The 390,626-nt window shown below is 69.7% G+C and carries 347 protein-coding genes, 1 tRNA gene, 3 pseudogenes and 3 riboswitches; of the genes and pseudogenes, 180 read left to right on the top strand and 171 right to left on the bottom strand.

The window, feature by feature from the left end:
* Positions 1–839 (top strand): LLM class flavin-dependent oxidoreductase (locus tag FNH24_RS31290; RefSeq protein ID WP_152366164.1); only part of this gene is annotated, 839 nt, incomplete at its 5' end.
* Between the two features lie 139 nt (positions 840–978).
* Here FNH24_RS31290 and FNH24_RS31285 read toward each other — a convergent pair.
* Both FNH24_RS31285 and FNH24_RS31280 read right to left on the bottom strand, forming a co-directional pair.
* Positions 979–1,638 (bottom strand): response regulator, encoded by a 660-nt coding sequence (locus FNH24_RS31285; RefSeq protein WP_152366163.1) that lies wholly within the window; start codon positions 1,636–1,638, stop codon positions 979–981.
* Positions 1,635–2,588 carry a sensor histidine kinase gene (locus FNH24_RS31280; protein WP_217428650.1) on the bottom strand — a complete coding sequence of 318 codons (954 nt, stop codon included), beginning with the start codon at positions 2,586–2,588 and terminating at the stop codon, positions 1,635–1,637. The genes FNH24_RS31285 and FNH24_RS31280 overlap by 4 nt, the downstream gene beginning before the upstream one ends.
* 101 nt (positions 2,589–2,689) lie before the next feature.
* On the opposite strand from FNH24_RS31280, the gene FNH24_RS31275 reads away from it, so the two are divergent.
* Positions 2,690–4,129 (top strand): alpha/beta fold hydrolase, encoded by a 1,440-nt coding sequence (locus FNH24_RS31275; protein WP_152366162.1) that lies wholly within the window; start codon positions 2,690–2,692, stop codon positions 4,127–4,129.
* Between the two features lie 238 nt (positions 4,130–4,367).
* Positions 4,368–8,045, top strand: a complete 3,678-nt coding sequence (locus FNH24_RS31270) for a GH116 family glycosyl hydrolase (RefSeq protein ID WP_152366161.1) — start codon at positions 4,368–4,370, stop codon at positions 8,043–8,045.
* Positions 8,046–8,394: 349 nt separating this feature from the next.
* Here the strand turns inward: FNH24_RS31270 and FNH24_RS31265 are convergent, their stop codons facing one another.
* Entirely contained in the window at positions 8,395–9,657 is a 1,263-nt protein-coding gene (locus FNH24_RS31265; RefSeq protein WP_152366160.1) for an amidohydrolase family protein, read from the bottom strand.
* A gap of 130 nt (positions 9,658–9,787) precedes the next feature.
* Between FNH24_RS31265 and FNH24_RS31260 the strand changes: the two genes are divergently transcribed.
* The 5 genes from FNH24_RS31260 to FNH24_RS31240 all read left to right on the top strand — a co-directional run bounded on the left by FNH24_RS31260 (position 9,788) and on the right by FNH24_RS31240 (position 13,208).
* Complete coding sequence (locus FNH24_RS31260; RefSeq protein ID WP_152366159.1) at positions 9,788–10,378, top strand: TetR/AcrR family transcriptional regulator; 591 nt, start codon at positions 9,788–9,790, stop codon at positions 10,376–10,378.
* Positions 10,379–10,481: 103 nt separating this feature from the next.
* Positions 10,482–10,583: a 30S ribosomal protein bS22 gene (locus tag FNH24_RS31255; protein ID WP_002550589.1), complete on the top strand. Its 102-nt coding sequence runs from the start codon at positions 10,482–10,484 to the stop codon at positions 10,581–10,583.
* 61 nt (positions 10,584–10,644) lie between these two features.
* Positions 10,645–11,673: an NAD-dependent epimerase/dehydratase family protein gene (locus FNH24_RS31250; RefSeq protein WP_246187165.1), complete on the top strand. Its 1,029-nt coding sequence runs from the start codon at positions 10,645–10,647 to the stop codon at positions 11,671–11,673.
* On the top strand, positions 11,663–12,787 hold the full coding sequence (locus FNH24_RS31245; RefSeq protein ID WP_152366158.1) for a lysophospholipid acyltransferase family protein: 1,125 nt from the start codon (positions 11,663–11,665) through the stop codon (positions 12,785–12,787). The genes FNH24_RS31250 and FNH24_RS31245 overlap by 11 nt, the downstream gene beginning before the upstream one ends.
* A 10-nt stretch (positions 12,788–12,797) precedes the next feature.
* A complete protein-coding gene (locus FNH24_RS31240; RefSeq protein ID WP_152366157.1) occupies positions 12,798–13,208 on the top strand; it encodes a hypothetical protein in 411 nt (136 codons plus the stop codon).
* Here FNH24_RS31240 and FNH24_RS31235 read toward each other — a convergent pair.
* Together FNH24_RS31235 and FNH24_RS31230 are read right to left on the bottom strand one after the other, a co-directional pair.
* On the bottom strand, positions 13,119–13,907 hold the full coding sequence (locus FNH24_RS31235; protein ID WP_246187164.1) for an HAD family hydrolase: 789 nt from the start codon (positions 13,905–13,907) through the stop codon (positions 13,119–13,121). The two genes, FNH24_RS31240 and FNH24_RS31235, sit on opposite strands and share 90 nt — an antisense overlap.
* Positions 13,908–14,096: 189 nt before the next feature.
* A complete protein-coding gene (locus FNH24_RS31230; protein WP_246187163.1) occupies positions 14,097–14,726 on the bottom strand; it encodes a TetR/AcrR family transcriptional regulator in 630 nt (209 codons plus the stop codon).
* Between the two features lie 230 nt (positions 14,727–14,956).
* On the opposite strand from FNH24_RS31230, the gene FNH24_RS31225 reads away from it, so the two are divergent.
* Genes FNH24_RS31225 through FNH24_RS31205 form a run of 5 tightly spaced genes read left to right on the top strand, consistent with a single transcriptional unit; the run spans position 14,957 to position 20,210 of the window.
* Complete coding sequence (locus tag FNH24_RS31225; protein ID WP_152366155.1) at positions 14,957–15,760, top strand: SDR family NAD(P)-dependent oxidoreductase; 804 nt, start codon at positions 14,957–14,959, stop codon at positions 15,758–15,760.
* A 13-nt stretch (positions 15,761–15,773) separates the two neighbouring features.
* The gene (locus FNH24_RS31220; protein WP_152366154.1) at positions 15,774–16,895 is read left to right on the top strand and encodes a DUF5938 domain-containing protein; all 1,122 of its coding nucleotides are present in this window, start codon (positions 15,774–15,776) and stop codon (positions 16,893–16,895) included.
* 24 nt (positions 16,896–16,919) lie between these two features.
* Complete coding sequence (locus FNH24_RS31215; RefSeq protein ID WP_152366153.1) at positions 16,920–18,476, top strand: acyl-CoA synthetase; 1,557 nt, start codon at positions 16,920–16,922, stop codon at positions 18,474–18,476.
* A gap of 43 nt (positions 18,477–18,519) precedes the next feature.
* Complete coding sequence (locus FNH24_RS31210) at positions 18,520–19,968, top strand: class I adenylate-forming enzyme family protein (protein ID WP_161606410.1); 1,449 nt, start codon at positions 18,520–18,522, stop codon at positions 19,966–19,968.
* Positions 19,965–20,210: a glutaredoxin family protein gene (locus FNH24_RS31205; RefSeq protein WP_152366151.1), complete on the top strand. Its 246-nt coding sequence runs from the start codon at positions 19,965–19,967 to the stop codon at positions 20,208–20,210. The genes FNH24_RS31210 and FNH24_RS31205 overlap by 4 nt, the downstream gene beginning before the upstream one ends.
* On the opposite strand, the gene FNH24_RS31200 is transcribed toward FNH24_RS31205, so the two are convergent.
* Positions 20,207–20,647 carry a type II toxin-antitoxin system VapC family toxin gene (locus FNH24_RS31200; protein WP_152366150.1) on the bottom strand — a complete coding sequence of 147 codons (441 nt, stop codon included), beginning with the start codon at positions 20,645–20,647 and terminating at the stop codon, positions 20,207–20,209. The genes FNH24_RS31205 and FNH24_RS31200 overlap by 4 nt on opposite strands.
* Positions 20,644–20,898, bottom strand: coding sequence for a type II toxin-antitoxin system Phd/YefM family antitoxin (locus FNH24_RS31195; protein WP_152366149.1), 255 nt, complete (start codon positions 20,896–20,898; stop codon positions 20,644–20,646). The genes FNH24_RS31200 and FNH24_RS31195 overlap by 4 nt, the downstream gene beginning before the upstream one ends.
* A 75-nt stretch (positions 20,899–20,973) precedes the next feature.
* Here FNH24_RS31195 and FNH24_RS31190 point away from each other — a divergent pair, with 75 nt between their 5' ends.
* Positions 20,974–21,543, top strand: coding sequence for an ASCH domain-containing protein (locus FNH24_RS31190; RefSeq protein ID WP_152366148.1), 570 nt, complete (start codon positions 20,974–20,976; stop codon positions 21,541–21,543).
* 478 nt (positions 21,544–22,021) lie between these two features.
* Here the strand turns inward: FNH24_RS31190 and FNH24_RS31185 are convergent, their stop codons facing one another.
* The 4 genes from FNH24_RS31185 to FNH24_RS31170 are packed head-to-tail and all read right to left on the bottom strand — an operon-like array spanning position 22,022 to position 25,619.
* Positions 22,022–22,954 carry an ABC transporter substrate-binding protein gene (locus FNH24_RS31185; RefSeq protein ID WP_152366147.1) on the bottom strand — a complete coding sequence of 311 codons (933 nt, stop codon included), beginning with the start codon at positions 22,952–22,954 and terminating at the stop codon, positions 22,022–22,024.
* A gap of 60 nt (positions 22,955–23,014) precedes the next feature.
* Positions 23,015–23,806 (bottom strand): ABC transporter permease, encoded by a 792-nt coding sequence (locus FNH24_RS31180; protein ID WP_152366146.1) that lies wholly within the window; start codon positions 23,804–23,806, stop codon positions 23,015–23,017.
* Entirely contained in the window at positions 23,803–25,047 is a 1,245-nt protein-coding gene (locus FNH24_RS31175; RefSeq protein ID WP_152366145.1) for an ABC transporter ATP-binding protein, read from the bottom strand. Before FNH24_RS31175 ends, FNH24_RS31180 begins: the two co-directional genes overlap by 4 nt.
* Positions 25,044–25,619 (bottom strand): ABC transporter permease, encoded by a 576-nt coding sequence (locus FNH24_RS31170; protein WP_246187162.1) that lies wholly within the window; start codon positions 25,617–25,619, stop codon positions 25,044–25,046. The genes FNH24_RS31175 and FNH24_RS31170 overlap by 4 nt, the downstream gene beginning before the upstream one ends.
* Before the next feature lie 256 nt (positions 25,620–25,875).
* Between FNH24_RS31170 and FNH24_RS31165 the strand changes: the two genes are divergently transcribed.
* The 10 genes from FNH24_RS31165 to resB all read left to right on the top strand — a co-directional run bounded on the left by FNH24_RS31165 (position 25,876) and on the right by resB (position 36,648).
* Positions 25,876–26,559: a redox-sensing transcriptional repressor Rex gene (locus FNH24_RS31165; protein WP_152366203.1), complete on the top strand. Its 684-nt coding sequence runs from the start codon at positions 25,876–25,878 to the stop codon at positions 26,557–26,559.
* Positions 26,556–27,827 carry a glutamyl-tRNA reductase gene (locus tag FNH24_RS31160; RefSeq protein WP_152366143.1) on the top strand — a complete coding sequence of 424 codons (1,272 nt, stop codon included), beginning with the start codon at positions 26,556–26,558 and terminating at the stop codon, positions 27,825–27,827. Before FNH24_RS31165 ends, FNH24_RS31160 begins: the two co-directional genes overlap by 4 nt.
* Positions 27,824–28,885, top strand: a complete 1,062-nt coding sequence (gene hemC, locus FNH24_RS31155; protein WP_152366142.1) for a hydroxymethylbilane synthase — start codon at positions 27,824–27,826, stop codon at positions 28,883–28,885. The genes FNH24_RS31160 and hemC overlap by 4 nt, the downstream gene beginning before the upstream one ends.
* Positions 28,886–28,908: 23 nt before the next feature.
* A complete protein-coding gene (locus tag FNH24_RS31150; RefSeq protein ID WP_152366141.1) occupies positions 28,909–30,567 on the top strand; it encodes a bifunctional uroporphyrinogen-III C-methyltransferase/uroporphyrinogen-III synthase in 1,659 nt (552 codons plus the stop codon).
* A 62-nt stretch (positions 30,568–30,629) separates the two neighbouring features.
* A complete protein-coding gene (gene hemB / locus FNH24_RS31145) occupies positions 30,630–31,670 on the top strand; it encodes a porphobilinogen synthase (RefSeq protein ID WP_425486920.1) in 1,041 nt (346 codons plus the stop codon).
* 26 nt (positions 31,671–31,696) lie between these two features.
* On the top strand, positions 31,697–33,049 hold the full coding sequence (gene hemL, locus FNH24_RS31140) for a glutamate-1-semialdehyde 2,1-aminomutase (protein ID WP_281351122.1): 1,353 nt from the start codon (positions 31,697–31,699) through the stop codon (positions 33,047–33,049).
* Between the two features lie 6 nt (positions 33,050–33,055).
* A complete protein-coding gene (locus FNH24_RS31855) occupies positions 33,056–33,727 on the top strand; it encodes a histidine phosphatase family protein (protein WP_175047936.1) in 672 nt (223 codons plus the stop codon).
* The gene (locus tag FNH24_RS31135) at positions 33,720–34,301 is read left to right on the top strand and encodes a TlpA family protein disulfide reductase (protein ID WP_152366139.1); all 582 of its coding nucleotides are present in this window, start codon (positions 33,720–33,722) and stop codon (positions 34,299–34,301) included. The genes FNH24_RS31855 and FNH24_RS31135 overlap by 8 nt, the downstream gene beginning before the upstream one ends.
* 9 nt (positions 34,302–34,310) lie before the next feature.
* Positions 34,311–35,069, top strand: a complete 759-nt coding sequence (locus FNH24_RS31130) for a cytochrome c biogenesis CcdA family protein (RefSeq protein ID WP_152366138.1) — start codon at positions 34,311–34,313, stop codon at positions 35,067–35,069.
* A gap of 1 nt (position 35,070) precedes the next feature.
* A complete protein-coding gene (gene resB, locus FNH24_RS31125) occupies positions 35,071–36,648 on the top strand; it encodes a cytochrome c biogenesis protein ResB (RefSeq protein ID WP_152366137.1) in 1,578 nt (525 codons plus the stop codon).
* A gap of 281 nt (positions 36,649–36,929) precedes the next feature.
* On the opposite strand, the gene FNH24_RS31120 is transcribed toward resB, so the two are convergent.
* The gene (locus FNH24_RS31120; protein WP_161606409.1) at positions 36,930–38,474 is read right to left on the bottom strand and encodes a M1 family metallopeptidase; all 1,545 of its coding nucleotides are present in this window, start codon (positions 38,472–38,474) and stop codon (positions 36,930–36,932) included.
* A 141-nt stretch (positions 38,475–38,615) separates the two neighbouring features.
* Between FNH24_RS31120 and ccsB the strand changes: the two genes are divergently transcribed.
* Both ccsB and FNH24_RS31110 read left to right on the top strand, forming a co-directional pair.
* A complete protein-coding gene (ccsB, locus tag FNH24_RS31115; protein ID WP_152366135.1) occupies positions 38,616–39,581 on the top strand; it encodes a c-type cytochrome biogenesis protein CcsB in 966 nt (321 codons plus the stop codon).
* Positions 39,582–39,588: 7 nt separating this feature from the next.
* On the top strand, positions 39,589–40,518 hold the full coding sequence (locus tag FNH24_RS31110) for a phosphotransferase enzyme family protein (protein WP_161606408.1): 930 nt from the start codon (positions 39,589–39,591) through the stop codon (positions 40,516–40,518).
* Between the two features lie 153 nt (positions 40,519–40,671).
* Here the strand turns inward: FNH24_RS31110 and FNH24_RS31105 are convergent, their stop codons facing one another.
* Positions 40,672–41,253 carry a TetR/AcrR family transcriptional regulator gene (locus tag FNH24_RS31105; RefSeq protein ID WP_152366133.1) on the bottom strand — a complete coding sequence of 194 codons (582 nt, stop codon included), beginning with the start codon at positions 41,251–41,253 and terminating at the stop codon, positions 40,672–40,674.
* Positions 41,250–42,083 carry an oxygenase MpaB family protein gene (locus tag FNH24_RS32080; RefSeq protein ID WP_152366132.1) on the bottom strand — a complete coding sequence of 278 codons (834 nt, stop codon included), beginning with the start codon at positions 42,081–42,083 and terminating at the stop codon, positions 41,250–41,252. The genes FNH24_RS31105 and FNH24_RS32080 overlap by 4 nt, the downstream gene beginning before the upstream one ends.
* A 118-nt stretch (positions 42,084–42,201) precedes the next feature.
* Here FNH24_RS32080 and FNH24_RS31095 point away from each other — a divergent pair, with 118 nt between their 5' ends.
* Both FNH24_RS31095 and FNH24_RS31090 read left to right on the top strand, forming a co-directional pair.
* A complete protein-coding gene (locus FNH24_RS31095) occupies positions 42,202–42,693 on the top strand; it encodes a VOC family protein (protein WP_152366131.1) in 492 nt (163 codons plus the stop codon).
* Between the two features lie 114 nt (positions 42,694–42,807).
* Positions 42,808–43,149, top strand: a complete 342-nt coding sequence (locus tag FNH24_RS31090; RefSeq protein WP_152366130.1) for a VOC family protein — start codon at positions 42,808–42,810, stop codon at positions 43,147–43,149.
* Positions 43,150–44,218: 1,069 nt separating this feature from the next.
* Here FNH24_RS31090 and FNH24_RS31085 read toward each other — a convergent pair.
* The 3 genes from FNH24_RS31085 to FNH24_RS31075 form a co-directional block, all read right to left on the bottom strand.
* Positions 44,219–46,102, bottom strand: coding sequence for a heparinase II/III domain-containing protein (locus FNH24_RS31085; protein ID WP_161606407.1), 1,884 nt, complete (start codon positions 46,100–46,102; stop codon positions 44,219–44,221).
* A gap of 157 nt (positions 46,103–46,259) precedes the next feature.
* Positions 46,260–46,670, bottom strand: a complete 411-nt coding sequence (locus FNH24_RS31080) for a rhodanese-like domain-containing protein (RefSeq protein ID WP_175047935.1) — start codon at positions 46,668–46,670, stop codon at positions 46,260–46,262.
* Entirely contained in the window at positions 46,667–47,149 is a 483-nt protein-coding gene (locus tag FNH24_RS31075) for a cysteine dioxygenase (protein WP_152366127.1), read from the bottom strand. The genes FNH24_RS31080 and FNH24_RS31075 overlap by 4 nt, the downstream gene beginning before the upstream one ends.
* A gap of 118 nt (positions 47,150–47,267) precedes the next feature.
* Here FNH24_RS31075 and FNH24_RS31070 point away from each other — a divergent pair, with 118 nt between their 5' ends.
* Genes FNH24_RS31070 through FNH24_RS31060 form a run of 3 tightly spaced genes read left to right on the top strand, consistent with a single transcriptional unit; the run spans position 47,268 to position 51,530 of the window.
* Positions 47,268–47,987 carry a DNA alkylation repair protein gene (locus FNH24_RS31070; protein ID WP_152366126.1) on the top strand — a complete coding sequence of 240 codons (720 nt, stop codon included), beginning with the start codon at positions 47,268–47,270 and terminating at the stop codon, positions 47,985–47,987.
* A gap of 47 nt (positions 47,988–48,034) precedes the next feature.
* Positions 48,035–49,423 carry a mycothione reductase gene (locus FNH24_RS31065; RefSeq protein ID WP_152366125.1) on the top strand — a complete coding sequence of 463 codons (1,389 nt, stop codon included), beginning with the start codon at positions 48,035–48,037 and terminating at the stop codon, positions 49,421–49,423.
* A gap of 7 nt (positions 49,424–49,430) precedes the next feature.
* The gene (locus tag FNH24_RS31060; protein ID WP_152366124.1) at positions 49,431–51,530 is read left to right on the top strand and encodes a chorismate-binding protein; all 2,100 of its coding nucleotides are present in this window, start codon (positions 49,431–49,433) and stop codon (positions 51,528–51,530) included.
* Here the strand turns inward: FNH24_RS31060 and FNH24_RS31055 are convergent.
* The 3 genes from FNH24_RS31055 to FNH24_RS31045 are packed head-to-tail and all read right to left on the bottom strand — an operon-like array spanning position 51,437 to position 55,179.
* Positions 51,437–53,026, bottom strand: a complete 1,590-nt coding sequence (locus tag FNH24_RS31055; RefSeq protein ID WP_161606406.1) for an FAD-dependent monooxygenase — start codon at positions 53,024–53,026, stop codon at positions 51,437–51,439. The two genes, FNH24_RS31060 and FNH24_RS31055, sit on opposite strands and share 94 nt — an antisense overlap.
* A 10-nt stretch (positions 53,027–53,036) precedes the next feature.
* The gene (locus FNH24_RS31050) at positions 53,037–53,819 is read right to left on the bottom strand and encodes a TetR/AcrR family transcriptional regulator (protein ID WP_152366122.1); all 783 of its coding nucleotides are present in this window, start codon (positions 53,817–53,819) and stop codon (positions 53,037–53,039) included.
* 58 nt (positions 53,820–53,877) lie between these two features.
* Entirely contained in the window at positions 53,878–55,179 is a 1,302-nt protein-coding gene (locus tag FNH24_RS31045) for a C39 family peptidase (protein WP_246187160.1), read from the bottom strand.
* Between the two features lie 232 nt (positions 55,180–55,411).
* On the opposite strand from FNH24_RS31045, the gene FNH24_RS31040 reads away from it, so the two are divergent.
* Positions 55,412–56,746 carry an MFS transporter gene (locus tag FNH24_RS31040; RefSeq protein WP_217428647.1) on the top strand — a complete coding sequence of 445 codons (1,335 nt, stop codon included), beginning with the start codon at positions 55,412–55,414 and terminating at the stop codon, positions 56,744–56,746.
* A gap of 77 nt (positions 56,747–56,823) precedes the next feature.
* Here the strand turns inward: FNH24_RS31040 and FNH24_RS31035 are convergent, their stop codons facing one another.
* From FNH24_RS31035 to FNH24_RS31020, 4 genes are all read right to left on the bottom strand, one after another.
* Entirely contained in the window at positions 56,824–58,392 is a 1,569-nt protein-coding gene (locus tag FNH24_RS31035; RefSeq protein WP_152366120.1) for a glycosyltransferase family protein, read from the bottom strand.
* A 265-nt stretch (positions 58,393–58,657) separates the two neighbouring features.
* Positions 58,658–59,245 (bottom strand): biotin transporter BioY, encoded by a 588-nt coding sequence (locus FNH24_RS31030; protein WP_152366119.1) that lies wholly within the window; start codon positions 59,243–59,245, stop codon positions 58,658–58,660.
* 123 nt (positions 59,246–59,368) lie between these two features.
* Positions 59,369–60,163, bottom strand: coding sequence for an ABC-2 transporter permease (locus tag FNH24_RS31025; RefSeq protein ID WP_152366118.1), 795 nt, complete (start codon positions 60,161–60,163; stop codon positions 59,369–59,371).
* Positions 60,160–61,149: an ABC transporter ATP-binding protein gene (locus tag FNH24_RS31020; protein WP_152366117.1), complete on the bottom strand. Its 990-nt coding sequence runs from the start codon at positions 61,147–61,149 to the stop codon at positions 60,160–60,162. The genes FNH24_RS31025 and FNH24_RS31020 overlap by 4 nt, the downstream gene beginning before the upstream one ends.
* A 54-nt stretch (positions 61,150–61,203) precedes the next feature.
* Here FNH24_RS31020 and FNH24_RS31015 point away from each other — a divergent pair, with 54 nt between their 5' ends.
* The gene (locus tag FNH24_RS31015; protein WP_152366116.1) at positions 61,204–61,752 is read left to right on the top strand and encodes a helix-turn-helix domain-containing protein; all 549 of its coding nucleotides are present in this window, start codon (positions 61,204–61,206) and stop codon (positions 61,750–61,752) included.
* Between the two features lie 50 nt (positions 61,753–61,802).
* Complete coding sequence (locus tag FNH24_RS31010; protein ID WP_152366115.1) at positions 61,803–63,029, top strand: glycoside hydrolase family 3 N-terminal domain-containing protein; 1,227 nt, start codon at positions 61,803–61,805, stop codon at positions 63,027–63,029.
* 1,265 nt (positions 63,030–64,294) lie between these two features.
* On the opposite strand, the gene FNH24_RS31005 is transcribed toward FNH24_RS31010, so the two are convergent.
* The 9 genes from FNH24_RS31005 to mshD form a co-directional block, all read right to left on the bottom strand.
* The gene (locus FNH24_RS31005; protein WP_152366114.1) at positions 64,295–66,607 is read right to left on the bottom strand and encodes a sialidase family protein; all 2,313 of its coding nucleotides are present in this window, start codon (positions 66,605–66,607) and stop codon (positions 64,295–64,297) included.
* Between the two features lie 158 nt (positions 66,608–66,765).
* Positions 66,766–67,725: a DUF2510 domain-containing protein gene (locus FNH24_RS31000; RefSeq protein ID WP_152366113.1), complete on the bottom strand. Its 960-nt coding sequence runs from the start codon at positions 67,723–67,725 to the stop codon at positions 66,766–66,768.
* 75 nt (positions 67,726–67,800) lie between these two features.
* Entirely contained in the window at positions 67,801–68,580 is a 780-nt protein-coding gene (gene pstB / locus FNH24_RS30995) for a phosphate ABC transporter ATP-binding protein PstB (protein WP_152366112.1), read from the bottom strand.
* A gap of 34 nt (positions 68,581–68,614) precedes the next feature.
* A complete protein-coding gene (pstA, locus tag FNH24_RS30990) occupies positions 68,615–69,673 on the bottom strand; it encodes a phosphate ABC transporter permease PstA (protein ID WP_152366111.1) in 1,059 nt (352 codons plus the stop codon).
* Positions 69,673–70,647, bottom strand: coding sequence for a phosphate ABC transporter permease subunit PstC (gene pstC, locus FNH24_RS30985; protein WP_246187159.1), 975 nt, complete (start codon positions 70,645–70,647; stop codon positions 69,673–69,675). Before pstC ends, pstA begins: the two co-directional genes overlap by 1 nt.
* 85 nt (positions 70,648–70,732) lie before the next feature.
* The gene (locus FNH24_RS30980) at positions 70,733–71,848 is read right to left on the bottom strand and encodes a phosphate ABC transporter substrate-binding protein PstS (protein WP_152366109.1); all 1,116 of its coding nucleotides are present in this window, start codon (positions 71,846–71,848) and stop codon (positions 70,733–70,735) included.
* A 115-nt stretch (positions 71,849–71,963) separates the two neighbouring features.
* Positions 71,964–72,887 (bottom strand): NUDIX hydrolase, encoded by a 924-nt coding sequence (locus tag FNH24_RS30975; RefSeq protein WP_152366108.1) that lies wholly within the window; start codon positions 72,885–72,887, stop codon positions 71,964–71,966.
* A 41-nt stretch (positions 72,888–72,928) separates the two neighbouring features.
* Positions 72,929–75,124 (bottom strand): RNA degradosome polyphosphate kinase, encoded by a 2,196-nt coding sequence (locus FNH24_RS30970; RefSeq protein ID WP_152366107.1) that lies wholly within the window; start codon positions 75,122–75,124, stop codon positions 72,929–72,931.
* Between the two features lie 110 nt (positions 75,125–75,234).
* Positions 75,235–76,143 carry a mycothiol synthase gene (mshD, locus tag FNH24_RS30965; RefSeq protein WP_217428646.1) on the bottom strand — a complete coding sequence of 303 codons (909 nt, stop codon included), beginning with the start codon at positions 76,141–76,143 and terminating at the stop codon, positions 75,235–75,237.
* A 33-nt stretch (positions 76,144–76,176) separates the two neighbouring features.
* Here mshD and FNH24_RS30960 point away from each other — a divergent pair, with 33 nt between their 5' ends.
* Positions 76,177–76,764, top strand: coding sequence for a hypothetical protein (locus tag FNH24_RS30960; RefSeq protein ID WP_170304547.1), 588 nt, complete (start codon positions 76,177–76,179; stop codon positions 76,762–76,764).
* 96 nt (positions 76,765–76,860) lie between these two features.
* Here the strand turns inward: FNH24_RS30960 and FNH24_RS30955 are convergent, their stop codons facing one another.
* On the bottom strand, positions 76,861–77,607 hold the full coding sequence (locus FNH24_RS30955; RefSeq protein WP_152366104.1) for a winged helix-turn-helix transcriptional regulator: 747 nt from the start codon (positions 77,605–77,607) through the stop codon (positions 76,861–76,863).
* A gap of 117 nt (positions 77,608–77,724) precedes the next feature.
* On the opposite strand from FNH24_RS30955, the gene FNH24_RS31670 reads away from it, so the two are divergent.
* From FNH24_RS31670 to FNH24_RS30940, 3 genes are all read left to right on the top strand, one after another.
* Entirely contained in the window at positions 77,725–77,979 is a 255-nt protein-coding gene (locus FNH24_RS31670; protein WP_161606405.1) for a MoaD/ThiS family protein, read from the top strand.
* A 336-nt stretch (positions 77,980–78,315) separates the two neighbouring features.
* Positions 78,316–79,176 carry a sulfurtransferase gene (locus tag FNH24_RS30945; RefSeq protein ID WP_152366103.1) on the top strand — a complete coding sequence of 287 codons (861 nt, stop codon included), beginning with the start codon at positions 78,316–78,318 and terminating at the stop codon, positions 79,174–79,176.
* Positions 79,177–79,201: 25 nt separating this feature from the next.
* The gene (locus tag FNH24_RS30940) at positions 79,202–79,504 is read left to right on the top strand and encodes a DUF1416 domain-containing protein (RefSeq protein WP_152366102.1); all 303 of its coding nucleotides are present in this window, start codon (positions 79,202–79,204) and stop codon (positions 79,502–79,504) included.
* Positions 79,505–79,622: 118 nt separating this feature from the next.
* Here the strand turns inward: FNH24_RS30940 and FNH24_RS30935 are convergent, their stop codons facing one another.
* The 5 genes from FNH24_RS30935 to dtd form a co-directional block, all read right to left on the bottom strand.
* Positions 79,623–80,159 (bottom strand): hypothetical protein, encoded by a 537-nt coding sequence (locus tag FNH24_RS30935; protein ID WP_152366101.1) that lies wholly within the window; start codon positions 80,157–80,159, stop codon positions 79,623–79,625.
* Between the two features lie 99 nt (positions 80,160–80,258).
* On the bottom strand, positions 80,259–80,723 hold the full coding sequence (gene ribH / locus FNH24_RS30930; RefSeq protein WP_152366100.1) for a 6,7-dimethyl-8-ribityllumazine synthase: 465 nt from the start codon (positions 80,721–80,723) through the stop codon (positions 80,259–80,261).
* On the bottom strand, positions 80,720–81,982 hold the full coding sequence (ribA, locus tag FNH24_RS30925) for a GTP cyclohydrolase II (protein ID WP_175047934.1): 1,263 nt from the start codon (positions 81,980–81,982) through the stop codon (positions 80,720–80,722). Before ribA ends, ribH begins: the two co-directional genes overlap by 4 nt.
* On the bottom strand, positions 81,979–82,596 hold the full coding sequence (locus FNH24_RS30920) for a riboflavin synthase (RefSeq protein ID WP_152366200.1): 618 nt from the start codon (positions 82,594–82,596) through the stop codon (positions 81,979–81,981). Before FNH24_RS30920 ends, ribA begins: the two co-directional genes overlap by 4 nt.
* 144 nt (positions 82,597–82,740) lie before the next feature.
* A riboswitch (FMN riboswitch) is annotated at positions 82,741–82,870 on the bottom strand.
* 119 nt (positions 82,871–82,989) lie between these two features.
* Positions 82,990–83,421, bottom strand: coding sequence for a D-aminoacyl-tRNA deacylase (dtd, locus tag FNH24_RS30915; protein WP_152366099.1), 432 nt, complete (start codon positions 83,419–83,421; stop codon positions 82,990–82,992).
* A gap of 67 nt (positions 83,422–83,488) precedes the next feature.
* On the opposite strand from dtd, the gene FNH24_RS30910 reads away from it, so the two are divergent.
* Positions 83,489–83,851 (top strand): DsrE family protein, encoded by a 363-nt coding sequence (locus FNH24_RS30910; RefSeq protein ID WP_152366098.1) that lies wholly within the window; start codon positions 83,489–83,491, stop codon positions 83,849–83,851.
* Here FNH24_RS30910 and FNH24_RS30905 read toward each other — a convergent pair.
* A complete protein-coding gene (locus FNH24_RS30905; protein WP_152366097.1) occupies positions 83,845–84,876 on the bottom strand; it encodes a ketopantoate reductase family protein in 1,032 nt (343 codons plus the stop codon). The two genes, FNH24_RS30910 and FNH24_RS30905, sit on opposite strands and share 7 nt — an antisense overlap.
* Before the next feature lie 73 nt (positions 84,877–84,949).
* On the opposite strand from FNH24_RS30905, the gene FNH24_RS30900 reads away from it, so the two are divergent.
* The 6 genes from FNH24_RS30900 (at position 84,950) to FNH24_RS30875 (ending at position 91,083) form a co-directional block, all read left to right on the top strand.
* Entirely contained in the window at positions 84,950–85,156 is a 207-nt protein-coding gene (locus FNH24_RS30900) for a hypothetical protein (RefSeq protein WP_152366096.1), read from the top strand.
* 3 nt (positions 85,157–85,159) lie between these two features.
* On the top strand, positions 85,160–85,654 hold the full coding sequence (locus FNH24_RS30895; RefSeq protein ID WP_152366095.1) for a heme-binding beta-barrel domain-containing protein: 495 nt from the start codon (positions 85,160–85,162) through the stop codon (positions 85,652–85,654).
* 117 nt (positions 85,655–85,771) lie between these two features.
* Positions 85,772–86,743 carry a CAF17-like 4Fe-4S cluster assembly/insertion protein YgfZ gene (ygfZ, locus tag FNH24_RS30890; RefSeq protein ID WP_343031917.1) on the top strand — a complete coding sequence of 324 codons (972 nt, stop codon included), beginning with the start codon at positions 85,772–85,774 and terminating at the stop codon, positions 86,741–86,743.
* Between the two features lie 50 nt (positions 86,744–86,793).
* Positions 86,794–87,816 (top strand): asparaginase, encoded by a 1,023-nt coding sequence (locus FNH24_RS30885; RefSeq protein WP_246187158.1) that lies wholly within the window; start codon positions 86,794–86,796, stop codon positions 87,814–87,816.
* Positions 87,817–87,820: 4 nt separating this feature from the next.
* The gene (locus FNH24_RS30880) at positions 87,821–88,576 is read left to right on the top strand and encodes an HAD family hydrolase (RefSeq protein ID WP_152366093.1); all 756 of its coding nucleotides are present in this window, start codon (positions 87,821–87,823) and stop codon (positions 88,574–88,576) included.
* Complete coding sequence (locus FNH24_RS30875) at positions 88,573–91,083, top strand: glycoside hydrolase family 65 protein (protein WP_152366092.1); 2,511 nt, start codon at positions 88,573–88,575, stop codon at positions 91,081–91,083. The genes FNH24_RS30880 and FNH24_RS30875 overlap by 4 nt, the downstream gene beginning before the upstream one ends.
* A 395-nt stretch (positions 91,084–91,478) precedes the next feature.
* On the opposite strand, the gene FNH24_RS30870 is transcribed toward FNH24_RS30875, so the two are convergent.
* Positions 91,479–92,936 (bottom strand): APC family permease, encoded by a 1,458-nt coding sequence (locus FNH24_RS30870; RefSeq protein ID WP_152366091.1) that lies wholly within the window; start codon positions 92,934–92,936, stop codon positions 91,479–91,481.
* Positions 92,937–93,088: 152 nt separating this feature from the next.
* Between FNH24_RS30870 and FNH24_RS30865 the strand changes: the two genes are divergently transcribed.
* The 3 genes from FNH24_RS30865 (at position 93,089) to FNH24_RS30855 (ending at position 95,355) form a co-directional block, all read left to right on the top strand.
* Positions 93,089–94,294, top strand: a complete 1,206-nt coding sequence (locus tag FNH24_RS30865) for an FAD-dependent monooxygenase (protein ID WP_217428645.1) — start codon at positions 93,089–93,091, stop codon at positions 94,292–94,294.
* Positions 94,295–94,357: 63 nt separating this feature from the next.
* Positions 94,358–94,825 (top strand): helix-turn-helix domain-containing protein, encoded by a 468-nt coding sequence (locus FNH24_RS30860; protein ID WP_281351118.1) that lies wholly within the window; start codon positions 94,358–94,360, stop codon positions 94,823–94,825.
* Positions 94,826–94,827: 2 nt separating this feature from the next.
* Positions 94,828–95,355, top strand: a complete 528-nt coding sequence (locus FNH24_RS30855) for a hypothetical protein (protein ID WP_152366089.1) — start codon at positions 94,828–94,830, stop codon at positions 95,353–95,355.
* Positions 95,356–95,436: 81 nt separating this feature from the next.
* Here the strand turns inward: FNH24_RS30855 and FNH24_RS30850 are convergent, their stop codons facing one another.
* The 3 genes from FNH24_RS30850 to FNH24_RS30840 form a co-directional block, all read right to left on the bottom strand.
* Complete coding sequence (locus tag FNH24_RS30850) at positions 95,437–96,204, bottom strand: L,D-transpeptidase family protein (protein WP_152366088.1); 768 nt, start codon at positions 96,202–96,204, stop codon at positions 95,437–95,439.
* Between the two features lie 150 nt (positions 96,205–96,354).
* Complete coding sequence (gene typA / locus FNH24_RS30845) at positions 96,355–98,226, bottom strand: translational GTPase TypA (protein ID WP_152366087.1); 1,872 nt, start codon at positions 98,224–98,226, stop codon at positions 96,355–96,357.
* 843 nt (positions 98,227–99,069) lie between these two features.
* Positions 99,070–100,368, bottom strand: a complete 1,299-nt coding sequence (locus FNH24_RS30840) for an ABC transporter substrate-binding protein (protein ID WP_152366086.1) — start codon at positions 100,366–100,368, stop codon at positions 99,070–99,072.
* A gap of 284 nt (positions 100,369–100,652) precedes the next feature.
* On the opposite strand from FNH24_RS30840, the gene FNH24_RS30835 reads away from it, so the two are divergent.
* Positions 100,653–101,777 (top strand): GTPase family protein, encoded by a 1,125-nt coding sequence (locus FNH24_RS30835; RefSeq protein ID WP_170304551.1) that lies wholly within the window; start codon positions 100,653–100,655, stop codon positions 101,775–101,777.
* Positions 101,778–101,807: 30 nt separating this feature from the next.
* Here the strand turns inward: FNH24_RS30835 and FNH24_RS30830 are convergent, their stop codons facing one another.
* Entirely contained in the window at positions 101,808–102,680 is an 873-nt protein-coding gene (locus FNH24_RS30830; RefSeq protein WP_152366084.1) for an NAD(P)-dependent oxidoreductase, read from the bottom strand.
* Between the two features lie 115 nt (positions 102,681–102,795).
* Between FNH24_RS30830 and FNH24_RS30825 the strand changes: the two genes are divergently transcribed.
* From FNH24_RS30825 to FNH24_RS30815, 3 genes are all read left to right on the top strand, one after another.
* On the top strand, positions 102,796–103,173 hold the full coding sequence (locus FNH24_RS30825; protein ID WP_152366083.1) for a winged helix-turn-helix transcriptional regulator: 378 nt from the start codon (positions 102,796–102,798) through the stop codon (positions 103,171–103,173).
* A 64-nt stretch (positions 103,174–103,237) separates the two neighbouring features.
* Complete coding sequence (locus FNH24_RS30820) at positions 103,238–103,819, top strand: P-loop nucleotide/nucleoside kinase family protein (RefSeq protein ID WP_152366082.1); 582 nt, start codon at positions 103,238–103,240, stop codon at positions 103,817–103,819.
* Positions 103,820–103,861: 42 nt separating this feature from the next.
* Positions 103,862–105,202, top strand: a complete 1,341-nt coding sequence (locus tag FNH24_RS30815) for a serine hydrolase domain-containing protein (RefSeq protein ID WP_152366081.1) — start codon at positions 103,862–103,864, stop codon at positions 105,200–105,202.
* Positions 105,203–105,627: 425 nt separating this feature from the next.
* On the opposite strand, the gene FNH24_RS30810 is transcribed toward FNH24_RS30815, so the two are convergent.
* Positions 105,628–106,431 (bottom strand): NAD(P)H-binding protein, encoded by an 804-nt coding sequence (locus FNH24_RS30810; RefSeq protein ID WP_152366080.1) that lies wholly within the window; start codon positions 106,429–106,431, stop codon positions 105,628–105,630.
* 89 nt (positions 106,432–106,520) lie between these two features.
* Between FNH24_RS30810 and FNH24_RS30805 the strand changes: the two genes are divergently transcribed.
* The 3 genes from FNH24_RS30805 (at position 106,521) to FNH24_RS30795 (ending at position 108,358) form a co-directional block, all read left to right on the top strand.
* Positions 106,521–107,033, top strand: coding sequence for a YbjN domain-containing protein (locus tag FNH24_RS30805; protein WP_152366079.1), 513 nt, complete (start codon positions 106,521–106,523; stop codon positions 107,031–107,033).
* A 90-nt stretch (positions 107,034–107,123) separates the two neighbouring features.
* Entirely contained in the window at positions 107,124–107,933 is an 810-nt protein-coding gene (locus FNH24_RS30800) for a sugar phosphate isomerase/epimerase family protein (protein ID WP_175047933.1), read from the top strand.
* Between the two features lie 74 nt (positions 107,934–108,007).
* Positions 108,008–108,358, top strand: coding sequence for a nuclear transport factor 2 family protein (locus tag FNH24_RS30795; protein ID WP_161606404.1), 351 nt, complete (start codon positions 108,008–108,010; stop codon positions 108,356–108,358).
* 66 nt (positions 108,359–108,424) lie between these two features.
* On the opposite strand, the gene FNH24_RS30790 is transcribed toward FNH24_RS30795, so the two are convergent.
* Positions 108,425–108,907: a PPOX class F420-dependent oxidoreductase gene (locus FNH24_RS30790; protein ID WP_152366076.1), complete on the bottom strand. Its 483-nt coding sequence runs from the start codon at positions 108,905–108,907 to the stop codon at positions 108,425–108,427.
* A 30-nt stretch (positions 108,908–108,937) separates the two neighbouring features.
* Positions 108,938–109,690, bottom strand: coding sequence for an SDR family NAD(P)-dependent oxidoreductase (locus FNH24_RS30785; RefSeq protein WP_152366075.1), 753 nt, complete (start codon positions 109,688–109,690; stop codon positions 108,938–108,940).
* Between the two features lie 219 nt (positions 109,691–109,909).
* On the opposite strand from FNH24_RS30785, the gene FNH24_RS30780 reads away from it, so the two are divergent.
* The gene (locus FNH24_RS30780) at positions 109,910–110,293 is read left to right on the top strand and encodes a YciI family protein (protein ID WP_152366074.1); all 384 of its coding nucleotides are present in this window, start codon (positions 109,910–109,912) and stop codon (positions 110,291–110,293) included.
* Between the two features lie 44 nt (positions 110,294–110,337).
* Positions 110,338–111,090 (top strand): phosphoglyceromutase, encoded by a 753-nt coding sequence (locus tag FNH24_RS30775; protein ID WP_152366073.1) that lies wholly within the window; start codon positions 110,338–110,340, stop codon positions 111,088–111,090.
* Between the two features lie 7 nt (positions 111,091–111,097).
* On the opposite strand, the gene FNH24_RS30770 is transcribed toward FNH24_RS30775, so the two are convergent.
* Positions 111,098–112,588: a TIGR03560 family F420-dependent LLM class oxidoreductase gene (locus tag FNH24_RS30770; protein ID WP_152366072.1), complete on the bottom strand. Its 1,491-nt coding sequence runs from the start codon at positions 112,586–112,588 to the stop codon at positions 111,098–111,100.
* A 94-nt stretch (positions 112,589–112,682) separates the two neighbouring features.
* On the opposite strand from FNH24_RS30770, the gene FNH24_RS30765 reads away from it, so the two are divergent.
* Complete coding sequence (locus FNH24_RS30765; protein WP_152366071.1) at positions 112,683–114,584, top strand: glycoside hydrolase family 76 protein; 1,902 nt, start codon at positions 112,683–112,685, stop codon at positions 114,582–114,584.
* A gap of 104 nt (positions 114,585–114,688) precedes the next feature.
* Here the strand turns inward: FNH24_RS30765 and FNH24_RS30760 are convergent, their stop codons facing one another.
* The 3 genes from FNH24_RS30760 to phoU form a co-directional block, all read right to left on the bottom strand.
* On the bottom strand, positions 114,689–116,068 hold the full coding sequence (locus FNH24_RS30760; protein ID WP_217428644.1) for a copper amine oxidase: 1,380 nt from the start codon (positions 116,066–116,068) through the stop codon (positions 114,689–114,691).
* Between the two features lie 93 nt (positions 116,069–116,161).
* A complete protein-coding gene (locus FNH24_RS30755) occupies positions 116,162–117,700 on the bottom strand; it encodes a choice-of-anchor G family protein (RefSeq protein WP_161606403.1) in 1,539 nt (512 codons plus the stop codon).
* Positions 117,701–118,161: 461 nt separating this feature from the next.
* Positions 118,162–118,827, bottom strand: coding sequence for a phosphate signaling complex protein PhoU (gene phoU / locus FNH24_RS30750; protein WP_152366069.1), 666 nt, complete (start codon positions 118,825–118,827; stop codon positions 118,162–118,164).
* 197 nt (positions 118,828–119,024) lie between these two features.
* Between phoU and FNH24_RS30745 the strand changes: the two genes are divergently transcribed.
* The 3 genes from FNH24_RS30745 (at position 119,025) to FNH24_RS30735 (ending at position 122,471) form a co-directional block, all read left to right on the top strand.
* Positions 119,025–120,359: a sensor histidine kinase gene (locus FNH24_RS30745; RefSeq protein ID WP_152366068.1), complete on the top strand. Its 1,335-nt coding sequence runs from the start codon at positions 119,025–119,027 to the stop codon at positions 120,357–120,359.
* A complete protein-coding gene (locus tag FNH24_RS30740) occupies positions 120,356–121,033 on the top strand; it encodes a response regulator transcription factor (protein ID WP_152366067.1) in 678 nt (225 codons plus the stop codon). Before FNH24_RS30745 ends, FNH24_RS30740 begins: the two co-directional genes overlap by 4 nt.
* 94 nt (positions 121,034–121,127) lie before the next feature.
* Positions 121,128–122,471, top strand: a complete 1,344-nt coding sequence (locus tag FNH24_RS30735) for a threonine/serine exporter family protein (protein WP_152366066.1) — start codon at positions 121,128–121,130, stop codon at positions 122,469–122,471.
* Positions 122,472–122,484: 13 nt separating this feature from the next.
* On the opposite strand, the gene FNH24_RS30730 is transcribed toward FNH24_RS30735, so the two are convergent.
* From FNH24_RS30730 to FNH24_RS30715, 4 genes are all read right to left on the bottom strand, one after another.
* Positions 122,485–123,267: a DUF1206 domain-containing protein gene (locus FNH24_RS30730; RefSeq protein ID WP_152366065.1), complete on the bottom strand. Its 783-nt coding sequence runs from the start codon at positions 123,265–123,267 to the stop codon at positions 122,485–122,487.
* A gap of 118 nt (positions 123,268–123,385) precedes the next feature.
* On the bottom strand, positions 123,386–124,279 hold the full coding sequence (locus FNH24_RS30725; protein WP_152366064.1) for an NmrA family NAD(P)-binding protein: 894 nt from the start codon (positions 124,277–124,279) through the stop codon (positions 123,386–123,388).
* Positions 124,280–124,292: 13 nt separating this feature from the next.
* Complete coding sequence (locus FNH24_RS30720) at positions 124,293–125,702, bottom strand: FAD-binding oxidoreductase (protein WP_152366063.1); 1,410 nt, start codon at positions 125,700–125,702, stop codon at positions 124,293–124,295.
* Positions 125,699–126,205, bottom strand: a complete 507-nt coding sequence (locus FNH24_RS30715; protein ID WP_152366062.1) for a cupin domain-containing protein — start codon at positions 126,203–126,205, stop codon at positions 125,699–125,701. The genes FNH24_RS30720 and FNH24_RS30715 overlap by 4 nt, the downstream gene beginning before the upstream one ends.
* A gap of 29 nt (positions 126,206–126,234) precedes the next feature.
* Here FNH24_RS30715 and FNH24_RS30710 point away from each other — a divergent pair, with 29 nt between their 5' ends.
* Positions 126,235–126,684: a MarR family winged helix-turn-helix transcriptional regulator gene (locus tag FNH24_RS30710; RefSeq protein ID WP_152366061.1), complete on the top strand. Its 450-nt coding sequence runs from the start codon at positions 126,235–126,237 to the stop codon at positions 126,682–126,684.
* A 10-nt stretch (positions 126,685–126,694) separates the two neighbouring features.
* Here FNH24_RS30710 and FNH24_RS30705 read toward each other — a convergent pair whose 3' ends face one another.
* On the bottom strand, positions 126,695–127,531 hold the full coding sequence (locus tag FNH24_RS30705; RefSeq protein WP_152366060.1) for a fumarylacetoacetate hydrolase family protein: 837 nt from the start codon (positions 127,529–127,531) through the stop codon (positions 126,695–126,697).
* 132 nt (positions 127,532–127,663) lie between these two features.
* Here FNH24_RS30705 and FNH24_RS30700 point away from each other — a divergent pair, with 132 nt between their 5' ends.
* The 3 genes from FNH24_RS30700 to FNH24_RS30690 are packed head-to-tail and all read left to right on the top strand — an operon-like array spanning position 127,664 to position 129,410.
* Positions 127,664–128,515 (top strand): SMP-30/gluconolactonase/LRE family protein, encoded by an 852-nt coding sequence (locus FNH24_RS30700; protein ID WP_152366059.1) that lies wholly within the window; start codon positions 127,664–127,666, stop codon positions 128,513–128,515.
* A 3-nt stretch (positions 128,516–128,518) separates the two neighbouring features.
* A complete protein-coding gene (locus FNH24_RS30695) occupies positions 128,519–128,962 on the top strand; it encodes a hypothetical protein (RefSeq protein WP_152366058.1) in 444 nt (147 codons plus the stop codon).
* Positions 128,963–128,984: 22 nt separating this feature from the next.
* Positions 128,985–129,410, top strand: a complete 426-nt coding sequence (locus FNH24_RS30690) for a hypothetical protein (protein ID WP_152366057.1) — start codon at positions 128,985–128,987, stop codon at positions 129,408–129,410.
* Here the strand turns inward: FNH24_RS30690 and FNH24_RS30685 are convergent.
* Genes FNH24_RS30685 through FNH24_RS30675 form a run of 3 tightly spaced genes read right to left on the bottom strand, consistent with a single transcriptional unit; the run spans position 129,382 to position 132,811 of the window.
* Positions 129,382–130,251: a transglutaminase family protein gene (locus FNH24_RS30685; protein ID WP_152366056.1), complete on the bottom strand. Its 870-nt coding sequence runs from the start codon at positions 130,249–130,251 to the stop codon at positions 129,382–129,384. The genes FNH24_RS30690 and FNH24_RS30685 overlap by 29 nt on opposite strands.
* Positions 130,248–131,234, bottom strand: a complete 987-nt coding sequence (locus FNH24_RS30680; RefSeq protein WP_246187157.1) for an alpha-E domain-containing protein — start codon at positions 131,232–131,234, stop codon at positions 130,248–130,250. The genes FNH24_RS30685 and FNH24_RS30680 overlap by 4 nt, the downstream gene beginning before the upstream one ends.
* A gap of 2 nt (positions 131,235–131,236) precedes the next feature.
* Positions 131,237–132,811 (bottom strand): circularly permuted type 2 ATP-grasp protein, encoded by a 1,575-nt coding sequence (locus FNH24_RS30675; protein WP_152366055.1) that lies wholly within the window; start codon positions 132,809–132,811, stop codon positions 131,237–131,239.
* 92 nt (positions 132,812–132,903) lie between these two features.
* On the opposite strand from FNH24_RS30675, the gene FNH24_RS30670 reads away from it, so the two are divergent.
* The 3 genes from FNH24_RS30670 (at position 132,904) to FNH24_RS30660 (ending at position 135,928) form a co-directional block, all read left to right on the top strand.
* A complete protein-coding gene (locus FNH24_RS30670; RefSeq protein WP_152366054.1) occupies positions 132,904–133,869 on the top strand; it encodes a ribose-phosphate diphosphokinase in 966 nt (321 codons plus the stop codon).
* A gap of 79 nt (positions 133,870–133,948) precedes the next feature.
* On the top strand, positions 133,949–134,356 hold the full coding sequence (locus tag FNH24_RS30665) for a beta-class carbonic anhydrase (protein ID WP_343031916.1): 408 nt from the start codon (positions 133,949–133,951) through the stop codon (positions 134,354–134,356).
* A 579-nt stretch (positions 134,357–134,935) separates the two neighbouring features.
* Entirely contained in the window at positions 134,936–135,928 is a 993-nt protein-coding gene (locus FNH24_RS30660) for a glycoside hydrolase family 113 protein (protein ID WP_152366052.1), read from the top strand.
* A gap of 478 nt (positions 135,929–136,406) precedes the next feature.
* Here the strand turns inward: FNH24_RS30660 and FNH24_RS30655 are convergent, their stop codons facing one another.
* A complete protein-coding gene (locus FNH24_RS30655) occupies positions 136,407–137,231 on the bottom strand; it encodes a phosphotransferase (protein WP_152366051.1) in 825 nt (274 codons plus the stop codon).
* A gap of 82 nt (positions 137,232–137,313) precedes the next feature.
* Between FNH24_RS30655 and FNH24_RS30650 the strand changes: the two genes are divergently transcribed.
* Positions 137,314–138,168 (top strand): class I SAM-dependent methyltransferase, encoded by an 855-nt coding sequence (locus FNH24_RS30650; protein ID WP_152366050.1) that lies wholly within the window; start codon positions 137,314–137,316, stop codon positions 138,166–138,168.
* 17 nt (positions 138,169–138,185) lie between these two features.
* Here the strand turns inward: FNH24_RS30650 and FNH24_RS30645 are convergent, their stop codons facing one another.
* Positions 138,186–138,749 carry a hypothetical protein gene (locus FNH24_RS30645; protein WP_152366049.1) on the bottom strand — a complete coding sequence of 188 codons (564 nt, stop codon included), beginning with the start codon at positions 138,747–138,749 and terminating at the stop codon, positions 138,186–138,188.
* Positions 138,750–139,107: 358 nt separating this feature from the next.
* Between FNH24_RS30645 and FNH24_RS30640 the strand changes: the two genes are divergently transcribed.
* Positions 139,108–139,593 carry a CarD family transcriptional regulator gene (locus tag FNH24_RS30640; protein ID WP_152366048.1) on the top strand — a complete coding sequence of 162 codons (486 nt, stop codon included), beginning with the start codon at positions 139,108–139,110 and terminating at the stop codon, positions 139,591–139,593.
* A gap of 46 nt (positions 139,594–139,639) precedes the next feature.
* The gene (gene ispF, locus FNH24_RS30635) at positions 139,640–140,119 is read left to right on the top strand and encodes a 2-C-methyl-D-erythritol 2,4-cyclodiphosphate synthase (protein ID WP_152366047.1); all 480 of its coding nucleotides are present in this window, start codon (positions 139,640–139,642) and stop codon (positions 140,117–140,119) included.
* 16 nt (positions 140,120–140,135) lie between these two features.
* Here ispF and FNH24_RS30630 read toward each other — a convergent pair whose 3' ends face one another.
* On the bottom strand, positions 140,136–141,227 hold the full coding sequence (locus FNH24_RS30630) for a neutral zinc metallopeptidase (RefSeq protein WP_152366046.1): 1,092 nt from the start codon (positions 141,225–141,227) through the stop codon (positions 140,136–140,138).
* A 121-nt stretch (positions 141,228–141,348) separates the two neighbouring features.
* On the opposite strand from FNH24_RS30630, the gene FNH24_RS30625 reads away from it, so the two are divergent.
* Positions 141,349–143,097 carry a DUF2207 domain-containing protein gene (locus FNH24_RS30625; protein WP_152366045.1) on the top strand — a complete coding sequence of 583 codons (1,749 nt, stop codon included), beginning with the start codon at positions 141,349–141,351 and terminating at the stop codon, positions 143,095–143,097.
* Between the two features lie 70 nt (positions 143,098–143,167).
* On the opposite strand, the gene FNH24_RS30620 is transcribed toward FNH24_RS30625, so the two are convergent.
* Both FNH24_RS30620 and FNH24_RS30615 read right to left on the bottom strand, forming a co-directional pair.
* The gene (locus tag FNH24_RS30620; RefSeq protein ID WP_343031918.1) at positions 143,168–144,358 is read right to left on the bottom strand and encodes a 5-aminoimidazole-4-carboxamide ribonucleotide transformylase; all 1,191 of its coding nucleotides are present in this window, start codon (positions 144,356–144,358) and stop codon (positions 143,168–143,170) included.
* A riboswitch (ZMP/ZTP riboswitch) is annotated at positions 144,315–144,393 on the bottom strand. Its footprint overlaps the gene before it by 44 nt.
* A gap of 16 nt (positions 144,394–144,409) precedes the next feature.
* Entirely contained in the window at positions 144,410–145,549 is a 1,140-nt protein-coding gene (locus FNH24_RS30615; RefSeq protein WP_152366043.1) for an FAD-dependent monooxygenase, read from the bottom strand.
* Positions 145,550–145,676: 127 nt separating this feature from the next.
* Between FNH24_RS30615 and FNH24_RS30610 the strand changes: the two genes are divergently transcribed.
* Positions 145,677–146,621, top strand: a complete 945-nt coding sequence (locus FNH24_RS30610) for a TetR/AcrR family transcriptional regulator C-terminal domain-containing protein (protein ID WP_152366042.1) — start codon at positions 145,677–145,679, stop codon at positions 146,619–146,621.
* A gap of 50 nt (positions 146,622–146,671) precedes the next feature.
* On the opposite strand, the gene FNH24_RS30605 is transcribed toward FNH24_RS30610, so the two are convergent.
* From FNH24_RS30605 to FNH24_RS30590, 4 genes are all read right to left on the bottom strand, one after another.
* Positions 146,672–147,781, bottom strand: a complete 1,110-nt coding sequence (locus FNH24_RS30605; RefSeq protein ID WP_152366041.1) for a winged helix DNA-binding domain-containing protein — start codon at positions 147,779–147,781, stop codon at positions 146,672–146,674.
* Between the two features lie 141 nt (positions 147,782–147,922).
* The gene (locus tag FNH24_RS30600) at positions 147,923–149,470 is read right to left on the bottom strand and encodes a sugar ABC transporter permease (RefSeq protein ID WP_152366040.1); all 1,548 of its coding nucleotides are present in this window, start codon (positions 149,468–149,470) and stop codon (positions 147,923–147,925) included.
* Between the two features lie 73 nt (positions 149,471–149,543).
* Positions 149,544–151,013, bottom strand: coding sequence for a glycine hydroxymethyltransferase (locus tag FNH24_RS30595; RefSeq protein ID WP_152366039.1), 1,470 nt, complete (start codon positions 151,011–151,013; stop codon positions 149,544–149,546).
* Positions 151,014–151,112: 99 nt separating this feature from the next.
* Positions 151,113–151,721 carry a hypothetical protein gene (locus FNH24_RS30590; RefSeq protein ID WP_152366038.1) on the bottom strand — a complete coding sequence of 203 codons (609 nt, stop codon included), beginning with the start codon at positions 151,719–151,721 and terminating at the stop codon, positions 151,113–151,115.
* Between the two features lie 199 nt (positions 151,722–151,920).
* Between FNH24_RS30590 and FNH24_RS30585 the strand changes: the two genes are divergently transcribed.
* Entirely contained in the window at positions 151,921–153,087 is a 1,167-nt protein-coding gene (locus FNH24_RS30585) for an MFS transporter (protein ID WP_161606402.1), read from the top strand.
* Here FNH24_RS30585 and FNH24_RS30580 read toward each other — a convergent pair.
* Entirely contained in the window at positions 153,079–154,356 is a 1,278-nt protein-coding gene (locus FNH24_RS30580) for an MFS transporter (protein ID WP_217428643.1), read from the bottom strand. The two genes, FNH24_RS30585 and FNH24_RS30580, sit on opposite strands and share 9 nt — an antisense overlap.
* Before the next feature lie 58 nt (positions 154,357–154,414).
* On the opposite strand from FNH24_RS30580, the gene FNH24_RS30575 reads away from it, so the two are divergent.
* The gene (locus FNH24_RS30575; protein WP_152366036.1) at positions 154,415–154,939 is read left to right on the top strand and encodes an ArsR/SmtB family transcription factor; all 525 of its coding nucleotides are present in this window, start codon (positions 154,415–154,417) and stop codon (positions 154,937–154,939) included.
* On the opposite strand, the gene rlmB is transcribed toward FNH24_RS30575, so the two are convergent.
* Genes rlmB through FNH24_RS30555 form a run of 4 tightly spaced genes read right to left on the bottom strand, consistent with a single transcriptional unit; the run spans position 154,936 to position 158,499 of the window.
* Entirely contained in the window at positions 154,936–155,934 is a 999-nt protein-coding gene (gene rlmB, locus FNH24_RS30570; RefSeq protein ID WP_152366035.1) for a 23S rRNA (guanosine(2251)-2'-O)-methyltransferase RlmB, read from the bottom strand. The genes FNH24_RS30575 and rlmB overlap by 4 nt on opposite strands.
* Positions 155,934–157,391: a cysteine--tRNA ligase gene (cysS, locus tag FNH24_RS30565; RefSeq protein WP_152366034.1), complete on the bottom strand. Its 1,458-nt coding sequence runs from the start codon at positions 157,389–157,391 to the stop codon at positions 155,934–155,936. Before cysS ends, rlmB begins: the two co-directional genes overlap by 1 nt.
* 39 nt (positions 157,392–157,430) lie before the next feature.
* Positions 157,431–157,871 carry a MarR family winged helix-turn-helix transcriptional regulator gene (locus FNH24_RS30560; protein ID WP_152366033.1) on the bottom strand — a complete coding sequence of 147 codons (441 nt, stop codon included), beginning with the start codon at positions 157,869–157,871 and terminating at the stop codon, positions 157,431–157,433.
* A 31-nt stretch (positions 157,872–157,902) separates the two neighbouring features.
* A complete protein-coding gene (locus tag FNH24_RS30555; RefSeq protein WP_152366032.1) occupies positions 157,903–158,499 on the bottom strand; it encodes a TetR/AcrR family transcriptional regulator in 597 nt (198 codons plus the stop codon).
* Between the two features lie 145 nt (positions 158,500–158,644).
* On the opposite strand from FNH24_RS30555, the gene FNH24_RS30550 reads away from it, so the two are divergent.
* On the top strand, positions 158,645–159,805 hold the full coding sequence (locus FNH24_RS30550; RefSeq protein ID WP_425486919.1) for an acyl-CoA dehydrogenase family protein: 1,161 nt from the start codon (positions 158,645–158,647) through the stop codon (positions 159,803–159,805).
* 6 nt (positions 159,806–159,811) lie between these two features.
* On the opposite strand, the gene FNH24_RS30545 is transcribed toward FNH24_RS30550, so the two are convergent.
* From FNH24_RS30545 to FNH24_RS30530, 4 genes are read right to left on the bottom strand one after another with little or no spacing between them, the layout of a single operon-like run.
* Positions 159,812–160,219, bottom strand: a complete 408-nt coding sequence (locus FNH24_RS30545) for a PIN domain-containing protein (protein WP_170304550.1) — start codon at positions 160,217–160,219, stop codon at positions 159,812–159,814.
* A gap of 8 nt (positions 160,220–160,227) precedes the next feature.
* Positions 160,228–160,455 (bottom strand): hypothetical protein, encoded by a 228-nt coding sequence (locus FNH24_RS30540; RefSeq protein ID WP_152366031.1) that lies wholly within the window; start codon positions 160,453–160,455, stop codon positions 160,228–160,230.
* A gap of 35 nt (positions 160,456–160,490) precedes the next feature.
* Positions 160,491–161,984 (bottom strand): sulfatase family protein, encoded by a 1,494-nt coding sequence (locus FNH24_RS30535; protein ID WP_152366030.1) that lies wholly within the window; start codon positions 161,982–161,984, stop codon positions 160,491–160,493.
* A 29-nt stretch (positions 161,985–162,013) separates the two neighbouring features.
* Complete coding sequence (locus FNH24_RS30530) at positions 162,014–163,144, bottom strand: LacI family DNA-binding transcriptional regulator (protein ID WP_161606401.1); 1,131 nt, start codon at positions 163,142–163,144, stop codon at positions 162,014–162,016.
* 192 nt (positions 163,145–163,336) lie between these two features.
* Between FNH24_RS30530 and FNH24_RS30525 the strand changes: the two genes are divergently transcribed.
* Genes FNH24_RS30525 through FNH24_RS30510 form a run of 4 tightly spaced genes read left to right on the top strand, consistent with a single transcriptional unit; the run spans position 163,337 to position 168,325 of the window.
* Complete coding sequence (locus tag FNH24_RS30525; RefSeq protein ID WP_152366028.1) at positions 163,337–164,869, top strand: ABC transporter substrate-binding protein; 1,533 nt, start codon at positions 163,337–163,339, stop codon at positions 164,867–164,869.
* Between the two features lie 4 nt (positions 164,870–164,873).
* Positions 164,874–165,863, top strand: a complete 990-nt coding sequence (locus FNH24_RS30520; protein WP_152366027.1) for a carbohydrate ABC transporter permease — start codon at positions 164,874–164,876, stop codon at positions 165,861–165,863.
* Positions 165,860–166,762 carry a carbohydrate ABC transporter permease gene (locus FNH24_RS30515; RefSeq protein WP_152366026.1) on the top strand — a complete coding sequence of 301 codons (903 nt, stop codon included), beginning with the start codon at positions 165,860–165,862 and terminating at the stop codon, positions 166,760–166,762. The genes FNH24_RS30520 and FNH24_RS30515 overlap by 4 nt, the downstream gene beginning before the upstream one ends.
* 24 nt (positions 166,763–166,786) lie before the next feature.
* Entirely contained in the window at positions 166,787–168,325 is a 1,539-nt protein-coding gene (locus FNH24_RS30510; protein ID WP_246187156.1) for an arylsulfatase, read from the top strand.
* Positions 168,326–168,334: 9 nt separating this feature from the next.
* On the opposite strand, the gene FNH24_RS30505 is transcribed toward FNH24_RS30510, so the two are convergent.
* A complete protein-coding gene (locus FNH24_RS30505) occupies positions 168,335–168,739 on the bottom strand; it encodes a pyridoxamine 5'-phosphate oxidase family protein (protein WP_152366025.1) in 405 nt (134 codons plus the stop codon).
* Between the two features lie 9 nt (positions 168,740–168,748).
* Entirely contained in the window at positions 168,749–169,180 is a 432-nt protein-coding gene (locus FNH24_RS30500; RefSeq protein WP_152366024.1) for a MarR family winged helix-turn-helix transcriptional regulator, read from the bottom strand.
* A 116-nt stretch (positions 169,181–169,296) separates the two neighbouring features.
* Here FNH24_RS30500 and FNH24_RS30495 point away from each other — a divergent pair, with 116 nt between their 5' ends.
* Together FNH24_RS30495 and FNH24_RS30490 are read left to right on the top strand one after the other, a co-directional pair.
* Positions 169,297–169,761, top strand: a complete 465-nt coding sequence (locus FNH24_RS30495) for a nitroreductase/quinone reductase family protein (protein ID WP_152366023.1) — start codon at positions 169,297–169,299, stop codon at positions 169,759–169,761.
* A gap of 88 nt (positions 169,762–169,849) precedes the next feature.
* Positions 169,850–170,950 carry a hypothetical protein gene (locus FNH24_RS30490; RefSeq protein ID WP_152366022.1) on the top strand — a complete coding sequence of 367 codons (1,101 nt, stop codon included), beginning with the start codon at positions 169,850–169,852 and terminating at the stop codon, positions 170,948–170,950.
* 16 nt (positions 170,951–170,966) lie between these two features.
* Here the strand turns inward: FNH24_RS30490 and FNH24_RS30485 are convergent, their stop codons facing one another.
* The 7 genes from FNH24_RS30485 to FNH24_RS30455 all read right to left on the bottom strand — a co-directional run bounded on the left by FNH24_RS30485 (position 170,967) and on the right by FNH24_RS30455 (position 177,433).
* On the bottom strand, positions 170,967–172,367 hold the full coding sequence (locus FNH24_RS30485) for a DUF4032 domain-containing protein (RefSeq protein WP_152366021.1): 1,401 nt from the start codon (positions 172,365–172,367) through the stop codon (positions 170,967–170,969).
* Between the two features lie 298 nt (positions 172,368–172,665).
* The gene (locus tag FNH24_RS30480) at positions 172,666–173,682 is read right to left on the bottom strand and encodes an NAD-dependent epimerase/dehydratase family protein (RefSeq protein WP_152366020.1); all 1,017 of its coding nucleotides are present in this window, start codon (positions 173,680–173,682) and stop codon (positions 172,666–172,668) included.
* Positions 173,682–174,143 (bottom strand): hypothetical protein, encoded by a 462-nt coding sequence (locus tag FNH24_RS30475; RefSeq protein ID WP_152366019.1) that lies wholly within the window; start codon positions 174,141–174,143, stop codon positions 173,682–173,684. The genes FNH24_RS30480 and FNH24_RS30475 overlap by 1 nt, the downstream gene beginning before the upstream one ends.
* Positions 174,140–175,309, bottom strand: a complete 1,170-nt coding sequence (locus FNH24_RS30470; RefSeq protein WP_175047931.1) for a molybdopterin-dependent oxidoreductase — start codon at positions 175,307–175,309, stop codon at positions 174,140–174,142. Before FNH24_RS30470 ends, FNH24_RS30475 begins: the two co-directional genes overlap by 4 nt.
* A complete protein-coding gene (locus FNH24_RS30465) occupies positions 175,306–175,959 on the bottom strand; it encodes a methyltransferase domain-containing protein (RefSeq protein ID WP_152366018.1) in 654 nt (217 codons plus the stop codon). Before FNH24_RS30465 ends, FNH24_RS30470 begins: the two co-directional genes overlap by 4 nt.
* Positions 175,956–176,741 (bottom strand): TIGR04282 family arsenosugar biosynthesis glycosyltransferase, encoded by a 786-nt coding sequence (locus FNH24_RS30460; protein WP_152366017.1) that lies wholly within the window; start codon positions 176,739–176,741, stop codon positions 175,956–175,958. The genes FNH24_RS30465 and FNH24_RS30460 overlap by 4 nt, the downstream gene beginning before the upstream one ends.
* Entirely contained in the window at positions 176,741–177,433 is a 693-nt protein-coding gene (locus FNH24_RS30455; RefSeq protein WP_152366016.1) for a glycosyltransferase family 2 protein, read from the bottom strand. Before FNH24_RS30455 ends, FNH24_RS30460 begins: the two co-directional genes overlap by 1 nt.
* A 115-nt stretch (positions 177,434–177,548) precedes the next feature.
* On the opposite strand from FNH24_RS30455, the gene FNH24_RS30450 reads away from it, so the two are divergent.
* The 3 genes from FNH24_RS30450 to FNH24_RS30440 are packed head-to-tail and all read left to right on the top strand — an operon-like array spanning position 177,549 to position 180,708.
* The gene (locus tag FNH24_RS30450) at positions 177,549–178,982 is read left to right on the top strand and encodes a hypothetical protein (protein ID WP_217428642.1); all 1,434 of its coding nucleotides are present in this window, start codon (positions 177,549–177,551) and stop codon (positions 178,980–178,982) included.
* An 11-nt stretch (positions 178,983–178,993) separates the two neighbouring features.
* A complete protein-coding gene (locus tag FNH24_RS30445; protein WP_152366015.1) occupies positions 178,994–179,683 on the top strand; it encodes a response regulator transcription factor in 690 nt (229 codons plus the stop codon).
* Positions 179,683–180,708 (top strand): sensor histidine kinase, encoded by a 1,026-nt coding sequence (locus tag FNH24_RS30440; protein ID WP_152366014.1) that lies wholly within the window; start codon positions 179,683–179,685, stop codon positions 180,706–180,708. The genes FNH24_RS30445 and FNH24_RS30440 overlap by 1 nt, the downstream gene beginning before the upstream one ends.
* Before the next feature lie 138 nt (positions 180,709–180,846).
* Here FNH24_RS30440 and FNH24_RS30435 read toward each other — a convergent pair whose 3' ends face one another.
* From FNH24_RS30435 to FNH24_RS30420, 4 genes are all read right to left on the bottom strand, one after another.
* A complete protein-coding gene (locus FNH24_RS30435; RefSeq protein ID WP_152366013.1) occupies positions 180,847–181,941 on the bottom strand; it encodes an ABC transporter ATP-binding protein in 1,095 nt (364 codons plus the stop codon).
* Between the two features lie 154 nt (positions 181,942–182,095).
* Entirely contained in the window at positions 182,096–183,493 is a 1,398-nt protein-coding gene (locus tag FNH24_RS30430) for an L-serine ammonia-lyase (RefSeq protein ID WP_152366012.1), read from the bottom strand.
* A 383-nt stretch (positions 183,494–183,876) separates the two neighbouring features.
* Positions 183,877–184,632: a MerR family transcriptional regulator gene (locus tag FNH24_RS30425; protein WP_152366011.1), complete on the bottom strand. Its 756-nt coding sequence runs from the start codon at positions 184,630–184,632 to the stop codon at positions 183,877–183,879.
* Positions 184,629–185,942 carry an MFS transporter gene (locus FNH24_RS30420; RefSeq protein ID WP_161606400.1) on the bottom strand — a complete coding sequence of 438 codons (1,314 nt, stop codon included), beginning with the start codon at positions 185,940–185,942 and terminating at the stop codon, positions 184,629–184,631. Before FNH24_RS30420 ends, FNH24_RS30425 begins: the two co-directional genes overlap by 4 nt.
* 85 nt (positions 185,943–186,027) lie before the next feature.
* Here FNH24_RS30420 and tdh point away from each other — a divergent pair, with 85 nt between their 5' ends.
* Together tdh and FNH24_RS30410 are read left to right on the top strand one after the other, a co-directional pair.
* The gene (gene tdh, locus FNH24_RS30415; RefSeq protein WP_152366009.1) at positions 186,028–187,053 is read left to right on the top strand and encodes an L-threonine 3-dehydrogenase; all 1,026 of its coding nucleotides are present in this window, start codon (positions 186,028–186,030) and stop codon (positions 187,051–187,053) included.
* A gap of 42 nt (positions 187,054–187,095) precedes the next feature.
* On the top strand, positions 187,096–188,250 hold the full coding sequence (locus FNH24_RS30410) for a glycine C-acetyltransferase (RefSeq protein WP_217428658.1): 1,155 nt from the start codon (positions 187,096–187,098) through the stop codon (positions 188,248–188,250).
* A 451-nt stretch (positions 188,251–188,701) separates the two neighbouring features.
* Here the strand turns inward: FNH24_RS30410 and FNH24_RS30405 are convergent, their stop codons facing one another.
* The 4 genes from FNH24_RS30405 to FNH24_RS30390 form a co-directional block, all read right to left on the bottom strand.
* Positions 188,702–190,468, bottom strand: a complete 1,767-nt coding sequence (locus tag FNH24_RS30405; RefSeq protein ID WP_152366007.1) for a family 43 glycosylhydrolase — start codon at positions 190,466–190,468, stop codon at positions 188,702–188,704.
* Positions 190,469–190,522: 54 nt separating this feature from the next.
* On the bottom strand, positions 190,523–192,754 hold the full coding sequence (locus FNH24_RS30400; RefSeq protein ID WP_152366006.1) for an FG-GAP repeat domain-containing protein: 2,232 nt from the start codon (positions 192,752–192,754) through the stop codon (positions 190,523–190,525).
* Between the two features lie 28 nt (positions 192,755–192,782).
* A complete protein-coding gene (locus tag FNH24_RS30395; protein WP_152366005.1) occupies positions 192,783–195,278 on the bottom strand; it encodes a hypothetical protein in 2,496 nt (831 codons plus the stop codon).
* Between the two features lie 202 nt (positions 195,279–195,480).
* Complete coding sequence (locus FNH24_RS30390; protein WP_152366004.1) at positions 195,481–195,822, bottom strand: winged helix-turn-helix transcriptional regulator; 342 nt, start codon at positions 195,820–195,822, stop codon at positions 195,481–195,483.
* A 97-nt stretch (positions 195,823–195,919) separates the two neighbouring features.
* Here FNH24_RS30390 and FNH24_RS30385 point away from each other — a divergent pair, with 97 nt between their 5' ends.
* A complete protein-coding gene (locus tag FNH24_RS30385; protein ID WP_152366003.1) occupies positions 195,920–196,324 on the top strand; it encodes a RidA family protein in 405 nt (134 codons plus the stop codon).
* A 71-nt stretch (positions 196,325–196,395) separates the two neighbouring features.
* Complete coding sequence (locus FNH24_RS30380) at positions 196,396–197,076, top strand: GntR family transcriptional regulator (protein ID WP_161606399.1); 681 nt, start codon at positions 196,396–196,398, stop codon at positions 197,074–197,076.
* Here FNH24_RS30380 and FNH24_RS30375 read toward each other — a convergent pair whose 3' ends face one another.
* The 6 genes from FNH24_RS30375 to FNH24_RS30350 form a co-directional block, all read right to left on the bottom strand.
* On the bottom strand, positions 197,077–197,940 hold the full coding sequence (locus FNH24_RS30375; protein ID WP_161606398.1) for a carbohydrate ABC transporter permease: 864 nt from the start codon (positions 197,938–197,940) through the stop codon (positions 197,077–197,079). It lies immediately after the preceding gene.
* Positions 197,937–198,890: a carbohydrate ABC transporter permease gene (locus FNH24_RS30370; RefSeq protein WP_152366000.1), complete on the bottom strand. Its 954-nt coding sequence runs from the start codon at positions 198,888–198,890 to the stop codon at positions 197,937–197,939. The genes FNH24_RS30375 and FNH24_RS30370 overlap by 4 nt, the downstream gene beginning before the upstream one ends.
* Positions 198,891–198,906: 16 nt before the next feature.
* Positions 198,907–200,199: an ABC transporter substrate-binding protein gene (locus FNH24_RS30365; RefSeq protein ID WP_152365999.1), complete on the bottom strand. Its 1,293-nt coding sequence runs from the start codon at positions 200,197–200,199 to the stop codon at positions 198,907–198,909.
* Between the two features lie 110 nt (positions 200,200–200,309).
* Positions 200,310–201,782: a polysaccharide deacetylase family protein gene (locus tag FNH24_RS30360; protein WP_152365998.1), complete on the bottom strand. Its 1,473-nt coding sequence runs from the start codon at positions 201,780–201,782 to the stop codon at positions 200,310–200,312.
* 33 nt (positions 201,783–201,815) lie between these two features.
* The gene (locus FNH24_RS30355) at positions 201,816–202,946 is read right to left on the bottom strand and encodes an enolase C-terminal domain-like protein (RefSeq protein WP_161606397.1); all 1,131 of its coding nucleotides are present in this window, start codon (positions 202,944–202,946) and stop codon (positions 201,816–201,818) included.
* The gene (locus FNH24_RS30350; RefSeq protein ID WP_152365997.1) at positions 202,943–204,274 is read right to left on the bottom strand and encodes an alpha-amylase family protein; all 1,332 of its coding nucleotides are present in this window, start codon (positions 204,272–204,274) and stop codon (positions 202,943–202,945) included. The genes FNH24_RS30355 and FNH24_RS30350 overlap by 4 nt, the downstream gene beginning before the upstream one ends.
* A 189-nt stretch (positions 204,275–204,463) precedes the next feature.
* On the opposite strand from FNH24_RS30350, the gene FNH24_RS30345 reads away from it, so the two are divergent.
* Together FNH24_RS30345 and FNH24_RS30340 are read left to right on the top strand one after the other, a co-directional pair.
* Positions 204,464–206,437, top strand: coding sequence for an alpha-amylase family protein (locus FNH24_RS30345; RefSeq protein WP_152365996.1), 1,974 nt, complete (start codon positions 204,464–204,466; stop codon positions 206,435–206,437).
* 425 nt (positions 206,438–206,862) lie between these two features.
* A complete protein-coding gene (locus FNH24_RS30340) occupies positions 206,863–207,600 on the top strand; it encodes a M15 family metallopeptidase (protein ID WP_152365995.1) in 738 nt (245 codons plus the stop codon).
* On the opposite strand, the gene FNH24_RS30335 is transcribed toward FNH24_RS30340, so the two are convergent.
* Together FNH24_RS30335 and FNH24_RS30330 are read right to left on the bottom strand one after the other, a co-directional pair.
* A complete protein-coding gene (locus tag FNH24_RS30335; protein WP_152365994.1) occupies positions 207,601–208,050 on the bottom strand; it encodes a hypothetical protein in 450 nt (149 codons plus the stop codon).
* A 40-nt stretch (positions 208,051–208,090) separates the two neighbouring features.
* Positions 208,091–209,782, bottom strand: coding sequence for a hypothetical protein (locus FNH24_RS30330; protein WP_152365993.1), 1,692 nt, complete (start codon positions 209,780–209,782; stop codon positions 208,091–208,093).
* A 110-nt stretch (positions 209,783–209,892) separates the two neighbouring features.
* On the opposite strand from FNH24_RS30330, the gene FNH24_RS30325 reads away from it, so the two are divergent.
* The 3 genes from FNH24_RS30325 to FNH24_RS30315 all read left to right on the top strand — a co-directional run bounded on the left by FNH24_RS30325 (position 209,893) and on the right by FNH24_RS30315 (position 212,803).
* Positions 209,893–210,759, top strand: coding sequence for an exodeoxyribonuclease III (locus FNH24_RS30325; protein WP_152365992.1), 867 nt, complete (start codon positions 209,893–209,895; stop codon positions 210,757–210,759).
* A gap of 10 nt (positions 210,760–210,769) precedes the next feature.
* Complete coding sequence (locus tag FNH24_RS30320; RefSeq protein WP_217428641.1) at positions 210,770–211,726, top strand: DNA polymerase domain-containing protein; 957 nt, start codon at positions 210,770–210,772, stop codon at positions 211,724–211,726.
* 93 nt (positions 211,727–211,819) lie between these two features.
* Positions 211,820–212,803 carry a hypothetical protein gene (locus tag FNH24_RS30315; protein WP_152365991.1) on the top strand — a complete coding sequence of 328 codons (984 nt, stop codon included), beginning with the start codon at positions 211,820–211,822 and terminating at the stop codon, positions 212,801–212,803.
* A 664-nt stretch (positions 212,804–213,467) separates the two neighbouring features.
* Here the strand turns inward: FNH24_RS30315 and FNH24_RS32750 are convergent.
* The 3 genes and pseudogenes from FNH24_RS32750 to FNH24_RS30300 all read right to left on the bottom strand — a co-directional run.
* A pseudogene (locus FNH24_RS32750) lies at positions 213,468–213,677 on the bottom strand (NUDIX hydrolase); the annotation flags it as partial.
* Positions 213,678–213,719: 42 nt separating this feature from the next.
* The gene (locus tag FNH24_RS30305) at positions 213,720–214,100 is read right to left on the bottom strand and encodes a YccF domain-containing protein (protein ID WP_152365990.1); all 381 of its coding nucleotides are present in this window, start codon (positions 214,098–214,100) and stop codon (positions 213,720–213,722) included.
* Positions 214,101–214,102: 2 nt separating this feature from the next.
* The gene (locus FNH24_RS30300; protein ID WP_152365989.1) at positions 214,103–214,615 is read right to left on the bottom strand and encodes an O-acetyl-ADP-ribose deacetylase; all 513 of its coding nucleotides are present in this window, start codon (positions 214,613–214,615) and stop codon (positions 214,103–214,105) included.
* A gap of 199 nt (positions 214,616–214,814) precedes the next feature.
* Between FNH24_RS30300 and FNH24_RS30295 the strand changes: the two genes are divergently transcribed.
* The gene (locus tag FNH24_RS30295; RefSeq protein WP_152365988.1) at positions 214,815–217,013 is read left to right on the top strand and encodes a MinD/ParA family ATP-binding protein; all 2,199 of its coding nucleotides are present in this window, start codon (positions 214,815–214,817) and stop codon (positions 217,011–217,013) included.
* Positions 217,014–217,113: 100 nt separating this feature from the next.
* Entirely contained in the window at positions 217,114–220,446 is a 3,333-nt protein-coding gene (locus FNH24_RS30290) for a phosphodiester glycosidase family protein (RefSeq protein ID WP_152365987.1), read from the top strand.
* Positions 220,447–220,604: 158 nt separating this feature from the next.
* On the opposite strand, the gene FNH24_RS30285 is transcribed toward FNH24_RS30290, so the two are convergent.
* Both FNH24_RS30285 and FNH24_RS30280 read right to left on the bottom strand, forming a co-directional pair.
* Positions 220,605–221,945 (bottom strand): MFS transporter, encoded by a 1,341-nt coding sequence (locus tag FNH24_RS30285; protein ID WP_246187155.1) that lies wholly within the window; start codon positions 221,943–221,945, stop codon positions 220,605–220,607.
* Between the two features lie 76 nt (positions 221,946–222,021).
* Complete coding sequence (locus FNH24_RS30280; protein WP_152365986.1) at positions 222,022–222,978, bottom strand: sugar-binding transcriptional regulator; 957 nt, start codon at positions 222,976–222,978, stop codon at positions 222,022–222,024.
* A 122-nt stretch (positions 222,979–223,100) separates the two neighbouring features.
* On the opposite strand from FNH24_RS30280, the gene FNH24_RS30275 reads away from it, so the two are divergent.
* From FNH24_RS30275 to FNH24_RS30260, 4 genes are read left to right on the top strand one after another with little or no spacing between them, the layout of a single operon-like run.
* Positions 223,101–224,657 carry a sugar ABC transporter ATP-binding protein gene (locus tag FNH24_RS30275; RefSeq protein WP_152365985.1) on the top strand — a complete coding sequence of 519 codons (1,557 nt, stop codon included), beginning with the start codon at positions 223,101–223,103 and terminating at the stop codon, positions 224,655–224,657.
* The gene (locus tag FNH24_RS30270; protein WP_152365984.1) at positions 224,654–225,691 is read left to right on the top strand and encodes an ABC transporter permease; all 1,038 of its coding nucleotides are present in this window, start codon (positions 224,654–224,656) and stop codon (positions 225,689–225,691) included. Before FNH24_RS30275 ends, FNH24_RS30270 begins: the two co-directional genes overlap by 4 nt.
* A 43-nt stretch (positions 225,692–225,734) precedes the next feature.
* A complete protein-coding gene (locus FNH24_RS30265; RefSeq protein WP_152365983.1) occupies positions 225,735–226,802 on the top strand; it encodes a substrate-binding domain-containing protein in 1,068 nt (355 codons plus the stop codon).
* Complete coding sequence (locus FNH24_RS30260; RefSeq protein ID WP_281351115.1) at positions 226,799–227,605, top strand: GolD/DthD family dehydrogenase; 807 nt, start codon at positions 226,799–226,801, stop codon at positions 227,603–227,605. Before FNH24_RS30265 ends, FNH24_RS30260 begins: the two co-directional genes overlap by 4 nt.
* Positions 227,606–227,684: 79 nt before the next feature.
* Here FNH24_RS30260 and FNH24_RS30255 read toward each other — a convergent pair whose 3' ends face one another.
* A complete protein-coding gene (locus tag FNH24_RS30255) occupies positions 227,685–229,037 on the bottom strand; it encodes an MFS transporter (RefSeq protein ID WP_152365982.1) in 1,353 nt (450 codons plus the stop codon).
* A gap of 87 nt (positions 229,038–229,124) precedes the next feature.
* On the opposite strand from FNH24_RS30255, the gene FNH24_RS31850 reads away from it, so the two are divergent.
* Genes FNH24_RS31850 through FNH24_RS30240 form a run of 3 tightly spaced genes read left to right on the top strand, consistent with a single transcriptional unit; the run spans position 229,125 to position 230,870 of the window.
* Positions 229,125–229,823 (top strand): CGNR zinc finger domain-containing protein, encoded by a 699-nt coding sequence (locus FNH24_RS31850; protein ID WP_217428640.1) that lies wholly within the window; start codon positions 229,125–229,127, stop codon positions 229,821–229,823.
* Between the two features lie 26 nt (positions 229,824–229,849).
* A complete protein-coding gene (locus tag FNH24_RS30245; RefSeq protein WP_217428639.1) occupies positions 229,850–230,425 on the top strand; it encodes a CGNR zinc finger domain-containing protein in 576 nt (191 codons plus the stop codon).
* A gap of 49 nt (positions 230,426–230,474) precedes the next feature.
* Positions 230,475–230,870: a RidA family protein gene (locus tag FNH24_RS30240; protein ID WP_152365981.1), complete on the top strand. Its 396-nt coding sequence runs from the start codon at positions 230,475–230,477 to the stop codon at positions 230,868–230,870.
* Here the strand turns inward: FNH24_RS30240 and FNH24_RS30235 are convergent.
* Positions 230,857–231,429: a TetR/AcrR family transcriptional regulator gene (locus FNH24_RS30235; RefSeq protein WP_152365980.1), complete on the bottom strand. Its 573-nt coding sequence runs from the start codon at positions 231,427–231,429 to the stop codon at positions 230,857–230,859. The genes FNH24_RS30240 and FNH24_RS30235 overlap by 14 nt on opposite strands.
* Before the next feature lie 92 nt (positions 231,430–231,521).
* Between FNH24_RS30235 and FNH24_RS30230 the strand changes: the two genes are divergently transcribed.
* Positions 231,522–232,112 carry a DUF2867 domain-containing protein gene (locus tag FNH24_RS30230; protein ID WP_152365979.1) on the top strand — a complete coding sequence of 197 codons (591 nt, stop codon included), beginning with the start codon at positions 231,522–231,524 and terminating at the stop codon, positions 232,110–232,112.
* 35 nt (positions 232,113–232,147) lie between these two features.
* On the opposite strand, the gene FNH24_RS30225 is transcribed toward FNH24_RS30230, so the two are convergent.
* The 4 genes from FNH24_RS30225 to FNH24_RS30215 all read right to left on the bottom strand — a co-directional run bounded on the left by FNH24_RS30225 (position 232,148) and on the right by FNH24_RS30215 (position 235,303).
* Positions 232,148–232,220: transfer RNA gene (locus tag FNH24_RS30225), tRNA-Thr, on the bottom strand.
* A 100-nt stretch (positions 232,221–232,320) separates the two neighbouring features.
* On the bottom strand, positions 232,321–232,755 hold the full coding sequence (locus FNH24_RS32075) for a helix-turn-helix domain-containing protein (protein WP_217428638.1): 435 nt from the start codon (positions 232,753–232,755) through the stop codon (positions 232,321–232,323).
* Positions 232,752–233,447 carry a nucleotidyl transferase AbiEii/AbiGii toxin family protein gene (locus FNH24_RS32070; protein WP_217428637.1) on the bottom strand — a complete coding sequence of 232 codons (696 nt, stop codon included), beginning with the start codon at positions 233,445–233,447 and terminating at the stop codon, positions 232,752–232,754. Before FNH24_RS32070 ends, FNH24_RS32075 begins: the two co-directional genes overlap by 4 nt.
* A 26-nt stretch (positions 233,448–233,473) precedes the next feature.
* Entirely contained in the window at positions 233,474–235,303 is a 1,830-nt protein-coding gene (locus tag FNH24_RS30215; RefSeq protein ID WP_246187154.1) for a glycerophosphodiester phosphodiesterase family protein, read from the bottom strand.
* 161 nt (positions 235,304–235,464) lie between these two features.
* Between FNH24_RS30215 and recQ the strand changes: the two genes are divergently transcribed.
* Positions 235,465–237,327, top strand: a complete 1,863-nt coding sequence (recQ, locus tag FNH24_RS30210) for a DNA helicase RecQ (RefSeq protein ID WP_246187153.1) — start codon at positions 235,465–235,467, stop codon at positions 237,325–237,327.
* Positions 237,328–238,398: 1,071 nt separating this feature from the next.
* Here recQ and FNH24_RS30205 read toward each other — a convergent pair.
* Positions 238,399–240,387, bottom strand: coding sequence for an NHL repeat-containing protein (locus FNH24_RS30205; protein ID WP_152365977.1), 1,989 nt, complete (start codon positions 240,385–240,387; stop codon positions 238,399–238,401).
* 266 nt (positions 240,388–240,653) lie between these two features.
* Here FNH24_RS30205 and FNH24_RS30200 point away from each other — a divergent pair, with 266 nt between their 5' ends.
* Positions 240,654–241,286: a DUF1345 domain-containing protein gene (locus FNH24_RS30200; RefSeq protein ID WP_152365976.1), complete on the top strand. Its 633-nt coding sequence runs from the start codon at positions 240,654–240,656 to the stop codon at positions 241,284–241,286.
* 27 nt (positions 241,287–241,313) lie between these two features.
* On the opposite strand, the gene FNH24_RS30195 is transcribed toward FNH24_RS30200, so the two are convergent.
* Both FNH24_RS30195 and FNH24_RS30190 read right to left on the bottom strand, forming a co-directional pair.
* Positions 241,314–242,162, bottom strand: a complete 849-nt coding sequence (locus FNH24_RS30195; protein WP_152365975.1) for a type II CAAX endopeptidase family protein — start codon at positions 242,160–242,162, stop codon at positions 241,314–241,316.
* 132 nt (positions 242,163–242,294) lie between these two features.
* A complete protein-coding gene (locus tag FNH24_RS30190) occupies positions 242,295–243,581 on the bottom strand; it encodes an FAD-dependent oxidoreductase (RefSeq protein WP_217428636.1) in 1,287 nt (428 codons plus the stop codon).
* A gap of 54 nt (positions 243,582–243,635) precedes the next feature.
* Here FNH24_RS30190 and FNH24_RS30185 point away from each other — a divergent pair, with 54 nt between their 5' ends.
* From FNH24_RS30185 to sigJ, 6 genes are all read left to right on the top strand, one after another.
* A complete protein-coding gene (locus tag FNH24_RS30185; RefSeq protein WP_217428635.1) occupies positions 243,636–244,625 on the top strand; it encodes a helix-turn-helix transcriptional regulator in 990 nt (329 codons plus the stop codon).
* 203 nt (positions 244,626–244,828) lie between these two features.
* Complete coding sequence (locus tag FNH24_RS30180) at positions 244,829–245,209, top strand: hypothetical protein (protein ID WP_152365974.1); 381 nt, start codon at positions 244,829–244,831, stop codon at positions 245,207–245,209.
* A gap of 66 nt (positions 245,210–245,275) precedes the next feature.
* Entirely contained in the window at positions 245,276–245,398 is a 123-nt protein-coding gene (locus FNH24_RS32550; RefSeq protein ID WP_281351114.1) for a hypothetical protein, read from the top strand.
* A gap of 74 nt (positions 245,399–245,472) precedes the next feature.
* The gene (locus tag FNH24_RS30175; protein ID WP_152365973.1) at positions 245,473–245,964 is read left to right on the top strand and encodes an SRPBCC family protein; all 492 of its coding nucleotides are present in this window, start codon (positions 245,473–245,475) and stop codon (positions 245,962–245,964) included.
* 115 nt (positions 245,965–246,079) lie between these two features.
* Complete coding sequence (locus FNH24_RS30170) at positions 246,080–247,204, top strand: NAD(P)/FAD-dependent oxidoreductase (RefSeq protein WP_152365972.1); 1,125 nt, start codon at positions 246,080–246,082, stop codon at positions 247,202–247,204.
* The gene (sigJ, locus tag FNH24_RS30165; RefSeq protein ID WP_152365971.1) at positions 247,204–248,094 is read left to right on the top strand and encodes an RNA polymerase sigma factor SigJ; all 891 of its coding nucleotides are present in this window, start codon (positions 247,204–247,206) and stop codon (positions 248,092–248,094) included. Before FNH24_RS30170 ends, sigJ begins: the two co-directional genes overlap by 1 nt.
* 10 nt (positions 248,095–248,104) lie before the next feature.
* Here the strand turns inward: sigJ and FNH24_RS30160 are convergent, their stop codons facing one another.
* The 4 genes from FNH24_RS30160 to FNH24_RS30145 all read right to left on the bottom strand — a co-directional run bounded on the left by FNH24_RS30160 (position 248,105) and on the right by FNH24_RS30145 (position 252,191).
* Positions 248,105–248,686: a hypothetical protein gene (locus FNH24_RS30160; RefSeq protein ID WP_152365970.1), complete on the bottom strand. Its 582-nt coding sequence runs from the start codon at positions 248,684–248,686 to the stop codon at positions 248,105–248,107.
* Positions 248,683–249,828, bottom strand: a complete 1,146-nt coding sequence (locus FNH24_RS30155; RefSeq protein WP_152365969.1) for an L-histidine N(alpha)-methyltransferase — start codon at positions 249,826–249,828, stop codon at positions 248,683–248,685. Before FNH24_RS30155 ends, FNH24_RS30160 begins: the two co-directional genes overlap by 4 nt.
* Positions 249,829–249,894: 66 nt before the next feature.
* Positions 249,895–251,082, bottom strand: a complete 1,188-nt coding sequence (gene manA, locus FNH24_RS30150) for a mannose-6-phosphate isomerase, class I (RefSeq protein WP_217428634.1) — start codon at positions 251,080–251,082, stop codon at positions 249,895–249,897.
* Complete coding sequence (locus tag FNH24_RS30145) at positions 251,079–252,191, bottom strand: Gfo/Idh/MocA family protein (protein WP_217428633.1); 1,113 nt, start codon at positions 252,189–252,191, stop codon at positions 251,079–251,081. Before FNH24_RS30145 ends, manA begins: the two co-directional genes overlap by 4 nt.
* A 175-nt stretch (positions 252,192–252,366) precedes the next feature.
* On the opposite strand from FNH24_RS30145, the gene FNH24_RS30140 reads away from it, so the two are divergent.
* Positions 252,367–252,675 carry a DUF3263 domain-containing protein gene (locus tag FNH24_RS30140; RefSeq protein ID WP_152365968.1) on the top strand — a complete coding sequence of 103 codons (309 nt, stop codon included), beginning with the start codon at positions 252,367–252,369 and terminating at the stop codon, positions 252,673–252,675.
* Between the two features lie 44 nt (positions 252,676–252,719).
* On the top strand, positions 252,720–253,532 hold the full coding sequence (locus tag FNH24_RS30135; RefSeq protein WP_152365967.1) for an aminoglycoside phosphotransferase family protein: 813 nt from the start codon (positions 252,720–252,722) through the stop codon (positions 253,530–253,532).
* A gap of 1 nt (position 253,533) precedes the next feature.
* On the opposite strand, the gene FNH24_RS30130 is transcribed toward FNH24_RS30135, so the two are convergent.
* Positions 253,534–253,959 (bottom strand): hypothetical protein, encoded by a 426-nt coding sequence (locus FNH24_RS30130; protein WP_170304548.1) that lies wholly within the window; start codon positions 253,957–253,959, stop codon positions 253,534–253,536.
* Positions 253,960–254,072: 113 nt separating this feature from the next.
* Positions 254,073–254,183: riboswitch (SAM riboswitch) on the top strand.
* Positions 254,184–254,192: 9 nt separating this feature from the next.
* Here FNH24_RS30130 and thrC point away from each other — a divergent pair.
* The 4 genes from thrC to FNH24_RS30110 all read left to right on the top strand — a co-directional run bounded on the left by thrC (position 254,193) and on the right by FNH24_RS30110 (position 258,679).
* Positions 254,193–255,479, top strand: coding sequence for a threonine synthase (gene thrC, locus FNH24_RS30125; protein ID WP_152365966.1), 1,287 nt, complete (start codon positions 254,193–254,195; stop codon positions 255,477–255,479).
* Positions 255,476–255,754, top strand: a complete 279-nt coding sequence (locus FNH24_RS30120) for a ubiquitin-like small modifier protein 1 (protein ID WP_152365965.1) — start codon at positions 255,476–255,478, stop codon at positions 255,752–255,754. Before thrC ends, FNH24_RS30120 begins: the two co-directional genes overlap by 4 nt.
* Positions 255,755–255,988: 234 nt before the next feature.
* The gene (locus tag FNH24_RS30115) at positions 255,989–256,459 is read left to right on the top strand and encodes a hypothetical protein (protein ID WP_152365964.1); all 471 of its coding nucleotides are present in this window, start codon (positions 255,989–255,991) and stop codon (positions 256,457–256,459) included.
* A 153-nt stretch (positions 256,460–256,612) separates the two neighbouring features.
* Positions 256,613–258,679, top strand: a complete 2,067-nt coding sequence (locus tag FNH24_RS30110) for a RecQ family ATP-dependent DNA helicase (RefSeq protein ID WP_246187152.1) — start codon at positions 256,613–256,615, stop codon at positions 258,677–258,679.
* Between the two features lie 417 nt (positions 258,680–259,096).
* Here the strand turns inward: FNH24_RS30110 and FNH24_RS30105 are convergent.
* A pseudogene (locus tag FNH24_RS30105) lies at positions 259,097–259,513 on the bottom strand (Rrf2 family transcriptional regulator); the annotation flags it as partial.
* A 330-nt stretch (positions 259,514–259,843) separates the two neighbouring features.
* Here FNH24_RS30105 and FNH24_RS30100 point away from each other — a divergent pair.
* Entirely contained in the window at positions 259,844–261,007 is a 1,164-nt protein-coding gene (locus tag FNH24_RS30100) for a S8 family peptidase (protein WP_161606396.1), read from the top strand.
* 23 nt (positions 261,008–261,030) lie between these two features.
* Here FNH24_RS30100 and FNH24_RS30095 read toward each other — a convergent pair whose 3' ends face one another.
* Positions 261,031–261,744 carry a MerR family transcriptional regulator gene (locus FNH24_RS30095; protein ID WP_152365961.1) on the bottom strand — a complete coding sequence of 238 codons (714 nt, stop codon included), beginning with the start codon at positions 261,742–261,744 and terminating at the stop codon, positions 261,031–261,033.
* Between the two features lie 62 nt (positions 261,745–261,806).
* Between FNH24_RS30095 and FNH24_RS30090 the strand changes: the two genes are divergently transcribed.
* Together FNH24_RS30090 and FNH24_RS30085 are read left to right on the top strand one after the other, a co-directional pair.
* Positions 261,807–262,274, top strand: coding sequence for a DUF6194 family protein (locus FNH24_RS30090; RefSeq protein WP_152365960.1), 468 nt, complete (start codon positions 261,807–261,809; stop codon positions 262,272–262,274).
* Between the two features lie 34 nt (positions 262,275–262,308).
* Complete coding sequence (locus FNH24_RS30085; protein ID WP_152365959.1) at positions 262,309–263,754, top strand: MFS transporter; 1,446 nt, start codon at positions 262,309–262,311, stop codon at positions 263,752–263,754.
* Here the strand turns inward: FNH24_RS30085 and FNH24_RS30080 are convergent.
* A complete protein-coding gene (locus FNH24_RS30080; RefSeq protein ID WP_152365958.1) occupies positions 263,751–264,395 on the bottom strand; it encodes a TetR/AcrR family transcriptional regulator C-terminal domain-containing protein in 645 nt (214 codons plus the stop codon). The genes FNH24_RS30085 and FNH24_RS30080 overlap by 4 nt on opposite strands.
* Positions 264,396–264,487: 92 nt before the next feature.
* Between FNH24_RS30080 and FNH24_RS30075 the strand changes: the two genes are divergently transcribed.
* Positions 264,488–265,453, top strand: a complete 966-nt coding sequence (locus FNH24_RS30075; RefSeq protein ID WP_152365957.1) for a quinone oxidoreductase family protein — start codon at positions 264,488–264,490, stop codon at positions 265,451–265,453.
* A 40-nt stretch (positions 265,454–265,493) separates the two neighbouring features.
* Here the strand turns inward: FNH24_RS30075 and add are convergent, their stop codons facing one another.
* Positions 265,494–266,504 carry an adenosine deaminase gene (gene add, locus FNH24_RS30070; protein WP_217428632.1) on the bottom strand — a complete coding sequence of 337 codons (1,011 nt, stop codon included), beginning with the start codon at positions 266,502–266,504 and terminating at the stop codon, positions 265,494–265,496.
* Between the two features lie 2 nt (positions 266,505–266,506).
* Complete coding sequence (locus tag FNH24_RS30065) at positions 266,507–267,289, bottom strand: IclR family transcriptional regulator (RefSeq protein ID WP_161606395.1); 783 nt, start codon at positions 267,287–267,289, stop codon at positions 266,507–266,509.
* Positions 267,290–267,405: 116 nt separating this feature from the next.
* Between FNH24_RS30065 and FNH24_RS30060 the strand changes: the two genes are divergently transcribed.
* The 5 genes from FNH24_RS30060 to FNH24_RS30040 are packed head-to-tail and all read left to right on the top strand — an operon-like array spanning position 267,406 to position 272,257.
* Positions 267,406–267,921 (top strand): GNAT family N-acetyltransferase, encoded by a 516-nt coding sequence (locus FNH24_RS30060; RefSeq protein WP_152365955.1) that lies wholly within the window; start codon positions 267,406–267,408, stop codon positions 267,919–267,921.
* Entirely contained in the window at positions 267,918–269,171 is a 1,254-nt protein-coding gene (locus tag FNH24_RS30055; protein WP_152365954.1) for an NAD(P)/FAD-dependent oxidoreductase, read from the top strand. The genes FNH24_RS30060 and FNH24_RS30055 overlap by 4 nt, the downstream gene beginning before the upstream one ends.
* 16 nt (positions 269,172–269,187) lie before the next feature.
* Positions 269,188–270,507: an ABC transporter substrate-binding protein gene (locus FNH24_RS30050; protein WP_152365953.1), complete on the top strand. Its 1,320-nt coding sequence runs from the start codon at positions 269,188–269,190 to the stop codon at positions 270,505–270,507.
* Complete coding sequence (locus tag FNH24_RS30045) at positions 270,504–271,427, top strand: carbohydrate ABC transporter permease (protein WP_246187151.1); 924 nt, start codon at positions 270,504–270,506, stop codon at positions 271,425–271,427. The genes FNH24_RS30050 and FNH24_RS30045 overlap by 4 nt, the downstream gene beginning before the upstream one ends.
* Positions 271,427–272,257, top strand: coding sequence for a carbohydrate ABC transporter permease (locus tag FNH24_RS30040; protein WP_152365952.1), 831 nt, complete (start codon positions 271,427–271,429; stop codon positions 272,255–272,257). Before FNH24_RS30045 ends, FNH24_RS30040 begins: the two co-directional genes overlap by 1 nt.
* Before the next feature lie 83 nt (positions 272,258–272,340).
* On the opposite strand, the gene FNH24_RS30035 is transcribed toward FNH24_RS30040, so the two are convergent.
* Positions 272,341–272,910: a TetR/AcrR family transcriptional regulator gene (locus tag FNH24_RS30035; protein WP_152365951.1), complete on the bottom strand. Its 570-nt coding sequence runs from the start codon at positions 272,908–272,910 to the stop codon at positions 272,341–272,343.
* Positions 272,907–273,785 carry a CPBP family glutamic-type intramembrane protease gene (locus FNH24_RS30030; protein WP_152365950.1) on the bottom strand — a complete coding sequence of 293 codons (879 nt, stop codon included), beginning with the start codon at positions 273,783–273,785 and terminating at the stop codon, positions 272,907–272,909. Before FNH24_RS30030 ends, FNH24_RS30035 begins: the two co-directional genes overlap by 4 nt.
* 167 nt (positions 273,786–273,952) lie before the next feature.
* Here FNH24_RS30030 and FNH24_RS30025 point away from each other — a divergent pair, with 167 nt between their 5' ends.
* From FNH24_RS30025 to FNH24_RS30010, 4 genes are read left to right on the top strand one after another with little or no spacing between them, the layout of a single operon-like run.
* Positions 273,953–275,239 carry a sensor histidine kinase gene (locus FNH24_RS30025; protein ID WP_152365949.1) on the top strand — a complete coding sequence of 429 codons (1,287 nt, stop codon included), beginning with the start codon at positions 273,953–273,955 and terminating at the stop codon, positions 275,237–275,239.
* Positions 275,221–275,892 (top strand): response regulator, encoded by a 672-nt coding sequence (locus FNH24_RS30020; protein ID WP_152365948.1) that lies wholly within the window; start codon positions 275,221–275,223, stop codon positions 275,890–275,892. The genes FNH24_RS30025 and FNH24_RS30020 overlap by 19 nt, the downstream gene beginning before the upstream one ends.
* A complete protein-coding gene (locus tag FNH24_RS30015; RefSeq protein ID WP_152365947.1) occupies positions 275,889–276,836 on the top strand; it encodes a Gfo/Idh/MocA family protein in 948 nt (315 codons plus the stop codon). Before FNH24_RS30020 ends, FNH24_RS30015 begins: the two co-directional genes overlap by 4 nt.
* 5 nt (positions 276,837–276,841) lie before the next feature.
* Complete coding sequence (locus FNH24_RS30010; RefSeq protein WP_152365946.1) at positions 276,842–277,627, top strand: SDR family oxidoreductase; 786 nt, start codon at positions 276,842–276,844, stop codon at positions 277,625–277,627.
* Positions 277,628–277,640: 13 nt separating this feature from the next.
* On the opposite strand, the gene FNH24_RS30005 is transcribed toward FNH24_RS30010, so the two are convergent.
* Complete coding sequence (locus FNH24_RS30005; RefSeq protein ID WP_246187150.1) at positions 277,641–279,128, bottom strand: MDR family MFS transporter; 1,488 nt, start codon at positions 279,126–279,128, stop codon at positions 277,641–277,643.
* A gap of 236 nt (positions 279,129–279,364) precedes the next feature.
* On the opposite strand from FNH24_RS30005, the gene FNH24_RS30000 reads away from it, so the two are divergent.
* Entirely contained in the window at positions 279,365–280,618 is a 1,254-nt protein-coding gene (locus FNH24_RS30000) for an MFS transporter (RefSeq protein WP_217428631.1), read from the top strand.
* Here FNH24_RS30000 and FNH24_RS29995 read toward each other — a convergent pair.
* From FNH24_RS29995 to FNH24_RS29975, 5 genes are all read right to left on the bottom strand, one after another.
* A complete protein-coding gene (locus tag FNH24_RS29995) occupies positions 280,587–280,985 on the bottom strand; it encodes a MerR family transcriptional regulator (RefSeq protein WP_152365944.1) in 399 nt (132 codons plus the stop codon). The two genes, FNH24_RS30000 and FNH24_RS29995, sit on opposite strands and share 32 nt — an antisense overlap.
* Before the next feature lie 12 nt (positions 280,986–280,997).
* Positions 280,998–282,077 (bottom strand): Gfo/Idh/MocA family protein, encoded by a 1,080-nt coding sequence (locus FNH24_RS29990; RefSeq protein ID WP_152365943.1) that lies wholly within the window; start codon positions 282,075–282,077, stop codon positions 280,998–281,000.
* Entirely contained in the window at positions 282,074–282,529 is a 456-nt protein-coding gene (locus tag FNH24_RS29985; RefSeq protein ID WP_175047939.1) for a MaoC family dehydratase, read from the bottom strand. Before FNH24_RS29985 ends, FNH24_RS29990 begins: the two co-directional genes overlap by 4 nt.
* A gap of 105 nt (positions 282,530–282,634) precedes the next feature.
* On the bottom strand, positions 282,635–283,756 hold the full coding sequence (locus FNH24_RS29980; RefSeq protein WP_152365942.1) for an extracellular solute-binding protein: 1,122 nt from the start codon (positions 283,754–283,756) through the stop codon (positions 282,635–282,637).
* Positions 283,753–284,919 carry a CaiB/BaiF CoA transferase family protein gene (locus FNH24_RS29975; RefSeq protein WP_246187149.1) on the bottom strand — a complete coding sequence of 389 codons (1,167 nt, stop codon included), beginning with the start codon at positions 284,917–284,919 and terminating at the stop codon, positions 283,753–283,755. The genes FNH24_RS29980 and FNH24_RS29975 overlap by 4 nt, the downstream gene beginning before the upstream one ends.
* Positions 284,920–284,994: 75 nt before the next feature.
* On the opposite strand from FNH24_RS29975, the gene FNH24_RS29970 reads away from it, so the two are divergent.
* The 5 genes from FNH24_RS29970 (at position 284,995) to FNH24_RS29950 (ending at position 290,004) form a co-directional block, all read left to right on the top strand.
* A complete protein-coding gene (locus FNH24_RS29970) occupies positions 284,995–285,330 on the top strand; it encodes an L-rhamnose mutarotase (protein WP_152365940.1) in 336 nt (111 codons plus the stop codon).
* A gap of 9 nt (positions 285,331–285,339) precedes the next feature.
* Positions 285,340–286,344 carry a LacI family DNA-binding transcriptional regulator gene (locus FNH24_RS29965; protein ID WP_152365939.1) on the top strand — a complete coding sequence of 335 codons (1,005 nt, stop codon included), beginning with the start codon at positions 285,340–285,342 and terminating at the stop codon, positions 286,342–286,344.
* A gap of 141 nt (positions 286,345–286,485) precedes the next feature.
* Positions 286,486–287,469: an ABC transporter permease gene (locus tag FNH24_RS29960; protein ID WP_152365938.1), complete on the top strand. Its 984-nt coding sequence runs from the start codon at positions 286,486–286,488 to the stop codon at positions 287,467–287,469.
* Positions 287,463–288,356 (top strand): carbohydrate ABC transporter permease, encoded by an 894-nt coding sequence (locus FNH24_RS29955; protein ID WP_246187148.1) that lies wholly within the window; start codon positions 287,463–287,465, stop codon positions 288,354–288,356. Before FNH24_RS29960 ends, FNH24_RS29955 begins: the two co-directional genes overlap by 7 nt.
* Before the next feature lie 25 nt (positions 288,357–288,381).
* Positions 288,382–290,004: a type 2 periplasmic-binding domain-containing protein gene (locus tag FNH24_RS29950; RefSeq protein WP_152365937.1), complete on the top strand. Its 1,623-nt coding sequence runs from the start codon at positions 288,382–288,384 to the stop codon at positions 290,002–290,004.
* Positions 290,005–290,051: 47 nt separating this feature from the next.
* Here the strand turns inward: FNH24_RS29950 and FNH24_RS29945 are convergent, their stop codons facing one another.
* Positions 290,052–290,960, bottom strand: coding sequence for a TIR domain-containing protein (locus FNH24_RS29945; protein ID WP_152365936.1), 909 nt, complete (start codon positions 290,958–290,960; stop codon positions 290,052–290,054).
* Positions 290,961–291,132: 172 nt separating this feature from the next.
* Between FNH24_RS29945 and FNH24_RS29940 the strand changes: the two genes are divergently transcribed.
* The gene (locus FNH24_RS29940; protein ID WP_152365935.1) at positions 291,133–293,985 is read left to right on the top strand and encodes a DUF2961 domain-containing protein; all 2,853 of its coding nucleotides are present in this window, start codon (positions 291,133–291,135) and stop codon (positions 293,983–293,985) included.
* Between the two features lie 680 nt (positions 293,986–294,665).
* On the opposite strand, the gene FNH24_RS29935 is transcribed toward FNH24_RS29940, so the two are convergent.
* From FNH24_RS29935 to FNH24_RS29920, 4 genes are read right to left on the bottom strand one after another with little or no spacing between them, the layout of a single operon-like run.
* Positions 294,666–295,586, bottom strand: a complete 921-nt coding sequence (locus tag FNH24_RS29935) for an ABC transporter substrate-binding protein (protein WP_152365934.1) — start codon at positions 295,584–295,586, stop codon at positions 294,666–294,668.
* On the bottom strand, positions 295,583–296,305 hold the full coding sequence (locus FNH24_RS29930) for an ABC transporter permease (protein WP_152365933.1): 723 nt from the start codon (positions 296,303–296,305) through the stop codon (positions 295,583–295,585). Before FNH24_RS29930 ends, FNH24_RS29935 begins: the two co-directional genes overlap by 4 nt.
* Positions 296,302–296,976, bottom strand: coding sequence for an ABC transporter permease (locus FNH24_RS29925; RefSeq protein WP_152365932.1), 675 nt, complete (start codon positions 296,974–296,976; stop codon positions 296,302–296,304). The genes FNH24_RS29930 and FNH24_RS29925 overlap by 4 nt, the downstream gene beginning before the upstream one ends.
* A complete protein-coding gene (locus FNH24_RS29920) occupies positions 296,973–298,070 on the bottom strand; it encodes an ABC transporter ATP-binding protein (protein WP_152365931.1) in 1,098 nt (365 codons plus the stop codon). The genes FNH24_RS29925 and FNH24_RS29920 overlap by 4 nt, the downstream gene beginning before the upstream one ends.
* A gap of 442 nt (positions 298,071–298,512) precedes the next feature.
* Between FNH24_RS29920 and groL the strand changes: the two genes are divergently transcribed.
* Entirely contained in the window at positions 298,513–300,144 is a 1,632-nt protein-coding gene (gene groL / locus FNH24_RS29915) for a chaperonin GroEL (protein WP_152365930.1), read from the top strand.
* Between the two features lie 102 nt (positions 300,145–300,246).
* Here groL and FNH24_RS29910 read toward each other — a convergent pair whose 3' ends face one another.
* Positions 300,247–300,654, bottom strand: a complete 408-nt coding sequence (locus FNH24_RS29910; RefSeq protein WP_152365929.1) for a hypothetical protein — start codon at positions 300,652–300,654, stop codon at positions 300,247–300,249.
* 67 nt (positions 300,655–300,721) lie between these two features.
* Positions 300,722–302,548, bottom strand: coding sequence for a hypothetical protein (locus tag FNH24_RS29905; protein ID WP_161606394.1), 1,827 nt, complete (start codon positions 302,546–302,548; stop codon positions 300,722–300,724).
* Between the two features lie 130 nt (positions 302,549–302,678).
* On the opposite strand from FNH24_RS29905, the gene FNH24_RS29900 reads away from it, so the two are divergent.
* The 9 genes from FNH24_RS29900 (at position 302,679) to FNH24_RS29860 (ending at position 310,260) form a co-directional block, all read left to right on the top strand.
* Positions 302,679–303,500, top strand: coding sequence for an HAD-IIA family hydrolase (locus tag FNH24_RS29900; protein ID WP_152365927.1), 822 nt, complete (start codon positions 302,679–302,681; stop codon positions 303,498–303,500).
* 113 nt (positions 303,501–303,613) lie between these two features.
* Positions 303,614–304,525 carry an NAD(P)-dependent oxidoreductase gene (locus FNH24_RS29895; protein WP_152365926.1) on the top strand — a complete coding sequence of 304 codons (912 nt, stop codon included), beginning with the start codon at positions 303,614–303,616 and terminating at the stop codon, positions 304,523–304,525.
* A gap of 2 nt (positions 304,526–304,527) precedes the next feature.
* Positions 304,528–305,736 carry a cytochrome P450 gene (locus tag FNH24_RS29890; RefSeq protein WP_152365925.1) on the top strand — a complete coding sequence of 403 codons (1,209 nt, stop codon included), beginning with the start codon at positions 304,528–304,530 and terminating at the stop codon, positions 305,734–305,736.
* The gene (locus FNH24_RS29885; protein WP_152365924.1) at positions 305,733–305,927 is read left to right on the top strand and encodes a ferredoxin; all 195 of its coding nucleotides are present in this window, start codon (positions 305,733–305,735) and stop codon (positions 305,925–305,927) included. Before FNH24_RS29890 ends, FNH24_RS29885 begins: the two co-directional genes overlap by 4 nt.
* A gap of 2 nt (positions 305,928–305,929) precedes the next feature.
* Positions 305,930–307,114 (top strand): NAD(P)/FAD-dependent oxidoreductase, encoded by a 1,185-nt coding sequence (locus FNH24_RS29880; RefSeq protein ID WP_152365923.1) that lies wholly within the window; start codon positions 305,930–305,932, stop codon positions 307,112–307,114.
* Positions 307,115–307,186: 72 nt separating this feature from the next.
* Positions 307,187–308,350, top strand: coding sequence for a dipeptidase (locus FNH24_RS29875; protein WP_246187147.1), 1,164 nt, complete (start codon positions 307,187–307,189; stop codon positions 308,348–308,350).
* Positions 308,347–309,054: a copper homeostasis protein CutC gene (locus FNH24_RS29870; RefSeq protein WP_152365922.1), complete on the top strand. Its 708-nt coding sequence runs from the start codon at positions 308,347–308,349 to the stop codon at positions 309,052–309,054. Before FNH24_RS29875 ends, FNH24_RS29870 begins: the two co-directional genes overlap by 4 nt.
* A 19-nt stretch (positions 309,055–309,073) precedes the next feature.
* Positions 309,074–309,334, top strand: coding sequence for a DUF4031 domain-containing protein (locus FNH24_RS29865; RefSeq protein WP_152365921.1), 261 nt, complete (start codon positions 309,074–309,076; stop codon positions 309,332–309,334).
* Positions 309,331–310,260 (top strand): S66 peptidase family protein, encoded by a 930-nt coding sequence (locus FNH24_RS29860; RefSeq protein ID WP_152365920.1) that lies wholly within the window; start codon positions 309,331–309,333, stop codon positions 310,258–310,260. The genes FNH24_RS29865 and FNH24_RS29860 overlap by 4 nt, the downstream gene beginning before the upstream one ends.
* A gap of 185 nt (positions 310,261–310,445) precedes the next feature.
* Here the strand turns inward: FNH24_RS29860 and FNH24_RS29855 are convergent, their stop codons facing one another.
* Together FNH24_RS29855 and FNH24_RS29850 are read right to left on the bottom strand one after the other, a co-directional pair.
* A complete protein-coding gene (locus FNH24_RS29855; protein ID WP_152365919.1) occupies positions 310,446–312,275 on the bottom strand; it encodes an ABC transporter ATP-binding protein in 1,830 nt (609 codons plus the stop codon).
* Entirely contained in the window at positions 312,268–314,079 is a 1,812-nt protein-coding gene (locus tag FNH24_RS29850) for an ATP-binding cassette domain-containing protein (RefSeq protein WP_152365918.1), read from the bottom strand. Before FNH24_RS29850 ends, FNH24_RS29855 begins: the two co-directional genes overlap by 8 nt.
* Positions 314,080–314,255: 176 nt before the next feature.
* On the opposite strand from FNH24_RS29850, the gene FNH24_RS29845 reads away from it, so the two are divergent.
* From FNH24_RS29845 to FNH24_RS29815, 7 genes are all read left to right on the top strand, one after another.
* Positions 314,256–315,173 carry an AraC family transcriptional regulator gene (locus FNH24_RS29845; protein ID WP_152365917.1) on the top strand — a complete coding sequence of 306 codons (918 nt, stop codon included), beginning with the start codon at positions 314,256–314,258 and terminating at the stop codon, positions 315,171–315,173.
* Positions 315,174–315,249: 76 nt separating this feature from the next.
* Positions 315,250–320,763 (top strand): glycosyl hydrolase, encoded by a 5,514-nt coding sequence (locus tag FNH24_RS29840; protein ID WP_152365916.1) that lies wholly within the window; start codon positions 315,250–315,252, stop codon positions 320,761–320,763.
* A complete protein-coding gene (locus FNH24_RS29835) occupies positions 320,760–322,340 on the top strand; it encodes an ABC transporter substrate-binding protein (protein WP_152365915.1) in 1,581 nt (526 codons plus the stop codon). The genes FNH24_RS29840 and FNH24_RS29835 overlap by 4 nt, the downstream gene beginning before the upstream one ends.
* The gene (locus FNH24_RS29830; RefSeq protein ID WP_152365914.1) at positions 322,318–323,271 is read left to right on the top strand and encodes a carbohydrate ABC transporter permease; all 954 of its coding nucleotides are present in this window, start codon (positions 322,318–322,320) and stop codon (positions 323,269–323,271) included. The genes FNH24_RS29835 and FNH24_RS29830 overlap by 23 nt, the downstream gene beginning before the upstream one ends.
* Positions 323,272–323,279: 8 nt before the next feature.
* Positions 323,280–324,185 (top strand): carbohydrate ABC transporter permease, encoded by a 906-nt coding sequence (locus FNH24_RS29825; RefSeq protein ID WP_246187146.1) that lies wholly within the window; start codon positions 323,280–323,282, stop codon positions 324,183–324,185.
* 105 nt (positions 324,186–324,290) lie between these two features.
* A complete protein-coding gene (locus tag FNH24_RS29820) occupies positions 324,291–325,115 on the top strand; it encodes an aminoglycoside 6-adenylyltransferase (RefSeq protein ID WP_161606393.1) in 825 nt (274 codons plus the stop codon).
* A gap of 23 nt (positions 325,116–325,138) precedes the next feature.
* Positions 325,139–325,357: a hypothetical protein gene (locus FNH24_RS29815; protein WP_161606392.1), complete on the top strand. Its 219-nt coding sequence runs from the start codon at positions 325,139–325,141 to the stop codon at positions 325,355–325,357.
* Positions 325,358–325,385: 28 nt separating this feature from the next.
* Here FNH24_RS29815 and FNH24_RS29810 read toward each other — a convergent pair whose 3' ends face one another.
* From FNH24_RS29810 to FNH24_RS29800, 3 genes are read right to left on the bottom strand one after another with little or no spacing between them, the layout of a single operon-like run.
* Positions 325,386–326,204, bottom strand: coding sequence for an SWIM zinc finger family protein (locus tag FNH24_RS29810; protein WP_152365911.1), 819 nt, complete (start codon positions 326,202–326,204; stop codon positions 325,386–325,388).
* Positions 326,201–329,272, bottom strand: coding sequence for a DEAD/DEAH box helicase (locus tag FNH24_RS29805; protein WP_152365910.1), 3,072 nt, complete (start codon positions 329,270–329,272; stop codon positions 326,201–326,203). Before FNH24_RS29805 ends, FNH24_RS29810 begins: the two co-directional genes overlap by 4 nt.
* 40 nt (positions 329,273–329,312) lie before the next feature.
* Positions 329,313–331,277: a HelD family protein gene (locus tag FNH24_RS29800; RefSeq protein WP_246187145.1), complete on the bottom strand. Its 1,965-nt coding sequence runs from the start codon at positions 331,275–331,277 to the stop codon at positions 329,313–329,315.
* Positions 331,278–331,467: 190 nt separating this feature from the next.
* Between FNH24_RS29800 and FNH24_RS29795 the strand changes: the two genes are divergently transcribed.
* Together FNH24_RS29795 and FNH24_RS29790 are read left to right on the top strand one after the other, a co-directional pair.
* Positions 331,468–332,121, top strand: coding sequence for a GNAT family N-acetyltransferase (locus FNH24_RS29795; protein WP_152365908.1), 654 nt, complete (start codon positions 331,468–331,470; stop codon positions 332,119–332,121).
* Positions 332,111–332,671, top strand: coding sequence for an NUDIX hydrolase (locus FNH24_RS29790; protein WP_152365907.1), 561 nt, complete (start codon positions 332,111–332,113; stop codon positions 332,669–332,671). The genes FNH24_RS29795 and FNH24_RS29790 overlap by 11 nt, the downstream gene beginning before the upstream one ends.
* Before the next feature lie 491 nt (positions 332,672–333,162).
* On the opposite strand, the gene FNH24_RS29785 is transcribed toward FNH24_RS29790, so the two are convergent.
* The 14 genes from FNH24_RS29785 to FNH24_RS29725 form a co-directional block, all read right to left on the bottom strand.
* Positions 333,163–334,650: an MFS transporter gene (locus FNH24_RS29785; RefSeq protein WP_246187144.1), complete on the bottom strand. Its 1,488-nt coding sequence runs from the start codon at positions 334,648–334,650 to the stop codon at positions 333,163–333,165.
* A 50-nt stretch (positions 334,651–334,700) separates the two neighbouring features.
* Positions 334,701–336,362: a DNA repair helicase XPB gene (locus FNH24_RS29780; RefSeq protein ID WP_152365905.1), complete on the bottom strand. Its 1,662-nt coding sequence runs from the start codon at positions 336,360–336,362 to the stop codon at positions 334,701–334,703.
* A gap of 12 nt (positions 336,363–336,374) precedes the next feature.
* On the bottom strand, positions 336,375–337,784 hold the full coding sequence (locus tag FNH24_RS29775) for a hypothetical protein (protein WP_152365904.1): 1,410 nt from the start codon (positions 337,782–337,784) through the stop codon (positions 336,375–336,377).
* Positions 337,785–337,869: 85 nt separating this feature from the next.
* The gene (locus FNH24_RS29770) at positions 337,870–340,122 is read right to left on the bottom strand and encodes a helicase-associated domain-containing protein (RefSeq protein WP_161606391.1); all 2,253 of its coding nucleotides are present in this window, start codon (positions 340,120–340,122) and stop codon (positions 337,870–337,872) included.
* Positions 340,113–341,000, bottom strand: a complete 888-nt coding sequence (locus FNH24_RS31665; RefSeq protein WP_161606390.1) for a hypothetical protein — start codon at positions 340,998–341,000, stop codon at positions 340,113–340,115. Before FNH24_RS31665 ends, FNH24_RS29770 begins: the two co-directional genes overlap by 10 nt.
* 75 nt (positions 341,001–341,075) lie before the next feature.
* The gene (locus tag FNH24_RS29765) at positions 341,076–341,639 is read right to left on the bottom strand and encodes a GNAT family N-acetyltransferase (protein WP_246187143.1); all 564 of its coding nucleotides are present in this window, start codon (positions 341,637–341,639) and stop codon (positions 341,076–341,078) included.
* A 19-nt stretch (positions 341,640–341,658) separates the two neighbouring features.
* Positions 341,659–342,672 (bottom strand): ABC transporter ATP-binding protein, encoded by a 1,014-nt coding sequence (locus FNH24_RS29760; protein WP_152365901.1) that lies wholly within the window; start codon positions 342,670–342,672, stop codon positions 341,659–341,661.
* Positions 342,669–343,670 (bottom strand): ABC transporter ATP-binding protein, encoded by a 1,002-nt coding sequence (locus FNH24_RS29755; RefSeq protein ID WP_217428630.1) that lies wholly within the window; start codon positions 343,668–343,670, stop codon positions 342,669–342,671. The genes FNH24_RS29760 and FNH24_RS29755 overlap by 4 nt, the downstream gene beginning before the upstream one ends.
* A complete protein-coding gene (locus FNH24_RS29750; protein WP_152365900.1) occupies positions 343,667–344,587 on the bottom strand; it encodes an ABC transporter permease in 921 nt (306 codons plus the stop codon). The genes FNH24_RS29755 and FNH24_RS29750 overlap by 4 nt, the downstream gene beginning before the upstream one ends.
* Before the next feature lie 13 nt (positions 344,588–344,600).
* Positions 344,601–345,584, bottom strand: a complete 984-nt coding sequence (locus FNH24_RS29745) for an ABC transporter permease (RefSeq protein WP_152365899.1) — start codon at positions 345,582–345,584, stop codon at positions 344,601–344,603.
* 34 nt (positions 345,585–345,618) lie between these two features.
* Positions 345,619–347,262: an ABC transporter substrate-binding protein gene (locus FNH24_RS29740; protein ID WP_152365898.1), complete on the bottom strand. Its 1,644-nt coding sequence runs from the start codon at positions 347,260–347,262 to the stop codon at positions 345,619–345,621.
* A 37-nt stretch (positions 347,263–347,299) separates the two neighbouring features.
* The gene (locus FNH24_RS29735; protein ID WP_161606389.1) at positions 347,300–348,451 is read right to left on the bottom strand and encodes an ROK family transcriptional regulator; all 1,152 of its coding nucleotides are present in this window, start codon (positions 348,449–348,451) and stop codon (positions 347,300–347,302) included.
* Positions 348,452–348,673: 222 nt separating this feature from the next.
* Entirely contained in the window at positions 348,674–349,120 is a 447-nt protein-coding gene (locus FNH24_RS29730; protein WP_152365896.1) for a hypothetical protein, read from the bottom strand.
* 54 nt (positions 349,121–349,174) lie between these two features.
* Complete coding sequence (locus FNH24_RS29725; protein WP_246187142.1) at positions 349,175–350,509, bottom strand: MFS transporter; 1,335 nt, start codon at positions 350,507–350,509, stop codon at positions 349,175–349,177.
* Between the two features lie 178 nt (positions 350,510–350,687).
* On the opposite strand from FNH24_RS29725, the gene FNH24_RS29720 reads away from it, so the two are divergent.
* From FNH24_RS29720 to FNH24_RS29710, 3 genes are all read left to right on the top strand, one after another.
* Positions 350,688–351,560: a LysR substrate-binding domain-containing protein gene (locus tag FNH24_RS29720; RefSeq protein WP_152365895.1), complete on the top strand. Its 873-nt coding sequence runs from the start codon at positions 350,688–350,690 to the stop codon at positions 351,558–351,560.
* 123 nt (positions 351,561–351,683) lie between these two features.
* Positions 351,684–352,703 (top strand): hypothetical protein, encoded by a 1,020-nt coding sequence (locus FNH24_RS29715; protein ID WP_152365894.1) that lies wholly within the window; start codon positions 351,684–351,686, stop codon positions 352,701–352,703.
* Positions 352,696–353,538 carry a nucleotidyl transferase AbiEii/AbiGii toxin family protein gene (locus FNH24_RS29710; RefSeq protein WP_152365893.1) on the top strand — a complete coding sequence of 281 codons (843 nt, stop codon included), beginning with the start codon at positions 352,696–352,698 and terminating at the stop codon, positions 353,536–353,538. The genes FNH24_RS29715 and FNH24_RS29710 overlap by 8 nt, the downstream gene beginning before the upstream one ends.
* A gap of 70 nt (positions 353,539–353,608) precedes the next feature.
* Here FNH24_RS29710 and FNH24_RS29705 read toward each other — a convergent pair whose 3' ends face one another.
* Positions 353,609–355,546, bottom strand: a complete 1,938-nt coding sequence (locus FNH24_RS29705; protein WP_152365892.1) for an acyl-CoA dehydrogenase family protein — start codon at positions 355,544–355,546, stop codon at positions 353,609–353,611.
* A 29-nt stretch (positions 355,547–355,575) separates the two neighbouring features.
* On the opposite strand from FNH24_RS29705, the gene FNH24_RS29700 reads away from it, so the two are divergent.
* The 6 genes from FNH24_RS29700 to FNH24_RS29675 all read left to right on the top strand — a co-directional run bounded on the left by FNH24_RS29700 (position 355,576) and on the right by FNH24_RS29675 (position 360,105).
* Positions 355,576–355,932: a hypothetical protein gene (locus FNH24_RS29700; protein WP_152365891.1), complete on the top strand. Its 357-nt coding sequence runs from the start codon at positions 355,576–355,578 to the stop codon at positions 355,930–355,932.
* Positions 355,933–356,049: 117 nt separating this feature from the next.
* On the top strand, positions 356,050–356,433 hold the full coding sequence (locus tag FNH24_RS29695; protein ID WP_152365890.1) for a cold-shock protein: 384 nt from the start codon (positions 356,050–356,052) through the stop codon (positions 356,431–356,433).
* A gap of 3 nt (positions 356,434–356,436) precedes the next feature.
* Positions 356,437–357,213: a DUF3027 domain-containing protein gene (locus tag FNH24_RS29690; protein WP_152365889.1), complete on the top strand. Its 777-nt coding sequence runs from the start codon at positions 356,437–356,439 to the stop codon at positions 357,211–357,213.
* A gap of 14 nt (positions 357,214–357,227) precedes the next feature.
* A complete protein-coding gene (locus FNH24_RS29685) occupies positions 357,228–358,454 on the top strand; it encodes a CynX/NimT family MFS transporter (protein ID WP_152365888.1) in 1,227 nt (408 codons plus the stop codon).
* A gap of 369 nt (positions 358,455–358,823) precedes the next feature.
* Positions 358,824–359,381, top strand: a complete 558-nt coding sequence (locus tag FNH24_RS29680) for a hypothetical protein (RefSeq protein ID WP_152365887.1) — start codon at positions 358,824–358,826, stop codon at positions 359,379–359,381.
* Between the two features lie 148 nt (positions 359,382–359,529).
* The gene (locus tag FNH24_RS29675) at positions 359,530–360,105 is read left to right on the top strand and encodes a dihydrofolate reductase family protein (protein ID WP_152365886.1); all 576 of its coding nucleotides are present in this window, start codon (positions 359,530–359,532) and stop codon (positions 360,103–360,105) included.
* On the opposite strand, the gene FNH24_RS29670 is transcribed toward FNH24_RS29675, so the two are convergent.
* Positions 360,083–361,075, bottom strand: a complete 993-nt coding sequence (locus FNH24_RS29670) for a GlxA family transcriptional regulator (protein WP_152365885.1) — start codon at positions 361,073–361,075, stop codon at positions 360,083–360,085. The two genes, FNH24_RS29675 and FNH24_RS29670, sit on opposite strands and share 23 nt — an antisense overlap.
* Before the next feature lie 152 nt (positions 361,076–361,227).
* Here FNH24_RS29670 and FNH24_RS29665 point away from each other — a divergent pair, with 152 nt between their 5' ends.
* A complete protein-coding gene (locus tag FNH24_RS29665; RefSeq protein WP_152365884.1) occupies positions 361,228–361,740 on the top strand; it encodes a hypothetical protein in 513 nt (170 codons plus the stop codon).
* Between the two features lie 476 nt (positions 361,741–362,216).
* Here FNH24_RS29665 and FNH24_RS29660 read toward each other — a convergent pair whose 3' ends face one another.
* Entirely contained in the window at positions 362,217–364,223 is a 2,007-nt protein-coding gene (locus FNH24_RS29660) for a PhoX family protein (protein WP_246187141.1), read from the bottom strand.
* A 189-nt stretch (positions 364,224–364,412) separates the two neighbouring features.
* Between FNH24_RS29660 and FNH24_RS29655 the strand changes: the two genes are divergently transcribed.
* The 5 genes from FNH24_RS29655 to FNH24_RS29635 all read left to right on the top strand — a co-directional run bounded on the left by FNH24_RS29655 (position 364,413) and on the right by FNH24_RS29635 (position 369,334).
* The gene (locus FNH24_RS29655) at positions 364,413–364,919 is read left to right on the top strand and encodes a MarR family winged helix-turn-helix transcriptional regulator (RefSeq protein WP_152365882.1); all 507 of its coding nucleotides are present in this window, start codon (positions 364,413–364,415) and stop codon (positions 364,917–364,919) included.
* Between the two features lie 25 nt (positions 364,920–364,944).
* The gene (locus FNH24_RS29650) at positions 364,945–366,483 is read left to right on the top strand and encodes an NCS2 family permease (RefSeq protein ID WP_152365881.1); all 1,539 of its coding nucleotides are present in this window, start codon (positions 364,945–364,947) and stop codon (positions 366,481–366,483) included.
* A 130-nt stretch (positions 366,484–366,613) separates the two neighbouring features.
* Complete coding sequence (locus tag FNH24_RS29645) at positions 366,614–367,969, top strand: MFS transporter (protein ID WP_246187140.1); 1,356 nt, start codon at positions 366,614–366,616, stop codon at positions 367,967–367,969.
* Positions 367,970–368,055: 86 nt separating this feature from the next.
* Positions 368,056–368,781 carry a C39 family peptidase gene (locus FNH24_RS29640; RefSeq protein ID WP_152365880.1) on the top strand — a complete coding sequence of 242 codons (726 nt, stop codon included), beginning with the start codon at positions 368,056–368,058 and terminating at the stop codon, positions 368,779–368,781.
* A gap of 97 nt (positions 368,782–368,878) precedes the next feature.
* The gene (locus FNH24_RS29635) at positions 368,879–369,334 is read left to right on the top strand and encodes a hypothetical protein (RefSeq protein WP_152365879.1); all 456 of its coding nucleotides are present in this window, start codon (positions 368,879–368,881) and stop codon (positions 369,332–369,334) included.
* A 104-nt stretch (positions 369,335–369,438) separates the two neighbouring features.
* Here FNH24_RS29635 and FNH24_RS29630 read toward each other — a convergent pair whose 3' ends face one another.
* Positions 369,439–369,927, bottom strand: coding sequence for a nitroreductase/quinone reductase family protein (locus FNH24_RS29630; RefSeq protein WP_161606388.1), 489 nt, complete (start codon positions 369,925–369,927; stop codon positions 369,439–369,441).
* A gap of 192 nt (positions 369,928–370,119) precedes the next feature.
* Between FNH24_RS29630 and FNH24_RS29625 the strand changes: the two genes are divergently transcribed.
* Genes FNH24_RS29625 through FNH24_RS29615 form a run of 3 tightly spaced genes read left to right on the top strand, consistent with a single transcriptional unit; the run spans position 370,120 to position 374,746 of the window.
* Positions 370,120–370,689 (top strand): TetR/AcrR family transcriptional regulator, encoded by a 570-nt coding sequence (locus tag FNH24_RS29625; protein WP_161606387.1) that lies wholly within the window; start codon positions 370,120–370,122, stop codon positions 370,687–370,689.
* A complete protein-coding gene (locus FNH24_RS29620) occupies positions 370,686–371,414 on the top strand; it encodes a CDP-alcohol phosphatidyltransferase family protein (RefSeq protein ID WP_152365876.1) in 729 nt (242 codons plus the stop codon). The genes FNH24_RS29625 and FNH24_RS29620 overlap by 4 nt, the downstream gene beginning before the upstream one ends.
* Before the next feature lie 23 nt (positions 371,415–371,437).
* Entirely contained in the window at positions 371,438–374,746 is a 3,309-nt protein-coding gene (locus FNH24_RS29615) for a GH92 family glycosyl hydrolase (RefSeq protein WP_152365875.1), read from the top strand.
* Positions 374,747–374,844: 98 nt separating this feature from the next.
* Here FNH24_RS29615 and FNH24_RS29610 read toward each other — a convergent pair whose 3' ends face one another.
* The gene (locus FNH24_RS29610; RefSeq protein WP_152365874.1) at positions 374,845–375,570 is read right to left on the bottom strand and encodes a TetR/AcrR family transcriptional regulator; all 726 of its coding nucleotides are present in this window, start codon (positions 375,568–375,570) and stop codon (positions 374,845–374,847) included.
* 71 nt (positions 375,571–375,641) lie between these two features.
* Between FNH24_RS29610 and FNH24_RS29605 the strand changes: the two genes are divergently transcribed.
* On the top strand, positions 375,642–376,724 hold the full coding sequence (locus FNH24_RS29605) for a hypothetical protein (RefSeq protein ID WP_217428628.1): 1,083 nt from the start codon (positions 375,642–375,644) through the stop codon (positions 376,722–376,724).
* A gap of 26 nt (positions 376,725–376,750) precedes the next feature.
* On the opposite strand, the gene FNH24_RS29600 is transcribed toward FNH24_RS29605, so the two are convergent.
* From FNH24_RS29600 to FNH24_RS29585, 4 genes are all read right to left on the bottom strand, one after another.
* The gene (locus FNH24_RS29600; protein WP_152365873.1) at positions 376,751–378,481 is read right to left on the bottom strand and encodes an L-aspartate oxidase; all 1,731 of its coding nucleotides are present in this window, start codon (positions 378,479–378,481) and stop codon (positions 376,751–376,753) included.
* A complete protein-coding gene (locus tag FNH24_RS29595) occupies positions 378,478–379,899 on the bottom strand; it encodes a cytochrome b (protein ID WP_152365872.1) in 1,422 nt (473 codons plus the stop codon). Before FNH24_RS29595 ends, FNH24_RS29600 begins: the two co-directional genes overlap by 4 nt.
* Positions 379,889–381,259: an NAD(P)/FAD-dependent oxidoreductase gene (locus FNH24_RS29590; RefSeq protein ID WP_152365871.1), complete on the bottom strand. Its 1,371-nt coding sequence runs from the start codon at positions 381,257–381,259 to the stop codon at positions 379,889–379,891. The genes FNH24_RS29595 and FNH24_RS29590 overlap by 11 nt, the downstream gene beginning before the upstream one ends.
* Positions 381,260–381,345: 86 nt before the next feature.
* Positions 381,346–381,978, bottom strand: coding sequence for a helix-turn-helix domain-containing protein (locus FNH24_RS29585; RefSeq protein ID WP_217428627.1), 633 nt, complete (start codon positions 381,976–381,978; stop codon positions 381,346–381,348).
* Between the two features lie 69 nt (positions 381,979–382,047).
* Between FNH24_RS29585 and FNH24_RS29580 the strand changes: the two genes are divergently transcribed.
* The 4 genes from FNH24_RS29580 (at position 382,048) to FNH24_RS29565 (ending at position 389,372) form a co-directional block, all read left to right on the top strand.
* Positions 382,048–383,802, top strand: coding sequence for an ABC transporter ATP-binding protein (locus FNH24_RS29580; RefSeq protein WP_217428626.1), 1,755 nt, complete (start codon positions 382,048–382,050; stop codon positions 383,800–383,802).
* Positions 383,803–383,840: 38 nt separating this feature from the next.
* Complete coding sequence (locus FNH24_RS29575) at positions 383,841–385,547, top strand: ABC transporter ATP-binding protein (protein ID WP_217428625.1); 1,707 nt, start codon at positions 383,841–383,843, stop codon at positions 385,545–385,547.
* Positions 385,544–386,488: an ABC transporter substrate-binding protein gene (locus tag FNH24_RS29570; protein WP_152365868.1), complete on the top strand. Its 945-nt coding sequence runs from the start codon at positions 385,544–385,546 to the stop codon at positions 386,486–386,488. The genes FNH24_RS29575 and FNH24_RS29570 overlap by 4 nt, the downstream gene beginning before the upstream one ends.
* 64 nt (positions 386,489–386,552) lie before the next feature.
* On the top strand, positions 386,553–389,372 hold the full coding sequence (locus FNH24_RS29565; RefSeq protein ID WP_217428624.1) for an alpha-glucuronidase family glycosyl hydrolase: 2,820 nt from the start codon (positions 386,553–386,555) through the stop codon (positions 389,370–389,372).
* A 24-nt stretch (positions 389,373–389,396) separates the two neighbouring features.
* On the opposite strand, the pseudogene FNH24_RS31660 reads toward FNH24_RS29565, so the two are convergent.
* Positions 389,397–390,626, bottom strand: a pseudogene (locus FNH24_RS31660) (hypothetical protein); the annotation flags it as partial.

The following is a 390,626-nucleotide window of genomic DNA, read 5'->3' as shown; positions in this document are numbered from 1 at the left end:
GCTTCGACTCCGTGTGGATGTCGGAGCATCACCTGACCGATGACGGGTTGCTGCCGTCGCCGTTGATCATGGCCGCGGCGATCGCGGCCCGGACCCACCGGATCCGGATCGGCACCAACATCATTCCGCTGCCGCTGCACCATCCGCTACGGATCGCCGAGGATGCGGCGGTCGCCGATCTGATCTCCGCGGGGCGGATGGTTCTCGGTCTCGGGCAGGGGTACGCGAAGCCGGAGTTCGCCGCGTTCGGTGCAGATCGGCGGCGGCGCGGATCCCTGCTGGAGGAGGGAATCGGGATCCTGCGCCGCGCCTGGACCACGGACGGCCGGTTCAGCTTCGCGGGCGAACACTGGTCTTTCGACGAGGTGCAGGTGACCCCGCGACCGCGGCGGCCGCTGCCGATCTATGTCGGCGCCGTGACCGAGCCCGCGTTGCGGCGCGCGGCGCGGATCGCCGACGGGATCCTGGTCTACTGCGGCAAGGTCTCGGACCTGCGCGCCCGGCTCGGCATGATCAAGAACCTCGGCCTCGAGCTGCCGGTGGTCGCCACCGGCATCCTGCACGTCGCCCCATCGGCCGAGCAGGCCTGGGCCGAGGCGGCGCCCGGCATTGCTTACCTGGAAGGACAGATCGCCAAGTACGGTCAGCGGACTCACCCCGAGGAACTGAATCGTGATGACTATCTGGTCGGCGCTCCCGGTGAGGTGATCGAGAAGCTGGCGGCGCTGCGGGCCGAGTTCGACGTCGATCACTTCGCCCACTGGGCCCGGCTGCCCGGCCTCTCGCACAGCCGTTGCACCGAGACCCTGGAACTGATTGCCGCCGAGCTCCTCGCTTGATCCAAGGGGGATTGGGCGATGCCTGGCCTGGCGGGAGGCCGTTTCTCGACCCAGGTAGAGAATTGATCGGAATCCGGCCCGTTCCCGGTCCATTTCTCGCCACAGGTAGAGAAACGCGCCGAGCCGGGTCGGGGTCCGGTCAGGTAGGAGTGATCAGGCGGCTCTCGTAGGCGGCGATCACCAGTCGGGCCCGGTCCCGGGCGTCCAGCTTTCGCAGCAGTTGGCCGATGTGGGTCTTCACGGTGGCGGGGCTCAGATAGAGATGGTCGGCGATCTCGGTGTTGGACAGGCCGCGGGCGATCAGGGTCAGCACCTCGCGTTCCCGGTCGGTGACGCCGTCCAGTCCGGCGACCGAGGCGGCGGGTGGCTGGCTGGCGAAGGTGGCGATCAGCCGGCGGGTCACGCTCGGCGCCAGCAGGGCGTCACCGCGGGCGATCACCGCGATCGCGGCGAGCAGGTCGGCCGGCGGGGAATCCTTGAGCAGGAAGCCGCTGGCGCCGGCCCGGAGCGAGGCGTAGACGTAGTCGTCAAGATCAAAGGTCGTCAAGATCAACACGCGCACGTCGGCGGTCTCGGCGCAGATCTGCCGGGTCGCCTCGATGCCGTCCAGCTCCGGCATCCGGACGTCCATCAGGACGACATCGGGGGTCAGCTCACGGGCCAACGCGACTGCCGCCGCGCCGGTGCCGGCCTCGCCGACGACGATCAATCCGGGCTCGGTCTCCAGCAGCACCCGGAAGCTGCCGCGGAGCAGGGCTTGATCATCGACGATCAGCACCCGGGTCGCGTCGGCCGTCATCCGGTGGCCCGGGTCGGCTGTCGTTCGGCGTACGGCAGCACGGCGGTGATCATGAATCCGCCGCCGGCACCGGGCCCGGCCTCGAAGTCGCCGCCGTACAGGGCGACCCGCTCGCGCATTCCGATCAACCCGTGACCGAGCCGGCCCCGACCGGTTCTCCGCTGGGTCGTCGGCGCGGCGCCGGCACCGTTGTCGCGCACCTCGACCCGGACGGTGCCGGGCCGACCCTGCACCCGGACCCGGCAGCGCGCCGGCGCCGCGTGCCGCACCACGTTGGTCACCGCCTCCTGGACGATCCGATAGACCGCGCGTCCGACGTCGTCCGGAAGTTGATCAACGTCTGTGGCCTCGAGATCGACGTCGACGCCGGCCGTGGCGGCGGCGGCCACGAGGTCGGGCAGTCGGTCGATGGTCGGGGCCGGGGCAAGATCGTCGGCCGCGGAGCCGGTGCGCAGCAGGTCGAGCAGGTGCCGGGTCTCGTCCAGCGCGGCCCGGCTGGTCTGTTCGATCACCCGGAGCGCGGCGGGCACCTCCTCCGGCCGCGCCGCCGCGACGTGGGCCGCGACCCCCGCCTTCACGGTGATCAAGCTCAAGTTGTGGGCGACGATGTCGTGCAGTTCCCGGGCGATCCGCAGCCGCTCCTCGGCCACGGCCCGGGCCGCGTGCTCGGCCGCGGTCCGGGTCAGATAGTCCCGCCGGTCCCGGACCGCCCGCCCGATCGCCCAGCCTGCGCCGATGATCGACAGCGCGAGCACCACCGGGCCGATGATCCGCAGCGCGCCGGCCGGCAGCGGGATCGACGGTCCCGCGGCGGCGGAGGCCAACAGCCCGAGGGCGCTGGCCACGCCGATCACCCGGGTCGGCACCCAGCGGAGCTTCGGCAACCGGACCGCCACCAGGAAGGCGAGCAGGGCCAGGACGAGGACCGGCCCCATGGTTTCGATGCCCACGCCGGAACCGTAGCCGGGTTCGGCAAGGACGGCCTCCACCCACGGGCGGTCAACCCGTGCTCCGATGTCTCGGGCCCTGCGTCCCGGCACGGTTGATCGACATGAAACCAATCATGATCATCCTCGCGGCGCTGACCCTGCTGCCGGCGCTGACGCTGACCGCGGCGACGGCGGTCGCCGAGCCAGCCGAGCCGCGGTCGAGCCTGGACTGGAAGCCGTGCCCGGCCGGTGACGACGACAAGTCCGGCCTGGAATGTGCCTCACTCGACGTGCCCGTCGACTGGTCGAAGCCCGAGGGCCGCAAGATCACCTTGCAGCTCGGCCGGTTGCCCAGCACCGATCCCGAGCCGGAGGGTTCCCTGCTGGTGGCGTACGGCGGACCGGGCGGACCCGGCCTGGCGATCACCCGGCAGACCCCGGAGAGCTGGGACGAGCTGCGGCAGCGGATGGACCTGATCACCTGGGACACCCGCGGCTACGGCCAGCAGTTCGGTGGCACCAGCACCGGCCTGGACTGCAACTGGAGCCGGAACCCGATCCCGAACCTGCCCCGGGACGCCGCCGAGTTCGGGCGCCTGGCCCGGGTCAATCTGGGCATCGCCTTCGCCTGCCGCAGCAGGGATGCCGAGTTCTTCGATCATCTGAGCTCGGCCGATCAGGCCCGGGACATGGAGGCGATCCGGATCGCGCTGGGCGAGACCAAGCTCAACTTCTACGGTGCCTCCTACGCCGGTCTCTATGGCCAGGCCTACGCCCGGCTGTTCCCGGACCGGGTCCGCACCCTGGTGCTGGACGGGACCTTCCCGCACGCGGTCAAGGACTGGGACGCCGAGCTGATCGCCCACGCCAAGCGGAACGAGACGACGATCGGCCGATTCTTCGACTGGTGCGGGCAAGATCAAACCTGTGCGCTGCACGGTGGCAACGTCGAGCGGACCTGGCAACGGCTGGTCCGCAAGGCCGACCGGACGCCGCTGGTCGGCACCCGGGGTGAGGAGACCTATCACTACAACGGCACCGACCTGCGCGGCCTCGCCCTCGGCCTGGCCCGGCAGAAGGACTGGACGGAACTGGCCGACGCCATCCGGGATGCGGGTCGCGGCGACGCCTCGGGCTTCATCCCGGCCAAGCCGCAGAGCCCCTACCCTGACATCCCCACCGGGATCACCGAGTGCACGGACATCCCGCGCGCCACGACCTACGGCGAACTGACCGCCGCCGCGAAGAGGGTCGGCCGGGTCGCGCCGAACACCGGGTCCGTCGGCACCATGGTGGCGAACACGTTGCAGTGCGTCGGCTGGCCGACCCCGCTGACCAATCCGCCGGCGCCGCTGCCGGACGGCCTGCCGCCGCTGCTCGGCGCGGGCGCCTGGGACGAGTTCGACGCCATCGAGCCGGTGCTTGACCAGGTGCCGGGGAGCGGCTCGATCTTCCACGATGACTCCGGACACACCTTGTACCAGTTCAATGAGTGCGCGCGGACCTTGATCAATCGCTACGTCACGGACCTCGAGGTGCCGGACCGCGACACGATCTGCTGAATCCGCGCGTTTGTTCCGTTCCTTGAGCTTGTCGAGGGCGCTGGTGATGTGGCCTGCCCCTTCGGCAGGCTCAGGGAACGAACACCCAAGCCTCCACTCCCTGAGCCTCGGCCGTACGACCGATCGTCGTTCACGGAATGGGCTGGTCTGCTCCGAACCGTTGACCACCCGCCTCGTCCCGGTCTAGGTTGAAATCGATTTCGAGTCAACGGTGACGATGCGGTAGGGGAGCTTCGACATGGATCATGATCAACAACCCGCGGGATGTTCCGGCCGGACCTGCTCGGGCGACTGCCCTCGGGCGGCCTTCACCCGGCGCACGTTCCTGGCGCTGAGTGCGACCGGGATCGGCGCGGCGACGACGCTGAACGCCTGGCCGGCCGGCGCCGAGCCGAGGCCGGCGACGCCGCCGAAGGGGAAGGCGTTGGCCGCGCTGGTCGCGCGGGGCAAGCCGACCGAATACTCCGGGGCGGCGCTGGCCAAGATCGGGATGCCGGTCGGCGGCGGCTGTGCCGGCCAGGTGTTCCTCGCCGGCGACGGCCGGCTGTGGGCCTGGGACATCTTCAACCCGACCTCGTTCCCGCTCGGCGGGGCCGACTTCTCCGGCGCCAACTACGCCGACCCGTTGTCCGCCGACCAGCCCGGCGCGGCCCAGTTCCGGCAGGGCTTCGCGCTGCGGACTGAGGCCGGCGGGAGCACCCGGACTGCGGCTCTGGACGCCTCCGGCTTCGCCGATGTCCGGTTCACCGGTCAGTATCCGACGGGCCGGGTTTCCTATGCCGACCCCGATTCGCCGGTCGAGGTCGAACTGACCGCGTACGCACCCTTCGTGCCGCTGGCCGTCGACGACTCGACGCTGCCGGCGACGATCATGGCCTTCACCCTGCGCAACTCCGGCTCGGCGACGGTCCGGGCCACGCTGCTCGGCTACGCGGAGAACCCGGTCTGTCTGGACAGCCGGCGCAACCAGCCGACCCGGCTCCGGGCCAAGGGCTTCGCCGGCGGCACCGAGTTCACCGCGGTCGATGATCATTCCGCCGAGGGCGACGACATCCTCTTCGAGGACTGGGAGTCTGACGGTTTCGGAGACTGGACCGCCACCGGCGACGCGTTCGGCGACGGGCCGGTCCGGCCGGCCGCGGTGCCCAACATCCTGAAGCGGTTCGGCGACCTCAACCTGTCCGGCACCCGCTACGTGACCTCGTACAACTTCCGGCTGGACGGCGACCCCGACGATCGCACCGGATCCCTGACCAGCAAGGAGTTCACCGTCGAGCGGCGCTACGTCGCGGTCGCGCTGAGCGGAGGTGATCATGCCGGGAAGACCTGCGTCAACGTGATCATCGACGGCGAGGTGGTGGCCACGGCGACCGGTGACAACACCGAGCCGATGATCACCCGCTTCCTCGACCTCGAAGCTCATCAGGGCAAGACCGCGACGATCAAGATCGTCGATGAGGCCGAGGGTGCCTGGGGTCACCTCAGCTGCGACGCGATCTGGTTCACCGACCGGGCCGACGTCCTGTTCGAGGACTGGGAGGACGGTTACCAGGACTGGCAGGTCACCGGCACCGCGTTCGGCGACGGCCCGGTCACCGCCGCTGAGACGCCGGAGGGTTTCCGTCGCCCGTTCGGCGTCCGCACCGAGCTCAACGTCAAGGGCAAGTTCGTCACGTCGTACCACTTTCGGGCCGACGACGGGAATCCCGACGGGCACCAGGGAACCCTGACCAGCAGGGAATTCACCATCGATCGCCGCTTCGTCACGGCCTGGGTCGGCGGCGGCAGCCATCGCGGCGAGACCTGCTTCAACGTGATCATCGGCGACGAGGTGGTGGCGACCGCCAACGGCACCGACATCGAGCCGCTGACCGCCGTGTCGATGGACGTCGGGCGCTATCAGGGCAAGAAGGCCCGGATCCAGCTGGTCGACCGGCACACCGGCGGCTGGGGCCACCTGAACGTCGACCGGATCCTGTTCAGCGACCGCCCGGTCCGCCGACTGCCGGTGGCCGAGCGGCCTGACGGCGGCAGCTTCGCGCTCGGCGCCCTGGGCACGGCGGCGAAGGCCAGGCCGTCGATCGCGCTGCCGGCCGGCGAGGTCGATCCGGATGCCCTGTTCGACGCCGAGGACGGGCCGGCCGAGGTGGACGGCACCGGCGACGGCCAGGTCGCCACGACCGCCGTCGAGCTGACCCTCGCGCCGGGCGAGGAGCGGGTGGTCCGGTTCGCGTTCGGCTGGCACTTCCCGATCCCGCAACGCGAACTGTTCGCCGAACTGGTCGGCGCCGCGACCCTGCGCCGGGAGTACGGCAACCGGTTCGACTCCGCCCGCGCGGTGGTCGATCACCTGGCCGCCGACGGCGATCGGCTGGGCGAGCAGACCACGGCCTGGGTGCAGACCTGGTACGAGGACTCGACGCTGCCGCACTGGTTCCTGGAGCGGACCCTGGCCACGGCCTCGACGTTGGCGACCAGCACCTGCTATCGGTTCACGAGTCCTGAGTACGAGGGCGGCCGGTTCTACGCCTGGGAGGGCACCTACTGCTGCGCCGGCACCTGCCAGCACGTGTGGAGCTACGGCCAGGCGATCGGCCGGCTGTTCCCGCAGCTGGAGCGCGACACCCGGCAGCGGGTCGATCTCGGCATCGCGTTCAAGGAGACCGGCGAGATCGGCAACCGGGGCGAGTGCGGCGACGCGTCGACCTCGTTCGCCGACGGCCAGTGCGGCACCATCCTGCGGTTCTACCGCGAGCACCAGATGAGCCCCGACCCGGAGTTCCTGGAGCAGAACTGGACCAAGATCAAGAAGTCGGTCGAGTTCGTGATCACCAGCCGTGACGGCGCCGACGGGGACGAGATCGACGGCATCCTCCGCGGCAGCCAATGGAACACCCTGGACACCGAGTGGTTCGGCGAGGTGCCGTGGCTGAGCGGGCTCTACGTCGCCGCCCTCCGGGCGGCCGCAGAGCTGGCCACCGAGGCCGGCGACGACGCGGCGGCGAAGCGCTACGCCACGATCGCCGCCAGCGGCTCGAAACACCTGGCGGAGAAGCTGTGGAACGAGGAGTACGGCTACTTCGTGCAGAAGACCGATCCCGATCATCCGTCGGTGAACTCCAACCGGGGCTGTCACATCGATCAGCTGTACGGGCAGGCCTATGCCAGCCAGCTCGGCCTGCCGCGGGTCTTCGACCATGATCAGTCCAGCACTGCACTGGGCAGCATCTACGCCAACAACTTCCTGCCCGACCCGATCTCGTACCGTCCGCCGGGGGTGAACGGCGGCCGGATCTATGCCACCAAGGACGAGCCCGGCGTGATCATGACCACCTGGCCGCACGGCGGTTCCACCGAGAGCGGTGGGCTGATGTACTTCAACGAGGTGTGGACCGGGCAGGAGCACCAGTTCGCGGCGCACCTGTTCGCCGAGGGGATGATCGCCGAGGGGCTGGCGGTGACGAAGGCGATCTACGACCGCTACCACGGCAGCAAACGCAACCCGTACAACGAGATCGAGGCCAGTGATCACTACGCCCGGGCCATGATGAGCTTCGGCGTCTATCTGGCGGCGATCGGGTACGAATACCACGGGCCGAAGGGGCATCTCGGCTTCGCGCCGCGGATCGGGCCGGAGGACTTCCGTGGCGCCTTCACCGCGGCGGAGGGCTGGGGCTCCTATCGGCAGACCCGGCGCGGTCGCCGGCTCGCCGCCGACGTCGAGCTCCGCTACGGCGAGCTCCGGCTGGCCACCCTCTCGTTCGAGACTAACGAGCCGGCCCGCCATGTCACCGTCCGTTTCGGCGGCCGGCGGATCCCGGCCGAGGTCGAGGCCGACGGCATCCGGGCCGTGGTGACGCTGGGCAAGTCGGTCACGATCAAGGCCGGACAGACCATCGGCGTGGAACTGACCTAGAACCATGACCCTGTGCCGCCGGAGGGTCGCTCGTTCGTTCCCTGAGCTTGTCGAAGGGCGGGCCAGCTTGGTGCCCCTCGGGTTTCGGCCTGGCGGCCGGAAAGACGCACCAAGGACGGGCGGGTCATGGCGGTTCGTCGCGTTGTGCGCCCGGCCGGACGTTCCCAGGAACCGCCCTAACCCGCCAGTCCTTGGCGCGTCTTTTTCCCTGGGCGTGCACCGACCGAAGCCTGTCGGCGCGGGTCCACTCGACGGCACCGAACCTGCGGCCCGTAACCCCGAGAAGGGGCCCGCCTGGCTTGCCCTTCGACAGGCTCAGGGAACGGAACCCCGCCAACGTCCAGCAGGCTCAAGGGGTTGGGTTGAGGTCGATCGGGTGGCCGTTCTTCCAGACGGCTTCGATGGCGCGGAGGTCGGTGATCTTGGTCGTCGGGTCGCCGGCGACGAGGACCAGGTCGGCGCGGTGGCCGGCTTGCAGGCGGCCGCGGTCGGTCAGGCCGAAGGCGTCGGCCGGGGCGGCGGTGGCGGTGGTCAGGGCGGTGACCGGGTCCAGGCCGGGGCCCACCAGAGACTCGAGGCAGGCGAGCAGGCTGACGCCGTTGATCAAGCCGGGGATCGGGGCGTCGGTGCCGGCCAGGATCGGCACGCCGGCCGCCCGCAGGATGCGGGTGTTGGCCCGGCCCCGATCGAGCCAGGAGTCGTTCATCCACGGCGATTCCGGGAACGGGGTGTCCAGGATCGCCCGCTGGAAGCCGGACAGCCGCGGCGCGATCCGCGGGTCGGCATAGATGCTCCGATCACCCTCCCGGCGGCGTGCGGTGCCGAGGTCGTACGCGCTCGTGCTGATCATGAACACGCCACGGTCCAGCGCCCGGTCGATCAAGGTCCGGTCGACCGGACGGTCGGCGCAGACATGGGCCAGCCCACTGATCCCGGCGTCGATCGCGAGCAGCGCGTCGTCGGTCCGGGTGACGTGGGCCAGCGTGCGCAGGCCGCGCTCCGCGGCCGCCGTGATCAGGGCGCGGAGCTGCCGGTCGGACAAGGTCGGCATCGGCGACCCGTCATGATCACGATGCTCGATCACCAGCTTGAGGTGATCGGCGCCCTCGGCGATCCGCTGGTCGACGAACGCGGCCGGATCGTCGTTCGGTCCGAGCGTGGCCAGCCCCGGGAAGGCCTGGGTGCCGTGCCCGCCGGGCACCGTGACCAGCGTCCCGGCACTCCACAGGTCGGCCCGGGCGGTCGGCGCGGTCGAGGCCCGCTGGGTCCGCACGTCGCCCCGCTGCTCGGCGACGGTGCCCAACTCCAGCTCGGTGGTGACGCCGAACCGGGGCGGATCGGTGCTCGGCATCAGGTGGGAATGCGCGTCGATCAGCCCCGGCAGCAGCGTCCGGCCGGTGCCGTCGATGCGCTCGTACCCGGTCGGGATCTCGATCCGCTCTCCGACGCCGACGAGCTCCGCCCCGCTGACCAGCACCGTGCCGGAGCCGATCACCCGCTCGCCGTCGAAGACCCGCACACCCTCGAACGCGAAGCCGCCGGCCGGCCGGGCACCGACCCGTTCCGGGCCGCAGGCCGAAAGCACCGGCACGGCGAGGGCCGCGGCCAACATGGCTCGCCGGCCGATCCGGATATGGCACCTGCAGGGCATTCTGATCACTCCGATTCTGTTCAGTATGAACGTACTAATACGAAGATACTGTAACCTGACCATGAACCGAAACCCCAGCTGAGGAGTGCGGATGCCCCGACAGGTCGACCATCAGGAGCGCCGGGCCAAGGTCGCCCGGGCCCTGTGGTGGGTGATCGCCGAGCGAGGCCTGGAGGCGGCCAGCCTGCGCGAGGTCGCCGCCGCGGCCGGGGTGTCGATCGGCCAACTGCAGCACTACTTCGGCTCGAAGGAGAGCATGCTGCGGTTCACCCTGGAGCAGCTCGCCGAGCAGCTCGGGCACCGGATCCACGAGGTGCTGGAGGCCGGTGGGGCGTCGGTGCTGGACGTGCTCCGGGCGGTGGTCCGCCAACTGGTCGCGGTCACCCCGGAGCAGCGGATCGAGCACCGGGTCTGGCTGTCGTTCCTCGCCTACGCCGACGTGGATCCGCAGATCGCGACGATCCTGCGCGACCAGCAACTGGCCAGCCGGGCCGTGCTGGTGGAGTCGCTGCGGCACGCGGCAGCCGCGGGTGAGCTCCGGGCCGGCCTCGACGTGGAGCTGGCGGCGTCGATCCTGCTCGCCCTGGTCGACGGGCTGTCCATCCAGGTCGACCTGACCGACCTCGCCCCCGCCGCGGTCGATGCGGCGCTCGAGGCCCACTTCCGGTCACTGCTCCGGTGATTCGCGCCCGCCGCGCCCGGACCGGTAGCATGCACGGCAGTCGGCGGCAGCCGCCGGCTCAAGCAGCACGTTCACATTCATACTGGGGTTAGAGGGTTTCCACGTGGGTTCGGTCATCAAGAAGCGTCGCAAGCGGATGGCGAAGAAGAAGCACCGCAAGCTGCTCAAGAAAACACGCATTCAGCGACGCCGCGCCGGCAAGTAGCCCCTTCGACAGTTGACGGGGCCCGGAGCCGAACCCGGCTGAGGTGAGGGGGTACGCCGCGATGACCACGGTCATGATCACCGGCGTGTCCCGAGACCTCGCTGCCCGTTTCGCCCGGTCGCTGGCCGCCGACACCGAGGTCACGGTGATCGGTGTCGATGTCGTACCTCCGCGTCATGATCTCGGCCGGGCGGCCTTCATCCGCGCGGACATCCGGGCGCCGATCATCGGCAAGGTGATCGACAGTCATGACGTCGAGGTCGTCGTGCACATGGCGGTGCTGGCCGCCCCCGGTCGCACCGGCGGGCGCTCCTCGATGAAGGAGATCAACGTCATCGGCACGATGCAGCTGCTCGCTGCGTGCCAGAAGGCGGCGAGCGTCCGCAAGTTCGTGGTCCAGGGATCCGTGTCGGTGTACGGGTCTTCGCCGCGCGATCCGGCCCGGTTCACCGAGGAGATGGGGCCACGGGCCTCGCTGCGCTCCGGCTTCGGCAAGGACTCGGCCGAGATCGAGTCCTACGTCCGCGGCTACGCCCGCCGGCTCGACGACGGCTGCGTGACCACGCTGCGGATGGCCCCGCTGATGGGCGCCGGCGTGGACAGCACGATCACCGCCTATCTCGGGCTGCCGGTGGTGCCGAAGGTGGCCGGTTTCGACGCCCGGCTGCAGTTCCTGCATCCCGCCGACGCGGTCGACGCGCTGCTCACCGTCACCCGGGACGACCTGCCCGGCACCTTCAACGTGGCCGCCGACGATGTCGTCCTGCTCAGCCAGGCGCTGCGGACGCTCGGCCGGCCCTGGGTCGAGGTGCCGCGGCCGGCGGGGCCGCTGCTGGCCGGGCTGGCCCGCCGTGCCGGCTTCGCCGAGATCTCCGACGAGCAGCTCGACGTGCTGACCTACGGTCGAGCCATGGACAGTTCGCGCTTCACCGCGGCGACCGACTGGCGGCCGCGCTACGGCTCGGCCGAGGCGCTCGCGGAATGGGCGGCGCCGACCGGGCCGGGCCTGCTCGGACCCGACCGGGCCGACGCCCTGGTGGACGCGGCCGCGCGGCTGCTGACCGGAGGGCGGGCCGGCGATGGCGTCTGAGTTCGAGGGTCGGCTGGAGCCGGACGGACCCGAGGCCGAGGTGCTGGGCTTCGCGCCCCGCCGGCGCCGTCCTGATCACGACCCCGAACCCGACGAGACCCAGCAGCCCGAAGCCGAGGCCCGGGAACCCGACGAAGCTCAGGAATCCGAAGCAGGCCAGGGATCCGACCCTGATCCGGAATCTCAACCGGAGTCGCCGACGGCCGGGCTGCGCGGTGTTGTGTCCGGGCTGCGGGGGGCAGTGTCCGGCCTGGCCGGCTGGCTCGGGGCGGACCGGATCGGGCCGGAGTGGGTGGCGGCGGTCGAGCGGGCGGCCGAGTTTGCCCGGTCCCGGCTGCACGGCGACTACCCGACGGACGAGTTCGGCTTCGACCCGGAGTTCACCACCAAGATCTTTCTGCCGCTGTTGCGGCCGCTGGTCCGGAACTGGTTCCGGGTCGAGCTGCGCGGCGCGGAGCGGCTGCCGACCGACGGCGCCGCCCTGCTGGTGTCCAACCACGCCGGCGGGTTGCCGCTGGACGGGATGGTGCTGCAGTCGATCATCCACGACGAGATCGGTCGGCACGTCCGCTCCCTCGGCGCCGACCTGATCTTCGCCACCCCGTACTCGCATGACCTGGCCCGCAAGACCGGCACCACGCTGGCCTGCGCCGAGGACGCCGAACGGCTGCTGACGGCGGGGGAGATCGTCGCCGTCTTCCCGGAGGGGTTCAAGGGGCTGGGCAAGCTCTACACCGATCGCTACCGGCTGCAGCGGTTCGGCCGCGGCGGTTTCGTCTCGGCCGCGGTGCGGGCCCAGGTGCCGATCATCCCGGTCTCGATCGTCGGCTCGGAGGAGATCTACCCGATCCTGGCCAAGGTGCCGGTGCTGTCCCGGGCGTTCGGGCTGCCGTACTTCCCGCTCACTCCGCTCTTTCCCTGGTTCGGCCCGCTCGGCGCAATTCCGTTGCCCAGCAAGTGGATCATCGAGATCGGCGAGGCGATCCCGACCGACCAGATCGCTCCCGCCGCGGCCGACGACCCGACGGTGATCTTCAACGTCACCGATCAGGTCCGGGAGACGATCCAGCAGACCCTGCACGCCCTGCTGGTCCGCCGGCCGGGGATCTTCTGATCAACTGATCATGGTCTACGGCCCGATCGCCCTGATCCTCGTCGCCGCCGGCGTGTTCCTCGGCCTGGTCGTCCGGCGCAACACCGCGACCGTTCGTGATCGCGACGTGTCCGGTGATCAACTTCTCGGCTTCGCCATGGTCGGCGTGGCGGCCATGATCGGGCTCGGCGTGCTGGTGATGATCATCGGGCTGGTGACTCCGCCGGAGGGGCTGGCCGAATCGGTCGGCCTGCTCGCCCTGTCCGGCTTCCTGCTCTATCTGGTCGTCGCCGCGGCGGTGATCGTGATCACCCGCCAGCGCTGGGTCCAGCGCTGGGACCCGCCGCCGGAGTCAGCGCCGGCGCAGCAGCCGGGCGACGGCGACCCCGGCGGAGACGGCCCCGGTCACCCCGCCGATCACCGCGGCGGCGATCAGCCCTAGCCGGATCGCCCGGCGGCCGGTCCGGAAGTCGCGGATCTGCCAGTCCAGCTCCTCGGCGTGCTCGAGCAGCCGGCCGTCGGGGTTCACGGCACAGGGATGGCCGACCGAGGACAGCATCGGCAGGTCGTTGAACGAGTCGGAGTAGGCGAAGCACCGGGCCAGATCGAGATTCAGCGCAGTCGCCAGCTCGCGTACCGCCTCGGCCTTGGCCGCGCCGTGCAGCAGATCGCCGCGCAGCCGGCCGGTGTAGACGCCGTCGGTGTGCTCGGCGACCGTGCCCAGCGCACCGGTCAGCCCCAGCCGCTGGGCGATGATCGTGGCCACCTCGACCGGGGCCGCGGTGACCAGCCAGACCTGCTGCCCGACGTCGAGGTGCACCTGGGCCAGCGACCGGGTGCCGGGCCAGATCCGGCGCGCGATCGACTCGTCGTAGATCTCCTCGCCGGCCGCCTGCAGATCGATCACCCGGTGACCGGCGATGAACGCCAGCGTCGCGCTGCGGGCGTCGGCGATGTGCTCCGGATTCTCCCGGCCGACCAGCCGGAAGTAGCTCTGCAGCCAGATGCCCTTGATGATCAGCCGGGTGGGGAAGAAACCGCGCCGATACAGGCCCTTGGCCAGGTGGAACAGTGACGCGCCCTGGATCACGGTGTTGTCGAGGTCGAAGAACGCCGCCGCCTGGGGATCCTGACCGATCACCGGCGGCGGTGGGGCAGCGACCGTGCGGCCCTTTTCCGGGCGAGCGACGGATCGGCCCTTTTCCGGGCGAGCGACGGAACGGCCCTTTTCCGGGCGAGCGACGGAACGGCCCTTTTCCGGGCGAGCGACGGCTCGACGCTGCTCTGAGCGAGACACGGCGACCACCCTAGTGCCGCGTCGGTGGATGTCCTAGATCATCGTGTCCAGCACCCGCTCGACCTCGTCGCGCAACCGGTCCAGGGCGTCGGCGTCGCCGAACAGATGGCGCAGCAGGGCCTGCTGGAACAGCCCGTCGAGGATTCCGTACGCTGCCGCCGGGGTGACGGCCGGCTCGGCCTCGCGCAGCTCGAGATAGCGGTCGACGACCCGCCAGATCATCGCCTCCCGGCGCTGGTCGATCTCCTGCACGTCGGTGCGGAACGACTCGTCGAACAGGCTCTGGTTGCGGACGTCGTACCAGAGCCGGTGCATCGGCGCGTCCACCCGCAGCGTCATCGCCATCGCCGCCGCGAAGTCCCGGCGCAGGCCGTCGGCGGTCTCGGCCGCGGCCACGATCGCGTCGTAGCGGGTGACGCAGACGTCCTCGTACTGCCGGACGCAGTAGGTGAGCAGGTCCACCTTGTCGTCGAAGTAGTAGTGCAGCACACCGTGCGAGAACTCGGAGTTCTGGGCGATCTCGCGCAGGCTGGTCCGGGCGTAGCCGAGCTCGGCCAGGGTCTGCAGCGCCGACGTGGCCAACTGCATCCGGCGTTCGGCGATCTTGTCGGTCTGCCGCCGCGCCGGACTGCGCTTCTGCGGCGTCGTCGTTGCCTCGCTCACCTGACTCCCGGTGTTCGCAGGATGTCCGGCCCGCAATCCGGGCCGCAGTCAGTGTAACGGCCGGAAACCGCTATCGCGGAGCTGAATCTTGACGAATGTCCAGGAATACCTTGACGAGTGTCCAGGATTACTCCAGGCTGTCGGTCAGGGTCGCGCCGCTGCACCGGAGAGCGGCGGCGCGGCTCTCTCGAATCAGCGGAATCCCCACCATCTCAAGGAGGCGATGAACGATGGGTGCGTACGCTCTGAGCGGCCGGGTCGCCCTGGTCAGCGGCAGCGCGCAGGGGCTCGGCGCGGGCATGGCCACGGCGCTCGCCGAGGCCGGTGCCGCGGTGGCCGTGGCCGACATCCAGCAGGATCAGGGCCGGGCCACGGTCGACGAGTTGAGTGCGGCCGGCGCCAAGGCCGCGTTCGTCCCCCTCGACGTCACCGACGATGCCAGCTGGGAGCAGGCCGTGGCCGCCACGATCGCCGAGCTGGGCGGGCTGGACATCGTGGTCAACAACGCCGGAGTCGAGATCACCAGCCTGGTCGTCGACCTCGAGCCGGATCAGATCCGGCGGATGCTCGAGGTCAACCTGCTCGGCACCGCGCTCGGCCTCAAGCACGCCTTCCGCGCGATGCGCCCCGATGGTCCTGCCGGGAAGGGCGGTGCTGTGGTCAATGTCGCGTCCGTCGCCGCCACCATCGCCTTTCCCGGTATCTCGGTGTATTCGGCCACCAAGTCCGGCGTCGACCGGCTGACCCGGGTCGCCGCGATGGAGTCGGGCAAGCTCGGCTACGGCGTGCGGGTGAACTGCATCTATCCCGGTCTGGTGCCGACCGCGATGGGCGCCCAGCTGGCCCAGGACGTGGCCCGGCTCGGCCTGTTCCCGAGCCCGGAGGAGGCGGTCGGCGCGGTGATCGGGCTGACCCCGCAGGGCCGGTTGGGCGAGGTGGCCGACATGGCCGACGCGGTGGTCTTCCTGGCCTCCGACGCGGCGCGTTTCATCACCGGCGCCGGCCTTCCGGTCGACGGCGGCATGGGAATGTGAGGGAGGACGAGTCATGACCAAGCCTGTCGTCGTCTACGGCGCCTCCGGCTACACCGGCCGGCTGATCTGTGAATACCTGCGCGAATACAACGTGCCGTTCGTCGCCGCGGGGCGGGACAAGGACCGGGTGCAGCAGGCCCTGGACCTGATCCCCGGCATCGGCACCGCCGACTACGAGATCGTCGAGGTCACCCACGACGTGGCCGCGCTGACCGACCTGCTGGCCGAGGCGAGTGTCGTCTGCAACACCGTCGGCCCGTTCTCCGAGTACGGCAGCGAGGTGGTCGAGGCCTGCCTGGCCACCGGCTGCCACTACCTGGACACGACCGGCGAGCAGGACTGGTTGATCACCTGTGACGAGACGTACGGGGCCCGGATGGCCGAGGCCGGGCTGCTGCTGTCGCCCGGGCTGGCACAGATGTACACCACCGGTGAGATCGCGGCGCAGCTGTGCCTGGAGGAGCCGGGGCTGGACACGCTCGACATCCTGGTGATCTGGAAGGGGCTGCCGACGGTCGCCTCGACCCGGACCATCCTGGTCAACGCGGCGCTGGCCAAGGCCAACTACCTGGAGCAGAACGAGTATCAGGAGTGGCCCGCCGACGCCGGCGTCTACAGCGTCGCCGTGCCCGGGCAGCACGAGCTCGGGCTGGCGTTGCCGTGGGGCGGCACCTCGCACCCGGTCTGGTTCCGCCGGGACCCGCGGGTGGCGAACGTCAAGGTGCTCGGCGGGGTGGCCGATCGCGCCCTGATGCAGGGCGTGCCGCAGATCGTGGCCGCGGCGATGGAGCAGATCAAGGACCTGTCCGAGGAGGACCAGCACAGGGCCCTGGCCGAGACGGCCGCGGCGGTGATGAACGAGATGCCGCCACGGGAGAACCCGCGGATCAACACCTCACTCGACTCGGTGCACGCCTCCGGTCCGCTGGGCCGGGCGCACTGCGTGATCTACGGCAACTGCAACTACAAGCAGACCGGGCTGATGCAGGCGTACGCGGCGTACTCCCTGTTGCAGCAGCCGCCGCGGCGGGCCGGCTTCGCCTCCGGCTGCCAGGCCTTCGGGCACCGGGAGCTGCTCGGCGTGCTGCGCAGCTTCGGGCTGGTGATGGAGCCGGTCCTGACCCGCCGGCACTGACCGCCGCGACCGGGGACGGCAGACATGCGGTTGATCGACTACCTGGACAAGGGCGCCTCGCTCGGGCCGGACGCGCCCTGCCTGACCCTGGGCGCGCAGACCCGGAGTTACGGCGAGGTGCAACGGCTGTCCTGGCGGATCGCCCGGGCGCTGGCCGGCAGCGGGGTCCGGCCGGGGGACAAGGTGGCGATCCTGTCGGCCAACGACCCGGTCGCCTTCGCCTACGTCTTCGGCATCTCCCGGGCCGGCGCCGTCTGGTGCCCGATCAACCCGCGCAGCGTCGCGGCCGAGAACCGGGAGCTGCTGGAGCTCTTCGACTGCGTCGCCCTGATCTTCCAGGCCGGCTTCGCCGACCTGGTGGCGACCATCGCGCCGGACCTGCCGCAACTGACCACTCTGGTCTGCCTGGACCCGGAGCCGATCCCGCTCGCCGCGGTGCCCGGGGCGGTGGACTTCGGTGGCTGGCTGGCCGCGGCCGAGGACGGGCCGTGGCAGGCCGACCCGGTCGACGACCTCGCCATGATCGTCGGCACCGGCGGCACCACCGGCCGGCCCAAGGGGGTCCAGCTGACCGGGCACAACCTCGAGGCGATGACCGCGATCACCTTGATCGGCTACCCGTTCGACGGCCGGCCGCGCTATCTGGCGCTGGCACCGCTGACCCATGCCGCCGGTGTGCTCTGCTTCCCGGTGCTCAGCCTCGGCGGCGAGATCGTGATCTTGCCCCGGCCCGACCTCGGCCGGTTCCTGACCACGATCACGGAGAAGTCGATCACCCACACCATGCTGCCGCCGACGCTGATCTATCAGCTCCTTGATCATCCGGCCTTGGGGTCGACCGACCTGAGCTCACTGCAGTGTCTCTGGTACGGGGCCGCGCCGATGTCGCCGACCCGGCTGGCCCGGGCGATCGAGGTGATCGGCCCGGTGCTGGGCCAGTTCTTCGGCCAGACCGAGGCGCCGATGGTGGTCTCCACCCTGGCACCGAGTGATCATCTTCGACCGGACGGGACCCCGGCGGTCGAGCGGTTCGCGTCGGCCGGACGGCCGGCACCGCTGGTGCAGGTTGCGATCATGGACGCCGACGGCACCGTGCTCGGGCCGGGGGAGCGGGGCGAGATCGTGGTCCGCGGGCCGCTGGTGATGGCCGGCTACTACAAGAACCCGGAGGCGACCGCGGCGGCGAGTGCGTACGGCTGGCATCACACCGGGGACATCGGCTATCTGGACGCCGACAACTTCCTGTTCATCGTCGACCGGGCCAAGGACATGATCATCACCGGCGGCTTCAACGTCTATTCGGCCGAGGTGGAGTCGGCCCTGCTGGCCCACCCGGCCGTCCGCGACTGCGCCGTCGTCGGCCTGCCCGACGACCACTGGGGCGAGCGGGTCACCGCCGTCGTCGAACTCCACCCCGGTCACCGGGCCACCGCCGACGAGCTCCGGGCGTTCGCCCGCGACCGCCTCGGCGGCCTGAAGGCGCCCAAACAGGTCGAACTCTGGCCCGACCTTCCCCGCTCCACTGTCGGCAAGGTGCTGAAACGCGACATCCGCGACCGCCTCCTCGCCCCGGCCCGCTGAAAGGGCGCGCCGAGCCTGGAGTCGTATGCCAGACTCGGGCAGCGTGGGAGAGTCCGACCCGGGAGTGCGTAATCTGACCGACCTGCTCGCGGCCCGGGCCGAGCAGCGGCCGGACGTCGTGGCGGTGCGCGAGCCGGGAGCGGAGCCGGCCGAGTTGACCTGGGGCGAGGTGGATCGCCGGGTCACGGCGACCGCCGCCGGGCTGTCGGCGTCCGGGCTGGTGGCCGGGCAGCGGGTGCTGACCGCCTTGCCGAACTCGATCCGGTACGTGATCGACTACCTGGCCTGCCTCCGCGCCGGGCTGGTCGTGGTGCCGATCGATCCGCAGTCCACGCCGGAGGAGCGGTCCCGGCTGGCCGAACGGACCGGCGCCCGGCTGGTGCTGGCCCCGGACACTGATCATGATCAAGACGGCGCGGGGACGGTGCTGCCGCCGCTCGATCCGGCCGCGTTGGCCGTGTTGCTGCGGACCGCGGGCACGTCGGCCGAGGCGAAGATCGCGATGATCAGCCACCGCTCGCTGGTGACGCCGGCGGCGCAGCTGGCCCGGCTCGGGCTGATCACCGCCGACGACACGGTGCTCGCGGCACTGCCGCTGTGGCACGTCTACGGGCTCGGGGTGATCGTCGGCGGCTGGCTGGCCAGCGGCTGCCGGTTGATCATCGCCGATCCGGCGGCGGACCCGGCCGAGCTCATCGAGACCGAGCAGGTCAGCGTGCTGCCGACCGTGCCGGCCATGCTGGAGCGGCTGCTGCGCCGACCGGACCTGGCGCGGCGGCTGAGCGGCCTCCGGATGGTCCTGTCGGCCGCGGCACCGCTGTCCGACGAACTGGCCGGCCGGTTCGCGGCCGCCGCCGGTCACCGGGTCGAGTCCGGCTACGGGCTGACCGAGGCCGCCGGCGGAGTCACCACAACGCTCGATCCGACCGGGACGGAGCGCCCGCACCACGGCTTCGGTCACGTCGGCCGGCCGATGCCGGGAATCGAGGTCAGGATCGGCGACGGCAGCGACCCGGCCGAGCCGGACCGGATCTGGATCCGCGCCGAGCAACTGTTCACCGGCTACTGGCCGGACGGTGCCGGCGGTCCCGATCACGACGGCTGGTACGACACCGGCGACCTCGGCTACCAGACCGACGGCGAGCTCTATCTGGTCGAGCGCAGCCGCGAGTTGATCATGGTCGACAACTTCCCGGTCTATCCGGCCGAGGTCGAACACCTGGTGCTGGAGCTCGACGGGGTGACCGAGGCCGCGGTGATCGGCGACGACAGCGGGATGATCGCCTTCGTCGTCGCCGAGCCCGGGATCGACGCCGACCGGATCGCCCGGCACTGCGCCGACCTGCTGCCCCGGTTCAAGCGCCCGGCGACGATCCGCCTGGTCGACGCCCTGCCCCGCGGCGTCACCGGCAAGATCCAGAAGTCGGAGCTGCGGCGCCTGCTCGACCAAGATCGACAACTCGACCATGATCGAAAGGAACCCCGCCCATGACCGAGCAGCCCCGGGTGACGATCCTGGTCCGGCAAAACTGTCACCTCTGCGACGAGGCCCTCGAGGTGGTGCGGGCGGTCTGTGCCGAGACCGGCGATCAGTGGGCCACCACCGACGTCGACTCCGACCCCGACCTGGTCCGCCGCTACACCGACCAGGTCCCGGTCACCTTCGTCGACGGCGCCCAACACGACTTCTGGCGCGTCGACGCCCACCGGCTGCGAATGGCTCTCGCGGGCTAGTCCTGGTCCGGTTGAGCGTTGGGGTCGAACGTCATCAGCCCTAGCTCTCGCCACGCGGAAATCAGTTTGCCGTCTCCGGCGGCGGCCACCACATCGTTGTCGTCGATCTGCTCGGCTGACGCACAATGGACGGCGTCGTAACCGCGAAGCTGGAATCGACGGGCCAGGATTGCTGCACGCTCCACGAGGACTTGGTCGACCTCGACGACTTCGATCTCGCGCCAGAGTTCGGCCACCAATCGGAGACTGGCGTCTAGTCCTGGCTCGGTCAGTCGACCCATTCGCTGGGCCTGCGCGAGCGCAGCGGCAGTCTCCGGGTAGGTGAGCCGGCACGACACGACGCTGTCCGCGTCGTCCCAGAATCGACCACACAGGCCACTAGTCGGCTCAGCGACCACCAGAGGCACAAAGGCCGAGGTGTCGAGATAGCCGATCATCGACGTTGGTCGCCGACCAGGTCACTCACGGTGCCGGTCGCCGGCACGGGGTCAGGCGCTGGCCTCTTGGGTCGGCGTGCCGGCTCGACTCGGCCTTCGGCACGCAACTGCTCCAGCCTGGTTGGTCGATCCACGGGAACAATTCGAGCGAAAGGGCGGCCGTGATCCGTGACGGTGATCGTGTGTCCCGCCCTGACCTGGGCCAAATGGCGGCTCAGCGCATCTCTGAACTCGCGAATTCCGACCTCCATCGCCGTCTCCTCCTGTAGCCACCTTGTGTACCTTGATTGTAGCCACCAAGGCGAGGGAAGGGAGCACCGAACACCATGCTGTTCACACTGATCACGCTGCGGGGTCTCAGCGACGGCACGGTCGATCGGACGTTTCGGCGCTGGCAGGTGGTGCGGCCGAAGCCCGGGTCGCGGTTCACGACCAAGATCGGGCTGGTCGAGGTGACCAAGATCGAGAAGGTGGCGGAGGAGAAGCTGACGCCGACCGACGCGAAACGGTCTGGCTTCGCAGACCTCGCAGCGCTGATCAAGTGGACCCGGGCCAAGGGGGAGGGCGACCTCTACCGGATCCGGATCCGGCTGGCCGGCCCCGACCCGAGGATCGCACTGCGGCAGCAAGATCAACTGGAACCCGATGACCGGGCGACCCTGGACACCAAACTGGGCCGGATGGATCGGGCCGCCGACCAACCCTGGACCCGGCCGACCCTGGAGCTGATCCAGCGCCGACCCGCCGTCGTCTCCACCGACCTGGCCGCCGAACTCGGCCTCCCTCGCCCCGATTTCAAGATCAGGGTCCGCCGCCTCAAGGCCCTCGGCCTGACCGAGAGCCTCGAGGTCGGCTACCGCCTGTCCCCCCGCGGCGAGGCCTACCTCCGCGACTGACCCGGTCGACGAGGACCGTACCGACCACGTTCGAGGCCCTCTCCGCACCCGTTTCTCCTGCTTCGCACCGGCTGTTGCTGTCGCGAAGGGCGGGGAGGTGGGGCGAAGGTGGGTTGGGTTCGGCTACGGCTCTGGCGCCGCGAAGGGGCCAGGGAAGGCCGACCATGATCACCGCTCGGCCTCTTCGCCCCCGTTTCTCGTGCTTCGCGCCGGCTGTAGCTGTCGCGAAGCACGGGGAGGTGGCGCGAAGAAGTGGCTGCGGTCGGTTGGGCGATTCTCGGCGGCGGCCACGGGCGGCGACGGAGGTCGGGCTTGATCACGGCCGGGTGCACGTGGCTCGGTTCGCGCGGCCTGTGGCTGTCGCGAAGGCCCTCCGGCCCCGCCCAATCCCACCTGAGCGAGCGCCGTTATCCACAACCCCCACCCGAGTTGTCAGAACTCAGAAGCCCCATGACACAACTCATTTCTGACAACTCGGTCAGATGAGGCCCTGATTCTGCAGCCACTCCTCGGCCACGTCGCGCTCGGTCTCGCCGTCCAGATCCACCTTGCCGTTGAGCTCCATCATCACCTCGGCGGTCAGCTTGTCGCTGATCGCGCCCATGATCTCGCCGATCGCCGGATATTGATCAAGAGTCTCCTGGCGCAGCGTGACGCAGCCCAGATACTCGATGAAGAAGTTCTGGTCGTCCTCCAGCACCTTGAGGTCGTTGGCCTTGATCCGGGCCTCGGTGGTGGTCACCTCGCCGAAGGCGCAGTCCTTGCCGATCTGCGGATAGACCAGGTTGAGGTCGAGCTCGACGACGTCGCTGAACTTGAAGCCGTAGGCCTTCTGCACCCCGGGCAGACCGTCGTCCCGGGCGATGAACTCGCTGGCCGCGCAGACCGCGGCCTGATCCGGGTTCTGCTTGATGTAGGTGGCGGCGTCGCTCAGGGTGTTGAGGTTGTTGTCGGTGGCGAACTGGTTCTTCACCGCGATGCCGTACGCGTTCTCGAACGGAGCCGGCTTGAGCCAGGCGACCCCGTTCTTGGCGTCGGCCGCCTTGACCTGCTCGTACAGATCCTCGGGCACCTCGGTCGGGGAGTTGCCGAGGATGTTGACCCAGCCGGTGCCGGTGTAGTCCCAGTAGAGGTCGATCTGCTTGGACGTCAGCGCCTCCCGCACCGTGGCGCTACCGGAGATCCCGGTCTTGTCGTTGATCGTGGCGCCGGCGTTCTCCAGGGCCACCGCCGCGAGCTGGCCGAGCACCTTCGATTCGGTGAACTCCTTGGAGCCGATGGTGATCGTCGCCCCGGAGAGCGCGTCGCTCGGCCCACCGGACTCGCCCTGCGGACCGGCGCCGCAGCCGGCCAACAGGCCGGCCCCGGTGACGATTCCGGCCATGATCGTTGCCAGTGCCCTGCGTTTCATCGGTTCTCCTCGGTCAGCTTCGGGCTTCACGTATGTCAAGAGGTCAAGTGTGGAAGGGATTCAGAGGCCGGCGGGACGAAGCAGATCCTCCGCCACCCCGGCGAGGTAGTCGATCAGCAGGGCCAACACCGCGGTCAGCACGGCGCTGATGATCTGCACCAGCAACCGGTTGGTGGACATGCCGGCCACCAGGATCCGGCCGAGCCCGCCGGCGTTGATGTAGGACGCCAGGGTCGCGGTGCCGACGTTGATCACCAACGCGGTCCGCACCCCGGCGAGGATGATCGGCACCGACAGCGGCAGTTCGATGCCGAACAGCACCTGGCGGGCCGACAGTCCCATGCCGCGCCCGGACTCGAGCACGGCGGGATCGACCTGCTGCAGCCCGACGATCGTGTTCAGCATCACCGGGATGATCGCGTAGATCACCAGGCCGATGATCGCGGCGCCGAACCCGAGGAAGGCGAAGCCGACCGCGAGCAACACCAGCACGCCGATGGTCGGCACGGCCTGGCCCAGATTGAGCAGCCCGATCAGCGGTGGCCTGATCACCCGGAGCCGGCGCCGGGAGAACAGGATGCCGAGCGGGATCGCGATCAGCACCACCAGCACGGTCGACGCGAACGTCAGCTGGATGTGCTCCCAGACCGCCGACAGCAGGTTGGGCAGGGCAAGCGCGCGGGCCTCCAGACTGTCCATCGGCGTGACCGCCAGCACCACGGCGATCGCGGCGCAGGTCACGACCACCAGGATCGGCCGGACCAGATAGCCGGCGAGGCTGCGCCGGCCGGCGGAGACGCCGACCGTCGGCGGGGTCAGCTCCCGGCTGTCGGTCGGGGCGGCGACGCTCATCGGGGCTCGTCCTCCCGGCCGGGCCCGTCGGTGTCCGCGGTGTTCATCCGCTGCCGGTCCCGCTCACCGGCCTCGCGTCGCATGGCCCGGATCGTCTCGTTGATCTGGTCGATGTCGATCACCCCGAGGTAGCCGCCGCGATCATCGACGACCACCGTCGTCGCGTAGTTGGCGGCGACCATCTGGTTCAGCACCTCGTGCAGGGAGGTGCGGCGATCGACGACCGCCTCGGGCACCTGGCCGATCTGGTCCAGCGGCCGGCCGTCGCCGCGCCGCAGGTCGGTGGCGTTGATCCAGCGCAGCGGCCGGCGATCCGGGCCGAGGACGAGCAGGCAGGCACAATCCGTCCGCCGCACCAGATCCATGGCGGCGACCGGGTTGGTCTCCGGCTCGACCGTCGGCCAGGTGCCGAGCTCGATGTCCTCGACCCGGCGCAGATGCAGGCCCTTGAGCGCGGCGCCACCACCGATGAAGTCGGCGACGAACTCGTTGGCCGGCGCGGTCAGGATCTGTTCCGGGGTGTCGAACTGGGCGATCTCCGAGCCCTCCTGCAGGATCGCGATCCGATCGCCCATCTTGATCGCCTCGTCGATGTCATGGGTGACGAACACGATCGTCTTGTGCATCTCCGCCTGGAGCCGCAGGAACTCGTTCTGCAGCCGGTCCCGGGTGATCGGGTCGAGCGCGCCGAACGGCTCGTCCATCAGCATCACCTGCGGGTCTCCGCCGAGGGCCCGGGCGACCCCGATCCGCTGCGCCTGGCCGCCGGACAGTTGCTTGGGATAGCGGTCCCGATAGGTGTCCGGATCCATGTTGACCAGCCGGAGCAACTCGTCCACCCGGTTCCTGATCCGGGCGGCGTCCCAGCCCAGCAGCTTCGGCACGGTGGCGATGTTCTGGGCCAGCGTCCGGTGCGGAAACAGGCCGGTCTGCTGGATCACGTACCCGATCCGGCGGCGCAACTGGTCCGGGTCGGTCCGGGTGACGTCGGTGTCGTCGATGATGATCTTGCCCGAGGTCGGCTCGATGATCCGGTTGATCATCTTCATCGTGGTGGTCTTGCCGCAGCCGGACGGGCCGACCAAGATCACGATCTCGCCCTCGTTGACGTCGAGGGTCAGGCCGTCCACCGCCGGCCTCTTCCCGCCGGGGTAGGTCTTGGTCAGCTGCTCCAACCTGATCATCACGCGCCGGGACTGCTCCGGCGCGGCCTGGTCACCACCGGGTGCGGTCAAGGTCATCGGATCCCCTTCGACGTGGTCAGCACTCGGAGCAGGTTCAAGGCGAGGTCGTACAGGACGGCGACGATCATCACACCGACGATCCCGGCCAGCACCAGGTTGAGCGCCACCGGGGTGCCCACCCGGCCCAGGCCGCCGAAGATCAACTCGCCGTAACCGGGGCCGAGCACGATGTGGCCGATGGCGGCGATCCCGATCAGGATCAGGGCGGTGACCCGGATGCCGGTGATGATCACCGGCCAGGCCAGCGGCAACTCGATCGTGAGCAACTGCCGCGATCGGCTCATCCCCATCCCGCGGGCCGACTCGACGATGCTGGGGTCGACCGACCGCAGCCCGGTGATCGTGTTGCGCAGGATCGGCAGCAGCCCGTACAGCGTGAGGGCCAGCACCACCGGCGCCGGGCCGAGGCCGAGCGGCCCGATCAGCAGGACGAACAGGGCGAACGAGGGAATGGTCAGCATGATCCCGGCCGCGGCCAGGACCAGTTCGCGCGGCCGGTTGGTGCGATAGACCGCGATCCCGACCCCGACCCCGATGACCGAGGACAACGCGAGCGCAACTGCGACCACGGCGACGTGTTGGAGACCCAACTCCAGCATGTCATCGCTACGTCTGATCAGGAACTCGAAAAAATTCAGGAGCCCGGCCCGCCATCGATGGTCATTGTGACCTTCCTACACGATCGTCCGTGGCCGCGCACCTTGGAAGAGCGGCCACAGAGTTTGTGCAGAGATTCACAAGCTCGTAGAGTTGCCGGGAGTTCGAAGGAGTGATGTGCCGACAACACCGCACCCGAAATCGGCCGACCGGCCGGCCTCGGAGGGCATGTCGGCCGGGATCCCGGACGCGACGATCGCGCGCCTTCCGGTCTATCTCCGAGTGCTCAACGCGCTGGCCGAGAGCGGTGTCGAAACCGTGAGCAGCGGCGCGCTGGCCCAGGCCGCCGGCGTCAACTCGGCCCAGCTGCGCAAGGACCTCTCCTACCTCGGCTCCTACGGCACCCGCGGCGTCGGCTACGGCGTGGACTATCTGCGGGTGCAGATCGGTCGCGAGGTCGGCTCGGCCCACGAGTGGCCGGTGCTGATCGTCGGCATCGGCAACCTGGGCACCGCGCTGGCCAACTACTCCGGCTTCTACTCCCGCGGCTTCCGGGTGGTCGGCCTGGTCGATCCGTCGCCGGACCTGATCGGCCGGGAGATCCACGGCCTGGCGATCTCCGACCTGGCCGACCTGGAGAAGGTGGTCCGCGGCACCGGCGCCGTGATCGCGGTCATCGCCACTCCGGCCGAGGCCGCCCAGGGCATCGCCGACCGGCTGGTGGCCGCCGGCGTGACCAGCATCCTCAACTTCGCGGCCACCGTGCTCGGTGTGCCGGAGGGCGTCACCGTGCGTAAGGTCGACCTGGGCCAGGAACTCCACATCCTCGCCTACCACGAGCAGCGCAAAGCAGATTCGGCGACCGCCGAGTCCACACCCCAGCTCCGCGCGTCGAGGAAGGGTAAGTCGTGAGCATCCTGGTGGTCGGCGTCTCGCACAAGACGACTTCGATCGAGCGGTTGTCCCGGATCGCCCTGGACGGACCGGCCGCGGCCAAGCTGACCGATGCACTGGTCGCCGGCGTCCATGTCGACGAGGCGGTGGTGCTGTCCACCTGCAACCGGACCGAGGTGTACGCCTCGGTGTCCCGGTTCCACGGCGGCCTGGACGAGGTGACCGCCGAGCTCTCCGCGGTCGCCGGGATCGGGGTCGAGGAGCTGCGGGACGAGTGCGCCGTCTACTTCGACGAGGGTGCGGTCGCCCACGCCTTCGCCGTCGCCGCCGGGCTGGAGTCGATGGTCGTCGGCGAAAGCCAGATCCTCGGCCAGTTGCGGCTCGCGCTGTCTGCGGCGCAGCGGCAGGGCGCCGCAGGCAGCACCCTGAACGCCCTGTTCCAGCAGGCGCTGCGGGTCGGCAAGCGGGTCCAGACCGAGACCGCGATCGGCGCCGCCGGTCGCTCCCTGGTGACCGCCGCGTACGAGGCGCTGGCCGATGACCACGGCTCCCTCGACGGGGCCCGGATGGTCGTCGTCGGCGCCGGATCGATGGCCAGCCTGGCTGCCCGGACCGCCGCCGCCCTCGGGGCCGAGTTGACCATCGTCAACCGGACCAAGGCCAAGGCCGACCGGCTGGCGGAGGCCGTCGCCGGCACCTCCGTGCCGCTGGCCCAGCTCGACCGGGCGCTGGCCGGCGCCGACATCCTGCTCACCTGCACCGGCGGCCGGGACCTGAAGATCGGCGCCGACCAGCTGACCGGCACCCCGATCCGGACCGTGATCGACCTGGCCGTGCCGTCCGACGTCGATCCCACCGTCGCCGCGACCGGTATCGCGGTGATCGACATCGCCCGGCTCGGCGACCGGCTGAAGGACGAGCGGCAGGACGGGGCCGACGCCGCCGCCGAGCTGGTCCGCAACGAGGTGGCCGACTTCCTCGGCTCCCGCCGCGCCGCGCAGGTCGCGCCGACCGTGGTCGCGCTGCGCACCATGGCGACCGAGGTGATGGCGGCCGAGCTGGACCGGCTGGACGCGCGGCTGCCGGAGCTCGGGGACAAGGAGCGCCAGGAGATCCACCGCTCGGTCCGCCGGGTGGTGGACAAGTTGCTGCACGCGCCGACCGTTCGGGTCCAGGCGCTCGCCTCCGGCGGTGAATCGGTGGACTACGCGGCCGTACTGCGGGAGCTGTTCGCGCTCGACCCGCAGACCGTGGCCGCCGTGATGAAGCCCGAGGTCCGCCGATGAGCAACCCTGTCGTACGGATCGGATCGGTGATCCGGATCGGCGCCCGCACCTCGCCGCTGTCCCGGGTCCAGGCCGACTGGGTCGCCGCCCGGCTGGCGACGCTCGGCGTCGACACCGAGTTCGTGGGCGTCACCACCACCGGCGACGTCGACCGGCGGGAGCTGACCCAGATCGGCGGCACCGGGATCTTCGCCGCCAAGGTCCGCGAGGCGCTGCTGGACGGCACCATCGACCTCGCCGTGCATTCGCTCAAGGATCTGCCGACCGCGCCGGTCCCCGGCCTCCGGGTCGCCGCCGTGCCGACCCGGGAGGACACCCGGGACGTGCTGATCGGCTGCCGGCTGGCCGACCTGACCGAGCCTCGGGACCGGCCGCTGCGGATCGGCACCGGCGCCCCGCGCCGGGCGATCCAGCTGCTCGACCACGCCCGCGCCGCCGGGCAGGAGCTCGAGACCGTGCCGATCCGCGGCAACGTCGACACCCGGGTCGGGCTGGTCAAGGACGGCAAGGTCGACGCGGTCGTGCTGGCCGCCGCCGGCCTGCGCCGGCTCGGGCTGCTGTCCGAGGCCGCCCCGGCCGAGACCGAGGGCCTGGAGGTGTCCGGGCTGCCGGCCGCGATCCTGGCCGAGGACCTGATGCTGCCGGCGCCGGGCCAGGGCGCCCTGGCGCTGGAGATCGCCGAAACGCTCGGCCCCGAGGCAACGGCGGCGATCGAGGCCGTCAACGATCCGGTGGCCGCCGCCGAGACCCGTACCGAACGGTCGTTTCTGGCCCGACTGGAGGCCGGTTGTACGGCTCCGGTGGGTGCCCGTGCAAAAGTCAAATCGGTCCATGGTAAAAGACTCGATTTGACTCTGACCGCGGTAATTGGGAGAACCTTAGTGAGCAACCCGCCAGAGTCGATCGGAGACGGTTCCGTCCTGCGGGTGGAAACCGATGGATCCGTCGTCGATTCCTTCGACGAGCTATCGCGTTTCGCAAGCGCTGTCGCCGATCGCGCCCTGGATGAGTTGAGAAGTACCGCCCAGCACTCGGCGCGCCGGACGCGGCGAGGCTGAAACAACAGAACGCGAGATATGCCGTGAGCACTACGTCGGTCCGAAAGTCGTCACGTCAGTCTGCCCAAGCCCCTACCGCCCCGTCACCCCGGGGTCGGGTCATCTTCGTCGGAACCGGGCCCGGCGATCCTGATCTGCTCACGCTCGGAGCGATCGCGGCCCTGGCCGACGCCGGCGCGGTGATCCTGGATTCCGAGTTGCAGCAGGAGTTGCTGCAGCACCCGGCGATCACGCTGAACCCGGAGGCCGAGGTGGCCACGCTCGGCCCGACCGAGGCCGGCAAGCCGCTGACCCCGTCCGCGCGGGCCAAGCTGGTGCTGAAGCACGCGGCCACCGGCGCCCGGGTGGTGCGCCTGGTGACCGGCGACCCGTTCCTGGACAACGGGGTGGCCGACGAGGCCGCCGCCTGTGTCCGCGGTGGGATCGACTTCGAGGTGGTGCCGGGCGTCTCCCGGCTGACCGCGGTGCCGGAGTACGCCGGCGTCGACCTCAACCACGGCGGCGGCGTGCACTTCGTCTCGGCCCCGGACGGCCGCTTCACCAAGACTGCGACCGCGCAGTGGGCGGCGGCCGCGACGCTGGTGGTCAGCACCAAGGCAGGGGTGGTCGGTGACCTGGCCGCCGCGGCGCTCGCGGCCGGCCGGCCGGAGAGCGATCCCGCGCTGATCACGCTGCACGGCGGCAGCACCGAGCAGACCAGCCTGCCGACGACGCTGGCTGAGCTGCCGGCGACGCTGAAGACCACCCGGGCCCGCGGCACCGATCCGGTGCACGTCGTGCTCGGCGTCGCGGTGGAGCAGCGCGACCAGCTCAGCTGGTACGAGAGCAAGCCGCTGTTCGGCTGGCGGGTGCTGGTGCCGCGGACCAAGGACCAGGCGGCGCCGATGGTGGCCCGGCTGCGGACCTACGGCGCGCACAGCGAGGAGGTGCCGACCATCTCGGTCGAGCCGCCGCGCAGCCCGCTGCAGATGGACAAGGCGATCCGCGGCCTGGTCGAGGGTCGCTACGAGTGGGTGGCGTTCACCTCGGTGAACGCGGTCCGCGCGGTCAAGGAGAAGTTCTCCGAGTACGGCCTCGACGCCCGCGCGTTCTCCGGACTGAAGGTCGCCGCGGTCGGCGAGGTCACCTCGAAGGCGTTGCAGGCGTGGGGGATCGAGCCGGATCTGGTGCCGAGCGGTGAGCAGTCCGCCGCCGGCCTGGCCGCCGAGTTCCCGCCGTACGACGACGTCCTCGATCCGATCAACCGGGTCTTCCTGCCCCGGGCCGACATCGCCACCGAGACGCTGGCCGCCGCGCTGGTCGAGCTCGGCTGGGAGGTGGAGGACGTGACCGCGTACCGGACCGTGCGCGCCGCGCCGCCGCCCGCCGCGATCCGCGAGGCGATCAAGACCGGCCGGTTCGACGCGGTCGTGTTCACCTCGTCCTCGACGGTGCGCAACCTGGTCGGCATCGCCGGCAAGCCGCACGCCAGCACAGTCGTCGCCGCGATCGGCCCGGCCACCGCCAAGACCTGCGCCGAGCACGGCCTGCGGGTCGACGTGATGGCCGGCAAGCCGTCCGCGGTCGACCTCGCCGACGCCCTGGCCGCCTTCGCCGCCGAGCGCCGCGACGCCCTGATCGCCGCCGGCGACCCCGTCCTGCGCCCGTCCCAGCGCAAGCCCAACAGCAGGCGCCGCACATGACCCCCGAAAACCCCGCCGAGGCGCCAGTAGTGCACGCGGATTTGCGGCGTGTCGGTGCACAAGTGACGTCTCGGCCCGATGACGCGTCCCGCGGGGTTCGGCTGAGCCGGTCCGGGGTGCGTCGGCCGATCACGCGGCGGCCACGGCGGCTCCGGACCAATCCGGCCATGCGTGGGCTGGTCCGGGAGACCACGGTCGAGCCGCGGCAACTGGTGCTGCCGTTGTTCGTCGGCGAGGGTCTCTCCGAGCCTCGCCCGATCGGCTCCATGCCGGGCGTCGTCCAGCACACCCTGGACACCCTCCGCGCGACGGCCGTCGAGGCGGCCGAGTCGGGGCTGGGCGGCGTGATGCTGTTCGGCATCCCCGAGCACAAGGACGCCACCGGCTCCGGCGCGCTGGCCGACGACGGCATCCTCAACGTCGCCATCCGTGCGGTGGCGGCCGAGATCGGCGACGACTGCCTGATCATGACCGACGTCTGCCTGGACGAGTTCACCGATCACGGCCACTGCGGGGTGCTCACCGCCGACGGGAACGTCGACAACGACGCGACCGTCGAGCTCTACGCCGAGATGGCCGTGCTGCACGCCACGGCCGGCGCGCACGTCGTGGCACCGAGCGGGATGATGGACGGTCAGGTCGGCGCGATCCGCTCGGCGCTGGACGCGTCCGGGCACATCGGCACCGCGATCCTGGCCTACGCGGTGAAATACGCCTCGGCCTTCTACGGCCCATTCCGGGAAGCTGTTTCCTCTTCCCTGCAAGGGGATCGCAAGACCTATCAGCAGGATCCGGCCAACGTTCGCGACGCGCTGCGGGAGCTGGCGCTGGACGAGGCCGAGGGTGCCGACATCGTGATGGTGAAGCCGGCCCTGGCCTACCTGGACGTGATCCGCGCGGTGCGCGAGGCGACCCGGCTGCCGGTCGCCGCGTACAACGTCTCCGGCGAGTACGCCATGGTTGAGGCCGCCGCCGCACAGGGCTGGATCGACCGCGACGCGGCCGTGACCGAGACCTTGACGTCGATCCGCCGGGCCGGAGCCGACCTGATCCTGACCTACTGGGCGATGGAGCAGGCGCAGAGCGCACCGGGATCGCGATGAGCGGCACCTCATTCGGTCCCGTCGCCGTGGATCGAGACGTCACTTCTGCACCGACACGCCGCCAGAACGCGTGCACTACTGACGGGTCGGCGGAGTTGTTTGGGCGGGCCAAGGGGGTTACGCCGGGTGGGGTGAATTCGCCGGTGCGGGCGTTTTCCGCCGTGGGGGGTACGCCGCGGTTCATTGCTTCCGCTTCCGGGGCCTACCTGACCGATGTGGACGGCAACTCCTATGTCGACCTGATCTGCTCCTGGGGGCCGATGCTGCTCGGGCACGCGCATCCCGAGGTGTTGGCCGCGGTGCAGGCGGCGGCTCAGGGTGGCACTTCGTACGGGGCGCCGACCGAGGCCGAGGTCGACCTGGCCGCGGCGATCATCGACCGGACCCCGGTGGAGCAGGTGCGGCTGGTCAACTCCGGCACCGAGGCCACCATGACGGTGCTCCGGTTGGCCCGCGGGATCACCGGCCGGGACAAGATCATCAAGTTTGCCGGCTGCTACCACGGTCATGTCGACGCGCTGCTGGCCGCGGCCGGCTCCGGCGTCGCCACGCTGGCACTGCCGGGCACGCCCGGGGTCACGGCGGCGACCACGGCCGACACGATCGTCCTTCCCTACAACGATCGCGCGGCCGTGCGCGAGGCCTTCGCGACCTACGGTGACCAGATCGCCGCGGTGATCAGCGAGTCCGCTCCGGGCAACATGGGCGTGATCGATCCGGGGGTCGAGGACGGGGCCGGGTTCAACGCCTTCCTGCGCGACCAGGCCCATGATCACGGCGCGTTGTTGATCTTGGACGAGGTGATGACCGGGTTCCGGGTCAGCCGGTCCGGACAGTACGGCCGGGACGGCGTGGCCGGTGACCTGGTCACCTTCGGCAAGGTGATGGGCGGCGGCTTCCCGGCGGCGGCGTTCGGCGGTTCGGCCGAGCTGATGAGCCACCTGGCCCCGGTCGGCGGTGTCTACCAGGCCGGCACCCTGTCCGGCAATCCGGTCGCGACGGCGGCCGGGCTGACCACGCTGCGGCTGGCAACCGACGACGTCTACACCAGGATCGACGAGACAGCGGCCCGGCTGCAGCAGGAGATCACCACCGCGCTGACCGCGGCCGGGGTGCCGCACGTGATCAACGCGGCCGGCAACCTGTTCAGCGTCTTCTTCGCCCCCGAGGGCCCGGCGGTGATCGACTACGCCGGCGCGCAGACCCAGTCGACCAAGGCCTACGCCGCGTTCTTCCATGCCATGCTGGATCGCGGCGTCTATCTCCCGCCGAGCGCGTACGAGGCTTGGTTCCTGTCCGCCGCCCACGATGACGATGCCCTCGACCGGATCGTCGCGGCCCTGCCGGCCGCGGCGCACGCTGCTGCGGAGGAGCTGTAGCCGACCATGCCTGTGACCACGATCGTCCACCTGCTGCGACACGGTGAGGTGCACAACCCCGAGGGTGTGCTGTACGGCCGACTGCCCGGCTACCACCTGTCCGAGCGGGGCCGGCAGATGGCGACCCGGGTCGCGGAAACCCTGCGGGACAACGACATCGTGCACCTGCGCTGCTCGCCGCTGGAGCGGGCCCAGGAGACGATGCAGCCGCAGCTGGAGTTCCACGACGCCCCGGTGATCACCGACGGCCGGGTGATCGAGGCCGAGAACCGGCTCGAGGGCAGCGTCGTGTCGTTCGGGCTGTCCGTCTTCCGGAACAAGCGCAACGCGCTGCGCAACCCGCGCAACTGGCTGCTGTTCCGGAACCCGCTGATCCCGACCTGGGGCGAGCGCTACCCGGAGATCGTGGCCCGGATGCGGCTGGCGATCCGGGACGCGGCCGAGGCGGCCGCCGGGCACGAGGCCTTGATCGTCTCGCACCAGCTGCCGATCTGGATGGCCCGCAGCGACGTCGTCGGGCGCCGGCTGCCGCACGACCCGCGGCATCGTCAGTGCACGCTGGCCAGCCTGACCTCGATCACCTTCATCGACGGGAGGGTGGCCGGCGTCCGCTACACCGAGCCGGCCAAGGATCTGCTGCCCCGCCGGCGCAGTGAGAAGTTCGTCGCCGGTGCGTAAGAGCTTGATCCTGGCGCTGGCGGCCGTGGTCCTGGTGATCACCGGCTGCAGCCCGAACACGGCCGACGAGCCGACCCGGTCCAGCGGCGAGAACGGCTACGTCGGGGTGCCGAAGCTGCTGACCCAGATCAAACCGGCCGACCGGAAGCCGGCGCCGACGGTGTCCGGGCCGGAGCTCGGCACCGACAAGACGATCTCCACCGCCGACTTCGCCGGCAAGGTGATCGTGATCAACGTCTGGGGATCCTGGTGTCCGCCGTGTCGCAAGGAAGCGCCGGACCTGCAGGCGGCCAGCGTGCGGACCAAGGACAAGGCCCAATTCCTCGGCATCACCACCAAGGATGTGACCCCGGCGGCGCCGCAGGCGTTCGTCCGGGCCAACAAGATCACCTACCCGAGCATCTTCGATCCCGACGGCGCCACGCTGCTCGCCTTCGCCCGGGACGTGCCGCCGTCGGCCATCCCCTCGACCTTGATCATCGACACCGAGGGTCGGGTCGCGGTCCGGATCCTGGGTGAGATCACCGAGACCACCCTGGTCGCGATGATCGACGATGTGGCCGCCGGCAAGTAGCGGTCGGCGATGATCGGCCTCGATCTCGGCAGTTGGGTCTCGTCCGCGATGGGCGGGTCGATGCTGATCGCGATCCCGGTGGCGCTCGCCGCCGGGCTGGTCTCGTTCTTCTCGCCCTGCATCGTGCCGCTGGTGCCCGGCTACCTGGCGTACGCCTCGGGCCTCGGTGGCGCCGACGTGGTGGCGGGCCGGGGCCGGCGCCGACTGGTCGCCGGAGCCGCTCTGTTCGTGCTCGGCATCGCCGTCGTGTACGTGATCATCGGCGCGATCGTGGGCTCGGTCGGCGTCGCCCTGCTGCAGCACCAGTCGGTGATCAACCGGGTCCTCGGTGTCGGCGTGATCGCGCTGGGTCTGATCTTCCTCGGGCTGCCGTTCGGCCGCCGCGAGGTGCGCAGCGACTGGCGGCCCCGGGTCGGCGTGGCCGCCGCGCCGCTGCTCGGCGGCGTGTTCGCGCTCGGCTGGACACCGTGCATCGGTCCGGCCCTCGGCGCGGTGCTGACCCTCGCCTACAACGAGGCGACGGCGGTCCGTGGTGCGGTGCTGACCTTCGTCTTCACCCTCGGCCTCGGGCTGCCCTTCATCGCCGCCGCGCTGGCATACCAACGGCTGTCCCGGGTGATCGCTGTGGCCCGGCGGCACCAGTTGCTGATCATGCGGATCGGCGGCGGATTGATGATCTTGGTCGGAGTGGCGATGGTGACCGGAGTCTGGGGATTGATCAACAACTGGATGCGGCAGTGGGCCGCCGGCTTCCTGCCGGTGATCTGAGATGGCGCGAAACAAGCAGCAGGACGCCTCGGCGCTCAACCCGCTGGAGCTGTTGCGCTGGGCCTGGACCCAGCTGACCTCGATGCGCACCGCGCTGGTGCTGCTGTTCACCCTCGCCCTGGCCGCGATCCCGGGCTCGCTGGTGCCGCAGCGCTCGGTGTCGCCGGTCGGGGTCAGCGACTTCATCGCCGCCAACCCGACGCTGGGCCCGATCTATGACCGGGTCGGCCTGTTCAGCGTCTACACCTCGGTCTGGTTCTCGGCGATCTATCTGCTGCTGTTCGTGTCCCTGATCGGCTGCATCCTGCCGCGCACCGCCACCTTCGTCCGGGCGCTGCGGGCCGCGCCGCCGAAGACGCCGCGGCACCTGTCCCGGCTGCCGGTCTTCGAGTCCCGGCCCGCCGGCGACGCCACCTCGGTCGATGTCCTGGATCGGGCTGAGGAGAAGCTGCGGAAGGCCCGCTACCGGGTGGTCCGCGACCCTTCCGAATCCGATGCGGGTGGCGCCGTCCGGGCCGAGCGCGGCTATCTGCGCGAGGCCGGCAACGTGATCTTCCACATCAGCCTGGTCTTTCTGCTGGTCGGAGTCGCGATCGGCGGGCTGTTCGGCTTCCGCGGCAGCAGTCTGGTGCTGACCGGTCAGGGCTTCTCCAACAACCTCTCCCAGTACGACGACCTCAGCGCCGGCGCCGCGTTCAGCGACGGGATGCTGCGGCCGTTCACCGTCCGGGTCAAGGACTTCGACGCCCAGTTCGAGACCGGGCAGGTGCAGACCGGCGCCGCTCGGGTGTTCAAGGCCCTGGTCGAGGTGACCGAGCCGGGCCGCGAGTCGCGGACCCAGCTGCTCGAGGTGAACCACCCGCTGACCATCGGCGGCACCTCGGTGCACCTGATCGCCCACGGCTACGCGCCGATCGTCACCGTGCTCGACGGCGACGGCAACGTCGCCTTCTCCGGCCCGGTGGCCTTCCTGCCGCAGGACGGCAACTTCTCCTCGGCCGGCTCGATCAAGGCCCCCGACGGCCGCCCGGAGCGCCTGGCCTTCCAGGGCTTCTTCCTGCCCACCGCCGTCGTCGACGAGCAGGGCCCGCGCTCGGTCTTCCCCGACGCGGTCGACCCGGCCCTGTTCCTCAACGCCTGGTCCGGCCCGCCCAAGGTGGAGACCGGCGAGCCGGAGAACGTCTACACCCTGGACACCCGCGGGCTGACCCAGATCCGCGACGCCAAGGGCGAACCGGTCCGGCTGCAACTGCGCCCCGGCCAGGCCATCGACCTGCCCGATGGCAAGGGCACGATCCGGATGGACGGCTGGACCCGCTGGGTCAAACTCCAGATCAGCGAGACCCCCGGCCTGCAGCTGACCCTCGCCGCGGTCGTGCTCGCCGTCACCGGCCTCTGCCTGTCCCTCTTCATCCGCCCGCGCCGGATCTGGGTCCGGACCCGTACCGCCGACGACGGCACCACCACCGTCGAACTCGGCGGCCTCGACCGGGCCGGCACCCGGACCGGCCTCGACGAAGACCTCGCGTCCCTGGCCGATGAGTTGGCCGGTGAGCCGGAGAAGGTTTCGGTTCCCTGAGCGGCTTTTGAAAGACAAAGAAGCGGCAAAGGCGGGCGGAGTTGAGCGCTCTCCGGTCATCGCTGCCGGCTACCGGCTGGGTGTCACCGGTGGGCGCGCCGAGTGGACGCTTTGGCCGCGATTTCAGGCGGTTCGCCTGGCCAAAGCGTCCACTCGCTGGTTCCCCGGGGCGTAACTCACCGGGACCCGGCCACACAACCCCGCGCCGCACCCGCCCTTGGCGCGTCTTTCATCCACCCGCCCAAACCGGCGCCCGCGGGAGTGACTCAAACCGAACGGAACTAGTGCCCCTTGCGGTCGGACTGTAGGTCGGGCGTATCAAGAGTGCTGACCCCGGGCGGCTCGACGGTCCAGTCCGGATGGTTCGGCATCGGCGGGGTCTTGGTGCCGTAGAGCCAGTCCTCCAGGAACGGTCGTACGCTCTCGTCGTCGGAGACGCGGGCGGCCAGGTCGATGTACTGCTCGGTGCTCAGGGTCCGGTCGCTGTGACGCCGCAGAGCGGCGCGCTCGATCTCGGCGAACTTCTCCTGGCCGACCTTTTCCCACAACGCGAAGAGCACCAGCACGCCGCCGGTGTAGCGCTGGTTGTCGAACAGGTTGTCGGCGTTCGGCTTGGCCACCGGGCCGGAGGAGGCGCGCCACTGGTCGCCCTTGCCGTAGGTGTACTTCATCCGCTGCTCCATCGAAGTGAAGCCGCTGGAATCCGGCCAGCCGCGCTCGTAGCGGTAGAGCAGGCCGTAGTAGTCGGCGTGTCCCTCGTTCAGCCACAGGTCGCTCCAGGAGGCCGGGGTGACGCTGTTGCCGAACCAGTTGTGCACCAGCTCGTGCATCATGTGCGAGCCGATCTTGTCCTCGGGCTGCTTCAGATAGTTCGGCTTGTAGAGGGTCAGCGTCTGGGTTTCCAGGCCGGTGAAGTCGAAGGCGTCCGGCTTGTCGGTGTTGGCCGGCATGATGCCGTACGCCTCGAGCGGGAACTCGCCCAGCCGCTCCCGGGCCCAGTCCAACTGGCCGGGGGTGAGCTTCAGCGCGGCCTCGGAGTCGGCCAGCCGGCCGGTCGGCACGACGTCGCGCAGCTCGGCGTCGTCGACGCGGCCGCGCTTGACCACGGTGAAGTCGCCGACGGCGGCCTGGAGCAGCTCGGTCGCCATCGGGTGGCGGGTCAGATAGGTCGAGGTGGTGCTGCCGTCGTCGTTGGTCCGGTCGGTCAGGTGCTTGCCGGAGGCGACGCCGATCGTGCCCTTGGGCGCGGTGATCCGGATCAGGTAGTGCGCCTTGTCCGACGGATGGTCGTTGCTCGGGAAGATCGTGTGCGCGCCGGACGGCTGCGGCGCGGTGGCGAACCCGTCGTCGGTGATCACCCAGCCACCGGCCGGCGGCGGGATCTTGGCCGGGTCGGCGGCGTAGGCGACGGTGATCACGAAGGTACGGCCCTTGCGGATGGCTCGGGCCGGCGTGATCACCAACTCCTCACCGTCCTGCTTGGCCGAGGCCTTCCGTCCGTCGACCTCGACCGAGCCGATCTCCAGCCCGGCCGAGTCGAGGTTGAACCGGGACAGGCTCTGCGACGCCACGGCGTGGATCCGGACCCGGCCGGCGACGGTCTTGTCGGCCGCCGTCGCATCGAGGTCGAGGTCGTAACGGGTGACCTGATAGCCGCCGTTGCCGAGATTCGGATAGACCGCGTCGCCCACGCCGGGCGCACCGGGCGTCGGATCGTCGCCGTCGTTGGCGAACGCGCCGGACGCCGGCCCGGCCACCAGGGCTCCGATCACCGCTGCTGCCGCCGCCGACCTGCCGATCGCCCGCACCATTCCTCGTCGCCGCATCGAGTAGCTCCTCATCAGTGTTGAACCCGCCTCGCCCACTTCGGCCCACCACCCTAGTGCGCTGAGGGCCGCCGTAGGATGAGCCGGTCGGAGCCGGTCCGCCCGGTCCGGGGATCCCGACGAGCGAGGGAACGACTCACCATGGATTTCGAGTACTACTCCAGCCTCGCGATCGTCTCCGCGGTCGTGGTCTACCTGCTGGCGCTGCTGGCGCACGCGGCCGAATGGGCCACCGCCCGCCGGCTCGCGCCGGCGCAACCGGTCCGCGAACTGGTCGGTGCCACGGTCGGCTCGACCGCGGGACCCGAATCCCTCGGCCGGAGCGGGACGGACGGCGGCGGCGACGAGGTCCGGTCGGAGCGGGTGGAGACATTCGGCCGGGTCGGGCTCGGCCTGACCGTGATCGGGTTGGGGCTCAGCCTGGCCGGCACGGTGCTCCGCGGCGTCGCGGCCGGGCGGGCGCCCTGGGCCAACATGTACGAGTTCACGATCAGCGCGATGGTGCTCGCCGTCGCCGCGTATCTGATCATGGTCAAGGTGGTCGGCGCTCGCTGGCTCGGGCTGCCGGTCACCCTGCTGGCCACGATCGGCAACGGCCTCGCCGCCACCGTCTTCTACGTCGGGGTCGCACCGATGGTGCCGGCCCTGCATTCGGTCTGGTTCCTGATCCATATCGTCGCCGCCGCGGTCTGCGGGGCCGCGTTCAACATCGGCGCGCTGTTGTCGATCTTCTATTTGATCAAGCACCGGGTCGAGGCCAAGGGTACGGTCACCGGCTATCTGGCCAAGCTGCCGTCGGCGCAGCGGCTTGATCTTTACGCCTACCGCTTCCACGCCTTCGCCTTCCCGCTCTGGACCTTCGCGGTCGCGGCCGGCGCAGTCTGGGCCGAGTATGCCTGGGGTCGCTACTGGGGCTGGGATCCCAAGGAGACCTGGGCTCTGGTCACCTGGGTGATCTACGCCTGCTATCTGCACGCCCGGTCCACCGCCGGCTGGCGCGGCGTCAAGGCCGCGGTGATCGCGATCATCGGGCTGGTCTCGTTCTGGTTCAACTTCATCGGCGTCAACCTGCTGTTCTCCGGCCTGCATTCGTACGCCGGCGTCTGATCGCGCGGTGTCCACGGCGGACCTCGAGGTCGTCGTCGGGGAGTTCGGGCTGGGGCCGGTGATCAACTCGGGCCGGCTGCCGGGTGGCGGTCATGACGTGATCAAGCTCCGGACCGAGCGCGGCGCGTACGTGATCAAGCGACCGTGGGACCGGCTCGACGTCGAGTTGTACGCCGAGGTCGAGCAGCACCTGAATCGGCAGGGGATCCGGCAGGCCCGCCAGCACCGCCGGCCGGGCGGCGAGTTGCTGGCGAGCTCCGGCCACGCCGTCCAGGAGTTCCTGCCCGGCATGATCGTCGACCCCCTCGACCGGACTCGGACGCTCAACCTGATGCGCTGGCTGGCCGATCATGATCGGGCCCTCGCCGCGATCACGCCGCCATCGGAGCTGGCTGCCCGGGACACGGTCTGGGCCCGAGTGGTGCGGACCGACTACCTGCTCACCGAACTGCCGGGACTCTTCGCCCGACACGCCCCGGACGGGCTCGATCCGGCGCCGGTACGGCGACTGCTCGACCTCCTGGCCGACGGCGCGGCCACTCTCGCGGCCCAACCTCGGCAGCTCGTCCACGGCGATCTGGGCCCGGACAACGTCCTGTTCGACGGAGAGGCGGTGCTCGCCGTGATCGACTTCACCCCGTTCCACGACACCGTGCTGCTCGGCCTCGCTTCGGCCGTCTACTTCGGCCAACTGCTGGGCACGAGCCCGGCGGCGGACCGCGACCGTCAGCGGACCGAGATCGAGGAAAGCTTCGCGGCGTACGGCACGGAGGCACTCAGCGCGGACCGGTCGCTGCCGTGGACCGCTCTGGTGCTCGAGGCGCTGCGCCGGCTGGCCACCCCGCTGGCCGTGGTCGAGGCGGGCGGGACACCGCCCGCGCCGGAGCGTACCCGCCGCCGCTACGCCGCCGCCGCCCGGCTCGCCGCGTTGCTCTGATCCACGAGGGTGCCGCGCGCCGGGAACAACCGGCTTGCCCCTTCGACAAGCTCAGGGAACGAAACAGGCCCTCGTGATTGGCCCGCAAGCGCTTGTTCGGTTCCCTGAGCTTGTCGAAGGGCAGGCCAGTCGGGCGTTGGTCCCAACGGCAGGTCAGGAGCCGTGCTCGAGCAGCCGGAAGGCTTCGGCGACCTGAGCCCGCAGGGCGGCCGGGTCGGCGCTGCCGGATCGTGCCCACTCGTCCAGCGCGACATAGAGGGTGATGCTGGCCCAGCCGAGGGCGAGCCGCAGCCGCAGCCGGTCGGCGCCGGCCCGGCGATCGAGCCACTCCTGCTGCAGCCGATCCTGGCGCTCCAGATAGCGACCGGTCAGCGCCGGGCTGGACGCGATCACCGGGAGGCTGCGCAGGAACTGGTCCCAGCGCGGCTCGTCCGCGATCAGTTCGGCCAGGACCTCGTCGGCGGCGCCGGCGAGCCCGTCGACCAGTGGCTCGGCGGGTCGGGCGGACAGCCGCTCCAGATAGTCCTCGTCGACCCGGAGTTGCGCGGTCAGCGCGACATCCTCCTTGGACTCGAAGTAGCGGGCGAAGGTCCGCGGCGACACGTAGACGGCGGCCGCGATCTCGTCCACCGTGGTCCGGCCGAAGCCCTTGCTGTCGAACAGCTCGAGCGCGGCGTCGATCAGCGCGTCGCGGGTCTGCCGCTTCTTCCGCTCCCGCAGCCCCTCGGCGGTCATTCGCCCGGCCCGAGGTCGGGGATCCGGTAGCCGTTCGGATAGAGCAGCTTGATCGCCGGCAGGTCGTCGAGGTCGTCGGTGGACCGGCGCCGCCGGTCGGCCCGGGACATCGCCCGGGCCAGGCCGTCGGCGATCCGCCGCTGCCATCGCGGCACGGGCGGCAGCCCACACGCCTCCAGCACCCGCGGCGGGATCGTCGCCAGGAGCAGCTGCCGGGTCAGCGCGGCGGAGCGTCCGGTCAGGCCGGCCGTCTCCAGGATCGCTGCGACGGCTGCGACGGCGAGCTCCTCGTTGGCCTTCGTGTACGCGTACGTCCGCTGCTCGTACTCGTCCAGGAAGCGGGCCGTCTGATCGTAGGTCGGTGGGAAGTCCTGGATGTTCATCCGGCGGCCCTGCTCGGCCCGGAAGGCGTGCATCGCCGCCTTCTCGGCCGGGGTGATCCGGCGCCAGCCGTACCGCTCGGCGTAGCGGATCGGGATGACGGTGTCGACGGCGAGCACGAAGGTGAAGTGCTCGGCGGCGATGTCGTAGCGGGCATGGATCCGGTTCACCCGGCTGAGCGCCGCCCGGCCCTCGGGCGAATCCAGCCCGTTCCGGTCCCACTGCGATTGCAGGATCGAGGTGTCCACCATCCGCTTGACCCCGCGCCGGGTGAACTCGCCGGTCTCGACCATCAGCCGGCTCATCGCGGGCACGCAGAACGTACGCAACGTGAGGTCGGCCATGGCCAGCGCCATCGGGGTCGGGAACTCCTGCTGCAGCATGAGGAACATCTGCTCGTAGTCGCGCTCCGGGTGCAAGCTGCGGAGCAGTTCTTCGGTCGCCACCATGCCGGCCAGATTATGTCAGTCTCAGACATTTGACAATAGCTGCCAAATTATCCTCTGATCCGGGCCTGAGGTGAGCGCGGTAGGATGTAGTTGAAGCATCAAGCAAAGTGGAGGAATCGTGGGCATTCATCAGTTGAACCATGCCGTGCTGTACGTCGGCGAGCTGGCCCGGTCGGTGGGCTTCTACGCCGAGGTGCTCGGGTTCACCGTGATCGCCGAACTGCCCGGGGCCGCGTTCCTGCGCGCCGCCGACTCCACCAATGATCATGATCTCGGCCTGTTCCAGGCCCGCAATCCGGCGGCCACCCCGGTCGCCGGAATCGGGCTGTATCACCTGGCCTGGGAGGTCGGCACCCTCGGTGATCTTGAGCAGATCAGGGGACGGCTCAGCGAGGCCGGCGCGCTGGTCGGAGCCTCTGATCACGGCGCCACGAAGTCCTTGTACGGCAGGGATCCCGACGGTCTGGAGTTCGAGATCGTCTGGCTCGTCCCGCGCGACCTGCTGACCGGCGACGAGCAACTCGGTGTCGCCCCACTCGACCTGGCAGCCGAGATCACCCGCTACGGCCGGGACACCCGCGGCGGCATCGGCATCAGCCTCCCTGCCTGACTGCAGTGTCTGTTCCCTGAGCCTGTCGAAGGGGCCAGGGTGATGATCGTTTCACGCCTTGACAAAAATAGTTGTCAATGATGGTGTGGGAGGACACAACGATCAGGAGCAGGCATGGCAGTAGGAATCTTCGCGGGCATTCCCGTCCGGGACTACCCGACGGCGTTGGACTGGTATCGACGACTGTTGGGCACCGAGCCCGCGTTCTATCCGAACGACATCGAGGCGGTCTGGCAGCTGGCCGAGGATCGCTACGTCTACATCATCCAGGACCTTGATCGGGCCGGCGGCGGCGTCGGCATGATCTGGGTCGACGACCCGTTGGCCGAGGTCGCGAAGATCGCCGAACGCGGCCTGGAGCCGGTCGACGTGGAGAAGCACGGCACGACCTGGAAGTACGTCTTCCACGACGCCGACGGCAATGAGACCGGAATCGGCGGCAACGTCACTCCCTGAGCCCAGCCCCGCACTGCAGGTCTTGTGCTCGGCAGGTCATGATCACGATTGCTCGATGCCGCTGCACGGTGCGCCGAGCTTGGTTCGGAGCCTGCGCGCGCGACCTGAGCGGGTGATCGTATTCGAGTGCCGCGCTGCAGCTTCGAGCGTGGTCGCCTTTCTTGGCAGCGAGGAGGGCGAGGTTTGGCGTCAGTTTGGCTGGTCTGCCGGCTTCCGGTTCGCCAGGTGATGCGGCCCCCAGCGCGCTGCGGTGAGGTCTGGGGTCGAACGTCGGGTGGTTCGTCCTGAGGCCGGATCCACCGGTGATCTTGGTCGTGTGTCGCGAGATCTCTTCGTGCGGGGCGAAAACCGCCATTGCCACGTGGAACCTTCCCGGACGAAGAGCTTTCGCGACAGTCCAGCCAGGTGCATCCATCGAGTGGGCCCGAGCCGACAGACTTCGCCCGCTCGAGGTCGGCCGGCCGTGCAAGTCCGCTCGGTGTGTGCCGAGAACTAAAAGACGCGCCAAGGACGGGTGGGTTGCGGCATTCCTGAGAACGTCCGGCCGGGTACCGGTTGCGCTGCTGCCGGGATCATCGGCTGTGACTCCCGGCTCGACCGGCGCCCGCACATAACGGCCGAGAAACGTCACGGCCGATGCCCACCCGGCGACGTCCGCCGCCAACACCGACATCCGGCCGCCTAATGCGACCCGCCGCCCTGACCCGCCCGTCCTTGGCGCGTCCTTTCCGGCCGCCAGGCCGAAACCCAAGGGGCAGCCAGCTGGCCTGCCGTTCGACAAGCTCAGGGAGCGAACCACCGGAACGCCCATCCGGGGAGTCGCCGCGGCCCTTGGCGGATGACGTCGAGAGTGACCCTTTCCACCTAGAATCGCCGATTCTGCGTGGGAAAGGTCACTCTCGACGCGTTGAGAACATGAGGGGGCGGACCTGAGCTACTCGCGCCCGAACCTGCCCTCCTTGGTGCGTCTTTGCCGCGCAGCGGCGCGCGCGGATCCCGAGTCCGGGGGCTCGACGCAACCACCGCCGGGACTGCGGGCCAACTCGCCGCCCGCGGCGGTGATCATGCGTCAGGTCGGCGTGAGGGTGAGGGTGAGGGAGCCGGTGACGGTCCGGATCGCGGCGGTGCCGGTGAGCACCAGGCGGGTCAATTCCGGACCCCAGACGTCGCTCAGTCGCGGGTCGGTGAGCGCGATGGCCTGGGTGGCGCAGTCCAGCAGTTCGGCGGGGTAGTCAATCACCAGGCCGCGGCCGCCGGCCGGGTCGGGGATGTCGATCTTGCCCGGCGACAGGGTGACGTCGCCGCGGACGATCAGGTGCCAGACCAACGAGGTCGGCGCCGCGGAGAGCTGCCACCGGTCGGTGATCACGACGGCGGATTCGTCCAGCGTGGTGCCGCGGATCCAGGACTCGATCCCGGCCTCGGCCGGGTAGGTGTCGGCGATGTCCACCGACGACTCGACCCGGCCCGGACCGAGGTCCGCGGTCATCCCGCGGCTGCGGCGGTCGGCGCCGGGCAGCTGGCCGTGGCCGTTGATCACCGGCAGGTTGTGGAACTCGCTCTGCATCGTGAAGATCTGGTAGCGGTCGGCGCTGAAGGTCTGCTTGGTGTAGGTGCCGACGCCGATGTCGACGACCAGCGGTTCGCCGTCGACGGCGACGACGACGTTGCCGACATCGTTGTGGTTGTGCGATTCGGCGTTGTGACCGCCCTTCGCGGCCAGCACCACCCCGTCGACCCGGGCCGACAGCACCTCGGTCTGCGGGAACCAGAAATGATCATCATCGGTCGGCCGGTCCGTGCCGACGTCGGCCAGCTCCGGGGTGAACAGCACACCCAACACCCGGCCGAACGAGGAGAGCCGCTGGATCAGAGGGGCGTCGCCGGTGTTGATCATGGTGGCGTGCCGGGCGACGATCTCGTTCCCGGTCGCCTGGCCGAGCCGGAACAGCGGGTACGCGGTCGTCCGGCCGTGCTGCCGGGCGGGACCGTCGGCGAAGTTCACGTACCAACCGGAGCCGATGTGCATGGCCGGCAGGTAGCTGGCGATCGGCTCCACCTTGGGATGGGTGAAGCCGTTCAGCCGGCCGTCGGACGCGTCGTAGAGCAGGGCCAGGCAGTCGGCCAGTGATCCGCCGGCCCGGCCCCAGTAGGACGCGCCCTCGTCGCAGCCGCCGTCGGCGTGGTAGGAGTCGAGGAAGATGTCCAGGCCGGTGACGGCGAGATTGACCACCTCGGTCCGCGATGCCGGGTCGATATCCAGCAGCAGGGCCGCGGCCAGCACGTTGGAGTGGATCCACGGGTTCCAGTTGTTCACCGACCGGGTCAGCCAGTGCCAGTCCCGGCGGGCCCGGAACGGCTCCAGCACCCGCCGCACCACCTCGGCCCGCAGCCGCGGCCGGATCGTCACCGAGTACCGGTCCAGTGCGGGGGCCAGCACCTGGTCGGTCCAGGCCAGCACCGAGCCGGTCTCGGCACAGAACAGATCAAGATCAAGATCATCCGGCGACGGCACCGGGCTGTTGCGTTCCCGGTTCTTCCAGGCGTGGGCCGGCACCGTCCAGGACAGCTCGTCGCAGATCAGCTCGATCCCGTCGACGGCCTCGGCGACCCATTTCTCGTCCCCGGTCAGGGCGGCGGCCAGGGCGGCGGCGATCAGCCGCGACCGGCGCTCGAAGTACGGTTCCTCGTAGCCGGTCCGATTGCCGTCCAGGTGGAACCGCGCGTACTCGCTGGCCAACAACACCGGCCAGGGCCGGCCCGACAACTCCTCGGCGGTGCGGATGATCTCGGCCCGGTCGGAGTCGCTCACCGCGCCCCACCGGTCGTGATCATCGATCGACGGCGCCAGTTGCGCCGGGGTGTCCGCCAGGGCCGCCGCCACGTCTTCCGGTGGCAACAGGTCGGCGAGGCGGGTCGAAGGGGCGGGGGTCTCGGGCCTATCGGTAGCCACGATCATCCTCTCGGCGGCGAGATCACGAAGATCATCTTCCGCGTCTCAGGATAGACGGGCCCGCGCCGGGGCGGACCACCCGGCCCGGCTTCGTCTCATTCGCCCGGCTCCCCGCCCGGTTCGCGGCCGGCCCCGTCGGTGCCGTCGTCCGACCAGGTCAGTCGGTCCGGTCGTTGCCTCGTCGCCACGCCGCGTATCCGCCGATCACATCGGTCGCGCGGGTGATGCCGAGTTCCTGCAGGGCCGCCGCGGCCAGCGATGAGGTGTAGCCCTCCTGGCAGGTGATGATCACCTTCAGGTCGTAGGAGGCGATCGGCAGCCGGGCCTCGTTCGCCGGGTCGAAGCGCCACTCGAGCACGTTCCGCTCGATGATCATCGCGCCGGGCCAGGAGCCCTCGGCCGCGCGCTGGGCGGCGGGGCGGATGTCGACGAGCACGGCCCCGGCGGCCACCGCTCGCTCGGCCTGGTCGGGGGTCACCCGGTGCAGTCGGGACCGGGCGTCAGTGAGGACCTCGTCGATGCTGCGCCGCCGGAGGCTCGTGGGGGCGGCCTGGGTCGCCGCGGTCACCAGTTCTCCCCGACGAGCTGGGAGGCGGTACGGATCAGCAGGTCGCCCTCGGGCCGGTAGGTGTTCATCTCCACCAGGGCCGGGGCATACACGTGCACGCTCACCGCCGGCTCCAGTTCGTCGTTGGTCACCCGGTGCACGTGCCGGGTGCCGAAGGCCCGCAGCGAACCGGCGCCGAGCCGGCGAGCCTCGGGCAGGATCGTCGGCGCACCATTGCCGCCCAGCCAGGCGTGCCGCTCGGTCAACGTGCCCTGGACCGTGACGAAGGCGCCGGCCGAGCCGCCGTGATCATGCCACTCGGTGCCCTGGCCGGGCAGCCAGGTGAGCAGCCAGGCCTCGTAGTCACCGGCCGCGACCAGCCGGGCGTAGTGCCGGCTGATCGGGTCGTACTTCACCAGTGGCTGCCACAGCGCGGTCTGGCCGGCGAGGCGGAGGGCGATGGTCGCGAGATCGAGTCGCGGCGGTTCCGGTCGAGTCATGCGGCCCATAATGCACTGCGTCGCACTAGGGAATATCGGGATCTCATTATTCCGACTTGTCAGAACTGAGCAGCCCTATGGCACAACTCAGTTCTGACAAGTGGGCGAAACTGGGGGGATGGGGCATCCTCATCCGGTCGTTGCGGCGATCGAGGCCGAGGCGGATCCGGGCCGGGCCGCGGAATTCGTCCGGTTCTTCCAGGTCCGGCCCGGCGGCTACGGCGAGGGTGACACCTTCGTGGGGGTGCGGCTGAGTCGGCTGCGGGAGCTGGTCCGGCCCTACCGGCGGGAGGTGTTCGACTCCACGGCGTGGCTGCCGCTGCTGCGCAGCCCGATCCACGAACACCGGCTGAGCTGCCTGGTGATCATGGCGGATCGGGCCCGGGCCGGTGATCTGGCGGAGCGGGCGATGATCACCGATCACTACCTGGCCGACACCCGGTGGGTGAACAACTGGGACCTGGTCGACGCCAGTGCCGGGCAGATCCTCGGCCGCCGGTTGCTCGATCCGGACGGCGACCGCGGGGTGCTCGACCGGTTGGCCGGCTCGGCGTCGTTGTGGGAGCGGCGGATCGCGATGGTCGCCACCCACGGGCTGATCCTGGCCGGGCAGACCGCGGACACGTACCGGATCTCGGAGCGGCTGCTCGGCGACGAGCACGACCTGATCCACAAGGCAGTCGGCTGGATGCTGCGGGAGGCCGGCAAGCGGGTCGACGAGGCTGAGCTGCGAGCGTTCCTGGACCGGCAGGCGCCGCGGATGCCCCGCACCGCGCTGCGGTACGCCATCGAACGGTTCGATCCGGACACCCGGCGGCACTACCGCGAAGTCCGCTGAGCGACCTCCGGCACCGGGTTCGCCGACCGGCCAGGCAGGATAGGACGGTGCAACACTTCGATCTGTGCATCATCGGCAGCGGCTCCGGTAACTCGATCCCCGACGAGAGATTCGCGGGCATGAGGATCGCGATGGTGGAGAAGAACCCGGTCTACGGCGGCACCTGCCTCAATGTCGGCTGCATCCCGACCAAGATGTTCGTCTATCCCGCCGACCTGGCCGGCAGCGTCGAGCACGCCCGCCGGCTCGGCGTCGACCTCACCCTGGACGGGGTCCGTTGGTCCGAGGTCCGGGACCGGATCTTCGGCCGGATCGACGCAATCTCGGCCGGCGGTGAGAAGTACCGGGCCGAGAGCGACAACATCACGCTGTTCCGGGCCGAGGCGCACTTCGTCGCTCCGTTGACGCTGGACACCGGGACGGGCGAGGTGATCACCGCCGACCGGTACGTGATCGCCGCCGGAAGCCGGGCCGTGCTGCCCGACGTCCCCGGCTTGGACCAGGTGACGGTGCACACCTCCGACACGGTGATGCGGTTGGAGCGTCAGCCCGAGTCCATGATCATCGTCGGCGGCGGCTTCATCGCGGCCGAGTTCGCGCACATCTTCGGCGCGTACGGCACCCGGGTGACCGTGGTGCAGCGATCCGACGCGCTGCTGCGCAACGAGGACCGGGACGTGTCCCGGCGGTTCACCGAGTTGATCTCCCGCCGCGTCGACGTCCGGCTCAACCACGCGCTGCGGCGGGTCGAGCCGCTGCCCGATGATCGGGTGGCGGTGATCGCGACCGATCAGGACGGGGTCGAGCAACGGCTGGAGGCCGACGTGATCCTGGTCGCGGTCGGCCGGACACCGAACGGTGATCGGTTGGCCCTGGACACGACCGGGGTCGACCTCGACGGCGACGGCTACGTGATCGTCGACGAGCATCAGCGGACCACGGCCGACGGCATCTTCGCCCTCGGCGACGTCTGCTCTCCTGATCAGCTCAAGCACGTGGCCAACCACGAGATGCGGGTGGTGCAGCACAACCTGTTGCACCCGGAGGCGATGATCGAATCCGATCACCGGTTCGTGCCGCACGCGGTCTTCTCCGAGCCGCAGGTGGCCTCGGTCGGGCTGACCGAGCAGCAGGCGGAGGAGCGGGGGATCCGTTATGTGACGGCGATCCAGGAGTACGGCTCGATCGCGTACGGGTGGGCGATGGAGGACGCCGACCACTTCGCCAAGCTGCTCGCCGACCCCGACTCCGGCCAGTTGCTCGGTGCTCATCTGATCGGACCGCAGGCCTCCTCGCTGATCCAGCCACTGATCCAGGCCATGAGCTTCGGGTTGCCGGCCCACGAAATGGCGCGCGGCCAGTACTGGATTCATCCGGCCATGGCCGAGCTGGTGGAGAACGCGCTGCTGGCCCTGCCGCTGAACGATTCCGACTAGGGTGTCGATGCCGACCGGGCGTCGGGTGTTGTTGATCGACAACGACGACTCCTACACCTACAACCTGTATCACCTGATCGGTGAGCTGACGGGGTGTGCGCCGACGGTCGTCGGGAGCGATGATCAACTCGACTGGTCCGGTTTCAGTCAGGTGGTGATCTCGCCCGGCCCCGGCCATCCGGCCGCGCATCCGGGACTGCTGACCAAGATCAGGGAGGCGGACCGCCCGGTGCTCGGGGTCTGCCTGGGGCACCAACTGATCGCCCTGGCCTTCGGCGCCCGGGTCGGCCGGGTCCGGCCGCACCACGGGCTGATCGGAGCCGTCGGCCACGACGGCCGTGGCGTCTTCGCCGGCCTGCCGCAGCTCTTCCCGGCCGTCCGTTACCACTCGCTGGCCGTCGATCGACTGCCGCCCGAGCTCGAGCTCACGGCCACCGCGGAGGACGGCGTGATCATGGGCCTACGGCACCGCAGCCGGCCACTGCACGGCGTGCAGTTCCACCCGGAGTCCGTCGCCGCCGCCCACGGTCGGGAGTTGATGATCAACTTCCTCGACCTCGCCCGAACGGCGTCCACGCTTCCTGAGCGGCCCACCCTCACGTTCCCTGAGCCTGTCGAAGGGCAAGGGAGATCAAGCATCGGGCCTAGCCCCCTTCGACAGGCTCAGGACGACGCTTCGACGAGCTCAGGGAACGAACAAGCTCTGCACACCCGCGAGGTCCCGTGGCGGGAGCCGGAGGACGTCTTCGTGGCCCACTACGCCGACCGGGGTCCGGTCTGCTGGCTGGACAGCTCCCGGCCGGGAGCCGGGGCACGGTTCTCCTACCTGGGTGCGCCGGAGGAGGTGCTGACCGGACGGTACGGGCTGGCCGAGCCCTACGGGCTGCCGCCGGGTGGGGGAGAGGACGTGCTCGAGCAGGTGGCCACCCGGATCGCCGCGGCACCGGTCCGGGCGGAGGTCCCGTTTCCCTTCCACGGCGGCTTTGTCGGCTATCTCGGCTATCCGGATCGCGGGAACGGTGGCGCGGCCGAGTTTGGCCGGCTGGACCGGTTCTTCGTTTTCGACCATGATCAACGGCGCTGCTATGCGGCGACGGTGGGCGGCACCGGGGGTTGGCTCGACCGGGCCGAGACGATGATCGAGTCCACGGTGCCGGCCGGCGAGCCGGACCGGACCGGCGAGGTGGGCGTGATCACCGAACCCGGCCCGGATTGGTATCGCTCGGCGTACCGGCGGGTGCAGGAACACCTGCACAGCGGCGACAGCTACGAGGTGAACCTGACCTTCCGACGCCGGATCGGCTTCCGCGGTGATCATGCCGAGCTATATCGGCGGCTGCGGCGGATCAATCCCGCACCACACGCGGCGTTCCTGCGGCTGCCGTCGGCGACGGTGCTCAGCTCCTCACCGGAACGGTTCCTGCGGATCGATGATCATGGTCGGGTGCAGGCGCGGCCGATCAAGGGCACCGCACCCCGGCATGACGACCCGGCCCGCGACGCCGCCGCAGCGACAGGGCTGCGGACCGAGACCAAGACCCGGGCCGAGAACCTGATGATCGCCGACCTGCTCCGGCACGACCTCGGGCTCAGCTGCCGGCTCGGCTCGGTCCGGGTGCCCGAGCTGATGGCGGTGGAGACCCATCCGTCGCTGCACCAGTTGGTCAGCACCATCGAGGGCGACCTCGCTCCGGGCCTCGACGCCGTCGGTTGCGTCCGCGCCGCGTTGCCACCGGGCTCGATGACCGGAGCCCCGAAACACCGCACCTGCGAGATCATCGACGAGGTCGAGGAGTCCCCGCGCGGCCTCTACTCCGGTGTGCTCGGCTACTTCAGCTACTCCGGCGCCGCCGACCTGAGCGTGATCATCCGCACCATCGAGGCCCGCGCCGACGAGTTGATCATCGGCGTCGGCGGCGGTGTGATCGTGCTCTCCGACGTCGACGACGAATACGCCGAAGCCCTGCTCAAGTCGGCGGCGCTGCTGACCGCGGTCCGGGGCAGCGCCCGGGATCAGGCCGCGCCGGAGCCGGTCGGGACGGGTGCCTCGCCGGCGACCAGCGCCGCCGGTCGGAGATTCTCGGGCCGGCCGCGCCAGGCGACGTAGCCGTCCGGCCTGATCAACACCGCGTCGCCCCGCCGGAGGCCATATCGTCGGCGCACCTCACGCTCGGTGTCGGGAAGGCGGCACACCACCACCCAGCCCGGCAGGTGCCCGTCGATCTCGACCGGGCCCCAGTGCAGGAGGGTGTGCCGGGTCCGGTCGAGCAGGTCGTGCAGCCGGCTCTGCCGGCCCTGATCGTCGACGACGAACGCACCGGGGGCTCGTTGCCCGGGCCGGACCCGTCGCCGGCCTGAGCCCGCGTCGGGCGGCAGCAGCGGACTGTCCGGATAGCCGACGTCGATCTGCGACACCCGGCTGAGCACGGCCCGGTTGATCGCCGGCCGGGACATCAGCGGCAGCGCGACCCGGTTGATCAGGAACGAGGTCACCGGGTTGTCGGTGATCATGGTGTCGAGGATGTCGGTGCTGCGTTGCAGCAGGGCGCGAGCGACCGGCATCCGCTCGGCCGGATAGCTGTCCAGCAACGCGTCGCCGGCTCGGCCGGCCAGGACGTAGGCGAGCTTCCAGGCGAGGTTGTACGCATCCTGGATGCCGGTGTTCATGCCCTGCCCGCCGGTGGGCGGATGCACGTGCGCGGCATCGCCGGCGAGGAAGCAGCGGCCGACCCGGTAGTCCTCGGCCATCGCCACGTTGACCTGGAAGTCGGACAACCAGGTCGCCTCGGTGATCACCAGCTCGGGGCGGCCGGACCGCTCGGTCAGCAACTGCTGCAGCGTCGCCACGTCCCGCCCCGCCGGACTCGCCGGCCCGTCCGGGTCGGCAACCTCGAGGCTCGCGCCGATCTGGAACCCGTCGGACCCGGGCAGGCCGGCCAGGCCGAGGAACGAGCCGTCCCGGCCCAGCCAGGCGTAGGAGACGAGTTGATGATCATCGGTCTGTGGGCTCAGCCCGTTGATGATCACGTCGCCGAGGAGATAGCGGTCCCGCTGTCGCGACCGGCCGGTGAATTCGACGTCCAGCAGCCGGCGGGCCGTGCTCCGGCCGCCGTCGCAGCCGATCAGGTAGTCCGCCGTCACCACCCGGATCTCTTGATCATCGGTCAGGGTCGCGGTGACGCGGTCGTGGTCCTGGGTCAGCGCGGTCAGCGTCAGTCCACGCTCGACGCGGCCGCCGAGCCCGGTCAGCCGGCGCTCCAGGATGTCGCAGGTCCGCCACTGCGGCAGCATGACGATGTTGGGAAAGGCGATGTCCGGGCCCGGCTCGGCGAGCCCGACGGCAAGATCGGCCACCGCGCGCCGGTCCTTGAACAGCCGGACCCGTTGCCGATGCTCGCCCGCGTGGAGGATCTCCTCGATCACCCTGAGGTCGCGGAACACTTCGAGGCTCCTGGGCTGCAGGCCCTTGCCGCGGGACTGCCGGTGCGGCCGGTCGGCCCGCTCGACCACCAGGCAGTCGACCCCGTGGCAGCGCAGGGCGACGGCGAGGCTGAGGCCGGTCGGGCCGGCGCCGATGATCAACACCGGGACGTGGTCGGTCACTGGTCCTCCTTCATGATCGCCCGGCGGCTGGTTCCACGCCGACGCCGCGGACGAAGGCATCGGCGAGGTCGTCGGTCAGCCGGCTCAGCTCGGCCGGCTCGGGTCGGCCGGTGATCAGCCCGGTCTCCAGACAGAACTGGACCGGACCGAAGAACAGGGCGAGCAGGCTGGGTAGCGGCAGCGGCCGGAGCTGACCGGCGTCGATCAGCTCGGTGAGGAAGCCGGCCACCGCCCGGTTGGCCTCCGGCAGGTAGCGATCCCGTAGGTGGGTGGCCAGCGCCGAGTCGGGGCGGCCGAGCGCGTCGATCATCAACGCGGTGGTGACGACCGAATCGTCGTAGCCGAGTTGCAGTAGCTCGCCGTAGATCCGCCGCACCGTCGGTCCGAGACCATCCGGGGTGGAGCGCAGCAGCGGCGCGAGCTGGGGCAGGACGGCGTGCCGCCGGAAGACGGCGATCAGCACCTGGTCGCGGCCGCCGAGGCGTTCGTACACGGTCGGGACGGTGCAGCCGGCCGCGCCGGCGACGCGCTCGAGGGTGAGGGCGGCGACTCCCTCGGTCGCGATGATCATGGCCGCCGCGGTGATCACCCGGTCGGGCAGGTCCGGTCGCGGCACCCCGTGGCGGGCGAGCAGGGCATCGACCTCGGCCCGGCCGCCGACCCGGCGGACCAGGGTGGCCCGGGAGATCCCGGCGGCAGCCGCGATCTCGGACAGGGACAGCGACGAGGTGGTCCGGCCTGCCTCACTCGCGGCGCGCAGGACGGCTGCGGCCAGGCGGGCCTCGTCGGTCATGAGACAGGATCATACAGTGAATAAGATTCTGTATCAGACGGGTCGGACGAGACCTCGATCACCAGTTCGGCGTGGCGTCCGGCTGCGGGCTGGGCAGCGGGACGTCGGCGGGGTGGTAGATGTAGACGACGCCGTCGGTGGAGTCCTGCCAGACCCGTTCGAAGTTCTTCCGGGTGTAGATGTTGCGTACGGCCTCGTTGCTGTTCGACGCCGGGTCGTTGAGGATCGGATCGCCGGCGGCGGTGAAGCCGATGATCACCATCAGGTGCCCGTCGGTGTCGTAGCCGGCCTCGGGCATCTCCTCGAGGTCCCAGGACAGTGAGGTGATCACCGGGATGCCCGCTTCGATGAACTGCTCGGCCTCGGCCAGTGAGCGCAGCCGGGTGACGAAGGTGTCCAGGCCGAACCGGTGCGCGTAGGCGGCGTTGAACGGCCAGTTCCCAGCGCCCTCGTAGGCGTAGTCCCAGGTGTTGATCGCCGCGTACGGGACCTGCGGATCACCGTTCGGCGCCACGATCGGAGCCAGCTCCGAGTCCGGCACCCGATGATCATCACCCCAGGAGTACTGCACCATCGAGGTCGAGGTCGGTGAGCACCAGACCTGGCCGCCGCCGCCGAACTCCGGATACTCACCACGGTGGATGTTCTGGGAGAACCGCGGCACCGCCAGCTCGACCTGCCGGCCCAGGGTGAAGGCACTGGTCGGCCGGTCGTAGCCGCCGATGAATTCGTTGCTCATCACGGTCAACGCGTCCAGCCGCGGCGTGACCGCCGTGCCCCGCGGCCGATACAGGGTGGCCCGCACCTGATAGGCGCCGATCTCCTTACCGGAGCGGACCGAGAAGGTGTCGGTGAAGATCGCGGCGTCGGTGTCGTTCTGGCCGTTCAGCGAGGTCCGGTGGATGTCGCCGGCGGCGAAGTCGGCGCCCGAGGTCCACCGGCCGAGCACGTACCACTTCGTCCACTGGCCGTCGAGCTTGCGGCCGCGGAACGTCGTCTCGACGAACGTGCCGGTCGGCGTCCGCGCGTTCCAGGAGGCGATCGCCTCGTCCCCGGCATAGCCGAGCTCGACCACCGGCGAGGTCCAGCTGCCGATGTCGTACGTCCTCGAAGCGCCGGACCCGAACGGATCGGCGTAGGCCGCGGTCCGCGCGCCGGAGCGGACCTCGATCGACCCGTCCCGACTCGGCCGCAGGTTGTCCCAGGTGCCGCGGAGAAACTCGCGCTGGCTGTCCCAGCGATGCAGCGTGATGGCGGCCGGCTCGACCGGAGCGGCGGCGACGGGCGTGGCGGGCAGCACCAGCAGTGCCACGACGATGCCCATGATCAGCGGAAGCAGACGACCCCGAATGCGCATCATTTCCCCACATCCTCGCGACGGTGCGAATTTCCTACCGCGACCATCACCCCGGCCGGGCCCTCGCGTCAAGCCTTCCGCATCCCCGGAAGACTGATTGCAAATTGCTACTGGAAAGCCCGATGAGTTTTTCTGCCGACTCCGGTCAAAGAAGGTGTCGAGATTCGCAGCTCGACTCCGTACGAGGAGTGAAGCCGCAGCCAACCGGGGCGGCCATCGGTGAAGGAGAACGATCATGCAGGTTCCACGGGCACTCCGGCCCCTGACCACCCCGGCCTATCGCTGGCTGGCGGCGGCTCTCGTTTCGTCCCTGATCGGTTCGGGCATCTGGATGGTGTCCCTGGTCTGGCAGATCATCGCGCTCGGCGGCGGCGCGGCGGATCTCTCCCTGGTCGCCGGCGCCGCGGCCGTCGGCATGTTGCTGACCACGCTGCTCGGCGGCGCGCTGGCCGACCGGATCCCGCAGCGGCGGATCCTGCTGGTGGTCGAGGCGACCCGGGCCGTCACCGTCGGCATCGTCGCGTTGCTGGCGATCAGCGGCATGCTGCAGGTCTGGCAGTTGGCCCTGGTCGCGTTCATCGGCGGCGTGATGGGCGGCATGTACTACCCGGCCTACTCCGCGCTGCTGCCGACCGTGCTGCCCCAAGATCAACTGCTGGCCGCCAACGGCTTCGAGGGGATGACCCGGCCGGTGCTGGCCCAGGCCGCCGGGCCGGCCGCGGCCAGCGCGCTGATCGCCGTCACCTCACCCGGCACCGCCCTGCTGGTGACCGCGCTGAGCGGCGTCGCCGCCGTGCTCTGCATCATCCGCATCCCTGACCTGCCGGTGCAGGGCGAGCCGGCCGCCGATGGCCGGCACCCGGCCGTGGCCCTGTTGCTCGACGTCCGGGACGGCTTCAGCTACATGGGCCGGACGCCCTGGCTGCTCGGCACGCTGGTCTTCGCCTCGCTGATGATCTTGGTCATGATCGGCCCGTTCGAGGTGCTGGTCCCGTTCGCGATCAAGGACCAGGCCGGCGGCGGGCCGCAGGAGCACGCGATCGTGCTGGCCGCCTTCGGCATCGGCGGCGCGGTCGGCTCCCTGGTCGTCGCCTCACTGAAGCTGCCGCGTCGCTACCTGACCGTGATGGTCTCGCTCTGGGCGGTCGGCTGCGTGCCGCTGATCGTGTTCGGGGTGACCGATCAGATCTGGCTGATGGTGATCGCCGCGTTCGTCGTCGGCGCGATGTTCAACGGTGGCGTGGTGATCTGGGGGACGCTGCTGCAGCGCCGGGTGCCGTCGCACATGCTGGGTCGGGTGTCCAGCCTGGACTTCTTCGTCTCGCTGGCGTTCATGCCGCTGTCGATGGCGATCGCCGGTCCGGCCGGTCAGCTGCTCGGCCTGCCGGTCACCTTCCTGATCGTCGGCGCCGTGCCGCTGCTGATCGGGCTGGTCGCGATCATCGCCGCCCGGATGACCACCGACGAGATCGCCCACCCGCTGGACACCGCGACCGAGACCGCCGAGGCGCCGGTCGAGCCGGTCGTCGTGGTGGCGGCGGAGCGGGAGCTGGAGGACGCCTGCGTCTGATCACCGCCAGACCTTCACCGAGGGAATCGGGGAGTCGCCCACCAGGGCGGCTCCCCGACTCGCGTCCCGGGTGTGGTTCAGGCGACCTTGGAGCCGGCCGGGATGGAGGTACGTTCCTTCACCGTGACCCGGAAGCCGAGGTAGCGGCGGAAGATCAACCGGGTCTGGGCGTCGATCGCCGGGAAGCAGATGAACAGCGGCACGATGATCGGCATCAGCAGCCATTCGGCGATCACCTTGAGCGTCCACCACCACGGCAGGTGCGCCGGGCGCTTGGGCAACAGCAGGGTCGCCACGGCGATGGACACGGCCAGGCCGACCGGCAGCACCACGGTGGACATGACGTTGGAGACGGCCGTCAGCGTCGAACTGATCACGATCGCGACGAAGTCGTACGACGGAGCGTGCAGCTCGCCGACCAACCGCGGAATGACCAGCAGCATCAACGGCGTGGTGGCCCAGAACTGGAACTGCAGGTATTGCCGGCTCAGCTGGACCGCCTTGAACCAGAAGCTGATCTTGGGCGAGGTCAGGCTCTGCTCGGCGATGTAGGTGAAGTCGATCACCCCGTACGACCAGCGCCGCAGCTGCAGATACTGCTCCTTGAGCGACTTGCCGTACGACTCCGCCTGCACCGCGTCCAGATAGACCGGGGTGTGCAACGGCCGGACGATGGTGCGGCCGTCGAAGGCGAAGAACATCCGCCAGTACTGCCGCGAGTCGTCCGGGATCACCGTCTTGCACCAGTAGCCGACGTTGACCAGCGCGGTCATCCCCATCGCGTGCGAGGAGAAGATCTTCATCCGGTGCGGCTGGGTCGAGTCGACCATGGTCCAGAAGGTGGCGATCGAGCCGACGATCCGCGACGCGATCGGCACGTCCCAGACGTTGTTGTGGAACAGCAGGATCGGCTGGTAGGCGTCGTAGTCCCGGTTCGGGTTGCTCAGGTGCGTGTCGGCGAGGGCGGCGAAGTAGTCGCGGCTGGCCCGGGTGTCGGCGTCGAAGGCGGAGACGATCACCTGATCGTCGGTGAAGCCCTCCTGATGCAGGATGTCGCGGGCGTACTGCGCACCCCAGGTCAGGTTGGCGCCCTTGACCCGCTCCTCGCCCGGCAGTCCGTCCGGGTGCCGGGTGGTCAGGAATCGGGCGAACGATCCGCTGAACCGGGCCTCCAGCTCGGCGATCGCGGCCGGGGTCCAGACCGGCGAGCGCTCCTCGAAGGTGACGCAGACGCTGATCTTGCGCGGGTCGTAGTTGGCGTCCTCGATCGCGCCGATCGACTGGTGCAGGATGTCGGCCGACTCGCTGTAGGTCGGGAAGACGACCAGGTGGTGCACCTGGTCCAGGTCCTCGCCGTGGTTGGCCCTGGTCCGGGCGAGCCAGTCGACCCGGCGGCGCAGCCGCATCCGGGTGAACTCCCAGACCTGACGGACGGCGAGGTTGGCGTACTGGATCATCCAGTACATGACGTAGAGCGGCAGCAGCCAGTGCGCGATGTGCGGCACCTGCGCTATCAGCACGAACGGAGTGGCGAGGGTCAGCCACACCATCACGCCCGGCAGTGATTCCAGCAGCCGGCGGATCCGGAACTGGCTCAGGGACAGGCACGGGGTTCCGGTGCTGGTGCGATAGCTTTCGACGGTCATCGGGGTGTTCGTGCCTGCTTTCCTGTGCTGCGTCCGCGCTCCGTCCGGGACGTGCTGACGACGCTCACGCAACTTCCTGTCGATCCAGACTCTCTGTACCCAGAGTCGGTGGCCCGCATACACGGACGGTCAAGTCTACCGGGGGAGGCCCCATCGGCTCGACTCGGCGCGGGTGGGGTGGCGACGGTCACATCACCCGGCGACCGAAATCCGGATCGCCGAAGCCGGCTCTCGCACTCCGGAAACGTACGGAAAAATCGGCCCGTCAGCGGTCCTTGCCGCCGCGACGGACCAGCGCCCACGTCGCCGGCAGCAGCCCGGCCGCGAGCGCCACCTTGATGGCGTCGCCGATCAGGAACGGGATCACGCCGAGCAGCAGTCCCTGGCCCAGGTCGGCGCCGAGGAAGGCCATCAGCCACGGCACCCCGGCGGCATAGATGGCCAGGTTGCCGAGCACCATCAGCCCGGCCGTGCGGAGCGGAGTCCGGTCGCCGCCGCGTTCGGCCAGCCGGCCGACCAGGTAGGCGGCCGCGACGTAGCCGAGGATGTAGCCGAACGAGGCGAACCACCAGCCGCTGGTCTGGCCGGAGAACCACGGCACGCCGGCGATCCCGAGCGCGGCGTAGAGGCCGAGCGACAGGGCTGCCCGGTTGCCGCCGAGGACGGCGCCGCAGAGCAGCACGGCGAAGGTGGTCAGGGTCAGCGGCACCGGAGTGAACGGCAGGACGATCTTCACCTGCGCGGTCAACCCGACGAAGAGGGCCGAGCCGGCGATCAGCGCGATGTTGCGGACCAGTCCGCCGGGAAGGGCGTCGGCCAGGGTGCGCGGACCGACGCTGGTGATGCTCGACATGGGATCCTCCAGGTCTCAGCTTCTCCGACGGCACGGTGGTGACGTCGGGAGAAGCGTAAGTGAGCGGTACGCCCTCGGTCGCCGCCCGGCCCGAACTGTGGGATCCGGTACGGCGGCGCGGGGTCAGGTGATGTCGCGGCGCAGCGGCAGGGCGACGGCGGCGACGGACGCCGCGGCCGCGTAGCCGAGCAGCACCAGGGCGGCGCCGATCGGTGGCAACAGCGGGGTCACCCAGCCCAGCTGAGCGCCGAGCTGATCGGTCAGGTAGCTGAAGCCGATCAGCGACGACGTCGCGCCGCCGGGCAGGAACGGATAGAGGGCGTTCACGCCGGGGATGATCATCAACAACATCTCCAGGAAGTAGAAGTAGCCCAGCACGGCGAGGACGGCGAGCACCTGGTTGCGGATCAGGGCGCCGACCGCGACCCCGATCAGGGTGTAGATCGCACTGGTCAGCATCACCCGGATCAAGAACCCGGCCAGATCGCCGGCGCCGAGCCCGAGCGGGGTCCGGTGCAACCCGGCCGCGGCCAGCAGGCCGATCACGGCGACGCCGCCGGACACGGCGCCGTAGCCGAGGCCGCCGAGGCCGAAGGTGATCAACTTCGCGACCAGGATCCGCCACCGGCGCGGCACGGCCAGGAAGGTCGGGGTGATCGTCCGGTGCCGGTATTCGCCGGTCACCGCTGCCGTACCGAACACGGCGGGGATGAAGATCGTGATACTGATCAGGCCGAGGATCGTCGACGCCCCGATCCGGGTGTCCAGGCCGGGCAGTGGCGGCTGCAGGTTGTGCGGGCCGATCAGGGCGATCAGGGCGACGATGCCACCGCCGAAGGTGACGGCCAGGATCAGCGCCAGCAGCCAGAGCCGGGTCGAGGTCAGGCGCCGGATCTCGGCGGCGATCAAGTTGATCATGCTGGCACTCCGCTCTGCAGGGGTGTGGTCACTGTGGTCTCCGGTCCGGCGGGCTCGGTGGTCAGGTCGAGGAAGAGCTGCTCGAGGCTCGGCGGCCGGCTGGTCAGTTCGGTGATCAGCAACCCGTGCCGCAGGGCCAGCCGGGCCAGCCGCTCGTTGTCCAGGCCGCGCAGCGTCAGCCGGTCCGGCGTCGGCCCGGGCCGCAGCTCGAGTTGCGGGTCCGAGCCGTGCTCCGCCGTCACGACCTCGATCAGCCGGGCGGCGACGGGGGTCCGGACCTCGACCGCGGGCAGCAGTCGACCGGTCAACTCGATCATGGTGCCGGCCCCGACCAGTCGGCCCTCCTTGATCATGATCACCTGATCCACGATCTGCTGCACCTCGCTCAGCACGTGGCTGGAGATCAGGATCGTGCGGCCCTCCGCGGCGAGGCGGCGGAGCAGCCGGCGGAGCCAGGCGATGCCCTGCGGATCCAGCCCGTTGGACGGCTCGTCCAAGATCAGGATCGCCGGGTCGCCGAGCAGAGCGGTGGCCAGGTTGAGCCGCTGCCGCATCCCGGTGGAGTAGCCGCCGGTCCGGCGCCGGACGAACTCTCCGAGCTCCAGCTCGTCGACCACGGCCGCGACCCGGCTCCGGCCGTGCCCGCTCATCCGGGCGTAGATCATCAGGTGGTCCCAGCCGGTGCAGGCGGGGTGGGAGATGTTCGGATCGAGCACGGCTCCGGCCGTCGCAGTCGGCCGGGCCAGGTCGCGATAGGCCCGGCCACCGAGGGTGGCCGCGCCGGCATCGGGCCGGACCAAACCGAGGACCATCCGCAGGGTCGTCGATTTGCCGGAGCCGTTCGGCCCGAGGAATCCGGTCACCTGTCCCGGCCGCGCGTCGAAGCTGAGGTCGTCGACCGCGGACACCGACCCGAACCGCTTGGTCAGGCCGCGGACGACGATGCCGCCCTGGTCGAGCTCGAGCGCCGATGCGATTGTGTTCATGTATGGAATTATTACCAAGTATGGAAATAATCTCAACTTGGCAATACTGGCCGGGTGGAAGAGTCGAGGGCTGACCTGGTGCTGCACCCGATTCGCTGGCGGATCATCCAGGCGCTGATGGGCCGGGAGCTGACGACGTCCGGGCTGCGCGAGCGGCTGGCCGACATCCCGGTCACCACGCTCTATCGCCAGGTGGCGATCCTGGCCGAGGCCGAGGTGCTGCACGTCGTGGCCGAGCGCCGGGTCCGGGGCACGGTCGAGCGGACGTACGCGCTGCGGATGGAACGTCCGACGATCTCCGACTCGGGCGAATTGGGTCCGGAACAGTTGCGGACGGCCTTCACCGCCTACGCGGCCGGTTTGCTCGCCGATTTCGAGCGCTATCTCGGCCGGGACCGGATCGATCCGGAGGCCGATCACCTCAGCTTCACCCAGGCGGCGCTCTATCTGACCGAGGCCGAGCTCGCCGAGCTGGGGGCCGGGATGGCCGCGCTGCTCACCCCGTTCCTCGAACCCGGTGAACGTCCTGCGGGCAACGACGATGCCGCGGACGAGCCGAAGCGGCGCTTCATGTTGTCCACGATCATGCTGCCCGGCGACTGATCGCGGCTCGCCTCGGCGATCGAAGCCGCGGACCTCCGTAGGGTGGGCTCGTGACTCGCATCGCCGGCCGCGGACCGGCCTCCGTCTTCGCCGCCCTCACCGCCCTGGCCCTGCTCGCCGGCTGCGGCAACGCCCCGCCGGTCTCCTCGCCGACGCCGACCTCGGCCTCGAGCCCGCCGGACAGCCCGATCCCGGAATCACCCACTCCATCGGGTACGCCGACGCCGACCGCGGCCACCTGCGCCTCGGTGGTGGCGGGTCTGAACCGTGAGGAGCGGATCGGCCAGCTGCTGATGGTGGCGATCGACTCGTCCGGGCTCAGCTCGTCCACCGCGGACACGCTGGCCGAGGTGCGCGCCGGCTCGGTGCTGCTGCTGGGCAACACCGACAGTGGCCGCCGAGCGATCAAGGCGGTCACCGACGACGCCCGGGCGGCGATCAAGACTCCGTCCGGCATCGGCGTCCTGCTCGCCGCCGACCAGGAGGGCGGCCAGGTGCAGCGCCTCTCCGGCAGCGGCTTCGACGACATGCCGTCGGCCGAGGAGCAGGCCGAGCTCTCCGATTCCGAGCTGCGCGGCGACGCCGAAAACTGGGGTGAACAGCTGAAGAAGGCGGGCATCGACGCCAACCTGGCCCCGGTCGCCGACGTCGTGCCGAAGAGCCTCGAGGACGTCAACGAACCCATCGCCGGCCTGGACCGCGGTTACGGCTCCGATCCCGAGAAGGTCGGACAGAAGGTCGCCGCGTTCGTCGAAGGTATGGACAAGGCTGGCATCGCCACCTCACTGAAACACTTCCCCGGCCTGGGCAAGGTCCGTGGCAACACCGACTTCACCGACCGGGTGACCGACTCGACCACCGACGAGGACGACCCCGGCTTCGCCGCCTTCCGCGCCGGAATCGACGCCGGCGCCGACATGATCATGGCCGCCAACGCCTACTACTCCAAGATCGATCCCGATCACCAGGCCGTCTTCTCGAAGAAGATCATTACCGGCCTGATCCGCGAAGGCCTCAACTTCGACGGCGTCGTGATCTCCGACGACCTCGCCGCCAAGGGAGTCTCCGACCTCTCCCCCGAGAAGCGCGCCACCAGCTTCATCTCCGCCGGCGGAGACCTGATGATCATCGGCGCCGCCGACGACGCCGAGGACATGGCCGAAGCCTTGGAGGACAAGGCCGAATCCGACAAGTCCTTCGATGCGCGTATCACTGAATCTGCGACTCGGGTCGTTGCTCTCAAGTCTCGTCACGGGTTGGCCTCGTGTAGTCCCTGATCTGATCGGGGTGGCATCCCGCGGGGACTGTTGGGGGTCTGTACGCGGGCAACCATCCGCCCGCGGGCCAGTATGGGTGCCGCTGCCGCAGTCTGAGCGTCCGCGTGCTCCCGCCAGGCCCGTCCACGCCCGCGTACAGACCCCCAACAGTCCCCGCTCCCTTTTGCGTTGCCCGTTTTTTAACCGCCTCAGCCGAGCGGAACCCTGATCTTGCCGACTGCCAAACCGAGCGCTTAGCTGATCACGAAGGCTTGTTCGTTCCCTGAACCTGGATCCGCCGATGATCATGGAACTGCGGTATCGCATCCCCTTGTTCCGGCCTGAGAAGGCGATCGCTTGTTCCGTTCCCTGAGCCTGTCGAAGGGCAAGCCCGGCGGGTGCTTCTCTCCCCGGGGCTGTCGGCCTAACGGCCTCAAAGACGCGCCAAGGACCGACAGGGTGACGCGATCGGCAGGAATCTCGGCTGGGCACCGAGTTCAGCGGTGGATCCGGGAACGGGAACGAACAAAGCCTCGAGTCGGCGTGGTGCGTGGCCGAGCTCGATGGCTGCCAGACCGATGGTCGGGTTGCCGCTCCGCAAGTGGCGCCGAACCGGCCCCCATGGCTGCGGCTGAAGGGCCGTTCGGAACGAGGTCGCCCGCCGGTGTGCAGCGAGTGGACTGGTTGGCCAGCTTCCCGGCGTAGATCCGCGGCCAAAGCGTCCACTCGAGGAGCGCACCGACCCCAGCGCCTAACCGGTGGCCGGCCGAGATTCCTGCCGGTCGCGTCACCCCATCCGTCCTTGGCGCGTCTTTGAGGCCGTTATGCCGACAGCCCCGGGAGAGAAGCACCCGCCGGGCTTGCCCTTCGACAGGCTCAGGGAACGGAACAAGCGGTTGTTGGGCGTGGAGTTGATCATGAGCGTTTGTTCCGTTCCCTGAGCCTGTCGAAGGGCAGGACGGATGCGCCAATTGATCAAGGTCCGTTCTTCCGGTCTGCCCTTCGACAAGCTCAGGGAACGGAACAACCCTCGTGATCAGCTATGCGCTCGGTTTGGCAGTAGCAGATACCAGGGTTCCGCTCGGCTGAGGCGGTAAAAAAGTGTGTCGCTCCCAAAGGGAGCGGTGGGGTCTGGGGGATAGGTGCGTGGGCGTGGACGGGCCTGGCGGGAGCACGCGGATGCCAACACTGCGGCAGCGGCACACCCGCTGCCCGCGGGCGGATGGTTGCCCACGCACCTATCCCCCAGACCCCACCGCGGCAGTCACCCTCCAAGAGGAGATCGATTAGGAAGTCCGAATCCGTACATTGTCGAGGTAGTAGATCCCCCCATAGGCCTCAGGATCCCCAGTGGTGAAGGAGATCCGATGCAAGGTACCGACGGCACCGTTCGGCGTAGCATGGGTGAAGGCCTTGCCATCGACGGTCAGGGTCGCGCTCTCAGCGGTGGCCTTCAGGGACAAGGAGATGTAGCTCCGAGCCGGGATGACTCGGGGCAGGCTGCCCAAGGGTTTCCAGGTCGAGCCGACCAGGGCCTCGACGACGAGCGGATCGGTGGCCTTGGCCCCGTTCACGAGTCGGAACTCCCACGGCGCCACGGGGTCCGACCCTTTCCGGCCCTCGACCCGCACGGTGAAGGGTGCGCGCGAGTCGGTGGTGGCCCAGTTCAGGTCGAGGGAGAGTTCGGCGCCGGGGTCGAGGGTCTTGCTGATCTTGGCTTCGCGGTCGGTCCACTTGTCCCAGAGCCGGAGGGCGGTCGAGCTGCGGTAGCCGCCGATGTCGGAGTAGGCCAGGTTGTCGGGCACGTCGGTGACCCAGGAGCCGAAGGCGTCGGTCCAGCCGCGCGGGACGGCGAAGGGCAGCTCGTTCTCGAAGGTGTCGATGCCGCCGGCGTAGAGCTCGAGTTCGGTCACCGTCAGCGGCTGTGCCGACCCGGCGCGGAGCTTGACGTACTGGGCGTCCTTCGTCGGCAGGTCGGTGTACTTCAGGGCCCGGTCGGAGCCGTCGGCCCGGTGCACCGGCCGGCCCCAGGACTTCCCGTCGGCGGAGAGGTAGACCTCGGCGGACTGCGCCTCGCCGTGGCCGAGCATCAGGCCGAGCCGGTCGAGCGGATAGGGCCGGTCCAGCTTGATGATCATTTCGCCCGGGCGGCCGGACTTCTGGACGACGGCCTCGGCGCCGAATTCGGTGCTGCCGTCGACGGCTCCGGCCGGCCGGCGCTCCGGGTGGGTGGCGTCGGCAGGGGCGAAGTCGCCGGTGATCGTCGCGAGCTTGTCCTGCACCAGCCGGGCCAGGTCGATCCGCCCGGTCCCCGGGGTGACGGCGCCGACGTACTTGGCGCTGATCCCGAACTGCTGGTTGTACGCGCCGCAGCCCCAGGTATGGCACTGATCGTAGAAGTGCACGGCCCGGTTGCTGCCGACGGATTCGATGCTGGTGTTGCCGCTGGTGCCGTCGAACCGGCCGTTGAAACCTTCGGAGGGGTAGTTGGCCAGCACCGTGGTCTCGGCGTCCCACTTCTCGCCGTTGCCGTCGTAGCTGGCCAGCGCGCGTGCGTCCTTGCGGCCGGTCGCCAGCAGCAGCATCCCGTTCGGCAGCAGCACCGGGTCGGGATAGATCCCGTTCACCTTCTGACCGTCCGGCCCGGTGATCGGCTTCGCGTCGGTCCAGGTCTGGCCGTCGTCGTCGGAATACGCGGCCCAGAGGAAGGCCAGTGCGCCCTCTCCCTCGCCCTGCGGCAACTCGACCTCGCGCAGCACCGCCATCAGCCGGCCGTCGGCGGTGTAGGTCCAGCCGACCTCATTGGTGCCCGGCCGCTGCGGCGTCCCGGAGCCGGGAGCCTTGATCTCCGACCGCATCGTCCAGGTCTTTCCCCTATCGGTCGACTGCAGGATGATGCTGGTCGTGGTGGACCTGGTCTCGGCGAAGTTGGTGTAGGCGGGGACCATGATCGTTCCGTCGGCCAGTTCGATCACCCTCCGATGGACCCGGAGGCCGTTGCTCATCGGGCCGATCGTCCGTCCCGGCGACGGGGTGAAGATGCCCCGCGACGGGTCCCAGGTCCTGCCGTTGTCGGTGGACTTCCAGATCTTCAGATCCGTCGTCTTGTGGCTCGCGTCGGTCCACTCCGGAATGAAGTCGATCGAGATCAGGCTGCCGTCGCGCAGTCGGCCCATGTTCAGTGCCTGCAGCGGATAGTCCCGCTGGGCCTCGAGGAACTTCTTGCCGGAGTCCTCGGAGACCGCCATGTTGTTGATCGACGCCGCCGAACCCACGTCGGGATTGGCGCCGCTGCTGACGAAGATCTTCTTCACCGTGCGGCCGGACTTGTCGACGGTGTTCATCGAGAACGACGCGGGCACGGCCGCGACCTCGCCGGGGCCCCAGTTCAGCACGTTCCAGTGCGATCCGGTGCCGAACGCGTAACCGTTCGGGTCGGCGCCGTCACCGGCGGCCAGCTCGTCACCGACGATCGGCAGCGAGCCGCCGATGGAGGCGACCGGGACCGATCCCGGCAGCATGGCGATCAGGACGGCGGCGGCGAAGCCACCGATCGCGGCGCTGCCGCGGCTTCGGAGAACTCGGGACAGTAGCGGCATCGCACACCTCACGCTTCATCGCACGTGCACACGTGGAACAACGTTCCAGACGCTCAGAAGCATGGTCAGCCGAACGTTCCATGTCAACAGCCTGCACGCAGAACCGATCCACCGGTACGAATTCACCCGGGGCACTGTCCGCGGGGCCCGGCAGCCGGTCAGCTGATGGTGAGGTTCTTCAACGCCTCGCGGGCGGGCGGGATCAGTTCCTTGGCGTTGTCCGGGATCGAGGCGTAGAAGATTCCCGCCGAGCCGTCCTCGGAGCCGGTGGCGACGATCGCGACGATCAACAGCTCGCCCTTGGTCTGCAGGCCCTTGATGTCGAAGCTCAGCTGGGACTCGACCAGCCAGGCCTCGTGGCCGTCGATCTCGGTGGCCTTGTTGACCTTCACCGAGCTCTGCACCGGGTTGTCGCTGTAGAACTTGCCGAGGATGCACTTGACCACGATCTCGGAACCCTGCTCCGGGGTGTAGAAGCCGTCGCCGGCATTCAGCTTCCCGATCAGGACCGAGGCGACCCAACTGCTGCCGGGCGCATAGTTCGGCTCGATGGTCACGCTCTGCACGGCCACGTCGGAGCCGAACGGCAGCCGCGGATCGGGCTGCGGGGCACCCCACGGGCTGGGCAGCGTCGGGTACGACAGCGGCCCGCCATGGACCCGGCCGTCACCCTGGTCCTCCGGCGCGGACGGTTGGTCCGTCGGCTCGGCCGGACAGATGTCCTGCGGGCCCTGGCCGCCCGGGTTGGCGGTCGGACCGCCGCCGCCGCTGATACCGCGGATCACCAGGATGCCGACGATGATCAGCACGACGACGAGCGCGCCGGCGCCGATCCACCAGCCGACCGGCGACTTCTTCTTCGCCGCCTGCTGATACGCCGCGTAGCCACCGGCCTGCTGACCGTACGCCTGCTGGCCCGGCTGACCGCCACCCGGCTGGCCGGCGCTCTGCTGTCCGGGCGTGCCGGACGTCGCCGACGATCCGGTGAAGCCGGCGGACGGGGGAGCCGCGTTCGGGTTCGGCGTGGTCGCGGCGGACCAAGCACGGCCATCCCAGTAGCGATAGAGCCCCTGGCCGCCGCCCGGATCCGGATACCAACCTGGCTGCGCACCACTCACGGGGTCAGTTTAGGTGCTCGGAGGCCGCCGCTCGGACCGCGGCGCCGGATGGACAGGATCTTCACAGGTGGCGGCTCAGCCGAAGCGACCGGTGATGTAGTCCTCGGTCGCCTTCTCGTCGGGGTTGGAGAAGATCTTCTCGGTCGAGCCGATCTCCACCAGCCGGCCCGGTTTGCCCTGGGCGGCCAGGTTGAAGAACGCGGTCTGGTCGCTGACCCGGGCGGCCTGCTGCATGTTGTGGGTGACGATCACCACCGTGTAGCGCTCCTTGAGCTGACCGATCAGGTCCTCGATCGCGATCGTGGAGATCGGGTCCAGGGCCGAGCACGGCTCGTCCATCAAGATCACCTCGGGCTGGACGGCGATCGCCCGGGCGATGCAGAGCCGCTGCTGCTGACCGCCGGACAGCCCGGAGCCGGGGGAGTTGAGCCGGTCCTTGACCTCGTTCCACAGGTTCGCGCCCTTGAGCGCCCGCTCGGTCAGCTCGTCGGCGGCGGCGCCGGAGAGGCGCTGCCCGTTCAGCCGAACGCCGGCCAGCACGTTTTCCTTGATCGACATCGTCGGGAACGGGTTCGGCCGCTGGAACACCATGCCGACGGTTCGGCGGACCCGGACCGGGTCGACGCCGGGCCCGTACAGGTTGTCGCCGTCCAGCATCACCTGGCCCTCGACGTACGCGCCGGGGATCACCTCGTGCATCCGGTTCAGCGTCCGGATGAACGTCGACTTGCCGCAGCCGGACGGGCCGATGAAGGCGGTCACGGTGCGCGGTTCGACGGTGAGGGTGACCCCCTCCACCGCCTTGAACTTGCCGTAGTACACGTTGAGGTCGCTGACCTCGATCCGCTTGGACATGTCTCGAACTCCTCTGGGTCTACCGGCTCGGGGCCTACTGGCCCTTGGGTGCGAACCGGGAGGCGATCAGCCGCGCGGTCAGGTTGAGCAGCATCACGATCAAGATCAACGTCAGGGCTCCGGTCCAGGCCCGGTCCAGGTACGCCTGCGCGTCCTGGCCCTGGTCGGCATAGGAGCGGAAGACGAACACCGGCAGCGTCATCATCGGGCCGCTGACCGGATTGGTGTTCATGCTCTGGGTGAACCCGGAGGCGATCAGCAGCGGGGCCGTCTCGCCGATCACCCGGGCGACCGCCAGCATCACGCCGGTGATCAGTCCGGCCAGCGAGGTCGGCAGCACCACCCGCACCACGGTGCGCCACTTCGGCACGCCGAGCGCGTAGGAGGCCTCGCGCAGCTCGTTCGGCACCAGCCGCAGCATCTCCTCGGCGGCGCGGACGACGATCGGGATCATCAGCACACTCAGCGCGACCGCGCCGGCCAGGGCGGTCTTGGTGCCCGGGCCGAAGATGATCACGAACAGCGCGTACGCGAACAGGCCGGCGACGATCGACGGGATGCCGGTCATCACGTCGACGAAGAAGGTGATGCCCTTGGCCAGCCGACCGCGGCCGTACTCGACCAGGTAGATGGCGGCCAGGATGCCGATCGGCACCGAGATCACCGCCGCGATGCCGGTCGTCCACAAGGTGCCGGTGATCGCGTGCACGGCGCCGCCACCCGCGCCGACGATGCTCCGCATCGAGTAGGTGAAGAACTGCAGGTCGAAGCGCGGGATCCCCTGCGACACGGCCTCGAAGACCACCGAGACCAGGGGCAACAGGGCCAGACAGAAGGCCGAGGTGACCAGGATGGTCGCCAGCCGGTCCTTCGCCTTGCGGCTGCCCTCGACCGCGCCGGAGATCAGGACCATGGCCACGGTGAACAGGATGGCGCCGCAGATGACGACCTGAGCCAGCCCGAACGTGCCGAGGGCGGCGAACAGCAGGCCGGTCAGGATCAGCGCGGCGGCGAGCACTACCGGCATGGTCCAGCCGGGCAGCTTGCCGGCGGTGTAGAGATTGCGCCGTGCCGGCGCGGTGATCGTAGACATCAGTTGGCCCCCGAGAATTCCTTGCGCCGGCTGACGATCCAGCGGGCGATCATGTTCACCGCGAGAGTGATCACGAACAGCACCAGGCCGGTGGCGATCAGCTGATTCACACCCAGGTTGTACGACTCCGGGAAGCTGAGCGCGATGTTGGCCGCGATCGTGTTCGGATTGGTCGAGCTGATCAACACGAAGCTGATCACCGTCGACGGGGACAGCACCATCGCCACGGCCATCGTCTCACCGAGGGCTCGGCCGAGGCCGAGCATCGAGGCCGAGATGATGCCGGACCGGGAGAACGGCAGCACGGCCATCTTGATCATTTCCCAGCGGGTGGCGCCGAGAGCGAGGGCCGCCTCCTCATGCAGCCGCGGCGTCTGCAGGAACACCTCGCGGGACAGCGCGGTGACGATCGGCAGGATCATCACCGCCAGCACGATCGCCGCGGTGAAGATCGTTCGGCCGGTGCCGGAGGCCTGGCCGGCGAACAGCGGGAACCAACCGGCGTTGGTTTCCAGCCAGCGATAGATGGGCTGCATCAGCGGCGCCAGCACACCGATGCCCCACAGGCCAAAGACCACCGACGGCACCGCCGCCAGCAGGTCGACCACGTAACCGAGCCCGGTGGCCAGCCGGCGCGGTGCGTAGTGCGAGATGAACAAGGCGATCCCGATCGACACCGGCACCGCCATCAGCAGCGCCAGCAGCGCGGCCCAGACGGTGCCGAACGCGAACGGTGCCACATATTCGAGGAAGGGCAGCTTGTACTGCAGATCTTCGATCGGTGACACGAGCGCCGGCACGCCCTGGGCGACCAGGAAGGCCGCCACCAGGGCCAGGATCGCCAAGATCACGATCCCGGACCCGGTGGACAGCCCCTTGAAGATCTGGTCGCCGATCCGCCGGACCTCCCGGGCCGCCCGCGGACGGTCCGGCTGATCCGGGCGGTCCGAGGGCGTAGCGGTGGAGTCGGACAAGGAGCCCCTCTGAGTCGACGAAGCTGAGGTTTGAGTCATGGTAATCCCCGTCCCCGGAACAAACCGCCGGCGCCTCGCTCGATGATCAGGAAATGGCTGCGATCGAGGCCGCGACCTTGGTCGACAGTTCGGACGACAGCGGGGCCGCTCCGGCCTTCTCCGCGGCCGCGGACTGGCCTTCGCTCGAAGCGATGTAGCCGAGGTAGGCCTTGACCAGTTCGGCGGTCTTGGCGTCCTGGTACTTCTCGCAGGCGATCGCGTAGGAGACCAGGACGATCGGGTAGACGTCGCCGGTGGCCTTGCGGTCCAGCTTCACGGCCAGGTCGTGCTCGCTTCGGCCACCCTCGGTGTCCAGCGGCGACTCCTCGACCACGGCGGCCGCCTTCTCCGGGCTGTACTCGACGTACTCCTCGCCGACCTTGATCTTGGCCACGCCGAGATCACCGGCGCGGGAGGCGTCGGCGTAACCGATGGTGCCGGTGCCGTTGGTCACCGCGTCCACCATGCCGGAGGTCTGCGGTGCGGCCTCGCCGCCCTTGATCGGCCAGACGCCGTCCGGCTCGTGCGGCCAGTCGGCCGGCGCGAGCACGTTCAGGTAGTCGGTGAAGTTCTCCGTGGTGCCCGAGTCGTCGGCGCGGTGCACGGCGGTGATGTTGGCGTCGGGCAGCGTCACGCCGTCGTTCTGGCCGGCGATCTTGGGATCGTTCCACTTGGTGATCTTGCCGGAGAAGATCTGCGCCACCGTCGAGGCGTCGAGGTTGAGGTCGGTCACGCCCTCCAGGTTGAAGATGATCGCGATCGGCGAGATGTAGACGGGCAGGTCGATCGCGTTGGTGTCCGGCGCGCAGCGGGAGCTGCCCAACGCGGCCGCGAGGGCCTCTTCGGCCTTCAGCGCGCGGTCCGAGCCGGCGAAGTCGGCGCCGCCCCCGGCGAACGCCTCGCGGCCGGCACCGGAGCCATCCGGCGAGTAGTTGATCGTGACGCCGCTGTTCTTCGTCTGGAACTCGGCGCTCCAGGTCTCCTGCGCGCTCGCCATCGACGAGGCCCCGATGCCGGTCAGCTGACCGGAGAGCGCGGGACCGGCGTTGCTCGTGCTCCCGGGCGTCCCGCTGGGCGGCGCCTCGTTGGCCGCACAGGCCGTGAGGCCCAACGACAGCGCGGTGAGTACGGCGACGGATGCGCCGAGACGTGAGATCTTCACAAGGTTCCCCTCTTGGGCAAGTGAACATGAGTCGGCCCTGACGCCACCGACAGTAGGAGCGAGTTGTGAAGCAACTGGCGCACAAAGGTGAACGGATCGTGAACGACAGATGTCGTCACGGCTGCGCGCGGTGCAGTTCCACCGCCCAGATGTACGGGCTGAGATCATGATCGGCTCGGTCCGCCGGAGCGGGCCGGTCCGGACCGCTCTCGCCGTCGACGCGGAGGTGGGCCACGATCAGTTCGGCCGTCCGCAGGGTCCGCTCCGGCAGGTCGAGGGCGGCCAGGATGTGCGGCAGCACCGGACGGTGCACACACAGCGCGACCGGCACCCGTTCCGCCACCGTCCGCCGGGCCAGCGCGGTGATCACCGCGGCGACGCCGTCGGGATCGTCGGTGCCGCGCTCCTCGGTCAGCTCCGGCACCTGAACGATCTCCAGGTGCCGGTCGCCGGCGTACGGCTGCAGGGTGCTGACGCAACGGATCGCCGGCGAACTGATCAACCGGTCCACCCGGTAGGCGGCGAGCAGCGGGCTCAGCACCTGGGCCTGCCGGCGGCCGAGGGCGATGATCGGCCGGGCCAGATCGGCCTTGGACCAATCGCCACGGTCCATCGCCTTGGCATGCCGGACGATGATCATCGGCACCGTGTCCGGCAGCTCGGCCAGCTGCTCGACCAGGAATCGGTCATGGCCGTAACTGAGCCTGGTGGCGGCGTCGCGGACCGGCCACCAGCCCAGCTCGTCCGCCTCGTCACCCGGCCGGAACGGCTCGGCCGCCAGCACTTCGGCCCGCCAGTAGTCGACCCGCTTGGCCCGGTCCCCGACCGGATAGCGCGCGGAGTCCAGCGGTGCGCCGAGCCGGACCGTCAGGCCGGTCTCCTCGGCGGTCTCGCGGACCGCACAGGCCGGCAGCGATTCCGACGGCCGCGGTTTGCCCTTGGGCAGCGACCAATCCGCGTACCGGGGTCGGTGCACGACCGCCACCTCGACCTCGCCGTCGACCCGGCGGGTGATCACGGTGCCCGCGGCGGTGATCATGATCGGCGCGAGCCGGGCTCGGCGCGGCTGGCCGGCATAGCTCAGTGCCCCGTTGCGTCTCGCGTGGGCAGCTCCGACGGAGAGTTCGGTCGCCGCCGGGTCTTGGCGTTGATCAGATACTCCTGCAGGTCGAGCAGCGGGCGGCCCTCGTCGTCGGTGGTCCGCGGCATCCACCGGCCGTCGGAGTCCAGCAGCCAGCAGACCGTACCGTCGTCGAAGGCGAGATCGAACAGGTTGGTGATCTCCTGGACGTGGGCCGGGTTGGTGATCGACGCCAGCACCTCGACCCGGCGATCAAGGTTGCGGTGCATCAGGTCGGCCGAGCCGATGCCGACCGTCGGTTCGCCGGCGGCGGCGAACCAGAACATCCGGCTGTGCTCGAGGAACCGGCCGAGAATGCTGCGGACCCGGATGTTTTCGCTCAGCCCGGGCACGCCGGGCCGCAGCGTGCAGATGCCGCGGACCCACAGGTCGACCGGGACACCGGCCTGGGACGCCCGGTAGAGACCGTCCACGATCGCCTCGTCGACCAGCGAATTGACCTTGATCTTGATCCCCGCGGGCCGGCCGGCGCGCTGGTTGTCGATCTCGGCGCTGATCCGTTCCATCAGCCCGGTCCGGACCCCGTCCGGCGCGACCAGCAGCCGCCGGTACTGGGTTTCCTGGCTGATCCCGGACAGGTGGTTGAACAGCCGGCCGATGTCGTCGGTGACGATCGGGTTGGCGGTGAGCAGGCCCATGTCCTCGTACTGCCGGGCCGTCTTCGGGTTGTAGTTGCCGGTGCCGATGTGGGCGTAGCGACGCAGGCCGTCCGGCTCGTCGCGGACCACCATCGACAGCTTGCAGTGGGTCTTCAGCCCGACCATGCCGTAGACGACGTGGCAGCCGTGCTGCTCCAGCCGGCGGGCCCAGGCGATGTTGGCCGACTCGTCGAACCGGGCCTTGATCTCGATCACCGCGAGCACCTGCTTGCCGGCCTCCGCCGCCTCGATCAACGCGTCGATGATCGGCGAATCACCGGAGGTCCGGTAGAGCGTCTGCTTGATCGCCAGCACGTGTGGGTCGTCGGCCGCCTGCTCGATGAACCGCTGCACGCTGGTGGCGAAGGAGTCGTACGGATGGTGCAGCAGCACGTCGCGCTGCTTCAGCGCCGCGAACAGGTCGGCCGGCTTCGACGTCTCCACCTCGGCCAGGTGCGGATGGGTGGCCGGCAGGAAGGCCGGGTATTTCAGCTCGGCGCGGTCGACCCCGGTCAGCGAGAACAGCCCGCCCAGGTCGAGCGGGGCCGGCAGCAGGAAGACCTCCTTCTCGCTGATGTCCAGCTCGGAGATCAACAACTCCAGCAGCTTCGGGTCGATGTCGTCCTCGACCTCGAGCCGCACCGGCGGCCGGCCGATCTTGCGCCGCAGCAGCTCCTTCTCCAGCGCGACCAGCAGGTTTTCGGCGTCGTCCTCCTCGACCTCGACGTCCTCGTTCCGGGTCACCCGGAAGGTGTAGTGGCCGACCACCTGCATCCCGCTGAACAACTGGTCCAGATGCCGGGCGATCACGTCCTCCAGCGGGACGTAGCGGCCCTCGGCCAGCTGCAGGAACCGCGGCAGCACGTTCGGCACCTTGACCCGGGCGAACTGCCGCGACCCGGTGGTCGGGTTGCGGACCATCACGGCGAGGTTGATCGACAGCCCGGAGATGTACGGGAACGGGTGCGACGGATCGACCGCCAGCGGCGTCAGCACCGGGAAGATCCGCTCCGCGAAGAGCTCGTTCATCCGGTCCTTCTCGGCCGGCTCGAGCTCGTCCCAGCGCAGGATCTCGATGCCCTCCTTGGCCAGCTCCGGCCGGATCTCGGCGGTGAAGATCCGGGACTGTTCGGCGAACAGCTCCCGGGTCCGGGTGAGGATCTTGGTGTGCACCTCGCGCGGCATCATTCCGCTGATCGTCGGTACGGCGACGCCGGCCGCTATCCGGCGCTTCAGCCCGGCCACCCGGACCATGTAGAACTCGTCCAGGTTGTTGGCGAAGATCGCCAGGAACTTGGCCCGCTCCAGCAGCGGGATCCGGTCGGCGTCCCGGGCCAGGTCGAGCACCCGGTTGTTGAAGGCGAGCCAGGACAGCTCACGATCCAGGAACCGGTCGGAGGGGAGTTCCGGGGCCGACGGCAGCAGGTCGGGCACGTCCCGCGCCGGACCCTCGTCGAACTCGTCAGCCAGACCGGTGTCGTACTCGCCAGCGCTCATGGCAGCACCCTTCTCGACTTCCTGCTCCGCCAAGCGGCCGCGATACCGGCGGAACCGCTCGATGATGCCGCCTGGTCCCCCGTGAATCGCTCCCCCGAATCGCATCGTAATCACCCACCATGAATCGCCGTCGTGGAATACATGACATCCCGGGTGTCTATCGTGAACCCGGTGCGCTGATAGAGCGCGATCGCCCCGGCATTCTCACCCTCGGTGTAGAGGATCACCTCGTCGTCGCCGCGCTCGGCCAGGTGGATCAGCCCCCGGGTCAGCAGCGCGGATCCGATCCCGCCGCCGGACCGGTCCGGGTCGACGCCGATCACGTACACCTCGCCGAGGGTGCCGGGATGCTGCTTGGTCCAGTGGAAGCCGATCATGGTGTCGCCGTCGGTCGCCACCAGGAAGCCGGCCGGGTCGAACCAGTCCTGACCGATCCGTTGATCAAGATCGGCGCGGGTGATCGCGCCCTGCTCCGGGTGGTGGGCGAACGCGCGCCGGTTGACTGTCAGCCACTGAGCTTCGTCGACCCCGACCTGGAAGGCTCGGATCTCAATCCCGGTGGGGATCGGGGCCGGCGCGACCGGCTCGGTCAGTGGTCGCTTCATGATCAACAACTCGCGCTGCCGGGTCAGCCCGTGGCGCTCGGCCAGGGCCCGGGCGGCGGTGGTGTCCCGGGTCGCCCAGAACGCGACAGGCCCGGCACCGCGGGCCCGGCCGAGCGTGATCAACTCGGCCAGCAGAGCGCTGCCGGTGCCGTGCCGGCGATGATCGGGATGCACCACCAGGCTGCCGGTGGCATCGAGCAGTTGCCCATAGCCGACCAGCCGGTCGCCGTCGACGGCCAGCAGATGGTCGACCGCGTGCTCCGAGCCGGCCTCAGCGAGCGCCAGCTCGGCGGCCTCGTTGAGCGCGCTGAATCCGTCGTCCGCCGTGGCTTCCTCGACCAGCCGCCGCACGTCCGACCGCTGGTCGGAGGACAGGGCTGTCGTACGGTCGGTGCGGGTGGATCGGGGTGTCACGGGGGCAAGGCTATCGGGCCTATGCTGACCCCCATGCTGGACGAGGAATACCGACCCGACCAGATCACCGAGTACGGGACCGCGGCGCAGGACGCTGCCGTGCAGCGGATGCGACCTCATCTGCGGCTGACCCGGATCGGGGTCGCGGTGGCCGCGGTCGCCGTGCTGTTCGATGTGGTCGCGCTGGCGACGTTCCCGATCTTCGCCGGTCTCGGGCCGACCCGGGCCTGGGTGATCACCGCCCTCGTCGCCGGCGTGCTGCTGCTCGCCATCGCCGGGTTCCAGCTGGTCTGCTGGCAACTGGCGTTCGCGGAGTGGCGCAGCGGCCCCGACCGCGACCTGAACCGGCTCGCGCTGATCTCCTACCTGGCGCACTGGGTCTCGTACCTGGTGGTGCTGCTCGCCCTCTTCGCCGCGATGGCGGCAAGCCGGGAGTCGGGCTGGTCCTCCACCTCAGCCGTGTTCACCGCGCTCGGCCTCGCCTTCGCGATCGGCGGCCAGGTGCTCGCCGGCGTGCAATACCTGCGCACCGCCGGTCCGCCCGGGACCATCCCGGCGCACATGCGCCGCCTGATCGAGCGGGAACGGGTCCGGGCCCGGCGCGGCTCGCGTCCGACCTGAATCCGTCCCTGAGCTGGCTTGTTCCGTTCCCTGAGCCTGTCGAAGGGCAGTCCAGATCGCGCCGGTCTTAGGCTTTCCGACCGTCCGACCCGCGGCCTAGGAGCCGTCGGCCTCGGCCAGGCTCGGTTCCTCGGCCCGGTCGCCGTCCTGGACGTCGTTGTCATGATCACGCTTGCGCTCGGGCTGAATGACGAACCGGTAGCCCACATTGCGGACGGTCCCGATCACGGCTTCGTACTCGGGGCCGAGCTTGGCTCGGAGTCGCCGGACATGCACGTCGACAGTCCGGGTGCCGCCGTAGTAGTCGTAGCCCCAGACGTCGCTGAGCAACTGCTGCCGGCTGAACACCCGGCCCGGATGCTGGGCCAGATACTTCAGCAGCTCGAACTCGGTGTAGGTGAGGTCGATCTGTTCGCCGTTGAGCTTGGCCGAGTAGGCCGCCTCGTCGATCACGATCGGACCGGTGTCGATCAGCGGTTCGGTGGTGGTCGCGCCCAGCGGCGCCAGGGCCAGCCGGAGCCGGACGTCGACCTCGGCCGGGCCGGCGGTGCTCAGCAGCAGATCGTCGAATCCCCAGTCGGACGAGAGCGCCGGCAGTCCGCCCTCGCTGGCGATCACCAGCAACGGGCTGTCCTTGCCGGTGGCGCCGATCAGCCGGCACAGCGAGCGGGCCCCGACCAGGTCCCGGCGGGCGTCGAGCAGGATCACCTCGGCCGCCGGAGCATCGAGCAGGGCGGTCGCCTCGGCCGGCGCGACCTTCACCTGATGCGGCAGCAATTCCAACGCCGGCAGGATTTCCGCGGACGCGCTCGTGTCGTTCGTCAACAACAAGAGGGTGGCCATGGCGGTCTCCTTCTGCGTCCCCGGTCCGCCCATTCTGACCCGTCGGTGACGGCAATCCCAAATTCCGGACCTCGGCGGGTGAACGGTTTCCCGATCCGGATGGAGCACACTGACCTGATGACGACGGTACGGATCCGCTACTGGGCCGGGGCGAAGGCGGTGGCCGGTACGGCGACGGAGGAGGTCGAGGCGGCGACCCCGCGGGAGGCTCTGGCGGAGGTCGGCCGGCACCGGAACGACCCGTCGTTCGACCGGGTGATCGGCGCCTGTTCGATCCTGATCGACGGTCACGCCGCGCACGACGCCGATCTCGACCGGCCGGTGGTCGGGGTGGTCGAGGTGGAGTTGCTGCCGCCCTTCGCCGGAGGCTGAGCGTCCCGTAATTCGGTCAGATCCTCGCGGATCGGCGGCATCCGGATCGACATCTCAATTATCGGTCAGCTTGGTCAATATTCGAGACGGTACGGGATGGCCTCGAGACCCGCCCGTACAGTGACGGCATGACCACGAATCGACTGGGGTCCATGCTGACCCGGCGGCTCGCGGTCGATCATTGCCGGATGCGGTCGTCGTTGTGTCCGGGGCAGTGCCCCGCCTCCGCCCGCTGAACCCAGCATTTCTCATTCAGCCGGCAACGGCCCACCCCTAGGCACATCCGCGCCATGGGACCACTCATGCCATCCATCCGAAACTCAGGAGAAGCCAACCATGAGCAACACGCAAGCTGCGGTCGACGCTCTCGTCGACGCCGACTGGGTCGCCGCCCACGCCGACGACGCGAACGTCGTCCTGGTCGAGGTCGACGAGGACACCACGGCCTACGACGGTGGCCACATCGCCGGTGCGATCAAGCTGGACTGGAAGACCGACCTGCAGGATCCGGTCCGCCGCGACTTCGTCAGCAAGGAGCAGTTCGAGAAGCTGCTGTCCGAGCGGGGCATCGGCAACGACCACACGGTGGTGCTGTACGGCGGCAACAACAACTGGTTCGCCGCGTACGCGTACTGGTACTTCAAGCTGTACGGCCACACCGACGTGAAGCTGCTCGACGGCGGCCGCAAGAAGTGGGAGCTGGATGCGCGGGAGCTGACGGCCGAGGTGCCGGCCCGCGAGGCCACCAGCTACACCGCGCAGGAGCCGAACCTCGAGATCCGGGCGTTCCGGGACGAGGTCGTCTCCGCCATCGGCGTGAAGGGCCTGATCGACGTCCGCAGCCCCGACGAGTACGCCGGCCGGCTGCTGGCCCCGGCGCACCTGCCGCAGGAGCAGTCGCAGCGCGGCGGTCACATCCCGACCGCGGCCAACGTGCCGTGGAGCAAGGCGGCGAACGACGACGGCACCTTCAAGAAGCCGGAAGAGCTGACCGAGATCTACACCGAGGCCGGCCTCGATCTGGACAAGGACATCATCGCCTACTGCCGGATCGGCGAGCGCAGCGCGCACACCTGGTTCGTGCTGCACGAGCTGCTGGGGCAGCAGAACGTGAAGAACTACGACGGCTCGTGGACCGAGTACGGTTCGCTCGTCGGCGTACCGGTGGCCGTGGGCGACGAGCCCGGCCAGGCCTGAACAGTCGACGAAAAGGAGTTTGATCATGTGCGGTGCGACCAAGGGCGGGCTCGAGCTGGCCGGTGTCGACGTGACCAAGGAGGCCGTGATCCAGGGCCGGGTGCTGCGCGGCGGCACCCCGGTGCCGGGTGCGTACGTGCGCCTGCTCGACTCGGGCGGCGAGTTCACCGCTGAGGTTCCCACCTCGGCAACCGGCCACTTCCGGTTCTTCGCCGGCGACGGCAACTGGACCCTACGCACCCTGGCCCCCGGTGCCAAGGCCGACCGCCCGGTCGTCGCCGCCCGCGGCACCGTAGCCGAAATCGACGTAGACCTGGAAGCCGCCTAAAACCGCCGAGACGTCACTTATGCACGCACTTTTTCGGCGTGTCGGAGCATAAGTGACGTCTCGGCGTCGTTTCTGAGGCGGTTGCACCGGCAGCGAGCCTGCCGGCCCTAGGTCGGTGTCAGCCGCCGAACAGGGTCAGCAGCCGTCGTTGCTCGCCGGTCACCACCAAGGTGCTGTTCGTGGCGGTGGGATAGATCTCGGCCTGGTGCCACTGTGCCTCACGAACGCCGGAGGCCACTCCGATCTTTGCGCCTCGGGCGCGTAGCTCGCTGAGGAGTTGCTGCGACTCGAACAGATAGACCGAATCGATGCGCCAAGGCCTCACGGTCCGCTCGTCACGGGCAGTCATCTTCGGCCCGGTCAGGACGAGGTAGTAGTCGGGCGTCGCCGGCTCGCTCAGGTCGAGGATGCCGTCACGCTTGAGGTACCACTTGATGTTGACACTCTTGTTCGCCAGCGCTTCCGAACGGAACTGGCCATCGATGGCCTTGGCGGCGGCGTTCTCGTTGAGATCTATGTCGAAGATGCGGGCCGCGATCCACTCCCCGGCATGACCGGAGGTCATCGGCCGGTCGATCAATCGGCCGATCCGCTCGTCAATCAGATTGCGCATTCCCAGCAACTCTGCGAGGCGTACCAGTTCGATGTCCTTCATTTCGTCAGCGTGCCACCGTCACCGCCCCACCACGCCGAGTTGTCAGAACTGAGTTGTGCCAGGACACAACTCAGTTCTGACAACTCGGCGGCGGGTCGGCTAGAGGGCGGCGAGGGCGCGGACGGTGGCAAGGGCGGCTTCGGCGGCTTCGCGGCCCTTGTCCTCGATCGAGCCGGGTAGGCCGGCTCGGTCCAGGGCCTGTTGCTCGTTGTCGCAGGTGAGGACGCCGAAGCCGACCGGGATGCCGGTACGGACACTGACCTCGGTCAGGCCGGTGGTCGCGGCCTGGCAGACGTAGTCGAAGTGCGGGGTTCCGCCGCGGATCACCACACCGAGGGCGACCACCGCGTCGGCGCCGGCGGCGGCAGCGCGGGTGGCGGCGACCGGTAGCTCGAAGGAGCCGGGGACGCGGATCACCTCGATGGTCGCGCCGGATCGCTCCAGGGCGGCCTTGGCGCCGGCGAGGAGGCCGTCCATCACCTGCTGGTGCCAGCTCGCCGCGATCACCACGATCCGCAGCCCGCTGCCGTCGATCTCCAGTCGTGGTGCGCCTTCGCCGCTCATGTGGTCGTTCCCGTCGGTCGGTCGTCTGCGAACGGGGTGTCCGCGAGGGTGTCGAAGCGGTGGCCGAGCCGGTCCCGCTTGGTGGTCAGATAGCGGACGTTGTGCCGGCCTTCGCCGGCGTGCAGCGGCACCGCCTCGGTCACGGCGATGCCGGCCTCGGTCAGCGCGGTGATCTTGTCCGGGTTGTTGGTCAGCAGTCGTACTGCGGAGACGCCGAGCAGGCCCAGGATCCTTGCCCCGGCACGAAAATCGCGGGCATCCGCGGGGAGGCCGAGATCAAGGTTGGCGTCGACGGTGTCCCGGCCGCCGTCCTGCAGCCGGTAGGCGTTGATCTTGTCCAGCAACCCGATCCCGCGTCCCTCATGGCCGCGGAGATAGATGATCATGCCGCCCTCTGCCGCGACGGCCCGGAGCGCGGCCCGGAGCTGCGGGCCGCAGTCGCAACGCAGCGAGCCGAAGCCGTCACCGGTCAGGCATTCGGAGTGGACCCGGACCAGCGGGGTCCCGGTGGGCGGGGTGGCCGAGATCAGGGCCAGATGATCGGCCCCGGTCGCTGGATCGCGGAAGGCCCGGACGGCGAACTCGCCGAACTCGGTCGGCAGCACCGACTCCTCGCTGGAGACCAACAGCGACTGGGAATCCTGATGATCGGGATCGTGCCGTCGGCGCCAGTCGATCAGATCGGTGATCGTGATCACCGGCACGTCGTAGCGCGCGGCGATCTCCTCGGCATCGGCCAGCCGCATCATCTCGCCGTCGTCCCCGGCCATTTCGGCGATGCCGGCGACCTCACCGGTGCCGGCGAGCCGGACCAGGTCGGTCGCGGCCTCGGTGTGACCGGCGCGGGCCAGGACGCCGCCGGGCACGGAACGCAACGGCAGCACGTGTCCGGGCCGGATCAGGTCGGTCGCCCCGGCGGTCGGGTCGGCCAGCACCCGGAGGGTCCGGGCCCGGTCCGCCGCCGAGATGCCGGTGGTGATGCCCGTGGCAGCGTCGACGGTGATCGTGTACGCGGTCCGGCGCGGATCCTCCGATCGCGGCACCATCAGCGGCAATCGCAGGGCGTCGGCCCGGACGGCCGGCATCGGAGCGCAGACGAAACCGGAGGAGTGCCGGATCGTCCAGGCCAGCCAGGCCGGGGTGGCCCGGTCGGCGGCCAAGATCACGTCAACCTCGTTCTCCCGGTCGGGAGAGTCGGCGGCCAGCACGGGCCGGCCGTCCCGCAATGCCTGCAGGGCTTCCTCGATGGAGTTGATCATGATCCGACCCGCTCCCGTTCGCTGCCGGACGTGGCCAGCAGTCGCTCGACGTACTTGGCGATCACATCCACCTCGAGATTGACCTGCACCGCGGGCTCGAGCTTGCCCAGGGTGGTCACGTCCAAGGTCATCGGGATCAGCGACACGCCGAATCGATCATCACCGACCTCGGTCACGGTCAGCGACACTCCGTCCACCGCGATCGAGCCCTTCTCGGCCACGTAGCGGGCGAGCTCCGGCGGCAGCGTGATCACGATGTCGTCCCAGCGGGAGCCGGGCGTACGCGACTCGATCACACCGACCCCATCGACGTGGCCCTGGACGATGTGGCCGTCCAGTCGGCCGCCGGCGACGACCGCCCGCTCCAGGTTCAGTCCCTGCTCCGGCCGCACCGCGCCGAGCGTGGTCCGGCGCAACGTCTCCGGCATCACGTCGACGGTGAACCCGTCGGAGTGCAGTTCGATCACGGTCAGGCAGACGCCGTTGACGGCGACCGAGTCGCCCGGCTTCAGGTCGCCGAGGACCCTGGTCGCACGAATCCTCAGCTGGGCCGCGCCGTCCAGCTCGATCAGCCGCACGGCCGCGCCGTGCTCCTCGATGATTCCGGTGAACATCCATCCCCTCCGGTGCTTCCGCGGCAGGGCGGGATCCGGGGGATGGCTGAACGCCGGCGCGACCATGATCACGCCGACGCAGGACAGGACCGCGCAACCGGGGCCGACGCTGCGCGTGGCAACGCCGACACCAATGCCGCGGCCCGCGTGCTGCCTCCCATCCGGACTTTAACCGTCGGTTCTGGAGTTTCACCAGATCAACCGTTCCAGCGAACTGGAGCGGGTCGCGGACTGTCACCGCCGGCTCGGAATTTCACCGACCCCGGAGCACGTCGTGCCTTGCTTGTCGTCATCCAGTGTGGCACAGGGATCTGCCGGCACCGCCCGGCGTCCGGCTGCCGGGCACCCGATGTGACCAACCAGACAGAGGCTTCGGGACTGGTGGATCCGGGATCAGCCGGCGGTGTCGACGATGATCGTCATCGGTCCGTCGTTGATCGACGAGACGGCCATCGTCGCGCCGAAGCGACCGGTCGCCACCTCGGCGCCGAGCGTGCGCAGGGATTCGACGAAGGCGTCGACCAGCGGCTCGCTCACCTCGCGGGGAGCGGCGGCGCTCCAGGACGGTCGCCGACCCTTGCGTACGTCGGCGTACAGGGTGAACTGACTGACCACCAGCAACGGCGCACCCTCCTGGGCCGCCGATCGTTCGTCCGCCAGGATGCGCAGGTTCCAGATCTTGTCGGCCAGCCCGGCGCCGATCGTCGCCGTGTCCTCATGGGTGGCGCCGACCAAGATCAACAACCCGGGCCGGTCGATCGCCCCGACCACCTCTCCGTCGACCTCGACCCGAGCCGACATCACTCGTTGGACCACCGCGCGCATCAGCGCAGCCTAGTGCTCGGGTAGTTCCGGAGAGACTAAGGTCAGGTTTCCTGAGTGAGGAGTCACCATGTCCCGATCACTGGTCGTCAAGATCACCTGCGGTGCCGAGGCTGCCGAGCGTGCCAATCAGGGCTGGACGGTGGCCGCGATGGGCCTCGCCGCCGGTGCCGAGGTCACGGTCTGGCTGACCGGCGAGGCGGCCTGGTTCGCTGCGGCGGGGAGGCAGCCCGACCTCGAACTGCCGCACGCGACCGCGGTGGCCGACCTGGTTGAGACCGTACGCACCGGTGGCAGCATCGTGGTCTGCAGTCAGTGCGCCGCCCGGCGTGAGCTGACCCAAGATCAACTTCTGGCCGGGATCAAGATCGCCGGCGCCGCCGTGTTCGTCGAATCCGTGCTCGCCGACGGCGTGCAGGCGCTGGTCTACTGAGCCTCGATCCCCAGGTCACGGGCCAATTCGTCGGCGCTGATCGCGCCGGGCCGCTGGCCCGAACGGGCGGCCGCGCGAGCCAGGGTGGCCATCTTGGCGTTGATCGGGGCGGTCAGCCCGTGCCCATGGGCGATCCGGGCGATCTCGCCGTTCAGGTAGTCCGTCTCGATCGAGCCGGTGGCCCGGGCCAGCGACTGCCAGGTCGAACCGCCCAGTTGTTCCGGCTCACCGGGCACCGGGCGGACGGTGAATCCATCGGCCCGGGTGGCGGCCTCGTCCTCGTCGGAGGTGACGGTGATCTTGGCCGCCGCGAGCACGGACCGCGCCTCGGCGCCGGCGGCCGCGACCAGCCGGCGATGATCACCGTTGCCGGCGACCAAGGCCTGGAAGATGTTGCCTAGGTTGCCGATCAGCTTGCGATACTTCCACGGCATCACGTCCTCCGGCAGCGGCACCTTCAGGTGTGCCTGCTCCCAGTCGGCCTTGATCGACGCCAGCAGTTCATGATCATCCGGCCCGGCGCTGGTGGCCGGGACCCGGCTCAGATGCAACAGTCCGGTGTACGGGACCGCGCGCGCGATCACCTCACCCGGGACCAGATGGACGGCCGGCAGCCAGACGCACACCCCGTACACCCGACGGAAGTAGCGCAACGCGATCCGTTCGCTGGCCACCCCGTTCAACGCGGTCAGCATCGGCAGCAACTCGCCGGCGGTGCCGAGCTCCTTGCCGTCGGACAGCACCGGACGGTCGACCCAGTCGACGAGTGCCGCCTGGGCCTGGTGCGTCTTGGTCGTCAGCACCAGCACGTCGTCCGGGGTCAGCTCGAGCTCCGCAGCGGAGCCGATCGCCGTCACCGGCAAGGTGACGGCCTCCTCCGGCGTACGCATCCGGAGGCCGGTCGCGCGGAGTGCGGCAAGATGATCGCCGCGAGCGACCAGGACCGTGGCAAACCCGGCCTGCGCCAGCCGGCCGCCGACCGCGCCGCCGATCGCTCCGGCCCCGATGATGATGTAGCGCCTCATGGCGGAAATACTATTCCACCAGCCGATTCGAGGGTCCCGCAATGCCGGAGGTCGGGACACTAGACTGACCGCCATGACGATCACCTCCGTCTTTGTGACGCTGTTGATCGGGGGATTCGCGGCCTTCGGCCTCGCGGCGCTGGCCTATCTGGCGATGTTGGTGATCAACAGTGCGCGAACACCACGCACCGAACCAGATCAGGACGTGATGGACACCGAGTTCATCGAATCCCCGACGGTGAAGATCGTCCGGCGACCTCGAACGAACGACGGGAAATGATCAATGGCCTTTGAGATTCCGGCTGGTTTGCACCCCGACCTGGTCGGGCTTGCCTGGATGATCGGTCGTTGGGAGGGCTCCGGAAAGGGGAGCTATCCCGACACCGCGGACTTCGACTTCGGCCAGCAGGTCGACTTCGCCCACAACGGCGACAACTACCTGCACTACCTGTCGCAGACCTTCGAGGTCGGCGAGGACGGCCGGGCGATCCGCCCGCTGGGCATGGAGACCGGCTTCTGGCGGCCGCAAGGCGACGGCACACTCGAGGTCGTCCTCTGCCATCCGACCGGTTACGCCGAGGTCTGGTACGGCAAGATCACCGGAGCCAAGGTCGAGCTCACCACCGACGCCGTCGTCCGCACCGCCACCGCGGAGGAGTACACGGCCGGCCAGCGCCTGTACGGCAACGTCGACGGCGAGCTGCTCTGGACCTTCGACAAGGCCGCGAACGGCCACGAACTGCAGAACCACATCTGGGCCCGCCTCCGCCGAGCCTGACCCAACCCGCCGAGTTGTCAGAAATGAGAAGCCCTATGGCACAACTCAGTTCTGACAAGTCGGAGGGGTGATCAAGACGATGTTCCGGCTCGACGAGGCCGGGCATACGCTGGACCGGTGAGCGTTGAGGTGACGGAAGGTCCGGATCAGGGTGCGGTCTGGCATTACGGCGACCCGATGCGGGAGCAGCGGCAGTTGGAGCAGGGCTCGGCCCTGGTCGACCTGTCGCACCGCGACGTCGTCACGATCACCGGTCCGGACCGGCTGACCTGGCTGCACTCGCTGACCACCCAGCATCTGGAACACCTGGCTGCCGGAGTCGGCACCACGACGCTGGTGCTGGATCCGCAGGGACACCTCGAGCACGTTCTCTACGGCGTCGACGACGGCACCACCTTCTGGGCGCACACCGAGCCCGGCGCGGGCGCGGCCGCGGCCGAGTGGCTGGACCGGATGCGGTTCATGATGCGGGTCGAGGTGGCCGACCGGTCGGCCGAGTTCGGCCTGGTCTGGGCCCCGGCGGCGCTCGAGTTGCCGGCTGCCCCGGCGGTCGCGACCCGGGCCGGCGAGGACTCGCTCGGCGGACGCGAGTTGTTCCTGGCCCGGGAGGCGGTGCCCGCGCTGCTGGCCGACCGTGACCGGGCCGGGATGTGGGCGTACGAGGCCCGGCGGATCGCGGCCGGCGTGCCGCGGTTCGGCCTGGACACCGACCAGCGGGCGATCCCGAACGAGCTCGGTCTGCTCGGGGTCGCGGTGCACCTGGACAAGGGCTGTTACCGCGGCCAGGAGACGGTGGCCCGGGTGCATACGCTGGGCCGGCCGCCGCGCCGGCTCGCACTGCTGCACCTCGACGGCAGCGTCAACGAGCTGCCCGCAACCGGTGACCCGCTGCTGCTGGACGGCCGCCAGGTCGGTTTCGCCGGCAGTTCGGCCCGGCACCACGAGCTCGGCCCGATCGCGCTCGGCCTGGTCAAGCGCAACGTGCCGATCGATGCCGCGCTGATCGTCGGCGGCGAGGTCGAGATCGCCGCGAGCCAGGAGGCCCTGGTGGATCCCGAGGTCGGCCTGCACGTCCGCGCCCGGCTCTGACGCGGGGCCGGTGCCGAGATCCGAGGCGCCCGGCCACTACCCTCGGCCTGGTGAGTTCACTCGGGTCGGATCCGGTCGTTGTCGAGGTGGTCCGCAGCGGCTTCGTGGAGAGCGTCCACCACGGCCGGATCGCGATCACCGCGCCCGACGGGTCGTTGGTCGCCGGCCTCGGCGACGTGGCGTCGCCGTTCTTCCCGCGCAGCGCGTCCAAGCCGCTGCAGGCGGTGGGCATGGTCCGGCTCGGGCTCGACCTGACCGGTGAGCTGCTGGCACTGACCTGCGGCTCCCATACCGGCGAGCCGTTCCACGTCGATGGCGTACGGGCGATGCTGGCCCGCTCCCGGCTGACCGAGGACGCACTGCAGACCCCGCCCGACTGGCCGATCGACGACGAGGCCCGGCTGGCCGAGATCGTGGCCGGTCGCACCCAACGGCCGATCACCATGAACTGCTCCGGCAAGCACGCCGGCATGATCACCACGGCCATGATCAACGACTGGCCGATCGAGGACTACCTCGACCCTGGACATCCCGTACAGCAAGGGATTCTGGCCGCCATTGCCGACCTGACCGGAGATCGGCCCGCGGCCGTTGCCATCGACGGCTGCGGTGCGCCGTTGGTCGCCGTCACGCTGACCGGGCTGGCCCGCGCGTTCGGCCGGATCGCCGGGGCGACCGGAAGATCACCGGAGGCTCGGGTGGCCGAGGCGATCCGTGCTCATCCGCAATGGGTCTCCGGCACTCACCGGGACGAGTATGCGCTGCACCAGGCGGTCCCCGGCCTGGTCGCCAAGAGCGGTGCCGAGGCGGTCTATGCCGCCGGCCTGCCGGACGGCCGGGGGATCGCGATCAAGATCAACGACGGGTCGCAGCGGGCCCGGCCGGTGCTGCTGGCCGAGCTGCTGCTCCGGCTCGGCTTCGACCACGAGACCGTACGCCAGCAGGCCCGGCCCGCGGTCCTCGGCCACGGCGCTCCGGTCGGCGAGATCCGCGCCGTCCTGCCCAAGGACTGGACACCCCGAGGCGCCGTCTTCCCGGCCGTGGGACACCGTTCGCCGGAGTCGTTACGCTAGCGCGGTGAGTTCCCCCGTTTCCGCAGGCCACCACCCGCCTGGCGTCGACCTCCACGGCTATGCGGCCGTGCTCTTCGACCTCGACGGCGTGCTGACGCCGACCGCCGAGGTGCACATGCGCGCGTGGGAGCGGATGTTCTCGGAGTTCCTGGCCGGTCGCGGCGTGGCGGAGCCGTACACCGACAACGACTATTTCGACTATGTCGACGGGAAGCCGCGCTACGAGGGCGTGCGGTCGTTCCTGAAGTCCCGCGGCATCGACCTGCCGGAGGGGACACCGGACGATTCGCCGGAGGCCGAGACGGTCTGCGGGCTCGGTAACCGGAAGAACGACCTGTTCGCGGCCGTCCTGGCCACCGATGGCGTGCAGCCCTACGCCGGGTCGCTCGAGTTGCTGGACGAGCTGCGCGACGGCGCCCCCGCGCTGGCCGTGGTCTCCTCCTCCAAGAACGCGGCCGCCGTGCTCGACGCGGCCGGGCTGGCCGACCGGTTCTCGCTGGTCGTCGACGGCACGGTCGCGGCGGCCGAGGGGCTGCCGGGGAAACCGGCGCCCGACACGTTCGAATTCGCGGCGCGTCGACTCGGCGCACCGGTCAATCGCAGTATCGTGATCGAGGACGCCATCTCGGGCGTCCAGGCCGGATGCGCCGGGGGATTCGGACTCGTGATCGGGGTAGACCGCGGGGTCGGTCCGGAGCGTCTGCACGCGGCCGGAGCCGATCTGGTGGTCGCGGATCTTGCGGAGCTAGTCAAGGAATGATCAAGCACTTCAGTGAGTCCGATCCGTTGGACCGGACTCGATTCGGCGTGGACGAGTGGGCGCTCACCGAGAACGCCTACAGCGTCCACGATCTCGGCCTGACCGAGACGCTGTTCGCAGTCGGCAACGGCTACCTCGGGTTGCGCGGCAACGTTGAGGAGGGCCGCGACGCCCACGCCCACGGCACCTTCATCAACGGGTTCCACGAGACCTGGCCGATCCGGCATGCCGAGGAGGCGTTCGGCTTCGCCCGGGTCGGGCAGACCATCGTCAACGCGCCCGACAACAAGGTGATGAAGCTCTACGTCGACGACGAGCCGCTGCTGCTCTCGGTCGCCGATCTCGAGCACTATCAGCGCACCCTGGACTTCCGCGACGGCGTGCTGCGCCGCAGCGTCATCTGGCGCACCCCGGCGGGGAAACGGGTCCGGGTCGAGTCGACCCGGATGGTGTCCTTCACCCAGCGGCATCTGGCGATCATGACGATCGAGATCACGCTGCTGGACCAGGCCGCGCCGGTGGTGATCTCGTCCCAGACACTCAACCGCCAGGACGGCAAGGACGAGTATCACGTCCGCGCCGCGGCGATGGGCGAGGGCGTCGATCCGCGCCGGGCCTCGGAGTTCGACGAGCGGGTGCTGCTGCCGCAGTCGCACTGGTGTGGCGACCGGCGGATCATCCTCGGTTACCGCTGTGCCAACTCCGGCATGACCCTGGCCACCGGCACCGATCACGTGATCGACACCGAGTGCGAGACCGAGGAGCTGATCCACGCCGACGAGGACACCGGCAAGATGGTGTTCCGGATCGACGCCGAGCCGGGCGTGCCGATCAAGGTGACCAAGATCGTCGCGTACCACACCTCCCGGGGGGTGCCGGTCCGCGAGTTGGTCGACCGCTGCCGGCGGACGCTGGACCGGGTCAAGGAGCACGGCGTCGAGACCCAGCTGGACGATCAGCGAGCCTGGCTGGACGACTTCTGGAAGCGGTCCGATGTCGAGCTGCCCGGATTTCCGGCGCTGCAGCAGGCGATCCGCTGGAACCTGTTCCAGATCGCCCAGGCGACCGCCCGCTCCGAGCAGTCGGGGGTGCCGGCGAAGGGGATGACCGGCTCCGGCTACGGCGGTCACTACTTCTGGGACACCGAGATCTACGTGATGCCGTTCCTCACCTACACCAACCCGTGGGCGGCGCGGAGCAACCTGCGGTTCCGGTTCAACATGCTGGACGCGGCCCGGCGGCGATCGAAGGAACTGGCCCAGCGCGGCGCGCTCTACCCGTGGCGGACGATCAACGGGGAGGAGGCCTCGGCCTACTACGCGGCCGGGACGGCGCAGTATCACATCGACGCCGACATCTCGTACGCCCTGTGCAAGTACGTGGCGGCCTCCGGCGACGAGGACTTCCTGCGCCGGGAGGGCGTCGACATCCTGGTCGAGACGGCCCGGATGTTCTACGACCTGGGCTTCTGGCGGGAGAACGGGTTCAAGACGTTCCACATCCACGGCGTCACCGGCCCGGACGAATACACCACGGTGGTCAACGACAACCTGTTCACCAACGTGATGGCCCGGTTCAACCTGCGCAAGGCCGCCGAAGTGGTCCGTCAGTTGGCGGCCACCGACGAGCAGGCGTACCGCCGGCTGATGCTGCGCTGCGATCTTGATCCGACCGAGGCGGACGACTGGGAGGAAGCCGCCACCGCGATGGCGATTCCGTACGACCCGGTGATCGGGATCCACCCGCAGGACGCGCATTTCCTGGACCGCGAGGTGTGGGATCTGGAACACACGCCGAAGGACAAGCGGCCGCTGCTGCTGCACTACCACCCGCTGGTGATCTATCGCTTCCAGGTGCTGAAGCAGGCCGACGTGGTGCTCGCCCTGTTCCTGCAGGGTGATCATTTCACGCTGGAGCAGAAGCGGGCCGACTTCGACTACTACGACCCGATCACCACCGGCGACTCGACCCTGTCCGGGGTGGTGCAGTCGATCATCGCGGCCGAGGTCGGCTATCACGAGCTGGCGTTGCGCTACTTCCACAATGCCTTGTACGTAGACCTTGCCGACCTGCACGGCAACACCACCGACGGAGTGCACGTCGCCTCCACCGGCGGCGTCTGGGCGGCGTTGATCTACGGGTTCGGCGGCATGCGGGACTACAACGGGACGATCACCTTCGACCCGCGACTGCCCGACGACTGGACCTCGCTGACCTTCCGGGTGACCGTCCGCGGCACCCGGCTCCGGGTCGAGCTCGACCATGATCGAATGACGTTCTCCGTCGAAGAGGGGGAGCACGCCGACGTCGTGGTCCGGGGCAAGACGATCTTGGTCGACCGGACCGGCCCGGTGTCGGTCCCGCTCGATGGCCAGGGCCCTCGGCTGACCGAGAACCCCCGCCTGCGTACCGGTGAGAAGCGCCCCGACGGCACCCTGATCACCGCCACCGTCCCGGCCGCCACCACCCCGCCCCGCCCCGAACCCGCCAACTCCCTCCCGCACTGACCCCCAGGGTCAGGCGGCCTCGCCGCGACCGCTACCAGCCCGCGCGACGATTGCAGCGTTCGCGCGCGCCGATAGCAGTCGCGTCGGCGTGCTCCCGACCGACGCCCGGCCGCGATTCCCACCGACCGCGAATCCAGCCCGTGCTTGATGCGTTTTTGTCTTTCCCCCGGCTGTCAGGCCGGAACCCGGCGTAGCGGCACAATCTGGCCTGCCCTTCGACAGGCTCAGGGAACGGAACAAGCCCGGGTCAGCACCGCGATGCGGATCCACCGCCCCGCGACCGCTACCGGCCCGCGCGACCCTTGCAGCGGTCGCGCGCGCCGACTGCGGTCGCGTGGCCCGTCTCCAGAATTACCGAGCGCTCAGCCGGCGCCGGCTCCGAACTACCGGCGGGGCTAGTTCTGGGGGCCGTCGGTGTCGAGGGCTTCGGGGTCCTTCAGGTAGGTCTTTCGGGCGTAGATGGCGCGGTTGATGAACCAGGTGATCGCCCAGAGGACGATGCCGATGGCGATCAGGACGCCGGCGATTCCGTACTGGGCCGGGTTGCGGCCGGTCCACGGGCCGACCAGGAAGGCGCAGAACAGGGCGCCGAGGATCGGGAGCACGGTCGGGGCCCGGAAGTGCTTGTGCGAAACGCTGCCGCGCGGGCGTCGCAGCACCAGACAGGCGATGTTGACGACCGTGAAGACCGCGAGCAGCAGCAGGGCGGTGGTGCCGCCGAGGTCGCTGATGCCGCCGACGAAGGTGATCAGGCCGATCGAGATGGCGGTGGTGACCAGGATCGACACCCACGGCGTACGGCGACCGGGCAACACCCGGCCGAAGATCGGCGGCAGCACCCGCTGGTTGGCCATGCCGTAGAGCAGCCGGCTGGCCATCATCATGTTGATCAAGGCGGAGTTGGCGACGGCGAACATGCTGATCAACGGGAAGATCTTGTCGAACGGCAGGCCCGGAGCGCCCTGCTGGACCACGAGCAGCAGTGGCGTGTCGCCCTGGGTCAGTTCGCCGATCGGCACGATCGCGACCGCGCTGATCGAGACCAGCACGTAGATCACGCCGGTGATCGACAGGCCGGTGAGCAGGATCTTGGGGAAGATCTCGGACGGGTTCTTCGTCTCCTCGGCCATGTTGACCGAGTCCTCGAAGCCCACCATGGCGAAGAAGGCGAGCGTGGTGCCGGCCGTGACGGCGAGGAAGATCCCCTTGTCCTTCGGGTCCTCGAACATCACCACCCGGGAGAAGTCGGCCTTGCCCTGGCCGAGCGCGAACAGGCCGATCAAGATCACGAGCACCAGGCCGGACAGCTCGATGCAGGTGAGCACGATGTTGGTGTAAACACCCTCGGCGACCCCGCGCAGATTGATCAACAGGATCAGCGCCATGAAGCAGATCGCCAGGAAGGTGATCATGCCGCTGCTGGCGTCGATCGGCTCCAGCGCGGCCGTCTCGCGGAAGACGTTGACCATCGCCTCCAGGTTGGCGGCGAAGGCGCGGGCGGCTGTCGAGGCCGAGGTGATGCCGGAACACATCACGGTGAACGCCACCAGGAAGGTGGCGAAGTGCAGGCCGAACGCCTTGTGCGTGTAGAGCGCCGCGCCGGCCGCCTGCGGATACTTGGTGACCAACTCCAGATAGGAGAAGGCGGTGATCGTGGCGACGAGGAAGGCCACCAGGAACGGCGCCCAGACCAGGCCGCCGACCTCCTTGGCCACGTTGCCGGTGACCGCGTAGATCCCGGTGCCGAGGATGTCGCCGACGATGAACAGCAGCAACAGCTTCGGCCCGATCACCCGCTTCAGTTCGGGCTGACCCTCGGGGGTCTGGGCCGGGGATGTCGTCGGGTCCGCCATCTCGATCGCTCCTCCACCTTGAGTCTCCACCCTGCGCAGCCCCGCGGGGCTGCAAGTCTCCCTACTCTGGCCGATGGCGTGGTCGGGGCACAAGAGACCGCGCCGGACCGCGGCCCCGTACCGTGGGGGTCCGATCGAGCGCAGGAGGGCCTGTGGAGGCATTCGTGGCCGGCGGCGGGATCGCCGGCCTGGCCGCGGCCGTCGCCCTGCTCCGGGCCGGCTGGCGGGTGACCGTGGCCGAGCGGCAGCCGGTGCTGGCCGAGATCGGGGCCGGACTCGCGATCAGCCGGAACGGGCTGGCCGCGCTGACCTGGCTGGGGCTTGCCGACGCGGTCCGGGCGGCCGGGCACCCGGTAGCGATCACCGGGCAGCAAGATCATCGCGGCCGCTGGCTGATGCGCCAGCCGGCCGACGATCCGCGGTTCGCCGCGACCAATCGGGTCGTCGGGGTGCACCGGGCTCGGCTGCTTTCCTTGCTGGAGCAGGAAGTCCGGCGGGATCCGGATCGCGCCGCGGTGCTGCTCGGCAGCACCGTGATCGACGTCGCGCCGGGTGATCCGGACGGTGCCCGGGCCACGGTGCACTGGGCCGACGCCGCGGGCGAACGGCAGCAGGCGGAGGCCGATCTGGTGGTGATCGCCGACGGCGTCGGCAGCAAGGTCAGGGACCGGCTGCTGCCGGGCGTGGAGATCGCCTACAGCGGCAAGACCTGCTGGCGCGCGGTGATCAACGACGCCGGTGCGACCGGGTCGGGGCTGGTCGGCGACGAGTTCGTCCAGCTGTGGGGCCCGCACACGGAGTTCGGCGCGGTCCGGATCGGAGCCGGCGAGGTCTATTGGTACGGCTACTTCGTCGCCCCGGCCCAGACCCGGTTCGACGACGAACTCGCTGCGGCGCAGACGCACTTCGCCGGCTGGTCCCCGGGCGTCCGGGAGATCATTGCCGCGACCGAGGCCGGGCGGCTGCTCCGGCACGACGTGATCCACCTGCCCGGCGGCGCCCCCAGCTACCGGGTCGGCCGAGCCGTACTGGCCGGCGACGCGGCGCACGCGCTGGTGCCGACGATGGGCCAGGGCGCCAACCTGTCCCTGGAGGACGGTGCCGGCGTCGGCGCGCTGATCGGCGTCCCGGTCGCCGCCGGCGGTTCGCTGGCGGCGGCGATCGCCGCCTACGACGAGGTCCGCCGGCCGCGCGGCCGGCTGATCGCCCGGCGGTCGCTGCAGACCGGCCGGCTCGGCGCCGACCTGGGCCGCGGCCTGCCGCAGTTCCTCCGCAACGCCGTACTCAGGCTGATCCCGACCCGGCTGGTGGTCGAGGCCGGCGCCCGCGTCCTGGACTGGTCACCCGACCAGACCTGACCCTGCTGGGTGCGTTTCTCGACCGGGGTCGACTTCGGCCCCCTGCGCGGGCCGGGATCAGGCGTGACCAGCATCACGCAAGCTCGGAGTTTGCATCTGCTTGCAATTGCAAGCACTATGGATGCCATGGACAGCAAGCGCCCCCCGTTCGCCGATCGGATCGATTCGCTCGGTGAGTTCATCGCCGGACAACGGCGGACGGCCGAGATGTCACTGCGGCAGCTCGCGGCCAAGGCCGGGGTGTCGAACCCGTACCTGAGTCAGATCGAACGCGGGCTCCGCAAGCCGTCGGCCGAGGTGCTGCAGCAACTCGCCAAGGCGTTGCGGGTCTCCGCCGAGAGCTTGTACGTCCGCGCCGGGATCCTCGACGAGAACGAGCTGAAGAGCTTCGACGTCGAGACCGCGGTGCGCACCGATTCGGCGCTCAACGAGCGGCAGAAGCGGGTGCTGCTCGACGTCTACGCGTCCTTCGTGAAGGAAAACGCGCAGGCCCAGGAAGAACCAGCGGACCACGAACCCAAGGAGAAATGATCATGGCCCAAACCACCAAGCGCAAGCGCATCACCGAGCAGACCCGGAAGTCCGCGGTCTCCTCCGACCTGGCCCCGCTGTACGCGGTCGCCGGACTGACCGAGGTCGTCGCCGACCGGCTGCGGACCGTCGCGAACGAGTCCCGGCAGCTGGTCACCGACCGGATCACCGCGCTGCGCAGCTACTCCGGCGAGCGGGTCTCGGAGGCCACCGGCGAGCTCGGCGGCAAGTCGCTGCCGGAGCTAATCCGGACCATGCCGGAATTCACCAAGCAGCAGCTGGTCAAGGTCGGTGAGTACGCCGATGCCGGTCGGGCCAAGGCCGGCGCCGCCTACGCCGAACTGGCCGGTCGCGGCAAGGTCGGTGTCGAAGGCGCCCTCGGTGACGCCGCGGGTCAGCTCGACCCGGTCCTGGAGCGCCTGCAGGACGGTGTCACCAAGCTGCGCGAGTCGGTGGCCGGCAAGTCCACCCCCACCCCCGCCGCTCCCCGTACCGCCAAGAAGTCCACCACCAAGAAGCCGTCCGCCTGAAACCCCAACAACCCCGAGTTGTCAGAAGCAGACCACGCTATAGCGTGGTGAGAGTCTGACAACTCGGGGTTTTGGGGTGGGTCAGCTGCGGTAGACGATCACCGGGTCGCCGACCTCTACTCGGTTGTAGACCCAGATCAGGCCCTTCTTGTCCCGGATGTTGATGCAGCCGTGGCTGCAGCCGTTGTAGCCGCGGGCCTTGAAGTCCGAGGAGTAGTGCACGGCCTGGCCGCCGCTGAAGAACATGGAGTACGGCATCGCCGAACCGTAGAGGTTCGAGATCACGTGCTTCTTCTTGCGCAGAACGGAGAACCGGCCTTCCCGGGTCTTGCTCGAGGAGCAGCCGAAGCGGGCGTCCAGGGTCTTCATGATCTTGCCGCTCTTCAGGTAGTAGAGCTTGTGCCGCGTCTTGTCGGCGCAGATCACGTCACCCTTGGCCTTGCAGCGGCGATCGAGCTTCTTGCTGACCTTCTTGGCCTTCTTGATCGCGATCTTGCCGGTCTTCTGGACCAGCTTCTTCCAGGTCTTCTTGTCCACCTTGCCGGTCTGCTTGTAATGGACCTTCTTCTGGAACTTCTTGACCGCCGCCTTGGTCTTCGTGGCGTAGTAGCCGGTGACGTACTTCTTGGCCAGGACCTTCGCCTTGACCAGGCGCAACTGCAGCGCGGTGACGTCCTTCGACCGCTCGCCGTACTTGGGCGAGGCGTACTTGGTGGCGACGTACGAGGTCGCCGCCGCGGCCGGTGTCACCAGTGAGGGTGCCACCAACGCCGGCGCTGCGGAGACCCCGATCCCGAGCGCCGTAGCCGCGACGATCCCCACGATCACGCGACTCAACTTCTTCAACATGTCTTCCCCCTGTCCCGCGGAGCAATGTGCCCGTACGTCAACTACGGTGGGGAAGGACCGTTGGTTGCATCAACTTTGAAGGCACTTGCGTGCTAGGTAATCCTGAACCATTCTCAGCCGGCTGGCGAACCGTTCTCAGGCGAACAGCGGTCACGGTTGAGTAACAGGGCGTGCGCGGGTGCGGCTCCTGGCCCGCTCACCGGCGGACAAGATCACCTTCCGGATCCGGACCGCGGCCGGGGTGACCTCGATGCACTCGTCCTCGCGGCAGAACTCGAGCGCCTGCTCCAGGCCCATCAGCTTCGCCGGCACCAGTCGCTCCAGCTCGTCACCGGTGGCGGAGCGGACGTTGGTCAGCTTCTTCTCCCGGGTCGGGTTGACGTCCATGTCCTCGCTGCGGGCGTTCTCGCCGACGATCATGCCCTCGTAGACCTCGACGGTGGGCCCGACGAACATGGTGCCCCGCTCCTGCAGGCTGAACAGGGCGTACGCGGTGACCGCGCCGGACCGGTCCGCCACCAGTGATCCGGACGGCCGGGTCCGCAACTCGCCGGCCCAGGGCTCGTAGCCCTCGAAGACGTGGTGCATCAGGCCGGTGCCGCGGGTCTCGGTCAGGAACTCGGTCCGGAAGCCGATCAGGCCACGGGCCGGGACGAGGTATTCCATCCGCACCCAGCCGGTGCCGTGGTTGATCATCTGCTCCAGCCGGCCGCGCCGCAGCCCGAGCAGCTGGGTGACGACGCCGACGAAGTCGTCCGGCACGTCGATGGTCAGCCGTTCGACCGGCTCGTGCAGCTTGCCGTCGATCTGGCGGGTGACGACCTGCGGCTTGCCGACGGTCAGCTCGAAATTCTCCCGGCGCATCATCTCGACCAAGATCGCCAACTGCAGCTCGCCCCGGCCCTGGACCTCCCAGGTGTCCGGCCGCTCGGTCGGGAAGACCCGGATCGACACGTTGCCGACCAGCTCGGTGTCCAGCCGGGCCTTGACCAGCCGGGCGGTGAGATTCTTGCCGGAGCGGCCGGCCAGCGGCGAGGTGTTGATGCCGATGGTCATCGAGATGCTCGGCTCGTCGACGGTGATCAACGGCAGCGGCCGCGGGTCCTCCGGATCGGCCAGCGTCTCGCCGATGGTGATCTCCTCGATCCCACCGATGGCGACGATGTCGCCCGGGCCGGCGCTGTCGGCCGGCACCCGCTCGAGGGCCTTGGTGATCAACAACTCGGACAGCCGGACGTTGCGGATGGTGCCGTCGGAGCGGCACCAGGCGACGCTCTGGCCGCGCTTCAGCTCGCCGGCGACGATCCGGCACAGCGCCAGCCGGCCCAGGTACGGCGAGGCGTCCAGGTTGGTCACGTGGGCCTGCAGCGGGGCGCCCTCGACGTAGCTCGGGGCGGGGATCCGGTCGATGATCGTCGCGAACAGCGGGGCGAGGTTTTCGCTGTCCGGCATCCCGCCGTTCTCCGGTGCGGTCAGCGAGGCCCGGCCGGCGCGGGCGCTGGCGTAGATCACCGGGAAGTCGAGCACGTTGGTGTCGCTGTCGTCGAGCAGATCCAGGAAGAGTTCGTACGTCTCCTCGACGACCTCGGCGATCCGGGCGTCGGGCCGGTCCACCTTGTTGATCACCAGGATGATCGGCAACTTCTTGGCCAACGCCTTGCGCAGCACGAACCTGGTCTGCGGCAGCGGACCCTCGGACGCGTCGACCAGCAGCAGCACCCCGTCGACCATCTCCAGGCCGCGCTCCACCTCGCCGCCGAAGTCGGCGTGACCGGGAGTGTCGATGATGTTGATCACGACATCCTCACCGGCCGGCGTCCGGTGCTCGACCGCCGTGTTCTTGGCCAGGATGGTGATGCCCTTCTCCCGCTCCAGGGCCATCGAATCCATCACGCGGCTCTCCACGTCCTGGTTCGCGCGGAAGACGCCCGACTGCCAGAGCATGGCGTCGACCAGGGTGGTCTTGCCATGATCGACGTGGGCGACGATCGCGACGTTGCGGCGATCGTGACGGAGCGGCATGCGTGACTACTTCCGTAAAAGGATGGAGGAAAGGCGCGGTGAGTCTAACCGTTCCTCTCGAACGGAACGAAACCAGCGAGAGCCCTCAGTTGAGTTCATGAAGCTCGTGGACCGACCCAGGTTGGTCGGGTAGGGCGCGTCGGGCGGACAGACCGGACAGGGCGGGCAGACCGGACAGGGGCGGGCAGACCGGACAGGGGCGGGCAGACGAGCCAAGTCGGGCCAAACGGGCCAGGCCGGGTGCCTCCCGCGATCTTCCTGGTAGTGGCCCCGCCCCGAATCCTCCTACTGAACGCGTCTTCGCCCCAGGTACTCGCGCTTTGCCCCATCAACAGGTGGGGCAAAGGCGAAGAAGGTGGGGCGAAGGTGTCACGGATCAAGGACGACGGCCAACGGAGTCTCCCTCCAACCGGCGACCCTCCGCCGGGCGGCTTCGCACAGCCACCGGCTCCTACGGCCGCGAGCAGTTCCACCTCGGTCGACTTCCGCATGCCCGCTGCTTCGCGACCGTGCGCCTCTCTATCGGTGTCGCCTTCCGCCCACGCCACGGCCGCGCGTGACCGGCGCGTTTCTCAGCGTCCGCGACCGCGCGGTTTCTCGACCCCGGTCGACTTCTGTACGCCTACTGCCTCGGCGACCGTGCGTTTCCCGACTCCGGTCGATTTCCGTACGCCCACCGCCTCCGCGACCGCACATTTCTCTACCTGTGGCGAGTTCCGCGCTCCGAACCGCCCTGCGACCGCGAACATCTCTACCTGTGTCGACTTCCGCGCAACCACGGCTACGCGCGACCGGCGCGTTTCTCGACTCCGGTCGACGTCCGTGCGCCGACGACGGTCCCCGTCACCCGGCGATCGCTGACTGGCTCTCGGTGAGCCACTGCTTCGCGGCCTCGGCCGGGGTGATCCGCTCGAACAGGACGTCGGTGCTGACCCGGGTGGTGATCTCGGCCACCTTGGTCGAGCCGACCGGGCCGATGAAGGTGGGCGCGAAGTCGATCTTGCCGATGCCGTCGATGTAGCTGACCTCGGCCTGGCCGGCCGGCTCCAGTTGCGGCGCGATCGCGGCCCGGATCTTCGGATTGGCCGGGACGCCGCGGTCGGTCAGCAGCACCGTGCCGGCCTGCTCGTCGCCGACCAGGAAGTCGATCAGCTTCGCGGCGGCGTCGGCCTGCTTGGTCTTGGCCGAGATCGCGTAGTACTGCGAGGACTGCAGCCAGATGCCGGGGGTCGGCGTCTCGCCGGGCAGCCGGAGCAGCTTCAGCTCGCTGCCGGTGGCGGTGCTGAGCGTCGCGATCGAGTTGCTCCAGGCCAGCATCATCCCGGCCTGGCCGCGGCCCATCAGGGTCTGCTCGGTGCTCGCGCCCTCCTCCTCGACCGTGATCGAGGCCGGCGGGGCGGCCTGTTGCTTCATCAACCGGAGCGAGAAGTCGAAGAAGGAGTTCACCGTCTGTTCGGTCAGGCCGAGCTTGCCGTCGGCCGTGTAGAGGGACTCGCCCCGCTGCCGGGCGTAGGCGTCCAGCGAGTCGTGGGTGAGCGGGGTCGCGGTGCCGTAGCTGCCCTTGGGGCTGTTCTCGGTGATCTTGGTCGCGAGGGCGGCGTAGTCGTCCCAGGTCCAGGTCGTGTCGTCCGGCAGGTCGACCCCGGCGGCCTTGAAGACGGCCGGGTTGGCGACGATCGCCAGCGCGTTGGCACCGGTCGAGACCCCGTACTGGATGCCCTGCACCTGCCCGTTCTGCCGCGCCGACTCGTCCAGCGCCGCCAGGTCGAGGCTGCCCGAGACGGTGCCGAGGTCGAGCAGGGCCCCGCGGCCGGCGTATTCGGCCGGATAGGCGCCGCCGAGGGTGAACACGTCCGGGGCGTCGCCGGCGGCGACGCCGGTGGCCAGCTTGTCGAAGTACGCGCTGAACTCGGTCGACTCGCCGATGACCTTGATCCCCGGGTTGGCCGCCTCGAAGGCGCGCAGCGCCTGCTCCGTCGCCGCCGCCCGCTTCTCGTTGCCCCACCAGGCGAAGCGCAACGTGGTCGTGCCGTCCTCCGCCGGCCCGGCGCTGTTCCGGCCACAGCCGGTCCCGGCCAGCGCGACGACGAGGACGACGGCCAGCGCGAGCAGCCGGCGCGGCGAGGACAGGGCAGGCGACATGACACAACTCCGGGTCGAGGAGAACGAGGTGAGGTACGACAGAAAGCGGTTTCTCGCGTCAACGTAACAACCCCACCCACCCCCGTCAACACCCCGAACTTCGCCGACCCGTCAGTTGTGCACCGGTTTTGGCGGCGTGTCGGACCAGAACTGACGGGTCACCGCGGTCGAGCCGGGGGTTCGTCGGGGTCGACACCTGGCCAGAGAACGTTCTCTCACGCGGCTCCCGGGGTGCCCGCACCGTACGCTGGACGCGTCCAGATCGGTGCATCGTGGAGGTGACCATGATCGACCCGTTCACGGAGTCGTTCCGGCAGGAATTCGATCGCCAGTCGGCGGCCCTCGGCCGCTTCAATCTGGCGATCTTCGGCAAGACCGGCGTCGGCAAGTCGACCTTGATCAACGCGATCTTCGGCGAGGAGGTGGCGCGGACCGGGATCGGTGAGCCGGTGACCAAAGGCAGCCATCTCTATCTCGACAAGGTGGGCCATCTCGGCATCGTCGACACCCAGGGGCTGGAGGTCGGTCGCGACGACAAGGCGATCATCTCCGACCTGAACAAGGCGATGAAGGACATGCGCAAGCTGCCGCTGAGCGAGCAATTGCACGTCGCCTGGTACTGCGTCCGCGGCATGGACCGGCGGTTCGAAGACACCGAGGCCGAGTTCATCGAACGGCTGGATGATCTTGGGCTGCCGGTGGTGCTGGTGCTGACCCAGGTGCCGATGCGCGACGGTCGCTATCACCCGGACACGGTCCAGCTGGCCGAGATGATCATGGCCAAGGGGCTGCCGGTCGCCGGCGGTCGGCCGTTCCTGACCAACGCCCGCTACGACGAGTTCACCGGGCAGCAGCCGCATGGGCTGAAGGAAGTCCTCGATGCCACCTTTCGCGTTGCGCCAGAAGGAGTCGAAGGAGCCCTCACCGCGGCGCAGACCATTGATCAGGCTCGGAAGGCGCAGCAGGCGCACAAGTTCATAGCGGTCGCCGCGACCAGTGCCGCCGCCGCGGCGGCGACGCCGATCCCGTTCGCCGACGCGACGCTGCTGGTGCCGATCCAGCTCGGCATGATGGCCAAGATCGCTCAGCTCTACCAGATCAAGTTCGAGCGGGCGGCCCTGATGGCCGTCGCGTCGACCACGGCGGCCACCCAGGGCGGCCGGGCCGCGGTCACCGGGCTGCTCAAGCTGATCCCCGGCGCCGGGACGATCGCCGGCGGTGCGATCGGCGCCGCCGTCGCCTCGACCTTCACCTACGCCATGGGCCAGGCCTGGCTCGCCGTCTGCCAGCGGGTCGCCCAGGGCAAGTTGCAGACCGCCGGCCGGATGCTCGACTCCGCCGAGGTGAAGAAGCTGTTCACCGAGGAGTTCAAGCGGCGGCTGTCGCTGGGGTCGAAGCAGTCTGCTTGACGGTCGTCCCCGATGCCCGGCCGGACCTGATCACGATCGGCGCAGGCTCTGATAGATCCGGCTGAAGCCGTCCTTGCCGTGCCCAGCCTCGACCTGCCGCCGGATCAGCGTCTGCACCGCGTTGATCAAGATCGGGTCGACGTCGGCCGCCTCGCTGGCCGCGACGAAGTCACTCAGGTCGGAGAACTCCAGGCTCTGCTGACCCGGCGCGGCGTAGTCGCCGCCGTCGACCACCTCGGCGAAGTGGTGCACGCTGGGCGCCACAGCCCCGAGGAAGGGCGCGGCCATGGCGGCCAGGTCGCTCGCCGAGACCCCGGCCGAGGCGGCCATGGCGGCGCCGTGCAGGAAGCCGGCGAACATCGTGTACATCGGGGTCAGGATGGCCAGGTCGCAGAGCGGCGCCAGCCCCGCGTCCGCGCCGAGGAAGCGGCTGTCGCCCCAGAGTCGCAGGGCGGGTTCGGTCCGGTCGAATACCTCGGCCGAGCCGCTGTACAAGATCAACGAGCCGGGCTTGGAGATCATCTCGGGGACGGCCATGATCCCGCCGTCCAGATAGTCGATGCCGCGGGTCCGGGCCCACTCGGCGAGTTCGCGGGACTGCTCCGGCGTGGTGGTCGTGACGTTGATCACGGTCCGTCCGGCGAGGTCGGCGGTCACCGGGTCGAGGACGTCGTGCACCGACGCGTGGTCGTACAGGCAGGTGATCACGACCGGGCTGGCGCCGACGGCCTCGCCGATCGTCGTGGCCGCGTGGGCGCCGGCCTTGATCAACTCGTCGGCCCGGCCGGGTGATCGATTCCAGACGGTGGTCGGATGGCCGGCGGGGAGCAGGGCCGCAGCGAGGGCGCGACCCATCTCGCCCAGGCCGAGCACGGTGAGGGCGAGAGGTTCGTGGTTGGTCATGCCACCGATGCTGCGTCAGCCCTGTCGTCTTCACAAGTACCGACTATTATGTTCAATACCCACCTAGGAGTAAGTATTGGATTCCGGCGGGGACTCGAGCGACAGGGAGGATCCGATGACCCGGAGTGAACGCCGCGGTCCGTACATCTGCGGGATCGACGCCGCGATGGACGTGGTCACCGGCAAATGGAAGTCGTTGATCCTGTGGGAGCTGGAGGCGCACGAGGTCCGCCGGTTCGGCGAGCTGCGGCGCGGGCTGCCCGGGGTGAGCGAGAAGATGCTGATCCAGCACCTGCGGGAGATGGAGCACGACGGCCTGGTGCACCGGGAGGTGTATCGCGAGGTGCCGCCGCGGGTCGAGTATTCGTTGACCGATCAGGGCCGCTCGCTGAACGAGGCGCTGGCGCCGCTCGGAGCCTGGGGGTCGCAGCGGATCGGGCGGATCGGGGCCGGCCTGGTCCCGCATCCGGACCGGGTCGACACGTCCTCCTAGCCGGCTGTTGATCGCTGTGAGACCGCCGCAGAGCCCGCATACGCTGGAAGGCCAGGGAGGTCGGATGGACAGGGGAGACGCACCCCCGCTGATCATGGTCGGTGGGGTGCCCGGGGCGGGCAAGAGCACGGCCATCGCTCGGGCGCTGCCGTACCTCAGCGGGGTCGAGGCCCTGGACTCCGAGGACGAACGCCGCCGCCTGTCCGCGATCGCGCCGGGGGTGCCGTACGACTATCTGCGGCCGATGGTGCACGCGTTGCACCAGAGCCGCGCGATCGCCGAGCTGCTGCGCGGCCCGGCCGGCCGGAACGGTCTCGTGGTGCACGATCCGGCCACTCGCCCGGCCCGGCTCAAGATCATCGGGCAGTTGGCCCAGCTCCGCGGCTGGCGGCCGGTGTTGATCTTCATCGACGTCGACCGGGACCTGGCGCTGGCCGGGCAGCGGGCCCGCGGCCGGCTGGTCGATCCGGATCGCTTCGACGGCCATTGGCGTCGCTGGTCGTCGCTGCGTACGTACGCGACCGGGACCGACGAGTGGCGCGACGCGTTGGCGGTCTGGCCCGAGTGGCACTGGGTCGACCGCGATCACGCCGCCGGACTGATCCGGTCGGTGCTGCGGCCGGCGGCGGAGGCCTGGGCCGCCTGAGCCTCGTGCCGGGCCGCCGTGGCGGTACGGCAGGATGGCCTGATGTTTTCCGACGACCTGAACCGACGGCTCGGCCAGGCCCTGCGGCAGGCGCAGTCCCGCGGCCGGGTGCCGTCCGTCGTCGCGGGCGTCGTCCGCGGCGGAGAGCTCGCCTGGGCCGAGGCGGTGGGGTCCGGCGACGGGCGCGGCGGGCCGGTGGCCGGGACCGACTGGCAGTATCGGATCGGTTCACTGACCAAGACCTTCGTCGCCGTCGGCGTGCTCCGGCTGGCCGACGAGGGGTTGCTCGACCTCCATGATCAACTCGAGCAGCGGTTGCCCGGCACGCCGATCGGCCAGGTCCGGATCATCGACCTGCTGGGACAGTGCTCCGGCATCCGGGCCGAGACCGAGTCGCCGTGGTGGGAACGTTCGCCGGGGAAGGACTGGCCCGATCTCGAAGCGCAGCTGGCTTTGCGGGGCGAGGCACGGGGACTGTTCCACTATTCCAACGTGGGCTTCGGGGTGTTGGGCCGGCTGATCACCGAGCTCCGCGGCCGGCCCTGGCCCGAGGCGCTGGCCGCGGAGATCCTCGCGCCGCTGGGGATGACCCGGACCACGATCCGGCCGCAGCCGCCGCACGCCACCGGGTGGGCCGTCCACCCGCATTCTGATCTGATCATGGCCGAGCCGGAGCACGACGCCGAGTCGATGGGCCCGGCCGGGCAACTCTGGTCGACCGTTGATGATCTTGGTCGCTGGGCCCACTTCCTGCACGCCGGGAACCCGGACGTGCTGTCCGAGGGTGCTCGCGCCGCGATGCGGATCCCGCGGGCGCTGGCCGATCTGCCCGAGGAGCCGTGGACCTCGGCGTACGGGCTCGGGCTGCAGATCTTCAACGTCGCCGGCCGGCGGCGGTACGGGCACGGCGGCTCGATGCCCGGCTTCCTGGCGGCGCTGCGGCTCGAGGACAACGGCGACGCCGCGATCATCCTCGGCAACACCACCGCCGGGCTCTCCTCGGCCCTGGCCGACGCGCTGCTCGACCTGGTCGCCGAGCATGCCCCACCGGATCCGCCGGTCTGGACGGCCGACGCGGCGCAGTCCGCCGGGCTGGAGCTGACCGGCACCTGGTACTGGGGCCCGGCCCCGTTCGAGCTCCGGACCGCCGCCGAGGGTTGGCTCGAGCTGCGCCCGCACGGCTACGGCCGCGGCTCCCGCTTCCGCCCCGACGGCGACGACCGGTGGATCGGGCTGGACGGCTACTACCTCGGCGAGCCCCTGGTCGCCGTCCGCCGCGACGGCCGCGTGCACCACTGGGACCTCGCCTCGTTCCGCCTCACCAGCACCCCGTACGCCCCCGACGCCGACCTCCCCGGCGGCGTCACCACCCCCTGGTCCTGACCCTTCGACAGGCTCAGGGGACGTGAAGGTGTTCGTTCCCTGAGCCTGTCGAAGGGGGCCAAGCCCGGTGCCGCCTCTGGACTGCCCTCACCAGTGTTCGAGGCCGGCTTCGCGCCCTTTTGTGCGGCTTCGCCCCACCTGCAACGGTCGCGAAGCACGAGTAAAGGGCGCGAAGTCCTGAGCGCGCCGCTGGTGGATCCGGGACGGTCCGTGCCCGAAGTGACGACTCGACGAACGCATCCAAACTCGGCACCGAACCGGCGGCCGGGTGTGATTCCCCGCCGACTAGGCCAACCCGTCCGCTCTTGGTGCGTCTTTTGGCCGGTAGGCCGATCGAGGCATCTCCTGGCTTGCCCTTCGACAGGCTCAGGGAACGAACAAAGGGTCTCCTGGCTTGCCCTTCGACAGGCTCAGGGGACGAACGGTCAGCGCCACTGGTGGGCGTTGGCCTCGGCCCATTGGGTGAAGGTGACGGCGGGGCGGCCGAGCAGTTTGGGCAGGGCCGGGTCGACTTGCTGCGGGTGGTCGACCAGGTCCTTGGCGCCGTCGACGTACCACTCCGCGTAGTCGCCCATCGTCGGCGCGAGTTGCGCGATCGCCTCGTCCCGGCTGATCTCGACGAACGGCACGTCGGCCCCTATCGCCCGACCCATGATCGTGATCTTCTCCACCTTGGTCAGCGATTCCGGGCCGGTCAGCGGATAGGCCTGGCCGGAGTGACTCTCGTCGAGCACGGCCACGGCGGCGGCCGCGGCGATGTCGCCGAGATCGATCATCGCGTTCGCGGCCTGGGGATAGGCGTCCCGGACTTCGCGCCGGGTCTTGATCCGGTCCGCCCAGACCGTCGCGTTGGGCATGAATTCGCCCGGCTTCAGATGGGTCCAGGCGAGCCCGGAGGCCTCGACGATCGGCTCGATCTCGTCCCACCAGGAGCCGGCCGGGCCGGTCAGGTCGACGATCCGCTGGACGCCGGCGGCCACGGCATGATCAACGATCGCCTGGGCGGTCGGTGGGTGCGGCGCGAGATAGAGGGTGGTCACGCCCGCGAGCGCGGCCGGCACCGTGGCGGGCTTGTGGATCGAGCCGACGGCGACCTCGACGCCGGCCGGCAGTTTCGCCCGGTCCGGGTCGACGGTGAGGGCCCGGATGGCCGGCGCGTTGCGGTCGATCAGCTCGTCGACCACCAGGCGGCCGACGTTTCCAGTGGCTCCGGTGACCAAGATCGTCATGCGGGATCCCTTTCGATCGGGGTGGGGGCGAATCATCGTACACTCTACGGTGAAACGTCTCGAACGGCCCGGCCCGTACGATGCGAGGCATGGAACCGGACCGGGCCGCGACGGCGCAGACGATCCGGCTCGCGCTGTCCGAGCTGGGTCTGGAGTGGTCGGAACGGACGCCGGGCCTGTTCTCGGTCACGCTGCCGGGGACCCGCAAGCTGCGCACCGAGTGCGGGCTGGAGGTGGGCCGCTACCTGGTCGGGGTCCGGGCCTTCGTCGCCCGCAATCCGGACCAAGATCACGAAGCGGTCTACCGGCGGCTGCTGGAACGCAACCTCAAGCTGTCCGGCGTGGCCTTCAGTGTCGACGCCGACGGCGACATCTACCTGACCGGCCGGATTCCCTTGCCTGCGGTCACGGTGGACGAGATCGACCGGGTCCTCGGTGTCGTCGCCGAGACCGCGGACTCGATGTTCAACATCATCTTGGAGACCGGCTTCGCCGACAGCATCCGGCGCGAATGGGCCTGGCGCCGCTCCCGGGGCGAGTCCACCGCCAACCTCGCGGCGTTCAGCCACCTCGACCCCGGCGAGCCGCCGGCGGACGGCTGATCCGGGGTCTGCTGACGACCGCCGACCCGCGGGTGAAATCCTGGGCCGAGTAAAGACCGCCCGGTACCGATGACGAAGGGGACGATCGACGTGACCACACCAGAGATCTCTGTTCAGCTCTATTCCATCCATCCCGAGCTGGAGGCCGACCTCGACGGCTCGCTGGGCCGGATCGCCGAGATCGGCCTGCGCACCGTGGAGGCATTCGACTTCGTCCGCCGGGTGGACGAGCTGAAGGCCTCGTTCGACAAGTACGGGCTGAAGGCGCCGACCGCGCACGCGATCATGATCGAGGACGCCGGGGTGGAGACCCCGGACGGCCTGCTGACCGTGCCGCCGCCGGAGGAGACCTTCGCCGCCGCCAAGGCCCTCGGGGTGCAGGTGGTGATCGATCCGTTCGTCGCGCCGGACCGCTGGGCGACCGCCGACGACGTGAAGCGCAACGCGGATCGGCTCAATGAGCGCGCCGCCCAGGCCGCCGAATACGGCCTCAAGGTCGGCTACCACAACCATGATCACGAGCTGACGACCAAGATCGACGGCCGGCCGGCGCTGCAGGCCTTCGCCGATCTGCTCGATCCGTCGGTGCTGCTCGAGGTCGACCTCTACTGGGCGCAGGCCGGCGGCGCCGAGCTGCTGCCGCTGCTGCGGGGCTTCGGCGACCGGGTGGTCGCCGTGCACGTCAAGGACGGCCCGATGCGTCCCGGCATCTCCGCTCGCGAACTGCCGTCGGATCAGACCCCGGCCGGTCAGGGCGACGTGCAGCTGGCGGCCGTGCTCACGGCCGGGCTGGAGATCCCGTACGCCGTGATCGAGTACGACCACTACGAGGGCGACACCTTCGACGGGATCGCGCAGAGCTTCGCCTTCCTCACCGACACCCTGAAGTCGGAGCAGTAGCCAGGCGATTCCTTTTCCGCCGTGGGTGAGTCTCACTGGATATGAGCGTCCAGCCGAGACAGAAGGAGCACACCATGGCGGATTCGACGGCGCCGATCGACGTGGCGGTCAGGTTCATCGAGGCCTTCGGTCGACGGGACCTGACCGCCCTCGCGGACTGCCTCGCCGACGACATCGTCTTCGAGAGCCCGCGGATGCAGCTGACCGGCCGGGACCAGGTGCTGGCCGCCATCGGCGAGTTCACCGGTGTGGTCGATTCGGTCAAGATCACCGGCAGCTACGGCGACGCCCGGAGCGCCGTCGTGGTGTACGAAATCCGGACCGGCCCGTTCGGCACCATTCGCGCCGCCGACCACGTGTCCGTACGCGACGGCAAGATCACCACCGACACCCTGATCTTCGACACCGCCGCCCTGAAGGCCTAACCCAACCCCGACTTGTCAGACTCTCACCACGCCATAGCGTGGTGAGAGTCTGACAACTCGGGGTGTTTAGGGTTGGGCGTCTAGGCGGGCGGCGGTGGCGGCGGGGAAGCCGCCGGTGGCGATCGGGCCCCAGCGGGTGGGGGTGATCCGGATCAGGGACTTGTCCTGTAGCCGCATCGCGGCCCGGTATTCGTCCCAGTCGGGATGCTCGCCGGAGATGCAGCGGAAGTAGTCGACCAGGCCGTCCTCGGCCTCGGGCATGTGCAGCACCTCGGCGTCGCCGTCGACCTGCAGCCACGGGTCGCTGAAACCTTCGGAGAAGACGCAGACCGACACCCGGGGATCCCGGTCGGCGTTGATCGACTTCGCTCGGCCGGGATAGGTGGAGATCACGATCCGGCCGGAGTCGTCGACGCCGCCGGTCACCGGTGACAGCTGCGGCCGGCCGTCGGACCGGGTGGTCGCCAGCACCATCGAGTGCCGGGACTTGAGGAATTCCAGGAGTTCGTCGCGGTCGACGGTACGAGACGTTGCGATGCTGCGGGCCATGACGCTGACGTTACCGCCGGTCGGTCACGGTCAGCGGGCCGGCTCCCGGAAGACCTTGTGCTGGGCGGCCTGCGCCCGAGGCCGTACGGTCATCCGGTCGATGTTGACGTGGCCCGGCCGGGCGGCGACCCAGGCGATGCAGTCGGCGATGTCGTCGGCGGTCAACGGATCGGGCACCCCGGCGTAGACGGCGTCGGCGCGTTGTTGATCACCGCCGAACCGGGTCAGCGAGAACTCCTCGGTGTGCACCATCCCCGGTGACACCTCGGCGATCCGGATCGGCCGGTCGAACAGCTCGAGTCGCATCGTCTCGACCAGCGACCGCTCCGCCGCCTTCGCCCCGCAGTAGCCGGCGCCGCCCTCGTAGCCGCCGTCGGCCGCGACCGAGGTCACGAAGATCACCTGCCCGGCGTTGTCGATCAAGGTCGGCAGCAGGGCCTTGGTCACGGCTGCGGTGCCGAGCACGTTGGTCGCGTACATCCGTTGCCAGGCGTCGAGATCGGCCTCGGCGACGGACTCCAGCCCGAGGGCGCCGCCGGCGTTGTTGATCAAGAGACTGACCTCGGTTCCGGCCCGGTCGGCGAGCTCGGCGACGTCGGCCGGGTCGGTGACGTCGCAGCGCACCGCGACGCCGTCGATCTCCCGGGCCAGAGCAACGATTCGATCCAGTCGGCGGGCGGCGCAGATCACGCCGTAGCCGTCCGCGGCGAGCCGGCGGGCCGTCGCCGCGCCGATCCCGCTACTCGCTCCGGTCACCACGGCCACGGGTCGGGTCTCAGTCACGCTGGGAGTATGCCAAAGCCGTAGGGATCATCGTCCTTGCCTCCTTCGACAGGCTCAGGACATGCTTCGACAAGCTCAGGGAACGAACGGGCGAGCGTCGGGGTCATCGTCCTTGCCTCCTTCGACAGGCTCAGGACATGCTTCGACAGGCTCAGGGAACGAACGCCCAGGCTCTGGAATGGCTATCGTCGGAAACCCTGAACCCGGAGGAGCGCACCGATGGCACGCGATCCCAACATTCCCGACGCGTTCGACGTTTACACGATGGTGCTGTTGCGACGGCCGGACGACGCGCCGGAGCTGCCGGACGAGGAGTTGGACGCGCTGCAGGCGCGGCATCTCGCCTACCGGGCCGAGCTGGCCCGGCAGGGCGTGCTGGTGGTGAACGGTCCGTTCGGGGCGCAGAGCGACCTGTCGTTTCGTGGCCTGTCGATCTTCGCCTGCGACCCGGCCGAGGCCGGCCGGTTGTCGGCCGACGACCCCTCGGTCCGGGCCGGGCGGCTGGCGTACGACGTGCTGGAGTGGTGGGTCCGCGCCGGTTCGCTCGCCTTCCCCCGCGCCGATCGGCCGATCGGCGAGCGCCGCTCGCTGCCCGACGATTGAGCCGCCTCGTGGCCGGCGGATCGGCCCTCGATAGGCTCGGCGGCATGACCTCAACCTTGATCTTGATGCGACACGGCGAAAGTGAATGGAATGCCAAGAATCTGTTCACCGGCTGGGTCGACGTCGGGCTGAACGACAAGGGGATCACCGAGGCCCAGCGTGGCGGCCAGCTCCTGGTCGAGTCCGGCCTGCTGCCCGACGTGGTCCATACGTCACTGCTCCGGCGCGCCATCCGTACCGCCGAGATCGCCCTCGGGGTCGCCGACCGGATGTGGATCGACACCCGCCGGTCCTGGCGTCTGAACGAGCGGCACTACGGCGCCCTGCAGGGCAAGGACAAGGCCGCGACCCTGGCCGAGTTCGGCGAGGAACAGTTCATGACCTGGCGCCGGTCCTACGACACCCCGCCGCCGGAGATCAAGCCGGACGACGAGTTCGCGAACTTCAACGACGCCAAGTACGCCAGCCTGCCCACCGAGGCGCGACCCAGCACGGAATGCCTCAAGGACGTGCTGATCCGCGCCCTGCCCTACTGGTACGACCAGATCGCGCCCGATCTGCGCGCGGGCAAGGTGACCTTGATCGCCGCACACGGCAACTCCCTGCGTGCCCTGGTCAAGCACCTGGACGGGGTCAGCGACGCCGAGATCGTGGGCCTCAACATCCCCACCGGGATCCCGCTGGTGTACGAGCTGGACTCGGATCTCAAGCCGCTGACGCCCGGCGGCCGCTACCTGGATCCCGAGGCTGCCGCCGCGGCCATCGAGGCCGTGAAGAACCAGGGCAAGAAGAAGTAGCGCCCGGTTACCGGAACGACTTGATCACGTCGGCCATCGGCTCCAGAGCCGTGGCGTCGACCAGGTTGGGCAGCCGCACCATCACCTCGCTCGCCCCCGCTTCGGCGAGTTCGCGGAATCTGCCCACCTGGTCGGTGATCGTTCCGGCGTTGACCGCCGCTGCGAACCGAGCCGGATCCTGGCGTCGCGGCCGGTGCTCCTCGATGAGCCGCCACACCTGCTCGTCGTCCGTCCCGATCAGGACCGTCGACAGCTGGGTCACCGCGACCTCAGCCGGGTCCCGGGAGAGGTCGACGCAGTGCGCGCGGAGCACTTCGGCCTTGTGTCGTACGGTTTCCGCGTCGCCGAAGACGTTGCACGCGTCGGCGTACTGTGCCGCGAGCCGCAGCGTCCGCCGTTCGCCGCTGCCGCCGAGGATGATCGGGATGCGCTCCTGCAGCGGCCTCGGGTACGACAGGGCCTCCGTGATCTTGACGTGCTCGCCCCGGAACGCCGGCGCGCCCTTGCCCCACACCAGCGGCAGCACCTGCAGCGCCTCCTCGAGCCATGCGTAGCGCTCGGCCACGGGCGGGAACGACCAGCCGTACGCGCGATGCTCGGCCTCGAACCAGCCCAGCCCGAGCCCGCACACCGCCCGGCCGCCGCTCAGCACGTCGAGGGTCGCGATGATCTTGCCGAGGTGGCCGACGTTGCGGTACGTGACGCCGGTGACCAGGGTGCCGAGCCGGATCCGGGAGGTCACGCCGGCGAGGAACGCCAGCGTCGTGTAGCTCTCCAGCATGGCGTCCCAGGCGCGACCGAGTTGTGGGATCTGGCGGAAGTGGTCCATCACGTAGAGCGCGTCGAAGCCCGCCGCCTCGGCCGCTTGGGCGATCTCCGTCAGCCGCTGCCGGAGAGCCGGATTTCCACCCGGCCAGTCGAACGTCGCGAGCTGCAGCCCGAACCGCAGCCGGCTCGGGTCCTGCCGCTGCCGTTCGGCCGCCGCCGGGGCCCGGGTGAACGCCTCCGGCACGGCCCGAATCCGGGCCGGCCGGAGCACGCCGTCAAAGCCCTCGCCGGCGAGTTGGTCGCGGACGGCCGGCCACGACCGCAGCTGAGCGGTCAGGGCGGCAGCGGGAATTCGCTTGGTCCGTTGCCGATTCCGCTCCCGGCACTCCTTCGCCGGGACGTCGAACGCCACCGCGTAGCAGGGCAGGCCGAGCGCCCGAGCCAGGGCGAGCCAGCCTCGACGGCGTTCGGCATCCAGGCCGAGGGTGTCGATCACCGTCGTGAGCTTGCGGGCCAGCCGGCGCGCGACGACCTCCTCGAGCAGCGCGAACGCGTCGGTGCTCGCCTCGAGGTCGTCCTCGGCGACCCCCACCAGCGCGCGCAGGCGATCGCTCGAAACCACCGCGCCGGCAGGAAAGTGGGCGTCCGCCCAGGTCGTCTTGCCGGACGCGCCCGGGCCGACCAGCACCACCACGCACGGCGTCGGGAGCGCTCGCGCGTCGTCGGTCATGCGTGCAGTCTCCCACCGCGATCGAGGGGTGGACGCGAGCGCTCGGGTGGGGGAGGATGAGAAAAATCCATCTGATTGATTAAGTGGGGGCACAATGTCGTTGCTACTCCGTCGGCTCGGGGCGGGTCTGTTGGCCGGGGTGTTGATCATCGGATTCGCGGGGGCGGGGGTGGCGCAGGGGAGCCGGCCGGGGCAGGGCGCGGTTCCGCCGGAGACGGCGCTGGCCCGGGCGCGGGTGGCGGCGGACGTGCTGATGAGTTCGTACGACACGAAGAAGGCGTGGTTCCCGTCGAGCTGGTGGAATTCGGCGGTGGCGCTGCAGACGATCGGCGACTACATGGAGCGGACCGGGGACCGGCGCTACCTGGAGCAGCTGGATCACACGTTCGAGACGAACAAGGGGCCGTTCCCGGCCGGAGAGCTGTCCACCGACGAGATCTACGGCAACTTCACCAGCCGGGCCATCGACGATGCCGGCTGGTGGGCGCTGAACTGGATCCAGGCCTACGACCTGACCGGCCGGCAGAAGTATCTCGACATGGCCGTCACCATCGCCGAGTTCATGAACAGGTTCTGGGATCCGCGCACCTGCGGCGGCGGCATCTGGTGGAACGAGGAGCGGACCTACAAGAACGCGGTCACCAACGGGCAGTGGGTCCGGCTCACCGCGGAGCTGCACAACCGGATCCCGGGCGACAGCGAGTGGTTGGACCGGGCCGAGGAGGCCTGGGACTGGTATCTCGGCAGTGGCATGATCAACTCCGCGGGCTTGATCAACGACGGTCTGAACGACGACTGCGGCAACAACGGGCAGACGGTCTGGACCTACAACCAGGGCCTGGCGATCGGCGCCGGGATCGAGATCTGGCGGGCCACCGGCGACAAACGGGCCCTGGCCAAGGCGCGCGAGTTCGCCGACGCCGCGCTACGCGAGGACGGCCTGCTGACCGACGGCATCCTGACCGAGGCCTGCGACGCGCTCGACCGGACCTGCGACGACAACGGCAAGCAGTTCAAGGGAATCTTCCTGCGCTATCTGATGGAGCTGGCCGACACGACGGGCGAGCAGCGCTATCGCGACTTCGTCCGGACGCAGTCGGAGAGCATCTGGGACCATGATCGCGACGTCGCCAACCGGCTCGGTGTCCGCTGGGCCGGCGGCACCAATGATGATCATCCCAACAGCTTCGACTGGCGGACCCAGGCCAGCGCGCTCAGTGCTCTGATCGCGGCCGTTCCGGAACGCACGCCGCGGCGATCACTGTCGGCGACCCTGAGCCCGGCCCGGACGGCGATCCTGCCCGCGGCCGGTGCGCCGACCACGGTGGAACTTGATCTTGACCTGCTGGCGACCGGCAAGGGTCGGCCCCTCGACGGGGAGGTCGTCGTCGCCGGGCCCGCGGGCTGGACCGTGACCCCGGTCCGGGACCGGTTCCGGCTCCGACCGGACGGCAACGCGAAGCCGGCCGACCACCGCGTGCCGGTGACCGTCGAGATCCCGGCCGGCGTCGAAGCCGGAACCTATCCGGTGACCGCGACGGCAACGGCGCATCCCGGACTCGAGTTCTCGGCCCGGGCGGAGATCCAGGTGGCCCGCTCGATCGACCTCGACACCGGTACGGCCGCGGAGATCCCCTGGCTGTGGGACGCCGACGGGTCCGGCAACAACGGTCCGACCAGCCGGTTCGCCGACGGGAACAGCTACTTCGTCTACCGCTTCCCGTTCCCGGCCGGGACGACGGCCGCCGAGGCGACGGTGCTGATCGAGAACCAGTATCTGGTCGACGTCAGCTCCGACGGCGAGGACTGGACCACCGTGCTCCGGGAGGATGAGGAGATCAGGGACGGCTCCAACAAGGCCGAGCACTCCATCGACCTGACCCCCTATCTGGCCCCGGACGGGCCCACGAGTCCGGTCTACCTGCGGGTCCGCGACTCCTTCCCCGACGACGGCTGGGGCGGGCGGGTCTATCACGTCACGGCCGACTTCAGCTGACGACGGTGTTCGTTCCCTGAGCCTGTCGAAGGGCAAAGGGTGATGTGGCCTGCCCTTCGACGAGCTCAGGGAACGGACTCCCAAACCTTCCCCTCCAACGGCAGTTAGCGCGACCCGGGTTCGGGCTTGCCGTTGATCTTGGTACGGCCCTCGGGGAGATCGGCTCGCTGCGCTGTGAGGTCGCGTGGCAGCAGGGTGAATCCCTGCCAGTGCAGGTCCATCGGGCTCTGATCTTCGTCCCGGACGACGTGGTGGAAGCCGACGGCGACCCAGGAGACGACGTCGTCCAGCGGTGCTTGATCACCGACGTAGCCGAGCACGCTGCGCTGCGGGCAGTCGCGGTTCTTGGTGGCGAAGCGCTCGCACTCGGCGAACTGGCTGAAGGCGATGTCGTAGGCCGGCTCGTGCGACTGGCCGTCCTGATGATCATGGGACTCGTCGCTGAACCGATAGGAGTCGGTGTCGCCGATCTCGATCTGGTACGAGATCGGGTGTTGATCATCATTGAGCACCGCCGGGTTGACGATCCGCCACCAGCGGCGGTTCTCGAGCGTGCGCGTGGTCTCGGCCGCGATCGGGGTCAGCTCGCCGGAGAGCTCGGGCGACTTGGGCCCGGTCCGGCCGGTGAAGTCGGCGTCGTACTGCTCGACCCGCTGGCCGCCACGACCGCCGAGGGCCCAGTGCAGCCGCCAGACGGCGTTGTGCGAATGGGTGGCGGCCTGATCACTGTTGCCGGGCCCGACCGGCCGGCCCTGCAACGGGTCGTCGGTGTAGTCCTCGGGCGAGAGATCACCGGTGGCGCCGAGGGCGGGCCGGATCGAGCCGTCGGCGCCGAAGACGTAGCTGTTGACGTATTCGTACCAGCCGACCTTGGAGATCGTGCTCAGGCTCAGCCCGGTGCCGCGGGCGACGTCGACCTTGCCGCCGGACTGGGCCCGGTAGGCGATGCCGGTGTCGACCTCCTCGATGCAGAGCACCGGCCGATCCTCGCCGCCGCCGACCTTGCCGTCGCCGAAGTTGGGCACGAACGTGGTCTGCAGCTCGCCGGTGCACTCGGTTTCCACCAGGCTCTGCAGGTTGCGGCCGCCGAAGCCGTGATCGGTGATGTCCTCGGTGGTCCGCTCGCCGGTGTCGTACGGCACCTCGAGCTGACCGATCGCCAGCGAGTCGAGGATCTGGATCGGTGCCCGGCCGACCGGCGTGAAGTGGATCTGCTCCAGCGTCAGGCCGGAATAGGGATCGATCCGCCAGCACATCGCCCAGGACGAACCGCTGGACAGGGCCTTGGCGATCGGCTGGTTGGCCGGGCAGTCCAGGGTGGTGGCAATCGGCTTGTCGGCCGGGCTGCCGGGCGCGCGGGTCGCGGCGATCACGACGCCCGCGACGACCAGGCCGCAGAGCACGGCCGCGATGATCAGGATCCGGCCTCGGCCGGCGATGCGCAACATGATGATGATCGACTCCCCGTAGCTGACGAAAAGCAACGACCCTCCGGGAACCTTCTCCCGGAGGGCCGATGCCTCTTACCTCCTGCACCGCCGATCAGCGTCCTGGCCGGCGGCTACCCGTCCGTGCGGTTAGCTGGAGCACCCAACGGGGGTGAACCGGGTCGACGAGTTGCCGAGATTCAGGCGACCACCGTCGGCCGACCGGGCCAGGCCGAGGCTCAGCGCGGAGAGATCGAGACTGTTCGTCACGTCCTCACCGGCCGAGTTCTCGCAGGTGCCGATCTCCTGGTGGTTGACCTGGAGCGAGACGAACCCGTTCAGCACCTCGAACAGCGGCGACAGCATGTTGACGATCGACGACGTGATCCCGAACTTGATGTCGTTGATCACCAACTCGAAGATGTGATCGCCGGCGTCGCTGATGATCAACTCGTAGACCGGGGCGAGCACCGGTCCGACCGTGCTGCCCAGGGTCTGGATCGCCGTCGCCAGCGCGGTGCCGGCGGTGCCGCCGATCAGGCCGCTGCTGTTGTCGGTCACCTCGCCGAGATCACCGGAGGCGATGTCGGCCAGCGTGAACGTCCAGGTGACGTCCAGGTTGCCGCCCACCAGACCCTTGTCGTCGGCGAACTGGACCGTGATCGTCACCGCGTTCAGCGAGTCCTCGATCGCGCCGACGAGCAGGTTGGTGATGTCGTGCATGATGTCGTGGATGCTCTCCGCGATCAGCGGGTAGATCTCCGACGAGATCAGCTCGGCGTTCGGCTCCTGGGCGTTCAGCCCGCCCTTGCCGACCACCTGATCCAGGTGAATCTGCAGCTCACCGGTGGAGAAGTCGATCGTCACGACCTTGTTGTGCGACGTGATCGGCTGGTTCAACACCCGCTGGAACAGCGTGTCCTGCATGTTGCTGTCCACGGTGACCGTCGGCGTCGGAACGCCCGGGACACCGGACACCAGCCCGGTCAGCGCGTCGACGTCGAGGTTCTTGTTCACCAGGTCTTCGACGGTCGTGTCCACCGCGCCGGCCGCGCCGTAGATGCCGTTGGCGGCATCCCCGACCAGCGGCGAGCGGAGCAGCAGGTCCGCCTGCCCGACCCGGTACTGACCCGGGCCGCCGACACCGTCGGGATCGAGGATCTTGCCGTCCTCGACCACGACCTCGGAACCGAAGGCGCCGAGCTTCAACTCGAGCTGGTCGATCGCGAGATCGGTCAGTCCCTCGACCCCCGCGGACTCCGACAGCGAGAGCAGGTTGATGGTCGCGGCCCCGAAGGACGCGTCGTCGCCGCTCAGCTTGACCGAGCCACCCTCCGCCAGCAATCCGCTCACCGAGCGGGTGGCGGTGGCCGAGCCGGCCTCGCTGGAGCTGCCGAGGGCGCCCATCGCGCCGAAGTCGATCACGTCGTTCAGCGGGATCGAGACGTCACCGAACTGGACGACCTGGTCACCCAGCACGTCCACGTTCAAAGCATCGTTGTTGGCGCCGGGGGAGGACTTCAGCCCCGCGGAGGTCGCGGCGACGCCGACGAGGTCATTGCCTCCGACCGACGACGCGAGGATGCTGGCCGCAGATTCGGCGGCCTCGTCCTGGAAGTTCCCGACTGCCGCCGACGGGGAGAGCCCGACGGTGCCGATCATGAGGGCCGTGGCCGAGACGATGGCCAACGGCCTGCCCCGCGGCCTCCAGGACGGCCTTCCCGTGCGGGAAGATCCTGGTTGGCGCTGCCCTGCAGTCACCAAGAAACTCACTCCTTTAGGATCCGAGATGGTCGTGTAACCCCGACCCCCGCAAACAATTCCCCGAGCCCGAGAGTTTCTCCCCAGGGGAGAGAAGATAGCGACATCCAGGGCGGTTGTCACCATTCGAATTCGGCCAAGTCGGGGTGCTGTTTCCGGGCCGTTCCGGCGGGCCGATCGGGGGCCGGTCGGGAGCGGCTGGGATCCCTTGCGTACAAGGAGAATCAGGCAGACATGGAACGCCGTGCCGAGCGGTGTAACGGAATGATCAAAATGTAGGGCATCCGAGCAGTTCCGGAGTGTCGCGGAAAGGTGTCCAAAACGGACACGGTTGAGGACACAAAACATTCTCGATCATGAAAATCGATGGTGTCCAAAACGGACACGGTTTAGGACACGGGCTGGTTCTCGTCCTCGGGATAGCGACCGGTCACGATGTAGATCACCCGGCGCGCCATCGAGGAGGCGTGGTCGGCGATCCGCTCGTAGTAGCGGCCGAGCAGCGCCACGTCGACGGCGGCCTCGACGCCGTACTCCCAGTCCTCGCTGAGCAGCACCCGGAACTGGGACTTGCGCAGGTCGTCCATCTCCTCGTCGCGCTCCCGCAGCTCCCGGGCCAGCTCGAGGTTTCGATCATTGAGCGTGTGGCCGGCGCTGACCACCATCTTCTCGGCGACGTCGCCCATCCGGACGAAGTTGGGCCGGAGCCGCTCGGGCACGGCCGAATCCGGGTAGCGCATCCGGGCGATCTTGGCGACGTGCACGGCGAGGTCCCCCATCCGCTCCAGCTCGTTCACCATCCGCAGCGTCGCGACCAGGGTGCGCAACTCGCCGGCCACCGGGGCCTGTCGGGCCAGCAGGGAGAAGGTGCGGTTCTCGATGTCGTGCTGGCGCTGGTCCAGCGCGTCATCCTTGCCGATCACCTGCTCGGCCAGGTGGATGTCGCACTCCAGCAGAGACGTCGTGGCCGCGCGTACCGCTTCCGCGACCAGCTGAGACATCTCGACCAGATCGTCCAGGATCTCGTCCATCTGCTCCCGGTACGAGTCACGCATGCCGAATCCACCTCGCCTCATCGAGCGGCCCGCGCGGCCGCACAAAATACGCCCCAACCCTATGCCAGCGCCGATGACCGGTAGAAAACGCCGATCGTAAACGCCAGGTGAACATCGAAGGAACGCTCGGCGCGCGTTCCCGCGAGGCGGCATCCGATGGTGAGGTGGCCGCGAGCTTTCCCTTTAGTATCGGCTTTGTGAACCCGATCGGCGCCACGCTCATCGCCCTTGTCGTCGGGATCATCATCGGCGGCTTCGCCGTCTGGATCTGGTCCCGGCGCAAGCCTTTCGACGACGCCGAACTGCGCTACACACCCCCGGCGGTGCCGGACGGGGTCGGCGCGGTGCTGGCGGCGCTGCGCTCGTCGGCGATCGTCGTCGGCCCGCACGACGAGGTGCTGCAGGCGAGTACGCCGGCGCACAACCTCGGCCTGGTGCGCGGCTCCCGGGTGGTGAACGACGACCTGCTCCGGCTGGTCCGCGAGGTCCGGCAGAGCAAGGAGTCGTCGGCCTCCGACCTGCAGATCGAGCACGGCCGCGGCATCGCGGCGACCTATCTGTCGGCCCGGGTGGCGCCGCTGGACGACGAGATGGTCCTGGTGCTGGCCGAGGACCTGACCACCCAGCGCCGGATCGATGCGACCCGGCGGGATTTCGTCGCCAACGTCAGCCACGAGTTGAAGACCCCGATCGGCGCGGTGTCGCTGCTGGCCGAGGCGATCGAGGACGGCGCCGACGATCCGGTCGCGGTCCGCCGGTTCGCCAGCCGGCTCAGCCTCGAGTCCGCCCGGCTGATCGACCTGACGGCCCAGATCATCGACCTGTCCCGGTTGCAGGCCGACGACCCGCTGGCCCACCCGGAGGAGGTCGACGTCGACGAGGTGCTGGCCGACGCCGTCGACCGGTGCCGGGTCGACGCCGAGCAGCACCAGGTCGAGCTGACCGTCGCCGGGGAACGGAACTGCCGGGTGCTCGGCAGCGATCGGATGCTCAGCGTCGCGATCAGCAACCTGGTCGAGAACGCCGTCATCTATTCCGACCCCGGCGCGCGGGTGGTGGTCGCCGCCCACCGGGTCGCGGCCAGCGACGACGACTACATCGAGATCACCGTCTCCGACAACGGCATCGGCATCCCGCCGAACGACCAGGAACGGATCTTCGAACGCTTCTACCGGGTCGATTACGCGCGCAGCCGGGCCGACGGCGGCACCGGGCTGGGCCTGGCGATCGTCAAGCACATCGCGGCCAGCCACCGCGGCGACGTCGCCGTCTGGAGCCAGGTCGGCCAGGGTTCGACCTTCACCATCAAGATCCCGGCCCACCTCAAGCCGGGCACTGCGGTAGATCAAGGGTTGCCGGACCTGCCGGCGACCCGGGACCCGGCCATGCTGACCGCCACTGAGCGGCAGCCTGAGCCGAAGTCCGTCCCGGTTCCGTCCGATCGCCCACCGGCGACTGCGGAACCGAACCCATCCGACCGGGCGAACGACGCGAAGTCCCGGCCCGACAAGCAGGAGACCAGACAACGATGACCCGCGTATTGGTGGTCGAGGACGAGCAGACGTATCGCGAGACGCTCGCGTACATGCTGCGCCGCGAGGGTTTCGAGGTGGTCGAGGCCGCCGACGGCACCGAGGGCCTCGCCGAGTACGACCGTGTCGGCGCCGACATCGTGTTGTTGGATCTGATGATGCCGGGGCTGCCGGGCACCGAGGTGTGCCGGCAGTTGCGGACCCGAGGCCCGGTCCCGGTGATCATGGTCACCGCCCGGGATTCCGAGGTGGACAAGGTGGTCGGGCTCGAGCTGGGCGCCGACGACTATGTCACCAAGCCGTTCTCGCACCGGGAGCTGGTGGCCCGGATCCGGGCGGTGCTGCGCCGCGGCCAGGACGTCGAGCTGGTGCCCGACGTGGTCGAGGCCGGCGGCGTCCGGATGGACGTCGAGCGGCACGAGGTGTCGGTCGACGGCGAGCGGGTCAAGCTGGCGCTGAAGGAGTTCGAGCTGCTGGAGATGCTGCTCCGCAACGCCGGTCGGGTGATGACCCGGGGCCAGTTGATCGACCGGATCTGGGGCGCGGACTACGTCGGCGACACCAAGACCCTGGACGTGCACGTGAAGCGGCTTCGGACCAAGATCGAATCCGATCCGGCCAGCCCCAAGTATCTGATCACCGTGCGCGGCCTGGGCTACAAGTTCGAGGGCTGACGGCCGGTCGCTCGGCTCCGGCGGGATCGGCTGTCACACTACGATCCGTGGAGATGGACATCCTCGTACGAGCTGTCGACGCCTGACCATGTCGATGGCCCAGAACGAACCGCGGCCCGAGCCGGAGGCCGCCGCCGAGGCGGTCAAGGCGCTGGATCTCGCGCTGCGGGTCGGGGAGACCCTGCTCGCCAACGGCGCCGGTGCCGCCGACGTCGCGGCGACGATGGACTCGATCCTGCGCCACCTCGGTCTGGCCGAGGCCGACGTCGACGTCACGTTCACGGCGCTGGTGATCGCCTACCAGGAGACGCCGGACGCGCCGACCCTGGTCCGGCGGCGCAACGTGGCCCAGCGCGAGGTCGATTACGAGGATCTGACCCGGGTCGATCACCTGGTCCGGGCGTTGCTGCTGGACCAGATCGATCGCGACGAGGCCCGGGCCGAGCTGGCCCGGATCGTCTCCTCCGGTCATCAGCGTCCGCGCTGGGCGGTGACCGCCGGCTGGGGCGTGCTCGCCCTCGGCATCGCCATGCTGCTCGGCGGCAACTGGATCGTGTTGATCACCTCGGTGGTGACCGCGATCGCGGTGGAGCGGCTGCAGCGGCTGTTGACGCTGGCCCGGCTGCCGTCGATCTATCAGCAGATGGCCGGCGGTCTGCTGGCCACCCTGCTGGCCGTCGGGGTGGCGTTCACCCCGATCCCGCTGGATCCCTCGGTCGTGGTCAGCGCCAACATCACCGTGCTGCTGGCCGGCCTGGGGCTGATCGGCGCCGCGCAGGACGCGCTGACCGGCTTCTACATCACGGCCAACGCCCGGCTGCTGGAGGTGATGCTGTCTACGGTCGGCATCATCGTCGGCGTCACCGGCGGGCTCACCGTCGGCCGGATGCTGGGCGTCGACCTGGCGCTGGACCCGGGCGCGTCCGGGCTGGCCCCGGTGCCCTGGATGCTAGCCGGTGCCGCCCTGTGCGCGATCGCCTTCGCCTACGTCGTCTACACCCCGGTCCGGGCGCTGTTGCCGATCGGCCTGGTCGCGGCCGCCGGGGAGGTCGTCTACTACCTGCTCAGTTCCGCGGGGTTCGGCCGGCCGTGGGCGTCGGCCGTCGCGGCCGTCGGCATCGGCATCGTCGCGTACGGGGTCGCCGGGCGGGTCCGGGTGCCGCCGTTGGCGATCGTGGTCTGTGGCATCACGCCATTCCTGCCCGGCCTGTCGATCTATCGGGCGCTGACCTTGATCACCACCGGTGACGCGAACGGCGTGGTCGACTTCGCCACTGCGGGGGCGGTCGCCATCGCGCTGGCCTCCGGCGTGATCTTGGGCGAATACCTCGTGCAGCCGGTCCGCCGCGAGGCCCGCCGGATGGAGCGCCGGCTGTCCGGTCCGCGCCTGGTCGGGCCGCTCCGGATCCGTACGCTGCGGCGGGAGGCCAAGAAATAAAGGGACTTCCGCCTCAGCGATGGGTCCGCGGGTGCCGGGCCCAGCCGAAACAGAACAGGCCGAACGCGATCAGCCCGAGCGCGACGGCGATCAACAGCACCGGACCGAACGGCTGGCCGCGGACCGTCTGCAGTGCGGCATCCAGCCCGCCCGCCTTCTCCGGGTCGTAGCTGATCCCGGCCCAGCCGATCAGCAGGCCGACCACGATCAGCGAAACCCCCTTGGCCGGGAAGCCGATCCGGCCGAGCGTCATGGTCAGTCGGCCGGCGCCGGACATGTCGTCCTTGAAGGTCTGCTTGATCCCCTTCACGATCTGACTCACGCCGATCGTGATCACCGCGGCGCCGACCAGGGCCACCAGGACCTGACCGAACGGCAGTGCGAGCAGTTGCGCGGTCGCGGTCTCCTCACCCTTTTCGCCGCCCCCGCCGCCCCCGCCGATGACGATCCTGATCGCGGCGATGCCGAGGGCGAGGTAGACGATCGCCTGGCCGACCGCCGCGACCCGGCGCGCCGTCCGTTTCGGCTCGTCGTGCCAGGAGTAGCCGACCGCGGCGTCGATCGCCCGCCAGACCACCAGGGCGAACAGGCCGATCGCGACCACCCAGAGCGCCACCACGCCGAACGGCTGGGCCGCGACCTCGGCCAGCGCCCCCTGCTGCGAGGTGTCCTCCTTGGCCCCGAAACTCAGCCGGATCGCCAACGCGCCGATCATCAGGTGCACCAGGCCGAAGCCGGCCAGGCCGATCGTGATCAAGATCCGGTACGCCCTCCGCGCGGGCTCCGTTGTGCTCATCGCCGCCTCCCCGGGGCCGGCCTCGCCGGCTCTCCGCTGATCTGTACCCAGCGGCGGGGAGATTCATCGGCCAGGAAGGGAGCGACCTGCCGCCACAACTTCTCCTGACTGCGGACCACTAACCGGCGGCGACGGCCGGAGCCGGGGTGAACGCGGCGGCGTGTGCGGCGGCCCAGTCCGTCACCGAGGTCGCGGGGCGCCCGGTCAGCAGCGATACGCCGTCGGTGGTCGCGGCGAAGCCGCCGGCCCGGATCAGCCCGAAGACCCCGCCCAGCTGACGGCCGAGCCACTCGGGCAGGCCGGCACCGGCGAACCGGGCACCGGCCTGCTCGGGCGTCAGGTCGGCGAACTCGACCGGTCGGCCGGTGGCCGCGGCGAGAGCCGCCGCGAGCTGGTCGAAGGTCACCGCCGCCGGCCCGGTGAGGTCGAAGGCCGATCGGTCCGGCGGATCGAGGAGGGCGGCCGCCGCGCTCGCCGCGACGTCCGCGATGGCCACCATCGCGACCCGGGCGCCGCCGACCGGCGCGGACAGCCGGCCGGTCGCGGCGACCTCGGGCGCCAGCATCAGCAGGTTCTCCGCGAAGAACGCGGGCCGGAGGTTGAGGTGGGGCAGCCCGCTGTCGGCCAGGTGTCGCTCGATCCGGCCGTGCCAGTCGAACGCCGGCACGGCCGAGCCGACGGCGGCGTGCAGGGCGGACAGCTTGACCACCCGGTCGACGCCGGCGCGTCGGGCGGCCTCGATCACGGCGATCTCGTGGTCGACCTTGTCCGGGCCGTCGGCCGAGCTCAGGTAGAGGCGGCGGATGCCGCGTAGCGCCCGGTCCAGGCTCGGGCCGTCGGTGAAGTCGCCGACGGCGGCCTCGAGCTCAGGCCCGGCATCGGGCCACACCCGACGGCTGGCGCCGGGGTCGCGGACCAGCACGCGCGGGCGCGTGCCGGCGGCGAGCAGCTCGGCCACGACGCGGGAGCCGACCCTCCCGGTGGCTCCGGTGATCAGAATGGTCTCGTCCATCTCGGTTGTCCTCTCAGGTGTCGGCGGGCGCCGGCGGGATGTGGTGCGACGGGCGGAACACGTCCGCGGGATCCCAGCGCCGCTTGATCCGGCGCAGTCGCCGGTGGTTATCGGGAGTGAAGGCTGTGGCGGTCCGCGCCGGGTCGGTCAGCAGATTCAGGAAGGAACCGCCGGTGGCCCGGGCCGCGAGCGCGTCGTCGAACCGGTCGACCGGCACGTCCACCGCGGCCCGGTCCGGGGCGAGGTAGGGAGCCACCGCGAGCACCGAGTACGGCGTCTGCCGGTGCCCGGCCGGGCCCGCGTCCGGGCCGGGGCGGGCCATCGCGCCGCCCCAGTGCCGCAGCTCGACGAACGCGTACGGCGCGTCGGGCCGCAAGCCCTCGCCGACCACGAGGTCGAGCAGGTCGTCGTCGATCCGGTCGTACAGCTGGACGAGCTGCCGGTGCGGCATCGGCGGTGCGTCCGGCCCGTTGGTGGCGGTCGAGGCCGCGGCGAAGTCGCGCAGCGCGAATCCGTCCAGCAGCGGCTCGCCGGCCACGTCGAGCAGTGGGCGCAGGGTGGCCCGCCCCGTCGGCTCGTCGACCAACCCGGTGGCGCGCAGAGCCACCACCGGCCGGCCGTGCAGGGCCGTCGGGAAGACCGGGGCGGGTGGGACCCGGAGCAGCAGCACCGCGGTGTTCAGCGCCTCGGGCTCGGTCCGGGTCCAGTCCCGGTAGGCCGCGAGCAGCGCCCGGCCACGGTCGGCGGGAAAGAACGACAGACCGGAGAAGACCGAAGGGGCGTCGTACAGCCGGAAGGTCAGCGAGGTGACGATCCCGAAGTTGCCGCCGCCGCCCCGGAGCGCCCAGAAGAGGTCGGGGTTGGTCTCGGCGTCGGTGCCGACCAGCTCGCCGGTAGCGGTGACGACCTCGGCGGCCAGCACGCTGTCGGCCGCGTAACCGAAGGTCCGGCTCAGCCAGGCCGCCCCGCCGCCGAGGGTGTAACCGACCACCCCGACGGTCCCGCACCGGCCGGCCAGCGAGGCCAGCCCGTGCTCGGCGGTGGCCCGGTTGACCTGGTGCCAGGTCGCGCCCGGGCCGACCGTGGCCGTCCGGGCGGCCACGTCGATCCGCACCTCGTCCAGCCCGGACAGCTTCAGCAGCAGGGCGCCGTCGGCCGGGACGAGCGTGCCGTGCCCGGTCGACTGCACCGCGAGCGGCAGCCGCAGCCGGCGCGCGACCCGGACCGCCACTTGGACGTCGGATCGGCTCCGGGCCACGGCGATCACCGCCGGAGTGGAGTCGATCGTGCGGTTCCAGCCGGTCCGGGCCTCGTCGTAGCCGGGCTCTCCGGGCAGCAGCACCGGACCGGCGAAGTCGGGCCGCAGCCCGGCCGCGGCCTCGGCGGCCCGGGCCGTGACGGCGACGTCCGGACCGGTGATCATGACGGCGCGGCCGCGGCGTCGGTGGCGACCACCACCGGTCCGAGCAGCTCGATCCCGTGCGTCGCCGCGATCTCCAGGACGGCCTCCATGGACGGTTCGCCGGCCGCGGCAAGCGCGGCGGCGGCCCGGGAGAAGCCCTCCATCGCCGCGCCGGGGGCGTGGACCATGAAGGCGACGGCGTCGGCGTCGGACTCGTTGCGGATGGTGTGCGGGGTGTCCCCGGCCAGCGGCATGACCTCCCCGGCCCGCACCGGGTGCCGCCGGACCGGTCCGTCGGGCCGGTCCTTGTCGCCGACGTAGAAGACGAACTCGCCCTCGAGCACGTGGTAGATCTCGCCCGGCGCGTGCCGGTGCAGGACCGGCGGGCCGCCGCCGGGTGGCATCCGGATCAGGGCCGAGAAGAGCGCCCCTCCGGTCTGTTCGGTGGTGGCGAGCACGATCAGTTCGTCGGTGCCCAGCGCGAGCCGCTCGCCTTCGGTAATTTCGACAGGTAACCTGTTCATATGATGAGTATGGACAGGCAGCCTGTCTGATGTCAAGAGAGTTGCCGAGCTGGCAGGGCGGCGAGCGGCCTGTGAACACGGTCAACCTGTTGCGGGAGGCGTTCGTCGCGCTCAACGACCGGGCCATCACGCGGCTGGCCGAGCGGGGTCACGAGGTCGTCCGGGCGGCCCACGGGGCGGTCTTCCAGCACATCGACGACACCGGGACGCCGGTCGCCCGGCTGGCCGAGCGGGCGCAGATGACCAAACAGTCGATGGCCGAACTGGTGGCCCACCTGGAGCGCCACGGGTACGTGGTCCGGGAGGCCGACCCGGCCGACCGGCGGGCCAAGCTGGTGATCCCGACCGAGAAGGGGATGGAGGTGTTCTCGATCGTCCGGGATCTGGTGCCCGAGATCGAGCAGGACATCGAGACGCTGCTCGGCTCGGATCGAGCGGCCGCCCTGCGGGGCGACCTGGAGCGGCTCCGGTCGGGTTAGGGCGGGTTTCTCAGCCCCGGCGCACCGGGTTGCTGAGCTCGCCGACGCCGGGGATGGTGATCTTGACCTGGTCGCCGTCGGCGAGGGTGAACGGCAGCTCGGGCACCAGTGAGGTGCCGGTGGAGAGCCACACGCCGTCGGGGAACTCCAGATCCCGGAACAGCCAGTCGACAAGATCATCGAGCTTGCGGTGCAACTGGCTGGTCTCGGTGTTGCCCTGCCAGATCGTTTCGCCGTCGCGGATGATCACCATGCCGAGCTCGAGCGCGTACGGATCGGCGACCTGCCAGACCGGCGTGACGCCCGGGCCGAGGCCACAGGATCCGTTGTAGACCTTGGCCTGCGGCAGATAGAGCGGGTTCTCGCCCTCGATCGTGCGGGAGCTGACGTCGTTGCAGACGCCGTAGCCGATGATCTCCTTGGCGCTGTTGATCAACAGCGCCAGTTCCGGCTCGGGCACGTCGATCTCGGAGTCGGCCCGCACCCGGAGCTCGCCGCCGTCGCCGATCACCCGCCAGGCCACCGACTTGAAGAAGATCTCCGGCCGGTCGGCGTCGTAGACCTGCTCGTAGACGGTCGCCGACGTCTCGCTCTCGGCCATCCGGGCGGTCTGGGAGATCTTGTACGTCACCCCGGCCGCCCACACCTCGGTGCGGCCGTCGACCGGCGGCAACACGGTCAGCTGATCGACGGCGACCGCCGGACCCGTCGGCGACTCGGCCCGCTCGCGGAGCTCGGTCAGCGACAGCCGGGTCAGCTCGGCAAGATCATCGGCGATCGGCCGGACCGTATCGCCGTCCCGGACGCCGACTGCCGTGCGGCCCTCGTGGGCGTACCGGATGATCATGATCGGCCTCCTCGATCGCGAGGTCACGATCTTGTCACACCGCCGCCGTGCGCCCGCCCGAGGGTTCCGCGATGCGGACCTCGCGACCCACCGGTGCGTGTCAGGTGGGACAGATGATGCCAGAGTGGTCCCATGCAGGCAGATCAGCTGACCGAGCCGGTCGTGGATCACGGTGAGGGACCGGTGTATTCGGTCCGCTGGGCCGGGCCGCGCTGGGTGGACATGTTGGCCGGCGACATCCTCGAACTGCGGCCGGACGGCGAGGTGGCCCGGCAGCACGTCGGCACCGTCGCGGCGGTGATCCGGCCGCGCCGGGGCGGCGGGCACGTGATCGCGGGCGAGCGGGGCCTGCTGCTGGCCGACGACGACGCCCTGGACGCCCCGGTCCGGGCCCAGCCCGAGGTGTGGGCCGGCACCGACGTCCGGATGAACGAGGGCGGCTGTGACCCGGCGGGCAACCTCTATCTCGGCTCGATGGCCTACGACGGGCGGCCGGGCGGCGGCACGCTCTATCGGTTCGGGCCGGACCTCGCGCCGACGGTGGCGGTGCCGGAGGTGACCATCTCCAACGGCCTGGAGTGGAGCCCGGACGACGCGCTGGCCTACTACGTCGACACCCGGACCGGCCGGATCGACGTCTTCGACTGGGATCCGGACGGCGGGCTGCGGGACCGGCGGCCGTTCGTGGAGGTCGACGGCGAGGGCGGCCCGGACGGGCTGACGGTCGACGCCGAGGGCGGGGTCTGGGTCGCCCTGTACGGCGGCTGGGCGGTCCGGCGCTACACCGCGGCGGGGCGGCTGGACGAGGTGATCGAGGTGCCGGCCCGGCAGGTGACGGCGTTGACCTTCGCCGGCCCGGAGCTCGACCAGTTGATCATCACCACGTCGCGGCACGGCCTCGAGGACGACGTCGGCCCGGCCGGCGCTCTGTTCGGTGCCAGACCCGGCATCCGAGGCAGACCGGTCCGAGAGTTCGCCGGGTAAGCCGTGTCCCAACTGCGGGTGGACACGATCGGCATCGCTCGATCCCTGGTTCCGGCGACGGCGGCGCTGCTGGCCGCCGTCCTCGGCGTGCTGTGCTATCACATCGGTTCCGACCGGCTCGACTTCGCCGCGCACTACGTGGCCGGGCTCGGCGGGACGATGTTGCTGCTGTCGATCCTGGCGATCAGGCCGACGTCGCTGCCGCGCGGCTGGGCCGTGCTCGGCCTGACGATGCTGGCCTGCGTGCTCGGAATCGGCTGCGAGACCTTGTTCTTCGTCGACGGCGGCTTCGATCTGGTCGACGTCTCCAATCAGAGCCTGGGCGCGGTGACCGCCGCGTTGATCTTCATCGTCTGGCCGGTCCGCGGGGTGCCGCCGACGACGTTGTGGATCATCCTGGCGGTGCTGCTGCTGGGAGGAGGGGCCAAACTTGTCGGCTATTTCTAGGACCTCCAGGCCGGTCCTGGTGATGTTGATCATGATCGCCGTCGGCTTCTGGGTGATCGGGATCCTGATCACCTTGTCCCGGACGATGATCCCGTACGGATTCGAGGCCGAGACGGTGCGGACCACGGCGATCCAGCAGGAGCATCAGCCGGGACGCGACGACATGATCTTGATCCGGACCGACCGCCGGACCCTGCGGGTGGATCCGAACGCGGCGGCCTGCGTGAAGATCGGGGACCAGCTGACCAAGCCGGCCTGGTCCCGCGACATCGCCGGGCCGTCCGGCGCGACCTGCGAGCTGGGCTGGCCGAAGCAGCTGCGGACCGTCGTCGTGGTGCCGATCCTGGTCGCCGCGGGCTGCGGCACCTACCTGTTTCTGGCCCGGTTGCTGCTGGCCCGGCGGCTGCTGCCCCGGCCGGTCAGAACAGCCGCGCGATCTCGACCGTGACGGTCAGCGAGCTGGCGGCGCTGCCCGAGTAGAGGCCCTTGAACGGCGCGACGTCGGCGTACTCCCGGCCACGGCCGACGACGACGTGCCGTTCGCCGGCCGGGATCGCGTTGGTCGGGTCGAAGGCGGTCCAGGCCCCGTCCCACCACTCGACCCAGGCGTGGCTCTGGCCGGTCACGGTCTCGCCGATCTCGGCGTCGGCCAGGGGATGCAGGTAGCCCGAGACGTAGCGGGCCGGGATGCCGGCGAGCCGGAGCAGCGTGATCGTCAGGTGGGCGATGTCCTGGCAGACACCCTTGCGCTCCGACCACACGTCGCCGATCCGCGAGTGCACCCCGGTCACGCCCGGCACGTATTCGATCTTGTCGTGGACGAACTCGCTGGCCGCCCGGGCCGCGTCGCCCGGCGCCCGGCCGCGGACCACCTCGGCCGCCAGGGCGCGCAGCTCCTCGTCCGGCTCCGTCCGACCGGTCTGGATCAGCCATTCCGCGTGCGCGTCCCGGACCGACCGTTCACCGAGCGCGTCCCAGCCGGCGCGATCGGTTCGATCATCGAAGGCGATCCGGGTGTCGACCAGGCTGGAGGCGACCACCCGGAGCTCCCGGTGCAGCACGCTGGTGTCGAAGGCGTGCACGATCGTGCCCCAGTAGTCGAGATAGCGGTAGGCGGTCGACGCCGGCCGGACCTCGATCCGGGTGTCGGCCGTCGATTGATGATCTTCGCTCAGCGGCGTCATCCGTACCTCGTTGTAGGACGCGACCACCTCGTCGTCGTAGCTGAACGCCGTCTCGTGACGGATCCGGTAGCGCCGCGACTGCGGCCGGTCGGCTTGGATGATCATGCTCCCCCCTGGGCCCAGGCCTTGGCGTGCGATGCTTCGAAGAAGGTCAGGGTGACCGCCTCGCTGACCTCCGAGCAGGTGCGTTCGAGATCGACCAGCACCGTCGGCAGGTCGCCGAGCAGATCTTCCGGGCTGCGGAACTCCAGCTGGGTCCGGGCCCGGCCGAGCCGGCGCCGGGCAAGATCAGGAACGCCGGCCCGGGCCCGGCCGGGAGTGAGCTCGTTCAGACAGCCCTCGGCGGCCGAGAGCGCGAAGAACACCGAACGCGGGAACAGCCGGTCCAGCAGCAGGAACTCCACCGCCGCGGCCTCGTCGAGATCGCCGCGATAGGTGCGCAGGAAAGCCTCGTAGGCGCCGCAGGACCGCAGCAGCGCCGACCACGACGGCCGGCCGCGACCCGGCGCTCCGGGCAGGGCCCGGGTGAGCAGCAGCCGGGCGGTCATGTCGGCCCGCTCGAGTGATCGGCCGAGGGTCAGGAACCGCCAGGCGGTGTCCCGGCTGATGGTCAGGTCGACGACGCCGGCCAGGGTCGAGGTCTGCTCCCGGATCCAGGTGAAATAGACGTGCGGGCCGAGCCGTTCGGCCATCCGCCGCGCCTCAGGCATGGCCAGCCAGGTGCTGTTGATCGCCGACCAGAACTCCGAGGAGAGGATCTCCCGGGCGCCGCGGGCGTTTTCCCGGGCCGTCATCAGCGAGCCGCGGATCGCCGTCGGTTCGGAGCTGTACGCGAGCCGGTCCAGCACCATCGTGCTGCTGACCGGGTCGTCCGGCGCCTGGATGCCCATGATCGACAACAGTGACCGGCAGGCGGTGTCCTCCTCGACCCACGGGTCCTCCAGCACCAGCTGCAGATGCACGTCCAGGATCCGCGCCGTCGCGTCGGCCCGTTCCAGGTTGCGGCCGATCCAGAAGACCGACTCGGCGATCCGGCGCAACAGGCCGGCTCGGTTGGGGTCCACGGTGCCTCCGATCTGGGTCGCCATGATCACTGCTGCTGTTGTTGCTGGGCGGCGGCGGGTTCGATGGCCGGGCCGGGGTCCTGCGGTCGGCCGCGCTCCGTGATCGGCTCGGCCGTTCCGGCGGTGTGCGCCAGCCCGGCGGCCGGTTCGGCGACGTCGACGGGTTCGTCCCGGCCGGCCAGCACCCAGGTGTCCTTCGAACCGCCGCCGCGGCTCGAGTTGACCACCAGCGCTCCCTCGCCGAGCGCGACCCGGGTCAGCCCGCCGGGCAGCACGAAGACCCGGTTGCCGTCGTTGACGGCGAACGGACGAAGATCGACATGGCGCGGCCGGAACCCGTCGTCGACGAAGGTCGGCACCGTCGACATCGAGACCACAGGCTGGGCGATCCAGGCCCGTGGATCGGCGATGATCTTGCTCCGCAGCTCGGCCAGCGTCGCCTCGTCGGCCTGCGGTCCGATCACCAGACCCTTGCCGCCGGACCCGTCCACCGGCTTGAGCACCAGTTGATCAAGGCGCCCCAGCACGTCGTCGAGGACCTCGGGATCGCCCAGCCGGAACGTGTCCACGTTGGGCAGCAGCGGTTCCTCGCCGAGGTAGTAGCGGACCAGGTCGGGGACGTAGGTGTAGATCAACTTGTCGTCGGCGACGCCGTTGCCGAGCGCGTTCGCGATCACCACGTGACCGGCCCGGGCCGCGTTGACCAGCCCGGGGCAGCCGAGCATCGAGCCGGGCAGGAACTGCACCGGGTCGACGAACTCGTCGTCGATCCGGCGGTAGATCACGTGCACCGGGCGTTCGCCGGCCGTGGTCGGCATGAAGATCCGGTTGCCGGCACAGATCAGGTCCCTACCCTCGACCAGCTCGACCCCCATCAGTCGGGCCAGCAGCGCATGCTCGAAGTAGGCCGCGTTGTGCACGCCGGGGGTCAGCACCACCACGGTCGGATCGGCGACTCCGGCCGGCGCGGCGGCGCGCAGGGCGGCCAGCAGCTCGTTGGCGTACCCGGCGACCGGGCGGACTCGGGACGAGCCGAACGCCTCGGGCAGCACCTGGGTCAGCGCGTGCCGGTTCTCGATCACGTAGCTGACCCCGGACGGCACCCGGACGTTGTCCTCCAGCACCCGGAACCGGCCGTCGGTGTCGCGGACCAGGTCGATCCCGGCGACGTGGATCCGGACCCCGTTCGGCGGTTCGATGCCGTACGTCTCCCGGTGGTAGTGCCGCGAGGTGACCACGACCTCGCGCGGCACGATGCCGTCCTTCAGCGCCTCGCCCGGCCCGTACACGTCGGCCAGGAACGCCTCCAGCGTGCGCACCCGCTGCTGCACCCCGCGATCGATCAGGTCCCACTCCTCGGCGTCCAGCACCCGCGGCACGATGTCCACCGGAAACGGTCGCTCCTGGCCGTCGTAGGCGAAGGTGACGCCCTGCTTCATGAAGGTCCGCGCCAGCGCGTCGACCCGCGGCCGCAACTCCTCGGTGCCGAGCGGCCGGAGCGCGCTGAGCACCGGTTCGTACGCCGTCCGGGTGTCGTCGGGCGCGCCGAACGCCTCGTCCCAACTCGCTCCCGTCGGGTAGCCGTCGAAGAGGTCCGCCATGACCGGACTGTAATGCGGATTCGTTACGCGCGGATTGCGTTCGCGGTCGACGGCGTTTCTCCGCTGCCGCTCGGCCGGGATACCGTTGGGCCGTGACCGGCGACATCACCGTTTTCTCGGGTTCCGCCCACCCCGCTTTCGCCAAGGAGATGTGCCAGATCCTCGGCATCCCACTCTCTCCTTCGCGCACCACCAGATTCAGCAACGACTGTCTGCAGGTGCAGTTGCGGGCGAACTGCCGGCAGCGCGACGTCTATCTGGTGCAGACACTCACCTCGCCGGTGCAGGAGAACCTGATGGAGCTGCTGCTGATGCTGGACGCGGCCCGCGGCGCGTCGGCCGCGCACATCACCGCGATCATCCCGCACTACAGCTACGCCCGGTCGGACAAGAAGGACCAGCCACGGATCTCGATCGGCGGCCGGCTGGTCGCCGACATGCTGGCCACCGCCGGCGCCACCCGGGTGCTGACCATGGCCCTGCACGCGCCGCAGGTGCACGGCTTCTTCTCGGTGCCGGTTGATCATCTGAGCGCGACCGCCGAGCTGGCCGAGCACTTCGTCGGCCGCGACCTGACCGACTCGATCGTCGTCTCGCCCGACCTGGGCAACGCGAAGGTGGCCACGGAGTTCGCCCGGATCCTCGGGCTCGAGGTGATCGCCGGGTCCAAGAAGCGGATCGCGGACGACAAAGTGATCATCGAACGGCTGGTCGGTGACCTGCACGGCAAGCGGCACGCGATCGTGCTGGACGACGAGATCGCCACCGCCGGCTCGATCGTCGAGCTGATGGCGATGCTGCGGGCCGAAGGGATCGAGAGCTTCTCCCTGGCCTGCACCCACGGCCTGTTCACCGGACCGGCGATCGACCGGCTCAAGGCCGAAGCGGGCGTCTCGGAGATCCTGATCACCAACACCGTCCCGGTGCCGGCGGAGAAGCGGATGCCGCAGATGGTCACCCGCTCCGTCGCCCCACTCTTCGCCGAGGCCGTCCGCCGGATCAACTGCGGCGAGTCGGTCAGCAGCCTGTTCAGCGACGAGATCACGTACGGCGCCTGAGCCGTCCCGGGCATGCCAAGCGCTACGCGGACGGTTTCGACAAGGGGACCTGCCGCTGCCGCCGTCCCGCGGGGTCGCCGTGGTGGCCTGCATGGACGCCCGGCTGAACGTGTACGGGCTGCTCGGCCTGGCGGAGGGCGACGCCCACGTGATCCGCAACGCCGGCGGGGTGATCACCGCCGACGAGCGGCGCAGTCTGGCGATCAGCCAGCGACTGCTGGGCACGCGCGAGGTGATCCTGATCCACCACACCGACTGCGGGATGCTGACCTTCACCGACGACGGGTTCAAGGCCCAGCTCGAGGACGAGACGGGGATCAAGCCCGATTGGCCGGCCGAGGCCTTCAGCGATCTGGACGAGGACGTCCGGCAGTCCATCGCACGGATCGCGGCGGACCCGTTCATCCCCGTGAAGGACTCGGTCCGTGGCTTCGTCTACGAGGTGGAGACCGGCCGCCTCCGCGAGGTCACGCCGGTCGCGAACTGACCGGCGGCGGGTCGGAACCATGGAAACACTCCCGATGTCCGGAATCGACCCGACGTCACCCGAAACCCGCCGAGAATGCCCGACTTCGGCGACGTCGGGTCGATTCCGGTCACCCGCTGGGTTGCGCATCCAGCCGAGGTCGGTCTCGGTGCCGGGGGTTGCCGCGATGTCACGCCCGCCGGGGTTCAGCTGATCGGTCGTGGACTTGATGGGGGTGGTCGGCGGGGCGGGCTGGCGCACTGGCACAAATCGGGGGCACAACGCCCCGCGGGACCGGAAATCGCTCGGTGGGACCGGGTTGCGCCCCCGATTTGTGACGGTGCACCTGTCAGGACGGCTGACCTCCTCCTGGCGACGACCACAGCGCCGAGGTCGTGCAGCCACCGGAATGCCACTGCACTCGGGGAGTGCCTCGCTCTGTACGGGTCCTCGAAACTCCGACCATCCCGCCTTCCGCCTCAGGACGAACGTTCAGGTTGGTCGGCCGAACCTGTCGCCACCAAGATCACGAAAGATCGAGGCTAGACTCCGCTGCATGCGATCGGCCAGAGTCTCGCTCGTCGGGCCGGGATAGACGACGTGCTGCGGATCCGAGGAATCTCCTACCTGCTGGACGATGTGTCGACCGACCGGCTCCGGCAGGACCTGCCGATCATCCGCGACGAGCTGCACTGCACCGCCGTCATGATCATCGGCGGCGACCCCGATCAGTTGGCCGATGCCGCCGCGGCGGTGATCGATGCCGGGCTCGACGTCTGGATCCGGCCGCACCTGCTCGACCGACCATGGTCCGACCTTCTTGATCAGCTGCGCCGGGTCGGCCGAGCGGCGGAACGGTTGCGGCAGCGATTCCCCGATCGGGTGACCCTGCTGGTCGGCAGCGAGTTCTCCCACACCGCGCGCGGCATCGTCCCGGGCTCCTGGTCGTACCTGCGGCTGCGGATCATCCTCCGCGCCCACCGGCTGCTCCGGCGACGGATCGACCGCCGGCTTGATCAACTTCTGGATCGGGCCGCGGTGACCGCCCGGGACGTGTTCTCGGGGCCGGTCAGCTATGCCGCGGCGAGCTGGGAGGAGGTCGACTGGACCCGGTTCGACGCGGTCGGGGTCAGCCTCTACCGGTCCGGCACCGACGACGAGGCGTACGCCCGCCGGGTGGCCGCCCTGGTCCGTGACCACGACCGGCCGGTGATCATCACCGAGTTCGGCTGCGGCGCCTTCGCCGGCGCCGAACGGCGTGGACCCGGGTCGTTCCGGATCGTCAACTGGTTCACCGACCCGCCGGTCATTCGTGATGATCATCCGCGGGACGAGGAGACGCAGGCCCGCTATCTGGGGGAGCTGATCGACCTGTTCGCCGAGACCGGCGTCGCCGGTTGCTTCGTCTTCACCTACGCCATGCGCGGATTTCCCCGCCGGGACGATCCGCGCGTCGATCTCGACAAGGCCGGCTTCGGCATCGTCGCCGTACCCGAAGACGGCGAGCCCCGCCCCAAGGCCGCCTTCCACCAGGTGGCCCGGCAGTACGGCGAGCTCGGCCGGGACCGACCGGAAGCCGGCTCGGATGCCTGAAACCGGTCGAAGGGAAAGCCAGTCCCCGCCGATCTCCTGGGGTTTCTGGCCTGACGGGTGCTTCGGGTTCATCGAGTGTGACCTTTTCGACCTCGATCGTCCGTCTTCAGGTGCGAAACGTCACTCTCGATGATCAACACAATTCCTCGACGCCCCGGAGACGCGCGGTCCAGCGAGAAGGACTACCGGCGGCACCGGCCATCGCCGGAACCGGCGCCCGGCCGCGAGACGGACCGACCGCGACAACCCGCCCGCCCTTTGCTGCGTCTTTCCGGCCGTCAGGCCGAAACCGTCGGGAGAACCGGCGCGGTCCGGCTTGCCCCTTCGACGGGCTCAGGGAACGAACCCCTAAACCTCCACACCCGAAAGCGGCGCGCCCCGAGCTTGTTCGTTCCCTGAGCCTGTCGAAGGGCAGGCCCGATGCGACCGTTGCGCGGGAGAGAGGCGCCACCGGGGGCTGCGCGAACCCCGACCCTCGTCATGCTTCCAGCAGGGCGACCGCGTGCTCCTCGACCCAGGCGATCTCCCGGGCGATCTCGTCGAGCACACCCCGTCGCGCCAGGCACACTTCCCATTCCGAGCCCTCGGCGACCAGCTGCCACAGATGATCTTGGAATCCCCGCGTCCGCTCGATCGCGGTCCGCAGCAGGGCGAGGTCGGGTTCGACTCCGTAGCCCTCGAGCAGCAGCCGGAGCCGGCGCGCCCGATCGGCCAGGCTCTTCGGCAGCCCGGCTGACCGGCAGCGCTCATCGGTCCAAAACGGCACCCAACGCCAGGCGAGGAAGCCGAGATCCCAGGCGCGGGGGCCCGGGGCCGCCGCCTCCCAGTCGATCAACGCCGCCGGCGCGCCGGCCCGGAAGATCACGTTCCACGGCGCCAGGTCGTTGTGGCAGATCGTTTCCACCGGCTCCTGGATCGGCAGTTGCCACTCGCGGTCGGCCCACGGAAACGTCGCCGCGGCATCGTGGAACTCGCGCACCAGCCCGCCGAGTCGCACCAGCACGTCGTCGCGCCAGAACCAGTGATCATCCGGTACAGGCCCGTCGTCGACCTCCGGTAGTCCGGCGCCGACCTCGCCCTCGAGGAAGCTCAACACCTCGCGTCCTTGATCATCGAAGCCCAGCGCCCGCGGCGCCCCCGCGAAGCCGGTCTCCTCGAGATGCCGCAGCAGGTCGAGCACGGCGGGCGACCACACACCACCCCGACGCCGCACCGTCCGGCCCACCCGCACGGCCCCCGAATGAGACCCGCCGTCGAGCGCGATCTCCGGCTCGGCTGCTCGTCCCGCGCCCTGATCGCCCATCCGGTCACCGTAACGTCGGGCGCCCGCCAGATCGACCGAGTTTCCGGCCGGCCAAGCCGTCGCCGGGGTTTAGCATCGGCTCGTGTGCCGGGCAGCTGAGACCGATGGCGAAGCGGGCCGGGACCGGCCGGCGTTCCCGCTGCGCCCCGAGTTCGCTCCGGACCTGTTCGCCGGCACGGCCGAGTACTACGCGAAATATCGGGACGGCTATCCCGAGGCGATGCTCGACGACATCATGATCACGGCCGGGTCGCCCGGCGACGGCACCCTGCTCGACCTGGCCTGCGGCACCGGGCAGGTGGCGATCCCGATGGCCCGACGATTCACCGACGTGTGGGCGGTCGACCAGGAGCCGGACATGATCAAGGTCGGCGCCGCGGCGGCGACCCGAGCGGGCGTCGGCGTCCGGTGGACCTGCGGGCGGGCGGAGACACTGGCGGTCGGCGACGGCGAGTTGCGGATGATCACCATCGCCAACGCCTTCCACCGGCTCGACCGTCGCCCGGTGGCCCGGTCGGCCCGGCGCTGGCTGAGCGACGGAGGGACCTTGGTGATCATGGGCTCCGGCCGGCGCCCGGAGGATCCACGGCCCGAGTGGGAGCTCATCATCCAGCGGTCCGTCCGGGAGTGGCGACGGTCCGCGTCGCCGCCGGCACCGACCTCGGACCAGAGCCCACCGGGGCAGCGGCTGATCTCCCACGAAGACCTGCTGGCCGAGGAAGGCTTCCGGGTCACCCACCGTTCCTTCGTCGAGAGCCGCGAGCGTTCGCTGGACGAGGTGATCGGCCACGTCTACTCCCGCTCGTACGCCTCCCGCCGCGCCCTCGGACCGAAGGTCGACGAGTTCGAGGCCCAGCTGCGCCGCCGACTGACCGATCACCAGCCCAACGGGCGGTTCGCGGAAGACGTCGGCTACTTCTTCTCCATCGGCCGGTGAATTCCGGCCGAACGCTGTCAGCCGGTGGCCGAGGCTGAGGGCGACGGCGATGGGGAGGGGGAGATGGTCTCGAACTGCGGATCGTCGGCCGTTACGACCGGCACCCGAATGGTCGTCTCGCCCGCGGTGGCGAAGGTCAGGGTGAGTTCGGCATCGAGCCCGGGGGCCAGGTCGGCGCCGGTGATCGTGATCAGCTGCTGATCGGTGAGGACCAGCAGCGAGCCCGCCGTGATGGCGACCGGGGCCGGCAGGGTCGCCGTCAGCGGGGTGCCGGCGGAGCCGTCGGCCTTGAAGGCCCGGCCGGTGATCCGCTGCAGCGTGTCGTTGTGACCCGCGGTGAGGCTGGCGGAGACGAAGCCGGTGCCCGGCTCCTTGCTGGCGATCAGCAGGTTGCGCACAGCGACGGCGCCCTGGCGCGGGCCGATGTCGGCGTTGACCCCTTCACCCGGCGTGTACGGCTTGTTGGTCTGCACATCGAAGCCGCAACCGGCCGTGACCGTCAGCGCGGCCGACAGGATGATCGCGGCGCCGGCCTTGGCCAGGCGGCGGAGGCGGGTCGCGGATTGCACCGACGGGGGCACGATTTCACTCCTGGGGCTCGATGAGTCGAATCGGCTGCAGCTTAGTGTCCTGCGCCCCCGTTCGCTGATCCAGGTCGAGGAAACGCCGGTACGAACACCGCCGGCTCGGCCCGACCGGCGGCGTTCCAGGTCTCGACGGGTGTCCGACCAGGGCGGTACGATCCTCTCCCGCGGTTGACGGGGCTCCCCTCCTGGACCGGCGACGAAGGCGTGGACAGCAGGCACCGGCAGGCACAGTTGCCAGGTGTTGTCAAGCTACGACCTTGGCCGGTTTTCGGCCTCTGGCTAGCGCAAACATCTCCAGGGGAGGGCCCATCCCCGTGGTAAACTTGAGCCTGCGAAAGGGGTACAAAACAACATGACCTTTACAGTCGGCGAAACGGTGGTTTACCCCAATCATGGGGCCGCTGTCATCGAGGACATCGAAACGCGACAAATCAAGGGCGAAGACAAGCTCTATCTGGTACTGCGAATCGTTGGTCAAAACGACCTGGTGGTTCGCGTCCCTGCCTGCAACCTCGACCTGGTCGGCGTGCGTGACGTCGTCGATGCCGATGGTCTGGAGCGGGTGTTCAATGTCCTGCGGGCACCGCACACCGAAGAGCCGACCAACTGGTCTCGGCGTTACAAGGCCAACCTGGAGAAGCTGCACTCCGGCAACGTGATGAAGGTTGCGGAGGTCGTCCGCGACCTCTGGCGTCGCGAGCGCGAGCGCGGCCTGTCCGCCGGCGAGAAGCGGATGCTGGCCAAGGCCCGGCAGATCCTGGTCTCCGAGCTCGCTCTGGCCGAGCGCGTCCCGGAGGACAAGGCTGAAATCCTGCTGGACGAGGTCCTCGCTTCCTGAGCGACCCCTTCCGCACCCGAACAATCCATCGCCCGTCCCAGCTCTGATGACCGTACGCACCGGAATCGGTGTCGACGTCCATCGTCTCGAGCCGGGGCGGGCGATGGCGCTTGCCGGCCTGATCTTCCCCGACGAACCGGCCGGCCTGCACGGCCACTCCGACGGGGATGTCGCCGCCCACGCCGCCTGTGACGCGCTGCTCAGCGCCGCCGGGCTCGGCGATCTCGGCTCGAACTTCGGCACCGACCGGCCCGAATGGAGCGGCGCCAGCGGGGTCGCCCTGCTGACCGAGACGGCCCGGCTGGTCCGCGACGCCGGCTACGAGATCGGCAACGTGGCGATCCAGGTGGTCGGCAACCGGCCCAAGCTCGGACCCCGGCGGGCCGAGGCCGAACGGGCCCTGGGTGACGCGATCGGAGCCCCGGTCGCAGTCGCCGGCACTACCGCCGATGGACTCGGCCTGACCGGCCGCGGCGAAGGCATCGCCGCCATCGCCACCGCGCTGATCCAGCGCGACGCGCCCTGATCAGGACCCGGCTGGGTCAGCGGACCAGCTTCGCGTCGGCCACGTAGGTGTTGCAGGTCTTCACGTCGCTGCTGCCGAGACCCTGGTTGGCCCAGTACTCCCGGGACCGGGCCAGACCGTGGTTGCCGTTCACGTTCTTCTTGCCGGTCAGGGTGTCGTCACCGATCGCCTTGTAGGTCGCCTCAATGCCCTCCAGGTCGTCCTGCTTGACCTCGAGCGAGCGGGAGACCGACCGCAGGAACATCGCCGACAGGCAGTCGGCCTGCACCTCGATCCGGCGGCTCATCTCGAGCTGGGCGCCCTCGTCCTCGTCCTGGACCAGCGCATGGGCCGAGATCAGGATGTTGGTCCGGGCTTGCAGGGCGTGCGCGAACTCGTGCGCCATGATGATGTACGCGACCCACTTGTTCTCACCGACCGCCGGGAGCGCCCGGACCAGCTGGTTGGAGAAGTAGACCTGCTGATCGGCGCTGCAATAGGACGCGTTGACGCCGGTCTCGCCGCACTTGGTCTTGACCTTCTCGCTGTAGACGGTGACGGAGGGGCGGACGATCTCCCAGCCGGCCGCGGTGACCGGCGGCTGCCACACCCGGACCAGACACTCCATCAGGTTGTTCAGGTGCTCCTCGAGCTCCGGATCGGACGCCTGGGTGACGTCGATCGGGCCTTCCTCGCAGCGCACCGGGATCGGCGTCTGCTCGTCGTAGAACCGATTGGCCGTGATCATCTCCTCGGCCTCTTCGTACGTCTGCGGCCGCGGGACCTCGGGCGGGTTCTCCTCCGGCGCCGGCACCGGGAAGTCGTCGTTCTGGTACGCGGACTGGGTGGCCGGGTTGGCGACCAGGGTCGCGACCAGGCCGATCGAGGCGACGATGGCGAGCACGATCATCGCGCCGAGCAGCTTGCCGAGCGGGCTGCGGCGACGCGGCGGCGGGGCGGGCGGTCGCCCGGGCAGCTGACCGGGGGCCGGCTGCTGACCGTACGGCGAGAATCCGCCGGGCGGGCTGAACGATGACGTCCGGCCCGTCGGGGCATATCCGGTCCAATTCGGCTGCTGGCCACCAACCCGTTGACCCGGCGCCGGGGATCCCCACTGCGGTTGCGTCACGGCCGCCACGATAGCCGTAGGGCGGCCGCTCCGCGACGACCCCGCCGCTCACCAGAGCGCAATTCGGGGCTCGCCGCCGACCCACATCGTGAGGACCGGGGTTTGTGGGAGGCTGTACCCCGTGTTGAGCTCACCTGCGCCCGAACCGGGACGTCTGACGACCGGTCGGGCCGGCCGGCTGGCCCGCTTCACCGTGTTCTCGCTCCTCCTCGTGGCCCTCGCCGCGGCCCTGCTGGCGGGGCCGATGGCCCGGCCCGCGCGGGCCGAGGGCACGGCTTCCTCGGTCGACGTCCAGGCCCAACTCGGCTTCGACGGCGTCCTCAAGGTGACCGAGAAGATCGTCTTCACCGGGTCGGTCCCGGCCGAGGTGAAGCAGCGGTTCGAGCTGCGGGATCCGCTGCCGCAGGAACCGGACCGGGAGCGGGTGCAACAGGTCAACGGCTTCGCCGCGAAGGCGGGCGGCCAGGGCGTCACCCCGACGGAGGTCCGGGACAGCCGGTCGGTCACCGTGACGATGCCGACCAACGGCGCGACCGAGCTCGAACTGACGTACCAGGTGTCCGGTGCGGTGATCACCGCCGACTACGGGACCACGGCGCTGAGCGTACGGCTGCTGCAGGGGCTCAGCCTCCAGGTCACCGAGTTCAACGCGACCGTGGCGATCCCGGCGCCGCTGGCCAACATCGACTGCACGGCCGGCCCGCCCGGGTCGGACGTGACCTGTGACTTCGCCGCCGGCGGCACTCACGACGCGCCGAACCCGACCTTCCGGGACGGGCCTCGCGGTGAGAACGAAGAGGTCGCGATCCGGATCGACTTCCCGGCCGACGCGGTCCCCTCGAACGAGGTGATCGAGACCCGCTGGACCCTCGGCCGCGCCTTCTCCGTCGGCCCGCTGCAGCTCGGCATCGCGCTGGCGCTGCTGGTGCTCGGCGGGATCGTCCTGTTCGCGCTGCACCGGCTCGCCGGCGCCGACGCCCGGCCCGGCGGTCAGATCGCCAAGATCGGTGAGTTCGCGCCGGTCGGCGATGGCGAGTCCGAATTCCGCGTGGTCGGCGAGATCCGGCCCGGCCAGGTCGGCACCGTGGTCGACGAACGGGTCGACCCGATCGACGTCACCGCGAGCCTGATCGACCTGGCCGTCCGCGGTCACCTGCTGATCACCGAGCTGCCGCGGGAGTCCGAGTTCGCCCGGACCGACTGGGTGCTGTCCCGGCCGAAGGAGGCCGACCCGAGCGAGTTGCATCCGTTCGAGATCGAGCTGCTGGACGGCCTGGCCGCGCCCGGCGGCGAGGTGCGGGTGTCCGAGCTCAGTGACAAGGTGCGGGCCTCGATCGACGGGGTGCAGGACAAGCTGTACGACGAGATGGTCGCCAACGGCTGGTACGAGCGGCGGCCGGATTCCACCCGCAACCGGTGGACCCAGCTGGCGCTGGCCGGGCTGATCGTCGCCGTCGTCGCCACCGGCCTGCTGGCCGCCTTCACCACCTTCGGCCTGATCGGCTTGGCCCTGGTCATCCTCGGCCTCGGGCTCGTCTTCGTCGCCCAGGAGATGCCGGCCCGGACCGGCAAGGGTTCGGCGGTGCAGGCCGGTCTGATGGCGCTGCGGTCGGATCTGCTGAGCCAGCCGACCGATCAGATGCCCGCCGGCCAGGAGCTGCGCGAGCTGTCCGAGGTGCTGCCGTACGCGGTCGTCCTCGGCGGGGCCGAGCGCTGGCTGGACGCGATCGTCGCCTCCGACGCCGACGAGGACCCGGACTCGACCGACCTGTCCTGGTATCACGGCCCGGACAACTGGCACCTCCGCGACCTGCCCGACTCCCTCCGCAACTTCATCGGCACCGTAGCCGGCAACCTCTTCACCCGCTGACCCCACCCAACCCCGAGTTGTCAGAACTAGGGGACGCCAGAGCAGCCCCTAGTTCTGACAGGTCGGGGGGTTAGTGGTGGAAGAGGCGGCGGTGGGTGCGGATCAGGGTGATGTTGTGGTCGGTGCAGGCTTGTTCTACCGGCTCGGCGGCTGTTGATCCGCCGGGCTCGATGATCATGGTGGTGCCGATCCGGGCCGCGTGATCGATGTTGTCGCGGAACGGGATCGCGCCGTCGTGGGCGATGATCACCCGGTCCAGCCGGGACAGCCAGGCCGCACGGTCGGTTGCGGTCGGCAGTCGGTCGGCCAGTTCGGCGGCGAGCAGTCGGGCCTCCTCCGGGGTCGGGTCGCCGGTCGCCAGGGCGAGTTGGAGATTGATCCGGTCCTGCCGGCGACGTGCCGGTGGACCGGCGATCAGGGCGGCCGACGGGTGCCGTCGGAGCCACCAGGTCGCGGCCTTGGCCACCGCCAGCCGGGTGCAGTCGACCCGTGACTGCTGTCCGCCGGCGATCCCGATCGCCTGCCCGTCGCGCACCGCGACCACCGTGTTCGACGGGGTGTAGCGGGCCGTGATCATGGCCAGCAAGGCGTCGGCCCGGGTCGCTTCGGGGAGGTCCGGCGGCAGCAGGGCGGCATCGAGGGTGCCGTGATCACTGGCCTGGGTGATCCGGAGTCCGCCGAGCTCGCGGAGCTCGGATTGCGGCGGCCGGACGGCCGGGTCGGCTTCCATGATCAGATAGCGGCCGCGGCGTTTCCGGCGCAGGATGTCGATCGCCCCCGACTCGAAGCCCGGTGCGACGATGCCGTCGGAGATCACCGTGGCCAGGAACCGGGCCAGTTCAAGATCAACAGGATCGGAGACCGCGAGCAGGTCGCCGTAACTGCTGCGGGGATCGGCATCCCGGGCTCGCAGGTAGGCCGACAGGACCGGGCTCGGTCGCCCATCCACGGCCCAGCTGTCCATGATCACGGAGTCCACCGGTCCGGCCGCCGCGACGCCGGCCGGGGCGACGTGCTTGATCGACGCCGCGACCGGGACGCCGAGCTGTCGCCGGGCGTCGCGGACCAGATTCCAGCCGGTGATCGCGTCCAGCAGATTGATCGCCGAGGGGTCGGAGTTGATCACCCGGAACGGAGGCGGGCCGATCGGCTCCGCCGTCGCCGGTTGATGGGGATTGAGTCCGTACCTGAGATGCATCGCGCACTCCTGTCCGAGTGCGAGAAGCCCAGGCGGACGACTTCTCGACCGATGCTCCCCGATGGATTCCCATCTGATCGCCAGTCGCGCGAGACCCCCACTCTAACGCGCGGGTCAGGCGTCGAGGTCGACCGCGTCCTTGATCTTGTCGACGGCGCCCTCCTCGGCCGGCTGCCCTTCCGGACCGATCAGCGCCTGGTTCAGGTCGACGAACCCACGCAGCCGCTCCTCGTAGCGCCGGTAGGCGACGGTGTGCCCGTCCGTCGCCGCCGCGTTGCGGGCCAGCTCCTGGGCGAGCACGTACGCCTGGATGATCGCGACGCTGGTGCCCTGGCCGGTCAACGGGGACGGGCAGCTGGCGGCGTCGCCGATCAGGGCCACCCGGCCGCTGGACCAGGAGCCGAGCCGGGCCTGGGCCATCGCGCCGAACTGGAAGTCGGCCGAGGCTTCCAGGGTCTTCCGCAGGGCATCGGTCTGCCAGGGGATCCGGGCGATCCGGTCGGCGACGAGCTGCCGGTGCTGCGGCTCGTCGCGGTAGTCCACCGTCATCGCGGGCGACTCGAAGCCGACGGTGACCCGCACCTCGCTGTTGTCCCGGGTCGGATAGACCACGTAGGTCGCCGCCGGGTCCTGCACCCAGACCTGCCAGTCCTCGAGGTCGATCAGGTTGGGGCCGCCGAACACTCCGAGGTACGCCCCCAGGTGGTGCAGATACCGCTCGGCCGGGCCGAACGCCAGCCGGCGGACCCCGGAGTAGAGGCCGTCGGCGCCGACGACCAGGTCGAACCGGTGCGGGGCAGTTTGGGCGAACTGGATGTCGACGCCGTCCGGGCCGTCGGTGAGGCCGGTGATCCAATCGCCGAACACCAGTTCGCTGCCGTCGTCCTCGCGGGCGGCGTCGGTCCGGAGTAGGCCGGCCTGCAGCACCTCGGTCAGCTCGGCGCGGAGGATCTCGATGTCTGGGCTGTCCAGTCGACCGCTGCTGAGCACGAAGTCCTCACGCCGCCACTGCTCGACCCCGGCGCCGTTCAGCCAGGACATTCCCTTGAGCCGGGTGCGCCGGCTCTCGAGCTCCGCGCGGTAGCCGAGCCGATCCATCGCGGTCAACGCGGCGCCACGGATGTCGACGGCCTGACCCGTCGTCCGCGGCTTCGAAGCGCGCTCCACGATGGTCACGGCGAAGCCCTGCCGGCGCAGCGAATCGGCGAGCACGAGGCCGGCGATGCCGCCGCCGGAGATGAGCACTGATCGCATGATGATTCCCCTGTCTCAATACGCTGTACGTTCTGTCTGTACACTGTACGCACAGGCAATGGCGCAGTGCAATACCTGTTTGATCGGGTTGATGATTAGACTGTGCTAGCACAGATGGGAGCTACGGATGACCGATCAGCCGCCGTACGCCGCGATCGCCGCCGACCTGCGGAGGCGGATCGGCATCGGGGAGTTGCGGCCGGGTGACCGGGTGCCGTCCACCCGGCAGCTCGCTCGGCAGGCCGGTGTCGCGATGGCAACGGCCGCGAAGGCCCTGACCGTGCTGCGCAACGAAGGCGTCGTCGTGGCCCGACCGCGCAGCGGCACGGTGGTGGCGCCGGCGACCGCCGGCACCGATCCGACGCCGGCCGAGGGTTCGCGGCCGGCGTCCGGTTCGGAGCCGACCCGGGACCGGCTGCTGCAGACGGCGGTCGCGCTGGCCGATGCCGAGGGCCTGACCGCGGTGTCGATGCGGGCCGTCGCCGCGCGGCTCGGGGTCTCCCCGATGACGCTGTATCGGCACATCCGGGACAAGGACGACCTGCTCGCTTCGATGAGTGATGCCGCCTTCGCCGAATCGCCGCTGCCCACCGACCTCCCGGCGGGCTGGCGGGAACGGATCGAGGTCGCGGCGCGCGGACTATGGGCGGTGCATCAGCGGCATCCGTGGCTCGCCCACGTGACACCGCTGACCCGGCCCCTGGCGGCGCCCAGTCTGCTCGCGTACTCCGAACTGATGTTGGCTGCGCTGCTCGATCGCGGCCTGGATCCGATCACAGCGTTCGATCTGAACGTGCTGCTCTACAACTTCGTCACCGGGATCGCGATCAACCTCGAGGCCGAGGCCCGCGCGGCCGCGGCGAGCGGCCTGTCCGACGAGGAGTGGATCACCGAGCAGACCCCCGACCTGGACGCGCTGGCCGGCTCCGGTCGCTATCCGGCCTTCGCCACGGTTCTGTCCGCGATGGGCCGGCTCGACGGCGGCTACGACCTCGTCCTCGACCGCCTGTTCGAGCTCGGCCTGCGCCACCTCCTCGACGGCATCACCCTCACGCCGACTTGTCAGAACTGAGTTGTGCCATGACACAACTCAGTTCTGACAAGTCGGCGCGGGGAAGAGGTTTACGGCTCCTGGATGGTCACGCGGCCGGAGGTGCCGTCGCCGAGGAAGGCGGCCAGGGCTTCGGCCTCGGCGGTCAGGTCGGTCCGTTCGGCGGGTCGGAGCTGCCGGAAGAGCTCCAGCTGTACGGTCACGCCGCTGTCGGCATCGCCGGTGCTGGTCCAGCTCGCGGCGACCCGGCCGTCGACCAGGACGAAGCGGGCGCCGCCGATGCTCAGCGGCCGATCGTCGTCGTCGATCATCCGGATCCGGTCGGCGTACCCGAGGACGACGTTGTCGAACGCCGGCAGGAACCGTGGCGGTGCGGGCGTCTCGGCCGGAGTCAGCTCCGCGTCGGCCAGATCCAGCAGCTCGCGGTTGGCCTCGTCGCGGTAACGACGCAGTCGGGGCCGGAGCCGCTTGATCACCGCGGGCAGCCCGCTCAGGCCGGACCAGGCGCGGACGTCCGAACTGGTGGCCGGGCCGAAGGCGCCGAGGTAGCGCAGCACCAGATCGTCCAGCACCTCCGCCTCATCGGGGACCGGATCATGATCACCGAACCAGGCGGAGAAGGCCTGGTTACGGGCCGCCGCGCGTTGTCCCCAGATCCCGCGCGGCGGCACCTGGACCACCGGGACCAGCGACCCGACGACGTCGGCGAGCGCGTCGATCGGCACGCCGGGCCAGCGGTCGGCCAGCGCGTGGGCGACCTCGGAGGAGATCCGCGGCCGCTCCGCGAACAGGGCTTTCGCTGCCGTGGCGAGCTCGTCCAGATCGAGCTCGCCGCCCAGTTGGCGGCCGCGGGCGCCGAGGGTCCGCTGGACGACCATCGCCTGGTGCGCCGGCCGCAGCCGCAGCGCGTCGGAGCGGGTCAGCAGGTGCAGCGTGCGGCGCATCATCAGGGTCCGGACGGCTTGGCGCTCCTGCAACAGGTCGACCAGCTCGGCCGGCGCGAAGCCGGCGTTGCGGGACCAGAGCCCGACGTAGGGCTCGAGCGGCTCCTGGGCCTGGAGCCCGACCAGGTGCTGGATCGTGTCCACCGCGGTCGCATCGGCGCGCCGCAGCAGTCGCTGCCGTTCCAGCGTGGTCCGGTTCAGAGTGGCGCGATCGACGGTCACTGCGGTTCGGGTCACACCCGCATCCTGCCGGTTCGGGAAGAATTTCACCGGACCATGTCGAAATCGTTGCGCTAGGCCACCCCGAGGCCGACTTGTCAGAACTGAGTTGCCCTATTGCGCAACTCAGTTCTGACAAGTCGGTGGGGTGGGGTGGTTTCAGCGGTGGGGGCCGGTGGCCAGGCGGAGACGGTCGAGGCAGAGGGCCTGGACCGCGATGGCGCCGAGGCCGAGCAGGATCAGCCAGATCAGCGGGGTGCTCAGCGACTGCGGCAGGTCGGCGTAGTCGACCGGCGCCCGGTTGCGGGCCGTCGCCAGCGCCAGCGGGCCGGTCATCGAATCGGCCGTGGTGCCGCCGACCAGGCCGCCGAGCAGACTCTGCGCCTGGGTCAGCCAGAGCACGGCGAAGGTGGTCAGCAGCACGCCGAGCACCGGGACGACTGCGGCCCCGACGCCGACCCCGGAGTCACGCAGCCGCCGAACCGCGGCGAACAGCAGGGTGAACCCGACCAGCGCCGGGACGCTGATCATGGTCGACGGCAGCAGCCCGGCGAAGGTGCCCAGCAGATCGAGCTGACGCAGGAAGTCGAAGTGCTGCAGCATCAGCGGCCCGGCACCGACCAGCAGCCACGGGGCGAAGATCAACAGACCCGCTTCGCTGAACCGGCCGAGCGGCCGCAGTGCGCCGAGGCCGAAGCCGGCCGCGAGGGCGACGACGATCTGGATCAACGTCCCGATCAAGCTGGGGAGCCAGGTGTTGATCAAGATCACCGCGGAGTAGTCGTCCGACCAGGGTGTCGCGCTGCCGGCCAGCCACGGCGCCAGGACGACAACCATGATCACCAGAAACAGCCCGGCCACGCCGAGGCCGGCCCAGCCGAGACCGGAACCGTGATCAGGCTGCGCCGGTGGATCGATCTCGATCCGGAGCCGCGCGATCAGGATGATCAGCACGGCGAGCAGACCGAAGACCCCGGCGATCAGGCCGATCAGCACGCTGATCGCCGCCGCCGAGCCGAAGTTCATCATGCCGAAGCCGAAGGTGGTGGCCAGGGTCTGCAACGTGTCCGTCGTCCGGTTCGGCCCGCCGCCGGTCACCGCGTACGGGATCGCGAACAGCTGCACCGCCAGGCCGAGGCCGACGCAGAGCATCAGCCCGGCCGCCGCGAGCCAGGTGGTGAGGCCCGACGCGGATCGCCAAGCCGCGATCGACACCAGGGCCGCCGCGGACGCGGGCAGCGCGAGCAGAGTGACGGTGGTGATCCAGGTCAGCGCCAGGACCGCCGTGCCCGGGTCGGCGACGAGCCGGGTGTCGAAGGTGAGCGCGATGCCGACCGGCGCATAGAGCACCAACCCCAGGCCGAGGATGCCGCGGGTGATCATCCGCACCGGCCGGGTCCCGCGCGCGGCGAGTGAGCCGATCAGCAGTCCGAGCAGGATCGAGATCAAGATCACCGGGCCGGCGAACAACAGCGTCCGGGGCAACGCCGGCGCCACGACCTCGAAAACCCGGCTGTAGTTCACCAGTCCGACGAACTCCGAGGGTCCGGTCCTGATCGGGGTGCTCTTCTGCAGGCTCATGATCATCGTCCGCACCGTCGGGATGACGAGCTGGACCAGCCACAAGATCAACGCGGGGAGGACCAGCAGGGCGCCGATCACCCGCCAGACCGGATTGATCGCCGCAGGGGCGGAGGGTGCGCTCACGATCGTGGACCCTAGCGCAACGGCGTGCCGCCGAGGTGATCAGCGGCACGCCGTGGCTGGCGCGTCGGTGGGATCAGAGCTCCAGGCCGGGGTAGAGCGGGTGCTTGTCCAGCAGTTCGGCCGAGGCCGCCTTGGTCTGGTCTGCGACCCCGTCGGCCAGGACGTACTTCGCCTTGCCGGGAGCGCCGGACTTGGTCGCGGCCGGCGTGGTGTTCTTCAGGACGTCGATCACCAACTCGGCCACCCGGTCGAACTCCGCGGTGCCGAAGCCCCGGGTGGTCAGCGCCGGGGTGCCGAACCGGACGCCGGAGGTGTACCAGGCGCCGTTCGGGTCGCTCGGCACCGAGTTGCGGTTGGTCACGATGCCGGCGTCCAGCAGCGCGGACTCGGCCTGCCGGCCGGTCAGCCCCAGGCCGGAGACGTCGAGCAGCACCAGGTGGTTGTCGGTGCCGCCGGTGACCAGGGTCGCGCCGCGGCGGAGGAAGCCCTCGGCCAGGGCCTTGGCGTTGTCGGCGACGTTCTGGGCGTACGTCCGGAACTCGGCGGTCCGGGCCTCGGCCAGCGCCACGGCCTTGGCCGCCATCATGTGCGACAGCGGTCCGCCGAGCACCATCGGGCAGCCGCGGTCGACCGAGTCCGCGTACTCCTTGGTCGCCAGCACCAGGCCGCCGCGGGGACCACGCAGCGACTTGTGCGTGGTCGTCGTGGTGATGTGCGCGTGCGGCACCGGGTCCTCGTCACCGGTGAACACCTTGCCGGCCACCAGACCCGCGAAGTGTGCCATGTCGACCATCAGGGTCGCGCCGACCTCGTCGGCGATCTCCCGCATGGTGGCGAAGTTGATCCGTCGCGGGTAGGCCGAATAGCCGGCGATCAGCACCAGCGGCTTGAATTCCTTGGCCGCGGCCCGGACCGCGTCGTAGTCGAGCAGCTGGGTTTCCGGGTCGGTGCCGTACGAGCGCTGGTGGAACATCTTGCCGGAGATGTTGGGCCGGAAGCCGTGAGTCAGGTGCCCGCCGGCGTCCAGCGACATGCCGAGCGCCCGCTGCTCGCCGAAGGCCCGGCGCAGCTTCTCCCAGTCGTCCTCGCGGAGGTCGTAGACCGACTTGGCGCCGTGCTCGGCCAGCGACGGAGTCTCGACCCGGTGGGCCAGGATCGACCAGAACGCGACCAGGTTGGCATCGATCCCGGAGTGCGGCTGGGCGTACGCGTACTCGGCGCCGAACAGTTCGCGGGCGTGCTCGGCCGCCAGCGCCTCGACGGTGTCCACGTTCTGACAGCCGGCGTAGAAGCGATGGCCGATGGTGCCCTCGGCGTACTTGTCGGAGAACCAGGTGCCCATGGTGAGCAGGACGGCCGGCGAGGCGTAGTTCTCCGACGCGATCAGCTTGAGCGAGGACCGCTGATCGGTCAGCTCGGCGCGGGTCGCCTCGGCGATCCGCGGCTCCACCTGTTCGATCACCGACAACGCGGCGCGATAGGCCGCGGACGCGGTCTCGGCGTAGTCGCTGGACTTCATGGCGGGCGCGAACAGATCGGTCATGCGGTGGTTCTCCTCAGGGGCTGAGCCGGATGCCTGCTCAGGGTATCGCTGCGCGCGGAGGGTGGCGCACGTGATCACGTGCGCCACCGTTTCCTCCGATCACCGACCCGGCGGGACCTGTCGCATCGCGCAGGCGATCCGTCCGGCCTCGCGGCGGTCCACCGGCGCTCCGGCCAGCACCCGGACCGCGGGGCCCGGCTCGGCGAGCCAGACGACCTCGTCGGCGTCGCGGAAGCCGGGCCCGTCGGGATGGTCGAACGGCTCCGTCGCCCAGCCCGCCGGATCGCGCTCGAGATACTCGACCAGGAAGTCGCGCAGCGCGCCCACGTCGCTCAGCTCCGGCGACCGCATGACGATCACCTGCAGATCCACCCGGTAGGCCCCGTCGGCATCGGGACCCGACTCCCAGACCCGGGACGTGAATCGCACCTCCTCCCACTCGTACTCGAAGTCGGAGACCAGCGAGCCGAGTCCGGACGGCAGCCAGCCCAGCCGGAAACCGTCGAGTTGCTGCGGGTGTCGTGGCCGCACCGGCCCACAATCGGAGCCGGCACGGGCCGCCGCCGAGACCGCCGGAGCGGGCCCGGAGACGGCCGGCTCGGCCCGGGCCGGCAGCGCCAGCCCCACCGCTCCACCGGTGACGAGCGTGGCCAGCGCCAGCCCGCGGACGATCGGGCCGCGGATGGCCCGGCCTCGAATGAACTGCATGATGTGTCCTCTCGTGATCACGTACGGCCCGTTGGGGGCCCGGTCCACGGCCAAATGCCGGGATGCCCTTGATCCTGGGGACGGACCCCGGCACCGGCCGCCGCGAGAAGAAATCTGTGGACGGCGAAGATTCACGGCCGCCGGCTGTGGACAACCGCGCCGGCGGGCGGGGCGCCGGGATGGGACACACTGTGGCCGTATGACCCAGGGGGATCGGCGAGATCTGACGGCGACGTTCGTCTGCTTCGGCCTCAGCGGGGTGATCTCGGGGACCTGGTTCTCCCGCATCCCCGCGGTTCGTGATCAACTCTCGGCCGACCTGCAGACGGTCGGGCTGGTGCTGGTGTGCCTCGGGCTCGGCTCGTTCGCGAGCATGCCGTTCGGCGGCCGGCTGTCTCGTCGGTTCTCCAGCCGCCGGGTCTGCCTGGTCGCCGGGATCGCGGCGCCGGCCCTGTTCTCGGTGCTGCCGCTGCTGACCTCGCCGGTCGCGTTCGGCGCGGTGCTGGTGTTGGCCGGCGCGGCGATCGGGCTGTTCGAGGTGATGCTCAACGTGCACGGGGCCGACGTCGAGCGTGCCGTCGGGCGGTCGGTGATGCCGGCGCTGCACGGGCTGTGGAGCGGCGGGCTGTTGCTGGGATCGGCGCTCGGGGCCGGGCTGGCCGCGCTCGGGATCGGGCTGGGGCAGCACTTCTGGCTGCTGCTGCCGATCGTCGCGGTGGCGAACACGATCGGCACGTTGTTCTGGCATGATCATCGGGCGCCGGCCCGGGAGGGTGGGCGGGTCCGGCCCAGCGCCAAAGCGCTGACGCTGCCGGTGATCTTGCTCGCCGTGATGTTGCTCTGCTCCAACATCGGCGAGGGTTCCGCGTCGGACTGGCTGGCCCTGTACGCCCACGACGAACGCGGCTTCGGCGAGGGGGCGGCGGCTGCCGTGTTCACCGTCTACAGCCTGATGATCACGATCGGCCGGCTGGCCGGCGGTTTCGTCCTTGATCGACTCGGCCGGGTGATCACCGTCCGGCTCTGTGGAGTGATCACCGCGGCCGGGATCGCGGTCGTGCTGTTCCTGCCACTGCCGGCCGGCCCTTACCTCGGGGCTGCGCTCTGGGGGCTGGGTCTGTCCGTCGTGTTCCCGGCCGCGATCACGGCGGCCGGCGAGCACGGCCGGGACAACTCCGCGGGCGCGATCGCGGCGGTTTCGACGCTCGGCTTCGGCGCCTTCCTGACCGGGCCGCCGTTGATCGGACTGCTCGCCCAGCGGACCTCGATCGGGCTGGCGCTCGGCATCGTGCTGGTGCTCAGTTTCGGCATCACCGTGCTCGCACCGCTGATGCGCCCGGCCCGGCCGACTGATCGGTCAGAGTGATCGTTCGGCGGCGTCGGTGTGCAGGTCGGGGAGCTCCCGCAGCTTCCAGAACGGCCCGGTCACGACGAACGCAGCGGCGATCAGCTGACCGCCGGCGGCGATCCACATGGTGGGGACGACGCCGATCCAGCTGCCGAGCCCGCCGGCCAGCAGGGCGGCGATCGGCATCACGCCCCAGACGACGAACCGCACCGACGCATTCATCCGGCCGAGCAGCCGGGCCGGCGTGATCCGCTGCCGGAAGGTCACCTGGGTCACGTTGTAGAGCAGCACGGTGAAGCTGCCGACGAAGAACTGCACCACCAGCAACGGGAACGCCACGGCCGGCACCGCGGCGGCCAGCGGCAGCAGCAGGCCGACGAGGCTGAAACCGATGGTGCTCACCGGCAGCGCCCGCGCCTCGCCGATCCGCCGCACCAGGTGCGGTGTCGCCAGCACGCCGAGCAGCCCGCCGATCGAGCCGAGCGACAAGATCAAACCCATCGCTTGCGGCGTGAATCCCAGGTCCCGCAACAGAAACAGCGGCAACAGCGTCATCGAGATCGTGTTGAAGAAGTTGGAGGTGCCGGTGGTCCCGACGATCCGGCGGAGCAGCTTCTCGGTGAAGACGAAGCGCAAGCCCTCGCCGATCTCGCGGAGGATCGGTCCATGATCATCGGGCGCCCGTCGCTCCTCCCGATCCCGGGTCAAGATCAACGCAACGACCGACAACAGATAGGTGCCGGCCGTCGTCAGCATCGCGAGCGGGGCGGTGATCACGCCGATCAGCCAGCCGCCGATCCCCGGCCCCGCGATGTTGGCCAGCTGATACGTCGACTGCAGCTTGCCGTTGGCCTCGGCGATCTGGCTCGGCCGGACCAGCGACGGGACGATGCTCTGGTAGGAGACGTCGAAGAACACCGACGCCACCCCGACCACCGCGGCGACGATGATCAACTGCCAGACCTGCAGGACGCCGAGCGCCCACAGCACCGGGATGCAGGCGAGGGCGACGGCCCGGACCAGGTCGGCCATGATCATCACGTGGCGCTTGCGCATCCGGTCGATCCAGGCGCCGGCCGGCAGCCCGACCAGCAGGAACGCGGCGACGTTGGCGGCGTTCAGCACCCCGACCTCGAACTCGCCGGCGCCGAGCAGCAGCACCGCGAGCACGGGGATCGCCAGCTCCGAGATCTGAGCGCCGAACTGGGCGAACGCCTGGCCGGACCACAGCGTGACGAAGTTGCGGTCGCGCCACAGTGAACCCTTCGGCGCGGCTGATTGGGACATGTCAATCAGTGTGTGGGGACTGATTGAGAGTTGTCAATCGCTGTCGTACGCTCTCCTCATGGACCGGACCGAGGCGGGCCGCGACGACCCCGCGGCCGAAGCGCGGATGCGGGCGATCAGTTCGCCGCTCCGCCTCCGCGTGCTGCGACTGTGCGCGTTCGAGCCGCGCACCAACAAGGAGCTCGCCGAACTGCTCGGGGTGAATCCCGGGACGATGCTGCACCACGTCCGCACGCTCGTCGGCACCGGCTATCTCGCCGCGGAGCCGGAGCGGTCGGGCAATCAGGGGTCCCGCGAGGTGCCGTACAAGGCGACCGGTCTGTCCTGGCGGACGCCGATCCAGGACGGCTCGTACGCCCTGGTCGAGACGTTCCTGCAGCAGATCCAGGGCCTGTCGCCGGCCGAGCTCGACATCACCTGGCTCGGGCTCAAGCTCAACGCCGAACACCGGGCCGAGTTCCAGCAGCGGCTGCACGCGCTGGCCACCGAGTTCAAGGACCGGGGCCCGGACCCCGACGGCGACCCCTATTCACTCTTCACCGCGCTGCACCCCGACCTGAACCCGCCGGGGTCCGCGGGCTAGCGGGAGAGCTCGTAGAGGGCGATGCCGGTGGCGACGCCCGCGTTCAGCGACTCGACCTCGGCGGCCATCGGGATCGACGCCATCACGTCGCAGGCCTCGCGGACCAGGCGGGACAGCCCGGACCCTTCGGCGCCCACCACGAGCACGGTCGGCCCGCGCGTCTCGGCCACCTTCGCCAACGTGGTGTCCGCGGTGCCGTCCAGTCCGACCAGGGTCAGCCCGGCGTCGGCGTAGGACCGCAGGGCCCGGTTGAGATTGGTGGCCCGGGCGATCTGCAGCCGGGCCGCGGCGCCGGCCGAGGACTTCCAGGCGGCCGCGGTCATGCCGGCCGCCCGCCGCTCCGGGATGAGTACGCCCTGGGCGCCGAAGGCGGCCGCCGAGCGGACGATCGCGCCGAGGTTGCGCGGATCGGAGATCCCGTCCAGCGCGACCACCAGCCCCTGGTCACCCGCCGCCACGGCGTCGGCCAGCAGGTCGTCGGGATGGGCGTAGACGAACTCGGGCAGTTGCAGCGCCACCCCTTGGTGCACGGCATCGCCGACCAGCCGCTCCAGCTCGTTCCGGGTCACCTGGAGCAGCGGCATGTGACGCTCGGCCGCGATCTTGAAGATGTCGCTGAGCCGGTCGTCCCGGTCGGCGCCCTCGGCGACGAAGCCGGACTTGACCGGGATCTCGGCCAGCATCGCTTCCAGCACGGGGTTCCGGCCGACCACCCACTCCGCTCCCGCGGCGCCGGAGCGTCGGGGGCCGCCCGCGCGGTCGGGCCGGGTGCCCGGCCCGCGGCCGCGGTCCGAGCCCGACGCGCTCGGTCGATTCGTGCCCTGCCGGGCGCCCTGAGCCTTCTTCGCCTTGTGGGCCGGGTGATAGGGACGGTCCTCGGCCTTCGGCGTCGGGCCCTTGCCCTCCAGGCCGCGGCGGACCCGGCCGCCCGACCCGGCGGTGTTGCCCTTGCCCTTGCGGCGGATCGCGCCCTTCCGTTGGCTGTTGCCCGGCATCAGGACTCCTTCTGCGGTGCGTTGCTGTCGTTGCTGTCGGGGGATGTGGTCGCGCGCAGCGTCCAGCGCGTCCCGTCCGGGGTGTCGGTCAGCTCCACCCCGACGTCGGTCAGCGAAGACCGGATCGCGTCCGCGGCGGGATAGTCCTTCCGGCCCCGGGCGTCGGCGCGCTGCTTGATCAACTCCGCGACCAGGCCATCGATCACCCGCCGGAATCGATCTTGGTCACCGGCTGGGACTCCCCAGATCGGGTCGTCGGCCGCCAGGCCGAGGACGGCGAGCATGGCCCGCACCTGACCGCACAGCTCGGCGATCCGTTCATGATCACCGGCGGCGATCGCCGAGTTGCCGTCCCGAACGGTGTTGAACAGGACCGCGACCGCGCTCGCCGTACCAAGATCATCATCCATCGCCGCCGCGAAATCGCTCGGCAGCAGATCGTCGCGGGTCGGCCCGACCAGCTCGGTCGCCCGCTCGACGAAGTGATCGACCCGGGCCAGCGCCGAGGCCGCCTCGCCGACCGCGGCGTCGGAGTATTCGATCGCCGAGCGGTAGTGCGGCATCACCAGATAGAAGCGCACCGCCCGCGGCGCGTGCCGCTTGATCACCTCCGACACCAGCGCGCCGTTGCCGAGCGACTTGCTCATCTTCTCCCCGGCCGCCGTCACCCAGGCGTTGTGCATCCACACCCGGGCGAACTTCTGCCCGGCCGCGGTCGACTGGGCCAACTCGTTCTCGTGGTGCGGGAAGCGCAGGTCGAGCCCGCCGCCGTGGATGTCGAACTCGGCGCCGAGATACTTGCCGGCCATCGCCGAGCATTCGATGTGCCAGCCCGGCCGGCCGCGGCCCCACGGTGTCGGCCACGAGGCCGTGACCGGCTCGGCCGGCTTGTGGCCCTTCCACAGCGCGAAGTCCCGCGGGTCGCGCTTGCCCCGGAAGTCCTCGTCCGGGTCGGGCTCCATGTCCTCGATCCGCTGCCCGGACAACGACCCGTAGTCCGGCCAGGACCGCACGTCGAAGTAGACGTCGCCCGAGCCGTCCTCGGCGGCGTACGCATGACCGCGGTCGATCAGCGTCGAGATCAGTTCGATCATCTCCGGGATGTGGCCGGTCGCCCGCGGCTCGTACGTCGGCGGCTGGCAGCCGATCGCGGCATAGGCGTCGTGCAGTTCGCGCTCGAACCGGTACGCATGGGCGTACCACGGCGTCCCGGCAGCCGCGGACTTGATCAAGATCTTGTCCTCGATGTCGGTGACGTTGGCGATCACCGTGACCTCGAAGCCCTGATGGGTGAGCCAGCGGCGCAGGACGTCGAAGTTGACCTCTTTACGGATGTGGCCCAGGTGCGGCGCGCTCTGTACGGTCAGCCCACAGTGATAGATCGAAGCCTTTCCGGGCTCGACCGGATCGAAGTCCCGCACCTTGCGGGACGCTGAATCGTAGAGGCGAAGCGTCACCGGGACAGCTTAGTGTCCCCCGGCCGGAGGTCCAGACCGTTATCCACCGGGGGAGTTGGGGCGCGCGGCCATCAGCTTCAGCATCACCGCGAGCCCATCGCGCAGGGCCGCCCGGTCGGCCGCGGACAGCTCGGCCAGGAACGGCTCGACGTTGGTGCCGAGTTGGTAGCGCATCGCCCGCATCTGCCGCAGCCCCTCCTCGGTCGGCGTGATCACCCAGACCCGCGCGTCGGTGGCGTCGGTGTCGCGGCGGACCAGGCCCTCGGCCTCGAGGCGCTTGACGTGGTTGGTGATGGTCGGCTGGGACGACCGCTCCAGCGTGGCCAGGTCGCTGATCCGGGTCGGGCCGTTGTCGATCAGCCGGGCCAGGATCCGGGCCGAGGCCAGGCTCAGCGAGTAACCGTCCTTGGGCGTCCACCGCACGATCCGGGCCGAGGTGGTGACCAGATCCTCGCCCAGCTGGTGCAGGTCGTCGTCCATGGCTGAAGGGTAGTAGAAGAAGGGGTGCCGCTCAGCGGCGTACGGCGGCGACCACCAGTCGGGCCAATTCGGTGTACGCGGCGGCGTCGGACAGCTTGGTCGAGGCCTGGATCTCGCCGCTGGTGATCCGCTGCATGGTCGCGGCGATCACCTCGGCGACGAACGCCGTCGGTACGTTACGGAACGCGCCGGCCCGCCGACCGTCGTCGATCAGCTCCCGGACCCGCTGCGCGGCGGCCTCGGTGTTGCGCTGATAGATCTCCCGGGTCGGCCGGAAGGCGGCCACGTCGTCGTGGAACTCCCGCGACGCCGGAGCCAGGGCGGCGGCGACCGCCTGCAGATAGGCGACGACCCGGCGGGCGGGCTGGCGGACGCGGCGGATCGCGGCCTCGACCTGCTCCGTCGCGGTCTTGAAGAACTCCCGGACGGCCAGCGTCGCCAGCTGCTCCTTGCTCTTGGCCAGGGTGTAGAGGGTGCGCTTGGAGCAGCGCAGCCGCGCCGCGAACTCGTCCATCGTGAACGTCGAGAACCCCTCGGCCAGGATCAACCGGACGAGGTGATCACGAAGCTGAGCCTGCCGTCGTGTCGGCTTCCTCGGGCCCGGTTGGCCGGAAAACAGGGTGACCATCCTGGCTAGTGTCCTGCGCGGAACCGCGCGCACCAAATATCCGGCTTCAGGTCACAGTTCGGTGAGAACTTCCCCGGCGACGCAATTCCACTCGTAACGGTACTGCCGTACTGCGTACAGTACCGTTTAGAGTGTCCGGAGGAGGATGATCATGCCCGTGGAACGGTTGCTGCCGACGCCCGAGGCCGCGGAGCTGGTCGCCCTGGTGGCGGAGATCGCGCGGGAGGAGCTGGCGCCGAAGGCGGCCGCCGCCGAGGAGGCGGCGGAGTTCCCGCGGGAGACGTTCCGGCTGCTCGGCGAGACCGGCCTGCTGGGATTGCCGTACCCGGAGGAGTTCGGCGGGCTGGGGCAGCCGTACGAGGTCTATCTGCAGGCCCTGGAGGAGGTCGCGGCCGCCTGGATGAGCGTAGGCGTCGGCATCTCGGTGCACGTGATGACCTGCTTCGTCGTCCAGCACAACGGCACCCCGGACCAGGTCCGGCGCTGGCTGCCGGAGCTGACCCGGGGCGATCTCCTGGGGGCGTACGCACTGTCGGAATCCCAGGCCGGTTCGGACATCTCGGCCATGACCACCCGGGCCAAACGGGACAACGGCGGCTATCAGCTGGACGGCGCGAAGGCGTGGATCAGCCACGCGGGCGTGGCCGACTACTACGTGACGTTCGCCCGAACGAGCGAGGATCCGAAGCAGGGGATGAGCTGCTTCCTGGTTCCGGCCGGCGCCGAGGGGCTGACCTTCGGCCCGCCGGAACGCAAGCTGGGCCTGACCGCCTCGCCGACCTGCCCGCTGTTCCTGGACGCGGTCGAGGTGGACGCGGAACGCCGGATCGGCGCCGAGGGCGACGGCATGCGGATCGCCCTGTCCGCCCTGGATTCCGGCCGGCTCGGCATCGCGGCCTGTGCCACCGGCCTGGCCCAGGCGGCGCTGGACTGCGCCGTCGACTACGCCCGGCAGCGGGAGCAGTTCGGCCGGCCGATCGCCGAGTTCGAGGGATTGCAGTTCCTGCTGGCCGAGCTCGCCGCGGCCGTCGACACTGCTCGCGCCACCTATCTGCACGCGGCCCGGATGCGGGATGCCGGGCGCCCGTTCACCCGGGAGGCGGCCGTGGCCAAGCTGACCGCGACCGATGCGGCGATGCGGGTCACCACCGACGCGGTTCAGGTGCTCGGCGGCTACGGCTACACCAAGGATTTCCCGGTCGAGCGCTACTTCCGCGAGGCCAAGGCGACCCAGATCTTCGAGGGCACCAACCAGATCCAGCGCCTGGTCATCGCCAGGCAATTGCTCCGCGGTGAAGCCGGCTGATTTCGATCAGCGGGTGAGAGCGACGACCGTGACGTCGTGACCAGCGGTGAGCAGCCGGAAGTCCTCCGGATCCGCGGTGACGACGGCGGCCGGCTCGACCGTGACGGCCACCGACGCGACGACCGAGTCGACCGTCAGGTCGCGCTTCTTTCGGCGGTTCGCCGCTGCCTGCTCGCGCAACGTCCCGGCGCGGGCCGCGATCCGCGCGTCGATGTCGATCACCGGAAGTCGTCGGATCAGGTGCCAGATCGCCGCGTCGCGGAGTGCTCCCGTCATGAGTTCGGCCAGTACGAGGCTCGGCACGACGACCCGTTGATCATTGCGCAGTGCTGCCTCCAGAAGCTCGGCCATGCCGCGCTCGCGGCGAGCCACGGCCGACACCGCTTCCGTGTCCAGGACGACGGTCCTGGACACCGGTGTCGTCAGCGAAGCTCCTCGGCGTATCGCTGCACCTCGTCCTCATCCAGCGGACCGTTGGCGTCGACCAGCTCTCCGACCAGTTCTTCGAGGCCGTCCCGCTCGAGCTGGCGCCGAAGGGCTCTGGTCGCGTAGGCGGACTGTTGACCGCGCGGCACCCGAGCCTGGACCTGATCGAGGACATCAGCCTCGATGGTCCAGCTCACCTTCTTGTAGGCGTGTGCCTCGGTCACCGCTCAATCCTACCGCTGATGCGATCGGGACGAAACTAGGTCCGGGAGTCGGTGTCGTACGGGACGGCGTCGGCGGTCTCCTGATACCAGGCGAGCATCCGGGCCGAGAGGGTGCGGGCGACGTCGGCGTAGGCGGAGTCGTTGATCAGGTTGCGGGTCTCGGCGGGGTCGGTGCGGAGGTCGTACAGTTCGTCGGTCTCGTACAGGCGGTGCACGTATTTGTGGTCGGCGGTGCGGCACATGGCCGCCTTGCCGTGCTCCGGGCCGGAGCCGGCCTGCAGCGAGATCCGCGGCCAGTAGAGGCCGGTCGGGTCGTCGTGGGCCCGGCTCTCCAGTTCCATCGCCTGCCGCTCGTCGCGCAGTCGGCCGCCCTCGCAGAAGACGGCGTCGCGGTGATCATCGGTCGCGCCGGCGATCAGTGGCAGCAATGATCGGCCGAAGTGGGTGTGGCCCGGCTCGATGCCGGTCAGTGTCTCGATCGTCGCGGGCACGTCGATCAGCTCGACCAGGGCGTCGCGGACGCCCGGCCGGATCGGGGTGCCGGCCGGCGGCTTGATGATCAACGGCACCCGGGTGAGGCAGTCGGCAAAGGTGTTCTGGGTCTTCTCGACCAGGCCGTGGTCGCCGGTGAAGTCACCATGATCGGAGAAGAAGAACAAGGCGGTGTCGTCGTACATCCCGGCGTCGCGGAGCGCCTGGAGCACCAGTCCGAGCTGGTGATCGACCCGGGCACACATCCCGTAGTACGTCGCCCGCAGCTCCCGCCAGCGATCCTCGGTCCAGCCCCGCAGCCCTTGCCGCGCACGGATTCCGGTCAGGATGCTCGGCTCCGGTCCCGAGTCGGGGTCCGGGCCGGTCGTCCGGTCGGGCAGCAGATCGCGGTCGATCATGGAGAACCACGGATCCTCCACCGCGTACGGCGGATGCGGGTAGGTCAGCGGCAGATAGAGGCAGAGCGCCTCGTCCTCGTCGTGATCTTCCTCGGCCCAGCGACGGATCTGGTCGATCGCGCCGTGCACATTGGCCCAGTCACTGTCGTAATAGGGCTGATCGCCCTCGGTCGGCAGCCGTCCGACCTGGAAGGAGTAATAGCCGTCAGAGCCCGGCTCGCCCCGCCACTCGGCTTGCCGGTCGTTCGCGAACATCGGCCGGACGTCTTCGGTCGGCTGGTATTTGACGTCACAATAGGCGTCGAAGCCGTGCTGGGCCGGGACAAGATCATTCTTGCCGCCCCACCAGACGAAGTAACCGTTGTCCTTCAGCGTCTTCAGCAGCACCGGCTCGTCGGGGCGCATCATGTGGTGCATCGTGCGATGGCCACGGACATGTGGATACCAGCCGCTCATGAACGAGCAGCGGCTCGGCGTGCAGACCGGGTTCTGGCAGAACGCCCGCTCGAAGCCGACCGCGTCGGTCTCGACCAGCCGGTCCAGGTTGGGCGTGACCGCGGCGGGGTTGCCCGCGTGCCCGAGGACGTCGCCGCGCCACTGGTCGGGATTGAAGATCACGAGGTGCGGACGGCTGGTCACGATCATGCTCCTTCGGCGGAGTGGTGCACTCAGGCGGTGCCGCGGATGATCAAGCGCCAGGGGACCGCGATGGTGCGGGTCGGTTGATCCGGCGTATCGATCCGGTCGAACAGTCGGTGCAACATAGGCCGGTACGCGGAGGTGTCGGTGCCGATCGTGGTCAGCGCCGGATTGATCTCCGTTCCCTCGACGATATTGCCGATCCCGATGATCTTGAGTTCATCGGGCACCCGGATGCCGAGTTGCATCGCCGCCCAGGCCGCGGAGATCGCCGCCCGGTCGGAGTGTGCCAGGATCGCATCGGGGCGACGGCTCCGCGGTTGGTCCAACAACTCGGTCGCCCGGCTCCGCGACTCGAGGAACCCGCTCAAACCTGGCGGCTGATCGGCGATCGTGATCGCCGAATCCGGAAAGCCGTGCTGACGGAACGTGGTGGCGAAGGCCACCGACCGGTGGCGGGACTGGTCGACCGGCTCGGCCAGGAAGGCGGGACGCCGGACCTTGTGCCGGATCAGGTACTCCGCCGCGGTCCGGACCGCCTCGGCCTCGTGCTGCACCATCACGTCGAACCGGCGGGGCCGATACCACTCCCCGGTGATCAAGGTCGGGATCCGGCTGCCGATCCGGTGCGCGCGAGCCGCGGAGAAGCCCGAGGAGCCCAGGATCAGCGCCGCGTCGGCCAGTCCGTCGACCAGCAGGCTCTCCACCCGGTCGATCGCCTCGCCGGTGTGGCCGTAGCGCAGGATGATCAGCCCCAGGCCACGCTCGGCGGCGGCCTCCTCGATCTCGGTGATCAGGTCGAGCGACCACGGGTTGAAGGTGCTGGCGACGACGGCCACCAGGTCGGTCCGGTTGCGGGCCAGCACTCGGCCGGCGCGCCGGGGCGAGTAGTCCAGTTGGCGCATCGCCTCGCGGACCCGCTCGGCGACCTCGGGGGTGGCCGCGATCTTCCGGTCGGGCCGTCGGCCGTTGGCGACATAGGACACCGTCGCGACCGAGACGCCGGCCAGTCTGGCCACGTCGGCCTGGGTGCTGGGGCGGCTGGTGCGTTGCTGGGTCAACGGTGTCCCTCCTGTCGCCGCATCGACGGTGATCGTCACCGAGATGACACCGGTGGACCAGTTGACATCGTACGGCTGATCAGGTTTGGTGATGCGCATAACCAAGATACGGCAAAGGAGCCAGGTCATGACAATCCCCTTCGGCAGACGCCCGGCGCCGTAGCCCCCTCCCGTGGTCGCCTCGGTGTCTGGGTTTCGAGACGGCGACGAGATACCCATCAATACCTACTAGTGTCATAGGGAATTGGTGAGGCGCATAACCATCACCGTGTTCGAAGAGGAGTCAGGACTATGACAACCCGAATCAGTCGCCGGTCGCTGATCGGCGGGATCACCGCGGTCGGGGCCGCCTCGCTCGTCGGCTGCCAGGTCGACACCGGCGAGAACACCGGGCCGGCCGCGCCGAGCGGCACCGAGATCAACTTCCCGGACTACAGCACCGAGCTGCCGGCCGAGGACGTCACGTTCCGCTGGTGTGACAGCGGCGATCTCAAGTCGGTGTACGAGAAGGCCGTCCTGGCCGCGTTCACCGGCAAGCACGCCAACATCAAGACCGACTACCAGGGCAGCGGCTGGGACACCGTGAACCAGGTCGTCCCGCTGGGCATCCGCAACGGCAGCGCGCCGGACATCTTCGCGGTGCCGAACAACGTGCCGGCCGCGACCGCGGTCAACGAGGGCTGGGTGCAGCCGCTGGAGCAGGTGATCCCCGACTTCGACACGTGGCGCGCCAACTTCGGTGAGAACGCCTTCGTGCCCGGCGTGCATGTCTTCGACGACAAGGTCTACTCCTTCCCACTCAGCTCGGACCGCCGACTGACCTACATGTCCTTCTACGACTCGGCCAACTTCGCGGCGGCCGGCTTCGACGACCCGGTGAGCCAGCTCAAGTCCTGGGACGACCTGCACGCCGCGCTGCAGAAGGTCGTGACCGGCGGCAAGACCGGCTTGATGATCGCCTCGGATCAGCTGTCCGGCATCGTCGACATGCTGGCCCAGAGCGCCGGGTGGCAGACCGTGACCGGGATGGACCTGCGCACCGGCAAGTACCGCTACGACGCACCGCAGGTGCTGCAGGCATTCGAGTTCCTGCAGAAGCTCGTCACCGACAAACTCGTCGTGCCCGGCTTCCTCAGCCTGAAGGCGGCCAACGCGCGGTCGCAGATGCCGGCCGGCAAGTCCGGGATGATCTTCAACGGTCCGTGGGACATCCCGGCCTGGAAGCGCACCGGCCCCGACTGGAAGTACGTGATGGGGCCGGTGCCGAGCCCCGACGGCGGCACGGACTGGGTGCAGCCGTTCGCCCAGAACGGCGCCAACAATCCGTGGGTCTACGCCAAGACGAAGTACCCCACGGTCGCCGGTCAGATCCTCAACTACATGGGCACTCCGGACGGCCAGAGGATGCTGGTGATCCTGAGCGAGGGCAATCTGGTGTCGCTGAACGAGCAGTTCAACTCCGACGCCGATCAGCCCGGACTGCTCGATGCCAATGCCAAGACCGCGTCGGACCTGGCAGCCAAGATCATGAAGGTGGCACCGCAGGCCGCGATCCGCAATCCCGACGTGGCCAAGGTGACGCTGGTCCGCAAGGAGGTCAAGCCAAGCTGGGCCGACCTGATGGCCGGCATCTTCACCGGCGAACTCAAGGGATCCGTCGAAGCTCAGTTCGCTCGGTTCAGCGCCCAGCAGCAGGAGTCGTTGGAGGCCGCGATCGACACCGCGCGGGCGGAAGGTGCGACCGCGACGCTGGACGACTACACCTTCCCGAACTGGGATCCGACCAAGGACTACACCAAGGCCGATTACGAGGCGCTCGGGTGATCCGGTGACGATCGCCCCGTCCGTCCCCGACCTGCAACAGCGCGCGCAGCGGCGGGTCGGCGGCTGGTATGAGCGGGTCAACGCCCGCTGGTGCTACATCTTCCTGTTGCCGGCGTTGATCTTGACCGCGTTGTTCACGTTCTATCCGATGATCATGTCGTGGGTGTTCTCGACCATGCGCTGGTCCGGGTTCACCGAGGACATGACGTTCATCGGGTTGGACAACTACGTCGAGTTGGTCAACGATCCGATGTTCTGGCGGGCGTTCGGTCGATCGGCGATCTTCATGCTGGTCGGGACGCCGATCCGGGTGATCCTGGCGCTGCTGGTCGCGATCGTGCTGAACCAGCAGGTGATGCGGCTGTCGCCGTTGTTCCGGACCATGTTCTTCCTCCCGGTGACGGCCGCGGCGGCGGTGATCGGGGTGGTGATGACGTTCGTGCTCAGCCCCAACAACGGGCCGCTCAATTCGGTGCTGACCTCCACCGGCCTGGTGCAGCAGCCGGTGGAATTCCTGTCCGACCCGGGCATGTCGCTCTGGACGGTGCTGTTGGTGCATGTCTGGAAGAACTTCGGCATCACGATGATCTATTGGCTGGCCGCGCTGCAGACGATCCCGCAGGAATACGTCGAGGCGGCCCGGATCGACGGGGCCGGCGCGTGGGGGATCCTTCGGCACATCCGGCTGCCGATCCTGCTGCCGTTCGCGTTGATCATCATCATCCTGACCGCGAAGGACAATCTGCACGCGTTCGGCATCGTGTGGACGATGACCGGCGGCGGTCCGTACTTCTCCACCCAGTTGATCGAGATCTACATCTACCAGACGGCGTTCCAGCCGGAGATGGGTTCGGTGCCGCGGCTCGGGTACGCCTCGGCCGCCGGCTGCTTCTTCGGCGTGGCCACGTTGATCTTCACCGTGATCCAGCTGTGGGCGGCCCGCAAGGTGGCCGAGGCCCGGTCGTCGCTGCGCGAGGCGGGTGATCGTCGATGACCACCACCCTGCAACCGACCGGGCGATCGGCCGCGGCGGAGCAGCCGCGCAAGATCAAACAGAAGCGGTTCTCCAAACGGGAGAAGCTCTGGGCGGTCGGGATCTCGATCGTGTTGTTCGCGATCGGGCTGGCCTGGATCTATCCGTTCATCTGGACGCTGTCCTCGTCGGTGAAGAACACCACGGAGATCTTCGGCTCGCTCAATCCGTTCAATCCGGTGCTCCGGATCGGCAACTGGTCGCGGGCCTGGACCGAGGCCAACATGGGCCAGTTCTTCTTCAATTCGGTCTTCGTCACCACCGGATCGATCATCATCTCGGTGACCGTGGCCGCGCTGATGGGCTACGCACTGGGCCGTTACCGGTTCGTCGGCAAGAAGTGGGTGATCGGGATCTTCGCCCTGGTGATCTTCCTGCCCGAGGGCTACACGATCATCCCGGTCTACGATCTGATCGACGCGCTCGGGCTGTCCGGTTCGCTGTGGGGCGTCACGCTGGCCGAGGCCGGCGGGGTCGGCGTGGTCCAGGTGTTGCTGTTCGCCGGCTACTTCTCCCAACTGCCCAAGGAGTTGGAGGAGGCGGCCCGGGTCGACGGCGCCGGGTTCCTGCGGATCTTCGCCCGGGTCTATCTACCGCTGGCCAAGCCGGTGATCGCGACCGCGGTCATCCTGCAGTTCATGCAGTCCTGGAACTCGTTCCTGCTACCGCTGGTGCTCACCCTGACCCGGCCCGAGCTGCAGACCCTCGCCGTCGGCGTCTACGCGTTGCGCAACGACTATTTCGCCGACTGGGGCGTGATGACCGCGGCCTCCACCATCGCCATGTTGCCGATCATCATCGTTTTTCTCGTCCTGCAACGCTTCTTCGTCGAAAGCATCGCCGGGGCGATCAAGGGCTAGTGATCAAGGAACAGAGGAGAACCAGTGTCAGTTCCGTACGCACCGAGCAGTCGGGCCGGCGGCAGCCGCAGCCGCAAGCTGGACCGGCCGAACGTGATGGTGATCTGTGTCGATCAGATGCGCGGCGATGCCCTGTCCTGCGCCGGGCATCCGGTGGTGAAGACCCCGCACCTGGACGAGATCGCCGGACAGGGCACTCGGTTCGCCCGGAACTACTCGGCGACGCCGACCTGTGTGCCGGCCCGGGTCGCGCTGTTCACCGGGCAGTCGCAGGAGCGGCACGGGCGCTACGGCTATCGCGACGGGGTGCCGTTCACCGAGGCCCATCCGGTGACCATGCAGGGGGTGCTGCGTGATCATGGTTACCAGACCCAGGCGATCGGCAAGATGCACGTGTTTCCGGAGCGGTCCCGGTGCGGATTCGATGACGTACGGCTGCACGACGGCTTCCTGCACTTCGGCCGGCGGGCCGGCGGCCGGCATCTGGAGGCCAACGACGACTACCTGACCTGGCTGCGGCGCCAACCCGGACAGGATCCGCACGCCGACTACTTCGACGACGGGCTCGGCTGCAACTCCCAGTTGGCGATGCCGTGGAGCCGGGACGAATACCTGCATCCGACCAACTGGGTGGTGCACGAGACGCTGGACTGGCTGCAGCGGCGCGACCCGACCGTGCCGTTCTTCAGCTACGTGTCGTTCCACCGGCCGCACGCGCCGTTCAACCCGCCGCAGTGGGCCTGGGATCAGTACATCGGCCGGCCCCGGGTCGATCCGCCGCGCGGTGAGTGGGCGTCGGCCTTCGAGGAGTTCCGCGAGGATAACTACCACCAGACCAAGTTCGGCCGCCTCGATCCGGAGACCCACCATCGGACCGTCACCGGCTACTACGGTTTGATCACCCACATCGACATGCAGCTCAACCGGCTGCTGGAGGGGCTGGCCGACTACGAACTGCTCGACGACACCGTGATCATCTTCACCTCCGATCACGGCGACATGATGGGTGATCACGACATGTACCGGAAGTCGGTCGGCTTCGAGGGCAGCGCGAACGTGCCGTTGATCGTCCGGCCGGCGCCGCGGTTCGCCGCCGACGCGCCGCGGGGCCAGGTGATCACCGAGGTGACCGAGCTGCGCGACATCATGCCGACGGTGCTCGACTTCGCCGGCGTCGAGGTGCCCGGCACCGTCGACGGCGTCAGTCTGGCTCCGTTCGCCACCGGCCGGACGGCACCGGAGACCTGGCGGCGCGAGATTCACGGCGAGCACACGCATTTCGCGCAGTCGCTGCAGTGGGTCACCGACGGCAAACGCAAGTATCTCTGGGCGTCGCAGAAGGGGATCGAGCAGTTCTTCGACCTCGAGTCCGATCCGCAGGAGCTGCACAACCTGATCGACGATCCGGCCCGCGCGGTCGAGATCGCCGACTGGCGCGGCCGCTTGATCAACTACCTGGACGGACGCGAGGAGGGTTATGTCGCCGACGGCGAGTTGATCACCGGCCGCCCGGTGCGGACCGAGCGCGCCGAGATCACGGCCCTGGTGGGTGCGACCCCCTGACCGACCGGGTCAGTGGTCGAACTCACCCCAACCCCACCAGCTGCGGATCTCCGCCCGGGCGCTGAACCGCGGCCGCTCCCGGTTCGGGTAACCATGGCCGGTGTAGTGCTTGGCGAGGGCGTCGATGTCGGCCAACCCGGTGTCCTCGGTGAGTTCGACGACGTCGAGCTGGAGGGCGACATGGGAATACCAGTCCTCGAGCGGCAGCACGTCCAGCGCGCAGCGTGGATCCCGGCGCACGTGTTGCAGCCGGACCCGTTCGGCGTCGAAGTTGATCAAGATCCGGTCGTCGGCCTCGAGCAGATACCAAGTGGCCGCCGTGATCGGCCGGCCGTCCTTCCTGGTGGTCGCCATGACCGCCGGATTGGCCTTGCTGAGGAAGCTTCGGACGTCGTCGGGCAGGGCTTCGGGCATGTGGTCACCCTAACGGGGCTCGTCGGTCAGGAGCTTCTCGAGCAAGGGCGCGAGGGTCTTCCGGTCGGCGGCGGTGAGCCGGCGCAGCACCAGAGCGTCCTCGGCAACGGCCGCCGACAACCGGTCGCGCAACGACCGGCCCGACCGGGTCAGCTGGAGCAGTTTGACCCGGCGATCTTCGCCCGGCACCCGGCTGACCAGCCCGCGCTCCTCCAGCTGGTCGGCGAGGTTGGTGATGTAGGACCGATCGCAGGTGAGTTGCTCGGCGAGCTCCCGCATCGGTGCGGGACGGTTGAGCGCAAGGACGGCGCGGGCCAGATGCACCGGCAGGTCGAAGCCCGCCGCGATCCGGGTGAAGTCGGCCTTGGCCTCCTCGACGATGTCGATCAACATCTGCGACAGCCGACTCACCTCTTCCAGCCGGCTCTCTCGATCTGCCATGGCCCCGATGATACTGCGGTCTGTCAATAGTTGATTCAGTCACGTATCGATGTACGGTTGAGTCATTGATTGAGCGATTCAACAGTTGACCAGACAGCAGTGCAGAAGGAGACGAGATGAGCTTCGACACAGTCAACGGAACCCGTGGCGCCCGGCAGCCCAAGGCGGGACGGCTCCTCGGTTGGGTCAACCGGCGCGTGGTGAACCGGATTCGCCGCAAGGGCGGCGGGTTCCTGGGCCTGCAGACCCTGGTGCTGGTCACTGTCGGTCGCAAGAGCGGGGCCGAGCGGATGACCCCGGTGGGCTGGTTCCCGGGTCCCGACGACAGTTGGCTGATCGTCGCCTCGGCCGCCGGCGCACCCAACAATCCGGCCTGGTACTACAACCTCGCCGCCCGTCCTGGTCAGGTGCAGATCGAGCTCGGCGGGGGGAGGATCCCGGTCACCGCCGATCAACTCGCCGGAGCGGAGCGCGATCGGGCCTGGCTGGAGATCACGACCGCGGTGCCCCGCTTCGCCCAGTACCAGGAGCAGACCGATCGCGACCTGCCGGTCATCCGGCTGACCCGCCGAGCCGGTTGATCGGCGGACCTCTCTCGATCCAGCCGGATCCGCAACGATCGGACGGACCTGTCAGTGGCGGGTCAGTGAGGTCTGATCGAATCCAGGCATGAGCCCTGGGAGGCACCCGTCCGGCCGACCACTGCCGCCGCCGCGCCGGGACGGTCTGGTCGCGCTGATCGTACTGTCCAGCCTCGCCCTCGTTGCGGTCGCGGCGTGCGGCATCGTGGTCTTTCGAAATGTGCTGGACTCAACGCGAGACCGGGAGGCTTCGGACACCCCCACGCCGGGCGCTACGAGCACGCCGGAACCATCGAAGAAGTCGTACCGAGAGGTCCCCGACACCGGCGGACCGGCCCGAGGGCAGGCCGAGGCGTTCAGCACCTTGCTGCGGGCCCGAGGGCTCGCCTGCTCGGACGAGAACCTCGCGAAGGTGTTCAGCCGTGGCTGCTACCGGAAGGACTTCGACCACCAGGTGCGGGTCGAGTTCCTCGGCCCGGTGGATGGCACGCTCAGCGAGGTCACGATCGATCTCGACTACATCGGCGCCGATGATCAGGCGACGGCCCACCGCGCGTTCGACGAGCTCGTCGGCGACTTCGCCGAGGCCGCCGAGCTGACTGCCGCGGACGCCGCGGTGGTCCGCGCGGAGTTGGCAGCCGAGAAGGCGAAGTTCGACACCGATTGGGGTTCGGCGGAGCTGCATCGCTTCACTGATTCCACCAGCAAGATCAGATTCGAGCGGTCCGGCTGGCAGTCGCCGGACCTGGTCGCTGCCACGCTGCCGGGCGATCTGGACCTGGTCGAGTCGGTTGCGGTGCAGCGTGGCTACCGCTGTGACCGGGGCTCCGAATACCAGATCACCTGCAAGCAGGGCGCCGACGACGGACTCACGATCGTGGCGAGCCGGGCCATTCCACGCGGCCTCGGCCGGCTCTACGTCGGGGCGAACACCGGTCAGGACGACAAGGCGATGGAAGCCGCGTTGGCCGAGACCGGTGCGGTGCTGGACGCGCTCGGCGGTCCGCGGGCCGCGGCGGCGAAGGACTGGCTCACCCAGAACCGTGCGGTGGCGGGCGGGATGGCCTATGTCGGCGGACTGCACGCCTACCTGGACGTGATCGACGACGACCAGCTGCGGCTGTACTACGTGCAGCTCGACCTGCTGTCACCGTGTCGGTACAACTCGGCGAACGGCGGGTTCTGCTGACGCCGCCGAGCTGTGGTCAGCCGGCTTCGCCGGTGGTGCGGGCCGCGGCCTTGCGGCGCAGGGCCGCGATGTCGAGCAGGCCGGAGGACGCCTCGGGGCCGGCCTCGGGCGCCTCGTCGCCGTCCTCCCACGGGTCGTACGGCTTCTCCTGATCATCGTCGGCGAAACCCTGCGACGGATCGTACGGATTGGCCAGGGCCGGCCCGTCGTCGCCGGTGGCGGAGACGATCGCCTCGTCCGGCAGCCCGCGCAGCACCGTGCCGACGTAGGACTCGATGGCGTCGATCATCGACACCTCGTGCCCCTCCTGCTCGGACAGGAACCAGCGGTGTTCCAGCACCTCGTGGTAGAGCTCGGCCGGCTCGAGCTTGCCCCTCAGCTCATCCGGGACGGCGGTGATCACCGGCTCGAACTCCTCGGTCAGCCACTGGTGCGCGACGATCGACTCGTCGGCGTTCTGCTGGTCGGTCCGGGCCCGGAAGTAGTCCAGGTCGTTCAGCAGCCGGCGCGCCTGGTTCTCCTCGGTGTCCAGCCCGGTCAGCCGGATCAGCCGCCGGGAGTGGTGACCGGCGTCGACCACCTTGGGCTGGATCCGGATCGTCGACCCGGCGAAGTCGGTGGTGATGTCCAGCTCGGCGACGTCGAAGCCGAGCGCGTTCAGCCGCCGGACCCGACTCTCGATCCGGTGCATCTCGCTGCCGTCGAACTCCTCGACCCCGGTCAGCTCCGACCACAGGTCGCGATAACGGTTCTCGATCGCGTCGACCAGCACCAGCGGCTTCAGCGCCTCGTCCAACAAGCCGCCGGCTTCAAGATCACTGAACTCGCCGAACAGGTTGGTCCGGGCGATGGTGAGGTCGTGTTCCCGCTGCCCGTCGCTCAGATCCTGGTGCAGCTCGCCGGTCTCGGCGTCGACCAGATAGGCGGCGAAGGAGCCGGCGTCGCGGCGGAACAGGGTGTTGGACAGCGACACGTCGCCCCAGAGGAAGCCGATCAGGTGCAGCCGGGCCAGCAGCACGACCATCGCGTCGACCAGCCGGTTCACGGTGTCCTGCCGGACTCCGCGGGTGAACAACGAGCGGTACGGCAGCGAGAACTGCAGGTGCTTGGTGATCAACACCGAGTCCAGCGGCTCGCCGGTCGGGTCGGCGCGCGCGGTCACCACCCCGACCGGCTCGACCGACGGGGTGTCCAGCCGGGTCAGGTCGCGGAGCAGCCGGTATTCGTGGATCGCCAGGTGCTCCAGCACCTCCTTGACGGCGTAGATCTCACTGCCGACCCGGACGAACCGGACCACGTGCCGGGAGATGCCCCGCGGCAGCGCCACCAGGTGTTCCGTCGGCCATTCCTCCAGCGGCACGTCCCACGGCAGCGTGATCAGCCGCGAGTCCGGGCGAGCGGCAACAAAACGAGGCACCCCCCCATCCTCGCCGACCCGGCACTAACGCACGCGTTTGGGCGGCGTGTCGGTGCACAAGTGACGTCTCGGCGACAGCGGAGCGGGGGACCGACCGGCGGCGGCGAGCGCCCGATGAGGGCTCCGGAGCGGAGTGTCCCGGAGTTGTTGTGCTCCCGACCCGGGTCAACAACCTCTCGAGCCGGCGGCTGACCGCCCTCGCCGGGGCATCCGCACCGCCGTTACGGACTTCGCCGACCCGTCACTTGTGCACCGACACGCCGCCAAAACGCGTGCGCTAGTGACGGGTCGGCGGTTTTTAGAGGCGGGTCAGGCCGAGGGAGAAGGGGGTTTGGGGGGTGTAGTTCAGGACCCGGTGGGCGCGGGTGGGGGAGGCGACGATGTGGCGGGCGTCGGTGGCGCGGCCGCCGCCGACGATGACCGGGGCGGGGCCGCCGGTGACTTGGGCCAGGGCGGTGGCGAGTTCGCCGACGGTGTGCGGGTCGCCGGAGGCGATGTTGAGTGGTACGAACTCGGGGGCGTCGATCGTGGCGATCCGCTCGATCGCGAGCAGGTTGGCCCGGGCCACGTCGTCGACGTACACGAAATCGCGGCGCTGGCCGCCGTCCTCGTACACCCGCGGTGGCCGGCCGGCGGCCAGCTCGGAGCGGAAGATCGCGGCGACGCCGGCGTACGGGGTGTCTCGCGGCATCCCGGGCCCGTAGACGTTGTGGTAGCGCAGCGCGGTCACCGCTCCGTCGATCTCCCGGGCCCACGAGGCGGCCAGCAGCTCCTGGCCGTGCTTGGTCACCGCGTACGTGTTCTGCGGATCGGCCGGGGTGTCCTCGTCGATCGGCACGTCGATCAGGTCGCCGTCGCAGCGGGGGCAGCGGTGTTCGTAGCGGCCGGCGGCGAGATCCGCGGGCCGGCGGGGCAGCGGCCGGACCGGGCCGTCGACGGGGCAGCGGTAGCCGCCGGGACCGTAGACGACCATCGACGAGGCCAGCACCAGCCGGCGGACCCCGGCCGCGGCCATCCGCGCCAGCAGGGTCGCGGTGCCCAGCAGGTTGTGTGACGTGTAGTCGGGCAGGTCGGCGACGCTGACCCCGACCCCCACCATCGCGGCCTGGTGACAGACCACGTCGACGCCGGCCAATGCGCGGTCGACGACGGCCGGATCCCGCACGTCGCCGGTGATCGGCCGGGGTTCCGTCCGGTTCGTCGGTGTGCCGCGGTCGAGCAGATCCAGGCCGACGACCTGATGCCCGGCGGCCCGGAGCTGATCGGTGATCGCGGAGCCGATGAACCCGCCGGCACCGGTGACGAGGACGCGCATCAGGGTTCCCTTCTCTTCGGTACGGGTGCTCGGCGGAGCAGGCCCCAGATCGCTACTCCGGCCCAGATCAGCACCAGGAAGATCACGGTGCCGAGCAGATAGGGCCGGTCGAGCAGCGACGGGTTGTCCGGCCGCCGACCGATCCCGGCCACGAACGGCCAGGCGATCGCCACCAGCGCCCCGCTGATGATCAGGCCCATGATCACCGGGGCCCGCCAGGCCGGGCGCACCCGGGTGCCGACCGTCAGGCCGAGCAGCCCGATCACCGGGATCAGCACCAGGTCGGAGACCAACGGGGGCAGCCCGAACCAGAGCGCCGTCGCGATCACGTCCGGCCAGCGGCGCAGCGTGGTCAGGGCCAGGAACAATCCGTACCCGATGCCGATCGCCCCGACCACCCCGACCCCGATCCTGACCTTCATGATCATCGACAGGTCGTTCTTCCCGGGCCGCGCGCTCATCGTACGATCTCGATCCTGGACAACCACTTGGTCTGCAGGGCGCCGGGCCGGTTCGGCGCGATCAGCCGGGCCGGGAAGCCATGATCATGATCGAGCACCTCGCCGTTCAGTCGCAGCGCGATCAGCGTCTCCGGGTGCCGGGCGAGCGCGGAGGCGACCACGCTGCGTCCGTACGGGCCGGCGTCGAAGGAGGCCAGCCGGGCCTCGGTGAAGTCGTGATCATCGACGAGGCCGATCAGATCGGACAGCCGGACCCCGGTCCAGGTGGCCAGCTGGGACCAGCCTTCGACGCACGCGATCGGCAGCTCGACGGTCCGTTGCGGCAGGGCGGTCAGGTCGGCCAGGGACAGCTCGACCGTCCGGGTGCCGACCAGCGCCAGCCGATAGTCGGCGCCGACCTGATCGGCCCGGATCCCCGCCGCGGCGGCGGTGCGGTTGACCGGGAGACCCTGCGGCCCGGTGCCGGATCGCTGGGCCAGCACCGAGACCCCGCGCAGCGCTGGGATCTTGTCACCGAGGGTCGCGATCGCGATCACCGCCGCGGCGATGGCGGTGCCGGTCAACAGGTGTCGTCGGGTGATCGTCGTTTCGGCTCCCGGTGCCCGGGGCTCCGCCGGCGGTGGAGGCGGCCGCCGATCGCGCCGGCGCAGGGCGCTGATCATGATCGGCAGCCTCACCGCGACGTGCAGCACGACGGAGCCGATCAACAGCCAGGCCATTAAGTAGTGCACTTCAGGGAAGAAGAACGGCCACAGGTACGCCTCCGCCACGTTGAGCAGACCGGTCAGCACTTCGAAGAACGCGGCGCCGATCAGCAGCAGAATGGTGCCCCGCTCGACCGCCTCGATGATCATGGCCCGGGCTCGGCCGGTCGGGAACCGGCGCCAGAACTTGGGCGCGACCGACCACAGCTTCACCGCCAGCAGCGGGATCGCCGCCATCCCGGTCGTGACGTGCAGGCCCTGGGTCACCCGATACAACCAGGAGGGGCCGGTCGGCCAGGCGAACCAGCCCGGCGGGTGCTGGATCAGATGGCTGATCAGGCCGGTGAGGAAGCAGATCGTGAAGGCCAGGCCGAGGGCGATGCCGAGAATGCTGGTCAGCCGCTCGGAGCGCAGCGGTGACCGGAAGTCCTGCTCGTTCGGTGGTCGCAACCTGATGATCATGCTCCCACCGCGATCAGCTCGGCCTGCTGGCGGCCGTCGATCACCCAGTGGTCGGTCAGTCGCAGCCCGCAGGGCCGGGCCAGCACGGCCAGCGCGTGCCGGTCGAGCCAGCACCAGGGAAACCAGCCGCTGGCCCGATCGCCGGCGACGAGGCGGACCAGTCGGCGGAGGTAGCCGGTGCCGGGTTCGGCCAGATCCAGCAGCACCCGTCCGCCCGGAGCGAGCAGGGCCCGGCAGCGGGTCAGCAGCCGGATCGCGTCACCGCCGATGCCGATGTTGTCGTCGGCCAGCAGGACGGTGTGCCAGCGCCCCTCGGCCGGCAACGGCGCGAACAGATCCCGTCGCAACGCCACGGCACCGCGACCGACCGCGGCGTCGACCGCCGGGCCGGAGAGATCGACCCCGAGGGCCGGCGTGCCGGCCGCCTGCAGGGCGGTGGTCAGCCGCCCGGGCCCGCAGCCGAGGTCGAGCGTCGGGCCGGAACAGCGGCGCAGCAGGGCCCAGTCGGCGCGACCGATGGTCCCGGACCAGGCCTCGACCGGCAGCCGGCGCCGATCGCCGGCATCGGTGATCATGGTCGTCGGTTCCCCGGCCAACGCCGCGGCGTAGAGCCGCAGCGGGCTGACCCGCTCCGGAGTCGTGGTGATCATCGCGCTACCCCGCTCCAGCCGACTTTGTCAGAACTGGTGCTGGCCATGGCCGTCCTCACTTCTGACAAGTCGGCGTTCCGGGGGTCGGGGGGAGATTCGGTGTCGATCAAGGTTCGGATCAGGGCGGCGAAGCCGGTGTGCGGGGCCATGGCGGCGACGGCCCGGGCGTCGGCGATCGTGTCGACGTCACGCAGCGCCGGCAGCAGGCTCACTCGCAAGCCGGCGGATCGCAGCGCGGCCAGCGTGTCGGTCCCGGTGCTCGAGGTCGACATCGGCACGCCGGCCACGGGTGCCACCGCGGTGGCCCGGCGGAGGCCGAGGCCCCACCAACCGCCGTCGGTGGCCGGACCGAGAGTGGCGTCCGGTCCACCCTCCACCGTCAGCTCGTGCAGCGCCGCGATGATCAACGCCGCGGTCAGTTGCGGGGTGTCCATTCCGACCTGGAACACCGGGCCCGGGCCGCAGTCGAGGTGCGCGTTGACGATCTTGGTCGCCAGGTCGGAGCCGCGCTGCTCGATCACGGTGAAGCCGTCCAGGGCCTCGCTGATCATGTCCGTTCCCTGGGCCCGGTCGAGATCGCCGGACAGCGCCAGCACCCGGCGGATGCCCGGGACGGTCCCGATGGTGGTGAGGGTTTCGGTCAGCGCGACGGCTGCGACCGCGGCCGCCTCGGAGCCGGTGAGGGGTGGGCAGAGCCGGGTCTTGACCCGGTGCGGCCGGGGCGCCTTGGCCAGCACCAGCACGGTGGCCGACGGCCGGTCCGTCGTTCGCCGCGACCGCATCAGTGGGCCGCCGCCCGCGCCGGTCGCGGCTCGGAGCGGAGGACCCGCAGCATGTCGGCCGCCACCGTCAGCGTGCCTCGCACCGTTCCGGTGATCTTGGATCGGCTGCCGGCCGGACGCGATCGGTAGGACACGTCCCGCTCGACGATCCGCCAGCCGGCCCGGCTGGCCCGGAGCAGTGTCTGCAGCGGATAGCCCGAGCGTGGATCGGTGAGCTTGAGCTCGATCAACGGCCGACGCCGGGCGATCCGGACCGGGGCCAGATCATGCAGCCGGACCCGGCCGCCGGCGCTCAGCAGGGCGGCCAGCAGTCGGTTCGCCAGCCGGGAATGCAGCGGCCAGGAGCCGCGTCCGGTGGGGCGGCGGCGGCCGCAGAGCAGGTCGATCGAGCCGTCGGCGAGCTCCCCGACCAGTGCCGGCAGCTCCACCGGGTCGATGGTGGCGTCGCAGTCCATGATCACCACCACCTCGGCGGTGGCTGCCCAGAGGCCGGTCTGCACGGCGGACCCGTAGCCGCGTCGCCGCTCGGCCAGCACCGTCGCGCCGTAGCTGGCGGCCAGATCGGGGCTGCCGTCGGTCGACCCGTTGTCCACCACGATCGCGCGATAGCGTTCCGGCAGCCGCTCCATGATCCACGGCAGAGCGGCCGCCTCGTTCAGGCACGGCAGGATGACATCGACCCGGCGATCCATGGCTCGAATCTAGGAACGGCCGCGATTACGGATCGAGGGTCAGGTCCTTACCGATCTCTTTCGGCCCGGTGATCACGCGGTCCGGGCGGCCGGCGCGGGCTTAGGGTCGGGATTCGTGGCAGAAGTCGTGAGTCGGAGCGCCGTCGACCGCGCGCGGGTCGCCGCGCTCGAGCCGCCCGGCAGCGCCGCCGGCGACGGGGACCAGGGCAGCCGCACTGACGCCGCCGCCGTCGCCGGCGCGTTCGGGCTGATCGCCGCGGCGGCCGCAGTGGGGGCGGGGCTGCTCGCGGCCGGAGTCCGGATCGAGGTGTATGCGCCGCCGCTGTTCGGCTGGCTCGCGCCCCGGATCGGGCCTGGCACCCCGGTCGTGCTGGCGTTGTCGATCATGGCGCTGATCGCTGCCGGGCGGGTGGCCCGACGGTGGCCGTGGCGGCGGACCATGATCATCGGCTACCCGGTCGCGGTCGCCTGGACGGTCGGCCTGGCGTTGATCGACGGCTGGTCCGGCGGACTCGGGTCGCGGCTGACCAGCGGCCATGAGTATCTGCACGAACTGCCCCGGATCGCTTCCCTGCCGGAGTTCCTGGCCACCTTCAGTGATCACATCCTTGACTTCCGGCCGGACAGCTGGGTGACGCACGTCGCCGGACATCCGCCGGGCGTGACCGCGGTCTTCTGGTTGCTGGACCGGGCCGGCCTGGGCGGCGGGGACTGGGCCGCGGTGATCATCGTCGCGGTCGGTTGCGCGGCCGCGGTCGCCGTTCCGGTCACCGTTCGGGCCTTGGGCGCCCCGGAGGCGGCACGCCGAATTCTTCCCTTCACGGTGTTCCTGCCCGGCGCGCTCTGGGTCGGTGTCTCAGCCGACGGCCTGTTCGCCGGGGTCGCGGCGGTCGGGCTGGCGTTGGTGGTGATCGGTGTCCGCAGCCGGCGCCCGGTCTGGCCGCTGCCAGTGATCGCCGGCGGTCTGCTGCTCGGGCTGCTGCTCTACCTGTCGTACGGGCTGGCCCTGTTCGGCGTGATCGTGCTGGCCGCGGCCGGGCTGAGCGTCCGGTCCGACGGCTGGGCCGTGCTGCGCCGGTGGGCGGTCGCCGCCGCCGCGGTGGCTGCAGTGGTGCTGCTGATCACCGCCGCCGGCTTCGCCTGGTGGCACGGTCTGGCGCTGCTGCACGAGCGCTACTACCAAGGGATCGCGGCCGAGCGTCCGTACGGCTATTTCGTCTGGGCCAACCTGGCCGCCTTCGTGATCATCGTCGGCCCGATCACGGTGGCCGGACTGGTCCGCGCGGTGCCGACGGTTGTTCCTTCCCTCAGGGAACGAACGAGCGAGCGATTGGTGCCCGCGGTGCTGGCGCTGGCCGGGCTGGCCGCCGTCCTGCTGGCCGACTTGTCCGGGATGTCGAAGGCCGAGACGGAGCGGATCTGGCTGCCGTTCGCGTTCCTGGTGATCACCGCGGTCGCCCTGCTGCCACGCCGGTCGGCCCGGGCCGGCTTCGCGCTGTCCCTCGGGCTGACCGTCGTCATCGCGCACCTGATCTGGACGCCGTGGTGAACACTGGGGGGATGCATCGGATCCTGGTGGTCGACGACGACGAGACCGTCCGCGAGGTGGTCCGCCGTTACCTGTCTCGCGAGGGGCACCAGGTGTTGGAGGCCGGCACCGGTCCGGACGCACTGGCGATCTTCCGCGAGCAGCGGCCGGACCTGGTGGTGCTCGATCTGATGCTGCCCGGCTCCGACGGGCTCGAGCTGTGCCGCACGATGCGCGCCGAATCGACCGTCGGCGTGATCATGCTGACCGCCCTCGGGCTGGAGTCGGACCGGGTGGTCGGGCTGGAGCAGGGCGCCGACGACTACGTGGTCAAGCCGTTCAGCCCGAAGGAATTGACCCTGCGGGTGACTCGGCTGCTGCAGCGGCTGGAGCCGGTGATCCTGGCGGACGAGCCGGAGCTGCGGTTGACAGACGGCGACTTGATCATCGACACCAGGGCCCGGACCGTGCACCGTGACGGCGAGCCGCTGAACCTGACCGGCCGGGAGTTCGACCTGCTCGCCTTCCTGATCCGCCACGCGGGGCAGGCCTTCACCCGCAAGGAACTGCTGGAACGGGTCTGGGACTGGTCGTTCGGCGACGATTCGACGGTGACCGTGCACGTCCGCCGGCTGCGGGAGAAGATCGAGCAGGACCCGTCCCAACCGCGCCGCCTGGTCACCGTCTGGGGCCGGGGCTATCGCTACGACCGGGAGGGCTGATGGACGACCTGCTGCACATCCTGCCCTGGGCCGCGCTGGCCTGCCTGGTGACCACGGTGATCGAGATCATCGTGCTGCGGCTGGTCCGGGATCGGCCCGCCGAGGTGATGATCACCGTCCTGGTGGTGGTGCCGATCCTGGCGGTGTTGATCTTCGTCGTGATGATCAGCGGCTTCATGTTCACACCTCAGCTGGGCTGGACCGCGGTCACCTGTGGGCTGATCGCGACCGCGGTGATCCCGGTCTCCGTCGTGCTCGGCCGGCGGATCACCCGGCACGGCATCCAAGCCGAGGCGAGGCGGGCCGCGGAGCGTCAGGTCGACGCGTCCCGGCGTGAACTGGTCGCCTGGGTGAGTCACGATCTGCGGACTCCGCTGTCCGGGATCCGCGCGATGAGCGAGGCCCTGCAGGACGGCGTGGTGAACGAGCCCGACGACGTCGTCGCCTACGCCGGCAAGATCTCAGCCGAGACCGAGCGGCTGTCCCGGATGGTCGACGACCTGTTCGAGCTGTCCAAGATCACCGCGGGAGCGTTGCAGTTGACCTTCGCCCCGCTGCCGTTGGAGGACGTGGTGTCCCAGGCCGTCGACGCGGTCTCGGTGACCGCCCGGCGCCGCGGCATCGCGGTCCAGGTGGATCCACCCGCCAGCTGGCCGACGATCAGCGGCTCCGGCCCGGAGCTCGACCGGGTGCTGCGGAACCTGTTGATCAACGCGGTCCGGCACACTCCGGATGGGGCCACGGTGGTGATCAGTGCGAGCGTCGCGCCCGGCGGTGCCCGGGTGTCGGTGCAGGACGCCTGCGGCGGGATCCCGGAGCAGGACCTGCCGCGGGTGTTCGACGTCGCGTTCCGTGGCGTACCGGCGCGGACACCGGGCGGCGACGCCGACCTGCGGACCGGGGCCGGGCTCGGGCTGGCGATCGTCCGCGGCCTGGTCGAGCTCCATCGCGGCGCCGTGGGCGTACGCAATCACGGGCCGGGGTGCCGCTTCGACGTCACCCTGCCGCTGGCCCGTCCGGCGTGACCGGTCCGCATCGACCCGTCACTTGTGCTCCGACACGCCGCCAAAACCGGTGCGTTAGTGACGGGTCGGCGGGAATGGGGAACGCCCCTCGCGGAGATCCGCGAGGGGCGCTTCCTTCGTTCAGGTCCTTCAGGTCGTTCAGCCGGAGAGGCGGGCGCCGCTCGTCTGCGAGAACACGTGCACGCTCTCGGGGGCGACGGAGAGGCGCACGGTGGAGCCCCGCTCCGGCGGGCGCCGGGAGGAGATCCGGCCGACGATCTGCTGAGCGGTCAGCTGCTCGTCCTCGCTGAGCCCGGCCAGCGTGCCGTAGAGGTACGCGTCCGCGCCCAACTCCTCGACCACGGCCACGTCGACGCCGATGCCGGCCTCGCCCAGGTCGAAGGTCTCGGGCCGGATGCCGATGGTCAGCGTCTTCTCGTCGCCGGCCTTGGCCAGCACCTCACGCGACACCGGAACGACGAAGTCGCCGACCCGGACACCGCCCTCGGTCACCGTGCCGTCGAGCAGGTTCATCGCCGGCGAGCCGATGAAGCCGGCCACGAACAGGTTCTCCGGCTTGTCGTACAGCGACAGCGGGGTGTCGACCTGCTGCAGCACGCCGTCCTTCATCACCGCGACCCGATCGCCCATCGTCATGGCCTCGATCTGGTCGTGGGTCACGTAGACGGTGGTGACGCCGAGCCGCGCCTGCAGGGCCGCGATCTGGGTCCGGGTGGACACCCGGAGCTTCGCGTCCAGGTTGGACAGCGGCTCGTCCATCAGGAAGACCTGCGGCTGCCGGACGATGGCACGACCCATCGCGACCCGCTGCCGCTGACCACCGGAGAGCGCCTTCGGCTTGCGGTTGAGGAACTCCTCCAGGCCCAGCAGCTTGGCGGCCTCGAGCACTCGCTGCTGCCGCTCGGCCTTCGGCACGTTGGCCATCTTCAGCGCGAAGCCCATGTTGTCGGCGACCGACATGTGCGGGTAGAGCGCGTAGTTCTGGAACACCATCGCGATGTCGCGATCCTTCGGCGGCAGATCGGTGACATCCCGCTCGCCGATGTGAATGCTGCCCTCGTTGACCTCTTCGAGGCCGGCCAGCATCCGGAGCGAGGTGGACTTGCCACAACCCGACGGCCCGACCAGGACCATGAATTCGCCGTCGCCGATCTCCAACTCGAGACGATCGACCGCGGGGTGCTCGGAACCGGGGTAGACCCGGGAGGCTTGATTGAACGAAACGGTGGCCATGCCACATTCCTTTCCACGGGCAGGTACGTGCCCGACGATCCGTAGTGGAAACACGGCGCATGGTCATGGCGCGACCCTGCGCTGAAGCGCACTTTACCTCGCGGTGTGAAGAATCGACCAGCCGGGTCTCACCATGGTGGACAACCTGCGTTGATCAACACTCGACGATGTTGACGGCCAGTCCGCCGCGCGCCGTCTCCTTGTACTTGATCTTCATATCGGCCCCGGTCTGCATCATCGTCTTGATCACCTTGTCCAGGCTGACGGTATGCTGCCCGTCGCCGCGCAGAGCGAGTCGGGCGGCGGTGATCGCCTTCACCGAGGCGACCGCATTCCGTTCGATACAAGGGATCTGGACCAGACCTCCGACCGGGTCGCAGGTCAGCCCGAGATGATGTTCCATGCCGATCTCGGCCGCGTTCTCGACCTGCTCCGGGGTGCCGCCCAGCAACTCGGCCAGCGCGCCGGCGGCCATCGAACAGGCCGTGCCGACCTCACCCTGGCAGCCGACTTCGGCGCCCGAGATCGACGCTGTCTGCTGATAGATCGAGCCGAGTGCGGCGGCCACCAGCAGGAAGTCGATGATCGAATCGTCGTTCGTGCCGGGCACGAACCGGACCGCGTAGTGCAGCACTGCCGGGATGATGCCCGCGGCACCATTGGTCGGCGCGGTGACGACCCGACCGCCGGAGGCGTTCTCCTCATTCACCGCCAGCGCCCACAGGGTGATCCAGTCCATCGCGGCCAGCGGGTCGAGCGGCAACGGCGTCGAGTCGGCCGCCGGCGGGGCCGACTCGATCAGCAGCTTCTGGTGCAGTTCGGCGGCCCGGCGCCGGACCTTCAGCCCGCCGGGCAGCACGCCGGTGGTGGCGCAGCCGTTGCGGACGCATTCGGCCATCACCGACCAGATCCGCAGCAGCCCGGCCCGGACCTCCGCCTCGGGCCGGCGGGCCACCTCGTTGGCCAGCATCACCCCGGCGATCGGCAGGCCGGTCTCGGTGCAACGGTCGAGCAGTTCCACCCCGGTGCGGAACGGGTACGGCACCGGGGTCGGGTCCGAGACGATCGAGGGCGCACCACTGCCGTCGTCGTCCAGCACGAAGCCGCCACCGATCGAGTAGTAGGTGCGGCTGGTCAGCTCGGTGTCGCCGGTCCAGGCGGTGAAGGTCATCCCGTTCGGGTGGAACGGCAGCGACCGGCGCCGGTGCAGGATCAGGTCGGCGTCGCGATCGAACGGGATCCGGTGCTGGCCGGCCAGCAGCAGCTTTCCCTCGGCCATCGCCTCGGCCGCCCGCCGCGGCCCGGCCGTGGTGTCGACTGATTCGGGGTCCTCGCCTTCGAGCCCGAGCAGCACCGCGTTGTAGCTGCCGTGCCCGTGCCCGGTGGCGCCGAGCGAACCGAACAGCTCGGCCCGGACCCGGGTGACCTCGGTCAGCCGGCCGGACTCGGCCAGCGCGGTGGCGAACCGCTTGGCCGCCCGCATCGGGCCCACGGTGTGCGAGCTGGAGGGCCCGATACCGATGCTGAACAGGTCGAACACGCTGACGGTCACGGCTCAAGTGTCACTCACCGGCCCGCGAAACCCGGTGTCGCGTCGAGGCGGTGACCGGAATCCAGCGCGCGTTCGTACTCAGCGGTGGTTTCGGGTCGATTCGGCCAACGATTGCTGGATTTCGGTCAGCTGCCCGGCGTCGAAGGGCGTGCCCTGAGCCTGCCGACGGGACTCGACAGACCCAGCCCGCACGACCCCGGGGCCCCGCCGGCTCATACCCGGCAGGGAGCTCCGGCCACCTGCAGTCTCACCCGTCCCAGCCGCCCCACCCGGCCCCGACACGCCCATGTGTCCCCGATCACCAAACGCGGCAGTTGCAGCGATCCGCGGCAGGTGCAACTGCCGCGTCTGGTCCGAACTGCCGCGTTTGTGGTGCGGAGTGGTCAGGGGGTGGTGGTGAGCTGGGTGAGGGCCAGGTGGATGGCGCGGCGTTGGGCGGGGGTGAACTGGTCTAGGAAGAGGGTGACGTCTTCGGTGTCGACGGTGGCGGGGTCGAGGTCGGGGTCGAGCAGGCCGGTGCCGTACTCGGCGGCGTCCTCGGCGATGACCCGGGCGACCTCGGCCACCCGGGGATCGTCCGGGTCGAGGTCGGCCAGGGCGTCGAACTCGTCGTGGATCCGGGCGATCAGGGCGATCCGTTCCGGCTGGTCCAGCAGTTGCCGGTAGTAGGCGGCCAGCGCCTCGGCCGCGGCCGGCTCGTAGGTGACGGCGATCAGGGCCAGATCTCGCTCGTACGTCAGCGCCGTGGGGTTCAGGCCTCGGTCCTGGAGCTGGTCCAGCACCTCGGCCAGCGGCGCCGGCAGGGTCGGGTCGAGTCGGGACTCGAGCTGCCGGGCGACGTCGCGGCGGAGGCGCCGGATCCGCCGTTCCTCCTCGGCCAGTCGGCGCTCGGCGGCGACCAGCGCGGTCCGCCAGGCGTCACTGCCGGCCGGCGCGACGAGCACGGCCCGGACCTCGGCCAGGGACAGGCCGGCGTCCCGCAGCCGCCTGATCTTGACGAGGCCGACCAGGTCGCGGACGCCGTAGCTGCGATAGCCGTTAGGCCGTCGCGGCGGCTCCGGCAGCAGGCCCTCGCGGTGGTAGTGCCGGACGGCGCGCGTGGTCGTGCCGGCCAGCTCCGCCAGCTCGCCGATCTTCATCGGGCCTCCTCGACCTCCGCCGTCCGGTTGATGCCGCCCTGATTGATCCCGCCCTGATTGATCCCGCGCAGCCAGGGCGAGGCCAGGCTGCCCACGGTGATGATCAACCACAGCACGGCGAGCGCCCAGCCGGCCGCCACGACACTCCACTGTTCGGCGATGAAGCCGGCCAGAGCCATGCCGACCGGAGCCGCGGCCAGGGTGCCCGAGTTCTGCAGGCCGAGCACCCGGCCGTACGCCTGCTCGGGAATGCGTTCGGTGAGGACCGTGGTGAACACCGGGCCGAAGAATCCCGAACCGCTGCCGGCCAGCACGGCCGCGACCAGCAGCACCGGGTACGGCGGGAAGATCATCACGCCGATCAACCCGACCGCCATCACCACCAGCCCGATCGTGACCGTCACCCGGTTGCTGATCTTGGTGCCGAGGACGGTGTACACGCCGGCCCCGATCAGCCCGCCGAGCGCGATCGCGCTGATCACCGGACCCATCAGCCCCGGCTGCCCGACCGCGACGAACCAGGCCGGCAGCAACAGTGCGACCACCGGACCGATCACCAGGAAGGCGCCGACGGTCAGGCCGCAGAGCCACAGCACGGTCGGCTCGCGGCGGACGATCCGCAGGCCTTCGCGGAGGTCGGCCAGCGCGGCCCGCGGCCCGAACGGCTTCGCGTCGACCGCCTGGTCGGCCGGGTCCGTGGGCACCCGGTCCAGGCCACGGGGCAGCAGGGCGGTGGCCAGGGCGGCCAGGGCGGAGGTGATCGCGGTGACCCAGAGCGCCGTGGTCGGGTTGACGGCCGCGACCAGCAGGCCGCCCAGGGCCGGCCCGATCAGCATCCCGAGTCCGGAAATCCCCTCGTTGATCCCGCTCAACCGGGCCACCGGCAGCTTCCCGGCCCGGGCCACCGCCGGCAGCAGCGCCTCGCGCGCCGTCATCCCGGGCACGTCGAAGAGGGCGCCGAGCAGCGCCGCTGCGATGAACCAGCCGAGCGACAGGCCGACCGTCAGCTCGATCAGCGGCAGCACGGCGATCGAGGCGGCCGAGCCGAGATCGGCCACGATGCTCAGCCGCTTCCGGCCGAACCGGTCCGCGATCACGCCGCCACCGATGGCCGCCAGCAACTGCGGCACGGCGGTGACCGCGGCGACCAGGGCGGCGGCGCCGATCTGCCCGGTCTTGGTCAGCACGATCACCGGCAGCACGATCGCGGCCAGCGCGTTGCCGAAGATCGACAGGCCACCGGAGGCCAGATAGAGCACCACGGATCGGCGCTGTGGCACGGCGGTGATCGGGGTCTGCGTCGTGGTCATGAAACCAGGGTCAAACATTGACGTAGCGTCAAGGTCAAGCCGCCCGTGCACAGAGTGACGGGGAATGGCGGTTAGGGTGGCCAGCGTGAAGGCGCTGGTGAAGACGGCGGCGGAGCCGGGTTTGCACCTGGTGGACGTGCCGGAGCCCGAGTACGGGCCGGGAGATGTGTTGATCAAGGTCGCTGCGACCGGCATCTGCGGGACCGACCTGCACATCGCGTCCTGGGACCCCTGGGCGCAGAGCCGGGTCACGGCGCCACTGATCGTCGGGCACGAGTTCGCCGGGACGGTGGTGGCGATCGGGTCGAGCGTCACCGACGTCGCGGTCGGCGACTTCGTCAGCGGCGAGGGTCACCTGGTCTGCGGCCGTTGTCGCAACTGCCGGGCCGGGCGGCGGCACCTGTGCATCAACACCCGGGGGATCGGGGTCCAGGTCGACGGCGCGTTCGCCGAATACGTGGTGCTGCCGTCGGGCAACGCCTGGGTGCACCGGGATCCGATCGACGCCGGGGTGGCCGCGATCTTCGACCCGTTCGGCAACGCGGTGCACACGGCGCTGACGTTCCCGATGCTCGGCGAGGACGTGCTGGTCACCGGCGCCGGGCCGATCGGGATCCTGGCCGCGATGGTCTGCCGACAGTCCGGCGCCCGGCACGTGGTGATCACCGACCGCAGCGAAGCCCGGCTCGAGTTGGCCCGCTCGCTCGGGGTGAGCCTCGGCGTCAACATCGATCATGATTCGGTCCGGGAGGCGCAGCAGACCCTCGGCATGAAGGAGGGCTTCGACGTCGGTCTGGAGATGTCCGGCAGCCCGGCCGCGCTGCGGGACATGATCACCCAGATGACCCACGGCGGCCGGATCGCCATGCTCGGTCTGCCCAGCCAGGAGATCAGCATCGACATGGCCACCGTGGTGCTGAACATGCTGACGATCAAGGGGATCTACGGCCGCGAGATGTACGAGACCTGGTATGCGATGTCCGTGCTGCTGCAGAGTGGACTGGACATCTCCGGGGTGATCACGCACCGGTTCCCGTACGCGGAGCACGACAAGGCGTTCGCGACCACGGCCGACGGCAACAGCGGCAAAGTGATCATGACCTGGGAGTGACCCTTCGACAGGTTCAGGGAACGGAGAGGGATGTACGGAACGATCAAGGAGAACCTGACCGCGGAGCTGCAGCAGCTGCGCGCGGAGGGTTTGTACAAGGCCGAGTCGGTGCTGACCACCCCGCAGGCGGCCGCGATCGGCGTCGACGACGCAACGGTCCTCAACCTCTGCGCCAACAACTACCTCGGCCTGGCCGATCATCCGGCGATGATCAAGGCCGCCCAGCAGGCGCTGGACCGGTGGGGCTTCGGCATGGCCTCGGTCCGGTTCATCTGCGGCACGGCCGAGATCCACAAGGAGCTGGAGGGGCGGGTCAGCCGCTTCCTCGGCACCGAGGACGCGATCCTCTACAGCTCCTGCTTCGACGCCAACACCGGCCTGTTCGAAACCCTGCTCGGGCCGGAGGACGCGATCATCTCCGACGAGCTCAACCACGCATCGATCATCGACGGGGTCCGGCTGTGCAAGGCCGGCCGGTTCCGCTACAAGAACCGCGACATGGCCGACCTGGAAGCGAAGTTGATCGAGGCCAAGGACGCCCGCTACCGGATGATCGCCACCGACGGCGTGTTCTCGATGGACGGCTACGTCGCGCCCTTGGACAAGATCGCCGAGCTGGCCGAGCGGCACGACGCGCTGATCATGGTCGACGACTCGCACGCGGTCGGCTTCATCGGCGAGACCGGAGCCGGGACGCCCGAGCTGTTCGGCGTCCGGGACAAGATCGACATCGTCACCGGCACGCTGGGCAAGGCCCTCGGCGGCGCCTCCGGCGGTTACACGGCGGCCCGGGCCGAGATCGTCGAGATGCTGCGGCAGCGGTCCCGGCCGTACCTCTTCTCCAACTCGCTGGCCCCGTCGATCGCCGCCGCCGCGATCGCGACGCTCGACCTGCTCGAATCCTCCGCCGATCTGCTCACCCGGCTGCGCGACAACACGACCTACTTCCGCGAGCGGATGACGGCTGAGGGATTCGAGATCCCCGAGTCCGATCATCCGATCGTCCCGGTGATGATCGGCGACGCGGTCGAGGCGGCGCGGATGGCCGACCGGCTGCTGGCCGACGGGATCTACGTCCGAGCGTTCTCGTACCCGGTGGTGCCCAAGGGCAAGGCCCGGATCCGGACCCAGCTGTCCGCCGCGCATTCCCGCGATGATCTTGACCGGGCCATCGCCGCGTTCGTCAGCGCTCGTTGATCATTCCCTGAGCCGCGGTGCTTTCGCTCCCCGAGCGTGAGCCGGGCTTGGAGTGCGGAAGTCGACCGTGGTGGAGAAACGCACCGGTGGGGCCGCTTGGTCCTGCTGAACGGAAAGACGCGCCGAGGACGGGCGGGTCGAGCGGAACGCAGCCGATCCGGCCGACCGCCGGTCGGTACGGAGCCGGGGCCGCGTCGATCAGGACCCGCGGACCGGCGAGTGGACACTTTGGTCACGATTCTGGCCCTTGACGTTGGCCAAAGTGTCCACTCGGCAAGCACAAGCGCTGATCGGCCGAGCCCGTTTCCGGATCCGTCCGACGGTCGGCAGCTAGGGGTGAGCCCTGCTCGATCCGTCCGTCCTTGGTGCGCCTTTCGTTCTTCCCCGGGCTCAGCCCGCCGATGGATCCAGGCCGGGAACGGACCGTTCGACAGACTCGGGGGACAGAACCTCAGATGAAGAACGCTCGGGTCGGGTCGTTGAAGCCGTCGCCGACGATCACGGAGTTGCCGTAGGGGTTGGTGGCGAAGCCGGAGTCGTTGTGCCAGGCCTCGACCAGTCCGGTGGTCTGGACCGCGGCGATTTCGGCCCGGCCGTCGCCGTCGAGGTCGGGGAAGTGGACCCGGGCCGGGTCGTCGAAGCCGTCACCGATGATCACGGAGTTGCCGTACGGGTTGGTGGCGAAGCCGGAGTCGTTGTGCCAGGCCTCGACCAGTTCGGTGGTCTGGACGACGGCGATCTCGGCCCGGCCGTCGCCGTCGAGGTCGGGGAAGTGGACCCGGGTCGGGTCGGTGAAGCCGTCGCCGATGATCACCGAGTTTCCGTAGGGCATGGCGCTGAAGGCGCCGTCGTTGTGCCAGGCCCGGACCTTTCCGTCGTCCTCGACCTTGATCAGTTCGGCCCGGCCGTCGTCGTCCAGGTCGGCAAACTTGACCCGGGCCGGATCGTTGAAGCCGGTGCCGATGATCACCGGATTGCCGAACGGCGAGGGGGCGAAGCCGTCGTCGTTGTGCCGCGCGGCGATCTCGCCATTGGCCTGGACGGTGATCAGCTCGGCCCGGCCGTCGTCGTCGAGATCGGCGAACCGGAGCCGGGCCGGATCGCCCAGCGAGCTGCCGATGATCGTCGAGTCGCCGTACGGCGTGGTGGCGAAACCGCCGTCGTTGTGCCAGGCGCGGAGGTCGCCGTTCGCCTCGATGGCCGCGATCTCCGACCGGGCGTCGCCGTCCAGCGACACCGCCCGCCGGCCGCCCTGCACCGGAAGATCATTCGACCAGGAGAGGTCGATGGCGAACAGGTGCCGGGCTCCGGAGACCCAGCCGTGGAAGATCAACTTGTCGCCACCGGTCAGCCCGTCGGCGGCGGTGATCACGTCCGCGCCGCCGGGGCCGCAGATGCCGGTGTTCGCCTGGGTCATGAAGGCCGGGCTGGCGTGGGTCCAGGTGCCGGTCAGGCTGGTGGCGGTGGCGTAGGACGTGTAGTAACCGCAGCCGCCGTAGTCGCCGCGCGAGTAGAACAGCACGAAGCGGCTGCTCCGCTGCACCAGGTCGGGCGCCTCGATCACCTGCCCGGCCGGGACGGTGACCAGGGCCGTCGAGCTGCCGACCAGGGCGGTGCCGTTGTTCGTCGTCTGGACCAGCCAGAGCGTGCTCGGCTGGCCGATCGCGTTGCCGTCGTTCTTCCAGAGCAGATAGCGGGTGCCGTTCGCGGCGACGAAGGTGTTCGCGTCGATGGCGCCGCCGGAGCCGGTCGGACAGATCAGCGGCGAGCTCTGCGGGGTGAACGGGCCGAGCGGACTCGTCGCCGTGGCGACGCCGATGCACTGGCGTCCGGACGCGGTGTGCCGGGCCGTGTAGGTCATGGTCAGCGAGCCGTCGGGGTTGCGGTGCACGTCGGGCGCCCAGGTGAAGCCGGCCGTGGCCCAGCTCGGCGACGGTCCGCCCGGCATCGCGTCACCGCGGACCGTCCACGGCCCGTCGATGGTCGGCGCGCTGGCCACCGGCACGTGCCGCCAGTTGTTGGTGGCGTAGGCGTACCAGGTGTTGCCGACCCGGACCACGTCGGGATCCGGGAAGTCCTCGGCGATGTACGTCTTCGGAACCTCGGGCGGCAGGGCCCAGGCACTGGGCAGGCCGGGCGCGCCGAGCCAGAGAACCAGGGCGGCCAGGGTGGCCGTGCCGGCCAGGACGGCGCGGCGGAAACGTACCGAAACGGGCATGGCGACTCCTCAGAACGGAACGGGTGACGAGAAAGGGAGAAAGGAGAAGGCGGGTCAGGGGCGCTCGGGCGACCAGGCCTCGCGCCACGCGAGCAGGTCGGCCCGGCTGCCGCCCGGGGAGCCCTTGACCACCCGGAAGGCGACGTGCAGCCGGGCACCGGAGGCCGCCTGCAGGTCGGAGGCGTAGTCGCCGCCCCGGGTCGGGGCCTTGAACACGAAGGCGACCTCGCCCTCCTGGTTGGCCCGGACGATGCTCTCCGGTCGCCCGTCCAACGAGTGCGTGACCGGCTCGCCGGGCCGGAAGCCGGCGGCGGTCAGGGTCTGGAACTTCGCGGTCCCGACCGGGTCGTACGCCACCCGGCCGGTCGGCTCCGGCTCGGCGGTGGCGGTCAGCGAGCTGAACCCGACCAGCGCATACCTTCCCCACCAGTCGCCGGCCGGAGTCGGCACGGTCCACGGGTTCCGCCCGGCCGGTGAGCCGTCGTGGTAGTAGATCGTCAGCGCTCCGTCGGAGCCGACGGCCAACAGGTCCGACCGGCCGTCGCCGTCGACGTCCTGCACCTCGAGCTGGTCGGCGTCGGCCCAGCCACCACCGAGTTCGTACGGCAGCGAAGGGTCGGCCGGGTCGGCGTTCGCTCGCGCCGCGGCCAGGTCCCAGGTCCAGACCGGCGGCGTGCCCGGCCCGATCTCGGCGCCGCTCGCGGGCAGCACCCAGAGCGAACCGTCGGCCTCACGGATGATCAGGTCGCGCGCGTCGTCGCCGGTCAGCTCGCCGAACCGGACGACATCGGTGCCCTGCAGCCCGAGGGCCACATCGGTCCAGTTGCCGGCCGAGAGCCACGGGCTGCTGGTCGTCTTGCCGTCGTGCAGCCAGACCCGCAGGTTGCCGGCGGGCATCCGGGACAGCAGGTCGGGCCGCTCGTCGTGATTGACGTCCTCGAGCAGCACCGCCGCCGCGTTGTTCCAGCCGCTCATCCCGAAGACCTTCTCGCCGATCGCCCAGGGGGCGGTGTCGTCGCCCTGGTGCGGGTGGAACCACACGCTGCCGTCGCCGGCCGGATCCCGGAAGAACAGGTCCGGCCGTCCGTCCAGCGTCACGTCGTCGAGGACGAACACGTCGGCCCCGCTCCAGTCGGCCCCGACGACACTGGCCGCCGAGCGGGCCCACGGCCGGTCCCGGTCACCGGTGTGCCAGAGTCGCCACAGCCGCCCGTCGCGGTCCAGCGCCACCGCGTCGCCGGGCCGCACCGGGACCGGGTCCGGGTCGGGCTCGGGGTCCGGCGGATCCGGCGGCTCCTGGGTGACCGGCGCGTCGGTCACGGCGAGCAGGCTGTCGCCGCCCCACCAGGAGCCGGCGTCGATCCGGTCGGTCCACGGCCGCTGACCGACGGTGGCGCCGTTGTGCGGATAGATCCAGAGCCGGCCGGAATCCTCCAGGGCCAGCAGGTCACCGAGGCCGTCGCCGGTCACGTCGGCGACCGCGAGCGAGGCGAAGTCGGCCCAGCCGAAGCCGAGCTCGTACGGCAGCGTCGGGTCCACCTCGGCGGTGCGCGCGGCACTGGCGGTCTCGGCCCGGGCCCGGAGCGCGTCGAGGTCCCAGGTCACCCCGCCGCCGGCCGAACGCGCCGCAGCCGAGCTGTCACCGGGATGCGGCACGATCCAGAGGTTGCCGTCGTCCTCGCGCATCACGAGGTCCCGGAAGTCGTCCCGGGTGACCTCGCCGAACAGCACCGTGTCGGCCCGCTCCAGCCCGTAGGCGATGTCGCGCGCGGGCCGGGTCAGCCACGGGCTGGCGGTCTGGTTGCCGTCGTGCTCCCACATCCGGAGGTTGCCGCCGGGCTGCCGGGCCATCAGGTCGGGCCGGCCGTCGCGGTTGAAGTCCTCCAGGACCACCTGCGGCACATCGGCCCAGCCGGACATCCCGAAGACCCGCTCGCCGACATCCCAGATCGGATCCGCCTCACCGCGGTGGGCGTGGTAGCCGATCGAATCCCCCATCCGGTCGAACAGATCGGGCCGACCGTCCAGGCTCACATCCGTGACGGCGAGGCTGTTCGCGCCGGCCCAGCCGGTGCCGACGACCGTGCTCCCGGTCTCCGACCAGGGCGTCGAGGCGCCGGCGCTGTGCGCATAGCGGACCAGTCGCCCGTCAGCGGTGCGGACCACGAGGTCGCCGGGCGCGAGGTCGGTCGTCGCGGCCGCCGACGGCGACACGGCGGCCAGCGGTAGCGCCAGCAGAGCCAGGGCGCCGGCCGCGGCGAGCCTACGCAGCGTGCTTCGAAACATGGGTTCCTCTCCTTTGAGGTGGCTGAGGTCAGAGCGAGATGGGGGAGTCGCCGGCGGGCCGGTCGGCGCCGTTGATGCGGACCGTCTTCAGGCCGTCGAGCGGCGGCAGATGCAGCAGGACCTCCGGGGCGGCGCCGTGCCAGTGACCCTCGAACTCGACGTCGAGGCGGGCACCGCCGTCGGCCAGCCGGAACCGCAGGTCGACCCGCCCGTGCTCGGTCGGGATCTGGTCGAACACGGTCTGCTCGTCGGCGGACAGCCAGCTCAGCGGGCAGAGCCGGAGCAGGTGCAGCTGACCGTCGACGAGTTCGGCGTCGATCACGGCCTTGAGCAGGTGCCAGACGATCAGGCCCGAGGAGGACAACTGCCCGTACATCCCGTGCCGGTGCTCGTTCGAGATGTACGTCTGCGGCGAGATCCCCGCGTTGAGCAGGCTGTAGACGCCCTCGAGAAAGCGCGCCCGGTCGCCGGCCTGCCAGGAATGGGACAGGTTCCAGCTGTAACAGGGCTCGCAGGAGGAGACCTCGCGGATCAGCAGCGCGCGGTGGATCGGGTTGGACCGGACGTCCCAGAGCTCCGTGTTCGGCCCGACCCGGAAGTAGTCCAGATGAGACCGCATCAGCGGGTCGTCGGCCGCGAAGACGCCGGCCCAGACGAAGAACAGCGGCCCGCCGTCGAGCAGGAAGGCGTCCTGGAAGATGTGGAACGGCCGGTCGGTGTAGTCGGCCAGCGGCACCGGCTGGTCCGAGCCGTCGGGATGGGACCAGGTCGGCTGTTTCTCCATCAGCCCGCGATAGGCGTCGACCATGGCCTTGCGGAATTTCTCCCGGGCCTGATCGAACTCGTCCGCGCGCGGATGGTCCAGCCGCTTGAGCAGCTTGACCGCGGTGGCCAGGCCCTTGTAGTTCCAGGCCTGCGACCAGGTGCCCTGCGTGTCCAGCAGTTCGTCGGTCGCGTGCGCGGCCGGCATCAGGCCCTTCACCCCGCCGTGCGGAATCACTTCGCAGGCGTCGCGGATGAACTCGCACGCCTTCACGATGATTTCGAGCCAGTCGTCGGCGAACTTCTGATCATGGGTGACCAGGGCGTGGTACGCGATGTTCTGCAGGATCGCGCCATGATCGGAAAGCCAGTCGAACGCCTGCAGATGGGCCGGCGAGCCGAGGTAACCGGGGTGCAGTCCGTAGTCCTGGTACGGCTTCCCCGGTGCGACGCGGGTGCCCTGGGTGTCGTTGTAGATCGCCAGATGACGGCGCGAGATCTGATGTTGGCCGAGCGGGTCGAGCAGCATGTGATGGACCATCGAGGTCGGCGTCGCCCACAGCACGTCGTAGCCGAACGAGCCGGTGAGGAACGTCGGCTTGCCGCTCTCCGGGCTCGTCTCGCCGACGATCTCGGCCAGCTCGACGAAGCGGCGCAGCGCCCGGTTCACCGACGGCTCCGGGGTGTGGACGGTCGCCGCCGCGGGATCGGCCGTCGACGTCCAGTAGTCCTCGGCCTCGGCGAGCGCGCCGGCCCAGCCCAGCTCGAGCTCCCGGCGGAACTCGGTCCGGCTCTGCGGCAGCATCGCGACCACGAGATCGACCGGCTTGCCGGCCTCGAGGTCGAGGGTGACCTTGAGGTCGTAGACCCGTTCGGCGTCGGTCTCGGTGAACGTGACGCTGTCCGCCGGCAGCGGGACCGTGCCCAGCCGGACCAGGCTGTCCAGATGCTCGATCTGGACCGACCGGTTCGGCCCGTCGACGAACCCGGGCGCCACTCGCATCCGGCCGGGCATCGCCGCCTGGTCGGGGACGGACTCGAGGGTGACGCCGTTCTCGTCGGCGTAGCCGTCGCGGAACTGCAGGTGGCGCCGGGCCAGCCGGAGCACGAACGGGAGCTTGGCCGGCGCCCGGACCTCATCGACGTGTACGGCCTCCAGCCGCACCCAGGCGTACAGCGGATCCGTCTTCTTGCCGTAGGCGCCGCCACCCTTGAGGTGGCCGAACACCGACTGGCGCACGACCACGCCCTGCGGTAGCCGCCAGTAGGTCTCGAGGACCGGCGCCTTCGCGTCGTCGTTCCAACTCTGCTCGCCGACACCGAGGTCGTCCTGCCACAGATAGCGGCGATTCGTCGGCGGAGCGGCGAAGTTGCCGTGGAAGTCCGGCGGCAGGAACTGCAGTTGCAGACCTCGGCCCTGGTAGCCGGCGACGTTGTCCTTGGTCATCCAGGCCGGGCCCGGCTCGGCCATCAGCAGCCCGTTGTAGAAGACGTTGAACCGGAACAGGTGCCCCTTCCAGCCGATCGGCGTCCAGACCTGACGCTGCGGCGGCCACCAGGTTGCGGCCGACCGGGCATCCGGCTCGCCGGCCGGGCCGAGCTCGGCCGGCGGCGATGCGTTCGGCAGAGCCGCCCGCCCGCCCGGTCCGGCGCCGGGCACCAGCCCGGCGTGGGCAGGCGTGGCGGAGGTGCCAGTGGCCAGGACACCGCCGACGGCGACTCCGCCCATGTTCAGGAACCCCCTGCGCGAAATGTTGATCATGAGCAGCTCCTCAGCGTTTGCGACCGTGCGAGCCCCGGGTCGGCTGCCTATACTTCGAAATAACGAAGATATTTTCTTATACGGGATGATATCGATCGGCTGGATCTGCGCACAAGAGGTGAATCACATTTTATGGATACGTAAACATCCGTTCCCTGCTTGACTCTTCGGCGCGATCAGGAACGGTGGGCCCGCGACCGGCTCAGGGAGCGGTGGTGACCTGCTCGCGATACCAGAGGCCCCAGGCCTCCAGGCCGTCGATGATCTTCTCCAGGCTGGCGCCGATCTCGGTGACCGAGTATTCGACCTTCGGCGGCACCTCGGCGTAGACGCGGCGGCGGATCAGGCCGTCGGCCTCCAGCTCGCGCAGCTGTCGGGTCAGCATCCGCGGCGTGACGCCGGGGATCACCCGGTGCAGCTCACCGAACCGGCGGGTGCCGCCCTGCAGGTGCCGCAGGATCACCAGCTTCCACTTGCCGCCGAGCACTTCGGTGGCGGCCTCGACCATGCATTCGTCCGCCGTGCCGGCGATCCGTGGCGGCATGCGATCCCCTTCCAGAGCCCGTAGCTATACAGAGTGTACGTATGGCACTTAAAAGACCGTACTTGAGATTGTGGACCTGACAATCGAGAGTCGATGCATGACCGCACTGCAACGCATCACCACCGAACCCGACTGGTACGAGCCGTACAACATCTCCCTCGCCATCCAGGCCGGCGGCCTGATCCACGTCTCCGGCCAGGCCGGCATCGACGAGCAGGGCCGCACGGTCGGCCCCGACTTCGAGACCCAGGCGCGGCGCGCCTTCGCCAACCTGGCCACCGTGCTCGGCGCGGCCGGCGCGAGCCTGGCCGACCTGGTCAAGGTGACGATCATGGTCACCGACATGGCCAACCTGGACACGGTGATCAAGCTCCGCGCCGAATACCTCAGCGAGCCCTATCCCGCCGATACGCTGCTGCAGGTCGCCGGCCTCGCCCAGCCCGACTGGCTGGTGGAGATCGACGGCGTCGCCCTCGCTCCGAGCACGCCGGCCGGAGGCTGAACCCGACGGGACCCGGCATGACAGGTATTCTTGCCAGACAAATGCCTGGAACCGGGTCCCGAGGAGAAGCTGTGGCCATCTCGCTGGAGAACACCTCGCTGACCGATTCGCTCTGTCAGGCGTTGCGCGGCCAGATCATCTCCGGGCAGATCGAGCCGGGTCAGAAGCTGTCGGAGGTGTGGGTCGCCGGCCATTTCGAGGTGGCCCGACCGACCGCCAAGGCCGGCCTCGACCGGCTCACCAACGAGGGGCTGCTGCGCCGGGGCCGGCGGCAGACCGCCGTCGTCCCGCAGATGGCGGCCGCCGACATCAACGACATCTACTTCGCCCGGGAGCCGATCGAGGCCCGCGCCGTCCGGACCCTGGCCGAGCGGGCGGCGGTGCCGCGGGACGCGGAGCGGGCGCTGGCCCTGATGGGGGTCGCCGCGCAGCTCGACCAGCACGCCGACCATGCCAGCGCCGACGTCGCGCTGCACCGGGCCCTGGTCGCCGCGACCGGCAGCGCCCGGCTGCAGCGGATGCACGAGACGGTGATGGGGGAGTCGCAACTGTGCATCGTGCAGGTCCGCAGTCACGTCGGCCTCGACCTGGCCGAGCTCACCGCGACCCACGCGGCGATCTTGGACGCCATCCGGGCCGGTGATCCGGACGCCGCCGAGCAGGCGCTGCACAACGACCTGGACGGCTGCCGGGAGACCCTGCTCTCCGATGTCGCCCGGCGTGAGTCGTCCCTCTCCGGTGCCAGTAGTTGATCACCGGTTGATGCCGGTCAAGGTGATCCCCTGGATGAACTGTCGTTGCGCGGCCAGATAGACGATGATCACCGGCAGCACGGCGATCGTCGCGCCGGCCATCAGCAGGGTGATCTGGCTGAAGTACTCGTTCTGGAACTGGGCCAGTGCTACCGGCAGGGTCTGCAGCTCGCGGGAGTTGATGTAGATCAACGGGCCGAACAGGTCGTTCCACGAATCCAGGAAGGTGAAGATCGCGATCGCGCCGAGCGCGGGCTTGGTCTCCGGCAGCAGGATCCGCCAGAACACGGTGAACGAGCCGGCGCCGTCGACCCGGGCGGCGTCCTCCAGTTCCTGCGGCAGGCTCAGGAAATACTGCCGCATCAGGAAGGTGGCGAACACCGGCGTGAACACCCGCGGTGCCCACAACGGCAGCTGGGTGTCGACCCAGCCGATCTCCTGGAAGATGATGTACTGCGGGATCAGGTACGCGATCCCGGGGATCATCGCCGTCGCCAGCAAGCCGACGAACAGGATGTCGCGGCCCGGGAAGCGAAGCCGGCCGAAGGCGAAGCCGGCCAGGGCCGACACCGCGAGCACCCCGACGACGTTGATCACCGCCAGCTTCACGCTGTTCCAGAAGAACTGCGGGATCACCTCCAGCACCGCCGCGTAGTTGCCCCACTGCGGGTCGGTCGGAAACAGGGTCGGCGGCGTGCTCAGCACCTGACCCTCCTCCTTCAGGGAGGCGCCGATCATCCACAGCAGTGGCACCGCGAACAGCACGGCACAGATGATCATCAGGACATACATCGCGATGCCGAGCGTCCGCTTGGTGATCGTGGTCCGCGGTCGTCTCGGCCCGGCCGTTCTCATGGTGCTCATCCGTAGAAGACCCATCTCTTCTGCAGCTTCCACTGCGCGTACGTGATGATGCCGAGGATCACGAACAGCACCCAGGCCATCGCCGCGGCGTAACCGAACTGACCGAACGAGAAGGCGACCTGATACAGGTAGTAGATGTAGACGCTGGTGCTGTGTCCCGGCCCGCCCGAGGTCATGATGTAGATGACGCCGAAGACCTGGAACGACGAGATGAACTGGGTGATCAGGACGAAGAAGATGCTCGGCGTCATCAACGGGATGGTGATCTTGAACAGCTGCTGCCGCTTGGTCGCCCCGTCGATGCTGGCCGACTCGTACAGATCATTCGGGATGCCCTGCAGGCCGGCGAGGAAGATCACCATCGGATAGCCGGTGCCCTGCCAGACCGCGACGACGATCACCGACAGCATGGCCAGCCGGGAGTCCGAGAGCCACGCCGGGCCCTGGACGCCGAACACGCCGAGCAGCCCGTTCAGGGCACCGCCGTCCGGCTTGTAGATCCAGTACCAGATGTAGCCGACCGCGACGACGTTGGTGATGAACGGCGCGAAGTAGGCGGCCCGGAAGATCGGCATCCCCGGCACCTTGCGGTTGCACAGCAGGGCCAACGCGAACGCCAGCACGGTCGTGGCCGGGATGGCGCCGAAGGTGAACACCAGCGTGTTGCGCAGGGTCTCCAGATACAACGGGTCGTCGGTGAACATCCGGGTGAAGTTCTCCACACCGATGAACCGCGGCGCACTGAGCGCGTTCCAGTCGGCCAGCGACAGATACATCGAGACCAAGATCGGGATCAGCTGGAACGCGACGATGCCGAGGATCACCGGGGCGATGTACACGAGCCCCTCGTAGCGGAGCCAGCCGCTCTTCCGCCGCGGCCCGCTGCGTCGCCGGGCCGCGGTCGGCGGCGTGCCCGGCGGCTGCAGGCGCGCACTGTCCATGGTGGTCATGGCAGGGGATCCGTTCCTAGCCCGGCTTGGTCAGCGATTCGTCGACCCGCGGCTTGGCCGCGGTGAGCACATCGGCCGCCTTGGCGTTGCAGTTGTAGACCTCGTCCAGCATCGGCCGGTAGATCTGCCGCGCGCCCAGCGTGTTCTGGGTCTGGTTCGGCAGGGTCGAGTGATCAACAGCGTCGACGAACAGTCCGACGTGGGCCGGCGGTTCGGCCAGCTTGGCCAGCGGTCGATCGTCCATCGAGAGCCACATGTTGCCCTCGACGAAGAACGTGCCGCCCTCCTCGCTGGTCAGGAACTTCAGCAACTCCCACGCGGCGTCGGGATTCTCGGCCTTGGCCGGGATCGAGTACGTGACCACGCTGGACTCGGTCAGCTGCCCGGCCGGTCCGGCCGGCGGCGGCGCGACGTCGAAGGTGAAGCCCTTCGCGTTCTGGCTGGTGTACGGCAGCGTGCTGAACTGGCTGAACATCATCCCGAGCTTGCCCTGGGCGAACAGTTGCAGATCGGCGTTGGTGCTCTGCAGATCGCCCCAGGCCGGTTGCACCTTGTGGGTGCAGGTCAGGTCGGTCGCCCACTGCAGCGCCTCGGCCGCCTGCGGTTCGGCCAGGGTGAAGGTGCTGCCGTCGGCGGCGAAGATGCCGGTCGGGCTGCCGTTGTTGATCGCCCAAGTCTGTTCGTAGCCGGTGTCGAGATAGATCAGGCCGCCGAACCGCTCGCCCGGGACGGTCAGCGCCTTCGCGGTGGCCAGGAAGTCGTCCCAGGTCCAGCCGTCGGCGCTCCAGGTCGTCGGTGGCAGGTCGACGCCGGCCGCCTTGAACATGTCGACGTTGTAGTAGATCAGCCGGGGCGAGTGGGCGATCACCCACGCGGTGTGCCGGCCGTCGGCCTGCTTGGGGAAGTTGAGCAGGTTCTCCGGGAAGTGCGAGACGTCGAGCTTGTCCCGTTCGATCAGCGGAGCAAGATCAAGCAGCGCGCCGGTGGCCGACATGCCGCGGACGTAGTCGTCGTTGATCTTGATCAGGTCCGGCGGTTTGCCGCCGGACAGCACCGTCCGGAATTTGGTGTCGTAGTCGGACGGCACCGGCTGCACTTCGACCGAGATGCCGCTCTGCTGCTGGAAGGCCTCGATCGCCTTGCCGAACGGGTTGTCCTTGATGTCGGAGTCGTTGAGGAAGGTCATCGACTTCGACCCACCACCACCGCCTCCGCCACCGGAGCCGCTGCAGCCCGCCAGCAGGCCGGCGGCCGCGGCGCCCCCTGCGCCGACGAAGGTTCGGCGACTGATCCGCGTCGTTGCGTTCATGGGAGTCCTCACGTGTTGTCCAAGATCGACTTGGAAGACAGAATGCTGCTTGGAAGACAGGGATACTGTGTGCACTTGTCAGACTGTTGTAACACCCGACCCACCGAGGGTCAATGGGCCGACAGTGATCGAATCGCGTCACCGGCGCCGGCCAGATTCTCCAGTCGCATCTCGGAGTACTTGCGGCTCAGCACCACGCCGTCCGCCCCGCCCTCGAAGGCGGCGAGCACCGCGTCCCGGACGCTCTCCCGGGTGCAGCGGGTGAGCTCGGTGCCCTGGCTGTTGTCGGCGTTGACGCCCGACTGGGCCTCGGAGCGCTTGCGCCGGTCCTCGGCCGCGGCCGCCACCTGACCGACCGGGATGTCGATGTCGATGCCGGGCAGGATCTTGCAGCCGTGCCGGACGCCCGCGACGGCCCGGGCCGTCTCCCGGCGGACGTACTCAGCGGTGAAGCCGGCGGCCGGCAGATCGGCATAGGCGGCCTCGTCCAGCCCGAGCAGGCGCAACATCAGCGGATAGACCTGCTCCGGCTCGGCGTCGGCGAACAGGCTCTTGCAGATGTTGCCGATCCAGCTGTGGAACCGCGGGCCGGCACAGTTGTTGTATTCCACGACCTTGAGGAAGTCCGACAGCTCGCTGAGCTCGGCGTAGTCCTGGTCGGCCCGATAGAACGGGCTGAACGAGATCTCGTGATAGACGTGCCAGCCGACCTGCACCGATGATCGACAAGCCTTGGCGACGCCGTAGATGTCGCGATAGAGCTGGCGCTGGCTAGAAGTCCACAACGTCTGCCAGGACAGGATTTCCGGGTACGCCAGCAGGGTGCGCCAGAACGTCACGAAGGCGCCGTCGGCCGGCCGCTCGTCGGAGTCGATCTTGTGGTTCCACTCCAGCAGCGCTCGGTAGCCGGCCTTGGCCCGTTCGACGTCGATGCCACGCTCCCGACCAAGATCACGGCAGTGCCGGCAGAAGCAGGTCACCAGCTCGGTCGGCGTGGTCCGCTGCAAGATCAGATTCAGCGGGCCCGGTCGTTCGGAACACCAGGCGAGCCCGTCGATCGGGTAGCTCTTGACGTAGTCCTCGACGATGCTCAGGTGCCAGTTGCGGTAGTCGGGATTGTTGAAGCACGGCCGCGGCGTGGGCCGGCCCCAGACGTCGACCTCGAGGCACTGCGGGAAGTTCGGATAGTCCCGCAGCGCCTGGGCGTACGAGCTCTCCTCCATCCAGGCATAGCTGGCCATCCCGCGTGATCTTGCCTCCGGCAGCACGTCGTCGAACAGGTCGCCGTCGTAGTCGGGGGCCCGGCCGGAGGTGCCCAGGATCGTGTTCCGGTAGAACTCCGGGTGGACCGTGGCGTAGCTGCCGCCGACCCAGTCGTGGTCGTACTCCTGCGGACCATGATCAGGAAGGGGATGACCGGGGATCTGCCGGCCGCCGGTGCCGCGGGTCCAGGTCGGCGTGGCCAGGAACAACGCGTTGACCGCGCCGCGTTCCTGCAGGATGTCGAGCACCGGCTTCACCCCCTCGTCGGCGAAGGACGCGGCACCGATCTGGAGGGCGACGACGGGCTCGGTGGTGCTCATGGTGCTCCTGTTCTGGCGGCGTGGATCAGGGGGTCACGGTTCGGTGATCACGTGGGTGGCGACGGTGTGGGCGGTGATCCAGTCGGTGTCGTACGTGACGCCGAGCCCGGGTCCGTCCGGCAGCGACACACAGCCGTCGGCCGGGTCGATCGCGGACAGGTCCTCGACGTAGTCGCCGGCATAGACCGGCGGCATCGCCGGATTGCCGAGCTCGGGGTCGAGCAGGCCGAGCTCGTAGTAATTGGTGTTGCGGATCGCTGCCATGCAATGACGTTGGGCCGGGCCGGCGGCGTGCACCTCGAGATCCATCCCCAGTGCTTCGGCCGCGTGCGCGGATTTGATCACTCCGGTGATCCCGAGGTCGAGCTCGGGATCGGCCCGGAGCAGGTCGGTGCCGCCGTCGATCGCCAGCGCGGTGCGGGCCTCCAGGGTGCGGACGAACTCGGTGATCAACAACGGGGTCCGGATCCGCTCGCGCAGGATCTGGTGCGCGCGCGGGGCGTCGCCGCGGACCGGGTCCTCCCACCAGAACGCGCCGACCTCGTCACAGGCCCGGCCCAGCCGCAGCGCGTCGGCCAGCGTCGACAGCCGCTTTCCGGGGTCGGTCATGATGTCCATCCGCCCGCCGACCCGGTCGGCCACGGCGCGCAGCACGGCGATCTCGTCGGCCACCTCGCCGTCGGCCAGACCATGGAACTTGTACGCCAGCGCGCCGCGATCGGCACAGGCGGCGGCGTCGTCGGCGTAGTCCTGCGGACTGCCGAGCGCCCCGGATCCCTTGCGCCCGGACACCGTGCTGACGTAGGCCGGGAGTCGCTCCCGATGCCGGCCGAGCAACGCCCAGATCGGGACCCCCAGCGTCCGGCCGGCCAGGTCCCAGAGCGCGATGTCCAGGGCGCCGTAGCCGATCCGGTCGTTCTTGGCGTGGGCCCGGGAGACCAGGTTCCACAGTCGTTCCCGGTCCCGCGGATCATGATTGATCAACATCCGGGCGGCGGCGATCGTCTGCGGCACGGCCAACGGCGGGGCGCTCCACAGGGCGACGTATTCACCGAGCTCGTCGTCGGTGGTGCTGATCGAGACCGCGAACTTGCGCGAGTCGCGCTTCGACCCCGGCGGCTGCCACTCGAACTCGGTGATCGTGATCGAGCGGATCGTGCTCATGATCGATCCCGGTCGGGCTGGTGGATCCAGCTGCTCTCCAGCCCCTCCCACTCCGCGACTCCCTCGGTGACGGCGCGCAACCGCTCCATCGTGGCGCCGTCGTAGTGTCCGAGCGAGAGCCCGTCGCAGCCGGAGTCGACGGCGGCCTTGACCGAGGCACGCAGGGTCTCCGGGGTGGCGTTGGGCCGGACCCCGAGGGCGGCCAGCAGCGGCTTGTCGTAGGCGAGGGCGCGGCGGACCTTCATCAGCTTCGCCCGCTTGATCGCGACGCCCTCTGCCGTGCCCAGCTGATCGGAATAGTCCGACTCGCGGACCGAATCGACGTGCTGGAAGGCGGAGGTGAAGTTGAGCCCGGCCAGCTCGGGCCGCGCCATGTAGGTGTTGTAACGGAAGTCGATGCCCGGCCGGGCGTCGTGGGCGGCCTTGTTGATCAAGGCGAACAGGTCGTCGATGCTGCGCCGGCGGAAAGCCAGCCAGGACGCGAACGCCGCGTTCTCCAGCAGCAGCTCGGCCTCGCTGTAGTTGCTCTCCCGGAGCAGTTGCCCCTCGTGCGCCTGCTCCAGGTCCCGGCCGGTGTAGACCAGATTGAGGTGGCGCACCTCGGCCACGATCGCGTCCCAGTCGAGACCCTGCGCCACCGCCTTGTCCCGGCAACTGTCGCAGAAGCAGCCGCCGGTCGTGGTGGCCAGCACCTCGTTCCAGGAGGCGCGGACGGCGCTGCCGCCGACGGTGTTGCTGCGGCTGTAGCCCGAGCCGAACATCACCAGGCAGGACTGGATGAAGTCGATGTCGTGCCGGCCGACCAGGTCGGTCACCAGTCCGGCCAGATACTCCGCGACATCGGGATTGTTCAGGCAGGGCAGGGCCCGCTGGGCCTCGATCGCCTCGAAGGTGCCGACCACGTGGCCGAACACATCGCGCTGCAGCACATCGGGATACTGCTCCCGGGCGACCTGGGCGTCGATCACGGTGTGCGAGATCTCGCAACCGGTCTTCATCCCGCGGCTGCGCGCGTCCTTGATCAACACCTCCAGCCAGTCGGTGCCGGCCAGGAAGTCGCGATCGGAGGTGAGCGGCTTGATCCGACCCGGGTAGGCGGCCGGGTCGGGCCGCCAGTAGGCCCGGCTGTCCTCCGGGGTGTAGTACTTGCGGACCGGATTGTGCGGATAGAAGCGGGCGTGCAGCGGCCGCTTCTCCTTGTGCATCATGCCGACCAGGTAGGCCGAGTTGACCCCGGCGAGGGCCTGCAGGTTGTCCAGGCAGCGCTCGACGGTCTCGTCGGCGAGGTCCCAGGCGTAGAGGCTGGCGGCGATCTCGTTCAGCGGCACTGCTGCATCCCTTCAGACGGTGATCGACGGGAGGGGAACGCGATGCCATCGCAAATCTTTCCGATAAGCACCACACTGGTTCCGGTAAGTGGAAGTCTTCCGGCCGAGATCTTGCAAGTCAAGCATTCTGGTCTGACAAAATTGTTGTTAGGGTACGGGCAGCGACGACGCCGATCGGGAGTGATCACGATGACCGCTGACGCCGGGGAACGGGCCCGCTGGTGGGAGCGACCGTTCGAGATGTTCCAGACCAATCTGCGGGAGATCGACGCGGGTCTCGACGTCGACGCGATCTTGGACGCGATCCAGCGGCACGGGGCCGACACCTGGTTGATCAACACCGGCGGGATCCTGGCCAACTATCCGAGCGAGCTGCCCTTCCACACCCGCAATCCCTTCCTGCGCGAGCGGTCCAGCGGTGACCTGGTCGGCGACGCGGTCCGGGCCGCCCATGATCGCGGAATGCGGCTGATGGCCCGGATGGACTTCTCCAAGATCGCGCTGCCGATCGCCGACGAGCATCCGGACTGGTGTTTCCGGTCGCGGGACGGCAACCGGCAGCAGATCGAGGGCCTGGCCAGCGTCTGCCCCAGTGGCGACTACTACCAGCACCGGACGTTCGACATCCTGGACGAGATCCTCGACCGCTACCCGATCGACGGGTTCTTCTTCAACTGGTTCGGCTACAGCGAGGTCGACTACCACGGGGTCCGGCACGGGGTCTGTCACTGCGACGCCTGCCAGGTCCGCTTCGCCGAGGCGGCGGACGGGCTCACCCTGCCGGCCGGGCCGGAGTCGCCGGACTTCCCCCGCTGGCGTGCCTTCTGTCGCGGCGTCCTGGACGACCTGACCGGCCGGATCCGTGATCACCTCGCCGCCCGCCGGCCCGACGCGCCGCTGATCCTCGGCTCCCGCTCCGACATCGTCTTCCACGAGGCCAACAACAAGATCGGCCGCGAGCTGTGGCCTTCGGCCACCGCCGAGGCGGTCAGTGCCGCCAAGACCGTGCGGCCGGACAAGCCGGTGCTGGTCAACTCCACGGTCTTCGTGGACATGCCGTACCGGATGGCCGCCGAGGATCCGCATCACGTCGGGCAGTTCTTCGCCCAGGCCATCGCCCGCGGCGCCAACCCGTCCACCTACATCATGGGACCGGTCGGCGTGATCAACTACCCGGGACTGGAAGCGGCGGCCGAGCTCACCCGGTTCCACCGTGACCATCGCGCGGTCTATGACGGCCTGCGCCCGGCCGCCACCGTCGCCCTGGTCCGACCCGACGCGATGACCCAGTCGGGCCCGGCGCGGGACGAGTTCCTCGGCTGGTACGCCGCCCTGCAGCAGGGACACGTCCCCTTCGACGTGCTGCCGGTCGAGCGACTGGCCGAGGCCGCCCGGCTCGGCGCGCTGAGCCGGTTCCGGACCCTGATCCTGCCCGACCTCGGCCCGCTACCGGCCGAGGTGATCACCGCACTCGACGGCATCGGCGATACCACCGCCTTCGTGATCACCGGATCGAGCGCCCTGGCCGGCGACCAAGATCAACTCAGCCGATCACCGGGTGGCCGGGTGACCGGCCGGCACCTCGGCTTCACCGAGACCCGCTCGACCTACGCCACCGACGGCGACACCCTGCTGCCGATCTACGGTGACCTGTTCGACCTCGACCTTCCGGCGGAGGCGGCGGTGAACTGGCGGGTGCTGCCGCAGGCCTCCTTCGCTCCGCCGGAGAAGGCCTACGGCCACCAGGTCAGCGAACTGGCTGCCGTCGCCGCCAACGCCGCCGGCACCGCGGTCCGCGTCGCCTGGACCATCGGCCGGACCTTCCGGGAGTTCGGCACCGGCGATCTTCGAAGATTGATGCTCGAGCTGGTTCGTGGGCTTGCCGGACCGCAACCGGTGGCCGACAGTGACCTGCCCGAGCAGGTCGAAGTGATCATCGGGACCAACGGATCCCGCACCGTCGTCCATCTGATCAATCTGAGTGGGGCTCGGCGCCAGGGATTCGGCGCACCACTACCGATCTCCGGGGCTCGACTCCGCCTGCCGGCCGGCACTTCCGCAAGGTCGCTCGTCAGTGATCAAGATTGCAAGATCAGGCAGGACAGTGATTCGATCTTGGTGGAGCTTCCTTCCTTCGAACTGTTCGAAGTGATCGTGATCTGATCTTGCTGCTCCGGGAAAAACCAGATCTGGCTTGCCCCCTTCGACAGGCTCAGGACATGCTTCGACAAGCTCAGGGAACGAATGCCCTCGTGACCACTCCAACCGCTCCGTTGTGGCAGTCGACATGATCAGACCGGCGCTCGGCTGAGGCGGTAAACATATGCGGGAGCCAAAGGGAGCGGTGGGGTCTGGGGGATAGGTGCGCGGGCGTGGACGGGCCTGGCGGGAGCCCGCGAACGCTGTACCGCGGCAGCGGCTCCCACACTTGCTCGCGGGCGGATGGTTGCCCGCGCACCTATCCCCCAGACCCCACCGCGGGATGCCGCTGCTCTTGAAAGCCGGGTGATCTTCTCACCATCCATTGACGTTTCATGTTGGCTCCTGACACACTGCGATCCTCACCATCGACGCGATGGAGGACTGCGATGTTTCGACGAATTCTCTGCGTTGTCTCCGCCCTGGCACTGGCGCTGGTCGGCACGGTGACGGTGCAGGTTCTCGCCCCGGACCGCGCCGCCGCGGACGGCTGTTACACCTGGGAACGGACCCTGCAGCAGGGCGCCAACGGGGCCGACGTGACTCAGCTGCAGATCCGGGTCGCCGGCTGGGTCAGCTCGGGGGAGAACCTGGCGCTCGACGGGGACTTCGGGCCGGCGACGGCGGCGGCGGTCAAGCGGTTCCAGGCCGGCTACGGGCTGCCGCAGACCGGAGTCGCCGACTCGGCGACGTACACCAAGATCTATGAGCTGCAGGACAACGACTGCACGCCGATCCACTTCGCCTACTCGGAGTTCGACAACAATTGCGGGGCCAACAACTACCTCGGTGGCAAGGTCTCCGAGGCCACGGCGAAGGAGAACATCAAGCGGATCATGTGGCAGCTCGAGGCGATGCGGCGCAAGCTCGGTGATCGAGCGCTCAACGTCACCTCCGGCTTCCGCAGTGTGTCCTGCAACAACGCCTCCGGTGGTTCCTCGACCAGCCTGCACATGTACGGGCAGGCGGCTGATCTCGGCCTGAACAATCCGGCCCAGTGCACCTTGTGGAACGCGGGCAAGTCGGCCGGCTTCGAGGAGCTGCTCGGCCCGGGCTACCCGGGGCACAATGATCACGTGCACTTCGGCAACAAGGCTTCGCGGTCATGGTCCGCCCCCAATTGTTGATCAAGGACCGAAGCGCCGCCGGGCCGTCGTCGCGGCGGTGTAGACGTTGTTGAACGTGCAGCTGCAGGTGCGCAGGCGGTAGCGGTAGATGCTGTAGATCTGGCGGGTCAGGCGCTCGGTCAGGACGACCTGACTGCGCGCGTCGGCCGGGTCGGGCAGCAGCCAGTCGGGCGAGAGGAAGACCGGCAGGCAGCAGACGAATTCCTCCGGATCGTGCAGTCGTTGAAATGCCCCGGTCCGGCCGAACTGACGCTCCATCGCCAGCACGGCCTGCGGTTCGGAGCCGAGCAGGTCGGTGACGTCGACCTCCTCCAGGAATCGGAGCAGGCGCGCGTGCACCCGCTCGTACCGGGCCCTGGTGCGGGCAGCGACGCGGCCGCCGGCGTCGGCGAAGAATTGTTCGAGCTGCGCCCCGAGGGCCGACGCCGTGGGGCTCGACGAAGTGGTCATGAGCCGAGTCTCGCGCCGACCACTGACACTGTCGGCGTGATCATCTGGCGGGGTAGACCTGCAACTCGTTCAGGAAGGCCTCGGCCGAGCCGCCGGTGTTGGGGTCGGTGAGCCGGAGATACCGGGCCGTGACCGGGGTCCGGAACGGGCGCACGATGCCGTCCCGCGGCGACCGGGTCGGGGTCTGCCAGTTGATCCCGTCGACCGAGGTCTGGACGACCAGATCACGGGCGCCGCGGAGCCGGGCCACCGCCCCGATCCCGGCGATCGCATACTCCTGGCCCAGGTCCAACGCGAGCGAGCGATCGGCGGTCACCACCGAGGAGTCGTTGCGGACATCACCGTCGAAGGCGTACGCGAGCAGTGACTGCCGCGGTGAGCCGGCCGCGCCATAGGTCGCGAGGGCCTCGTCATCGAGCACGTCGAGTCGGCCCTGTTGAAACAGTGCCTTCAGGTCGAGCGTCGGCCGGCCGGGATCGACCTTCGCGGTCAGGGCCCAGAGAAAATGATCATTCCCGTACGGATAGCCGGTCGCCGACGCCGGGCAACCCCAGTTGGCGGCGCAGTTGTCGCCGATCACCAGGGCGGTGTCGGCCGACAGCGGAGCCAGGCCGATGGTCGCGCTGGACCCGGAGATCGCCAGCGGCCGGCCGCCCAGCCCACGGCCGGCGGTGGGCCGGTTGTCGTACACATTGAGGTTGCCCACCCAGCCGCCCGCGCCGGACTCGCCCGAATACTTGACCCGCAGCACGTTGCCCGGCCGCCCCGAGCCCTGCAGGCCGGTGCCGTTGCCGAGCAGCATCGATCCGGGTGAGTTGCCGGTGTTGCCGTCCAGTCGGACCGGGGTCGACCAGGTGCCCGAGCCGTCGGCCGTGGTCGAATGGCTGTAGTAGAGGTCGGGAGTCCAGTCGTCCTTGACGTCGCGCCGCATCCAGACCATCAGCCGGTCGTCGGCGGTGAAGGCGAGGTTGGCCTCGCTGAACGTGGCCCCGCGGGCCAGCACCGCGCCGCTGGTCCAGGTGGCGCCGCCATCGGTGCTGCGGACCAGCGCGACGAAGTTGCCGGTGCCGTCGGCGCCGTAGACCGTGCCGACGATGGTCCGGGCGTCGTCGAGCAGCAGCAGTCCGCGCTGGAATCGGAGCCAGAGGACGCCCGGCCACAGGTCGGTCTTGGCGGGCGACTGCTGCTGCCAGCCCTGGTCGGCGACGTGCCAGCGGCGGAACCAAAGATTGCCCTCGTTGACCGGGGTGCTCGGGTCGGGATCCTCCGGGGCGCCGGAGTTGACCAGCGGCTCGTAGTCGACGGTGACGACCGTGTGCTCGGCATCGGCCAGCCGGACGGCGTTGACCACGCCGGCGGTCCGGCACGGCGTCGTCTCCCGATCGCAGATCGCTCGCTCGGCCCAGGTGTCGCCGCCGTCGCCCGATTCGATCAACACCGTCGAGTTGCCGAAGACGTCGTTGGAGGTGCCGTAACTGATCATCAGCCGGGACTCCCGGCTGCCGTTGGCGTTGGTCCGCGACGTGTCGTACAGGCTCGGGAACGAGGCGAACCCGGTCGGATTCCAGATCGTCCGCGGGGCGGTCACGGTGAGACTGCCGACGTCGGCTCCGCCGGGCTGGGCCGCGGCCGAGCCGGCGCCCGCCAGCAGCGGGCCGAGCAGGGCGAGCGCGACGGCACCGGCGCCGAGGGTCCGGAGACGGCGGCGGATCGGTGCGGAATGTGACGGCATGATCGGGCTCCTTCGCAAGGCCTGCGGTCAGGCTCGAAGGATCATCTGAAACAGCTTTCCATGTCAACGGATCTGCCGCCGCCGCGGACGGTACCGGCTACGGTGGTCCGGTGCGTGTCGCCACCTGGAATGTGAACTCGGTCAAGCAGCGGCTGCCGCGGCTGCTGCCGTGGCTGGATGAACGCCGGCCCGACGTGGTCTGCCTGCAGGAGACCAAGCTGGCCGACGACGCCTTCGGGGCGTTGCTGGACGCGGAGCTGACGGATCGCGGCTACCAGGTCGCGGCGCATGGTGAGACCCAGTGGAACGGCGTCGCGATCCTGTCCCGGGTCGGCCTGGAGGATGTCGTCCGCGGCATCCCGGACGGGCCCGGCTTCCCGCATCAGGAGGCTCGGGCGATCGCCGCAACCTGCGCTGGGGTACGGATCCACGGCCTGTACGTGCCGAACGGGCGGGAGCCCGATTCCGATCACTACCGGTACAAGCTGGAGTGGTTGGCTGCGCTGAAGCGGCAGGTCGACGCCGGGCCGGAGTCGCGGATCGTCTGCGGCGACATGAACATCGCGCCGACCGATGCCGACGTGTTCGATCCGGACGCCTACGTCGGGCAGACCCATGTCACCGAGCCGGAGCGGGCGGCGCTGGCCGAGTTGCAGTCGATCGGCCTGCACGACGTCGTCCGTGACCGCTGGCCGACCGAGCGGGTGTTCAGCTACTGGGACTACCGGGCCGGCATGTTTCACCAGGACCTCGGGATGCGGATCGACCTCGTCCTGGCCAGCGATCCGGTGGCGGACCGGGTCAAGGCGGCCTGGGTGGATCGCAAGGCCCGCAAGGGGACCGGGCCGAGTGATCATGCTCCGGTGATCATCGATCTCGACGAGGCGCCGGACGGCGACATCGGTCCGGTCGTGCCGCCGCCGTCGGCTCCGGCCGCTCGCCGTGGCACCAAGAAACTGCCCCAGGCCAAGAAATAGGAGCGTGATCATGGCGGCTGAGGAGGAGCGCGACGGAGTCGGGCTGACCAATCTTGATCAGCCGCTGTTCACCGGCGCGGACGCGACCAAGCGGGATCTGATCGACTATCTCGACGCCGGCCGGGACCGGATCCTGCCCGAGCTCCGGGACCGGCCGCTGTCGGTGGTCCGGGTCCGGCCGGGGCAGCAGCCGTTCATGCAGAAGAACGTGCCGAAATACACCCCGGACTGGGTGAAGACGGTGACCGTGTGGGCGGAGTCGTCGCACCGGGACGTGGCGTACGCCCTCTGTGATGATCGCCGGACCCTGCTCTGGTTCGGCAACCAGCGCGCGGTCGAGTATCACCCGACTCTGACCGCGCTGTCCCGGCCGGACCGACAGACCCATCTGATCATGGACCTCGACCCGCCGGAGGGCTCCGGCTTCGACGTGGTGATCAGGACCGCGCGCCTGGTCGAGCAGGCGTTGCAGGACTCCGGGCTCAGCGGCGCGATCAAGACCAGCGGCTCCAAGGGCGTGCACATCATGGTGCCGCTCGACGGAACCGATTCGATCGAGGAGGTCGCCGCGGCGACCCGCGCCCTCGCGGCTCGGGCCGAGAAGCTCGGCCCGGACGTGGCGACGACGGCCTACATCAAGGAAGATCGCGGCGGCAAGGTGTTCCTGGACTCGACCCGGGCCGGCGGCGCGACCGTCGTCGCCGCCTACAGTCCCAGGATCCGGCCGGGTGCCACGGTCTCGTTCCCGGTGGCCTGGGCCGACCTCGACGACGTGACGCCGGCCGACTTCACCATCAAGTCGACCCTCGAGCTCACCGGCGACCCGTGGGCCGACGCGATGCCCGATCCCCAGGCCCTGCCGGCCGATCTGGTCGACGAGGGCCACGCCATCCCGATCGCCCGAGTGCAGGCGATGCACGAGGGCAAGCGACGCAAGCGGGCGAAGGAGGCCAAGGGCGGGGAATGATCTTGCTGGATCGCTGCCGCGCTGACATTTGTCACGACAGGATCATGACGGACGATCTGTGGTCGCCCGCCGGTTGCGGGTGATCATGAAACCGTGAAACGAATCCTGCCGGCCCTGGGCCTGTTCCTGCTCGCCCCGTTGGTGGCCGAATACCTTCTGGGCAACGTCTCCATCGTCGAGTTCGGTGCCCTCCTCTTCCTGGCTCCGCTCTACGGAGGCGGAGCCCTGTTGATCCGCGAGATCGCCCGCCGGGCCGGCCGCGGCTGGCCGACAATCCTGCTGCTCGCCGCCGCGTACGGCATCGTCGAAGAGGGCCTGGCCACCCAGTCGTTGTTCAACCCCGACTACGTGGGTCTGCGGCTGCTCGACACCGCCTACGTCCCGGCCCTCGGCATCGGTGCCTGGTGGACGATCTATGTGATCACGCTGCACACGGTGTGGAGCATCGCCGTGCCGATCGTGCTGGTGGAGACCTTCGCCGGCGACCGGAAGCCGTGGCTGGGCCGCCTCGGCCTCGGCGTCGTGGCTGCGCTGTATCTGGCCGGGGTCGCGGTGAACGTGATCTTCGCCGTCTCGACCTCGGGGTTCACCGCGACGCCGGCCCAACTGGCCCTGGCCGCGGCCGCCGTCGTCGTGCTCGTCCTCGCGGCCTTCGTGATCGGGCGCCGGCCGACGAACGTCTCCGGGCCGGCGGCGGCACCGCCGAACGCCTGGCTGGTCGGGCTCGTGTCGCTGATCGCCTGCTCGTTCTTCGTCTGGTTCTCGGCCGCCGGTCGAGGCCTGGGCTGGCTGGCCGTGATCATCTTCCTCGCCTTGTTCGCGGCGATGATCATGCTGGTCCGACTGTGGTCCCGTGGGCGCTCGTGGGGCCCGCAGCACAAACTGGCCCTGGCCGGCGGAGCCCTGCTCAGCTACGCCTGGCACGCCTTCGGCGCCAGCCCGACGGTCGGCACCGGCGGCCCGACGGCCCTGCTCGGCAACGCGATCTTCGCCGCCGGCGCCCTCCTGCTCCTCGCCCTGGCGATCCGACACTGCCGCCGCGCCGTGACCCAGCCGGATCCGACCATGATCACCTGACCACCACCGGTTCGGTCGGGCTGCAGATCTGGGTGCCCCGTTCCCTGGGCCCGGAACCACCGCTGAGCTCGGGGTTTGCCGCTCGACGGGCTCAGGACGATCATCGCTGCCGGTTGAGTCTTCGGGGACTTTCTTGGCGCCAAGAGGGGGCGGGTTCGGGTGCTGGTCGGCTCCGGTTCGCCCGCTCGCGTTCTGCTGCGGGCGTTGAGTCGGCACGGTGCGTGGCCGAGCTTGCGTCGAGAGTGACCTTATCGACCTGAAATCGTCGAATCCGCGTCGATAAGGTCACACTCGGCGCGTCGGCGCCGATCCGCAACCGAGATCGCTGCCGGTTTGCGTCGAGTGGTCAGTTTGGGCAGCTGCCAGGCGAGGATCCGCGCCCAAAGTGACCACTCGCGGAGTGCATCCGATCCCAGCGCCGGACCGGTGGCCGGCCGCGATTCCGGTCCGACCGCTCCAACCCACCCGTCCTTGGCGCGTCTTTCCGGCCGACAGGCCGAAACCCCCAGGAGGGCGCACGGGCCTGGCTTGCCCTTCGACAGGCTCAGGGAACGGAACAAGCGGGCCTTGGTCTGGCGCTACGGGCCGGTGTACGCGGTCAGCAGTGGTCGGGCGAGCGACAGGGTGACCAGGTGGTAGCTGTTTCGCAGCAGGGGCGGGCCTGTCAGGAGGTCGTCGAGGTCGATGGATCGGACCGCGATCTGTTCGGTCGGATCCGGGGCGGCGCAGCGATCTGCCGGCAGTCTTTCGCGAGGAAGTGATGCACCTGGTTGGTCTGGTTGGCCCAGTTCGCCCAGCACCAACCAAGATCGACCAGCTCGGCCGCCGCGTGGTCGGTCTCTTCGAGCAGTTCCCGAGCGGCGGCGGCTTCGGGCTCCTCACCTGGTGCGCCAGGCTTCGGGGGCGGTGGTCAAGATCAGGCCTGACCCTTGGGCACGATCTCCTTGCCCAGGGGGACGAGGCAGATGCCGATCATCTTGAAGTTGGCGACGCCGAGGGGGATGCCGATGATCGTGATGCAGAGCAGCACGCCGGTGATCACGTGCAGCAGTGCCATCCACCAGCCGGCGACGATCAGCCAGATGATGTTGCCGATCAAGGTCAGGCAACCGCTACGGGGCTTGTTGATCACTTCTCGGCCGAACGGCCAGGCGGCATAGTTGGCCAGCCGGAACGAGGCGATGCCCCAGGGGATCGTGACGATCAGGATGCAGCAGATCACCCCGGCGATCAGGTAGCCGAGGAACAGCCAGACTCCCGAGAGCACGAACCAGATCACGTTCAAGATCGTCTTCATGATCATCCTTCCTCGGCGACGGTACGAAACGCACGGTAACTGTCCTCGCCGTACAGGACGAAGATGATCGCCTGCACCGCGGTCGTCGCCTCGCGGACGGCGCGGAGGGCGATCCGGGCGGCGTCCTCCTTCGGCCAGGCGTAGAGGCCGGTCGAGATCGCCGGGAACGCGATCGAGCGGGCGCCGAGCTCGTCGGCCACCCGCAGTGATGACGTGTAGCAGGCGGCGAGCAACTCGGAGCGGTCCTCGGCGCGGGAGTGCACCGGGCCGACGGTGTGGATGACCCAGCGGGCGGCCAGTCGGCCGGCGGTGGTCGCGACGGCCGCGCCGGCCGGCAGCCCGTCGGGATAGCGGGTCGCCCGCAGTTCCTTGCAGGCGGCCAGGATCTCGGGCCCGCCGCCGCGGTGGATGGCACCGTCGACCCCGGCCCCGCCGAGCAGGGACGAGTTCGCGGCGTTGACGATGGCGTCTGCGGCGACCTTGGCGAGGTCACCCTGCCGGCACTCGATCGTCACCGGGCCAGTGTAGAAGTGCAGCGTGCATCACCGGCTCGACCCGAGTCGGCTGGATAGGATCGGGTCCGGCGGGGCCATGCGGGCGATTCAGGGAGTGGGCATTGAGGGTAACCAAGACCCGGAGGCGTGACTTGAGCGGCGGAGCCAGCAGAATTGACCCGACGCCTGCACTTCCCGGCCGAGTCAGGAGGAACCGACGATGACCGAGCGGCACCAGGACCCGACCCTGTATGCAGAGGTCCGCGCCGACGGGACGGCCGCGGTGACGGTCGACGGCGTGACCCAGGAGATCCGGGCGGCCGACGAGGATTCGGTCCGGCAGCAGATCCTGGAGCGGGCCCGGCAGCGGGCGGTGATCGCCGGCCACCCGGTGCGGCTGACCACGTCCGAGCCGGCCGGTCGCTGGTGGCTGATCGTGCACGCCAACGGGCAGGTCTTCGAGGATCGCTCGATCCGCCCGTCCCAGTCCTTCGATCCGGCCCAGGGCGGGGCGGCTGGATTCCCGCCGGACCCGGCGGCGCAGCAGCCGGCCCCGAACCCGCCCGGTCACAATCCGTTCGCGCACCATCCGGCCTCGAATCCGCCGGCCGCGAACCCGTTCGGCTCGGAGTCGTACGGCCAGGATCCGTTCCAACAGCATCAGGCACCACAGGAGTACCAGGCGCCGGAGCAGGGCCCGGCCACGAGCGCCGATGACGCGGACTCGACGCCCTGGTCGGCCGCGATCGACGCCAGTCCCGACGACGAGGGGCCGGATCACAGCCAACCGGCGGACCACAGCCAGGCGGCGGAGCGAACCCGGCCCGCCGACCACCGATCGCTCGGCATGCTCGGCAACCTCAGCCCGACCGACCCGAGCGACTACCCGGCACCGAATCGGTCGTCGGCCGCTCCGGCGCAGCCGGTCACGCAGCCCTCGCAGCCCGCCACCCAGTCCTCGGCGGTGCCGCTCTCGTCGTCGTCGGCGGTGCCGCAGCCGGCCTCGGCCTCGCAGCCGTCGCCGACCGCGCCGTCCGCCGCCACGGGAGCGGGCACGCAACCGACCTCCTGGCCCGGCAGCGGATCGTCCTGGACACCCACGGCGCCGCAGGACCCCGGTGCACTGCGTCCGTCCACCCCGCAGCATCCGCCGCTGGACCAGTCGGCCGGCTCGCCGCAGTCCGGCCCGGCGTACGGACAGCCCTGGGGTGAGCCGCAGCAGCCGGCCTCGCCCGTGCCGCAGCCGTACTCGGCCCAGCAGGCGCTCGACGCCCACCGCCGGCAACCTGGTCCCGCGGCTCCGCCGCCGAGTTCCGGTCGGATGCCGCAGCCCGCGGCCGGCGGGCCGGGCACGGCACCGCATCGCGCCCTGGACGAGACCCCGCCGGGCCAGCCGGGCGCGGAGCAGGATCCTGGCGACGGCCGGCACGAGCCGCCGCCGTCCGACGTGCTCCAGGTCCAGCCGCCCGGTGAGGAGCCCTTCCGCAAGCCGACCCTGGACGACCTGCTGAAGACCCGGCCGAAGCCCAAGGCCGGCCCGGCCGAGTGGGGCGTTCGCGGCGCTCTCCGCAAAGCCACCTTCGGCGCGGTCAAGTTCCGTCCGTCCCAGGCCGAGATGCAGCACCGGGCCGACGTGTCCGCGATCCAGCGGTCGCTGTCCGGCCCGAAGACGATCGCCGTGGTCAACCCGAAGGGCGGGGCGTGCAAGACCACGACCTGCTATCTGATCGGGGCGACGTTCGGCCTGTTCCGCGGCGGCTACACGCTGGCCTGGGACAACAACGAGACCCGCGGCACTCTCGGCTGGCGTTCGATCCCGGCCCGGCACACCAACACCGCGGTCGACCTGCTGGCCGACCTGGAACGGTTCCAGGCCGTCGACCGGGCCCGGGTGGGCGACCTGGACAACTATGTCCGGACCCAGGGCACGGCCCAGTTCGACGTACTCGCCTCCGACGAGGACGCGGCCCGCTCCGCGACCCTGGACGGGGAGGCGTTCGACCGGCTGCACCAGACGCTGTCCCGGTTCTACCGGTTGTTGATCATCGACACCGGCAACAACATGCGGGCCTCGAACTGGATCGCCGCGGTCGAGGCCGCCGACATGCTGGTGATCAGCAGCAGCGTGCGCGAGGACACGGCCAGCTCGGCGGCCTGGCTGATCGACGGGTTGCGCTCCCGTGGCATGGAGCACAAGGTCGAGCACGCGGTCACGGTGCTGTCCGCGCCGGCCCGGGAACCCGAGGAGGGCCTGTCCCGGCGGTTGCATGATCACTTCGGCCGGCTGACCAGGGCGGTGCTTGACGTCCCACACGACCCGACGCTGGTCGAGGGCGGCACGATCGAGATCGACAACCTGCACCCGGAGACCCGGGAGGCCTGGGTGCACGTCACGGCGGCGATCGCGGACGGCCTCTGATCCTTCGGTGGGTGAGAATTCACCCCGGATTCAGCACAACCTGGCAATTGGTGGCAGAGTCGTGGTCCGCTGAGCCCGGAGAACACCGCTGAGGGGGATCATGGCTCGTCGTGTCCTAGCCGGCCTGCTGGCCGTGCTGACCGGATTGTCGCTGGTGTCCGGCACGATCGCGTACGCCGAGCCGCCCACCGGCCCGGAGCTGTCCGGCGCCGGCTCCACGCTGCTGCAGCAGCGTGAGGTGCGGGTCGCGCCGGGCCTGGACCTGACCTCGTTCCAGCGGCTGCAGCCCGGCGGCTGGGTGACCGGCTCCGTGCTGACGGCCGATCTGTCGGTGCCGACGCTGTCGCTCGACGTCGAGGACGGCGGCACCGTCTCCGCCTCCAAGGCGACGGTCAGCGAGTTCGCTGCGGCGGGCCGGGCCGTTGCCGCGGTCAACGGCGACTACTTCGACCTGAACCGGTCCGAGGCGCCGATCGGCACGAACATCTCGCCCACCGGCGGCCTGCGGACGGCCGCCGCCGAGGCCCGGCAGGCGTTCACCCTGACCGACGGCAAGGCGGCGGTACGCGAGCTGATGTCGGACGCCACGGTCGAGATCAACGGCATCATCCAGCAGGTCCGCTCGGTCAACTCGCCGAGCTTCGCCGCCGACTCGGTCGGGCTGTTCAACCGGCTTTGGGGCACGTTCCCGGTCGGCCGGCTGATCCCGGCGGGCGAGCCGGTCCGGGTCCTCACCGTGGTCGACGGCAAGATCACCGCCAGCAGCACCGACCGGTCGGTGCTCGACCGGCCGCTCGAGCTGCCGGCGGGCGGTTCGGCGCTGGTCGCCCGCGGCCGGGGGACCGAGCTGCTGGCCGGCGCGGAGGTCGGGGACGAGGCCGACCTCATCGTCCGGGCCGACGCGGACGTGGATCTCGCCGTCGGCGGCGACCAGCGGCTGCTCGAGGACGGCAAGCCCACCGACCAGGACCAGGTGGCCGCGGCCCGCACCGCGATCGGGATCAGCAAGGACGGCAGCAGCCTCAGCGTGGTCAGCATCGACGGCCGGCAGGGCGACGCGCACGGCATGACGATCGCCGAACTGGCCCGGCTGATGCAGGACCTCGGCGCCTGGAACGCGATCAACCTCGACGGCGGCGGGTCCACCACCCTGGTGGCCCGGCCGGCCGGGACGAAGGAGCGGACCGTGATCAACCGGCCGTCGGACGGCCAGGAACGGGCCGACGCCAACGCCCTGGTGTTCCGCTCCACCGCCCCGGCCACGCCGGTCAAGGACGTCGCGCTGCGGCCGGCGCTCGAGCCCGCGGCCGGACTGGCCCGGCCCGAGGCGTACGACCTGCTGCCCGGACTGAGCCGTACCGTCGTCGGCACCGGCCTGGACGGCAATCTGGCGGCCGCTCCGGTGACCGGGCACTTCCAGGCCCGGCCGGGCGGCGTCGTCGGGCTGGCCTCCAGCCGGGTCAAGACCGAGGCGATCGTGGTCGGCCACCGGCGCGGCACCGGCACGGTCAGCTACCAGGCCCGGCAGGGCAAGGCCGAGATCCCGATCCGGGTGCACGGGCCGATGACCCGGCTGGAACCGTCCAGCCCGATCGTCGCGCTGCCCGACGCCGACGCGACCGCGACCCTCACCCTGACCGCCGTCGACGCGGACGGGCACCGGGTGCCGGTCGAGGCCGCCGACGTGACGATCGACGCCGCCGCCGGTGCCGAGGTGGTGCCCGGCGCGGTCGGCCGGTTCACCGTGACCCCGACGATCACGACCGGCGCCTCGAGCGTGACCTTCACCGTGCAGGACCACCGCGTCACCGTGCCGATCACGATCGGTCACACCGAGACTCCGCTGGCCGACTTCGCCGACCCGGCCGACTGGAAGGTGGAGACCGCCCGGGCGACCGGGAGCCTGTCCGCCGCCACCGGCCCGGACGGCGGTCCGGCGCTCGGCCTGGACTTCGACTTCACCCAGACCACAGCGACTCGCGGCATGTACGCGGTGCCGGTGCAGCCGATCGCGATCGCCGGCCAGCCGCAGGCGTTGACCCTGTGGATCAACGGGACCGGGAAGGGCGAGTGGCCGCGGATCCAGATCACCCGCGGCGACGGCACCTCGACCAACCTGGACGGCCCCAACATCGACTGGACCGGCTGGCGCCAGGTGCGCTTCCCGGTGCCGGCGGGGACCAAGTTCCCGCTCACGCTGACCGCGTTGCGGTTCATGGAGATCCGCTCCGACGCCAGCTACACCGACCGGCTGGAGATCGCCGGCCTGGTCGCGCAGGTGCCGCCCGAGGTGCAGCTACCGGAGCAGCCGGAGCTGCTCGATCCGGTGATCATCAGCCAGGGCTCGGTCGCCGACCGGCCGCAGCGGATCGCGGTGATGAGTGACAGCCAGTTCGTCGGCCGGGATCCGGACAGCGAGCTGGTCGCGGCCGCCCGGCGGACCCTGCGCGAGATCGTCGCGGCCAAGCCGGATCTGCTGGTGATCAACGGCGACTTCGTCGACGAGGCGGCCATGATCGACTTCCAGCTGGCCAAGCGGATCCTGGACGAGGAGGTCGGCGGCAAGCTGCCGTACGTCTACGTACCGGGAAATCACGAGATCATGGGCGGCCCGATCGGCAACTTCGAGTCGATCTTCGGCGCCGCGGCGACGCAGCGCGATCTCGGCCGGACCAAGATCATCACCCTGAACTCGAGCAGCGGCCACCTGCACCCCGGCGGCAGCACCGACCAGTTGCGGATGCTGGAGAGTCAGCTCTCCGCCGCGGCCGCCGACCCGGAGCTCACCGGCGTGCTGGTGTTCCAGCACCACCCGATCGACGACCCGCACCCGGACAAGGCCAGCCAGCTCGGCGACCGCTACGAGGCCGCCGCCCTGGACCGGGTGCTGGCCGACTTCCAGGCCGACCACGGCAAGTCGGTGGCGCTGGTCAACGGGCACGTCGGGACCTTCTTCGCCGAGGCCTCGGGCGGAGTCTCCCGGGTGATCAACGGCAACTCGGGCAAGAGCCCGTCCGGCGCCCCCGACGAGGGTGGATTCACCGGCTGGTCGATGCTCGGCGTCGACCCCGAGCAGGGCAAGATCTCGGCCGACCGGAGCAGGCTGGACTGGCTTCGGGTCGAGACCTTGGTCCGGGTCGACGACATCTTCCTGTCCGCGCCGACCGCGATGGTGGTCGGCGGGGTCCAGCCCGCCACAGCGAAGATCATCCAGGACGGGGACCGCGAGGTCCCGGTGAGCTGGCCGGTCAGCGCCCGGTGGGGCGGCGCCGGGGTCTGGATCGGCGACCCGGAGCGGCAGCGACCGGATCCGCGCGCCACCCTCGCCTACGACCCCGGCACCGGCGAGTTGACCGCTCTCCGGCCCGGCCTGGCCGAGCTCGAGGTGATCGTCAATGGCGTCACCGCCAGGCAGACCATCTCCGTCGACTGACCCTGGGCCGTGACGACCAAGATCATCACGTCGGCCGGTCGGGGATTCCACAGCATTGAAACGTTGAAAGGATGCGGGGGACCGGCACGCTGCGGGTCATGCGGTCGACCCCGCATCCAATGGCCCAGAGTACTCGCGAATTCCAGCGCGCAAGATCGTTAGCGGAATTTCTCATCCGCGACTTCGGCGTCCAGATCGACCTCCCGGGTCTCCGGCAACGCCAGGACGGATCCGAGCGAGATCACCGCGACGATCGCGATGTAGATCCCGATCGACCACGATCCGAGATTGGCCTGCAACTGGACGGCGATGATCGGCGGCAGCGCACCGCCGAGCACCCCACCGAGGCTGTACGAGAGCGCGGCGCCGCTGTAGCGGTAGCGGGTCGGGAACAGCTCCGGCAGGAACGCACCCATCGGCCCGAACGACAGGCCCATCAGGCACAGGCAGCCGGCCAGCGCCAGCCAGACCAGGAACAGGTTGCCGCTGTCGACCAGCGGGAAGATCAGCAGCGCCCAGCCGATCGCGACCGCGGCCGAGATGACCAGCAGCCGGCGCCGGCCCACCCGGTCGGACAGGATCGAGGATGCCGCGGTGGCCAGGCCGAGCACCACCACCGCGAGTAGCACGATCACCAACATCGTGATCTCGCCGATGCCGAGGATCCTGGTGCCGTAGCTGAGCAGATAGGTGGTCGAGGTGTAGAAGAGCGTGTACTGGATCATCATCACGCCCGCACCGAGCAGCAGCGCGCCGGGCTGGGCCCGGAACAGCCGGAGCAGCGGCACCCGGTTGACCGTCGAGGCGGCCTCCTGCCGGGCCAGGGCGCGCCGGAACACCGGCGTTTCCGCGATCCGGACCCGGATGTAGAGGCCGATCAAGATCAGCACCGCCGAGGCGATGAACGGGATCCGCCAGCCCCACGCGACGAACTGGTCCTGCGGCATCGCCAGCCGGGCGCCGAGGAAGCTGAGGTTGGCCAGGATGAAGCCGACCGCCGGGCCGAGTTGCGGGAACATCGCGTAGAACCCGCGCTTGCCCGGCGGCGCGTGCTCGGTGGCCAGCAACGCCGCACCGCCCCACTCGCCGCCCAGCCCGATCCCCTGGATGAACCGGAGCACGACCAGCACCACCGGCGCGGCGATGCCCCAGCTGGCGTATCCGGGCAGCAGACCGACCAGGAACGTGCTGCCGCCCATCAGCAACAGCGAGACGATCAGGATGGTCTTCCGGCCGACCCGGTCGCCGAAGTGGCCGAACAGGGCGGCACCGAGGGGCCGGGACACGAAGGCGACCGCATAGGTGGAGAACGCCGCCAGGGTGCCGGTGACCGGATCCAGCTCGGGGAAGAACGCCTTGTTCAGCACCAGCGCCGCGGCCAGACCGTACGCGTAGAAGTCGAAGAACTCGATCGTGGTGCCGATGAAGCTGGCCACCGCCACCCGCCCCATCGACTCCGGCCTGATCTCCCCGGCAGAATCCCGCACGTCCTCAGCCACGCCCGACACTCTGCCACGCCCTTCTGCCGACTTGTCAGAACTGAGTTGCCCTATGGCACAACTCAGTTCTGACAAGTCAGCGGAGGAGGCGGCGGGCGACGGTGTTGTCGGTGATCAGGGTGCCGACGACGCCGGCTTCGAGGGTGGCGCGGATGGCGGGCGCCTTGCGTTCGCCGCCGGCGACGATGATCACCTGGTCGATTGCCGCCAGCTCGTCCAGGCTGATCCCGAGCGTACGGTCGTCGAAGTCGTGCACGACCCGGCCGCGGGAGTCGATCAGCGCGCCGCCGATGTCGGCGATCACGTCCCCGGCCAGCAGTTCGGCCCGTTCGGTCGCGCTGATGCCGTCGTAGAAGCGGGAGTCCGGCGGGTGCCAGCAGCCGACGGCGACGACCGCGATGGTGACGGCGGCGAACCGGCCGAAGGCGGAGGAGAGCCGCGGATCGGAGCGGAGCGCGGTGGCGGCCTCCGCGGTGGCCACGGTGAGCGGGGCGTAGATCGAGTGCGCCTGGCCGCCCGACACCTCGGCCACCCGGCGCAGCACCTCGACCGGATTGTCGTTCAGGTTGCCGCTCATCCCGGTCAGCTGGATGATCTCGCAGCCGGCCAGCCGGGTCAGGTGCCGCGCGGTGGCGTCGATGGTGCGGCCGGAAGTCACCCCGAGCACGTCGTCCTCGGTCACCAGGTCGCTGAGCAGGGCCGCCGCCGCCCGGCCCAGGGCGTCCCGGGTCTCCTCCGGGCTCTCGTTCTTCGGGGCGGTGACCAGGGCCCGGTCGAGCCCGAACCGCTCCTTCAGCCGCAGCGACAGATCCGAGTCCACCGACTCCGGCAGGTTGATCTCGATCCGGACCAGGCCGGTGCTGATCGCCGTCTCCAGCAACCGGCCGACCTTGAACCGGGACAGCCCGAGCTCGTCGGCGATCTCGACCCGGGTCCGACCGCCCCAGAAGTGTCGCCGGGCGACGTCGGCCATCAGCAGCTGCTCGTCGAGCGACGAGGGCCGGGGGTTGCCGCGCCGCTTGCTGGTGCTCATGTGAGCAGCCTAGCCCTTGACCAGTGCTCGCGTGTGAACTACGGTCCGGGGTATCAGGTGAGCAAGCAAATAGGTCTTGCAAGCTCATACGAGCGCGGTTATTGCGTGCGGAGGAGAGCGACGTGGCTCCTGTTCTTCGGTGCCGGGAGGTGGCCAAGGGGTTCGGCGGTGTGCCGGTGTTGACCGGGGTCAGCCTCGATCTCGAGCCCGGCACGGTGACCGCCCTGGCCGGTGAGAACGGCGCCGGCAAGTCGACGCTGCTGAAGATCGCCTCCGGGCAGTATCGCGCCGACCGCGGTGGCGTCGAGCTCAACGGCCGCGAGTTACACGGCGGCAGCGTCACCGACGCGCACCGGGCCGGGGTCGCGATCGTGCCGCAGGAGTTGGCCTCGATCCCCGATCTCACCGTGTACGAGAACCTGTTCGTCGGCCGCGAACTGCGGCGATTCGGGTTCCTCGACCGACGCGCGATGATCATGGCGGCCCGGCAGGCACTGGCCGAGTTCGGGGTCGAGATCCCGGTGACGGCGCGGATGCGCAGCCTGCCCGTCGGCCTGCAGCAGATCGTCGAGATCGTCAAGGCGACCCGGAGTCATTCGGGCGGGTCGGCCGGGGCCACGGTGCTGTTGCTCGACGAGCCGACCTCCGCGATCTCCGAACGTGAGGTGGAGCAGCTCTATCTGGTCGTCCGTCGGCTTCGTGATCAAGGAGTGGCGATGATCTACACCACTCACAAGATGGCGGAGATCCGAGCGTTGGCCGATCGGGTGGTCGTGCTCCGCGACGGCAATCTGATCTTGGACAGCGCGATCGACGACGTCGACGACGACGCCATCGTGACCGCGATGATCGGCCGGGAGCTCGGCACGCTCTTTCCGGAGCTCGAGCCGGTCCCGGAGTCGGCGTCCGGGCCGGTGCTCGAGGTCAGCGGGTTGCGAGTGGCCGGCGCGGCGGAGCCGATCGGCCTGTCCGTCCGCCGGGGCGAGATCCTCGGCCTGGCCGGGCTGGTCGGAGCCGGCCGCACCGAGCTGCTGGAGGCGATCTTCGGCACCCGGCGGACCACCGCGGGCACGATCATGATCAACAGCCGGCCGGTGCGTCGCGGGGCCCCGGCCGAGGCGATCCGGCACGGATTGGCGCTGGTGCCGGAGGACCGCAAACTCAACGGCGCGATCCTCGGCATGTCCGTGCTGGACAACGGAACCCTGCCGCGGCTGCGACAGTTCTCGGTGGCCGGCTGGTTGCGCGGCCGGGCCCGGGTCGGCGCCGTCGGCGAGGCCATGCGGTCGGTCGGGCTGCGCTCCCGCGGGCTCGGTCAGGAGGTCGGCACCCTGTCCGGCGGCAACCAGCAGAAGGTGGTGCTGGCCCGGTGGCTGACCGGCCACATCGACGTGCTGTTGCTGGACGAGCCGACCAGCGGCGTCGACGTCGGCGCCCGGTCCGAGATCTACCGGATCGTCGCCGACCTCGCCGCCGCGGGCGTCGCCGTGATCATGGCGTCCTCCGACATGCCGGAGATCCTCGGCCTGTCCCACCGCGCGCTGGTGCTGCGCCGCGGCGCCGTCGTCGGCGAACTCGACCGAGCGGAGCTGTCCGGCCCGGATGCCCAGGCCCGGATCTTTGCGCTGGCGGCCGATCTGCCCTCCGAATCCCACGATCAGAATCGGGGCCCCGAATGACGAACCGGACCACACCGCCGGCCACCGCGCCGGACACCCTGACCGGTGATCACGAACAGGCCCGGCTGGGCGGCGAGGCCCGTCGCTTCTCCGGACCGTGGTGGGCCCAGCTGGCCCTGCGGAACGCGATGTTGATCGTGGTCGTGCTGGTGATCTGCTATTTCAGCTATCGCAGCCTGCGGTTCTCCAGTCTGGACAACGTGAGCACGATCCTGATCGCCGCGGCACCGTTCGCGTTGATCGCGCTCGGCCAGACGTTGGTGATCTTGACCGGCGGCATCGACCTGTCGGTCGGCAGCGTGATCGCCGTCGCCGCGATGACCGGTGCCGCCGTGGCCAAGGCCAATCCGGGGCAGGTCTGGCTGACCGTGCTGACCGCGGTCGCGGTCGGCCTGCTCGCCGGCGCGATCAACGGCTTCTTCGTCTCGGTGGTCAACGTGCCGCCGTTCATCACCACCCTGGGCATGCTGACCGCCGGGTCCGGCGCCGCGTACGCGATCGGCGGCGGCGCCCCGATCAACGGCCTGCCGCCCGAGTTCGGCGCGATCGCCAACACGACCGTCCTCGGCCTGCAGGTGCCGGTGCTGGTGATGATCTTCGGGATCGTGATCTTGGCGATCGTGATGCGCCGGACCGCGTACGGGATGCGGGTCTACGCGGTCGGCGGCAACCGGGCCGCGGCCGAGATCGCCGGCGTGAACACTCGCCGGATCCTGTTCAGCGTGTACGCGATCTCCGGCGCCCTGGCCGGACTGTCCGGGGTGATGCTGGCCTCGCGGGTGATCTCCGGCCCGCCCAACCTCGGTCAGGGTTACGAGCTGGACGCCATCGCGGCCGTGGTGATCGGCGGCGCCAGCCTGATGGGCGGTCGCGGCTCGATCTGGGGCACCGCCCTCGGCCTGCTGTTGATCCAGACGCTGAACAACGGCCTGGACATCCTGCTGGTGCCCTCGTACTGGCAGGACGTGATCAAGGGCGTGCTGATCGTGTTCGCAGTGGCGGTCGACGTGTGGACCGCGCGCCGCCGGCAGTGACGCTCGATCCACCAAGTTTCCTTACCGACGAAGGAGTTCTCCGATGCGCAAGCTCGTCCCGGTGTTGATCATCGCCCTGGTGTTGACGGTCGTCTCGGCCTGTGGCCTGGGCGACCCGAGCCGCAACCAGCAGGGCGCCGAGGGCGGCGACAAGCCGCTGCGGATCGGCGTCACGGTCTATGACATGAGCTCGTTCATCACCGCCGGGAAGGAGGGGATGGACGCCTACGCGAAGGCGAACAACATCGAGCTGGCCTGGAACGCCGCCAACCTGGACGTCAGCACCCAGGCCAACCAGGTGGACCAGTTGATCAGTGCCCAGGTGGATGCGATCGTCGTGGTCCCGGTGCAGGCGGATTCGCTGCAACCGCAGGTGACCGCGGCCAAGGCCGCCGGCATCCCGGTGATCGCGGTCAACGCGTCGCTGAACAATCCGGAGATCGACGGCGACGTCCAACCCGACGACGTGCTGGCGGGCGAGGGCGAGATGCAGATGATGGCCGACAAGCTCGGCGGCGAGGGCAACATCGTCGTGCTGCAGGGCCCGCTCGGCCAGTCCGGTCAGATCAACCGGCAGACCGGCATCGAGAACGTGCTGAAGAAGTACCCCGACATCAAGGTGATCGCCCAGGACACCGCCAACTGGAAGCGGGACGAGGCGGTGAACAAGATGAAGAACTGGATCTCCGCGCACGGCGACGACATCGACGGGGTGGTCGGTCAGAACGACGACATGGGCCTCGGCGCGCTGCAGGCGCTCAAGGAAGCGGGGATGACCGACGTGCCGGTGGTCGGCATCGACGGCATCGAGGACGGCCTGCGCGCGGTGAAGTCGGGCGAGTTCATCGGCACGATGCTGCAGAACGGCACCGTCGAGCTGTCCGCCGGGCTGGCGGTCGCGGCGGCCCTCGCCCGCGGTGAGCAGGTCAACACCAAGCCCACGTACCTGATGGCCAAGATCACGCAGGACAATGTCGACGTGACGATGGAGCATGTGGTGACCAAACGGCAGGAGTTCCTGGCCGGCATCCCCGAGCTGACGAAGAAGAACCTGGAGACCGGAAACATCGCCTATGAAGGGATTCCGGGCCAGAGCGAGGGCAGTCAGTGACCGGCAGTCTGGTCACCGACATCGACGTCGATCTTTCCGAACTGCAGGTTCGGCTGACCGGCCGGGTGGCTTTTGTCACCGGCGGCGCGTCCGGGATCGGCCGGGCGATCGCGGAGCGGTATCAGGCCTCGGGAGCCACGGTGGTGCTGCTCGATCGTGATCATGACGCGGCGACCGCGGTCGCGGTGGAGCTGAACGCGGCGGCCGAGGACCGGCCGGACCTGCTGCCGATCGCCTGCGACGTCACCGCGACCGAGTCGGTGGTGGCGGCCGTCGCGGAAGCGGTCGAACGGGCGGGGGAGCCGGACATCCTGGTCAACTCGGCCGGCATCGCCCGACTGGCGCCGGCCGAGGCGCTGGACGACAGCGACTGGGACGCGACCCTGGCGGTCAACCTGAGCGGCACCTACCGGATGTGCCGCGAGGTCGGCCGGCGGATGCTCGGCCGTGGCCGCGGCAAGATCATCAACCTGGCCTCGCAGGCGGCCACGGTGGCGATCGCCGAGCACGCCGCCTACTGTGCGTCGAAGTTCGGCGTGGTCGGGCTGACCAAGGTGCTCGCGCTGGAGTGGGCCGGTCGGGGCGTGACCGCGAACTCGATCTCGCCGACCGTGGTGCTCACCCCGTTGGGCATCGACGCCTGGGACAACGCCAAGGGCGAGGCGCACCAGGCCGAGATCCCGGTCGGCCGGTTCGCCAAGCCGGAGGAGATCGCGGCCGTCGCCGCCTTCCTGGCCAGTGCCGCCGCCGACATGATCAACGGCGCCGACCTCGTCGTCGACGGCGGCTTCACCATTCACTGACGCCCCTCGGTGCTGACCAGCAGAACCTCGGCCTGGTGGATTCGCACCACTTCGCTGGTGGATCCGCAGGACTGAGCGATCAACGTCTGGCGGCCACCGCGAGGCCCGCCAAGGCGGCGACGGCCGCCCCGAGGAAGCCCAGTTGATAGCCGGCGAGTTCGGTGCCGGCGAGGCCGGAGAGGCCGACGAAGGCGGCCAGGCCGATCGCGGTGCCGAGCTGCCCGCCCGCGGTGACGAACCCCGCGACGGTGCCCGCCTCCTCGGCCGACTGTTCACCGGCCAGGCCGATGAACCCGACCTGGGCGATGTTGACGCCGAGGCCGAAGATCAGCCAGCCGGTCAGGAACGGATGCCAGACCGTGCTGTCGGCGTTGATCGTGATCAACAGTCCGATCCCGAGGGCGAGCAGGGCGAAGCCGCTGCCGGCGGCGACCCGATGGCTCCAACGGCGGACGATCGCGCTGCCGGCCACGGAGCCGGCGATCAGTCCGGCATTGGCCGGCAGGAAGCCGAGACCGACCTCCAGTGGGGTGGCGTGGCGGAAGGACTGGAGGAACAGGCCGTAGAAGAAGATCGGGGTGTTGATCGCCGCACCGTGCAGGACGGCGATCATGATCGGTTGCAGCACTGACCAGCGGCGGAGCTCCGGCGGCACCAGCGGCCGGCTGCTCCGGCGTTCCCTGGCCACCCAGGTCACCGCCAGCAGTACGCTGATGATCACCGGCACCGCGCCGATGATCATGCCCTGCTGGAGGGTGGTCAGCCCGGCCACCAGGAGCGTGGCCGCGACCGGCAACAGGGCGGCGTTGATCACGGCGACCCGGCGTCCGGCCACCGCGACCGGTCGCCGTCGTCCCGCCGGGAAGGCCAGCCAGGCCAGGACCGCGGTGATCACCGGCGGCACGGCCAGCAGCCAGAACACTCCGCGCCAGCCGAACTGGGCGACGAAACCGCCGCCGGCGACGCCCAGCACGCCGCCGACGCCGCCCGCGACGTTCCACCAGATCAGGGCCCGGTGCCGGTCGCGCCGATCGTCGAAGCCGGTCGACAGCAGGGAGATCATCGCCGGGGTGTAGAGCGCCATCCCGACTCCCTGGGCCACTCGGGCCAGGAGCAGCGAGCCGAACTCGGGCGCGACCGCGGCGACCACGCTGCCGGCGGCGGTCACCAACGAGCCCACGATGAGCATCTGCCGAGCGCCGAATCGGTCGGCCAGTCGCCCGGCCAGCAACAAACCACCCGCGAGGGTCAGTGCGGTGGCGCCGACCAGCCACTGCAGCACCGAGGGCGGGACCTCGAGATCGGCACCGATGGCCGGCACCACGATGGCCACCGCCTGGAACGCCACCACGACCGTTAGTTGACCGAGCCCGAGCGCACCGATCCGCAGGGCGCGGCGGGGGCGCACCCGGGAGTCTTCGGCGACGGTCATCCGGGCCAGCTCCTTCGCTACCAGCTAAGCTGCCTTTGTTGGAAGCATTCGATCAAGCTACCAGTAAAAGAGCGATAGGCGGTAGGGATGGCGGAATCGACCCGGCCCGTCCGGGAGTTGGCCGCGCGGGTCGACGCGCTCGGCGAGAGCTTCGGCGGGGCACTCTGTCTGGACTTCGCCAACAGTGTGGAACCGCGCGGGGACACGGCCGCGGACGGTGCCGGCACTCCGCGGCTGCGGCAGGATTTCAATGACGGCTACGACCTGGTGGCCTGGGGACTGCGGCAACAGTTGTACGGGAACGAGCAGGCCGAGCGCCTCTGGCGGCTGGCCGGTGATCGGCGGCGGGCCGATCCCGTGCTGCGGCGGACCCGGGTGCTCAGCGACCTGACGTACCGGATCTTCGGCGCTCTGGCCGACGGCCGACGGCCGGACGCGAGTGACCTCGGCGAGCTGCAGCAGGCCTACGGTGAGGCGGTCCGGACCGGCACCATGTCGATCACTCCGACCGGGCCGGCGTTCGACTGGCCCGAGCCCGACCTGCGGATCGTTCCCCGGGCCGCCGCCGTGTCCGCCTTCGACACGCTCCGGGCCGTCGGGTCGAGCAAGATCAAGATCTGCCCGGGGGCCGGGCGCGACGGCATCCCCTGCGGCTGGCTCTTCATCGACAGCACCAAGAACGGCTCCCGGCGCTGGTGCAGCATGTCCGACTGCGGCAACGCCAGCAAGTCCCGCCGGCAGAACGATCGCCGCCGGACCCGGCGCAGCGACCACAGGTTTACCTAACCGGTTAAAGTGGTTATAGTTGGGTGATGGAGATCAAGACCGGGCTGTGGATGGACCCGCCGGACGGCCGGCGCTGGTTCTTCGACTCCGGCGCGCTGAGCCTCGACCTCGGCTACACCGGCGACTACGGCTACGGCGTCGCCGCGTGGGAGAGCCTGCACGGCCCCGCGGACCTGGACTCCTGGCTGGCCGATCGGTTCGGGCCGCCGGCGCGGCCTTGTGGCGAGACCGACCTGGCCGGTGCTCGCCGGCTCCGAGCGGCGATCACCGCAACGGCCCGTCGGGTCAGCACGGGCGAGCCGCCGGCAGCGACCGACGTGGATGTGATCAACGACTGGGCCGCCCGGCCGGCCATCCCGCCCCGGCTGCCCGGCGGGACCGGGAAGCCGGTTGCGCCGGGCCCGGCGGAGATGCTGGCGACCGTGGCGCACGACGCGATCCGCACCTTCGGCTCGATGCCGGACCGGGTCCGGGAATGCGCCGCCGACGACTGCCGGCTGATCTTCCTCGACACGTCACGGCCGGGCAGCCGCCGCTGGTGCTCGATGCGCCGGTGCGGTGGCCGGGCCAAGGCCAAGACCCACTACCACCGAAACCACTGACCTCGCGATCCCCATCGGGGCGAAGTCACCAGCTCAGGAGGGCACGACCATGGCAACCAGCACGACCCACGTCGATCCGGACGACCTGCACCAGAGCCCGTACTTCGCCCAGGGCGTGATCATTCCCACCGGGAAGACGATCTACGTCGGCGGCCAGAACGGGACCGACTCCGCCGGCGAGCTCGTCGAGGGCGGCGCCGAGGCGCAGACCGCCCAGGCGATGCGCAACGTCCTGTCCGTGCTCGCCGCGGCCGGCAGTGGCCCCGAGCACGTCGCCCGGCTGGGCATCTACGTCGTGGCCGGCGTCGACGTCCAGGCCGGATTCGCTGCGTCCCAAGCGATCTGGGGCCATCACCGAACCGGGATCACGGTGCTCACGGTCGCCGGCCTGGCCCGGCCCGACGCGCTGGTCGAGATCGAAGCGGTCGCCCTCATCCCGGAGTGATCAGCCGGTTCTGGATGTAGGCCTGCACCTCGCTCCGCGGGTAGCGACCATGATCGAACGACATCAGATGATCACCGAGCCGGAGTGACATGGCGATCATGCAGTGGGCCTCGACCTCCAGCGGATCCGCGCAGAGTTCGCCGTACAGGGGCCGGAGGTAGGCCAGATGGCGGTCGTCGATCCGGCGCAACCTGATCGCGACCTCCGGATCGCGCCGGGCCCAGTCACGGACGGCGAGCTCGACGGCGATGCCGATCGTCGGGTCGTCGTCGATCTCGGTCACGATCGCAGCGAGCCGACGCAGCTTGGCCCGGGCATCCTGATCACCGTCCGACTCCTCGACCCGCTGGATGATCTTGTCGGTCACCTCGAGTTCCCAGGTGTCCAGCATCTCGGTCAGCAGTGCTGGACGATCGGCGAAGTAGCCGTAGAACCCGCCCTTGGTCACCCCCAGCGACTCCGCCAGCACCTCGACCCGGACGGAGTCCGGCCCGCCGGACGCCAGCGCCCGCAGGCCCTGATCGATCCACGCCCGGCGCGGCGTGCGCGGCTTCGCCATCGGCCTCCCTCAAGTCGTCGTCGGTGATTTATACGGTAGCGCACAGATCGTGCTACCGTCTTGTGTACGCAACCGTATAGATCGAGGTGATCATGGGCCTACCGAAGAGTGCCTACACGTCCCGTCCTTGGCGGATGCACGAGATCGCGCCGGAGTTCACCGTGGAGGACGTTTGGGAGCTGCCGACCCGCGGCGGCCCGGAGGAGTTCCCGCGCGTGGTCGACGCGATCTTCGGCAGCCGATTCCCCGAGGGCGCACCGGCGCTGGTCCGCTTCCTCTGGGCGGCCCGATGGAAGCTCGGCGAGTGGTTCGGCCTGGACGATGAGGACGGCGGACTCGACGCCCGGGTCCAGTCACTGCGGAAGCGCCTGCCCGATGATCTTCGATCGGCCGACGCCGCCTATGCCGAGCTCGGACCCTTCTCCCGGATCTTCCAGACCGACGCCGAGTTCGCGGCCGAACTGGCCAACCGCACCGTCCACACGGTGATGCATCTGGGCTGGGTGCCGGATCCGCAGCGCGGCGTCCACTACGCCCTGATGACGGTGCTGGTCAGACCGAACGGCCGGCTCGGCGCCGGCTACCTGGCCGCGATCAAGCCGCTGCGCCATCTCTTCGTCTATCCCGCGCTGCTCCGGCAGATCGAGCAGCAATGGGCCGCGGCCAGCCCCACCGCTCACTGACCGAGGCCGGCACTCGAATCCCTGCTCCGGCTGGGAGCCGCGTGGGAGAATCGAACTCCCGACTTTCGATTTACAAGATCGACGCTCTGCCAACTGAGCTAACGCGGCCTGCGCCCGACGCAGCTAGCTTCGATGAGCGCGCAAGAAGCCTATCCAAACCGTGCCGTGCCGCCCAACCGAGTTCACCGTCACCGGAGTCTTGCCCGCTTCAGTCGTTGGCGAGGTCCTGCGCCAGGCGTTCGATGCGGTCCAGCATCACGGCAGACGGGACAACGCGACCGGTGGCGTAGGTCGACAACCGTGATGCCGAAGTGCCGAGGCGGCCTGCGAACTCTGCCTGGGACAGGGTCGTGCTGCCGACGGCTTCGCGGACTCGTCGCGCGACGCGCTGCTCGGAGGTCTCCCGGGCCGCATCGAGCACGAGGCGGAGCACGGCTGCCGAGGACCGGGATTCAGCACCCGTGAGCGCCTGTTCGAGGTCTGCGGCGACCTCTCCCTGGGGGTCCGCAGCCACGGCGTCGGCGATGCGTCGCCACAGGTGCATGCCACCTCGGTCGATCGCGGCAAGAATTCCCTCGACGCCCCAGTGCTCGACGGGATCGTCGGGATGGACCTCGAGGTTGCGAAAGGCGCGGGTCGTCATTTCTGCGCCCCGATGGTCATGGCCAGGGCGATCTTGTGGCATTGGTCGACGACGTTCGCCCAGTTCTGCCAGCGAGGTGCGAGGTTCTTGTAGTTCGCCAGCTGGCGCAGCACCCGGCTGTCGGCGGGGTCGGGATCGGCGAGCTGGCGCGCCAGCTGGGATACGACGGCGTCGTCGCCCCGGCGGGTGTCCTGGTAATAGACGTCGATCCGCCTCAGGGTGGCTGCTGCGGCGGTGATTCCCATGGTGTCGGAGAGTGCGACGACATCGAGAAAGTCCCGGACCCGATTGCGGGCGATCAGGAGGAACGCCTTCACACGCAGCGTTTCCTCGATGGTGGGGACGGTGACGAGGTTCCCGGACGGGAGCTTGATCTGCTGCACCTCCAGCGGGTGGGCGCGGCGGAGTTGACGGACCCCGGTCTCGATGCCACCCAGCTCGCGGAGCACGATCTTGCCTTCTGCCGCGCGGTTGGTGACCCGATCGCCCTCTTGTTCCAACGCATCGAGCACGAGGTGGAACCGCTGGCGCAGGTCACTGACTACATGATCATGATCGAACGACGACCGATGCCTGGCATACCAAACCGCGGCCGAACCCCCGACCAGCACTGCGTTCGGCACCAGCTGCTGGAGTCGGGCGGCTGACTCCAGCACCTCGGCGATGCCGGCGGGAAGGTGATCATCGGACACGAGTCCAGATTATCAGATGTGATACTTCAGGCTCGTTGTTCGCGGAGGAAGAGGTCCAGGCCGTGCAGGTCGTCGGTGTTCAGGTGGTCGACGCCGGCGGCGAGCAGCTCGGACCAGAGCGCGTTGCGGGCGGCGCCGGGCACGTCCGGGGTCGCCCAGAAGCGGAGCCGGAAGCCGGCGGCGTGGGCCCGGGCGACGATGGCGCGCAGCTTGGTCCGCTCGGCGGCCGGCATCCCACCCTGGCCGGTCCAGGAGAAGTGATTGGTCCAGTTGTCGCTGACCAGGGGCATGATCTCCCGAGTCAGGTCGCCGCCGAGATCGGACAGCCGGCCGTCGAAGCCGGCGAACCGGTCCGGCTGCGCCTGCATCACGGCCAGCGGTCGGTTGCCGCTGATCACCGCGGTCACGGCCCGCTCCTCCAGGCCCGCGGCGGTGAACCGGCTGAACACATCGTCATGATCACGAAGGGCGCGGTCGATCGCGGCGTAGGTGGCCGGGCCGTCGCTCTTGATGTCGATCAACAGCTGGAACGGCGCGCCGGGGGCGGCCGGATAGATGCTGCCACGGCCCTGCTGGGCCCGCGCGGCCAGCGGCTCGAGATAGAGCTTCTGCAGGGTCACGCCCGGCTCGGTCTGATCAAGATCGTGGGCGACCCGGAGCTCGCCGTCGACCAGCCAGACGTCGGCCTCGACGCTGCTGAAGCCGCGGTCCAGCGCGTCGGCCAGCGGGTACGCGTGCTCGTAGTCGTTGTGCGCGTGCGCCTGTGCCAGCGGCACCACCCTGGGCGCGGGATAGCCGGGCGGCAGCCGCAGTCCGGCCTGCTTCATCACCGTGCGCAGCCGGTCCGGGTAGTCGGAGATGATGCCGTCCACACCGAGTTCGATCAAGGAACGCATCGTGGCCGGGTCGTCGACCGTCCACGGAATGATCTTCATCCGGGCTCGGTGGGCCTGGCGCACCATGGCCGCGTCGACGTACGGACGGTAGTCGGGATCACCGACCGTGCCGCCCTGCGGGAAGCCGTGCACCGGTGACACCGCGTCCGCGCCGAACGACTTCACCGCTCGGATCAGGTTGCCGTCGAAGTCGTCGATGTCGATCCCGCCGAGCCACGGTGAGGCGCCGGATTGGCCCACCTGCAGGAAATCGCGGTTGGTCAACGCGACGATCGGCAGCTCCGGTGCGACCTTGCGCATCCGCATCAGGGCGCCCCAGTCGAAGCTCTGGATCGTCACCTGGCGGGCGATCCTGGCCTTACGCACCTCGGCGGCGACCACCTGGACGAACTGTTCCCGCGGTGCCGTCTCCTCCGGCGCGCCGGCCTCGACCTTGGTCTCGATGTTGAGCTTGACCGAGTCGGCCCGGTGGCGCCGGACAAGATCGAAAACGTCCCGCAGCTCCGGCATCCGGGCCCCGGGATCGGCTTGCTGGCCGGGATATCCGGGCAGCGTTTGGGAGCCGCAGTCGAGCTGCCGGACCTGAGCCAGGGTGAGGTTCTTGATGTACTTCCCGACGTACGGATACTCCGGATCCCCGCTGGAGTAGGGCGCGGTGTCGGCGCACTTCGAGCCGGAGATCTTGCGATCATGGGTGACCACCGCATGTCCGTCCGCGGTGATCTGCACGTCCAGCTCGAGGGTGCTCACGCCCAGCCGCAAGGCGTTGCCGAAGGCTGAGAGGGTGCTCTCGACGGTGAGCCCGAGCCCGCCGCGGTGAGCCTGAAGATCAAATCGGGTCGCCGGAGCGGCCGTCGCCGGCGTCGCCGGGGCGAACCCGATCAAGGCCGAACTGATCAGAGGTAGCGCGATTCCGATGGTCATGATCAAGGTCAGGGTGTTGCGCCCGATCGCATTCACACCGTCACCGTGACCGCTCCCGGCCACGCCGGCCCGAACTCCACATGACGCCCAGTCGACGAACCGATGAGTGTTGTCGGTGTGGCCGAGGTGTCGTCCGAATGGTGCCGGATCGGAACGTCGGCTGCGGTCACGTCGGTTGTCCCCCTTACGATCGGAGGGTGCTGCCACTCGCGACGCTGCCGGTCGATGTCCTGAAACGGGTCTTCGGCTACGACGCGTTCCGCGGTGAACAGGCCGAGATCATCGAGCACGTGACCGGCGGCGGCGACGCCCTGGTGCTGATGCCGACCGGCGGCGGGAAGTCGCTCTGCTACCAGATCCCCGCGCTGGCCAGGCCTGGCGTCGGGGTGGTCGTCTCACCCCTGATCGCGCTGATGCAGGACCAGGTCGATGCGTTGCGGGCCCTGGGCGTCCGGGCCGGCTTCCTCAACTCGACCCAGGGGCCGGAGGAGCGGCGGGAGGTCGAGGCCGCCTTCGTTGAGGGCGAGCTCGATCTGCTCTATCTCGCGCCGGAACGGCTCCGGGTCGAGTCGACGCTGCGGTTGCTGGACCGGGGCTCGATCGCCTTGTTCGCGATCGACGAAGCGCACTGCGTCGCCCAGTGGGGGCACGACTTCCGGCCGGACTATCTGGCGCTGTCCGAGCTGCACGAGCGCTGGCCGGACGTGCCGCGGATCGCGCTCACCGCGACCGCGACCGCGGCGACCCGGGCCGAGATTGCGACCCGGCTGGACCTGACCGAGGCCCGGCATTTCGTGGCCAGCTTCGACCGGCCCAATATCCAGTACCGGATCGTGGCGAAGAACGAGCCGCGGCGGCAGCTGATCGAGCTGCTGAAGAACGAGCACGCCGGCGACGCCGGGATCGTCTACTGCCTGTCCCGGGCGTCGGTGGAGAAGACGGCCGAGTTCCTGGTCGGGCAGGGCTACACCGCGCTGCCGTACCACGCCGGTCTGGATGCCCGGACCCGCAGCGAGAACCAGTCCCGGTTCCTCCGCGAGGACGGCGTGATCATGGTCGCGACGATCGCCTTCGGGATGGGCATCGACAAGCCCGACGTCCGCTTCGTCGCCCATCTCGACCTGCCGAAGTCGGTCGAGGGCTACTACCAGGAGACCGGGCGGGCCGGCCGCGACGGGCTGCCGTCCACCGCCTGGCTGGCGTACGGGCTCGCCGACGTGGTGCAGCAGCGGAAGATGATCAACGACTCGGAAGGCGACCTCGCGCACCGGCGGCGGCTGTCGCAACACCTGGACGCGATGCTCGCGTTGTGCGAGACCGTCGAGTGCCGGCGGAGCCAGCTGCTGGCCTACTTCGGCCAGCCGGGGGAGGCCTGCGGCAACTGCGACACCTGCCTCACCCCGCCGGAGACCTGGGACGGCACGGTCGCGGCGCAGAAGGTGCTGTCCACCGTCTACCGGCTCGACCGGGAGCGCCGGCAGCGCTTCGGCGCCGGCCAGATCGTCGACATCCTGATCGGCCGGCGCACGCCCAAGGTGGAGCAGTTCAACCATGATCAACTGAGCGTCTTCGGCGTCGGCGCCGAGCTGGGCGAGCCCGAGTGGCGCACAGTGGTCCGCCAGCTGCTGGCCCAGGGCCTGCTCGCCGTCGAGGGCACGTACCAGACGTTCCTGCTGACCGAGGCCAGCCGCGAGGTGCTGTACGAGAACCGCACCGTGTCACTGCGCCGTGATCCGCCGCGCCAGGCCAAGCAGCGGAGCCGGTCTGCTCGGGCCCCGCAGGCCGAGCTGAGCGAGGAGGCCGCGCCGTTGTTCGAGCGGCTGCGGGCCTGGCGGGCCTCGGTCGCCAAGGAGCAGGGCCTGCCCGCCTACGTGATCTTCCACGACGCCACCCTGCGCGAGATCGCGAGCCGCGAGCCGGCCGACCTGACCGAGCTGGGCACGATCAGCGGCGTGGGGGAAAACAAGCTCGCCAAGTACGGCGACCAGGTCCTCGAAGTGCTCGGCGGATCCGCTCCCGCCCAGTCACCCGACGACACAGCCCTACCCCTCGACCCCTGACCGTCCCGACCTCTGCCTTTCGGCCGATCGCGACCCGCACCACCGGTCACGCGACCGCCGCCGACAAGTCGCGCGACCCTCGTCGACGGTCGCGTCGGCAGGCAGCGGTCGCATCGCGGGATAGTCGCATCGGCGCGAGTATTGCTGCGCTTCGCGATGGTGCCGGCGCGACTGCTGTTCGCCCGCGCGACTGTTGTAGCGGTCGCGGCTGCCGATAGTGGTCGCGCCGGGCTCTTGCCGTGAGTCGCTGGTGCTGGCGGCGTTGTTGCCCGACCGGTGGCTTCGGCTTTGCTCGCGAAGCGTTCGCGCAGGTCGGTGCTCGCGGTGGCGCGACTGTTGCGGGCGGGCGCGATCGTTGTGGCGGTCGCGTCGGCAGGCGGCGGTCGCGTCGCGAGATAGTCGCTCGGGCGCGAGTGTTGCTGCGGTTCGCGATGGTGCCGGCGCGACTGTTGTTCCGCCGCGCGACCGTTGTGGCGGTCGCGGCTGCCGATAGTGGTCGCGCCGGACGAGACTGTCGCCTCTGCGCGAGGATCGCTGGCAAGTCTCGTGGTGCCGCGCGACTGTTGTGGGCGGGCGCGATCGTTGTGGCGGTCGCGTCGGCAGGTAGGGGTCGCGTCGCGAGATAGTCGCTCGGGCGCGAGTGTTGCTGCGCTTCGCGGATGGTGCCGGCGCGACTATCGCCTCGGCGCGAGGAGCGCTGGCAAAGCCTCGTGGTGTCGCGCGACTGTTGTGGGCGGGCGCGATCGTTGTGGCGGTCGCGTCGGCAGATTCGGGTCGCGTCGGGCTGGTCGTGAGTGCTTGCTGGCTGATGGTGCCGGATCTGCTACCGAGTCCTGTTTCGGTGCCGCGGGAGCGGTGTTCGCGGCGGCGCGACTGTTGTGGGCGGGCGCGATCGTTGTAGCGGTCGCGTCGGCAGGTGGCGGTCGCGTCGCGAGACAGTCGCTCGGGCGCTTCGCGATGGTGCTGGTGCGCGCGACTGTTGTTCGTCCGCGCGATCGTTGTGGCGGTCGCGTCCGCCGATAGTGGTCGCGTCCGCCGATGCGGCGCCCCGCGAGGGTGGCCTGCCTGGGCTCAGTCGGCTTCGCGCCAGTCGATGCTCTTCAGGTTCTGGCCGTTGACGAAGTACAGGCGGTGGTCGGGGGCGAGGACGATGTGGGCGCCGCCGGTGCCGGCGAGGATCTGCAGGTCCGGGCGCCCGGCGGGACGGATCCTGATCACCTTGCCCCCGATCGAGCCGTAGAGGCGGTTGGTGCTCGGGTCGTAGGCGAGGCTGGTGCCCTGCCAGGTGCCGCCGGGGAAGGTGGACCAGTCGAACGGTGCGATCTCGTAATCGGCGACCTGCTTCCCGTCGACGGTGGAGAGCGCGTGCAGGGTGCCCTTCGTCCCGGCCCAGACCCGGCGGCCGGGAGTGACCTCGAGTGAGGTGACCTGGCGCTGGCCCTCGACCTCGACGTTCCAGAGCAGCTTCCGGGTCAACAGATCGAAGGCGAAGACCCGGGCGTTGTCCTGGGTCGGCTCGACCCCGTTGCCGCCGTAGACCGAGGTGCCGCCGTAGACCACGCCGTTCGCGTACGCCAGCGCGGTGATGCACTGGTCCGGGATCAGCCCGACATAGCGGTCGACGTCGCCGGTCGCGGGGTCGTGGATCGCCAACGCGCCCTGGAGGTTGCCGTAGCCGGGCACGGTCCCGACGGCCAGCAGCCCGCCGGCGTCGGTCAGCGCGAACGGCCGGTCCTGCCCCTCGGCGGTCAGGTTGAACACCTCGGTCGGGTTGCCCGAGCCCAGCGGCTTGGTCGGATCGATCTTCTCGATCTTGGCGCCGGGATAGTGGCCGCCGTAGAGACGGTCGCCGACCGTGGCGAAGCCCTCGGTCTGACCGAGCCGGGCCTGGAACTGCCACTCCTCGGCGGCGGGATCGAAGCTGGCCAGGCCGCCGGAGAAGTAGCCGCCGAAGTGCAGCCGGCCGTCCGGCCCGAGCACCGCGGAGCGCGGCGTGGTCGGGGTGCCGGGCAGGTCGAGGATGTGCTGTTCCTGCTCGCCGGTGGCGATGTCGTAGCGGTCGAGCACGTTGTTGGTCAGGCCGATCACGTACTCCTGGCCGCCGGACTCGACGACGCCGATGCCCTTGCTGCCGATCGCGGCGTCGAGCTCGGTGTCCTCGCCGTCGGGGCTGAGGCGGTGCAGCGTCGAGCCGATGGTGAACCAGGTGTTGCCGGCGGTGTCGCGGCCGACCCGTTGATCGCTGTAGCCGGTGAGCGGGCCGCGGGTCCAGGCCCGGCCGACGGTGTCGTACACGTAGCCGTAGCTGATCTTGGTGCAGTCGAACCGGACCCAGAGATCGGTCCCGGACGTCGCCAGCTCATAGGTGAACTGGCAGCCCTCCCGGCCTTCCGGCAAAGGGATCTCGGACTTGGCGCCGCTGTCGATGTCGATCGCGAACAGCGCCGCCGTCGTCCCCATCCCGGCATAGATCGTGTTGCCGATCACCGCGGTCGAGCGGACGTAGGTGTACGCGGCGCCGAACTCGCCGTAGTCGCGGTACTGCCCGGTCTTCGGGTCGAACGCGGCGACCCGGGCCGGCGGTAGCACCGAGCCGCCGGCGAAACCCTGGAAGGTGCCGGTGTAGGCGATTCCGTCGGCGTCGGTGTCGACCTGCCAGAGGAAGCTGGTCTGCGGATGCGGCCGGCCGGCGTTGATGATCGCGGCGGCCCCGAACGGCAGGTAGTAGAGATTGCCACTGCCGTAGCTCGCCACCCACACCGTGCCGTCCGGGCCGATCTCGACGCCCCACGCGCCGCCGGAATCCGGCATCGGATAGGTCGTGATCACGTCGCCGGCGATCGGGTCGATCTCGGCCAGATAGGCCGGCTTCCCGCTGACCGCCGCCCAGGTCCGCGCGGTGCCGTCGGGCATGGTGCCCGACATGGCGCCGGCAACCGTGGTCGCGGTCAGCGGGATCGCGCCGTGCTCGGCAATCGGCAACGTGACCTCCCTCGTCGCGGCCCGCGCTGCGGCGGCGCCGGGGATGATCATCCCCAGCCCGAGGCCGATGATCAGCACGATCAGTCCCAGCCGGTTACACCGGCCGCCGGTGCGACCGGGCGTGGGTGGTGTCAGGCGATGGAGCGGCATCATCGAGCCCCCGGGGTGAAGAGTTTGTGATGTCCTCAAACCTAGGTATGGGCTGACCGAAACGTCAAGATGTACGGGTCGCGGTCCCAGAATCCACCGACTCCTCGGGTGTCGCCGCCACCGACCTCGTTGCTCGCGGTTCCGCGGCCGGGCCGCTGCTACGGTCTGCGCAGCGGCGGCGGAAAGGGGACGGGATGAGGAAGCGGCGGTATCTGCCGGCCCGAGCACTCGAAGTCCTGCTGATCGCGCTGAGTCTCGTCCTCATGATCAGCGACGACGCCTTGGCGCTGCTGGCCTGGAACCTGGCCGCGATCGGTTACCTGCTGATCCGGGCCCGGCGGGTCCGCCGGGTCCGGCTCGGACGAGATCCGGACTGGCGGGAGGCCCTGTTGCCGCGGCGGCTGGGATTCCTGTTCACGATCTTGATCAGCCTGACCGGCATCGGGGCCGGCCTGGCGATCGTGGTCGGCGACCGCTACGGCGACGCGATCACGCCCGGGATGCCGCCGGAGTTGGCGAACGTGCTCGCGGTGCCGGCGGTGCTGTTGTCCTGGGCGATCCTCCACTTCGGGTACGCCGAGCGGTATGCCCATCTCTATCAGGATGCGCTGCCGGAACGGATCTTGATCTTTCCCGGGCAAGCGGAGCCGACCCTGGTCGAGTTCGCCTACTTCGCCTTCACCGTCGGGGTGTCCTTCGCGGTCTCCGACGTCGAGACGAACTCGACGCCGATCCGGGCCCAACTGCTCGCGCACGCCGTGTTGTCCTTCCTGTACAACACGGCCACGCTCGGCATCGCCATCGGCGTGATCACCGGTAGCAACTGACCGCCCGCTTGGGTGGCGGCGAGTTCGTCACCGGCGACGGACGGTCAGCGTGGCGATGATCACCGCCACGACGATCGTCACGGCCAGCTCGACGACCGCACCAAGATCACCATGGGACGGCATCAGTGCGCCCGCCGCGTTCAGCCCGGCATGGGCCAGGACGGCCGCCCAGACCCCGCCGCGGAGCCGCTCGACGACGAAGATCATTGTGTAGCTGAGCGGGATCATGGAGACGAAGAACGCGGCCGCGCCGACCGTGAACAGCCCGGTCTCGTGCTGCCCGGTCCCCGGCAGCAGGAACAGCGGCACGTGCCAGAGCGCCCAGCCGAGGCCCAACACCGTCGCGGTACGAAGCCGGGTCAGGCTCCGCCGCAGCCGAGGCTGGACGTAGCCGCGCCAGCCGAACTCCTCGGCCAGCGGCCCGGCGATCAAGGTGTAACCGATCACGCCCAGGGCCCCGCCAGCCCCGGCCGCCACTGTCGCCGCATGCGCACCGATGCCGGCCAGATCACCGCCGCTGAACAGCAGGGCGGTGACGATCGCCGGCACCGCGCCGAGCGCCAACCCGGCGACCAGCCCGAGCCCGGAGATCCGCCGGTGCCAGGCCACTCCGGCCGCCGGCCGGATCCGCTCCCGTCGGAATCGCAGCCACATGATCAACGCCGCCAGCGACGGACCGCTGGCGGCGAGCCCGAAGATCAACTGACCGGGCCCGCCGCTGATGTCGGTGCCGGTCAGCCCGAGGACCGTCCAGGGGATCCAGGTCAGCACCAGGCAGATCACCCCGAACTGCACCAGCCGGCGGACCGGTGCCCGCCCCGGTGGTGCGGTCGACGGCTCCGTGGCGACGGAGCGAGTGCGGTCGCTGATGATCATCCGGCGTTCCTCCCGTGGATTTGGATTGTCCTTCGACACTAGGGATTCGCGGCCGGCAGCACCCTGCGGCGAGCCTGCCTCTTCGTGGTGGGGTTAGCCCCAGAACGTCCTTTCGTGATCATGCTTCCGGAGTCATGATCGGAGCCGACGTACGGTCCCGAGGATGGGCGTGACGACCGCGGTGGCGGCGGCGCCGATCGGGGTGTCGGTGGCGAGGATCCACCGGACGGTCTTCATGGCCAGGGTGAGGACCTCACTGCCGCGGGCCCGGAGAGTGGTCTCGTAGTCGTTGATCGCTACGGACAGCGTCTTGTCCTTGGCGCGGACCGCTCGGAGTTGCCGGAGGAGGTCGGCGGCGTCGCGGATGGCGGCGCCGGCGCCCATGCCGGCGGTGGGCGGGGTGGCGTGGACGGCGTCGCCCAGGGCCGTGATCGGCCCGGCGGGCCACGGGGCGAGGTCCTGCGGCTTGCTGGAGGCGGCGTTGAATCGGAAGGCGGCGATGCTGCCGGGATCCGTACGTTCGATCACCTGCAGGACCTGCTCGGTCCAGCGGTGCCCCCGGAACCGGTGCAGGAGGGCGTCGCGGAGCGCGGTGCCGGCCAGCTTCCGCAGCCTGTTGGTCTGGCTGGACTCCGGGAACATCGCGCCCCAGATGTAGGTGGGGCCGGTCGTGATCGCGCTCCGCAGCTCGGGCGCGTCGAGGACGGCTCGGCCGACGGGATCGAGGAATCCGACGTAGAGGGCGGCGCCGCGGGGTCCGATCGTCATGCTCGACCGTGGGCCGAGGCGGAGCTGCTCGATCTCGTCCAAGGCCGGGGATGGAGTGCGGCCGGAGAAGCCGATCAGGCCGGCTGGTTGGTTGGTCGGTCCGCCGGCGAGGTGGCGCGCGACAACGGAGTGGGCGCCGTCGGCGCCAACGATCAGCTCGGCGGTGTGGCGGACCCCATCGGCCAGTGTGACGGAGGGGCCGCTGCCGGAGGAGGGCGCGACCTCGGTGACGGTGTGTCCGAGCTTCAGGCTGTTTCCGGCGGCGTCGGCCAGCAGCAGTCGCAGCGTGATTCGGTCGATGTCGATACTCGGGTCGGAGCCGAGATCGCGGCCCTGGCCGAGCAACCGGCCGCGGCGATCCCAGAACACGTCCGGGTCACGCAGCCGCAAGGCGGACGACGACGCCAGCAGCCGCTCATAGAGGTCGGGCTCGATCAGTTGTTGCAGCGCGAGCTGGGCCCGGCCATCGAGGGTGATGTGATACCCACCGGTGGCCGCGACGTCATGATCACGATCGAACACCACCACCTCGAAGTCGTGTCGGCGCAGCCCGGCGGCCAACGCCAGCCCGCCGATCCCACCCCCGACGACGATGACCCTCAGCCGCTCGTCGTTGGCGCCCACCGGGTCAGGAACTGTTGCTTGATTCATGCGGTCACCGTGTCACCGGTAGTGGCCATGGAGCGGCCACAATTGGAGAATGGGATGGTGAGTGATACGTCACGGCGGGCCCTGCGGCTCCTGACGCTGCTGGCGTCGCGTCGTCGCTGGCCGCTGAACGAGCTGGTGGATCGGCTCGACGTGAGTCCGCGGACCGTACGCCGCGACGTGGAGACGTTGCGCCACCTGGACTATGCGATCGAGGCGATTCGAGGGCCAGGCGGCGGCTATCAACTGGGCAGCAACCAGCGGCTGCCGCCACTGCTGTTCGATGACGACCAGGCGCTGGCGATCGCGGTGTCACTCCAGACGGCGCCCAGCAGCGTCTTCGGTCTCGGCGAGGCTGCCGTACGAGCCCTCGACACGCTGAAGCAGGTGCTGCCGCCGAAGCTCCGAACCACGATGGACGCGATGCACCTGACCCGCCTGCACAACTACTGGGACTTCGCCGCACCGCCCATCGCCGCCGACATCGTCACCACCGTCGGCACCGCGGTGCGCGAACGCCGGATGTTGGAGTTCGACCTGCTCCGTCCCGACGGGACCCGGCCGGAGCCGGCCGAGGCGGACTTCGAACCACCTCGCCGGATCGAACCCCACCATCTGGTCGTCTGGGCCGGCCGGTGGTACGTGGTCGCCTTCGACCTGACCGACCAGGACTGGCGCGTCTACCGGGCCGATCGGATCCACCCGCACTCACTCACCGGTGGCTCGTTCCCGCCACGCCAGGTGCCCGGCGGAAGCGCGGCGCACTACGTCATGACGACCCACGACCGTGGTGATACGCCGGCTCCGTGGCAGTGCATCGGGACGGTCCGGATCGCGCTGCCGGCCCAGACCGTCGCCCGCTGGGCGCCGGGTGGCTCCGTCGTTGAGTTTCTCGATCCGGATCACACCCGACTGACCATCGGCGCCTGGTCCTGGGCCGGCGTCGCCGGGATCCTCGCCACTTTCGACGCCGACATCACCGAACTCGAACCCGCGGACCTCGTCTCCGCCTGTCACGATCTCGCCCAGCGGTGGTCGGCTCTGTGATCCGTGTCAGGAGGGTCCTGCGCGAGCCGCCCAAAACCACCGCCCTGCGCACCATCGGCTGAGCTCCCGTCGCCTGGAGCCCGGTCTTCGCCCCACTTTCTGCTCCTTCGCGCCCACTGAAGGTGGTGCGATGAGCCGGTACGTGGGGCGAAGGCGGGCAAGGCGGGTCACAGGTGGTCATGGTCGTTGCCGGAGGTGTCCGGATGCATTCGGGTGGCCCTCCTCGGACCGCCGTCAGAGCCGCTGTCGAGCTCGCGAAGAGCGACGGCATCGGCGCGCTGGCTGGGCTCGAGCTGTGGCTGCGGCTGCGCGACGCTGGTCGGCACGATCCTGACAGTTCGTTCGCGATCTTCATCCGCAGTGCGTACGTCGCGCTGGAGCAGAAGATCACCGGCTGGCTGACGGTGCTCGCCGATGAAGATCAGCTCGACCCGGCGGCCATTGAGCCGGCGCCGTTCATGATCATGACGTACCTCGACGGCCTCGCCATGCGCCACGTCAACGGGCTCGACGACGATCCCGACGATCTTCGCCGTCGGCTGCGCTGGATGCTCGCCCAACTCCCTCTGCGACAGGAGAACTGATGTCCGTGTTTCGCGATGGTCTTGACGTCATCCGCCGAGATCGCACCGCCCTCCTCGTTCTCGCCGGTGTCTACCTTGCGCTCTTCGGAGAGCGACCCGAGCTTTCTGGTCCACTGGGTCGCGCTGTTGATCGAGGGCGCGGCGTACGTGCTCGTCGCCTGGGTGCAGGGCCTGATCTTCGTCCTGTGACCGCGGCTCGTATAAGTCTGCGCTAATATGAGAAGCCGGAGCGAACGTACCGCAACGAGATCCGAGGCATCCGCATGAAATACACCGTCACCATCGAGATCGCCCTGCCGCTGCAGAAGGTGGTGCAGCTGCTCGCCGATCTCACGTTGGTGCCGAAGTGGCTGCGCGGACTGGTGCTGCACGAGCCGCTGAACGGGATGCACGGTGAGGTCGGGACCAGGTCGCGCGTGGTGCTGCGGACGGGCCAGCAGGAGCTGGAGGCCGTCGAGACGATCACGCGCCGGGAGCCGGCGAATCTGCAGGAGATCCCGAGCGGCACCGTCGTCCGGTTCGAACGCGAGATCGTCGCTCAAGGCATGTGGAGCGCCGGGCGGGAGCGGCTCACGGAAGCCGGTCCGGAGACGACGGTCTGGGCGAGTGAGAACGAATACCGCTTCAGCAGCCTGCCGATGCGACTCATGGCGCTGTTCATGGGGGCTTCCTTCCGCAAGCAGTCACTCCTGCACATGCGGGATTTCAAGGCGTTCGCCGAGCAGGGAACGGACGTTCGCGACGCGACGGACTGAGCCCGCGTTGTCGTGAGACGGTCGGTTGCCCTGGTGTGAAGTGGGTCACGGATTGTCACAGGCTGGGCGGTCGGCGGTGTCCCATGGTCGACCACCGAGGCCGAGAGGACAGCCAATGACCGAAGCAGTGATCGTTGTCGGAGCGGGTTATGCGGGCGTGATCGCCGCCAACCGGATCGCCACCGGGGCCCGCGACGCGGCTCGGGTGACCGTGATCAATCCGCGGGCGGATTTCGTCGAGCGGATCCGGCTGCACCAGTACGCGGTCGATTCCGGATCGGCGCGGATCGAGCTGCGCACGCTGCTCGACGACCGGGTCCGGTTGGTCCTCGGCACGGTGACGAAGATCGATGACGGCTCGGTCGAGCTGGCCGACGGTGCCCGGCTGCCGTACGACCGGCTGGTCTATGCGGTCGGCAGCGCCGGGGCGGTGCCGGTGGTGCCCGGGCCGCTGTTCCGGTTGGACGACGTGGACCAGGCCGAGCGGACCCGGACGGCGCTGGCCGTGCTGACGGGTGGCACCGTCACCTTCGTCGGCGGCGGGCTGACCGGGATCGAGGCGGCGGCCGAGGCCGCGGGGGCACGACCGGATCTAAGAATCCGGCTGATCAGCCAGGGTGAGCTGGCGGCGTCGCTGCGGCCGGCCGAGCGGGCCCGGATGCGGGCCTCGCTGCGGCGGCAGGGGGTCGAGGTGATCGAGGGGCAGCGGGTCACCGCGGTCACCGAGCGGGCGGTGATCACCGGAACCGGCAGCCATCCGACCGACCTGGCGATCTGGTCCGGCTCGTTCGGCGTGCCCGAGCTGGCCCGGCGCAGCGGGCTGCCGGTCGATCGGGCCGGCCGGCTGATCGTCGACGAGACGCTGACCAGCACCGGCGACCGCCGGATCGTCGGCGCCGGCGACGCGATCGCCGCGCCGGCGTCGGTCGGCTTCGTCCGGATGAGCTGTCAGGCGGCGCTGCCGCTCGGCCGCGCCGCCGCCGGGACCGTGCTGGCCCGGCTGCGGGACCGCACGCCCGACCCGGTGACGATCTCGTACGTGCTGCAGTGCGTCAGCCTCGGTCGGAGTGACGGCGCGGTGCACGCGGTGGGCCACGACGACCGTTCCCGCGGCGTGTCGTTCGGTGGCCTGGCGGCAGCCTGGGTGAAGGAACGGATCTGCAGGTTTACGGTACGAACCATGCGCGGGACGATCGACCGGCCCAGTCGGGCCGGCGCCACCGAGCGGATCGCGGCCTGATGGAGACCCCGGATCCGGACGCGGGCTTCGATCCGGCGGCCGAGTTCACCCGGCATCGCCGGATGCTGTTCACGCTCGCGTACGAGATCCTCGGTCGCGCGGGCGAGGTCGAGGACGTGCTGCAGGACAGCTGGCTGCGCTGGTCCGCGGTCGACCACGATCGGGTCGACAACCCACGGGCCTACCTGGCCCGGCTGGTCAGCCGGCAGGCCCTGAACCGGCTGCGGACGGTGGCCCGGCTGCGCGAGGACTACGTCGGGCCGTGGCTGCCGGAGCCGATCCGCACCGACGGGCCCGACCCGGCCGCCGAACTCGAGCGTTCCGACGAGCTGTCGGTCGCGATGCTGCTGGTGCTGGAGACGCTGACCCCGGACGAGCGGGCGGTCTTCGTGCTGCACGAGGCGTTCGGCTATCCGCACCCGGAGATCGCCACCGCTCTGGGCAAGTCCCCGGCGGCGGTGCGGCAGCTGGCCCATCGGGCTCGGTCCCACGTGCAGGCGCGCCGTCCGCGATTCACGGTGTCGGCCGGTCGGGCCCGCGGTCTGGCCGAGGCGTTCGTCACCGCGGCCACCACCGGGGACCTGGACTCGATGGTGGCCATGCTGGCGCCGGACGCGGTGCAACTGTCCGACGGCGGTGGCAAGGTGTCCGCGGCGCGGCGGCCGGTGCGCGGCCGGGACAAGATCGCCCGGCTGCTGGCCGGGCTGGCCACCCTGCCGGGGCTGACCTACAGTGCCGTGACCTACAACGGCCTGCCGGGGTTCGAGGTCCGCCGCGACGGACTGCTGGACACGATCGGCCTGCTGCAGGTCGTTGACCGGGACGGGGCACTGATGATCACCGACGTCTACCTCGTCCGCAATCCCGACAAGCTGGCCCATCTGGGCTGAGGCTCCAAGATCACACCGGGCGCAGCGGCGCGAGGCGAGCGGTGAGCTGGGTCAGCCGTTCCCGGGTCGTGATCAAGAAACTGTTCTCGCCCTGCAGGGCGCGCTGGAACCCGTCCAGCTCCTCGTCCGTGACCGACTCGGAGAAGGTCCGGAACTCGGTCAGGTCGAGCCGTCGGTTGAGTTCGTGCACGGTGTCGCGCCAGCGGTGTAGCTGGGTGACCAGGTCGGTGTCGCGGTGCCCGACCAGCACTCCGGAGACCAGGGCGACGTCCACCGCCGAGACCACCAGCCGGGGATAGATCTGGCGTCGCCGGCCGCTCCCGGTGAAGCGCTCGTCGGAGAGCACCCGTTCGTTCTCGCGCAGCTCGTCGATCACCGCGGCCACCACCTCGCGCCGCCGCTCGGCTTCCCGGGTCAGCCGGTCGACGAAGATCCCGGTCAGTCCGGCGACCAGGGTGAGGGAGTTGACCGCCGGCTCCCAGCGGGTGTTCTCCGGCCAGAAGAACCAGACCACGCCGAGGACGAACGCCACCCCCAGCAGCCCGTACGTCACGACGGTGATCATGGTCCGCCGGAGCGGCCCGTCGATCACCGACGATCCCACATCTCGTCGGCGACGGTGCGCCGGGTGCCCTGGGCTCCCTTCGGTGCCAGCAGCAGCAGATCGAGCCCGAACGGGGTGGGCCGCCGGGTGTGCCGGAACTGCGAGTGGGCGCTTTCGATCAAGGTCAGCTCACAACCGGCGAGCAGTCGCTGCAACCGGCCGGCGGAGAACTTACGGGTGGTGAGGAGCCGGATCGTGTCGCCGATCGGCAGCACCAGCTCGGTGTGGTCCGGCAGCCCCATCCGGATCTCGTCGTCGGTGTCGTTCTCGTACATGATCTTGACCAGCAGGGCGTCGTCGTCCTCGATGAAGCCGCGGAACTTCACCCGGTCGTAGTCGATCCGCAGATCCGTGTTGTAACGCAGCGCGCTGGTCACGAACTCGGCGAAGGCCCGGGTCCGGTGATATTCGTCGGCCGCCTCGGCCGCAGCCTCCTCGTCGATCCGGGTGGTGGTGGCGACCTCGAGCAGCAGCCGGTCCTGCGGCCGCAGTGCCCGGGTGATCGTGGCCAGCGCGTCCTGATCGCTCTCGAAGTTGGCCAGCGTATTGCCGGTCAGGGTGTAGAGGAGCGGCTCGTCGCCGATCAGTCGGTTGAGCATCTGGCGCAACTCGTCGAGATTGCTCGCCAGCGAGAAGTCGAGCTGGATCGGCAGCACCTGGGCCATCGGGAACGGGATGCCGCGGACCGGTTCCATCACGCCCAGCCGCAGCATCTCCGAGCTCATGTCGACCGGCAGATAGAACATGTCCGGCCGGGTCCGGTGCAGATCGGCCAGGATCGTCCGGTCCTTCTGCCCGTTGCCGACACCCAGGCTGACCAGATGGACGCCGTCGAGATGCGGTTTGATCTTGGCCCAGTGCCGCTGGAACGACTCCGAGCCGGCCTTCATCACCAGATAGAACGGGTCGCTGCAGGCGTGGGCCCAGGCGATCGTCGGCCCGATCCCCCAGTAGGAGAAGCCCGAACTGATCTGCTTGCCGTCGCCGGTCTCGGAGTAGCCGCCGCGCAACTCGCCTGTCAGCGTCGCCAACTTGTCGGTCTGGTCCTCGCCGACCAGCAGCAGCGACCAGGAGAAGTCGTCGTCGGCCAACGCTCGTTCGAGCCTTCTGATCACCGGCTCGTCGGTCACCCGCATCCACCCCTCTGGTTTCCCCCAAGATTACCGGCTGCCCGACCTACCGGTCGTCGAATCTGATCAGTGGCCGGAGAGACCGGGCCCGCCGACGAACGCGACACCGGCGCCGGAGAGCTCGGCGTCGTCGATCTCGGCCGGTACGAAAGCGGCCTGACCCCGGCTGAGCGTCAGGTCCGCACCGGCGGCGGAGACCATGATCGTTCCGGCCGCGGCCAGCAGCACCCGGCCGGTGCCCGGGGCGGGCAGCGGCAGGGTGGCACCGTCCGGCTCGAGCCGCCACAGCCCGAACTCCGGGGCCGGGGTCCGGTAGTGGAACACGCCCGGCGACGGCTCGTCGATCGGCACCAGGCCCGGCATCCCCGGGGTGAAGTCGAGCAGCTTGATCAACTCGTCGACGTCGATGTATTTGCCGGTCAGCCCGCCGCGGAGCACGTTGTCGGAGTTGGCCATGATCTCCACGCCGGTGCCGCTGAGATAGGCGTGCAGATTGCCGGCCGGCAGGAAGATCGCCTGGTACGGGCCGTAGGAGACGCGGTTCATCAGCAGCGCGGCGAGCACCCCCGGATCACCGGGATAGTGGGTCGCGACCTCGACCGCCGTCGCGCCGAACTCGTCCAGCCGGCGCCCCTGTCGGTCGAGGGCGGAGGAGACCACGTCGTCGATCACGCCGCGCCGGTCCTCCGGCAGCCGGAGCAGCCGGCCGAACACCTCGGCCAGCGCCTCGGGACCGCCGTCGGCCAGGGGCGCGACCAGCTCGAGCGCGGCCGGCACCTCGAGCCGCTCGAACATCGCGTACGTCAGCTCCGGCTCACGAAACCCGCACAGCGCCTGCACCGGCGCCAGGGCACACAACGCCTCCGGCTTGGGCCAGTCGTCCCGGTAGGTCCGGTTCGGCGCGTCCCGTGCGATGCCGGCCGCGTCCTCGCGGGCAAAGCCGTGCTCGGCCTGCTCCCGGGACGGGTGGGCCTGCAGCGACAACGGCCGGGCCGCCGCCAGCACTTTCATCAGGTACGGCAGCCGCGGGCCGAACCGGGCCACCGGCTCGGCGCCGATCCGCCGCTCCGGCGCCGCCGCCAGGAACTCGGCCAGACCTTGATCATCATTGAGCCGGCTCGGCCCCTGCGGATGCGTCCCGAGCCACAGCTCGGCCTGCGGTCCGCCGGTCGGCTCGGTGCCCAGGAACTCGGGGATGGACGTGGTCGAGCCCCACGGGTACGGCTGGATCGTCCCGGTCAGTCGGTTGATCATGAGTCGCTGGAACGTGCCTCGACTGACTTCGCGTCGCCCGTCTTCGACGCGGTCGGATCCGCCTCGACGGGGTGTTCCAGGGCTGATCGTTCCTGGGCCGATCGCGGTCGCGACTGGGCGGTCTCGACGCCGGCGATCCACCGGTCCAGCGTGCGCATCGACGACAGGGTCGACTCCCAGGGCACCATCGGCGAGGAGAGCTCACCGGCCCGCATACACCGCATCACTTCCTGCGCCTGGTAACCGTAGCCGCCGCCCGGCCACTGGTTGATCAAGATCTCCGGCTTCGCGTCCCGGTCGGTGCCGCGCCGGATCGCCACCTCGGGCGGCCGGATGAACTCGTCGATGATCACCTGCCCGTTGCTGCCGAAGATCTCCAGCCGGGTCGGCAGGTTGGCCTCGAGGCTGCAGACCACGGAGGCGGTCGCGGCCGGCCGGCCGTCCCGCGGGTCGTAGCCGAGCAGGGCCGCGGCGTGGGCGTCGACGCCGGTGCCGCTCAGGTTTCCGTACCCGATCACCCGGTCCGGCTCGCCGAGGAACAGATCGACCAGGTGCACCGGGTAGACCCCGAGGTCGAGCACGCCGCCGCCGGCCTGGGCCGGGTCGAGCAGTCGATGATCATCGGGCCCGTCGAAGGCGAAGCCGAAGGTGCAGGTGATGTGCTTGACGTCGCCGATCTCGCCGGCGGTGACCAGCTCCGCGGTCTGGCGGATCAGCGGGTTGGTCCGGGTCCACAGCGCTTCCATCAGGAACAGCCCGCGATCACGGGCCCGGGAGATCAACACGCTCGCCCGCGGCTCGGAGACGGTGATCGGCTTCTCGATCAACACCGCCTTGCCGGCATCCAGACAGAGCAGCGCGGACTCGAAATGATCACTGTGCACCGAGGCGATGTAGACGACGTCCACGTCGGGATCGGCGATCAGGTCGGCGTAGGTTCCGTAGGCGCGGGCGAAGCCGTACTGCTGGGCGAACTCGTCCGCCTTCGCCTGCGACCGGGACCCGATGGCCACCAGTTCGGCCTCGTCTGGAAGCAGGGCGAGATCCGCCGCGAACACCCCCGCGATGTGGCCGGCGCCGAGAATCCCCCACCCGATGCGATCCGTCATGACCACCATCAAACCGTATTCGCTCCGATCCCGTCTCGCCGGTGACCGACGTTGGAGACACGGGAGTGGAATCGCTTGCTAGTCTCGGGCTCGGCACCACGTACGGCCTGTTGGGCCCGCGGGAGCCACGGCGCGGTGAATGACATGACTGTGATTCCGCCCTACTATGAGAAACATGGTGGCCGCGACGAACCCCGAACATCAGCCCGTCGACCCCACAGAGACCTTGAGCGAACGCGATTCCGACATCCTGGCCTTCGAGCGCCACTGGTGGAAGTTTGCCGGCGCCAAGGAGCAGGCGATCCGGGAACGCTTCGAGCTGTCGGCGACCCGCTACTACCAGGTCCTGAACGCCCTGATCGACAAGCCCGAGGCCCTGGCCCACGACCCGCTGCTGGTCAAGCGGCTGCGCCGGCTGCGCGCCAACCGCCAGCGCGAGCGCTCCGCCCGCCGCCTCGGCATCGACCTCAACATCGACGCTTGACTGCACCTTCGTTCGTCCCCTGAGCCTGTCGAAGGGCGGGCCCGATGAGTGACCTCCTGGCCTCATCGGCCGAACTGGCCGCCCACTGGAATCTGACCCTCGGCCCCCGCCTGCCTGGCGGCTCCGCCGGCGAGGTCCGCGCCGTCACCCGCGCCGACGGCACCCCGGCCGTCCTGAAGATCTCCAAGCCGCACCGCGAGGCCCGCTGCGAGGTCGACGCCCTGGCCGCCTGGATCGGCAACGGCGCGATCCGCCTGCTGGAGCGTGACGACGACCGCTGGGCCATGCTGCTGGAGCGCTGCCACCCCGGCACCCCGCTCGCCGCCGCCGGCGCCGACCTCGCGCTGGATGTCCTCGCCGACCTGCTGCCCCGACTGTGGATCCCGGACCCCGCAGGCCCGTTCGACACGCTCGCCGAGGAATCCCGGCTCTGGCTCGACGAACTGCCGGCCGAGTGGGAGGAGTCCGGTCGGGCGTACGATCGCCGGCTGCTCGACGTCGCCCTGGAACTGCTCGCCTGGCTGCCCGGCACCCAGGGCGAACAGGTCTTGGTGAACCAGGACCTGCACGGCGACAACGTGATCGCCGCCGAGCGCGAGCCGTGGCTGCTGATCGACCCGAAGCCCTTGCTGGGGGAGCGGGAGTTCGCCGTCGCACCGATCGTCCGCTCCGGCGAACTCGGCTTCTCCCGCACCCAGGTGCTGGGCCGGCTCGACCGGCTCTGCGGCGATCACGGCCTGGACCGGGACCGAGCCAAGGGCTGGACCATCGCCCAGACCATGGCCTGGGTGATGGACGAGGACGGCGACCCGTACCCCGGCTCCCTCGAGCTCGTCGAGTGGTTGCTCGCCGACTGAGTCAGTCCACCGGCTCGGGTCTGGTCGTGGGGACATAGCCGCCGCTCTCCAGGCCGGCCTGACGCTCGAAGAAGTTGCCGGTGGCGCGGTCGCCGGTGCGGAACACCGACCACAGCATGCAGGCCGAGTAGGCGAAGAGGAACGGCAGGCCGAGGCAATAGAGCCATTGCCAGGTGTGGCCCTCCTCGTGCTCGAGCAGCCGCGGGTTGCGGCGCAGCTGCTCGTCCCAGCTGCCGCGGGTGATCAGCACGTTGCCGACCGTGAACGCCGTCGCGTACGGGAAGCCGGGCCGATAGCCCTCGGCCAGCACCAGCCCACGCGGCCCGGCCACGAACCGGGCGCCGCCGATCCGGGCGGCCAGCAGGCCCAACGGGGTGCCCAGGGTGATCACGTTGCCGATCCGGCGCAGCTGATACCGCAGCCTCATCGCTGCCCACCTCCCGGCTCGATGTCCACGATGCGGGCACCGATCTTGTCATCTGAGAATGCATTCGAGGTTCTGCCGCTTCGGACCTTACGCTGGCATTCGCTCCTCTGGGGCGCTCATCAAGAGGGGATGAGGGATTCGGCCCGATGACTCCCCGGCAACCGGCCTACCACAGGTCCAGGTGCCAATTCCGACTCGGCGACAGTCGACCGAGACAGATGACGAAGGACTGAATGCCAGTGACCACGGTATCCACCACTGAGGCCCCGGCCGGCTGTCGCCCCGGAGCCTTCGGCAACGCCACCCACCTGATCTGTCGCGCCTGCGGCGCCACCGGGCCGCTCGGTCCGTTCTACGCCTGCGTCGAATGCTTCGGCCCGCTCGAGGTCGGCTATGAGTTCCCGACGATCACCCGGGCCGACCTCGAGGCCGGTCCGAAGAGCATCTGGCGCTACGCCCCGCTGCTGCCGGTGCCGGCCGACATTGCTACCTTCCGCTCCACCGACCCCGGCTTCACCCGGCTGGTCGACGCCCGCAACCTCGCCGATGATCTTGGTCTGAAGCAGCTCTGGGTAAAGGACGACTCCGGCAACCCGACCCACTCGTTCAAGGACCGGGTGGTCGCGGTCGCGCTGTCCGCGGCCCGCGAGCTCGGCCTCAAGGTGCTGGCCTGTCCGTCCACCGGCAACCTGGCCAACGCGGTCGCCGCGGCCGCCGCCCGGGCCGGCATCCAGTCCGTCGTCCTGGTGCCGGAAAACCTGGAACGACAGAAGATCCTCGCCTCCGCCGTCTACGACACGACCTTGATCGCGATCAAGGGCAGCTACGACGACGTCAACAAGCTGGCCAGCGAGATCGCCGGTGAGGAAGAGGGTTGGGCCTTCGTCAACGTCAACGTCCGGCCCTACTACGCCGAGGGTTCCAAGACGCTCGCGTACGAGATCGCCGAGCAGTTGGGCTGGCGCATTCCTGATCAACTCGTCATCCCGGTCGCGTCCGGCTCCCAGCTGACCAAGATCGACAAGGGCTTCACGGAGTTGATCAAGCTCGGCCTGGTGGAGGAGAAGGCGTACAAGATCTTCGGCGCCCAGGCGACCGGCTGCTCGCCGATCGCGCAGGCCTACCGTGCCGGCCACGACGTGGTCCGCCCGGTGAAGCCGGACACGATCGCCAAGTCGCTGGCGATCGGCAACCCGGCCGACGGCCCCTACGTGCTGGACACGATCCGGCGCACCGGCGGCGTGATCGCCGACGTCGACGACGAGACCGTGGTCACCAACATCCGCCGGCTGGCCCGGACCGAGGGCATCTTCGGCGAGACCGCGGGCGGCGTGACGATCGGCGTGACCGCCAAGCTGATCGCCGACGGCGCGCTCGACCCGGCCGCCGAGACCGTGGTGATCAACTCCGGTGACGGGCTGAAGACGCTTGACGCGGTCGCCGATCAGGTCGGCCCGAAAACGACCATCGCGCCGCGCTATGAGGACTTCGCCACCTTCTGGGAGGATTACCGGTCATGAGCGCATCCGTACGCATTCCGACCATCCTCCGCACCTACACCGGCGGCGCCAAAGAGGTCACCGCGGAGGGCTCCACCCTGGCCGAGTTGCTCGACTCCCTCGAGTCGGCCCACCCCGGCATCAAGGAGCGCGTCGTCGACGACGCCGGCGAACTGCGCCGTTTCGTCAACGTCTACGTCGGCGACGAAGACGTCCGCTTCGTAGGCGGCCTCGAAGCCAAGGTCGAAGACGACGCCAAAGTCTCCATCATCCCCGCCGTAGCCGGCGGCTGCTGATCCCCCAAGAAACCCCGCCGAGACGGCACAAACGCACGTGCTTTTGCGGCGTGTCGGTGCACAAGCGACGTCTCGCTGAACTGAATCTGCGTCCCGTTCCGGCCTGGCCGGGATGGGGCGCGGTGCGTTCCAACCGTTCCACCGGGTGACCCCGTGCGTCGATAGCGTCGTGGCCGACCGCACACCGATTCCACCCTCTCGGCGGGGAGAGTGGCACCCGAACAGGAGCGTCAGATGAAGACTGCGATCAATCAGCTGTCCCACCGATCCACCCGCGTGGCCCTGGCCGGAGCGGCGGCGATCGCCGCGGCCTCGGGCCTCCTGGTGGCGACCGCCCCGAGCGCGGCGGCGGAACCGGCGGGCTGCTCGGCCCAGGACTATCTGGACCAGACCGACATCCTGCGGCCCGGCCGCGCCCTGTGCAACGGCGGCGCCGTGCTGCGGATGCAGGACAACGGGGACCTGGTCCTGCGCAACGCCTCGACCGGAAAGACCTGCTGGCGCTCGGGCACGTCGAAGCCGGGCGTGTCCGTGACCTTCACTCCGGGCAAGGGCACCGGGCCGGCCGGACAGTTCACGCCGTTCATCAGCGTCGGTGATCATCAGATCCACGGCTCCAACAACATCCTGGATCTCGGCCGGACCGCCAACCTGAACGACAAGGGCGAGTTCTGGATCGGGTACGGGCACATCGCCACCTGCTGATCCCCCCGGACCCTGCTCATCCCCGGATTCCAGCCCGCCCACGCCTCGCCGAGACGTCACTTGTGCGCCGACACGCCGCAGAAACGCGTGCATAAGTGACGGGTCGGCGGGGGTTTGGGTGGGTCGTCGGGGGTGAGGGGCATGATGGCGGGCATGTCGGAGACCAGCACCGCGCCCACCCGTACCGCCGAGCAACTGGCCGCGACCATCCGGGCGGTGGCGGGGCCGCAGGCCGAGCCGCGGGCGGATCAGCTCCGGGCGGTCGAGGAGCTGGTGGACCACCGGCGGCGGGTGCTGGTGGTGCAGGCGACCGGGTGGGGCAAGTCGGTCGTCTACTGGGGCGCCACCGCCGCGCTCCGATCCGGCGAGCACCGGGCCGGGCCGACGCTGGTCGTCTCGCCGCTGTTGGCGCTGATGCGGGATCAGATCGCGGCCGCGGAGCGGGCCGGGCTGCGGGCGGCGACGATCAACTCGACCAACTTCGACGACTGGGACCCGATCTTCGAGGCCCTGGCCGGCGACCAGCTCGATGTCCTGCTGATCTCGCCGGAACGCCTGGTCAATCCACGGTTCGCGGCTCGGCTGCCGGAGCTGCTGTCGCGCTGCGGGTTGCTGGTGATCGACGAGGCGCACTGCGTCTCGGACTGGGGTTTCGACTTCCGGCCGGACTACCAGCGGCTGACCCGGACGCTGCTCGAGCTGGCCCCGGGCACTCCGGTGCTGGCCACCACCGCGACCGCGAACGAGCGGGTCACTGCCGACGTCGCGCGGCAGCTCGGCGAGGAAACCGTGACGCTGCGCGGCTCGCTGGCCCGGGCCTCGCTGCGGCTCTCGGTGGTGCCCCAATTGACTCCCTTGCAGCGCTACGCCTGGGTGGCCGAGGCGCTGCGGTCGCTGCCCGGCTCCGGCATCGTGTACGTGCTCACCGTGGCCGAGACCGAGCGGGTCGCCGGCTTCCTGCAGAGCCAGGGCCTCGACGTCGCGGCCTATTCGGGTCAGACCGAGAACCGGGAGCAACTGGAGGACCGGTTGCGGGCCAACCAGGTCAAGGCGCTGGTGGCGACCTCGGCGCTCGGCATGGGCTACGACAAGCCGGACCTCGCGTTCTGCATCCATCTCGGCTCGCCCGCCTCGCCGGTCGCCTACTACCAGCAGGTCGGCAGGGCCGGCCGGGCCCTGGACGACGCCGTCGCGGTGCTGGTGCCGGCCGAGTCGGACGAGCGGATCTGGGACTACTTCGCCACCGCCGGGATCCCGGTCGAATCGCAGGTGGAGCAGATCCTCGACGTGCTCGCCGAGGCGCCGGCCGGGCTGGGCGCGATCGAGGCGGCGACCGGTATCCGCCGCGGCCGGCTCGAGTCGACGCTGAAGATCCTGGCCGTCGACGGCGTCGTGGAACGGGATCGCAGCGACTGGGTCGCGACCGGGAAGCGCTGGTACTACGACGAGGAGAAGTGGTCCGCGCTGCGCCAGGTCCGCGCCGACGAGGCCGGGCTGATGCGGTCGTACGCCCACGGCGAGGGCTGCCTGATGCGCTTCCTGCAGCAGGCCCTGGACGATCCGGATCCCCAGGCCTGTGGCCGTTGCTCGGTCTGTACCGGCACGCTGCCGGAGCCCGGCACCGCTCCCAGCGAGGAGTTGATCACGGCCGCGCGGACCTTCTTCCGCGGCCAGGACACCGTCGTCGAGCCGCGCAAGCAGTGGGCGGCCCGACTCGGTGACCGGAAGGGCAAGATCAACTTCCTGGCGCCGGGCCGGGCGCTGGCGTACGCGGACGACCCCGCCTGGAGCGACACCTTGCGCCGGCTCTGGGTTCGCGACGAGCCCGTTGATCAAGAGATCCTGGACGCGGTCGTCGCGGTGCTGAAGCGCTGGTCGCCGCACTGGGACCGGCCGACCGCGGTGGTGCCGATGCCGTCCCGGCGATTCCCGACCATGATCGAATCGGTGGCCCGGCACGTCGCCGACAAGGGCCGGCTGCCCTACGTCGACGCCCTGGCCGTCTCCGGCCCACGTCCGGTCGAGGACGCCTCTTCCTCGGCCCGGGCGACTGATCTGCTGGCCCGGACCACCGTCCAGCCCGGCGTCTCCTTCGACGGGCCCGTGTTGCTGATCGACGACACGATCCGGACCCGCTGGACGATCACCGTCGCCGGCGCCCTGATGGCCGACGCCGGCGCGACCACCGTCCTGCCGCTGGCCCTGCACCAACTGCCGTAAGGCCTTCCAGAATCGGTGTGCAAATCTTACAGCTGGTGTGAGATTTGCACATGATTCGGCGAGGACAGGTGCCGAGGAACTGCGCGCCCTGGAAGATGCCGATCCCGGAGCCGGCCAACCGGTGCGGCTGGGACTCGGCGGCGACGGTGGTGATCACGAACGCGAAGCCGGCGTCCAGGGCGACGATGGCGAGGGCGATCAGGATCGGGGAGGCGTCCCGCCCGCCGCGAAGGTGAGCAACATCATGGCCGCGCCGATCATGATCAGACTTGCCGTGCCCGACAGGGGCCGGCCGGCGCAGGCTGAACCGATCGGAAACTCTGCCGTAGAAGGGAATAGGGATTCCTTCCTTCGTCTGTAACACGTTTTTGTTATAGATTCGGCAGCAGTGAACTGCTGATGATCATGGTGGGTTGATCAGGACTTCGCGGACGTCGCGGAGGCGCGTTCGGCTTGGATGATGCGATCGAGAATCGTGGCGATACTCGTTCCCTGTAAGCGTTTCTGCAAGGCCCGCTCGGCCTCGGTGAACTCCGTGTCGAGGAGGGCGATGATGTTGCGACCGATGACGCAGGCCTCGCTCGGCGGGTGGTTGTGGCCGGCCAGCAATGGTCCGTCCTCGACCGCGGTGTAGGCGTCGTACAGGCTGATCCGCCGGGCCGGCCGGGTCAGGCGCCAGCCGCCGCCGTACCCCTCGGTCGCCTGCACCAGCCCGGCCCGGCGGAGCTGGCTGAGCAGTCGGCGCACGGCGGCAGGATTGCTGTTCAGGCTGTCGGCGATCTCCGCCGAGGTCAAGAGTTGATCTTGACCACGTTGGGCGAGCATGGTCAGCGATGGCGCTGCGACTGCTGATGCTCATGGTGACTCCTGCGATCTGTAACTGTCATGATTACAGTAGGCGGCTGCCCGGGCTGCACAAGTCAGGCGAGCCGCAAGATCGGTGCGATCGATTGCAACAGTCGCTCTTGTCGCCCAAGAGGATCTGTATTCGCTCACGATTACAGCAGGTATTGCTTAAAGAACTTTCAATCTACTTGTTTCCGGCATGCGCTTACCGGAAATGTGTGGTCGGTCAGCTGACGCAATCGTAATTCGGCAAGACCAGGCGGCATGTCGTTCGCCGATGCGGGGGTCTTGGGGGCTTTGGGGAAAGGCGAATGCTTCATGCGCAGGTTTCTGAACGGTTTTGTCATACTCTCGCTCGCCACGATTCTGGTGGGCGCGGCGGCCGGCACCGCGGCAGCGGACCGGCCGAAGGAGGAAGGATCGGGGCGCTACATCGTCGTCCTGAACGAACAGCAGCGGGACAAGGGGGTGCTCGGCACGACCTCGCAGCAGCTGCAGTCGGTGGTCAAGGGGCTGCGAGTCGGCCACCTGTACGGCGAGGTGCTGAACGGTTTCAGCGCGACCATCCCGAACGACCAGGTGGAGGAGCTGCGGAACGACCCGCGGGTCGCCTACCTGGAGGCCGATGAGAAGGTCAGCGCCGACGGCCAGTCGCTGCCCTGGGGTATCGACCGGGTGGAGGCCGACAAGAGCTCGACCAAGGCCGGCAACGGGTCCGGTGCCGTCTCCGGCGTCAACGCGTACGCCATCGACTCCGGCGTGGCCAAGGATGCCGACCTCAACGTGGTGCAGCGGCTCAACTTCACCGAGGAGCCGAACGAGGACTGCCACGGCCACGGCTCGCACATCTCGGGGACGATCGGGGCCCGGGACAACTCCCGCGGTGTGGTCGGGGTGGCGCCGGGGCTGCCGATCACCTCGCTGAAGGTGCTCGACTGCGAGAGCCACGGCTGGTATTCGGACATGATCGCCGCGATCGACTGGGTGACCAAGAATGCGAAGAAGCCGGCCGTCGCCAACATGAGCATCGGTGGCAATCCCAGCCAGGCGGTCGATGACGCGATCCGCCGGGCGGTGAAGTCGGGCGTGTTCTTCGCCCTCTCCGCCGGTAACAAGGGAAAATCGGCCTGTGGCCAGACGCCGGCCCGGGCCGGGGCGGGCACGAACAACGGCATCCTGACCGTGGCGGCGCTCGACTCGGGCAACAAGGAAGCGTCGTTCTCCAACTACGGCGACTGCGTCGACATCTGGGCGCCGGGCGTGAAGATCTTGTCCACCGGCAACAGTGGCGGCATCGGCTACATGTCGGGCACCTCGATGGCGGCGCCGCACGGAGCCGGGGCGGCAGCGCTCTATCTTTCCAAGCACAGGACGGCGACGCCGGCCCAGGTCGAGGCGGCACTGAAGAAGGCAGCCACCTCGACCGGCAGCAAGAGCAAGGACGGCGCCGCGATCAAGCGGGTCAACACCTCCGGCATGTGATCACCTCCGCCCTCTTCGTCACCTCACGAGGTGGGGAGGAGGGTGGACAGGTGGGCCGAGGCGGTGTGCAGCGCCCGCGACCGGGCGGTGATGCTGTCCTCCCGGACGGCCAGCGCGGCCTCGACCTCGGTCAGCCGGCGACCGCTCGGCAACTCCGGCAGCACCGCTCGCAGGGTTTCGATCCGATAGCCGGCCGCGCGGAGTTGGTGCACGATCCGGGCATCGCGGACCTGGGCTGGGGTGTAGCGACGGGTCCCGCCCGGGCTGATCCGATCCGGTACGACGAGCCGCTCGGCATCCCAATGCCGCAGCGTCGATGATCGGACGCCGAGGGCGGTCGCCAGTTCGGACACGCTCATCGAGTCGCTCGGCCGTACGTCCTCGAGCGGCTCGACGGTGATCGCCGCCACCGCCGCCCGGGCCAGCCGGAGTTCGGCGCGTTCCCGGTCCAGCCCGGCATGTGCCGCGTCGAGCGAGGCCAGCACTTCGGCGGCCGGTCGCCGATGGACCGCGACCATGATCGACTTCGCCGCGACCGGGCCGATCCCGGCCGCCAGCGCCCGATAGGCCAGCGCCGACTGCAGGTGTGGCTCCCGATAGGTCCGGTAGCCGTTGCTGGACCGGACGGCGGGCGGCAGGACTCCGTCCCGCTCGAGGTTGCGGATCTGCTGCACCGAGTAGCCGGCCCGATCGGCCAGGGCCTTCGTCCGGAATTCGGCCGGGTTGAGGGTTGTCATTCCGGATTCCTTCCTCTACGACGGCGACTCTCCACAAGCACTTTAATGCGACGGTTGAAGGCATGAGCCTTGATGAACTGATCGAGTTCGGGTCGGAACTGGACGGGGTGCTGACCCTCCGACCCGGGCCGGGTGACGGATCGCCCGAGCTGGCCTGGGGTGATGTCTTCTTCTACTACGCGCCGGACGGGGTGCTGCCGCCGGCGACGCAGCCGTTCGCCACCATCGTCACGAAGGACTATCCGGACGACGCCGGGTCACGGCTGGACCGGCCGGGCGCGTTCCGGGCCAACGTCGCCGCCGGCCGTGAGGCCTTCCGGCGCTGGACCGGTCGCGCGCCCCGGGAGCCGGGGTCGGACGATCCGAGTCTTGAGGACACGGTGATCGCCCATCCCGTCTATGGTTCGCTGGGTTGGCTCGCCGTGGTCAACCCGGGGCCGCGCACCGATCAGACGCTGCGCGAGTTGATCACCGGCGCGTACGGTCTCGCCCGGGCCCGGGTCGAACGCCGTTCTGAGACCCACCCTTGACCTCGAGGGAACTTGAGGTTGCAACCTGGGCCGCGTGACCGATGATCTTTCTCCCGCGCGGAGCATGTTGCAGCGCCGGCACCTGCTGCCGGCCCTGGCCATGATCGCGCTGGTGACCCTGGGAGCGTTGGAGAACCGGGCGACCAGCACGGTGTTGCCGGTGGTCGCCGAGGATCTCGGCGGGCTGACCTGGTTCGGTGCGGCGACGATCGGACCAGGGCTGACGTACGTGATCGCCGTCGTGCTGGCCGGGGCCTGGATCGATCGCCGCGGCCCGGGCCCGGCGATCTTCACCGGGGTCGGCCTGTTCCTGATCGGGCAGTTGGTGATCGCCTCGGCGCAGACGATGCTGGTGGTCGTCGCCGGCCGACTGATGTCCGGCATCGCCGAAGGGCTGTTCGACATCGGCATCACGGTGTTGATCGTGACCACCATTCCGGAGCGGCTGCGGCCGAGGATGATCAGCCTGATCGCGATGGCCTGGATCCTGCCGTCGGTGCTCGGCCCGCAGTTGGCCGGCGGGATCGCCGAGCAGGCCGGTTGGCGCTGGGTCTTCCTGCTCGGCGGGGTGCTGGCCGTGCCGGTGGCACTGGCGCTGATCGGGCCGATCCGGCGGTCCCGGCGAGCACCGCAGGACGCGGCCGACCACGGCGGGGTCGGATTGGGCACGCTGCCGTACGCGATCGCCGTGGCCGGGACGATGGGAGCGGCCGCCGCGTTGGCTCCGCTGGCCGCCGGTGGCGGATCGTTGTTGATCATCGGTGCCGCTGGGTTGATCTTGCTGGTCGGGATCGGGATCTGGTGCGCCCGGCCGTTGCTGCCGACCGGAACCCTGGCGCTGCGGCGCGGTGTCGGCGCGACCGTCGGTCTCGGCGCGGCCCTGTCGGCCGCCTTCGCGGTCGGCAGCAGCTACCTGCCGCTGATGTTGATCGAGGTGTCGGGCTTCAGCCCGGCGATGGCGGGGCTGAGCATGACGATCACCGGGCTGTTCTGGGCCGCCGGCTCCTGGCTCCAGGGCAGCCCCGCGGTCCAGCGGCGGACCCGGGTCACCCGCCGGGTCGGGCTCGGCTTCGCCTTCGTCGCGTTCGGTCTGATCGCGATGGCCGGCACCGCGGCCGGATTGATCATGCCCGTGATCGGCCTGGCCGGCTGGGCGGTCGCCGGCGTCGGGATCGGGCTCGCGTCGGCCAGTCTCTCCGTGCACCGGTACACCCTGGTCGCCGACTCTGAGCAGGGCCGGGTCGCGGCGGGCAACAGCCTGCTCGGCTCGGCCGCGATCAGCGCCGGCGGCGTCGGCGTGGGCTACGCGATCGCCGCCTCGGCCCCGCATCCGCCGGCCGCCCTGTTCGTGATCGTCTTCGCCGCCGCCGCCCTGCTCGCCACCACCGGCGCCCTCCTCTCCCGCCGAATCCTCCCTCCGCCCGAGTTGTCAGAAGTGAGTAGCCCTATGACACAACTCAGTTCTGACAAGTCGGCTTAGGGGGAGGGGGATTCGGCGGCGAGGCCGGCGATGATCAACCGCAGGCCGTGGTCGAAGTCGGCGTCGCGATCACCGTCGAGCGGAGTGCTGCGGTTGAGTGCGTCGACCGTCGGCTCGGTGTCGGCGGAGATCCGGCGGCGCCGGGCCTCGGGGGTGTAGCGCGGGTCGCTCTCGCCGGGGCGCGGATGCACGGCCTGTTCCTCGATCGCGAAACCGACCGTGTAGCAGTAGATCGTGGACAGCGCGGTCGAGGCGGTCCGGGCCGAGAAACCGGCGCCGGTCAGCACGCCCAGGGCTCGCTCCATCACCGCGAACATCGCCGGATCGGTGAGATAGGTGCCGGGCACCATCTTCGCGCCGTCCCGATAGCGGAGCAGGGCCCCGCGCAGGCCGTGGGCGTACGCGGGCAGGAACTCGCGCCAGGGCAGCCCGGTCCAGTCGGCGGTTTCCCGGGTCGCGTCGGTCAGGACCGTGGTCGCCATCGCGTCCAGCAACTCCTGCTTGTTCTTGAAGTGCCAGTAGAGCGCGGGGGCCTGGACGTCGAGCTCGCCCGCGATCCGGCGCAGGGTCAGCCGCTCCAGGCCGTCGGCGTCCAGCAATCGCAGCGCGGTGCGGACGACGGTCTCGCGGTCCAGGGCCATCGAAGTCCTCTCCTCGTCAACGGGTTGACAGCTTAACAGCGTTAAGGCATCCTGGCGTGGTCAGGAATTTAACGCTGTTAAGGAGCACCATCATGAAGGCTGCAGTGATCACTGCGCTCGGCCTGCCGCCCGCCTATCAGGACTTCCCGGAGCCCGTCCTCGCCGAGGGCGAGACGCTGGTCCGGGTCGCGGCGGCGGCGATCACCAACATCGCCCGGATGCGGGTCGCCGGCACCCACTACTCCGGCCACGACGCACTGCCGGCCGTCGCCGGGCTGGACGGCGTCGGGCACACCGACGACGGCACGCGGGTCTACTTCGGGGCGCCGCGCGAGCCGTACGGCAGCATGGCCGAGCTGGTCGCGGCCCCGGCCCGCTTCCTGGCCCCGGTGCCGAACGAGTTGGACACGGTGACCGCCGCCGCCCTGCCGAACGCCGGCGTCTCGGCCTGGCTGTCGCTGGCTCACACCGGCGGACTGACCGAGGGGCAGGACGTGTTGATCATGGGCGCCACCGGCGTCACCGGCCGGCTCGCCGTCCAGTGCGCCAAGCTGCAAGGGGCTCGGCGGGTCGTCGCGGTCGGCCGCAACCAGACCTCGCTGGACCGGCTGGCCGAGCTCGGCGCCGATGCGACGGTACGACTGGACGACGAAAATGATCTTGCCGAGCAGCTGGCCGCGGTGGCCGGCGACGGCTTCGACCTGGTGATCGACTACCTATGGGGTGCACCGGCCGAGGCCTTGATCACCTCGCTCAGCCGTGGTGATCTCGGCTCGGCCAAGAAGCGCACCCGGCTGGTCCAGGTGGGGGAGATGGCCGGCTCGCGGATCTCACTGCCGGCCGGCGCGCTGCGCTCGTCCGGCCTGGAGATCGTCGGCAACGGCACCGGCAACCTGCCCGCCCCCGAGGTGCTCCGTGCGTCCTTCGCCCAGGTGCTCGCCGCCGCCGTCCGCGGTGACCTGGTGATCGACGTCGAAGCCATCCCGCTCAGCGACGTCACCGCCGCCTGGCACCGCAACCCCCAAGGCACCCGCCTCGTCCTCACCCTCACTCCCTGAAACCCCGACTTGTCAGAATTAGGGCACGTCCTGGCGTGCCCTAATTCTGACAAGTCGGGGGTTTGAGCCAGGTGGGGATGGTGGTGGTGAGGGTGGTTTTGAGGTGGGGTGGGGCGGTGGAGGCTTCGATCGACTGTTGGGCCAGGTCGGCCAGGGTGGCGTCGGTGCAGCCGAGGTGGTCGCGGGCGATCTCGTACTGGCCGGTCAGGCCGACGCCGAAGATCAGCGGGTCGTCGGTGGCCAGGGCGACCGGGACGCCGGACCGCCGTAGTTGATCAAGGGGAATCGCGGCGAGGTCGGTGACGACCCCGAAGGGCGGGTACGAGGTCGGGCACACCTCCAGGGTCACCCGGCGTTCGGCCAGCAGGTCGAGCAGGGCCGGGTCGTTCACGGCGGTGAGACCGTGGCCGATCCGGTCGGCGCCGAGCAGGGTCACGGCCTCGCGGACGTGCCAGGCGTCGTGATAGAAGCCGGCGTGCGGCGTCGCCAGCAGGCCAGCGTCCTTGATCATCCGGAAGGCCGGTACGAAGTCGGCGGTGCGGCCGAGGCGCTCGTCGTTGGACAGCCCGAAGCCGACCACGCCCTCCGGCGCGTAACGGATCGCCAGCTCCGCCAGGCGTTCGGCATGATCACCGGCGGCGCCCCAGCTGGCCGCGATGATCAGGCCCGCCGGCCGGTCCCGGAGGGCTCCGAGCACGGCCTCGATCACCGCCTCCAGGCTGCCGAGATGGCGGGCGTACGAGGTCGGGTCGACCTGGAGCTCCACCCAGCCGGCGCCGTCGGCCTGGTTGTCGTCGATCGCCTCGGTCACCACGCGTTCGAGGTCCTCGGCGGTCCGCAGGGCGGCCCGGGCGGCGTCGTAGCGATCTTGGAACACCTCCCAGCCGTGCGGCGTCGGCTGGTCCGGATCGACCGGCGGCAGCAGTGGCAGCCCGTGCCGCGCGGCCAAGGCGTCGGCCGTCGCCGGCCGCATCGAGCCGGTCAGATGCAGGTGCAGGTTGGCCTTCGGCAGGCGAGCAAGATCACGGATCCGGGTCGGGTCGGGCGGCACGGTCAGGATCCTCGCAGACCGGTGCTCAGCGCGACCGTGTCGGCCGCCCGCACGACGGCGCGGGCGATCCCGGCCCGCTGGTCGAGCATCAGTTGGTGTTCCAGTCCGGTGACGCCGACGGCGGCCACCGCGAAGCCGTCGCGATCGAGCACCGGAGCGGCGATGCAGGCGATCCCGGCTTCCTCTTCCTGATCTTCGACGGCGAAGCCGCGCTCCCTGATCAGACCGAACTCCTCCCGCAGTGGCCGGCCGCTCGAGCCCGTCCCCTTCGGTCCGTGGCCGGGCAAGGCCTGGTCGAGCAGCTCCTGCTGCTGGTGCTCGGGGGAGAAGGCGGCGATCGCCTTGCCGAGCGCGGTGACGTTGTACGGCGACACCCGGCCCGGATAGGTGTTGAACTGCACCATGGTGCCGGTCCCGGCCTTGGCGACGTAGACCACCTGGGCGCCGTCGAGCACGCCGAGGTGCGCGGTCAGCCCGACCTCGTCGCGCAGCTGGTTCAAGATCGGAATGCTCTCGTCGGCGAGCTCGAACCGGCGCAGCGTCTGCATCCCGAGCCCGTACAACTTGAGGGTGGGTCGCCACAGGTGACTCCGGCCGACCACCGACCGCTGGGCATAGCCGCGGTCCTCGAGTGAGGCGACGATCGCCGAGCAGGTCGCCAGCGGGATGCCGCAGCGCCGGGCCAGCTCGGTCAACGTCACCGGGGCCGTCGTGACGACCAGGGTCTCGAGCACCTGCAGGGTGCGTCCGGTCGACGCCGACCCGGTGCCGGTCTCGCGCGCCATGATCATCTCCCTACTCCCGCCCGCCTACATGGTACGGACCCCTTGACTCCTACAACGTTAAAACAGTAGCGTGAATACCATACATATGTCCCGCATTTCGAACATCAAAGAAGATCATGAGCTCACTCCTGATGCGCCGGCCGGACCTGGCCGAGCTTCCGGCGGCCATGGCCGCCATCGACCTCGCGGGGCCGGGCGACGCCGATGCCCTGGCCCGGCTACTGACCGCGTCGTTCGGCGAACCGTGGGACGCGGCCAAGGTGCGCAGTTACCTGCTGGACGAGCCGACGGTGTCGCAGACCTTCCTGATCCGCGACGGCGACCGGGTCGTCGCGACGGCCTCGGCGCGGACCCTGCCGGAGCGGTATCCCGGCGCGGGCTACCTGCACTGGGTGGCCGCCGACCCGGAGGCCCGCGGCCGCGGCATCGGCCGAGAGGTGGTGCTGGCGGTGCTGCAGCGCTTCGTCGTCGAGGGCTGCACGGCGTCGGTGCTGGAGACCGATGATCATCGACTGGCGGCGATCAAGCTCTATCTGCGGCTCGGCTACGTGCCGCAGTATCCCGATCCCGATCATGAACGGCGGTGGTCGGTGATCTTCCGTGCCCTGCTGGGCCCGGCGGGTAGTCGATGAGCGCGCCGGAGCGGGTCGACGTCGCCGTGATCGGCGGCGGCATCCTCGGTCTGGCCTGCGGCTACGAGCTGGCCCGGGGCGGCGCCGAGGTGGTCGTCTTCGAGCGCCGGGCGCTGGCCAGCGGCACCACCGGCGGCTCGGCCGGCGTCGTCTGCCTGCACGACCTCGGTGAGCTGTACGCGGTGCTGAGCCTGGTCGGCCATGATCGGATCCGCACCCTGGAACGGGAGCACGGCTTTCCGTTCCACCGCTACGGATCGCTGTCCTACTGGCGTTCCGGGCGGTCCGAGCCCGGCCCGTCGGCGTACGAGACGGCCTACGGCACCGGCCCGGAGAGCATCTACCACCGGGTCCGGCTGACCGGCACCGAGCTGCGATCGCGGTTCGGCTGGCTGCCCGACGACGTCGCCGGCGGTGACTTCTTTCCCAACCAGGGCTTCATCAACCCGTACCAGCTGGTCCAGTTGTACGCCGACGAAGGGGCCCGGACCGGCCGGCTGACCGTGCTGCCCGGCACCCCGGTGCTGGCGATGGACCGCGAAGGGCCGCGGATCACCCGGTTGATCACCCGGCGCGGCCCGGTCGAGGTGGGCACGGTGATCAACGCCGGCGGCCCGTGGGGCGGCAAGATCGGCCGGCTCGGCGGGCTCGACCTCGACCTGATCCCGCAGCGGATCCAGGTCGCCGTGGCCACCGGCTTCGAGGACGGCGCGTCCCGGGTGCCGCTGCTCGGCTGGCCGGGCGAGGTCGACGGCCAGGGCGGCTGGTGTCGCGGCGAGGAAGGGGATCTGCTGCTGTTCGGCCAGCATCGGCACACGCCGGAGCCGGAGTTCACCGTCGATCCCGATCACTGCGACCTGAACAACGACGCCGGCTTCCCGGAGCGGGTCGGCGCCATGATCAAGAGCGGCTGGCGGCTGCCGCGGAGCCGGTTCCTGCCGGGCTGGAACTGTGTCTACGGGATGACGCCGGACGGCTACCCGATGGTCGGCAGCAGCGGGGCGCTGGGCAACCTGATCCACGTCCTCGGCTGCAACGGCCACGGCATCACCCTGCACGCCGGGCTGGCCAAGGCGGTCGCCGCCCGGGTGCTGCACGGCACGACGACGATCGACCTGACCGGTGTGCCCGGCGCACCGGCGGAGCTGGAGACGAGCTGGCTCAGCCCGGATCGCTTCGCCGCCGGCCGCGCGCTGCGGCTCGACCCCACCCATCCCACCCCGGCCGCCGACCTGGTGGCCACGCCCTGAACCCGAGGAGTCAACGATGATCAACTCCCTCTCCCGCCGCGGCTTCCTCAGCCTGGCCGGCGCTGCCGCTGTCGTACCGGCGGTGACGGCGTGCACCCCCGGCAACGGCAACTCCACGTCGGCCTCGAGCAAGGAGCCGATCACTTTCTGGAGCGGCTTCCCGACCACGGATTCCAACGACAAGTCGAAGAAGCCGGCGGACTTCTGGATCAACCAGGCGATCGGCCGGTTCACCGCGAAGACCGGGGTCGAGGTCAAGGTCGAGGAGCTGCCCGGCGACGCGACCATGTTCACCAAGATCAGGACGGCCAGCATCGGTGGCAAGGGACCGGACGTCGCCAGCGTCTGGTCGGGCAGTTACATGCTCAGCGTCGGCGACTTCCTGGAGCCGATGCGGCAGTACTTCGACGACACCGAGTTCGCGGCGCTGTCCGGCTGGCCGGCCGTCACCGAGGGCTTCGATCCCACCCAGGGCGACAAGATCCTCGGCGTGCCGAACGGCACCGACGGGGCGATGGCGCTGCTCTTCAACGCCGAGCAGCTGGACCGGGCCGGGGTCGACCCGGCCGGCTGGCCGAACGAGTTCGACACCTGGATCGGCGAGCTGGACAAGATCAAGACCTCCGGCGTCACCCCGCTCACCCTGGGCAAGCTCAACTACCTCTACTTCACCTACGACACCTGGTTGGCCCAGGCGGCCGGCGGTCCGCCCGGGATCGGCGAGCTCAGCTCCGGGGCCAAGAAGTTCACCGACCCGGCCATCGTCGACGCCACGACGAAATGGCTGCGGCTGCGCGACTACACCGTGCCCGGCGCGCCGACCATCGAGGACACCCAGGCGTCCCAGCAGTTGTTCAACGGCAAGGCGGCGATGAGCGTCGGCGGCGCCGGCGGGGTCCGGCAGTTGCGCAAGAAGCTGGGCGACAAGTCGGGTGCCGGGAAGCTGCCGACGATCAGCGCGACCGCGATCCAGGGCGGCACCGTCGGTGGCTGCGGCAACGCGTTCATCGTGTCCAAGAACTCCAAGCGCAAGGAGCAATCGGTCGAGTTGATCAAGCACCTGCTCAGTGCCGAGGAGCAGCGGACGTTCGCCGAGTCCGGCGACCCCGGCCCGCTGGTCGGCCGGACCGACCTGTCGGATCTCTATCCCGACCCGCTGGTCAATCAGCTGCAGGCGTGGGGAGTCGAGGCCAGCAACACGTTCTGGCCGGACAACACCTTCCCGGCCGATCTGGTCAGCGAGCTCGGCGCCCAAGCCCAGCTGGCCTGGAACGGCGACATCGGCGCGGAGGAGTTCCTGGCCAAGCTGGACGCCAAGCGCGACTCGCTGCAGTGAGCGTGATCACGGCGCAGCGCGCGCCCGGCGCCGCGAAGCAGCGGGCGCCGAGGGGCCGGGGCCGGGCCCGGGACGGTGCGCTGGCCTGGCTGACGCTGGCCCCCGCGATCATCGTGATGGCGGTGCTGCTCTGGTATCCGGTCAGCTCGACGATCCGCTACAGCTTCACCGACTGGAACGGTGCCGGGGCCGATTGGGTCGGGCTGACCAACTACACCGATCCCCTGTTCGGTGGGCAGTTCTTCGAGCTGATCCGGACCAACCTGGTCTTCCTGGCCGCGATCCCGCCGCTGCTGTTGATCTGTGTCGCGGTGTCGGTGGCGATCCATGATCAGGTCCCGGGCTGGCGGATCTTCCGCTCGGTCTACTACCTGCCGACCGTGCTGTCGGCCGCCGTGGTCGGGTTGCTGATGCGGATCCTGTTCAGCCCGACCGGCGCGGTCAACGGCTTCCTGACCGGGATCGGGCTGGGCGGCCTGGCCCAGGACTGGCTGGGCCAGACCCATACCGCCTTCGCAGTGCTGCTGGCCGCGTTCTACTGGCAGACCCTCGGCCAGGGCGTGTTGATCTTCATGGCCGGGCTGTCGACGATCAACGCCGAGCTGATCGAACAGGCCAAGGTCGACGGTGCCGGCTGGTGGCGGCGGTTGTTCTCCATCGTGCTGCCGTTGCTCCGGCCGACGATCGCGTACTTCCTGCTGACCAACGTGATCTACGTCCTGGTCGATCTGATCGGCCTGGTGCTGGTCTCCACCGGCGGCGGACCGGGACGGTCGACCACGCCGCTGGACTACATGATCTATCTGACCGCCTTCCAGGAGGGGGAGCTGGGAGCGGCGTCGGCGCTGGCGGTGATGCTGCTGGTGATCGCTTTCAGTTGCTCCTGGCTGCAGGTCCGGATGCTCGAGCGGATGAACTGATGCGTGCCGACCGAATCGGCCGGGCGGCCGCGACCCTGGTGCTCAGCCTGCTGGCCGTGACCGCGGTCTATCCGCTGTTCTTCATGATCATCACCTCGGTCAAGGGATCGACGGAGTTTCTCGACGACCCGATCGCACTGCCCCGGAACTGGGCCAACGTGGAGAACTTCACCGCGCTGAACAACCGGTTCGACGTGGTCCGGATCCTCGGCAACACCGTGGTCTATGCGGCGGCGGCGTTGGTGATCACCCTGGCGCTGGCCGTCCCGGCGAGCTATGCACTGGCCAAGTTGAGGTTCCGTGGTCAGCAGGTGGTGTACGCCCTCGTCGTGGGCAGCATGGGCATCCCGATGATCGCGATCCTGGTGCCCAACTACCTGTTCTTCGTCGGCCTCGAGCTGTCCGACTCGCCGATCTCGGTGATCGGCATGTGGGTGGCCCGGTCGTTGCCCGGCAGCATCTTCCTGATCACCGCGATCATGCGCGCGCTGCCGGACGAGCTGATCGAATCGGCCAAGCTGGACGGCGCCCGCTACCCCCAGCTGATGCGCCGCATCGTCGTACCGCTGGCGGTTCCCGGCATCGTCACCGCGTCGGTCTTCAACCTCACCGGCTGGTGGAACGACCTGCTGGTGCCGCTGGTCTTCCTGCAGAGCGGCGAGAAGCAGACGATCACCGGCAGCATCGCCACCCTCGGCCAGCGCCTGGCCGGCAGCGACTATCCGCTGTCCGTGGCCGCCCTGCTGCTCTCCTCGCTGGCGCCGATCATCCTGTACGTCATCCTCCAGGGCTACATCCGCCGCGGCCTGGTGATGGGCTCCATCAAGTAACCCGTACTCCCACCCCACAAACTCTCCGAGCGCAAACGCGGCAGTTGCAGCGATCCGCGGCAGTTGCAACTGCCGCGGATCGCTCAAACTGCCGCGTTTGCGAGGGTGGTGAGGTAGGGGGTGAGGGTGGTTCGGGTGTAGGTGGGGCGGGTGAGGAGGGGGAGGGTGAGGGAGCGGAGGGCGGTGCCGTCGATCAGGGCCAGCAGGCGGGCGGCCTCGGTGGCCGGGTCGGCGACCCGCAGGGCGGCGAGTTCCTCGGTCAGCCAGGCGGTCACCTGCTGATCGGTCTGCCGGGCGGCCTCGGCCAGCTCGGGGCGGGTTGCCGCGGCGCCGACGAATGCCAGCCAGACCTTGACCCACTGCTCCCGATCCTCGTCCAGTGGCAGCCACAGATCGATCGCGGACCGTAGCCGGCGCAGCGAACGCGGACGGTCGAGCACCACGGCCAGCCGGGCCAGGAACTGATCACTCGCGTGCTCGAATGCGGCCGTGACCAGCTCGTCCTTGCTCCGGAAGTAGTACTGCACCTGGGCCAGGGACACGCCGGCCTCGGTCGCCACCGCCCGGATCGACAGGCCGGCCAGGCCCGCGCCGGCGATCAGCCGGACCGCGGCGTCCAGCAGGTGGCCGCCGCGCGGCGGCTGGTCGGTCATCGCGCGGGCTCCGGAGTCCGGCTCAACCGTCGGCCCCGCACCACGGCGAAGCCGATCGTCGCCAGGATCACGTACCCGGGGATGATCAACATCAGGTCCGGCTGGGCCAGCGACACGCCGGAGCCGGTGGCCGAGCCGAGCAGCGTCCGGTTGATGATCAACAACGTCAGATGTGCCGCCACCCCGACCCAGATCCTGCCGGTGACCTGGCGGGCCTGGATCAGGCAGATGCTCCACAAGGTCAGCAGCATCAGATAGGTGATCGGGTCCTGACCTTCCGGCGCGAGCGAATACCACGGTGGTTCGCCGGCCCGCAGCAGCCGCATGATCAGCGCGGTCCAGAACGTGGCCAGGCCGGGTGCGAGGACGAAGATCACGGTCGCCACGGCCGCGGCCAGGAACGGGCGGAGCCGCCCGAGGAGTGAGCTGTACGCCATCCCGCGGAACGCCAGCTCCTCGGGAAACGCCTCCAGCCCGGTGGCCACGATCACCGTGGTGCCGAGCCAGAGCAACAGCGGTCCGGGATCAACGCCGTCGAACCGTAGCCCGCCCAACGCGGCGGTCGGCCCTATCACGACGACCGCCGCCGCCGCGACCACACCGAAGCCGAGCAGCAGGTCGCGCCCGATGCCGGTCCGCCGGAACCCGTACCATTCCGCGGCCGAGCGAGTGATCCGAGCGAGCCAGCCGATGCCGGCCAGCGCGATCACGGTGCACAGTGCCGCCTGGATCAGGCTGGCGACGGTGCGCGGCCATCCCATCAGGTTGGCGACCCCGAGGCCGATCCCACTGGCCGCGCCGAGGGCGACGGTGAAGATGATCATGGCGCCGAGGGCGCGGCCGAGGGTGAGCTTCCAGGAAGGGCGACCGGTCATGAGTTCATCCTATACGACCGTACGGTACGAACGTACAGCACCCGTCGAGCCGTCACATCTGCTGCAACACGCCGCAAAAGTGCCCGCGGATGTGACGGGTCAGCGGTAGTGGGGGGAGTGGGGCTGGACCTACTGTGTCGGGCGGAGCCACTGAGTAGGGTCGCTGCGTGTCCGCAAGCACGCCCTGGCAGGCCATGGTCCAGCCGCCGCGACGGTTCCTGCTGTCGCGCTGGCCCTGGCTGTCGATGGCGTACCTGCTCTCCGGGGTCGGGGTCGGCGCGGTGATCGGCGCGTGCTTCTCGTTGATCGTGATCGGCACGACCTACCTGGTCCGGGTGATCATCGTGACCCGGCTGAGTGTGCAGTCGGTGCTGGCACTGATCGGCGTGATCGTGCTGCTCTGCATCTTCGTGCTCTGTGGGCTGGGCCTGGCGCGGGTGGAGCGACGGCGGATCCGGCTGATCGACCCGGACCCGATCGATCGGCCGCGCCGCAGGACCGAGTCGGGGGATCTCAGGGTCTGGGCGCAGGCGCGGTTGCGGGATCCGCTGACCTGGCAGGAGATCGGCTACGCGGTGGTCTGCACGATCCTGTGCCTGCTCGACGGCGTGGTGCTGGCGGTCTCGATCGCCCCGTTCGCCTTCGCCGTGTTGTCCGCGATCGATCTGTTCGGCGGGGTCGAGGTCCTGGAGTCGCTGGTGGCGGGGCTGGTCGGGATCGTCCTGGTGCCGTTCTTCGCCTACCTGTTGACGGCCTGGGCCGGTGCCCGGGCAGCGATCACCCGGGCCGTGCTGGCGCCGAAGGAGACCGAGTTGGGCCGCCGGCTGACCGAGGTGACCACGTCGCGGGCCCGGCTGGTCGACGCGTTCGAGTCCGAGCGGCGGCGGATCGAGCGGGATCTGCACGACGGCACCCAGCAGCGGCTGGTCGCCCTCAGCGTCGAGCTGGGGCTGGCCCGGATGGATCTGCCCGAGGGCTCCGAGGCCGCAACCCGACTGGCCAAGGCGCAGGAGCAGGCCCGGCACGCCCTGGTCGAGCTGCGTGAGCTGGTCCGCGGCGTCTATCCGCAGTTGTTGGTCGAGCGTGGTCTCGCCGTCGCCCTGGCCGACCTGGCTTCCCGATCATCGCTGGACGTCGACACGCGGCTCGAGGTCGACGCCCGGTATCCCGAACCGGTGGAGATCGCGATCTTCTTCGCCGTCGCCGAGGCGCTGACCAACGTCGCCAAGCATTCCGGTGCCGACCGGGCCATGGTCTTGCTCGAACGGCGGGGTGATCGGTTGATCGCCGAGGTCACCGACGAAGGAGTCGGCGGCGCCGAACTCCAGGCGGGGACCGGCATGCTCGGCCTCGCCGACCGGCTGGCCGTCGTCGACGGCAGGATGTATGTGTCGAGTCCCATCGGAGGTCCCACCGTTGTACGGTTCGAGGTGCCATGCCAGCCACTGACGTAGGTTCGCTCGCGATCGTGATCGCCGAGGACTCGGTCCTGCTGCGCTCCGGTCTGGAGAGTCTGGTCGCCCGGTTCGGGCACCGGGTGGTCGGCTCGGTCGGCGACGCCACCGCGTTGATCGACGCCGTTCGTGATCATGAACCCGATCTGGTGATCACCGACGTCCGGATGCCGCCGGACTTCACCGACGAGGGGCTGCGGGCCGCGGTCCAGCTGCGCCGCGACCGGCCCGACCTCGCGGTGATCGTGCTCAGCCAGTATGTCCAGCAGGCCTACGCCGACGAGCTGTTGGAGTCCTCCGGCGCCGGAGTGGGCTACCTGCTCAAGGACAGGGTGGCGGAGGTGACCCAGTTCGCCGAGTCGATCGCCGAGGTCGCCGCCGGTGGCACGGTGGTCGATCCGGAGGTGGTCCGGGCGTTGCTCGGCAGTCGTAAGGACCCGCTGCGGCGGCTCACCCCGCGCGAGCTCGAGGTGCTCGACCTGATGGCCCAGGGCCAATCGAACTCCACCATCGCGGACAATCTGGTGGTGACCGAGGCGGCGATCGGGAAGCACATCGGCAGCCTGTTCGGGAAGCTCGACCTGCCGCCGGAGGCGGACGGCAACCGCCGAGTGCTGGCCGTGCTGGCCTACCTGCGCGGCGGGCAACGGTGATCAACTTCGCGCTGGTCGGCGTGGCCGACGACCGGCACCGGCTGTTCGTGCACCCGGTGGAGCGCCGCCGGGCCGGGGTACGGGCGGTCGGTTTCAGCGAGCCCGATGAGCGGGCGCGCGCCGACTTCTCCGTGCTGCATACGATCCCGGCGTTCGCCGATCACCGGGAGCTGCTGGCAACGGCCGAGCCGACGATGGTGGCGGTCGCGGCGCCGGCCGGCGACACCACCCGAGTGATCATCGACGCGCTCGCGGCCGGGGTCGACGTGATCGTCGCGCCGCCGGTGACCGTCTCGGCGGCCGGCCTGGACTCGCTGGTCGACGCGGCCGCCGACTCCGGCCGGCGGCTTGCGGTGGCGCACACCTACCGCAACCAGGCGGCGGTGCGACTGGCCCGGGAGATGATCGACCAGGGTCGGCTCGGCCGGGTCCGGCAGGTCATCCTCGACGCGGGGGAGTCGGTGTCCGAGCGGGAGCTGGCCGCCGCCACCCTGGAGGCGCTGGACCTGTTCCGCTGGTTCACCGGCGTGACCGCCGGCTCGGTGACCAGCCCGGACGAGGCGAGCGGGCTGCGGCAGACGGAGGACGTGGACGAGCAGGTGATCATGCGGGTGGACGGCCGGGCCACGGCCGGACCGGCCCGCTACGAGGTGGTGCGGAGCCGCGGCCTGGACCTGACGCCGTTCCTGATCCAGGTGACCGGCGATCGCGGGACCGCGACCTGGGAGGTCGACACCGGCAACTTCCGCTCGGTCCTCCGCGATCGGACCTCCCCGCTGATCCCGACCGGTCTGCCCGATGATCCGTCGCCCTGGGTGCTCACCGATCTGGTCCGGCGTCCGCGCCCGACCACGACCGCCGAGGAGCTGTGGACCACCCGGATCGCCGTGCTGGCCGGCGAATCGGCCCGACAGGGCGGCAGCACCCTGGACTGGCGGCTCTGATCGGGATGGCGGAGACGCGATCAGTCGATGATCAACGACGGCTGGCCGGTCGGCTGGCCCTGATCACCGGATCCGGCCGAGGGCTGGGGCTGGAGATGGCCCGGGCCCTCGGCGAGGCCGGCGCCCGGGTGTTGATCAACGGGCGTGATCGGTCGTCGCTGACCGGTGTCTGCGCGGCGCTGCGCGACGACGGGGTCGATGCCCGGCCGGCGGTCTTCGATGTCGCCGAGGTGGATGCCGACCCGCTGGTGGCCGAGCTATCGGCCGAGCACGGACCGATCGAGATCTTGATCAACAACGTCGGCCAGCGGGATCGGCGCGGTGCGCTGGAGATGTCGGAGGCGGACTTCGAGCGGCTGGTCCGGATCGACCTGCTGAGTGCGTACGGGCTGACCCGGGCGGTGGCCCGGCGGTTGGTCGAGGACGGCCGACCGGGAGCGATCATCAACGTGTCGTCCGTGGTCGGTGGCCTGCTCGGGTCGCGCGCCGATGTCGGCTACACGGTGGCTAAGGCGGGCCTGGACGGGCTGACCCGGACGCTCGCGGCCGAGCTCGGGCCGCACCGGATCCGGGTCAACTCGATCGCTCCGGGCCCGTTCGCGACCGAGACCAACACGCCGATGGTGGCCGACGAGACGGTGAACGCGTTCGTCACCTCGCGGACCGCCCTCGGCCGGTGGGGCCGGCCGGCGGAGATCGGCGGGATCGTCGCCTTCCTCGCCTCCGACGCGGCCTCCTTCATCACCGGGCAGACCATCGCGGTCGACGGCGGGTTGTCGACCACCTACTGACCGGTCGGCTCCGTCACCGATCGGTGGGCTCGGGCGTGGCCGGGGCGCCCAGCTCGACCGTCTCGACCCGGCGCGGGATGATCAACACGGCGGCGATCAGCACCACCGCGATCACCGCCGAGCCGAAGAAGACCTGTTGGATCGCCGGCGCCAGCACCTCCGGCGGCACGTCGGAGGCGCCGCCGCCGTGGCCGCCGACCGGGCCGGAGGTGTGCCCGGCCAGCTTCGAGTTCGCGATCGCGCCGAAGACAGCGATGCCGATCGCGCTGCCCATCGACCGGGCGAACATGTTGGCGCCGGTGACCACGCCGCGGTGCTGCCAGCCGACCGTCGACTGCGCCGCGATCAAGGACGGGCTGGCGATCAGCCCCAGTCCGAGGCCGACCAGGAAGCAGGTCACCGCGACCACCCAGATCGGGCTGGCCGGGGACAGCGTGATCAACAGCACCGCCGCGGCCAGCACCAGGACCGAGCCGATCAGCCCGGTGTTGCGGAACCCGATCCGCAGATAGAGCCGGCCGGAGTTCGAGGCGGCCAGCGGCCAGCCGATCGTCATCGCCGCCAGCGCGAAGCCCGCGACCAGGGCGCTGGTCTTGAGCACGCCCTGGGCGAACAGCGGGACGTAGGAGGTGAGGCCGATCAGCAGTACGCCGACCGTCAGGCTGACCAGGTTGGCGCCGTTGAGGATCCGGCGGGTGAAGATCCAGCCGGGCAGGATCGGCTCCGCCGCCCGCCGCTCGACCAGCGCGAAGCTGACCAGCAGCACCGCCGCACCGCCCAGCACGAGCAGGCTCTGCCAGGAGAACCAGGACCACAGCACCCCGCCCTCGAGCAGCCCGAAGATCAGCAACGAGCCGCCGACCGCCAGCAGCACGGCGCCGGCGTAGTCGATCTTGTGCTTGGTCCGGGTCAGGTTCTCGCTGAACTTGCGGACCAGCATCCACACCGCGACTGCGCCGAGCGGGACGTTGACGAAGAAGATCCAGCGCCAGTCGAGGAAATCGACGAACAGGCCGCCCAGGGTCGGGCCGACCACGGCCGAGATCGCCCAGACGCTGGCCAGGTAGCCCTGCACCTTGGCCCGCTCGGCCAGCGTGTAGATGTCGCCGATGATCGTCATCCCCATCGGCTGGACGGCGCCCGCGCCGAGACCCTGGATCGCCCGGAACGCGATCAGCGCGGGCATGCTCCACGCCAGGCCGCAGAGCACCGAGCCGAGCACGAACGCGCCGATCCCGAACAGCATGATCGCCTTGCGGCCGATGATGTCGGCCAGCTTGCCGTAGATCGGCACCGCCACCGCCTGGGCCAGCAGATAGATCGAGAACAGCCAGGGGAACTGGGAGAACCCGCCGAGATCATCGACGATCGCCGGCACCGCGGTGGCCAGGATGGTCGAATCGATCGCCACCAGCCCGGCCGACAACATCACCGACAGCAGGACCGGCCCGCGCTCGGAGCGGAGCCCGACGGAGGCGCGAGTGATTGGCTGGTCGACCACCCCTGCAGCCAACCGGAGCCAGGGCGCTCCCATTCCCGATATTCCGCATGCTGGACCGCCGCCCGACCGTGATAGCGGTCAACTTGGCCGCGACTACGCGGCCGAAGTGACCGATATCTCGTGGAGATCAGGCGCTCGGCGCGCCCAGCAGCTCGGCTTGCACTCAACCGCGGTTGAGTCGCGACGATCGGCAGGTCGCCTCGGAGGCGAGGCGGTGGGGCCCGGACGAGGGAGTGGTGACGCAGGTGAGGCAGGGGGCGGTGCGGGATGACGCGGGGCAGCGGGCCGGGCAGCTGTGGCGGCAGCGGATGATCATGGTGATCGCGTGTGCCGGGACGTTTCTGGTGATCTTGGATGCGACGATCGTGTCGGTGGCCTTGCCGCGGATCGGGACGGCGCTGAGCTTCTCGGCCGGATCGCTGGCCTGGGTGATCAACGCCTACACGCTGACGTTCGCGGGCTTCCTGTTGCTCGGCGGCCGGCTCTGTGACGTGATCGGGCTGCGGCGGGCGTACCTGATCGGGCTCGGATTGTTCATCGTCGCCCGGTGCGCGGCCGGGTTGGCGACGATGCCGGCGGTGCTGCTGGCGGTCCGCGCCGCTCAGGGGCTCGGGGGAGCGCTGCTGGTGCCGGCGACGCTGGCGCTGTTGACCTCGCTCGCCGATGATCTTGAGCTGCGGGCCCGGGTGCTCGGGGTGTGGAGCGCGGTCGGCGCGGCCGGCGCCTCGCTCGGCCCGGTGATCGGCGGACCGTTGACCCAGTGGCTGGGCTGGCCCGCCGTCTTCTGGGTCACCCTGCCGGCCGGTCTCGCCGCGTTCGTGGTCGCGCTCCGGGTGCTGCCGCCGGCCGGCTTCGTCGCCCATCAGCGGTGGTGGTCCCGGCGACCGTTGTTGCCGTTGTCGATCTTCCGGTTGCGTCAGGTCGTCGGCGGCAATCTGATCATGCTCTGGCTGGGGCTGGGATTCTTCGCCAGCCCGGTGCTGCTGTCGCTCTATCTGCAGCACGATCTCGGATTCACCCCGCTGCAGGCCGGGCTGGGCTATCTGCCGGTCGGTGCCGCGATGTTCGTCGGCGCCCAACTGGCCGGCCGGTTGACCGTTCGGTTCGGGCCGCGGGTGGTGACGATGATCAGCTGTGCCGTGGGTGGGCTCGGGTTCGCCCTGGCCGCGATCCTGATCGCCGGGCGGCAGCCGTACCTGATCTCGGTGGTGTTGCCCGGGGTGCTGCTCGGGCTCGGCAGCGCGGCGGCGTTCACCCCGATCACGGTGGCGGCGACCGGCGGGATCCCGGCCGGTCAGGCCGGGCTGGCCGCCGGCGTGCTGAACGCGGTCCGGCAGACCAGCAGCGCCGTCGGGCTGGCGGTGCTGTCGACGCTGGCCGCTGTGGCGCACAGCCAGGCTCCGGCCTTCGCGGTGGCCGCCGGGTGTCTGGCGGTCGCCGCCCTGCTGGCCGGATTGATCATGCCGGGAGCGCACTCGCCGGGACGCTGACCTCGCGCCGGAAGCCGGCGCAGCGCTCCAGGGCCGGGCCGTGTCGGCAGGTGCGCAGGTGCAGCAGGTACGCGCGGGCGCGTTCAAGATCGCGGAGCTGGCCCTCGACGTCCGCGATCCGGCGGTCGACCCGGTCCCGCCAGTGCTCGTCGGCGTTGAGCAGCTCGGCGATCTCCTCGATGCTCAGCCGACCGGTCCGCCGCCACTGGTTGATCAAGGCGATCCGGTAGACCTGATCGGTGTCGTAGATCCGCTGCCGGGCCCGGCGTTCGGGCGTGATCAGCCCGCGCCGCTCCCAATAGTGCAGCGTGGACAACGGCAGCTCGAAGTGTTCGGCCACCTCACGGATCGTCGTATACCCGCCCATCCCCCGATTCGATCACAGGTGGACGGCGCGGGCTTCGTCGATCGACGTGTAGAGAGCTTCGATCAGGCGGAGGGTGCCGAGGTTGTCGGCGCCGGAGGAGCGGAGCGGGGTGCCGTCGGCCAGGTGACTCAGCAGGGAGCACATCGGACCGGCGAAGGCGTCGGGGATCCAGCGGCCGGTGATCGGGTACGGCAGCCAGCCGTCGGTCGCCAACTCGGTGCTGTGCAGTTCGAGCGTGTCCGGCCGGCCGTGCGGATAGTCGTAGAGCAGGCCGAGGGTGCCGCGGATCGCGCCGGCGGTGCCGTCGATCCGGAAGGTGGCGCTGTTGTCGCCGTGGGTGTTGTCGTGGTTGGCGTGGACGATCGCCCGGACGCCGGAGTCGTAGAGGTAGGTGGAGATGGTCCGGGTCTCGCCGCGGCCGGCCTGCTCGGGCAACCGGCCGGCGGCGCAGAAGACGGTGCTCGGTTCGCCCAGGAACCAGCGGATCACATCGTGGTAGTGGATCGAGTGGTACGTGATCTCCACCCGATCAAGCTCACGCATCCACGGCCAGCCGCCGAAGAAGTCGGTCCTGATGTCGACCATGATCGACATCGCGGTGATCTCGCCGATCCAGCCGAGCTCGACCATCCGGCGGGCGGCGGCGATGCCCTCGTCGAACCGGAGCTGCTGATTGACCGCGATCGGTACGCCGTGCTCGGCGGCCAGGGTGACGACGCGTTGCCCGGTGCTGACGTCGGGGGCGAACGGCTTCTGGGCCAGCACCGGCCGGCCGGACTCGATCGCGGCCAGCGCCAGCCCGGGCTGGGCGCCCGCGGTGACGGCGATGTCGATCACCTCGATCCGTGGATCGCCGAGCATCGCCGCGGCGCTGTCGGACACGGTCTCGATGCCATGCCGCCGGGCGAGGTCGGCCGCCTTGGCCGGATCGAGATCGGTGATCGCCACCACTTCCAGTCCCGCCTTCCGGTAGGCGGGCAGGTGAGCCACGTCGACGATTGCGCCGGCCCCGATGATCCCGATCGGGCGTCTGGCCCGTTCGGGCAGCCCGATCCTCACCGCCGCGTCGATCTCGGCGAAGAGTTCGATCATGATGCGGGCCCCTTGGTGACCAGGTAGAGATGGGTCAGCACGGTGACCGTCTCGCCGAGCTGGTTGGTCACGGTGACCAGCTCGTGCAGATAGCCGAGCCGGTCCGGCTCCCGCCGGTGATCGGCCTTCTCCGTGATCTCCGCCGTCACGGTGATCGTGTCCCCGATGAACACCGGCCTGATGAACCTGATCTTGTCGTAGCCGTAGCTCATCGCCTGCGGGTTGATGTCGCCGGCGGTCATCCCCACCGCCATCGAGATGATCAGGGTGCCGTGCGCCATCCGCCGCCCGAACGGCTGGGTGGCGCACCACTCGGCATCCAGATGATGCGGGAAGAAGTCACCGGTCTGGCCGGCGTGCAGCACCACATCCGCCTCGGTCACGGTCCGACCCTGGGTGGTCCGCGTCTCGCCGATCGGGTAGTCCTCGAAATAACGGTCGATGGTTTGCATGATCACCTCACCTCGTTGCCGTGCAGCTGGTTTGCCCTTCGACAGGCTCAGGGAACGAACGCCCCCGATCCGTTCCCTGAGCCTGTCGAAGGGCAGGCCAGATGATCATTTCAGCCATCGTTCCGCCGCCTGATCCAGTCGCTGCAGCAACTCGTCGTCGGAGAGCTCCCGGCGCAGCGCGGCGGTGACCCAGGGCGAAGTTGCGTCCTGGAACTCCAGGTAGCCGACGGTTCGGGGTCGCAGGTAGGCCGCCTCCAGGGTGGCCCGGGTGCCGCGGAAGAAGTCGAGGGTTTCGGCGTTCAGCCGGTCGTCGTCCCAGGCGAGGCCGTGGCCGGGCTGGCCGCCGCCGTCGAAGTAGACGCCGCGCTGGACGTCGGGCGAGGCGACCCAGAGGGCGAATCGGCGGGCTTCGTCGGTCCTGGCCGACCGGGCGGAGACGGCGATCCCGGCGCCGCCGAGCAGCGATCCGGCGGGCGCGCCGTTGATCATCGGGATGTCGGTGTAGCGCAGCCGATGCTTCCGGAACCCCACCCGGCTGTAATTGGTGTAGCCGAACAGCAGCGGCGCATACGACCAGTCCGAGCTGCCGCTCAGCGCCTCGGCGACCTGGATCGGGTTGTGATCGAGGTTGGCCACCGGGACCAGTTCGGCCAGCCGGTGCAGCAGGTCCAACGCCGCCAGACCGGCATCGTGATCAAGGAACCGCCCCGGCTCGGCCGCCGGCGGATGGCCCGAGCCCGCGGCGACGGTGATCAAGCTCGAGTACGCGTCGATCGGCTTGGCCGGCCACAGCACCCGGCCGGTGCGGGCCAGCTCGAGCACTGCCGGCCAGTCCCGCGGCGGCTCCGGCAACAGGTCCGGCCGGTAGGCGGCGACCTGGGCGGCCACGTCGGTGGCGAGACCGTACTGCCGGCCCGCGTCGGCGTAGCTCTCGTGCGACCGGCCGACGCTGTGCCGGGCCAGGTCGGCCAGCTCCTCGTCGAGGCCGTGCCCGTCCAGTGGTGCCAACAGGCCCTCGGCGGCCGCCTGCGGGATGTGCGGATGATCGATCACCAACAGGTCGTGATCAGCAACCAGCCCGGCGAGCGGCTGATCGGCGAACGCCTGCAGGGATCGGTGCTGCCACTCGATCACCACGCCGGTCAGCTCCCGGTAGGCCGCCGCCGCGGCCACCAGGCAGTCGTAACCGCGGGGGTGCTCCCAGGTGACGCCGCGCAGTGTGATCATCGGGCGGGACCTCCGTCCAGCAGCTCCCGGTCGATCACACCGTCGTGTTCGCCCAGTCGCGGGGCCGCGCGATCACTGGTCAGGGTCCGGCCGTCGATCCGGATCGGGCTGCGGGTGGTGGTCAGCCGGGTCGCGCCGCGCTCGACCTGTTGGGTCATCCGGGCGGCCGCGAAACCGGGATGGTCGAGCAGTTCCTCCAGCGTGAGCACCGGGGCGCACCACACGTCGGCGGCGTCAAGAATCTTCAACCAGTGCTCGGTCTCCTCGGTTCGCAGCCGCTCGGCCAGCGCCTCGGCGATCGCGTCCTGCTGCTCCCACCAGGCCGCCTCGTCGGTCAGTGCGGCCAGCCAATCGATGCCGAGCAGCCGGCCGAGCTCCGGCACCGGATTCATCGCCAGCGCCAGATAGCCGTCCCGGGTCGGATAGGTGCCGTACGGGGCGGGCAGGAAGGCATGCGCCGCGAACCGGCCGCCGCGCCGGACGGTGACCGACGCGTCGTTCAGCCGGGTGCTGAGCAGCTCGAACTGAAGATCGAGTACGGCCTCGAGCAGACTGGTCTCGACCAGGCCGCCGGCGCCGGTCCGGAACCGGCGGACCAGCAGCGCGGTGACGCCCTGGGCCAGATGGCAGCTGGTCAGATGATCGGCGATCGACAGGCCGATCGGCACCGGTCCCGCGTCGGCCGAGCCGCTCAGCCAGGGCAAGCCGGAGAGCGACTGGGCCAGCAGATCCTGGCCGGGCCGATCCCGCCACGGGCCGTCGTCACCGTAGCCGCTGGCGCTGGCGTAGACGATCGCCGGATTGAGTCGTCGCACGGCCGGGTAGTCGAGACCGATCCGCTCCATCACGCCGGGACGGAAGTTCTGGATGATCACGTCGCACTGCGTGATCAACGACCTGACCCGCTCCAGGTCGGCCGGATTCTTGAGGTCGGCGGTGATGCCGTACTTGTTCCGGTTCATCGCGTGGAAGGAGACCGTGTCGCCGTCGACAAAGCGGCCGGCGAAGGCGAGCTTGCGGCCGATGTCCCCGCCCTGTGGCCGCTCGACCTTGATCACGGTCGCGCCGAGATCGGCCAGCCGCAACGCGGCCACCGGGCCGGCCAGGAACTGGCTGAAGTCGAGCACCCGCACACCGTCCAGGGGTGGTTCCGTGCTGTCCACGCGCATCCTCCGTTGACTTGGCCCGGGACAGGACCCTAACATGAACAAACGTTTGTTCATAGCGAGGAGCTGCACATGCGGGTCGCCCTGCATTCGATCTTGAAGCCCGGCGCCGAGGTAGCGTACGAGCGCGACCATGTGACCATCCCGGACGAACTGGCTGCCTCCTTCGCGCGGGTCGGGATTCGGGACTGGACGATCTGGCGGAGTGGCGCCGACCTGTTCCACCTGGTCGAGTGCGACGACTACGCGGCCGCCATGGCTGCCCTGGCTGACGATCCGGCAAACCTGCGCTGGCAGGCCTTCATCGGACCGCACGTCGAGCGGTTCGTCAGCGCCGGCGACGGACCGGAGGGACAGCTGCTCGGGCAGGTCTGGCGACTGGCGGAGCAGCGGGACGCCGTTCGGTAGCATCGCGCCATGGCTCGCCTGGTGGATGTCGCCGCCGCCGCCGGAGTGTCGGTGGGGTTGGTCTCGCGGGTGCTGAACGGCGACCCTGCGACCCGGGCGACCGAAGAGACCCGGCAGCGGGTGCAGCGCGCCGCCGACCGGCTCGGCTATCGGCCCAACCACGCGGCCCGGGCGCTCCGGTCGGCGCGGACGTACACGATCGGGCTGGTGGTTCCTGACCTGACCAACGCGCTGTTCGCCGAGTTGATGCGGGGCGTGGAGGAGGCGTCGGCGCGGCTCGGCTACACGGTGCTGCTCGGACGGTCCGAGGCGCTGACCGACCAGGCCCGGATCTCCCGGCTGCTCGACGACGGGCGGGTCGACGGCTTCCTGTTGCAGGGGCGCGATGCCGACACCACCGAGTCGCTGGCCGCCGTCGCCGGCACCGCCCCGGTGGTGGTGATCAACTCCAGGATGCGGCATCGGCGAGGCAGCGTGATGCTCGACGATCAGGCCGCCGGCCGGGTGGCCGCAGAGTTCCTGATCCAGCGTGGCCATCGCCGGATCGGTCTGATCAACGGGCCGCGGTCGCTGCTGACGGCGCGGCTGCGGGCGGCCGGGTTCCGTTCTGCGATGCGCGACGCGGGGCTGCCGGTGAGTCCCAAGGCGATCACCTGGGTCGGCTACACGGTGCCGGACGCGGCGCCCGCACTGGAGTCGATCATGAGCGCCGCGCACCCGCCCTCGGCCGTCGTGGTCGGAAACGTGAACGCCGCGATGGGGGTGCTCACCGAGGCCCGCCGGATCGGGTTGTCGGTGCCCGGCGAGCTGTCGGTGATCGCGATCCACGACGCCTGGACCGCCGCGCACACCTGGCCGCCGCTCAGCACGGTGAAGCTGCCGCTGGATCGGCTGGGGGAGCAGGCGGTCGAGGCGCTGCACCGGCGGCTCGAGGGCCGGCCGGGCGAGGACCAACTCCTCGACGACGTCGCGCCCGAGGTGATCGTCAGGGAGTCGGTCGCCGACCGCGGTTGAGCTCGGCCACCGTCGGCGGCCGTCGACAAGATCCGCCGCTGCATAGAGTCGCTCGTACGCCTATATATGCTATCGTTCCCGTATCGCCTGAACAAACGTTTGTTCAGTGCGTCCGCCAGTTCGCTGGATGCAGGGAGGCACATGCGAAACGTGGCAGTGGCGCGCCACCCGGCCGCCCCACCGACGTCGCCGGCACGACGAACGAGCTCGAACACCGGGTCCGCTCGGTGGCGGAAGGCGCTGCGTCGGCACTGGCAGCTCTATCTGCTGGTGATCATCCCGCTGCTGTATTTCCTGATCTTCAAGTACGTCCCGATGGCCAACAATGTGATCGCCTTCAAGAACTACAGCGTGGTCAAGGGCATCTGGGGCAGCCCCTGGGTCGGCGCCCGGCACTTCGAGGCGTTCTTCCGGAACCCGGTCTTCTGGACGCTGATCAAGAACACGCTGGTCCTGTCCGGCTATGCCGTGCTGGCCGGATTCCCGCTGCCGATCATGCTCGCGGTGATGCTGAACGAAGTGCGGGCGCGCTGGTTCCGGCGCACCGCGCAGTTGGTCACCTACGCTCCGTACTTCATCTCCACTGTCGTGGTGGTGTCGATGATCATCCTGATCCTCGCGCCGCGGCTGGGTCTGGTGTCGCGGGCGTTCGGCTTCTTCGGCGTGGAAGCGCCCGACCTGCTTGGTGATCCGACCTACTTCCGTCACGTCTATGTCTGGTCCGATGTCTGGCAGACCACCGGGTATGCCGCGGTGATCTATCTCGCGGCGCTGTCGGCGGTGGACCCGGCGCTCTACGAGGCGGCCAAGGTGGACGGTGCCTCGCGGGTGCGCCGGATCTGGCACGTGGACATTCCCGGAATCCTGCCGACTGCGATGATCATCCTGATCCTGAGCGTCGGCAACATCATGGCGGTGGGATTCGAGAAGGTGTTCCTGCTGCAGAACCCGATCAACCTGATGAACTCCGAGGTGATCGCCACCTACGTCTACAAGACCGGTCTGCTCAACGCCGACTTCGGCATCGCGACGGCCGTGGGTTTGCTCAACTCGGTGGTCAACCTGGTCCTGCTGCTCGCGGTCAACCTGGCGGCGAAGCGGCTCAGCGGAAGTGGTCTGTGGTGAAGCCGACCCGGATCAAGGACACCCTGGTCGACCGCTGTTTCATGATCGCGGTCTACCTGCTGCTGACCGTCGGCCTGATCGTGATCTTGGTGCCGCTGGTTCACATCGTCGCCAGCTCCTTCTCCAGCCCGGCCGCGGTCTCGTCCGGCCACGTGCTGCTCTGGCCGGTCGACTTCTCGCTCCGCGGCTACGAGGCAGTGCTGAGCAACCCGCAGATCCTCACCGGCTATGGAAACTCGTTGTTCTACACCGTGGCGGGGACGGTGATCAGCACGAGCCTGACGATCGCCATCGCCTATCCGCTCTCCCGGCCGGGATTCCGCGGGCGCAACGTGATCATGGCCCTGGTGCTGATCACCATGCTGTTCAGCGGCGGTCTGATCCCGACCTACCTGGTGGTCCAGCAGCTGGGCCTGCTGGACACCCGTTGGGCGCTGTTGCTGCCCAACGCCATCGCCGTGTGGCAGGTGATCATCGCCCGGACCTACTTCCGGTCGGCCATTCCGGAGGGTCTGGCCGAGGCCGCCGAACTCGACGGCTCCAGTGATCTCCGCTTCCTCTGGTCGGTGGTGCTGCCACTGTCGAAGCCCATGATCGCGGTGATCGCGCTGATGTACGCGATCGGCCAGTGGAATGCCTACTTCGACGCGTTGATCTACCTCAAGGACAGCAGTCTGCAACCGCTGCAGTTGGTGCTGCGCAACATCCTGATCCTCAACAACCCCGCCACCATGACCGATGTCGCGATGCAGGCCGACCGGAAGCAGTTGTCGGACCTGCTGAAGTACTCCCTCATCGTGGTGGCCAGCGTGCCGGTCCTGGTGATCTATCCGTTCGTGGCCCGCTACTTCACCAAGGGCGTCCTGATCGGCGCGATCAAGGGCTGACCCAAGAACCCGCAAAGGAGCACTCATGTCACGCAATCGTGTCGCCGGCGCCATCGGACTGCTGCTGACGGCGAGCCTCTCCCTGGCCGCCTGCACGGAGGCCGCGCCGGAGGACGAGAACCCCAACGGCCCGGTCCAACTGTCGGTCTTCGCTCCCCAGGGAGCCACGACCGATCTGAGCACCAATGCCTTCAGCAAGCAGATGGCGGAGAAGTTCGGGATCGAGTTCAGTTGGGAGACCACGACCTGGGACGCCGGGGCCGCCGCCGAGAAGCGGCAGATCTCGCTGGCCAGCGGCGACTATCCCGACCTGTTCCTGCTGATCCCGTGGGTCGACCAGTTCAATCCGACCGAGCTGCTGAAGCTGGGCCAGCAGGGCGTCGCGATGCCGCTCAACGATCTGATCAAGGAACATGCGCCGCACATCCAGGCCGAACTCGACGCCAATCCGGACTATCGGGCGATGTCCACCGCGCCCGACGGCAACATCTACGGGCTGGGCCAGTGGATCGACTGCTACCACTGCAGCTATCCCGGCAAGCTGTGGCTGAACACCGACTGGCTGAAGAAGCTGAACCTGAAGTCTCCGACCACGACCGACGAGTTCCGTACCGTCCTGCAGGCCTTCAAGACCCAGGATCCCAACGGGAACGGCAAAGCCGACGAGGTGCCGCTGTCGTCCGCCGTCGGCTCCGACGTCCTGCCCTACTTCATGGGTTCCTTCATCGCCGGCATCAACAACAAGAGCACCGTGGTGCTGAACAACGGCACGGTCGACATCCAGGCCGACAAGGAAGGCTGGCGCGAGGGACTGCGCTACCTGCATCAGCTGATGGCGGAAGGCCTGATCGACAAGGGCGCGCTGAGCCAGAACCAGGAAGCCCTGCAGAAGCTGGGCGACAACCCGGATGCCGTCCTCCTCGGCGGCGTGCCCACCCTGCATCCGCGGTTCTTCATCACCCTGGAACAGAAGGACAAGCGAGACGTCGGCTACAACGCGATCCCGCCGCTGAAGGGGCCGCAGGGCCTGGCCTACGCCTCGTACGCCGTCAGTTCGACCCCCGGTGCCACCTTCGTGCTGACCAACAAGGCGAGCGAACGGGACCGGATCGCCGCGATCAAGCTGCTCGACTACCTGTTCACCGATCAGGGCGAGACCGAGGGCGTGTTCGGCGTCGAGGGACAGGACTGGGAGAAGCCCGGACCCGGTGACAAGCCTTTGGTGGAAGGGGTTCCGGCCCTGTACAAGGTGCTGCAGTCGCCGGAGAACACGGCCTGGCAGCCGATGGCGCAGTATCGCAACACGCGCGAGTATCGCGGTGGACAGGTCGTGCCGGACGACATCTACAGCACGGCCGGGTACGAACGCCGACTGCAGCAGGCCACCAAGCTGTACGAGGGATCCGAAGACCGGTCCTTGAGCTTTCCCTTCCACGGGGTGTGGGTCGCGCCGGAGGATGCCAGCGAGCTGGCCACCCTGCAGACCAACCTCGAGAGCTACATCGCCCAGAGCTCGGTGGAGTTCATGACCGGGTCGAAGGACCTGGAGTCCGACTGGGACTCCTACGTCGCGGGCTTCGAGGGAATGGGCCTGGCCCGCTACAAGGAACTGCTGCAGGTCAGCTACCAGAACTCCGGTCTCCGGTGAATTCCTATCCTCGGTGGTTGTGATCAAACTCCAGGATGCGGTCCGGGTCAGGAGTTGGCGATCGCCTGCCACTCCTCGAGCTTGGTCATGATCAACTCGGCCCGTCGCTTCGGGTCGGAGCCGTCCATGATCGCCGCGTCGGCCGGGTCCGCCCGCAGGTAGATGCCGGAGGTCCGGGTGTTCAGCAGCGGATCCCTGTCCGAGCGGGTGATCCAGTAGCCGGCGGCCCGGTCGGCCGACTCAATCCTGATCTCCGCGGTGCCCTCGAGCTGCGGCGCGTCGGGGTGCCGCGGCCGTTCGCCGTTCCAGTAGTAGAAGACGCCGGACGGGTCGCTCTGCTCCTTGGTCGCCACGCTGCGATAGCGCACCGAGATGGTGCCGTCCTCCTGCCAGCCGGCCCCGCTCACCTGCAGCGAGCCCTGGCGATCGCGGGTGACCCGGAGCAGGCTGACCGCCGACGGCTCCTGCTCCGTCCGCAGCGTGAGTGAGTGCTGCCACCACAGCCCCTCGACCCGTGCGAGCCGCCCCTCGGCCTCGATCGCGGTGCGGAGCTTCCGGTTGATCTCGTCGATCGCGGCCGGGCCGGTCTCGGCGTACCGCACGCAGGTGAGGCCGAGCAGATCGGTCGGCAGCTTGGCGCCGTCGGCATGCAGGATGTACGTCCGCCGCATTCCGATCACGCCGCCGAACAGGCCGGCCTCGAACACCACGTTGTCGCGCGGCGAGGCCATCCCCGGCGCCTCGCCGTGGCTGGTCCAGTCGTCCGCCGCGAAGATGAACGCCGCGAAGTCGACCTCGCGGGTGAGCTCGACGAGCCGCTCCAGGGTCGAGGTGCCGGGGTTGAACACGATGGTCCACGGCTCGACGTCGGCCACATCCTGCAGTCCGGCTGTCAGCGCGTCCAGTAGGGCCGCCTGCTGGCCCGAGGAACCGAGAAAGATTCGGGGCTTGATCACCTCCGAATCCTAAGATCATTTCGGGCTGCGCCGGGCGTGATCGGTGCCGATGATCACCGGCCGGGGGTTGACACGCCATGCCGTGATCGGGTTGCATCGCTCGAAATCGATTACACGGCCAGGAGGCAGTTCGATGCCGAACTCAACTCGCGGGCTCCGCCGGCTCAGTCTCATGCTTGCGCTCGTGATGGTGATCGGCGCGCTCGCGTCCGGCACCGTCCCGACCGCCGCGGCAGCCCCCGGATCCGCCCCGAAGTCCGAACCCGTCCGGCACGGCCCGGTCGGCTGGGACACGTACCGGCAGCTCGACCGGCTCGGCGAGCTCGACCGGGATTCGCGCTCGCTGCAGTTCTCCAGCTTCGACCGCACCGACGGCAACAACGACGGCTTCGAGGGCGCCCATTCCTGCCTGCGGCAGAGCGAGGGCGGCTGTGTGATCGCCGAGCACCGGGGTGCCGGCGAGATCGCGTCGATCTGGTTCACCCGGGACGGCGGCGACGTCAGCAAGACCGGCAAGATCACCATCGAGCTGGACGGCGAGACCGTCGTCGACACCTCGCTGCAGGATCTCGTCGACGGCGAGCTCGGCGCCCCGTTCGTCTACCCCCTGGTGGCGAACGCGGATCAGAGCTCGGGCGGCGTCTACGTCAAGGTGCCGATGCCGTACCGGTCCGAGATGGTGATCACGACCCAGCACAATCCGCTCTTCTACCACGTGAACTACCGCGAGTTCGCCGAGCCGGAGGGCATCGCCACCTTCGATCCCGACGATCAGGCGCTGGACGTGATCAAGACCCTGAAGGCCGCCGGCACCGCCGATCCGAAACCGGCCCAGCCGAACCCGCGGACGGTCGAGCAGATCGCCCGGATCGCGCCGCAGGCGTCGGTGGTGCTGGCCGAGAGCAGCAAGCCGGGCGCGCTGACCGGGCTCGAGTTCCGGATCCCGCAGCTGGCGACGAACCCGGTCGATCGCACCGCCAAGGCCCCGGCCAAGCCGTCGCCGTCCGGCCTCGATCCGCGCAAGGCGCGCTGGATCCGGCCCGACCCGAAGACGGCCGCGCAGAGCGAGGAGAGCTCCCGGTCGGACCAGATCCTGACCGGTGTGCGGCTGCGGATCACCTTCGACGGCGTGCAGACGGTGGACGCGCCACTGGGCGAGTTCTTCGGCAGCGGCCTCGGCCTGTATTCGGTGCGGTCGCTGATGTTCGGCGTCGATCCCAAGACCCGGACGCTGCGGGCCTGGTGGCCGATGCCGTACGCGAGCAGCGCCAAGGTCGAGCTCTACAACGATTCCAAGATCACCATTCGCGGCGCCACCACCTCGGTCGCGATCTCCGACAACCCCGAATGGCGGGCGCAGCTCGAGGCCGGGCTGGTCGGTCACTTCCGGGCCACCACCAACCGGGAGCGGACCGACTTCGGCCGTGATCATGTCTTCCTCGAGGCCACCGGCTCCGGCCGGGTGGTCGGCGTCTCGCACACCGTCGAGGGGCTGATCCCGACCGGAAACGTACGCAACTATCTGGAGGGTGACGAGCGGCTGTTCGTCGACGGCTCGGCCAGCCCGGATCAGCACGGCACCGGCACCGAGGACTTCTACGAGGGCGGCTGGTATTTCAACCGCGGCGTCTTCAGCGCGCCGCTGACCGGCAACCCGGCGCACGAGGTGTCCGGCGGCGGCTGCACGTATGACTGCACCGGGCTGTATCGGCTGCTGCTGGCCGAGGCGATCGACTTCTCCTCCCAGATCAGGTTCGGCATCGAGCACGGTCCGGGCAACGACGCCGACGCGGTCGAGGGCTCCACCACTTATTGGTACGGCAATCCGGAGCGGACCCTGGAGTGGACCGACCGGCTCGACGTCGGCGACGCCGCCAGTGAGCAGGCGCACGACTACACCGCCGCCGAGCCGGGCGAGGTGAGCCGATCGACCAGCCGCTTCGAGGGAGTCGACGGGCCCGCCGAGCCGGTCGTCCTGGACACCCGGGCCAGCGCGTCCAAGATCAGCTTCACGATGGCAGTCGCGGCGGACAACCTCGGCGTCGTGCTGCGCCGGGTCTCCGATCAGTCCGATCCGTATCAGGCGGCGGCCGTGAAGATCGACGGCGAGCCGGCCGGGGTGTGGGCCCAACCGCTCGGCAACGACACCCGCCGCTGGCTGGACGACTCGTACGTCTTGCCCGCCGCCCTGACCGCCGGCAAGCAGTCGATCACGGTCGAACTGACCCCGTCGGACGGCAGCCCGGACTGGAACGCGGCGGCCTACTACGCCCTGTCCCACCGGGCCGCGGCTCCCGACACCGAGGACCCGGGCCCGGTCGGCGCCGTCACGGCCGACGCCGACGACTCGACCTCGGTGACGCTGACCTGGCCGGAGACGACCGACGACGACTACGCCCCGCGCTACGAGGTGCACGCCTCGACCACCTCCGGGTTCACGCCGTCGGCCGACACCCTGGTCGGCATCTCCCGCCGCACCGGCTTCGTCCACGCCGACCTGGACGTCCGCCAGACCTGGCACTATCGGGTCCGCGCCGTCGATGCCGCCGGGCAGACGGGTGAGTTCTCACCCGAGGTCAGCGCGACCACCGGCGACACCCTGCGGATCGAGGCCGAGTCCCTCTTCGAGGACGCGGTCGCGACCGGCCCGCTGCAGGTGCAGGGCAACTGCTGCGGCATCGAGTGGTCCGGCGGCGCCCAGCTCTGGTTCACCCCGACCGCCGCCGACAACAAGATCACCATGACCTTCGAGCTCGGCACCGCCGGCGCCTATTCGCTCACGGGAGTGCAGACCCTTGCTGCCGACTACGGCATCAACGTGCTGACCCTCGACGGCGACCAGCTCGGCGACCCCTTCGACGCCTACAACTCACCCGAGGTCCAGGTCAGCGACCCGATCGACTATGGCACCGTCCAACTCGCCGCCGGGACCCACACCCTGGTCCTCGAAGTCACCGGCAAGAACGCCGACGCGACCAGCTACATGGCCGGCCTCGACTACCTGCAACTGGAGCTCACCGACTGAGGAACGAGTGCGCCTGTTCGTTCCCTGAGCCTGTCGAAGGGGCAGGCCGGACCCGCCGTTCTTTCGGATTGCGGCCTAACGGCCGGGAAAGACGCAGCGAGGGCGGACGAGGTACGCAGTTGATGGAGAATCGCCGCCGGGTGCAGGTCGGAGTGAGCGCCGGTCGAGTTGGTTGGCGGCGGCCGGACCTGATTCGGTCGCCGGGTGTGCTTCGGGGTTCATCGAGTGTGACGTTTCCCACCTCGATCGTCGCTCGACAGGTGGGAAACGTCACACTCGATGAACGACAGAGTCCTCGACGCCCCGGTGATGCGCCGGGTCCCGTCGAACTGACAGCCAGCGGCAGCGGCCGCCGCCGGAACCGGCGCCCGGCCGCCACTCAGCCGACCGCGACAAACCCGCCCGCCTTCGATGCGCCTTCCGGCCGCTAGGCCGAAACCGAAGAGAACGGCGCGACCTGGCCTGCCCCCTTCGGCAGGCTCAGGACATGCTTCGACAGGCTCAGGGAACGAACACCCAACTCCTCCACCCCGATAAGGACGGCTGGATCCAGCCAGGCCCTTCGACAGGCTCAGGGAACGAACACCCAGCTCCTCCACCCCCGTTTAAGGACGGCTGGATCCAGCCAGCCCCTTCGACAGGCTCAGGGAACGAACGAGCGGTAAGCGGTGAAGCGTGGGTCAGGCCAGGCCCTTCTCCTTGAGCCAGTCCCCGGCGACCTGGCCCGGGTCGTCGTGGTCGGAGTCGACGCGCTTGTTCAGGGCGGTCAGGTCCTCGGTGGTGAGGGCGGCCTGGACGGCTTCCAGGGCGGCCTTGGCGTCGGCGTTGCCGGCGATGTCGTCGGTGACCAGCGGCACGACGTTCTGCGGCAGGATCATCGACTCGGGGTCGGCGAGCTGCACGTAGCCGTTGTCGACGATCACGCTCTCGGTGGTGAAGAAGGTGGCGACCTGGATCTTGCCGTCGTTGAGGTCGCGCGACTTCACGGCCGGGGAGTCGTACGGCTTGAACTCCTTGAACGTGGCGCCGTAGATGCTCTCCAGCCCGGGCGGGCCATAGGCGCGGGTCTCCAGTTCGGACGGGCCGCCGAGGATGGCGCCGGAGGAGATCTTCTTCAGGTCGGCCAGGGAGGCGATCCCGTTCTGGTCGGCGTACTCCTTGGTCACGACGTAGACGTCCTGGTCGGCGGCCGGCGAGGACTTCAGCACCTGCAGGCCGGAGGGCAGTTTCTCCGGCAGCGCGGTCTCGACCTCCTGCTGGGTCTTGGCCTTGGACGCCTTGTCGTAGTTGAGCAGGAGGTTGCCCGTGTATTCCGGGACGATCGAGATCGAGCCCTCCTGCAACGCCTTCAGGTAGACCTCGCGGTTGCCGATGTTGGGCTTGGTCGAGACGTTCAGGCCCTTGGCCTTCAGTGCCTGCGCGTACAGCTCGCCGAGCACCTGGGATTCGGTGAAGTTGGCCGAGCCGACGACGATCGCCTGCTGGTCCTGCGGCTGCGAGGGGGCCGCGGACTGCTCACCCAGGGGATTGCTGTTGCTCGCGCAGCCGGCCAGCCCGAAGGCGAGGGCGGCGACGACCGCGGTCAGGGTCTTGAGTTTCATGTCAATGCCTCAGATCGTGATGGTGTGTCTGTGTCTTGTTCTGCTTGCAGTACCGCTCGGTCGACCGCGCGCCGGGCACGGGTCGTCCGACCGGCCAGCCATCCCACGCCACTCAGTAACACGTCGAGCACGATGGCTAATCCCGCGATCAACGCCGCTCCGGCGAACATCTGCGGGTAGTCGTTCTGTCGCTGGCCGCTGATCAGCAGCCGGCCCAGCCCGCCGCCCGCGGCGAACGCGGCCACGGTCGCCGTGGCGACCACCTGCAGCGTCGCGCTGCGCAGGCCGGAGATCACCAGGGGCAGGGCCAGCGGCCACTCCACCTGGGCGACGATCTGGGTCTCGGTCAGGCCGATCGCCCGAGCAGCGTGTACGGCCTCGCGGTCGGCACCCCCGATCCCCGCCGCGGTCGCAGTCAGGATCGCCGGCAGCGCCAGGATCGCCAGGACCGGGACGATCTTCTCGATCCCGGTGCCGAGCAGCACCACCACCAGCACCAGCAGGCCGAGGGTCGGGATCGCCCGGGCCGCGTTGCTGGTGCCGATCACCAGGAACGAGCCGCGGCCCGTGTGGCCGATCAAGATGCCGACCGGGATCGCGATCAGGGCGCCGATCACGACAGCGGCCGCCGTGTAGGTCAGGTGCTGCAGCAGCAGGTCGATGATCTTGCCGCCGCCCGGCCAGTTGGCCGGATCGAGGAGATAGGACAGAAGATTCATGCCAGCCGCCGTCCCCGCGCCCAGGGCAGCGTCCCGTGCTTGATCAACAGGATCAAGGCGTCGGCGATCAGCGCCAGGATCAGGCTGAACGCCAGCCCGGCGACGATCGGGGTCAGGAACGAGCTGTTCAACCCGCGATCGAACAACTGCCCCAGGGCGCCGCCGCCGACCACGGCCGCCACGCTGACCATGGCGATGTTGGACACGGTCACCACCCGCAGCCCGGCGAAGATCACCGGCATCGCCAGTGGCAGCTCGACCACCAGCAACCGGCGGAACCAGCCGTAGCCGATCGCCGCGGCCGCCTGCTTGACCGTGTCCGGCACCGAGCGGAGGCCGTCCACCACGCTGCGGACCAGCAGCGCGACGGAGTAGATCGCCAGCGCGACGGCGACGTTGATCGGGCTCAGGATCGAGGTCGGGATGATCGCGGGCAGGGCGACGAACAGGGCCAGCGACGGCACCGAATAGATCACGCCGAGCACCGCCAGCAGGCCGTTGGCACCCTTGCCGGTGAGGAAGATCAGATAGCCCAGCGGGATCGAGATGATCACTGCGATCAACACCGGGATGATCGACAACGCGATGTGTTCGAGCAGCAGGCCGCTGATGTTCATCCCGCTGGACCAGTTGCGCGCGATCCAGCCGAGATCGATGGAGGTGTCGATCATGGTGCCGCCTCGGTGGAGCCCGCGGCCTCGACGGCTCCCCGCGCCTCGGCACTGCGGTGCTCGGCCAGCTGGCCCAGCACGGCCTCGGGGTCGACCACGCCGGCGAACCGGCCGTCGCGGACGGCGACGGCCAACCCGGCCGGCGAGGTCAGCGCGGCGTCGAGGGCGGTCCGGAGGTTGTCGGAACTGGGGTCGAAGGTGCTGCCGAGGGGCATCGGCCGGCCGTCCTCACGCAATCCGGCCCAGCCGACCGGCCGTCGGTCCTCGTCCAACAACAACGTCCGCCCCCGGGCGCCGGCGGCGTCGGTCGTGGTCGGCACCTCGTCCAGGCTCAGCCGGTCGGCCGGCTGGAACGACAGCGACCGGTAGCCCCGGTCCTTGCCGACGAAGCCCTCGACGAACGCGTCCGCCGGCTCCTCCAGCAACTGCTGCGGGGTGCCGGCCTGGGCCAGGATGCCGCCGACCCGGAGGATGGCCACCTGATCGCCGAGCTCGATCGCCTCGTCGATGTCGTGAGTGATCATGATGATGGTCTTGCTCAGCTCCCGCTGCAGGCCGAGGAACAGCTCGTGCAGCTCGGCCCGGACCACCGGGTCGACCGCCGAGAACGGCTCGTCCATCAGCATCACCAGCGGGTCCGCCGCCAGCGCCCGGGCGACCCCGACCCGCTGCTGCTGACCGCCGGACAGCTGGCCGGGAAACCGGCGGGCCAGGGCCGGGTCGAGCCCGACCGCGTCGAGCAACTCCAACGAGCGGGCCCGGGTCTTGGCCTTGGTCCAGCCGAGCAGCCCGGGCACGGTGCCGATGTTGTCCAGCACCGTCCGGTGCGGGAACAGGCCGCCGCTCTGGATCACGTACCCCATCTGGCGGCGCAGCGTGGTCACCGGCCGGGCCGACAGCGGCTCCTCGTCCCAGAGGATCCGGCCCTCGGTCGGCTCGAGCATCCGGTTGACCATCCGGAGGGTGGTCGTCTTGCCACAACCGGACGGCCCGACGATGACGGTGATCCGGTCCGACGGCACGGTCAGGCTGAGATCGGAGACGGCGGTGGTGCCGTCCGGATAGGTCTTGGTGACGCCCTCGAAGGTGATCATGGCGCCGCCGGAGCCCCTGGCCCCCCGGGAGTGGGCCGCGTCGATCGGACTGGGGTGCTTCTCATCAGTGCTTCCGCCCTTGTCGGTAGGTTGCTCGAGTGCTGCCCTGCTGAACACGCTGAGCGTGTGCCACGTCCGGGACGAGGCCCAACGAAAACGACCCTATCCACTCCGGCTGACAACGACGCGGAGTTCCTCTGGGTGGTCACCGGACCGTAATGGCCGCGGAGTTGCCCGGAACCGGGCCCGACTGTTTGCACTCGGGGTAGCAGAGTGCTAAACATTGAACTGGCACTCTCGGACCGAGAGTGCTACTCACACATCGGTGAGATCTCGGTTGAGGTCGTCCGTCGCGGGCATCGCTGGGTGGGGTAGGCCATTTTCGTCAACCGTCGGCGGTGGGGATCCACCGCCAGCAACGCGGGAGGACTCGCGGAGAACTATGCCCAAACTCATTCAATTCAACACCGAGGCGCGACGGGGCCTCGAGCGAGGGATGAACATCCTCGCCGACGCCGTCAAGGTGACGCTTGGTCCCAAGGGACGCAACGTCGTACTGGAGAAGAAGTGGGGCGCCCCCACCATCACCAACGATGGTGTGAGCATCGCCAAGGAGATCGAGCTCGAGGATCCGTACGAGAAGATCGGTGCGGAGCTCGTCAAAGAGGTCGCCAAGAAGACCGACGACGTCGCGGGTGACGGCACCACCACCGCCACCGTGCTGGCGCAGGCGCTGGTCCGCGAGGGCCTGCGCAACGTCGCCGCCGGCGCCAACCCGATCGCGCTGAAGCGTGGCATCGAGGCCGCTGTCGTGGCCATCGTCGCCGAGCTGGCCAAGGTCGCCAAGCCGGTCGAGACCAAGGAGCAGATCGCGGCCACCGCGTCCGTCTCCGCGGGCGACCCCTCCGTCGGCGAGATCATCGCCGAGGCGATGGACAAGGTCGGCAAAGAAGGCGTCATCACCGTCGACGAGTCCAACACCTTCGGCCTGGAGCTCGAGCTCACCGAGGGCATGCGGTTCGACAAGGGCTACATCTCCGGCTACTTCGTGACCGACACGGAGCGGATGGAGACCACCCTCGAGGATCCGTACGTGCTGATCGTCAACTCCAAGATCGGCAGCCTGAAGGACCTGCTGCCGCTGCTGGAGAAGGTCATGCAGTCCGGCAAGCCGCTCCTGGTGATCGCCGAGGACGTCGAGGGTGAGGCCCTGGCCGCCCTGATCGTCAACAAGATCCGTGGCGTCTTCAAGTCCGCCGCCGTCAAGGCGCCGGGCTTCGGCGACCGCCGCAAGGCCATGCTGACCGACATCGCCATCCTCACCGGTGGCCAGGTCGTCAGCGAAGAGGTCGGCCTGAAGCTCGACGCCGTGGAGATCGATCTGCTGGGCCGCGCCCGCCAGGTCGTCATCACCAAGGACGAGACCACAATCATCGAGGGTGGCGGCGACAGCGATCAGATCGCCGGCCGGGTCGCTCAGATCCGCGCCGAGATCGAGAACTCGGACTCCGACTACGACCGGGAGAAGCTGCAGGAGCGGCTGGCCAAGCTGGCCGGCGGCGTTGCGGTGATCAAGGTCGGCGCGGCCACCGAGGTCGAGCTGAAGGAGCGCAAGCACCGGATCGAGGACGCCGTTCGCAACGCGAAGGCTGCCGTCGAGGAGGGCATCGTCGCCGGTGGCGGCGTGGCCCTGCTGCAGGCCGCCAAGTCGGCGACGGTGGATCTCGAGGGTGACGAGGCGATCGGCGCGGCCAGCGTCTTCGCCGCGGCCTCGGCTCCGCTGAAGCAGATCGCGATCAACGCCGGCCTCGAGGGTGGCGTTGTCGCGGAGAAGGTCGGCAACCTGCCGGCCGGCCACGGCCTGAACGCGGCCACCGGCGAGTACGAGGATCTCCTCGCCGCCGGCGTCCCCGACCCGGCCAAGGTGACCCGGTCCGCGCTGCAGAACGCGGCGTCGATCGCGGCGCTGTTCCTGACCACCGAAGCGGTCATCGCCGACAAGCCGGAGAAGGCCCCCGCGGCCCCGGCCGGTGGCGACGGCGGCATGGGTGGCATGGGCGGCATGGACTTCTGAGTCCAGCCAACCCGTAAGACAGACAGGGGCGGTGGCCCGGACTTCTCAGCGGTCCGGGGCACCGCCCCTTTCCCATGCCTGCGGTTGGTGACCTGGCGCCGATCAGCCGCGCCGGAAGTCGGGCAGCGCGGCCAGTTGGGCGGCGGCCATCACGACGGCGGCGCCGAGATAGAACCAGCCGATCGGCGGCTCCACCAGCAGCGGGCAGATCGCGAACATCGCGATGCTGACCCAGGTGACGCCCCAGGCCCAGGGCACCCGTCGGCGGTACGGGATCAGCAGCACGATCAGCGCGTACACGTTCAGGGCGGCGAACACGGTGAGCATCAGCCGGTCGGTGTCGGTGTCGGAATAGGTGGCCACGCCGACGACGTGGTTGATGGCAAAGCCGGCGACGAGGAAGATCAGCACCACCCAGGCGATCCGGGCGATCGTGCTGCGGGCCGGAGTCGGCTCGGCGGCCGCGAGATCCTCGGCCTCCGGTTCGTCGGTTTGGGGCAGGTCGGTCATGGTACGCCTCCGGACTTCAGTGTAGGGACGCCATCCCCTCCTGTCCGGCAAACCGACCGACCCGTGACTAGCGGCTTCCCCGGGTCAGCGGCCGGGCCTCGACCACGACGCCGTCGACCGCACCGCGGTAGCGGGCCAGGTGCTGTTCGGCGGTGCCGATCGTCGCCGGGGCGGACAGCTCCAGCCGGTTGCCGTCCGGCGTGGTCCAGCCGGCTCGCAGCACGTCGCCGTCGACGGTGAGGTCGATCCCGGACGTCCGACCGGTGGCTGCGTCGGATTCGATCATGCTGAAGCTGCCGACCAGATAGCCGTCAGTGATCTCGTTCATGATCAACTCTCGTTCGCTGCCGCCGGGCAGCAGCTCGACCGTCGCCTCAACCCCCTGCTCCGTCCGGCGGGTCAGGCCGCGGGGGCGGAATGGCCCGAACCGGGCCGCGGCCACGGACAACTCGAGCCGGATCACCCCGGCGTCGATCCGGACCGGCGCCGCGTCGGGCGAGGTCGGCAGCAGCGAGCCGGCGCGGACGGTGGCGTCCGGATCGGCGACCTCGAAGATCAACTTCAGCGAGCGGGCAGAGAACGGCTGACCGGATTCGATCTTGTGCAGGCCGATGTGCTCGTCGCCGCCCGGGGAGATGAAACCGACCGCCCAGAGCACGTGGCCGCCGGCCTGGACCGAGCTGAACACGGCCGAGGAGAAGTCGAAGTCGTCCTTGCAGAAGCGCAGCCGGACGTGCCGATGCCGGTCCCACGGCCGGTCCTGCTCGGCCTCGTCGGGTCCGGTCCAGTAGCCGAGCAACGGCCGGCGCTGCAGCCAGAACTCCGAGGTGTTGGCCGTGCCCAGGGTGGCCCGCGGCGTTCGCCAGGTGGTGCCCTGGATCGGGTGCCGGCGACCGGCCACGGTGCTGTGGCTGAACTGCTCCCGGATCTGTCCGATCGGCGAGTCCAGCAGCGCGTCGAGGACGGCCTCCGGAGCGGCGAACTCGAGGATGGCCGGGACGACCAGCGACAGGGCCGGCCGGTCCAGCGGCACGGCGTCGAAGGGTGGTTGCTGCCCGGTCGCCTTGGCCAGCAGCGCGAGCACCGGAGTGTTCGTACCAAGATCATCGCCGTAGCTCCGAGCCATCGGTCCGCTCAGCTGACCGGTCGGCCGGTGCCAGCGCTGGATGAGGTGCCGCCACAGCTGTTCCGCGATCCAGCCGGCCCCGTCGACCGCCGCCGGCTCCTCGACGTAGTGACCGATCGCGGTGATCGCCTCCATCGTGATCGCCCAGTAGCCGGGGCTGTTGTATTCGGCGAAGCTGCCCGCGTCCCGGAGTTGATCACTGAGCCGGCCCACCCGCTCGACGGCATAGCGGGTCAGTTCTTGATCATCGAGCAGTTGCCCGGCGGCCAGGGTGACGAACGTGCCCTTCGCGGCGATATTGGTGTAGCTCATGGCGACGTTGCGCCGGATGATCGACCGGGCCGCGTGCCGGAGCGCGGTCTCGATCGCGGTCCGGCAATCGGGGCTCAGCCGGTCGGCGTGCCGGAGCAGGATGAAGGCGAGATCGCGGCCGAGGAAGTCGGCCCAGTTCCAGTCCGGCGGCGCCATCGCCGCCAGCGGCTCCTCGGCGTAGTAGCTCCAGATCCCGTACGTCGGCGAGGCGTCGTCGACATCCTGCGCCGCCAGCACCGGGCCGAGCACCGCCTCGGCCCGCGCGATCTCACCGGTCTCCAGCAGCGTGAGGGCGTACAGATTGCTTTCCCGGTACGGATGCCGGGTGCCGGTCCAGACCCGGGTGTGGATCGGGTTGTAGGCGGCCGGCTCACCGATCAGGCCGGCCACGGGGTCGAAGGCCCGGTCGCCGGCGGTCCGGGAGAGTTGCAGCAGTCGCTCGTCGAGAGAGTCCATGATCAACCGGCCGCCGCGGGTCGCGGGCCGCTGTTCCTTTCCGAGGTCGTCGTCGCCGTCCGCCCTCGATGATGGCGGATCGGCGGCTCGCGATCACGCCGGCCACGCGGTCACCACTACCGTGGGCGTCATGAATGACGGATCGGCAGTGGAGTGCTGGCTCACCGACATGGACGGCGTGCTGGTGCACGAGCAACGCGCGATCCCCGGCGCGGCGGAGTTCATCGCCGCCCTGCAGCACTACGAACGCCGGTTCCTGGTGCTGACCAACAATTCGATCTTCACCCCGCGTGATCTTCGGGCCCGGCTGCTGGCCGGCGGGATCGATCTGCCGGAGGACAAGATCTGGACCTCGGCCCTGGCGACCGCACAGTTCCTCGGCGAGCAGAGTCCGGGCGGCTCGGCGTACGTGATCGGCGAGGCCGGGCTGACCACGGCCCTGCACAACGCCGGCTTCGTGCAGACCGAGCAGGATCCGGACTACGTCGTGCTGGGGGAGACCCGGACCTACTCGTTCGAGGCGATCACCAAGGCCATCCGGCTGATCGAGCGCGGCGCCCGCTTCATCGCGACCAATCCCGACGCGACCGGGCCGTCGCAGGACGGCTCGCTGCCGGCCACCGGCTCGGTCGCCGCCCTGATCACCCGGGCGACCGGCATCGACCCGTACTACGTCGGCAAGCCGAACCCGTTGATGATGCGCTCGGCCCTGAACCGGATCGAGGCGCACTCGGAGTCCACCGTGATGATCGGCGACCGGATGGACACCGACGTGATCGCCGGGATCGAGGCCGGGCTGCGGACGATCCTGGTGCTCACCGGCTCCACCAGCGAAGCCCAGATCGGCCGCTTCCCGTACCGCCCGACCCGCGTGGTCGACTCCATCGCCGACGTCACCGCCCTCGTCGCCGACCTGCTCCCCGCCGAGACCGCCGAGCTCTCCGCCGACTGAGCCGGTTTGTGAACCGGGTGGTCGTCAGCTCGGCGAGGTCGAGGCGTTGACATGGAACGGGGCCGCTGACATATTCCGCATGGAACGGATTTCCACGTGGAAGAGGCGACGGCGTGCCCGGACTGGGAGTGTACGAGGATCTGCTCCGGTCCCTGCCGTCGCTCCGGGGTGAGCTCGAGCGGGCGGCGGCGACAGCTCGGGTCAGGTCGGAGTGGACCGTGGTCCGGCCCGGCGATCCCGGACCGCACCGGGTGGCGGCGATGATCATCGGCGGGCACCCGTTCGACGCCGCGACGATGGATCGATACCCCGACCTGCGGATCATCGTCCGGGCCGGCATCGGTCTGGACCTGATCGATCTCGATCATGCGGCGCGACGCGGCATCCGGGTGGTCAACACGCCGGGGTACGGGACCGAGGAGGTGGCCGACCAAGCGCTGTTGCTGATGCTCGCGACGGCCCGGCGGCTGCCGCACTTCGTCGCCCAGGCCGGCCGGAACTGGTTGGGCGCCGAGTATTCCGGGGTGCGCCGACTGCGCGGGGCGACGCTCGGCGTGATCGGGTTGGGGGCGATCGGCGGCGCGTTCGCCGACCGGGCCGAGGCACTGGGCCTGCGGATCGTCTACACGGATCCGTACGTCGAGCCGCCGTCGCCGCGCCGGGAGCGGGTCGAGCTGGCCGAGCTGTTGGCGATCAGCGACCTGATCAGCCTGCATGCCCCGCTGACCGAGCAGACCCGGCACCTGCTCGACGCGGTCGCGTTCGGCCGGATGCGCCGCCGCCCGGTGATCATCAACACCGCCCGGGGCGGGTTGATCGACACCGCCGCCCTGCTGGCCGCGCTGGCGGCCGATCAGGTCTCGGCGGCCGGACTCGATGTGGTGGAAGGCGAACCTGCGCCGCCCCGGGCCCTGCTCGATCACCCCGCGGTGATCATCACGCCCCATGTCGCCTGGTATTCAGAGGATTCCCGGCGGGACATGGCCCGGCTCGCCGTCGTCGCCGCCACGGAGAAGGAGAGCTGATCATGACCGACACCGTTCCGGCGTTTCCGCTGGCCCGCCGGTCGGCGTTCGACCCGCCGGCCGACTACAGCGGGCCGGAGAAGGTGCGTCGGGTCCGGCTGTACGACGGCCGTACGGCCTGGCTCGTCGTCGGCTACGACGAGGTCCGGGAGGTGCTGTCCAGCACCAAGGTCAGCGCCGACCGGCGGCGGACGGAGTTCCCGTTCTCCAGCCCGAGTCGGGAGGCGCTGGAGCGGGCCGACCCGTCCTTCGTCACGTTCGACGATCCCGATCATGCCCGGATCCGCCGGGTGTTCACCCGCTATTTCGCGGTCAAACGGGTCGCGGCGATGCGGCCGGTGGTGCAGGGCATCGTCGACGATCTGATCACCGAGCTCAGCCAGGCGACGCCTCCCGTCGATTTCGTCCGGTCCTTCGCGGTCGAAGTGCCGGCCCGGACGATCTGCCACTTCCTCGGGCTGCCGCTGTCGGAGCGGAGCTTCTTCCAGGAGCTGGACGGCCGCCGCAACACCCTGACCACCGCCCCCGACACGGTCCGGGCGGCGACCGGCGAGATGCTCGACTTCGCCGCGGCCCTGATCGAGACCAAGCGCCGGGACCCGGCCGACGACCTGGTCTCGCAACTGGTGCACAGCGAGTCGGCCGAGGTGCTGAGCCCGGAGGAGCTGCTGCACGCCGTCCGGTTGTTGATCACTGCCGGGCACGAGACGACCTCGAACATGATCGGACTCGGGCTGGTCACCCTGCTCCGGCACCGTGATCAGTGGCAGGAGTTGATCACCGACCCGGAGCTGATCCCGGCGGCAGTGGAGGAGCTGCTGCGCTACGTCAGCATCTTCCACATCTCGCCGACCCGGCTGGCGGTCGAGCCGTTCGAGCTCGGCGGGCAGCGGATCGAGGCCGGCGATGGGCTGATCCCGGTCACCGCCGGTGCCAACCGGGACGCGGCGGCCTTCGCGGATCCGGACCGGTTCGACCTGCACCGCGACGCCCGGCACCATGTCGCGTTCGGGTTCGGCATCCACCAGTGTCTCGGCCAGCCCCTGGCCCGGCTCGAGCTCAGTGTGGTGTTGGAGAATCTGACCCGCCGGCTGCCCACCATCCGGCTCGCCGTGCCGGCCGAGGCCTTGACCGTCAGCGAATACTCGTTCCTGCGGCTGCAGGAGCTTCCGGTCACCTGGGACCGGATCGAAGGGAAGGCAGGGTCATGAAGATCATCACCGACCGGGACAAATGTGTCGGCGGCGGCCAGTGCGTGGTCGCCGCGCCCGACGTCTTCGACCAGGACGACGACGGGCTGGTCGAGCTCTTGGCGCCGGAGCCGGAGCCGGCGCTGCAGGAAGCGGCCCGCGACGCCGCCCGGCTCTGCCCGGCCCGGGCGATCGACCTCGCCGACGGCTGATCATGCGGATTGTCGTGGTCGGCGCCTCCGCCGCGGGGCTGACGACGGTCGAGGCCTTGCGGTCCGGCGGCTTCGACGGCGAACTGACCTTGATCGGGGCCGAGCCGCACCTGCCGTACGACCGGCCGCCGCTGTCCAAGGCCGTGCTGAGCGGCGACCTGGACGCCGCCGGGGTGACCCTGCTCGCGGCCGATCGCTGGCCGCAGCTGGAGGTGGACCTTCGGCTGGGAGTCGCCGCGACCGGGCTGGATCTGGACGCCAAGATCATCGGGCTGGCCGACGGCGCCACCGTGGCCTACGACCGGCTGGTGATCGCCACCGGCGTGCGGCCGCGGCGCCTCGATCCCGGCGCCGATGATCATGACGCCGTCCAGGTGCTGCGGACCGTCGACGACGCCCTGACCCTGCGGCAGCGCGCGCTCGCCTCGACCCGGGTGTTGATCATCGGCGCCGGCTTCCTGGGCACCGAGATCGCCGCGTCGCTGACCAAGCAGGACGTGCCGGTGGTGCTGGTCGATCCCGCTCCCGGCCCGCTCGCGGCACTCGGTCCGGACCTGTCGGCGATGATCGCCGACCTGCATCGGGAGCACGGCGTCGACCTGCGCTGCGGGGTCGCGGTCACCGGCTTCGAGCCGCATCCGCACGGCCGGGCGGCGCGGCTGTCGGACGGCTCGACGGTGATCACCGACTGCGTGGTCGCCGCTATCGGCGCCGAGCCGGTGACGGACTGGCTGGCCGGTAGCGGCCTCGAGCTGTCCGCCGGGGTGGTCTGCGACGACCGGCTGTTGGCAGCGCCGGACGTCTACGCGGCCGGCGACGTCGCGGCCTGGCCCGATCCCGACGGCGGCCGGCCGATCCGGGTCGAGCACCGGATGAACGCGACCGAGCAGGCGATCCGGGTCGCCCGGAATCTGCTCGGCGCCGACGAACCGTACGCCCCGACCTCGTACTTCTGGACCGACCAGTACGACCTCAAGCTGCAGAGCTACGGGACCTTCCGGCCCGAGGATCCGCGGCAGTTGGTGCAGGGCAGCCTTGCGGACCGGCGCTTCGTCGCGCTGGTCCGGCGCGGCGACCGGGTGGCCGGCGCGATCGGCTGTGGGCTGCCGCGCGACCTGCTCCGCTATCGCCGACTGGTCGCGGCCCGCGCGCCCTGGGCCGAGGCCGTCGCCGCGGAAGCGTCCTGACGTCTCGGCCCGCCGCCGCCGACCGGCGGCTACAGTGGTCGGGCGTTCAGGAGAGACGAGGGTGAGGCAGGCGTGAGCGGACCGGAAACGGCACGGACCCTGGTGGTCGACGGGCACAACGATCTGGTCTGGGAGATGCGCAAGCGTTCCTACGACTTCGGCCGGATCGACATCGCCGTGGACCAGCCGGAGTTGCAGACCGACCTGCCGAAGCTGCGCCGCGGCGCGGTGGGCGGTCAGTTCTGGTCGGTCTACGTGCCGAGCGACCTGCCGGCCGGCGAGGCGGTGACCGCGACGCTGGAGCAGATCGACGGCGTGCACACGATGGTGGAGCGGTACGGCGACGACTTCGTGCTGTGCCGGACGGCCACGGAGCTCGATGCGGCGCTCACCGGCGGGACCAAGATCGCCAGTCTGCTCGGGGCCGAGGGCGGCCATTCGATCGACAACTCGGTCGGGGTGCTGCGCAGCCTGTACCGGCTCGGCGTCCGCTATCTGACGCTGACCCACAACGACAACACCGACTGGGCCGACTCGGCCACCGACGAGCCGCAGGCCGGCGGGCTGACCGCGTTCGGCCGCGAGATCGTGCGGGAGATGAACCGGCTGGGGATGCTGGTCGACCTGTCGCACGTGGCCCCGGCGACCATGCACGCCGCGCTGGACGAGACGGCGGCCCCGGTGATCTTCTCCCACTCATCGGCTCGGGCGGTCTGTGATCATCCGCGCAACGTGCCGGACGACGTGCTGGCCCGGCTGGCCGAGAACGGCGGCACCTGCATGATCACCTTCGTGCCGCACTTCATCAACCCGGAGCTGCGCAGCTACTGGGTGGAGGTGGAGCGGCGCGCGAAGGCGGCCGGGATCAACGGCGAGGATCGCGAGGCGGCGAAGGCGTTGCGGGCCGAGCTCGGCCCGACCCCGACGGCGGCGCTGGCCGACGTGGTCGCGCACTGCGAGCACGTCCGCGAGGTGGCCGGGATCGATCACCTCGGACTGGGCGGCGACTACGACGGCATCGCCGCCGGCCCGACCGGCCTGGAGGACGTGTCCTGCTATCCGGCGTTGCTCGACGCGCTGCGGGAGCGCGGCTGGAGCGACGAGGATCTGACCAAGATCGCCCACGGCAATGTCGTCCGCACCTTCGGCCAGGCGGAGATCGTCGCCGCCGAGTTGCGGCAGCGCACCGGCCCGTCACTGGCCAAGATCACCGACCTCGACGGGAACGGGGAGTGACCGGTCTGCTCGAGGTGATCGCGCTGCATCCGGCGGATGCGAAGCGTGCCACCGAGGGTGGCGCCGACCGGATCGAGTTGGTCGGCACCATGGAGCACGACGGCCTGTCGCCGGAGCCCGCGCTGGTCGGCCAGGTCACCCGGGCGACGAACCTTCCGGTGCGGGTGATGCTGCGGCTGCGCGAGGGGTTCTCGACCGACGCCACCGAGATCGTACGGCTGAAGCAGTTGATCTCGGCCTATCGCGATCTCGGCGCCGACGGGGTCGTCCTCGGCTTCCTCAACTCCGACACCGAAGTCGATCTTCCGGTGCTGCGGGAGGTCATCGAGGACATCGACTTCGGCTGGACCTTCCACCGGGCGATCGACTCCAGCATCTGGACTGACCGGGCCTGGCGGGCGCTGCAGGAGCTGCCGCACCTTGATCAGGTGCTGACCGCGGGATCGGTCCGGACCGTGGCCGAGGGGCTGGACGAGCTCGTCGCGCGGGCGAAGCAGAATCCGTTCGCCCGGAAGTTGATCATGGCCGGCGGTGGCCTGAAGGCCGAGCACGTGCCCTGGCTGGCCCGGGCCGGGGTCACCGCGTTCCACGTCGGGTCGTCGGTCCGGCCCACCGGCTCCTGGAAGGCCTACATCGATCCCGAACTGGTCCGGACCTGGCGCCGGCTGGTCGACGACGCGGTGAGCCGGGCCGCGCCGTCATGAACGATCCAGGGCCGCGGGCATGATCTACATCGACCCGCCGACCTGGCCCGGCCACGGCCGGCTCTGGTCCCATCTGATCAGCGACGTCTCGTACCAGGAACTGCACGACTTCGCCGAGCTGGTCGGCATCCCGCGCCAGGCCTTCGAACGTGATCACTACGACGTGATCGAGGAACGCTACGAGACCGTGGTCGCCGCCGGAGCCCGGCCGGTGCCCACCCGACGGATCGTCGAGCTGCTCCGGGACGCGGGGCTGCGCCGAAGGAAGGCGGACGAATGACCCATCCACCCCGACAGTGGCCGGAGCCGCTGCGGCCCGGCTCGGTGGTCGCCGTCGTGGCCCCGAGCGGCCCGATCCGGCCCGAGCGGCTGCAGCGCGGCGTCGACCTGCTGCAGTCCTGGGGCCTGGTGATCAAGCTCGGCCCGAACACCAGCGGCGTCCATGATCGACTCGGCTACCTGTCCGCGGATGATCAAGCCCGGGCGGCCGAGCTGACCGCGGCCTGGAGCGACCCGGAGGTGGCCGCCGTCTGGGCCGCCCGTGGTGGGTACGGGGCGCAGCGGATGATCGACCTGATCGACTTCGACGCGCTCCGGGCCGCCGGACCGAAACACTTCCTCGGCTTCTCCGACATCACCGCCCTGCACGACCGGATCGGCCGCGAACTGGACCAGGTGACCCTGCACTCGCCGGCCGTTGCCGCCGCCGTGGCCCAGCTGGCCGACCCGCCATCGGTCGAACAGCTGCGCCGGTTGATCTTCGAGCCGGCCAAGCCGGGCACGGAACTCGCCACCGGTTCGACCCTGGTGCCGGGCACGGCCCAGGGCCTGCTGATCGGCGGCAACCTGGCCCTGGTCGCCAGCAGTCTCGGCGTCGACCCGGCCCCAGACCGGCCCAGCATCCTGTTCCTCGAGGACATCGACGAGGAGGGCTACCGGGTGGACCGGATGCTCACCCAGCTGCTCCGCTCCGGCTGGCTGTCCGCGATCACCGGGATCATCATCGGCCAGTTCACCGACACCGACGACGAAGATCAACTCCAGCGACTCTTCGAGGACCGCTTCGCCGGGCTCGGTGTCCCGGTGATCACCGGAGTCGAAGCCGGCCACGGCGAACGCAACCTGACCCTCCCACTCGGCGCCGAGGTCACCCTGACCGCGGGCCCGGACGGCGGATCACTGGTCCTCGGCCGGCCCGGCCGCTGATCGGCCCGGCTCCCGGCCACGTGAAACCGCCCCTCCCTCGGAAGAGGAGAGGGGCGGCGAGACCCAGCTGTCGGGGGACAGCCGGTCTCTTGCGGGTACCCGATCCAAGCCTGCGCCGACCGGCGTGGCACCGGAGTCGCGGCGCCGCCGGATCGGCGCATCCTGCACTATTCGTGCACTGTTGATCACGAGCGCGTATCGGGAAGGTTCGGCGCGCCCTTCCCCCAGCCGTCACCGTAGGCGCGGGCCTGGAGGCGGAACAGGTCGGCGTAGCGGCCGCCGGCGGCGAGCAGTTGCCGGTGATCACCGGATTCGACGATCCGTCCTTCGTGCAGCACGACGATCAGGTCGGCCATCCGTACGGTCGAGAACCGGTGTGACACGAGCAACGTGACACCGCCGGTCGCGGCGGCCAGTTCGGCCGAGGCCGCGGCATAGCGACCGAACAGGGCGTACTCCGTCTCGGGATCCAGCGCCGCGGTCGGCTCGTCGAGGATCAGCAGTAACGGGCTGGGCCGGAGGAAGGCTCGGGCGAGCGCGAGGCGCTGCCACTGACCGCCGGACAGGTCGACCCCGGAGGTGAAACGCCTGCCGAGTTGGGTGGCCAGGCCGCGCGGCAGCTCATCCACCACTCCGCCGGCCGCGGCGCGATCCAGAGCAGCTCGGATCGCCCGATCGTCGGGAAGCAGGGACAACTCCCCGACACCGACGGCCTCGCGTGCTGACAGTTCGTAGCGGGCGAAGTCCTGGAACGCGGCCGAGGTGCGACTCCGCCAGGTCTCGGGATCGAGTCCGGCCAGCTCGGTCCGGTCGATCATGATCACTCCCTCGGACGGCTCGTACAGCTTGGTCAGCAATTTGATCAAGGTCGTCTTGCCGGCCCCGTTCTCACCGACGAGGGCGACGGTCGCGCCGGCCGGAAGATGGAGCGTGAGTTCACGGAGCACCGGAGTGCCCGTCCCGGGGTAGCTGAAGCTCACGTTGCGCAGCGAGATACCGCCAGAGATGCGAGTCGGAGTGGTGACGAGACCACCGTTGGGCCGGGCCACGGCGGCGTAGCGCCGAACCCAGGCGAGCCGGGTGAAGGCCCGGATGGTCTGTCCGGTGTTGCGGGTGGCTTCGGCGACGGCGGTCGCCGTCTGCTCGACGCGGGCTCCGAGCAGGATGATCAGGGCGAGATCGCCGCCTGATGCGGATCCGCCGGTTGTTTGCCAGGCGACGAAGCCGATCGCGGCCACATAGCCGGCGCCGAACGCGACGCGGGCAGCGAGCTCGTAGCCAGCACCGGCGCGGCCGGCCCGGCGGAGCAGGGTCTCGGCGCCGCTGAGCAACCCGTCGACCTGCCGGACCAGCATGGTCCGCAGACCGAAGACGCGGATCTCAAGGCCCCTGCTGGGGTCCGCCGCAAGGTCGGCGAGGCGGTCGGCTCGTCGGGTCGACTGTGCGGTTGTCTCCCGGGCCGACCACTGGATCCGGCCGCTGATCATCGAGGCCCAGACCCGCAGCGCGCCGAGCAGCGGCAGCACCAGCAGGGCCGGGTGGACCACGCCGAGCAGTCCGAGCACCACGGCGGCATTGGCCAACGCGGCGATCACGCCGACCAGACTGGAGAAGCTGAAGGTCAGCAACAGCCCGTCCTTCCGCAGCAGCTCGATCCGGTCTGCGATGTCCGGCCGTTCGTGATGCTCGATGCCCGGGATGCCCGCGACCGTGGTGATCAGGCCATGGTTGAGATGGGTGTGCACCTGGTCGACCATCGTCTGCATGACGCCGTACTCGAACGACTGGATGATCACGGTGACCGTCAGCGTGGCCGCGATGATTCCCAAGCCGGTGATCAGCGGGTCGATCTGGTGGTCGATCGCACCGTCGATGATCAACGCGAGGCCGTAGACCTGGAGTGGCGGCCCGACCGCACCGGCCAGCCGGATGGCGAACGCGAGGCAGGCCAGGCCGGGCGCCGCCCGGAATCCGCTGGTCAGCCAGAGTCGGACGGCACTGAACCAGTCATGCATGATCGGTCTCTTCTTCGGCCTCGGTGTAGCGGTCGGCCTGAGCCCGGAACATCGTGGCGTAGCGGCCGTTGCGGGCGATCAACTCATCGTGCCGGCCGGATTCCACGATCCTTCCGTCGTGCAGAACGGAGATGCGATCGGCTGCCCGGACCACGGCGAAGCGGTGGGAGATGATCAACGAGGTCACGCCCCGGGTGAGCTCGAGGTAGCGCCGCACCAGCTCCGACTCGGCGCGGACATCGAGCGCCGCGGCCGGCTCATCGAGCAGCAATAGCCCCGCACCGTCACCGTCCTGAACGGCGAACAGGGCGCGGGCGAGTGCCATCCGCTGCCATTGCCCGCCCGACAGTTCGGCTCCGCCCGGAGCGCTGCGATCCAGGATCGTCCTCCACCCGCCGGACATTCTGGTGATCGCGTCGTCGATGCCGGCCCGGCGCGCGGCGCGGATGATCGCCTCCGACCGGCCATCCTGATCTGGGAAGCCGGGTGCGAGGTTGTCCGCCGCGGAAAGTGGCAGTCGCACGAAGTCCTGGACGATGGCCGCGATCCTTCGCTGCCAGGCTTCGAGCGAGGCCGGATCGAGGGTGGCAAGGTCGATCCCGTCGACCGTCACCCGGCCTGCTGTCGGCCGATGGCAACCGGCGAGAAGCTTGACCAGCGTGGACTTACCGGCACCGTTGATCCCAACCAGGGCATGCGCCTCATTGGCCCTGAGCTCCAATTCAACTCCGCGGAGGGTGTCCTGATCACGGCCTGGGTAGCGAAAGCCGACATTCTCGAACCGGATCCCGTTGACCGGCGCCCGTCCAAGATCGACCGTCACCCCGGCATGATCATGGTGGTGCGCGTCGATCAAGGCCGGTAGGGATTCGACCGAGCGGAATGCCGCGTCCGCCCGTCGAGCCTGGGCCACCGTGCCGGGGTCCGCGGCCGCTGCGATCAGCAGCACGGCCGAGATTGCTGCCGCGGCCGCACCGAGGTCGAGCTGACCGGCCCACAGGTCGCTGACGATGATCACGACCGCCGCTGCATGCACCACCAGGTGGAGTCCGAGCACGCCCAGCCGGGTCCAGGCGAGCTGCCACCGGCTGCGTTGGACCGGCGACAGCGCCGCGTCTCGTTCGGCCGAGTGCCGGTCGGCCAGCCACCGGGCCAGGCCGAAGATGCGCAACTCCTGGATGCCCTCGACCAGCGCCAACTGCTGCAGATACGTCGCCCGCCGCTGCCCCTCCGTCTGCCCGGACCAGGCTGCCGTCTCAGCGCGGGTGGAGCGGGTCAGCCACCATTCCACGAACGCGACCGAGCCGATCAGCAGCGGCGGCAGCCACCATTCGAAGGTCACTCCGATCAGCGCGGCGGACCCGAGCACGAGCAGTCGGGACGCCAGCAGCGACACCACCTGCCCGGGCCCATGGCCGACCGTGGTCAGGTCCACGCCCCGCGCGTGGGCGTACCCGTTCTGCACGGCCGGATCCTCGAGGTGGTCGATCCGCTGCGGCTCCAGCATCGGGCGCAGCACCCGGGACACGGCGACACGGTCCAACCGCACGGCCAGTTCGGCGGCCGCCAGTTGCTGAGCGACCGGAAGGACCGATCGGCCGACCAGCACCACGATGACGGCGGCCACCAGCCAGCCGAAGGTGCCGTCCTGGCTGCCGGCCGAAACGGATGGGCCGGCAGCGACCACCAGCCCCAGCAACCACGCCAATGTCAGGGTCGACCCGGTCATGATCATGGACACCGCGATCAGGATCATCATCGGGCGACGAGCGTTGCCGTAGCCGAACCTCAACAGCCGAAACATCTGGACCACCCCTTCGATGACGACCGGGGCGGCTCACGCTGGAGTCACCTCGGCCGATCCAGTCGGATTGCCGAATGACTCCAGGGTTCGCCTGGAGATGAGGCCGAGGGTACCCGGGCCGGACGCAGTGCGGCGAGCCATTTTCCGTTGCCGTGGTGGGCGACAATGGGGGCACGATGAGTGACCTGCCGTCGCCGGCCCTGATGAGCCTCGTCCCCACCGCCGGGGACCGGTCGCGCGGGTTTCCGTTCGTCGTGCAGGCGGGGCACACGCAGTTCCAGCCCGGGCATCGGCTCAGCTACGGCTCGGTGCAGAGCATCGCCGTGGTCGGCTGCCACTCCGGGCGGGGCGTGGTCGAGCTCAACGGAGTCGATCATCCGCTGCGGCCGGGACTGCTCTATCTGATGCCGTGGAACCACTCGATCGACTACCGGTCCGATCCGCGGGATCCGTTCTTCGTCTTCGGCGTGCACGTCATCCCGTGGCAGCGGGCGACCGAGGCGCTGGCGTACGAGGCGCCGCACGAGGCAGACGAGCCGTTGTACGACGTCGAGTGGCGACGGGCCCGGGCGCCCGGGCAGCCGCCGCCGGTCCGGGAGGTGACGGCGACGACGGAGGCGGATCGGCCGGCGTTGGCTGCCCTGGCCCGGTTCATCATCGAACGGTTCCGGCGTGGGCATCCGACCACCGCGGAGAGCCGGTCGCTCGGGTTGCTGATGATGGTCGAGCTGACCACCGATTCGCCGCCGCGGCCGGAGGAGGATCCGGCGCTGCCCGTCCACCTGCGCGGGCTGCTGGTCTGGATCATCCGTGATCTTTCCCGGCCGATGTCGCTGGCCGATCTGGCCGGCGTGCTCGAGTGCTCGCCGTCCACGGTGACCCGGCTGTTCCGCCGCCACCTCGGCTGTCCACCGCTGGAATGGGTGACCCGGCAGCGGCTGCGGCACGCCCAGCGGCTGCTGGCCGAGAACCACGAGACGATCGCCATCGTGGCCCGGAACTGCGGCTTCGACGATCCCTGGTACTTCACCCGGGTGTTCAAGGCGCGGGTCGGCGTGACGCCCAAGGAATGGCGTCTGCATCGGACGATCTGAGCATTACCCGGACGATCGGTCGGGCCGCCGCGAATGATCGTAGGTGAAACGCGGTGGGGCTCCTTAAGTTGGCGGCGTGCTCCACGACGACGTGTTGCTTCCGGCTGCCGACGTCCCGCCCGCCGCCGAAGCCCAACGACTGCAGGCCACCGAGCCGCCGGTGCCGCCGCGCGGTGGGCCAGTCGTCGACGTTCGTGATCATGGAGCGAGAGGTGATGGTGTCACCGACGACGCCGCCCCGTTCCGGTCGGCGCTCGAGGCAGTGGCCGCCGCCGGCGGCGGCACGCTGCTGATCCCGCCGGCGACGTATCTGCTGAACGAGCCGCTCCGCCTGACCGACGACCTGCACGTCGACGGCACCGGCGCGACCTTGATCAAGACCGACGGTGCAGCGGCCTACTTCGTCAGCCTGTCCGGGCCGGCCACCGGCTACGGGTCGGGGGTGCGCCGGGTCCGGGTGGACGGGCTCACCTTCCGGGGCAGCTTCGCCCGGCGGTCCGTGGCCTGCGGCTTCGCCCTGCACCACGCCCAGGACGTCTTGATCGAGAACTGTTCCTTCGTCGAGCTCCAGGGCGACACCGGGCACTGTCTCGACCTCTGTGGCTGCGAGCGGGTCGCGGTCCGGGACTGCCTGTTCGAGGGTTTCCTGATCCCGGAGGACGACGACTACACCAAGATCGAATGCATCCAGCTCGATCAGTCCCGCTGGGGTGCGCTGTCCGTCGCCGACGATCCCGCCGGCTATGACGCCCTGTTCACCCGCGACGTCTCGGTGCAAGGGTGTTCGTTCCTGCCGCGCGAGGTGGACGGGATCAGCTATCCGTGCCCGAACCCGATCGGCGCGCACTCCACCCGCGAAGGCCACCGCTACGAGAACGTCAGCTTCACCGGCAACCGCGTCGTCGATCCGCTGCCCGACCCGCCGACCGCGGAGTCGGAGGCGCTGAACGATCACCGCAGCTGGAAGGGCGTCACCCACTTCCCGACGATCAAGAACCTGATCATCACCGACAACGTGTTCGTCCAGCGCCGGCCGGACGCGATCCGGGCGGTCTCGGTGTTCTCGATCGACGTGTCCGATCTCGACGCGGTGCCGCCGAGCGTCCGGCCGGTGCCGGGCCCGGTCGCGCCGATCCTGTCCGAGCAGATCCTGATCAGCCGCAATATCTTCACCGGACTGCGGGGCGAGCCCTCGAACGAGGTGATCTTCCTGCGCGGGGTGGCTGGCGGACCGGTCCGTGAGGTCATGATCACCGACAACCGCTTCGAGTCGGAAGCTCCGAGCTCCGGCACCGTACCGATCACCGCCCGGCACGCCGAGCAGCTGACGATCACCGGCAACGTGATCAACGGCAACCGGGTCAATGGCAGCAAGATCAACGGCAGCATGATCAACGATGCGGCCCAGACTCCGCAGCGCCGCTCGTCGGCGCACCCGGAGCACGCCGAGTTCGTCCGGACCGACCCGGCCTTCTCGCCGGCCCCGTTGTGGTGGTGGAGCGGCGACGAGGTCACGCTGCCGCGGCTGTGCCGGCAGCTCGACCGGCTCGCCGCCGGCGGGGTGCACAACCTGGTGGTGATCAATCTGGCGCCGACCGGTCCGGCGCACGGTGCGCTGGCCGACGACCCGCCGTTCCTGTCCGAGCGCTGGTGGGAGCTGTGGACCGGTCTGGTCGGCGAGGCCCGGCGGCGGGGGACGCGGCTCTGGTTCTACGACCAGCTCGGCTTCTCCAGCGCCCACCTGCAGGGCGACCTGGTGGTCGCGCGGCCGGAGCTGGCCGGTGAGGCGGTGGAGCGGCTGACGGACGAGGTCGGCCCCGGCGAACGGGCGGAGCTGACCTGCGCCGGGTTGGGTGAGGCGATCGCGGGTTGGGCCTGCCCGATCGACTCCGCGGGCCGGCCGGTCGGGACGCCGATCCCGCTCGAGGTGGCCCGCGCGGCGCTGTCCTGCACGGTGCCGGCCGATGCTTCGAACGGCACGCGCTACCGGGTCAGCCTGGCCTACCGGCGGCGGACCGGCTTCGACTATCTGTCCCCGGAGGCCTGCCGGACCCTGTTCGACATCGTGCACGGCGAGTTCGAGCGCCGGCTCGGCGGCGAGCTCGGCCGGACGATCGCCGGCACCTTCCAGGACGAGCTGCCCTCCGTGCCGACCTGGAGCCGCGGCTTCGGCGCGGAGTTCCGGCGCCGCTGCGGCTACCGGATCGAGCCGGTGCTGGCCGCCCTGTTCGACGATGTGCCCGGCTTCGAGGACGTACCCGAGGGTGGTCCGGCGACGCCGGCGCGGGTCCGGCACGACTACCAACGGGTCCGGGCCGAGCTGGCCGAGGAGGCCTTCTTCCAGCCGCTGCACGACTGGCACCACCGGCACGGTCTGCTGCTGGGCTGCGACCAGCAGGGCCCGTCGCGGGCGGCCGAGCCGCTGGCCACCGTCCGTCAGTACGCCGACTATCCGCGGACCCACCGCTGGTTCAGCGCGCCGGGCAGTGATCATCATGGCGATGCCAAGATCCACAGCTCGCTGGCGCATCTGCACGGCGGCCGCCGGGTCTGGATCGAGGCGTTCCACTCGTCCGGCTGGGGCAGCACGATGGAGGAGACCTTCGACTGGCTGGTGCCCTGGCTGTTGGCCGGCGCGACCCTGTTCGACCCGCACGCCGTCTACTACTCGACCCGCGGCGGCTGGTTCGAATGGGCACCGCCGAGCAGTTGCTGGCGGCAGCCCTACTGGGCGCACTACCGGCTGTTCGCCGACACCGTCAGCCGGCTCAGTCGGCTGCTCGGGCTCGGTCGGCACGTCTGCTCCGTCGGCGTCCTGCATCCGACCAGCACCGTGCAGGCGCACACCCTGCTCGATCGGGACCTCGAGCCGGCCCGGCGCGCCCAGCAGAGCTATCTGGCCCTGACCGGGCGGATGTCCTGGTTCCGGCCCGAGCCGGGGGTGCTGGCCGCCGCCGGCACCGACTTCGACGTGCTCGACGACGAGGCGATCGCCCTCGGCCGGACCGGTGCGGGGAGGCTGACGATCGCCGCCGAGCAGTACGACCTCGTCATCGTGCCGCACTGCACGATGTTGCTGGAGACCACCGCCAGCCAGCTCGTCGCGCTCGCCGAGTCCGGCGGCACGGTGCTGGTGATCGGCCCGGTGCCGTACGAGAGCGACAGCACCACCGGCCGGGTCGCGTGCGCCCGGCTGGCCGAGCTGGCGGCGTCCGGCCGGGTGCTGCGGGTCGACGATCCGATCGAGGTCACGGCTCTGTTGCCGCGGGTCGCGACCGGTGAACTGGCGTTGCGCCGCCGGATCGGAGACCTGGAGCTGCTCGTGCTGCCGGCGGCGCCGGACGGTACCGCGACCCGGCAGCCGCCGGTCGGCCCGGGCCGGTCGTGGCGGGACCACCTGGCCGACCGCGGCTACGACTTCGATCCGGACCGTTGGCGGGCGACGAGCACGATCGTGCTGCCATCGGACGCGACCGCGATCGAGCAGTGGGACCCGTACAGCGGGGCCGCGACGCCGCTGGCCGACCGCCCTGACCCGGACGGCCGCCGGGTCGAGGTCCGGTTCGACCAGACGCCGCTCGCCGTCGTGGTGTGGCGGCCGGGGGTGCCGGCGGACGAGGCGGTCGGCGGCCCAGCGCCGGCCTCGCCGGGGGAGGCGCACGAGCTGGATCCGGTCTGGGCCGCCGAGCTCGTACCGACGGCTCGGGACGCGGACGACCCGCTCACCCCGACCTCTCCGTTCCCTGAGCCCACTTCCCCTCCGTTCCCTGAGCCCACTTCCCCTCCGTTCCCTGAGCCCACTTCCCCTCCGTTCCCTGAGCCTGTCGAAGGGCAACTGCCGCGGGGCCCTTCGGCAGGCCCAGGGAGCGGAGGGGGCGCGGGCTCGGGGACCGTGGTCCGGCAGTGGCGGCTCGACCAGGCGACGCCCGACGGCCGGCGGCGGAGCGTGCTCGTCGGGCACGGCCGGTGGGCGTGGCGGTACGGCCCGGCCGCGCTGGCGGAGCTGCCGCCGCCGTTGCCGCCGGACCATCGCGGGCCGCTGGGCGGGGACGGCTGGGAGTCGGTCGCCTACTCGCTGTCGCACGGCATTGAGAAGGACCCGGTGCACCTGCCGACCCTCGGGCCGAGCGGCCGGGTGCCCGAGGAGTTCTTCCAGGTCGACTCGGTCGGCGCGGGGGCCGCGGTGGCACTGCGCACCACCGTGGACGTGGGCGATCGGTCCGGGTCGCCGGTCACCCTGGCCGTCGGCGCGAACGCCGCGCTGGCGGTGTGGTGGAACGGCCGGCGGCTGCCCGCCGGCCCCGACGACGCCGGCTACCTGCGCTGCTTCCCGGTCGAACCGGCGCCGGGGCCGAATCTGCTCGAACTGCGCTGTTCCGACGTCGCGGGCGGCACCCTGCGCGGATCGTGGGCGCTGGTCACCGACCCGGCGAGCTATCGCCGGCCCGAGTGGCTGGGCTGCCCCGACCCCGATGCCGGCGTGACCTTCCGGCGCGAGTTGAGCTTCGATGGACCGGTCGCCGCCGCGACCCTGCAGCTGGCCAGCGTCGGCGAGGCGACGCTGAGCGTGAACGGCCGGCCGGTCGCCACCCACGGCAGTTTCGAGCCGTACGGGAGCCGGACCCGGGTCCAGCCGTACGAGGTCGGCGGGCTGCTCCGGGCCGGCCGGAACCGGATCGAGGTGAGCTTCGCCCCGGCGACCAACCCGGTCGCGATGCTGATCGACGGCGAGGCGGTGCTGGCCGGGGGTGATCGGCGGCCGCTGATCACCGACGGGTCCTGGCTGGAGCGGCGGGCCGGCGTCCCGGACCGGCCGGCGCGGCCGGATCGCCGGGTGCTGGTCGATCCGCGGTTCGTGCAGACCCGCACCCGGCCGCACCCGTTGCCGGCCAGCAGCTGGCTCGGCGGCCCGGCCGCCGACCCCGGCGTCGTGCTGCCGGTCGCACCGGACGCGGATCCGTTCGGGCCGCGCCCGCGGCTGAGCTATCGCGCCGTCGTGCCGCCGGGGGCGACGAGCGTCCGGCTGCACCCGGTGGCCGGCGAACTCACCGCGATCCTGGACGGGCGGCCGGTGCCGGTCGCGCGGGGTCTGATCGAGTTGGCCGGCCCGGAGCGGCTCGGTCGGGTGCTCGAGTTGATCATCACACCGACCGGCGGGGCGGTCGGCGGAGCCGTCTGGCAGGGGCCGCTGGAGTTCGACTGTCCCGGCCCCGGGATCATCCGGACCGGGGACTGGTCCGAGCAGGGCCTGGCCGGCTTCGCCGGCGGTGTGCGCTACCGGCAGGAGTTCGAGCTGGGGCCGCACACGGCGGCCGAAGTCGATCTTGGTCGGGTCCGCGGCACGGCGGCGGTGATGATCAACGGCCGGTCGGCCGGGACCCGGATCTGGTCGCCGTACACGGTCGACGTCACCGGCCTGACCCGGATCGGCGAGAACACCATCGAGGTGGTGGTGTTCAACACCCTGGCCGGGCAGCTCGACGACACCTCGCCGACCCCCATGGTCTATCCAGGCCAACGACGTGCCGGGCTGTTCGGCCCGGTGCGCCTGATCACCCGGACCGGCGGAGTCGAGGAGGACTTGCCATGACGATCACCCGACCACCCCATGATCATGATCACCCGGCGCGCGAGCGGCGAGCGGATCGGACGCTGAGCCGTCGCCAGGCGCTGGCCCTCGGCGGTGCGGCCGCATTGGCGGTCGGCGCGGCCGGCTGCGAGGTGCAGACCACGTCCGACCCGCCGACCGGCGGCGGAAGCGAGACGGAGATCGAATTCCCGGCGCCGAAGGCGGAGCTGCCCACCGACGCCGTGACGTTCCGGACGATGGTGGCCGACGGGTCCAACGTGCTCCCGCCGATCTTCGCCGCGTTCAGCAAGAAGTTTCCCAACATCACCGTCGACTGCCCGCAGACCACCTGGGACACGATCGCCGAGGCGGTCACCCTCGGCGTCCGCAACGGCACCGCGCCGGACATGTTCTCCAAGCCGCTCAAGGTGCCGATGCAGATCGCCGTCGCCAACGGCTGGTGCGCCCCGCTGGAGGAGGTCGTCCCCGACTTCGCGCAGTGGAAGGCGGCCTACCCGGAGACGGCGTTCATCCCGGGCCACCACGTGTTCGACGGCAAGACGTACGGCTGGACGACGACGTCGAACTACTCGCAGTACGGGTTCTACGTCTTCTACGAGAAATCCCTGCTGGAGAAGGCGGAGCACGACCCGGCGGCGGAGCCGTTCAGCTGGCAGACGCTGCGCAGTGTGGCGAAGAAGATCACCAGCCCGGACGACGACGTCTACGGCCTGATGATCTCCAGCAAGCGGCTGGGTCAGGTCGCCCTCGGGCTGGCCGAGCGGGCCGGGCTGGCCGGTGGTGAGCTGAACCTCAGGACGGGGGAGTATCAACAGACCCATCCGTTGCTCAAGGGCGCGATCGAGCTGCTGCTGGCGATCAAGGACGACGGCTCGATCATTCCCGGCTATCTCAATCTCAGCCAGGACCTGGAGATCTCCCGGCACTCGGAGGGCAAGACCGGCCTGGAGCTGCAGGGCTCCTGGTGCATCTCCAAATGGAAGAAGGACAATCCGGACTTCAACTACTCGGTGGCGATGCCGCCCACCGGGGACGACAAGGTGTTCCACCACGCCAGCTTCGCCGAGGGCACCGCGGCGCCGTACATCATCTACGCCAAGAGCCCGCACCGCACGATCGCCGGCGAGCTGCTCTCCTATCTGGGCAGCGTCGACGGCCAGGCGGCGATGACCGTGCTGTCCGAGGGCGCGCTGGTCTCGGAGATGCCCGCGGCCAACGAGAAGGCGAACACGCTGACCGAGTTCCCGCCGGCGGTGACCAGCTATCGCAAGCTGTTCGGCGAGCTGCTGGTGCAGCAGCCGTTGCCGGCCTTCGTCAATCCCGAGGTGGGCCGGGTGACGATGGAGATCAAGCCGGTGGTGCCCGCCCTGGACGACATCGTCGAGGGCATCTTCACCGGCCAGGTGACCGACATCGACCGGGCGCTGCAGGAGTTGCAGGACAAGAGCAATCAGGGCTTGGACGCCGCGATCGCCACGGCGGTGAAGAAGGGAGCCAAGGTCTCCCGCGAGGACTACACGTTCAGGAACTGGGATCCGGAGCAGGATTACACCAGTGCCGACTACGACGAGCGTTGAGGTTGTCCGGGGGCGGCGGCGGGTCAGGCCCGGGGTGCTGCTGTGGTGCTATCTGTTCATGATCCCGGCGGCGATCCTGGCCGGGATGTTCACCTTCTACCCGATGATCATGTCCTGGTACATCTCGTTCCTGGACTGGAGCGGGATCGCCGTCGACAGCACGTTCGTCGGCTGGGCCAACTACGCGGAGCTGTTGGGTGATCAACTGTTCTGGGGTGCGTTCGGCCGGTCGTTCGTCTTCATGGCGGTCGGGACGCCGATCCAGGTGATCTTGGCCCTGTTGGTCGCCGTCGCGCTGAACAACCAGGTGCGCCGGCTGTCGACGGCGTTTCGGACGCTGTTCTTCCTGCCGACGGTGACCACGGTGGCGATCGTCGGCGTGGTGATGTCCTCGGTGTTCAGCGTGTACGACGGGCCGGTGAACGAGTTCCTCGAGACGATCGGCGTGATCAACGTCCCGGTGGACTTCCTCGGCGACCCGAACAAGGCGCTGTGGACGGTGATCGGCGTGCAGGTGTGGAAGAACGTCGGCATCACGATGATCTACTGGCTGGCCTCGCTGCAGACGGTGCCGCAGGAGTTCTACGAGGCGGCTCGGGTCGACGGGGCCGGCCGGTGGCAGCAGCTGACCCAGCTGACGGTGCCGCTGCTGCTGCCGTTCGCGGTGATCATCATCGTGCTGACCGCGCACTCCAACCTGCACACCTTCGCGATCGTCCAGGCGATGACCGAGGGCGGCCCGTACTTCAGCACTCAGGTGATCGAGGTCTTCATCTATCAGACCGCCTTCGTCAACTCGACCACCGGCGGAGTGCCGCGGCTGGGCTACGCCTCGGCCGCCGGCTGCCTGTTCGGCGTGGCCACCCTGTTCATCGCGCTGCTCCAGGCGTGGGCGGCCCGGGCCGTGGCCCGCGCCCGGAGCCAGTTCTAGGAGGTGACGTGACGACGACGATCCCGGCCACCGCGACCGCGCCGCTCCGGCCCGCCGGCGATCCCGCCGGCCGCCGCCGGCGGCACCGCAACCGGCAGCGGCTCCGGCGGGCGATCGTGTTGGTGATCTTGATCCCGATCGCGCTGGCCTGGATCTATCCGTTCGTCTGGATGATCAGCGCCTCGCTGAAGGCCAACGGCGAGGTGTTCGGCACCCTCAACCCGTTGACCCGCAAACTGCATCTGGACAACTACGTCCGGGCCTGGACCGAGGCGCGGATCGGCCAGTACTTCCTCAACACGGTGATCGTCACCGGCGGATCGATCATCATCTCGGTGACGGCCACGGCCTTGATCGGCTACGTGCTCGGCCGCTACTGGTTCCACGGCAAGCGGATCGTGATCGGACTGTTCGCCGCGGCGATCTTCCTGCCCGAGGGTTACACGATCATCCCGATCTTCGACCTGATCTCCCGGCTCAACCTGGACGGCACCCTGTGGGGACTGACCCTGGCCGAGGCCGGCGGCGCCCACGTCGTCGCGGTACTGCTGTTCGCCGGCTACTTCCGGCAGTTGCCGGCCGAGCTGGAGGAGGCGGCGATGCTCGACGGGGCCAGCTTCCCGCGGGTCTTCGCCCGGATCTATCTGCCGCTCGCCAAGCCGGTGATCGCGACCGCGATCATCCTGCAGTTCATGCACGCCTGGAACGATTTCCTGCTGCCGCTGGTGCTCACCCTGGCCCGGCCCGAGCTGCGCACCCTCGCCGTCGGCGTCTACTCCTTCCAGGGTCTGTACTTCAACGACTGGTCCGGGATGGCCGCCGCCGCGACGATCGCCCTGATCCCGATCATCGCCATGTTCCTGGTCCTGCAGCGCTACTTCGTCGAGAGCGTCGCCGGCGCCATGAAGGGCTGACCCTCCCCGGAGGAAAGTTTGTGAATGTGATCACATTCACTAGGTTCGGGCGGGCGGTACGTGTGACGATCGAGGGGTCGTTGACCGGGTGAGAGGTGAATGATCATGGACCCGAGAGCCGCACTGGAGCCGCTGCCGGCGCCGTACCACCGACACTTCGAACGGATCCTGAGCGTCGCCGAACCGGACCCACGGATCCGTGGGCTCTGGCTCTCCGGCTCACTCGCCCGGGGTGCGGCCGATGCCGGGTCGGACCTGGACCTCCTGCTGGCCGTACGGGACGACGACTTCGACGAGTTCACCGCCGGCTGGCGCGACTGGCTGGCCCGGATCACGCCGGTGCTGCTGGCCAAGGAACTGCCCCGATCGAAGCTGATCATCTACGCGTTGGCCGAGGACCTGTGCCGGATCGACGTCGTGATCGAACCGGTGAGCAAGGTCTCCGCGTCGCCGCACCGCCGCCGCATCCCGGTGATCGACCGGGACCAGCTGACCGGCTCGGTCCCGGCTCCGGAGCCCGGGCCGGGCCCGGACCGGGTCAAGATCACGGCGATGATCACCGAGTTCTGGCGGATCCAGGCCAACTTCCCGGCCATGATCAACGGCCGGAAGGACCTGCTCTGCGCCAATTCCGGCGTGCACGTCAGCGCCCAACTGCTGTACGACCTCTTCGTCGAGACCAACCAGCCGCTGCCGCCGATGGGCGTCAAGCAGTTCACCGCGCGGCTGCGGCCGGACCAGGCCGAGGTGCTGCGCACCCTGCCCGTCTGCGCGCCGGGAGATCGCGACCTGCTGATCAAGGCCGACCTCGCCGTCTGCGAGGCCATGGCGACCGCCGGCCGAGCCGCCGCCGACCGCGTCGGCGCCGACTATCCGGAACGGATCTCCACCGCCGTCCTGGCCCACCTGCACGCGACACTCCGCCGCTGAACGCCCACCAGGCCGAAGTCGATGTGGTGCTGGAAACGCCGGACGGGCGGGTTGTCGGGATCGAGGTGAAGGCCGGAGCGACTATTCGGACCGACGACCTCTCGGGTCTGCGCGCGCTACAACGGATCACCGGCGATCGGTTCGTGGCCGGTTACATCCTCTACACCGGTGCCCAGACCCTGCCGTTCGGCCCGCGTCTGCGTGCGGTGCCGATCGAAGCGCTCTGGCGCTGTGAGCCCTGAGGGTCCAGCAACTCTCCGCGTTCGATGATCAATCTGCCGAAGTCCCGAACCGTTCGTACACCGGGCGGATCAGCTCGGTGAGGGGCCGCCCGCGGACGCTGAGGTCGAGTGCCGGCAGTTGATCAAGCAGGCTGAGCGGGGACACGGTGGGCGGAGTCGGCACGGTGATCTTGGTCTGGGCGGCGAAGTAACTGTCGAGGCACTCGGTCAGCGGCGGCGCCTCGGCGCTCTCGTCCGATTCCGGAACGCCGGTTCGGGCGGCATTCAGATTGTCCAGCAGCAGATCGCGAGCACGCCCACGCCAGGCGAGGATCTCGAACGGGTCGTCGTCGAAGCGTTCGGCGAGCAGATAGAACACCGCCGCGAGGTGCTTGCAGGGCACCTGCCAATCCGGGCAGGAGCAGTCGAGCGACAGGTCCGACTCGGTCGCGGGAAACAGGGAGAGCCCGACGCCGGCGAATACGCTTTCGATGTCGTCGGGCATCTCGCCGGCCAGCAGTTTCGCCAGATACCAGGCGTTGTCGGCCAGCGCGGATTCGACCCGGGTCCAGTCGGCCTGGCCGAAGGCTGCGAGCTGGATCCGGACCCGATAGGGCTGAGCCCGGCTGCCCTGGACCTCGGCGGCGACCGAGCCGGCGGCGAGCTCCACGGCCAGCACCTGACCCCTGCGGGCGTAGTTGCGGCCGCGTTCCAGCCGGCCACCGACGATGATGTCCTCGAGCACGGCGATGAAGCGTTCGGACCACCAGGTCTTGGCGATGGCTCCCCGGACGCTGCGCGCCTTCAGGCCGCCCTGCACCGCGCGGGGTTTCGACGGTGGGGGGAATCCTCGCCGGTTCCAGTTCATCGCTCGTCCGCATCAGCGACGGCACCGGCCGAGAGGGTGAAGAGATCCCGCAGTTCGGTGGTGGACAGTTCGGTCAGCCAGCCTTCCCCGTCACCGACGACCAGCTCGGCCAGCGCCACCTTGTCGGCGATCAGCCGATCGATCTTCTCCTCCAGGGTGCCGGCGCAGATGAACTTTCGGACCTGGACGTTACGCCGCTGCCCGATCCGGAACGCGCGGTCGGTGGCCTGATTCTCCACCGCCGGATTCCACCACCGATCGAGATGGATCACGTGATTGGCAGCGGTCAGGTTCAGACCCGTGCCGCCGGCCTTGAGCGACAGCAGGAAGATCGGCGGGCCTTCACCGCTCTGGAACCTCCGCACCAGTTCGGTGCGCTGACTTCGTCCGGTCCCGCCGTGCAGGTAGGCGACGTCGGTGCCGAACCGGGCCGCGAGATGCGGTCTCAGCAGCTCGGCAAACGCCGTGTACTGGGTGAAGCACAGCACCCGATCGCCCTCGGCCAGGATCTCCTCCAGCAGCTCCTCCAGCCGGATCACCTTGCCCGAGCGGCGCCCGATCGGAGACCTGTCCTGCAGCAGCTGGGCCGGGTGATTGCAGACCTGCTTCAGCTTTGCCATCGTCGCCAGCACGTAGCCGCGCCGCTCGATGCCGGACGAGTCGTCGATCTTCTCCATCATGTCGTCGACCACGGTCCGATAGAGCGAGGCCTGTTCGACGGTGAGCTGGCAGTACTGATTGATCTCGATCTTGTCCGGAAGATCATCGATGATCGTCGGATCGGTCTTCAGTCGGCGCAGGATGTAGGGGCGGGTGATCTTGCGCAGCCGTTCCGCCGCGTCGGCGTCGCGGTGCCGCTCGATCGGGATCGCATACCTGGTACGGAATTTGTCGGGTGACGCGAGCAGGCCGGGATTGACGAAGTCCATGATCGACCACAGCTCGGACAGTGCGTTCTCCACCGGCGTTCCGGTCAACGCCACCCGTTGCCCGGCCCGCAGTCGGCGGGCCGCCTTGGACGTCTTGGACAGCCGGTTCTTGATCACCTGTGCCTCGTCCAGGACCAGCCGCTGCCAGTCGATCTCGGCCAGCTCCTCGATGTCGATGGTGGCCGTGCCGTACGTCGTCACGATCAGGTCCACCTCCCCGATCCGGTCGGCGAGCTCCTGGCCGTGCAGCCGTTCCCGGCCGTGATGGGCATGGACCCGCAGCGCGGGCGCGAACTTGGCCGCCTCGGCTTCCCAGTTGCTGACCAACGACATCGGGCAGAGCAGTAGCGTCGGTCCCGCGTCCGGCACCTGGTCCCGCCGGGTCGCCTCCAGGGCGAGCAGCTGGATCGTCTTGCCCAGTCCCATGTCGTCGGCCAGCACCGCGCCGACCCCGATCGCGGACAGGAAGCTGAGCCAGGACAGTCCGCGCTGCTGATACGGCCGGAGCTCAGCGGTGAACTCCGCCGGCGGAGTGACCTCGGTCAGCGATTGGGCTGCGGTGCCGGACAGCAGGTCCCCGAGCCAACCGTCGGCCTGGATGGACGTGACTTCGAGAGGCAGCTCGTTGTCGTCGGGGTGTGCCGCCGCCAGGGCCAGCAGTTCGACCGCGTTCATCCGGCCCGGAGGCCGGCCGGACAGGAATTCGAGGCCACGTCGCAGCTGATCGGGATCGACGGCGAACCACTGACCGCGGAGCCGCACCAGAGGAGCCTTGGCCGCGACCAGGGCCTCGATCTCCTCCTCGGTCAGCGTCTGATCACCGACCGCCAGCGACCACTGGAATCCGGCCAACTGATCGCGCCCGAATCGCGAGCCGTCGTCGGCGGCCGGGTCACGCGGCGTGCTGGCCGCCAGCGACAGCCCGACCTTGGATCGGCGGCCCCACCAGCTCGGTAGCAGCACCCCGAAGCCGGCCTCGGTCAGCGCCGGCGCCGCGACCGAGAGAAAGTGAAAGGCGCCGGTTGCATCGAGGTCGAGCGCGCTCGGCCGTGCCTGCCGCATCCCGGGTCCCAGATCGGGATAGACGCGGCTCGCCCGGCCGAGCTCGGCCAGCAGCAACTCCTGCGGCCGGTCGAGCCAGCGTCGGAGCGCACCCTCGTCCTGCCAGGCCTGTTCCGCGGGCACGAGCAGGCTCGGGTCCGCGGTCGACTGCAACAGGAACTCGAGCCGCCACCCGGGCTCGGCATCCGGCCCGAGTTCTTCGGTGTCGAGCTCGGTGAGCCGGAACGTCGCGTGGGCCGGACTGACCTGTTCGGTGCCGATCTCGGACCAGGGCCGCAGCACCTGGTCAAGATCATCCAGCTCGTGGTCGTCGGCATCGAAGCGGCCGTCCGCGCTGGTCAGCGCGGCCAGCCAGCTCTCGTGGGCCGGGGGTCGCTTGGGCGGGCGACCGCGTCGGGCGGGCAACAGGTCCAGGCCGGCGGGCTGGCTGCCCCGAACCGCGGCATCGACCAGGCCCTGCAGCGCATCGACGGCCAGGGTCCGTGGGTTGTCCAGACCCGGTTGAGCCCGGCAGACCGGCGGTGTCGCCGTGATCAACGCGTGCAACGCGATCACGTCGGTGCCCTGCAGCACGGGTCGCCAGCGAGCCATCGCGCCGCCGCCGCCGTCACGGTCGAGGCTCGGCAGCACCCGGCCGCGCAGCACCAGCTCGGTCGCGAACTGCGCCAGGTCGGCCAGATAACCGATCGAGTCGCCGAGACGCACCGGCGTGGCCTCTTCGTCCCGCGGCCGGTCCAGCCAGGACAGGGCAGCGCGGGCCGAGAGGCGAACGACGGGCACGGACCAGGCGAGCAGGGACGGCGCGGATCGGGCGGCGGGTCGGGGCGTGGTCCGGATCAGTGCGGGCGAGTCGAGCGGCGACGTCGGCAGCGACGGAAGGAGCAATGTGACCGCCTCCGCCGGTCCGGCAGGCGCGTGCCCGGGTATCAGCTCGGCCAACTCCACCGGACCGGCCGCGAACGGATGTGGTCGGGCCGAGCGGACGGCCCGGCTCGAGCTGGTGACCGTACGCTCGGAATCCTCGGCCCAGAGGCACAGGCCGGCACCCGGAGACCAGAACCCATGGGCGGTCAGCACGTGGTGCAGCCTAGTGGCGGCCTGCGCTCGTTGCCCGCGGTCAGCGGAGGAGGGCCGGGAGGGGGTCGGTGTGGAGGATCGCCAGGGAGGTCACGGCTCGGGTCAGGCAGACGTAGAGGCGGCGGAGGCCGGTGATCTCGTCGGGTTCGCCCGTGACGATCGCGGCCGGTTCGACCAGCACGACGTGGTCGAACTCGAGGCCCTTGGCCAGGGCGGCGGGCACCAGGTCGACCCGGGTCTCGAAGGCCGGCGGGACGTCGCCGAGCAGGTCGTAGCGGATGGCGTGCTGCTCCAGCAGGGCCCGCAGCCGGGGGATCGCCGCGTCCGGGACGATCACGCCGACGGTGCCCTCGCGCTCCGCGGCATCGACGACGGCCGCGGCCAGGGCGGCGTCAAGATCGTCGGTCTGTCGTAGCTCCAGGTCACCGCGACTGCGCCGGACCGAGCGAGGCTTGGTCAGGGCGGGGGCGATCACCGGTAGCAGCCGGGCGGCGAAGTCGATCACCGAGCCCGGCACCCGGAACCCTTCGACCAGTTCGGAGATCTCCGCGTCGGGCTGGCCCAGGTGGCGCAGCGAGTCCTGCCAGGAGCGGGTCGCCCACGGCGTCGTCGCCTGGGCCAGGTCGCCGAGCACGGTCACCGACCCGGTGCTGGCCCGTCGGCCGATCGCCCGGAGCTGCATCGCCGACAGATCCTGCGCCTCGTCGATGATCACGTGGCCGAGGCTCGGGGTGCGGTTCAGCTGGTCGGCCGCCTCGTCGATCAGGGCGAGATCGGCCAGCGTCCACTTGGCGCTCTTCGGGGTCCGGGGCGGCTTGTCCAGCAAGATCGTCTTCTGCTCGACGTCGTCCAGGATGTCCCGGGCGGCTTCGGCCAGGAAGGCGGCGTCGGTCAGCAGGCGCAAGATCAACTTGGCCGGGTCGACGGCCGGCCACAGCTCGTCGGCGTAGGCCTTGACCGGTTTGCTCTTCGCCACCGAGTTCTGCACCCGGTCGTCCGGCGAGTCGCCCGCCGCCTCCATCTTGATCAAGACCTGGTGGGCCAGCCGCTGCGGCAACATCGTCCGGCCGGCGGTGTAGCGGACGCCGCGCCGGCGCAGCTCGTCGAGCATCTCGTTGGCCAGATAGGCCGCGACCCGCCACTGGTGCGCCCCGCGGGGGACGACCAGCGGGCTGGTCGCGGTGCCCAGATGTCCCCACACGGCCCGGGCGATCACCTCGGCCATCCGCGGGTCGCCCTTGATCAACGCCGCCGGCACCGGGTCGTCGCCGGTGATCATGAACCCGGTCGACTTGCTGACCAGGGTGGAGAAGGTGGCCTGGGTCGCGTCGATCTCACCCAGGGCGGGCAGCACGTCGCCGATGTAGGAGAGGAAGTTGTCGTTGGGCCCGATCACCTGGACGCCGGAGCGGGACAGCTGGTCGCGGTGCGCGTACATCAGGTAGGCGGCCCGGTGCAGGCCGACGGCGGTCTTCCCGGTGCCCGGCGCTCCCTGGATGCAGAGCGAGTGCGACAGGTCGGCGCGGACGATCACGTCCTGGTCGGGCTGGATGGTGGCCACGATGTCGCGCATCGGGCCGGTCCGCGGCCGTTCGATCTCGGCTTCGAGGATCCGCGAGTGCAGCTCGGTCTGCGGCTTGGCCAGCTCCTCGTCCTCGTACGCGGTCAGTTGGCCGGAGGAGAAGCCGAAGCGGCGGCGCAGCCGGACCCGCATCGGATCGCCCGGCTTGGCGCGATAGAACGGGAGCGACATCGGCGCCCGCCAGTCGACGACCAACGGATCGCCGCCGGTCTCGCCGGTGACGTGCCGGCGGCCGATGTAGAGCCGTTCGTCGTGGTCGGCGCCGAGCTCGGCGTCATAGTCCAACCGGCCGAAGAACAGCGGCACCGTCGGGTCGTCCTCCAGCGACTTCATCCGGCGAAACAGCACCTGCCTGAGGTGTTGAGTGGAGACGTGATCGGCGCCGGCGCCGTGGCCTTCCAGGCTCGCCGCATGATCGCGCATCCGGCGCAGCGCGGCGCGGGATTCACTCAGATGTCGTTGTTCGTGTCGAAGAGGATCGTCCTGCGGGAGGGTATCGGGCTCCGATCCGGGCATGCAGAGATCTCCGATGCTGCTCGTGGGGGAGGAGCCACTGTACTCGCGCGGTCGCGTCACGGCGAATCCAATAACCGGCCGTGACAGGATGGCGCCCATGCGACGCCTGACCGACACGGACGCGGCGATCGCCTACAGCACCGGGCTGCTGCGAGGCGACCGGGTCTACCTGCGCGAAGTCCGCGAAGATGATCTTGTCCAGCTGACCCGCTGGTGGAACGATCCGGCGACACTGTCGCTGCAGCAGTCCACCGTGCGGCCGATTCCGGGGCAGACGATGGCCGACCGGTTCCGGCTCTGGACGGCGAACACGTCACCGCACGACACCGGGTTCGCCGTGGTCCGGATCGACGACGACACGGTGATCGGCCAGACCGGGCTGAAGGGGTCACCGAACGGCCGCTCCGCCGAGTTCGTGATCGTCCTCGGCCCGGAGTTCACCAGCCGCGGCTACGGCACCGAGACCGTCCGGCTGATGCTGCGCTTCGGGTTCGCCGAACTCGGCCTGCACCGGATCGAGCTGCGGGCCTGGGGCTTCAACACCCGCGCCATCGGGGCCTACCTGCGTGCCGGCTTCGTCGAGGAGGGCCGCCGTCGCGACGTCACCTTCCACAACGGGCAGTACGGCGACGAGGTGATCATGGGCATTCTGGAACAGGAGTGGTGGCCCCGGGCCGAGGCCGGCGACGAGGCGGGGGAGACCGGCGGCGCCGGGAGCGAAGGGGAGCGTTCGGAGACTCATGGGTATTGACGGAGAGCGGGATCGCTTCCAGGCAACGGATCCGGACCAGCGGCCGCGCAAGGAGCGGCGTGCGGTCCGGGTGATCATGATCGATGATCATCGCCGGGTGCTGTTGTTCCAGGATACCGATCCCGGTTGCCCCGGCATCAGCTGGTGGGTGACCCCCGGCGGCGGGATCGACCCGGGCGAGTCCGAGACCGACGCCGCGGTGCGGGAACTGGTCGAGGAGACCGGCTACCGGAGCCGGCCGGACGAGTTGATCGGTCCGCTCGCCGTGCGGCGCGCGGTGCACGGCTATTCCGACCAGATCCTGGTCCAGGACGAGACGTTCTACGCGCTCCGGGTCCGGCCGTTCGAGATCGACATCTCCGGTCACACCGAGGACGAGCAGCTCACCATCGCCGGCCACCGCTGGTGGCCTTCGGCCGACCTCGCCGACCCGGACGGCTGGCTCTGGCCGGCCGAGCTGTCGGAGCTGGTCGCCCTGGCCGACTCCCCCTCCGCCGGGCCGCGCGATCTCGGCGTCCAGGAGGAATCGACGGTCCCGCTGGCGAACTGACCGTCCCCGTCGGACGACAGACGCGACCATTCCAAACGCGAGCCGTTCGTTCCCTGAGCCGGTCGAAGGGCAAGCCAGTTCACGCTCCGGCTCATTCGGCAAGATCATTCGGTCCACTCGGCCTGCCCTTCGACAGGCTCCGGCTCGGCGGGCAAGGTGGTCGCGCCAAGGGCGGGCGGGGTGGCGCGGTCGGCCGGCTTTCGCAGCCGACGACCGGCTATGCGCTGGGTTTCGATGGCACTCTTCGAGTGGACGCTTTGGCCGCGGATCTGTGCCTGGAAGCTGGCCGAACAGTCCACTCGACGCACGCCGGCGGGAGATCTCGATCCTCCTTGAGCCCGGCCGAGCAACAACACCCAAACCGGCGACGATCTTGGGCCTGTGGTGTTGCGTCCCTGTCCAAAGCTGGTGCGCCTAATAGGTGGATCCAGGCTGTGAACGTCGTTCGAACGGTCGCGTTGGCGATCGGACCGGGTCGGGGCAGTAGGCGGTCAGCGGAGGTTGTCCGGGATCGGGGAGTCCAGGGGCGGTCGGTCCGCGGGCTGGTCGTCGCGGAGCACGTTGCCGCGGATCGCGACCAGAGTGATCACGGCGCCGGCGAGCAGCAGGGCGGCGCTGACGATCATGGCCAGCCGGAAGCCGGCGGCGAAGACGGCCGGGTCGTTCACCGCGTCGCCGGTCAGCCCGACGGCCGGCGGCACGGCCGCGACGGCGAGCAGCCCCGCAGCCCGGGCGACGGCGTTGTTGACCCCGCTGGCGATCCCGGCGTGCCGGACCTCGGCCGTCGCCAGCACGGTCGCGGTCAGCGGGGCGACGACGGCGGTCAGGCCGATCCCGAAGATCGTCACCGGCAACAGGACGTCGAGCAGATAGGAGGCACCGGGGCCGATCCGGGCCAGCAGCACGGTCCCGACGGCTCCGACGACCAGACCGATCGCCATCATCGGCTTCGGGCCGACCCGCTGGGCCAGCGCCCCGGCCCGGGCCGACAGCAGCAGCATCAGCACGGTCACCGGCAGCAGGGCGGCGCCGGCGGCGATCGGCGAGAACTGGCCGACCAGTTGCAGGTGCACGACGAGCAGGAACATCATCAGCGACAGCCCGCCGTACACCACGAGGGTGACCAGGTTGATCGCGGTGAATTGGCCGGAGCCGAAGACGTCCACCGGCAGCATGGCTCGCGGCCCGCTGGTGCGGTGGGTGCGCCGCCGCTCGACCAGCACGAACCAGACCGCGGCGCCGACGCCGACCACGGCGCTGGCGATGATCAACGGGTCGACCCGGCCGGCGGGCAGCTCGGTCAGCGCGTACGTGATCCCGGTCAGCCCCACGGCCGCCAGGACCGCGCCGAGCACGTCGAACCGACCCACCGGGCGACCGTCCGTGGGCTCGCCGCCGGTGCTTTCCGGCACGTGCCGCCATGCCACCGCCACGGTGATCGCGGCCAGCGGCAGGTTGATCAGGAACACCCAGCGCCAGCCGGCGAAGCCGACCAGCCAGCCGCCGAGGAACGGGCCGAGGGCCCCGGCGACGCCGCCGAGTCCGGCCCAGGCGCCGACCGCGCGCGGCCGGTCGTACGCCACGAAGGAGGCCTGGATGATCGCCAGCGATCCGGGGGTCAGCAGCGCGCCGCCGATGCCCTGCAGGGCCCGGGCGGCGATCAGCATCTCGACGTTCAGGGCCGCGGCGCAGAGGGCCGAGGCGAGCGCGAACCAGATCACGCCGATCACGAAGATCCGCCGCCGGCCGAACCGGTCACCCAGCGCGCCGCCGAGCAGGATCAGGCCGGCCAGGGTCAGCGTGTAGCCGTTCACCGTCCACTGCAGCCCGGCCATGCCGCCGCCGAGCTCCTCGGCGATCGCCGGCAGCGCGATGTTGACCACCGTGCTGTCCAGCATCGCCACGCTCGAGCCGAGCACCGTCGCCAGCATCACCCATCGGCCGCTCGCCGACGACAACCGCAGCATGCCGTTCGTCACGAGCCGACTCAACCACGAACGGTCACCGGCCATTCCCGGGGCGCGCCCGATCAGTCGGCGGAGATGGCCTCCGAGGCGTCCATGATCCGGTAGGCGTAGCCCTGTTCGGCGAGGAAGCGCTGGCGGTGCTGGGCGAACTCGGAGTCGACGGTGTCGCGGGAGACGACGGCGTAGAAGCGGGCGGTGATGCCGCTGTTCTTCGGGCGCAGCAGCCGGCCCAGTCGCTGGGCCTCCTCCTGCCGTGAGCCGAAGGCGCCGGAGACCTGGATCGCCACCTGGGCGGTGGGCAGGTCGACCGAGAAGTTGGCCACCTTGCTGACCACCAGCAGGTCGATCTCGCCGGACCGGAACTGCTCGTAGAGCTTCTCCCGCTGCCGCACGGTGGTGTCGCCCTTGATCAGCGGGGCGCCGAGCCGCTCGGACAGGTCCTCCAGTTGCTCGACGTACTGGCCGATCACCAGGGTCGGCTGGCCGCGGTGCTTGGCGACCAGGTCGATCGCCACCTCGGTCTTGGAGTCGGCGGTCGAGGCCAGCCGGTATTTCACGTCCGGCTCCGCGACCGCGTACGTCATCCGCTCGGTGTCGCTCAGCGTGACCCGGACCTCGACGCAGTCGGCCGGCGCGATGTAGCCCTGGTTCTCGATGTCCTTCCAGGGCGCGTCGTAGCGCTTCGGGCCGATCAGCGAGAAGACGTCGCCCTCCCGGCCGTCCTCGCGGATCAGGGTGGCGGTCAGGCCGAGCCGGCGGCGGGCCTGCAGGTCGGCGGTCATCCGAAACACGGGCGCCGGCAGCAGGTGCACCTCGTCGTAGATCACCAGCCCCCAGTCCCGGGCACTGAACAGTTCCAGGTGCGGATGCAGCCCCTGCCGCTTCGTCGTGATCACCTGGTACGTGGCGATGGTGACCGGCCGGATCTCCTTGCGGGCCCCGGAATACTCGCCGATCTCGTCGGCGGTCAGGGACGTCCGCTTGATCAACTCGTCCCGCCACTGGCGGGCCGACACCGTGTTGGTGACCAAGATCAGCGTGGTCGCCTTCGCCTTCGACATCGCGGCCGCACCGACGATCGTCTTGCCGGCGCCGCAGGGCAACACGACCACCCCGGATCCGCCGTGCCAGAACGATTTCGTGGCCAGCGACTGGTACGGCCGCAACCGCCAGCCGTTCTGCTCCAGCTCGATCGGGTGCGCCTCGCCGTCGACGTAGCCGGCCAGATCCTCGGCCGGCCAGCCGAGCTTCAGCAGCACCTGCTTCAGCCGTCCCCGCTCGGACGGGTGCACGGCCACGGAGTCGTCGTCGATCCGGTTGCCCATCAGGCCCTTGACCCGCGGGCTGCGCAGCACCTCGGTCAGCACCGGGCGGTCGGTGGTGATCAGCACCAGGCCGTGGGTCGGATGCTTCTCGATCCGCAGCCGGCCGTAGCGGTCCATCGTGTCGGCGACGTCGACCAGCAGGCCGGACGGCACCGGATAGCGGCTGTAGTTGAGCAGCACGTCCACGATCTGCTCGGCGTCGTGCCCGGCGGCGCGCGCGTTCCACAGCCCCAGCGGCGTCAGCCGATAGGTGTGGATGTGCTCGGGCGCGCGCTCCAGTTCGGCGAACGGGGCGATCGCGATGCGGCAGGCCTCTGCGTCAGGATGATCGACTTCCAGTAGCAGAGTGCGGTCGGACTGGACGACCAACGGTCCCAGCCCCGGTGAGGGTTGTGTCATCGACGAACTGTTCTAGCGGGTCGGTCCCGGAGATGGCGGGCCCGACGATGCGGGAGGTGACTGGGACGACCCCGAGGATGCCGGGGGCGACGTAGGCGGCTCGGAGCTGGGTGCCTCCGAGTCCGGCGGTGTCGACCCCGGTGGGGTCGACGGCAGTGGTGCGTGCGAATCCGAGGCCGGGGGCCCGGACGGCGGTTCGGAGGCCGGCGGGTGCGAAGCCGGCGGTTCCGAAGCTGGTGGCTCGGAGTCCGGGGGCTCCGAGAACGGGGGCTCCGAGGACGGCCGTTCGGCGGCCGGCGGTTCGGACGACGGCGGCTTCGACGCGGGCGGCTCGGACGAGGGCGGCTCCGACGACGGCCGCTCCGAACCGGGCGGGGTCGCCGGCGGCTGCTCGGATCCCGGCGCCTGCTCGGACGGCGACTGCTCGTTCCGGCCCGGCTCGGACGACTCCGGTGCCGGGCTCGGGTCCCCGTCGGACGGCTCGCCGCGCGGCGGGACCGGCGGCGTGGAGCCGTCGGGTGACGGCGTCGGGGACTCCGACGGCGGGGTGCTCGGCGGCGGGAACAGACGTTCCAGCAGGCGGCCGAGGCGGGGGAGCACGCCGTCCGGTGCCTCGGCCTCGCCGCCCGGTGGCGGGGACGACGGCGGCGGCGCACTCGGGGGCGGCGCGCTCGGCGGCGGTGCCCACGGCGGCCAGACCGGCGGATTGGAGTCGTCATCGCCGGGGCCGGGCGGCGGGGTGCCGGGCTCGCTCGGCGGCGGGTTGCCCGGATCGCTGGTGGCCGGCCGGCTCGGGGCCTGGCTCGACGGCGGCGTGGCGGGATCGTTCGGCGGGTTGGCGGCGCCGTCCGGCGGAGGCGGCGGGGCCTGGGTCGGCCGGGACGGCGTCGGCCGCGCCGGCGCTCGATCCTTGTCGGCCCGTTCCTGCTCGTCCTTCGAGGGCGAGCCCGGCCGGGTCTCCGCGGGCCGGTTCGGATCGACGGTCAGCGCGTTCGACCACGGCCCGGACTTCCCGTTGTCGGTCGCCCGGACCTGGATCACCTGGACCGACATGTCGTCGTTGAACCAGCGCACCGACGCCACGACGTTGCCGGTCTCCAGCACGTCGAAGCCGTTCAGCCGCACCTCGTAGCTGACGCTGGCACCGGTCGGCACGGCATCCCAGGAGATCTGCGCCCAGCTGCTGGTGATCAGGCCGGCCCGCAGACCGGTCACCGTGCTCGGCGAACCGGCGACCGGGCCCGCCTGCGGCTTCGGTGCGAGGGAGGCGTCGGGGGCGGAGTCGACGCTGCGGTCGGACTCGACATCCTCGGAGTTGCGCTGGCGCCCGTTCCGGGTCGAATCCTCGGGGTTGTCTGCGGCGGGCTCGACCTTGACCACGGGGCGCGGACCGGAGTCGAGCAGCAACGGGGAACCGGTCACCGCGGGGACCCAATAGAGGGTCCCGATTCCGGATGAGCACACCAAGACAACCAGGAATCTCCGGATTGTCTGGGGCCGCATTGGCTCATTGTAGGGGGCTGACGGAGGATACGCGCGACAGCGGAATGCGCAGCACCGCGGAATCGCTGTCGGCGACCGCGCGGAGCACTCCGTCGTCAAGATCAACGAGCGTGAGCCGGCGCTCCACCGGCGCGCCGTCCGGCCCGACATAGCCCAGCCGGACCGGCCCGGAGTCGCGCGTCGCCTGCTCCAGCTTGGCCAGCAGTTCGGTCGTGTCGAACTGATCCTGGCGGCGGCCCCGGTCGCCGGCCAGGATCGCGTCGGCGACCTCCGTCGGGCGGGCCGTCCCGGCCGTCCGGGTGCGCTCGGAAACCGTTGCCCGCAAGCGATCCGGCGGGGCCAGGCTGCGGCCGAACTCGTCCTCGGCCGCGGGCGCGAAGCCGATCTGGCGGACGAACGCGACCAGTTGGTACGCCTCCACGGCGGCGATCAACACCCCCGGCCCGAGCCGGCGCAGGCCGAGGGACGGTGCCTCCGGATGGTTGACGATCGCCTGCGCGCGCGCCTCGTCGTCGACCCGCAGATAGCTCAGCGCCGGGCCGATCCGGATGCTGCCGTACTGCCGGGCGACATCGTCGACCAGATAGCTCAGCGGCTGCGGAATTGTCGTGGTCGAATGGTGAGACAGCCACTCGTGAACCCGGTCCGCGGTCCAGCCGGCATCGAAGGCGTGCCGCAGCGATTCCGCACTGAACCGGTAAACCCCGGCACCGCCCCGCGACTCCTGCACGGCGAGCAGTCGCAGCTCCTCGGCGATCCGGTACGGCAGCGGTCCGGCGGCCACCGCGGTCAGGTCGGCCTGCACGATGATCGAATCGACCAAGGCGGGAAACAGCCCGGCCAGCTCGGCCGACAGCGGCTCCTCGGGCCGGTGCGACTCGGCGGCGAAACCGGACACGGCGCCCAGCCCGGTCAGGCCGAGATAGCCCGCCTCGCGCCAGAGCCAGCGGCTCAACTCGTCGGTCGAGGGCTGCCCGGCGGCGGTCAGCCGCGGCCGGTGCCAGCCGACGGCGGCGGCCAGTTGATCATGGTCCAGCACCGTGCCCGGATCGGCGGCGCGCATCAGTTCCATGATCAACGAGCGGGCGGCCGGGGCGGCCGGTGCGGCCAGCTCGGGGCCGAGGGCGTGCTCGCCGGGGGCCAGGTCGCGGCCGGGATAGCGTTCCATGATCAGCCACGCGCGCACCAGCCGGAGCCACCGGTCCGGTAGCGGCTCGGCCACCCAGCGGTCGTAGCCCGTCGTCGGCAGCAAACGATTGCCCTGGCCCGTCCCGTACAGCTCGGCGGCGGCACCGAGCTCGACCACGAACGCGGTCTGAGCCAGGTCGGTGCCGAGCGACCGGGCCAGCTGGGTCAGGTCCCGGCTGGCCAGTCCGCCGTCGCGGACCAGCCGGTGCGGCACGTCCTCCAGCGCCGCGGCGACCCCGGCGACGTCTTCCAGCAGCCCGTAGCCGGCGCCCGCCGCGGCCCGGTCGACGACCGACCGCTCCCGGTGCCGGCCGCCGACCGGCGGTGCTGCGGACGGCACCGGCGCGGCGCTGAAGCGTCCGTCGCGGAGCCGCCAGGCGACCTCCCGGGGGAGCACCACGGTGTCGGCCGACAGCGGCCGGATCAGGCCGCGGGCCAGCAGTCGGTCGATCGGCGTCGCCGCCTGCTCCAGGCTGACCGGCCGATCGGCGTTGCGGACGGCGCCGGCCGGGGAGTGGGCCAGCCGGGCCAGCACGTCGTGCTCGTCGGTTCCGGCCGCTGCCAGCAGCTCGGTGATCCGGTCCGCCGACAGCTCCTGCGGCGACGGCGGGGCCAGGCCGCCCGGATACGGGCCGAAATACTCCCGGACGGTGCGGGTCAGATGCAGTTCGTCCTCACCCCAGAGCAGCGCCCGGGCCCGCAGCAGGTCCAGCGCCCGGTCGACGGCGGCGGCCAGACCCGGCCGATCGAGGTCGTCGGCAACGCTGCCCGCCGCCAGCTCCAGCAACTGGGCCGGGGTCGCCGGGTCGCGCAGCGCGGCCAGCATCTCGGCGATCAGTCGGGTCCAGGCATCGAGCCGGTCCAGCGCCCGGACCGTCGAGGTGGTGGTGGCCGCGCGACTGACCAGTTCGGCGACGTCGGCCGGCAGCGGATAGCCGAGATCGGGGCGGAGCCGGATCAGTTCGACGAGGAAGTCGCGGCCGGCGGCCCGGACGGCTTCGGCGAGGGTACGGGGACGGTCGGTCGGGGTCGCCGCGGTCGGGCCGGCCGACGGCTGGGTCAGGCCCACGGTCGCTGGTAGCCGCCGCTGTTCTGGTCGGGGTTCTTCAGCCCGCGGTAGACCACGAAGATCACGACCAGGCCGACCACCCAGGAGATGAGCAGCGCCCAGAGGCCGACGAACTCCCACCAGTCGCCGAACGAGTCGCCGTTGGTCAGCGCGCCGACCAGGGCGAAGAAGGCCAGCACGCCGAGGCCGGTCAGGAACACCTTGCGGACCGCCGACTGGGCGACCCTGATCCGGGTGGCCAAACCGAACGCGATCAGCAGGGTGATCGGTGCGATCAGCGCGATGATCCCGCCCAGCACGAGCGTGATCAACACCGCGGGGGTGACCGACTTGAGCACGGTGCCCGCGTCGGCCTGCGGCGCCTGCCGGGCCATCGCCGACGGCGGCGGCGCGAACCATTCGGTGCTGCCGGGGCCGGGGAAGCCCGACGGGCTCGGCGCTCCGTACGGCGCGTGGCTGGAGGGCAGCGGTCCGCCGGCGACGGCCGGGAAGCCGCTCGTCGGGGCGGGCGGGTGGTGCTGCTCCAGGGGCGAGGTCGGGTCGTAGGCGAGCGGCGCCAGCGCCGCGTTCGGCGGCCCCCAGCCACCGTCGGGCTTGCTCCAGTGGGCCGCGCCCCAGGCGGAATCGGCGGCGGTGGCCGCGCTGGAGACCACCGCGAACGGCTCGGCCGGGTCACGCTGATCGGTCACCCGTGGGACCAGGCTCTCCAGGGCCGCCACCGGCTGGCCGGGATCAGCGAACTGCGGCCGGACCACCGGGGCGCCGGCGGCCGGGTGCTCGACGGGCGGGGCGACGCTCAGTGGCGGGACCTCGGGCACGGTGAAGCCCTCCGGTCGCTGGATCGGGGCATACTCCGGTCCGTCCTCCCAGGTCGCCATGAGGGTCATCGTAGTCTCGCCGGGGCGCGCCGGTCACAGTCGATCCAGGACCGAACGAGGACAACGCCGGTTCGATCAGCTCGGCTCGGGCCGGAGCTTCGCGTACAGCACCATGTCGACCCGACGGCCGCCGATCGGCTGATGGCTGCGGAGCAGACCCTCGCGTTGGAAACCGCCGATCTCGGCGGTCCCGATCGAGCCGATGTTCCAGGGCTCGATGTAGGCCTCGAGCCGGTGCAGTTCGGGGATCGTCCAGGCGAACCCGACCAGCGCGGTCAGCGCCCGGCCGGCGACACCCTGGCCGCGAGATCGCGGGGCCACGGAGTAGCCGACGTGGGCCCGGCCGGTGTCCAGCCCGCCGACGAGCCACAGGCCCGCCGTGCCGAGGGCCGTGCCGGTCCGGGCGTCGGCGACGCAGAACGAGTAGCCGGCGCCCTGGCTCAGCCGGCTCCACTGCCGGGCGATGTATTCCCGGGCCTGGTCGGCGTCGGCGTTGCCGGGCAGCGACCCGATCTGCGGCAGGTACGGGTCGGTCGCGAGATTCATCACCATGTCGACATCACGCTCGTCGAAGCCGCGCAGCAGCACGCCGTCGTACGCCGGCAGGTCCACCGGCAGCGCCAACCTCAGCTCGGTCACGGAGGCCGTTATACCAAGCTCAGCCCGCGGCGGCGATCGAATCCTCGGCGCGCCCGGCGTTGTCGGCGGCGACATGACAGGCGACCTCGACGCCCGGTCGCAGTTCGAGCAGCGGTGGAGTCGTGGTCCGGCAGACGTCGCGGACCAGCGGGCAGCGGTCGGCGAACCGGCAGCCGGGGCCGGGATCGATCACCTTCGGCGGTTCGCCCTTGGTCATCTCGGCGGTCACCGCGAGCTCGGCCCGCGGATCGGGGACGGCCGCCACCAACAGCTGGGTGTACGGATGCAGCGGGTCGCCGAGCACCTGATCGACCGGGCCCGCCTCGACGATCCGGCCCGCGTACATCACCATCATCCGGTCCGCGACATAGCGGGCACTGGCGATGTCGTGGGTGATGTAGAGCAGCGAGACGCCGCGCTCGTCGCGGAGCGAGGTCATCACGTTGAGCAGCCCGATCCGGATCGAGATGTCCAGCATCGACACCGGCTCGTCGGCCAGGATCACCTTCGGCCGGTACGCCAGCGCCTGGGCGAAGCCGACCCGCTGCCGTTGGCCGCCGGAGAGCTCGTACGGATAGCGGTGCAGCACCTGGTCGGCCGGCGCCAGGCCGACCGCGGTGAGCACCCGGATCGCCTCGGCCCGCCGGTCGCCCGGCGCGATGTCGGGCCGGTGCAGCTTCAGCCCGCGGAGGATGCCGTGCGACACCGGATAGGCCGGGTTGAGCGAGCTGAACGGGTCCTGGAACACCATCGGCACCGCCGCCCGGTAGCGCAGCACGTCCCGCCGGGACCGCAGGTCGGCCAGCGACGTCCCCTCGAACCGGATCTCGCCGCCGGTCGGCCGATAGACCTGGGCCAGCAGCCGGGCGATGGTGCTCTTGCCACTGCCGCTCTCACCGACCAGCGCGACGATCTCCCCGGCGCCGATGGCGAAGTCGGCGTCGTCGACCGCGTGCAGGGTGCCGCGGGATCGCAGGCCGCCGACCCGGAACGTCCGGGACAGGTTCCTGGCCTCGAGCAACGGCGCGGTCATCGGTCGGCCCGCTTCGGATCGTGCAGCAGGCAGCGGGCTGCACCGCTGGGGGCCACGTCATAGAGCGGCGGCTCGACGGTCTCGCAATCGGCGAAGGCGACCGGACAGCGCGGTTGGAAGCGGCAGCCGGGCGGCAGCGCCTGCAGGCTCGGCGGGCTGCCGGGGATCCCCTGCAGCGGCACCCGCGGCCCGGTGATCGACGGGAAGGCGTCCAACAATCCGCGGCTGTACGGATGCGCGGGGGCGTCGAACACCTGCCGGGTCGGGCCGAACTCCATCGCCTGGCCGGCATACATCACCATCAGCCGGTCGGAGAAGTGACTGACCAGGCTCATGTCGTGGGTCACGAAGATCACCGCGAAGCCCAACTCCTGTTGCAGTTCCTTGATCTGCAGCATCAGCGAGCGCTGCGCCACCACGTCCAGCGCCGAGGTCGGCTCGTCCATGATCACCAACTCCGGCGTGAACAGCTGGGCCATCGCGATCATGGCCCGCTGCCGCATCCCACCGGACAGCTGGTGCGGATAGCTGGCCAGATGCGCCCGGTCGATGCCGACCAGCTGCAGCACCGCCTCCGATCGCTGCCGGATCTCGGCCTTGTCGGTGACGCCGTGGGCCCGCAGCGCGTCGGCGAACTGGGCGCTGATCCGCAGCACCGGGTTGAGCGCGTTCATCGCACTCTGCATCACCACCGAGAGATTGCGCCAGCGGACCGGGGCCAGCGCGCGCTCGGTCATGGTGACCAGGTTCTGGCCGCGGAAGGTGACCTCGCCGCCGGTGATCCGGGCCGGTGAGCTGAGCAGTTGCGCGATGGCGAAGACCATCGTCGACTTGCCACAGCCGGACTCGCCGACCACGGCGACGAACTCGCCCGGCCGGACCTGGAGATCCACCCGGTCGACCGCGGTCACCGGGCCGCTGTCGGTGTCGTAGGCGACCGACAGCCCGCTGACCTCGAGCAGCGTGTCGGTGCCTGTGATCATCTGATCGGTGATCATCGAGCGCGTCGCCTCCTGACCGGGCGCAGGGCCGGATTACTGATCTCGTCGAACGCGTAGTTGAGCAGCGCGAAGGCGGCACCGAGCAGGGCGATGCACAGGCCCGGGGCGATCACCCACCACTGCTGGCCGGTCTGCAGCGCCTCGTTGCTCTGGGCCCAGTGCAGCATGGTGCCCCAGCTGAGCGAGGACGGATCTCCCAGGCCGATGAACTGCAACCCGGCGGAAGTGAGCAGGGCATAGAGGGCCGCGCCGAGGAAGTTGGCGGCGATCAGGGAGATCATCGTCGGCAGGATCTCGAAGATGATCACGTACGACCGCCGCTCGCCGCGGACCCGGGCCGCCTCGAGGAAGTCCCGGTTGCGCAGCGACATCGCCTGGGCTCGGAGCTGCCGGGCACCGTAGGACCAGCCGGTGACCACCAGCACGCCGATCACCACGATCAGGTTGCCGCCGCCGGCGTAGGCCGCGATCACGATGATCAACGGGAAGGCGGGGATGACCAGGAAGACGTCGGTCAGCAGCGACAGCAGGTCGTCGCCGATGCCACCCAGATAGGCGGCCGAGACCCCGACGATGATCGACAACACGCTGGCCAGAGCGCCGGCGATCACCGCGATCAGCAGCGACTGCCGAGTGCTCCAGACCAATTGCGCCCAGATGTCCTGGCCGAATGCGGTGGTGCCGAGCAGGTGCTCGGCCGACGGCGGCAGCATCAGCTCGAACTGGCCGTTGTTGGCGTCGGCGACCGGCGTGAACAGCTGCGGCACCACCGCCGCCAGCACGAAGATCGCCAGCATGATCGCGCCGACCAGCGCCTTCCGGTTGCCGAGCACGGCCCGGACGATGCCCCGGCCGGTTCGGGGCCGGGCGGCGGGGGTGACGGCCGCGTCGGTTCCGGCCGCAATGGCACTCATGCCTGGCTCCTCATCATGCGGTCCGGGCGCGCGGATCGAGCCACGCGGTCAGGAAGTCGCTGATCAGCACCGCGACCAGCACGGTGATCGTGATCATCACGAACAGCGCCTGCATCAGCGGATAGTCCTGGTTGTTGACCGCGCTGAGCAGCATGTAGCCCACCCCGGGGTAGTTGAAGGTGAACTCGACCAGGATCGAGCCGCTGACCACGAAGCCGAGGGACATGGCGAACCCGGACAGGTTGGGCAGGATCGCGTTCCGTGCGGCGTAGTTGATCATGATCCGCCGGTTCGGGATGCCCTTGGCCCGGGCCATCCGGATGTAGTCCTCGGCCAGGGTCGTCACCACGTTGTTGCGCATGGTCAGGATCCAGCCGCCGATCGAGATGATCAGGATGGTCAGCGCCGGCAACAGCGCGTGTTTCAGCACGTCGCCGACGAATTCGGCGTTCCAGCCGGGATCGAGGATCGGGTCGTAGCCGCCGTCGTTGGGCAACAGCCCGTTGGTGCCGACCGAGAACACCATGATCAACACCAGCCCGACCCAGAAGTACGGCAGTGCGGCGGTGATCACGAACACCGGCGGCAGGACGCTGTCCAGCACCCCGCCCCGGCGCCAGCCGCCGACCATCCCGATCCCGGTGCCGAGCAGGAACGCGATCACCGTGGTCACCCCGACCAGTCCCAGGGTCCAGGGCAGCGCCTGGGCCAGCACCTCGCTGACCGGTTGCGGGAAGAAGGTCAGCGAGGTGCCGAAGCGGCCGGTCAGCGTATTGCCGAGATACTCCACGTATTGCTCGGGCAGCGGCTTCTGGGTGTCGATCCCGAAGGCCACCTCCAGCGCCTTCAACGCGTCCGGATTGACCCGGCCCCGGAACCTGGCCATCATCGCCTCGGCCGGGTTGCCGGGCATCAACCGCGGCACGAAGAAGTTGACGGTCAGCGCCACCCAGAGCGTGATCACGAAGAAGCCGATCCGGCGCAGGATGAACCGCATCAGACCTCCTTGTGCTCAAGGGTTTCGGCCATGATCACTTCGGCTGCAGGTGGAGCAGCACCTGCTCGTTGTCCGGCGTCGCGTACGGCGCCGGCAGCGCGTACGGGTCGTCGGCGGTCGGCCAGCCGGTGAAGTCCTTGGTGTTGTACTGGAACCAGCTCACCGACTCCAGCACCGGAACCACCGGCACCTCCTCCAGCATCACCTCCTGCAGGGCGAAGACGATCTCCTTCTGCCGGGCGTCGTCGGCCCCGGCGTACTCGGCGAGCAGCTTGTCCACCTTCGGGTCGGTGAACCGGCCGTAGTTGCTGGACGCGTTCTCTCCCAGCGGCGCGGTGTTGCCGCTGAACAGCATCTGCCGCAGCTCGTAGTACGGCTCCGGGCCGCCGGTCTGCGACCCGTAGGCCAGATCGAAGTCACCCTTGTAGAGCTTGGTGTTGTAGGTCTGGCCGGCGATCGCCTGCACGGTCAGCTCGATGCCGAGCGGCTGCAGTTGGTTCTTGATCTCCTGCAGTTCGGCCTCCCAGTCGGTGTAGCCGCTGACCGTGATGATGCTCAGCTTCAGCGGCTTGCTCGGGGAGTAGCCGGCCTCGGCCAGCAACGAGGTCACCTTGGCCGGATCGGGCTTGTAGTTGTACTTGTCGGCCGCGGCCTGGTTGTACCAGTCCTGGAAGGTCGGCAGCACGATGCCGCCCTGGTTGGAGGCCGGCAGATAGCCGCCGACGCCGATCTTGGAGACCTTCTCCTTGTCGATCGCGTACGCAATGGCCTGGCGGACCGCCTTCTCCTTGGTCACCTCGTGCTTGAGGTTGAAGTAGATCGAGACGTTGGCCGTCGGCGGGAACCAGTACTTGTGGTTCTCCGGATCCTTCTCCACGTAGTAGCGATCGATGCTCGGGATGTACTGACCGCCCCACTGCGCCTTACCGGTGGCCAGGTCGAGGTTGGCCGGGCTGTTGTCGGTGTAGGCCGGGTAGTTGACCGTCTTCACCGCTGGCTTGCCCTGCTGCCAGAAGTTCGGGTTGGCCTCGTAGCGGATGTTCTGCGGCTTGCAGTCCGAGACCGTGTACGGCCCGCTGCCGACCGGCTTCGGGTCGGCGAACTGCACCGGATCCTGGCCCGCCTCACCGGTGCTCCAGATGTGCTCCGGCACGATCGCGGTCTGGCCGGCGATGTAATAGAAGTACGGCTCGGACGGCGCGGCGAACTTCATGATCACCGACTTGTCGCTGGCCGTGACCGACTGCAGCCCGGACGACCAGAGCGCGTTCAGATCCAGGCCCTTGTTCTTCTTCATCAGGTTGAAGGTGAACGCGACGTCGGCAGCGGTCAGCGGCTTGCCGTCGTTCCAGGTGATGCCGTCGCGGACGGTGAAGGTGAGCGTCTTCTTGTCCGTGCTCCACTCCGCGCTCTCGGCGATCATCGGCGTCTGCTTCGCGTTCTGCAGTGGGTTGACGTGCATCAGCGTCTCGTACACGAAGCCGACCGACTGCTGATTGACCGAGGGGTTGAACGGATTGAAGCCGCAGGTCCAGGTGGTGCCGGCGACGTTGGCGATGGTGAGCGCGGCATTGGACTTGTTCGGACCGGTGCCACCGGTGCCGCCGCCACCGCCGGCACACCCGGCGACCAGGCCGAGCACCGCGATCAGTGCGACGATCAGCGACTTTCGCTTCATGATCATTTCCTCCCGTTGACGGCGGCCGGCGTGCCGGTCATCCGAAGATCTCTTCCTGTACCTGTTGAATGGCGGCCGCCAGGGCTCCGTGCCGGACGGCATGATCACGCCCCGTGCCGGGCCGGACCTCGGGTCGGTGGGCGACCAGTCGATGCAAACGGTCGGCGACCCGGTCGGCCAGCCGGTCACCGCCGGCCACCCCGATGTCACCGGTCAGCACGACCAGCTGCGGGTCGATCAGGCTGACCGCGATCACCGTCGCGTGGGCGATGCGCCCGGCCAGCTCGGCCAGAAACCCGTCCGGGTCGCCGGCACCTGGCTTGCCGTCGTTGATCGCGGCGACCGCGCGCCGGACCGCGGTGGCGGCCCGGCTGGCGCCGAGGCCGTAGCGCCCGGCCAGCTCGAGCACCGCCTTGGCGTCGATCAACTCCGACATCCGCTGCCCCTCGGGCGAGATCGGGGCGAAGTCGACCTCACCGGCCGCGCCGCGGGAGCCGCGGTGCAGCTTGCCGTCGACCAGCACCGCCGCGGCGACGCCCCGACTCATCCAGAGCAGCACCACGTCGCGATAGCCGCGGGCGCAACCGTGCCGCAATTCGTCGGTGGCGACCAGATTGACGTCGTTCTCCACCGTCACCGGCATCTCCAGTGCCTCGGCCAGCCGGCCGGGCACGTCGAAGTCGTACCAGCGGGGGAGATGTGGGGCGTAGCCGAGGAAGCCGGTCACCGGATCGATAGAGCCGGAGATGCCGACCACGGCCCGGCGCGGCACGTCGGCCGGCAGGTCATGATCACGAAGCAGGTCCAGCACCGCGCGCCGCAGCACCGGAACCGGGTCAGGCCCGCTACCGCGAAGATTGATCTTGCGGTCCGCCACCAGCGTCCCGGTCAGATCGACCACGCCGACGTCGAAGCTGGCCGAGATCACGTCGACGCCGACCGCGTAGCCGGCCCGTTCGTCGATCGTCCAGAGCTTGGCGTTGGGGCCCGGCCCGGCGCTGGTCCGGTGCCCGTCCTGGCGGACCAGCCCGATCTCGGCCAGCCGGCGCAACAGCTCGGCGGCGGCCGGCTTGGACAGCCCGATCTCGTGCTCGAGCTCGGTCCGGGACAGCGGCCCGTGCAGTGCCAGGGCCTGCAACGCGGCGCGATCGTTCATCGCCCGCAGTGCCCCCGGCCCCCGGATCCGCACGCTCAGCCCCTTCCCTGCGGCTAATCGTCTGGAAAGTTTCCAGACAGATGCAGCATGGTCCTCGGCACCCCGCATCGTCAAGAGGTGGCGGCGATCGAAGCGTCGTCGCAAGGAACCTGGTGGCCGTGGAAGTGGGGCAGCCCGACGATGACTGAGACCGACCGCCGCTGGGCCCGGCGCTTCTTCTGAGCCCGGCGCGGGACAGGAGAAGCTCCGGGGTGATCACTTTCGGCGGAGCCGACTGATCACGCGGAAGGTCCACAGGCACATCACCACGATCACGAACACGCCGCTCCCCGCCGCCTCGAGCGGCAAGCGATCCCAGAGCGTCCGCACCACGAGGGCGAGTGCCACGGCAGCCGTGCCGAGCACAGCTGCCTGCACTCGCGAGTCGGCGACGGCCGCTCTGTCGAAGTCGTAGCGGCCGGTGTTGGCCCGCCGAGCCGTGTGGACACTCCCCAGGATCGCTCCCGTCAATGACGCGGACAGGGCGCCCAGTGCGTAGCTGCCGAGAAATCCGAAGAACAGACCGCTCGGGACCCGTTCGGCCGGCCAGACCAGGACGCTCAGGATCACTGTTGCCGCCAGGCTGACGGCGAACAGCGAGCCAAAAATGATCACGGCAAGCCAGGCCGGGACCGTTCCGTCCTTGCCGATTCCAGCAGTCACGGCCGGCCAGCTTACCGACGGACGGGCCCAGTGGTGGTTCTCCCAAGCAGCCGGTCAGCGGGCGCGGATGTGGACCCAGCGGCGGTACGTGCTCCGGTCGAGACCGAGCCGGAGGTTGGAGCGGTGGGCCATGGCCAGGCCGGAGAGCAGGGCCACGAAGGCGACCAGGCCGCCGCAGAGCAGCATGCTCGGCCGGGCACCGAAGTGGTCGATCAGCCAGCCGACCGCCGGGCTGCCCAGGGCCTGGCCGCCGAGCAGCACCAGCAGATAGACGCTCATCACCCGGCCGCGCACCGCCGGCGCGGTGGTCAGCTGGACCAGCGAGTTGGCCCCGGTCAGGAACTGCAGGGTGAGCAGGCCGATCAAGATCAACACCATGCCGAAGGTCCAGACGCTGGGCGCGATCGCGGCGATGGCCAGGGTGAAGCCGAGCAGGGTGAGCAGGCTGACCAGCACCCGGAGCCGGACCTGCCCCTGCCGCCGGGCCGAGATCAGCGCCCCGGCCAGGGCGCCGATCGCGGTCAGCGAGTTGAACAGCGAATAGCCGCTGACCCCGGTCCCGAACTCGTGATCGGCGAAGGCGGCCAGGATCACCGGCATATTGAGCCCGAACAGGCCGATGGTCGCGACCAGCACGATGGTCCAGGCCACCTCGGAGGTGTTCTGGATGTAGCGCAGCCCCTCCCGCAGTTGGCCCTTGGCCTTCTGAACGATCGTGCTGTTGCTGGGCGCCGGCCGGATGATGATCAACATCCCGACCACGACCAGGCACGAGGCGGCGTTGATCAGGAACGACCAGCCCTGGCCGACCGCGCTGATCAACATCCCGGACAGGGCCGGGCCGAGCAGGGCGCCGAACTGGAACACCGAGGAGTTCAGGCTGACCGCGTTGCGGATGTGTTGATCACCGACCAGCTCGGAGACATAGACCTGGCGGGTCGGGTTGTCGACCACGGTGACGAAGCCGAGCACCGCGGCGACTGCATACACGTGCCAGACCTGCACCGTGCCGGTGAGCGCCAGCAGGCCCAGCGTCAATGCCATCAGGGTTGCGACCGACTGGGTGATGATCAACAGCAGCCGCTTGTTGTAGCGGTCGGCCAGCACCCCGCCGAACAGGCCGAACAGCAGCACCGGGGTGAACTGCAGGGCGACCGCGACGCCGACCGCGGCGACGCTCCCGGTCAGCTCGAGGACCAGCCAGTCCTGCGCGATGCGCTGCATCCACAGCCCGGTCGTGGCGACCACCTGGGAGGACAGGAACAGCCGGTAGTTCCGGACCTGCAGGGCGGCCAAGGTGCGCGGCCATTGGCGCTGCCGGATGGGCCGGGTGAGGAGATCGAGACCGAACGAGGCCGAGCGGGACCGCTCGGCGGGCGCCGTGGACAAGGCGAAACACCTAACTCAGATTGGCTGGACAGACATCGCCGGATCGGCCGGCGAGCGAAGAGCTCGTCTCTGAGGTCGCCCGACACCAACCCTAAGGCGTGGCGCTGATATTCAGCAAAGACATAAGGCCTATATATTGTATTGGCTGGAGTTATAAGACAGCGGGACGGAGATTGTCGTGGCCGATGACAAGACGTTCGATCCGACGCTGCTCCGTACCTTCCTCGCGGTGGCCAACGGCCTCAGCTTCACCCGGGCGGCCGAGCAGCTCGGGCTCAGCCAGCCCACCGTGTCGCAGCACGTCCGCCGGCTCGAGGACGCCGCCGGGCGGCAGCTGATCCAGCGGGACACCCGGTCGGTGTCGCTGACCGACAACGGTGAGGCGATGGCCGGGTTCGCCCGGACCATCCTGGCCTCGATCGACGAGGCGGTGTCGTACTTCACCGGATCGGCCATGCGCGGCCGGCTTCGGTTCGGCGCGGCCGACGAGCTGGCGGTGAGCGAACTGCCGACGATCCTGCGCGAGTTCCGGCAGCTCTATCCGCGGATCAACCTGGAGCTGACCGTGACCCAGAGCGGCACCCTGCTGCGCCGGCTGGCCTCGAATCACCTCGACCTGATCTTCATCAACCAGGAGGCCGACTCGCACCGCGGCCAGCTGGTCCGCCGCGACCGGCTCGTCTGGGTCGGGCTCGACCGGACCCAGATCGAGCCCGCGCACCCGGTGCCACTGGTCACCTATCCGGCGCCGAGCTGGAGCCGGGACGCGGCGCTGTCGGCCCTGGAGAACGCGCACCGGACCTGGCGGATCACCTGCAACACCCGCGAGATCAACGGCATCCTGGCCGCCACCCGGGCCGGCCTCGGCATCTCGATCCTGGCCCAGAGCCGGGTCCCGCCCGACCTGCGCAACCTCTCCGGCCGCTTCGACCTCCCCCCGCTCCCGGACATCGAAATGGCTCTCGTCGCCAACCCCCGCTCCGCCCGCGGCCCCGTAGACGCCCTCGCCAAAGCCATCACCAACCTCCCCCTAACCCCCCTCCGCCCCTAACTCCGGGCTATCGAAGGGCGAAGACTTCGCTGCATGGCTGCTACGGATCATCAAAAACTCGGGAATCCATGAAAACTCGGAACACAATGGTATTTTCGTTTTCGCCGAGGTTAAGGAGTAGCTATGAGCGCCGAACGAGCCGTCAAAGGCCTGCGTGCTGTGCTGCCTCGGACGGCCTCGTTCTCGACCGTTACCGAGCCCTCACCTGGGTCAGCTCGCGACTGGCGCCCCGACGCCCTTGTCAGCGTCGCCGGTCAAACGATTGCCGTCGAGTGGCTGCGGGCCGGCACCCTCCCGGCCGTCACGAACGTCCTCAACCGGTCCCCACGCCCCTATGTCACCGTCATCGTCGCGCCCAAGATGTCCGAGGGGGCTCGGGCAGCCGCGGCCAAAGCGGGAGTCGGCTGGGTCGAGGAAACCGGGGCCGCCGAAATCAGTCTCCCGTTCCTGATTGTCAGCCGAACCGCGCCGCCGCAGCTCGCATCGAAACAAGTGCGATGGCGGGCTAGCGACCTCGGAGTCGCGGAAGCACTCCTTGAAGGTGTACGACCGACAGTTGACGAAGTGACCAAGGCGACTGGTATGTCGTCCAGTACGGTGACGGCATCGCTAGCGTTCCTCGCTGCCGAGGGACAGCTGGAAGCTGATGCGGCTCGCGGACGGAAGTCGGCGCGCAGCCTGAGCGACCCAGGCGCCCTTCTGGACAGTTATGCGTCCGCCGCTGGCGCCTTCGCTCCGAAGGCCGAGATCCACGTGGGCCTACTCGCCCGAGACCCATTGGCCGCCATCGCTGAGATCGGCGAAAGCTGGCGCAAGCAGAAGGTCACATGGGCGGCTACCTCGGCGGTCGCTGCCGCCGCTCTTGCCCCGTTCGCTACCCAGGTTGCGCCACTACTCGTCTACATCGATGCCGACACTCACCCGCAGCTGGTTGCCGGTGCCGAACTGGTCAACCTGTCTCCCATTCGTGGCGGACGGCTAGCCCTGCGACCCTTCCCCACGAAGGCGACTGCAAAGCTCAGCGAATGGCGTGACGGGCTCGCTATCGTGCCGTGGGCTAGGTGCTACGCGGACCTCATGACCACCGGCGTGCGGGGAGAAGACATCGCTACCAACCTGCGAGAGCTGATGCTCAATGAGTGAAATGGAGCCGGAACGCACTCGTAGAGCGCGAGCTGCCGCCGAGCTCGCCTTGGTATGCGTCGCCCACCACTATGGGACGAAGCCGGGCTTCGTTCTTCTCGGCGGCCTTGTTCCGGAGTTGCTGTGCTCGGACTCGGAGTGGTTGCACGCCGGAACGACTGACATTGACGTCCAGGTGAACCTGGAGATCGCGGCTGGCGCCGACAACGCGGCCCGGCTCGAGCAGGCGCTCAAGGATGCGCACTTCAAGCCGTCCGAGGACAAGGTCTGGCGCTGGAACCAGGTCGATGAGAACGGCAATAAGACTGTCGTGAAATTCGAGCTCCTGGCAGACCTCGATGACCAGCGAGCAGAGGCCATCGTCAACTTCAACGGCGCCGAGAATCTGGGCGCCGTTAATCTGCGCGGTACCAGGTACGCCACCAAGGGTGCCGTCGAGCGAGAGTTCAACGCCGAGGTCGACGGCGAGCTCCGGGTCGTTCGGCTCAACGTTGCCGGACTGCCCGGGTACCTGATCGCGAAGGCCGCCGCGGCGCACGGCCGTAATAAAGCCAAGGACTGGTACGACATCGCGTTCGTGCTTCTCCACAACGACGAGGGCGGCCACCGCGTAGCTGCAAACCGGGTTGTCGAGACATTCGGGACGTCACCAGGGACCCGTATGCACACCTGGTTGGTGAACCTTCGCGCCAACTTTGCCGACCTCGATGCCCCGGGCCCTCAGGCATACGTGTCGCAGTTCTACATCGATCATCCCGACGCCGACTTGGACCAGGCTGCGGCCGATGCGGTGCTGGCGGTCACGGAGTTCTGCGAGATCGTCGCCGGCAGCTAGTAGCGCGTCGCAGCTAGCTCAGGGCGTACGGCGACGCCCGGCGTCGTCGATGGTGAAAGTGCCACGTGACCTACTGGGCGATGGGGGCGGTGATCCAGGGGTCGGGGATGCCGAAGCCGGCGAGCAGTTCCGGGACGTGCGGGCGCAGCTGTTCGCACAGGTCGTCGACGGCCTTGACGATCTCCTTCGCCCGGCGGTCGCTGATCCGGTTGTGCTCCAGATACCAGGCCCGGTCGGCCTCCATCCCGGAGAGGACGTGCAGGTCGCAGAGCAGGTCGAGCAGGTCGGCCTGCTCCGGGCAGGTGTCGATGCCGGCCAGGAACGCCTCCGTCACCTGCCGCTCGACATGCGCCGACGCGGCGGTCAGCAGATGCGGCTGGACCGCGTTGAAGGCGTCGAACGGGTCGGCGTCACCGGCCATCCGCCCCCGCAGTCGTAGCGCCGCGGTCTCGATCAGGTGCTTCTCCCGGTCCTCCAGCTGGGCCAGCTGCCAGGCCCGGTCGCGGATCTCCGGCTGCTCCCCGCGCCGCCGGCGCAGGCGTTCGAGCACCCCGCGGTTGACCGTCCGCTCGGTGGCGAAGCCGACGAACTGGTCGGCGACGAAGCGGGCCACGCCGCGGATGTCGAGATCCTCGAACTGGGTCGAGTAGTCGGTCAGCAGCCCCTTGCCGACCAGTTGCAGCAGCACCGTGTTGTCGCCCTCGAAGGTGGCGAACACGTCGATGTCGGCGCGCAGCTGCGGCAGTACGTTCTCGGCCAGGTAGCCGGCACCGCCGCAGGCCTCGCGGCAGACCTGGATGGTCCGGGTCGCGTGCCAGGTCGACGCCGCCTTCAGCCCGGCGGCCCGCGACTCGAGCTCGCGCTGGCGTTGATCTTGGTCGGCCGGGTCGGCGGCCGGCGCGGTGAGATGCTCGTGCAGGTCCTCCAGCAACGCGTTCTGCGCCAGCGACAGTGCGTACGTCCGCGCCAGGGCCGGCAGCAGCCGTCGCTGATGCGCCCGGTAGTCGAGCAGCACCACCTCTTCCTCCTCGCGGCCCGGCCGCGGGAACTGCCGCCGGGCCAGGCCGTGCCGGCCGGCGATGGTCAGCGCCAGCTTGGCCGCGTTCTGGGCCGCGCCGGCGACGCTGACCCGGCCCCGGACCAGGGTGCCGATCATAGTGAAGAAGCGCCGGCCGGAGCTCTTGATCGAGCTCGTGTACGTCCCGTCGGCGGCGACCTGGCCGTACCGGTCGAGCAGCGCGTCCCGCGGCACCCGGACCCGGTCGAAGCTGATCCGGCCGTTGTCGACGCCGTTCAGGCCCGCCTTCCGGCCGCAGTCGCCGATCGTCACACCGGGCAGCGGCTGGCCCAACTCGTCCCGGATCGGCACCAGCAGGGCATGCACGCCGTGGGACTCCGCACCGGTGATCAACTGCGCGAAGACCACGGCGACCCGGCCGTCCCGGGCGGCGTTGCCGATGTATTCCTTGCGCGCGGACGCGGTCGGGGAGTGGATCTCGAACTCCTCGGTCTCCGGCCGATAGGTCGCGGTGGTCTCCAGCGACTGGACGTCGGAGCCGTGCCCGGACTCGGTCATCGCGAAGCAGCCGAGCAGGTCGAGGTCGATCGCGTCCCGCAGATAGGCCTGGCGGTGCCGTTCGGTGCCGAGCGCCGCGATCGCCCCGGCGAACAGGCCCCACTGCACGCCGGACTTGACCATCAGCGACAGATCGCGGAAGCCGAGCATCTCCATCGCGACCATGCCGCCGCCGACGTCACCAGTGCCGCCGTACGCCGGATCGAACCCCACCTGCGGCAGGCCCGAGGCGGCGAATTCGCGCAGCCGGTCCAGCACCCGGGCCCGGTGCTCCTCGGTGCCGAGCTCGTACGACGGCGGGTCGAAGTGGCGCAGTTCGAACCCGCGGGCGCGGTCCCGGACCTCGGCCCACCGGCCGTCCAGCAGCCGGGTCAGCGATCCCGTCGTCCCCGTGCTGTTCGTCTCCGTACTCTCCGTCGCAGTGCTGTCCATGACCCGGATCGTAGGGGCAGACTGGTGAAATGGCTCGATACCTGGTCAACGACGCCGGTGTGGCCCGTGCGCGGAAGCTGATCGCCGCCCGCCAGTACGTGCTGGACAGCGACTGGGGCGACGTCCAGCCGTCGGCCGAGGTGCAGAACGGCTACCTCGACCGGCACGGCTGGGATGAGTACGCCGGCTGGCATCTCGGGCTGACCGACGGCGCGAACGACGAGACCAAGGCGCGCTTCGCGTTCGTCTACGGCGACTTCCGGCGGATCCACCGGACCGGCCTGATCGCCTGCGTCTACCGGGCCGCGGAGTGGCGGCACAAGCAGGTCGAGCTGGCCGCCCACGCACTGCTGCAGGAGCTCGACCAGGCCGCCGGGATCGAGTGACCGGTTACCCGACCCGGTCTCGGCCAGGGGATATCGGGTTGGCCGGGCCTGGGCGCCCCAGCTAGGCTGGGCGAGCCTGAAAACAGGTGATTCACGCATGCCCGGAGGGAAATTGACGTGCCGGTAGGCAAGGTACGGTTCTTCGACGCCGAGAAGGGTTTCGGCTTCTTGACCAAGGATGGCGGTGGCGACGTCTACGTGCGCGCCAACGCGCTGCCGGCTGGGGTGACCGCCCTGAAACCCGGTCAGAAGGTCGAGTTCGACCTGATCGAGGGGCGTCGTGGCGAACAGGCCTGGGCGCTCCGGCTGATGGAGGCACCGCCGAGCCTGGCGAAGGCCAACCGGAAGTCCACGGAGCAGATGGGGATCATCGTCGAGGACCTGATCAAGATGCTGGACGGCATCGGTAACACGTACCGTCGCGACAAGCGCCCGGATGCCAAGACCGGCGCCAAGGTGGCCAGCGTGCTCCGCGCGGTGGCCGACGAACTGGAGCTCTGAGGCATGCCGCGGACCGTGAAGGCCGACCAGATCTGTGTCGACGCCGTCGACCTCGCCCGGTCGGCGGCGGAGGAGACCGCCGACCAGCTCGGCGTCGGTGATCATCTCGGCTACGAGTCCGAAGGCGACCGGCTGGTCAGTCACTTCTTCGGCTGCCCGCACCCGGGTTACCGCGGTTGGCGCTGGTCGGTGACCGTCTCGCGCGCGTCCCGGGCCAAGGTGCCGACCGTGAACGAGGTCGTGCTGCTGCCCGGTGACGGCGCGCTGCTGGCGTCGTCCTGGGTGCCGTGGGCGGAACGGATCCAGCCCGGCGACGTGACCGCCGGGATCGTGCTGCCGACCGCCGACAACGATCCGCGGCTGGAGCCCGGCTACACCGGCGGGGAGCAGGCGGCCGACGCCGATCCGGCCGAGGCGAGCCAGACCCGGGCGATCGTGGCCGAGCTCGGCCTCGGCCGGGAGCGGGTGCTGTCGCCGCAGGGCCGGGACGAGGCCGCCGAGCGATGGCTGACCGGCGCCGGCGGCCCGGACAACGAGACCACCCGGCTGGCTCCCGGCCACTGCCTGAGCTGCGGCTTCTTCGTCCGGCTGAGCGGTCGGCTCGGGCGCGGGTTCGGGGTCTGCACCAACGCCTTCTCGGCCAACGACGCGCAGGTCGTCACCGTCGACCACGGCTGCGGCGCGCACTCCAGTGTCGTCTCCGACGACCGGGCGACCGAGCTGCCGCCGCCGGTCTGGGACACGATCGTCTGGGACGAGCCCGCCACCCTGTTCGACTGAACCGCCGGCATCCGGTGACGCCGACGTTGACCCGGAGCGAGTCACGGCTGGCCCGGGTGATCATCGTGCTCGGCGTGGTCCTGATCGCGACCAGCATGCGACCGGCGCTGACCTCGGTCGGCCCGGTGCTGGATCGGATCGGCCTGGACACCGGGCTGCCGGCGACCGGTCTCGGCCTGCTGGCCGCGGTGCCGCTGCTCGCGTTCGCGGCGATCTCGCCGCTGGTGCACCAGGTCGCCGTCCGCTGGGGGATCGACCGGACGCTGCTGTTCGCCCTGCTGCTGCTCGCCGTCGGCGTCGGTACGCGCTCGATCGCCGGGCCGGTCTGGCTCTGGGCCGGCACCATGATCATCGGCACGGCGATCGCGGTGATCAACGTGCTGCTGCCGGCCGTGGTGAAGCGGGACTTCCCCGGCCAGGTGCCGCGGATGACCGCGAGCTACTCGGCGGTGATGAACGGCTCCGCGGCGGTCGCCTCCGGGCTCAGCGTGCCGCTGGCCGACCTGTTGCCGGCCGACTGGCGCGGCGCGCTGGTGGTCTGGTCGGGCCCGGCCTTGATCGCCGCAATCGCTTGGCTGCTACGGATCCGGGTGCTGCGTCACCGGGCCTCCGCCGGGCCGGGGGTGCCGGTTGTTGCGCCGCGACCGGTCGATCCGGAGCGAACCATGTGGCGCTCGGCCCTGGCCTGGCAGGTGACGCTGACGATGGGACTGCAGTCGACGATCTTCTACATCTTGGTCACCTGGCTGCCGACCATCGAGGTCGACCGCGGCCTGCCGCCGGCGCTGGCCGGGCTGCATCTGTTGATCATGCAGGTGGCGGGGATGGTCGCCGGCTGGACGATCGGCAGCACCTTGTCCCGATGGCGGGACCAGCGAGCGGTCGGCGTGCTGCTCGGGGCCGGCATGATCATCGCCATGATCGGCATCCTGGTTGCGCCGGCCGTGATCCTGCTCTGGGTGATCATCGCCGGGATGTGCTCCGGCTCGTCGATCATGCTCGCGCTGACCGTGATCGGGCTGCGCACCCGGACCGCGGCCCAGACGACCAGGCTGTCCGGCATGGCCCAGTCGGTCGGCTATCTGATGGCGGCCGGCGGCCCGATCGCCGGCGGCTGGCTGCACACCGTGACCGGTGACTGGCAGGCCGTGTTGATCTTGATCATCGTGCTCGCCGCCGGGCACGGGACGGCCGGGTATCTGGCCGGCCGCAATCGGCACACCCACGCCCGGGTCGACTAGAGTCGGTGTGGCGCGCGACGCGCCGTGATCATTAGCGGGACGAGGGAGGTCGATGAATATGGCTGCCGCCGGCCGTCTTCAGCGACCCGCTTTCCTTCGAATGATCAGGAGTTACCCATGCACGCTTCCGCTTCCCACCATCCTGCGCTGATCACGGACCGCCTGGCCCTGCGCTTCTGGCCGCCCGAGTCGGGCTCGAACGGGCCGGCTTCCGGCGCGTCCGCTCCGATCCGGTGCAGGGCACGGCCGACTACGCCTTGCGGCGGCCCGAATCGATCGGCGGGTGAAGCCAGGTCACCCGGCCGGGGGATGGCGCCGGCTGGGTGAACCGGCAGAGTCGGTGACGGCATCGATCGAGGAGCGACCGACATGATCAACCGTGCAACGACAGCCACCACGCCGGCTGCCGCCGTGCACCCGCGGGACGGCCGGCCACCGGCCCGCTGGGCCGTCCGGGCCGCCCACCTGGCCGCCCTGACCACCGTCCCGTCGGGGCTCTGGCGACTCTGCCTCGCCGCCGGATTCAGCCTGGGCTATCACCCGGACTGGATGGCCCACAACGCCGCCACCGTGCTGGACCGGGTCTACCTGGTCGCGCTGAGCCTGGTCACCGAAGGCCTGGCGCTGCTGACGCTCGGCCTGGTCCGGCCCTGGGGCGAGGTGCTGCCGTCCTGGCTGCCCCTGGTCGGCGGCCGGCGGGTGCCGCCGCTCGCCGCCGCGGTGCCGGCCGGCCTGGGCGCGGTGGCCCTGACCCTGCTCTGGGGCGCCAACCCGCTGCTGTTCACCGACCTCTTCCACGATCCGCTGGAACCTGACGGTGGCTGGCAGATCCTGATGGCGAGCGCGTACCTGCCGCTGGTGCTCTGGGGTCCGCTACTCGGCGCCGTCACCGTGGCCTATGTCCGACGACGGATGATGGGGAGCTGAGGAAGTTGATGCCGGGAGAGGGGTCAGGACAAGGTTCGCAGGATTTCGGACCATCAGGGCGGAGTCGCTGTCGCGGCGTCGGGCCGTTGGCCAGGATCGCGTCGCGGCCCCGGCGAACCGGTGCCGGACGATTCGAAAGGTTTCGCTTATGACGCTCGTATTCATCACCTTGGCTTCCTCGGTCGACGGATTCGTCTCCGGCCGCGGGGCCCGAGCCGGCCGCGGACTCGGCGACGGCTTCCGCATCTTCGACTGGTTGTCCGATGACAGCGCCGCCAACCGGGCGATCGCCGAATACGACGGCCGCCGGACCGGGGCCGTCGTGTCGGGGCGTAACACCTACGAACACGCGGCCCGGTGGGGCGGCGACAGCATGGTGCCCGGCGTTCCGTTGTTCGTCGTCAGCCGCGACCCGATCCCGGACGCCGCGCCGGGGCAGACGATCGTGACCGACGGGCTCGAATCGGCGATCCGCCAAGCCCGAGAGGTCGCCGAAGCCGTCGGGAAGGACGTGAAGATCACGTCCGGCGCGACCGCGACCGAGGCGCTCAAGCTGGGCTTGCTCGACGAGCTCGTCATCGACCTGGTCCCGACCCTGTTGGGCGGCGGGCGTCCGTACTTCCACGAGCTGCCGGAAGCGATCGAACTCGAATGCACGTCGGTTGCCGTCAACCAGGGCGTGACCCACCTGACCTATCGCGTTATCCGTCCGCCCCGGCAGTGATCATTCTGAATCGGGAGGGCGGGACGCCGTAGGTCGCGAGGAAGGCGACTCGGAAGGTTTCGGTGGTGGCGAAGCCACAGCGTTTCGCGACCCGGGACAGCGGCAGCGAGGTCGTCGACATCAGTTGGGCGGCGGCCTCGGCCCGAGCCTGCCGCACGAAGCGGGCGGGGGTCTGTCCGAGATCGCGTTGAAAGAGCCGGGACAGGTGCCTGGCACTGATCCCGGCCTTGCTGGCGAGCGTGGGGGTGGCCAGGTCGCCGCTCAGTCGGCGGGTGATGTGCTCGACGATCTTCGCCACGATGGGGTCCGCGGGCGCCGGGGCACCGGTGTGCAGACTGATCTGGGCCTGGTTGGCGGGCCGGTGCAAGTAGGTCACGAGTGCCCGCGCGACCTCGCGGGCTCGGGCCTCGCCCAGATCCTCGGCGACAAGGGCGAGGGTCAGGTCGAGGGCCGCGGTCACGCCGGCCGAGGTGTAGACGGATCCATCCCGGATGTAGATGGGATCCGGGTCGAACGTCACGGCCGGATACTGACGAGCGTAGAGGTCCGTGAATCCCCAATGGGTGGTGGCCCGGCGGCCGTCGAGCAGCCCGGCCTCGGCGAGGATGCCGACGCCGGTGCAGATCGAGGCAACCCGGCGAACCGTCGCGGCAAGTCGGCGGACGTGGCCGACGAGTCGCGGATCGGACGCGGCGGCACCGGAGCCGAATCCGCCGGAGATCACGAGCGTGTCCGCCGGACCGCGGTGCCGCTCGAGCGCACCGTGCGCGCGTAGTTCCAACCCCGATGCGCAGGTGATCGGCCGGCCTCCGGGGGTCAGCAGGCGCACCTGGTACGGCGTCTCGGACCGGTCCCGTCCGATGATCATCGCGGCGGTCGTCAACCCGGTCGTCAGGGTGGACGTCACGCACGCGATGTCGAGCAACTCGGCACCGTCGTAGCCGACAACCAAGATCAAGCGCGGCCCCATGGGCCCCGATCCTACGAGGCCGACCTGTCTGGTTTGGACCTACTCCCCAGGAATGTGGACATGGCCCGACGGGCGACCGTTAGCCGGCACCGAACCCGGGCAAGCTGCGTGGAGATCTGGACCGCCACCTACCGTTCCGACCATTGAGGAAGATGATCATGAAGGTTCTACGGCATGTTCTGCTGGCCATCGCGCTGTCCGCCTGCGTGATGACCGGATTCACCTTCGCGACAGCCACACCGGCGTCGGCGGCGACGCTCTTTCCCTGTGATCCGTACAATTCTCCCTACACCTACCTGTGCACCCGGATCACCAGCGCACCGGCACACGGCGTGCAGGTGAAGGACCGGAACTCCGGTTACATCTATACGCTCCACAACGGAGACAGCGTCGTGCTCGCCTCCTACAACGTCGATGACTACGGTCTGTGTGCCATCAACGGCGATCCGTTCGTGTGGAAGATCGGCTGGGTGAGCCAGGGTCGGCGCCACCTGGCTGTGATCGGCGACTGGTATCTGGCGACCGGATCCTTCGCGACCTGGCGCAAGGCGACCGACTCGTGGGGCCGAATGGATAACGCCCACCACCGGATTCCTGGCAACACGAACAACCGCGCCACCTGTGATCGAATCCAATGGTGGGACGGCTCCACCTATCCTTCCTGATCTTCGATTGACCTTGCCCAGCGGTTGCCGGAAACCCCTTGTTCGAATGGGTTCCGGGTTCACGGGGCCGGCCCGACAGCGGCCTGGATACCAACGGGGATTGGCTGCTCGGCCGTTGGACTGAGGTGTCGAGGTCAGCGGCATGAGAAGTCGCTGCCAACGATCCGCGAGATCGGACGTGCGGGACTGCGGCGGAGTGGTCAGCGGGGCGAGCGGGCGCACTGGCACGAATCGGGGGTGCAACGCCCCGTGGGGACCGAAATCGCCCGGTGGGTCCGCGTTGCGCCCCCGATTTGTGACGGTGAACCGTCTGGACGGCGGCCTCGTCTCGCGACGACCACGGCGTCGAGGTCGCGACCGGCTGGAAGGGGTAACTGCTCGGGCCGAGCGAGCCCGGCGCCGACCCGCTGCCGAGACGTCACTTGTGCACCGACACGCCGCGAAAACCGGTGTCTTGGTGACGTCTCGGCGGGGGTTTACTTGTAGGTCACCTGGATGACGGAGGGGCGGGGGCCGCGCCAGTCGCCGCGGTCGGGGCGGGAGCCCTCGGGCACGTAGTCCGGGAAGTACGAGTGCTGATCGCCCCAGGCACCGTCCTCACCCGGGTGTTGCACCGCCACGAACACCGACCCGTCGAGATCATGGATCACCGGACCACAGGTCTCCGCCTCGTTCGGCACCGCGAGGAACTGGACCAGGTGGCCACGCTCCCGCCCGGTGACCGGCACCCGGAACAGGCCGTCGGCCTTGCCGATGCCGCTCGGCGCGCCGTCGGTGGAGATCCACAGATTGCCGGTCGTGTCGAACGCGACGTTGTCCGGGCAGGAGATCGGCGACACCGGGCCGTCCCAGCCGCCGAAGTAGGTGCCGGCGTCATCCGGATTGCCGCAGACCAGGAACAGGTTCCAGTCGAACGTGGTCGCGTCGGCCGCGTTCTTGTGTTCGGTGAGCTCGATGATGTGGCCGTCCTTGTTCTTCGGCCGCGGGTTCGGCGCGTCGGTGCCGGGCTTGCCCTCGACGCCGCGGTTGGAGTTGTTGGTGCACGCGACGTACACCTTGCCGGTCCGCGGGTTGGGCTCGACGTCCTCGCACCGGTCCATCGGCGTGGCCTTCATCTTGTCGGCGGCGAGCCGGGTGAAGACCAGCACCTCGTCGATGCTCATGCCGGGCACGGCCGACTTGCCGTTCTGGGTCAGCGGCACCCAGGTGCCGCGACCGAGGTTGTCGTTGCCCGGCTTCTGCTGACCGCTGAACCGGGCCACATAGAGGTCGCCCTCGGTCAGCAGGGTCAGGTTGTGCCGCCGGGCCGCGGCCGAGTCGCCCTTCTTGTACTTCTTCTTCGCGACGAACTTGTAGAGGTAGTCGAACTGCTCGTCGTCCCCCATGTAGGCGACCACGGTGCCGTCGTCGTCGACCCGGACGTTGGCACCTTCGTGCTTCATCCGGCCCATCGCGGTGTGCTTGCGCGGGGTTGCGGTCGGGTCCTGCGGGTCGACCTCGACGATCCAGCCGAACCGGTGCGGCTCGTTCGCGTAGTCCGGCGTCGTCGCGTCGAAGCGCGGGTCGATCTTCTCCCAGCCGTACGTGCTCGGGGTGTTCTTCAGGCCGTAGCGCGCACTGCCCGGCGCGGCCGGATCGGCCTTGAAGTAGCCGTTGAAGTTCTCCTCGCCGGAGAGCACCGTGCCCCACGGCGTGGTGCCGCCGGCGCAGTTGCCGAAGGTGCCGGAGATCCGCTTGCCGGTCGGGTCGGCGGCCGTCTTCAGCAGCTCCGATCCGGCGGCCGGGCCGGTCGCGGCGAACAGCGAGTAGGCGGTGATCCGGTTGTTCTTCTCGCCGCCGCGGACGTACTTCCACGGCTTGCCCTTGCCGCCGCGCCGCAGCTCGACCACGCTCAGCCCGTGTGCGGCCATCAGCGTCCGCAACACCTCGGCCTCAGCCGCCTGGCTGCCGGTCGGGGGGAACATGATCGCCCGGTTGGTGTACTCGTGGTTGCAGACCAGCAGCGCCTGGCGGCCCGCCTTGTCGGTGACGATGATGTCCAGGTAGTCGTTGTTGTAGCCGAACTGCAGCTCCTGGGCCTCGGCGTTCGGGTGCTCCGGGTCGAAGGCCGGCGAGTTGTGGAACAGCGGGTCGCCCCAGCGCAGGATCGAGGTCCACTCGAAGCCGGGCGGTACGGTCAGCGCGTCCTTGGTCGCCTCGACCGGCGCGATCGGGTCGAACGGGAATCGGCCGCTGACCTTCCGTTCGCCGGGGGCCCGGCGGCCCTCGGTGGCGGCGGCGAACTCCGGCATCAGGGCCGGCGCGACGGCGGTCGCGGCCAGGGCGCCACCGCCGATCAGCAGCGCGCGGCGGCTCAGCTGGCCCGCCGCGATCTCGGCGAAGGTCGGCTCGCTGCTCGTGTTCGGTGGTGGGGAGGCGCAGGCGCTGTCGCACTTCAGGTGACAGGTGACGGCACTCCGGTTGCCATGGGTTTGGCCCAGCATGGGCAGGTTCCCCGATGTGGACAGTTTCATCGCACTCTCCCGAGATGTCTGACCGGTGTGAGGCCGGTCGGGGGTCTGGACAGCGCGAGCCTCTCCCTCGGCGATGAACGCCTCGCCTACGTCGGCCGACCAGAAGATGAACTCCCCACCCACTGGGCGTACGAAGCGGCGATGGCAGGATGGTCGGCTATGCCGCCCCGCCGCGCAGCCAGTGAGACCGACAAATACAAGCAGATCGTCGAGTCCTACGTCGCCGCCGGCGGTGACGAACGGGTGCAGCAGGTCGTCACCGCCGTGCACCGGGTGTCCCGCCGGCTCAACCAGTGGTACGACCGCCAGCTGGCCGATCTGGACGTGTCGACCGGCGAGTGGGCCGTGCTGGACGAGTTGGCCCGGGCCGGCGGCGAGGCGCTGACCCCGAGCCGGCTGGCCGAGGCCGCCGGCGTCGCGCCGTCGTCGATGACGCACCGGCTGGACGGCATGGTGCAGCGGGGGATGGTGACCCGGGAGGCCGACCCGGACAACCGGACCCGGGTCCTGGTCCGGCTGGCCGACCCCGGCTGGCAGCTGTTCGCGACCTCGATCCAGCAGGCCAACATCGTCGAGTCCGAGGTCCTGTCCGGCCTCACCGAGACCCAGCAACGCACCCTCGCCCAGCTCCTGGAGCGTGTTCTCAGCAACCTCGACCCCCTGTAGGGAGAGAGTCGGCAAGAATGCGGGCATGGTTACGAAGTCGCCCAAAGCTGCGCCGGGTCGCAGGGTCGAGCGCACGATCGGTCCGATCGATGCCTACTTCCAGATCAGTGCGCGGGGATCGACGGTGGGTCGGGAGATCCGGGGCGGCATCGTCACGTTCTTCACGATGTCGTACATCCTGGCGCTGAACCCGTTGATCATCGGCACCAAGCCGGACGGGGCCGGCAACCTGCTCGGCGGGCTGCCCTACCAGGATCAGGCCGGCGCGGTCATCGGCGCGAATGTCAACACCGCGACCACGATGGTCGCCGCGGCGACCGCGCTGATCGCCGGGCTGATGACGATCGCGATGGGCGTCTTCGGCCGGTTCCCGATCGGCATCGCCACCGGCCTCGGGCTGAACGCATTGCTGGCCGTGGTGATCGCGCCGCAGATGACCTGGCCGCAGGCGATGGGGCTGATCCTGATCGAGGGCATCGTGATCGCGATCCTGGTGCTGACCGGCTTCCGGGCCGCCGTGTTCCGGGCCGTGCCGCGGTCGCTGCGGACCGGGATCTCGGTCGGCATCGGCCTGTTCATCTGCTTCGTCGGCCTGGTCGACGGCGGCATCGTCCGCAAGCCGGAGGGCGCGCCGCCGGTCGAGCTCGGCATCAACGGCTCGCTCGTCGGCTGGCCGATGCTGGTCTTCGTGATCGGCCTGTTCGGCGTCGCGATCCTGTACGCGCGCCGGATCAAGGGCGCGATGTTGATCTCGATCCTCGGCGCGACCGTGATCTCGGTGCTGATCGAGTTGGCCGGCCGGATCGGCGGCAAGACCGATGCCAATCCGACCGGCTGGGTGCTCAACGTGCCCGAGTTCACCGGGGCCTTGTCCCTGCCCAATCTCGGGCTGATCGGCCAGGTGGATCCGTTCGGCGCGTTCGGGGCCGCCTTCGACGGCGGCTTCAAGATCAACATCATGGTCGGCCTGCTGCTGTTGGTGTTCGCGCTGCTGCTGGCCGACTTCTTCGACACGATGGGCACCGTGGTCGCGGTCGGCTCGGAGGGCAATCTGCTCGACCAGCGGGGCAACCCGCCCTATCTGACCCGGATCCTGATGGTGGATTCGGTGGCGGCGGCAGCCGGTGGCGTCGGATCGGTCTCCTCCAACACGTCCTACATCGAGTCGGCCGCCGGCGTCGGTGAGGGCGCCCGGACCGGCCTGGCGTCGGTGATCACCGGAGCCGGCTTCCTGCTGGCGATGTTCTTCGCGCCCTTGATCAACTTGGTGCCGTCCGAGGCGGCGACGCCGGCCCTGGTGTTCGTCGGCTTCCTGATGATCAGCCAGGTGGCCAAGGTCGACTGGACCGACATCGAGGAGGGGCTGCCGGCCTTCCTCACCCTGGTGTTGATGCCGTTCACCTTCTCGATCACGATCGGCATCGGCGCCGGCTTCATCACCTACACCGTGCTGAAACTGGTCCGCGGCAAGGTCCGCAAGCTGCACCCGGTGATGTACGTCGTCTCCGGCGCCTTCGTCATCTACTTCGTCCAGGGACTGATCGCCGGACTCCTCGGCGGCTGATCCCGGCCCCGGGCGCGGTCATAAGCGCTGCTTATGGGGTTAGTTCGCGTTTGTAATTAGTGTTGCTAACGAATATTCTTGGAGGTGCGCGGGTCGTCGGAAGTCGATCATGAACAGAGGTGGCTAGGGCTTGAGTCTGGATACGGAGACGAAGCGAACGGGCCAGCCGGTCGACACCGAAGAGCAGCCCGTACCCGTTTCCGTACCCGACACCTCGGCCAAGCCCGAGCGCACCGGCATGTTCTCGGCGTTGCAGCTGCCGAACTACCGGATCTTCCTCGGCGGCTCGTTCATCTCCAACATCGGCACCTGGATGCAGCGGGTGGCCCAGGACTGGCTGGTGCTGGAGCTGTCCGGCGGCTCCGGACTCGCGGTCGGCATCACCACCGCGCTGCAGTTCCTGCCGATGCTGCTGCTCTCCCCGTACGGCGGCCTGCTGGCCGACCGGTTCGACAAGCGGACCATCCTGCGGATCACCCAGGCCTGGATGGCGCTGGCCGCGGCGGCGCTCGGCCTGCTGGCGGTCACCCACACCGCGGTCACCTGGCACGTCTACCTGATCGCGTTCCTGTTCGGCCTCGGCACTGCGATCGACAACCCGTCGCGGCAGTCGTTCGTCAACGAGGTGGTCGGCTCCAAGCATCTGGCCAACGCGATCGGTCTCAACTCGGCCACCTTCCATGCCAGCCGGATCATCGGCCCGGCCCTGGCCGGCCTGGTCATCGCCGTGTTCGGCAGCGGTTGGGCGATCCTGTCCAACGCGGTCACCTACGCCGCCTTCATCGCCGCGCTGGGCCTGATCGACGGGAAGTTGCTGCAGGTCAGCCAGCGGCCGCCGCGGGCGAAGCGACAGATCCGCGAAGGGGTCAGCTACGTCTTCGGCAATCCGGAGATCCTGCTGGTGCTGTGCGTCGCGTTCTTCGTCGGCACCTTCGGGATGAATTTCCAGATGACCTCGGCGCTGATGGCCCAGCAGGAGTTCCACAAGGGTGCGCAGGAGTACGGCATCCTCGGCACGATCATGGCGGTCGGCTCGCTCACCGGCGCGCTGCTCGCGGCCCGCCGGCGGGAGGCGCCGCGCGGCCGGTTCATCGTCAAGATGGCCATCCTGTACGGATTCATCCTGATCATCACCGGCCTGATGCCGAGCTACCTCACGTACGCGCTGATCCTGCCGATCACCGGCTTCGTCGCGCTGCTGACCATGACCGCCTCCAACGCGGCGATCCAACTCAACGTCGCGCCGCACCTGCGCGGCCGGGTGATGGCCCTCTACGCGATGGTGATGATGGGCGGCACCCCCATCGGCGCCCCGATCCTCGGCTGGCTGGGCGAGCTGTTCGGCGCGCGGTGGACGCTGCTGGCCGGCGGCGGGCTGACCGTGCTCGGCGTGCTCGCCTCGGCCCTGGTGTTGGCCCGGCGGCAGCGGGTGCAGATCGTGCCGATGCTCCGGCCGCGGCCACATTTCGAGCTGCGCGATCGCTGATCCCGCCTGGGTGAACATCTTCCGCGAACAGCGGCTATCGGGTTAATGTCGAACAAGTCCGATACCGCCTGGTCGAGGAGGACCTCATGTCACTGCGGAATCAAGAAACATTCATCGATCGCCGTCACGTGCTCGGGCTGGCCGCCGGGCTCACTCCCGCCGTCGTGCTCGGCGCCCCGGCCGTCGCCACCGCGGCACCGCGGGAACCGGCCGGGGCCAGGCAGGCCATCCCGGTCAGCGCCCGGCGCAAGGATCCGGATGGCGCCCGGCGGGCCGCCTCGGCCGAGATCGCGGAAGCCGCCGCGGCTGGCAACGTCACCGTTGAGATCGACTTCCAGTATCAGGAGACCGGCTATTGGTGCGGCCCGGCCGCCACCCGGCACGCCCTGTCGGCCCGCGGCGTCAACGTGTCGCAGCAGCAGATGGCGAACGAGCTGCCGACGTCCACCAACGGAACCGACTGGATCGGCCAGGTCACCCGGGTCCTGAGCAACCACGTCGGTTGGTACGAGACCAAGGAAATGCCGAACGATCCGCCGACCCAGGCCCAGCGCGACCTGCTCTGGCGCGATGTCACCTACGACCTCGACCGCGGCTACGCGCTGGTGACCAACATCGTCGCACCGGCCAGCAACCACCCGCCGGGCTACCCGAACTACACGATCTGGCACTACTTCACGGTGATCGGCTACAACCCCGACAACTCCGACGTCCTGATCGCCGACTCCGCCGGCTTCGCGCCGACCGCGACCTACTGGCTGACCTTCAACCAGCTGGCCACGCTGATCCCGCCGAAGGGCTACAGCGCCTGATTGAACCCGCCGGTCGTCCGCGCCGTATGCAGGGAGGTGAACCTGCCACCGTCGCCGAGACGGCGGCATGGTGCCGCCGCCACTCGGAGGAGCAGCCATGACCCAGATCCTGAGAGTCGGCCGGCGGTTGATCATCGGTGCAGTCGGGGCAAGCTACGCGGTCCTCCTGGTCGCCTGTGGCTTGATCAACTCAGCCCCCGGCGGCGACCCCGGTGTCGGACCGGCGACGATCTCGATCACCGAGCCGGCCGAAGCTGCGATGGTGACCCAACCCTTCACCCTGAGGGTCGAGACCAGTGTCGAGCTCGGCCCGCCGGAGTCCGGGAAGCACCATGTCCACCTGACCTTCGACGGGCGGGAGGACGACTACACGGTGGAGCCGGACGGCACGATGACGATTGATCAGCTGAGCCCCGGCCCGCACACGATCAAGGTGACCCTGCGGCACGCCGACCACTCGCCGACCGGAGCCGAGGCCGAGCTCACCGTGACCGTGAGCGACGGCTCCGAATCCGTCCCGCCGTCGGATCCGAACAGCGGCTATGGCTACTGAGCTCGGTCGCCCCAGGAAGCCGAGTCAGCGCGCTGCGATAGTCGGGCAGCGGTTTGAACCCGGCGGCCGCCGGATCCGTATTCGGTGAGGTGAACCGGCCCAGCTCAGCCCCGCGGGTGCAGGGCGATGAACTTGACGCCGCGGTCGCGGGCGGCGTCGAACTCGTCCTGCTTGGGCCGTCCGTCTCCGTCCAGGTCGACCTTGACGAAGTTGCGCAGGATCGGGTTCGGCGGCAGCAGGGCGAGGGCGATCTCGTACGCCCGGTCCCGGTCGGCCGCGACCTCGGCCGTGGCCAGCAGCCGGCGGCCGTGGTGACGCAGCTCCACCGGCTCCGGGCCGGAGAGGTTGCGGGTCCAGCTGCCGGCCGAGGCGACCAGCACCTGACCGGCGTGATCGGTGAAGGCCGTGGGCACCGCGTACCGGGTGCCGGTCTTCCGGCCGGTGACGTAGAGCAGGGTCAGCTTGCGGCTCATCAGGCCGTGCAGCGGCGAATGCAGCAGGACCCGGACGATGCGGTTGAACCGGCGCTGGCCGCGGGAACTGTTGTCCCGGACCGGGGCGGGCCGGGTGCTGGGCGAGTCGGTACGGGACACGATCACTCCTCGAAGTCATTAATCAATCACTTGATTGACTCTGACGATAGGTGGTGGCTGTGGGCAGAACAAGATCGGCGGACTGTGATGTCGGACCCTTCGGTGCTGGTCGGGTCCTGGCGAAGAGTTCGGTGCCACCCGGTCCTCGTACAGTTGCCTCAAGCGATTGATTGGATCGAGGAGGACGCCACCATGCCCAGAGTTGATCGTCGGGCAGAGATCTCCGCGGCCGCCTTTGCCGGGATCGCCGAGCTCGGGTTCGAGGGCCTGCGGATGCGCGACGTGGCGGCGCGGGCCGGCGTCAACATCGCGACCGTGCACTACTACTTCTCCTCCAAGGAGGAGTTGATCGCGGCCGCGTACCGCGTGCTGCAGCAGCGGTTCCAGGCGGCGATGCCGGGCGAGGGAACGCCGGCCGAACGGCTGAGCGGGCACCTGACCGCCGTGGGTGAGTTGTTGATCACCGACGGCGAGCTGCGCCGGGCGCTGGCCGAGCTCGCGCTCCGGGCGGCTCGCGATCCCGTCCTGGCCGAGCAGATCGCCGCGGCCGAGGAGGCCTGGCTGAAGTCGATCCGGTCGCTGGTCCGGCGCGGAGTGCGGGAGGAGTCCTGGGCGGTCCGGGTCGACCCGGCGGCGTTCGCGGTCACCATGGTGGCGCTGCTCAAGGGCGTCTGCATGCCGACCCTGCTGCCGTCCCGGGCCGCCGAGCTGCGGGCGGCGATCAGGCAGCAGTTGCGCTGGCTGACCGGGGTCGAGCGATGAGTGGCGTCGCGGCCGGAGCCGTCCGGTGGCGGCTGGAGGTCTTCGCCGCGGTCGGCCTGCAGTTCTGTGTCCTGCTGGCGATCCAGCAGATCGCCGGCATGACCGTGCTCGGCTGGGTGCTGGCCGTCGGCTACCTGGTGCTGCTCTGCGTCGCGGTGGCCGCCGGGCACGGCCGGACCGAGGCCTCGATCGGGCCGGCCAATCTGATCACGCTGGCGCGGGCGCTGCTGGTCGGTGGGGTGATCGCCCTGGTCGCGACGACGGTGCCGAACGACGCGACGCCGACCCAACGGCTGCTCACCGTGGTGCTGGCCGTGGTCGCGGTGATCTTGGACGGGGTGGACGGCCGGGTCGCCCGCTGGACCAGGACCAGCTCGGCCTTCGGGGCGAGATTCGACATCGAGATCGACTCGGTGCTGGCGCTCGCGCTGGCGATCGGTCTGGCCTGGACCCTCAGCCCGCTGGCGTTGGTGATCGGACTGGCCCGCTATCTCTATCTGGCCGGGGCGCGGATCTGGCCGTGGCTGAACATCCCGCTGCCCAGCCGGCAGTCGCGCAAGGTGATCGGACTGCTGGGCGGCATCGCGTTGATCTTTGCCGCCGCGGAGGTGACCTCCGATCCGGTCGCGATCGGAGTGCTGGCCGTCGCCGCCGCGGCCGTCGTCTTCTCCTTCGGCCGTGACATCGTGGCCCAGTTCCGGCTGACCCGTCCGGCAACCCGCTGATCCGGGCCGCTTAGGCTGGCGGGATGCCGACCGCTTCGTCGACCACGCCCGATCCGATCACCCTGACCCCGGGCACCGGACCCGCGGATCCGCCCAGCTCCAAGCCCGGGGCGGGCCTGTTCGCGCCGACCGCGCTGGGGTTCGAGGCCGTCACCGCCGGTCGGGCCCGGGTGATCATCGCCGAGCCCGACCGAGTGGTCGTGGCCGGCGAGCGGCTGCGCTACGCCGTCTACAGTCCGTACGATCCGGCGGCCGCCGCTCCGTCGGTCGAGGACGGCTGCGCCGTGACCGCGGTCGGCGTCGAGTTGATCATGGGCGACGGCTCCGTGGTCGGCGGCGAGCTGCTCCGTGATGATCATGGGGTGGCAGTCGACCCGGTCGCGCAGTATGCGGCCCGGACCTCGCAGCCCGACCAGTGGAACCACAAGAGCGTCGATCTGACCCCGGTCGCTGGTCGCCGGCTGACGGCGATCGCGCTGCTGGTCGATGTCACCGGGCTGCCGGGCGGGGGCACCCGGACCGTCCGGGGCTGGATCGACCTGGCCGGCATCGAGGCCGCGCCGGTCGTCGCCGCGGACCGGCGGCCGACCGACTACGTCCGCACCACTCGCGGGACCCATGCCAGCGGCGGGTTCTCCCGCGGCAACAACGCGCCCCTGACTGCGGTGCCGCACGGCTTCAACTTCATCACCCCGATCACCGACGCCCGGACGTTTCGCTGGATCTACTCCTGGCACCAGCACAACACCGACGCCAACCGGCCGGCCCTGCAGGGCCTCGCGTTCTCCCACATCCCGAGCCCGTGGATCGGCGACCGAACCACCTTCCAGGTCTGCCCGTGGGCCGGTGCCGAGACTCCGACGCTCGATCCGCGGGTCCGGGCGCTGGAATTCGATCATGCCGACGAGACCGACCGGGCCCACTACTACGGCGTGACCACGGCGTCCGGGGTCAAGGTCGAGACGGCGCCGACCGATCACGCCGTGATCATGCGCTTCACCTTCCCCGGCCCCGATGCGGCGTTGATCTTCGACCAGGCTGATGATCATGGCGCGCTGCGGCTCGACGTGGACCGGGAGTCCGGCCACGGCATCGTCACCGGTTGGGCCGACGGCGGCTCCGGCCGGGCCGGCGCGACGCCGCGAATGTTCGTCTACGGCGAGGTCGACGCCGTGGTCACCGCGCACGAACCACTCGACCAGCCCGATCACACCGGCGTCGGCGGCTATCTCCGGGTCCGGCCGGCCGCGGACGGCACTGTGGTGCTGCGGCTGGCCAGCTCGTTCATCGGCACCGATCAGGCGCGGCGCAACCTCGGCGCGGAGATCCGGGGCGGGGAGACCCTGGAGTCGATCGCCGACCGGGCCGAACAGGCCTGGCTCGACCGGCTCGGCAAGATCACCGTCGATGGTGCCAGCGAGGACGAGTTGATCACCGTCTACTCCAACCTCTACCGGCTGTTCCTCTACCCGAACACGATCAGCGAGGAGGTCGGCACCGCCGCCGAGCCCATCGACTCAGGGCGCGCGGCAGCGCGACGGCGGGCGTACGCGAGCCCGTTCACCCGGACCGGGGAGGACACCGACGAGCACACCGGCCGGGCCGTCGTCGATGGCGAATGCTCGGCCAACAACGGGTTCTGGGACACCTACCGCACCTGCTGGACCGCGCTCGGGCTGTTCGAGCCGGAACGCTGTGGCACGCTGCTGGACGGGTTCGTGCAGCACTACCGCGACGGCGGCTGGACGGCTCGCTGGTCGGCGCCGGGCTATGCCGACTGCATGGTCGGCACCAGCTCCGACATCGTGCTCGCCGACGCGTACGTGAACGGCATCCCCGGCGTGGACTACGCCGCCGGCTACGACTCGGCGCTGCGCAACGCCACCGTGCCGGCAGACGCGCCGGTGGTCGGCCGCTACGGGCTGACCGGGTCGATCTTCGCCGGCTACACCTCGACGGCGGTCGAGGAGGGTCTGTCCTGGACCCTGGAGGGCGCGATCAACGACTACGGTCTGGCGGTCTGGTCGGAGCGGCTGGCCGCCGACGCGGGGGCCGAAGACGTGCGGGCGGAGGAGTATCGGGCCAACGCGCGCTACTTCGCCTCCCGGGCGGCCTGGTACGCCAACCTGTTCGACGACCGGGTCGGCTTCTTCGTCGGTCGCGATGATCATGGTGCCTGGCGGGTCGAGCCGGACGATTTCGACCCACGGCAGTGGGGCGGCGACTACACCGAGACCAACGGCTGGGGGATGGCGTTCACCGTGCCGCAGGACGGCGCCGGCCTGGCCGCGCTGCACGGCGGTGAGGCGGGGCTGCGGACCAAGCTGGACGAGTTCTTCGGCACCGACGAGACGGCCGTCGACGCCGTCAAGGGCAGCTACCGACACGTGATCCACGAGATGACCGAGGCCCGCAACGTCCGGCTCGGCATGCTCGGCCTGTCCAACCAGCCGGCCCACCACATCCCGTACTTCTATCTGCACGCCGGGGCTCCGCACCGGACCCAGGAGCTGGTCCGGGAGTGCGTCCGCCGGCTGTTCCTGGGCTCCGAGATCGGGCAGGGCTATCCGGGCGACGAGGACAACGGCGAGATGTCGGCCTGGTATCTGTTCTCCGCCTTCGGGATCTATCCGCTGTCGCTGGCCAGCGGCGAGCTGGCCCTGACCGCGCCCACCTTCGACCGGGTCCGGATCGAACTCGATCATGGTCCTACGGTCGAGATCGTCGCCCATGATCAACATCCCGATCACCACTACATCCAGTCGGTGCTGATCGACGGCGAGCCGTGGTCCGCGGTGACGATCCCGTTCCGGAAGCTGGTCGCCGGCACCAAGATCGAGTTCTTCCTCGGCCCGGAGCCCTCGGACTGGGGTGCCGGCACGGCGCCGGTCTCCCTGACCGCGACCGGAGAGCGCCCCCGTCCGCTGATCGATCTGACCGCGGCCGGCGCGATCACCGCCAGCGACGGGAGTGCGGCGCTGATCGACGACTCCGGCCTGATCGACGGCACCCCGCTGATCGACGACAACTCCACGACGGCACTCACCCTGCCGCCGGGCGGCTGGGCCGAGATCGCGCTGGTCGAGTCAGCCCGAGTCGAGCTCTACACGATCACCGCTTCTCCCGGCGAGGTCGGCGGCTGGATCGTGGAGGGCACCGACGACGGTGAGCGGTGGGTGACGGTCGACGAGCGGACCGGTGAGGAGTTCCGCTGGCAACGCCAGACCCGCCCCTTCCTCCCGTCCCGGCCGGCCGCCTTCCGGCGCTACCGACTGCGGCTCGGTGATGATCATGGTCCGGCGACCCTGCACCAATGGGAACTGTTGGCCTAGCCGGCTGCCACTCGACGCCGCAGGCCCGACCTCACCGCGAAGCCGAGCCTGACAGCCACACCGTCTCCTTCGCCCCACCTCCTTGGTCTTCGCTCCCGTTACAGCTGGGGCGAGGCGCGAGGAGGTGGGGCGGAGGGATGAACGGGTCGGCGGGCTCGCGACGATCGCCCGGTCCCGCGCCGGGTGGCGAGGTCGATCGCGATCACCAGTTCGTCGGCGTAGCGGGTCAGGTCGGTGTCCGGGGTGCTGTCCAGGAGGCGGATCAGGCCTTCGAGTGATCGTTGGACGAGCGCCGCGATCACCAGAGGGTCGAAGTCGCGGAACTCGCCCCGATCCTGACCGCGCCGGAGCAGGTCCTGCAGGTGGGCCATCACGGTCCGCTGCGGGTCGGCCTGCTGGGTCGCGGGGTTGTCCGGATCGTCGTGCAGGGCGGCGAAGATCGACTGCAGGGCTCGCATCCGGGTTCGATGATCATCGACGTACGCGACGATCCCGGTGATGTAGGCGTTCAGCTCCGCAGCCGCCGATCCCGGGTGATCATCGACCGGGCGGTCGGCGGGATACCGGATCGGCCGGGTGGCCGGATCGCCCCCGGCCCGGGTGATCAGGAACTCGTTGATCGAGGCATAGACGTCGGTGATCACGGCCTGCATCAGGGCGGTCTTGCCGGCGAAGTGGTACGAGATCAGCCGGGTGCTGCTCAGCCCGCCGCGGGTGGCGATCCGCGCGAACGTGGTGCGGGCATAGCCGACCTCGGCGATGGTCTCGATCGTCGCCTCGATGATCTGGGCTCGTCGCGCCGCCGACGCCGCGGATTCGCTCATGGGTTTGCGCCTTCCCCGTTCGACGATCTACAGTTTTACTCAGCTGAGTAAATCATAGCGGAGGTGCTGCGGTGACGGATCCGGTGACGAACAGGCCGACGCGGAGGCGGGGCAAGGCGGCGTGGCTGCTGGTCCTGCTCGCGCCACTGTGTGCCGAGTTGGCCTTCTCGGCGGTGGGGATGCCGATCATGTGGCTGGCGTTCCCGTTCCTGATCCCGATGTACGGGCTCGGCGTGCTGGTGATCCGCGAGCTCGTCGCCCGGGCCGGCGGCGGCTGGCCGAGCCTGTTGCTGATGGGTCTGGTGTACGAGCTGGCCGAGGACGGCCTCGGGCTGCAGGCGCTGACCAGTCCGGTGCTGTACAACGCCGCCGAGTGGGGTCCGCGGGTGCTCGGCGTCAACCTGACCTACTGGGAGTCCCAGATCGGCTATCACCTCGCGTTCAGCGTGCTGATCCCGGTGATGATCACCAACCTGGTCTTCCCGGAGCTGCGGGCCGAGCCCTATCTGCGCCGGCGCGGCCTGATCATCTCCGGGGTGGCGGCCGTGCTCGGCATCGCGATGCTCAAGATCGTCTTCACCTCGACGACGGATCCCGGCTATCTGGCGCCGCTGCCGTACCTGATCGGGCTGGTGATCGTCATGATCATCATCTCCTTCGTCGCGCTGCGGGTGATCCCGAAGCGGTTCCCGGTCACCGCGCCGCCGGCGGTCCTGCAGGAGGTCCGTCCGCCGGTGCCGCGTCCGGTCGTCGCCGGACTGATCACGGCCGCGGCCACGCTGATCTTTCTCGGCCTGCTGATGCCTCCGGGCAACCCGCCGCAGGGGCCGGTGATCGGCGAAGGAAACTTCGTGTTCCTGCCGATGACGGTGGCCGCGGCGGTCGCGGTGATCACCGCGGTGCTGATCATCCGTTGGCACCACGCCGGGATGTCCGACCTGCATCGGATCTGGCTGGCGGGCGGCGCGCTGGTCGGGCACACGACCTTCCCGATCGCGATGGCGCTGCTGCATCCGACGGACCAACTCAGCACGATCGTCGCGGTGACCACCGGCCCGCTCGTCATTCTCGTCACGGTTTGGCTGCTGTCCCGACTGGCCAAGAAGGCGCCTCGCCCTTCGTCCCCTGAGCTTGTCGAAGGGCAGGCCAGCTGATCTTGTGTTCTTCGGCTGGGGGAGCGCTACTCGACCAGCTTGCCAGCCGACGACACGTCCTTGATCAACACCGCGATCTCCTCCGGCACCGGGGCGATCGGCTCGGCCGTGACACCGGCGGTCGGCGACCAGACCAGATTGACCTGCAGGGCCGGATCGAGGTCGGGAAAGTCGGACCGGTTGTGGCAGCCGCGGGTCTCCCGGCGTTCCCGGGCCGACTCCAGGGTTGCCCGCGCGGCCAGGATCGAGGCCTTGAGGTCGAACGCGTGGGCCAGATCGGCGAAGCCGGCGATGTCGGGGTGCACCCCGATCCGGGTGGCCCGGTCGGCGATCGCGTCCAGCTCGGCCAGTCCGGTGGCCAATCCGTTCTCGTCCCGGACCACGCCGGCATGCTCGGTCATCGTGGTGCGCAGGGCCCGCTGCAGCGCCCGGACGTTCTCGGTGCCGTCGGCGGCCAGCAGCCCGTCCACCTCGGCCCGGGCCGTGGCGGTCGCGCCGACGGAGCGGCGGTGTACCGAGCGGGCTGCGGCGAAGGCGGCCGCGGCCCGGCCGACGATCCGGCCGTAGACCAGCAGTTCGATCAAGGAATTGCCGCCGAGCCGGTTCGCGCCGTGCAGGCCGCTGGAGGCCTCGCCGATCGCGTAGAGGCCGTCGACGTCGGTGCCGTGATCGGCGGACCGGGTCCAGACGCCGCCCATCGAGTAGTGGGCCGTCGGGGCGACCTCGATCGGCTGCTGGGTGATGTCCAGCAACTGGTGTTCGAGCATCGTCTGGTAGACCCGCGGCAGCCGGTTCATGATCGTTTCCCGGGGTAGATGGGAGACGTCGAGCCAGACGCCACCCTTCTCGGTGCCGCGGCCCTCCTTGATCTCCGTGTACGCGGCCAGGGCGACCCGGTCCCGGGTGGACAGCTCCATCCGGGCCGGGTCGTAGCGCTCCATGAACCGTTCGCCGAGAGCGTTGCGGAGGATGCCGCCCTCGCCCCGGGCCGCCTCGGAGATCAGCGTCCCGGCGGCGTTCTCGGGCTCGATGATGCCCGACGGGTGAAACTGCACCAGTTCGGCATCGCGGAGCCGGCCGCCCGCGTCGACCGCCAGCCGGAACGCGTCACCGGTGTTCTCATCCCGCCGCGACGACGTGCGCCGCCAGATCCGGGTGTGCCCACCGGCGGCGAGGATGACGGCGTCGGCGTGGATCAGATAGCGGCTGCCGTCGGCCAGATCGAAGCCGTACGCACCGAAGACGGTGTTGTCGTCGACCAGGATCGCGGTCACGTAGATGCCGTCCATGATCGGGATCTCGAGCTGCTCGGCCCGCGCCACCAGGCTGCGCTGGATCTCCAGGCCGGTGTAGTCGCCGGCGAAGGCGGTGCGGCGGAACGTGTGGGCGCCGAAGAACCGCTGCGAGATCCGGCCGTCGGACTCGCGGGCGAACGCCATTCCGTACCGCTCGAGATCGCGGATGCCCTGCTCGGCGCCGCGGGTCACGGTCTCCACCGTGTGCGGGTCGGCCAGGAAGTAGCTCTCCTTGATCGTGTCGGCGGCGTGCTGCTGCCAGGAGTCTTCCGGATCCATGGTGCCGAGCGGGGCGTTGATCCCGCCGGCGGCCAGCGACGTGTGCGAGTCGAGCCGCGGCCGCTTGCCCAGCACGGTCACGTCGACCCGCTGCTCGGCCAGCTCGATCGCGGCCCGCAGGCCCGAGCCGCCGCTGCCGATCACCAGCACCGAGGTGGTCAACCGGTGTTCGGTGTCGATCATGTGAGCTCCTTCGGTTGATGGCCGACGGCGACCGGGATCGGCCGGCCGCTCGGGGTCAGCGCGGGCAGATGATCTTCAACATAGCCGCCACTGGGCAGCCGGACGATCCGGCCGGTCTCGTACCCGTGGGCGGCGATCTCGGCGTCACGGCGCTGCAGCCAGCGACAGATGCTACGGGCGGTCAGGAAGCCGATCACCGGGCCGGTGATGATCGCGACCTGCAGGATGGTCAGGACGACGTTGAGGCTGAGCTGAAACATCGTGGCCGCGATGTCGGCGCTGGCCGCACCCCAGAGGATGCCGTAGAAGATCATCCCGGCCACTCCGACCCCGGTCCGGGTCGGTGCGTCCCGTGGCCGGTCCAGCACGTCATGATCGAGTCGGTCCCGCGTGAACCGCTCCTCGACGAACGGATAGATCGCAACCAGCAACATGAAGGCGCTGATCACGGCCAGCGGAGCGATCACGGCCAGGGTCCAGGTGTAGCCGAGCCAGCTGACCTCCCACCCGGGCGGGACCAGCCGCAGTGCGCCGTCGAGGAAGCCGGTGTACCAGTCCGGCTGACTGCCGGCCGAGGCCGAGCCGGCGTCGGCCGGACCGTAGAGCCAGATCGGGCTGATCGTCATCGTGCTGGCCATCACCATGATCACCGCGACGACCACCGCGAACAGACCGGCCAGCCGGGCAGCGGCGGTCGGGAACAGGGTAACCGTGACCGGTGCCGGGCCGATCCGCCGGCGATCGGAGAACCGGGCCGGCCGGTCCCGCAGCCAGGACCGGAGCAGCCCGCCGAGCAAGATCACCAGCAGCCCGAGGACGACCCAGATGTGGATCGGGTACAGCAACTCCAGCACCCGGCCGGGGAACTCGTTGCCGAAGAGCAGCGCGGAGGCCCAGGTGCCGATCACCGGGATGCCGAGGACGATCCCTTCGAAGATGCGCAGCCCGGTGCCGGACAGCGAGTCGTCCGGGAGGGCGTACCCACTCCAGCCGCCGAGCAGCGCCGTCACCAGCAGGCCGAAGACCAACAGCCAGCGCAGCCGCCGCGGCCGCCGGAACGCGCCGCGGAAGAACATGATCAACAACTGCACCGACAGGGCCGCCGGCAACAGCAGGGCCGACCAGTGATGCGCCTGTCGGATCAGGATCCCGCCGGGCAGGTCGAACGAGATCGCCATCGTGGTCTGGAACGCCCGGGACACCTCGACACCGTTCAGCGGGCCGTAACCGCCGTGATAGACGACCGTCTCGGTGGACGGGCTGTAGAAGATCATCAGGATCACCCCGGTGATCATCAGCACGACCAGGCAGGCGGCGGCCACCACGCCGAAGATGTTGGTCCAGTGCAGGTGGAAGGGCCGTTGCCTGAGGTCGCCGGTGAGGGCCCGGATCCGTCGCGACAGCCGCTCAGTGGGCATGTTCGACCTCGTTCGTCCGCACCGGCTCCCGCGGCGCCGCGGCCTCGGTGAACGCCTGCCGCGGGTGCTGGACGGCAAGCAGGGACACGGTGTCGCGGCCGAAGAAGAGTGCCGCGAGCCACACCAGCAGGACCCTGATCTTGCGTTCCCAGGTCGGCACCGCGAGCACGTGGTAGCCGCGGTGCATCACCCAGGCCGGGAAGCCCTTGATCACCAACCGCCGGTACTGGAAGATGCCGGTGCCCAGGCCGAGGGTGGCGACCACGCCGAGGCTGTGGTGCCGATACGGCTTCGGCTTCCGGCCGCGCAGGACGGCGACCAGGTTGGCCGCCAGCAGCCGGCCCTGGCGGACCGCGTGCTGCGCATTGGGTACGGTCAGCGCCCCCGGCGTGGGGCTGACCAGGTCGGGGACCGCGGCGTTGTCGCCGGCGCCCCAGGCGTCCGGCACCACCGCTTCCGCCTCGTCCTGAGCCTGTCGAAGGGCGGCGCGCAGATCGGCCCGGACCTTGAGCCTGCCGCGGGTGTCGATCGGCAGGTCGGTGTGCGCGGCGACCACCCGGTTGGCGGCGTTGCCGGCGGTCCAGATCAACAGCTCGTTGTCGTACTCGGTCCCGTCGGACAGCCGGACCCGGCCGTCGACCGCCGAGACCAACTGGGTGTTCAGGTGCACCTGGGCGCCGCGCCGCTCGAGGTGGCGCACCACCCAGGCGCCGGGGCGGTCGGTCACTTCGGGCAGGATCCGGCCCTGCGCCTCGACCAGGTGGAACGCGAGCTCGTCAAAGCTCAACTCCGGGTAGCGCTTCAACAGCGCCGTGGCCAGCGAGAGCAACTCGCCGGTCGTCTCGACGCCGGTGAAGCCGCCGCCGACGATCGTGACGGTGAGCAGGGCCCGGCGTCGCGGCCCGGGTTCGAGGGTGGACGCGCGCTCGAAGGCGGTCAGCAGCCGATCACGAACGGCGACGGCCTCCTCGACGTGCTTCAGGCCGATCGCGTTGTCGGCGATGCCCGGGATCGCGAAGGTCCGGGTCACCGCGCCGGCGGTGACGACGATCGTGTCGTAGCTCAGCTCCCGCTCCGAGCCCTCCAGGGGCTTGACTCGGACGGTCCGTCGGGCGTGGTCGATCTCGACCACCGATCCGGCGATGATCTTGGTCCGATGCAGGTGGCCACGTAGGGCCACCGCGACGTGCCGGGCCTCCACCGAGCCGGCCGTGACTTCCGGCAGGAACGGCTGGTAGGTCATGTAGGGGCGCGGGTCGACCAGCACCACTTCCGCCTCGTCGCGGTGGAGCTTCTTCTCGAGCCCCCAAGCTGTGTAGAAACCGGCGTAACCGCCACCGACAATCAGAATCCTTCGCATCTCGTGCCTCCATCGGGTCTCACTTATAAGACCGAGCGGCAGGAGGCTTTTGTGACACAACGTGACCAACGGCACGTCGGTCGGCGTCAGTCCGTCGGCACGACCATCCGGCGGCGCCGGTACGCCCGCTGCCGGCAGGCCGCCGAGCAGTGTCGGCGGGGTCGTCCGAGCAACCCGGCTCGAATCATCTGGCCGCAACCCTCGCAGGCCAGAGTTTCGTCATCGACGGCTGCCGTTTCGTCACGGACGGGCCGCCGGCCCGGCATCGAGCGGGCCCGTCGTGCGGCCTTGATCAGATCCGGCTCGGCGATCTCGCCCCGTGGGGTGTGCTTGATCAACTCGTCCGGCAGGTACGGGCACTGGGTGGCCATGTCGCCGTCGTGGCAGTCGAGCAGGTGGCTCAGGTAGTCACGGGCGGCGGTCAGCTGGTCCAGCTCGGCCTCCAGCCGGAGCACCTGATCCCGAACCGCCCTTTTCCAGCGGTGATTCCGGAGTCCGCCGTTCGCCACGATCCTGGCCTCGGCCAAGGGCATCCGACCGGTGACGTGGCAGAGATAGGCGACGCCGATCCGGCGCAGGTCGGCCTCGTCGTAGCGCCGGTGGGCTCCGGTCCGGCGGGGTGACGGAAGCACACCCTGCCGCTCCCACCAGCGCAGTGCCGAGGGCGCCAACCGGAACAGCGCGGCCGCCAAGCCGATCCCCACCGTGCGTTCGCTCATGGGATCAGTTGACATCACGCGGACTTCAAGAAACAAGCTTAGGCAAGCCTATCTTGAGGAGTGAGTCCCTTGATCAGTCACCACCCGCCGTTGATCCCGTGGCGCGACGCGGTGCGGATGCTCCGGCCGGTGCACGGCCACGTGATCGCTTGTGCGTGTCTCGGCGCGATCGGCGCCGCGGTCGGCCTGGCGCCCTATGTCGCGATCACGGAGATCGCGCGGCAGTTCCTCGGTGCGGCGAGCGCGGACCGAGCGGTGATCTGGGCCTGGGTCGGGATCGGCGCCGCGGGGGCCCTGGCGCGGCTGGTGTTCGTCGCCCTGGACAGCCACGTCGGTCACCATGCCGACGCGAAGATCCTGCACCGGCTGCGGGTCCGGCTGGTGGAGCGCCTCGGCGTGGTGCCGCTCGGCTGGTTCCGGCGGGCCGGGTCGGGCGAGTTGAAGAAGGCGATGACCGGCGACCTGGAGGACATGCACGACCTGTTCGCCCACGCGATCGGCGGGTTCACCGGCGCGCTGGCCGGGCTGCTGGTCGGGATCGGCTATCTGAGCTTCGTCGACCTGCCGATGGCGGCGATCACGGCCGCGGTGCCGGCGCTCGCGCTGCTGGTCTATCGGTTCTCGATGCGGTCGATGCCGGAGCACACCGCGCGGCTGATCGCGGCCGAGCGGAGGATCAGCGTGGCCGCGGTGGAGTATGCCGACGGCTTCACGGTCGCCCGGACCTACGGCGGCGGTGGCCGGCTGCTGGAACGATTTCGCGCCGCGACCGACGAGCATGCGGCGGCGTTCCGGGTCTGGGTCCGCGAGGTCCGCTACAGCTCGGCGCTGAGTCGGATCCTGAGCTCGGAGCTCACCGTGCTGGCCGTGGTGACGACCGGCGGAATGATCATGATCGCCATCGGTCGGTTGACGCCGATCGAGCTGCTGCCGTTCCTGGTGGTCGGGGTGGGGCTGCCGACCTCGTTGATCCCGATGATCCACGGCTCGATCGCCGTGCGCACCGCTCGGCTCGCCGGTGCGCACCTGGACGGCCTGCTGTCCCTGCCGGCGTTGCCCGAGCCGGAGCAGCCGCGGCGACCGGAGGGCTTCGGCGTCGAGCTGGACGAGGTCGAGTTCAGCTACGACGGCACGACTCCGGTGCTGCGCGGCGTGACGGCGACCCTGAGACCGGGCACGCTGACCGCGCTGGTCGGGCCGTCCGGGGCCGGCAAGACGACCCTGGCCACGCTGGTGCCACGGTTCTACGACGTCACCGGTGGCGCGATCCGGATCGGCGGCGTCGATCTCCGGCAGCTCGCCTCCACCGAGCTGCTGAGCAGCGTCTCGCTCGTCTTCCAGGACGTCGTGACGGTCCGCGACACGATCGCCGAGAACATCCGGATCGCCCGGCCGGGCGCCGACCTGGCCGAGATCGAAGCGGCCGCCCGGGCGGCCCAGCTGCACGACGTGATCATGGCCCTGCCGGACGGCTACGACACGGTGCTCGACCAGACCGTGAGCGGCCTCTCCGGCGGCGAGCGGCAACGATTGACGATCGCCCGGGCGATCATCGCCGACGCGCCGATCGTGATCTTGGATGAGGCCACCGCTGCGCTGGATCCCGATCATGAGGCGGCAGTGCAGACCGCCCTGTCAGCCCTGGTGGCCGGCAAGACGGTGCTGGTGATCGCCCATCGGCTGCAGACGATCACCGAGGCCGATCAGATCCTGGTGCTGGACGCCGGCCGGATCGTCGAGCGAGGCCGACACCGCGAACTGTTGGACCGCGACGGCCGTTACGCCCGGCTGTGGGCCGCGCAGGCGATCGAGGCCGTGGCATGATCCGCCGGCTCCGTCGGATGTTGACCGACCCTCGTCCGATGATCACCATGGCCGTGCTGCACGCGCTGCTCGGCCTCGGTCAGGGGCTGCTGCTGGCCCTGCTGGTGCCGATCCTCGGCGCGGTGCTGCGCCCGGAGCCGGACCTGGCCGCCGCCGTGCCCTGGCTGGCCGTCGGCGCGGTCGGAGTGATCATCTTCTGTTGGCTCTGCGACCGGGCCACCACCGTCGGATTCGTGGCCAGCGGCGAGAGCGCGAGCCAGCTCAGACACGCGCTGATGGGGCACTTGACCACGCTGCCGTTCGGCTGGTTCACCGCGGCGAACAAGGGCCGCTTCGCCCGTACGGCAACGAGCGTCGCCGGCGGGGCGGCCCGGGTCACCGTCGTCGTCGGCGGGCCGGCGGTGCTCTGCCTGAGTGTGGCGATCACCGTGACCGTGCTGCTGTTGATCATGGACTGGCGGCTCGGGCTGGTGCTGGCGGTCACCCTGCCGGTCGCGCTGCTCGTCCTGCGCCGGGCGCGCCGGGTGACCGAGGTCGTGGTCGCCGACATCGAGCAGGCGGGCACCGAGATCACCAGCCGCGCGATCGAGTTCGGGCAGGCCCAGCCGGTGCTCCGGGCTGCCGGGCAGGGGCCGACCGGGACGCAGCGGATGCGGCACGATCTCGATGATCATCGGGTCCGCTATGCCCGCGGATTGAACCGGCTGCTCGGGCCGGACCTCGGCTACACCGCGGTGATCACCGCCGGTCTGCTGCTGATCCTGGTGCTGGTCGCGGTGTTCCTGGTGGATGGCACCATCGACCTCCCGATCGCGGTCGCGGCGCTGGTGCTGGCGATCCGGTTCCTGGAGCCGATGGGATCGCTGAGCGGCCACGTCTCCGGCATCGGCGCGATCGATCACCTGATCAAGACGATGGAGGAGTTCCTCGCGACGCCGAGCCTGCCGCGGGCGGACGCACCGCGGGCGCCGGGCGATCGGGCGGAGATCGAGTTCGACCGGGTCGGTTTCCGCTATCCGGGGACCGAGGTGGCGGCACTGGCCGACGTCAGCTTCCGCTGTGCGCCGGGCAGCAGCACGGCCCTGGTCGGGCCGTCCGGCTCGGGCAAGACCACGGTGACCAGGCTGATCGCCCGGTTCTTCGACGCCTCCTCGGGTTCGGTCCGGGTCGGCGGGCGCGACGTCCGTGATCTTGATCCGACGGCGCTGCTGGACCGGATCGCGATCGTCTTCCAGGACGTGTACCTGTTCGACACCACCATCGAGGACAACGTACGGATGGCGTGGCCCGAGGCCGGTCCGGCCGAGCTCGAGCGGGCAGCCCGGCAGGCCCGGCTGGACGAGGTGATCGACCGGTTGCCGGACGGTTGGGCGACGCGCGTCGGCGAAGGTGGGGCGCAGCTGTCCGGCGGTGAGCGGCAGCGGGTGTCGATCGCCCGGGCGTTCCTGAAGCCCGCCGCGATCGTGCTGATCGACGAGGCAGCCTCGGCGCTGGATCCGGAGAACGAGGCGGCGATCGGTGCCGCCATCGGCGAGCTGAGCCGGGACCCGGAGCGGACGGTGATCGTGATCGCGCACCGACCGGCGACGCTGGAGGCCGCCGATCAGGTGATCTGCCTGGACGGCGGCAGGATCGTGGAGCAGGGCACCCCCGCGGAGCTCGCGCTGACCGGCGGCAGCTACGCGCGCCTGTTCCGGCAGTACGAGGAGTCCCGCACCTGGCGGATCAGAGGGGGTGCGGCATGAGAGCGGCCGCCGGGGTGCTGGCGATGATCATGATCATGCTCTCCGGCTGCGCTCCGGGCGATCCGACGGTGCCGCCCGCCGGCCGCCAGGTCACCGATCGGGGCGTCTGGGCGCTGGACGAGTCGACCGCACTGCAGTTGCTGTCGATCGGGGTGACACCGACGCATGCGGCCCGGAACCCGTACACCGGAGACCTGCTGGTCGATGCCGCCTACCAGATCCTGGGACAGACGGGCGTCCCGCTGGTCGAGCCCGGCCGGATCGAGCTGGTCGCCGAGGCGGCGCCGGAGTTGATCATCGGGACCAGCTTCCCCGGTCATGTCGAGCTGCTGCCGCAGCTGGAGCAGATCGCCCCGGTGCAGCTGATCGACGACAACGCGGCCTGGGCCGACCAGCTCGGCACACTGGCCGCGGTCACCGGCCACGAGGAGCAGGCAGCGGCGTTGATCGGCCGGTTGCGCGCGGACATCGGCTCCCTCGCGGCCCGGCTCGAGGCCACGCCGCACGCCGGCGCGGTCGTCTCGGTGCTCTCGGCCTGCGGCCAGCAGGTCTGTGCCTACGGCAACGTGCGGGCGTTCGGCGGGTTGCTCACCGAGCTCGGCCTGCGCCGGCCGCCGCCGCAGCAGGACCGGGGCAACGAGTGGGGGTATCGGGAGGTCTCGTACGAGTTGGTCAGCGAGCATCGCGGCGAGGTGAACCTGTCGCTGGTCGGCTCGGTCAACCGCGGCGGCCGGCCGCTGCTCGGCCATCCGATGTTCGACACGTCCGGCCTGGTCGGCGCCGAGGTCGACTTCAACGCCTGGTACGGCGCCGGGCCGCTGAACGTCAGCTGGATGCTGGCCGATCTCGAGGCCGTCCTGCTCGAGGACGGCCCGACGATGACCGTCGAGGACGGGGTCCGGCTGTGGCAGCGGATGCTGTCCCGGCGGTCAGGGGGTTGACCCCCGCCGACGCCTCTCATACGGTCCTGTAAACGATTTCGTAGCGCGATCGAGGGGGACCGCCGTGACCGAAGTGACCCGACGAGGATTCGTCGCCGGTGCCGGAGTGGCGGTGGCCGGGAGCTGGCTCGGCTGGTCCGGCGCCCAGTCCGCCTGGGCTGAAACCGGCTTGCCGCCCGACGAGGACGGGTCCCGGCTGTGGCTGCGCTACCCCGAGGTCGACGACGCCGCGTTGCGGACGACGTATCGCGAGCTGTTCCGGTACGTGGTCGATCCGGGCGATGCCGTGGTGCTGGGTTCGGCGGCGGCCGAGCTGACCGACGGGTTGTCCGGACTGCTCGGGCAGGAGGTGCCGCTGCGCGGCGAGGTCGACGGGGACGGGGCCGTGGTGGTCCGCGTCGACGAGGCCGTGGCCGGGCCGGAGGGCTTCACCATCCGCCGGGGCGAGGCCGGCGGGGCGGCGGCGATGATCATCACCGGGTCCGACGAGCGGGGCGCTCTCTACGGGGCGTTCCACCTGCTCCGGCTGCTGCAGTCGCACAAGGCGGTCGACCGGGTCGACGTCACCGACCGGCCGCGGAATCCGCTCCGGCTGGCCAATCACTGGGACAACCTCGACCGCAGCGTGGAGCGCGGCTATGCCGGCAACTCGGTGTTCCACTGGGACGAGTTGCCACAGACCCGGCCGAGCTATGAGGTCTATGCCCGGGCCCTGGCGTCGGTGGGCATCAACGGCACCGTGATCAACAATGTCAACGCCAACGCCCAGTTCATCTCGCCGGCGATGCTGGCCAAGATCGCTCCACTGGCGGGCGTGCTGCGGGCCTGGGGCATCTCGACCTACTTCTCGCTCAACTTCGCCAGTCCGATGATCTTGGGCGGCCTGGCCACCGCGGATCCGTTCGACACCGGGGTCAAGGACTGGTGGCGGGACAAGATCACCGAGATCTACGACGTGATCCCCGACCTCGGCGGGTTCCTGGTCAAGGCCGACTCGGAGGGGCAGCCGGGCCCGATCTCGTACGGGCGCACCCATGCGGACGGGGCCAATCTGATCGCCGATGCGGTCAAGCCGCACGGCGGGATCGTGATGTGGCGTGCCTTCGTGCACGACTTCAATGCGCTGGAGTGGTCGAACAAGGCGTACGAGACGTTCAAGCCGCTGGACGGGAAGTTCGCCGACAACGCCGTGGTGCAGATCAAGAACGGCCCGATCGACTTCCAGGTCCGCGAGCCGGCCCATCCGCTGTTCGGTGCCCTGCCGAACACCAACGCGATGATGGAACTGCAGATCACCCAGGAATACACCGGTCAGTCGACCCATCTCTGTTACCTGGTGCCGATGTGGCAGGAAGTGTACGGCTTCGACACGCACGCGGACGGGGCCGGCACCACCGTGTCCAAGATCATCTCCGGCGAGACGTACGGCCGTGAACTCGGCGGCGTCGCCGGCGTGATGAACTTCGGCGACGACGCCGACTGGACCCGGCACCAGCTCGCGGCGGCCAACACCCACGGCCACGGCCGGCTGGCCTGGAACCCCGGGCTGAAGGCGCGCGACATCGCCGACGAATGGACCCGGCAGACGTACGGCAACGACTCCCGGCTGGTGACCAAGATCAACCAGCTGCTGCTCGGCTCCTGGCAGACCTACCTGGACTACACGAATCCGCTCGGCGTCAGCTTCCTGATCAAGGGTGATCACTTCACGCCGAGCCCGCAGACCAACACCGGCTGGCATCAGGCCGACGCCGAGGGCACCGGTTTCGACCGGACCGTGGCGACGGGCAACGGTTACACCGGGTTCTATCACCGGCCGGTGTCGACCCGGTACGAGAGCGTCGAGGACTGCCCGGACGAGTTGCTGCTGTTCCTGCACCATGTGCCGTACGGGCATCGGCTGCGGTCGGGCAAGACCGTGATCCAGCACGTCTACGACAGTCACTTCGACGGCGCCGTCGAGGTGCGCGCGATGCGCGAGACGTGGCAGGGGCTGCGCCGCCGGATCGACGCGAAGCGCTGGGCCGACACCGCCGAGCGGTTCGACCGACACCTCGAGCAGGCGACCCTGTGGCGGGACGCGATCGCCGGTCACTACTTCGTGACGTCGCGGATCCTGGACGAGCGGCGCTCCTGGGTGCAGGTGACGCCGACCGCGACCTCGGCCATCCGGCTGGTCGGCGGCCAGGAGAACCTGGTCCGGCTGTCCGTCGCCAACGCCTCACCCGGCGAGGCCGAGCTGGTGGCGGGCCAGACCCCGCGCGACGGCTGGACCAGCGGGACCGCCGGCATCGTCCTGCCCAGCCGGGGCGACGGGACGCTCGACGTTCCGGTCACTCCGTCGCTCGCTCCGCAGGTCGCGACCCTGCGCCCCACCCTGCGAGCCGGTCAGCTGACCGCCTTGATCGCCGAACAGCCGGTGATCACCGCGCCGTCCGGCGATCAGTGTCTGATCGCCATCGACGCCGGCACGGCCAACTCGCCGGTGCTCGCCGGCTACCGGCGGTTGTCCCCGGCCGATCGGTGGGCCGACGGCGCCGCCTACGGCTGGGTGGGTTCGGTGCCGCAGTCCCGGGATCGCAACATCCCCGACCCGCTGCTGCGCGACTTCGTCAACGACACCACGGCCCGGACGCTGCGCTTCGCGATCCCCGCCGGGGCGCACACCCTGTATCTGTTGGTCGGCGACGTGCACGATTCGTTCCCGACCACGGTCAAGATCGACGGCCAGGTCGCGGCGAAGAGTGGCTTCCTGCTCGGCGGATCCTTCGAGTGGTTGACGATCGAGGTCGACGGCGGCGGCTCCGGCCGCACCGCCGACCTGGAGCTCAGCACCGTGCCCGGCCAACACTGGCACCTGAACGGCATCGTGATCTTGTCCTGATCCGGCCGCTCGTTCGGAGCGGGGTCAGCCGGTGCGCCCTTCGAGATCGAACCCGCCGTCGTCGGGTTCTTCGTCTTCGTCGGGGTCGTTGGGGTAGCGGGTGGCGGTGAAGTCGTTGATCATGGTGTTCCAGATCGTGCGGGCGTAGTCGCCGTGGCCGAGGGGGTGGGTGCCGGCGGGGTTGACGAGGAAGTACCAGCCGTGGGGGGTGCGCCAGATTTGGGTGCCGGGTTCGGGTGTGCGGACTTGCCAGCCGCCGTGGGTTTTGAGGCGGTGGCCGGGTCGGCCGAGCCGGATCACTGCGTCGGTCGAGGTTTGTCCTGGTGGCCCTTGTGGTGGTGGCCGGTAGGGGATGGCGTGGTCGTGATCGACCCGGCGGGTGGTGTTGGTGCCGTAGGGGAATGCTTCTGCGGGGGTGATCATCCGCAACGCGTTCTTGATCCGCGCCGTGGTTTGGTAGCTGTCCACTGCGGGCGTGTTTGCCGGATCGATCACCGGCGTGATCGTCACCTGTTTGCCGCGGAGCCAGTGTTTGAACTGGTTGGCGGTGATCGGTCCGACGTCTTCGACCCGGACCACTCCGGAGTCGTTGAGGAGGGTGTCGCGGTCGACATGCAGGTAGACGATGGTTTTGGGGAGTAGGTCGCGCGGGCTGATCCGGTGGCGGTCCAGGATCGCCTGTAGTTCAGCGGGGTAGTCGACGGGACGGTAGGGGTCGATCTGGGCGGGGTGGAGATCGGTCTCGGTGATCACCGGGCCGTCGACCGGCACCGGGTCCACGATGTCCGGGTCTTCAGTCAGGTCCAGTTCGGGATCCCCGACCACCTCAGCGCCAGCGACCGGGTCCGACCCGCCATTCGTGGGTGCTTCCGGCCGCGCCATCGGGTTGGATCCGCGATCCTCGATCAGTTCTGCTTCCTGGACCCCGCCGGTCCCCGCGTCCTCCTCCCAGGTGTCCTCATCCTCGGTGTCTTTCTGGTCCGGTCGGACACGGGTTTCGTGATCGATGGTGTCGGGGGTGGGTTCGGGTGGGGCGGTGAGGTCGTGGCCTTCGTGTTCGGCGAGGAGCACGATCGCCCGGAGTGGGTTGGCGATGATGCCGATGGCTTTGGATCGGCGGATGTCGAGGGGGTCTTTGTCGCCGTTGGAGCCGAGGATTTGTGCGATTCGGTCGCAGAGGGCGGTGAACATGATCACGTCGCCGGCTTCGGCGCGGGCGATCAGGGTTTTGATGCCGCCCTCGGTGGTGCGGCC

Source organism: Microlunatus speluncae, assembly GCF_009299835.1.
GTDB lineage: Bacteria > Actinomycetota > Actinomycetes > Propionibacteriales > Propionibacteriaceae > Microlunatus > Microlunatus speluncae.
This window is presented reverse-complemented; position numbering and strand designations above follow the sequence as displayed.

Excerpts from the sequence above, each read along its gene's own strand:
- FNH24_RS31270 (WP_152366161.1), top strand. The coding sequence starts at position 4,368 with ATGGATCATGATCAACAACCCGCGGGATGTTCCGGCCGGACCTGCTCG.
- FNH24_RS30720 (WP_152366063.1), bottom strand. The coding sequence starts at position 125,702 with ATGATCACCGGTCCGGACGTCGCCGTCACGGCCCGGGCCGCCGAGGCC.
- FNH24_RS31075 (WP_152366127.1), bottom strand. The coding sequence starts at position 47,149 with ATGACTCGACCGGAACCGCCGCGACTCGATCTCGCGACCATCGCCCTC.
- FNH24_RS31165 (WP_152366203.1), top strand. The coding sequence starts at position 25,876 with ATGTCGGCCGGGATCCCGGACGCGACGATCGCGCGCCTTCCGGTCTAT.
- FNH24_RS30170 (WP_152365972.1), top strand. The coding sequence starts at position 246,080 with ATGACCGAAGCAGTGATCGTTGTCGGAGCGGGTTATGCGGGCGTGATC.
- FNH24_RS30705 (WP_152366060.1), bottom strand. The coding sequence starts at position 127,531 with ATGATCATCCGGTACGCCCACGAGGGCCGCACGGCAGTCGGCGTCCGG.
- FNH24_RS30770 (WP_152366072.1), bottom strand. The coding sequence starts at position 112,588 with ATGACCGACGACGCGCGAGCGCTCCCGACGCCGTGCGTGGTGGTGCTG.
- FNH24_RS29935 (WP_152365934.1), bottom strand. The coding sequence starts at position 295,586 with ATGAAACTCAAGACCCTGACCGCGGTCGTCGCCGCCCTCGCCTTCGGG.
- FNH24_RS30495 (WP_152366023.1), top strand. The coding sequence starts at position 169,297 with ATGAGCTTCGACACAGTCAACGGAACCCGTGGCGCCCGGCAGCCCAAG.
- FNH24_RS30240 (WP_152365981.1), top strand. The coding sequence starts at position 230,475 with ATGGCAACCAGCACGACCCACGTCGATCCGGACGACCTGCACCAGAGC.
- FNH24_RS30140 (WP_152365968.1), top strand. The coding sequence starts at position 252,367 with ATGGTGGCCGCGACGAACCCCGAACATCAGCCCGTCGACCCCACAGAG.
- FNH24_RS29990 (WP_152365943.1), bottom strand. The coding sequence starts at position 282,077 with ATGATCGAACTCTTCGCCGAGATCGACGCGGCGGTGAGGATCGGGCTG.
- FNH24_RS29745 (WP_152365899.1), bottom strand. The coding sequence starts at position 345,584 with ATGCGGTTCATCCTGCGCCGGATCGGCTTCTTCGTGATCACGCTCTGG.
- FNH24_RS30970 (WP_152366107.1), bottom strand. The coding sequence starts at position 75,124 with ATGAGCGCTGGCGAGTACGACACCGGTCTGGCTGACGAGTTCGACGAG.
- FNH24_RS31215 (WP_152366153.1), top strand. The coding sequence starts at position 16,920 with ATGCGGTTGATCGACTACCTGGACAAGGGCGCCTCGCTCGGGCCGGAC.
- FNH24_RS29950 (WP_152365937.1), top strand. The coding sequence starts at position 288,382 with ATGTCACGCAATCGTGTCGCCGGCGCCATCGGACTGCTGCTGACGGCG.
- FNH24_RS31045 (WP_246187160.1), bottom strand. The coding sequence starts at position 55,179 with ATGATGCGCATTCGGGGTCGTCTGCTTCCGCTGATCATGGGCATCGTC.
- FNH24_RS30040 (WP_152365952.1), top strand. The coding sequence starts at position 271,427 with ATGCGTGCCGACCGAATCGGCCGGGCGGCCGCGACCCTGGTGCTCAGC.
- FNH24_RS30550 (WP_425486919.1), top strand. The coding sequence starts at position 158,645 with ATGATCATGCCCGTGGAACGGTTGCTGCCGACGCCCGAGGCCGCGGAG.
- dtd (WP_152366099.1), bottom strand. The coding sequence starts at position 83,421 with ATGCGCGCGGTGGTCCAACGAGTGATGTCGGCTCGGGTCGAGGTCGAC.
- FNH24_RS30280 (WP_152365986.1), bottom strand. The coding sequence starts at position 222,978 with ATGAGCACCAGCAAGCGGCGCGGCAACCCCCGGCCCTCGTCGCTCGAC.
- FNH24_RS30765 (WP_152366071.1), top strand. The coding sequence starts at position 112,683 with ATGTCGTTGCTACTCCGTCGGCTCGGGGCGGGTCTGTTGGCCGGGGTG.
- FNH24_RS30145 (WP_217428633.1), bottom strand. The coding sequence starts at position 252,191 with ATGACGGATCGCATCGGGTGGGGGATTCTCGGCGCCGGCCACATCGCG.
- FNH24_RS30055 (WP_152365954.1), top strand. The coding sequence starts at position 267,918 with ATGAGCGCGCCGGAGCGGGTCGACGTCGCCGTGATCGGCGGCGGCATC.
- FNH24_RS30460 (WP_152366017.1), bottom strand. The coding sequence starts at position 176,741 with ATGCGGTCGCGGCGAACGACGGACCGGCCGTCGGCCACCGTGCTGGTG.
- FNH24_RS29930 (WP_152365933.1), bottom strand. The coding sequence starts at position 296,305 with ATGAATCTTCTGTCCTATCTCCTCGATCCGGCCAACTGGCCGGGCGGC.
- FNH24_RS29960 (WP_152365938.1), top strand. The coding sequence starts at position 286,486 with ATGCGAAACGTGGCAGTGGCGCGCCACCCGGCCGCCCCACCGACGTCG.
- FNH24_RS30425 (WP_152366011.1), bottom strand. The coding sequence starts at position 184,632 with ATGAAGATCGGCGAGCTGGCGGAGCTGGCCGGCACGACCACGCGCGCC.
- FNH24_RS30935 (WP_152366101.1), bottom strand. The coding sequence starts at position 80,159 with ATGAAGGACATCGAACTGGTACGCCTCGCAGAGTTGCTGGGAATGCGC.
- FNH24_RS30640 (WP_152366048.1), top strand. The coding sequence starts at position 139,108 with ATGACCTTTACAGTCGGCGAAACGGTGGTTTACCCCAATCATGGGGCC.
- FNH24_RS29800 (WP_246187145.1), bottom strand. The coding sequence starts at position 331,277 with ATGCGCGATCATGCGGCGAGCCTGGAAGGCCACGGCGCCGGCGCCGAT.
- FNH24_RS30245 (WP_217428639.1), top strand. The coding sequence starts at position 229,850 with ATGGAGATCAAGACCGGGCTGTGGATGGACCCGCCGGACGGCCGGCGC.
- FNH24_RS31070 (WP_152366126.1), top strand. The coding sequence starts at position 47,268 with ATGGGGCATCCTCATCCGGTCGTTGCGGCGATCGAGGCCGAGGCGGAT.
- FNH24_RS29905 (WP_161606394.1), bottom strand. The coding sequence starts at position 302,548 with ATGGACTCTCTCGACGAGCGACTGCTGCAACTCTCCCGGACCGCCGGC.
- FNH24_RS30330 (WP_152365993.1), bottom strand. The coding sequence starts at position 209,782 with ATGCCGTCACATTCCGCACCGATCCGCCGCCGTCTCCGGACCCTCGGC.
- FNH24_RS29675 (WP_152365886.1), top strand. The coding sequence starts at position 359,530 with ATGACGCTCGTATTCATCACCTTGGCTTCCTCGGTCGACGGATTCGTC.
- FNH24_RS30295 (WP_152365988.1), top strand. The coding sequence starts at position 214,815 with ATGACCGAGCGGCACCAGGACCCGACCCTGTATGCAGAGGTCCGCGCC.
- FNH24_RS30440 (WP_152366014.1), top strand. The coding sequence starts at position 179,683 with ATGGACGACCTGCTGCACATCCTGCCCTGGGCCGCGCTGGCCTGCCTG.
- FNH24_RS31200 (WP_152366150.1), bottom strand. The coding sequence starts at position 20,647 with ATGATCGGCTATCTCGACACCTCGGCCTTTGTGCCTCTGGTGGTCGCT.
- FNH24_RS29820 (WP_161606393.1), top strand. The coding sequence starts at position 324,291 with ATGGACCCGAGAGCCGCACTGGAGCCGCTGCCGGCGCCGTACCACCGA.
- FNH24_RS31060 (WP_152366124.1), top strand. The coding sequence starts at position 49,431 with ATGCCGACCGGGCGTCGGGTGTTGTTGATCGACAACGACGACTCCTAC.
- FNH24_RS31185 (WP_152366147.1), bottom strand. The coding sequence starts at position 22,954 with ATGAAACGCAGGGCACTGGCAACGATCATGGCCGGAATCGTCACCGGG.
- FNH24_RS30080 (WP_152365958.1), bottom strand. The coding sequence starts at position 264,395 with ATGGCCCTGGACCGCGAGACCGTCGTCCGCACCGCGCTGCGATTGCTG.
- FNH24_RS30320 (WP_217428641.1), top strand. The coding sequence starts at position 210,770 with ATGGCGGCTGAGGAGGAGCGCGACGGAGTCGGGCTGACCAATCTTGAT.
- FNH24_RS31050 (WP_152366122.1), bottom strand. The coding sequence starts at position 53,819 with ATGACCGACGAGGCCCGCCTGGCCGCAGCCGTCCTGCGCGCCGCGAGT.
- FNH24_RS30895 (WP_152366095.1), top strand. The coding sequence starts at position 85,160 with ATGGCCTTTGAGATTCCGGCTGGTTTGCACCCCGACCTGGTCGGGCTT.
- ribH (WP_152366100.1), bottom strand. The coding sequence starts at position 80,723 with ATGAGCGGCGAAGGCGCACCACGACTGGAGATCGACGGCAGCGGGCTG.
- FNH24_RS31175 (WP_152366145.1), bottom strand. The coding sequence starts at position 25,047 with ATGACCTTGACCGCACCCGGTGGTGACCAGGCCGCGCCGGAGCAGTCC.
- hemC (WP_152366142.1), top strand. The coding sequence starts at position 27,824 with ATGAGCAACCCTGTCGTACGGATCGGATCGGTGATCCGGATCGGCGCC.
- FNH24_RS30875 (WP_152366092.1), top strand. The coding sequence starts at position 88,573 with ATGATCAAGCACTTCAGTGAGTCCGATCCGTTGGACCGGACTCGATTC.
- FNH24_RS29810 (WP_152365911.1), bottom strand. The coding sequence starts at position 326,204 with ATGAACTGGAACCGGCGAGGATTCCCCCCACCGTCGAAACCCCGCGCG.
- FNH24_RS31090 (WP_152366130.1), top strand. The coding sequence starts at position 42,808 with ATGGCAGTAGGAATCTTCGCGGGCATTCCCGTCCGGGACTACCCGACG.
- phoU (WP_152366069.1), bottom strand. The coding sequence starts at position 118,827 with ATGCGTGACTCGTACCGGGAGCAGATGGACGAGATCCTGGACGATCTG.
- FNH24_RS30775 (WP_152366073.1), top strand. The coding sequence starts at position 110,338 with ATGACCTCAACCTTGATCTTGATGCGACACGGCGAAAGTGAATGGAAT.
- FNH24_RS30135 (WP_152365967.1), top strand. The coding sequence starts at position 252,720 with ATGAGTGACCTCCTGGCCTCATCGGCCGAACTGGCCGCCCACTGGAAT.
- FNH24_RS30465 (WP_152366018.1), bottom strand. The coding sequence starts at position 175,959 with ATGATCACCACGACTCCGGAGCGGGTCAGCCCGCTGCGGCTCTACGCC.
- FNH24_RS29585 (WP_217428627.1), bottom strand. The coding sequence starts at position 381,978 with ATGAGCGAACGCACGGTGGGGATCGGCTTGGCGGCCGCGCTGTTCCGG.
- FNH24_RS31120 (WP_161606409.1), bottom strand. The coding sequence starts at position 38,474 with ATGCGGCGACGAGGAATGGTGCGGGCGATCGGCAGGTCGGCGGCGGCA.
- FNH24_RS29860 (WP_152365920.1), top strand. The coding sequence starts at position 309,331 with ATGACCCATCCACCCCGACAGTGGCCGGAGCCGCTGCGGCCCGGCTCG.
- FNH24_RS29835 (WP_152365915.1), top strand. The coding sequence starts at position 320,760 with ATGACGATCACCCGACCACCCCATGATCATGATCACCCGGCGCGCGAG.
- FNH24_RS30960 (WP_170304547.1), top strand. The coding sequence starts at position 76,177 with ATGCTGGACGAGGAATACCGACCCGACCAGATCACCGAGTACGGGACC.
- FNH24_RS29620 (WP_152365876.1), top strand. The coding sequence starts at position 370,686 with ATGAGTGGCGTCGCGGCCGGAGCCGTCCGGTGGCGGCTGGAGGTCTTC.
- FNH24_RS30530 (WP_161606401.1), bottom strand. The coding sequence starts at position 163,144 with ATGCGCATCACCAAACCTGATCAGCCGTACGATGTCAACTGGTCCACC.
- FNH24_RS31265 (WP_152366160.1), bottom strand. The coding sequence starts at position 9,657 with ATGTTGGCCGCGGCCCTCGCCGTGCCGGTGCTTTCGGCCTGCGGCCCG.
- FNH24_RS29610 (WP_152365874.1), bottom strand. The coding sequence starts at position 375,570 with ATGAGCGAATCCGCGGCGTCGGCGGCGCGACGAGCCCAGATCATCGAG.
- FNH24_RS30730 (WP_152366065.1), bottom strand. The coding sequence starts at position 123,267 with ATGAGCACAACGGAGCCCGCGCGGAGGGCGTACCGGATCTTGATCACG.
- FNH24_RS30490 (WP_152366022.1), top strand. The coding sequence starts at position 169,850 with ATGAGCCCTGGGAGGCACCCGTCCGGCCGACCACTGCCGCCGCCGCGC.
- FNH24_RS30780 (WP_152366074.1), top strand. The coding sequence starts at position 109,910 with ATGGCACGCGATCCCAACATTCCCGACGCGTTCGACGTTTACACGATG.
- FNH24_RS31020 (WP_152366117.1), bottom strand. The coding sequence starts at position 61,149 with ATGAACACAATCGCATCGGCGCTCGAGCTCGACCAGGGCGGCATCGTC.
- FNH24_RS30560 (WP_152366033.1), bottom strand. The coding sequence starts at position 157,871 with ATGGACGACGACCTGCACCAGCTGGGCGAGGATCTGGTCACCACCTCG.
- FNH24_RS31850 (WP_217428640.1), top strand. The coding sequence starts at position 229,125 with ATGGCGGAATCGACCCGGCCCGTCCGGGAGTTGGCCGCGCGGGTCGAC.
- FNH24_RS30830 (WP_152366084.1), bottom strand. The coding sequence starts at position 102,680 with ATGACCAACCACGAACCTCTCGCCCTCACCGTGCTCGGCCTGGGCGAG.
- FNH24_RS30480 (WP_152366020.1), bottom strand. The coding sequence starts at position 173,682 with ATGCGCGTCCTCGTCACCGGTGCCGGCGGGTTCATCGGCTCCGCGATC.
- FNH24_RS30725 (WP_152366064.1), bottom strand. The coding sequence starts at position 124,279 with ATGGACGAGACCATTCTGATCACCGGAGCCACCGGGAGGGTCGGCTCC.
- FNH24_RS30050 (WP_152365953.1), top strand. The coding sequence starts at position 269,188 with ATGATCAACTCCCTCTCCCGCCGCGGCTTCCTCAGCCTGGCCGGCGCT.
- FNH24_RS30455 (WP_152366016.1), bottom strand. The coding sequence starts at position 177,433 with ATGGATCGCCGGGTCGATGTCATCCTGCCGTGCCTGAACGAGGCGGCC.
- FNH24_RS30585 (WP_161606402.1), top strand. The coding sequence starts at position 151,921 with ATGACCCAGGGGGATCGGCGAGATCTGACGGCGACGTTCGTCTGCTTC.
- FNH24_RS30230 (WP_152365979.1), top strand. The coding sequence starts at position 231,522 with ATGGGCCTACCGAAGAGTGCCTACACGTCCCGTCCTTGGCGGATGCAC.
- FNH24_RS29670 (WP_152365885.1), bottom strand. The coding sequence starts at position 361,075 with ATGGGGCCGCGCTTGATCTTGGTTGTCGGCTACGACGGTGCCGAGTTG.
- FNH24_RS31250 (WP_246187165.1), top strand. The coding sequence starts at position 10,645 with ATGACCACGGTCATGATCACCGGCGTGTCCCGAGACCTCGCTGCCCGT.
- FNH24_RS30035 (WP_152365951.1), bottom strand. The coding sequence starts at position 272,910 with ATGACCGACCAGCCGCCGCGCGGCGGCCACCTGCTGGACGCCGCGGTC.
- FNH24_RS30825 (WP_152366083.1), top strand. The coding sequence starts at position 102,796 with ATGACCCGGAGTGAACGCCGCGGTCCGTACATCTGCGGGATCGACGCC.
- FNH24_RS30095 (WP_152365961.1), bottom strand. The coding sequence starts at position 261,744 with ATGACAACCCTCAACCCGGCCGAATTCCGGACGAAGGCCCTGGCCGAT.
- FNH24_RS30905 (WP_152366097.1), bottom strand. The coding sequence starts at position 84,876 with ATGAGGCGCTACATCATCATCGGGGCCGGAGCGATCGGCGGCGCGGTC.
- FNH24_RS30290 (WP_152365987.1), top strand. The coding sequence starts at position 217,114 with ATGGCTCGTCGTGTCCTAGCCGGCCTGCTGGCCGTGCTGACCGGATTG.
- FNH24_RS29655 (WP_152365882.1), top strand. The coding sequence starts at position 364,413 with ATGCCGCCCCGCCGCGCAGCCAGTGAGACCGACAAATACAAGCAGATC.
- FNH24_RS29600 (WP_152365873.1), bottom strand. The coding sequence starts at position 378,481 with ATGATCGACACCGAACACCGGTTGACCACCTCGGTGCTGGTGATCGGC.
- FNH24_RS30110 (WP_246187152.1), top strand. The coding sequence starts at position 256,613 with ATGTCGGAGACCAGCACCGCGCCCACCCGTACCGCCGAGCAACTGGCC.
- FNH24_RS30130 (WP_170304548.1), bottom strand. The coding sequence starts at position 253,959 with ATGAGGCTGCGGTATCAGCTGCGCCGGATCGGCAACGTGATCACCCTG.
- FNH24_RS29590 (WP_152365871.1), bottom strand. The coding sequence starts at position 381,259 with ATGCGAAGGATTCTGATTGTCGGTGGCGGTTACGCCGGTTTCTACACA.
- FNH24_RS29865 (WP_152365921.1), top strand. The coding sequence starts at position 309,074 with ATGATCTACATCGACCCGCCGACCTGGCCCGGCCACGGCCGGCTCTGG.
- FNH24_RS30500 (WP_152366024.1), bottom strand. The coding sequence starts at position 169,180 with ATGGCAGATCGAGAGAGCCGGCTGGAAGAGGTGAGTCGGCTGTCGCAG.
- FNH24_RS30175 (WP_152365973.1), top strand. The coding sequence starts at position 245,473 with ATGAAATACACCGTCACCATCGAGATCGCCCTGCCGCTGCAGAAGGTG.
- FNH24_RS30255 (WP_152365982.1), bottom strand. The coding sequence starts at position 229,037 with ATGACCGTCGCCGAAGACTCCCGGGTGCGCCCCCGCCGCGCCCTGCGG.
- FNH24_RS30400 (WP_152366006.1), bottom strand. The coding sequence starts at position 192,754 with ATGTTTCGAAGCACGCTGCGTAGGCTCGCCGCGGCCGGCGCCCTGGCT.
- FNH24_RS30445 (WP_152366015.1), top strand. The coding sequence starts at position 178,994 with ATGCATCGGATCCTGGTGGTCGACGACGACGAGACCGTCCGCGAGGTG.
- FNH24_RS29855 (WP_152365919.1), bottom strand. The coding sequence starts at position 312,275 with ATGCATGACTGGTTCAGTGCCGTCCGACTCTGGCTGACCAGCGGATTC.
- FNH24_RS30735 (WP_152366066.1), top strand. The coding sequence starts at position 121,128 with ATGGCCCAGAACGAACCGCGGCCCGAGCCGGAGGCCGCCGCCGAGGCG.
- FNH24_RS30685 (WP_152366056.1), bottom strand. The coding sequence starts at position 130,251 with ATGATCATCCAAGCCGACCGGCCGCAGTCGCGGCGCTACCGGATCCGT.
- FNH24_RS29570 (WP_152365868.1), top strand. The coding sequence starts at position 385,544 with ATGAGAGCGGCCGCCGGGGTGCTGGCGATGATCATGATCATGCTCTCC.
- FNH24_RS30335 (WP_152365994.1), bottom strand. The coding sequence starts at position 208,050 with ATGACCACTTCGTCGAGCCCCACGGCGTCGGCCCTCGGGGCGCAGCTC.
- FNH24_RS31195 (WP_152366149.1), bottom strand. The coding sequence starts at position 20,898 with ATGGAGGTCGGAATTCGCGAGTTCAGAGATGCGCTGAGCCGCCATTTG.
- FNH24_RS29635 (WP_152365879.1), top strand. The coding sequence starts at position 368,879 with ATGACCCAGATCCTGAGAGTCGGCCGGCGGTTGATCATCGGTGCAGTC.
- FNH24_RS30355 (WP_161606397.1), bottom strand. The coding sequence starts at position 202,946 with ATGAGCACGATCCGCTCGATCACGATCACCGAGTTCGAGTGGCAGCCG.
- FNH24_RS31275 (WP_152366162.1), top strand. The coding sequence starts at position 2,690 with ATGAAACCAATCATGATCATCCTCGCGGCGCTGACCCTGCTGCCGGCG.
- FNH24_RS31130 (WP_152366138.1), top strand. The coding sequence starts at position 34,311 with ATGATCGGCCTCGATCTCGGCAGTTGGGTCTCGTCCGCGATGGGCGGG.
- FNH24_RS29650 (WP_152365881.1), top strand. The coding sequence starts at position 364,945 with ATGGTTACGAAGTCGCCCAAAGCTGCGCCGGGTCGCAGGGTCGAGCGC.
- FNH24_RS29980 (WP_152365942.1), bottom strand. The coding sequence starts at position 283,756 with ATGATCACACTGCGCGGCGTCACCTGGGAGCACCCCCGCGGTTACGAC.
- FNH24_RS30020 (WP_152365948.1), top strand. The coding sequence starts at position 275,221 with ATGCCAGCCACTGACGTAGGTTCGCTCGCGATCGTGATCGCCGAGGAC.
- FNH24_RS30940 (WP_152366102.1), top strand. The coding sequence starts at position 79,202 with ATGTGCGGTGCGACCAAGGGCGGGCTCGAGCTGGCCGGTGTCGACGTG.
- FNH24_RS30010 (WP_152365946.1), top strand. The coding sequence starts at position 276,842 with ATGGCGGAGACGCGATCAGTCGATGATCAACGACGGCTGGCCGGTCGG.
- FNH24_RS30840 (WP_152366086.1), bottom strand. The coding sequence starts at position 100,368 with ATGTCGCCTGCCCTGTCCTCGCCGCGCCGGCTGCTCGCGCTGGCCGTC.
- FNH24_RS32075 (WP_217428638.1), bottom strand. The coding sequence starts at position 232,755 with ATGACGACCCGCGCCTTTCGCAACCTCGAGGTCCATCCCGACGATCCC.
- FNH24_RS29890 (WP_152365925.1), top strand. The coding sequence starts at position 304,528 with ATGACCGACACCGTTCCGGCGTTTCCGCTGGCCCGCCGGTCGGCGTTC.
- FNH24_RS31005 (WP_152366114.1), bottom strand. The coding sequence starts at position 66,607 with ATGCCGCTACTGTCCCGAGTTCTCCGAAGCCGCGGCAGCGCCGCGATC.
- FNH24_RS30030 (WP_152365950.1), bottom strand. The coding sequence starts at position 273,785 with ATGACCGGTCGCCCTTCCTGGAAGCTCACCCTCGGCCGCGCCCTCGGC.
- FNH24_RS29740 (WP_152365898.1), bottom strand. The coding sequence starts at position 347,262 with ATGAAGCGAAAGTCGCTGATCGTCGCACTGATCGCGGTGCTCGGCCTG.
- FNH24_RS30185 (WP_217428635.1), top strand. The coding sequence starts at position 243,636 with ATGGTGAGTGATACGTCACGGCGGGCCCTGCGGCTCCTGACGCTGCTG.
- FNH24_RS29715 (WP_152365894.1), top strand. The coding sequence starts at position 351,684 with ATGAGCGCCGAACGAGCCGTCAAAGGCCTGCGTGCTGTGCTGCCTCGG.
- FNH24_RS29845 (WP_152365917.1), top strand. The coding sequence starts at position 314,256 with ATGAGTGACCTGCCGTCGCCGGCCCTGATGAGCCTCGTCCCCACCGCC.
- rlmB (WP_152366035.1), bottom strand. The coding sequence starts at position 155,934 with ATGCCGGGCAACAGCCAACGGAAGGGCGCGATCCGCCGCAAGGGCAAG.
- FNH24_RS30835 (WP_170304551.1), top strand. The coding sequence starts at position 100,653 with ATGATCGACCCGTTCACGGAGTCGTTCCGGCAGGAATTCGATCGCCAG.
- FNH24_RS29680 (WP_152365887.1), top strand. The coding sequence starts at position 358,824 with ATGATCAACCGTGCAACGACAGCCACCACGCCGGCTGCCGCCGTGCAC.
- FNH24_RS30475 (WP_152366019.1), bottom strand. The coding sequence starts at position 174,143 with ATGAGCGCGCGGCCCGGGAAGAACGACCTGTCGATGATCATGAAGGTC.
- FNH24_RS30615 (WP_152366043.1), bottom strand. The coding sequence starts at position 145,549 with ATGCGATCAGTGCTCATCTCCGGCGGCGGCATCGCCGGCCTCGTGCTC.
- FNH24_RS30810 (WP_152366080.1), bottom strand. The coding sequence starts at position 106,431 with ATGACGATCTTGGTCACCGGAGCCACTGGAAACGTCGGCCGCCTGGTG.
- FNH24_RS30200 (WP_152365976.1), top strand. The coding sequence starts at position 240,654 with ATGAGGAAGCGGCGGTATCTGCCGGCCCGAGCACTCGAAGTCCTGCTG.
- FNH24_RS31225 (WP_152366155.1), top strand. The coding sequence starts at position 14,957 with ATGGGTGCGTACGCTCTGAGCGGCCGGGTCGCCCTGGTCAGCGGCAGC.
- FNH24_RS31670 (WP_161606405.1), top strand. The coding sequence starts at position 77,725 with ATGACGACGGTACGGATCCGCTACTGGGCCGGGGCGAAGGCGGTGGCC.
- FNH24_RS29985 (WP_175047939.1), bottom strand. The coding sequence starts at position 282,529 with ATGCAAACCATCGACCGTTATTTCGAGGACTACCCGATCGGCGAGACG.
- FNH24_RS31035 (WP_152366120.1), bottom strand. The coding sequence starts at position 58,392 with ATGACCGTCGAAAGCTATCGCACCAGCACCGGAACCCCGTGCCTGTCC.
- FNH24_RS29880 (WP_152365923.1), top strand. The coding sequence starts at position 305,930 with ATGCGGATTGTCGTGGTCGGCGCCTCCGCCGCGGGGCTGACGACGGTC.
- FNH24_RS30555 (WP_152366032.1), bottom strand. The coding sequence starts at position 158,499 with ATGGTCACCCTGTTTTCCGGCCAACCGGGCCCGAGGAAGCCGACACGA.
- FNH24_RS30820 (WP_152366082.1), top strand. The coding sequence starts at position 103,238 with ATGGACAGGGGAGACGCACCCCCGCTGATCATGGTCGGTGGGGTGCCC.
- FNH24_RS31025 (WP_152366118.1), bottom strand. The coding sequence starts at position 60,163 with ATGATCAACTTGATCGCCGCCGAGATCCGGCGCCTGACCTCGACCCGG.
- FNH24_RS31180 (WP_152366146.1), bottom strand. The coding sequence starts at position 23,806 with ATGAGCGTCGCCGCCCCGACCGACAGCCGGGAGCTGACCCCGCCGACG.
- FNH24_RS29790 (WP_152365907.1), top strand. The coding sequence starts at position 332,111 with ATGGGTATTGACGGAGAGCGGGATCGCTTCCAGGCAACGGATCCGGAC.
- ccsB (WP_152366135.1), top strand. The coding sequence starts at position 38,616 with ATGGATTTCGAGTACTACTCCAGCCTCGCGATCGTCTCCGCGGTCGTG.
- FNH24_RS29575 (WP_217428625.1), top strand. The coding sequence starts at position 383,841 with ATGATCACCATGGCCGTGCTGCACGCGCTGCTCGGCCTCGGTCAGGGG.
- FNH24_RS31260 (WP_152366159.1), top strand. The coding sequence starts at position 9,788 with ATGCCCCGACAGGTCGACCATCAGGAGCGCCGGGCCAAGGTCGCCCGG.
- FNH24_RS30710 (WP_152366061.1), top strand. The coding sequence starts at position 126,235 with ATGTCAAGAGAGTTGCCGAGCTGGCAGGGCGGCGAGCGGCCTGTGAAC.
- groL (WP_152365930.1), top strand. The coding sequence starts at position 298,513 with ATGCCCAAACTCATTCAATTCAACACCGAGGCGCGACGGGGCCTCGAG.
- FNH24_RS30955 (WP_152366104.1), bottom strand. The coding sequence starts at position 77,607 with ATGGCCACCCTCTTGTTGTTGACGAACGACACGAGCGCGTCCGCGGAA.
- FNH24_RS30265 (WP_152365983.1), top strand. The coding sequence starts at position 225,735 with ATGCGCAAGCTCGTCCCGGTGTTGATCATCGCCCTGGTGTTGACGGTC.
- FNH24_RS30805 (WP_152366079.1), top strand. The coding sequence starts at position 106,521 with ATGGAACCGGACCGGGCCGCGACGGCGCAGACGATCCGGCTCGCGCTG.
- FNH24_RS31205 (WP_152366151.1), top strand. The coding sequence starts at position 19,965 with ATGACCGAGCAGCCCCGGGTGACGATCCTGGTCCGGCAAAACTGTCAC.
- FNH24_RS31190 (WP_152366148.1), top strand. The coding sequence starts at position 20,974 with ATGCTGTTCACACTGATCACGCTGCGGGGTCTCAGCGACGGCACGGTC.
- FNH24_RS30920 (WP_152366200.1), bottom strand. The coding sequence starts at position 82,596 with ATGTTCACCGGAATCATCGAGGAGCACGGCGCGGCCGTGCGGCTGATC.
- FNH24_RS31040 (WP_217428647.1), top strand. The coding sequence starts at position 55,412 with ATGCAGGTTCCACGGGCACTCCGGCCCCTGACCACCCCGGCCTATCGC.
- FNH24_RS30385 (WP_152366003.1), top strand. The coding sequence starts at position 195,920 with ATGACCGCACTGCAACGCATCACCACCGAACCCGACTGGTACGAGCCG.
- FNH24_RS30680 (WP_246187157.1), bottom strand. The coding sequence starts at position 131,234 with ATGGCGACCCAGATCGGAGGCACCGTGGACCCCAACCGAGCCGGCCTG.
- FNH24_RS31030 (WP_152366119.1), bottom strand. The coding sequence starts at position 59,245 with ATGTCGAGCATCACCAGCGTCGGTCCGCGCACCCTGGCCGACGCCCTT.
- FNH24_RS29595 (WP_152365872.1), bottom strand. The coding sequence starts at position 379,899 with ATGCCCACTGAGCGGCTGTCGCGACGGATCCGGGCCCTCACCGGCGAC.
- FNH24_RS30575 (WP_152366036.1), top strand. The coding sequence starts at position 154,415 with ATGGACCGGACCGAGGCGGGCCGCGACGACCCCGCGGCCGAAGCGCGG.
- FNH24_RS30065 (WP_161606395.1), bottom strand. The coding sequence starts at position 267,289 with ATGGCGCGCGAGACCGGCACCGGGTCGGCGTCGACCGGACGCACCCTG.
- FNH24_RS30945 (WP_152366103.1), top strand. The coding sequence starts at position 78,316 with ATGAGCAACACGCAAGCTGCGGTCGACGCTCTCGTCGACGCCGACTGG.
- FNH24_RS30180 (WP_152365974.1), top strand. The coding sequence starts at position 244,829 with ATGCATTCGGGTGGCCCTCCTCGGACCGCCGTCAGAGCCGCTGTCGAG.
- FNH24_RS30690 (WP_152366057.1), top strand. The coding sequence starts at position 128,985 with ATGTTGATCATGATCGCCGTCGGCTTCTGGGTGATCGGGATCCTGATC.
- FNH24_RS29795 (WP_152365908.1), top strand. The coding sequence starts at position 331,468 with ATGCGACGCCTGACCGACACGGACGCGGCGATCGCCTACAGCACCGGG.
- FNH24_RS30270 (WP_152365984.1), top strand. The coding sequence starts at position 224,654 with ATGACGAACCGGACCACACCGCCGGCCACCGCGCCGGACACCCTGACC.
- FNH24_RS32080 (WP_152366132.1), bottom strand. The coding sequence starts at position 42,083 with ATGGTGGCGACCGAAGAACTGCTCCGCAGCTTGCACCCGGAGCGCGAC.
- FNH24_RS30360 (WP_152365998.1), bottom strand. The coding sequence starts at position 201,782 with ATGAGCACCACCGAGCCCGTCGTCGCCCTCCAGATCGGTGCCGCGTCC.
- FNH24_RS30655 (WP_152366051.1), bottom strand. The coding sequence starts at position 137,231 with ATGGGCGATCAGGGCGCGGGACGAGCAGCCGAGCCGGAGATCGCGCTC.
- FNH24_RS30740 (WP_152366067.1), top strand. The coding sequence starts at position 120,356 with ATGACCCGCGTATTGGTGGTCGAGGACGAGCAGACGTATCGCGAGACG.
- FNH24_RS30595 (WP_152366039.1), bottom strand. The coding sequence starts at position 151,013 with ATGACCGATCTGTTCGCGCCCGCCATGAAGTCCAGCGACTACGCCGAG.
- FNH24_RS29760 (WP_152365901.1), bottom strand. The coding sequence starts at position 342,672 with ATGACCGCGCCGTTGCTCGAGGCCAGGAACCTGTCCCGGACGTTCCGG.
- FNH24_RS30855 (WP_152366089.1), top strand. The coding sequence starts at position 94,828 with ATGGCCCAAACCACCAAGCGCAAGCGCATCACCGAGCAGACCCGGAAG.
- FNH24_RS30370 (WP_152366000.1), bottom strand. The coding sequence starts at position 198,890 with ATGACCACCATGGACAGTGCGCGCCTGCAGCCGCCGGGCACGCCGCCG.
- FNH24_RS30515 (WP_152366026.1), top strand. The coding sequence starts at position 165,860 with ATGACCACCACCCTGCAACCGACCGGGCGATCGGCCGCGGCGGAGCAG.
- FNH24_RS29625 (WP_161606387.1), top strand. The coding sequence starts at position 370,120 with ATGCCCAGAGTTGATCGTCGGGCAGAGATCTCCGCGGCCGCCTTTGCC.
- FNH24_RS30525 (WP_152366028.1), top strand. The coding sequence starts at position 163,337 with ATGACAACCCGAATCAGTCGCCGGTCGCTGATCGGCGGGATCACCGCG.
- FNH24_RS30195 (WP_152365975.1), bottom strand. The coding sequence starts at position 242,162 with ATGATCATCAGCGACCGCACTCGCTCCGTCGCCACGGAGCCGTCGACC.
- FNH24_RS30100 (WP_161606396.1), top strand. The coding sequence starts at position 259,844 with ATGCGCAGGTTTCTGAACGGTTTTGTCATACTCTCGCTCGCCACGATT.
- FNH24_RS30850 (WP_152366088.1), bottom strand. The coding sequence starts at position 96,204 with ATGTTGAAGAAGTTGAGTCGCGTGATCGTGGGGATCGTCGCGGCTACG.
- FNH24_RS30610 (WP_152366042.1), top strand. The coding sequence starts at position 145,677 with ATGACCGATCAGCCGCCGTACGCCGCGATCGCCGCCGACCTGCGGAGG.
- FNH24_RS30395 (WP_152366005.1), bottom strand. The coding sequence starts at position 195,278 with ATGATCAACATTTCGCGCAGGGGGTTCCTGAACATGGGCGGAGTCGCC.
- FNH24_RS30345 (WP_152365996.1), top strand. The coding sequence starts at position 204,464 with ATGACCGCTGACGCCGGGGAACGGGCCCGCTGGTGGGAGCGACCGTTC.
- FNH24_RS30700 (WP_152366059.1), top strand. The coding sequence starts at position 127,664 with ATGCAGGCAGATCAGCTGACCGAGCCGGTCGTGGATCACGGTGAGGGA.
- FNH24_RS29900 (WP_152365927.1), top strand. The coding sequence starts at position 302,679 with ATGAATGACGGATCGGCAGTGGAGTGCTGGCTCACCGACATGGACGGC.
- FNH24_RS30075 (WP_152365957.1), top strand. The coding sequence starts at position 264,488 with ATGAAGGCTGCAGTGATCACTGCGCTCGGCCTGCCGCCCGCCTATCAG.
- FNH24_RS30580 (WP_217428643.1), bottom strand. The coding sequence starts at position 154,356 with ATGTCCCAATCAGCCGCGCCGAAGGGTTCACTGTGGCGCGACCGCAAC.
- FNH24_RS29710 (WP_152365893.1), top strand. The coding sequence starts at position 352,696 with ATGAGTGAAATGGAGCCGGAACGCACTCGTAGAGCGCGAGCTGCCGCC.
- FNH24_RS31285 (WP_152366163.1), bottom strand. The coding sequence starts at position 1,638 with ATGACGGCCGACGCGACCCGGGTGCTGATCGTCGATGATCAAGCCCTG.
- FNH24_RS30365 (WP_152365999.1), bottom strand. The coding sequence starts at position 200,199 with ATGAACGCAACGACGCGGATCAGTCGCCGAACCTTCGTCGGCGCAGGG.
- FNH24_RS30120 (WP_152365965.1), top strand. The coding sequence starts at position 255,476 with ATGAGCGCATCCGTACGCATTCCGACCATCCTCCGCACCTACACCGGC.
- FNH24_RS30405 (WP_152366007.1), bottom strand. The coding sequence starts at position 190,468 with ATGCCCGTTTCGGTACGTTTCCGCCGCGCCGTCCTGGCCGGCACGGCC.
- ispF (WP_152366047.1), top strand. The coding sequence starts at position 139,640 with ATGACCGTACGCACCGGAATCGGTGTCGACGTCCATCGTCTCGAGCCG.
- sigJ (WP_152365971.1), top strand. The coding sequence starts at position 247,204 with ATGGAGACCCCGGATCCGGACGCGGGCTTCGATCCGGCGGCCGAGTTC.
- FNH24_RS29885 (WP_152365924.1), top strand. The coding sequence starts at position 305,733 with ATGAAGATCATCACCGACCGGGACAAATGTGTCGGCGGCGGCCAGTGC.
- FNH24_RS30060 (WP_152365955.1), top strand. The coding sequence starts at position 267,406 with ATGAGCTCACTCCTGATGCGCCGGCCGGACCTGGCCGAGCTTCCGGCG.
- FNH24_RS29755 (WP_217428630.1), bottom strand. The coding sequence starts at position 343,670 with ATGATCACCGATCAGATGATCACAGGCACCGACACGCTGCTCGAGGTC.
- FNH24_RS30390 (WP_152366004.1), bottom strand. The coding sequence starts at position 195,822 with ATGCCGCCACGGATCGCCGGCACGGCGGACGAATGCATGGTCGAGGCC.
- FNH24_RS29690 (WP_152365889.1), top strand. The coding sequence starts at position 356,437 with ATGCCGCGGACCGTGAAGGCCGACCAGATCTGTGTCGACGCCGTCGAC.
- FNH24_RS30235 (WP_152365980.1), bottom strand. The coding sequence starts at position 231,429 with ATGGCGAAGCCGCGCACGCCGCGCCGGGCGTGGATCGATCAGGGCCTG.
- FNH24_RS29750 (WP_152365900.1), bottom strand. The coding sequence starts at position 344,587 with ATGAGTGCCATTGCGGCCGGAACCGACGCGGCCGTCACCCCCGCCGCC.
- FNH24_RS30715 (WP_152366062.1), bottom strand. The coding sequence starts at position 126,205 with ATGAACAGGTTACCTGTCGAAATTACCGAAGGCGAGCGGCTCGCGCTG.
- FNH24_RS30795 (WP_161606404.1), top strand. The coding sequence starts at position 108,008 with ATGGCGGATTCGACGGCGCCGATCGACGTGGCGGTCAGGTTCATCGAG.
- FNH24_RS31245 (WP_152366158.1), top strand. The coding sequence starts at position 11,663 with ATGGCGTCTGAGTTCGAGGGTCGGCTGGAGCCGGACGGACCCGAGGCC.
- FNH24_RS29910 (WP_152365929.1), bottom strand. The coding sequence starts at position 300,654 with ATGACCGACCTGCCCCAAACCGACGAACCGGAGGCCGAGGATCTCGCG.
- FNH24_RS30975 (WP_152366108.1), bottom strand. The coding sequence starts at position 72,887 with ATGATCACCGCCGCGGGCACCGTGATCACCCGCCGGGTCGACGGCGAG.
- FNH24_RS29940 (WP_152365935.1), top strand. The coding sequence starts at position 291,133 with ATGCTTGCGCTCGTGATGGTGATCGGCGCGCTCGCGTCCGGCACCGTC.
- thrC (WP_152365966.1), top strand. The coding sequence starts at position 254,193 with ATGCCAGTGACCACGGTATCCACCACTGAGGCCCCGGCCGGCTGTCGC.
- pstA (WP_152366111.1), bottom strand. The coding sequence starts at position 69,673 with ATGTCTACGATCACCGCGCCGGCACGGCGCAATCTCTACACCGCCGGC.
- FNH24_RS29665 (WP_152365884.1), top strand. The coding sequence starts at position 361,228 with ATGATCATGAAGGTTCTACGGCATGTTCTGCTGGCCATCGCGCTGTCC.
- ribA (WP_175047934.1), bottom strand. The coding sequence starts at position 81,982 with ATGATCAACTCCATCGAGGAAGCCCTGCAGGCATTGCGGGACGGCCGG.
- FNH24_RS30115 (WP_152365964.1), top strand. The coding sequence starts at position 255,989 with ATGAAGACTGCGATCAATCAGCTGTCCCACCGATCCACCCGCGTGGCC.
- resB (WP_152366137.1), top strand. The coding sequence starts at position 35,071 with ATGGCGCGAAACAAGCAGCAGGACGCCTCGGCGCTCAACCCGCTGGAG.
- pstB (WP_152366112.1), bottom strand. The coding sequence starts at position 68,580 with ATGTCCAAGCGGATCGAGGTCAGCGACCTCAACGTGTACTACGGCAAG.
- FNH24_RS30900 (WP_152366096.1), top strand. The coding sequence starts at position 84,950 with ATGACGATCACCTCCGTCTTTGTGACGCTGTTGATCGGGGGATTCGCG.
- FNH24_RS31105 (WP_152366133.1), bottom strand. The coding sequence starts at position 41,253 with ATGACCGCCGAGGGGCTGCGGGAGCGGAAGAAGCGGCAGACCCGCGAC.
- FNH24_RS30340 (WP_152365995.1), top strand. The coding sequence starts at position 206,863 with ATGTTTCGACGAATTCTCTGCGTTGTCTCCGCCCTGGCACTGGCGCTG.
- FNH24_RS31220 (WP_152366154.1), top strand. The coding sequence starts at position 15,774 with ATGACCAAGCCTGTCGTCGTCTACGGCGCCTCCGGCTACACCGGCCGG.
- FNH24_RS31665 (WP_161606390.1), bottom strand. The coding sequence starts at position 341,000 with ATGGCGACCTGGGAGGACGGACCGGAGTATGCCCCGATCCAGCGACCG.
- FNH24_RS29965 (WP_152365939.1), top strand. The coding sequence starts at position 285,340 with ATGGCTCGCCTGGTGGATGTCGCCGCCGCCGCCGGAGTGTCGGTGGGG.
- FNH24_RS30375 (WP_161606398.1), bottom strand. The coding sequence starts at position 197,940 with ATGAGCACCATGAGAACGGCCGGGCCGAGACGACCGCGGACCACGATC.
- FNH24_RS29970 (WP_152365940.1), top strand. The coding sequence starts at position 284,995 with ATGCGGGTCGCCCTGCATTCGATCTTGAAGCCCGGCGCCGAGGTAGCG.
- FNH24_RS29850 (WP_152365918.1), bottom strand. The coding sequence starts at position 314,079 with ATGTTTCGGCTGTTGAGGTTCGGCTACGGCAACGCTCGTCGCCCGATG.
- FNH24_RS31240 (WP_152366157.1), top strand. The coding sequence starts at position 12,798 with ATGGTCTACGGCCCGATCGCCCTGATCCTCGTCGCCGCCGGCGTGTTC.
- FNH24_RS30470 (WP_175047931.1), bottom strand. The coding sequence starts at position 175,309 with ATGATCATCAGGTTGCGACCACCGAACGAGCAGGACTTCCGGTCACCG.
- FNH24_RS29640 (WP_152365880.1), top strand. The coding sequence starts at position 368,056 with ATGTCACTGCGGAATCAAGAAACATTCATCGATCGCCGTCACGTGCTC.
- FNH24_RS29920 (WP_152365931.1), bottom strand. The coding sequence starts at position 298,070 with ATGATCACCTTCGAGGGCGTCACCAAGACCTATCCGGACGGCACCACC.
- FNH24_RS30815 (WP_152366081.1), top strand. The coding sequence starts at position 103,862 with ATGTTTTCCGACGACCTGAACCGACGGCTCGGCCAGGCCCTGCGGCAG.
- FNH24_RS31855 (WP_175047936.1), top strand. The coding sequence starts at position 33,056 with ATGCCTGTGACCACGATCGTCCACCTGCTGCGACACGGTGAGGTGCAC.
- FNH24_RS30190 (WP_217428636.1), bottom strand. The coding sequence starts at position 243,581 with ATGAATCAAGCAACAGTTCCTGACCCGGTGGGCGCCAACGACGAGCGG.
- FNH24_RS30675 (WP_152366055.1), bottom strand. The coding sequence starts at position 132,811 with ATGGCGGACCTCTTCGACGGCTACCCGACGGGAGCGAGTTGGGACGAG.
- FNH24_RS30790 (WP_152366076.1), bottom strand. The coding sequence starts at position 108,907 with ATGGCCCGCAGCATCGCAACGTCTCGTACCGTCGACCGCGACGAACTC.
- manA (WP_217428634.1), bottom strand. The coding sequence starts at position 251,082 with ATGATCAACCGACTGACCGGGACGATCCAGCCGTACCCGTGGGGCTCG.
- FNH24_RS29615 (WP_152365875.1), top strand. The coding sequence starts at position 371,438 with ATGCCGACCGCTTCGTCGACCACGCCCGATCCGATCACCCTGACCCCG.
- FNH24_RS30305 (WP_152365990.1), bottom strand. The coding sequence starts at position 214,100 with ATGAAGACGATCTTGAACGTGATCTGGTTCGTGCTCTCGGGAGTCTGG.
- typA (WP_152366087.1), bottom strand. The coding sequence starts at position 98,226 with ATGCCGCTCCGTCACGATCGCCGCAACGTCGCGATCGTCGCCCACGTC.
- FNH24_RS30910 (WP_152366098.1), top strand. The coding sequence starts at position 83,489 with ATGTCCCGATCACTGGTCGTCAAGATCACCTGCGGTGCCGAGGCTGCC.
- FNH24_RS30090 (WP_152365960.1), top strand. The coding sequence starts at position 261,807 with ATGAGCCTTGATGAACTGATCGAGTTCGGGTCGGAACTGGACGGGGTG.
- FNH24_RS30505 (WP_152366025.1), bottom strand. The coding sequence starts at position 168,739 with ATGCCCGAAGCCCTGCCCGACGACGTCCGAAGCTTCCTCAGCAAGGCC.
- FNH24_RS29700 (WP_152365891.1), top strand. The coding sequence starts at position 355,576 with ATGGCTCGATACCTGGTCAACGACGCCGGTGTGGCCCGTGCGCGGAAG.
- FNH24_RS29660 (WP_246187141.1), bottom strand. The coding sequence starts at position 364,223 with ATGCTGGGCCAAACCCATGGCAACCGGAGTGCCGTCACCTGTCACCTG.
- FNH24_RS30435 (WP_152366013.1), bottom strand. The coding sequence starts at position 181,941 with ATGGCCACCGTTTCGTTCAATCAAGCCTCCCGGGTCTACCCCGGTTCC.
- FNH24_RS29780 (WP_152365905.1), bottom strand. The coding sequence starts at position 336,362 with ATGACACAACCCTCACCGGGGCTGGGACCGTTGGTCGTCCAGTCCGAC.
- FNH24_RS29705 (WP_152365892.1), bottom strand. The coding sequence starts at position 355,546 with ATGGACAGCACTGCGACGGAGAGTACGGAGACGAACAGCACGGGGACG.
- FNH24_RS30870 (WP_152366091.1), bottom strand. The coding sequence starts at position 92,936 with ATGGCGGACCCGACGACATCCCCGGCCCAGACCCCCGAGGGTCAGCCC.
- FNH24_RS30590 (WP_152366038.1), bottom strand. The coding sequence starts at position 151,721 with ATGCAGTTCATTCGAGGCCGGGCCATCCGCGGCCCGATCGTCCGCGGG.
- FNH24_RS30420 (WP_161606400.1), bottom strand. The coding sequence starts at position 185,942 with ATGACCACGACGCAGACCCCGATCACCGCCGTGCCACAGCGCCGATCC.
- FNH24_RS29995 (WP_152365944.1), bottom strand. The coding sequence starts at position 280,985 with ATGGGCGGGTATACGACGATCCGTGAGGTGGCCGAACACTTCGAGCTG.
- FNH24_RS29925 (WP_152365932.1), bottom strand. The coding sequence starts at position 296,976 with ATGATCGACACCTCCATCGATCTCGGCTGGATCGCGCGCAACTGGTCC.